The following is a 461,373-nucleotide window of genomic DNA, read 5'->3' as shown; positions in this document are numbered from 1 at the left end:
CCTCCCGGGAAAACGATGTGCAGACAAACACTTCGCCGCCTCAGGAGGCGATGCCTTTATCTTGCGTTCCGCGGACCTGCCTCCCTGCCCCCCGCCCGAACCGCGGTAGCCGCTGCCCTCACCTGCGATCCGGCCGGCCTGACCTTGCTCGCTCCGATCCGAGCGGCACCAGGAGGTGCCCATTCGGGCCGGTCACGGAAACACCGTTTCGGAGGAAAAACAGCGACTGCCCGGAAGGGATTCCCGGCGCGCTTTTGGAACGGGATTTGTCGGTGAGCGCGTCCATATCGGCGGCCGAAATGCCCGCCGCCTTGACCTCTTCCAGATACGAAACCGTCTCGCTAGGCAGCGGTCGCCCGCGCTGCAAATGCTGCTCGTAGCGCTCCGGCCCGGCGTTATAGGCTGCAAACAGGCCTGGAAATCCGAAGCGGTCATACATGGCGCGCAGATAGGCAGTGCCTGCCAGAATGTTGTCGCGAGGGTCGTGCGGGGCGGCTCCGAGGCCGAGCTCTGCGCGCAACTCTTCGTAGGTGCCTGGCATTACCTGCATGAGGCCAATGGCGCCGGCGCTCGACGTGACCGGCCGCCCATTGCCCCCGGCTTTCGGCATCCATGACGGCATAAATCCAGGTCTGTGGAATGCTGAAACGCCGGCTTGCTTCGGCTACGAAGGGCTGCCATCTTGCAAGCTGCGGACTATGGGAGATGACGACCGGCTTCGTGTTGGTCGCGGCGGAACAGGAGCATGGTGCGAGACACGTCATGCTCAGCATAAGGAGGGTCACTCGGTCCATAGCGGCACGAGCCTCCCGATGATGTTTTCGGTCGGCACCGGCCCGAAATAGCGGCTGTCGAACGAGCGATTTTTGTCGCTGCCGAGTAGGAAAACCTCGGCAGCGGCGAGCTTTCGGCAGGCATTCCACGAAGGCAGCGGACGGTGCTGCGTGTCGGTTGCAAGCCGGCGCGCGACAATCTCGCCGCCGATGATGATGGCGTCGCCGAAGGCGCAGACGTGCTCGCCAGCCAGCGCGGCAAGGTGCTTGACCAGCGGCACGTTGCTGGGCAGATAGAAGCGTTCGGCGGCCAGATCGACGACCGGTTTTGGCGGGCGGACGAGTACGAGATCACCAAGAGCCGGCGATCCGGACGCGACGCGATAGAGGCCGACCGGCGCACTCGCCGAGGCGTTCCAGACCAGCCAGGGCGATGGTTTGCCGAAGGCGGCGAAGCCGATCAGGGCAAGGCCCATCGTGGCCATGGCGATCGTCTTGCGCGCCCGAATGCGCCGCAGATGGCTGCCGATCAGATGGATGGTGGGACGCCGGCTCATGAGCGGCCTCCCTCGCCGGCCGAGCCGGAATCGTGCCCGCCGTCCTCGGGCCCGGTCTCCTGCGCGTGCCCCTTCGACCAATCGTCCAGTTCGTCGATGTGATAGCGGACATAGCGGCCGTGCTTGCGGAATTGCGGGCCGCCGCCTTTGAGGCGCATCTTCTCCAGCGTGCGCTGGGACAGCCCGATATAGAAGGCCGCTTGCGCGGTATTGAGAAACGGACTGCCCTTCTTGGCGCGGGCTGCGCGTTCGTTTTCGTCGTCCATGATGATCCTCGTTTCGCTACGGACAAGCGAAGGCGAGGATCGGCGAGCGAGATCGTTTTGGGGACGGGCGAAGAGTGGGGGGCGAGTTTTCGCCGCCCCCTTCGGCGGCCTCACGGGTCCTGAGAGAGGACCCCGCGCCGGTGGCGGCGCGGGGCTTTCCGGATCGGCCGGTTAGTCGACCGGGTTCCAGATGATGGCGTAAGTGTCGTCGTCATCCTGGCCGGCGGCGCGGCCGAGATTGGCGTAGAGCTTGCGGGGGCCAAACTCGGGGGCGGCAATCGACAGGCTCACATAGTCCTTGCCGGAGGTCTCGCCGGTGCGGATCCAGCCCGCACCCACTTCGACCCCTTGCGTCAGCACCCGGAAGTCGGGATGGGTGTCGGCGCTCTTTGCCTGATTGGGCACGATATCGATGTCGGCGCGGACGCTGAGCGTCTTGAGCTGGCCCTTGTAGCCGCCGTTTTCCTGTTTGGTGACGTATCCGATCGCGGTCATTTCCAGTCTCCTCTTGGTGCTCGCAAGGGACCATTCCCCTGCGATGGCGGACCGTGATGGGCGCGTCCGGACCGCCGGAACCGGGACGGCCGCAGCGATAGCGGAGGACCCGCGCGGGCAGCTTTTTTGAAGCGAAGCGGCGCGAGGAAGCCGCCGCAGGCGGCGGGGAAAAAAGCTGCCGGCGAGGGTTTCGGGCGGGCCTGATCCGCCCATAGGTCGACAAGCCAGCCGCAGGGAATGGTCCCCGAGACACAATGGAGACAGGTGGCGCGATCGGTGACACAAGAAGCCGGCCGCAATGCAGAGCGCCGGCTGCGCGGGCTCTGTCGGCAACCGGATCGGACAATTGGCCCCATGGGCCTTTGGCGCCTCAGCAAGCAACCCGGCGCGGTGCGGGGCTGCCGAAATGGGGCGAACTGGCGTCGGAATTTCTCGCGCGCGGCACTGGCTCGACAAGACGCCCAATCGGCAGCCGGCGTGGCCGTAGCGGCGCGCGCGACCTGAGCGGCGGTAATCGAGAGAACCGCCGCTCGGGCCCTGATCGACTATTCGCGCACGAACAGCGGCTGCACTTGTGTCCACTGATCGGCGGTGCGGAGCCGCTGCGGCTGGTGTAGCTTTCGGCCGGGAATTTCATCCAGCGCGGCAGCCAGGTCTCGACCCAGGGGCGGTTATTCTCGCCCGCCAGGAAGTCGCGGATGATGTTCTTTTGCGTCTTGACCTTCTCGGCGACATTGCCGTCCGCGACCAGCTTGCCGCCGACGTCGGCCAGCATCGAATTGGCGATTTCCTTGTCGCGCAAGAGGTCGAAGAAGGCATCGTCCGGTTGCCACCATATGCCCATGTCGACGTTCAGGTGGTTGCCGAGCGCCTCGATGACGGCGCTGCCGGCTGCAAGCGTCTCGGCCATGACAAGGGTGAGAACGCGCATGACATCGTCGTCGCAGAGCGCCAAGAGGCGCGCGAACACGCCGGCGATAGCAACGGCGTCGCCATTGCCGCCGGCGACCAAGCTATCCTCATCCGGTGATCCGAGCAGGGCCAATACCTCGCGCCGCTTTTTGCCGAATGCGGCTTCAGCCTTGCAGCCGGCAAGGCTGGCAGTCACCGTCTCGTTGGCTGCGCGCTGCGGCTCGGGCCGCACCTGCCACAGGCCCGAACCGGTGATGGCGTGCGCCACCACGAGGCGCAGCGCCACGGCGGGATGGTCGAGCATGGCCGCGCGCACGGCGGCATGGCGATGCAGATCGATATAGTTCTGCATCGGGCCGGTGACTTCGGGGCGCGGCAGCTTGGCGGCTGTTTCTTCTTGCTCGCCGCCCTCGCGGGCGCGGCGGGCTTCCTTGCGTGACAGCCAGCCCTCGTGACGCTCGACCTCGCCGCGATGCGAGACAGTGATGACGATCTTGCCGCCCTTCTTCTTCGGGGTCTTCTCGTGGTCCCATGCGTGGAAATACTGGCCCGGTTCCAGCGCACAACCTCGCTCCAGCCCTCGTTGAGATAGGTGTCGCGTTTGGTGGCAATCGCTTCGTTCTGCTTTTGCCAGAACAGGTCGGCATCGGCGAAATAGCTGTCCTCGCCGAACAGGTCCGAGGTGATCAGGCCGGGACACTCCTCGATGGCAAACAGTGCCACCTTGGTGGAAATCGACTGGCCGCCGAACAGCCATTGCTTCAATTGATAGCCACGCGGCGCGTATTGATCGGGATCGGCACAGAGTGCCAGCCAGTCCTTCTGCTGCGCCTTGGAAGACATGGTGAGATGGCGCACCGGCTCGGTGTCGATCTCCTCGCGCCGATAGGCTTCGCGGATTTGGGCAAGAGGTCGCCAAGCGCCAGAATGCGTTTGACCTTGAGATCAGTGGTGCCGAAGGTCACAGCGATGTCGAGAACGGTGCGGCCTTGCCTGACAAGCCGCGAAACGTCTCCCATTGCCATACTTCGTCAGGATCGAGGCGGGCGAGGTTTTCGATCAGGAAGCTTCGAGCGCATCGGCGTCGTCACCGTCCTCCATGATGGCGCAGGGCAAGGGATCGCCTTCACCGCGCTCGTCGGCAAGCGATTTCGCGGCGAAATAGCACCGCCTGCCGGGTTGTCCCCGCCGCGGAGGCCGAAGGCCGACGCGGCGGGACGGTTTTTGCGCCTATCGGCGCTGCTGTTCCGCCGTGTCGGGCGGAAGCTCGGAATGGGGCTTTGATAGGGCGTCTGCTGCCTGCCGCAGCAGTCGCTCGGCCTCGGTGACGTGGCCGCAAAATGCGGGCGGCTTCGGCATGGACGGAGATCGGAAAGCGCGCCTGGAAATGCAGGTCGCGCTCTATGCCGAGGCCAAGCGGCCCTTTTACGGATGCAAGCTCGGCCAGACTGACGCTGCCAAGTTCGGGGAAGCCGAAGCCGAGATCGCAAAGACCGAACAGCGTGTCGCCATCGGCGTCGAGTTCGCTCAGAAGCGAGGTCGCGGCACCTGTCGGATCCAACAGTTTCACAACGGGAAAATGGTCGATGTCGGCGCCGGCGGCGCCATGGGCGAGCAGTCGTGCGCGCAGTGGATTGGTGATCAGTATCATGGAAAGACTCCTTGTCAGAACGGGTCGCGTTGACTTCTTGCGTCCGGCGGGAGAAAGGTTCACCGGACCTTCCTCTGATCCGCCTCCCCATTAGAGACCGACCTCGAGCAGCTTTGCGCCGCGCGCGGACACATCGGCGCGTCCATCAGGAGGGTTTGCCCGCGTGGTGATCGGCTGGACGCCGGGAATGAGCGTCTGCTCCTTTGCGGCGTCGGCTCGGTCGCGGTCAGTTGAGGTCGCGCATCGTCATGCCGCAATGCCTTCTTGCGCCTCGCCTTCCGCATCGGCCGGAAGGCCAAACAGGAAATCAGCGGCCTTCGAAGCTAGGCTGGCGGCACGGAATATAGCGCGGTTGTCCTCGCGCAGCACCTTCAGCCATGAGCCGATGTAATCGGCGTGACGCACGGTCGGCTCGATGCCGAGATTGCTGCAGACGAAGGCGGCAGTGATTTCGGCGACCAATTCTTCACGCGCGTAGGCCTTGGAGCCGAACGAGCCGGAGAGGTCGCGAGCAAGCCGCGTCGGGTGGCCGGTCCAGTGGCCTAGCTCGTGAAAGCAGGTCCGGTAATAGTCGATCTGCTGATGGAACGCCGGCTGCGGCGGCACCTGAATGTGGTCGCTGCACGGCATGTAGAAAGCGCGATCGCCGCCGACCCTGAAATCCGCACCGCTGGCGAGAATGAGCGTCTCGGCCTGCGGCACGATCTCGCACTGTGGCAGCGGCTCGGCAGGGGCATGGAGGTGTTCCGGAAGATTGTCGCATTGCGCGACATTGAAGACGGTAAAGCGCTTCAGAAAAGGCACGGCCTGTGGTGCATCGCCCTCGTGGCGTGCGCGCTCCTTCTCGTTCTTTGGGACAAAGCGGTCGGCATGCACGATCGTCGTGCCGCGCTCGCCCTTCCTGACATTGCCGCCCAGGGCAAGCGCCTGCCGGAAGGTCAGCCATTTCTGGCTGGGATAGCTGCGCTCGATGACGGCGCCCCACAGGATGAGGATATTGATGCCGGAATAGGTGCGCCCCGTGGACGCATTCCTCGGCAGGCCGAGGCCTGCTTTTGCGCTGCCCCATGGCTTGACCCATGGCACGGTGCCGCGCTCCAGCTCGGCAATGATGCGGTCGGTGATCTCCTGATAGAGGCTTGCGCCCGGGCGCCTGCCCTTGCCTGCGCCAGCCTCTGTGCTGGTGGTACGCTTGCTGTTTGCACGCATGTGTTATCCTCCGCTCGCCAATCGCCGCGCCTTTCCCCGGAAGCGGGGTGGGCGGCGAGTCGCGACCGGAAAGGCCCGCCGTGGTAGGCGGACCGCATCCGAAGGACCGGAACGAAGAGGAGGACCCTGAGCGGCACGCGAAGGGTTGCGGGCTGCCGCGGCGGGTCTAGAAGGGAGTGCCGCCCGCCCCGCGCCACCGGGAAAGGCCAACAGACAAACCGCGCCGCCCGCAAGGGCGGCGGCCGTCACAGCCCGAAGGGCTGCCCACGCCAAGGGGCGAAGCCGAATGGCCGAGACCGCCTGAGCTTGCCGAAGAAAAGCGGGCTCGGTTCACGAGCACCTGGTGCGCGTCGTCAGGCGCGCGGGCGCCCGCCAAGTTTTTTCGCACATGGTCAGGCGCCGCAGTTACGTCGAGAACCAAAAGGCATCGGCGCCGTGCGCGCGGCTTCCTCCGAAAACCAGCGCTCGCCTTTCAACAAATTGAGGCGTTGTCCCACTCAATATTCCTGTCCGTGATCATGATAGATGCGGCGCGCCCGCTAGGACCGGAGGCTGGAGAGAATCTCGCACGGATCAGCGTCAAGGGCCGCAGTTATGTCGAGAAACTCGATGACATCGAGACGCCGCTCTGCGCCCTCGTACTTGGCCACGAAGGATTGGGGACGACCAAGCTTGTCAGCCAGCTGCTTCTGGGTCAGGCCTTTGGCCTTGCGCAGCAAAACCAGCCGGGCCAGGAACCGCTGGTGGCGGGGCGATCGAAGGGATTTGGGCATGGAGGCGAACCGGTCGGGTAAAGACCGGATCAGCGACTAATCCCGGTTTCGGATTATCCCAGTTTGGGATATACTGCCTGCGCTCACAGGCGAGGTTCGCAGGCATGAATGGACCAATGGGAACGGATGAGACTCGAAGCTCAAGTTTGAGCGATGAAGTCCCCTGGTCGGAGAACCTCACGAGCTACGACAGGGAGCATTTCACGATCTACCTGCGGATCCTGGATGCCTGCGCCGACAATGCCAGCGAAAAGGAGATGGCCGAGCGCATTCTCGGCATCGACCCGTCCATTGACCCGGTCCGCGCCCGCAAAGCTCTTCGCAGCCATATCGACCGTGCGAACTGGATGGTGACGACCGGCTACAAGGAACTGTTCGCCGGCTGATGCACAACGCCCACTGCCACGTGTTTCGATCAGGCAAGTCTCTGTAGCCAAATTCGGCAGCGCACGGCCGCGACAGCCGGCGCGGCGGGAGCGGTCACAACTGGTTCGCGTGCTGTTTGACTGCCACTTCCAGTGCTTGCATCAAAGGCACAGCCTTGGAGAAGAGGAAGCCTTGAGCGGTTCGGCAGCCAAGCTTGTGCAGGGTTTGCCGATCCGCCTCTGTTTCGACGCCCTCGGCCATGACGTCGATCCCGAGCATCTCACCGAGTTCAATGACCGATTTGACAAGCAGTCGGTCCTCTCGGGACTTGGCCAAGCCGCGAATGAAGCCCTGGTCTATTTTCACCTTGCGTATCCGACGGTCCTTGAGAGATGCCAAGGTAGAAAAGCCGGTGCCGAAGTCGTCGAGCGCGATGGAAATACCGGCATGTGAAAGCCGTCCGAGCTTTTCATCCACTCTGTCCGGGTCCACCGGCCATTCTTCGGTAATCTCGATTTCGAACATCGTCGCAGGCAGGCCTCTTGCGGCCAGACCATCCAGAACCATGTCGTCGATATCGCCGGCTTCCAGTTCGCGCGGGGAAACATTCATCGCCACACGAATGTTACGACAGTCAGCTTTCACCAAGCCGTCGATAAAAGCACAACAGTCGGCGAATACGGTTTGCGTCAGCAGCTGAAGCATTCCGGTTTCGCGTGCGGCTGTGATGATTTCGGGTGGAGAGATGGCACCATGTGTCGGATGGGACCATCTCAGCAAGGCTTCAAAACCGACCACGGCCTCGGTGTCGAGTTTCACGATCGGCTGGAACCAAGGTTGCAATCTTCCCGTCTTTATCGCCGAATGAAGGTCCCGTTCGATGGACTGGCGGCGTTGGAGTTCCCGGTCGAGTTCGGCATCGAACAGGCAAAATTCGTTCCTGCCATGGCGCTTGGCCGTATAAAGGGCGATATCGGCCCGCAACAGCATTTCAGTCAGGCTCGACGTCTGTGCCAAGTATATCCCTATCGATGCCCCGACGCGCACGGACGCGACCCCGATATAGGGGCGAGCAATTTTGGCTATGATATTGGAGGCGAGATCACTGGCAGAAAGCGAAGCTCTCGTTGAGGGAAAAACCAGCACGAATTCATCGCCGCCAATACGAGCTAGCGTTGAGCCTTCCGGTGCTTCCTGCTCTATGCGGCGGGCGATCATGACAAGCAGTTCATCACCGGTCCTGTGACCGTAGGTGTCGTTGACAGATTTAAAGCCGTCCAGATCAATCAGCATTGCCACGAAGGGGCCATCCGCGGTCTTGAACCGACCGATGGCGTGTTCAAGGCCCCGCCTGTTGAGAAGGGCGGTCAAATGGTCCTCCCTGGAGTTGCGCTCCATTTCCGACGCAAGTCGCTCTGCCTCATGTCTCAGGCGGCTTGCTTCGCGGAAGCGCGCCTGCCCAACAAACGAAGCTCGGACCAAGCCGCCCATGAAGAGCAGAACGGTGAAAGCCAGAATGTAGCGTTCAAAATTGCCTTTCGCCAAAAGGCACGCCACCGTGATGAGGAGTGGAGGTGTGATGAAGCTGGTCGCCGCGGCGGCATACGAGCTGCCATATGTAACCGCACCAGCTGAAATGCCCGCCAGTATGACCAGATGCATCGGTGCTTGAGGTGTTGTGTATCCAACAGTCAGCACGGCCGGGAAGGACCAGGCAAACCCTGCCAGAAGGGCAAGGACGCCAAACATGCGAAGGCGCGGCAAAACGCCAAGCAAATCCTGATTGCGCCCCGTTTCCTTTAGCTGAAAACGGGCGAGTGCAAGCCGGGCGGCATTTAGCGCATTGACGACCAGGAACCAGCTTGCAGCGGCAAAGCCGCCGCCAGAAAGGGCCTGCACCCCGCAAATCAGGCCTGACAGGATCGCGCTTATCGGCATCGACACGAAGAGCCCGGCCCTCAGGTCAGCAAGCTGATCCTGACGGATTTTGGCCTCCAGCGATTCTTCTTTCTTTAGGGGTGCCATGAATGGACCAGCTTGCTTGCGTCATTGTTCGCGAGGACCAAACCTATGCAAGCCCACTGAAGGACGGGTTAACTACCCAGCGAGGGTAACCAGTGCGCTCACCATGCTTCGGGTCACACCTTTGGCTTAGCATTGCCGAATCATCAAGGTTTCGCCCGCGCGCGTGCCTTGATCCGAGTCATGCCATGATCGGCAACGTCACCAGGAAGCAGCCTTGCCCGCGACGCTGCGAGCGAGCAAGACAAAGAAGCCGCGCCGAGACAGCGCTCCAGAGCGGTAGCGCTCTGTGCGATTCACCGCCTGAGCATGGCCGAAATGCCATGGCGGACAAAGGGAAGATGTTGGGCAAAGCGGAGCCCAGCATGTCTTGCAAGCCGTGCCGCCGGGTGCTCGCTTGAGTAAAGACCGACAAGCATGTTGGTGGCATGATAGAGCGGCGCCGCCGACAGCCGCAGCCGGTTTTCGTATCTGCCGAGCATGTCGGGATCGGCAATGTCGCGGCGGGCGCGACATGCTGTCAGTATTTTATGAGCGAGTTGCTTCTGGCCGCTTAGGCCTATGTTGAAGCCATGCGCGGTCACGGGGTGCATGCCGATGGCAGCGTCTCCTATCAGTGCCGCACTCGGTGCCGAGAACTTGTGCGCCCAGGTCGTGACCAGCGGATAGGCATGGCGGGTGCTTGCCAGGGTCATCTGCCCGAGGCGTCCTCGACACCGGTTCATCAATTCCATGAGGAACAATTCGTCATCGAGAACAGACAGTCTATCGGCCTCGATTGAGCGCAAAGTCAGAAGCAGCGACGACACGCCTTCCATGAGCGGCAACATCGCTATGGTCTGATGGTGGTCGAACCATTCGACCGCGATCTGGTGATGGAAGCGCTCGTGCCTCACTCGGCAAATCAGCATGGAGTGGCCAAGCGGATGGATGTTGGCGCCAATGCCGAGCAGGTCGCGCATCGCGGACAAACGCGAATCCGCTGCGACGAGCAGCCGAGCGGCCAATTGCCTGCCATCAGAAAGCGCTATGACCGCCTCGTCGTCGCTGGTTGTTGCATTGACGACCGAGTTGCCGCACAGCAGCCGGGCATGATCCTGGAAGTAGACAATTTTGAACAGGGCATCGCGGATCCGACAATTTGGGACCAGAAATCCGAGTGGTTCCCCAGATCCGCTGGGAGTATCGAAGCACAGGGCGAAAGGGCTCGACCCGTTGAGCACGCGCGCGCCATGAAGCGGTGATTTGTCCGATGCGGGGATGTCATCCCAGGCGCCGAGCTCGCGAAGGATTCTCACTGATGCGTGGGTCAGCGCGATCTCGCGACCGTCGAAAGCCGGATTCGCCAGGCTGTCGAGCGACTGCCGTTCAACCACTGCCACCTTGAGTCGGCTCCGGGCGAGCGATGCTGCGAAGGCAAGTCCGACCGGGCCAGCTCCGACAACAATGATGTCGAATGTGTCGACAGAGCCGGCCATCAGCGTGCCGCCATAGCGGCTATCTGCGATACGAAGCGCTCTTGAAGCATCGCAATCACCCACGGTTTGCCGCTCATCTCCCCAGCGTCGATAGACATGCGTTCTCCGTTGGAAGCATGGTCAATGAAACCACGCCGACTAAGAGATAACGCTGATCTGGATCAACCAGGCTCGACAAACCCGGCAACGGCGGGTTCACGGTCGAGTGGTCGATTGCCGCGAAAACGTTTGCATGTCTAGGCATTCTGAATGGTCGGCTTCCCAATCGCGTGCCCCTCCTACCCAAAGGTTCGGCAACGTGTTGTGGCTGATCCGTTCTTCGCACGCGCGCCGATATCATCATGACGAGGCAATCCAGCTAAAGATTCGGTCGATGACGACCAGCATCCGCACAGTCGTTGACGCCGCCGACCGGTTCAGCCTCGCGGCTCTTCCCGATCGATAAGGATCCGCTGGGCGGAGCCGTCGAGATCTTCGTATTGGCCGCTCGTCAAGATCCACAGGAAGCCCCGGTCCAAGCCCCACCAAAACAGGCAGCGGCCATCGCATTCCCTCAGGACGGGCGTCTTCGCTGCCGACAGCGTGCTCGCCAACCATGACGGGCGCTATACGCCGAAGCAACTCGCCGACGGCCTCATGTCCAAGTGATGTGGGAAGGGAGCAGAACCAAAGGGACTCTGCTCCGCGTCCCCGCTTTTTCCGCAGCTATGAAACCGTCACCGAACGGATCCGTACTGAGGAGGAGGCCGTCCTTGACTTGCCCGACGCCGGCAACCTTCTCAGCCGCAACGATCGCTGCCTTCCGCTGACGCTCGTCGACAATCGCCCCCTTCAGTTCGACAAGGCCGTCGCTGACCCTCACATCGATCGCGTCACCACCGCTCCAGGTTTGTGACTGCAGTTCGGCAAGTATCGCGTTGCGGATCAGGTCGTCATCGGGTGGCGTAGTGCCCTCTTTCGGCATTGCGCGGATCAGGACAGGCAGCAAATCAGTTCGCGTGATGATGCCGACGACCCTTTCCTGATCGACAATCGGCACATTGTTGATGCGGTGTTGCATCATCAAGTCGACAATATCTGCAATCGAGGCGCCAGGAGGCGCCGAGATGACGGGTGTGGTCATCACCTGATGGATGATCCGTCCGTTCGAGCGCACATAGTCTTCGGCGACTGTGCCCGGGCCAAGATCAAACTCCAGCCAGCGCGGACGCACACGCTGGGTCCCAAGTTCCTCTCGGCGCAAGAAGTCGCTTTTGCTTACAATGCCAACCAGGGCACCGTCGCTGTCCGTTACCGGGAGGCAGCTGACCTTGTTTGAAAGCATGAGCTCGGCCGCTTCGGCGATCGTCGCGTTCGCATCCGTCGTGATGACTGGCTTCGTCATGATGGCTTCGGCTTGCATCCTCACCCTCCTGATCTTACGTCGGACGACGATGGGGCATCCCGACGCGCGGCGCTTTGATCTAAGTCACTTGGAACGAGGAGGATTCTCCGCGCCGTCGTCGCGGTCGATAAGAATGCGCTCCGCCGCGCCATCGAGATCGTCGTACTGGCCGCTTCTCAATGCCCACAGGAAGCCGGACAGGCCGAGTGCGCCAAGGAACAGCGCCACCGGAATGAGATAGGCGAGCGTCGTCATGAGGATCGGGCCAAGGCGCCGGCCCGCGCGGGCCTGTCCTGCCGCGCAGTTTCGGACGACGCACCCGTTGGGAAGCCTTGCAGACGCATCGCATTTCCAATCACAAGCAATGACGAGGCAGACATCGCGACCGCCGCGATCAGAGGCGTAACATGACCCAGAATGGCGATCGGCACGGCCACAGCATTGTAAACGATAGCAATTGTTATGTTCTGTCGGATCAGGCTTCCCGCCTTGCGCGACACGTCCAGCGCCAGCGGGATCGCCAAGAGGCTTTCGCGCAGAAAAACGAAGTCGGCTGCATTGCGGCCAATGTCGGCGGCGGTGGCGGGTGCGATCGAGACATGCGCGGCGCTCAGCGCCGGCGTGTCGTTGAGCCCGTCGCCAACCATCAGAACCTTGTGCCCGTCTCTCGCCAGGCTCTCGATGCGTTCAACCTTGCCGGACGGTAGCAGGCAGGGAACGAAGTCATCGACACCAAGCACGTCCGCAACCTCGGCGCAGCCTTTGGCGGTATCGCCCGACAGCATTTCCACGCACATACCAGCGTTGCGCAGTTGATCGATCGCTGCCCTGGTGTCGAGGCGCAGCGCATCCTCGAAAACGAAGGATGCCACAATCATGCCGTTTTTCGTCAGGACTGTTCCGCCGTAGCCATGTTTGCCTTCGCCGCCGGTTCGAGCCTTCCAGCCAGCCCATCCGCGTCGACCCAGCCGCCAGGTGATACCGGCGGCGGTGGCTTCGATCCCGAAACCCGGGTGCTCGGTCACCGCATCGAATTTGTGCTGGCTGCTGCTGACGGCAAAGCCGGCAATGGCCTTTGAATATGGATGACGCGAATGCGCGGCCAAGTCGGCAGCGATTGCCAGCATGGCGGGATCGATCGACGACGTGTTGACGAGCCTGGGCTGGCCAAGCGTGAGCGTGCCGGTCTTGTCGAACACGGCTGTATCGATCGTTGCCAGGCGCTCCATGGCCGAGCCGTCCTTGACCATGATGCCGTTTTCGAACAGGCGCCGCGCGGCCACCACCTGAACGATTGGAACGGCGAGGCCAAGCGCGCACGGGCATGTGATGATGAGAACAGCGATTGCGATCGTCATCGCCCGGTGCCAGTCGCCAGTCACCGCCATCCAGCCCAGGAAGGTTGCCAAGGCGGTGAGATGAACCACGGGCGCGTAGAGTGCCGACACGCGGTCGGCGATACGGCGATACCCGGCGCGACCACCTTCGGCGGCCTCCATCAACCGAACCATTTCCGCCAGGAACGAATCCTTGGCGGCCGCTGTCGCCTCAATCGTCAGCGGACCGGTGAGGTTGAGGACACCGGCCTGCACAATCTCCCCTGGCGCGACGTTTCGCGGCGTGCTCTCGCCAGTGACCAGTGAGCAGTCAAGATCCGAGGCTCCATGAACGATCGTGCTGTCGACGGGGATTCTCTCGCCGGCTGCAATGAGCAGTTGCATCCCCGGTTCGATTTCGCCAACCGGCAAATAGTCCCGTGCGCCGTCGCCGCGCAACACCATGGCGCCGCGCGCGGCCAACTGTGACAGGTTCTTTACCGCGGTCCGCGCGCGTTCGCGCATCACGTGATCGAGCGTGCGGCCGATCAACAGGAAGAACAGCAGCGATACCGACGCGTCGAAATAGGCGTGGTCGCCATGGGTGATCGTCTCATAGAGGCTCATGGCGTAGGCCAGCGACACGCCGACGGCGATCGGCACGTCCATGTTCATGCGGCCGTGGCGCAGCGCAGTCCACGCCGATTTGAAGAAGATCCCGCCGGCAAAGGCGAGGGCGGGAATGGCGATGAGCGCCGAGACCCAGTGGAACAAATCGCGCGTGGCGCCTTCGGCGCCGGACCAGACCGATACCGAGAGCAGCATGATGTTGCCCGCCGCAAAGCCGGCAACGGCGACGGCGCGGATGAGCTCCGATAACGTCCTGTCCTTCGCATCGGTGTCGGCTTCGAACAGATGTGCCTGGTAGCCCAGGCGCCCGAGCACTGCGACCAATGGTGGAACCTCATCGCCGCGCCACTGGACCGAGACCCGCTTCGTTGAAAGGTTGACGCGGGCGGCCTGGACGTGATTGAGCTTTCCCAACGCGGTCTCGATCATCTGGATGCAGGCGCCGCAGTGAACCGTCGGTACCGACAGGTCGGTCTGATGAAGGTCATCGCCCAGCGACCGGCTCGCCAGCCTGACCTCCTGGCTTGACGGCAGGACCGAAGCGGGGCTGACCAGATCCAGCGCCATTTCAGCGCCCGGCGCGCAGCAGCTCATTTCAGCACCCCTTGGGAAATCATGACCCTGCGCACGTCGCGATAAGGTCTTGCCAGGCCGGCATCGGCGTCTATTTCGATGATCCAGACACCATCCCTTGGCACGTGTTGTGCTGCAAACTCCTGGCCAGAGACCAGGGCGAGCGTGACGGACTCATCCTCTTTCTCGTAAGCGGGATGGCGAAACAGCACCTTCACGCCATGCAGGGAAACCGGTTTGCCCGCGGCGTCGATGATGCGATAGCGGACTTCGCCCCATGCGATGGTCAACTGGCCGGTCCAGCCAAGCGCTGCCTGCGCACGGCCTTCCTCGGCCTTCTTGTTGAATTGCTGGCTCGCCACATAGGTATTTTCGACGACAAGGCCGGTCCAGCTTGTGTTGGCAAGCGTCGCCATCGTCACATTGACCGCGATGACCACGCCGAAAAAGGCAAGGATCGTGGCCAACATGTGCCTGCCGGTGAACTCGCGGGGGTTTCGCGTGGTGGCGTTCATCTGGCGATCTCCGGCGAGTTGAAGGTGGCGGTGTATTCGTTGGACTCGAAGCTGACCTTGTCTTCGACCCGGAATGTGAAGGTCTGCGCCTGGCCATGAATCTGGTCGGCGGGCAGGCGCACGAAAACCTTCAACATCTTCAGCCGGTCGGGTTCGACCTGGACTGCAAAGGAGCGATCGGCGGGGAGATCGACGCCAACGATGCTCATCTCCGCGCCTGGCAAACCCCCGAGGGTGACGATAATCGTTCTCGGTTCGGGGATCATGTTCAAGAGCTTGACGGTATAGCCATTGCGGATCGAGCCGTCCGAGAGCGTCACGAATTGCGGGTTGCGGTCGTGCAGGACATTGATTTCGAGCCGGTCGCGCGTCAGCAGCGAAAAGAGCAGGCCCAGCCCGATCAGCGACCACATGGCCATGTAGACATAGGTTCGTGGCCGAAAGATCTTGCGGATATGGAAATGCGCCACCCTGTCCGAAAACACGCCGTCATCCGTCCTGACCAGTGATGGATCGACCGAGCTGGCGCCGCCTGCGGTGGCCAGCATCATGTTGGCGTTGTAGTCGGAGAGCGTCGCGTAGGAGATCAGTCCTCGCGCTTTGCCGAGCTTGTCCATGACGCCGTCACAGGCATCGATGCAGAGCGCGCAGGTGATGCATTCGAGTTGCTGACCGTCGCGTATGTCGATCCCCATCGGACAGACGGCGACACAGGCATTGCAGTCGACGCAATCGCCGACGGGATGCCCTGCGGCAAGAACCTTCTTGGCGTGACGCGTGCGCGGTTCGCCGCGCCAGTCATTGTAGGTGACGGTGAGCGAGCTCTCGTCGAGCATGGCTGCCTGGATGCGCGGCCATGGGCACATATAGGTGCAGACCTGTTCGCGCATCAGCCCGCCAAACGTGTAGGTCGTCGCCGTCAGGACCGCGACGGTGATGTAGGCGACAGGCGCTGCCGTGCCGGTGAAGAGTTCGCCGAGCAGCGTCGGCGCATCGGCGAAATAGAAGATCCATGCGCCACCAGTCGCTGCGGCTATGACCAGCCAGATGACGTGTTTCGATGCCCGCAGCACAAGCTTACGAGTGGTCCAAGGACCGGCATCGAGCTTGATGCGTGCGTTGCGGTCGCCCTCGATCGCGCGCTCGACGACCAGGAACAGATCGACCCATACGGTCTGTGGGCATGTGTAGCCACACCAGGCACGGCCAACAGTCGATGTGATCAGGAAAAGACCGACGCCGGCCATGACCAGAAGGCCGGCGACATAGTAGAATTCCTGGGGCCATATCTCGATGAAGAAGAAATAGAAGCGCCGGTTGGCGACATCGAGCAGCACGGCCTGGTCCGGGCTAAACGAGCCCCGATCCCAGCGCAGCCACGGCGTCAGATAGTAGATGCCGAGCGTGATCGCCATCACGATCCATTTGAATCGGCGAAAGCTGCCCGAGGCCCGCTTCGGGAAGATCTTCCTGCGCGCGGCATACATTGGCTGGCGCACCTTGGCGGAGTTGAACGTCGTGGGTTCGATCCGTTCTATTTGCGTGTTATCGAGCACGAGAAGCTCCAGTCACCAGCGACGATTTCGCCGGAAGCCGACTCATCGGTTCTGGATGATGCCGAGGCCCGGCTTGCGCCGGGCCTCGTCGCTTGGCGGGAGGGGGAGGACGAGAATAGGCTGCTTTCCTATTCTCCGCCGCCAAGCGAATGGATGTAGACCGCCAGTTCCTTGACCTTGATCTCGCCGAGGCGCGCGCCCCAGGCCGGCATCACGCCGTGTTTCGGTGCGGTTACCTGGGCGGCGATGGCCGCTTCGCCTGACCCGTAGAGCCAGATGGCGTCGGTCAGATCTGGAGCGCCGAGTTCCTTGTTGCCTTTTGCATTGTCGCCATGACAGGCCACGCAGTTTTCGGCAAAGACCTTTGCGCCCGGCGCGACCAATGCTTGATTGACGACGGCCCCCGACAGACTGGCGACGTAGGCGCTGACCTGTTTGATCTGGTCGGCGGTGATGATGTCGGCAAAGGCGGGCATTTCCGACAGGCGCGTATCCGGATCGGAGGCGAAGCGAATGCCATGGGTGATCGTCTGCTGAATCTGGTCCGCCTTGCCGCCCCACAGCCAGTCGTCGTCGTTAAGGTTGGGGAAGCCCTTGGAGCCCTGGGCGCCGGAACCATGGCACTGCACGCAATTGAGCTTGAACGCGGCACCGCCGGCGGCGACGGCGAATTCGCGCAGCGTGTCGTCCGCCGCGATCTCCGAAACACTTTTCGCTTCTATCGCGGCGACATATTTGCCCTTGGCTGCTTCAGCCTTGGATAACTCGTTCCCGACATCGTTGCGACTGGAATAGCCGAGCACACCCTTGGTTGTCGTGTGTAGCAGAGGCCATGCCGGATAGGCGATCGTGTACCCGATCGCCCAGACTATGGTGATGTAGAACGTCCAGACCCACCAGCGCGGAAGCGGGTTGTTGAGCTCCCGGATGCCGTCCCACTCATGACCGGTGGTTGAGATGCCGGAAACCTCGTCGATGTGATCGCTGCTCATGATCAGTCCTCCTTCAGAGGAATTTGAGCTGCTTCGCCGGCTTGCCTGCGGCTTCCGGGACGAACTGCAAAGGCAACAGATCCGATGAAGAAAAGAGCCATGGCAAGTAGGCCCCAGCTGTCGGCAATTTCCCGCATGAAATTGTACGTCATGGCCATTGTCCTCAGCGGTAGCCGGCGGTCTCATCGTAGTTCTTGAAATCGACCAGCGTGCCCAGCATCTGGAGATAAGAAACCAGCGCGTCCATTTCGGTGACTTGCTGCGGGTTGCCGTCGAAGTCGCCGATCTTGGCCTTGGGGTAGCGGGCCTCGAGGCCGGATGTGTCGGCGTTGGGATCAGCCTGCGCCATCAAATCGGCATTGGCGTTGGCGATCATGTCGTCGGAATAAGGGACGCCGACGCGCCTGTTGGCGACCAGATGCGTCGAGAAGTCCTTCACCGCGATCGGCTTGTCCTTAAGGAAGGCATAGCTCGGCATGATCGATTCCGGTACCACGGACCGTGGATCTGTCAGGTGATCCACGTGCCACAGGTTGGAATACCGGTCGCCAACGCGGGCGAGATCCGGTCCGGTGCGCTTCGATCCCCACTGGAAGGGGTGGTCGTATATCGACTCGGCCGCCAGGCTGTAGTGGCCGTAGCGCTCGACCTCGTCACGGAACGGCCTGATCATCTGGCTGTGGCAGAGGTAGCAGCCCTCGCGGACATAGATGTTTCGCCCGGCAAGTTCGAGCGGCGAGTAGGGGCGCATGCCTTCCACCTTCTCGATCGTGTTGTCGAGATAGAAGAGCGGCGCGATCTCGACGATGCCGCCGACCGTTACCACTAGGAGGGAGCCCACGAGTAGAAGTGTAGCGTTCTTCTCGATGACCGCGTGTCTGTTCATCAACCTCATTTTCTGTCTCATCATCGCGCAAGCTGGAGGGCGGGGGTGGAGCGCGGCATCGGATCCTGCTCGCGCCGGTAGCCGAGGATGGTCATGGCGATGTTCCAGGCCATGAGCAGGGCGCCGGAGAGGTACATGGCGCCGCCGATGGCACGCATGATGTAGTAAGGATGCATGGCTGCCACGGTTTCGGCGAAGGAGTAGACCAGGAAGCCCTGTTCGTCGTATTCGCGCCACATCAGGCCCTGCATGATGCCGGACACCCACATCACCGCGGCGTAGACGACGATGCCGAGCGTCGCCAGCCAGAAATGCCAGGTGACGAGCCTGAGCGAATAGAGGCGTTCACGGTTCCAGAGTCTCGGCACCATGAAGTAGATTGCGCCGAACGAGATCATGCCGACCCAGCCGAGTGCGCCGGAATGGACGTGGCCAATGGTCCAGTCGGTATAATGCGACAGCGAGTTGACCGTCTTGATCGACATCATCGGGCCTTCGAAGGTCGACATGCCGTAGAAGGCGATGGCCATCACCATCATGCGGATGATGGGATCGGTGCGCAGCTTGTCCCAGGCGCCCGACAGCGTCATCAGGCCGTTGATCATGCCGCCCCATGACGGCATCCACAGCATGATCGAGAACACCATGCCGAGCGTCTGCGCCCAGTCGGGCAGGGCGGTGTAGTGCAGGTGATGCGGCCCGGCCCAGATGTAGAGGAAGATGATTGCCCAGAAATGGACGATCGAGAGGCGGTAGGAATAGACCGGCCGGTTGGCCTGCTTGGGCACGAAATAGTACATCATGCCGAGGAAGCCGGCGGTGAGGAAGAACCCGACCGCATTGTGGCCGTACCACCACTGCGTCAGGGCGTCCTGGACTCCGGAAAATGCGGAATAGCTCTTGGATCCGAGGAAGGAGGCCGGCATCGAGAGGTTGTTGATCACATGCAGCATCGCGATGGTCACGATGAAGGAAAGGTAGAACCAGTTGGCGACGTAGATGTGCGGTTCCTTGCGCTTCAGGATGGTGCCCAGAAACAGGATCAGGTAGGCGACCCAGACGATGGTCAGCCAGATGTCGACATACCATTCGGGTTCCGCATATTCGCGGCTCTCGGTGATGCCGAGCAGATAACCGGTCGCGGCCATGACGATGAAGAGCTGGTAGCCCCAGAACACGAACCAGGCGAGATCGCCACCGAACAGCCGAGCGCGGCATGTGCGTTGGACGACATAGAGAGACGTGCAAAGCAGCGCGTTGCCGCCGAAGGCGAAGACGACGCCCGAGGTGTGCAGAGGCCGCAAGCGGCCGAAGTTGAACCAGGGCTGGATGTTGAGATCGGGATAGGCAAGCTGCAGCGCGATGGCCACGCCGACAAGCATGCCGATGACACCCCAGAACATGGTGGCGATTGCGCCATAGCGGATTGGCCCGTCCATGTAAGCGGACGGGTCGATCGGAGCGGCAGGCTTGAACTCAGTGTTACGCAGTAGGATCGCAGTGAAGCCAGCCAAGGCGAAGAACAAGACCCACATGTGCTGGCGAAAGGGTTCATCCACCCCAGTGCCAGCCGCCACCAAAGCCGCGAATGCGAACAGGCTTAGAAGCACGATTTCTTTGCCGAATTTCATCGCAAACCCCGATTTCCAATTCCGGCGGATGCCAAACCGCGGTGCCTTATTGCGCAGCCGTCGCCTGCTCGCCCTGATCCATGTCAGAGCCGCACCATTTTGCTCGAGCAGCATCGAGTTCGGTGCGATCAGACTGCGACGATCGAATGTGGAAGCGCACCACCGGCCGCCCGTTTATGGATGGGGCCTGGCGTCCCGGTCGGGCCCCGGGTGCGGAGGCGACCGCGGGCGTGTGGGGGAGCGCACCTTCTGCGACGCTGGAAAGCAGGTCGACGCCTTACCGAACCCCGCGTTCAATGCATTGGAACGGCCAGCGCCAGCGTTACGCTGCCGTCGTGACATTCATGGCTTGGGGAGACGGCGATTTTCCCCTGCGGATGAGGCGTATTGACTTCGGCCAAGTGTGGATGCTTCGCCGACGAGCCGAAAGGCAACTGGCGCATACGATCGGATGGAGAACGGGCTGTCGCTACGCGACTTCTTCTGAGCCCAACGCGAGCATGCCCTGCCCCGAATGAAGTAAGTGACGGGGGCCATGCAGCTTCTGCGTCATTCAAACGGCTGTAGCGCCTCGGCCGCCGCAGCGCCGTTCCAGCCGGCTCATGCTGTCCACGGTGACGCGGCGGTTGTTCTCGATCCGAATCACGCCGTCCATTCTCAGGCTGGTCAGCTGACGGCTCACGGTCTCGTTTGTGATTCCAAGGAAATCAGAAATGTCGGCACGCGTCATCGGCAGCTCGAAGCACGTCGAGCTAGCCGTCGGGTCAACATTGGAGTCGATGTTCCGGGCAATCATGAGGAGAAAGCTCGCCACCTTTTCTGGTGCGGTCTTGCGCCCCAGAGTCACCATCCATTCGCGTGCCTCGTCAAGTTCGTTCAGCGCCTGCTTGAGCAGGCGATGCACAAATTCGGGTGACTGCTTCATCATCCGTTCGATGGCCGCTCTGGGAAACGAGCATAGCGAGACAGCTGTTGCCGCTTCCGCATTGATCGCACTTTTCATCTTGAAGGGCCGACCCAGAAAATCCGGGGCGAACTGCAGGCCGACAATCTGTTGGCGTCCATCTGACAGGCTCTTCGTGAGCTTCACCACGCCTGAAAGCACGTTCGAATAACAGTCGACCGCCTCGGCGTCGCCGATCAGTTCGACCCCCGGCTCGATATTGTGCCGCGACGACGTCTTGGCGAGCTGAGCCAAATGGTCTGGCTCTAGCGCGCCACAGACACCGCGGCGCCGTGCCTCGCAAGACAGGCAAAGAACGGGGATGCCGGAACTGTGAATATCCTGCCGTAATGTCATTCGATCGCTCTACCGGTCCGTGCGGGCAGGATAGCATCCACGGTAGAAAAATCCTTGCGGCAGTTTGTCCGTGCTGAAGGTTGATCGAAATCAGGGCTTAGGCTCATCCAAGCATCCACAGTTCGGGCGACGCAAACACGGTGGACCACGACATGCGACAAAAGCTAGTTGCCAGATTTGGCGAGAAAGTCCCGCGCTACACGAGCTACCCGACCGCGCCGCATTTCAATCCAGGCGTTGATGCTGCCGTTTGTCGTGGCTGGCTGCAAGCGCTCGGCGGTGGTGACGAGATCTCGCTCTATCTGCACATCCCTTACTGCGACAAGCTTTGCTGGTTCTGTGCCTGCCATACCAAGCAGACACGCCATTACGAACCGGTGACGATCTATCTCCGCTCACTGCATGCCGAGATCGCCACCGTCGCCGGTCTTGTCGCAGGCAAGGGTCGCGTCCGTGCCGTCCATTTCGGTGGCGGTTCGCCGACCATGCTCAAACCCGAAGATATGGTGGCGCTGGGAACCGCCCTGCGCAACAGCTTCGGCTTTCTTCCCGGCGCCACGATCAGCGTTGAAATCGAACCCAACGATATGGACGATGCCCGCCTCGATGCGCTTGCCGAAATCGGCATGACCCGTGCGAGCCTCGGCGTCCAGGACTTCGATCCGAAGGTTCAGAAGGCGATCAACCGCGAGCAGAGCTTTTTGCAGACCAAAGCGGTAGTCGACGGTGTTCGTTCGCGCGGCGTCGAATCCGTCAATCTGGACCTGCTCTACGGCCTGCCGCACCAAACCAGGGCGAGCGTTTCCTCAACGGTCGCGCAGGCACTGACCCTGGAGCCGGACAGGATAGCGCTTTTTGGCTACGCCCATGTGCCGTGGTTCAAGAAACACCAGACGATGATCGACGAGGCATGGCTGCCCGGTCCCGCGGAGAGATTTGCTCAATCGCAACTGGCGGCGCGGGCGATCGTGGACCAAGGGTACGAAGCAATCGGCCTCGACCATTTCGCCAAACCCGGCGATGCCCTGGCCCTTGCCGCCCGCGCCGGAACACTGCACCGGAACTTTCAGGGTTACACCGACGATTGTTGCGAAACCTTGATTGGGTTAGGCCCATCGTCCATCAGCCAGTTTCGGCAGGGCTATGCGCAGAACATGCTTTCGACCAGCGAATATCGATGCACGGTGGATGACGGCGGGCTGGCCGCTGTTCGGGGTATCGCACTTTCCAACGACGACCGCGTTCGCGGCTGGATCATCGAACGTTTGATGTGCGACTTCGCCTTCTCGGCCATCGATCTGGTGGAACGCTTCGGCGAGGCCGGCCAGAGGCTCCTCCTTCAGTCAAGTTCCATGGCCCTCCACGATCCGGTTCCATTGCTTGAACTTGATGGCGACAGATTCGTTGTGCCGGCTGAAAGTCGCCCTTTCGTCCGAAGCATCGCGGCCAGGTTCGACAAATATTTCGAAGCTGGAACGGCCAGGCACTCGGCGGCAGTCTGAGCACTCAGAGGAATGGTCATGCCTCTCAGTCGATCATGGACCGCGGTACGTTTGTTGATCGGCGACCGTCTATCGAGACAAGATTCTGAGCGGACCAGACGCGTCTTGGCGCAGCGACGATATCGTCCGCTCGAGCCCTGCCTGTCGGATCATGGTTGTCGGCGACAGCTCCCTTCGACCTGAACCACCCGTTCACCCGAATTCTGCCGGCGCAGTTCCAGTGGAAAGGGCCTGGGCTAGACGGCTCTCTTGTTACCCCAGAGCACAACGTGCAGCTGCGGTAGCACGCGGGCCTCGAACCATCTGTCGCGGGTCACGCTGTCAACCAGCCACTCCATGCGCTTCAATATTCCGTCAAGGTCGACAGGCGCGTCATCATTTGTGGGGTGTGGCGGCGTGTGATTGCCGGGCTGCAGATAGATCGGAAGTTGCGGAAATTGCGCAGCGGCGTCTTTCGCGTAGGTGTAGTCCCTTTCGTCGAAAACAATGAGCTTGAGCACGACTTGGGGCTTGCCTTGTGCCGCCTGGAGGCACGCCTCGACAGCGGCCCAATCTGTCGTCATTTGGCTTGACGGCGGCTTTGGGCTGAGGATCAGCACGTCAAGCTGCGCAAACCAGTCCCTGGCAAGCGACCCTTGGGTTTCCAGCGCAAAACGGTAACCGTCACCATGGCCCCGGTCGATGAGCGCGCCGAGCGGCTGGATGGCCGGATTGCCGCCTGATAGCGACACCATCAGCGGGCGGCCACCGGAAAGGGCAAGCACATTTTTCCACACCGCGCCAACGGACATCATCTCCCATTCATGGCGGAATTGATTGTCCACAGCATGGAGGCTGTCGCACCAGGAACAGCGATAGTCACACCCGCCGGTTCTGACGAAGATCGTCGGCAAACCTATGAGCACGCCCTCGCCCTGGATCGTCGGCCCGAAAATCTCGCTAACGCGGATTGCGGGATGAGTATTCGTCATGGCCGGTATTCCGCCCAGGTTTTCGGCGTTTCGCTCACCCGCACGGCCGCGGTTTCGCTCAGGCGTGCCTTGCACCAGTCGTAGAAATGTCTGGCCAGATATTCCGCCGTGACTTGCTCGTGTCCCAGCACGTCGTTGAGATGCCGGTGGTCGAAGCTCTCGTCGATGTAGCGTTTGAATGGCGCCAAGTCGTGGTAGTCGCGCACGAAGCCGTGATCGTCCAGTCCATCCGCTGAAAGCTCCACTTCGACGATGTAGTTATGTCCGTGCAGGCGCGCGCATTGGTGATCGGGTGGCAATGAGGTGAGCTGATGCGAGGCTGAGAAGTGGAATTCCTTGGTGATGCGGAACATTACGCGGTAGTCCTTCGCAGCGCTCCGAGCCAGAAGTCGGAGTCCTCATACTCGGTTGGGTCCGGGTGCCCAGCGATGTGAAACGCCTCACGCCGCTCGACGCAGGTCCCGCACCTCCCGCAATGACGCTCGGCGCCCTTGTAACAGGACCAGGTCTGCGCAAACGGCGTGCCGTATGTGGCTCCATCCGTAACAATGTCCGCCTTCGTCAGGTTCACATAGGGTGCATAAAGGCGAATCTGCGCGTAGCCGTCGAGCGCGTGGTCCTGCATCATCTGGAAAGCGTCGATGAAGGCCGGACGGCAATCGGGATAGACAACGTGATCCCCACCATGCACGGCCGTCGCCACTGCGTCAGCGTCTTGCGCTGCGGCGAGGCCGAAGGCAATGGCCAACATGATGGCGTTCCGGTTGGGCACCACCGTTATCTTCATAGTGTCTTCGGCATAGTGCCCGTCGGGCACGTCCACATTGTCGGTCAGCGCGGAGCCGGAAAGGCCGCCGCCGATCTCGTGGATATCGATGATTCGCTGCGGGACACTCAGGCGCTCCGCGCAGAGGGTGGCGAAGCCCAATTCCTTCCTATGCCGTTGGCCGTAATCGAACGATAGCAGGCCGGTAAGCTGGTGCTCCGCTGCCACCTTGTGGGCAAGAGTAACGGAATCCAATCCGCCGGAGCAGACGACGAGAGTCTTCATCGTTGGGTCCTTGTTTTAACCGGGTAGGCTGCGACCGGAGATTTCTCTGCGCTCCAGTACTTCAGGAAAACCATTTTGTGAAGTGAACGGAGACCAGTTCGTGCGCTTGCGTGCGATGCGCAAAAAGCCCTCGCGGTGAGCTGCAAGGACACAGACTGGCGAGACGTCACCCTTCAGCGGAATGCTCAAAGTCGAACGCTTCTCGGGGACAAAGTTCTCGACGAGCAGAGCCTGGCGGTCCCGAGCGCCGAGCGACGCCATTGCAACGGTTTCGGGGTAGAAAGCCGAGATGGGCTTGCCGCAAACAGCTCACTTACCAGGGATGTTCAGCGATGCCGAAATCCAGATATCGGGATGGATTATGAGGTCAATTGTCGCGACAGCTTTGGCTGGCCTGCTCCTCGCGTTTCGTAGATGCAGCGCATTCCACTTCAGGATCATTTTGATGAGCGCGCCCTCGATGGATGACCGGCGAACCCTGAATAACCGGTCGTGAGCCGACATCTGTGAACAAGCGGTGTGGTCGATTGCAATCACCCATGTCTTGCGCACAGGTACCTTATGGCAGTGGATGAACTGAACTTGATGGTTTTACAGATGGCAGTCGAAAGCGTCCGCTCGCTCTCGTTGAGCTTCGCTGAAAAAGCCGCCGAGATAGCCACCAGGAGCCGCGGCAGCCTGCTTTTCAACGTGCGGATCGACGGTGACGCGCAGGTCCAGCGGGTCGCAGCCATCCGATATCACGGCGGCCAATTCGGCGTGCTGGCGTTAGACGGACACGGCCTAGTTACCCACTATTGCATCGTTAACGGTATGTTCTCACATTACATTGCGGCCTTGGAGAGCTGGCACAGGATGCCCCTGTCGATGCAGGCCAAGATGGATGCCAACGGCAATGCCCGTCTCTTCGTAGCGGCGTTGCGGGATGCCGGACATATGCTGGGCACCTAGCATTTGGCAGAGTGCATCTCTGAATTTGCAAGTGCATCACTGCGATGGCGCCGGCATGATCGTCATGCTCGAAAAGGGCTGCGGCGGCCGCGGCAAAGCGGTCGCCGCGATGATGGTGTCAACGGCGTTGCATCGATGCGAGCGTTTAGAACAGAGGTCTCCTCCTGGCATCGAGCGCATGCAAGGAGCTACGCAAGCGCAAATGTATCAAGTATTTTGAAGGGACGACCCCTCATGCATACTTAGCTGCGATGCTCGGGCGGCATAAGCCTCGTTGCCATCTAGCCGCCTTGATGCACGGCGATAAGCTTTTGACGGCCTGAAGCGACGCTGTGGTCGCCGTTGCGGTGCTTTTCCACGCGCCTCGTCAGGCGCCGGGATTGCTCCGGCGTGATGGCAGGCGGGGGACGAAGCGGATATCGCCACCGTGGGCGCCGACCTCGACCCGCGCGATGATGCGCTCGACGCGGCTCCAACTAGCGGCGCCGTCAACGAACTTCTTGAACCTGCGGACCTTGCCTGTCTTGGCCGACGCTTCGAAGCGCGCGGTCGTGCTGGCCTCCAGATCCGCGACATGCTTGCGCAGGGTCGGGGTGGGCGCGAGGCCAAAGATGAAGTCGACGTCGTTGGCGCGGCACCAGTCGATGACCTGGGTTGCAATAATGGCTATCGCCGCGGAGCAGGATTCGAATGTTCGGCCAGTTGATCCGGATCGCCCGCACCAGACGGCGCAGGTGGGGGCGGATCTCAGCCCCACTCGGCCGCTTGGCCGGTCGCAGGATCGCGCTGACGAACCGTCCCGCACCATCGAACACGACGATCGGCTGGAAGCCGTACTCGTATGGTGGGCATTGAACAGGCGAAGCTGTTGGCCTCCGTGCACAGCGTCGAAGGTGTCGTCAATGTCGAGTACGATCCGCTTCGGCACTTGCCGGAACGAGGCGCAATAGAGATCGACCATCGCCCGTCCCATCGCGACCAGCTCCCGCACCTCGGGTAGGTTCTCCAGCCGGCACAGCGTCGATTGCGACGCCAGATCCCGACCCGACGGCAGCGCATCCTGGGCCATCTTGAAGACCGGATCGCGGCGCAGCCGGTTGGCGTCGTTGCCGTCCTCGTAGCCGGCGGCGATCATCTTCATGCGAAAGTCGATCATGTCCGCCAGGCTGTGGACGACCTGGTCCGGGCAGCGCGGATCGTCGATGCAACGCGCCAGACGCTCGGCCACCCGCAACCGCTTTTCCACCTCGGCCAAGGCCAGAACGCCGCTGTTGGACGACAGCATGCCGCCGTCGAAACGGGCGACGACGGACTAGCCGCCGACTGATGACAAACCGCTCAGCGGCAGCGCAAGATCGTTCATGGTGGGTGTGGTCTCCGGGAAATTTCGGATCGGCTTAAGCAACCAAATCCTACGTCATTTCAACGGGCTTGCGCCACATCCACCAACCCCCATGAATTTGGTTAGGTTGATGCTGCGTGCCGCCGCCGTGAGGCCGCGCTCGCTAAGCAGCGCGTCGAGAACGACGAGAAGATTTCAGATCGAGCCCTTTGAAACGCATGTCTTAGCTATCCATAGCGTGGATGAATTTGATTGAAACAAACGATTTTACCAATTTTCCGGAATGTCGCATGGACCTGGCAGGACCTCACGTGCGCCGATCACTGCCTCTATCGCGTGGCGAGTCCCTTGAGAAGAGCCCGAAAGAGGAAATCTGTTGCGTGCGGTGGAGATTGTACTGGGAATGAGAGGCAGCGCTCCAAATCATGTCGAACTCTCCGACGAATGGCGACCGGTACATAGTTGATCGCAACTGGTCCGGAGCTATGAAACATCTCGATTACATATGAGGTGCCGAGTGAATACGCTGACAGCACCCACCGTCGCAGCGTTTAGCTGACGTTTGACGACGGTTCCTATCCAATTACACGCAGATTCTTGATGTGCTGGCGCAAAAGCGGGAGGCCGGCGACTTTTCTTCGTCATCGGGCTGACGCCGCAGAAGCCGGAACTCGTCCGGTTCCTATGGGCATTGGGCTTGGTCGGCGCACAGGCTCTATGAGGGGCAATTTTGGCAACGCGACGCGACTCGGGTTTTGAACGACGCCGAAAACGCAAGCTGGAAAGGAACAAGATGGCAGATCAACTCGCCAACGAGATAATCGCAATGATCAAGAAGCGCGCCGCGTCGGAGGGCGGCATAGCGCCTGCCACGGGCGGCGAAATAACGGCTGCCACGGGACTGACTTCGCTCGGTATCGATTCACTGGGATTGGCGGACGTTCTCTGGGACCTGGAGCAGGCCTACGGCATCGAGATCGAGATGAATACGGCCGAGGCATGGTCGGATCTCCAGAATGTTGGGGGCATGGTGGAAGCCGTGCGCAGCTTGCTCCCTACGGGGGTGTGAATGGACAGGCGCGTCGTGATTACTGGGATTGGCGGGATTTGCGGGCTTGGCACCAACGCCGCCGCCATTTGGACAGAGATGCGAGAAGGCCGCTCCGCCATCGGCCCAATCGTCAACTCCGAGTTCCATGAGTTGAGGGTCAGGATCGGTGCCGAGATCAAGGCCCTGCCGGAGCATGACATCGACAGCAAGCAACTCATCTCCATGGACCGCTTCAGCCTGCTCGCTGTGCTTGCGGCGCGCGAAGCCATGCGTCAGGCCGGACTTTCCTCCAAAGAGGGAAATAGCTATCGCTTCGGTGCGGCGGTGGGCGTTGGCGGCTGCGGGTGGGATGCGATCGAGCAAACCTACCGCGCCATCCTTCTGGGCGGTAAGCGTGCCGCTCTCTTGACTGTACCCAAGGCGATGCCGGGTGCCGCTGCCGGCCAGGTCAGCATGAGTCTCGGCCTGCGCGGGCCGGTCTTCGGCGTCACGTCCGCCTGTTCCTCGGCAAACCATGCGATTGCCTGCGCGGTGGACCAGATCAGGCTCGGCCGGGCCGACGTGATGCTTGCCGGCGGCAGCGAAGCGCCGCTCATATGGGGTGTGCTGAAGGCATGGGAAGCGATCCGCGTGCTTTCGCCCGATACTTGCCGGCCATTCTCGGCCGATCGCCAGGGCCTGTCGCTTGGTGAAGGCGCCGGCATGGCGGTGCTGGAAAGCTACGAGCATGCCTTGGCTCGGGGCGCCACCATCCTTGCCGAAATTGCCGGTGTCGGCCTTTCCGCCGATGCGTCCGGCATCGTCGCGCCGACTGTCGAGGGGCCGGAGGCAGCAATGCGGGCCTGCCTTGCCGATGCCAGGCTGGACGCCGAGGATGTCGACTATCTCAACGCGCACGGCACCGGCACCAAGGCCAACGACCAGATCGAGACGGCGGCGATCAAGCGCGTCTTCGGTCAGCACGCCTTCTCAATGTCCATTTCTTCTACCAAGTCCATGCACGCGCATTGCCTCGGCGCGTCCGGCGCGCTCGAGTTGATCGCCTGCGTGATGGCTATCCGCGAGAGCGTCGTCCCGCCGACTGCCAATTATCGTGAGCTGGACCCCGATTGCGATCTCGACGTCACGCCCAATGTGGCACGCGAGCGCAAGGTGCGCGTGGCACTGAGCAACTCCTTCGCCTTTGGCGGCACGAACGCGGTTCTGGCGTTCAGGCAGGTGTAGAAGCCATGAAAGATGCTTCCGGCAACATTATCTCTCGCATCCAGATGCTTGCCGGGATAACCTTGTGAAGGGCGGGTCATTGACCGCCTCGGCGAATGCGGGAAGTGGCAGCGGAAGCTCGAGGATCCGGGGGTATCGTCTTTGCGAAATTCTTAACTGTTGAACCGGCTTGGACGTACCGCCGCCCCGTAAAAGGTAAGCGAGGCCATGCGGGCTCGGCTTGAGGGTCTGAAGCTGTACACGACAATGTCTGGAAGCCGCAGGGTCGGCTCTGCGCCCGTTATAGTCGCCTGAGTGCTGCCGGCCCGGCCGCGCCGCGGGCGCCGTCAATGAGCTCCTTGAACATGCGGACCTTGCCTCTCTTGGCCGACGCTTCCAGGCGTGCTGTCGTGCTGGCCTCCAGATCCGCCACATGCTTGCGCAGGGTCGTGGTGGGCGCGAGGCCAAAGATGAAGTCGACGCGCAGCACCAGTCGATGACCTGGGTTGCAATAATGGCTATCCCCGCGGAGCAGGATTCGAATGTTCGGCCAGTTGATCCGGATCGCCCGCACCAGACGGCGCAGGTGGGGGCGGATCTCAGCCCCACTCGGCCGCTTGGCCGGTCGCAGGATCGCGCTGACGAACCGTCCCGCACCATCGAACACGACGATCGGCTGGAAGCCGTACTCGTATGGTGGGCATTGAACAGGCGAAGCTGTTGGCCTCCGTGCACAGCGTCGAAGGTGTCGTCAATGTCGAGTACGATCCGCTTCGGCACTTGCCGGAACGAGGCGCAATAGAGATCGACCATCGCCCGTCCCATCGCGACCAGCTCCCGCACCTCGGGTAGGTTCTCCAGCCGGCACAGCGTCGATTGCGACGCCAGATCCCGACCCGACGGCAGCGCATCCTGGGCCATCTTGAAGACCGGATCGCGGCGCAGCCGGTTGGCGTCGTTGCCGTCCTCGTAGCCGGCGCCGATCATCTTCATGCGAAAGCCGATCATGTCCGCCAGGCTGTGGACGACCTGGTCCGGGCAGCACGGATCGTCGATGCAACGCGCCAGACGCTCGGCCACCCGCAACCGCTTTTCCACCTCGGCCAAGGCCAGAACGCCGCTGTTGGACGACAGCATGCCGCCGTCGAAACGGGCGACCACGGACTAGCCGCCGACTGATGACAAACCGCTCAGCGGCAGCGCAAGATCGTTCATGGCGGGTGTGGTCTCCGGGAAATTTCGGATCGGCTTAAGCAACCAAATCCTACGTCATTTCAACGGACTTGCGCCACATCCACCAACCTCCATGAATTTTTCAGGCTAGCAGAGAGGGTGCTTGCGGTGCACTCACTGACACGAGATCGCAAATGGAGGCGCGTGACCACCAGAACTGGCGACACCCATGGTGGTCCGCTGGACCCGCAGGAGGAACCACAAGGTGTCAGCGGGCAGAGCGCAAGCGAGTGGCTACTTCGATCTTTCTAGAAGCGCGCCGGCAGCCTGGGCGGGGGCTTGGGGGTCAGACTGCCGGCGCACGCCACTCACGAAGAGCGGCCCCTTTTCGTGGTTCGAACGCCCATAGTCAACCGGAAACGTCAGGATGCCCGCCATGTTACTTTCAGAGCGGCGCGACTTCGCCATGGTGGACGATTCAGCCTAGGACTAGCCACTCTCGTAGGCCGAGTTGATGCTCAAGCCAGCATTGCCTCGCCGAACTAGGAAGAGTTCGCCGTTAGTCCTTCGTCGCGAGCCGATGCCGTCGTGCACGTTTCGTAGCACTCCGGGCGGCTATATCGCTTTGTTGTTCGGCGAGCTGCGCCAGAAGGGATCGCATCAAATCGAATCAAGCGTCGACATCAGCCGCAAGCTTCACATCACAACAGCTAGTCCACCCATTGCAGATCATCCGACTGTTCAGGCGGCGTCCGAAATGTCCAACTCCGACTCAAGAATTCCCACAGGTATGGAAAGCGATTTCGCTATCCGATCCCGATAGCCCTTGCTGTACCTCAGACCTCGCTCGATGTTTTGGATTTCCTCAGCGGCCAGCCCGCACGCGACGGCCAGGTCGTCGATCGAATATCCAAGGTGCTCGCGATAAGCGCGGACGATGTGGGTTCCCTGGGACATAGCCGTCAAGACTGGTTCGGGAATGCGCGAATCCTTCATAAACATCTCCAAGAACTGGGAGCTCCCTCAGAGATTCCTCCCGAGGCGCACACCTAGCAAATATAAAAAATGGTCGTCCATTCGGCCGAACCGGCCTCATGCATGGGATGGGCCGCTGAATTGGCCGGGCCGGAATATGGCGGCTCACCTGCTTCTGATCAAGTATCAAGACTGCCCGTGCTGAGAGCCTGGTCGGCGTAGCGCATGCGACCTGCGATCCTTCGTGGACCATTCTCGCCGATGGCTTTCTTGAACAGCAACTCGAACTTTCGGCACGGACACTGCTTCCTTCGGCAATCTCCACCGGCGAGGCAGCGAAGGACCCGCTCGTAACCGCTACCGAGTTTCACAATTGCAGCAAACAATGGTCATCTGGTTTCATCCGGGCTTCGGATCCAGACAAGGGGTACCGCTTTCCTGGAGGCGCATCGCCACCTGTACAGGTTCACAATCATTCGACCGTGACCGATTTTGCGAGATTGCGCGGCTGGTCTACATCCGTCCCCATGAAGAGCGCCGTGTGGTAGGCTAGAAGCTGTATCGGGAGCGAGAAGATCATTGGCGCGATAATCTCGTCGACAACCGGCAGCACGAGCGTGTGCATGGTTTCGAGTTTCGATACGGCTGCCCCTTTTTCATCGGTGATGAGGATAATCCGCCCTCCACGGGCAGCCACTTCCTGCATGTTGGAAACGGTCTTGTCGAAAAGACGGTCATGGGGCGCGATGACGATCACTGGCATGTTCTCGTCTATCAAGGCGATCGGCCCGTGCTTCAATTCACCCGCTGCATAGCCCTCGGCATGGATGTAGGAAATCTCCTTGAGCTTCAGCGCACCTTCCATCGCTAGCGGGAAGCTGGTGCCACGGCCGAGATACAGGACGTCACGACACTTTGACAGTTCGCGCGACAAGAACTCGATTTCCGGCTGGATGCACTCGAGTACGTGGCCCATCACGCGCGGCAATTCGGCGAGGCTCCTGACGAGCGCCTGCAGCTCGTCTTCGGGGACGGTCCCGCGGGCTCTGGCCGCGCCGATGGCGAGTGCTGCTAGAACGGCAAGCTGGCAGGTAAAAGCCTTGGTAGAGGCGACGCCGATCTCCGGTCCGGCAAGGATCGGGAAAACCGTATCGGCCTCCCGAGCGATGGTCGATTCGCAGGCATTGACGATAGCGCCAATTTTCAGCCCACGCTCCTTGCAGTACCTCAATGACGCAAGCGTATCGGCGGTTTCGCCGGACTGCGAGATGAAAAGAGCCGCCGACTGCGGCGGCAACGGGATCTCGCGGTAACGGAATTCGGACGCAACGTCGATTTCAACCGTCAGGCGCGCATAGCGCTCGAACCAGTATTTTCCGATCAGTCCGGCGAAATAGGCGGTCCCGCAGGCAGAGATCGCCAAGCTCGGGACCTTGGCGAAATCAATGCCAGGAACCATGTCGCGACTGTCTATGATGTTAATGTAATGACGGAGAGCATGGGCGATGACCTCGGGCTGCTCGTAAATCTCCTTCTCCATGAAGTGGCGATGGTTGCCCTTGTTGGCCAGATCGGCCGCGGCCGTGGAGATATGGCGCGGACGCTCGACGGGACGGCCGTCGACATCGAAGATATGGGCGCCCGAATTGCCGACAACGGCCCAGTCGCCGTCGATGAGATAGGTAATTTCATTGGTGAAGGGAGCAAGGGCGATCGCGTCGGAGCCCAGGAACATCTCGCCGTCGCCGTGACCGATCGCGAGCGGTGGTCCGTTGCGCGCCGCCGTGATGGTCGACGGTTCATCTTCGAAGAGGATGGCAAGCGCATAAGCGCCCTTGACGCGTTTCAGCATGGCACGCGTGGCCTCTTGCGGCCTCATGCCCTCTCGGCGGTATCTTGCCAAGAGATGCCCAACGACCTCGGTGTCGGTGTCGGTCTGGAACTCGGCGCCATCCGCCGCCAATTCGTCCTTCAGCTCGGTGAAATTCTCGATGATGCCGTTATGGACTACGGCGACACCGTCGCTAAAGTGCGGGTGCGCATTGCGTTCGGTCGAGGCCCCGTGGGTTGCCCAACGCGTGTGGCCGATGCCGACGTTGCCGCTCAGCGGCTCTTCCTTCAGTCGCGTCTGGAGATTGACGAGCTTGCCCTCGGCGCGCCGGCGGTGCAAGGCACCCTCGATGATCGTCGCAACGCCGGCGGAATCATAGCCGCGATATTCCAAACCCTTCAACGCGCCGATCAACCGATCCGACACCGGCTGTTGCCCAACGATGCCAACAATCCCGCACATGTTCGTCTCCGCATCTTTGCGGGCAGCACCAGCCCACGCGAGACGGATACCCGTCCGGCCGCTTTAAGTGGCGGCCTTGTAGTAGAATTCCATAATATTGGTAAAATTGATTGTTGTGATAACTACCATCCACCCGATGGATAGGTCGGCCGCTGTGGAGCCACGACCCAAACTTCTATTCGCGCCTGACGCTCTTATGAGGATCGCAAACTCACACCCGCGGCAGGATCACGGCCTCGGAAAGGCCAGGAGGCCTTAGACGGTGGACGGACGACGGGCCTGCGACCCCTTGTCAGGCAGTCGGCATCTAGGAGCATGGTGCCGCCGACTTGGGCATCGGCGATGGTCTGTCTTGGCGACGGCCTGAGTTCGCTTCAGGACCGTCGTCGTCTCGCGCGGCTGCCGGTGTCAGTTGACGATAACAAATGTCCGCCGGGGGCGAGCGCCTCGCGCACGGCACGTGCCAGCCGCGGTCGGTCCGGGACGCCGTCGAGGCGTTGGCCGTGAAGACTCGACGGGGCGTGACACCAGAGTAGCGAGTTCGTAGCGCGTAGCCGGCGACGAATTCGCAATTGGTCGCGCCGGCGCCGGTCAGCCGGCGCTGCGCGGCCTCCAGTTGGTCGGCGTAGTGCGACGACATGGCGGGCGATCGTGGCGATCGGCACAGCCGCCCCGCAACAGAGGTCGACCACCTCCATGCCCGGCTTCAGCCCGGTTGTCGCAAGCGCCATCTTCGCTGCGGTCGCGCTTGTCATGCTGCTCTTTCCTGGCCTTTGCAAGAACACGAACCTCGGCTTCGGTCGGAATGGCAATGTGGCGAAGGGCGACCCGATCTGCGTCAAGCTCATCGCCAAGGAAGAGGCGAATGATGGGCAGCCCCACTACCGCCTGATCACCACCGGCGGCCGCCGATGTTCCCAGCATTCGCGTTCCAAGGTCGGTATGTCGTGCTCCTCGCTGGCATAGCCGAGGCAGAAATAGCCGATCAGCGTCCATTCGGGCGGCGTGTCGAGAATTTCGGCCATCTCGGTCGCATCGAGGATCGACACCCAGCCCATGCCGATGCCCTCCGCCCGCGCCGCCACCCACAGTGTGTGCACTGCCATGACGGCCGAATAGTCGATGGTCGCCGCCATGGTCATGCGACCGAGCCCATGGCCTTGCCGGGTCGTGCGGTCGGCGAAGACCGCGAACTGACAGGGCGCCTCGTCGAGCCCGGCAAGCTTCAGCCGGGCATAGAGTGCGGCGCGCTCTCCCGAAAAGCGCGTGAGCGCCTCGGCATTGCAGCGCTCGAAGCAGTCTCTCACGGCAGTGCGCCGCTTGAGGCTGTCGACGACTACGAAGCGCCAGGGCTGGCTGAGGCCAACGGAGGGCGCAGTGCTGGCGAGCTCGAGCAGGCGTTCCAGCGTACCCTCCGGCAGAGCCGTCGGCTCGAAGCGCCGCACATCCCTGCGCCAGCGCAGCAGCGTGATCAGCCCGGAGCGAAAATCGTCGGTGAAATCTGGAGGTGACGGCATGGCGGTCTCGTTAGGTATGTATTGGACACTAGGGAGTACAGTGTGGACAGCCTACTGCCCATTGCCAAGCTGGCTTGTTGCGTCCGACAATCGCGTCATGCGGCCCCAACCGCAAACGATAGAAAAATGTTTCCTGGTGGGCGGCGCTATTACGATGCAATCGACCAAGCCCGTTTCGATCAGCTCGCACGGCGGTGAATCGCGTACCAGGCCGTTGATAGATGCGCCATTGACACTCAGGCGCACCCGTATCGCTCACCAGGCCTCGGAATGCGGAGAACGTCGGCCTGGAACGCGGAGACTGCGACAGGCGTCTCAGCTTGCATATACTCGTCCTGCCGCACCGCCTGCAACTCAGTTTGCTTCCGACCACGTCGGCCTCGACGTCCCCGAAGATTCCCCAGGTCATTCGGCCGATACCATCGTCTGACATCATAGCGCCGCAGCGGACAGCACCAGCTGCCCAGTTTCATTTGGGGCATCGCTGAGCTTCCAGTCGCCACCGCAATTTCGTCTTCCACCAGCGTCAGGCCTGACCCAAATTGCAGCTCATCCCTCTCACAGTCAATTCGCGCTTGAATTATCTGTTCTACTTTCGTTCACTGTTCGGACGACACATTAGAAAGAGCTGGAATGGAATCTATCATCAGCCCCTCGATAGCCGCCAAAGGTGGCCGCTGTTCAAGCCCGCCGAAAAGATTGGATGCCGTTCACAAGGAGAGAGCATCAGTGGGACCATGCCGGCACCATGGATGGGCTGGTGCCGTCATGAAGTTGGAGGGCGACTTGCCTCCTCTAGCCGTTTTCGCAACCTATTCCGTCGCCGTCTCGGTCAAGATCATAGATATCGGTGCCTACGACAGAGACCGGCCCGTGTACGTATGCGGGACCATTGCCCTTTCCGGAGGAACAGTCGACATCGCTGGCGATTGGAACACAGGCGCCTGTGTAGTTAGGGTCGCAGGATTCTTGGCCATGAGCGCTGCTGATGAAGGACGCCAGACCCAGAGCGACCGCGCCTAGACGATGAAACCGCATCAAACACCCGCCAGCTAACACCCAAGAAATCTTAGCGGGCGTTTTAGCTCCATGCAATATTAGCGCTGGCTTGGGCGCCTATATATCACCACCAAGCTCCAAAGAGATAAGTTATTGCCCCACTGCAATGATCAAGATCGCGTTGAGGGCGCACGATGGCGGGCTACTTGATTTCGGTTTGGCAGATGCGTGGCCAAAGACCGACGCGTGCTGCCAGGCATATGCATCTTCGGCGGGGTTTGACTTTTGATATTGCTAGGCAGGAAGGTCGCTAGCCGTACAGACCAGCTTATTACCGAGGTCGAGAATCCTAGTACCGATCGCTGGTAGTGCATCCACAGCAGTCTGATTTGACAGCCGTCGTCGAGCCGGAGTTCGCATCGCCCTCTGCGGTGAGGCCTCCGTAAGCGTCTGCGACGACCGACAGAGTCGACAAGCACGCGCTTCGTTCAGCGCCCCGAGGTGATCATGGCTGAAAGCGGCCCTACAAGGGCGGCCGATAGTAGCCTTCAAGGCCTACAAGAGGCAAACGCTGTGGAATCGTGTGCAGGGCGAGGTCGGCGGCCCGGTCCCGAAGGAGCATAAGAAGAACAAGGCCGAATGGCTGAAGCCGGGACTGGTCCGCCGGTCACGAGGTCGGAGGGCGAAGAGAAGCTGCGCCTCGCGAGGCTACGGATTTCTGGGAGGATAACCAAAGAGCGCGGCCAGTCTTAGGTATATTGTACGATTGTTACCCAAGCGGCGGCCGCATGGACTCTCATCATCTTGGAACTACATTGCCAGAATGGCACAGCTCTTTGAATCCGCCCCAATGAGCGCTTCATTTCAGATGATCGTGGACCACTATGAGACAGCGGTTTCACTCCAGGAGCGCATTGTAACTCGCGCTCGACAAGTCGGCTTGGCGACCAAAAGCGATGACGAATTTCTGGAGCATCTGAATGCCGCGTTAGAGCGGGTGCGCCAAAGCTTGGCTCGGGCCGATTAACGTAATTGATTAAAAAATGGGACAACCGCGGTCGGCAGGCATACAGTGTGCCATCGACGGCAACTCTAAGGGCGTCCGTCGGCTGTGAGCGATCAACATGCTTCCGCCCCAATAGGGAGAGGGAGCCATGACAGACTCCAGTTCACGAACTCACACTGCCGCGCAATGCGACACCCGCCAAAATTCCATCTATCGCAATTCGCTGCTGCTTCGAATGTGCTCGGCAGATTTGGCCTTGCTGCAACCTCATTTGGAAAGCGTCTCCCTTGGACTGAAGACGCATCTCGAAGTGGCGGGGTCTCCAATCAGAACCGTGTACTTCTTCGAGAGCGGTCTCGGGTCAGTGGTGGGCGAACTGCGGCCTGGTATTGAAGCTGAGATCGGAATCATAGGTTGTGAGGGTATGACCGGCTCAGCGCTTATCATGGGCGATGACCGGTCAACGCACGATTGTTACGTCCAATTAGAGGCCCGAGCCTTTGTTATCGATGCGGGCCTCTTCACCAAGGCGCTTTTGACAAGCCCAACCCTGCGAAGTTTTCTGCTCCGCTACGTTCACTACTTTCACCTCCAGGCAAGCTTCACCGCGCTCAGCAATGCCCGGATGAACATAGTCGACAGGCTCTCAAGATGGCTGGTGATGTGTGATGATCGCGTCGACGGGAACAGCTTTGCGATTACGCACGAGTTCTTATCAGTTATGCTCGGTGTCAGGCGGCCCGGCGTCACCATAGCGCTGCAAACCTTGGAGGGCCAAGGTCTGATACGCTCAATGCGAGGAGAGGTAGTCATTCTTGATCGCGCGCGTCTAATTGCGCTGGCAGATGGGTCATATGGCAGGGCTGAAGCCGAATACGCTCGGCTAGTCGGCAAACTGCATTGATCGCAGGCGCCGCGGCGTCCGTAGCGCCGCGACGGTGATCGCCAACGAATGTGCTCGAACAGGAGATGGTCGATCTCCTGCATTGGAGTCACGTAAGCCGCCTAGACAGAGCCTTCACCGCCGACGTTGCCGAGCATCGGGATCCACGACGAAGCTGTCATGCCGGCACCGCTGCATGCGCCGCGCGAGGAACAAACCGCCCCTCGCCTTCGTTCAGGATCCCGAAGCACGATACGGCTGTGCACCACCTTCCGGCCACTCAAAGGAGACCCGAGACGACTCGGTCCGTAAAGGAGGTTTTCGAAGAGCATCTGAGGCTTCGCGCGGCAGGCGATATCGAGGAGGATCTCTTGGGCGCACTGCCATCTAACCTCGATTAAACAGGCACTGATGCGCTGGCTGGAGCAATGGCGAGACTCATTGCACCAGCCAAGTTCAGGGCATATGCAGACAACCGCTTTTGGCCCGGAACAGATCGATTGGCGGCATAGCCTTATCTTCCCTCACAACGGGAAGGCTGTTTCGGGACTTTTCGAAATCAGCGGATCACAGGCTCGCCATGGAAGCGGCGGCGCGATGGAGGAGAAACGCCGAAGCCAACTTCCATCATCAGCCGTGGCCTGTGCGACGGCACGGTGCCCATATGGAACCCGAACGGATCCTCGACGAAACCGAAACCGGCCTTGCCGGTCAGCGTGACCGGACTCTGCTTGCCGTAGACGTCCAGAATCTCTTGCGCTGGATGGCCGACGACAAGCGTAAATTGGTGCTTGAGGGCGCGGCGATCATGGCTGCCGCGAACATAGATATGCGGGCCGGTCCCCTCGTCGACGGGCACCAGATAGAAAAAGAACTTCAGCATCCGCCAGTCGTCCAGGTCGAAGTGGTATTTGCCGAGCGAAGCCAGGTTCTTGTCCGCGTCCGACGCCTGGCCGGTCGGGAAGCTCCACCAGACGCGCGTCGTGATCAGCGTCGCCTGGCCGCCGAGATAGTGCGCCGCGATATCCATGAGCAGCGGATCGTTTTGGATGGCAACGGCCGACTTACAGCCCAGAATGCGCTCGAAATAATGGCCGCTGAGCAACGGACGGCCAAATCGCGCCTCAGCCTCCGCATGCTCCGCCGGCATGAACTCGAGTCGGCGATCGAAATTGCCGAAACAAGGTGTGCACCTGGCGAATGCGGCTACATCTTCAGCCACCATTGCAGGCAGGACAAGGCCGGGAAAAAGCCCATCCATCCGCAGCGCGTCGACAACGTCGTGGCAATTGACACCGGCAAACATCGTGTCCTGGGCTCTTTGCGGCCTTCGGACCGGCTTTGCACCGCGCCAGTGCATTCTCCGTGCCGGCATGGTGCGCGCCAACATGAACATGGGCAGCCACGCCGGGTTCTCGCGAATATCCGACAGGTAGGTCGGAATGCGTACGGCTATGCGACGCAGCATGCTGCCGTTTCGCGCGATTGTCTCAAGGCTTGCAGCGCCGGCTTTGTCGGAGTTCATAACGGTCATCGGGGTCCTCAGGTCATGAATGCACTTATCGACGAAGTTGGGTCCCGGTGTTTCGCCGAAACCCGATTCGCCGCGGAAGAACTAGGCGCTTGCCACGTTTTGTGCAACGCACCATTGCAGTGAGAAAATGGAGGTTGCGCGTTCGTATAAGACAATCGCAACCACTCCAATTACCTCAGGAACTGTCTGTAGCCGCCGCCCATCAGGTAGCGGCCGCGTTGGATGGCGCGACGTACCTGATCGCGAAGATGGCCGCCTGGATGACGCCAATCTTCTTCGACACGGCGTCTCCCGAACAAGGCAATGGCGACCTCCTGATGAGATGCTCCCGCCAGCGAGCCATCCAAAGCCTGCAGTACAATACGCAGACGCGCTCCGCGGTGTTCCGGCGGAAAGCAAGCAGCTGACACGCGGCGGCAATCATTGATGTCGTTCAGGAACTGAAGGGCAGCGACATGGAACTTGAGGTGCTGCGGCTGAAGGATCGCGTCGACATATAGCCGCAACGGGCGGAGTACGGACGCACCGGAAACGGCGATCTGCAGACTCCGGCAGTTCTCCCTCAGCAGCACGTGCTGCATGCCCGCAGCTGTCAGCAGGATGTCCTTGCAGCATGAGAGCGAAGAAAGGTGAAGCGGTTCAAAATCGTGGTCGAGCCCCAGCGGCTCCGCGGCCGCTCGTAGAATACAGGCGCAATCGCGCGGATCCCAAAAGACCCTCGCCGATGTAGCGTCCGACTGTGGCGCGTCCGCGAAAAAGGAGGCTCCATTGTCTTAGGAAAGCTGATTCTGTCGTCAACTCGATTATCTTCATGTCGGCCTGGGTTCCGACAAAGCAGGCGGACGGTGCCATTTTGGCGTGGTCGCGCTGGAATTGTGGATTGCGCCGAAGAAACTCCCAGGCCCAGCCAGTGCGTGGCAATCGTCTGGCGTAGTGGTAAGCGTCCTGGCGACGCCAGTCCGGCCAGCATACAAGGCCGACCGTCGCTTCCTTGGACAAACCAGCATCCTTCATGGCACAGGTGTCCACAATGGCGCTATGCTGACGGGCCTAGAACCGGTTGCCACAGTACCGGTCCGCTCAGACGTCCCCTGCTGCGGATGCGCAAAAGGCTCGCGTGGGAAATCTCGAGAAACCCAGCCACCGCCTCCGTTTTGCCGACGCACTTGGGTTCTCCGATGCGCGACAATGGCCACGTAGCAAGGCGGAGGATCCGCTCCATGCGCGTGTCCGTCACCGTTACGATCCGGGTCAGATCCTTGGCCAAGCCGAACTCGATCATGCCCGCGAAGAGCTCGTAGGTCGCCTGAGCCAGCCCGCCCGCTGCCTTGGGCGCCGACGGAGGAAGATCGAGCGCGAAACGACTGCTCTCCCATATGTCGGTGGTCGAGGGCACGACGTCAGCACCCAGCAGCACCGGGAAGGTGTCGCGCAACATTGTGGGTCCGGTGCTGGGCAAAAGACGCACGCAACCGCGAATTCGCCAGTCGGATCCTTTGAGGAGCAGATAGACAGGCTTGAGAGCATCAAACGGATCGGATTCCATCTGGTCTTCGGTATCAACTTCCCAATCGAGCCTTTCCTTGAACACCCGAAACCTGAGCCCGTGCATCTCTTTGAGCTCGCCTGCAAAATCACTGTAAAAGTCTGGTGCTATCAGTTGCATCATGGTCGCCTCCATGTGGGATGTGTTCCCGCCATCGAAGGGCAAAGCTGACAGCGATGCAGCCTGTAGAGGTTTACAGGTATCGTGGCTGAGAATCAGGATCTCGTCAGGCCGGAGGCAGCCATTCGTGCAACGGCTTGGTTGATCGTTCGAACGCCAAACTTTGCCTTGGCGTTTTCCAGATGAAAGGTCACGGTGCGCTTTGAGACGCCGAGAAGCTGGCTAGTATCCCAAGCCGACTTGCCGCGCGCCGCCCATTTCAGGCACTCGAACTCCCGCGGGGTGAGCGTTACACCATCCACCACGCGATGATCGGCGAGCCTTCGCCGGACATGGATATGAAAGTTGATGGCCACCAGCTGCAATGCTTTTTCGTAACGTGCCAGTGACCGCAACAGAGGCGGACGGGACTCGTCGGAAGCAAAGGTCAGGGCAGCAAACCGGCCGAGATGATCATGCATGGACATCGTCAGGCCGCCGCAGATGCCAAACTCAGCCGCACTCTCTAGAATTTGTTGCTGCGAATTCGGCAGACCGTGCCGAGCGCGATCCACACCCCAATCGAATGTATCCCAGCCTTGCAGCCCGCGCAGGATGACCGGATCGAGACTGTGGTACCGCTGTTGCAGATAACGTGACGTCCAGGATGAAGGATAGTTTGAAATCAATTGGGGGGCGTCGCCGGAGGCTGACGGGTAGGTGAAATAGGCGAATAGCGGGAAGTCGAAGCCGGCTGCAGCGGAGGCCATTGCCTCACCGAGATCGGCAGCATCAACACTTGCAGACAGTTGCTCGACGAAGTTCTCAAACACGCGATGCATGTGTCCTGTGCGTAACCTCCGTAACGCTCAATGCCAGGCAGAGACCTTGTTTTAGATGATCCCGGACGAATACGGCGCGTGCCGAGAACGTGGCTAATCTGTTGAACCAATCCGAAATAGTCTGACGTTGTCTATGAGCCGTGTGCCGCCGAGCCAGGCGGCGGCAAGCAACCGTGCCGGTCGATCGAGGCTCGTTATCGGGTGCAGATCTGCCTCATCGCGAAGTTCCAGGTATTCGACCTCGCGATAGCCTGCAGCCAGAATTGCTGCGCGAGATTCTGCAAGCGTTGGCAGGATGGGTGAGCCGCGCTCAAGCCGCTCAGCCGTCTTGAGCAGGACCGATGATAGCTTGGGAGCAACAGCGCGTTCCGCTGGCGAGAGCCGCACATTGCGCGATGATAGCGCAAGACCGTCGGCTTCACGGACTGTCGGACAGGCAACAATGGTGATTGGAATATCCAGATCCCGGGCCATGCGCCTGACCAGGTGAATTTGCTGAAAGTCCTTTTCGCCAAAGAAGCCGAAGTCAGCGCTGGTCTGCAGGAAGAGCTTGGCGACGACGGTCGCCACGCCGTCGAAATGCCCCGGCCGGAATGTACCGCACAGGCCTTCGCTGACACCGCAAACCGAAACGGTGGTGGCGAAGCCCGCCGGATACATCTCCTCTGCATCTGGCGCATAAAGCAGGTGCGCGCCAACCGATGCCAGTTTGGCGGCATCCTCGTCCTCGGTGCGGGGATACGCGGCAAGATCGGCCTGGCTGTTGAATTGCTTCGGGTTGACGAAGAGCGTCACTATCACACGGTCTGCCTTCTCGAGTGCAGCGCGCACCAGGCTGAGATGGCCCTCATGCAGGACGCCCATCGTTGGCACCAGGGCTATCCTCACACCTTCGCAGCGCCATGCGGCGACGCTTTCGCGAAGCTGGTCAACGCTCCTGACGATCGGCACGCTCACGCTGCTTCTCCGCTCTTGGTGGCGTCCGTGTCGGCGGGCTTGGGCGCATCGGCAAACACATGCTCTGCGGCGGGAAACTGGCGCTCCTTCACCTCGCGCGCATAGGAAGCGATCGCAGCCGCAGCCGCCTCCCGGAGTTCAGCATAGCGCTTGACGAACTTGGGCCGGAAGTCGCCGAAGAGGCCCAGCATGTCGTCGACGACGAGAATCTGGCCGTCACAGGCTGCCGAGGCACCGATGCCAATGGTCGGGGTCGCCACCTCCTTGGTGATCCGGCGGGCGAGCGCCTCAGGAACCTTCTCCAGGACGACCGCAAAGGCGCCCGCTTCGCCCACCGCAATTGCGTCGCGCCTGATGCGCTCGGCATCCCCGCCCCTGCCCTGTACGCGGTAGCCACCGATGGTGTTGATGGCCTGCGGCGTCAATCCGACATGGGCCATGACGGGCACGCCGCGTGCGGCGAGGAAGCCGATCGTCTCTGCCATCGCTTCGCCGCCTTCGAGCTTGACGGCCGTGCAGCCGGTCTCGGCCATGACGCGCGCGGCATTGCGGAAAGCCTGCTCTGGGCTTTCCTCGTAGGAACCGAACGGCAGGTCGACCACCATCAGCGCCTGCTTGATGCCACGGCGCACCGCCTGGCCGTGCGTGATCATCATCTCCAGCGTGACGCCGAGCGTCGAGGGCAGGCCGTGGAGAACCATGCCGACGCTGTCGCCGACGAGCACCACATCACAATGGGGATCGACAAGCCGGGCGACTGGGGTGGTGTAGGCGGTAAGGCAGACGAGCGGCGTCCCACCTTTGCGCGAACGAATATCCGGCGGTGTGATCGCCCTGGTGTCACCATAAGCGCTCATGGGACCCTCCTTCCCCTACGTTACCAGCTGCGGCTGTCGCCTTTGGCACATTTTTGTGCAGGTGCGAAGAGCAAAAAAATGGCCATGCAGCTGCGGGGTGTTGACGTGCCAATTGGCACGCTTACACTAAATCGATTAAGGTGCCCCCGAGTTGGCCAAATAATGGACGATCAGGCAATAGGACTCAGGAAAGACAGAGCCGCCGGCAAGGCCGACAACGTCAAAGTGGACTTGATCGCCTTTGTGGTCGCCGTAAACGGCAGTCAACCCTGTGTCCTCACCATCGGCCAGGCGGACACCTTGCCCTCCGGTCCCTTTGCGCTTGAGCACCGATCGCTGCAATCCGGCTTGAGGGGGTGGGTCGAGCAGCAAACCGGCCATCGGCTGGGGTACATTGAGCAACTCTACACGTTCGCGGATCGGGATCGCATCGGCGCCGAGCGCCAGCAGCGCGTCATCTCCATCAGCTATCTCGCATTGACGCGCAAGGAACAGGCAGCGGGCTCGCCCAAGTGCGGATGGCAGAGTTGGTATGAATATTTTCCATGGGAGGACCACCGCTCCGGCACGCCTGCGGTCGTGCTGGACGTTCTGCGGCCGCGCCTGATCGAATGGGCAAACGGGGTTGGCGATTCGGCCACGCGACGTGAACGCTGGCAGCGGGCGACGATAGCCTTTGGCTTCGACGACCGCCTTTGGAACGAGGAACTCACGCTTCAACGCTATGAGTTAGTCTACGAAGCAGGCCTGGTCCAAGAGGCCGTAAGAGGGCGGGACGCAGGACCCCCGCCGCTGGTGCCCAGCAAGTCCATGGTCGCCGATCATCGCCGCATCGTGGCGACCGGCATTGCGCGGCTGCGCTCCAAGATCAAATACCGCCCAGTCGTCTTTGAGCTGATGCCGCCGGTCTTCACGCTTTTGCAGCTGCAGCGAACCGTGGAGGCGCTCGCCGGCAGGCTCATCCACAAGCCGAACTTTCGCCGACTGATCGAACAGCAGGAGCTGGTCGAGGAGACCGGAGAGGCCACCACTGAGACCGGCGGCCGGCCAGCGAAGCTTTTCCGTTTCCGCCACGCCGTTCTGGACGATAGACTCATCGCCGGGACAAAATTGCCGCTGGCGCGGGGTTGACATCCCTTATACTCACAGCAAGTATATGCTGGTTATTTTCAGTTAGAGTATAAGCGGGAGGGGGTCGATGGGCGCCATGCTGCCTACGGCCGCGTTGCTCTACGAGCGCGTCCGACGAGTGATCCCGCCGATTGAATGGCCGGCTTTCGCCGAGGATATCGAGGCGATCCTTGCGCTGAAGCGCGAGCGCAACGCGATCATCCTGGCGCACAATTATCAGACGCCCGAGATCTTCCACTGCGTGGCCGACATCGTCGGCGACAGCTTGGCACTAGCCCGCACGGCTGCGACGGTCGAGGCGCAAGTCATCGTGCTGGCCGGCGTCCATTTCATGGCCGAAACGGCCAAGCTCCTCAATCCGGGCAAGACCGTGCTCATTCCGGATCTCAGCGCCGGTTGCTCGTTGGCGGACTCAATCACGGCAGAAGACGTGCGCTTGATGCGCCAGCGTTATCCCGGCGTTCCGATCATCACTTATGTAAATACGTCCGCCGAAGTGAAGGCCGAGTCGGATATCTGCTGTACATCCGGCAACGCCAAGGCGGTCGTCGAATCCCTTGGGGTTCTCCGGGTGATCATGTTGCCGGACGAATATCTGGCCCAGAATATCGCCGCCCAGACAGATGTGCAGATCATCGCCTGGAAAGGGCGTTGTGAGGTGCATGAGCGCTTTTCACCGGCCGACATCCGCGAGTTGCGCGAAAGCCATCCCGGCGTGGTCGTGCTCGCCCATCCCGAATGCCCGCCCGACGTCGTGGCTGAAGCCGATTTTTCCGGCTCGACGGCTGCCATGTCCGACTATGTCGAAAGGCAAAGGCCGCCACGTGTCGTGCTGATGACGGAATGCTCAATGAGCGACAACGTCGCGTTAGCCCACCCAGAGGTCGAGTTCATCCGGCCCTGCAATTTGTGCCCGCATATGAAGCGGATCACGCTTGCCAACATCCGCACGGCGCTCGAGCAGAACCACCATGTCGTAACCGTCGAACCCGGGATCGCCGGGCGCGCGCGGCTAGCGGTCGAACGGATGCTGGCAGTTTGAGCGCCGACCCCCGCAGCTTCTTCGGGCGGCCCATCATCATCGGCGGCGGCATCGCCGGACTGATGACCGCGCTTCAACTGTCGCCGGAGCCGGTGCTTCTTCTGTCAAGGTCGCTGCTGGGAGCTGACAACTCGAGCACCTGGGCCCAGGGGGGCCTGGCTGCAAGTTTCGGCGAAGACGACGATCCGGCAATGCACCTGGCCGATACGGTTGCCGCCGGGGATGGTCTCTGCGACAGAGACGTGGCGAGCCGCATCCTCCAAGCCGCGCCTAAGGCCATAGAGGGGCTTGCGGGCTTTGGGGTTCGCTTTGACCGCACGCCGGAAGGATCACTGTGCCTCGGATTGGAGGCCGCACACAGCCGACGTCGCATCGTTCATGCGCATGGGGACGGCACCGGGCGTGAGATCATGCGTGCGCTGATCGCGGCTGTGCGTTCCACTCCGTCGATAGTTGTCGTGGAGGGCGTGGAAGCGCGCCGGCTCGCCGTGCGAGAGAATGCGATCCGAGGCGTCTGGGCGAGCTGTTCGATCGCACCTTTCTTCTTCGGCTCACGGCGGGTCGTCCTCGCCACCGGTGGCATCGGGGGACTGTTTCTCGACACCACGAACCCTTGGGGCAGTTGCGGACAAGGCCTTGCGCTTGCGGCCCGCGCTGGAGCTGTCCTAGCCGACCTCGAATTCATTCAGTTCCACCCGACCGCGCTTGACGGCCCAGAACGCCCTATGGCGCTGGTCAGCGAGGCTGTGCGAGGCGAAGGTGCTGCCCTGATCGATGAAACCGGCCAGGCTTTTCTCCAGAGCGTGCCCGGGGCGGAACTTGCGCCTCGCGATGTCTTGGCCCGCGCCGTGTGGAACCATCTTGCGGACGGCCACCATGTTTTTCTCGATGCCCGACAACGGCCAGGCCCGGCATTCGCTCGACATTTCCCGACAATCGCATCAGCCTGCCTTGGAGCGGGCATCAATCCCGCGCGCGATCTCATCCCCATTCGTCCGGCCCAACACTACCACATGGGTGGCGTTGCCGTGGACAGCTCGGGCAGGACCTCCGTCAAGGGGCTGTGGGCCTGCGGCGAAGTCGCTTCGACAGGACTGCATGGCGCCAACAGGCTCGCCAGCAATTCCTTGACGGAGGCAATCGTGTGCGCCCGCTGGGTCGCTGAAAGCGTCGCCGGAACGCCTGCGCGCAGAACAAGGCCTGCGTTTGCGAACGTTTACCCACCGCCCGCTCCGATAGCCGTGCGCGTTTTTCTGTCGCGCGCACTCGGCATCGTCCGGGATGGTCAAGCGTTGAAAGCAGCCGCGCGTGCCTTATTGCCGCTCGCCGAAAGCAAGGATGCGGCCTCGGATCCGGCGGCTGTCGGGCTAATGATTGCTGTTGCCGCCTTGTTGCGCGAAGAAAGCCGCGGCGCTCATTACCGGACAGATTTTCCTCATCATGCGACTGCCGCCCGACGGTCCGAAATCACGCTCGAAGCCGCCTTGGCGGCTGCGCGGGAACTCGGACACTCGCCAAGCTCCGAAGGTGCAAAGGGATGATGCTCTCACCGCTCCCCACGGTCCTGCTTGAGCCGCTTGTACGGGCATCTCTTCTTGAAGACCTTGGCAGAGCCGGCGACTTGACCACGGACGCCATCGTCCCGAAGGAATGCCAAGCGGGAACCGTGTTGGTGGCGCGACAGTCCGGAGTTGTCGCCGGCATCGATCTGGCGATGCTCGCTTTCGGCTTGATTGATCCCGGTGTCGAAATCTCCGTGGAGCGGGCAGACGGCTGCAATGTCGTGGATGGAGAGGTCATTGCATCAGTGGTTGGCCCGGCCCGGGCCATTCTCACAGCCGAAAGGACGGCACTCAATTTTTTGTGCCATCTGAGCGGCATCGCCACAGCAACGGCATCGATCGTCGCTGCGGTTCGTGGATATGGCGCGAAGATCGTCTGCACCCGCAAGACGACGCCCGGATTGCGGGCAGTCGAAAAGTATGCCGTGCGCGCAGGTGGCGGGTCCAATCACCGCTTCGGCCTGGACGATGCAATTTTGATCAAGGACAACCACATCGCCATCGCAGGCGGCGTCCGGCCAGCGCTCGAGCGAGCACGAAGAGCGGCCGGTCATCTCGTCAAGATCGAAGTCGAGGTCGATACTCTGGCCCAGCTGGAGGAGGTACTTGGCTTCGCTCCCGATGCGGTTCTGCTCGACAACATGTCCCTCCCCGATCTTCGCCGCGCCGTCGCAATGGTCGGTGGCCGCGCTATCACCGAGGCTTCTGGCGGGATCACGTCGCATACAGCGCGAGCGGTTGCCGCGACCGGCGTTGATCTGATTTCGGTCGGCCGACTTATCCACAGCGCGCCGATCCTGGATATCGGCCTCGACCATCGGGGCTCATGATTGTCTGAGTAACGAACAGGATTGGGTCAACTGTCCTTTCCGATCATCATAGTCAGATAGCAAAGACCCGCAAGACAGACCGGAGGAACAGCATGGAGATGCAAACGACAAGTTCAACGCAGACATCGCCGCACGCTCAATCGCCTGACCCGCCTGACGCTGGAGCGTGGACCCTGGAAAAGGCTCAGGCACTTTACCATGCCCCCTTCAACAATCTCCTCTTCCTGGCGCAGACCGTGCACCGCCAGAATTTCGATCCAAACAAGGTCCAGCTCAGCCGGCTGCTCAGCATCAAGACCGGAGGATGCCCGGAGGATTGTGGCTATTGCAGCCAGTCGGCGCGTCACGAAACCGGGTTGGAGGCGTCCAAGCTGATGGATGTCAGGCGCGTCATCGCCGAAGCGACCAAGGCGCGTGATGCCGGCGCCACCCGTTATTGCATGGGCGCGGCCTGGCGAAACCCCAAGGCGCGCGACATGGATGCGGTGGTGGCGATGGTCGAAGGCGTCAAGGCGCTGGGCCTGGAGACCTGCATGACACTCGGCATGCTCGATCTTGAGCAAGCCGCTCGACTGAAGCAGGCGGGTCTCGACTACTACAACCACAACATCGATACGTCAGAACGCTACTATAGCGAGATCATCGGTACGCGGAGCTTTGCCGAGCGGCTCGAGACGCTCGAGCACGTTCGCAAATCCGGCATCAAGGTCTGCTGTGGAGGCATTGTCGGCATGGGCGAGGAGCCGGTGGACCGGATCGACATGCTGGTGACGCTGGCCAATCTCCCGGAACATCCGCAAAGCGTTCCGATCAACATGCTGATCCCGATCGCCGGTACGCCGCTTGCAGACGCCAAGCCCATTGAGCCGATCGAATTCGTGCGCGTGATCGCGCTGGCGCGCATCATGATGCCGAAATCGCATGTCCGTCTGTCCGCCGGCCGCACCGCGATGACCGACGAGATGCAGGCGCTGTGCTTTTTTGCCGGCGCCAACTCGATCTTCTTCGGCGACACGCTGCTGACGGCGGACAATCCCGGTGAGGACAAGGATACCCTGCTGTTCCGGCGCCTTGGCATCGATCCGATGGAACTCGAGGCGCAATGAACGGGGCGCTGCTTGCCCGTTTTGATGCGACCTTGCAGGGACTAGCGCGCAAGGACCGGCTGCGGACGCTTTCGCCCCGCGCCGGGCTGGACTTCTCGTCGAACGACTATCTCGGGCTGGCCGCGTCCAGAAGACTTGGCGATGCGGTTGTGGCGGCGATTGCGCGGGGCACGCCGGTTGGCGCCACCGGGTCGCGGCTGTTGCGCGGCAATGCACCGGAACACGAGCAGCTCGAGGCAGATGCGGCGGCATTCTTTGGAGCCGACCGCGCGCTGTTCTTCGGCAGCGGCTACATCGCCAACTTCGCTCTGCTGAGTGCCCTGCCGCAGAAGGGCGATCTTTTGGTCCTCGATGAGCTCGCCCATGCCAGCATGCATGAGGGTGCGCAGGCCGGGCGCGCACAGTTCGTGCTGGCCGCGCACAACGACGCCACCGCTGTCGAGGATGCGATTACACGGTGGCGCGTCGCAGGCGGCATGGGATGCGTCTGGATCGCGGTGGAAAGCCTTTACAGCATGGATGGCGACTGCGCGCCTTTGGAGAGCCTGGTCGCGCTTGCCGATCGGCACGGCGCATTCATCGTCATTGATGAGGCGCATGCCACCGGCGTCTGGGGATCGGACGGCCGGGGGCTTGCCGCCGCTTTCGAGGGCCGCGACAACATCATAGCGCTCCACACCTGCGGCAAGGCGCTCGGCGCATCTGGTGGGCTCGTGACCGGGCCGAGGGCACTGTGCGAATATCTGATCAACCGTTGCCGGGCATTCATCTACGCGACCGCGCCATCGCCACTGATGGCGGTCGTGGCGCGCGAGGCACTCGCAATGCTCGCCGACGAGCCTATGCGGCGTGTTCAGCTGCATGAACGCGTCGCCAGCGCCGGCCGGTTGGTCAATCGCTGTGGTGTGATACCAAGTGGCTCTCAGATCCAGCCCTTAGTAATCGGCGATGTCAGGCGCACCATGACGGTGGCGGCGCGCCTGCAGGCCCGCGGCTTCGACATACGCGGCGTTCGTCCTCCGACCGTGCCCGAGGGCACGTCGCGGCTGCGCATCTCACTGACGCTCAATATTGGCGAAGCCGACATTTCCGCCATGGTCGAGGCGCTGGTCGAGGTGTTGGCCGAAACATCACCGGAGGCGATATGACCCAACGCATCGTCATCACCGGAACGGATACCGGAGTTGGCAAGACCGTGTTTGCGGCTGGGCTCGCCGGTTTGCTGGACGGCTTTTACTGGAAACCGGTGCAATCGGGCCTCGACGGCGAGACCGACAGCGAGGTTGTCGCGCGGCTTGCCGGCTTGCCCTCAGAGCGCGTGCTGCCGGAAGCCTACCGCTTGCGGAGCCCGCTGTCGCCGCATCGTTCGGCCGAGATCGACGGCGTGGCGATCAAGGCTGCCGATCTTGCTTTTCCCGTCCTACCGACGCCGCTCGTCATCGAAGGCTCCGGCGGCCTAATGGTGCCGCTCAACCGGCGCACAAGGTTAATCGACATCTTCGCTGAATGGCGGCTGCCCGTTATTCTGTGCGCCCGCACCACACTCGGCACCATCAACCACACCTTGCTATCGGTCGAGGCGCTCCGCGCCCGCTCCATCCCGTTGGCGGGCATCGCTTTCATCGGCGATGAGATGGCCGATACGCAACGGACCATCGTGGAATTCAGCGGTGCCCCGCAGCTCGGCAGGCTGCCGCACCTCGATGTGCTGACGGGGAAAACACTGAGGGACGCAATGGTTGCCGGCTTCGCCTTCGCCTCGATTACTGGAGGTGACTGATGTCGCAGTCTCATGTGTGGCATCCCTTCACCCAGCACGCACTCGAGAATGCGATCCCAGAAATCGTCCTGACTGAGGGCGCCTATCTCCACAGGGCCGACGGCGCCCGCATCCTGGACGCCATCTCCTCCTGGTGGGTCGTCACACATGGCCACCGCCATCCCCGCATCATGAAGGCAATCGAGACAACCGCGTCGAGCCTCGACCAGATTATCTTTGCGGGCTTCACGCACGAGCCGGCAGAGCGCTTGGCCAAGGCGCTTGTCGGCCTAGCTCCCGCTGGACTCGACTGGGTGTTCTATTCCGACAGTGGCTCGACCTCAGTCGAAGTCGCGCTGAAGATGGCGCTCGGTTATTTCCGCAACATCGGCGCGCCGCGCTCGCGCATCGTCGTCATGGAGCACAGCTATCATGGTGACACGATTGGAACGATGAGCGTCGGTGCGCGTGGCGTGTTCAACGCCGCCTATGAACCCTTGCTGTTCGAGGTCGACATCATCCCCTTTCCGGCCGCGGGGCACGAGCAGGAGACGCTGGATCGTTTCGAGGCTGTGACCCGCGATCGACGAGCCGCAGCCTTGATCGTCGAGCCGCTGGTGCTGGGCGCCGGCGGCATGCTGATGTATCCAGCATCGGTTCTGGCCGAATTGAAGAAGATCACTGAGGCCTCCGGCTCGCTGCTGATCGCCGACGAGGTGATGACCGGCTGGGGACGCACCGGAACCATGTTCGCCTGCGAGCAGGCATCGATTTCTCCAGATATCCTGTGCACCTCCAAAGGCTTGACCGGCGGCACCATCCCGCTGGCCGTAACGCTTGTCACCGATGCCATCTTCCGGGCGCACTATTCCGAGGACCGGAAGAAGACGTTTTTCCATTCGAGCTCCTACACCGCCAATCCGATTGCCTGTGCGGCAGCACTCGCCAATGTCGAGATCTGGCGCGACGAGCCAGTGGCCGGGCGGATCACGGCCTTGAGCGTGATGCAGGCCGTCGGGCTGCAACGCTTTCGGGACAATCCATATTTTGCCGACTGTCGAGCCACGGGAACGATCGCGGCGCTCGACCTGCGAACCGGTTCAGCAGGTTATCTCGCCGAGATTGGTCCGAAGCTGCGCGCTTTCTTCCTCGAGCGCGGCCTACTTGTGCGCCCGCTCGGCAATGTCCTCTACCTTCTGCCACCCTATTGCATCGCAGGCGACGAGCTCGAACGACTATATGACGCCATCGAGGAGGCCGGGGAACGCTTCGGGTCAAGGCCATGAGCAAGTCGTCGCGCATTCTCGGACTTGGCCATCACGTGCCTGGGCGCAAGGTGGCCAATGCCGAGATCGAGAGCAATCTCGGCCTCGAGCCGGGCTGGATCGAAAGGCGTACCGGAATCCGTTCGCGCTTCTGGGCAACGGACGAAGACACGCTGTCGGGTCTTGCCACCCGGGCTGGCGACATGGCGCTGGTGAACGCCGGTATTGCGCGCCACGACATCGGTCTGCTGTTGCTTGCCACCTCGACGCCCGACCATCTTCTGCCGCCAAGCGCGCCGCTGGTCGCACACAAGCTTGGCCTTGGCCGCGCAGGCGCGGTCGATCTGACCGGCGCCTGCGCCGGCTTCATCTATGCGCTCATGTTTGCGGACGGGTTCACCCGCCTGCATGGCAAACCAGCGCTGGTCATCGCCGCCAACATCCTCAGCCGCCGCATCAATCCAGCCGAGCGCGCGAGCTCAGTCTTGTTCGCCGATGCCGCCGGCGCCCTGGTGATCGGTCAGTGCGATGATGCTGATCGGGGCATTCTCGGTGCCTCGGTGGCTTCGGACGGCTCGCGCTACGGGCTGATCCAGATTCCCGCAGGAGGAAGCAACACGCCGTTCCATGGCGACCTCGACCTCGGGCAGACCCGGATGACGATGACCGACGGGCCCCAAGTGTTCGCAAAGGCCGTCGAGATGATGACCGATTGCTCGACAGCCGCGCTAGCCACTGCGGGAGTGCGGCCACACAATGTCGGCCGGTTTGTGCCGCATCAGGCCAATACTCGGATTTTCGGCGCGGTCGGAAGAAACCTCGGCATTGCGGACCAAGCAATTGTCAAGACGATTGCCGAATACGGCAACTCTTCGGCCGCGACGGTCCCGCTGTCGCTCTCGCTCGCCAACCAGATGAAGCCATTCCAGCCAGGAGAGAAAATCCTTCTGGCGGCGGCGGGTGCGGGTCTCAGCGGCGGCGCTCTCGTGGTTGGAATCTAGCCGGCCGGCTCACGCGCGCAGGATTGGTCATGAATGGCAATAGGAGCAACAGAACCAATGCCAAAAAATGGCCTTCTGAAGCTCGACATGACCAAGCTGACGCAGCACGACCCGTGCGAGCCTCTGGATGAGTTCAAATGCAACACCCGTTGCACCAATCGTACCATCTGAATAAAGCTCAATTACAGAGGGTGAGCCGCCCCATATATGTCGGATACCCGACATTGTTCACATAAAAGGCTCGATGCTTACACGCTCTTTGCTGGCTGCTCTTTGCTGTCTTCTCTTTTCTCTTTGCTCTTTGCTCTTCCGTCTTGACTAGCAGGAGCCTGCGGCTTATCTCATTGCCGCGTTAGCACTCGCTTCGGCTGAGTGCTAGGCATGCTCCGGCAACGGAGCACCGTTCAACATCCGCACCAAGGAAATCCAAAAATGGCAAAGTCGAATTTCCGGCCGCTGCATGACCGCGTGGTCGTACGCCGGGTCGAATCCGAATCCAAGACCGCCGGCGGGATCATCATCCCGGATACGGCGAAGGAAAAGCCGCAGGAAGGCGAGATCATCGCCGTCGGCTCCGGCGCTCGCGACGAAGCCGGCAAGCTGGTCCCGCTGGACGTCAAGGCCGGCGACCGCATCCTGTTCGGCAAGTGGTCGGGCACCGAAGTCAAGCTCAATGGCGAAGACCTTCTGATCATGAAGGAATCCGACATTATGGGCATCATCGGCTGATTATCGGCCTCACCGTCAACTGAATTTCGGGCTTGATCGCAAGCCCCTGCCAGGAGCTAAAAAATGGCTGCCAAAGACGTAAAATTCTCCCGCGACGCGCGCGAGCGCATGCTTCACGGCATCAACATCCTCGCCGACGCGGTGAAGGTGACCCTCGGCCCCAAGGGCCGCAACGTCGTCATCGACAAGTCGTTCGGCGCACCGCGCATCACCAAGGACGGCGTCACCGTCGCCAAGGAAATCGAACTTTCCGACAAGTTCGAAAACATGGGCGCGCAGATGATCCGCGAAGTTGCTTCGAAGACCAACGACATCGCCGGTGATGGCACCACGACCGCGACCGTCCTGGCGCAGTCGATCGTCCAGGAAGGTAACAAGGCCGTTGCCGCCGGCATGAACCCGATGGACCTGAAGCGCGGCATCGACCTGGCCGTGACCGAAGTGGTCGCGGCTCTCGGCAACGCTGCCAAGAAGATCAAGACCTCCGAGGAAGTTGCCCAGGTCGGCACGATCGCCGGCAATGGCGACGAGTCGGTCGGCAAGATGATCGCCGAAGCGATGCAGAAGGTCGGCAATGAAGGCGTCATCACGGTTGAAGAAGCCAAGACCGCCGAGACAGAGCTGGAAGTCGTCGAAGGCATGCAGTTCGACCGCGGCTATCTCTCGCCCTACTTCGTCACCAACGCCGACAAGATGGTTGCCGAGCTCGAGGACGTCTACATCCTCCTGCACGAGAAGAAGCTGTCCAACCTCCAGGCCATGCTGCCGGTTCTCGAAGCCGTCGTGCAGACCTCCAAGCCGCTGCTCATCATCTCGGAAGACGTCGAAGGCGAGGCTCTGGCCACGCTGGTCGTCAACAAGCTGCGCGGTGGCCTGAAGATCGCCGCCGTCAAGGCGCCGGGCTTCGGTGATCGCCGCAAGGCCATGCTGGAAGACATCGCCATCCTCACCGGTGGCCAGGTCATTTCGGAAGACCTCGGCATCAAGCTCGAGAATGTCGGCCTCAACATGCTCGGCCGCGCCAAGAAGGTGTCGATCTCCAAGGAGAACACCACCATTGTCGACGGCGCCGGCAAGAAGGACGAGATCCAGGGCCGCGTTGCCCAGATCAAGCAGCAGATCGAAGAGACCACGTCGGACTACGACAAGGAGAAGCTGCAGGAACGTCTGGCGAAGCTCGCGGGCGGCGTCGCGGTGATCCGCGTCGGCGGCGCGACGGAAGTCGAAGTCAAGGAAAAGAAGGACCGCGTCGATGACGCCCTCAACGCGACCCGCGCGGCCGTGGAAGAAGGCATCGTTGCAGGCGGCGGCGTCGCACTGCTGCGCGCTTCGGCCAACATCAAGGTCACCGGCGTCAATGCCGACCAGGCTGCCGGCATCAACATCGTTCGTCGTGCACTGCAGGCTCCGGCCCGTCAGATCGCTTCGAACGCAGGTGCGGAAGCTTCGATCGTTGCCGGCAAGATCCTCGACAACAAGGGCGCGACCTACGGCTACAACGCCCAGACCGGCGAGTATGGCGACATGATCGCCATGGGTATCGTCGATCCGGTCAAGGTCGTTCGCACTGCCCTCCAGGACGCGGCCTCGGTCGCCGGCCTGCTCGTCACCACCGAAGCCATGATCGCGGAGGCTCCCAAGAAGGAGTCGGCTGGCGGCGGCATGCCTGGCGGCATGGGCGGCGGCGGTATGGGCGGCATGGGCGGGATGGGCGGTATGGATTTTTAATCCAGCCCCTATCAACTTACAGCGGACAGGGCGGCAGCAATGCCGCCCTTTCCTTGTGTGCCGAACATGATCGAAACCTTGGAGTGCGTCCCGAGGATCTCGTTCGAGCCTCACCGCATGGTCGAGAATTAGGATCTTGTCTGATCGAGCAATTCGCGGGCTCAACCTGGTCAAACCGGCGCCCCCTACGAACTGCCCGATCCTTGAGCATTCCGCTGCGCCACAATCACGATGATTCATTCAGTTGGTAGCTATTGGCGGTGAATCATGAGGGGCATTGAGGAGCGTGGCAAGGCGCCCATCTCGGCATTTAACTCCATCGAGCGTGATATCAGGGACAATTCTCTCATCGGAACCGGCGGCTGGCGTTGAAGGACCCGGTGAATCACCCTGATCTATAGTGGAGCAGACGCGCTCTGAGCCTCAAGAGCGTTTCCTCCTCTGAGTATCCTTGATCTGCCGCTGGACATTCTCGTTGATATTGCTGAGCGGCTCAGCCCGATGGATCTGCTGAGGATTTCGCACACAAATCAAGAGCTGCGTGTCGCCGCGATGATAGTCGCAACGCCTCAAGAAAGGCGGATTCAGGTTCAGGCCATCTGTGGCAGCCCTTGCAACCGGGCTCCAGCAGCGTCTCGTCGTCATGGCCGAGGGGCCTCGTGACCCCGACGACTGCGCTACGGCCTTGTGGGGCCTCGGAGCGGGCGTTGCAGCGCTTGCACCCGAGCTCCAGCGGCGTCTCATCCTCCTCGCCGAAGGGCTTGAGCCCAGGTCTCAGACCATTGCCCTGGAGGGCCTCGGAGCAGGCGTGGGTGGCGGACATAGCAGCCTGTCCCATACCTATGAATACGTTTGGCTGAAGCAGACCGATGGCTGCGCGTCGAAGCCGAAGCCGTCGAGTTCGCGGACAAACGGGAACTGCGCGATCTTGCTCGACATGAGCGTGTCGAGCTGGTCGCGGATCGCCGTCAACTTCAGCCGATCCAGGATTGCGATCAGCAGGTCATGATCTAGGGTCGCCATCACCAGCTCCCTCCGGCCGCCGCTTCGTACTCGGCGAGTGGCCGCAGCAAGGTGGCCGGGGGTGATCTTGATCCGCTCGGCGCGCACCGGCCCTTCGAAGCCGGCAACGCCGACAAAAGGCTCTGTCGCAAACCTGGAAATGGGGTTGTGAACGGCCATTTCGGCCTGTCCGTCAGGCAGCGAGGAGATCGAAACAGCGATCGACAGCCTTGTAGGCATACCTCGCCTGTCGCTTGCCCATCATGTGGATCATCTCGATGCCGGAGAGGATAACCACGTCGTTCGCATGCGACTTGAAGCCGATAGCCTGGTCGAAATGGCGGCCCTTGAACATCACGTGCTCCTCCACAGCTGAGGCGTTTTTCTTGCCATGCTCGCTTACAAAAAGGTTTGCGACAGAGCCGTTCGAACCGCATGCCGACACCATCGTCAAGGGCGGCCGCGATGTCCATTATGGCCACAAGCTCACCCTGACGACGGGCAGGCAGTCTGTTCTTTCAATTTAGACCAACTATGCGGATGCCGCCTCAGTCAATTCAAGAATGTAACCAATGCCGCGCATGGTCGTGATACGTGGCGTTGCACCTGACCTTCTCAGGTGTCCACGTAAGCGATAAATTCCGACTTCAAGCGCGTTGGCAGATACCTCGTCGTTGAACGAATAGAGGTGATCTTCCAACTGCGCACGAGGCACGATGCGGCCTGCACGGATAAGCAGATGCTCTAAAATACATAGTTCGCGGCGTGCGATCTTCAGAGGATGACCCGAGACGGAAACCTGTCGGCCGATCGGATCGAAATTGAGATTGCCAAATACAACGATGGGGTCGGTCACCTGTGTCGACCGGCGCAGAATGGCTCTCATTCTGGCGATGAGCTCATCGAAAGAGACGGGCTTGAGCAGAAAGTCGTCCGCGCCACCGTTGAAAATTGCAATCCGCTTCTCGAGATCGTTGATGCTACTCATAATGAGGGTTGGAACTGAATGCCCGTTGCTCCTTAGCTGTCTCAGCCAGCCCAAGCCATCGCCATCTGGCAGAGCCAACTCCAGCAGGAGAATTTCATAGGTTGCGCAACAAAATGCCCTCGATGCCTGTTCCAGGTTGCCAACTACATCAACGGCAAAACCGCTATCCCCGAGCGCAACTCGCACAGCGCGCGTAAGATCCACATGATGATCAATGAGCAGCGTTCGCATTTCACGTCCTATCAAGGTCGGACAGGTCACCGTCCGCTGTAAGACCGGGGCGACAGCGGAAGTCGCGCAACTCTTCGTAGTGTTCGTAACGCTCTTTCCGATGGGTGATCGCGGGAGCATGCAAGCCGCACGCCTGCAATAGTCGGGGATGGAACACGTGAAGACCTGTTGACGGGCTGAAACCGTCGGTCGGCCAGCCCACAATGCCACCGACTCTGCCTGCGATTTCTCTGCGCATCGATCCTCCTATGGGTTGCGTCGCAAACTCCAGCTGAGGTCGCAAGGGCAGGTTGCGGCTTTGTTCATTGAGAGGACCCCCTGGAGGCAATACCAGGAGATTCCCTATATGGCACTTCCCGATTTACCACCGGTCATTCCGAACCACGTTCGGCGGCTTTGAAGACATTCATTGAGCGCGGCTAGCTAAATCAAGGGTACGACCTGCCGGGTGTCGATGCCGCTTTTGAAGCAGGCATCGGCACCAGATCGGTGAGCGTCGCCCGCGCAATTCAGCGGACGCGCTCGATACACCCAGTCGAATCGTGCCGCGACTTGCCGCGCCGACAGGGCGCCCGAAGACTTCAGACTTGTGACCGAAGGTCTACGCCCAGTCCTCCTCCCATTATCCACCTCCTTCAAATCAAAGTGGACGTTCAATCTGAACAAATTACGCCATCGTATCACAAACGACTTACCGATCCCCGACGTGCTCTAGCTCTAGCCTTAGTGCTTGTTAAGAAGGTCGGCTACTGTCTCTCCGCGTCGCCGGGCATCGGCGGCGAGCCACACCTCCCCCACCTCATACACGTCGCCGTGGGTACTGAACGGCACAATGACGTCAATGGCAGCCGACAGCAGGTCAAGAAGCGTGTGGTCTTCCACAGCAGCTCCTTGCGGGCTGCTCTTGACGAGTGAAAAGAGCTTTTTAAAGCCTTGGACCGGATCCGCCCCATGAATCGTTGATATTGATCCCGCATGGCCGGAGACGACTTCGCTAAGGTAGGCCCAAGCAGCATCATCGCGCATCTCGCCAAGCAATATTCGATCAGGGCGCATGCGCAAGCTGGCTTGCAACAGTTGCTCGGCTGTCACCGCACCTACGCTTGCTCGGTCCTTCGGATAGAGTAATCGGACATGGTTCTCGTGCGGGATTGCAAGTTCGAGCGTGTCCTCGATACTTATCAGCCTCTCTTGCGGGGGTATAGCGTTGATCAAAGTCTTGCTCATTGTCGTTTTGCCGCTTCCAGTAGGTCCGCAAAGCAGCATCGTGAGCCGCCCGCAAACGCATGCTCGCAAAAATTGCTCCAAGTCACCATGGTCGTAGTGCTGAAGAATCGTTTCGTCCTGCCGCTCTTGGCGCTCCTTTCGTGACCGCCATTGATTCCAACGCGAGTATTCGTAGCGAGAAGAAACTTCCTTGAGTTCGGTCACACGACTTGAGGGACGCCGTATCGTCAGGCTTATTGTTCCTGAGGGAACAGCGGGCGGCAAACAGATCTGCAGCCGCTCTCCGTTCGGCAGCTCAGTCGCACAGAGGGGGCTTTGCGGTCCGACATCTTGCTTGCGCAGCGCTCCAGCGAGGATCGCGATGTCCTCCAGATCGTCATAAGATAGCGGCAGCGGATGTTTCGTGAAAACGCCGGCCTGTCGGACAAAGGCTTCCCCAGGCCGGTTGATAGCGACCTCTTCGGTCCTTGGCTCCTCAAGCCATTTCAAAACAGGGTTGAGAAGCAAACGCAATTGGGGGTCAGCCTCCGGTCGCATTGTTGTCTCTCCGGCGTTGGCGATGTTGGGGGGCTGGCGCCACGGCGATCGGTCTAAGATCGTATACATCTGAGAAATCGAGGTCCCGAGCCACAAAGATGGATACAGCATCTCCCTGGTTTTTCTTCAGAGTTGGCGGAACGTTGATCGTTGCTCTAAGGGTCGTGTCAACGGCTTGTCCGGCGTTGCTCTGGAAGCTGTTGATGCCGCTTCCTCCACCTGAGCTGCCAGCGTATTGACCGGCGGCCTGAAACGCGCCTTGAATGACGCTCATGAGCATTGCTCCGCCAAAGCGCTGCCAGAAGTGATTATCCACCGTGCCAGGCATTCCGGAGCGGCCGAGCTCGTCAGCGCCCGGCGACGCTAGCGAAACGAGGGCATGGTCAGGCGTTTCGATGCGCGTCCACAGCACGAAGACACGCGCATCCCCCTGTTGGAGACCACGCTGGATCTCGCCAATCACGGTCGTCCCGCGATCCAAAAGCACCACGTTGTTGGTGGCGCCGCGGACGTCTTTAGGTAAGACGCACTTCACATAACCCGGTAAATTTGTGTCGACTGCCGTTTGCAAAATGCAGGGAATTATCGTTCCTTGGGTAATCACGAGATCAGGGTGCGGCAAAAGTGTGGCCCGGCTTGGCTCCTGTATATCTGGTTTCAATCGCCCCGTCAGATCGCCAGCGTCTGAAATCTCATGCGAGGTCGCGGGAGCATCCCTATGGTTGTCTTCGCTCCGCTGACCGTCGTTGGGCATTTGACCGCTGCCACTGTAGGCGAAAATTGGTGTTTCCTCCGGCGGCGGATCAGCTGGCGTCGGAGGCGGCGTGGATGGCGCAGGATCTCCTGCCTGCGCCGCCTGTACGGGTGCTGGAGCTTCGGGAGCAATCTCAATCGGCACGGGGCGGAATGGCTCGGCGTCGGCGACAATTGGAGGTTTTGGCTGAGTTGGCTCGTCTTGTGTGCTGGGACGACCGCCGAGCCAGATGAGCGATAGAGATGAGATGAGAACGAGAGCAGCGACGGCCAACTTCTGCAATCCCGAAACATGCCGGCGGGCCGGCTCCGAGACCATCGATCCTGAGGCATGGACATCTTGTCCCGACTGTGGGCCGGTTTCATTCATCGGCCGGGCCTTTCAAAACGCGCCACACGTCGGGTGTCACTGTACCGGTCCCTGGCGCTCGTCCCACAGGGTCATAAGCCCTGTTGAAAATGGACAAGACCGTATTGCCATCTCTCAGACGCCATTCCCGGGCGACTGCGGATACTTCAACATAGTCTCCTTTGACCGTGTAATTGGCAGCGGCTTCCTTGCCGTCGGGATTGATAATGTAGAGGGAGGGTATGCGGGAATTGCTTGCGAAGCCAAATACGGTGGTAAAGCCATTATCGAAAACTTCCAGCGGCGCCAGCGATCGATCGCCCTTTGCGACGTAGTGAAAATTGCTTTCGTCCGGACTGGTAGTTGCGGCGGGCCGATTCAACAAATCCTGAACTCTCTCGTCGCGCAGCACTTTCGCCCGGGCCTGACCAAGAATCGAGCGCCTTTCTGCGTCCTTTCTCTGAGCAGCAGCCTCATCAGCAGGATAGGTGAACTGCACGCTGTAGTATAGGTCAGGTTGCTGCTCATCGAGTTTTGGCATCGCTCTCGTTGAAATACTGAAGACGTATCTCCGTGTACCGGACTCACTCTCGGCCAGCACGACGACCGGCTGCGGCGGGAGCATCCGGCTAGCCTTAAAAAAGAGATAGTTGGCGCGCGGGAGGGCAGCCAGGTCTTTGCTATTGGAAACGGCCACGGCTGCGACTGTCTCGTTGGCCGCGAATGTGACAACCAGCGTTGCCCCCACTGCGGTAGACAGGCGCACCACTTCGTCAGGACGGTAAGCCAGGTAGCGCATGCGCGCATCGTGCTTGCCGGCAAGTGGTGTGTCTTCCGCGGACGCTTCCATCGTTAAGAAGAGTGAACAGACCAGCGCGAGAAACGCTCTTTTTGTCATGGCTGCACATAGCCCAGGTTCGATACGCTATCTTCCGAGCTTTGATAGGAAGTGACGAGTAGACCTCCCGGATTGGTGAGCCTCGATTGCCCAGGCAGACCCGTCAAGCGCTCGTAGCGGATGGTAGCTGTCCAGGTGGTCACTATCGGCATCTGCCCATCGACAACAAGCGAACGTTTGTAACGGATCTGTTGAACGTCCGGACTGATGTCGTTTGAAGAAATATGCCCGACCTCGAGCTTGCCGCGTTTGCCGACCGTGACTTGCGGCGAGGTGGGATTGGGATAGTTGAAGAAATCTTGATATTGCTGTCGCACAGCCGGCGCGCTGAAACTGGATACGAGGTCATAGGCGTATTGGGCTGTATCTGCTGTGTACCCCTCGCGCAGGCGTACATATTCCCACAGCGAAGCATTTATGACGGCTCGGTCTTGGGTTGCCGGCAGTCGAGAGACTGACACTTCGCTGTCGACGGTCCCATCCGGCCGGACCCAGAGGAACACAGGTACGAGCTTGGCCAACGGGACCATGGCAGCAATGGTAAATGCCTGGGCAACATTTCCTAGGACCGCCGCTGCGGCAAAGGCTATCAGGGCCTTTGACAGGCGCCGCGCAGACTTCGCTCGTGAAGTTTGAAACGCTTCCACCTTCTTATAGTGGGCGGCTAGCGTTTCTCTCTCCACCAGAAGGGCATGTTCAGGAACTTTCACTTTGGCTCTTCCGCGCATTCGACCCGAAGATCCTCAGGGGTGGTTTCCCATTGTCCCACGTTCAGTTGGAATGGGGCACCCGCGCATGTCGCAAGCCCATGGCTCGTCTTGCAGGCGGCCAAAGCGAGGATTGACAGAAGTAGGCAATATTTCATGTTTTTGGCACCGAGCTTGTCGATTGATTAAGCACCCGCCGTTTTGGCAAAGTGGCGATTGAGGCTGTTAAGAGGTCGGTTCGCACCTCCCCAAGAGCCGCCGGCGATGCTGCTGGCGATCGTCGGAAGCGCGACGATCAGAGCGTCACCAGCTAGGAAAAGCATGTCGAGCTCGTAAAGCCCGATGATCTTGGCTGCTGTCGTGCCCGAGAATTTGATCATCAAAAGCATGGCTGCCAGCGAGACTGCTTCGGCAGCGATTACTATCGTTGCAACGATGTTGAGGAGGAGAAGCAGCAGCCCGTACGAGAGCAGTTGGCCGATCCATCTGGTGGCTATGTCTCGAGTGTGATCAAAAAGGTAGCCTACAAGGACCAGGGGGCCGATCGTCAAGAGCACCTTCGTCAGAATTCCAACGGCATCGTAGATCTCGAACGCTGTCCACAGCGCGCCGTAGAAAATCCATTGCGCTCCCTCGAAAGCAAGTATGTCCTGGCCGTTCATAGGCCCAATTTCGGAAGCAATCAGCTGAAAGACATACTGGCTTGAAGCAAACATAAGATCGAGCTTCTGGGGGATTCCGATGAAGGGCAAGTCGCTGCCACTGATGTCGTGAGCCAACCTCGGAATCGTGTCGTCGAAGAGCGCTTCAATGTACTGCTGATAGTTGGCCTGCCCTAAGATAAGGGCGACGACAATCGACACCATGATTACGCGCGAGATACCCCCGCGCGCATCGACTTGACCACGCATGACCAGACAGCCTTGGATTATTATCCAGAGCGTGACACACGCAACCAGAGGCGCACTGACCGCCGCTTGGACGTTTTCAAGCACTTTGTGCAGCCCGGACGTGAAGGCCCCATGAAAGATCGTGTGTATAGTCGTGAATGGCGCGGGAATTTTAAAATTCATGGCGTGAGCCTGATGTGTCCCTGATCAGCGCAGCTGAGCCTGATGAACTCTGTGTGGTTTACGGGAGGATGCTAAACATATTAGCGGTGTCCTGATGTTCGCGACGCTGCGTGGCGGCCTCCTCCACGGCGTGAAGGCTCCCTTGTGCAGTGGCCATTGTCAGCAGACTCGTGGCCTGGACATTTTGGATCATCGCATCGTGAATCTGCTTGAGGACCAGACCGTTGGTCACGGTGGCCTGCATAATATTTCCCGAGCGGGAAAGCTGACCAAGCGTGCCGGCGTTATCCTTAAGGCGCTTGTCCATCATGCCCAAAGTGTCGGCTGCAATAGCTGCGGCATTGGCGGCCCCGGCGATTTGTCCCTGTAACAGTTTCGCTTCTGAATCGGTGCCGTTGACTATCCGATTTGGGTCCTTCGCAATGTTACGGGCCATAATCGAAGCTGGCGCCCGAGCATCAAACATCTGCTCCTCCAGCTTATTGCTCGACGGGTAGTGATTTCCTTGGTTAAGTGAGCTTAGCAGTCCCGTGACAGCGAATGACGACGTTAGAATTGTCACCATTTCAATCGTGGTAGCGAGCGTCTCGATTGACCTCTCAAGGATCGCCGCATTGGAAAGCGCTGTTAAGGTCGCTTGTGTTTCTGTTACAGGGTCGCTGACGATAAATTGCGAACGGGCCTGTCCGTGAAGCAGAAGGGAAGCAGCAAGGGTCGTTACTGCAAGTTTGGCAAATTTCATGAATATTCCTCCGTCAGTCTTGAACTTCGTGGTACCGGGCCATGAACTTGTCGAGCCACCCACTTGGGGCGTCTCCGTGCTGGTTACGAAGCTGGTCGGCAAAGCGCACTGTGTTGGCCCGCCCCGAGAGTACGGCTACGTACTCGCGCATCTGCCCAAGATCGAATTCGCAAACAATACTCCCGCTATCGCGCTTGAGCAAAAACTTGCGGCTGCCGATTGCCATTCCCTGGCGGATTGCCTCGAACTCCTGCGCAGTGCACTTCAAGCCATCGACATACGCAGAGCGGTCCGCCGTCGGTGATGGGTAGAAAATTTTCGTCATACATTGCGCAACGAGACTAGCTCCGAGAGGCGATTCCAGAACGTGTTCAGGCTGCTGCGTTGCGAGTATCAACATGCCGTTGTTTTTGCGGACCGTGAGCAAGAACTTGTCGATAACGGCCGAGAATTGGGGGTTGAGTAGATAGAATCGAAATTCGTCGCAGCTCATGACGAACCGACGACCATCGACGATAGCGCCCACTCGATGCAGAAGGTATGCGGCGGCCGGTGCACAGACCTCCTCATATTCCAGGAGCTGCGTCATGTCGAAGCCCGTAATGGAGGCATCCAGCCTTACTTCGTCCACGTCGCCGTCAAAGGCCCATCCAAGCGCCCCCCCTCTACACCACCGCTGCAGCCGTGCTCCTGCGCCCTCGGAGGGGCTGTGCAATAGGAACTCGCGCAGGCCCGCAAGTGAGCGCATAGGGGGTTCGAACGAAAGCTGACGAACAATGCCGCGTTCCAGCCGACGGCTTTCCTCCGGCGAGATCGGACCACGGCCGTCACTCTCGATCAGGGCCATCAACCACTCGCGCAGAAAGTCCCGGGAGGCGGAGGTGTTGTCCAGTCCACGCAGAGGGGCCAAGCCGCTCGGAGCGCCTCTGCGCAACGCAAGATATGTCCCTCCCGTGGCTCGCACCAGCAGTTCACCACCCCGATCCTTGTCGAAGAAGACGATCGCACCATTGCGATCGACCAAGCTTTGCTCAAGCATCGCGAGGACAAAGGTCATCAGCGTCGTCTTGCCTTTGCCAACGGGCCCGAATATTGCCGTCATGCCGACGTCATTCTCATGGGGGATGTAGTCGAAAGAAGTTCCACCGTTTGTGCGAAAGCGCGCAACAGCATTGCCCCAGTGGCCGGAACTGGAACCGCTTGGGAAGTTCTCAAATGAGACGAGCCCGGCAAAATTGTGTGAGGTGATCGCCCCCGGGCGCGTGCGCCACCTGTTGTTCCCCGGAAGTTGGGACCAATATGCGGCCTCCATGCCGATGCCCTCTTGGACGATAACGGCGCCCGCGTCGGCCAGCCGTGCGCGGGCACTTGCTGCGCGATCTGCAAGGCTATTGAGGCTGTCGGCATAGACGCACAGGCTCAGATGATGCGAACCCATCACGAATTCGTTGCTTGCCAGTGCGTCCTCTGCCTCGGCAAGTTCATTGATCTGGGTGAGAGCCTTGTCGCCGGCACTCGTCATCTGGCTGGACTTAAGGCTTAGTTTGGCATGAGCTTGTGGGCGAGTGAGGAAGGAAAAGCTCTGGCTCAGGACAAGCGGGAAGTTGGCGGACAGCAAGGAATTTAGCATGCCCGGCCGCGTCGTCGCCGGATATTCACGGAACGAAAACAATGATCCGACGGAGCTATCCCCGGGCCTTCGAATCTCAAGCGCCCGCTTCCCGCAGATGACCTGGTCAGTGTAGATGGAGGCGCCAAGTGAGCCGGTAACCATCGGAACCGGAAGAAACCGGCAAGTCATCATGAGCCGAAGCGCCTCGCCGATTTCCGTGAAGAGCACGTTGCCTTTCTCACGAATGCCCAACCGGCGCAGACCGTAACCGCCGAGTGCGCCAGCAGTGATGTGCCAGAGGTCTTCCAGGCTCCGCATTTGGGTGGCTAGATCGTGCTCATTCCGTCTGCGGGACTTGGCAATCCGCAAGCCGATCTTGCCGATTGCGGTGCGGGGGGACACGATCAAAGTGAGGAAGTGATCGTTGCGAAAGAGCTTTCCCGACAGCACACGACGCTCGTAGGCCTCGCTCAGACTGCCAGCGAATGCACTTTGAAACTGGCGCGGCGCCGGCGCCGGCACATCGTTGTGTCTCACAAGATGAGCGTATATCGAGACATTGTCATCGGCGATGTTGCGCAAGAGAGTGTTGAACGCGCGGCAGCGCGAGTTGCGCATCTCAGCGTCTTCCAAATCAAAGGGCACACCGTTCACATGTGCCATGGCCATGATCGATCCGTCTTCCAGAAGGACAACCTGATCGCTTACGTGACCAACATACGGAAGGTAGATCTCGCCAGACCTCTCGGTCCGGCCGCTGGCGCCGAACATTACACCATTCCTCTTCCGCGTTTCGGCACTCTGATCGGATTGGCGCTGACGCTTGCGCCTCCCCAGACCGGCCCGTCCACGCTTCTGCCGGCCGTCTGCAAATAGAGCAGCACGACGCTTGCCGCGTTATAGTCACGCTCAACAACCAGCCGTGCTCCGAACCAGAGTGGCACGAGAACGATTTCGTAGAGCGGGTTCTGAAGGATAATGATAACAAGCCCAGCCAACATCATGAGCAATCCGGCCAGCGTCAGCGGCACCCCCAGAAACAGTGCGGGGCGCGTCGCCGCCACATAGAGGGTGCTCACTTCCAACCGGTCGCTCATCAGCCGCCGCCTATGAGCGCCTTGCCCAGGAAGCTGGCCCCGAACATGATGACGATCCCTCCAACGACACCCGCAACCAGGCCAAGTGAAGCACGACCGAACATCCAAGAGATACCGATGGCTACGAGCCCGAGCACGGCCAGTGATTGTCCAAAGGGGCCAAGTATGAACGTGCAGATATTCTGGACCATCTTGGCAGGATCCGTCCCTCCGGTCACCTGAGCCGCGGCTGGCCCGCTGTAGAAGACCGTCCACGCCGCGCCTGCAGCAGCGGCCGGTACATATTCAGCCGCCATGCGCAGCATGGAAAAAGGCGAAGGAACACGCGTTTTAAGCGCACGAAGTATCTTGAGTGGCGTCATCATTGCATCTCCATGTTTCAATCGAATACGAGTTTGTTCGGGTTCGCGGGTTCCCGTGCTTTCGCAGCCTGGCTGCCTGTCGGACCGGAGGGATCGGCCCCGGAGCGGTCTGGCTGATACGAGCCCCAAATGTCCCAAGAATCTTGGTTGGGCTGCTTCTTTCTATTGGCCTGTTGGCTCTGCTGGAGCAGAGGCGGCACGGCTTTCCGACCGGGTGCCTCAAGGTGCGGCACATCTCGAGCAGTCGGCTCCAGCGTTCGCTCAAGGAGACTTGAGATGTCCTTTGCGGCCGACTCGACCTTGCGTACATAACCGTTGGCGAAGCCACGCGTGACGTCGCCCGTGTTATAGGCCGAGATGGCACGGCGAAGCGCCAGTTGCTGTGCCACAGCAGTGGTGCCGCCGGCATACCGGCTTTCAAGCAAGTGGGCGGCAGCCGAAAGCGAGGCGCAGGGCTCGAAAGCCCTTTCCGGCGTAAGATTGAGCATGGCAAAGTTCTTGCTGTTTATCTGCATCAATCCAACATCGACAGAATGTTGTGCTTCGAGGCGTTCCTTGATGCCCCGCGTGGCTTCCAGGTGGTCTATCCAGCGAAGCTGCTCACCTGTGGTGTTGTCATGAGCCACCAGCGTGTCAAAGCCACTTTCAATCTTGGCAATCGCGGCGAGGGTGGACGGCGCAACCCAGGGAGCGCATTTGCGCGACAGGCTGCGGAACTCACGCGGGGAAAGTGGCGCGGGCTCGGCTGGGAGTGACATGGATGTCAACAGGACGACGGCCAGCGGCCAAGCTGCAATAAACATTCCCTATCACCTACCTTTCCAAGCCGCCGGACGGGTTCTGGCCCTGTCCGGCACGCGCTTATCGGGGAGGTTTGTTACTGTGTGATGTTCAAGTTCAGCTTTTCGGTTTCAATTGAAGCAAAGACCGTGTTCGTATCAGCGTGGGTAAGCATCTTGCGCATGCGTGGGTGGCGCGGGCCCGATCAGCCAGCGACATCCGGAGCGTCTTGGTACAATGACTCCTGTACAGGATTTTGCTCGTCCCGGCCGTCCGTTGCTCCTGGAGTGTGGGCCACGACTTTGGCGTCATGGATGGTACTTCTGTCAGCGCCAAGCCAAGGACAAAATGGGGAGCTTGGCGGGCTTGTTCAGGCTCGGGATCACCGTGGGGAATCGACTAAGGCGATAAAGCGGCCCAACTTTGCCGGTATGCTGCCGGTCCTTAAAGAGCAGCCATGCGCGGCCCTGCACACTCAGATCATTGCTTGAGACGCGAGCTCGTCCGCGAAGCTGGCTCGAAGGCGCAAATCCGCGGCGGCGAGGGTCAACTGGGAAGACGTGGCGGCGCAGCCCATCCTGGTGCGAGCCTCGTTCAGCTGTTCGGCCGCCGCCGCCAAAGGGTGGATCATGCACAGTTCAATCGGCAGATAACCGCACGTCATTGACGGAGTCCGACGGCGCAATGGACAAGCATAGTGACACGCTCAAGATGGAGGAGTTGCAGTAACTGAAATGTTAGCCCGGACGTTCACCGCAACCGGCTACCTGCCGGTCGCCGAACAGCATTTGAGGCCGCCGGCCACCTTGGACGAAGCCGGCTTGGCAGGAGACGCACTATTTTGCACAAGGCCGCTGCAGCGAATCACGGTCTTCTTCCGCCGACCGCCTCTCCGATCAAGCCAAACGCCGCGCTGCTCAACCATGTCCGAGCTGGATCCACGAGCCGGAGGATATCGAGATGATCCAGGTCCGCAAACTCCAGGATGACCAGGATGCAAGGGCATAGCAGGAAACTTGGCATCCATGAGGTCGAACTTGAGTGATATTGGCAGGCCTGCACCAACGGGGGAGCTCGAAGCGAAAAAGCGAAGGACCACACGGCAGGGTCATGTCGGCGCTTGGACCTGTCTGGTGGCCACGGGCTGCCTTGGTGCGGTCAATTCGCTGGGGATGAAAAGAACAGGACGAGCACGGCCTCACATTGGCCGCACGCAACGGCGAGTGGTATCAAGGAGCAGCTGTTCTGGGTCGGTGCCCCAGGGTTGCTCGGCAACAGGTTTAGACAAGGGGATTCAAGATTGAAGGTGTGCCGTTGAAACATGTTCTTGTCATTGACGATGATGCCGCAATGCGGCGCCTCATCGCCGAGTATCTCACGATGCATGCCCTGAAGGTAACCGCAGTCCACGATAGCAAGCAGTTTGACTATGTTCTTTCACGTGAGCCAGTCGATCTCGTGGTTGTTGACCTTAACCTAGGCCGGGAGGATGGACTTGCGATCGTCCGCAATCTGGCGACAAAATCGGATGTTCCTATCATAGTGATCAGCGGCGACCGGCTTGATGAGGCGGAAAAAGTGGTTGCACTGGAGCTCGGCGCAACCGATTTCATTCCCAAGCCTTTCGGGATGCGCGAATTCCTGGCCCGCATTCGAGTAGCGCTACGCCAGCGCATTTCTAGTCCGCGAACCAGAGAGCAGCGCTCATTTCGCTTTGGGGCCTGGAAGCTCAGCGTGAAGCAGCGGCGACTGATCTGTGCGGAGCGTGGCGAGGTCAAGCTTACCGCATGTGAGTTCAATCTCTTGATCGCATTTCTGGAGAACCCCCGCAACGTGCTATCCAGAGAACGGCTTTTGCTCGCGAGCCGTGTGCGTGGAGAAGAGGTGTACGATCGAAGTATCGATGTCCTAATCATGCGCTTGCGCCGAAAGCTGGAGGCTGATGCGGCCAACCCTCGCCTGGTCAAAACATCCCGTGGCGCAGGCTACTTCTTCAACGCTGACGTAGATGTTAGCTACGGAGGCACGTTGGCCGCGTGACAGTGAGCTATGCTGGAGATTGGGGTGACGAGGCTGATCAAGCCTTCCAACAGTACCAGCCTGATCAATTACGGCGAGAGCTACCGGTCCGGAGATCGCATCAGCCCCTCTCTGCATATGCACGCGGCCGCCTGAATTGCCGATTTCGCTCAGCTGCTGCTGAATGGCGACGGCTTGCGGCGCATTCAGGGCCCTCTGCGTCTCCGCTGGCCACAACAGCGCTGTGGGATGTTCATTGTTGGGACGACTCACTCGGGTGGCAGGTGGTTGCATGGTCAAGCTCATCCGGCGAAGGGCGGATCTGCTGTTGGCTGGCAGCCAGGACTGGGGGCGGCGGCCCGAACTCCGGCGTCCCAGAGCTTGCGAAAGCCTCCGACACGCTTCTGTTGAGGTCATCCCGTCCATCGGGCATCCTGGGTTGCTGAAAAAAGATGAGGCGGCTTGATGATCCTGCCCTCGCTGAAGCACCTCGCGAGACCCCCTGTTCCAGTCGCAGAAGCTCCTCTGGATTGGTTGGCGGCTCGTCAGCTCGACCATCGAACAGCGGCCGGGGCGCCTCGGACACGTGCTGCTCAAAGCCCACTCGCCGGGCTTTGCCCGCTTGCCCCTCTTCCAAGCCGGCGTCCTGCACCTGCGACAAAGCTGTTACACGGGATGGAGTTTTTCGCGGGGTCCACACCAGCCTCACATCAAACTGTATCGTCAAAGTCCTGCGCCAATTCACACAGCGGGTCATCGAGTTGAGATCCGGCGGAGAGCGCCTCCTCTGTTCCCGTCAAGGGCGCCGGCTCCGGGAGGGCGCCTGTCTGGCGTTCAAAGATGCGTTTCAGAATGCGATCCGAGAAGTAACGCACCTTCCTCAATTTTAATGGTGGCAGACCTTTGATGAGAACAATCTCGTAGTCGTCATCGAGCAGCCGAACCTGTTCGGGACGCAATAGCGGTGCACCTTGATGTGAATTCTGAATGGTCCAGTCGAACGTTCGCGCCTGGCTGTGGGAAATCGATTTGGCTTCAAACGTGTATTCACCGATGGCCTTGGAAATGTAGTTCGGAGTCTCGTCATCAGCCGTGGCCATGAACACTTGCAGTCCGGTATTGCTGAGAAAATTCTGCTTGCCAGCCTCTCCATAAGCCCCCGTCAGTGCCGAAAGGCTTTGGATGATGAGCATGAAACGCCCCTTGTAGCCCGCGATAGTCGTGATTGCGGTCTCGATCGCCTCCAGCTTACCCAGGTGCTTGAACTCATCGAGCAGGAAGAGAACCTCGTGCTTTTCATCCCGGCGGGCCAGCGACCGCTGCAGAATTGAAACGATTTGCTGAAAAAACAAGCGTATCAAAGGCGCGATCACCTCAAGGTCGTTCGGACCAACGCAAAGATAGATGCACGTTCTGCGACGGCGAAGATCATAGACCGAAAAGTCCGAGCGACTTGTGGCCGCCTTTACAGCGGGATCCGCCCACAGGTTGAGCCCGCCATCGCCGAGCACGGAAGTGTAGGAGGTTAGGATTTTCGTATCGTTCCCCGCCATGTCGTCGAAGATGCGTTGTGCCTCTTTGTTCTGAGTCTCCATGGCGAGTCGCGCGAAGAGCTTAAACTTCTCCCCCGGCTGGGCGAAGAGGTCGTAGACGGCGCCGATTGTTGGCGTGCCCCGCTCGATGCAGGCAAGGATTCCCGCGACAAAGATATCTCGCGCGCCGCTGACGAAACCTTCCGCGCCCTCCCCCTTGGCCGTAATCAGGTTTGCGGCCAAGCGGCGGGCCTCGGTGAATTGCTGCTGTGGAGGCAGCGCTATAAGATCCAACAGCGGATTGTAGCAGTTTGTGCGCCGCTCCGAATCCAGCGGCGCGAATTTAAACACGTCGTCACCTGCGGCTTTGCGCGCCCTCGAGGTGAGCTCAAAGAGCTCCCCCTTGACGTCCAGAGCTATCACCGAGCCTTTGAATGTAAGTAGCGTTGGAATGACTATGCCGACGCCCTTGCCAGCGCGGGTCGGTGCAACGATGAGGCTGTGAGGCTGCTCGCCATTGGTCAGGTAGTAGCCAGGCCAGAAAGGGCCACTTGTCTTCCCAAACACCGGCCCTGTCACGCCACGGTATCGTCGCAGATATCCCGTGCGTCGCATTTCATCCACTCGAGCCCAACGAGCCGTCCCGTGGTGTTCGAGCTTGCGGCGCAATACGATCTGCTGAATCAGCAAGACGACCGCGGACGTCGAGAGCACGATAGCCGCGCCCCGATAGAAAACGGGGGTTGCGAAACCCAAATAGAAGGGCGTTTCAAACCAAAAGGCACGGACATCAAACGCCATCAGAGCCTCGCCGCTGCCGCCGTGGCGGAAGGTTGCGTAAAGACTTGCCGCACAGAAGCCCACGGCGAGTGAGCACGCGATGCTAATGGCTATGTTGGGGGGCGTCGTTTTTGTTGAAAGCATTGTTCCATTGCCGGATTAGCCGTAGCTAATGCTGCGCGTGCTTCAGAGACCGAACCGGCGTCGCGCGATGTCGCCGCTCGACAGATCGATGCCGCAGTGGGTGGTGCGATGCTTGCAGCGCATCACCCGGCAGACGTGGTTTTTGAAAGTTACACTAAGCAGGTACGTCAACGGCCAGCGAATTGGAAACGGCAAGGCCGTAGACGGAATTCGGGAGAGAAAGCGTCACTGTACCATGGCCGAGACATCAACGGCCGGAGCGATCTCTGCTTCTGGTGGCCTCCATTAGGTCCTCTCGGGCGTGATTGTAGGCTTGGCTTATGGACCGCCCGACTTGAGCACCCCGCTGCAGCTGTTCATAGGAGGTTTGCGGGCCTACTGTATCACGGACTGCAGCCTCAATACCTGCTATGTGGCCGTCCAGATTCGCACTCCGTTCCTCTGCTGCATGCTGCGGCGGCGGCATGTGCGGCAAGATGTCTTGCATGCCGGGAAAAACTGAGTGAGCTTGGGCCTGTTGATTTGCGTCGAACTGGTGATACATGTTGAGAATAGCATTGGATGCCATGTTTCTGACATTGCCATCCGGATCAGAAGAAGCCAATCCAATGGCCTGATCAAGAATGCGAGATTTGTTTTCCTCAGTAAACTTACTGAAGTGTGGCGCAACGTAATAAGTTCCGAGAGCTTGCGACGGCGGATCCATGTTGCCAATGCGATTAACAATAGCATCTTGCAGCCCTGGCGTTAGGTAATTACCTAGATTACTGGCCGCTCCGACTTTCTGCAATGCTATGTCATCCGTGCTGTACCCCAATTCGGCTGTTAATGTCGCGGCCAGATTGATGGCTGATCGTCCAAGCCGATTGGTCCGCCTTTCAAATCTCGCGAGGTCAGTTTCTGGCCCGGGTTGAGTGCCCCGAACGGCTGTTCGCTCGTGCGTCCCGAGGCCTTTGAAGCCCCCAAGATTTCGCGCTGTATCGCGCGGGTTAGCGGTTACCAGCCGTTCTGCAACATCGCTCAATGGCCCCTCTGGAACGTCACGGAGGCTACTGCTCCCCACGCCTTGAGATGATCTTGCAGCTGCGCGTGCCCGTTTGTTATCGCGATCCATTGCTCGCCTCCAAAGTAGTTATTCTACCCAGAGGTTACCACCGAAGCTTGACCTGCTAAACCGATATGATGTTACAGTTGTAGTATGGCAAAGGGTTCCCAGCTCTGTGGGTCTGCCAAGTGCCCGTCCAAGCCGAAGAAAATACGATGAAGCTGGCATCAAATGCGATGTGAACTGCCCCGGGCTTTCCGGAGGCCGTTTCGTTTGAGTTACGCGGCTATGGCTGGTTCATCCAACATGGCGTAGTAGCGTTCCTCGGCTTCGGCCGGCGGGATGTTGCCGATGGGCTCCAGCAGCCGGCGATTGTTGAAGCAGTCGACCCATTCGAGCGTGGCGAACTCGACGGCCTCAAATGAGCGCCAGGGTCCGCGTCGATGGATCACCTCGGCCTTGTAAAGACCGTTGATCGTTTCGACGAGAGCATTATCGAAAGAGTCGCCGGCACTGCCCACCGAGGGTTCGACGCCGGCCTCCGCCAAGCGCTCGGTGTATCGAATGCTGACGTATTGGGCGGATTCAACCGGTCGTCGCGACACCAAGGGATTGGAGGTGGCAATGACGGTTCACCAACGCGCTTCGATCGGTGCACTCGAAAGAAGCTGGATTCGCCCGGGCGTCCGCCTGCCTGGCAGCGTGAGAATCGCTTCCGGTTCTGGCAAGCTATTGCCTTGGGACATTCGAGCGAGGAGGCCGCACTGGATGCCGGTACATCAACGCCTCTTGGTCCGCGCTGGTTTCGGAGTACAGGAGGGATGCCGCCAACGCATTTGGCGCCGTGGGCGAAGCCGCCTTCGGGGCGATATCTTTCTTTCGGGAGCGCGAGGATATTGCGCTTGAGCTTGCCAAGGGGATCGGCATCCGGGCCATTGCTCGTAAGCTAGGTCGGCCGCCGAGCACAATCTCGCGGGAGGTCAGGCGCAATGCCGCGACGCGTAGCGGCAATCTGGATTACCGGCCAGTGCCGCCCAATGGCACGCCGATCGTGAGTCCCGCCGGCCTCCTGGCAAGCTGGCGGTCAATCCGGCTCTGCGTGAATATGTTGAGGAGCGCTTGGCCGGCAAAGTCACCAACCCCAATGGCGCCTCATTCGAGGGCCCCAAGGTGGGTGTGGAAAAAACGACAGAGCCGGAGGTGGTCGGCAACCTGGAGCCCCGAGCAGATCGCTAAATCGGCTTCAGATCGATTACCCAGAGGATCAAACCATGCGGATCAGCCACGAGACGATCTATCAGTCCTTGTACATTCAAGGACGCGGAGCATTGCGCCGAGGACTGACCGCATGTCTGCGTTCAGGCCGAGCGTTGCGCGTACCGCCCGAACGCGCGTACCGCGCGAACGGGCCCGAGTTCGCAACAAGTCCTTCATTGGAGACGCCCTTATAATAAGCGACCGTCCGGCCGAAATTGCCGATCGGGCTGTCCCCGGACATTGGGAAGGCGACCTCATCCTTGGCCTCGGAAGCTAGGCGATCGGTACGCTCGTGGAACGAAGTTCACGCTTCACAATGCGTGCTTCACCTGCCGCGCATGCAATGGCTATCAGCAGAGCCTGCGCATCAAGAACGGTCCACCACTTGCCGGCCACGGCGTTGAAGCAGTCCGCAGAGCCATAGCCCGATCCATGGGCAAACTTCCCGAGCAACTGCGTCAGTCGCTGACTTGGGCCCATGGAGCGGAAATGGCGCAGCAGCCGACCTGCGCATCGACACCGGGCTCGAGATTTTCTTCTGCGATCCCCAAGCCCGTGGCAGCGAGACTCCAACGAAAACACCAACGGCTTGCTGAGACAGTACTTTCCAAAGGGCACGGATCTCAGTCGGCACACAGCCCGGGAACTGGACGCAGTCGCCCATGCTATCAACACAAGACCGCGCAAAACGCTCGGCTGGAAAACACCTGCCGAACTCCTCGACCAACTCCTTGGGGGACAGTATGATGCCGGTGTTGCGACGATCCGGTTGAATCCGCCTTGGCTGCCTCTATCGCTGTGATGGATGAGCCCGCCTCCCCGCACGGGCCGCCGATCATCGAGAGCCTGTTCCAGGGCATCGAGAACGAAGGCTGCATGCGCCGTCCGGCTCACCCGCCAGCCGAAGATCCGACGGGCATAGGTGTCGATGACAAAGGCGACATAGACGAAGCCCGTCCAGGTCGCGACGCAGGTGAAGTCGGAGACCCGCAGCATGTTCGGCGCGGAGCAGTGGAACTGGTGGTTGACGTGGTCGAGAGGGCAAGGTGCGGCCTTGTCGCTCACCGTAGTGCGGATCGGCGGACGATGCCTTCGAGGCTCATGGCCTTCATCAAGCGGGCAACCGTGCAGCGGGCGACGTCGAAGCCCTCGCGACGCAACCGCCGCCAGACCTTGCGAACGCCGTAGACGCGGAAGTTCGCCTCAAACCGTCGGACCTCATGCTTCGAGGCTGTATCCCATCTTGCCCGAGCCGACAGCCGGCAGGGGTCGACGCGCTTGGCGACATGGTCGTGGTAGGTCGACGGGGCGATCGGCAGCACCTTGCAGATCGGCTCAACCCCATGCGCCTTGCGGTGATCGTCGATGAACGCGATCGTGGCCTGAACCGGCGGTCGAGCTTCGCCTGGGCAAAATACGCGGAAGCCCTGCTCTCGTTGGCCTGCGAAGCTCGCGGCTCTCGCGTTCCAGAGCCTTCAGTTTCGTCGCAGCATCCGTGGGAACTCCGGCGCGCACGCCGCCGTCACGCTCGGCTTTCTTGCAGCCGATCTTGGCGGCGATCGATGAAACCGCCGCCCAGCGCGACGTATGCTCGCGTTCGTGATCCAGAACCAGCCGCACCGCGGGGGGTCCGGACCTCGGGAGAGAACTTGTTGGTCGCCTTGCTTGTCATGGTTCCACCTTCTCAGGAGTTGGAGCCTCCGATCAACCCGGGGCGGAACACAACAAGGGGCACGGATCAATCTGGGCGGAAACCCTAGAGAATCAGCCCTCAGAGCCTTTGGTAATAACCGACCCCTCGCACCTGTTTGGGCTGGGTGTACAAGTCAGGTTTTCATCAGGTTGGACGAGTATGTCTGGCAGCCAGAGCGCGACCACTTCCGTGCCCGCCCGCTCGTCTGGCAGACACACAAAGGAGAAAGATATGCCGTCAGCTACAAGCAGCGCCATCGTTTCCTGCCGCAGATCATCGCCCATCCGGTCTGGCCCTCCTTCAGGTCCCCTTGAGCCTGTGTCTCGTCGAGGAAATGGCCCGGGAGCGGGATCGTGGTTTCGTATGAGACAATCCGCCGGTGCGGCAACAAATGCGGTCCGCATCCGGAGCCATTACGTCGCGGCACTTGATATTGCAGTGCAGCAAAGGTAGAGGGCCGCCCCTTATCGGAGTGTCGTCCATGGTCCTTACCAATACCGGTAGCGAGGCAGAACCCGTCGAACAGTCGAGCCATCCGGCAATCGAACAGCAAAGCCCCAAGGTGCTGATGCTAGGCGCGCTCGGCGTTGTCTATGGCGATATTGGCACCAGCCCGATCTACGCGTTCCGTGAGGCGCTGGTGGCGTCGTCGGGCGGCAATGTCGCCGAGCGCGGCGATATCCTCGGCGTGCTGTCGCTGATCATCTGGTCGCTGACTATCATCGTCACCATCAAGTACATCATGTTCGTGCTGCGCGCCGATAACGGCGGCGAGGGCGGCGTGCTGTCGCTGATGGCGCTAGCGCGCGGCAGTTTCCCCAAGCGGTCGGCGGTGATCCTGGGCATCGGCATCGTCGGCGCCTCGCTGTTTTTCGGCGACGCGGTCATCACGCCCGCGATTTCGGTGCTGTCGGCTGTCGAGGGTATGAACGTCGTCACGCCGACCTTCCAGCCCTATGTGGTGCCGCTGACACTGGTCATCCTGGCCATGGTGTTCGCGGTGCAGCGCTTTGGCACCGGCGGGGTGGGATTGGTGTTCGGCCCGGTGACCGCCGTATGGTTCCTGGCAATTGGCCTTTCCGGTCTCAACCACATCATCGCCGATCCAGAAATCCTGTGGGCGGTGAGCCCGCACTACATCGTCGCCTTCCTGATCCATTCGCCCGACGTCGCTTTCGTGACCATCGGCGCCATCTTCCTCGCCGTCACCGGCGCCGAAGCACTCTATGCCGATCTCGGCCATTTCGGATGCAGGCCCATCGTGGTCGCCTGGCTGTGGATCGTGTTTCCCTGCCTGCTGCTCAACTATGCTGGGCAGGGCGCTTTCGTGCTGGCGAAGAACGGTCACGTCGGCCACCCATTCTTCGAGATGAACGAAGGCTGGACGCTGATCCCGATGGTGGTGCTGGCAACCGCCGCGACGGTTATCGCCAGCCAGGCGGTGATCTCCGGCGCCTTCTCGCTGACCAGGCAGGCGGTGCAGCTCAATATGCTGCCGCGTCTCGAAATCCTGCACACCTCGGAACGGCAGTCGGGCCAGATCTACATGCCACGTGTCAATCTGTTGCTGGCGCTGGCGGTGATGCTGCTGGTGGTCGGTTTCGGCGAATCGAGCAAGCTGGCCTCGGCCTATGGCATCTCGGTGACCGGCAACATGCTGGTGACGACGGTGCTGCTGTTCGTCGTCATGACGCGCATTTGGAAATGGCGCCTGTGGGTGGCGGTGGCGATGACGGCGGTGTTCGCCTTCATCGACATCGGCTTCTTTGCCTCCAACATCGTGAAGGTGTTCGAGGGCGGCTGGGCGTCGCTTGCGGTGGCCTTCACCATCGTTCTGGCGATGTGGACCTGGGTGCGCGGCAGCCGCTATCTGTTCGACAAGACCCGGCGCAACGAAATCCCGCTCGATTTCCTCGCCGGCAATCTGCTGAAGAAGAAGCCGCAGCTGGTGTCCGGCACCGCCGTGTTCCTGACCAGCGATCCGCAAAGCGCGCCGACAGCGCTGATGCACAGCCTGAAGCACTACAAGGTGCTGCACGAGCAGAACGTCATTCTGTCGGTGGTCACCGCACCGCAGCCGCTGGTGCCCGACAGCGAGCGGGTCAAGATGGAGACAGTCAACGAGCTGTTCATGCGGGTGACGCTGACCTTCGGCTATATGGAGCAGCCCAACATTCCGCGCGCGCTGGCGATCTGCCGCAAGCAGGGCTGGAAGTTCGACATCATGACGACGTCGTTCTTCCTGTCGCGGCGCTCGCTCAAGGCATCGCCCAATTCCGGCATGCCGGTGTGGCAGGACAAGCTGTTCATCGGGCTCGCCCGCTCGGCGGCCGATGCGACGGAGTATTTCCAGATCCCGACCGGACGTGTGGTCGAGATCGGCACGCAGGTGGCGATTTAGGGCATGCCGCGGTTGAGAAGAATCGGTGCTGTCACATTGAATGAGCGTTAAGGAAATTCAGGTAGCAGCGCGCCCGGCACTGTAAGTTTCAGCGGCTTGATGCAGCGATAGCTGGCCGGGACGGCTGTCACGCTGTGGCGACACACGCGATTTTGTTCAGATTTGCATGGGAGCGTTACGCAGGTCTCGATGTTGAGCCGATGACAGCGCATTGCAGGGAAAGTGAGCAGGTCGGCAATCGGATCATGGATGGAAACGAACCGCTGAAGCTGGCGTGCCGACTTGAAGCGTTTCATGATCCTTTGGCGTCGTCGGGTCGGCTGGTGCGAATTTTCCGCTCGATTATTCAGGCCTGTGTGCGACCGGTGTTCGACGCCGGGCATGAGGTCGCGCATGGCGGCATCATAGGATCGGAGCTTGTCGGTGATCATGATCCGTGGTGTCCGCCCTTGAGCTTTCAGCAACTTGCGCATCAGACGCTTTGCCGCCTTGGCATTTCGGCGGCTTTGTACCAGCACTTCGAGGACGAAGCCGTCCTGATCGACGGCACGCCAGAGCCACTGCTTCTTGCACTGATAGCCACGACACATTCGTCGAGATGCCATTTGTCGCCCAGGCAGCCGGCTGATATTGATCTCCTGGGCGAAATGCCGTCCGAATTTCTGCGCGCAGCTTCGAACGGTCTGATGCGTGACGATGATGCCGCGGGCCGCCAGCATGTCCTCAACCATGCGCAGGCTGAGCGGAAAGCGAAAGTAGAGCCATACCGCGTGCGCAATGATCTCGGGGGAAAGCGGTGGCGACCATAGAGCGGACCACGAGCAACTTCTGACATGGCCCAATGTAAGCACATCTTCATAAGCTGTCGGTTGACTTTACGGTGCCGCGCCAAGCGAGCAGCATCCGGCCGGCGGGGCCGACCCCGTCTCCCGGCCGTGAGCAGAACGGCATCACGCAGGGGCCGCTTCATCCTCGACGCGGCCAGCCTGCTTTGCCGTTACCGCCGCCGCCGAAAGCGCCAGGCGTTGCCGCCAGGCGCCGGTCCGCCGGCAGCGGTTCGTCTCCACCGATGATCCGATTGCCAACCAATTCCACTTTCCCCCATACCTGCGTAACGCCGCTATGCAAATCTGGACAAAATCGCGTATGTCGCCGCAGCATGACAGCCGTCCCGACCAGCTATCGCTGCATCAAGACGCTGATATCTTTACAGTGCCCGCACGCCTCTCGCGCGCCAACGGCCAGTCGGTGTCGCGAATTGAGGCGCGCTGAAGCCGTCCGGCTCAGCCGATCATGGCGCTTCGGTTGCCGGGTTCGAGGTCGTGGCCTCTGCCGCTGCGCGATTCTAGCAATTGCGCCTTGGAGAGCTCTGCTTCAGCCTCGGCGAGGCATGGCTCGGCTGCGGTTCTCTGCCGCAGAAGGTCCGATTGCGAATTCTTGACGTTGTCACGACGTAGGCGAGCGGCCTTGGCGAACGTCGGATAAGCGAAATGATTGACATCGGAGATGCCGCCCTTCGTTTCCTCGGCGTTTATCTGGAAGTCCAGTTCTCGCGCCATGCGTTCGAAATCGGCAATCATGATGTCTAGCTGGTGCAACTGTCGCCGCTTCTCATTCACCTGAAATTGCTTCAGTCGGACCAGATTACCTCGTGGCTTCATGACTCGGTACTCCGGTACCCATTTCGTCCAATCAAACCGCTCTCTCCCCTTGACGTTAGGCCTACAGCGACTCTCACGTTTTCTGCTGCGAGCGGAACCATATTTTCCAAAATCCTTGGCCGATGGCTATGAGTTCAATGCATCGACAAGCATGCGAGCGGGGGACTTAAGGGGCGGTAAAAAAAGGCGGAATAGGGCGATTTTCACAATGTCTGCATATGAACGCGTTGAGACCTGCGGCGGGCTTGACACACAAGCAATCGTCAAGATTTGCGACATGGACGCCGGGGGGCATGAATACGCCCGCCGTCAGCTACACGCCCCCCGATTTCCGCCGCCTATTATCGCCCACGCGCTCTGGCTTTATTTCCGGTTTCCGCTGAGCCTGCGCCTGGTTGAGGAAATGCTGCTGGAACGCGGCATCGTGGTTTCGTATGAGACAAGTCGCCGGTGGGGCATCTAAGTTCGGGCTGGACTGCGCTCGCTGCTTGCGCCGCAAGCCGCCGTGCCGGAATGATGTCTGGTACCTGAACGAAGTGGTCGTCACCATCGCCCGGCAAAAAGCTTTGGTTGTGGCGCGCCGTCGACCAGGATGGATATGTGCTGGACGAAATCGTGCAAAACCGCCGCAACACCAAGGCCGCCAAGCGCTTGCTGACGCGGCCGTTGAAGAAGCAGGGGCTCGCGCCGAAGCGCATGATCACCGACTAGCTGCGCTCGTATGGAGCGGCAAAGCGACAGGTGATGCCGGACGTCAAGCACCGGTCGCACAAGGGGTTGAACAACGGAGCGGAGAATTCCCATGTGCCGCCGCGAAAACGGGAGCGGATGATGCAGAGGTCCGATCGCCGGGAGGCCTGCAACGCTTCGTCTCGACCTTGTCAGCCCTCCGCAACCTCTTCGTCCCGCCCCAAACGTTCTGCTCTCGCCATACATGTTCATCGCCTCAGCGCGATGGCGCTGGTGATATCACGACGCGTTTGTACCGCTCGACCTACGCCACAGGTGCCGACGCTGTGACGAGCTTCGTCGGTCGCGTGTCGAGTGACGGCACCGGGGACAATTATCGTCGACCGCAGTCCATTGCCCAGACCAAGGCGCTTCTCGGCGTCGGCACGATGGCAAATCGCAGCGTCACGATCTCGGCCGCTGCCCCTTCTGGCGGCGTGGACGGTGATTTCTGGGTGCAGCCGTAATGGCCCTTTACGTCAAAGCCTCCGGGGTCTGGGGGGCGGCTAGCGCCGTATGGGTGAAAATCTCAAGCCTCTGGACCAAGGCTCGACAGGTCTATGTGCGCAGCTCGGGCGTCTGGGAGAAAATGTTCCCGATAGATCTGGTCTTCAATGGCACTCACGAAGACTCGACTGCCACGACCGTTTACACCCACACCAGAATTCCGCTTCTTGTCGCGCCACACGCTAATCGTCGTGTCATCGTGACAACTGACACCGAAAGTGCAGTGACCGTCAACAGTATGACGATTGGGGGTGTGGCTGCCACCCTTCTCGCTCAGGTGGAAAGCATCTTCAATTCTGGTGTGGTCTATCTGTCAGTGTGGTCGGCCCTCGTGCCAACCGGTACGACGGCAACGATCGTGACCACGTATAGTGAGAGCGTGTTCCGTGACTACATGTCGGTCTATACGACCACCAATTGGGATGGTGTGGTGGGCACTGTTGCCTCTGACAACAATTCAACGGGTGGCCTGACAACGACCGTCAGCATTGGTGCCCTGGGCGCAGCGATCGCAATTGCGGGCAACGCCACCAAAGGGGCATCGGCACTGCGACATGGACCGGGCTGACCCAACAGTTCTCAAACACACCAGTCACGAATAGAAACCACAGCGGAGCAATGGCAATAGCTACCGCCGCCCAAGCTGCTCTCACCGTAACCTGTGCCTACAGCACTACTCCAGCACTTGTCGCACTGCTGGTGGTTCCGCGGTGCGCAACTCCTGACTGGCGACGGCGTCGGCGACATGCCTTACGGACTCGTATTGCCAGAGCTTGTAATCGTCGACAAACCAGCCAAGTCGGCTCTCGATCGCCGTAGCAAGCTCGTTATAGTCGAGGCTGTCGAGGCCGAGATCCCGCATTCTGGTTGTCATCGACACCTCTACTTTTTCGGCAACTAGAGCGTTGAGGGTTTTGAGAACCAGTTGTTCAATTTCAAGTAATGTCATCACTAATACAGCCTTTTGCTTGCAGATTCAGGTAATGCAACCCTGATCGGGGCGCAACCCCCAAAACCAGGTGTGCCGTTGAAACATGTTCTTGTCATTGACGATGATGCCGCAATGCGGCGCCTCATCGCCGAGTATCTCACGATGCATGCCCTGAAGGTAACCGCAGTCCACGATAGCAAGCAGTTTGACTATGTTCTTTCACGTGAGCCAGTCGATCTCGTGGTTGTTGACCTTAACCTAGGCCGGGAGGATGGACTTGCGATCGTCCGCAATCTGGCGACAAAATCGGATGTTCCTATCATAGTGATCAGCGGCGACCGGCTTGATGAGGCGGAAAAAGTGGTTGCACTGGAGCTCGGCGCAACCGATTTCATTCCCAAGCCTTTCGGGATGCGCGAATTCCTGGCCCGCATTCGAGTAGCGCTACGCCAGCGCATTTCTAGTCCGCGAACCAGAGAGCAGCGCTCATTTCGCTTTGGGGCCTGGAAGCTCAGCGTGAAGCAGCGGCGACTGATCTGTGCGGAGCGTGGCGAGGTCAAGCTTACCGCATGTGAGTTCAATCTCTTGATCGCATTTCTGGAGAACCCCCGCAACGTGCTATCCAGAGAACGGCTTTTGCTCGCGAGCCGTGTGCGTGGAGAAGAGGTGTACGATCGAAGTATCGATGTCCTAATCATGCGCTTGCGCCGAAAGCTGGAGGCTGATGCGGCCAACCCTCGCCTGGTCAAAACATCCCGTGGCGCAGGCTACTTCTTCAACGCTGACGTAGATGTTAGCTACGGAGGCACGTTGGCCGCGTGACAGTGAGCTATGCTGGAGATTGGGGTGACGAGGCTGATCAAGCCTTCCAACAGTACCAGCCTGATCAATTACGGCGAGAGCTACCGGTCCGGAGATCGCATCAGCGCCTCTGTCGTCAAGAGAGCTGTTCTGCTTGACCCCAGCCATGGAGCTCAACGCCCCGCGTCGGAGCGCTCCCTGCTTCTGAAGGAAGCCACTAGGTCCGCTCGGGCTTGATCGGAGGCTTGGCTGATGGACGTCGTGGTTGCTTCGCTCAGTTGCCGCCCCATGGCGCGGCTTTGCGGATTATCAGTCCTCTGCCTCTTCGCCGGTCTCAACAGCGCTGTGGAATGTTCATTGTTTATGATGACGCCCCCGCTGTTCACGAGGTTGCTCCTGTCAAGTGTACTCGTCAGTCCGTCCTGGGCCTCGCGCTTCTTGCCCAAGTGCCGTTCAAACGGCGCTGGCGCGACTTGTTGAGCTCGAGAGATGGGTCCCTGCTCTCCTGCGTGGCCATGAGCTTGTGCCGCGGTCTGCGCAGCGGCGTCCCCAATGGCACGAGCCTCCATGCCGACTGCGTCTTCCGGACGAGCAGCAAGGGCAATTTCGCGCCCGAGTGCGAACTTCCGGACATGAGTTAGTGCACTGATTTCAGCGGTTTTCATATAGCGCTTGGCATCTTCATCCAGCGACCGCTCGTGAAGCCGATCCGCAATCCCCGGCTTTTTGTTTTCAACCAGGCATTGACTGAAACGTCTAAGAGCAGACCCATAGACCTCAACGGTACGGGGTTTCGGCCCGGTCGGCGCTGCCTCGTACGCTTTGATGAGAGCCGCTGTGTACTCTCTGATGAGCACGGCGTCGGCAGGGTGGGGATTCAGGGCCGGGCGGCCCACCACTGGCGCTCCGCCCGCCCACGTCTTGAGACGACCCAGTGACCCAGCCACGGCCGAGGGGCCGCCACCCCAGATCTCGTACTCCTTGCGATCCCGATCCAGCGACTCCTCGTGAAGCCGATCCGCAATCCCCGGCTTGTTATTTTCAACGAGCCAATGACCAAAGCCGAAAAGAATATCTACATGGCGCTTGACCGTGATCTCCCCGACCTTACCGGCATAGAGTGCTGACCTCAGCCCTTCGACAAGGGTCGCATCGTTGGAATAAAGAGGACCCTTGTCGGGACCGGAGACCACTTTTGGGCGATCTGGCTGCACCGCCGCCGGCACAGAACGAGCATGGTCACGCAACTCGGACGGTGCGGGGGGATTCAGATCAACCACTGACGAATCCGGCGCATGATGATGGCGCGCCGTTGAGTGACCCGGCTGCAGCACCGAGGCACCCAGCATCGACCCACTGCCTCCGGCGTACGGCGCCGCGGCGTGTTCTTGTCCGCTCCCTTGCATCATGGGCTGCGCTTCCCATGGCAATGCACCCACTTGATGGGTGGGGGCCTGCATCAGCACGCGAGCGCCTGAATTGCCGATCTCGCTCAGCTGCGGCTCAGTGGCAACGTCCTGCAGACGACTGTTCGGGGTCCTTTGCCTCTTCGCTGGTCTCAACTCCGCTGTATCATGCTCACGGTTGATGAGGACCTCCTCGCTTGGTAGCTGGTTGCTCCTGTCCTGTGCTGCGATCCGCTCGTCCGGCGCGCGCTGGTCGCCGTCGCGCCAGCTCAGGGGACGAAAGGACCCTGCGGGATCCGAGGCTTGGTGATGGGGCCCAGTTGGCACGAAAGACGATGCCAGTACAGCGTCGTCTTCATTAGCTTTCCCAGGGGGGAGATACTCTGGCCAACTGTATTCCTCCTGCGGCCCGCTGTGCTGCGCAGCGGCGTCCCCCTTGCTCTCAAGACTTTGAAATTTAAATGGGTCCCCGGGAGCAACGTCTGGCGCTGACTGGCCGAGCCGCTTGATCTGCTGGTGAAACGTCCCAACGGGGCTTTCCTTAACCGCGTCTCGGGCCTGTCGGTCCATGAGTTCAAAGTTCGTGAGATTATTTGCCGTTCCGAATGTATCGTCACCCCTGAGGCGGGTTTGTAGTGCCTGCCGATTGACGACGAGGTTGTTGAGGTTCAGGTCATCTGGCTGCGATTGCAATCGCCCAACCAGCGCCCGCGTGCCGTCCACCACGTAAACTCCGCAATCCACCACGTTGCTCTGCTGGGCGATGCGGGATACGCCCACGCGGGTCTCCAGGCTGGCGCCCAGATTTTCTGCGAGCTCTTTTGCAAGCGGGTCATGCCATCCGTTGTAGGAGTCATAATGATAGGCAACCGGCCGTTCCCGGTCGCTGCGATCAACGAACAGCAGCGACCAATGTTTGCCGCGCTCCTCACGAGTCTTACCGGCATCGCTCACTGGCACGAACAGGAAGTCGGCTGTGTCGTTGCCGTTCTTATGGACGATGCGCTGGAATGCGCTTAGCATGACGCTCTTGGAGCCCAAGCGCAGATGATAATTGGCTACGAGGGGATCCACGAACCGCGTCCGGGCGGCGAGATCTGGATTGTTCCCCTGCAACTCCTGCTCCAGGAGTTGGTAATCCCTCTGGATATGTTCGTCGCCTAGCCATTCCAATGCGCCGAGCACCCGCCCGTCTTTAGCTTTCCCAGGGGGCCTCTCTGGCCGACCCAATGCCTCCTGCGGCCCGCTGCGCTGCGCAGCGGCGTCCCCAATGGCACGAGCCTCCATGCCGACTGCGTCTTCCGGACGAGCAGCAAGGGCAATTTCGCGCCCGGGTGCGAACTTCCGGAGATGAGCTAGTGCACTGATCCTCCGGTTAGCACCGGAGTTCACATAGCGCTTGGCATCTTCATCCAGCGACCCCTCGTGAAGCCGATCCGCAATCCCCGGCTTTTTGTTTTCATGCAGGTATTCACTGAAACGTATAAGAGTAGATCCATAGACCTGAATGGTACCGCGATTCGGCCCGGTCGCAGGCGCTTCTTTGTACTCTTTGATGAGAGCCGCTGTGTAATCTCTGATGAGCGCGGCGTCGGCAGGGTAGGGATTCCGGACAGGGCGGTCGACCACTGGCGCTCCGCCCGCCAACGTCTTGAGACGACCCAGTGCTCTAGCCACGATCGAGGGGCCACCCCTGCTCTCGTACTCCGAGGGGCCACCCCTGCTCTCGTACTCCTTGCGATCCTGATCCAGCGACAATTCGTCAAGCCGAGCAGCAAATCCCGGCCTGTTATTGTCAAAGAGCCAACGACCAAAGCCGAGAAGAGAATTTACATGGCGCTTGACCGTGCTCTCCTTGACCTTACCCGCGTAAGCTGACCTCAGCCCTTCGACAACGGTCGCATCGTTGGAATAGAGGGGACCCTTGTCGCGACCGGAGACCCCTATTGGAGGATCTGGCTGCACCGCCGCCGGCACAGAACGAGCATGGTCACGCAACTCGGACGGTGCGGGGGGATTCAGATCAACCACTGACGAATCCGGCGCATGATGATGGCGCGCCGTTGAGTGACCCGGCTGCAGCACCGAGGCACCCAGCATCGACCCACTGCCTCCGGCGTACGGCGCCGCGGCGTGTTCTTGTCCGCTCCCTTGCATCATGGGCTGCGCTTCCCATGGCAATGCACCCACTTGATGGGTGGGGGCCTGCATCAGCACGCGAGCGCCTGAATTGCCGATCTCGCTCAGCTGCGGCTCAGTGGCAACGTCCTGCAGACGACTGTTCGGGGTCCTTTGCCTCTTCGCTGGTCTCAACTCCGCTGTATCATGCTCACGGTTGATGAGGACCTCCTCGCTTGGTAGCTGGTTGCTCCTGTCCTGTGCTGCGATCCGCTCGTCCGGCGCGCGCTGGTCGCCGTCGCGCCAGATCAGGGGACGAAAGGACCCTGCGGGATCCGAGGCTTGGTGATGGGGCCCAGTTGGCACGAAAGGCAATGGCAGAACAGCGTCGTCTTCATTAGCTTTCCCAGGGAGCTCGCGCCCGAGTTCGGACTTCCGGAGATGAGCTAGTGCACTGATCCCACCGGAGTTGTTATAGCGCTTGGCATCTTCATCCAGCGACCCCTCGTGAAGCCGAGCCGCAATCCCCGGCTTTTTGTTTTCAACCAGGTATTCACTGAAACGTCTAGGAGCAGATCCATAGGTCTGAATGGTAGCGGGATTCGGCCCGGTCGGCGCTGCCTTGTACTCTTTGATGGGAGCCGCTGTGTAATCTCTGATGAGCGCGGCGTCGGCAGGGTCGGGATTATTCAGGACAGCGGCGCGGTCCAGCACTGGCGCTCCGCCCGCCCACGTCTTGAGATGACCCACTGCTCTAGCCACGTCCGAGGAGCCACTCTTGCTCTCGTACTCCTTGAGATCCGGATCCAGCGACTCCTCGTGAAGCCGAGCAGCAAATCCCGGCCTGTTATTATCAAAGAGCCAACGACCAAAGCCGAGAAGAGAATTTACATGGCGCTTGACCGTGCTCTCCAATGCTGACCTCAGCCCTTCGACAATGGTCGCATCGTTGGAATAGAGAGGACCCTTGTCGCGACCGGAGACCCCTATTGGAGGATCTGGCTGCACCGCCGGCGGCACAGAACGAGCAGGGTCACGCAACTCGGACGGTGCGGGGGGATTCAGATCAACCACTGACGAATCCGGCGCATCATGATGGCGCGCCGTTGAGTGACCCGGCTGCAGCACCGAGGCACCTAGCCTCGACCCACTGTCTCCGGCGTAGGGCGCCGCGGCGTGTTCTTGTCCGCTCCCTTGCACCATGAGTTGCGCCTCCCATGGCGATGTATCCACTTGAGGGCCGGGATCATGCACTGGTTCGTCCATTTGCTTTTGCAACCGAGCCCACCTTTCGGCCACCGCGGCCTCGCCAACCGCGGAGGGCGTCTCCTCAGCCCTGGCGAACGCTGGCCCGGCAGGCGCCGCCGGCACAGAACGAGCATGGTCACGCAACTCGAACGGTGCGGGGGGATTCAGATCAACCACTGACGAATCGCGCGCCGTTGAGTGACCCGGCTGCAGCACCGAGGCACCCAGCATCGACCCACTGCCTCCGGCGTAGGGCGCCGCGGCGTGTTCTTGTCCGCTCCCTTGCGTCATGAGTTGCGCCTCCCATGGCGATCGTAGAAGGTCCGCGTGCGGAATCGAGTCGAAATATCCCGACAAATCAGCGTCGACCTTCTGCTTTTGCAACCGAGCCCACCTTTCGGCCACCGCGGCCTCGCCAACCGCGGAGGACGTCTCCTCAGCCCTGGCGAACGCTGGCCCGGCAGGCGCCGGCGGCACAGAACGAGCAGGGTCACGCAACTCGGACGGTGAGGGGGGATTCAGATCAACCACTGACGAATCCGGCGCATGATGATGGCGCGCCGTTGAGTGATCCGGCTGCAGCACCGAGGCCCCCAGCATCGACCCACTGCCTCCGGCGTAGGGCGCCGCGGCGTGTTCTTGTCCGCTCCCTTGCACCATGAGTTGCGCCTCCCATGGCGATGTATCCACTTGAGGGCCGGGATCATGCACTGGTTCGTCCATTTGCTTTTGCAACCGAGCCCACCTTGCGGCCTCCGCGGCCTCGCCAACCGCGGAGGGCGTCTCCTCAGCCCTGGCGAACGCTGGCCCGGCAGGCGCCGCCGGCACAGAACGAGCATGGTCACGCAACTCGAACGGTGCGGGGGGATTCAGATCAACCACTGACGAATCGCGCGCCGTTGAGTGACCCGGCTGCAGCACCGAGGCACCCAGCATCGACCCACTGCCTCCGGTATGCGGTGCCAGGTGCTCGTCCCCCAGCATCATGGGCTGCGCCTCCCATGCCAATGCACCCACTTGATGGGTGGGGGCCTGCATCAGCACGCGAGCGCCTGAATTGCCGATCTCGCTCAGCTGCTTAGCTTTCCCAGGGGGCTTCTCTGGCCGACCCAATGCCTTCTGCGGCCCGCTGTGCTGCGCAGCGGCGTCCCCAATGGCACGAGCCTCCATGCCGACTGCGTCTTCCGGACGAGCAGCAAGGGCAATTTCGCGCCCGAGTGCGGCGTACGGCGGGAACTTCCGGAGATGAGCTAGTGCACTGATCCACCGGTTACCACTGGAGTCCAAATAACGCCTGGCATCTTCATCCAGCGACCCCTCGTAAAGCCGAGCCGCAATCCCCGGCCTGTTGTTTTCATGCAGGTATTGACTGAAACGTCTAAGAGTAGCCGCATAGTCCTGAGTGGTTTTGGGATTCGGCCCGGTCGCAGGCGCTCCCTTGTACTCTTTGATGAGAGCCGCTTTGTACTCTTTGATGAGCACGGCGTCGGCAGGGTCGGGATTCAGGGCAGCGCGGCCCACCATTGGCGCTCCGCCCGCCGACTCTTTGAGACGACCCAGTGCTCTAGCCACGTTCGAGGAGCCACTCTCGCGCTGGTACTCCTTGAGATCCTGATCCAGCAACGGATCGTCAAGCCGAGTAGCAAATCCCGGCTTGTTATTATCAAAGAGCCAACGACCAAAGCCGAGAAGAGAATTTACATGGTCCGTGACCGTGCGCTCCCCGACCTTACCGGCATAGAGTGCTGACCGCAGCCCTTCGACAACGGTCGCATCGTTGGAATAAAGAGGACGCTTGTCGCGACCGGAGACCACTACTGGAGGATCTGGCTGCACCGCCGCCGGCACGGGGGAACGAGCATGGTCACGCAACTCGAACGGTGCGGGGGGATTCAGATCAACCACTGACGAATCCGGCGCATGATGATGGCGTGTTTCCCCGGGAACAACGTCCCGTACGAACACCGAGTCTGGGTTGCCTTGGTCCGGCGCGACTGGAGCCAGGGCTCTGTCGTGCAACGCTCGCGCTGACTGGCCGAGCCGCTTGATCCGCTGGTGAAACGTCCCAACGGGGCTTTCCTTAACCGCGTCTCGCGCCTGTCGGTCCATGAGTTCAAAGTTCGTGAGATAATTTGCCGTTCCAGATGTATCGTCACCCATGAGTCGGGTTTGTAGTGCCTGCCGATTGACGACGAGGTTGTTGAGGTTCAGGTCTGGCAGGTCTGGCAGGTCTGGCTGCGATTGCAATCGCCCAACCAGCGCCCGCGTGCCGTCCACCACGTAGACTCCGCAATCCCACTCGTTGCTCTGCTGGGCGATGCGGGGTAAGTCCACGCGGGTCTCCAGGCTGGCGCCCAGCCTTTCTGCGAGGTGTTTTGCAAGCTTGTCATGCCATCCGCTGACGGAGTCATAATGATAGGCAACCGGCCGTTCCCGGTCGCTGCGATCAACGAACAGCAGCGACCAATGTTTGCCGCGCTCCGCAAGAGTCTTACCGCCATCGCTCACTGGCACGAACAGGAAGTCGGCTGTGTCGTTACCGTTCTGATTATGGACGATGCGCTGGAATGCGCTTAGCTTGTCGCTCTCGGAGCCCAAGCGCAGATGATAATTGGCTACGAGGGGATCCACGAACCGCGTCCGGGCGGCGAGTTCTGGATTGTTCCCCTGCAACTCCTGCTCCAGGAGCTGGTAATCCCTGTGGATATGTTCGTCGCCTAGCAATTGCAATGCGCCGAGCACCCGCCCGCTGGGGTCGCCGAAAACACCAAAAAACCCTTCGACCGCGGGGGACATCCCCTCAGGAAAGAGCTCTGGCGAGGCGGAATTCCCCGCCCGCAAGCTGGGCGGAGCGAATTCCGGTGGCCTCAGTGGCACCTCCTCGCTTGGTAGCAGGTTGCTCCTGTCCTGTGCAGCGATCCGCTCGTCCGGCGCGCGCTGGTCGCCGTCGCGCCAGATCAGGGGACGAAAGGACTCTGCGGGATCCGAGGCTTGGTGATGGTGCCCAGTTGGTACGAAAGACGATGGCAGAACAGCGGCGTCTTCATTAGCTTCCCCAGGGAGCTTCTCTGGCCGACCCAATGCCTTCTGCGGCCCGCTGTGCTGCGCAGCGGCGTCCCCAATGGCACGAGCCTCCATGCCGAGTGCGTCTTCCGGACGAGCAGCAAGGGCAATTTCGCGCCCGAGTGCGGCGGACGGCAGGAACTTCCGGAGTTGAGCTAGTGCAATGATCCTCCGGTCACCACTGGAGGCCTTATAGCGCTTGGCATCTTCATCCAGCGACTCCTCGTGAAGCCGAGCCGCAATCCCCGGCTTGTTGTTTTCAACCAGGTATTCACTGAAACGTCTAAGAGTAGCTCCATAGTCGTGAATGGTTTGGCGATTCGGCCCGGTCGCAGGCGCTCCCTTGTACTCTTTGATGAGAGCCGCTTTGTACTCTTTGATGAGCACGGCGTCGGCAGGGTCGGGATTCAGGACAGCGCGGCCCACCATTGGCACTCCGCCCGCCGACTCTCTGAGACGACGCAGTGCCACAGCCACAGTCGAGGAGCCACCACTGCTCTCGTACTCCTTGAGATCTTCATCCAGCGACTCCTCGTGAAGCCGAGCAGCAAATCCCGGCTTGTTATTTTTAAAGAGCCAACGACCAAAGCCGTAAAGAGAATTTACATGGCGCTTGACCGTTTCCTCCTTGGCCTTACCCGCGTAGAGTGACCTCAGCCCTTCGACAACGGTCGCATCGTTGGAATAAAGAGGACGCTTGCAGCCGCGACCGTCGGAGACCACTACTGGAGGATCTGGCTGCACCGCCGCCGGCACGGGGGAACGAGCATGGTCACGCAACTCGAACGGTGCGGAAGGATTCAGATCACCCACTGACGAATCCGGCGCATGATGATGGCGCGCCGTTGAGTGACCCGGCTGCAGCACCGAGGCACCTAGCATCGACCCACTGCCTCCGGCGTACGGCGCCGCGGCGTGTTCTTGTCCGCTCCCTTGCATCATGGGCTGCGCTTCCCATGGGGCCGCGCCTTCGATGAGGCTCAGGTCTCCGTGAGACGGATGAGGATGGAACGGGTCTGGCAGAGCCGGAACGCCGGGGGCGGGAATTTGGGCAGCGGCTTGGCGCGCCTCGCCCGAGCGCTGCTCAAAGCCCTCTTGCCCGGCCTGTGCCGCTTGCTCTTGAGATGCCGGGGGCTGCACCTGCCGCCAACCTGTTACATTGGATCGGTCAAATTTGTGCCGGTTCACGCTAGCCTCACGTCCACAGATCAGCTGAGCAACCTACTCGGGCATACTTACGAGAAGCTGACGAGGTCCGCGGTCCCGGAGCGGGTAGGCCTAATTTTCTGCGCGCCGATTGCGCTGGCGCGACGTAGCCCAGCCTTTTGCCAGCTCGGCAGCTACGGCTCGCAAAGAGCGTCGTAAGGCTTGCGGAGCCGCCCCTCAGCTCCCGTCGAGGAGCAATCCACAATTCACATATTTGGAGATGGCTCGCTGGTTTACCGGTCTGCGAGCCCTGCAAGCCCATGCTTCAGATGCCGCCCGTGCAGCGGTATTTCATTTCGAGGTAGTCCTCGAGGCAGTGGCGGGAACCCTGCGTCAGCGGGAGCGTCAGCTACATAGTCGATAACACGCGCTTTTTACCTCGGTCTCGGCTCGCAACGATGGATTGCTAACGGCGAACTCATGCTGGTCGGCAAGGCGATACTGGCTGGAGCATCAACTCGGCCGACGAGAGTGGCCACACCATCCTAGACAGGATCGGCCGATATGCCCGGCATCGCCGCTCTGCAAAAAGCACAGCGGGCATCCAGACGTTGCCGGGTTGACTATGGGTGTCCGAACCGCGAAAAGAGGCCGCTCTTTATGAGTGGCGTGCGCTGGCAGTCTAACCCCAAGCCCCCCGCCCGGGCTGCCGGCGCGCTTCTAGGAACATCGAGGTAGATGACGAGACTCCGAACTACATTTCCAAAGCTATCGGTGGATTCACATTTCAAGCCCAATCGATTTCCTACAGCCAGGCGCGAACGTTCGATTGGAACATTCAGAATTCACATCAAGGTGCACCGCTATTGCGTCCCGAACAGGTTCGGCTGCTCGATGACGACTACGAGATTGTTCTCATCAAAGGTCTGCCACCATTAAAATTGAGGAAGGTGCGATATTTTCGGATCGCATTCTGAAACGCATCTTTGAAAGCCAGACAGGCGCCCTCCCGGAGCCGGCGCCCTTGACGGGAGCAGAGGAGGCGCTCTCCGCAGAATCTCAACTCGATGACCCGCTGTGTGAATTGGCGCAGGACTTTGACGATACAGTTTGATGTGAGGCTAGTATGAACCCGCGAAATAGTAATCCATCCCGTGTAACAGCTTTGTCGCAGGTGCAGGACGCCGGCTTGGAAGACGGGCAAGCGGTCCAGGCCCGGCGAGTGGGCTTTGAGCAGCACGTGTCCGAGGCGCTCCGGCCGCTGTTCGATGGTCGAGCTGACGAGCCGCCTACCGGTCCAGATGAGCTTCTGCGACTGGAAAAGGGGTTTCGCGAGGTGCTTCAGCGAGGGCAGGATCATCAAGCCGCCTCGTCTTTTTTCAGCGATCCAAGGATGCCCGCTGGACGGGATGACCCCAAGGGAAGCGTGTCGGACGCTTTCGCAGCAGCCGGCTCTAGGCACGCCGGAGTTGAGGCCGCCGCCCCTCCAGTGTTAGCTGCCAGCCAACAGCAGATCCGGCCCTCGCCAGTTGCGTTTGACCGACCGGTATCATCCTCGGCTGCTGCAGGCGTGCGCTTGTATGCCCCTTCGATGATCTCTCGGAAGACCAGTTCCGAAAACTGCGATCAGTTGCCCGCCTTGTGCTGCCGCCTCGCCGTCGAGGTCGAAACGCCCGCGAATCAATGGAACGTCAGCGGGCCATGGGGGCAGAGTGCAACGGCGTCTACACCGCCTATTTGAGGGGAGAGGTACACTTGGCTTTCCTGTTCCAGCAGCATCCGGCCGCACACCGACGCGATGGGGAGCTAGAATTAAAATCGGACCTTCGCAAGGCACGCACCGCGGATCAAACGCCGTTCGTTTGGGAAAAATGGCTCAGTACCGACAAAGCTTCTGTAATGGCCCTAGTGGCCTCGGTCGCGCTCTTGGTCGCGATACAGTGGCAAGACCCCCAGATCAACGAGGCGGTCCTAAGCGAACTGCGGACGATTCAGATCAACTACGCATTGCTCCAGCGAGACGTCGCCCGCGCAGACATGGTATTGGACTTCCGTTCCGTTGCTTCTACCGGGCAAGCATTAAAAAGGAACCTTCAAAACTACCAACGCCTTGTTGAGATCTCGCCCAATGAGAGCTCCGGGGTGCACTCCAGGTTGGTTGCACAGCTCAAAAATTCCCTCGAAAACACAGAAGCTGCCATCTCGGCCTCGGCCGCGCAAAATGAGCTTCTGCAAAGCTCTCTGGTACGCTTTGCTCGCTCGGCTAATCGCCTTCGGGGGGGGGTGTCGAACAGGCCTGAATTTTCCAATCTGATCCTTCAATTTTCGGCCAGACCGGGATTCAGCCTCGCATTACAAATCGATCAGTCTCTCCGCCGACTTCCTCCTAGCCAGGACCAAGTCACGGAGGATGTTGCCCGCGAGGGCCGCGCTATCCTGTCCTCAATGTTGAGGTTGGACCGCGCTGTCAATCGGATCCCATCCTTCGACACGTTCGCCAAGGCTGCCGAATTGGAGCGAGAACATCTGAAAGCCTACAGCTTCGCCAGCGCGCAAGCGCAGCGTACACGACTTTTCTTTGGCTTGGTGTCCATATGCCTCTGCTTGTTTGCGACCATTCGAGCCTCCACGCTGCATGTGCGGACGAACCGGGTGGAAAGGCGGTTAGAGCTTGAAGCGGCGATGAGTGAGATCGAAGCTTGTTTCATCGACAGTCAAGCAACGAAGGCTTCGCGGCGCTTCTCCACCGAAGCAGCGCTTAGACTCATTCAATGCGTTTTCGATGCAGATCAATGCGCGCTTGCTCTGGTGGATCCGAGTATCAGCAGGAATACCGAGTACTTTGTCGCGAACAAGCGCATGCGCGTCTGGAACGCCACGCTAATCCATGAAGTCGTCTCACTTGTACACCCGGAACAGCCAGTGTTTCGCGTCGTTCCGGCGTCGGAAGTGGTTCGGACTGCCGTAGGCACTACCGGTGTTTGTCAAATTGTTGGTTGCAGGGCCTCCGATCAGCAGGCTGCCGTTTGTATCCTTGTTTTTGAAGGAGATCGCTCACCACCCTCCACAGACGACCTCCTGGTTCTGGCGAGCGCTACTGTGCGTTTAGCCAACCATCTTGAAATGCAACGTGTACACACGGAACGTAACCTTTTTGAGAGTCGATGGGAGCATGCGGAAAGGCTGACGGCTGTCGGCACAATCGCAAGCGGCGTTACACATGAATTCAATAATGTTCTAGGAGCAATAGTCGGCTACGCAGAGATGGCTAAAGGTCTTGTGCGCCGCCCCTCGAGAATTCGGGGCCACATCGGCCAAATTATCTTGGCCAGCAACCGAGCCAAGCTGATTATTGATCAAATTTTGTCACTAAGCCGAACTCGGAAGCGCGTGACGATGCCTTTCGACGTCTCGGAGAGTGTAATGGATCTCGCGCCATTGCTGCGGGTTACACTTCGTGCGGATGTTCAGTTGAACTTCAAGATCAACGAGTGGCAAACGGTGATCGAGGGCAGCCCGACCGAGATACAGCAAATCCTTATAAATCTATGCAAGAACGCGTCGGAGGCTCTCTTGAATGAGGGCCGTGTCGAGATTAGCGTTTCTCGCGCTCACGTCTGTCAAACGAAGCCCGTGGCTAAGGGCACCTTGAAACCGGGAGATTACGTTCTCCTCTCCATCAGCGACGATGGCCAAGGAATCGCAAGTTCGGTGCTTCCGCACATCTTTGAGCCCTTTTTTACCACGCGCTCTCGCGTCGGCGGGACCGGACTGGGTCTTGCTGCGGTGGACCGCCATGTGAGCGCGCTCGCAGGATGCCTTGACGTCACCTCGGCTGTTGGCCGAGGTACACGCTTCGATCTCTACTTACCGGCCTGCGCTGAGGAGCAGGTCAGAGCTGATAGCGCTTCCGGTCCATACGATGGATCACTTGGCAATGGAGAAATCATTGCAGTCGTGGAGTCCGATCCAGCAGCGTTGGAGATCTACAACGATAAGATCGCCGCGCTTGGTTATAAGCCTGTCGGCTTCGCGACCTTCGAAAGTCTTTGCGACTGGATCGAGAGCGGGAAGGCAGCCGACCTCCTAATTTTCGATCAAGCGACTTTCCTCGGGCCAGGACAGCCCGAAGCCGTACGTACCACCCTGATGACGGTGCCCATCATCGTCGTTGGTGGAAGCGACCCCATGCCGATCACATCTGGTAATCAGACCTTCGTCCTTTGGCTAGCCAAACCGGTCTCGTCCAGGACGATGGAGCATGCAATCCGTAGGATGATAATGGCATGATGCCGCCGACGCGCTCAGGCTACCGAGCTACCGAGGCAATCGGAGGCGGAGCCGGCTGGGATCCAGCAAATACAAGAGCGTCGGACGATCTCTGCGCACCCGGCTCATGGCGAGTTCCCCTCGAACACTGTCGTCGGCTTCCGCCCAAGGAAGGGCTCCCCGACCACAGCAAACCTGCCGCCGTGCTCGTGACCGTCAAGGACAAGTCGCCGCGCGATGGGGTCTGCGGGCCTCCATCCTTGACAAGTCACTGCGCGCTGGCGGCGACAGGCGACGGGTAATATAGGGTCGGGACGAGGAGATGGTCGCCAATCGGTCATGCAAGATGGTTGACGAAAAGCAAAGCTTGACAATCATCGCCCCATTCACGCCAGACTTCTCCTGTGCGCTCATCACTCGGCTACGGCTCTTCGCCTGCCCCGACAAGGCTATCGCCGCCCGGCCGGGCAAGCGATGTCCCAGGTTCCGACGTGTTCCATCCATGCTTGATGGACCTAGGCCCCGGCAGGGCGGGAGCATGAGGCTGGGTTCTCGGTCGCGGATCTGTGAGGCAAGCACGGGGTAAGCGAAGGCTCGACCCACCATTGGGGAGGCCGGCTTCGGCACGGAGGTGCGGCCTCGGCGTTGAGAGGCATCGGATCGGGTGTAGCAGGACTTTCGAACTAACTGCCGACAACACACTGGATAGGCTGTTCTCGTCGTTCGGTCCAGTTCACCAACGCCTGTGTCGACATTTTACGGCGCTTCACTACTCAGCGCCGCGCCCGTGAGCGCCAGCGAGTGGTCGTCGGCGGGCTCGATGGCGCTGTCAGGTCGGGGACTCGACCTCTATGATCATCACCGACTTAATTCAAATTTGTCTGTATATATTGACGATTGCACCACCTTCACCTCGTAAACGGCAATGCGGGCGGATGGAGAGGGTTCTATGATATGACAAGCGATTTTTCCGCCGCCCGAGGGCATTTAGATCGAGCGTATGACTACCTTTGTGGGGATGACCCGATGAGTCAAAGGGGCCGAGAAGCCTTGGATCTGCTAATTGAGGCGGTTGCCGTCGAAGAGTTCAAGCAGCCACGCCAAAGCGCGGAGGTGCTAAGGTTTCCGATCGGGCGCCGCTGCTGAGGTAATCTCCACGGCCGCCATGTAGCCTCAGGTGGCAGGGACTCGCCGCCCCGTGAGGGCCGGGAACGAACGCATTGGCAAAAGGAAGGCCCACTTGCCAGACCCGCGCCCGGCCGGCGTGGTAAGAAGGCCGGCGGGTTCCCAAGCGGAGACATTGACGCCGGACTATGACGTTCTTTGCATCGGCAATGCAGCGCCGGCAACACCGCCGCCGGCGTAGGCAGCTTCGGCGGGCGCGCCGCCTTCTTCGGCAGGTGTCGAACGACGCGCTCGGCGAGATCTACGCCCACGACATCCACGCCCAGGGCGTCGCCTTCGACACCGAACCGCTAGTGGCACAACCACCGACGGCATGCTCGATGATCTTCGTAACGCCCGATGGCGAGCGCTTATCTCGGCGCCTGCTTCGAACTCGGCCCGACGATGTCGAACCGGACAAGGCTTCGGGCACCAAGGTCACTTATTTCGAGGGCTATCTGGGGGACCCGCCGCGCGCCAAGCAAGCGATCCGGCAGACCGCGCGGCTGGCGCATGCCGCTGGGCGCGAAGTGTCGATGACGCTGTCGTATTCGTTTTGCGTCGACCCCTACCGCGACGAGTTCGTCGAGCTGATCCGCTCCGGCACGGCAGCAGCAGGTCGTCTGGATCGCCGGGACTATCGGGGTGAGTACGTCGGGGTAGTGTGCTGAGAGTTCTGCAAATTCGCTGAGAGGGGGCGGTCATGGCAGGCTGGTGATTGTTCACGTCACCGATTGCCGCGAAGGAACGCCACCATGACAAGACTGAAGTTAAGACCGCCAGCGCTGCCGTCAAAGCAAGGGCATCGGGTTGGTCGTGTCCGACGATCACGCCGGCATGGTGGCAGCTGTCGGCGAGGTGATCCCCGAAGCCGCCTGGCAACGCTGCTACGTGCACTTCCTCAGGAACGCGCTCGATCATCTGCCGAGGAAGCACGGCGACGACTGCCTGCAGGAATTGCGCTGGCTCTACGACCGGCGCGATCTCGCAGAGGCCAGGGCTGATCTTGCCGTATGGCTTGCCAAATGGTCGGCACGCTATCCGCGCCTGACAGGCTGGGCCGAGGATGCCATCGAACAAACCCTGACCTTCTTCAGGCTGCCGAGACAGCACCCAAGCATCTCAAATCCACCAACATGCTGGAGCGGCTCAACGAGGAAATCCGCCGGCGCACCTATGTCGTGCGCATCTCCCCAACACCGAAAGCTGCCTGCGCCTGGTCAGGGCGTTGGCCGTCGAGACCAACAAAACTGGATGGAGGCCTACCTGCGCGAGCACAAGAAGCTCACTCTGCGCCAAGCCGCATGACCAGCATATGGCCGCCCCATTTTGCAGGACTTGACGCACACAACTCGCTTTGCTCTCTCTACAAGCAGCCCGATGCTGACTCGCGCCATGTGAATTAAGAAGGGAGATCGAGCCGGCTTCGAGTGAGCCCAGGCTAAGATCTAAGCTCATCCACGTGCATGATCAGCTTACGACGGGCAGTCACGGCGTGGTTGTGCCCGCGGTCAGGAGGCGTATCCAAGTAAACCCGCTGGGTAGATTGCAGTTCGGGATCCGAGTCACGCCCGCTGCCCGTAGCGATTTGAGGACAGCATTGTACACGATCCAACGCAATGACCGGCCGTCCGGCCTCTCGTGAAATTTAAATTGAAACGTCTGTCTTGCCGCTGCAGGTCGGCCCGTAAATCAAATGGATTAGCATGTGTTTACCGCTTAGAAGCCCTTGTTTTCGAACTAACTGCCGACAACAAACTGGATAGGCTGTTCTCGTGGTTCGGTCCAGTTCAACGCGTATGTCGACATTTTAGGGCGCTTCACTACTAACGGGCACCGCACGATGGCAGATCGTTCTCTCCGGCAAAGATACTCCCTGTGTTAGCTTCCGTGTTGTGTGCTTGCCCTCACCTGCGGGATACGGAAGGCCATCCCTAAAAGCATCGAATGCGGCAGCGACAGCGCGAATCCCAAAGCGATGCTCCCGCCGTACGCGGACAAAACCGTTTTCGAAGTCCACTATTCCGTCCTTGGCCAGCATCGCCAAACGCTCATCTGAACCGCGAAGACGGATCAAATCAGATCCGTGGGCGACACAGATTGCCGGCACGTCAGCCTCGAAATCGCACATTAATCGCTCGATGATTGCGGCTCGCAGGCGGTCGTCGTCTGTGAGGCGATGGCCCTTCGATGTCGCCAGTCGGCCAGCTGCGATGTGCCGGATGTAGAAATCCCGTGTAACTTCGTTTTGAACGTACCCCTGGCCAAAGCGGCCGATAGCCGACGCGCCGAAACCGATCAGGGTTCTGCAGGTATCGGCAGAGTAGCCCAACGAGTTACGTCGTAGGCGACCTGTTTCCTGTGCCAGCGCGAGCTCGTCGTGCGGCAAGGCGAAATGGTCGAGCCCGATCTCTCGGTAGCCGGCGGCAACCAGCGTCACGGCGGCAGCCGCATGCTGTTCAGCGCGGGCAGCGCTGTGGGGAAGAAATTCCGCCTCGATGAGGCGCTGGTTCTTTATTTGGGATGGGATATGCGAGTAGCCGAACAAGGCAAGCCGGTCGGGGCGCATGGCGACCGCCGCCCTCGCCGTCTCGACGCACGACTCCACCGTTTGACGCGGCAGGCCGTAGATGAGGTCGAAGTTGATCCGGTTTACTCCATGCCGGCGCAGCATTTCCACGGCAGCCGACGTCTGGGCCTCGCTCTGGATTCGGTTGATCGCTTTTTGAACAATGGGATCGAAGCTCTGTACGCCCAGGCTCGCGCGGTTCACGCCGGCCGCTCCCAAGCCTTCCGCCATCTCGGGCGTGAGCGTGCGTGGATCGATCTCGATGGCGACCGTAGCTGTTTTCGAGATGGCGAAGCGGCATCGCAGGAACTCCATCAGAGCGAGGAACTCGGCTGGTCCGATGAGAGACGGCGTTCCGCCGCCGAAATGTATGTCGCTCACGGGCAGCGTCTTCGGCACTCGCTCACAAACCAGACGGATCTCGTCACGCAGCGCCGCCAGATAGTTGAGGATGGGCGCATCATGGCGGGTGATGGTGGTTGGGAAGCCGCAATACCAGCAGGCTGATCGGCAGAACGGAACGTGCAGATAGAGTGACACCGGATCCTCAGCCGGCAGGTTCCTGAGCCATGCCTCATAAGCCTCGGCGCCGACCGCCCCGGAGAACTCCGACACAGCCGGATAGATAGTGTACCAAGGCAGCCGGGCCTCTCGAAATTTCGTGGTCTGCAAAGGCACAATCCCATACTGATAACAACCAACCCTACCCACCGCGCCCGCCTGGGTCCTTGCGCTATGTCAGTCCGTTCCGTTGGGCTCGAATCTAGATCTTTTTTAGCAATGGGCCACAGGCGCCGCTGCCCATCACTTCGCGCTACGGCACCCTGAACGACGTTTACGAGGCCCCGGACGCCGATGACTGGGAATCGACCAACTACGCCAATCTCGTCGGCTCGCCGGATGCGTCGACGCTGCGAGCGTCCGGCCGGCTCCGGGCCCTCAAGCGGCTCTTCGCGCCGACGCCGGGGGGGGCAAGGACCTCCTTGACCAGGGCGCCAGCGTCGATTTGGTGTTGCCGGTGGCAAGCGTGACGGATCCGCTCTTCAATCGGATCCTCGGGGGACTGGCGCTCCTCAAAACCGGTGGCGCGGAACGAGCCCCGATCTGCATCTTGAAAGGCGCGTTTACCAGCCGATGGAGCGCCTCGACCGATCGCGTGCTCGACCGCTTTGAAGTCGCCTACACGCCCTCCCCGTATAATGCACCTGCAAACCGGCCCGTGCTCGCACAGCTGAGTGACTTCAACAAGCTGAAGCTTGCGCTGGCGAGCGACGATCCCGAAGTCATCGCCCGCGCGCCCAAACTGAGCCGTTCCGGACGTGTCGTGACCTTCCTCACCTATCCCGATGCGGCGGTGCCGATGCCTTCCGCGCGCTACCTGCCCGCCACGGCGCCTTGGCTGGTCGCAGCGCCTCCTCCGAGCGGGCGGTTCTTTGGCTATTTCCTGTCGCATTCTTCACACAGGACGCCCGCGGCGAGGAGCGCGACGCCGAGACGGAGCGGCTGGCGAGCGAAACGCTGCGCTTCATAAATTACCTGACCCCGCAATTGGCTTGGACGCTCGACGGGTACCTGCAACATCAATACGCAGCGCTACCCGTTGACGGCCCCGACGGTGATGTTGCCGCTTGCAACCGATATCCAAACCCCTGCCACAGCTGCGCTGCGGGACGACCATGGCAGCGAATGCCGCTGATGGGCTGGCGGTTCTATCTCTCGCCTGCGCACTTCGAACTTGGTTTCTTGCGGCAATACCTCAAGAAGGCTCTGGCGCCGGCTGACAACGGCGAGGCAAGGCCAACCGCGCTCCGCTCCATTTATGAGCCGCTGGCGGACCTGATTTTGGCCGTGGACCGCGGCAGCGCCGAACTGGTGTTGCAGCGCTGGGCCTATGAGGCCGATGCCCGCGCGGGGGCGTGCCGTCGCAGAGCGGCGCCCTCACCGCAAACGTGGCAAAGGTTGGAACACACAAGCGCGCGCTAAAGGCGTCTGATTCACCTAATGAATTCAAGATCCTTCGGGACTTGCTGCGCCAGCCGCTCGACAAGTTCCAAGCCGCCGTCAAGGTCTTCGCCTCTGGCGTGAAAGACGACTGGCTGACGATCACGATACCGTGCCCGGTTGGATGGAGCGGACTGGGTTCCGCAAGCCCTGTCACTGACGGCAGCGACGTGCTGCGCCTCGGCCTTCGCCTGGAGCGCCCGAGCGATGCGGTGGTGCCGGCGGGCATTGCCGACCCAATGCGGCCGCAGGCCACGCCTGGATTTGGCCTTGCAGTCGACAAGAACGAGGTCGCCATCTAACCGGAACTGCAAGGCGACACCTTTGCCGATCTGCATGACGGGGCGGCCACAGAGCTGGGCAAATATGTCTCGGCCAGCATGAAGACCTCACTGCGCGAACGCCTCGACTGGCTGCGTGCGATCCGGGCCGCGCCCGCGCTGCGCTCGCCGCTCCGACTCGCCCGCCGACGCCTTTGGCCTGCGCAACACCGTGCGGGCTCTCCTGCCCGACGTGGCCGCACGCATGGCCGCGCTGGTGACCTATGTGCACAATGACGACCCAGCTTCGGGTACCGACGCGCTGTTCGAACACGTCAAGGACCTTTCGGCAGAGCTGGCCGGCCATCTTTCGATGACGCTGAAGAGCCTGCTCATCACGACCCCGGGGCTCTTCGCCACGACCAAGGGCTTCGGAGTGGCGATCTTCGAACCCGATTCCTGTACCCAACGGCTCTACTCCTTGCAATTGCGTAAGCAGATCCATCCCGCACCCACGCCAGGCGAGACCGCTAGCGACCCGTCGCGCTTTGATGTCGACCGTTTCCTCTTTCCTCTGTTCCACAACGCTGTGGCGGGGCGTTACGTTGTCGATATACTCGACGACGCCCGATATGATGACGAGTTCGAGATCGATGGGAGCGTTTTTGACCCGCCGCGGCCGCTGTGGACACGCGGCGGACCTGGCGTTGTGCTTGGGTCGGGCGGCGCGAAACTGCGCCAGCGCGGCGATGCCCAAGCGCGCAGCGGCGAGGACGTCATCGAGCAGCATAATCGCTTCGACGATGGCCTCGCCCCGGCCCGCCAGATCGAAGCCGATGTCGTGCATTGGAACCCGAACTGGACCGAACCGGTCGCCCCGAACACCCGGCGCTTCTACCTGCTGCCCTCGCGACGTCGGCCCGCGACGCCAGTGAAGCAGAAGCCCAGCGCCGACAGCGGACCGCCTCGCGCGCCGCTGCCGGTGAATCTGACAACGCCCATGCGGCCCCTGAACGATCAGCTGGCCGACCTCCTGAAAGGTCGTCTCGATGATAAGAAGATGGTGGCCTTCGGCTCGGGCGGCACAGGGCTAAGAGCGAAGCGCCGCAATCCAACCCTGAAAGGGCTGATCCAGCCGACAGCAATGGGCTAGCCGCGCCCGGCTGGTGGCATCTCGAGAGCTATGCCTCCGAGCACTATTTCGTGCTGGAGGGTGACGAGGAGTCCTCGGGCTCCGAAGGCCCATTCCACAATGACCGCATCCGCATCGAGGTCGAGATTGGCGACAGCCCGTTCGTGGACGAGGATGCCGTCGCGCCAAAGACATACGCCGTCGAGGTGAACTCGGCGACTGTTCGCATACCAGCGTCTGCGGGTCGCAAACCAAGCGGCGTGATCCCGAAGCCCGCCAAGATCTCGCGTGCTAACCTTGAGAAGCAGCTCCGCGACTGGCTGGCCCCAACGACTGCCGACGATGGGCTCCTGGTCCCGGCGCCGCCGGTCGTGGACTCCGGCAAGCGAGCATCGCAGAAGGGTAACAGCACGACTGTCGTGGCCGGCTTCACGCCCCAGCAAGTCGGATGCCGCGCAGCGGCTCGAGAATCAATGGCCGCTAGGGATTGGCGCGGTGCTGGCCGCCGAAATCATGGATCTCGATGCCGATCCAAAGCCGCAGGATCGCTTTGTGCTGAGGGTGGTTGTGCTGGACGAACCCTGGCGCTACGCGCGCGTGCGGGTCCGGATCGAGCGCAACAAGGCGGACGTCAACGACGACAAGCTGCCCGACATCAACCCGCTGTTCCAGATGATCGGGGAATTCTCCAGCTGGAGCAGTCATGGGCGCGAGCCGATGCTCCTTGATTTGCGCGACAGCGAGGGACTGGGCTTGCCAGCCGAGGCAGTTCAATTGGCTGCGAAGCTGACGCTTGGCGAGTTCCTCAAGAAAGATATGACTGCTCCCCTCGACTACGGCGATCAGGTTGGGACAGCCGTTGACGCCCAATTCACCGCATCGGGTTTCGGGCGGCTTCCTCTGTGGAACCCCGATCGTGTTCGACTGGGGCAGTACGCGGTCTCTGGAATGGTGATCCAACTGCGAGCGGACCTTCATCCGCGCTACGCAAGGGCCGAGCTGAACGATCAGATTGAGGAGCGCATCGAGGAGATCCCGCGCGTACATTTGGCGCCCATGCCGTCCGACCCGACTATGCCAAGGCGTGACTTCGCGCCACTTCTCAAGGGCTTCACGCACACTGACGTGCCCTCGGCCATCATGCGGTGCGTATCAATTGGACCAACGCCGCCGGCGAGCTAATGGTGAGTTGCACGTGGCCAGTGCGATTCCAATCATGAAACGCAACGAGAGGCGCAGCCGAGCGATCTTGATTTTTGCTGATGCCATCGCACTAGGGTGCTCGATGCGACTCGAACGCGGCCTCGCCTTCGAAGCGCGGCTGTTCAGCGCCCTGCCCTCCTCGCGGCGCAGCGGGCATTGGTGGCGACGCTGGCCGAGAGTATGTCCAGGGCGTGTCGACCCGCAAGGTGAAGGCGATCACGGAAGAACTGTGCGGCCATGCCTTCTCGGCCTCGTCGATCTCGGCCATCAACAAGCGGCTGGACGAGAGCCTCGCTGCCTTTGCCAGGCGCCCCTTCAAGAGCCGTTTCCTTACCTCATCCTCGATGCGCGCTACGAGAAGGTGCGTGAAGCCGGTGTTGTCATGAGCCAGGCGGTGCTGATCGCGGTCGGTATCGACTGGGACGGAAGGCGCCAGATCCTGGCCGTGGAGATGGCCAATCGCGAGAGCCGCTCGGCCTGGAGGGACTTCCTCGTCGGCCTCAAGGCGCGCGGCCTCAAGGGCGTCGAGTTGCTTGTGTCCGACGATCACGCCGGCCTGGTGGCAGCGATCGGCGAGGTGATCCCCGAAGCCGCCTGGCAACGCTGCTACGTGCACTTCCTCAGGAACGCGCTCGATCATCTGCCGAGAAAGCACGGCGACGACTGCCTGCAGGAATTGCGCTGGCTCTACGACCGGCGCGATCTCGCAGAGCCAGGGCTGATCTTGCCGCATGGCTTGCCAAATGGTCGGCACGCTATCCGCGCCTGACAGGCTGAGCCGAGGATGCGATCGAACAAACCCTGACCTTCTTCAGGCTGCCGAGACAGCACCACAAGCATCTCAAATCCACCAACATGCTGGAGCGGCTCAACGAGGAAATCCGCCGGCGCACCTATGTCGTGCGCATCTTCCCCAATACCGAAAGCTGCCTGCGCCTGGTCAGGGCGTTGGCCGTCGAGACCAATGAAAACTGGATGGAGGCCAACCGATACATCAACATGGACGACCTGCGCGAGCACAAGAAGCTCGCTCTGCGCCAAGCCGCATGACCAGCATCATGGCCGCCCCATTTTGCAAAACTTGACGCACACAACCGGCGGAGCTGCCTTGCCGAGCGCCTCGACTAGCTTGCGATCACGCCCTTTGCTCCTTTGCAATCGGGCGACGGCGCCCAGATGGGAGCAACATGACGAACGCGCCTTCGGCGCCTCTGAGCGCTTGCCGATGGCTGCCGAACAACAGACGCTCACCTCGTACAGTGAGCGCTGGAAAAATTGAGCTTCCGCTAGCCAGAGCAGGAAAGAAGCCAGAAGAGTGCCAAAGGCGTTTATCTCAAGGACCTAACTTCATACATCGATAAGCGACTGTCTGAAGTGCGCTCCTTCAGGCGTAGCTATCAGCAGCCCACCTGTGGCATCTTTGCGCTCGGAGTTTCAGCAATTCCTAGATGACTCACAAGATGCTAGCTCCCGTCCGCCATTCGTGCCCATTCCCAAAATACACCCGATTGCCCGCGCAGAACGGCGAACCCTTCTCGAGCACTGGCTCGCCTCAGAATGCCGCTGCCCCAGTAATGATCAACGTTTGGAAGATCGTGGCGCGTGGTCGTCTCAGTTTTCATCCCGCTCCTCGGTTTCCTCGGCAAGAATCTCCCTCTCCTGCTCAAGTCTTCGAATAAGGCGATCGAACTCTTTGACCCCAATCGCGCCAGTTGAAACGAGGTGAAAGCTGGCATCTTTCGACAGCATCCCTGCCCACTCGCGCTGATCGCCGTGCGGGCTCGCCACTCGCTCGACCCCCTTGGGTTTGGCATGCGGGTCGCCGGTCAGCACCGGTGGCCATGAAAACCAATCATCCGCGTACGGGACCTTGTACGACTCCTTTGCCCAATATCGGTCATGGTCGAACCGAGGAACCCGATCCATGTCCACGCCCAGATCGTTCAATCGCTCGTAGAATCCCGTGTAATTGAAGTTCTGCGGGTCACTGTGGCCGTCCGGAATCCCGCGATCGATTTCTATATGTGGCACGATCGTGAGAACTCGATCGACCGTACGGCAAGCGCCAATATAACAAGCCGCTAGGCTCGTGTACTGCGCCGAGTTCGGAGAGCCCCCCTCCTCGTAGTCTATTTCAATGTTAATTGCCTTGCCCTTAAGGTCGAACTTAGGCAGCTTTCCGTTCTTTGGCTTCAAGCCGGACTCTGCCTTCGTCGCCCACACGTTCGTCTCTTGGAATGGCCACAAATGGACCACCTCTCCCGTTTTGAAAATTACCGCGTGCGACTTGTTACGCTTTTTCCCAATCCAAGGCTTCACTGTGTCGTAGGTGAGCTTTCCGTCCACGGTCTGGTGGAGGATGAAGTGAGTGCGCCCGGCGCAACTGCCATCCATAAGGTCACAAGCGTCCTCGAGGTCAGCCAATGGATCTGTCGAAATATCGTTAATGCCCATGTCCCACTCCTAGCAAATAAATCCCCGATACTAGCATAGTAGCCGAGGCCGGCTCGTAGCCGCACGGTCCGTTACAAAGACTCCGCCTTAAAGACCGTCTATGCCAACGGATTGGCCGAAAGACGAGGGCACTCTCGAAACCTTCCTGCACAAGCTGAGGCTGGAACTGGGCGAAGCCAAGTGAGCCAACAAGCCCTGGCTTCGGCTCAAGATCACAGGCCTTTGTTTGCCGGACCCCTACGTGGCTCTCATGGTTGACCGCCAAACTAGGCTACAAGGCCAAACTCCGAGAGATCAATCCGGAGGCTGTAGTCCATCCCACCGTCGACGCACGCTTTGAGTTCAGCGACGTCCCGCAGTGCGCCGGGTTCGGACCTTACCGACCTCAGGCTCCACGCAACCACAAGAAGTTCGCTCATTTTTACATCGAAGAAGCCACTCCTATCTAACACCGGCGATTCCGGTCGAACATGATCAATCGCTGCCGCCAACCTGCGGCTGTTACTTGGATTTCGTACTTCTGCCGTCCTGGTTCTGAGCCCTCTTGGGCTTGGAGTTCAGCGGTACGTCGCGCCAATAATATTCCGCGTAGCGCGAGAAGGCCCAAATGAAGCTGGCGGTCAGCCAAACCAGGGAGATTAGGACAAGGGACAGAAGCAAATTCTGCCACCACGGAGAAATATCTGCCCATTGCCCTGGATCATACCTGTTCAGATCGGTGGAGGAGGAGGGAAGCGCGTTTTCGACATTAATCCCGATCCAGAAGACGATGTTCGAAACAATAAAGAGCGATGTGGCCAGGTAGAGCGTGATCTCAATCCGGTTCGATATTCGATCCGCGACGGTGACGTTGAGCTGATAGAAAAACTTGGAAAAGAAAGTCACGAGAAAAAGCGTTGTCGCGGCAATGACCAGCGCCGGCGCCAGACGCTTTATCCATGGATCGACCGCATCGATCGGGATGACGTTGAGATTGAATATCCAGTCCACGATCAGAGCGGTTCCACCGACTCCGATAGTGAAGACGAGAACCCGCGCGATCTTATCACCTTGCCGATAGAACCTTTGCAACTTTTGCCGCGCCGCATCGACATAACGGTTCGTGTCAAATCCATACTCGTCGAGGAAGGCTATGAGCGCCAGAATGATGCCGAAGAATGCATCGCCGAAGGATTTGCCGTAGACGCCGAAAAGCGCGTAAGTGATAGACACGGCTGCGACAGCCAGTTTCAGATTGAAATGTCTTGACCTGGGCGTAGCCGGTTTGGTCAGCAAATCGTTCACGGTTTCCCTCCGCTGTAACATTTCCCCGACAGCTCAGAATAAGCCGGTTAGATCGAATTGCAATTGCGCGATGACGGGACGGTGTCGGTAGTAAGTTGCAACCTTTTTGGACCTTACAACCTGAATGAACCGAATTCACGCCCCTGAAATCGCTCACCTGTTAAATACTCAGAACAAGCTCGTCATTCATTACGACGTTCATTGAGCAGGATTGTTGAGCATTACCCTTTCATGAGCCCTGAACTCACGTGTGCTAGTGTGCCAGGCCTCTTGTCGCTGACCGTTCAGCGACCAGCAGGCGCGGTCTTGTCAATCACAGCTGAAATCGCCTTCTGCCACACGCCGACGAGGTCACGCGCTTTCACTACCAACTTTGCTCAACGGAAATTCTGGATCACGTTTGAGCACATGCCAATCTGAATTTTCCGCAACGATCTCTTTGATAATACTTCCGGGGTCATCCTGAAGTCACTCGCCTAGCCAGCTCAGTTCGCGTCAACGTAGGCAGCGGCTCGATACCGCCCATAGCCGACCTTCACGAGCAGCCCTTCCTCGCACATCCGGGAGAGGTAGCACCGTGGGATGCCGACGTCGGTGAGATCGCGAGTCCGTACCTCGCCGCGTTCTTGCGCCAGAGCAACGGCGCGATTCCGGAGCGATGGTGGACGCCCACCTGCGAGGTGTAGCGCTTCCGCGCGGTCCCGATCACGTTTTCGCATTTGATGCGGCAGTGCCGCGTCCCGGAGTAGCGCTATGGCGAATTCGTATTTCTCAGATTCATCGATCCCGGAGAGCCAACTTCCAAAGATTTGGCCAATCGTGAGCATTGGCGGCGGCATAAGCCGCAGCTCTTTGTGCAGCAGATGCGCGAGGTTGGCGGCTTCGGATTTGAGGACATTCCACGCACGGCAGTTTGTTCTGCCCAATTGAGCGCGGACATCGTGCCGCTCATCTACCATGGAAGCAGTCGAACGACGCGGCTCGCTGGCAAAGTGTTCGCCTGGCGCTTGCCCGATCTCATCGATTTCAAACACGGGAAGCTTCACTTCGAAACGCGCGAAACCTCTGTCGCACATAGTGGTGGACCCTTGGCGAGCAGCGCACCGCCATCATTAGGGGGACAAAGGAACTTGGAATCGCGCTTGTAACGACCCCGAACTTCGGTCTTCTGCTCGACAATCCGCGAACAGATGATCTTCACGCGATAAAGCGTATCGCCATCACATTCGAAGAATTCCAGCGTGAAGGGGTGGCCTGCGCACTCCATCCTAACGGCCGGACCTATCGGGACTTTGAGCGCTGGTCGAGACTTATTGCCGAGCGCTGTTTGGTGCAAGGCTGCAGCGCGTAGTTGTCGAGCATCAGCTCGCCATCATGACGGCGTCGTGCCGAGCGGTGCCGCCGCATGATGCCTCAACGTCGGGCTCACCACAAACAATGCTGTCCCCATTGAACGGAACTGTCGCGAAGCGAACAGTCGAACTGTAGCCGAACGTTTTCCGTTCGTGCTTGGGTGGATCCGCAAGGCAAAAACAAGGAAGTGCGAACCAAGGTCCGCCCGCACAATTGAGCTTCAAGCCGCAGCTGGTCGTCAGGCTGGCACGTCATTTGCGGTCGAATGCAGGACCCTTTGTGACGCCTACCTCTACCAGCTGAGTTGACTGTGATGATTGTACAAAATTTTGCATACCTCCATTTCGGCGAAAATTATATTATCGGCAGCTAAAACCAAATATTGGACAACAATCACCAGAGTACATTCTAGGATTTCCTTCAGGGCTTAGCTGACGGCACGGCAAAACTGCGCACGTTTCAAAGCTGTTCACAGAATCACTCGCGTCCATCACTTTATTATTAAAGCGGAGATCGACAATGACCATTAGGAGCCTCCTCCTCGGCTCAACTGCGGCACTGATTGCCGTTTCCAACGCTCGCGCCGTCAGCACCGCCGCCGAGCCTGACCCGACTGAGTACGTCAAGATCTGCGACGTCTACGGCTCGGGCTACGTCTACATTTCAGGCACCGAGACCTGCCTGCGAATCGGCGGCTCTGTCCGTTACAACGTCGGATTGTTTGACCACTCAAGAACCTCGGATGTGAGGACTGGTGAGCATCAGAGCGCGTGGCAAAACAACACACGCTTCACATTGAAAACCTGGACCGGCCAGGAGACCGAACGCGGGACGTTGAAGACCTACACCGAAACCCGCGTGAACTTCGGCAGCCACCAGACATCGGTTTCGGACAGTTCTCGGTCCTATGCCTTGAACGGAGGCAGCGGCCTGACTATCGCCTGGATTCAGCTTGGTGGCCTGCGAGTTGGTAAGGACCGGTCGGCTTTCGACATGTTTATTGGCTGCGCGGGTGATGTACTGAACCAGACGCCGGCTCCGTACGGCGCTTTCGATACCAATGTGGTTCAGTACTACTTGGACGCAGGGAACGGCTTTTCGGCCGTGGTTTCGCTGGAACAAGGCTCGGACGTGGTCGGCACAATCGACAGCTACGCTCCCCACATAGTAGGCGGCTTGAAATACGCACATGGCTGGGGAGCGATCACCGGCGTTGCAGCTTATGATAGCAACTACGAATTGGTGGCCGCCAAGGTCCGTGTCGACATCAATGTCACCAACGAACTATTGCTATCCGGAATGTTGGGCTACGGTTCCCATGGCCAGCTCAACTACGGCTCGACGAATTCGGTAGACGCTCATGGTCGCGGTTTCTATAAACCTTGGGGTGGGAACTGGGCTTTCTGGGCTGGCGCCGGTTACGAGCTCACCGAGTCAGCTTCGTTCAACCTTCAGCTCTCGGGTGATCAGCTCAACAACTATGGTGTCGCTGCGAACGTCGCCTATGCGTTCCTTCCCGATTTCACAGTTACGGCTGAACTCGACTATGACCGCTACGGAGGCTCCGCCGTCGGAAAGGTGAAAGCTTCCGAAGTGAACTGGACCAATGCCAACAAGAAGAGCAGTGTCGGCGGTATCCTGCGTTTCGAACGCTCATTCTAATGCGATGAAGCGTTGAGCTCCGAGGTCCAGTTGATGCGCGGACATTCCCCCTACATTCCGTTGATTGATGCATACACGGCTGGGACGGCCGTCGCACGCGGCGACCGTCATAGAGCTCGGGTTTGACGCCGTGCTCCTGAACACGGCGGTTCCGAGGGCGGCCGATCCGGTCGGCATGGCGCGTGCGTTCGGCAAAGCGGTCGATGCCGGTCGTGAAGCTTTCAGCTCGGGAATGCTCGAACGGCGCTACCCACCGACGATCGGCAGGGCCGTCTTCTCATGAAGTCGTGGACGTGCCGGCTGGATTGACCGGCTGGTGCCGCTCGGCGTCCGTCTGGTGCAGCTCCGGATAAAGGATATGGACGAGAAAGGACTGCAGACGGAAATCCGACGCGCGAACGACGCCTGCGCGGTCCATGGTTGCCAAGTGAGTCAACGACATTTGGCGCACGGCAATCGAGGAAGGCTGCGACTTCGTCCATCTTGGTCAAAAGGATTTGGCTGCCGCCGATGCTGGCGATGAAATACGTCGGATTGAAGCTCGGCCTGTCGATCCACGATCACACCGAACTGGAAACGGCGCCAGTGGCGGAACCGGAGTATGTGGCGCTCGCCCCAGTCTATCCAACAGCCTCAAGAAGATGAATGGGCGTCGCGAGGACTCGAGCGGATCAGCGGTGGAAGCACCAGGTCGCGCCGATCCCATTGGTCTGCATCGGCGGCCTCAACCTGACCGTCTCGAAGGCGTTTTTTGAGGCTGGCGCGGAAAGCGCAGCCGTGGTCACCGACTTTGCGCTGAACGACGCCCCAGAAGCGCGCACGCGAGAATGGATCGAAAGACCAGAGCAATGGCGCCGAGGGAACAGAGTGGCCGCCACCAAGATCGGCATGCTCGCAACGGCTGAGATCGATCGTCGCTGCGGTTGCCGCTGTGCTGCGCGAATATCCGCGCACCGACAATCCAGATCCGGTGCTGGCTTCCACGTCAGGCCGAGCGTTCTTGAAGCAAGCGCCATCCCGCATCATGAAGTAGCATCTGATGCCGCTTTGCCGTGTCGACACCCAATGTCATTGAACTGGCGCTTCTTGCCGGCTCAGTGCTACCGGTGAATGAGGCCGGCGCGCTTCAACAAGGATCACAAGCCACCCCGTCTGCTGGACTCCTCCAAATTCGAAACACGGATGGTTACTATCCAGACAATTGATTTTATCAATTTGCGACAATACCGCATAGCGGCGCCGGCGGAATGATCACCGGTAGCAAGACGAGCTGTTTCGTTGGCCTGTAGGACGCGCACCGCGACCGAGGTACAAGCCAGCCCGTCTGCGGCCATGTTCGGATCGGGCGCATCGGTGCGCCGATGAGATTGCCGGCGGAACGTTCTATTCGTACAGCCGTGACGGCAGTCATCTCACCGGCGCCATCCTGCCGATGGATGGCCGGCAGTCGGTGCAGTATGGGCTGACACTGTTCGGAATGAAGCCGCTCGCGATTCGGACGGTTGAAATGGAGGACATTAGCGTGGAACCGATCAGTCTCGACGAACTTCTGGCCAGCGTCGGCAAGGAAGTCGGCGTGTCGCCGTGGCGGGTGGTCTCGCAGCAGATGATCGACCAGTTCGCCGAGGCCACCGATGACCACCAGTTCATCCACTGCGATCCGGAGCGCGCCAAGCGCGAGACGCCGTTCGGCGGCACCATCGCACATGGCTTCCTGTCGCTTTCGCTTTTGTCGGCGATGACTTTCGAGACCATGCGGCCGCTCGAAAACTGCAAGATGGGTGTCAACTATGGCTTCGAATCGCTGCGCTTCCTGGCGCCGGTGAAAACCGGATCTCGCATCCGCACCCGTTTCGTACTGGCCGACGTCAAGGTCAGGCCGTCGGGCTGGGTGCAGACGGCGCTGGGCGTGACGATTGAGATCGAGGGCTCGAAAAAGCCGGCGCTGACCGCGCGCTGGTTGACGCTGACGCTGATCAAACGCCAGCCGGAGGCGGCCTGAATTGCTCAACGAGCATCAGCAGAGACGATCTTCACGTGCCGGGGCGATGTAGGCGACTAGCGCACCGATCGGCAACGCGGCCACGGGGGTCGGCTAGATAGAGTGGCAGGAATGCCTAATCGGGGCTCCGACTCGGAAGGGGCTTCGATGTATCGGAAGCGCCTCGGCTTTCGGCGCTGCATTCCTTCTTCACGAAGGTCCATGGAGAATTCCCGACCACGGGGTCGAAAGATCGGCTTGTGATCGGAGTGGGCAGATCCTCCCCGACTGAATCTGCCAATAGGGTGTTATCGAGTTAACCGGGTCGAACTTGAGGTCGCGGGTGTCGCTGATCGGCTGCTCGTCGAGCTCGAGAGCTGCCAGCTAAAGGAAGAACACGGCTATGAAGAGCTCCGCAGTTGATGTGGATGCCCAGAGCTGGGAGTGCAGACCGACGAGTTCCCAGCGGGCGAACTTGCCATTGGTAGCGCGCCAGACCAGTGGCGAGAAACCCTCGATGAGAAGGCCCCCGAGGCGCACGCGGGATGGACTACAGTGGCGTTTGGCGAGAGGGCCTTCGAAGACGAGAGCGAGTGTAAGATGGACGAGCTCGACACGCGTATCGCGCAGTCCCTGCGATCGCGCCTTGTTCGCGGCGCTCGTGCGTGCGAACTGTTGGTAGATCGAGCTGACTAGATGAACGGGATGGCATTAAAGCGGAACTGGAAGAGACGTCCCTGGCCGAACTAAGTAAGATCAATCCAGCCATCGCTAAAGGTAGGCGAACACGAGACGTTCGGACTCCGTGCCGCTGAAATCCTCAAATTGAAACGGCCGGACCGTTGGAGCTATCATCACCCGCTTGGCTTCCAGAGCTACGGAGCGGGTTGATTATCTGAACGTCCTCGAAGTCCTTTTCATTGTCGGTCACTACGACACACTCGTTGGCTTCGGCTACAGCGGCAATGATTGTGTCTAGGGCGCTCCGCGAACGGCCTCTGGCTTTGCCGTTGGCCATCAGCCGCGCCCACACGAGGCCAGCTTTCTCGTCGAACGATAGCACGCGGCCAGCGAACAGCGCTTGCGGGCCTTCGGAGCCCTCGAACCAAGTTTCAAGGCTGCTGCGCTTTTTCCCCTTCGGCTTCTCTAGGATGCCTCGGCGAATTTCGGCGACAGTAAGCGAAGCAATGAAGAGGTCTTCGTCCTTCTGCGCGCCCATCCAGGCCAGCAACGAGCCCGAAGGCTCCGGCTTTATGACGTTGCTGATGATATTGGTATGAAGAAGGTAGCGCGTCACAGGTCGATCTTGCGCCCCTCTTCGCGCGGCCGGCTGAGGTCGAGATTGGAGCCAACCAGAGGCGAGCGACGCAACGCGGCGAGAATGCTGCCCGCTTTCGGTGGCTCACCCGCCACGGCTTGCTGTATGGTCCGACGAAGCTGTCGGGCATCCGGCCCGCTCTCCGTTAATTTTCGGGCAAGAGTTCGCAGTAGATCGCGGTCTGCGTCGAAGGCCTGGATCTCGAACCGCGCGATGCCGCGCTCAGCCAGGCGAGAGCGATAATTCTCGATGGCTCTCTTCTGTGCAGTGTTGCCCATCGCGTGCCTCCGTCTCTATCCGGATATATAGCCATGGCTTCTTCGGAGCACAAGGTGCCCCGTCATCGGCCAGCACTGGCTCCTGCGCGACGCGCGTTATTGATAGAATTCCAGCTTGTCGAAGCACTGTGACTTGGCATCATTGTCGCGAAACGGAGTATTTCGCGTCAGGACAGGAACGCGATCATAGCGCGCCGAAACGGCAACAGCCGAAAAGCTTCGTGTGGTCGCCGGCGCGGCCCGCGAATTGGCTGTGTCTGCGTCGCCGAAGCCCGATCGACGCTTCGTCAATCTGGTCCGGCTGCTGGCGCGACAGGCCGCACGGGATTTCGTTCAAGCCGAAACGGATAGCCAGACGCGAGACCGCGTCCCGGAGTAAGGGGCCGCCCCATGAAGGTCGCGCTTGGCGCTCGCTACTCAACTGACAATCACCGAGACGCCTCGATCGAGGATCAGTTGCGGCTCTGCTGCTTGCGTGCTGAAAAGCAAGGCTGGACAGTCGTCGACAGCAATACCCACCGCGCGATCTGCGGCGGGTCGCTGTTGCGTCCCGGCCTTCAGGAGCTGATCAGCGATACGATGCAGGGCAAATTCCTGATCGTGCTCGCAGAGGCGATGGATCGCCTGACCATGACCGCTGCAAACCGGAGCAGGCTAGGCTGGGCAAACGTTGCAACAGATCCTTCAAGGAAATTCATAGACTCTTAGCAACTCCGGCTCGCTGTGAATGGTAGGCTTATTGCAACGTCTGAGGTCAGTGGTTCCAAACCGTGGCCCCGCTTGTCTTCGACTGGCCGAACTGCTTGCAATTTCGGCTAAAGGCAAGAAGAGCGCCCATTTGTTTGTTCGACACAGGATATCGACGGTCGTCACGGCCACCGAGATTTGTCCGGTCGTTGGACAACCCTTCGAAATCGCAACTTCTGCGGAGAACGCGAAATGAGAAATTCGGTAGGACTTGGTCCTGAGCCATGATGACACTGGTTAGTCGCCTACGCATGGCAGCGCATCCTGACCGCCTTCGAATCCTGGGCCTTTGTGCGCATGCGGACCTAACTGTCTGCGAGCTAGCGGAGATTCTGAGCGTGTGTCGAGAGCGGGTTGCGCGACACGTCCGGCTGCTCGCCAGAGCCGACTTTCTTTGCTGCAACGAACAGCCTCCGTGGCGCTCGTACCATCTCAACGCAGGATCCAACGACGGCGGGCTGGTTCAATTATTGGTCGATCTCCTGCCCCATCGCGACGGCTATCATAAACAGGACCTGCAGCGGCTCGAAGCGTACGAGACACGCGGCCGAAAAGGACCGCGTGCTTGATCGTGAAATAGGTCAATCCAATTGGAGCGCGAAGCTACCATGGACAACTCCGCAGACGGCGCAATCGCACAGCCGGACACCCACGGGCGGTCTTCCTTGGCCGCGGTTGATTGCCGCGTCCACGAGCTGCTTCTGAGACAGGAGCGGCAGGAGCGGACGACCCTCAAGCTCATCGCCTCAGAGAACTTTGCGTCCTCGGCCGTGCTGGAAGCGAACGGCTCGATTTTCACGAACAAGTACGCCGAGGGGTACCCCGGCGCGCGCTACTACGCTGGAAACGAGATCGTTGATGAGCTTGAGGATCTGGCCATTGGGCGCCTGAAAACGCTATTTGGCAGCGAGCATGCCAACGTCCAGCCTTATTCCGGCTCGCCGGCCAACCAGGCTGTCTATCGTGCGCTTTTGAGTCCCGGTGACAAAGTCATGGGCTTGCCCCTTCCGGAAGGGGGCCATCTGACTCATGGTTGGGCCATCAACTTTTCCGGAACTGACTATCAACGCGTGCCCTATGGACTAGATGAAAAGACACAGCAGATTGACTATGACCGCTTGCGCGAGACAGCCAAGCGGGAACGGCCGCGGCTCATTTGGGTCGGCGGAACCGCTTACCCGCGTGTCTTTGACTACGCGGCAATGGCAGAAATTGCCCTGGAAGCGAACTCCTATCTCGTAGCCGACATTGCGCACATCAGCGGCCTGATTGCCGCGGGAGCGCACCCGAATCCCGTGGGCCATTGCGACGTGGTCAGCAGCACGTCCCACAAGTCGATCCGCGGTCCCCGCGGTGGCTTCATTTTGTCAAGGAACGAAGATCGCTATCAGGCCCTGTATCATACAAAGAGCAAATACAATCTCGCCAGACGAATAGACCGGGCGGTCTTCCCTCACCTGCAAGGCGGACCTCACATGAATGCCATCGCTGCGCTAGCGGTTGCCTTGCACGAAGCCGCGAACCCGTCCTTCCGAGGCTACGGCCAACAGACGGTCAAGAATGCCAAGGCTCTGGCACATGCACTGCTTGAGCGAGGTTATGACCTGGTTACCGGGGGGACGGACAATCACATGCTGATCCTTGATCTTCGCGATCGGCCACTATCGGGCAAGGCCTATGCCGAGCGACTAGCAAAGGCAGGGATCATCACAAACTTTAATATGGTGCCTGGCGACCCGCGGCATCCGGCGGTCACAAGCGGAATTCGCCTGGGGGCGCCAGCAGTGACGTCAATGGGCATGCGCGATGTGGAAATGGTGCAAATTGCTGGCTTCATTGACTCCGTCCTCCAGCGGCCAGACGACGAAGATCTCCATGCCTGCGTGCGAAGAGACGTTGCCGACTTGTGCGCTGCGTTCGAGGTCCCGGGCATCTCCGACAAGTAAGGTGGGCCAAGCAAAATGCCCATACCACATCCAACATCCGAAGCGAGGTATTCATGGCTAGGCAGTTCGTGTTCTCTTCCGAATCGGTTGGCGCGGGGCACCCGGATAAGTTGGCCGACAACATCTCGGATGCCATCCTCGATGCCATCCTCCGCACGGATCCCAAGGCGCGCGTCGCCTGTGAAGCGTTGGTAAAATCAGGGATAGTCGTTCTGGCTGGCGAGATCACCAGCGATGCCCAGGTGGATTACAGCCAAGTTGCGCGCGATACGATTCTCGACATTGGGTACGACGACGAGGCCGTCGGCTTTGACGGCCGGCGTTGCTCCGTCGTTCATGCCCTCACCGAGCAGTCGCCCGACATCAGCCAAGGCGTTGACGAGGGAAGAGGGCAAGACCTCCAGCAGGGAGCGGGAGATCAGGGCCTCATGTTCGGCTACGCATGCCGCGAAACCGATACCCTGATGCCTTTGCCGATCCAGCTCGCTCATCGCTTGACGAAACGGCAGGCGTATGTCCGGAAGGCACAACAGCTTGGCTGGTTGCGTCCTGACATGAAATCCCAAGTCTCAGTGCGCTATGAGGGGTTGCGCCCGGTCGCCCTGGATACCATCGTCGTGTCGACGCAACATGACGAGCAGGTCTCGCAAGAGACTGTCCGCGAGGGCGTCATTGAGGAAATCATAAAGCCTGTCCTGCCGACCCACCTGGAGACGGAAGGCATCAGAATTCTGGTCAACCCGACGGGGCGGTTCGTAGTCGGCGGGCCGCGCGGCGACTGCGGTCTCACTGGACGCAAGATCATCGTCGATTCCTATGGCGGGATGGGTCGTCATGGCGGCGGCGCCTTCTCGGGCAAGGACCCGTCCAAGGTTGACCGCTCGGCTGCCTATGCAGCCCGCTATGTCGCAAAGAACATCGTCGCTAGCGGACTTGCGGACGTGTGCGAGGTGCAGCTTGCTTACGCAATCGGCGTGGCCAGTCCGGTTTCCGTCATGGTCAACACGTTCGGGACAGCCAGGGTTGAGGAAAGCAGGATCGAGCGCCTCATTCTTGAGTTGTTCGATCTCAGACCGAAAGGCATTATCAAGATGCTTGATCTCTTACGCCCTATATATCGCAATACAGCGACCTATGGCCATTTCGGCCGTGAAGAGCCTGATTTCACCTGGGAGAAGACAGACAGGGCGGACGAATTGCGTCGCGAGGCAGGACTCGCCGCCCCGTGAGAGCCGCCGGCGAACGGATTGGCAAGCGGAAAGCCCATTTCCACCGGGCAGACCCGCGCCTGGCAGGCGTGGCGAGAAGCCGGCTCGGGTTTTTTGGCGGAGACATTGATGCCGGATTATGACGTGCTTTGCATCGGCAATGCCATTGTCGACATCATCGCCCAGTGCGACGAGGCATTCCTCGAGATCAACGGCATTATCAAGGGCGCGATGAACCTGATCGACACCAAGCGCGCCGAGCTGCTCTACAGCCGCATGGGGCCGGCGATCGAGGCCTCGGGCGGCAGCGCCGGCAACACGGCGGCGGGCGTCGCCAGCTTCGGCGGACGCGCCGCCTTCTTCGGCAAGGTCTCCAACGATGCGCTGGGCGAAATCTACGCCCATGACATCCATGCCCAGGGCGTTGCCTTCGACACCAGGCCGCTTGAGGGACAGCCGCCGACGGCGCGCTCTATGATCTTCGTCACGCCCGACGGCGAGCGCTCGATGAACACCTATCTCGGCGCCTGCGTCGAGCTTGGCCCTGAGGATGTCGAGGCCGACAAGGCATCCGGCGCCAAGGTTACCTATTTCGAGGGCTATTTGTGGGATCCGCCGCGCGCCAAGGAGGCGATCCGGCAGACGGCGAAGCTCGCACACGAGGCCGGACGCGAAGTGTCGATGACGTTGTCGGATTCGTTCTGCGTCGACCGCTACCGGGACGAGTTCCTCGAGCTGATGCGCTCGGGCACTGTCGACATCGTCTTTGCCAACAGCCACGAGATCAAGTCGCTCTACCAGACAAAATCCTTCGACGAGGCCCTGGCTCAGATCCGCAAGGACTGCAAGATTGCCGCCGTCACCCGTTCCGAAAAAGGCTCGGTGATCGTGCGCGGCGACGAGACCGTGGTCATCGAGGCGACCGCCATCAAGGAGTTGGTCGACACCACCGGCGCCGGCGACCTCTACGCCGCCGGTTTCCTGCATGGCTACACGCAGGGCCGCAACCTCAAGACCTGCGGCGACCTTGGCTCGCTGGCGGCCGGCCTGGTGATCCAGCAGATCGGCCCAAGGCCAAGGCAGAATTTGCGCCGCGAGGCGGAAGGGGCTGGGTTGCTGTAGATGCGCCGGCAACTAACCAGCCGCCCTACTGACGCGATGACCGCAGTGGCGGAACTGTGTCAAAGCTCGCTGATAGCGACAGCCATTCGCTTCGGAGAACTGACCCATGCTGCTGCCGTGAAGCTCGCTGGAGGAGCGGTGCAAGGCGTGCTTGCCATGACGGCATTCACCGTCATCCAGATCGTCACCAGCATTTTCCAGAAGCTCAGCTTGGGGAAGGCCAGTAAGGTTCCTGAGGTAACGGAGAACTCGCGGCGTCCGTCGGACTTGACTTGCGATCACGTCCCACGATGCCGAATGCGGGCAGCAGACTGAATATTTCACAATGCTAGACAAAGGCGTAAAAGCGCGATCACATAGCGACATAAACATTTCGTTATGCGTCATTGACAAAAGAGCGAACAGCTGTGATTGTCTGCGTGTCGTGGTTCTCGCGTGCGGCGCTGCCGCAGCGGAGCTAAGAGGGAAGCCGGTGCGATGCCGGCGCTGCCCCCGCAACTGTTAGCGGCGAGCCAACCCCAATCATGTCACTGAGGCGAATACCCTCAGGAAGACGGGTAGAGGCTATGACCCCGCGAGCCAGGAGACCTGCCACGCGAATTACGTCCACGGGCGGGGTGTCTCGGTGGCCGCTGCAACCCGGCGTTGATGCCGGCCTGCTAGCGCCTTCCTTGTCACCGACGCCCCCAACCATCGGGGTATGACATGACTGTCTCTCAGCAAATTCCTGTAGCAACGCTCGGCGTGCCGCGCTTCGGTCGTCGGCGAGAACTGAAATTCGCCCTCGAAAGCTACTGGTCCGGAACATCGTCCGCTGGCGACCTTCTTGCGACGTCGAAGGCGCTCCGAGCCGCTAGCTGGGAAGAGCAGCGCGATCGCGGCGTGTCGAAAATCCCGTCGAACGACTTCTCGCTTTACGACCATGTGCTCGACACCGCAGCCATGGTCGGGGCCGTTCCATCCCGGTACGGCTGGAATAGCGGCGAGGTCCCACTTGACATCTACTTCGCAATGGCGCGCGGCAACCAGGGTCAGACGGAGGATTGTGGACACGCTGGTCACCAGGAGGAGGCTCATGGACCTGGTGTAACCGCGATGGAAATGACCAAGTGGTTTGACACCAACTACCACTACATTGTGCCGGAACTCGATGATGATCAGACGTTCGCCCTCTCGTCATCGAAGCCGGTCGATTACTTCCTCGAGGCTAAAGCTCTCGGCATTCACACACGCCCAGTCATCCTTGGACCCATCACCTTCCTCAAGCTGGCGAAATCGCCTGCCGAGGGGTTCGGTCCCATCGCGCTCCTACCGCGGCTGCTGCCGGTTTACGAGCAGCTTCTGGAGAGGCTGAAGCTGTCGGGAGCCGACTGGGTGCAGATCGATGAGCCAGCGCTTGTCCTCGATCTGAACCCGAACGAACGAGCTGCGTTCGAATTCGCCTATGGCCAGCTGTCGAAAGCCGCGCCCGAGCTGAAGATCATGCTGGCTACGTATTTCGGGTCGCTGGGAGACAATCTCGAAACCGCGGTTTCTCTGCCCCTGGCCGGCCTGCATATTGATCTCGTGCGCGCTCCCGAGCAGCTGGAAACGGTGGGTCGGCTCGCTCCGAAGGATCTGGTGCTCTCGCTCGGCTTGATCGATGGCCGCAACGTCTGGCGTGCGAACCTGCCCGCCATTCTCGACCGCATCAAACCGATCGTCGCCGGCTGGCCCTTGGACCGCGTCGAAATCGCGCCTTCTTGCTCGATGCTGCATGTGCCGATTGACCTGCGCATGGAGACGGAACTCGAGGCCGACATCAGGTCGTGGCTCGCCTTCGCGGCCCAGAAGACCGACGAGCTGGTCTTGCTGGCCCGGGCCCTTTCCAAAGGCAGGGATGCGGTGGCAGCCGCGTTGAAAGCTTCTGCCGAGGCTGCCGCCACTCGCTTGACGTCCACGAAGATCCATGACCCGCTTGTTGAGGGGCGGATCGCCAGCATTGACCATAGCATGAAACGACGAGAGAGCGCTTTTGGCGAGCGCTCCAGAGTCCAGGCCGGCACGCTCGGGCTGCCGCCGTTCCCGACGACGACAATCGGGTCCTTCCCGCAGACGCCGCAGGTACGCCGCGCGCGGTCCGCTCATGCGAAGGGCCAGCTCAGTTATGTCGACTACGAGATTTTCCTGAAGAAGGAGATCGAGTCAGCAATTCGTTGGCAGGAAGAGATCGGGCTGGACGTGCTGGTGCACGGTGAGTTCGAACGAAACGATATGGTACAGCATTTCGGCGAGCAGCTGTCCGGCTTCGCCTTCACTCAGCATGCCTGGGTGCAAAGCTATGGGTCGCGCTACGTGCGTCCCCCCATCATCTTCGGGGACGTATCGAGGCGCAATCCGATGACGGTGCGCTGGTGGCAATTCGCCCAGTCGCTTACGGAAAAGCCTGTGAAGGGAATGCTCACAGGCCCAGTGACCATTCTCAACTGGTCCTTTGTTCGAGACGACGTACCCCGCTCCGAAGCCTGCCGCCAGATCGCGCTCGCCATCCGCGACGAAGTGACGGATCTCGAAAGGTCCGGCGCAAGGATGATCCAGATCGATGAGGCCGCGTTTCGCGAAGGATTGCCACTGCGCCAATCTGACTGGAAAGCCTATCTCGACTGGGCTGTCGAATGCTTCCGGATCGCTTCAACGGGTGTAAAGGACGCGACTCGAATCCATACCCACATGTGCTATTCGGAGTTCAACGAGATCATCGACGCGATCGCTGGAATGGATGCGGATGTCATTTCGATTGAGACGTCGCGCTCCAAGATGGAACTGCTGGACGCCTTCACGAGCTCCAAATATCCGAACGAGATCGGTCCCGGCGTCTATGACATTCACTCACCACGTGTGCCGGAGGTCTGCGAGATTTCGGACTTAGTCATGCTTGCCCGCGAGCGACTGTCCGACGGCCAACTGTGGATAAACCCGGACTGTGGCCTCAAAACACGCAAATGGGAGGAGGTCCGCCCTGCCCTCATTAACATGGTCGCTGCAGCACGCGCGCTCCGGCAGAAAGTGCAGGCGTGAGGCTTCTCTTCCTCACCGTGTGGGGAGTTGCCGGCTGGCGGATGTCGGCCGGGAATATGCCAAACCGATCACACTCTTGGAAATGAGCCACTCGGCGCAAATGTGCAATTTCCCTACGGCACGTGTCTTAATCCCGCAGAAATATAAATGTGGCACTACGCTATAATATCGGTTCCTTGGGGACATACAGGCCCCGCGCCTCGAACAAATCGGACACGCGTCGTTTCTCAAAGTAGACTGCTTGGCGCGTTCGCTCAGGCAGCGACAATATATGGTGCTGCGTCTGTCCGCCCCCAGTTGATCGCGCAGACTACGGGCGAGGTGGCAGGGTCCGGGTATCGCTAGCGTCCCGCCAATTCGGGAGATGGACGTCGCAATTCGTGTCGCCAAGTAAAAATCGCCAATCATTTTCGATTGCGAGTCCGCAGCCAGTTGGCCCTTATTTTCCTGAGATCTGCGTTACAGGCCGGGGCGTTGTCGCCGTTTCTGAGGGTAAGATGGGATAGGCGACGTCAGGTGCCTCTCCGGTCAGCGAGTTGAGGAAGGCAACAAGCAGGTCAACTTCTTCGTCCGCCAGTACTACGCCGAGCTGGGTGGTCCCCATAATGGCGACGGCCTGTTTCAGATCCCAAACCTTGCCCGTATGAAAGTATGGCGCGGTGAGTGCAACGTTGCGCAGCGGCGCCACGCGGAAGACATAGGAATCGTCGGCTGCATTGGTGACCTCAAATCGGCCCTTGTCTTTGTCCGGCAGGACTTCGGCGCTGGGCCGTTCCACGAGGCCGAATGGGTAATAGGCTTGCCCACCAACGTTGATGCCGGCATGGCAGGACGAGCAGCCTTTGTCCATGAAAAGCACCAGGCCCTGTTTCTGTTCGGAAGTCATGGCAACCTCATCACCATTCAGGAAGCTGTCGAACGGGGCAGGTGTGACCAGTGTCGCCTCGAAGGCTTCGATCGCCTTGGCGAAGTTGTCGAAGGTGACCCGATCGGCTTCAGCCGGAAAAGCTGCATCGAACCACTCGACATATTGCGGCATGGACTTGAGAGTGGCGATGAGTTGGCCCGGTGTATTGGCCATTTCGATCCCGGCTTGGACCGGTCCCTTCGCCTGAGCCTTCAGGTCTTCGGCACGACCATCCCAGAACTGGGCGATGTTGAAGACAGCGTTCAGTACAGTCGGCGCGTTGCGCTGTCCCTTCTGCCAACCATGGCCAATCGAGGTTTCGTGATTGTCGTCGCCGCCGGTGGCCAGGTTGTGGCATGAATTGCACGACAAGACGCCTGACGCCGAGACGCGTGGATCGAAGAACAGTGCCTTGCCGAGAGCGATCTTTTCCGGGGTGATCGGGTTGTTGGCGACTGTCGGCGTGGTGGATGGCAAAGCCGTGAAGGTGGCCAATGCCGTATCTCTGAGGTCGGTGGGGATCGAATCCGCAGCAAAGGCGGTGGGTGCCAGCAAGGTGACAGCCATCGTACTGAATAAGATTTTCATAATTGGTCTTCCTGCGTCGTCCACGCAGCCATTATGCGATCTGCGGCTCATGAACGCCCTGAGCTAGATCAGCTTGAGGGAGAGGACGGGGTCTCACACCTGTTTTCGCAGCTGAGCTGGGACCCTCTTGGAAGGATCGCTCTTCTCGATTGGACTTCAGGGAGGAGGGGTATCCCTGGTCGGCAACCGGTTGTATGCATCAAAGCACGCCCTGAGGGCGGCTTCGTAGATTCGGTCACTGCGATCTTCCAGCCAAGGTTGAGAAAGTCGACAGCATCCGCAAGACTGGCAATCTCTTGCACGATGTGCGCTGCACGCCTTGCGAAAAGTGAGCTTCTGAAACGTCAGGGTTCATTCGTTCCTCCTGACCTGCTGATTACGCAATCGGCCTTGTCGACACCCGCCGACTACACATTGTGATGTCACCAGCGATGGCGGTTTCAACACCTAAGCAGCGACGGTCTATACGACAGTATGGATCTCGTATCGGAATAGGCGTTCCGCCTTGGTGGACCGTCACACCGGCATATAGCTCCGCTTCTACGAACATCCCATCACGCCAGGAAAGACATGGCCAACACGCGCAGTATCGCCAATCTAGCCCTTTGTGTCGACGGCGCCGCGCTTGAGCAGGTCCACCCGCTGTAACTGCCTCACCTTGATCCACAGATCCTAGGCGCCGACCACGTTGTCGTCATCATTTGACGGGCGGGGGGCATTGGCCCATAAGCGAGCCAACGCAAACTGTGCGGTTGCCAATGCGTACTGAAGTGAATTGCAATGATCTTCGGTTTGCGAAACACGCACTTCCGACGCAGCTTGCGTTGACAGAGGCGGTTTTAGGCGCAATAGCACTTCCGCTGGCCTATTTAGTGGAGTTCCATTGTGGTTCGGCCAAGGGCGCGGGGCGCCGGACCGGCCACTTGTAAACCTAATCAAAGAGAGAGAGACCCTGCATGGAAGAAATCTTACCGCGCATCGCCACTGGTGCCGGCATCGGCCCGGCTCTCGCAGAGAAGGCCGTTGGGTTAATGCTGGGTTTCCTGCGGAGCCACGCGGCCGACGGTCCCGGCGCGCGCATGATCGAGGCCATTCCGGGAGCTTCGGAATTAGTAGCGAAGTATCATGGCGACGACCCAGAGGGTGGCGGCCTTATGGGGCTCGGGCAGCAATTGATGGGTGAGGGTCTCAGCATGGCAAAGATCGCCGCCCTCGCCAACGAGACGATCGCCTGCGCCAAGGAACATGCCGGCGACGAACTCGTGGACGAGGTCCTCAATTCCGTTCCTGGCCTTCCCCAGTTCGTCTGATCAGCGGCAGCCGGGGGCGCATGACCTTGTGCGCCCGTGCCGGCCCGTCTGCGCAGCAGGCATTCTCCGCCGAGCGCTCCGCACCGATCTCGCCAGACCACCAACCGCCGGGCACGCGAAGCGAGCGTAGGATTAATTCATTCGTCTGTTGCAAAATCAACTTCAGGCGATTCGATGTGTATAATTTCTGGCGGTAAGGGTTTATCCTGAACGCTTTCGATGAAGCCCGCGAGATAAGCAAACGTATTGTATTTCTCGAGGACTAGCCGCTTCGCCTCTCTTATTGCGCCGCGACGTTCCTTCCAGAGGTCTGAGTTGATGATTTCTTGAATTTTTTGGATTACGTTCTTGTCCTCTGGGTCAATCAGAACCATAGAGTCCGAAGGGAAGAACCTCGTGATTGCTGGGCTGCCGTAATAGATCGGCATTGTTTCAGCAACGAAGCAGTCCATAAGCTTCTCTGTAAAATAGTAGTCAGCACGAGTATTCTCGAACGCTATACTGTAACGGTAAGGTGCGAGTGCGTTCCATTTATCTCCAATCAGCCGAAAACCTCGGCCGAACAGGTCAAAATCGAGCTCCTTTCTCAGCCGTTCCAGAAACGCCAGCCGATATCGATGTCCTTTTAGCAGGGCGATGTTACTGGTAATCCATGAGAGCCGAAGCGGTTTATCCACCACTTCGCTGACCAGAAGTTGGTCATATGTCTTGTTTACAGACCAAGACCGAGTGATAGGCGGAGACAAAACGAATCGGCGCGCTGCATTCTGCCGAGCAGCCAGCTCTTCGTCAGACGTCAGGACGATAGTATTCTTCCCCTGCCCTTCATGAAATGCACGATGAGCTTTCGTCGGCGGTTCGCCGATTGCAAAGATTGTCCTGTTTGGGCTCGCCTCGATATCAACAGGGAGCCCAAAAAGAGACGCAGAGTTAAAGACAATATGCCAATCGGGCACGAAGGATGTAGTGCGTACAAAAGCGACGTTGTTCCAGATTCCACTGCCCTTTGGAGTGAGATGGTGGATTGCATCATCCAAAACGCCCCAAGAATCTAGACATGTAGCAACAATGGGCGCCGGGCGTTCCGTCAACAATTTGGCCGACAAAGCAGTTCCACTCCCTTCAGTCGTGAAGGTACTCAATCGCCATTCAGGATTGCGGTAACATCGGGCAGCATAAACCTTCCGGGACCTGCTGTCGAGGCAATTGTCGCTTTGCACTTGACCAGGTTCTTCCTCGCTTCGTGTGGTGATCAGGCCGGCTGAGTGGCAGCATGCGTGCCTAAGGAGTTCGCAGCCGGCGCTGCCTAATGGTACGTTTGATCGTCTTCAGGCGGTTGATCAGCCCTTCCGCCTCGGCCGCTCTCCACGGCAGTTCAATGGCATCGCGAACGGAGTCAAGGTCACGGCGTAGGACCAGACCGAAACGCGTGTTGGCGATGAGCCGGGTGACGCCAAGTCGATCGAAGTGCCGAGCTTGCCCAACTCACAGGCCCCGCAAAATGCCGCGGAAGGGCATGGCAAGCCTGCGCATAGTGGCAAACTCATGTCATCCCTGCTTCAGGACGTCGACCTTTCTGGCCTGGTTGATCGTCAGCACATCACGAGGCTTCATGCAGAGGGCCTCGGCGACTACCGGCGAGATCACACGGCCGGTCGCGGCATTCTGTATGAGGACGCGTCGCTGGCTGGTTGATGCATATCATTGATGCAGGCGGCTCACTGTCCTTGCCCGGCCTCTCGGCGCGGCGCCAACTTGCGAGAAGCCGCTCCAGATTCGAGAAGCTGCCGGTCGCCGCGCTGTTTGATATCGTGGAACAGGTGTCATCCGCAGCCATTGCCGCCTCTCCAGGACCGGCTAAGAAACGCCTCGAAATACATTGATGTCCTAGGTTTATCAGCGGCGGTTCCCAGCCCCTTTGCAAGAGCGGCTCACCGGCGATGAACTTACATCACTTTGGCCATTGCCAATGAACGTTTGTTCCATCGTCCCTGACGCCCACCATCAACCGACCACTATCGCTCGATTTCACAGTCCAAAGAAGCAAAGCGAGACAAAAACAGCGCGCTTAGCCTCGAGGCTACTAGCGACTTCGGCGCTAAGTTAGAGCGGCACGCGCCACGCACCTCGGCAGGGTCGCCAACAACGAGTGGCTCAGCGGTCACGCCGCGAAATATGGCGCATCGATGTCGCTTCTGGACGAGCATTGGCAATAACGCAGTCAGAGACATTGTTGCTTTCGGCGGCAACCGGCCCTATGAAGCGACGCTTCGCTGACTATGTTTCACCCCTGGAGAGTTTCATGACAGAAGAAGCCGGAAAAAACGTCGACACCCTCATTGAGCTTGCCGCCGACGTCGTGTCGGCCTACGTGTCCAACAATCCGATCCCGGTGGGGGATCTCCCTGCCCTCATCGGCCAAGTGCATGCGGCTCTGAGAGCGACGGCCGGAGGTATCTCTGCACAAGAGCCGGTTGCCCTTACGCCTGCAGTCCCGATCAGGAAGTCGGTGACACCGGACTACATCATCTCCCTTGAAGACGGGAAGAAATTCAAATCTTTAAAGCGCCATCTGTCGACCCACTATGGGCTGACGCCGGGTGAATATCGGGCCAAATGGGGCCTGCCGGTGGATTATCCCATGGTGGCGCCGAACTACGCCGCGAAGCGTTCGTCACTGGCGAAAACGATGGGGCTCGGCCGCAAACCGAAAGCGCCGAAAGAGCCGGAAGCGCCGGTGCCGACGAAGCGAACTCGCAAGAAGGTCGCGGCTTGATTGCGGCAATTGAAATTCCTTCTGCAGCGTTGCAGCCGTGGGCTTAATCTGGGCGTCGCATAAAAAAGGCGGGGCCAACCCCGCCTTCCTTTCCAACAACTTGTTTCATGAGGAATTCGCGACCCATGCAGCAATCTGCTGCCCTCACTTTTGCTCGTCCCTATCGAGCGGCAGTGAGCACTTCCGGGCCTACACGCCCACTCTTGCGACTTCGCAGGAGAAAATTTCAACCAGCTTTGCTCAGGCTGCCAGCTGAGGACTTGCCAGTGCGGCGGTCCTGCTCGATCTCATAGTTGATCTTCTGGCCGTCAGCGAGGGTCGAGAGGCCCGCGCGTTCGACAGCGGAAATGTGGACGAAAACATCCGGACCGCCATTGTCGGGCTGGATAAATCCAAACCCTTTGGTGCTGTTGAACCACTTTACCGTTCCAGTCGGCATATAATTATTCCTCTTTTACAATTGCAACGTGGGGCAGGCCATTGGGCCTGTCCGAGTCATAGCCGAGACTTGGGCGCAGCAAAAAGCGAAAAATTGTTAAGCCCCAATCAGCTGGCGCACTCCATTGTTGGCGTAGCCGCCAGCAAGCACTGTCCACACTACCGCTCGACCAGGCCGGAAGCGCTCGATCTTCCAACGCTCCTCAGCGCCCAGGTCTATAGCTCGTGCTTTGGCACGAGACGTAAGGCCGACTGCTGCTCGTGCCGTCAGGTAAAAGGCCGGGTAGTTCACGGAGCTGCCTTCGTGCATAACGGCTTGGAAGCGCTTTAAGGAGTTTCGAGTTGGACTGTTTCAAGAGGGTCGAGGGGTTGATCGATGCGACCAGCGTGGAAGCGATCGATAGCGCGCGCTGACTTCCTGCTTGATTTCATGACCTTGCTGTTTGTGGTAGAAGCCACCCGCGAGCAGTTCCACAATCCGGCGAGGCGGTTAGCGCGCATCAGGTTGAGCAAGGTAAGGCTGTTACTCACGCGATGCTCTTGACCTAAGCGACCACTCGCCAGGGTGCATTTGCAGCCGAGCGCACCAGGCGGTATTTTATGCACATGAAATCAATCGCGACCGCTAAATTCTGCTGTTTGGTTCCCATGGACGACGGCAAGCGCGGACAGCTTCCGTGCTGCTGTCCTGCAGCGGCAAATGTGCTGCATGCCCCCATCCAAGGCGAGCTCGACGTTTGTTTCTTACGTTGACCAAGGTCCCGCGAAAACACTCCCCTTTCCGCAGCAACTCATCACTGTTCAACCGCCTCGCGGCAGGCCATCACGCCAGAAGACAGCAACGGCATCGCTTTTCCCGCCCAGTCCTACGACCTCGTTTTCCAGCGCCTCGCGAATGTCGCCACCCGCCGTTTTTTTTCAGGTCCGTCTTCGCGCGCGAGCTGGGTCCGCGCCCACTTAGCTACGCTGCTCACGCCTCTACCCTTCAGCACCGCCCGGTCTGACTGTCGAGGACATCGGTCCGCTGGAGCGACAACATTTCAATTCTGACCGTCGGTGCAGCGGCCTTCGAAGCGCATCCTGTCCCCATTCCCCAGCAGCGCGCCCAATCGTCTTCCAATGAAGAAGATATTCTCAGCCGTGCTCGCGTCGCCTTCAGCCCTGTTCGATGGCCCACAATGTCGGATGCACAACATGTCAGACTGACTTGTCCACATGCCTCGAATGTTTTCTGATCTGGCACGGTGCATGCGTGGTCGTCCGCAAGGCGTCGCGGATCAAGGAAAATCCATCCAATGACCATCCCCCCAAGAACACCGCCGCCGGTCTCCTGGGCTCTTCCCAAGATGAGGCTCGAGTGAGCCTTGGCCGCATGATTCATCTGGCTCGGCCTGCCCGCCGATCCTCCCACGGGGATCGAAGACGCAGCCCGTTCAGGAAAATGAGGACCAAATCACTGCCTCGAAACTTGCCTTTCCAACCGGAGCCATCGATCGCCCCCTGGCTGCGCAAGGCATTCACTGCCACCGCCCTAGCCCTGGCGACGACCGCTCCCGCTCTGGCCGCCACCGACGGCGGCATGATTACGGATTTCCTGCTCGATGATGGCATGGAACGGTCGACATGACCCCGCGCAAATCGTCACTCATATGATCTGGCACAAGGTCCGCAGCACCGACGAGCCACCGGGCAAACCCGAACTTGTCCCTTCGCTCGAGCGTCTGATCTTTAGGGCGACGCCCAACCGCGCCGACAGCGAGTTCGACGGAGCCGTCTCAGTCAGCGGCTATAATACCGCCCTCACCGCCTATAAATCGCTTTGGGCGAGATGATGGGCTTCGAGGCCGCTAAACGACCATGATCGAGAGCGAGCGAAACGCGATCCTGAAGGAGCGCCGTTGCCGCACAGAGACGAACTGCTGGATGGGAAGGTCAACGCGACGTTGCAGCCAATCAGCCCTACCGCATTCCGGTCAACGGCTGGAGGCAGGAGATGGAGAAGCTGAACGGCACCGACGCATTCACGATCTCCAACGGATACCGAACAACGCCGTGCTGGTGGTGGCCGGCGACGCAGAGCCTGAGATGGTGAAGGCGCCGGCAGCGAAGACCTATGGAAAGGTTGCGCGCGGGCCGGACCTGCCACCGCGCAACCGACCGTCGAGCCCGACTAGTAGAACCGCTAGGCGTCTTGTAGCGAATTCAGATATTCTCCCTCCCACTTGTGTACCCTGGTCTGCTAGCTGTATGGCCGAGGCCCTATAAGGAACCTTTACGTCCGGAATACACACCCACCGACTATATACACCTGCTGCGTTGAGGAGGAATCCGGTATTGCCCCTGTGCCCGCCGATGATCCGTCACCTGCGATCCCCTGACCTGTTTGGACCCATCGATCGCCTGCCTGCACTTGGCACGCGGATGGGCGAGCGGACATTTGAGGTTCTCAACCCGTCGACCGGCGAAGTGCTGGCAGAGCTACCCGATATGGGTGTCGAGGAGACATGCGCTGCGATCGACAAGGCCTATATCGCGCAGCCTGGATGGGCAGGGTTTACCGCACGTGAGCGCAGCGACGTTCTATGGCGATGGCATCAGTTGATCATCGACCACGCCGACGATCTCGCTGCAATTCTCACTGCGGAGATGGGCAAGCCGCTTTCGGAAGCCAAATCGGAGATATCGCATGCTGCCGCGTATCTGCAATGGTATGCCGAGGAGGCAAATCGGGTCTATGGCGAGACGATCTCCGCACCATCGGCCGACCGCCGAATGTTGGTGATCAAGCAGCCCATCGGGGTCGTCGGCACCATAACGCCATGGAATTTCCCGGCCTCGATGGTGGCGCGCAAAATCTCCCCAGCCTTGGCGGCGGGCTGCACGATCGTCCTCAAGCCCGCTGAACAGACGCCGCTCGTGGCTGGAGCAATGTTCGCCCTCGCCCATCAGGCAGGCTTTCCCGAAGGCGTCGTCAACCTGATCTACGCATCCGAAGCTGACGCGGTCGGCCGCGAACTTTGCACAAATCCCAAGGTCCGCAAGATCAGCTTCACCGGGTCTACTGAGATCGGGCGCCTACTCATGCGCCAGTGCTCGGCCCAGATCAAAAAAGTCGGCCTAGAGCTCGGCGGCAATGCACCTTTCATCGTCTTCGATGACGCCGACATCGATGCCGCGGTTGACGGTGCGATCCAGGCGAAGTACCGCAATGCCGGCCAGACCTGCGTTTCAGCGAACCGCCTTTACGTCCAGTCGGGCGTTCACGACGAGTTCGTCGAGAAATTCGTTGAACGGGCTCGCCAACTTCAAGTTGGTGACGGTTTTGCGCGCGGAGTGGACATAGGACCCCTCATCGACAAGAAGGCTTTGGCCAAGATTGAATCCCATATTGCCGATGCCGTAGCTAAAGGCGGCGCGATTCGATGCGGGGGTAAACGCATCGGCACGAATGGCACGTTTTTCCAACCAACGGTCCTGACCGGTGTCACCAGCGAGATGACCGTCGCGCGCGAAGAGACATTCGGGCCGCTCGCACCGATTATTCGCTTCAAAGATGCGGATCAGGTCGTGCGTGATGCCAATGAAACGATCTACGGCCTCGCGGCCTATCTTTATGCCTCCAACCTGAAGCGTGTTTGGCGTGTCGCCGAGGCCTTGGAATACGGAATGGTGGGGGTAAATACCGGCCGGATGTCTTCGGAAGCGGCGCCGTTCGGTGGGATAAAACAGTCCGGCATCGGGCGGGAGGGATCCCGCCATGGGCTCGAGGATTACCTCGAAATGAAATATCTCTGCATGGGCGGCATTTGAAGCATCGGCTTGCACAGGCGGGGTACCTAGCGAGCGATTTCCAAACATGTGAATTGTAGAATCGCTCCTCAATTAGGGCGGCCCCTACCCGAGCAAACACGCAATCCCGAGGAGTACCCCAATTATTTAGGGATCTATCTCTCCCGCGACAAGCGTCTGCATTTCGGCGAAGACCTCGTGAATGTTAAGGAGGATACGCTTGCGATTTGGCGGCCCCAGCCGAATAAGTTCAGACGAAGGGCTATGCGTTGCGCGGGTCTGATTGGAAGCTTGTGCACCATGCCAGATCCTGAACGCTGGTTGTGAGCAATATCCGGTTTCGGACCCGAATTTGAACCTGCTACATTCCGATTGTCAGTAGCTCAGTTGTTCTTCGGCTGAATGCCGCGTCGGTACAGTCTCGGACAGAATAGAAGATAGCATCACGCAGGCATTCGCATTCACATTGGTGATCGGCGCACGTTCCAGGGCGCCAGGTTGACCAAGCGGGTCGAATTGCATGACAGCCTTGACCGGCTGGAGGACGGAATGCCGATGCCGCAGAGGTTGGTCAGCGCAGTCGAGCCCACACGGCATTGCGGCACGAACAGCAAGGGCTGGGAAGCGATCGGCCGAGCGGTCCTCGAAGGCGCGGGCCAGGGTTGTCGACGACGCGCTGGTTCAGGTCCGCTAATCTGGTCTCTACTGGTGCACCTTTGGGCTCATAGTGCTTCCTCCTCATCGAGATGAGGAGTGCCGGACTTGGCGTAGAACACCAACACGGGTCTGAGATCAAAGCGCGTCCCGGGTGCAAGGCGCTGGACGGGCCGGGGCCATGTTTCGGTTGAGACGCCATCGATGCCTCGCGCCAGCGTTCTGGCGAACCGGGGCATTAACGGAGCGAGTGTCGGTGCCAGGATCGCAGCGGCCGTCGTCTGAAGGGCTAGCGAAGTCCGATTGCGGGCGGGATAGAAACGTCGCGCCGCCGCAAAGTCTTGCGCCCCACGGTAGATCACGCAATCGCGCACGAATTCGCAGACCTGAGTGGCCGCGCGCCGGACCGAGAAGCCTTCGTCCGAATATGCCCGCTCCATCGCAGCGCGATAGATCTCTATGCGAGCAAAGAAGGCGCGGTCGACCGGGCTCCAGTCGCCTGCATCGGGTACACGGCCGGCAAAATCGTGCTTGATTTCCTGGTTCAACGCCTCAAGCCAGTTCAGCCAGATGCTTTGGAACACCTCGTTCTCGGTGCGGCGCAGCGCGTCCAGCGTGAAATCCGTCCGCTCCCCTTCCGGGCGTGTCAGGCCCAAATGGAGGCGCACGACGTCGACTGTCTTTGGGCTCAGAACGTCCTTGCCCCAGACCGCATGGCGGCAGCTGGTTGAGAACTTCTTGCCGTCGAGCAGGTAGAACTCGTTGACGTGATAGCGAATGCGTGGGGTCCAGTGGGAGAAGACCTCGGCGTAAAGAGCGGGGTAGAGCAGCGCGTGGTAGAATGAATTGTCGAAGCCGAAGAAATGGACAATCTGCCAGTCGTTGCCGGGCATCTCCGCCTTCCAGTCGCGACCCATCGAGCGGCCGAGCGCCTGGATGTTGTACAGAAAACCGAATGCCATCTCCGGCCACACCCAGATCACTTGCCCCGGGAACCCCTCGGCCGGCAGGCCCCAGTCCGAGGGGTGGGTAATAGGTAATGAAAATTCGCCGCGTTGGCGTAGGCGCGCGAAGAGATCCAAGATGCGTAGCGGGACGCCTGATGCCCTTAGATGCCGGTCGATATTGTCGTAGCAGCGTTCCAGGACAAGTTCCGGACGGCGGAGGGAGCCGACCAGCGGCGCTTCGGCAGACTGCCGTGACCGCGCTGCACCCAAGTCGTGGCAAAGGTTTGGGGCGCCGCATTCCTCGCAGATGTTGCCGGCAGCGGAGCCGCCGCAATCGGGGCAGAGGCCTCTAACATCCGGCTCATAAAGATAGTGGCCTGTCACAGCATCGAAAAGCGCAGGGCTCTGGCGCAGATCTACCGCCGTGCTGGTCAGAAGAGTTCGGAAACACGCGGCTTGAAATTCGCGGTAACCGTCATCGCCCATTGTGGCTTGGAAGCTGTGGACGTCACAATCGAGAAGTGCAAGCGTGGCGCGAATCTCGTCGGAGTAGTAGCGCGCCACGTTTGCAGGCGTGCATTGATCGGTAGCGGCGCGTGTCGCGACGTAGCTCTGGTAATCGTCGCTTCCGGTCAGGTGATACGCCTCGACTCCTTTCATGCGCAGGAAACGGGTATGGACGTCGGCGCCGAAATAGGGGCCAGAAAGATGCCCCAGATGCAGATCGCCATTTGGCGTTGGCGGCGCGGAGAAGACGAAGGTCGGCCCGCGTGGAGCCGTGGTCTTTGCAGCGGCATCAAGGGCGGCCTCGCCGTCTCGCCAGTAGACATCGACGAAATCCAGGTCTTTGTTCCCGTCGTTGCGCAGCACATGCGCTTCAAAAGGATGGAACAGAACGACGTCGCCGGCCTCGACCGAGATTTCCCCAAGGTCGGTGGTGACCTTGCCCGCACCGGACAGGACCACGAAGGCCTCGATTTCGTCGTGCCGATGGGGCTCGGATGTGACCCCGGGTCCAACCTTTCCGAACGAAAACCCCGTGCGAGCGCTGCCCGTTCCAAGCGTAGCCGTGTCGATACCGAACGCTCGCGACAGCTCCGTTCGAGAAAAGGTGTATTTGCGCATGACAACGAACCTAAGCTTTTGAAGAGTGGGACGGACCTTTGGCTGCCAACGAACAGCCTCAAATGCACTTCATGGAGAGAAACGGCAGCCCGACCCGTTGGCGGCCCGGCCAGGATAGTGCAGCTCTGGGCCGGCAGGCGGGCGACCAAGGGGGGCGCTAGTCGGGCTGAAGGCACACAGAAGACCGCCTGCAACCACGTCCACTCCACGTGCCAAAGCGTCCGATGCTCCGCGAGCCCGCAAATCAGACCGCCATACCGTCCGCGCATCTTTGAGCGGCCGATCAGTTTCGTGTGCTTGCCTCCGCCTGGCAGCGTGAGCTCAATCGCGATAGAAGATGCCATTTGGGGGCTTGAGATTGTCGAGATCGGCCACTTTGCCCTCGGGCGGGTTAAGGGCGCGCTTGAGCACGTTATATTCAGCGCGGGTCGGCCCACCGGTTGAGGCACGCTGGAACACCAAGTAGAGTGTCCGCCGAGAACGATTGCTTTTGTTCGGTCGTGAGTAGTGCGGTGCGTAATCGTCGAAGATGAAGATGTCGCCAGCCTTCCATACTACGGGTTCCCACGAGAACGTTTCGGCGACTTGAGGATAGATCACACCACCGGCATCCATGGGAAAGACCCCCTTTTTGTGGTTGCCGGGGCTGAAGAAAAGCCCGCCGTTTTCCGGGTCGGAGTCATCGATACCTATGGCAACCACGGCATGTACCATCCGGTCGGGGAGTTTGTGTGGAATGTGATAAATGTCCTGATGCGGGAGATAGCCGCCGCTGTCGGGGTAGTGGAAAATCAGCAACTCCTTGAGCCTGCGCGAATCTTCTCCAAGCAGATCATCGACTGCTGACTTTATGCGCTGATCTTCTAAGAGCAAACGACGCAATGGATCATGGAAGTCGAGAAAATTCTCGATCTTGGAGATGATCTTTCGATTGTCCGTCGTCTTCTCGAACCACATGAGCCATTTATCATCGCTGACATCCCAGCGTGACATATCTTCGACAAAAGTAGAGATATCTTCCTGAGCCGCTGGAGCAAAGAAGCTTTCGAACCTGACGTATCCGTCTTTCTGCCACTTGTCTCTTTGTGCATCAGTCAACATGCGAAAAGCCTCCTGTTGGAAAGACTGGTTGGTCGGACATCCCAATTAGGGCAGTCGGGCGCTGGGCAAGTTGGGGGTCCACGGAGACGGTCCCGCGCATGTGGGACGGCGATGCTAAGTGCGTTCCGCTCCGACGGATTTTGTCCGCAGAAGCTCGGCTCGAGACTGCCTATGTCAGGCTCAGCCGGGTCCAGGGCTTCGGTAAACTGGGCCGGATCATTCGGTTCACCCGGTCGAGCCGCGACACGCGTCGCTAAAGGCCGACACCATCCGACCGCCGACCCAGCCATGGCCGCCAACACCACGGCGCTCTTTCGAGTGGGCGACCTGGTACGACAACCGTAGGGGAAATGCACGCCCCCAGAATAATGCGATGCGCCGCTTGGTCCAAGAACTTGTTCGGTCACGATTTCGGAGAAGCCTCCGGCCTTCGCCGCAACGGAGGCGGACATCACTCCCAGGATGCCACCGCCGATGATCAGAAGTTTACGAGTCATATCCCGCTGCCCATTTCTTCGGCTACGGGGGCGGGCCAGCTCTCGATCGAGGTATGGCTGATGAAGCCATGATGCTCCGGGTTCGCGCATGGCGCGCGCCCAAGAAGGCTATCGAGGATGCGGCGCGCGCGCCAGGCCAGCAGGCTTAGGTTCGGATCGGCCAAGCCGCGCTGCCCGAGGCTCGCATTTTGTACGAAGATGCGTCTGTCACGCGGTCCGTCCCAGCTCACCGAAAAATCCTCGCGAATAGCTAATTCATTGTCGATATGCTCCAGCCGGTGCGCAATGGGTTCCAAGAAGTCTGGGATCGCGTTTTCGTAACCGGTGGCCAGGATGATGATGTCAGCCGCGACTTCTTCGACCTCGACCATGTCGTGCTGCAGGGTCAGCCTGTGACCCGCGCCGGCGTTGATGCAATGCGAGACGGTGCAGCCCGGCCGCAGTGTGATGTCGGATCGGTTTGGCTCGAAAAATGCGTGGCGGTAGAGCGCCTGATAGATCGCGCGCAACGTGCTTTCCGAAATGCCGTCCGAGGCAAGCACGAAACGCCGCAGGAGCAGCTTACGCTGCGACTCGCTCATCGCCGCGAAACGATCCGAAAAGCAGGGCATGAATAACTCGTTTGTGAACGGGCTGTTGTCCAGAGGCAGATAGTTTTCGCGCTGCGAGACCCAAGTGATCGAGGCAGGCCGCCGTTCTTTCGGCAGGCCGATAAGATGCAACATCACCTCGGCTCCCGATTGTCCTCCGCCGACCACGCAGACATGCTTTCTCCGCACCTCAGGGTGGATGTGCAGTAAAACAGATGAGTGGAACAGGTTGCGTCCAATCCAGCCCTGGAATTGAGGCGGAATTTGCGCCTGCTTGCCAATGCCGACCACGACGTCTCTGGCGCCGAAAACCGCCTTATCCGTCCGCACCCGAAACTCGCCGTCAAAGCGGATTTCGCGCACTGTCTCGCCGCCACGCACAAATGGGTTCCTGTGGAAGACCCAGTTCAGATATTGTTCGAACTCCACTCTGAGCACGGCTTCGAACTGTGCGTTCAGGAAGTGATACAGACGCCCGTTCTCGTGCAGGAAGTTTACGAAAGTGTAGGCTGATCGCGGATTCACTAGAGTGACCAGGTCCTTGAAGTGGCTGACCTGGAGCTCCGAGGAATCGAATGCACTGCCTGGGTGCCAGCGGAAGTCGACCTGCCGGTCCAGGAACACGGCCCCTTTCCCAACTTGCTCGTGTAGCTGACACGCAAGGCTCAAATTGGACGGGCCAGCACCGATCCCAACGCAAGATAACTCCACTGCTTCCTCCTATAGAGTCTTCTCACAGGCGGTTTGTTCGCGGCGAATATCGGCCGCAGCCGCTGGCCCCCCTCGCGGACGTTCGGAGCACCGGTCCCGACCGGGTTTGCGAGAATTTGTCCAGCGCGTTCGCGTCGTCGAATGTAGACCGGAGCATTCCAGCGCGGTGAAATCGAGGGGTGGTCAGGCGTGGGGCAACTACGTATGTCTTTCCGTTCGTCTGGATGCCCGCGTCGCCGTCACGCGAGACGCTTTGCAGGCCCATTAAGGTGTTTGAAGCCGGCCCAATCGCCGGCCCGACCATGACGCGCCGGCCTTTCGGCGGCTTGATGGCAGGCGAAAGCGCGGTGTTCACTGCGGCGACGGCATTTTCGGTGCGCATGATCATGGGCGGCTTCTCGCTGATGCGTTCGCAGAGTCCCATGCATAGCCCGTGCCAGAGAAGGAAACTTTATTAAACAACGGGTTGGCGGATTTACGATCCTGTCCGAAATCCGACATTGAGGGGGACGCTTCAGGGCGGCGCCCGACTTGCAGGTCGATGTCGCCTTTTCCGAATAGCTAATCGGGCACCTTCTGCACCAGAATACTTCTCTTATGGAGACCAGCACAGTCTTCATGAACGGACAGTCCAGAACCCTGCGTCTCTGCCGGACAGATCACGGTGTGCCGTGTCCATCGAGCTCAGCAGTTGCAAGAGCTGCCAGCTCCTGCCCTATCCTGCCGTTGCGACCATGAAGAGTGACGCAAACTCATGTCCGCCGCGAGGCCTCTCTCATGGGGAAGCAATTCTCTATGTTGGTGTCGGATCGATGCTCTTGATGAGATGGTTGCGGATGGGCGCGTGCCCAGACCTAAGCGCATCAATGCTTTGCTCGATATGGGACCTTCACCAACTGGATTGTCGAATCTCTGGAAAGATAGCGGAAAACAATTGCGTTATGGCCACTCTGCCGGTTCCAAAAGCACGTGCGCCATTCGGTCCCTGCGACTCAATCCAGGCGGAGGGATGAGGCCGCAAAGCAGCCTTTTGCGCGCCCACCGGTGGGCCAGGATGGAGCCATCGTAAACGCAGTTATTAGATGATCGCCGCCGCGGAGTCCTCAGGCTGTGCCGCGCGACGCCGGCGACGTAGTGTCGTCGATCGCCCCGTCGCCGATGTCGGTCCGAAGCTCGGCCAGTTTCGCGGTGAGCTTCACTGCTTATTCCGCAGTGCCCACCGAGCGCGCACAGGAGGTTCTATCAGGCGGTCACGACTGCACTCGTTGTCGGGTGTTCGACAAAGTTGGACATGAGACACACCGCAATCAGAGCCATACCATTGTTGTGAAATGATTTTCTCGTTTGGCACCACACGTGCAGGGCTATCCGCAAACGCGCTGCGGCAAGGACTGAGGAGAAATCATGCTATGATCGAGCCCGCCGAACATGCAGTCGCAGCCGCGAAAACTGCGGCTTTCCGAGCCGACAGGACGTTGCGGCTGTTTCCAGTCGACATCATCCTTCACGTTATCCGGAGATGACCGTATTCGATTTCCGCCCAACGCTGAATGCCCCGGACGATGGTCCCTATCTTTGGCTCGAAGATGTAGAAGTAGATCGGACACTTGCCTGGGCCGCCAGCCAGTCGGCCAGGACCCTGGGGCACTTCGGTGGAACACAGTTCGATCGCGACCACGACGCCCTGACAGCGATCTTCGACCGTCCTGACAAGGTTCCCCTGATCACGCGCCGCGGTCAGTACCTTTATAATTTCTGGCAAGATGCCGGAAATCCGCGCGCACTGTGGCGCCGGGACCACCCTTGCTGCCTATCCGCCGATCCTGCTCGCCACCACGAAACGGGACGACCGGGTCCACCCGGGCCACGGAGTAAGACAGCCGCAAAGCTGCAGGCTCTTGGCTACCCCGCTTACTTCTATGAGCCCGGCGCGGGCGGGCACGGCTACGGCAAGAACAATCGGGAGCGGGCCGCTTTCATTGCCTTGGGCACCAATTTCCTTCGCAGTCCGATCGGCTGGCAAGCTGATGGCGTTCGATAGGTGGGCGGGACCTAGACAAAGAGCAACGTTTCAAAAAGTGGGTACAGGTCGATGATTGCGAGCAGGGCGCGAATAATGTGTGCGCGTTCCCACTCAAACTACGCTGAGCGCTCCGCCAATCTCACGCAATTCGAGCAGACTTTTCGTAATTCAGTCCACATTTCTGAAGAGCAAGGAGAGAATATCATGGCGAGAAACCAAATGCGCGCGGCGCGGGGAGTAACAGCGGCCGTTGTCCTCATCTTGATGGGACAGCAGGCCGTCGCGGCGGACCTTGCGCAAGCCGCGAGCGTCCCGCAGGCAGGAACCCCGGTCACGCAAGAGCCAAGTCCTTGGCAACTCCGCCTGCGTGGGTTGGGGGTCATCACCGAGGATTCGGGCTACGTCAATGCAGTGTCAGGCTCCGCTCTTTCCTATTCGGACACCGTGATCCCGGAACTCGATATTTCCTATTTCTTCACGGACAACATCGCCGCCGAGCTCATACTCGGCACCACCTACGCAAACATCGGGGGCCAAGGCACGATCGGCGGGCTGGACAATATCGGCAAGGTTTGGCTGCTGCCGCCTACGCTCACATTGCAGTATCATTTTACCAATTTCGGCGCGTTCAAGCCCTATGTCGGTGCCGGCGTGAACTACACGATCTTCTATAACCAGGGTGCCGGCAGTGCCGATGCTCTCAAGGTTAAGAATACGTTCGGCACCGCGCTGCAGGTCGGATTCGACTACATGGTGGATCAACACTGGGGCGTCAACTTCGACGTTAAGAAGCTTTTCCTCAAGCCAGCCTTCGACGTCACGGTCGACGGCGCGGAGCTGACGGGAAAGGCGGAGCTCGATCCCTGGTTGATAGGCGCAGGTATCACCTACCGCTTCTAACAACGAAAGGCGAAGGCGGTTTGCTGACAGCCGGTCAGAAATGAAGGGTGCCTCGTGCGCCCTTTCCACCGCCGGCGCTGCACAGGCGAGTCGACCCGGATCATTAGTAGAGGAGTGGGGCCTTGTAACCCTTGGGCGGGGAGGTGTCCGAATCGGAGGAACGTTCTGATCAACTTATCGATGACCATGCGACGCATAGCAGCCGATTGTCCGCGACACTTGAAGAAGCCGTTGAGGAGAGGGCGGCCTCCCCGCTACCACCGGACTGGGAGGGATACCTTGGTCGACGCAGCCCCGAATAACGCCTGAAAAGGAAGTGCTTAGAGCGCCCCGGAGCAGGATGGCTTTGCCGTTGTTGATGGAATGCTGCGGCCAAATTGTTTTCCGACAACGTTCCCAGACCGTCATGTCTGAGCTATACGCTTGGCAGAGCATTGCTTACCACAGCATATGGCCGAGACCGCCTGAGCGTGCCGAAGAAAGGCGCCCGGTTCACAAGCGCCCGGCGCGCCCGAAGGCACGCGGGCGTCGTTAAGAGGTGGCCGAAGTTCCCGCTTCCGTCGAAGCTGATTGTGAATGCTATCCCTTGCGCGGTGGCTTTATTAATTCGCAGGGGTCAACGCTGAATGCTTCTGCGATTCGTCCAAGCACACTGACGCTTGCAGAGACGCGGGCGCGCTCGATCGAGCCCACATAGCGCATGCTAAGGTCCGCGCGTGCAGCCAACTCTTCCTGCGTCAGATCTTGTTCATGGCGCAAGCGACGCATGTTAACCGCCATGACCTCTTTGAGATCCACGGGCGAGATAGGCGCTGAAAAGGAATTATCGTTCTAGGAATGATCGTTCCTATTCTTTATAGTTGGCCAGTTGGTGAAGGGGCTCGCTCGGGCTGCAACCGGCCGACCGCCACCATTCGCCCGAGATCAAACAGCCAAAGAGCGCACATGAACCCAAACATTGCCGACGAAGTCCCCTGGTCGGAGAACCTCACGAGTTACGACAGGGAGAATTTCACGATCTACCTGCGGATCCTGGATGCCTGCGCCGACAATGCCAGCGAAGAGGAGATGGCCGATCGCATTCTCGGCATCGACCCGTCCATTGAACCGGTCCGCGCCCGCAAGGCGCTTCGCAGCCATATCGACCGTGCAAACTGGATGGTCACGACTGGCTACAAGGAACTATTAGCCGGCTGCGACAGCGAGGACTGTCATGCTCTTTAACAAGGAAGTTCCGATACTCGCCATTCATGAGCGCACGGCCACGAGGGACGGCGCGGCGGATGGGATCGCGCAGGTGATCGTGAGGATCGCTCCAGTCGGCTGGACGCGCCTTGGGCCGATCAGCGCTCCAACGATCTCACGATGTGATGCTCCGGCAAGCGGGCCATCGAGCGCACGGAGCACGAGGTTCAATCGAGGGCCGCGTCTTTCCGGCGGAAATAAGCGGGCGGGCAGTTGGCCGTAAGCACAAAGAGCATTGAGGCACTCCAGCGCCCACAGGGGATGCTTCGAAAGTGCAGCCGGCCAGATCGCCTAGGCACACAAGTAAACAGGGTGCAGGATATCCGCTCCCGAGACGGCGAGCTGAAGGCTGCGCTCCGCATGGCGAAGAAGAACATGCTGGCTCTTGTCGGGCATCAGCAGGACTGCAGCACGACATGGTAATGTCGCCAGCTCGAACGGCGATATCGTCGACGAAGCTGACCGCTGTTCCGCAATGACCGGCAACATGTTTGCGCACCGGCACGGATACCAAAACACGGCCGCACTGCGCCCGTAAAACTCAGCGAAACAAAACACCCCAGCGCGACAGGTCGCCGGCCGACGCGATTCGACGGTGGGCTCCACGCGACAAATTGTTGGCCTGCTGGCGCGCAGCAAGCAGATCATGCTGGAATGCCGGATTGCGCATTATGAACTCCAAATGGGCGGTGTAGTCGTACGATCTTTCATCCCACCAGCTAGGCGGAACGGCGTCTGTTGCGACAGATGCGGACATGACGGTACTCCCCTGCCCGTCCCCGTCGCGTGGAAAGATCGCCACCCGGCAAAGCACCGGCGCCATAGCACCGGGCCATCGGACGCCGATCGTGTGCGGCTCTCCAATCCGCTCAAGCGGCCAGCCGGCGCGGCGGAGAATGCGCTCCATGCGTAGATCGGTGACGGTGGCGATGCGACTGAGTCGGCGCGACAGGCCGAACTTGATTACGCCGGCGAAGAGCTCCTAGGTGCCGATGGCAATGCCGCCTGCTCCCTTCGGTGCGGACGAAGCAATGTCAAGCGCGAAACGGCTGCTTTCCCAGATGCTCGGGTCCAGAGGAACGGTGTTGCCCTCCAACAGCACCGGAAATGTGTCGCGAAGCATTGTCGGAGAGGCGGACGCAACCCTCGACCCGACCCTCGAAACCGCGCACGGGTAGTGCGGCCTGAGTGTCAAAGGAATCGATCGTATAGCCGCCATTAGCTCAAACGCCCCAGTCGAGACGTTCCTTGAAGACGCGAAATCGCAGCCGATGCATTGCAGGCAGTTCGTCAGCAATTTCCTCGTAGCAGTCAGGCGCAACAAGCTGGATCATCAAAGGCCTCCTCGCCGGGAAAATTTCACCGCCATTGGAGACGAGCCTTCACGCCAGGGCAGCTTGTGCAGGTGCACAGGTGAAGCTAACTTGTCAGTGAACCGAAAAACCCGAACCGGCTAGGCGCGCAATTGCCTGTTTGGTGGTCATCACCCCAAGCTTCCGTCGAGCGTTGCCCAGATGAAACGCGGCCGTGCGCCGCGTGATCCCCAGAATGCGGCCGATCACCCAATCGGACTTGCCGCGGGCCGCCCATTGTAGGCACTCGTATTCGCGCGGCGTCAGCAACACACCGTCGACTATTCGATCGCCCGAAAGTCTGCGGCGGACGAACGTATGAAAACAACTCGCGAAAAACGGAAGACCTTGTTGGTAGCGTTCCGCCACGCGAAAGTATGCAGGATCGGGCTTGTCAGCGGCAAAGGTCATTGCCGCAAAATTGCCGCGGCCATCAATGATCGGGATCGTCACACCGCAGCAGATGCCGAACTGCGCTGCTTCCTCGAAAAACCCAAGCTGAGGCCCGGATAGATCAAAGCTCTTTAGGTCAATTCCCCATTGAAATGGGGACTCACCACAGCGTGCACGCACAATGACCGGGTCGACACTCTGATACCGGTTCTCAAGATAGCGTGCTGTCCAGAGCGCCGGATAATTCGAGATCAGCATGGGCTTGCCATTAGACCCCGGCGGCAAGGAGAGGTAGGCAAAGGCGAGTAGATCGAGACTTGAGGCGACATCGGCCAGGGCTGCGCGAAAATCGCCCACATCGACACTTGCCGACAACTTTTCCAGGAATGTCTCAAAGACAATTCGCATGTCCTTCGCCATGCCATGAACTCTATGGCCTCGATGTGTCTGTTATCGTCACCCTGCCGTGCAGGCGCCAACTGTCAGCCTACCGGCTGACCGTGGCCTATCTCGCGGGCATTTGGACACAGCCTCCATAGCGGCGCCAGCCGATAAGGGGCGGAAGTAGCTTCGTAGCGGAGATGAAGAAGCTCGATGTGTCATACGAACATACGTCACTCTCCTTCTCCAGCCTTTGATGACGCGCAGCCACTCTCATCCAGCGTTTTGAGAACCTAGCCCTGCCGGCGGGGAGGTGCACCGGCAGGGCGCGCCGCGCTTAGGGTCGCCGCGGCGTGGCGACCAGACAGCGGCGGCAAGTAAGTCAGCGAGAATCTTCAGCCTCCTCCCACCACCGACGCCTCATGATTCGCGGATGAAACGTCAGCGTCTGCGAGCCGCAGGCCCTTTGGACGATAATCCTTTCAATGGGAGTCTCGCGAAGTTTGTGGTGCATAATTTCGTTGCCATATTGTTTTATCAAAATGGATAAAGCCAGGTGCCTCACTACCGGTCGAACAAATTGTGATCGAGGCTTTTTCGTGGCGATGCCCTTATGTTAAGCCCTGGGCTGTGGGCACGCCTATTCGCGTCCCGCGCGCCATTCCCTGAAGGCGAGGTTCAATCGTGCGCCCACCTCGGTGAACGGTCGCGGGGGCAAAGTCTGCGGCTTCTCGAAAGCGCTGAATATCTCGCCGAGTTGGGACCGATGCCCAACCAAGAGTTCGGCCACTGCAATGCCCGCAGCGGTCGATTTGGTGCCTCCGATACCGTTGCATGCACATGCGGCGAAGATGCTGTCTGCCACTTGGCCGAACAAGGGTACCGAATTCCGCGTGAGCGCCATGGCGCCTGCCCAACGATACTGCATCTTCAAGTGACGATGCTCGGGAAAGCGGTCCGCGAACTTCCGGTCATGGAGGTCGCTCGCGCTTTTAATCGAGCCGGAGCTGACTTCGATATTCGGGTTGTAGGTGTAGCGCGAGCGTATGAGGAGTCGGTCGCCATCGTTCCCGCTGATACGACGGATGGTCGTGCCCATCGGCGCGGCTGGCGTCGCTCCCCATTTCCGGGATCCGCCAAGGGCGGAGGGAGCAAACGGCTCGGTAAGCGAGGCGTACGTGAAGACATGGAGGAGTTCACCGCTTCCGAACCCGAAGCTCTCTGCGTGGCCGTTTGTCGCCAGGATAACCCGGGCGGCCCTGACCACACCTTTGGGTGTCTTCACCGTGCAGCCGCTTGACGAGGTTTTGATGGAAAGGGCGGGCGTCCGCTCAAACAGCCTGACGGGCTCTGAGAACAAATCCGCAATGGCCCTCACCAGAGCAGCGGGCTGCACCATTACCGCACCGGGAGTGAAGAGCCCCGACTTGAACGATCGCGTGCCCGTGACTTCCTCGATTTCTTCGGCATCGAGAACTTGGTGCGGTTCGCCCAATGAATTGAGCTTGGACGAGTATGCGGCAAGATGCTCCGTGCCGGCATCGGTCATGGCCACGCTGTATTTGCCGCTCGGATCGAATACGTCCTTGTCCCAGCCATTCTCCTCCGCCAGTCGGGCGTAGTGCTGAATGGCCGTCCGAGCAACCACGATCTCGTTGTGGCTTTTGGCAACAGCGTCCACCCCGAAATTGCCCGACGAAATGTCGTGCGGCAAATCAATTAAAAACCCGGAGTTCCGGCCACTGGCCCCATTGCCGACCACGTCGGCATCGATGACGGCGGCGGAAAGTTTTGGGTCGAGATCGGCCAACCTCACAGCGGCTGCCAAGCCAGCGAAGCCCGCGCCTATGATGACGACATCGACGGTCATGGTCTTATCCAGCTCGGCCCTTGGAGTCCTGGAAGCAAGCAACGCCGTCCAAGCCGATTCCGCGCCGTGGGACGGAAGGCGCCGCGCACGGAAGATCTTGCTGGTCATCGTACCGCTTCTTGCTCAACCAGTGCGCCCAGGGCGTTCCGAAGCGCTGCGATCCGGTCCGCCGAAAGGGGACGGAAAGGCTTCCTCGCAGTACCGCAGCCATATCCAGTGAGTTCGGCCGCCGCATACACGCTTGGGACATAGTCGCCGTCCCAAAGAAGGGACATAGTGGGCTCCAGTAGCTGCCAGAGGGCCTGCACGTCCTCCCACCTCTTTTCCCGAGCGGCCTTGACGATGGCCACGCAGGTGCGTGGCGCAATGTTCGCGCCGCCCCAGATCAGACCAGAGCAACCGGCGAAAAGGGAGAACGGGACGAGCGGATCGGCTCCATTGATGATGTCCAAGCCGGTTCCGATCAGCCTGACTTGCGCGATCAGGTCTCCGCTGCTGTCCTTGACAGCGCGGAATTCGGGCAGTTCGCAGAGTCGGCGGAGCAGGTCCGGCGTTATGCGTACGCCGACCGCCTGGGGCACATTGTATCCGATAATAGGCAATCCGACCTTGGCGACTTCGGCATAGAAGTCGAAGACGCTGTTGTCATCCGAAGGGCCTTCGAAGAAGGGCGGGAGGACCATCACACCGTCAGCGCCTGAGTCCTTTGCAAACTGCGTTCTATCGACGACATCGGCCGTGAGTAATGCGGAAGTCTGAGCGATAACCTTGGCTCGTCCGGCGACGATGCGCGCACCACGTTCGATGAGCGACCTCGATTCATCCGGCGTCAAATAGACATGCATGCCCGTGCCGGAGCTGAACACGAAACCGTCGATGCCCGTGGCCAGATGACGCTCGATGAGGTCCTGGAAGCGACCGAAATCGATACGTCCGTTCGAGTCGAACGGAGCCGTGATCGCCAGATTGAGCCCGGAGAAAGCAAATGATGACATTTCAGAAACCTCCGTTTGGGCTGCTCAGGTCAATCCAGAGCGTCTTCGTCTGGCAATATTGATCGTGCGCGTGGAGGGCCTTGTCCCGGCCGCCGAAGCCCGATTGCTTGTAACCGCCGAACGGGGTGGCGGCGTCCCCCTCCCCGTAACAGTTCACAGTGACGGTCCCCGCTCTGATCGCCCGTGCGGCCCGAAGCGCCTGGGTGCCGTCGGCGGTGAAAACGGAGGCCGCTAGGCCATATTCGGTTTCGTTAGCGAGCGAGACCGCTTCAGCAAGGGAACTCACCGCAATCACAGAAACGATCGGTCCGAAAATTTCTTCCCGCACTTGCTTGCCGTCGTGGCGGTCAAATTCGATAATCGTGGGCTCGATCGTGGTCCCGTTGAAGACCTTTCCACCGGCGACGACCCTGCCATCGCCTCCCAGATAGCTGCTGACCTTGTCGAAATGCGTTTTAGAGATAAGCGGACCGATGCGGGTCTCCGGTTCAAGCGGGTCGCCAACGGTCCAGGTTTTGGCAACCCCCGTCAATTTCTCGAGAAGGCGGTCCTTCACATCCTTGTGGACGATAACGCGTGAGATGGCCGAGCAGTTCTGACCCATGTTCCAGAACGCACCGTTGCCGATGTGGGAGGCCACGGCGTCAAGATCTGCAACGTCGTCCATCACGATGCAAGGATTCTTGCCGCCCATCTCAAGGACCACTTCCTTCAGATTGCTTTCGGAGGAGTATTTCAGGAAGCGACGCCCAGTGTCGGTTGAGCCTGTGAAGGAAACGGCGTCGATGTCGGGATGGCGGCCGATTGGTTCGCCGACATCGGGACCATCACCGGTTAGGACGTTGAAAACACCTGCCGGAACCCCAGCATCGAGCGCGAGCTCTGCTACCCGCAATGTGGTGAGCGACGTCTCTTCAGCCGGCTTGACAACGATCGTGCATCCCGCTGCCAGAGCAGGGCCGATCTTCCACGCGAGCATCAAAAGAGGGAAGTTCCACGGCAGCACAATGCCGACGACGCCGATCGGCTCGCGCACGATCAATCCGAGAGAGGAGTCGTTGGCAGGTGCAACTTGGTCATAAATCTTGTCGACGGCTTCTGCATGCCATCTGAGACTGTTGATAGCCTCGGGCAAGTCAATGTTGATGCAATCGCTGATGGTCTTGCCGCTCTCCAAGCTCTCCATCAGCGCCAAGTCGAGCGCGTTTTCCTCGATGATAGATGCGAGCCTGAGAAGGACTTTCTTGCGGTTCGCCGGGGTCAACCTCGACCACCGGCCATCTTCAAACGCCTGCCGGGCGACAGCGACGGCCTTATCGACATCGGCCGCCGAGCCTGCGGGAAGCTCTGCCAGAACCTTCCCCGTGGCGGGGTTCAGGGTTGCATGGGTTTTGCCCGATAGGGCTGCCGTCCGCAGCCCATCCACGATCATCTTGGTTGGCAGTTTGAGTGCTTTCGCCTGCGTCTTGTAGTCGACTTTATTGAGCATTTCTGTTCTCCCTCGTGTCAAAGTAACACTGACAATGATTATCCATCGAGTTCGCCCTGCATGCCGCTGGGCACGGCGTAGAGCGCCACGTCGCTCCTGAAAACTTCGAGATGAGCACGTACCAGTTCGCCTGCCCGCTCTGCATCCCGGATTTCGATGGCCTCGATCATCTGATCGTGCTGCCGGGCAGCGGTCTCCTGGTCCTTTTGGATCCGAGTGCCGCCGTTTTGGCGATAGAAGATTTTCCCGATGCGGGCGTGATCGATGAGGAGCTTCTTGAGACTGGGAAGTAGATACTGGTTGTGCGCCATCTTCCCGATATTCAGATGGAACTGGTGGTTGAAGATCACTCTGTTTTCAACGTGTCCATCGGCAATGGCCTGCCGGAACTTCTGTTGAGTCTGCTTGAGGTTTTCGAGGTCCGCAGCCCTGTGATTGACAGCTGCGAGCTTCGTCGTTCCGACGTAGATCATCGGAGCGACGATCAGGAAATCCCGAAGCGTCTGGTACGACATGATCGACACGCGCGCGGCGCGATTGGTCTCAAGGTCGACGTAGCCCTCTCCCGCCATTTGTCTCATAAGTTCGCGGACGGGCGGACGGGACAGGCCGAATTCTTCGCTGAGAGCGACTTCGTCGAGAATCGCCCCCGGCTCCAGCTGCATCGTCAGGATACGGTGCACCAGTGTTTCAGCAAGAATGCCCTTTCGGTCCGTCGAGGCAGCAGGTTCATCCCGGATCATAATGGCTCCCTAATTCCAAGGATAGACATATTGTAGACAAACGGCATGAGTCAAGATAGCTACGGAACTACGGTGAGACACCAATGGCGGCTTGCGGAGTGTTTGAACGGGTGGAAGGCAAAACGGTTGTTTCATTTGTCACCTCGGCGCAGATCGGCCCCCTCCGTTCAACTGAAGGTCGGGTTCATATTAGCCCGCTCTTTCACGTTGACCGCCTTCGCCATGTTTATCGACACGCTCAGACTGGCCAGTGATGAATTTGATAGGTCAGGTCGGATCAAGGCGGACTGGGAGGTGCTGTCGCACAGCCGTCACCTCGTTACGTCGAGCTGCGGCGTCCAAGTCTCGCCGACGTCTTCTTTCCTGGACCCGGTGGAGTTTGACTACATTGTAGTCGTTGGGGGACGGTTGACGAATGGTCAGTCGGTCGACAACGAAACCCTGAAGTATCTTCGGGATGCTGCGTCCAACGGCGCACGATTGATCGGAATCTGTACCGGAACGTTCATTCTAGCTGAGGCGGGTCTTATTACACGAGACCTGCGTCAGCTGGCTTCATTACCTCGGGAGCGATTTCTGATCTAAAGGTTCGGGCGGACAGAATCTATAACTTGGATACGACGCGGGGATCATGCGCGGGCGGCAGCAGCACGGCCGATCTGGCGGCAGAACTGGTGCGACGGCACATCGGGAATGCGGCAGAGCGGAACGCGCTCGAAGTGCTGCAGATCGACAAGGTTCGGAATGCAGAGTGGGTACAACCGCGTCCTCCGCTAATGATGGAGGCGCATGACCCAAGGCTTCGCGCTGCACTAATCCTTATGGAGCAGAACGTTAAAGACACACTGTCAGTTTCCGCGCTGGCGGCAGCGTTGGGGATTTCCCGACGCCAACTTGAACGTCTCTTTTTCAAGGAAGTCAACAGCTCCCCGGCGGTTGCGTATCGCCGGATGCGGCTGGAGAGGGCGCCTTCCCGTTCACGTCCGTGACGCTCATCTCGGCGATTACACGTTGCGGCGGGTGCCCGGGGGTTGGCCCCGGGTGACCACGCAGTTGCACCGGCCGAGACGAGGATCAGATCAGCAAGAGTCACAGGGAAGAGACATATTGTAGACAAACTTTTTGGCAAGGCTCTCGGTCAGGCTGTCGTGCTGCGCTTTGACCTTGGACATTCACCAAGCCGATTTTTCCGAAACACAGGGCCCATATTCGGCCACCCGGTTTGTGCTCACACGAGTTTTACTTGTTCTAGGGCTGGAGTAACCAAAATTCATGCTAAATTATCGACGGCTTCCGTTAAGCGCGTTGCGCGCATTTGAAGCTGCCGCACGGCATTTGAGTTTTACCAAGGCTGCCAATGAGCTTTCGGTCACTCAAGCGGCAGTGAGCCGCCATATCTTGACGCTGGAAGACCACCTCGACACCCAGCTTTTCAACCGCGGCAACCAGAAGGTGTCATTGTCTCCTGCCGGCCAGGAGCTGTTTGAGGCTGCGACCCTCAGCCTGGCGCATATTGCAGCGGCTTTTGACAGCGTGAAGAGAGGGCAGAAAGCCCGACGGTTGACCGTCGGCATGCCGATGTCGTTCGCAACGCTTTTCATGAGCCATCGGATTGGGGACTTCGTTGCGAACAACCCAGAGGTCGACCTGCACCTGGTCTCCCTCGAACGCAGCCCGGCGCCGGCGACAGATGGTTTTGATGTGTCCGTGGTAATGGGGTATCTGGCGCGCCCGGGGTTCACAGCCACCGAGCTCTTCGGCGAGGAAGTCTTCCCGGTTTGCAGTAACTCATATCAGACGCACTCCCCGCGTATTCTGACTCCGGAGGATCTGGTAAACGAGGTCCTCCTGGTTATGGACGATCAGCACTGGTCCGCCTACCCTTGGTCACCCTTCGATTGGGTGCACTGGCTTGGACAGTTCGGAATCTCGTCCGACTTCAAACGCGTCATTACGTTCAACAACTATCCAACGATGATGCAGTCCGTGATCAGAGGCTACGGCATCGGGTTGGGCTGGCGCCATTTGGTGAGCGATTACCTGAAGGAAGGCACCTTGATACGGCCTCTTAATGAAAGCTATCTCACTGGCAGAAAACATCATTTGGTCATTCCGGATACGGCGATTGAACGAGAAGACGTCCAGATCTTCCGCAATTGGCTGCTGACACAGGTCGCGGATCTCAATCCGGTCGCGCAACTGGACATCAACGCGGGACCCATTGCACCAAGCCAGGTATCAGCGGAACCTCCAAGCCTGCCTTCCGCCTGATAACATTTAGTCCTGCGGTGCATCACTTTTTATACGGTTGTTTTGCAGTTCCTCCGGGGCTAGCGTTTTAGAAACGCTAAGAGGGAATACCCTCTTCCTGGGCTGAGGGTCCAGCTGTATGGGAGCCTATCAATGCAGATCCAGCAAAGATTCCCCTAACGTGTAGGCAGCGGCCACGACCGCGAAGAGTACCATTCCGTCTCTCATGAGGTGGACGAAATATTGGGTTGAGGCGGTAGTGCGGGCGACAATGATATAGCGCCAAGGCACCCCGCGGTCAGCTCCCAGCAGGTCCTGGCTGAAAGGAAGTTTTGTGAAGCTCGAAGACGTTTTAGACCCGTTCAAAAGCTGGCACATACCTTTTGGTGACTGGGTTGACGGTGGGTTGGGGTGGATCGTACAAGAGTACCGCCCATTTTTTCAAACCTTGAAATGGCCCATTGACCAACTCCTGAGAACATTTGACAGCGCGCTCAACGGCATCCCGCCGGTCGTTATAGTTCTATTCTTCGCGCTGGTAGCTTGGCAGATAGCCGGATGGCGACTGGCAGTTCAGGTCGCGGGCCTGCTGCTGATTATCGGCTTTCTCGGCATTTGGGGTGAGACGATGACGACCTTGTCTCTCGTTTTCACCGCGGTTCTTTTCTGCATCGTCGTCGGGATACCGGTGGGGATAATTGCTGCTCGAAGTGCCAGGGCGGCCGCCATATGCCGGCCCATCCTCGACACAATGCAGACGATACCATCATTCGTCTATCTTGTCCCGGTGGTCATGCTGTTTGGTATCGGCAACGTACCTGGCGTGATCGTAACGATCGTTTTTGCACTTCCCCCCGTTATCCGGCTGACCACACTAGGTATTCAGCAGGTCTCTGAAGAAGTGGTGGAGGCTATGCATGCCTTTGGAGCTACCGACAGTCAGACGCTCTTCAAAGCCCAGTTGCCGCTAGCTCTTCCGAGCATAGTGGCTGGTATCAACCAGACTTTGATGATGTCGCTATCAATGGTTGTTGTCGCCTCCATGATCGCGGTTGGGGGACTTGGCCAAATGGTTTTGCGGGGTATCGGTCGCCTCGATATCGGGCTGGCTGCAACCGGCGGCATTGGTATTGTCCTTCTCGCAATTATTCTAGATCGCTTGGCTCAATCCGCCATTTCCCAGCGCAGACGCTACGCCGATATCGCTTGGCACCAGCGCGGTCCGGCTGCTCTCTTCACCCGTGTCGTCAAGACCTTCCATGCCTCTCCGGCGGCGCGTGGAGGATTGGAAAGTGGCCGGCCACAACTTCAAACTAACAATAATGGGAGCGACTATGAGCGATCGGTTTAAAATCGAAGGGCGTTTTCGGCGGCTTGCTGCCGCTATGACAGTCCTTGGCACTTTGGCCACGTATTCAGGATACGTGGCTGCGGAGGACCTTCCAGGCAAAGGCGCGACCGTTAGGCCCCTATATCTTGGCCAGGCAGAGGAATTATTCGAAGCCTACGTCGTTAAGATAGGTCTCGAGGATCTCGGCTATACAGTTGACGAACCTTCCGCGACGCAGGTTCCACTTGCCCATATAGCGGTAGGGAACGGCGATGCAGATTACTATACGCCGCACTGGTACCCCTTGCATATCGCCTTTGCCGAGAAGGCCGGCGGCGATGCCAAGCTTCGCCGGGTCGGGACGCTCGTAAAGAACTCAATTCAGGGATACTCCATCGATAAGGCCACCGCTGGCAAGTATGGCATTAAGACGATCGAACAGTTGAAAGATCCAAAGCTGGCCGCATTGTTTGACATTGATGGAGACGGAAAGGCAGACCTGTATGGCTGTGATCCGGGTTGGGGATGCGAACGCATCATTGAACATAACCTCGATGCATACGGCCTTCGGGACACCATAACGCACAAGCAGGGCGAGTATTTCGCTCTGCTTCCCGACGTCATCCAAAGGATTCAGTCCGGCAAACCAACCCTGTATTACAGCTGGACCCCCAACTGGTTACAGGGGGTTCTGGTCCATGGAAAAGATGTGGTCTGGCTGGCGGTTCCGTTCACAGCCTTGCCCGACGAACAGGCTGGCGCCGAGACGACGGTTCCAGGGATTGGAAACCTAGGATTCTCCGTGAACACTCAACACGTGATTGCCAACACGGCCTTTCTTGAGAAAAACCCCGTCGCAAATAAGTGGTTCGAGCAAGTTGAAGTCCCAATTCAAGACATCAACGATGAGAACCTTCTTATTCACAAAGGTGAGAAGTCCAACGAAGACATCCACGGTCATGCTGAGGCATGGAAGAAAGCCCACCTCGACCAGTGGAATAAATGGATAGCTGTAGCAAAACAGGCAGCAAAGTAACGAAGGACTGCGGACAGCATGCTTGCCCGGCAAGCGCTACGCTGCCGGGCGACACCTCTCAACCGTGGAGCTTACCATTGAAAGCGCATGCCATTGAATTCAAGGATGTCTGGAAGGTCTTTGGGACGAGTCCGAGGCTCGACCTTGCGCGTATCCAACGCGATGATCTTTCCAAAGAAGCCCTCCTCGAGAAGCATGGGTGCGTAGCGGCGGTCGCCGGTGTCTCCTTCAAGGTGGAGGCAGGAGAGATCTTCTGTGTCATGGGACTGTCGGGAAGCGGAAAGTCAACGCTGGTCCGGCATGTGAACCGTTTGATCAAACCCAGTTCCGGCCAGATCATTGTTGGTGGCGAAGACATCAATCTAAAGTCTGAAAATGAGATGCGCGAGCTCCGTGCCCGGTCAATGGGGATGGTTTTCCAGAATGTAGCGCTCCTCCCCCATCGAACGGTCCGCGACAATGTGGCTCTGAGTCTGGAGCTACGAAAAGCAAGTGTCCGACAACGCAATGAGGTTGCGGAGGAAAAGCTGGAGCTCGTCCAACTCGCGGGCTGGGGTGACCGTTACCCTGATCAACTTTCTGGCGGAATGAAGCAGAGAGTCGGGCTTGCCCGAGCCTTGGCGGCCGATCCCGCCATTCTGTTGATGGATGAGCCATTTTCGGCGCTGGATCCGCTTATACGACGTGAATTACAGGACGAGTTCAAAAAGCTTTCGACGAAGTTGGGTAAAACCACGCTTTTCATAACCCACGACTTGGATGAAGCAGTTCGGCTGGGACACCATATTGGTGTCATGAAAGACGGAAAAATGCTTCAAATCGGTTCGGCGGATGACATTCTCGGAAATCCGAAAGACCCCTATGTTGAAAAATTTGTCCAGGGAAGCAGCCGATTGAAGCTTCTAAAAGCCGAGTCGGTGATGTTGCCGCTAGCCGAATTTGCGAGTGCCGGAGAGGGCTTGGCGTCGCCAGACGCCCCGCGTCTCAGCCTTGACGCTCCGATCAAGGAAATGCTCGACTTGTCACATCGCCACGGAAATATGCCGCTAGTGGTTGTCGATGGTAACGGAGTGGATGTGGGTATCGTGACTGCATCACTACTCCTACGCGGCGTGCATGATCGACTTTAACTATCTTACCGTGGACAATACTCTAGATATCTCTGACTGTCATGGAAGAGATTACATTGTATAAGCCTTTGCGCGCTGGCAACGGCCAGAACAGTTAAACACAAGACTCCCTGAATTGGTTGGTCGAAACAATGAAGAACTCTGGGAAGAAAACCGTGGTCGTAACCGGAGCTGCTGGCGGAATGGGCCAGGCAATCTGTAGGAAGTTCACGGCTAACGGATATTTTGTAGTCGCGGGTGATGCCAACCAGGAGCGTTTGGTTGCCACAACTGACGAACTCAACCGAATCGACCAAACTGCTCTACCCAAGCATGGCGACCTGAGAAGCAAAGCATATTGCGAAGACCTCATCGATACGGCCATCAGCGTTACCGGCCGCCTGGACGCCCTTGTCAACAATGCCGGCATTATCACGCGCGGCACAATCCTAGAAACAAGTGACGAGGACTGGGAAAGAACTTTCGATATTAATCTAAAAGCGACATTTTACACCTGCCGACGGGCCGTGGCCTTCATGAAGGACCATGGCGGCGGTTCGATCGTGAATATCTCCTCGACCTGGGGTATTTATCCAGGGCCGACCCACGCAGCTTACTGCGCGAGCAAGGCAGCCGTAGCGACGTTTTCCAGATGTCTCGGCCGTGATCATGCAGGGGATGGGATTAGGATCAATGCCGTCTGCCCCGGCGAGATAGACACACCCATGCTTCGCTCAGGCTTTGTCCATCGCGGGTTCGATCCCGACACAGCGGTTGCCGAGCTCAGCAAGTCAAATCCGCTTGGCCGGCTCGGTGCACCGGAAGATATTGCTGATGCGGTGTATTTTCTGAGCTCTGACGCCGCTCGCTTCATCGCGGGGACCGCACTTGAAGTCGCGGGAGCCAAGGCGGTTTATTGAGCCAAGGCGGTCTATCTTCTAGTGTGGCCCCTGCCCGCCTAACCTCCCGACAGTCTGACTTTTGAGGGGCTCCGCGAGGTCAAAGGTAGCATGTTGTTCTGAGGATCCATTCGGCTTGTCAAAGCGAAGGAAATGGGCGGCAAAATGTCGTGAACGGCCGGAGCCAACTTCGGGAGCCGCACGTCCTCGCTTCGGTAGGCATTCAGGACCGGCTCTGTGCCGGCTCGCGTTGGGGTCATAACCTCAGTTCATGAGTTACATTCCCTTTTTTTGTTAGTTCTGGCGTTTGTATTGGCTTATATTCTCGACTTGAATTAGGATCGAAGAAATGCCTGCCAGATCTGGAGGCCGAGACGCTCGGCAGAAGTTGCGTTCCGACAGGACAGTAGCGTTTTTGCCTAGTCTGGAACGCGGGCTGCCCTATATGGATTTGCTGAGCCGGGATAACTTGCTTAGGCTTCACGACATTTCGATGCAAATACTTGAAGAGATTGGCATCGAATTTCGTGACGACGAGGCCATCGAACTTTGGCGCGCAGCGGGTGCCGACGTAACCGGCCAGCGCGTCAGGATCGACAGAAACCAGCTGCTGGAACTGGTGGCAAAGGCTCCTGAATACATAACGGTCCATGCTCGCAATCCCGACAGGACAGTCACGCTCGGCGGTCGAAAGACTGTCTTTACCCCAGCATACGGTTCGCCAAATGTCCTTGACCTTGAAGGCCGGCGGCGAAACGCAACCATTGAGGATTTCGTCAATTTCGCGAAACTCGCCTACCAAGCTCCCGCTATGCATATGACGGGAGGAGTTCTTTGCGAGCCGATGGATATAGCCGTCCCGAAGCGCCACCTGCACATGAACTACAGTTTGATACGATACTCGGACAAGCCATTTATGGGAGCCGTGACCTCGCGTGAGCGGGCAGAAGACACGGTTGCTATGGCCAAGATTGTCTTCGGCGAAGAATTTGTTCAGAACAACACAGTGATGGTGTCGCTTGCCAACTGCAATTCGCCTCTCGTTTGGGACGCCACTATGCTCGATGCTGTCAAGGTTTACTCGGCAAACAATCAGGCGATGATCTTTGCCCCGTTTGTTCTTGGCGGAGCCAGCACTCCGGCCAGCACTGTGGCTGCGGTCGCGCAGCTTAATGCCGAAGCACTTGCTGGCGTTGCCTTTGCGCAGCTGGTCCGGCCGGGTGCGCCTTGCATTTATGGGCAATGGTTGGCGACCGTTTCAATGAAGACCGGTGCGCCAATGGCAGGAACACCCGAGATTTGCCATATGAATATGTTGGTGGGTCAACTGGCCAGACACTACAAACTGCCTTGGCGCTGCAGTGGCAGCAACACAAGTTCAAAGCTCGTTGATGCCCAGGCAGGCTATGAGGCGGCCCGCAATATGTACGGCGCGCTTATCGCCGGTGCGAACTTCGTTCTCTCGTCGACGGGGTATCTCGAAGCAGCTCTGACCCAGAGCTATAGCAAGTTCATGCTCGATGCAGAGCAGATGTTGATGTTCTATAAGCTCGGGCAAGGCATAATGATGAGCGAGATGGATGAAACGCTCGATGCGATCCGCCAAAGTGAGCCAGGCAGTCACTATCTTGGTACCGAACATACACTGAAGAATTTCGAGAAGGCCTTTTTCACACCTGACCTGATGAACCACGACAGCTTCGAGCAATGGTCATTCGCCGGCGCCAAGGATGCCAACACTCGGGGACGCGATGCAGCTGTGCAGGCCCTGCAGGATTATCAAGCACCGCAGATCGACGAAGCAGTCGACGAAGCGCTCCTCGACTTCATGAAACGTAGGGAACTTGATATCGGTGAGGCTGTCCTCTAGCGGCAAGATAATACGAGACGGTGTGACGAGCAGCGTCGACACAGCCAGCCACGAAACCGAGCTATGGACGAACTGTCGCCAAATCGTGTCGAACCAAGGCCGAATTCGGCATCGCGCGCGCGCCCACGAGAGCCGAAATCAAGCCAAAGCCTTCTGCCGGTTCGAGAACGCCTCGATCAGCCCTTTGTGAAACGCATGGAAGGATCGTGATGAACGTACGCCCCGATATCAGCACCATCAAGTCGGTGACCATGCCGGAGAATGTTCCACAGGCGGGCCGGCCAATCGAGTTGGTGGTTCTGGTGTTGCCAGGATTCTCGCACCTGGCGCTTCACGCCTTCATTGAACCATTTCGCATCGCCAATACGGTATCGAAGCTCGCGCTGTTCCGGTGGCAGATCGCGGGACTTGACGAACGATCTGTTGAGGGTGCTAGCGGCCTTTCAGTTGCCGTTGACGTGACGATAGACGAAATGAATGCCTGTTTAGGCGCCCGTAGGCCACAGCATGTCGCGGTTATCGCGGGTGAGCCGGTGGGGCGGCGCCTGACGCCACAGCTCAATAATTTCTTGCGAACGATCGCACGCTACGGGGTTGGGGTATCCGCAGTTGGAACAGCTACATGGTTGCTCGCGCAGACCGGATTGTTGGAAGGAACACGCTGCACGATCCACTGGTCGCGGCTGGCAGCCTTCTCAGAAGTGTTTAGGCAGCCGCATATCCGAGACGCTCTATTCGTCAAGGACGGGCAGTTTTCGACGTGCGCGGGTGAATTGGCATCGTTCGACTTGGCCGTCGATATCATCGCCAGCCATGTGGGCGGGTATACAGCACATGAGGTTTGCCGCTACGCGACTGTCGAAGGTCAGCGCTCTGGTTCGAACCGGCAGACCGGGCCGACGGGGCTCGCCTTTGGCGGTGTGAGTGATAAGCTTCAGATGGCTATGCGGATTATGGAAGAGAACGTGGAATACCCACTGACCATGAGCGAGGTTGCTCGACGGGCGGGCGTGTCGCGGCGGCAACTTGAGCGCTTGTTTGCAGCACACGTTCACATCCCGCCGGTACGCCATTATCTCCGGATCCGTGTAGATCATGCCAAGCGCCTGATCGAAGGCACAAGCATGCCCATAATCGATGTTGCGATGGCCTGCGGGTTTTTGTCCCCTTCACACTTCGCTAAGTGCTTTAGAACCTTTAACGGCCTTTCACCTCAGCAGTGTCGATTGACGACGCCGGCTTGGGTCGGGCCCGGCCTAGGCTAAATAGACCATACGAAAGCCCAAAGGATCATCGGTTCAGTCGTCGTCTACCGTTTCTTCAGGTAGGCCCGGCGAGGCCAAGAACGCCAGCCCTTCCCGCGGTCCATCCGAAGAGGGTGTGCAACGACCACCGGAGGTTCCTGCGCGTTGCGCGGAGAGGTTCGGAGAGGCCGCCCTTAATGACTAAACCGCAATCCGAGGCCTTCCCGAGGCCACCGCCACCACATGTGCCTCAATAAACATGCGCTGGGCGTCGACGGTTGAAACACGGAACTCGGTTGCGACCTCGATCTCGGCGCCGTCTGTGCCGGCGTCCCTGGCCCGCTGTGCGGCAATCGCCCGCACATCGGCCTCGGCCGTTGCGATCGCCGTCGCTTCGTCGAGAAAGTCGCGCACGGTTTCACCCGAGGCAAGCCGGAACAGCCCTTCCTTGGGTTGGCTGACCCGTGCTTCGACCGAGACCCTGACCTGTCCGACAACGGCTCCGAGCGCATTGGCAACGTCGGTATATTCGGGCACCACGCAGTCATTACCGACCAGGGCCGGCAGGCCGGCATAGTGCAGCGGCGCCGAAGCACCGAGACCGATGACGGGCCGGTCTAGCGCGACGGTCAGGTGGGCGATGCCGGCATCGCCATCGACGGCGCGCTGCACCAGCGCGTGTGCCACCGTGGCCGAGCCGTCGAGCCCGTCTTCGGCAAAGGCGGTTTCGAGAATGTATTCGGCCGACCAGCGTGTCAGCGTCACCAGCACCCGTTCCGATAGTGCTTCCGGTGAAGGAGCTATGAGCTGGCCGCGACCGTCACGCTTGCGGGAAAACAACTCGGCGCCGAGTCGGGCCGTAGCGGCGTCCCAGTTCGCCTGCTTGCCCTGAACATGGGCGGCGTCCGACGGCGTGAAGCCGGCGACATGCACCAGCCGCGCGACACCAGTCGGTCAAGTGTTGCGTTCTGTGCGTTCGAGATGAGCAGCTTGTCAAGCGGGACGGCCACGGCACCAATCGCCTCGAAGAGCCGCGCTTCCGGAGCGGTGAGGCCTGCGGCAAGCCTATCTGGGACGCCAGTGCGGAATACAAAGCGGCCGTCCATACGGCCGGGATTGGGCGCCCGTAGCTGGCGTTTCAGCTCAGACGTCACTGCCTCACCATGGGCCATGCCGGCCAGCGCCAGCGGTACCAGCCGGCGCGGGCCGATCAGGATCTGCGGGGTGAGCGCGCCGCTCTCCAACGTCACTTCGGAATCGCCGCCCAGGCCGAAGGTGCGCATGGCGACGGCCTCAACCATGGTGCGGAAGCCGCCGACGGTGGCCCCTTCCGGATCGAGCCTGGGACGGCCCCCGTCGAGCACGGCGACGTCGGTGGTGGTGCCGCCAATGTCGGAGACCACGGCATTGTCGAGCCCGGTCATGTGGCGGGCGCCGACCAGGCTGGCGGCGGGACCAGAGAGGATGGTCTCGATCGGCCGCTGGCGGGCGAAGGCCGCCGACACAAGCGCACCATCGCCGCGCACCACCATCAAGGGGGCTACGATCTTGCGCGCTTCCAAGAAGCCTTCGGTCGCCGCCACCAGCCGGTCGATCATCGAGATCAGCCTGGCGTTGAGCAGCGTCGTCAGCGCCCGGCGCGGTCCGCCGAGTTTTGCCGACAGTTCGTGGCTGGCGGTAACCGGCAGGCCAGTCTTTTCTCGGATCAGATCACGTGCCGCGAGCTCATGCGCCGGATTGCGGGTGGCGAAATAAGCGCAGACAGCAAATCCCGATACAGACGCGCCAAGTTCCGGCAAGGCTGCTTGGAGACCGGACAGGTCGAGCCTGGCCGCATTGCCGTGGACATCGTGGCCGCCCGGGCAAAACTCCACCGGGTCGGTGCCGAGTGCCGTCTTCAGTCCATCGCGGGCGAGATCGGCTTCGGTAAAGCCGATTATGACCAGCGCCACCCTGCCGCCTTGGCCCTCAACCAGCGCATTGGTGGCAAGCGTTGTCGACATCGACACCAGTTTGATCGCTGCCGGGTCGGCGCCGGCTTTTTCAAGCACCGCGTCTACGGCACCCGAAATGCCGACGGCGAGATCATGCCTAGTGGTCAGCGCCTTGGCCTGGCCAGCACTTTGCCTTTGTTCGGCCCATGCTGTGGGCCTTCAGTCTCGGACCACAGTACGGCATCCGTGTAGGTGCCGCCGGTGTCGATTCCGAGGAACAGTGGTTTCTTGTTGGGCTTGGCTCTCATCCCCGATGGCAGTTCGGCTGCTGTTCGCTTTTTCCACCCCTTGGCCGATGCAGAACTCCCTGTCCGTCTACAGGTCTGAGAAGATTGAAAAAATCGTGCGCCTCAACGGGAGATTCTTTGTCCGCAGGGGGATAGCTCTTTTCGCAACCCCTTCGACGCCGACGCACCACTATGCCTGCGCCTTCGTCAGTTTGGCCCGATACTCCTCGTCCAGGATGGCTGGCAGGGATATCTTTTTGGTTCGCGCGCCGTCGACGGAGATCATTTCCCCGCTAACGAAACTGGAATCCTCGCTAGCCAACCAGAGGACCGCATTGGCTATTTCCTTCGGAACGCCAGTCCTTCCCACAGGGTGAAGTTGTCCCAATTCCCGCTCGATTAGGCTTCGGTCCGGGTGCATCTCGACGTACGCACGATTGAGGTCGGTATCGATCCAACCGGGGCACACGGTATTGCAACGTATCCCATCCGGCCCGAGATCAACGGCCAGTCCCAGCGTAAGACCATGCACGCCGGCCTTGGTGGCGGCGTAGGCAGTATGCCAAGGATTGACCATGAAGCCCTCGACAGATCCGATGTTGACGATCGTGCCCGAGCCGGTACGCCTCATTTCCGGGACGACATATTTTGCCATCAAAAACGGGCCACGAAGATTGACCGCCATAAGCCTGTCCCAATCCTCGGCAGTCTGATCGTCGATCGACTTATGGATGACCAGACCGGCGTTGTTGACCAGGACGTCGATCTTGCCAAACCTCTCCAGGACCCCGTCAACGAAGGTGCGAATTGAGACCTCTTTTGTGACATCGAGCGCCATAAAAGTGAACGTCTCGACGCCGTCGGAATCGACGGAACGACGGTCATGGAGATCGCCTACGACAACCACGGCGCCTTCTTCAGCGAGCCTCTCAGCAATTGCTCGCCCGATGCCTTGATTGCCTCCAGTGACAATGGCAACTTTACCTTCTAGCCGATTACCCAAGACTCCCTCCTAGCCTGCGGTGACGCCGCCATCTATTGGAATTGCAACCCCAGTAATATGCCTAGCCCCCTCGCTTGCTAGAAACAGCGTCAAGCTGGCAATTTCCTTCGGAGTCGCCACGCGGCCCTGAGGTATTGAATCAACATTTCGTTGAATAATCTCGGCGGTGGTAACCGGCTTACTATGCGCCGACACAAGCATGGGCGTATCCACTGCGCCGGGGCAGACGGCATTGATGGTGATTTGCTCTTTGGCGTGGTCAAGAGCCATGGCTTGAGTCAACAAAACGACGGCGCCTTTTGACGCACAATAGGCAGCCAGCCCGGGACAGCCAAACAACCCCACATTCGAAGCTATGTTGACAATGCTGCCGCCGCCGGTGGTCCTCATAGACTTCACTGCGGCGCGGCTGAAATAGAACACACCGTTGACATTGGCGTCGAATGTCTCACGCCACTCGTCGTCCGTGGTATCGACGGCGCTTCCACGCCGGATGATCCCGGCGCTGTTGACCAAGACGTCAACCTTTCCGAACCGCGCCACAGTGGAATTCACTACATGGTCGGCAAACGCTGAGTCGGCGACATCGCCCAACTTCAATTCGGCCTCACAATTGAGCTTCTGAACCGACTCCAAGGCTCTTTGCCCCCGCTCTCGATCGCGGCCGACCAAAACGAGTGACGCCCCGATCGCGGCAAAAGCCTCTAAGACGGCCTCCCCTATCCCTGACGTCGCGCCAGTAACGATAACCACCTTTTTGGAATGCGTCATAGTTCGATTGCCCGCAAAGTGATGAGCCTTGGCGGTTTTCCCGCACCTTCTTCGGTGATCTATGCGCGCATACGGGCTGTCCGCAAGTATCCAAAAAATCATGCACCGAACAAGCTGAAGTCATGGCGCGTCGGACAGCGGTGACGGCTTCGTGCCGCCATTTGCGAGCCTTGGATACGCTCATGAGTCCTAGTTATCCGGCTGGCTACTAATACTCATTTGAAGTGAGGCGCGCCGCCGCCTATAGCTCAGGACCGTGGCATTTCGGCGAGCGGATTACGTGCGCAGCAAGGCCAAAATGTTTGAGGATTGCAGTTGGGTCATCTTGACGAAGTCACAATCGTACAAGGAATCTAAATCGCTTTGCAGAGTGGCCCATCTGAATTCCGCCCGCTCTCGGCTTTGATCTGGAGAGCGATGACGCGATGTTTGGTAACCGATTGGCAGGGTTTTGAGTGAAGGCAAGCCGCTGACTACCTGAAAGACAGTTTGCAGAGGACAACGAAGGAGAGAAGATATGCCAGTTATCCATGTCGAGACGTTCAAGTCAGATGATAATAAGAAAGAACACTTGGCCAAAGAGATTACAAAACTGTTTTGTGATAATATGAATCTAAGACCGGAACAGGTCCATGTGGTCTTTGATGAATATGAGCCAAGCAACTGGGCTACCGGCGGTAAGCTGTGGTCGAGAATGTGATGGCCTGCGCTATGACCTCCTCGGTCAGAGGTTAGTCTGTTGTCAAGCGACGGAAGTGGACATGAACGGCCACTAGGATTCAGACGGTCCGCTTCCTGAAGTCTTCAGGCCGGCCGGGATATGGCGTTTGGATGCTACACTGGGGGGTGAACTAAGCCACGCAGACTTGAGAGGAATGTCTTTCAGTTTCGTTGACGAGTCTGCGCCACTCTTGCGGAGACTACCACCCTGGAAAAGCCAGTGGGCAAGCTCAAACCATGGATTGGGTCACGGTTATTGGTTACCTCGCTACTTTGTGCTCGGTGACCGCTTTTGCCCCGCAAGCCTGGAAAATCATCAAAACCCGGGACACGAGCAGCATTTCTGCACTGATGTACGGCATCAACGTGTTGGGATTTGCCTTGTGGCTGACCTACGGAGTCCTCAAGAAAGACTGGGCGCTTATCATCACCAACGTCTTGATCCTGGCGCTTTCGGCCTTCATTCTCGCCATGATACTCCTCCCTCACGCGAAGAAAGATGCTATCGCGGATGCTCTCGACCCGGCCTCCTCAAGCGATGAGCCGTCTGTTAGGCGGGCACGTATGGCCGGTCCAGAGGCAGACGGTCGAGATGACGGGCATCGCAATCTTTGACGTGAACCGCGTCAATGGCCGACTTCTCATGCACATCTCGTCGACGATCAAGAGCGCTGGGTGGCAGAAGAAACGGATGCCTTCCGACAGGCGTCCTTTGCGTTCGGCTTTTTTGCAGCGGGGGCCTTCGCACTGAATCCATCACCAAGGCTGCTTCCGTGCCAGCTGCTGCGGACTTTCGGATATTTTCTCCCTCGCTGCGCCTAAAGAGTGGTCCTTCATCCCGTCCATCTGAAAATGCTAAGAACACATGCGGCGGACAAGCTTGAGTCATGGCGCTGAACATTGGGAACGGCCTCCCGCAGCCTTCTGCGAACCCTTGGACCTTGTCATGACCCCTGGTTATCCGGTCGGCCACTAATACTCATTTGAAGTGCGGAGCGCCGCCTCCTATAGCTGACTACCGTAGCATTCCGCGTGACTGATCAGCATAGTCGGGCATGTACGAGGGCTCATGACGAATTCCAATTCTGGTCCTGATGGGCTTGTCCTCAATGACGGCTGGAGCGACTTGCGGCAGTTTCGACCAATGCCGAATATCGATTTTAAAAGGCTCGATGGATATCGGAAAGAGCGGCTAAGAACGGCGATGCGCCAAGCTGATGTCGCATTGTGTGTGCTGGTGAGCCCCATCACCATCCGGTATGCGGTGGATTACAATGCATACCCTTTGTTTCAGTCGCATATCCCGGTCACCTATCTCTTTTTGCCACTTGATGGGCCGATCACTCTTCATCAGGGAATTGGCTCCGCGTCCTCTGCCGACCGGGCGAGGAAAGGAAGACCGATTTCGTTTTTTGAAGGCGGCAACGAACTGGGGCAGGGCGCGAGGCTTTTCGCCGACGACATCGTTGGGTTCCTAAGCGAAATCGGGACCACCAATCGAAAGGTGGCAGTGGAATATGTGAACCCGAGCATAACCCAAGCCCTCCTTCAGCGCGGTCTCGAGGTAATTGATGCGGTGGATATCGTGGAGGGCGCGCGGGTCATCAAATCGGACGACGAAATAGCGTGCATCCGCTGGGCCTGTGCTGTAGCCGAGCACGGCATTGCGCGTATGCAGGAAAGCATGGGGCCAGGCGTAACGGAAGCGCAGCTTTGGGGGCTTCTTAACTATACCAACCTCGCCAACCAGGGGGGCTGGCATGAGGGCCGAATGCTAGCTTCGGGGCCGCGCATTAATCCGTGGCTGCAGGAAGCCACTCAACGTGTCATCGAAGAGGGAGACCTCGTCGGGTTTGACACCGACATGGTAGGCCCATTTGGGTATTTCTGTGATGTTTCACGGACATTCTACTACGGGAAGGATCGGCCTAGCGCTCGCCAGCGCCAGCTTTACCGGCTCGCCTATGACGAATTGCAGACGAACATGAAGCTTATCCGTCCGGGCCTCAGCATGAAGGATCTACAGGAGTCAGCTTGGCCGGTGCCCGAAGAATTCCAAGAGCAGGCCTACCCTTGCGTCATACACGGGGTCGGTATGTGCGATGAATATCCGCAAGTGAAACCGCTATTCCGTGGTCCAATAGCGTACGACGCGACCCTCAAAGCAGGCATGGTGATATGCGTTGAAAGCTATATTGGGCCTGTCGGCGAAAGAGACGGTGTAAAGCTCGAGGAGCAGCTCCTTGTGACCGCCGACGGGCATGAACTTCTATCGACCTACCCTTTTGAGGAGCGTCTGCTGGACTAGTTTCTCGAACTACGGGCGTGCGACTAAGCGACTTAATTCAACAAGGTTTCTAGGGCTGCCTAATGATCTATGAACTAAGGCATTACATTCAGTTTGAGTGAATGAAGGAGAAGATGGCGCCAGCGGTTCCCTCGCAATAGCTTGCCGCTTTCAAGGAGACGGGAATTAAACCCACCGACTTCTGGTAAACCAGGAGAGTGAGAAAAATCCATCGTTGAAGGGCCGAATGAGGAAGCAGTAAAGGTCGTGTGCAGCGATTTGTTCAGACCCCCGGATGGACTAGTGGTATCGACCTAACATTAGAGTCCGGCTTGGGATTCACTTTGACGAAAGCGGATGCGACTCTGGCGCATGCGCACGGGAATATCCTTCATTGCGCGAATTACGCAGACGCCTCATCCGACGGTCCGCTATTAGGCCTTGATACTGGCGGTTTTCATGAGTCGCGCCGTAACTTCACTCTCGCTTTCCACGAAGCGCTACAAAACGAGGCAACTTTCGCTGCGACCGAGCACCTGGTTGGACGCCAAATACCGTTCATATTTCTCGTGGGACTGAATACATCGGATATTCCTGAGAGTTTCAGAGGTGGTTGACCGGTTTGAGAAGCCGGTTGATATCGGTCATCTAATCGAAGTGATAAAGTCGCTGGTTTCTAGGTGAAAATCAGTGTTCGACCGGAGCAGAGCCACTATGTCAGACGATTTCCCGAGACCATTCAAAGACCTTGAGGCAGCCGCGTTTGCTTTAGCCGCCTGTCTCCTATTCCTAACATGCCTGATGCTTTTCGGTCCGATCGTTGGCGTGATAATGGGCTAACATCTGTACGACCGAGACGGAATGAACGGCCAAGTCAAGTCGGAACCTTTGCCAAGCGGCAAGACGTGGACGGCGAGCAGCTTGAGCCGTGAGCGGAGGGGCTTCTCGACCCTTACGAGACGACGCTAAGTGGGCTCGCGCGCCAGAACCGTTTGCGCGCGCTATACCGCGTACCGGTCTCGATTTGGCCTCCAATGACTATCTAGGACTGGCAGCCTCGCCGCGCCTGACCAAAGCCGTCGCCGCGGCGCTCGCAGTCGGCACTTCGATCGGCGCGACAGGGTCTCGCCTGTTGCGCGGCATAGCCCCGGGAACGAGACCTCGAAGGCCGCGACAATGTTGTCGTGCTGCACACTTGCGGCAAGGCGCTTGGCGCCTCCGGTGCGCTGGTTTCCCAATCCGCGGCAATCAGCGACTATTCTCATAAACCGTTGCCGGCCCTTCGTCTGTGTCCACGGCCCCCTCTCCGCTCATGGCGGTGGCGGCAACCGAGGCGCTCGCCATCCCGCGTGACGAGCCCGAACCCCGCGAGCGGCTGGCAGAACTCAACTCGTCGCCTTCGCCGGCCGGGAGATCGAAGCCACGCTGCGCAATCACGCCGAGCGGCTCGCAGATCCTGCCGGTCATCGTCGGCGACAACGCTCGCGCCATGGTGCTCGCCGACGCGACGCAGGCGCGCGGCTTCGATGTGCGCGGTATCCACCCGCCGACGGTTCCCGAGGGCAGGCTCGGCTCAGGATTTCGCTGACGCTCAATGTCGAGCAGGCCGACGTCGCAGCCAGCCGAGGCGATGGCACAGGAATGGGAGCGAATGGCGGCATGAACCAAACCAAACCTTCGTCATCACCGGCACCGACGCCGGCATCGGCAAGACGGGTCTCGCGGCCGGTCTGGCCGGCATGCTCAATGGCGCCTACTGGAAACCGGTGCAGTCGGGCCTCGACGGCGAAACCGATACCCAGACGGTCGCGCGGCTCGCGGAGCTCTCCCCTGAACAGATCGTCCCGGAAGCCTGGCGACTGGGACGACCGCTATCGCCGCATCGCGCCGCCGAGCTCGATGCGTTTCAATCGATCCCGACCGCCTTGTGCGTCCGACGTGGCGATCGTCGAGGCCGCCGGCGGTCTATGGTTCCGCTCACCCGCAACATGCTGTTTATCGACGCTGGCGCGCGCCGGTCGTGCTTTGCGCGCGCACGGAGCTGGCACGATCAACCACACGCTTGGCGCTGCGCCGGCGCGATATTCCGCTTCTTGGCGTCGCATTCATCGGCGAGACCATGCCCGATATCGTGTCGAGGAGACACGCGCGGCGATCGACAAGGCCTTTATCGCACAAGCTGGATGGGCGGCACTAACAGCTCGCGAACGCAGCGACATACTCTGGCGATGGCACCACCTGATCGTCGCCCACACTGACGATCTTGCTGGGCTTCTCACCGCGGAGATGGGCAAGCCGCTAGCCGAAGCGAAGTCTGAGGTGGCGCATGCGGCCGCGTATTTGCAATGGTACGAGGCCAATCGCATCTATGGCGAGACGATCTCGGCGCCCTCTACCGACCGCCGCATGCTAATGATCAAACAGCCGACGGCGTGGTTGGTACGATCACGCCCTGGAACATTTCCGCCCCGATGGTTGCGCGCAACATTTCGCCCGCTCTCGCCGCCGGCTGTACGATCGTGCTCGAACCTGCTGAACAGACGCCGCTCGTGGCCGGTGCAATGTTTGCGCTGACCCATCTCGGGCATCCCCGAAGGCATCGTCAACCTGATCTACGCCTCAGAAGGCGACGCGGTCGGTCGCGAACTCTGCTCCAATCCCAAGGTCCGCAAGATTAGTTTCACGGGCTCCACCGAGGTCGGCCGATTGCTCATGCGCCAGTGCTTGGACCAGATCAAGAAAGTCAGTCTAGAATTGAGTGGCAATGCTCCTTCATCGGTTGGATGATGCCGGCATTGAAGCTGCAGTTGACGGTGCGATCCAGGCAAAGTTCCGCAATGCCGGCCAGACCTGCATTTCCGCGAACCGCCTTTACGTCCATTCTGGCGTTCACGATGAGTTCGTCGACAAATTCGTGGAACGGGTCCGTCAGCTTCAGGTCGGTGACGGTTTCGACCGAAGCGTCTCCGTCGGCCCGCTGATCAACGGCCACGCGCGGCCAAGATCGAATCCCACATAGCCGATGCGTTGGGGAAGGCGCTACGATCCGATGCGGCGGAGGCCGGATCGGCAGAGACGGCACTTTTTTAGCCGACGGTCCTCAGCGAGGTCTCCAGCGAAATGACAGTGTCGCAAGTAGAGACCATTGGGCCTTTAGCTCCGATCATCGGCTTCGGGGATGCCGATCAGGTCGTGGCCAATGATACGATCTACGGCCTTGTCGCCTATTTTTATGCTTCGAACCTGCAGCGTGTCTGGCGGGTAGCCGAGGCCCTGGAATATGGCAGGTGGGAATCAATACAGGACGCAGGTCATCGGAAGCCGCGCCTTTCGGTGGGATAAAACAGTCTGACATCGGGCGCGAGGGTTTACGTCATGGTCTTGAGAAGCATTGAGATGAAAGTACCTCTGCATGGGGCATCTGAGGGCGGCAAGCTGCAGTGCCCGATAGCAATCGCGCCGGCTGCCGGCTGATGATGAAGACGCTGCTAGCGCTCGCGGCCTGATGGCCAGATGGTAGCTTGCATCATCCCCCGCTCCGCAGTCAGACAGCAGTGGGGGGTTTACAAAACCTCAATGGCGGATGCGCTGCAATAACCGTTTCGTTTGAACGTGGCCCTGCCGGTGGGGAGGTGCACCAGCAGGGCGCGCCGCGCAAAGTCGCGGCCGCGTGGCGGCCGGTCAAAGGTTCAAACAACAGGACGAAGAATGCGGAGCGAAGCAACGGGATCTCCCGTCCGTCGGCTCATTACAGTATTTTGTCTGGATCTTCTCCACCCTCCGAGACCGCTTCTTCCCTCCCAGACCAACCGCTCCGCAGCACAAATTCGAGTCCATGACTGCACGGACTGCCTGAAAGGTGCGGTGTCGACCTCACCCGCCGCGCTTCAACAACATGACAGCCCTGGGCGGAACGATCTAAACCACTGGGAGACGTCCGCCGCGTCGAGACCTTCGGTCACTTTCGGCGGTTCTCATCCGCCATCGAAGATAAGAATATCAGACTAGCATGCGTGGGATTGTACGATTCCACGTCCTGGCGAAGACTTCGGTGTCATATTCGAAGGCCTTAATCTGACCGATGAATAAAAAATTTGCTTTAGTTGAGCTGAAACATAGACGAGCCTCGATGCGGCAGTCCCAATCGCCGCGTTTGTAGGCCGTTATGTATTGTGCGTCACTCTTGGCGCTAGTAGGGTCGTGATCAAGTATTGCCTTGACTTCGCTTTCTGTCGACGACAACTCGGTGTCGATAGCATCAATCCTGTATCGCCCGGTGCCATACGCGTTGCGTATTGTAAGTTTGCCCGTCGCGGCATCCCATTCAGAGTCTCTGGTTGGCTTCGGTGCTTCTTGTAAAATGGTTCGCCCCGAGGTCGGTTCTGGAACAAAGGCCGGGCCGAAAGGTTTCAATGCCCTGTCCCCCGCACTTGGCGGTCGTACCGGCAGCTCAAGCTCGGACCGGCCGACGTAAAGCGTCAGAGTCACGGGCTCTGGTGACGGCCAGTACGCTGGCCAATGTGAAGTCGCCACGGTAACACGGATGCGTTTGCCCGCTTCGAAAACATGGGCACAGTCCTGCATCGCTAAACTGATGCGATAGCGTTTGCCCGGTTCCAGAGGTTGAGGAAACTCGTCACTGTCTCGGTGGGTCAGATTCAACACGTTATAAGCGACTCGCTTTGAACGGCCATCCTGATCGACTTCATTGAGTGTAACGGCCAAGAACGCAACCGGTTTGTCGACCGCGAGATCGAGGGTGACTACTGGCCCGCCGAGAATCTCGAAACCGCCCTTAAGCGGCTCGGAATCGAATGTCAGTGAGCGAGCGTCATCAACCCTCTGATCGGTCGGGGCTTCCTCAGCACTTCTCCACCACCAACCAGGCGCCGTTATGCCAACCGTCTGCAAAGGCCTGAGAACACGGGCCGTTTCAGCACCGGCATGGTTCTCCAGCCCGTCTTTCGTGAGATAGAGTTTGCGCGGCGTGATGCGCGAGGAAGGCCAGCTACCCTCGGCCACCCACCGGCCGGGGATCTCCCACCGGCCGGAAGTCTGGTGTATACCGCGCATCGCCGGTTCTTGCTGCATCCAGACCCGGTACATCGGCTCGTCCATAATGCCGGTATCGATATCCTTCAGCCAGTGATCCCACCAGCGCAGCGACTCGGTGAGCCAGTCTATCGCCGGCCCCGGACCTGGGCCGTCGGCGTTCGGATATTGGTGTCCCCAAGGGCCGACAAGGCCCTTGCGCGGACATGTGAGGTTGGCGAGCATGCGCGGAACTGTCCGGCGATACTGATCGAACCAGCCACCAACTGCATAAACGGCGCATTCAATCGCACCATAATCTTCACTGATTGACCCTTGCTTCCAGAAAGCATCGCGGTGCTGGTGGGTAAGCCAGTCGACGGTATAAAAGTCCAGGTTATTGAGACGCTCCATCCACATGTCGCGCCAGCGGTCCCCAACGATTGCCGGATCGGGAGGACTTGCACAAGAAGCAGGATAACGGAGACCCCATGCAGTCCCGAACGTGTCCTCCATAATCATACCACCGGTGTAGGGCGTATCATCGGTATAACGGTCGTCTGTCGAGCAAACCGTGATGATCGCTTTGAGTTCAGGTGGCCGGCGAGCAGCCACCTGAAGTGCGCTGAAACCGCCCCAAGAGATCCCAAACATACCGACCTTACCCGTACACCAGGGCTGCCTGGCTAGCCACGCGATGATCTCGATGCCGTCGTCCTGCTCTTGTTTAACCCATTCGTCCATCGGCAGGCCCTCGGAATCCCCAGAACCGCGAATGTCCGGACGCACACAAGCATATCCAAATGAGGCCAAGTAGGGGTGCAAGGTTTCGTCATGAAGGCGCCTGCTGTCGCGCTTGCGGTAGGGGATATATTCCATAAGCACTGGCACCGGATCATGCTCTGCATCCTCCGGCAGCCACACGCGCGCCGCAATCTTGGTACCATCGGACATCGGAATCCAAATGTTTTCGATTTCGCGCACAGTGCGTGGACCTGTTCGCGCCTTGGCCGATGAGGTTTGGGCGCTGACCGCCGTGACGGCAGATGCGCTGGCACTGATGCTGGCAGGATGCGAGACGTTCGCGCCCTTGAGGATCGCGCGTCGAGTTACCGAGATACTATCGGTTTTCTTGTTATTGCTCATTCAACCTCCCTCCGCCCAGGCCCCACGCAATCGGGCCGGCGACGGCGATACGTTCACAACAGGCAGAACCTTTAATTCGCGGAAAGCACATCGAAACTCCGGACCAAGTTGCGTCAGCGCCCTGAGATGTTTCCAGGCCCCGAGTGCACCCTCCTTGGTGCCGCTTTCACGCTCTTCGAATACCAACCGATCCGCGTGTTGACGTCAGCATTGTTGTTTCCCGCAGCCAGCGACACGGATCAAAACTTCACCCGGCCCTTGGGTCGGAACGGGGATGTCATCACGGTACTGAAGCTTTTCAAAACCACCATGTCCTAGGAGCAGTACACCAGTCTTCACTTCTGGAATTACGGCGAGTGAGCCGATCGAGGATCTCGCGAATTCACTGTTCATCTCCGCGACTATCCTCTTCATGAAATACGTCGCTGTTGGCAGTATAGGCGAGGCTAACCCGCAGGGGTGTAACAAAACAACCGGACAAAAAGTTATGCATCGCAGGACTAATTGTTATCAGATAGAAGGCCAGTTGATATCCGCTGGGTGAAATGGGTGCTCCCTTTATGTTTCCGCAGCTGGAGTTGGTTGGACTGGATTCAAATCGGCGACCTGTGTCAGCACCCTGCGGAGATCTGGACGTCGTCTGGCGCTGTTACATTGATTGAGCAGTAAGGAGTTGGATAGCAGCGCGCCCATGACCGCGAGTGCACCGACCTACAGCGCCCAGGATCTGCCGCCAAAGCGCGATGTCGAGAAGATGCTCGATCGCGGTCCGCATACACCGCAAGGTGCTTGCGTATGATCACCGACAAATTGCGTTCTGCGTGGCTGCAAACGCCAGGTCATGCCCAACATGGAACACCGCTCGCAAAAGGCTTGAACAACCGGGCGGAAAAGTCTTACTTGATTCCGAAAACGGGAGCGAACGCGACGGGTTTCCGGTCGGTCGGCCCATTGCAGCATCTCGCGTTGATCTTGTCCGCCGTCCAAAACCTCTTCGTCCCAACCCAGACTAACCGCTCCGCAGCACAAATTCGAACCCATCGACGCCAGGCCATGGCCGCGTGGGAAGCCGTGAGTGCACGCCCTGCCTGAAAAGCACGGTGTCGCGTCACGCAGCCACACTTCAAACGACGGTACAACGCCGGTCGGTGCACTCACGGTCTTACGGTGATGGGGGCGCTGATATCTCAATTTCCTTACAGCTCAATGTGACAGCGCCCCGTCGCGCCTTGTCTGAGTGATGAACAACTGGTTTTAAGCGTGCTCTTATGAGCGCACTTAGCTACGAGTGGTTAATGGGTCAGATCACGTTGCTCACAGGCCCCGAACGTCCGCGGCGTTGGAACGAAGAGGAATGGCGTCACATTTTGGAGGAGGTGTATTCGCCGGGAACCTGCGTGACGCAGGTAGCGCAGCGGCACAAGGTTTCGAGAGCGCCTTCACATGGCTCCGCACTATCACGTGAGCGTACAGAGCCACCATCATCCGATAACATTTAGTCCTGCGGTACATAACTTTTTGTTCCGTTGTTTTGTTGCCCCCCCGCCGCTAGCGTTCCTTGGTATAAAAACGCCTGGCGAATACCATGGGACGGGATTACGTCCACGTTACGAGATTTAATCTTCGAAACCAGGTGATCTCAATACACCAGCTCAATTTGACGTAAGCCTTCCCTGTGACTGAAGATCGACTTAACAAAATAAAGAGTGGGAGCAGATGATGAAATACACCATTGGCAATGTGAACCGTCGGTCCTTTCTCAAGACCGGCGCGGTGGTTAGCGGGGGGATCGTCGCTGGCGGCATGCCGCTGTCGCAAGTTATCTGGGCGGCCGAAGGCAAAGTGCTCTCTTCACGTGCCGATGCCGAGCCAAACACGCTTGATCCTGCATATTATACGTCGCAAGTCGAAGTTGATGTGATGAACTGCATCTATTCAAAGCTCACCCAATACAAGACGGGTTCGGAATGGGGTTGGGATCTAGACTCGGCGGAAAACATCGAACAGGTTGACCCGACGCATATCCGGTTTCGCCTCAGGAAGGGCATCAAATTTACTGGTGGTCACGGCGAGTTGACCGCCAAGGATGTTAAATTCTCGTTCGAGCGTATTGTCAAAGACAACACGCCGGTCAAGGTAGAATGGGGGCCGCTTGACCGTGTAGAAATCGAAGATGATTATACAGGGGTAATGATTTTTAAAACACCGTACGTGCCAGTCTGGAGCTGTTCATTTCCTCATGGTGTTGGTCAGATCGTTTCCGAGGATGCAGTCATGAAGGCCGCAAAGGGTGGTGGCAATTTCGGCACTATCCCGCCCGCCTGTTCCGGCCCGTATGTCCTCACTGAGTGGAAGAAAAATCAGTACCTCCTTTTGAGCCGAAATCCGGACTGGGCTGGCGCAAAACCCGGCTTTGACGAAATCCGCATTTTGACTGTCACTGATGATAAGGCTGCTGAACGCGCCTACCAGGCGAGCGATATTGACTACACCGCGATCAGTCTCGACTCGCTGGCCACTTTGAAGGCTGCGCCGCCCGTAGATACAAAAATAGAGAAATTTCCCTCGCTTAATTATGTCTGGATTGGGATGAATATAGATCACCCGAAGCTGAAGGACATCAATGTCCGTAAAGCGATTCAATGGGCGATCAACGTGCCGCAGATTTTGGATGCTGCCTACTCAGGCCAAGCACAGGTGGCTACGGGGACGATTGCTACAGGCATGATCGGTCATCGAGAAAAGGCGCTCATCCCCCCAGAAGGAGACCTCGCGAAAGCCAAAGAGTTTCTTGAAAAGGCCGGCGTGACAGAGTTGGCCTTAACCCTCAACTGCCTGAACGACAGCACCGACTCGACAATTGCCCAGGTGGTGCAAGCGCAATTGTCGCAAATTGGCGTCACGGTTGCGGTGAACGCACAAGATCCCGGCTCGTTTTGGTCGACTGGCATGGTATCCGAGGGTGATCGGTGGAAGGACCTGCAGCTCAACCTGATGCACTTCTCCTCCGCCCCGGATCCCCATCTTTCAACAACTTATTTCGTACGGGAACAGGTTGGTGTGTGGAACTGGGAGCGCTTCAGCAGCGAGCGGTTCGATGAGCTGAGTGCGAAGGCGGTAACAATCAGCGACCCAACGGAACGTGCCAAGCTCTATTACGAAATGCAGGACTTAATGGAGGAATCCGGCGCGTATCGTTTTCTTACGAATGAGGCCAGGCCGCTCATCTACCGGACCACCAAAGTTAAGCCTGGGACGCGCCCGGATGGGCTACCCCTCTACGTCCATTTTGAGCCAGTTTCTGCATAACAATCTGGCCGGACTGGTATGGGATTCTATCTGCTAAAACGTATTGTCCTCGCGATCGCAATCATTGTGATCGCGGTGACGCTTTTGTTTCTGATGATCAGAGCAGTGCCCGGTGATCCTGCCGCGATTATGCTCGGGCCTCGCGCGACGCAAGAGATGAAGGCGCTGCTGCATCAGCAGATGGGGCTTGACAAGCCGTTCATCGTGCAGATCGTCACATTCTTTAGTGGACTGCTCCATGGCGATCTCGGTTTTGACGTGTTCAGCCAGAGGCCTGTTGCCGACATTGTCTTCGAGCAACTGCCCTATACGATCGAACTGATTCTGGTCTCGATCTTATGGGCGGTCGTAGTAGCCGTGCCGCTCGGCTGCTACTCCGCGGTGCGGCGAAACTCCTTCGTCGACCAAGTGGCGGGGGTCCTGACAGTCGCCACAATCGCAATTCCTTCCTTCGTCGTGGCGGTCTACGCGCTGCTAATTTTTGCGGTGACCTTGCACTGGTTGCCGGCGATCGGAGCAGGTGACGGTTTCCGAGATGGACTTGTCCATCTCATCCTCCCAGCCTTTGCCATAGGCATTGGCTGGGTCGGCTACATTTCCCGACTGCTACGTGCATCCATGCTTGAAATCCTGGGAGAAAACCACGTGCGCATGGCGCGCTCTTTCGGGATCTCGGAATGGCGCATCGTGGCGCGCTATGTCCTGCCGCTCGCGATCCTGCCCACCGTGACCATACTCGGCGTAGGCATCGCCTGGCTTCTTTCGTCCGCGGTCTTTATCGAAGTGGTCTTTGCGAGACCTGGCATCGGTGCGTTGATCGTGAATGCGGTCAATACGCGCAACTATCCCATTGTGATGGGCGTCGTCCTCGTCAGCACCTTCCTTATCGTTGCCGCCACGACGTTCTCCGATGTGGTCAACGCATTCCTCGATCCGCAAATTCGGGAAAAGTTCTGACATGGCAAGGGTTGAAGCCATCCCTCGAGTAGCCAACGATGCCATCGATACCGGCGTCTTTCGCACCTTCCTGCGGCAATTACGAAAGAACCGTCTAGGCGTGCTTGGAGCCGTGCTCGTCGTGCTAGTGTTCGCGAGCGCGATCTTCGCTCCGCTGATTATCACGCACGATCCGATCCGGATCATGGTCGGGCCGCGTCTTGCCGCACCTTCTCTGGATTTTCTGCTGGGTACGGACCAACTGGGCCGCGATACGTTTTCTCGCACCATCATGGGTGGCCGCATCCCGCTCCTCGTTGCTTTCGCCTCTCTCGGCAGTTCACTGGCCGTCGGCCTGGTCCTTGGTTTGATCGCGGGCTTCGGTCCACGCTGGCTCGACAATCTGCTCCTGCTTTTCTTCGATACCATCCGTTCTTTTCCAAGTATCATTTTTGCACTGGCCATGATCGCACTTCTGGGACCAAGCCTGGCGAGTGTCATTCTAGTCATCGCAGTAACGTCCATGCCCATTTACGCGCGTGTCGTGCGCACCCAGACAGAAGCGCTGCGCAGCAGTGAGTACATAGCCGCAGAGCGTAGTATGGGCGCAGGCACGACGCGCATTCTCGCGGTGCACGTATTGCCTAATGTCCTAGGCCCGCTTCTTATTCTGGTGAGCATGGACGTGCCTGCTGTGATTGCGGTTGAGGCAGGCCTGAGCTTTCTCGGCATGGGCGTGCGACCACCGACGCCTGATTGGGGAGCGATCCTCAATGATGGCTATAGCTACATCAATCAGACTCCCTGGCTCGTCATCGCCGGCGGCATTCCCATCGTTCTCGCAACGCTCGGCTTCACATTTTTGGGTGAGGCGCTGCGCGACATATTCGATCCAAAATTGCGGAAAGACTTATGAGACGCGAGGATCTGACACAGCATACGTCCGCCCGGCGGCCGCTTCTTGAGATGCGTGACCTAAATCTTGATTTCGGCACACCGCGTGGGCGCGTCCATGCGCTGCGGAACGTTTCGCTCGACGTCCCGGCCGCACAGGTGATCGGCATAGTCGGCGAAAGCGGATCCGGGAAGTCGACGCTCGCATATACGGTGATGGGCCTGCTCCCCGAAAACGCGGATGTCACAGCCGGCAGCATCCTGTTCGAAGGTAAAGACCTGCTCAAAATGCCCGGTCCAGCGCGTCGGAACCTGCTCGGCGATCGTCTCTCCATGATCCTTCAGGATCCGATGACCGCACTCAATCCGGTGCGGACTATCGAGAGCCAGATGATCGATATCCAGCACCACGAACAGGGAAGCTGGAGCGAGAAGCGCGCTCGTGCCCTCGAGATGCTTCACCGGGTCGGAATTCCCGATCCCCAAAGCCGTATCGGCGCCTATCCGCATCACTTCTCTGGCGGCATGCGTCAGCGCGTTTGCATTGCCATGGCGCTGCTTGTGAAACCAGCGCTGCTCGTCGCCGACGAACCCACCACCGCGCTTGATGCAACGCTGGAAGTGCAGATCATTCATTTGCTCAAGGATCTGCAAAAGGAGATCGGTTGCTCGATTCTCTTCGTCTCCCACCACCTTGGCGCGGTGGCTGAGTTGTGCGACCGAGTTGCGGTCATGTACGCGGGCGAAGTGGTAGAGCAGGGGACCGTGCGGGACATCTTCCACAATCCTGCTCACCCCTACACGCGCGCGCTGCTTGAGTGTGACCCGGGGCGGATCAGAAGGAAGACACGCAGTTTGCCGACCATACCCGGCGACGTACCCAGCCTTCTCGGCAGCAAGGTAGGATGCATCTTTCGCTCTCGCTGCCGGCAAGCGTTCGATCGCTGTGCGCAAGAGAACCCGGTCGAGTACCGCATCGGCGTGGACCAAGTCGCCCGATGCCATCTCCTCGACAAAGAGCGGTTGGTTTTGGCATGAGCGCGCTGCTTCGGGTTCAGGACCTGCGCGTCCGTTTCCGCACCATGGGGCCGCTGAAGGCGCTCGCAACCGGGACGAAAGCCCCTTTCATCGACGCAGTATGCGGTGTGTCCTTTGAAATCCGCAAAGGCGAGACACTCGCCCTTGTCGGTGAAAGCGGCTCGGGCAAATCCACCATCGCGCGTACGCTCATCGGCTTGCAGCGGGCTGTCAGCGGCAGCATCAGCTTCGACGGACAGGAAATTGAGCATCTCAGCGGGGCCGAACGCAAGCCCTATTTGCGGCGCATGGCGATGATGTTCCAGGATCCGGTCGGCTCACTCTCGCCGAGACTGACGGTTCGATCGCTCCTGTCAGAGCCTTTTCGTATCCATGGACTAGAGGATCGCTATGCCGGTGGCGAAGAGGAGCGCCTGCTGCGCATGGTCGGCTTGCCGGGTGATTTTGCTTGCCGCTATCCGCATCAGCTTTCCGGTGGTCAGGCCAGGCGCGTTGGCATCGCACGTGCTCTTGCGCTGAATCCGGAGTTGATTATTGCCGATGAACCGACTGCAGGCCTCGACGTCTCGGTGCAGGGCGAGGTGCTCAATCTTCTCGCGCGGCTTCAGGACCAACTCGGCATGGCGATCCTGATTATCACGCATAATCTTAACGTGGTGCGCCACATGACCGATCGCATGGCGATCATGTATCTCGGCCGCTTTGTTGAGGTCGGCTCGAGCGAGGGTATCTTTGAGCACCCGCGCCATCCCTACACCGAGGCACTGCTTGCGGCCAATCCCGAGCCTGACCCGGATGCGGTGCTCAATAGGATCGAGCTCAAGGGTGAGGTGCCTAGCCTGATGAGGCGACCCTCCGGCTGTGAGTTCCACACCCGTTGTCGTTATGCACAGGATATCTGTAGCCGCGTCTTCCCCGAACCTACAGCAAGCCCAGATGACGGGCATCACAGCTTCAACTGCCATTTCCCGCTCAAGCGTGAAATCATCTCCAGTTTGCAGCGGTCAAACTCTCTCTCAGTCGGAACCAAATGATTATGGCTAAGAGGTTCTTGCGATGTGTAGGCAGGAACCTTGCGTTCCTGCCACTCGCAGTGGTGCGGACAGAGCAAGTTTTCGCTGCCTGAGCAGCAGGATTTACCTCTATCAGGCTTCTCTGATTGGGGTCGGTGAGGTCAAGCTTTTCCTGTCTCTTCCGGACGATGTCGCCCCGTGGGTCACGGTTGTGTGCGTCAAGTTCTGCAAAATGGGGCGGCCATGATGCTGGTCATGCGGCTTGGCGCAGAGCGAGCTTCTTGTGCTCGCGCAGGTCGTCCATATTGATGTATCGGTTGGCCTCCATCCAGTTTTCATTGGTCTCGACGGCCAAGGCCCTGACCAGGCGCAGGCAGCTTTCGGTATTGGGGAAGATGCGCACGACATAGGTGCGCCGGCGGATTTCCTCGTTGAGCCGCTCCAGCATGTTGGTGGATTTGAGATGCTTGTGGTGCTGTCTCGGCAGCCTGAAGAAGGTCAGGGTTTGTTCGATGGCATCCTCGGCCCAGCCTGTCAGGCGCGGATAGCGGGCCGACCATTTGGCAAGCCATGCGGCAAGATCAGCCCTGGCCTCTGCGAGATCGCGCCGGTCGTAGAGCCAGCGCAATTCCTGCAGGCAGTCGTCGCCGTGCTTCCTCGGCAGATGATCGAGCGCGTTCCTGAGGAAGTGCACGTAGCAGCGTTGCCAGGCGGCTTCGGGGATCACCTCGCCGATCGCTGCCACCAGGCCGGCGTGATCGTCGGACACAACCAACTCGACGCCCTTGAGGCCGCGCGCCTTGAGGCCGACGAGGAAGTCCCTCCAGGCCGAGCGGCTCTCGCGATTGGCCATCTCCACGGCCAGGATCTGGCGCCTTCCGTCCCAGTCGATACCGACCGCGGTCAGCACCGCCTGGCTCATGACAACACCGGCTTCACGCACCTTCTCGTAGCGCGCATCGAGGATGAGGTAAGGAAACGGCTCTTGAAGGGGGCGCCTGGCAAAGGCAGCGAGGCTCTCGTCCAGCCGCTTGTTGATGGCCGAGATCGGCGAGGCCGAGAAGGCATGGCCGCACAGTTCTTCCGTGATCGCCTTCACCTTGCGGGTCGACACGCCCTGCACATACATCTCCGCCAGTGTCGCCACCAAGGCCCGCTCGGAACGCTGGTAGCGCTCGAACAGCTCGGTGGAGAAGCGCCCGGCCCGGTCCTGCGGAACCCGCAGCTCGAGCTTGCCGACCCGCGTCACAAGGGTGCGGCCGTAATAGCCCGAGCGATAGCCAAGCCGTTCGGGCGTGCGCTCGCTCTTCGAGGCACCCAGCGCCTCGTCCATCTCGGCCTCAAGCACCTCCTGCATCACCGCACGGAGCACTTCGTGCAATCCATCCGGGTTCGAAAGCAAAATGTCTTTGACGGCAGCGCTGGCGGTCTTAACTTCAGTCTTGGTCATGGTGGCGTTCCTTCGCGGGAATCAGGTGACGTGAACAATCACCAGCCTGCCATGACCGCCCCCTCTCAGCGAATTTGCAGAACTCTCAGCACACTACCTGGGTCACTCGCTTCTTCTCTTCGCGGTCGGCGCCGGGCCGCCGCATCATGGGGTCAGGAGAGCGAGCCTCTCAATCTGTTGAGCGACCTTGGGAGAATCTATCCAGGATCTAGCCTGCCAACGAGATCGCCTTGCCCATCGTCCCCACGGGACGATCCGGATCACCCTCTCGGGTAATCACTGTGTGTATGTTCCTCTTCGTTTACTGTTGTCCTATTTCATGCCGACGCGGGGCCGCCGGCTTCCTTGCCAAAGCGGAACGCGGTCGCATCGCTCCACATTCGATGCAGAATGACGGCGAGCTTGCGGGCAACCGCGATCGGGGCGATCGCCATACCGCGCCGTTTGGCGACATTCATGCCCATGCCCTGAGGCTTGACCATTTCTTGCTGAGCACAAGCAGCGAATGCGCCGCCTCATAGAGGGCCGTGCGGGCGAGTTCGTCGCCGCATCGGCTGACCTTGCCCTGAATGTCCTATGTGGATGGCTCCCGCGATGCAAGAGGTAATTCGACGTTACGGCGCGTTGGTCGGGTGCAGTCTTCTGTCCGGCCTGTTGCAGCCGTTCGAGACTGCTGGCCCGGATGGGGTCGGCGAACTGGGTCCCAATCTGCTTGGATGCCTCGGACATTGGACGGGTTGTCCCTGTTCCCGGCCTGACCGGTCTCGCCATCACATCGCGTCGCTCTCACAACCTCATGGAGCCGATCGATCTGCTCGAACTGTTCTCTGTCCTTAAAATTTCATCTTCTTCGCAACCTTACGCCGCAAGGTTCGCGGCATGGCGAGCTTGATAGGTCTCGCCGCGTACCATGATCGCCCAGACCACACGGGCCATCTTGTTCGCCATGGCCACACTCGCCAAGCGCACGGGTTTGCTGGCGAGCAACGCGACAAGCCGAGGATCCGCTGTCTCCGGCTTATATCTCGCCCGACGGATCAACGATGTCGCGCCGACGACCAGGAGCTTTCTCAGATACCGGTCGCCCATCTTGGTGATGCGGCCGAGCCGATCCTTGCCGCCGCTCGAGTTCTGGGAAGCTGTCAGCCCGAGCCAGGCGGCGAACTCTCGACCAGAGCGGAACTGCCCGGATCGGGCAACCGATGCAGCCAATGCTGTAGCCCCTGCCGGACCGATACCTGGGATCGTCGACAAGCGTCGTGCGATGTCGTCGCTTCGGTGCAGGGCAAGGATTGAACGGTCGATCGCCTGGAGACGAACATGGGTGTCGAGCACCTGCCCGCACAGGAGACCGAGAACCTGCGTTTGCCATTGCCGGCACTTCCGGCGTCGCTTCCTTCGCGGCGATCTGGCGCGCCAACCTGAGCGCCCGCTCCAAACTTGGGGAATGTCGATGCCGAACTCAGCCAACAAGCCGCGGATCATGTTCACCAGTTGCGTGCGCTGCTTGACCAGAAGATTGCGGGTGGGGTGAAGCGACAGGGCCGCCTGTTGCTCGGCCGGCTTCTTCGCCACGAAGCGCATGGTCGGGCGTGTCACCGCTTCGCAGATCGCTTCCGCGTCCACCGCATCATTCTTGCCCCGCTTCACATAGGGCTTCACGTAGGACGGTGGCATCAGGCGGACCTCGGCCGAGCTCGGTCAACTCTCGAGCCGAATGATGCGACGTCCCGCAGGCCTCCATGCCGATCAGGTCAACTTGGTGAAGAACGGCAGAACTTGGGATCGGCGCAGTGCCTTGCGAACAACAACGTCTCCAGACGCGTCGACGGCGTGAACTTGAAAAATGCGCTTGGCCAGATCAAGGCCCAAGGTGGTAATCTGCATGGCGGATGGCTCCTTTGCTCGGGTTGCCTGACAGCGAAGCGGCTAAGGCTGCGCTCGACCGCTATGGATACGGCATGGCGTCGGTCCGCTTCATCTGCGGCACTCAGGAAGAGCACAAGCAACTTGAGGCCCGGATCTCCTCATTCCTCAAAATGGAAGATACGGTCCTCTATTTATCCTGTTTTGACGCCAATGCCGGTCTGTTCGAGACGCTGCTCGGCGAGGAAGACGCCATCATTTCCGATGCGCTGAACCACGCCTCCATAATAGACGGTGTATGGCTCTGCAAGGCCAAGCGCTTCCGCTTTGCTAACGTCGAGAAAGTTCAATCCGAAGCTGGACGTACAATACGCGCTTCAAAACGCGGCCCGGACTGACGGCTTCAGCGCGACCACCCGAAAGCTACACCGTGATCCGAGGCTCGAACTTGACACGATCGAGCGCAATCATGCTCTGGAATTTTCGGACATTGGGGTTGGTATAGAGCTTTGTCTTGACGAAGACGTCAAAAGCCTCGACGTCCTCGACGGCCACGATCAGCACAAAATCGGCGTCGCCGGTAACCATGTAGCACTGGGTAACCTCCTTGGCCGCGCGCATCGCGCGCTTAAATCGTCGACGGGGTCAAGACGCTCACGGTCTAGCTCTACCGTAAGGACAACGGTGAGCGATTGCCAAGGGCCTTTGGATCAACCAGCGAGATGTCCGCAACGATCACGCCATCCGAACGCAGCTTGTTCACCCGACGCATGCATGAAGCCGCTGAGGAACCGACTAGTTCCGAGAGTTCGGCAAAGGAGAGCCGGTTATTTGTTTGTAGGGCTGTAAAAATTCTATCGGAAGCTTCTCGGGGGCCGCCTTCGCCAAGCCGGCTTCATGGCCAGTGCAGGTATTGTGGCGCTTCAAACCATGGTGGACCGGCTGATCGAAGACCACCGACGCGCGCAGCTGCTCGCGGAGAGGATCCGCGCCATTCCCGGCATTCGCGTCGAGCCCCCAGTCATCGTGACCTGGGACCCTTGTTCCCTCCAGTTCAATGGAGAGTCCGGAGTTTCATTTCTGGCCTCATGCGGCCTGTTTTTCCAGAGCCATTTTGATGGCGAATTCGATGGGCGTGATGTTGCCCAGGGCTGAGTGTGGTCTGTTCTGGTTGTAGTCCTCCTTCCATAGATCGATTGCTGCCCGTGCTTGCGTGAGAGTGGAGAACAACGTTTCGTTCAAGCATTCGTCGCGAAATCGGCCGTTGAAACTCTCCACGAATCCGTTTTGCATCGGCTTGCCGGGCGCGATGTAGTGCCATTCGACGCCGCCTTCCTGGCACCATTTGAGGATCGCCATCGACGTTAGCTCGGTGCCATTGTCCGAGACGATCGTGCGAGGCCTGCCGCGGCGGGCGAGGATGGCATCCAGCTCCCGAGCGACGCGGGCGCCCGACAGCGATGTATCCGCGACCAGCGCCAGGCACTCGCGCGTGAAGTCGTCGACGACGGCCAGAACCCGGAACCGGCGTCCGTCCGTGAAGGCATCGCTTACGAAGTCCAGGCTCCAGCGCTCATTCGTCCGACCCGGCGCGATCATCGGCCGTCTTGTTCCCAAGGCCCGTTTGCGGCCGCCACGCTTGCGGACCTGGAGCTTCTCCTCCCGGTAAAGCCGCCGCAGCTTCTTCTGGTTCATCACGATCCCTTGCCGTTCAAGCATGATGTGGATGCGCCGGTAGCCAAAGCGGCGGCGCTCGGCAGCCACCGTCTTCATCGGGGCTCGAACGGCGGCATCGTCCGACCGGATGCTTGTGTAGCGAACGCTTGAGCGGTCGACGAAAAGAGCCTTGCACGCCCGACGCTGGCTCACCCCATGCCGATCGCAGGCGTGGGCCACAGCGCATGGCTTGGCATCGGGCGTCACCATTTTTTTGCGGCGACATCCTTCAGGATGGCATTGTCCAGCATCTGCTCGGCCAGCAGCTTCTTCAGCTTGGCGTTCTCCTCTTCCAAAGCCTTCAGCTTGCGCGCATCGGAAACGTCCATGCCACCGAACTTGGCCTTGTATTTGTAGAAGGTCGCTTCCGAGATCCCATGCTTGCGGCAGACATCGGCGGTCTTCATACCCGCCTCCTGCTCCTTCAAAATCGCGATGACTTGTTCTTCCGTGAACCGTGAACGCTTCATTCGTCCGTCTCCTTGAGTGGGACAGACTCTACCAAAAACTGGAGGAGGTTCAGGGTCTCAGGTCAATCGACACGAACATGGTGTTCTTTCGCCTCGAACGGGACGATTTGTCGGCCGCAGACTTCCTGGCGGCGCTGTCGCATCGGGGAGTGCGGATGGGAACGCTCCGCGATGGCGTCGTTCGCGCCGTCCTCCACTATCTCGTCAGCGATGACGATGTCGATGCAACCGCAGTCGCCATTCGATCGGTTCTGCTGGCGGAGCCACAATGACCGGGCACAAGGGCTTTTGGCGGCACTTCGCCCGCGACTCACGTATGCCGCCTAAATCCGATCATTGTTCACGGTCGACGCGTTCGGCGCGGTTTGTCGAGCGCCTGCGGGCACGCAAACAAACTGCCGTCGAAGATCTGATCGAGGTTCTTTGCGACATAATCGGGAGCGCCGTTTTCGTCTTGACGCAACTCGCCGCAGTTGTTGAGGCCAGTGGTTACGAGAAGGGCGTCGAGCCCGGCAGCCTTTGCGCCATTGATATCAGTATCAACCTGATCGCCGACCATCAAAAGACGGTTGGTACCGGCCCGAGCGATGCACTCTTCGAAAATCGCTCTTCCTGGCTTGCCCATAAACTCTACTGAGATTGGAGGAGCTCCGAAGGGCGCTAGTCCTGCCTGAAGCATTGGCCCTATTATGCTTGGTCCAAAGACGAGTGAGCCGTTCTTGCTGGGATAAATGATGTCCGCGTTTGCCGCTATCATACGCGGCATTTCGCCTGTCTCGATCAGTCTGCGTTGAAAGGTCGACAGGATGTGATCGGCAGCCCGTTTAAAATCGAAGCCTTCGTCATCGAGCACTACGAGTGTGTCGAATGTCTCGCCCGTGTCAGCGCAATGAAGATTTGGATGCTTGCCGAAGATGTCATGCGCAGCATGAGCACTGCCCAAATACGAAACTAGCCGCCCGGCCGCCAGCTCTTCGAGTACGCGACGTCGCGCAACACCTCCCGCGGACACGATACGGTCGACGGCCAGAATCGGAAGTCCCGCGCCGCGGAGACGTGCGAATATCGTTTCATCCGATCCACTGCTGATGTTCGTCACGATGTAGTATGGCTGACCGGACATATTAAGTCGGGCCAAGATATCAGCCGCCCCGGGGAGGGCTTCATTTTCGCTGATCAGGACGCCCATCGCGTCGAAAAGTATCGCGTCATAGCTATCTACCAGTGTCTCAGGAGGACGCTTGAGCGTTGGCAGGCTTTCAAGGACCGCGGTCAGAGCACGGGCCGACTCCGTCCCTTGCTGAACCGCACGCGCCTTAGACGGCGGAAAGTAGCCGTGATAAGCCCCTTGCAACGCTCTGATGCGCCAGTCGTCGCGTGTAATCTTGCCGCGGCCGTGTGGAGCGCCACACTTACAGCCAGAAAAGCCGCCCGCCGGAGATCCCGTCATTGCGTAATCGATCAGGAGCTCGACGGGCCTCTCCTTGCTCGCAACGATATGTTGCATCGCCACAAGCGTGAGTGCATCGGAGAGGCCGACATTCGGTTCACAGCTATGATTGATCGCTCCGATTCGTGAGATCTCATCGGCGTTTTCGGGGCAAACGTACCAGCACGGATGAACCAGATGGCCGAACTTGCCCACCTTGGCCACATAGGCCTCGATCGAATCGGCTGGAACGAGGCGGCCACCGAACCGTCCAATGATTTCGCCCTTTCGGATGGACCCCATCGCGAAAAGGCCATGTCCACTGGGGACAAAGCTGCGTTGCATCTTGACGACCCCTGGGGCCCATTTGCGCGCCCGGGCCAAAATCTGCTCCGGCAGCTGGCCACGAAAGTACAGACTTACAGTATTTTTGGAGTAGATCGGCCGGCTTTGTTGAGTATTATTGGTCATGATATCCCCCCCTGAAAAAGATCTCTGTCACGCACGAATATCGCTTCGGGTGGTATGCTGCTCGCACGTCTTGCTATAAGCCCAGGCCAGCCACTCGCATAAGATCGCCAAGTCTTCTGTCTCGACCGTAGGCCCCGCCCATATCCGGAATCCCGGGGGCGCGTCACCGTAGCTCCAGATGTCAAAAGCCGCGCCTTCGGCTTCGAGTAGACGGATCATCCCCGCAGCGATTTTGCCGTCGTCCTCTGCCTCGCCGGCAGCGAGTTGCTCTCGTACAAGCCGAAGGGTAATTGAACAGGTGGAGCGTGCTGCCGGATTGGTGCAAGTCCAATCGATCCAAGGAGTAGAGTTCACCCAATCGGCCATCACAGCGTAGTTGCTGGCAACCCTGTTCAGAAGCGCGGGTAGTCCACCGCACGCTTCAGCCCAGTCGAGCGCAGAGTGGATATCCGCGACTGCGAACATGCTGGGAGTCGAGATCGTCCGGCCGCCAAAGAAAGCTTTGTTTACAGATCCGTCGGGGTTGTGCAGCCTCATGAGTCTGGCTACGGGCTTGCGATCGTGGGCCATCAGCCGTGCCAGGGCTCGAGGCGAGAGCGCGATCATGCCGTGGCCGCCTTCGCCGCCAAGCGCCTTCTGCCATGACCAGCACAGAACATCGATCCGATCGGAATCGATGTGCCTCGTGAAAGCTGCCGAGACGGCATCTGCGATCACAAGCCCGGCACGGTCAGGAGAAATCCAGTCAAGGTCCGGTGGACAAACGCCGCTGTTGGTGCCGTTTAGCACTAGAACAATGTCGTGATTGGGGTCGATCGTGCTCGTGTTCGGAAAATCTCCGTGAGCACAAACGTGCCGGTTTTGGGGGGCAAGCGCCAACGTATCGATCTCATTTGCCCAATACTGAGAGAAGTTGTCTGACAAGAATGTCTCGACTGGAAACGGGCCAAGCAGATTTTGTAAGGCCATGCTGCAGGCCCCAGTGCCTGAACCGGGCACGATTCCGCAAAGCCAGCTATCAGGCAGCTCTAGCAATGAGGCCATGCGCCTGATTACTTCTCCTAGCCTTTCTGCTCCCTCGGGACTCCGGTGACTCCGCCCAACGTAGCGCAGCATAGTTGGGTGCACGCTCCAACCGGGATGTTTACGGCAAGGGCCTGATGAAAACCGTGGATCGGACGGGAGGACTGATGGTTTCACTACCGCATTTGGCAGAGTCATGGCTTCCTCCAAGTTGGGAAAAGGGGCAGCTCAACAGAGATATCTGCGATCAGGCGATGTCCTGAGCCATCAGCGCCGACAGCTTTTCATCGGCAAAACTCATCCGTTCATCGGCGCGAAGTTCCGAGAGGCGGCTGATGATCGCGGCCTCAGACAAAGCGCCGCTTTCACAAAGCTTTTGAACATAGGACGGATGGATGAAGTTTGAGCCCGCGAATTGATATGCTGCGCTGCTGCCCCAGCCATACCGTTTGCGAAGCGGGTCGAAGTGACGCAAGACGTGCTCAAGGAGTGCCCGTTCCTTGGATGTTTCGAGGCGAGTGAGAAGCGGTAGGAGCTGCTCACTGGCCGTATTTCCTGCGCCCCGGCCCATGCCCCCCATAGTGCAGTCAATCCAGGTCGCTCCGGCCATCGCGGCGGCCACTGAATTGACCAGCGCATATCCGCGGTTGTCATGCCCGTGGAATCCAATGTCAGGCTCAATTCGGTCCGCAAACCGGCTGATCAATTCCTGAACGCGGGTCGGCTTCATAGAGCCAAAGGAATCGGCAATATATAGCACATCAATTGTATCGATCTGCTTTACCTCCTTCAGGCACATCTCAACTTCTGCAGCATTTGCCGCATCGATCTGCATGAGATTCACAAACACGCGGAAGCTCCTGTGAGACAACTCAGCGAAAATGTTCCGGCAGGCAGCCAAGTTGCTGTAATGCACCGCCACTCGGACGGTCGTGATAATTCCTGGCACTAGCCCTTCTGTCAGGCAGGCGACGGCAAGGGGTATAGGCAGTTCGCTCGCAAGCACATCCTTGGCATCGATCATCACGCATGCCTTGACCAAGAGACCGGCAGCCAGCTGTTCGGCCTTAGAGCTCGTCAGACTGGCGAAATATCCGTGGCTCTCAGGCTTTCCGGCGAGCCCCAGCTCGATCATGCTCACTGGGAGAGTGTTGATAGTAGCGACATAGTCCGACACCAGTTCCGGCGCGAAATCCCAACCTGTGTAGTAGCCGCCGTCGCGCAACGTGCAGTCTAGGAAGTTCATTTCATCTGGTATTGCGCTTAACATTGCCTAGCCACCTCCAAATACCGCCACAACATGGAACCACCCTGCATCAGCTCGCGGCGTAGCCCCCATCGACATAGAGAATCTCGCCTGTTACGAATGATGCAGCCGGGCTCGCGAGAAAGATGTAAGCCCCGAAATACTCGGACAGATCGCCGCGGCGTCGCATCGGAGTGAGTTCCATTGCGCGGCACTGATAAGGGGTATCGAGATTAGGGTGCACTCCATCCATGAAGTTGTTGATGAACCCAGGGGCGACGGCGTTTACCCGAATACCCTTATCGGCCCATTCTACCGCCATGGTGCGCGTCAGTTGATTGACGCCACCCTTGCTCGCAGCATAGACAGCTAGGCCCGGTATGCCGAGCGAACTGGCGACCGAAGAAGTCATGATGATACTGCCGCCGCCTTGATCCAGCATTGCTTGGGCGGCAAACTTGGCGCAATAGTAGTAGCCGCGCAGATTGGTATCGACAATTTCGTCCCATTCCGGCTCTTCATATGAATGCGCTGGCTTAATGATGTCCATACCTGCGTTGCAGACCATCACATCGATCTGCCCAAACCGGTCGACCGTGCCACTGATCAGTGCCTTGCAATCGTCGTGCGACCGCACATCAGCGCGGATAGCCGTCACGTTGATTCCTTGGCCCGCAAGTTTGGCCTCTGCTTCCGTCAGCTCTTCAATATTGTGCGAAGAAAGGACCATCTTCGCGCCCAATCGTCCAAAGCAGGTGGCGAGCGACTTCCCTAGACCGCGGCTCGATCCTGAGATGCAGACTACCTTGCCATCAATTCCGAAGAGCTCCCGGTATCCTTCTGCGCCAATTGCAGAATTACGATTTATATCGGACATAATGGATTACCTGCTCCAGCTTTTATTTACATGTAGTCTAGGTTATCGTTCAGTAGGCAAGATGAGCGTGAGGCAAATCGCAAGAGTGGCGATGCCCGCGATAGAAAATTAGTCCCTTGGAAGAACTTAATGCTCCGTTGAAGAGATCCGCCCTTGACTTTCCCAAAGGTTGCCGCGAACCCTAGAAACACATTGGCGGTCGCGAATATACACGTAGCGTTTTTAGGCCTAGCCTTGCTGATGGACGGCCGGTTTGCGGATTTATTTGCGAGCGTTAGAAGACTAAAGGGAAAAGTGAGGTCCTGCTCAGGACCATCGCGAATACCCGTATGTGCGATTGAAGCGCCAAGAACGATGACGGTTCTGTTTGCGTTGACTTCGTTCATGCGATGGCTCCTAGTGCGACGAATTGCTCAGACGGTTGCACTCAGCCCACCATCGATGACGATCAGAGCGCCGCTGACATAGGCCGCGCGGGCGCTGGCCAAGAATGCAGCAACTGCTGCGAATTCCGAAGGATCCCCAAGGCGTCCGGCCGGGGTCCTATTCTCGAGCGCACGGATCGCTTCGGCGTGGTCACCGAGGCGATTGGCCTCGTGAATCGCGGTGCTATGTGCTCCAGGAGCGAGCACGTTTACAGTGATGTTCTCACCCGACAATTCTTGTACGAGCGTGTGGCAGTACGGCACTAGCCCTGCTCGTGCGACACCCGACAGCGCGAAATGTATTGGGGTCCGTACAATGGCCTCGGAAGCGAGCATTAATATTCGCCCCGCCCGCGAGCGCCGCAGATACGGCAAGGCCGCTATAACTAGATTTATCGAAGGTAGAAGCACTCGTTTAAACGCATCGTCGAAATCCTTAGGCGTCATGGCCGAGGGCGGCCCGGCAGAAACGCCACCGCAATTCGTCACCAAGATGTCGATACACCGAAAATGCTCTGCTGTTTCGGCGACCCAAGCTGCTGCATCCGCGCAGTCAGTTACATCGGTCGCGCGCGCCAGCACTTCGGCGCCTGTGCTGCGCAACCGATCCACTGCTCTTTCTAGCCGCCCTGGATCCCGCCCGCAGATGGACAGGCGGCAGCCTTCGTTGGCTAACTCCTCAGCGGTGGCCAAACCTAAGCCGCTTGAGGCGGCCGCGACCATTGCCACCTTGCCGTCCAGCCCTAAATCCATTTTAGCCATCACCACGCTTCTTACCGCCGTTGCAGACAGTCAAGCATGTACCGTGCCAAACGAAAACAACCCTCTCAAAACAGTAGGATAGCCCCTGCTGATAAATTTCGGTTTGTTATGGCCGTGCATAATGATGACGCAAATGTTCGGAATCCGACGTAACTCCACTGTCCTTCCGATAGGTTAAACTTTTGCCACAGGTGAAATTATTCGCGTGCAATATCAATGTCCTCACCACGCATCGGGTGGCGGGATGCCCCCTCGACCGCTGCCAAGCCTCGCTGCGCCAGCATCACGAAACTGTCGAGCCATATGCGCCAAGGGCGATCTTCTGCGTCGCGTACAAGCAGCATGGCCTCTCCATTCCTGGCCGCACATGTTTTTTGTGGAGGGCCTTCGCAGGAAAGTCCGTCCCCTTCGAGGCCAACCGGAACAGACGGGCCGCGGGTAGAGATCAATGCCGTCGTCGACGCTCCGACCGAAGTATTGGATTCGCATCCATCCGGTCTGGGAAGCGGTGTGCCCGGCGGGGAATGGCATTTCGACAATTGGTTCAGGCGGGAAATAGATGTGCTCGAATCCCCTGGGATCCCGTTTCTGAGTAATTGCAATACGCGATGGCAGGCGACTTTTTCAACAATATCCGCCATTACCTGCCGCAGCGTCTCTCTGCGGAGAGGTCAAAGTGCAGCGGGCCAAGTCATGGCGTCTGACACCCTGTCAGCCTTGTCGTGTCGGCGACACGGGCTTGTTTAGCTAATTCCCTATTTTGCCTCGGCCAAATAGCTGAAAACAGTGATCAAAATTTGTTTTCTTCGCCTCGTTCGGCCAATTGGCACAATTTTTGATGCCCTAGTTTGCGAACCGGCACTAGGTCCGAACGGGCGCGCTGCCAATTTATCATCTACCCCTACATAAAGGAGCTGTTATGAACATCCTGGATCAGCCCGCAGCACCGGAGCAAGCCGTAAGAGAGCGCGTCAAGGCATCCCATACCCTCGATGGCGATGCCGCTCGCTTAACCCATTTATATCGAGGGTGGGCGAGTACCTTCGATCTGGATCAGGCTCGCGTCGGGTACTGCGGGCCGATGATCGTGGCGGAACTGGCAGGCGCCGTGCAGACGGCCTATTTGGCCGGGCAGCGAAATGCCATCGCAATCCTGGACGCTGGCTGCGGAACAGGGCTCGTCGGCGTGCAACTGGAACGCCTCGGCTTCCGGTTGATTGACGGGTTCGATCTCTCCAAAGAGATGGCCGATAAGGCCCGGCAAACCGGCGCCTACCGGCACGCCCGAGGCGATGTCGACCTTAACGGGCGGCTCTCCGACTACTCCAGCGAGAGCTATGACCTAACCGTCTGCAGCGGCGTCTTCACGCTCGGACACGTCCGACCGGATGGGTTGCGCGAGCTGGCTCGCGTCACCCGCCCGAACGGATTCGTCATTGCAAGCACCCGCAAGAGCTATGCGGAGACGACATCCTTTGAAGGCGAGGTGCGGCGTCTGCAGGACGACGGCGTCCTTATACTGGCACAGTGTCTAAGGAACGGCAGATACGTCGCCGAGGAGGAGGGGCACTACTGGGTTTTCCAAGTGCCCAAGAAGGCGCCCGCACCCACGGAGGAGCGGCCATGATGACGCAACCGCGAAACTCGCTGGTAACTTGCAGCCTAGGCAAGGCGACGTGGCGCGCGCGCCTGCGCAGAAAACGCCGTGGGAGAGACAATACTGTCAGCACAGCGGGGACGGCGGTGCGGTCATCCACCAGGGTCAGAGCTTCGAGCGCAGCGACCGTTAAGCACGTGTCCCGAGCATCTGCCGCTCGAACTCGCGTCCGAAGCTGGACAAGAATGTCGGAAACCCGACGAAACAGGCGGGCAGGTCGGCCTGTCGGCATGGATGACTTGCACAACTCAGAATGGTGGCTCAACCGGAGTGCAACCTGCGCAGTCTGCTTGGGTCACGGCGGACAGCCGCAGTTCCGTCACGGAGTCTCTCAACTTTAACGCGTGTAGACTGGTGGCAGTCCTTTGTGGGCCGGCAGATCTTCGCGCCTGCTGATCTGATTGGAGTTGCTCAATGGGCCATCGCTATTATGATCTTCCGTTCCTCACTGCCCTCGAGGTATTCGAGGCATCGGCACGCCATCTTTCGTTCGAGCTTGCAGCTTCCGAGCTGAACGTGACATTGGGAGAGATCGGTCGGCAGATCAAAGTCATTGAGGACGAGCTTGGCGTTCCGCTTTTTAGGAGGCCAGGAACTGGCGTAGTGCTTACCAGCGCTGGCAAAGACCTCTACTCCGAGCTGGCAAGTATTTTTTCCAAGACGTCCGATGTCGTCACGACTATTAGCCAGCGCCTTTCCAGATCTCGCCGGAACCCCTCGAAGTCCACAACCCGCCCATAGGCTTCGAGCTGATCGCCAAGGTCGCTCAACCGCGAAGCCGATCATCGACATTGAAGAACCAGGCGCAGTCCCCATCGAAATCTCCCATCGCCGTCAGTAGCCGATGGATTCGACAGAGTGGCGAGGTTAATAGGAGCGTCCAGCTTTCAATAGGTTGTCCATCCGGTCCTTTGCGAGGAGACTGAGGTTGCGAAGCTTCAGCGTCCAAGGAGGGCCGGATGAACATCCATATGAATGCGCGTTTGACGGCGTTTGGTCGAGAGCATCTGGTGAGGGCGGCGTTGAGCGGACAGACGCCGGAGGCCACCGCACAACCCGCAGGCGTCTGTCCGCGGAGGGTTCGTGAACTCGTCGCCCACCATGACACGCTGGAGCAGATTGCCGAGTCTCTTCTCAAGCCCCGAGCACTTCCGGCCTGGGCATCAATGAAGAGCGTGAAGCCGAAGGACGGCTCGGGCGAGCCGCCGGCAGAGGGCGGCGGGCGCAATACGGAGGCAGACTTCCATGGCCAGAAGCGTTCGAACGAGACGCATGCCTCGACCACCGATCCGGACGCACGGCTCTATCGCAAGGGGCGGGGCAAGGAGGCGAAGCTCTGCTTTATGGGGCATGGGCTGATGGAGAACCGCCATGGCCTATTTGGTCGACGCCTGCCTGACACAGGTCGACGGGTATGCCGAGCGGGTGGCGGCCCGCGCCGACCGGCCGCGGGCGCCGACAAGGCCTATGACACCGACGACTTCATCAACGAGTTGCGCTCGATGAAGGTGACGCCGCACGTGGCGCAGAACACGAGCGGCCATCGTTCGGCGATCGACGGGCGCACCGCGCGCTGCGCCTTGGCGCGGGCGGCCTCGTACATGCGGGCACGCAGCACGCCGAGCTCGAACTCGCTGATGCTGCCCCTCATGCCGAGCAGCAGTCGATCGTACGGCAATCCTGGATCGTAAATCCCGTCGAGATCGATCACGCGTGCATCGACTTCGCCGCACAACTCGAGCAGCCGATGCCAGTCGGGCCCGTTGCGCGACAGACGGGAGGCTTCCAGGCAAAGCACGGCGCCGACCTGGCCGGTGCACAGATCGTCAACCAGGCGCTCGAAACCGGGACGCTCCACAGCCCCGCTTGCGGTTCGTCCCAGATCATCGTCGATCACCTCTACTCTGCGGAATCCCCAGCGCCGCGCGACGTCGACAAGCTCATATTGCCGACGCTGGCTCTCAAGGTTGAGTTGGACCTACGCCTGAGAGGACTGACGCACATATACCCGGCCTCGCGCTTGAGGACGGCTGTCGGAATCAGATTACCGCTCGTCATCGCAGCTCTCCTCCTCCGTTGCCACGCCGGCGGCGACCATCCTTACGTTGGCGAGCCGGGCGATCACTATGGTCCGTTGCGCTGAACTCAGCCCGTCCAGCTTCTGCGAGTCGAGCAGCAAGCTGAGTTGGCGATGGATCACGAGAGATCGTGTCGGGGTGGCAGGGTTCTCATGTTGCGCCTCCGCGATGGTGAACCCATCCGGAGAGTCTCGCCGGAAACGGCGTTCGATCAAGAGCATGTGAAGCTCAAGCAGCGCGGCAAGCGATACGCGCGGGGAGCCCAGGCCCATTGTCGCGCAACCACTGGATCGACCATCCAGGCGAGAGCGGTAATGACATGCCCCGGCACGACGACGAGATGAATGATCCGACCGTTCGCGCGTTCTTCGCTGTTCTCGCAGCGAAGCCGGCGTCCGAAATACGGATGCCAACGATAATAGACTTCGACCTCCTGCCCAATATGGGCAGAATGACCCCGAGATTGCCAGGGGGCCGGATGGCGTGCTCCAACAGATTTCTGGCTGAACACATCAAAACAGAGATCGCCGTGGAGCAGTCCGCCGAAGAAAGTAACCATCTGCACGATGAACGACTTGTCCAGCCCCATCTGCTGATGCAGCAGCGCCTTCATCTCCGGAGTTGCCCGCGGGCCGAGCAGAACTGCGGCAGGATCGCCAGTTCCGGGAAGCGTCCCGGAACCGGCGGCAGTTGAGGAATTTTCGATGCCCACAATCAGGGAATATTCATCGCGCGATGCAGCCTAATGAGACGGCTGCTCATGGCTGGCGGTGACCGGCAGGCCGGTCTTTTCGCGGATCAGATCACGGGCCGCAAGCTCATGCGCCGGGTTGCGGGTGACGAAATAGGCGCAGACGGCAAAGCCGGACACCGAGGCGCCGAGTTCCGGCAAGGCGGCCTCCAGTCCGGACAGATCGAGCTTGGCGGCATTGCGGTGGACATCCAAGCTCCGCCTTCAACCCCCGTCGCGCGCAAGATCGGTCTCGGAGGAGCCGATCATGCCAGCGCCACCCTGCCACCCTGGCCTTCGACCAGCGCGTTGGTGGCAAGCGTCGTAGACATGGACACCAGCTTTATATCCGCTGGGTCGGTGCGGGCCTTCCGTAGCACCGCGTCGACCGCCCCGAAATGCCGACGGCGAGATCATGCCGGGTGGTCAGCGCCTTGGCCTGGCCAGCACTTTGCCCTTGTTCGGCCCATGCTGCGGGCCTTCAGTCTCGGACCACAGTACGGCATCCGTGTAGGTGCCGCCGGTGTCGATTCCGAGGAACAGTGGTTTCTTGTTGGGCTTGGCTCTCATCCCCGATGGCAGTTCGGCTGCTGTTCGCTTTTTCCACCCCTTGGCCGATGCAGAACTCCCTGTCCGTCTACAGGTCTGAGAAGATTGAAAAAATCGTGCGCCTCAACGGGAGATTCTTTGTCCGCAGGGGGATAGCTCTTTTCGCAACCCCTTCGACGCCGACGCACCACTATGCCTGCGCCTTCGTCAGTTTGGCCCGATACTCCTCGTCCAGGATGGCTGGCAGGGATATCTTTTTGGTTCGCGCGCCGTCGACGGAGATCATTTCCCCGCTAACGAAACTGGAATCCTCGCTAGCCAACCAGAGGACCGCATTGGCTATTTCCTTCGGAACGCCAGTCCTTCCCACAGGGTGAAGTTGTCCCAATTCCCGCTCGATTAGGCTTCGGTCCGGGTGCATCTCGACGTACGCACGATTGAGGTCGGTATCGATCCAACCGGGGCACACGGTATTGCAACGTATCCCATCCGGCCCGAGATCAACGGCCAGTCCCAGCGTAAGACCATGCACGCCGGCCTTGGTGGCGGCGTAGGCAGTATGCCAAGGATTGACCATGAAGCCCTCGACAGATCCGATGTTGACGATCGTGCCCGAGCCGGTACGCCTCATTTCCGGGACGACATATTTTGCCATCAAAAACGGGCCACGAAGATTGACCGCCATAAGCCTGTCCCAATCCTCGGCAGTCTGATCGTCGATCGACTTATGGATGACCAGACCGGCGTTGTTGACCAGGACGTCGATCTTGCCAAACCTCTCCAGGACCCCGTCAACGAAGGTGCGAATTGAGACCTCTTTTGTGACATCGAGCGCCATAAAAGTGAACGTCTCGACGCCGTCGGAATCGACGGAACGACGGTCATGGAGATCGCCTACGACAACCACGGCGCCTTCTTCAGCGAGCCTCTCAGCAATTGCTCGCCCGATGCCTTGATTGCCTCCAGTGACAATGGCAACTTTACCTTCTAGCCGATTACCCAAGACTCCCTCCTAGCCTGCGGTGACGCCGCCATCTATTGGAATTGCAACCCCAGTAATATGCCTAGCCCCCTCGCTTGCGAGAAACAGCGTCAAGCTCGCAATTTCTTTCGGAGTCGCCACGCGGCCCTGAGGGCTTGAATCAATGTTCTTTTGTAGGATCTGGTCCGCGCTGACCGGCTTGCTGTGGCCCGACACAAGCATGGGCGTATCCACTGCGCCGGGGCAGACGGCATTGATGGTGATTTGCTCTTTGGCGTGGTCAAGAGCCATGGCTTGAGTCAACAAAACGACGGCGCCTTTTGACGCACAATAGGCAGCCAGCCCGGGACAGCCAAACAACCCCACATTCGAAGCTATGTTGACAATGCTGCCGCCGCCGGTGGTCCTCATAGACTTCACTGCGGCGCGGCTGAAATAGAACACACCGTTGACATTGGCGTCGAATGTCTCACGCCACTCGTCGTCCGTGGTATCGACGGCGCTTCCACGCCGGATGATCCCGGCGCTGTTGACCAAGACGTCAACCTTTCCGAACCGCGCCACAGTGGAATTCACTACATGGTCGGCAAACGCTGAGTCGGCGACATCGCCCAACTTCAATTCGGCCTCACAATTGAGCTTCTGAACCGACTCCAAGGCTCTTTGCCCCCGCTCTCGATCGCGGCCGACCAAAACGAGTGACGCCCCGATCGCGGCAAAAGCCTCTAAGACGGCCTCCCCTATCCCTGACGTCGCGCCAGTAACGATAACCACCTTTTTGGAATGCGTCATAGTTCGATTGCCCAGTAAAAGTGATGAGGGTTGGCGGGTATCTCCGGCGACCTGCTTAGTGATTAACGCCGGCATAAGACCTGTTCGGAAACGTCCAAAAAGTCATGCGCCGAACAATCTGAAGTCTTGGCGCGCCTTGGACATCGAAGGTGAACCCGTGGCAGCGTTTGCAAGCCTTTGGCAGAAATAGGAATGGGATCCAGCTTTGGCGAACGTTCATCATTCGGCAAGCACTATTTTCACGTCGACATGCATCTCTTGCTCCATTCAGAAGAACCAATCATCCAATCCTTAATGCGGCATCTCGGACGCTCACAACGAACGCCGTTAACGCTTAAATTATCACGCCCCCCACAATTTTTTAATAAATCCCTTAATATTTTTATTAAGTATTTGTGACGAACTATTTTAACATAATGATAACGTCAAGTTTGATGTTGTTGCACAAAGCTTGGACACAACTGACGGTTAGCGCCGGACCGTTTACCTTCGACGGTCTCATTCGCGACAAAATCGCCAGCGTGACTGCTTTCCTCGACAAATCGCAGCGTGAGCCCCTCCACTGCCCGACTATCACCTGTAATCCCTGCATGTATCGATCAGAAATGAACAACTCATGTGAGCTTTCAGAGACCGTTTTGAAAATCGGCTTGCCGGGGGTTTCGTCTAAGGCTGGGTTATGATTCAAGCTTTAGATGTGGACAAAGCAGAGCCGTGGCCGGATGGCCCAGATCGCCAAGAAGACCAAGCGCTACCCGTCTGATTTGACGGACGAGGAGTGGGAGCAGTTCGCACCGCTGATGCCCAAACCTGGGCGTCGCGGCCGTCCGCGCGAGGTTGATTTCCGGGAGGTGGTCAACGCCGTGCGCTACCTGGTCCGCTCGGGTTGCGGTTGGCGGATGCTGCCGATCCATTTCGGACCCTGGCAAACGGTCTACGGCTGGTTCCGCGAGTTGGCTCGGCGCTTTCTGTTCCAGACCATCCACGACGTGGCGCTGATGCTGGATCGCGAACGAGCCGGGCGCGAGGCCAGTCCCACGGCTGGTGTGATCGACAGCCAGTCGGTCAAGGCTCCGCAAGCTGAAACAAGGGGTGATGACGCCGGCAAGAAGATTGTCGGCCGCAAGCGACACATTGCCGTGGATACGGATGGGCGGCTGTTGATGGTCAATCTCACCAACGCCGACATCTCCGACAGTGCCGGCGCTCAGGCGATCCTGGATGGTATCCGCAGGCGCTGGCCCTGGGTGAAGCATCTGTTCGCCGACGGCGCCTATGACCGGCTGAAGCTCATGGACAAAGCCACCTATCTCGACTTCGTGGTCGAGATCATCCGTCGATCCGACGACCAGAAGGGCTTCCAGATCCTGCCCCGCCGCTGGGTCGTCGAGCGGACCTTCGGCTGGATGACAAGATGGCGCCGCCTCGTGCGCGACTACGAGCAGCGCATCGACGTCTCGCAAGCCATGATCCTTGTCGCTATGGGCGGCAATCTCATCCGCCGAAACGCTCATCCGTGAATTTCAAAACGGACTCTCACAAGGTTGTCCATTCGGGCCGGACCGAGGAGACTGGAGTTACCAGGCTTCAGCACTTCCCGGAGAGGGTCCGAATGAACATCCACAAGAATGCCCGTCTCACGCTCTGCATCGAGAGGAGATGGTGGTGGTGGCGATAGAAGGCGCCTTTTCCAAAGCCGATGTGGCGCGAATATATGATGTGCCGGCCAAGATCGTGACGCAGCTCGGCGGCTTCAGCCAAGTTGGCTATCGCCACCGGCGATCCGCAAGTCGCGCGGCGCCGGCTGGGAATTCATGCATGTCTGCATCGACGACGCCTCTCGCATCGCCTTCTCGCAGATCCTGCCCGACGAGAAACAAGACAGTACATCGCCTTCCTCCAGGCGGCGGTGGCCTACTATGCCAGCCTCGGCGTCGCGATAGCGCGCGTCGTGACCGACAACGTCCTTAGCGCGGAAGGAAATGGAGCCTGCGGTCAAGGTCTCTCTGTTCGTCAGCATGCTCTTGCTGCGTGACGTTGGTCAAGTCATCGACCAGGCGGCTTCGCCCGACTGCTGGGTCGACAGATCCATTCCGCAGAACTTGAGAAACTGGCGATGGTGGTGGGCCAATATCGCGGCCAGACCCGCCTTTCCAAATTCGGCAATGCTCGGCTGCGCCGAACCCGTGAGGGCATCGCTTCGATGACCCTGGAGGTAATGTTCGGGTCTTCCGCGGCACTAGCTGACAGAGGTTCTTCCACCTGGCACCACCCTTCGACAAAGGGGCCGGTAGTCTGAATCGCCGTTGACGACAGCGTGCACGACGCGGGCCATCTTGGCGGTAATTGCGGTCATCGCCTTGCGGCGCAGATCGGGATTGTCGCGATCCCTCGCGATTCAGCGTTCGAACTTACTTCTCACGCTGACGGAGGGCGACTTGCCGGCGATCCACAGGATGAAGCGGCGAAGATCTCCGGCTTCGGCGATGACCGTCAGTGCATTGATCGGTCCCGTACCAGGGATTTTCGCAGGAGCTGGTAATCCCAACTGTGCCGCAGCAGCTCGCCGGCCCTGCGTCTCAATCTCATTGCGTTGCCCGGATCAGGCTGCGAGCTTCGGCAATGACCATATGGAACACACAAATAGCAGAGTCTCAAGCGGCAACGGCAATCCGACGAGGTGGGTGCGGTGTCGTAAATATCCATCAGAATCTGTGTCTTGCCCCCTTACGCCGACGACATCCCAAGCTGCTGTTCACGCGACGGCTTCGCGCTTGGCGGCGGGCGCTACCATTTTTTTGACAGAGGCTCGCGTGCAATGCCGAGGCTTCGAGCATCTGATCCGCCATCACCTTCTTCAGCTTGGCGCAGAGACGCTGGAGCAGCTCGATCTTCAAGCGAGACCGATCAGAAGCGGCCCCATCACGAGATTTTGAGATATCGATTTGAAGAGGGCCTTGGCCACAAGGCGATCTCGTACGGGTTGGGGGCTGCGCCCTCGACTGTGCGCGAAACGCTTCAACCGCTATAGCCGCTTTTGTGATCTATACAGGGGCTGGGCATCCAATCTTCCAGCAACGATGCGGCAGAACCATGTCGCCGGCGACAAGCTCTCGTCGATTATGCCGGCGATACGGTGACGGTGATCGTCGACCGGCTGAGGGGCAAGACGCGCCAGGCGCATCTGTTCGTGGCCGTGTTGGGCGCCTCGAGCCTATCCTATGCGGAAGCGCGCTGGAGTGAGACACTTCCGGACTGGCTGGGCTGTCAGTCAATCCACTGGAAGCGTTCGGCTGCGCGCCGGCCCTGTTTTCCCGACAATGCCAAGGTCGCCATCATCAACGCCTGCCGCTACGACCCGCAGGTAAACCGCACCTATGCCGGCATGGCCGAGCATTATGGCAGTTCGGTGCTGGTGGAGGCGGCGGTGCGGATTGTCGAGCGCTGGCTTCTTGGTCGCCTGCGCCATCGCGTCTTTTACAGCCTGGCCGAGGTCAACGCGCCGATCGGCGAGTTGCTTGACGATCTGAACGATCGCCGGGTGTTGCGTGGTGTCAATCGTACGCGACGGCAATTGTTCGAAGAGATCGACCGGCCCGTGCTCAAGCCGGTGCCGGTTGAGCGCTACGTCTTTGCTGAATGGCGCATTCGGCGCGCCGGCCCCGACGACCATGTCGAGTTCGACCGGCATTATTACTCGGTGCTATACCGCTTTGCGTGGGAGCAGATGGAGGCGCGCATCACGGCGACCACCGTCGAGCTGTTTCGCAAGCGCGAGAGGATCGCCGCCCATCTGCGCTCCAGCGGCAATGGACGGCACACGATGGTGTCGTATCACATGCCTTCATCGCATCGCCGGTTTTTGCCGACTTGACGATCGAGAGGATCACCCGCAAGCTTCCGCGATCGGTCCTAATGCGGCCTTCCTGTGCCAGAAGATACTGGCGGAGCGGCCGCATCCCGAACAAGGCTTCCGCGCCTGTCTTAGCGTCATCCGGCTCGTCAAGGGTTTCTTCGCGAGCGCGTCAACGCGCCTGCGGCCGGGCTTTGGAGATCAACGCCCGGACTTATGGCTCAATCCGCTCAATCCTCGACAATCACCTCGACCGGACATCGTCGCGCCAGGCGACGGCTCGCGAGCCCATCGACCACCCAATATCCGCGGTTCCCGCTATTACCACTGAAGGAGAATGACATGCTTGCACATCCCACTCTCGACCGGCTCAACGCCATGGGCCTGACCGGAATGGCCAAGGCGTTCAAATGAACTGGCCGCCAATGCCGAGGCCGAACAGCTATCGCTATGGCTGGCGCTGTTGCTCGACCGGGAAATGGAGCTGGCGCTACGATCGCAAGCTCGGCGCCCGCCTGCGCTTTGCCAAGCTGCGCCATCAGGCCGCCCCCGAACATGTGCACTATCGTGGCGATCGCGGCCTCGATCGAGCCTTGTTCCTCAAGCTCATCGCGGGCGACTGGATCGATGCCACGACAATCTGGCGATCTGCGGCCCATCAGGGGTCGGCAAGAGTTGGTTGGCCTGCGCACTCGGGCGCACGAGAAGGTCAGTGAGATGGATCGTCAGATTAGGCACCGCTCGAACGAACTGAGCCGGCGGTTGGAGACGATCCCGGGGATTGGCCCGATCACAGCCAGCGCGATCGCCGCAACGGCGACAGACCCGTCGCTCTTCAAATCCGGCCGACAATTGGCAGCGTGGCTCGGTCTTGTGCCGAGGCATAACTCATCATGCCGATTTCGACGAAGCCGCCCCTTTGTTCCGATATGCTTGCGCCCCCGGATTCCGAGATGATCTCGCCCCCTGGGGCTAGGGCTCTGCTGGCGCTGATTGTAGTCATTTCGTATGCGTCATGTGTCAAGTTTTTTGCGGCTGCTTTCGCCGCGGGCTTTCGCCCCTCAGATCGATGCGATCAGCATTGTGAACGAGGCGATCCAGGATGGCGTCGGCATAAGTCGGATTTCCGATGACGTCATGCCATGCTGACACGGGCAGTTGGCGGGTGATGATGGTGGAGCGGCGGCCGTAGCGATCCTCGAGGATTTCGAGGAGATCGTGCCGGGCCTGATCGTCGAGTGGTTCAAGGCCCCAATCAGCAAGGATCAGGAATTAGACGCGGGCGAGCGTGCGTTGCCGGCGTGCGTAGCGACCATCGCCTCTGGCGAGCGCCAGGTTGGCGAACAGGCGTGGGACACGCTGGTAGAGAACGGACCGGTCGTCCCGGCAGGCCATCTCCATGATCCTTCATTAAGTGCCGTGCTCGTCCGACCCCCTCTTGATATTCGCTTTGCTAGAACGGCGAAATGGTTGTAATGCGAGCAAAATCGTGAGCGGCCATGACTTTTCTCTTGAATATCTATGTCGTGGAAACACGTCGAGATGGCCCTCAACCAGTTCGATCGAACTCTGACCTCAAACGGGCAATGTTGTCTCGACCAGGCTAACCCAGTAGCCGATGCCATAGGACAGAGCTTCATCATTAAAATCATAGGCTGGATTGTGCAGGGATGGGGATGATCCATTTCCAAGGAAAATCAGAGCGCCCGGCCGCCTCAAGCATATAAGCGAAGTCCTCCGCCCCCATACCGGTTCTGACTTTGTCGTCGACTGAGGCGGCCCCCACGAGATTGCTTGCTGCCGTGATCGCCAGATTGGTCCCCTGCGTATGATTAAAGGTGGCCGGAACGGATCGACGGTACTTGAACTCGACATCCGCGCCGAATGCGCGCGCTATGCCCTGCGCGAAACGCCAAACCCTCTCGTTCTGCGAAGTCTCGGAGGTCGGATGCGAGGATCTGACGGTTCCGGCAATTTCGACGTGATCGGGGATGATGTTCTAGGCCTGTGCGGCCTTCAACTTCGTAACAGAGATCACGAGTGCCTCCATAGGATCGGTCTTGCGCGAGACCAAACTTTGCAAGCCGACGATGATCTGTGCTTGCAATGACCACGGGATCTACGGTCCGATGAGGTGAGGCCGCGTGCCCGCCCCTGCCCTTCACGATTATGTCGAAGTCGTCCTGCGACCCCATGGTCGGGCCATCGCAAACGCCGAATGTGCCGATCTCCAACCCTGGCTTGTTGTGCATGCCGAAGACCTGGGAAATGCTGAAACGATCCATGATTCCTTCCTGCACCATTCTTAGGCCTCCCGATGGCAGCTCTATCTCTTCTGCCGGCTGGAAGATCAATGCGACGGAACCCTTAAATTTGCGCATATTCGCAAGATGCTTCGCGGCACCCAGCACATGGCCGTGTGCCCGTCGTGGCCGCATGCACATCTATCGGGCGCAGCCGAGGCGGGCTGACCATCAAGCTGCAAGTGGTCTGCGATGGGCGGCGCTCCAGCTTGAGAAGCGCGTCGAAGGGAACTGCCGGGAGAGATTGAAGCTCCGGCTGCTCCGCCGCGAAGGCTCGCTGACGATGCGCTGCGTAGTGCCGTGCAGGCGGACATTGGCGACAGTGTCGAGCTAATCTTGCAATTGCTCGTTCAGGTCGTCGAGATTGCGGAAGCTGCGGGCCAGGAAGGAGTCCTCGCGGATAGAGGAAGGTGGCTCGACCTTGCCCTTCGTTTTCTCGCGATACGGCCGGCAGGCTCTGGGTTGGAAGCCAAAGTGCCGGGCCTTGCGATCAATTTGAACCGACTGCCCTCCGCCCTTTTCAGCTCTTCTTCGAGCGCTCCATGTCATTGTTTGCATAGCGGAAGCGCCTAGCCTTCGAGAGCCGTACGCCGTCCATGATGGAGGCCTGGTTGAGCGCGCTCGGAAAATGATGGCGTCTTCCTCGCCGAGCAGCGTCTCGAACAGGCCGGCGTTTGCGTCGAAACAGGATGAATAGAGGATATTATCCTCCATGTTGAGAAATGAGGAGATGCGCGCTTCGAGGTGCTTATGCTCTTCCTGAATGCCGCAGATGAAGCGGACCGACGCGATGCCGTATCCATAGCGGTCGAGCGCAGCCTTAGCCCCGTCTCGCAGACATCGATTCTCGGCGAAACCAAGATAATTGTTGGCGCAGAAATTCAGAACTTGATACCATCCGCGAGTTTGATCACGGACGCGTGCGTAGAGGTGAAGACGCGCTCGGAGCCCCGCAGACTTCAACCCAGCCAGTTTCGCCGACAAATGGGCGATGAAATCGTTCTTCATCGGCAACTCCGCAGGAATGGGATGAAGTAAGCCCTGCACAAGTGCATAACCAGAACGACTGGACGCTCATCACCGGGTCACAACCGCTATCGATTAGCTCAACGTCACGCGCGACGAGGCTGTGGATAGCGTAGCCAGATGCGAGCCCGTCATATCTCACAGAAATTGTGACGCCGAGCGAACCGGCATCACCATCTCGCACAGAGCCAAATGGAGCGGCGAGTCCTTTCGACAGGCTAACATGATCGAGTCGAAGTCCTTCGCCATCTCCGCCGGCGACCTCTTCGAGGCGATTGCGGCATTGAAGATGCGGGCGCCGTCGAGATGCAGCGGCAGGCCGCGCTCGTCGGCAAGTTCGCGCACTTCCTTGATATAGGACGCGGGCAGGACACGCCCGCCGCTTTGGCAGTGCGGATTCTCCAGCACGATGACGCCTGGCGGCGCACATTGGTAATCGCTCTTGTCGCGTATCGCCGAGCGCAGGTTATCCAGCGACAGCCGTCCGTCGGGTTCCGTCGGCACGGGGTGCAGGACGAGAGCCCCCACCACCGAAACGCTGCCAGCTTCAAAGTCGTAGAGATCGGAGCGATCACCGACGATCACCTCATGCCCACGCTGACAATGCGCGAGCAGCGCAGCAAGGTTCCCCTGGCATCCGCTCGATAGGAAAGCGGCGTCTTCCTTGCCGAGCATTTCCGCCGCCAATGCTTCCAGCCGATTAAGCGTCGGGTCTTCACCGTAACCGGCGTCACCCACTTCCGCGTCGAACATCGCCTGCCGCATCTCCTGGGTGGGGAGGGTTACGGTATCGCTGAGCAGATCTATCATCTTCTCTCCACAATGGCGTTGGCTCAAATTTTCACAAAGAACTTTCGGCGCCCTTTTTTGCTTCTATCCAGCGGCAAGTAGGATCAACAAGACGCGAAGTGTCCCACATAGCATCCAAGGCGCATGGAGAGTCAGTTTTGCACCAAAATGCCTCGGCCTTTGAAAGCCGGCCTTACTGGGCGGCGTGGATTGAAAGTCCCGCGTTACGACCCGCCCGCCTTTGCGCCCGCTTCTGGTTTCAACCCCAAGTCGTTCCGGAGTGCGGCTCAAGCCGCGCACCCGTGTTCTCGATTGCACCAATGTCCGGCAACAGTCACCTCTTAATCGTCATCAGCGACGATGTGAGAGGTACGCAGATTATTCCTGTTCGCCGAGGGTCGGAAATGGCGTGATCGACCAACTAATCAGGCCGATGGCTCGCTGAAGGATCGCCTCTGTCTGAGCACGGCTGGTGGATGCGGCGATGACATACCCGATGCAGTCTCGGTGATCGCCTTTTCTGACTATCGGCGTCTTGGGCTTGACCTGCAATTTGACTTCGGCGACACTTGGTATAGCAGCCGCTCGACTGTCACCATGGATCCAATCGAGGATGCCATCGCGATCAGCAACTAGCCACCGCGCGGCCGCGGCCTGCGAGGTGCTTCTGCGCAAATCCCTTTCATCGCCTATGACAAGCTTGACGTGCTCGGTGACGAGATCGACACCATAAGCCAGCTGAACCAGTTCAGGACCGGGCGAACCCGCTAGACGCGGATTGACTTCAATGACGACTGGGCCACGCTTCGCCCACCGGAGCTCCACGTTGGTTGGTCCCCAGCCCAGGCCAAGAGCTCGCAGACAGCTCAGCGAAATATCGGAGATCCGATTATGCTCGTCATCAGTCAGCACGGCCGGGCAGGTGAGCTCATGATAGACGAAATGCGGTGGGCGACAGAAGTCAAGGGCGCTAATCCCAATGACCTCATTTCCCATTAGGTCAATGCAGTAATGCGGCCCTTGTGCGAATTCTTCGACCAATATCCTTGGCGAAGAACGCCATATGTACGTCCCGCCCAACAGATAGGTCGTATGTTCGGCTAACTCATCGAGGTTGCGGCACAATCGAACACCTCTGCTCCCGAAGCCTACCGCTGGCTTAAGAACCACCGGCAGACCGATCTCCGCGGCCGAGCTTTCTACGTCCGTCGCGTTCGCTGCCACGCGATAATCAGGTATTGGGATGCCGGCCTGCGCGAGGAGTTGACGTTGACCGAATTTGTCGCAGCACCGTTCAATGGATTCAGCGTTTGGCCCAGGTAGATCGAAATACCGGCAGAGCTTGCCAACTGTCGCATAGAACGACTCCGTCGCGGACGTAATTCCAGCAATGTCATAGGTTCCATATAGCCGAGAACATTCGCGGATCAGCGCGTCGAGATTGTCTGTATCGACACGGATCGCCTCATTGCTTCCAGCCGCAAGATAGTCGTACTGATCTGGATCGGCCGACAATGTAATTGGATAAAGACCAAGTCGCTCAGCCGCTTGAACGAAAACCAGGCCAAGACCCCTTATATTGCCTTCAATCAGGATGAGAGCTCTTCTTGCCATTCGTGTTGACCTTCCCTTGCGTGCTGAGTAGCGGCCCGAGCAAAATCAGCGTCACATTTCTGCCGTGCCTGGCCTCAGACCTTGTTGCAACGTAACATTGTCAGCAATTTGCAGTCGCAAAGATTTGGTAAATTTATCTGAAGGAACTGTTGCAACATTTTGGAACATCGACGGTGTGACGCAGAGCATCTCGACGGGGTCAGATCGCCGGCGTTCGGCAGGTGCTGGAGAGATCTTGTTTTTCATATCCGAGTGTCACAGGGGACGTTTCACTCATATTTTCAGGGCTGTGCTTCGCGCGCTCCAGGGGCGTTAGTTGCGTGCAAGCGATGGTGCCCCGGCAGCAGATGCAGAAGGCGATCGTCGAAGCAACGCAACGGCCAACGATGCGCTTCGTCGAAGCGAAAACCGAGGAGCAACAGTCTCGGGCCATAATGTTTCGCACGCGAGAACACCTGATCAATCACCCGTCAGCTGGTCAACGCATTGCGTGCGCACCTCTTTTAGATCGGCACACATTGCGCCGCAGGAATTCGTTATCTGAGACGACTCGAACGTTTGGTCGAGTCGAGAACGCCAATTTGCCTGACCTGGCCCGCGAGATGTGTCGCGTTCTGCTGAACCCAGATCTATCAGCTGATTGGCCGCATTGATGCACCGAAGAAGATCGATCCGCTATCGAGGAAGGCTGAGGCATCTCGCTTACAAACCATGCCGTGGTGCCTGTATGAGCATTCGGCAGCACACCTTATATGAGGAGGTTCAAGACGGAACGGGTGTGTCAGAGCAACATTTTTCTCTCCTCGCTGTTTTTGCGAATCCATGGTCTGAGCCCCGATTGCATGACGCGGCGCGCGATCCGAGCCAAATCCAACTTATATGAGGTCGCTGTTCGAAACAGCGGTACCAACATCCCGCTTGCGGCGGACACGGGCTCAGGCGGACGAGGCCGATTCTGGAGCGAGGCATTCAAGCCAAGGTTTGCGTCGGTTCGTGCACCCGGATCTGCCAGGACTGATCACGTCCTGAAGAATTAGGTATTCCGTTCGGCGAACGCATCAGGCGGTCTTCACGATCACGCCCTCGATGATGGCGCCGGCGTTGGCGTATTTCCACAGCGCGCTACAAGCAGCTTGCGGGCGAGCGCGACAACCGTCGTCTTTTTGAGACGACCGCCGTTCTGCTTAACTCGGTCCTCGAACCACTAGGTGAGTACCGATCGCGGTTGATGGCGCCGCACAGCCAGGCGAGCTGGATCAGCGTCGTCCGCAGCCTTGGATTGCCGGCTTTCGAAACCCCTGGTCGTGATCGACCGACCCGCTCTGCCAGGGTGACGGCGCGAGACCCGCACAGGCGGCAACTTGTCATCGGTTGTCGAAGTGACGCGACAGCCCTTCCGACCACAAGACAGCGGCAAACTCCGGCCCGATGCCTTTCAGGTTGAGCAGCATGGCCGGTGCTGGCGAGACGACCTCCTGTGCGTCAGCGAGCGTGGCATCGAGCGCGGCCTCGACAGCCTTGATCTGCTCTAGCAGCAGTTCGAGCCTATCTAGTTGTTTGATCCCAGGCTTTGATGGCGCATACTTTTCGTCCGAATCAAAGGATGCGCTATGGGCCAGGTTCTTCATGGGAGCGCCACGACGACAGAGGCGATCCGTCGAGCGATACAGCATAGTCAAGAGAGCCTGAGGGCGCTGGCGAAGCGCTACGGCATCAATCAGAAGACGGTTAGGAAGTGGAGGAACCGGACGTCGGCCGCCGATCTTCCGACTGGCCCCAGAGATCCGAAGTCGACAGTGCTATCGACTGAGGAAGAGGCGGTCATCGTCGCCTTTCGGCGTTATACGCTGCTGCCACTGGACGATTGCCTCTATGCTCTCCAACCGACGATCCCGCATCTGTCGCGGTCATCCTTGCATCGCTGCCTGCAGCGTCACGGGATAGGCAGGTTGCCGGATGTCGAGGGCGACAAGCCGGCAAGGAAGAAGTTCAAGGCCTATCCAATCGGCTACTTCCATATCGACGTCGCCGAGGTCCGAACCGAGCAGGGCAAGCTGCATATGTTCGTGGCCATAGATCGGACCTCGAAGTTCGCTTTCGTCGAGCTGCACGAGAAGGCAACGACAGCGGTCTCCCCGATTTCCTGCGCCATCTTCTTGATGCTGTCCCTTACAAGATCCACACAGTGCTTACCGACAACGGCATTCAGTTCACGACCCCAGGTGCCGGCGGCTCGGCCGTTCCGCTGATCAAGGAAGCCATGGCGGCGGGAGAAATCATATGGGCGCACGCCTTCGAACATACTTGCGCCAAGGCCGATATCGACCACCGAACGACAAAGCCAAGGCACCCATGGACCAACGGCCAGGTCGAACGCATGAACCGCACGATCAAGGATGCGACCGTCAAACGCTTCTACTACGAGAGCCATGACCAACTGCGCCAGCATCTCGCCCATTTTGTCTTAGCCTATGATTTCGGCCGTCGACTGAAGACCCTCAAGGGCCTCACGCCCTATGAATACATCTGCAAAATCTGGACAAAAGAGCCCGAACGATTCAGGCTCGATCCAACCCATCAAACCTTGGGACTAAACATCTAGTACGCGGCTGATCTGCATCTTCAGATGTGCTGGTAGCGTTCGGCCGCCGCCGGTCTTCATCTCCTCCAGTTGCTTGCGCCGGTCGCGGCGCAGCGGCTCGTAGCCGGATACGCCTGGGCGAACAGCAGGCCCTTGAGGCGGTTGACGTGGCGCACGCGCTCGTTCGTGCACCAGTCGGACAGTCAGCTCGGGATGGGGTGGCTGAACGATCGTGCGCTCTTTCGTCATTGTTTTATTGAATGAGTTCACTGCCAGCTCGGTGAAGGCCGCCGGCGATGTAGTCGCGCCCACGGCTAGCTCAGGCGTTGTTTCCCTTTCGTTATAGTCCATGTGCCGTCGGTCTCTCGCAGCCGGAAAAGATAGCGCCTGATATAGACCTGCTTTATGTCAAAGCTTCGCGATCTGTTCTGGAAGGCGATTGTGGTGATCTCGGCCGGCAGCGTGAACACCACGTGGAAGTAGGGAACCGGCAGAAGCTCGTTCTGCCGCGCGGCGAGCCATTCCCGGCAGGTCTTTCCCTGGCACTTGGGGCAATGCCGGTTGCGACAGGAATTGTAGGCCACGCGGATCGCCCCGCAGGACCGGCAGCCCTCGACATGGCCGCCCAGTTCGGCGGTCCGGCACAGTTCGATGGCGCTCATCGTGCGGCGCTCGACGCGTCCGAGATGAACGTCATGAGCCTGCCGATACGCCTCGCCATGGCGGCGGAAGATATCCGCCACCTCCAGTCTCGCCGACATGGGCGGAACCGATCAGCCCGACGGCACGACTTCGATGTTCAACCGGTCGAGTGGGCTTGTCGTGCGCCGGATGAGGCCGTTCGAGACCTTGGTTTAGCGCGCCGTCGAGGACAGATTGCGGATGTCGGTGCCTGGATCTCGCATGACCCAACGTCACGCCGTAAAAGAACCGCAGTGCGCGCACCGTCTGGTTCAGCGCCGGCCACGAGATTCCGGTAGAGACCAGATGCACCTGGAAGGCGCGAACATCCTCCAGGTCAGGCCGGTCCGGGGATCGGCTAAAGTAGCGGGAGAACTTCGCTACAGCGTGCACGTAGGATCGTTGCGTGGTCGGAGACAGATTGCGGATCGTCATGTCCTCGATCATGCGCCGGCGAAGCGGGCTCAACTCGGCCATCTCATTGCTCCTGTTCTCACGGTTGCGCTTCAACAGCAGCAATTCTTCAAAAACAGAAGCGTCACCCGCAAACCGGTGCACCAAATGGGTAGTGTGCTGAGAGTTCTGCAAATTCGCTGAGAGGGGGCGGTCATGGCAGGCTGGTGATTGTTCACGTCACCTGATTCCCGCGAAGGAACGCCACCATGACCAAGACTGAAGTTAAGACCGCCAGCGCTGCCGTCAAAGACATTTTGCTTTCGAACCCGGATGGATTGCACGAAGTGCTCCGTGCGGTGATGCAGGAGGTGCTTGAGGCCGAGATGGACGAGGCGCTGGGTGCCTCGAAGAGCGAGCGCACGCCCGAACGGCTTGGCTATCGCTCGGGCTATTACGGCCGTACCCTTGTGACGCGGGTCGGCAAGCTCGAGCTGCGGGTTCCGCAGGACCGGGCCGGGCGCTTCTCCACCGAGCTGTTCGAGCGCTACCAGCGTTCCGAGCGGGCCTTGGTGGCGACACTGGCGGAGATGTATGTGCAGGGCGTGTCGACCCGCAAGGTGAAGGCGATCACGGAAGAACTGTGCGGCCATGCCTTCTCGGCCTCGTCGATCTCGGCCATCAACAAGCGGCTGGACGAGAGCCTCGCTGCCTTTGCCAGGCGCCCCCTTCAAGAGCCGTTTCCTTACCTCATCCTCGATGCGCGCTACGAGAAGGTGCGTGAAGCCGGTGTTGTCATGAGCCAGGCGGTGCTGATCGCGGTCGGTATCGACTGGGACGGAAGGCGCCAGATCCTGGCCGTGGAGATGGCCAATCGCGAGAGCCGCTCGGCCTGGAGGGACTTCCTCGTCGGCCTCAAGGCGCGCGGCCTCAAGGGCGTCGAGTTGGTTGTGTCCGACGATCACGCCGGCCTGGTGGCAGCGATCGGCGAGGTGATCCCCGAAGCCGCCTGGCAACGCTGCTACGTGCACTTCCTCAGGAACGCGCTCGATCATCTGCCGAGGAAGCACGGCGACGACTGCCTGCAGGAATTGCGCTGGCTCTACGACCGGCGCGATCTCGCAGAGGCCAGGGCTGATCTTGCCGCATGGCTTGCCAAATGGTCGGCCCGCTATCCGCGCCTGACAGGCTGGGCCGAGGATGCCATCGAACAAACCCTGACCTTCTTCAGGCTGCCGAGACAGCACCACAAGCATCTCAAATCCACCAACATGCTGGAGCGGCTCAACGAGGAAATCCGCCGGCGCACCTATGTCGTGCGCATCTTCCCCAATACCGAAAGCTGCCTGCGCCTGGTCAGGGCCTTGGCCGTCGAGACCAATGAAAACTGGATGGAGGCCAACCGATACATCAACATGGACGACCTGCGCGAGCACAAGAAGCTCGCTCTGCGCCAAGCCGCATGACCAGCATCATGGCCGCCCCATTTTGCAGAACTTGACGCACACAACCACCAAATGCCGCGTCAGCGGATTCGTTCAATCCTGAATCCCTTAATTGCGACGTGCTTTTTAAACCTCTCAACCCAGTTGAGAGGCGCCTGTCTCATAACGTGAAGCGGTGAAGTGTTCGCGCAACGCCCCATAAGATTTGGCAAGCTGCAGCGACGCCCCTGCAATTGCGGGTATCAAGCGCTTGGGAGAAAAGGTATGGTCGCGAGCACCGGCGAAGTCGATGACCTCGCGCTTGCCTGAAGTGTAGCCGCCCGACGCACGGCGGCAGACTAACGGACCTGACTGACGTCCTCGTAATCTTCCTCACCAAACGTTGCACGCCGCTCAGGCCTACAACTCACCCGATCCGTTCAAATGGCCGCCACCGTCAACATCCTCATGCCCAGAACTGCGAGACTCAGCCAGATGAGTATTTGTCGGCCGGAAGGGTCCAGCCTCGGCACGCTTGCCGGCGCTTTTGGGATCAACCGCATCGACCACACTCATGGCCCATTCGCATGCTGACCGCTATCTGCTGTCGTGACGCAGGATCATCTCGGCTGCATCAGCCAGCACCTGGCAGCCGAGCACGAGGTCGGCATCATCTGTGTTCTCGGTCCAATGGTGGCTGATACCGCCGATGCTTGGCACGAAAAGCATAGCGGCCCTTAATTTGCGGCCAACGACTTGTGCGTCGTGGCTGGCGCCGCTTGGCATCCTCACGTAGGCGCCGGGCGCATGGCGCGCGGCCGCATTTTCCATCGCTGCTTGGAAGGCGGGATCCATATGCCATGGTTTGCCGGTACCGGTCCGTTCAATGTTGGCGCGGCAGCCGGTTTTGGTCGCGGTCTCTTCAACCAACTCCCTTAACCCCGCATCGAGCCGCTCAAGCACCAACATCTCTGAATCCCGGAACTGGAACAGCATCTCTGCCTTCCCCGGAATTATGTTGCGGGCGCCCGGCTCCAGCGTGACTCGGCCTGTGGTCCAGACAGTGCGAGGCCCGGCTATTTCAGGAAAACGCTTGGCGATGGCCGTGGCCAGCGTAGCTGCAGCGACGCCAGCATCTTTTCGGATAGCCATGCGCGTCGTACCGGCGTGGTTCTGGATGCCGTGGAAGCCGATTGAGTACTGCCAGATTCCTACGATACTGGTAACAACACCGATCCGCTTGCTCGAGGCTTCCAGCGCGTCGCCCTGTTCTATGTGTGCTTCCAGATAGCCGACGTAGCGTCCTGGCTCCACTAGAGATCGGGGAACGCCGGCTAGGCCAGCCCCACGGAGCGCCTCCCTAAGTGGAAGGCCGTGATCGACATTCACCGCGCAGTCGATCTCCGCTTCTTCTATGTCACCGACGAACGAACGACTTCCGAGCAACGGCACGTAATGACTTTCTTCATCCGCCCACGCGACTAGGGCCATGGGAAGATCGGTGCAGTCCGGCGTTTCCGCGAAGGTCCGGGCGATCTCGAGGCCGTATATTACGCCAAGCGCCCCGTCGAGCCATCCGGCATGGTTCTGGGACTCTGCGTGCGACCCGATCAACAGTGATCGCCGCTCCGAGCGCGGCAGGCCGAACACATTGCCCACCCCGTCGATATGGGCCTGAAGACCCAAGGCTTCGTATTGCTGCGCCAGCCAGCGACGGCTGTCCATGTCTTCCTTCGAATAGGTTGGGCGATGAACACCGGTCCGGTACGCGCCGAATTGCGCAAAACGCCTAAGATCCGAGAGCAACCGCCCGGCGTTGATTTTTGGCATTGCTGCACCACCTTCCTTGGATTGTCTGAATATAGTAAAATACTTTTTAGCTGAGCTCCCCTTCGCACGGCAACTTCTTGTCCGTTCCCGCTGGCTCGCAGACATTGTGATGGGGATTCCTGCAGGTGAACCTTCCTGTTCCTCTAGCCTAACGGCCTCTCGATGCGGATCGCATTTCACCAGGCCTCGCGCTCAGAAAGTTGCAACAGACCAAGCTCGTACAATAGCGCAGCGCCTGTGCGGATCCCGCTGTAGAAGCAGCTGAGTTCCAGATTTTCATTCGGCGCGTGGTTTGCTTCGTCATGGTTCGCGTATGGCGTTTGGAAAGCAGGCATGCCGGGGATCTTGGTGAAGACATAGCTAGGCAGGCTGCCGAAGCCCGCCGGGACCAGCAGAGGCTCCTGCCCTTGCGCAGCAACCAAAGCACGGCGCAGCCGCGCTGTGAAAGGGGAGGCAATGGGCGTCTTCGAGGGGCACATGCTCCCCTGCGCCACGAAGTCCACATCGGGCGCGTGTTTCTCCACATGGGCAGCTACTTTGCGAAGAATGTCTTTAGGATCCTGCGATTCTACGAGCCTTATGTCGCATTTTACAGAAGCTTCGCTGGGCAGGACGGTCTTACTGCCAGGCCCGCCATAGCCGCCATGGAAGCCATTGATCGTCAGTGTGGGCCGGAAGCAGAGACGCTCGTAGAAAGGCCTTTCCTTCGGCGCGTCAAGTCGCGCAAGATTGAGATTTCGCATTAATTCCCCGATGTCGAGCGGCAAGCGCTCGACCGCAGCCAGATCCTCCTTTGACGGGGGCTCAATATCATCGTGGAAGCCGTCAATAGTGATTTCACCGTCGGCATTCCTCATGGTGCCGAGCAGGTGCACTAACGTCCATATCGGATTGGGCACGACGCCACCGAAGTTACCCGAATGCAAATCGCGGCTAGCATGGCGATAACGGAGCTCAAAGGTCACCTCGCCCCGCGAACCGAACTTGATTAGAGGTGCGCCACTCGCATGACGCGGGCCATCAGCAGTGACGACAAGATCAGCTTTTAGGATCTCCTTGTTGGCACGCTTGAAATCGGCAATGTGCGGGCTGCCGATCTCCTCTTCACCTTCCAACAATAAGATGACGTTGCACGGCAACGTGCCATGCCTCTTTAATAAGACTCAATTGCCAGGATCTGTGCGAAATGCTGTACCCTTGTTATCGCCCGCACCCCGAGCAAAAAGCCGACCATCTCGTATAGTGGGTTCAAATGGCGGCGAGAGCCACTTGTCAATCGGGTCAGGCGGCTGCACGTCGTAATGCCCGTAGAGCAGTACCGTCGGTTTACCCGGAGCTTTTTCCCACTTTGCCACGACAATGGGATGCCCCGATGTGGGCATCAGGCTGGGTTAATCCCTATGTCCGTCAGCATTTCGGCCAGAAGGACGCTCACTTCATGGATACCTATATTCTCGGCGCTGATGCTTGGATGACGGAGATAATCCGTCAGACGTTCAAGAAAGTTCGTACGATTGTTATCGATATGTTCGAAAACTGCGTTCAACATTTCAGAAGAGGTCATGTCTTTGCTTTAGTTAAAGTGAAGCTAGAGGGTACAGGGAGTCGTTAGCTAGCAGGCGGCTGCTGCAACAACTGATTCGCCGCCCGTACATTCCTATCCTCCCAATTGCTCTGGTTCCGTCGCGGGCGAGAGTGCCGCCATTTTTGGGCTGCGCAGACCTCGATGAAGCCCCGCGGTCATCGTGGCTCCGCCTGCAGAACCGATCGAATGGCGTTTGCGGTCGTATCGACATCGTGATCGCTGACGAGATAGTGGAGCACGGCGCGAACGACTCCTTCGCGGAGCGTTCCCATCCGCACGCCCCGCTGCGACAGTGCCGCCAGGAAGTCTGGGACCGACAGACCGTCCTGTTCAAGCCGAAAGAACACCATATTCGTGTCGATGACTGAGGGCTCGAGGCGGATGCCGGGAATGTCGCGGATTTTCGTCGCCAGCAACTGCGCGCGCCGGTGGTCTTCAATCAGCTGGTCCACCATGGTTTGAAGCGCCACGATAGCTGCACTGGCCATGAAGCCGGCTTGGCGAAGTCCGCCTCCCAAGAGCTTGCGATAGCGTCTCACCCGGTCGATGAAGGGCCGTGTTCCGCACACCATGGAGCCGAATGGAGCGGCGAGTCCTTTCGACAAGCTGAACATGACAGAGTCGAAGTCCTTCGCCATCTCTGCCGGCGTCCTCTTCGAGGCGATTGCCGCATTGAAGACGCGGGCGCCGTCGAGATGCAGTGGCAGGCCGCGCTCGTCGGCAAGCTCGCGCACTTCCTTGATATAGGACGCGGGCAGGACACGCCCGCCGCTTTGGCAGTGCGGATTCTCCAGCACGATGACGCCTGGCGGCGCACATTGGTAATCGCTCTTGTCGCGTATCGCCGAGCGCAGGTTATCCAGCGACAGCCGTCCGTCGGGTTCCGTCGGCACGGGGTGCAGGACGAGAGCCCCCACCACCGAAACGCTGCCAGCTTCAAAGTCGTAGAGATCGGAGCGATCACCGACGATCACCTCATGCCCACGCTGACAATGCGCGAGCAGCGCAGCAAGGTTCCCCTGGCATCCGCTCGATAGGAAAGCGGCGTCTTCCTTGCCGAGCATTTCCGCCGCCAATGCTTCCAGCCGATTAAGCGTCGGGTCTTCACCGTAACCGGCGTCACCCACTTCCGCGTCGAACATCGCCTGCCGCATCTCCTGGGTGGGGAGGGTTACGGTATCGCTGAGCAGATCTATCATTCTTCTCTCCCATAAATGGCATTGGCGATCAATGTCGCACGACGGACCTTCGGCGCCGTTCCGCCTCGGTCCAGCGGCAGGTGAGGATCAACGGAACGGCGCGAAGTACCCTCAAACCCATGCTGTCCCGTCGAGATACCGAAGATGGCAGTGGGCGGTGACCAACACTGCATCCGCACGCCCATTGCCTCAAGTACCTTCTGCTGCGCCGCTCGTACTCTGATCTCGGGAAAGGGACGCCGGCCTGCAGGAATCGCTGAAAACGTCCGCAGCCATGCCATCCAAAATGGTCTCGACGAGATTATCCCCTTCAGGAAATATGATGCATAAGGGGAGGCAGGTTCGCGCCAAAATGCATCGCCTTTTGAAACGCCGACCGCATTAAGTAGTGTCGTTTGAAATGTCGTCAGCCGGTTGGATGTACGCCGGACCAGCCTCGTTTCGATCAGCAGACCCGAAGCATGTCTCAGGTTTCTGTAGAACCAACGTCCGATCGTGTCCCGCGGCGTGGTGTATTGGTGGCATTGGTCGCCCTTCTTGAAGTTGTCCGGCTCCTCAATGGCGGTCACGAACGAAGTCGCTGTGATCGCGCCGACACCGGGGATCGACATTAGAATCTGACACGCCAGGAGATTGCGGACATTCTTCTCGAACGTGCTTCCTTTGCCGGCGGGAACAAGCAGTCCGAATGTCTTCATGAGACCCCAGATCTGGTTTGGGAGTTCGGTCGTGATCCTGATCAGCCTGGTGCGTGCCGCAACGAGCGCTCGCGTCAGCATGCTGTCGAAGCCTTTCACCCCGCACCTCACGAAAGGACGCCCCACCTCCCCAAGATGGGCTAAACCATCCGCATCATTCGCGTCGGCTTTGTTCGCGGCCAAGTCGAGCGCTGCTTTGGCAGGGCGCGCATCGATGCAGATCGCGGGCAAGCCCTCTGCGCCGAGCGCGTGATAGAACCACACGGATAAGGGGCCGGTCTCGAACACCAGACGTTTGGCCATGGTGCGCGTTTCTGGATAAGATGGCAATCAGCTTCGGATCGGAGGCGCACTTCCCGCGCCAGATGCGCTTGCCTTCACGTTGAACGAATTTGTCGCAGCACCGTTCAACGGAAGCGGGGTTTGGCCCTGGTAGATCGAAATGCCGACAGAGTTTGCCAACTGGCGCATAGACCTCCTCCTCGGCGGCCGTCATGCCGGCAATGTCATATGTCGCACCCGGCCGGCCACATTCGCGGATTAGCGCGTCCCAATTATCCGTATCGACACCCATTACCTCGATGCCTTTTCGACGAGAGATAGTCATAATGCGCTGGATCAGCCGAGAGGGTAGTTGAAAAGGCCAGATCTCTGGGCCGCTTGGACGTAACATGCTACCGAACCTCAGACCTTGTGTTGAAAGTACCATTGTCTGCGATTTGCGGCGTGAAGGTTCTGTAAATTCGTTCGAAGGTTTTGTTACAACGTTTTGATTTGCTGGCGGTCTGGCACAGAGCATCTCGACCACGTCGCCACGTCGGCAGAATGGCGGCTGGAAAGTGGTGCTTTCACGCACGAGCATTACAGGGGAGATGTCGTCCATATCTCGAAGGCTGCGGTTCGCCCTCTAGATGTTTAGTCCCAAGGTTTGATGGGTTGGATCGAGCCTGAATCGTTCGGGCTCTTTTGTCCAGATTTTGCAGATGTATTCATAGGGCGTGAGGCCCTTGAGGGTCTTCAGTCGACGGCCGAAATCATAGGCTAAGACAAAATGGGCGAGATGCTGGCGCAGTTGGTCATGGCTCTCGTAGTAGAAGCGTTTGACGGTCGCATCCTTGATCGTGCGGTTCATGCGTTCGACCTGGCCGTTGGTCCATGGGTGCCTTGGCTTTGTCGTTCGGTGGTCGATATCGGCCTTGGCGCAAGTATGTTCGAAGGCGTGCGCCCATATGATTTCTCCCGCCGCCATGGCTTCCTTGATCAGCGGAACGGCCGAGCCGCCGGCACCTGGGGTCGTGAACTGAATGCCCCCTCGAGCTTGGGCGCAAGCATCGAGCCGCGGGTCACCCTCCGGAAGAGCCGGATGCGGGAAATCCGCCCGCCCGGATTTGTGGGGGGGTCCCGAACGGCTGCGCTACTCGACTCCGACCGTTAAGGCTTCGGCGCAACCCGCCCAATGCTACACCGTAACCCGCGGCTCGAACTTGACACGATCAAGCGCGATCATGCTCCGAAATTTTCGGACGTTGGGATTAGTATAGAGCTTCGTCTTGACGAAAACGTCGAAGGCCTCGACGTCCTCGACAGCCACGATCAGGACGAAATCGGCATCGCCTGTCACCATATAGCACTGGGTAATCTCCTTGGCCGCTCGCATTGCGCGCTTGAAATCGTCGACCAGGTCCAGACGTTCACGGTCGAGCTCTACGGTCACGACAACAGTCAGTGATTTGCCAAGAGCCTTCGGGTCCACGAGCGCTATATCCGCAACAATTACGCCATCCAGACGCAACTTGTTCACTCGACGCATGCATGAGGCAGCCGAAGAACCGACAAGCTCCGCGAGTTCGGCAAAGGGGAGCCGATTGTTCTTCTGTAGTGCAGTAAGGATCCTTCGGTCTAGGTCGTCCACCATCGATGCCACTATTTCGAAGATCAAATAATCGCTGAGAACTTTAACATTCGCATGAATTTTCGCAACATTCATTGCAATTAGGGGCGACAATTGCAACAAATGGGGCGCTTTTGGGCCGGCAGGTGACCGAACGCGCGCCCATTCCGGATAACTCCAGTCGGTCCGAGGTGGGTCAAAGCTGATGACTTTTCAAAACCGCACGGCTTAGTCATTCCAATTTCGGCAAGCGACGCATTTTTGAGCGAACCTCAGAGTTCGAAGATGGCGGCATCGAGACGATCCGCTTCGAGTGGCTCGTCAACGATCGTGGAACCTGGACCGCTATCTTTCGCGCCAGGAAGGGTACATTTTTGACTTGATGAGGGCATGACGGGTAGCGGCCGAGTTCGCCGGGGTTCCTCAGATGCAAAGGCTTTGAATAGGGTAGTGTGCTGAGAGTTCTGCAAATTCGCTGAGAGGGGGCGGTCATGGCAGGCTGGTGATTGTTCACGTCACCTGATTCCCGCGAAGGAACGCCACCATGACCAAGACTGAAGTTAAGACCGCCAGCGCTGCCGTCAAAGACATTTTGCTTTCGAACCCGGATGGATTGCACGAAGTGCTCCGTGCGGTGATGCAGGAGGTGCTTGAGGCCGAGATGGACGAGGCGCTGGGTGCCTCGAAGAGCGAGCGCACGCCCGAACGGCTTGGCTATCGCTCGGGCTATTACGGCCGTACCCTTGTGACGCGGGTCGGCAAGCTCGAGCTGCGGGTTCCGCAGGACCGGGCCGGGCGCTTCTCCACCGAGCTGTTCGAGCGCTACCAGCGTTCCGAGCGGGCCTTGGTGGCGACACTGGCGGAGATGTATGTGCAGGGCGTGTCGACCCGCAAGGTGAAGGCGATCACGGAAGAACTGTGCGGCCATGCTTTCTCGGCCTCGTCGATCTCGGCCATCAACAAGCGGCTGGACGAGAGCCTCGCTGCCTTTGCCAGGCGCCCCCTTCAAGAGCCGTTTCCTTACCTCATCCTCGATGCGCGCTACGAGAAGGTGCGTGAAGCCGGTGTTGTCATGAGCCAGGCGGTGCTGATCGCGGTCGGTATCGACTGGGACGGAAGGCGCCAGATCCTGGCCGTGGAGATGGCCAATCGCGAGAGCCGCTCGGCCTGGAGGGACTTCCTCGTCGGCCTCAAGGCGCGCGGCCTCAAGGGCGTCGAGTTGGTTGTGTCCGACGATCACGCCGGTCTGGTGGCAGCGATCGGCGAGGTGATCCCCGAAGCCGCCTGGCAACGCTGCTACGTGCACTTCCTCAGGAACGCGCTGGATCATCTGCCGAGGAAGCACGGCGACGACTGCCTGCAGGAACTGCGCTGGCTCTACGACCGGCGCGATCTCGCAGAGGCCAGGGCTGATCTTGCCGCATGGCTTGCCAAATGGTCGGCCCGCTATCCGCGCCTGACAGGCTGGGCCGAGGATGCCATCGAACAAACCCTGACCTTCTTCAGGCTGCCGAGACAGCACCACAAGCATCTCAAATCCACCAACATGCTGGAGCGGCTCAACGAGGAAATCCGCCGGCGCACCTATGTCGTGCGCATCTTCCCGAACGCCGAAAGCTGCCTGCGCCTGGTCAGGGCGTTGGCCGTCGAGACCAATGAAAACTGGATGGAGGCCAACCGATACATCAATATGGACGACCTGCGCGAGCACAAGAAGCTCGCTCTGCGCCAAGCCGCATGACCAGCATCATGGCCGCCCCATTTTGCAGAACTTGACGCACACAACCTTGAATAGGAGGAACGTGGGCTCTCGTCACCGAAGAGCCCATGAGCGCTGGCCCGCGGTCCGGACAGCCTTAATCTGACGGCAGCGGAACACCGCGTTGGTCCAGGATATCGTCAACCGAGGCCTGCCAGGCGGGGGATCGTCGAGAGCTGTGCCGCATGCGACCATGAAGCTTTAGCCGAGGATTACCCAAGGGGGCTAAGAAGCCGAGCGCCACTGTAGCGTCAGCATCCGGAGGTGCTACGCCATAAGGCACCGGGCCGGCGGACGTGACACGGCGACGGCTGAAGGTACCAGCGATCGCACCGACGAAGATGAGCAAGATGAACGCGGGCAAGTTCGATGAAGTCTGCTACAGCGTGCCCACCAGATCGGAAGTCAGGACTGTTGCTGACGGCACCAGTCAGCGGCAGCCAGCCAAGGGAGGGTCGGGTTCCTTGACGTAAGCATCCGGTCGGGCCGGTAGGACCCGCGGCAGAACCTGGGCCTCAATCAGGTCATGGAGCGGCTGCAGCACCGTCGCACACAGGCGCCGAACCTGGTGGGCTAATGTCGGGACACAAAGATGGATGCCTTCGCGGGTGTAGCTGACTCTGGCGGTTAAGCGGCTGAGGCTGGCCGAACTTCTCGAACAGGGTCATCGCCAGCAGGTTCGGTCCGGCAAGTCAGTGCGGCGTCACCTGGAAGAGGGCCGGCTGCTTTATCCTCTCGCATTTCCGGCACGAGAACTTCTCGCGCACCGTCTGAATGACCTTCCACCGCCGCGCGATCACCTCCAGCGTCTCGGCAATATCCTCGCCCAGCTTCGACAACTTGGAGAGCCGCAGCATGGGCAGCTCTCGGGTGCGGCAATTACGATCCGCTCACGCGGCAGGTTCTCCGGGACGCCTTGCCGCCTTGCTCGCCAACAAGCTGGATGAAGTGCCCTTCAAAGTCTTCGCCATCCAGCTCGACAACGAGCTACACGAAAGCAGCTATATGCCATTTATCCAATCAACCAAGCGCTCCGCTCCTAATATCTAATACGATGGTCCTTCCTTTTAAATTGGCTCGACTTGGACAATAAGAAAGATATTAATTCTATAACCGTCATACCGTGGCTTTCAAGCATTGTTGGAAAAATATTTCCCCTGCCGAGGCCTGGAATATAATTGCATTCCAGAAACCAAATCCCCGCAGAATCGTCAACTATAAAATCAAATCGAGCAAAGTTGTAAAGGTCAATAGAAGTTGCTATGCGTGAGACGATCGACTTTATTCTACCTGAAATTGCGTCACCGCAGTCCACTATCTTCAGCCTGACCAAATCTCCGGAACATTTTTCATTTCGGCCGAAGAATCTCCTCTCCGTTTCAATTTTGATAACCGGAAGCACCGTTACACCTAAGGAATCTATCATGCAACCGCAAGAATATTCCGACCCAGGAATAAACTCCTGCAATAAAGCGGAACTATCATACTCGAATATAGCATGGAGAAGCGCAACTATCTCCGGCTCAGATAGGGCAGTATCTTGGAATAAATCAGTGAACAAGGATGACCCAAGCGAGTTTGGCTTCACAACAATTGGGCCCTGTAGTGACTTCGCGATCTGCATTTCATCAATCATATTTTGCGATTTTATTAGCCTTGTCCTTGGCACTTTCACGACTTCATTGGGCAATAGCGATGAAACGAACGATGACATTGCGTACTTATTCATGGTCAACGATGCAACGTATGGGTCGCCGAACGTACCTCGTAAACCTAAGAGCGCCGCAAGTGTCTGTACTCCTCCGTCTTCGCCAAATTGTCCGTGCAACAAATTCACCACGTACTCTTTGCGCGATTGAATCTCATCGAGCGCGCAGATTAATGTGCGTCCGCGACGGGCGCCTGTATCGGAGATGTAGGCACGCATATCGGAACTAGTTAAAGCACTGGGGACTTGAATTGTGCGAACAAGGCAATCTTCTGGGCTAAGATGATATAGATGCTTGACAGAAAATGGTCGTTCTGCATCGGGAGTGGTTAGGTAAGACGAGATAATATGCTCTAATGATGAGATGGACGAATCGCACTCCGTCGAGATCCCGCCAAATATAAACGAAACTTCAGGCAGCATTTCCTGTCTTTCTCTGTTGAGGACAGGAAGCAAGATATATTAATTCTAATTTTTCGAGAGCTGCTAAGTTTGGTGGCTTGACACATGGGCTGGAGCCAATGTTGTGGATCACGGTGTCCGGGACCGCGCGTTTGATTTTTGCTGACGTTTCGCGATCGACGTGACGGTCGGTTCTCGGGAGCGCCGTTCTGGCATTTTGCTCTCATCATCGGGTTGAGAGGGGGCCATGCCAAGACAGAAGCAAACGAGACGAACGAGCGTGAAGGACACACGAACGATCCTGCGCCTTTCGGTGCTGTGATGTCGGAACGGCTGAAGATCAGACTTCGGTTTTGACCCTTCTGTTACGGATCGCGACGCTGGCGTCTCGGGCTGGCCGCTGCCAACTGTGAGAACGACGCATCGGTTGAGCGGCTTCTGTTTCGCCGTGGTTGGCCGTCCACCGCAGGATTTGGACGAGCCCGATTGGGCGATGATCTCGCGCGAGCCGATGGCGCATGCTTCCTGACCCGCTCGCCTTTGGCGCTTAGGCAGTGCGTGTGGTGGACCGGCGCTGGTCGAAGTCCCATCGTTTAGGTGTTTAGTCCCGGCATTTGCTGGAGCGGGTTGAGCGAAAACCGTTCCGGCTGGGAAAGCCACGCCTTGCAGATGAACTCATACGGTGTGAGGCCTTTGAGGGTCTGAGCCTGCGGCCGAAATTGTAGGCGGTGACGAAGTCGGCGAGATGGCGACGGAGCTGGTGGTGGCTCTCGTAGTAGAAGCGCTTGACCGTCGCATCCTTGATGGTTCGGTTCATCCTCTCGACCTGGCCATTGGTCCATGGATGTTTGGCCTTGGTCGTGCGGTGCTCGATGTCGTTCGTGGCGCAGGCTTATTCGAAGGAATGTGCCCGGAAGAGTTCGCCGTTTGCGATGGCTTCCCTGATCAGCGGCACGGCCGAGCCGCTTCGCCGGCTTGTCGCCCTCGACATCCGGCAATCGGCCGATGCCGTGACGCTGCAGGCAGCGGTGCAGAGAGGATCGCGTCAGGTGCGGGATTGTCGGCTGCAACGCATAGAGATAATCGTCCAACGGTAGCAGCGTATAGCGTCCGAAGGCGACGATGACGGCCTCTTCCTCCAAGGAAAGCACGGTCGATCTCGGCTCCTTCGGGCCAGTCGGAACGTCCGCGACCGAAGCCCGCTTCTTCCACTTTGCGACCGTCTTCTGGTTGATCCCGTAGCGCTTGGCCCGCGCCCTCAGGCTTGCTTGACTATGTTGTATCGCTCGACGGATCGCCTCTGTCGTCGTGGCGCTCCCGTGCAGAACCTGGCCCATAGCGCATCCTTTGATTCGGACGACAAGGATGCTCCATCAAAGATCCATGACCGGTGGTGGATAGCGACCTGCGCTCTGGCAGAGTGGGGTTGCTGACCAACAACTCTGTGGAGGCCAATCATGCGTGTTGTAGCCGATCGATCTGCGGCGCCTGCCGCTATCCGCACCGATCTTGGCGCGATCTTCGTTACTTTGGAACTCAGTAAATCGACTTGGTTGATCACTTCGCTGTCGCCGGGCAGTGGGGAGAAGATGTCGAAACATGCGGTACGCGGCGGCGATATCACAGGACTGCTGGCGCGCTTTGCCCAGCTTCAGGACAAGGCACAGGCGCGCACCGGCCGGCACTTTGCGCTGTGGTCATTCAGGAGGCGGGTCTCGACGGCTTCTGGATCGATCGGATCCTGGAGGCCGAGGGGATCGAAAGCCATGTCGTCGACGCCGCCTCGATTGCCACGTCGCGCCGGCGGCGTCGTGCCAAGACCGAAATGGTGAGGCGTTGGTGCGTGCGCTGCTCGCCTTCAAACGAGGCGAGCCGCGCGTGTGCGCGATGGCTAGAGCGTTCCAGATTTTGACAGAAGCGTATCCAGCGTTTGCGAAGTAGTTTCTGCATTCATTGGGTTGGATGGTTGATACGAGGTGGCCGATGTGTCGCCAGGTGTCGTCGATGGTTCGCTTCTGGCGGCTCGCATCCAGTGTTTGATCTTGGCGAAGGCTTGCTCGATTGGGTTGAGGTCGGGCGAGTATGGCGGCAGATACCAAAGCCTGGCGCCTGCGGCGCGGATCATCTGCCGGATGGCGGCCGACTTGTGGGAGCCAAGATTATCCATGACGACGATGTCGCCGGGCTGGAGCACTGGCACGAGCTGCTGCTCGAATAGGCCCGGAAGCTCTCGCCGTTGATCGGTCCATCGAAGACGCAAGGGGCAGCAAGACGGTCGAGCCGCAGGGCGCCGAGGAAGGTCAGCGTGCGCCAGTGGCCGTGCGGAGCAAAGCCGCGCAGGCGTTTGCCGCATGGTCCCCAGCCGCGCAGCGGTGCCATGTTGGTCTTGATCCAGGTTTCGTCGATGAACACCAGCCGTTCCGGATCGAGACCCGCCTGCCAGGACGCCAGCGTTGTCGTCGGCGGGCAACATCGGCGCGAGCTTGCTCAAGGGCGAATAGCGTTTTTTTGAACCGCAATCCTTCGCGCCGCAGGAAATGCCATACCGTGTCGTGCGAGACCTTCACACCGCGCGCCGCAAGTTCGTCCTTCAGCCCATGCAGCGACAGATGCGACGTCTGGTTGATCCGTTCCACGATGAACGCCCGGTGCGGCTCCAGAACACGCTTGCGGTGGCCGCCCATCTTACCCGGTGCCACAGACCCATTCGCCCGATAGCGCTGCGACCACTTCACCGCCGACGAAACCGCCACGCCAAAACGAGCCGCCACCGAGCGGCAGCTCTCGCCAGCCACCGGCGACGAGCCCCTGGGACGTGACCGGCGACATCGGCTTGAGGAATTGAGGACCGGCGACGGCTGCGCAATGCCAGAACATCTGAAGGGGCAAATCCGTCGCGAGCTCGACCGACTCGAACTGGTGATAGCCCAGATCAAAGAGGTGCAAGCCGAGCGCGAAGCTCTGCTGGCCATCGAAGTCGCCGAAACTCCAGCAGCGACATTACTCGATCTCAAGGGTATCGGCCCCGAGTGTGCCGCCATCCTCTACTCGGAAGGGCTGTTCCGGCACTTCGATAATCGCCGGCAGGTCGCCGCCTATGCAGGGCTCGCGCCGACGCCTTGGCAGAGCGGATCGGTCCAGCACGAGCAAGGCGTCTCGAAGGCCGGCAACCCCCGACTGCGAACGACGATGATCGAGTTGGCCTGGCTGTGGCTGCGCAATCAACCGAGTTCAGCGCTTACCCGCTGGTTCCACGAACGCGTGATGCGCAATCAGGGGCGCCTCAAAAAGACAACCATCGTCGCCCTTGCGAGGAAGCTGCTCGTGGCGCTGTGGAAATACGTGACCGCGGCCGTCGTCATCGAAGGTGCTGTCATGAAGGCCGCCTGACGAGATCACACCGATACACCCATCCCTCGAGGCCTGATCAGCATCGGCGGATCCAGGAGGCGAACCGAGATCCCAGCTGGCTAGAATGCCGTATTCGGGTCTCGCCTGACCTGCCACTGAATTTTCATCCGGCTGCAGTTAGAGCCTCGGCGGGTTTTACGCCGTATGGCGCGGGTTGAGCAACGGGTGATCGGCGGAGCTGTTCGCGGTTGCGCAGCCGATTGTCCGTTGCGGTGAGATTGGCGGCATAGGCCGCAGGCGTGATGTATCCGAGCGCCGAATGTGGGCGCGATCGGTTGTAGTCGTCTGCCATTCGGCGATGGTTGTTCGGGCATGGTCGAGGCCGAGGAACAGGGTTTCGTTCAGCAACTCGTCCCGCATCCGCCCGTTGAAGCTTTCGCAGAAGCCGTTCTGCATCGGCTTGCCCGCGGCGATGAAGTGCCATTCCACCTGATGATCCTTCGACCAGGCGAGGATCGCGTTCGAGGTGAACTCGGTGCCGTGGTCGGAGACGATCATGCCGGGCTTGCCGCGGTGGGCGATCAGTTCCGTCAGTTCACGCGCCACCCGGCGACCGGAGATCGAGGTGTCCGGGATCGCCGCCAAACATTCGCGCGGCACGTCGTCGACGATGTTGAGCACGCGGAAGCGCCGGCCGCAGGCGAACTGGTCATGGACGAAATCCAGCGACCAGCGTGCATTCGGCTTCGCCTGGACCAGTCGGCGCCCGCGTGCCGACGGCTCGTCGTCGCAACCGTCGCTTGCGCACGGCCAGTCCTTCTTCGCGGTACAGCCGGTAGATGCGGTTGATACCCGATGCCTCGCCCTCGCGCCTGAGCAGAATGAACAGCCGCCGATAGCCGAAGCGCCGGCGCTCGTTGGCAAGGTCGCGTAGCCGGCCGCGCAGTTCCGTCTCAGGTGGGCGACAAGAACGATACCGGATCATCTTGCGATCAGCGCCCACAAAGGAACAGGCCCGCCGCTCCGACAAGCCCATCGTGGCCTGCAGATGCGCGACGGCTTCGCGCTTGGCGGGCCCTACCATTTTTTTGAAAGAAGCTCGCGCAGTGCCGACGCTTCGAGCATCTGGTCGGCGAGCAGCTTCTTCAGCTTCGCGTTCTCGTCTTCCAAGGCTTTCAGCCGTTTGGCATCGGAGACGTCCATCCCGCCATACTTCGCCTTCCAGTTATACAGCGTCGCCTCGGAGGTCCCATGCTTGCGCGCCAGATCGCCCGCCTTTGCCCCCGCCTCGTGCTCACGCAGAACCGCGATGATCTGCTCTTCCGTAAACCGCATTCTCTTCATCAGTCCGTCCTTCAATCGAGGCCGGACTCTAATCTCAGATGGAGGAAATTACCCGTGGCAGGTCATCAGATCGGAAGTCGAGATTGTTGCCATCAGCCAGCTGATGGCAACAGTCTGCATCAGCCAACCAAGACTCGAAGCCTGCGTGGCGAGTCAGATTGAACGAAAGGTTCGATTCTTGAGCGACGACAACGTCGCTGGCGAAATTGGATCCTCATCTGTGCCTGCGACACTGCTCATTCAATCTGACTCTTGCTCATGTTTTATTAGGCGCTCGGAGACAGGCTAATATGCGCAAACACCCAGCAAAGCGCCCGGCAGGAGACTAAGCTCGCTGCCGGGCCAGTACGCCTTGGGAGGTGGCGTAAGCGGTATCCTTGCGCATCAGTCCTAATTCACCTTTTGCCGCTCCGGTCCCGCACTCGGCGGACTGGAAGATTGGCGCCCCTCGTCCTTGTTCATGTCGGCCATGATCTTCGAGGCCTTCACATGCCGGCTACATGCTACACGGCGCCAGCAATGTCGCAGTCGGCCGCAGCCACAGACCTTGCCTGATGTGGGGCCACGAACCAAAGGACCGTCACCCGCTATCACGGCGACCTCGGTTCTCGGCACCTAAGTACTTTCATTAATGACGAGCGGTATCGTTCGAGAAGCACGAGACGTAAGCAATTGCGCGCCAGCTTCGGTTACGAGAACAATCTCTTCGTGGAGCATTAGCTTCGGCGAATTATCGAAATACGATGGGTAGATCGTGCTCGGCTCGACATTAATGATCATGCCTGGCTTCAGTATCGTTCGGTCATCGGGCTGAACGGAAGGTAGCTCCGGCATCCATAAACCCATGGAGTGTCCCATTCGCCCGATGGTGGAGCGTCTCCCCCTATTCGTCGAACCATCCAGTAGATCTGACATTGCGGCCCAAACGTCGCAGATCGGAACGCCAGGCTTTATAGCGGCGATTCCTACCTCTGTCGCATCCCAAACCGCTTGGTAGGCATCTTTTGTATGCGGATCAGGTGCGCCAAAAGAAAAGTTGCGATTGAAGTCGCTCCAATAGAAATTAAACAAGCAGCCAGCGTCGATAAAAAGCAGATCCCCATCTGACAGGACCTTGTCGGTCGGAACACCATAGGGGCGCGTGTAGCCTCCTAGTCCCGAAACACTGGCAATCTTGGGTGTCTTGTCGACGCCGCGGACGAAACATTCGAGTTCGAAGAGGCGGCAAACCTCTCGTTCGGTCATACCGAGACGCAACTTTTTCGACAGATTGTCGAATGCTTCTGAAACAATTCCACACACAGTTCGAATTCGGTCAATTTCGGATGGTGACTTGATCATTCGCAACGGAGTGAAGATCGGGTCCGACGCGTCAGCGAATATCCGAGGTCTTATCGCATTGCGCACACGCAAGAAGTCCCCTGCAGGCATACCAAGTCTGCTTTCTGCGCCAAGCTCTGTCCCAATCCTGGCGTCCTGCTGCAAAAACTCATTCAAGACTGTTGCAAGCTCGGATACACCTTCGTCCTTCGGGTTCGGGCCAGGCCAAGTGCGGAATTTTCTTATCCAGGTGGTTTCCTTAAAAAACTCATCGACACCCGTGGGAACAATTGCAACCGCGTCACCAGACGACGGGATTAGAAGAAAGCGCGGTCGAGTGGTCTGAATTGGCGTGGTGCTACTGTCGTCAACAAAATAGCGGAAGTTGTGTTCCGAGGTAACAAGAAGTGCGTCGAAAGCATGTTCTTTCATCAAATGCCGCGCTCGTTCGACCCGCTCTAGATATTCGATTTTCGAGAACGGAGAGTGAGGGATAGTCGTAATGCGAGCAAAATCGTGAGCGGCCATATCACTTCTCCTAAACCTCCGTCGCGCGCAAAGACGTCGGGATGGCGATTACCAGTTCGGTCGAACTCCAACTCAAAGGGGCAACACTGTCTCGACCAAGCTGACCCAGTAGCCGATGCCATAGGACAGGGCTTCGTCGTTGAAATCATACGCTGGATTGTGCAGGGACGGGGATGATCCATTTCCAAGGAAGATCATAGCGCCAGGCCGCGCCTCAAGCATATAGGCGAAGTCCTCCGCCCCCATACTAATTCCGACCTTGTCGTCCACAGAGGCTGCCCCCACGAGGTTGCCTGCCGCCGTGACCGACAAATTGGTTTCCTCCGTATGGTTGAAGGTAACCGGAACAGATCGACGGTACTTGAACTCGACATCCGCGCCGAAACCACGCGCAATGCCCTGTGCGGATGCCAAAATTTCTCGTTCGGCGAAGTCTCGCAGGGCCGGCGCGAGGGTCCTGACAGTTCCGGCGATTTCGACATGATCGGGGATGACGTTATAGGCCTCTGCGGCCTTCAACTTCGTTACCGAAATCACGAGCGACTCCATAGGATCGGTCTTGCGCGAGACCAAGCTTTGCAGGCCAACGATGATCTGTGCTGCAATAACAACCGGATCTACGGTTCGATGCGGCGAGGCCGCATGGCCGCCCCTGCCCTTCACGATAATGTCGAAGTCGTCCTGCGACCCCATGATCGGGCCATCGCAAATGCCGAATGTGCCGATCTCCATACCTGGCTTGTTGTGCATCCCGAAGACCTGGGAGATGCTGAAACGATCCATGATTCCTTCCTGGACCATCTTTAGGCCGCCCGATGGTAGTTCGATCTCTTCTGCCGGCTGGAAGATCAAGGCGACGGAGCCCTTAAATTTGCGCGTACTCGCAAGATGCTTTGCGGCGCCCAGCAACATGGCCGTGTGCCCGTCGTGCCCGCATGCATGCATTCTCCCTTGTATTTTCGACGACCAGGGTCTGTCTGAGGCCTCAACGATTGGCAGGGCGTCCATGTCCGCCCTTAATCCGATGGTCGGCCCGTCCCTGCCTTCGCCTTGGATTAACGCGACGATACCCGTCTCAGCAATTCCCGTTTCGATGTGATTGATACCGAAAGAGGCTAGTTTCTCGGTAACGAACTTTGCTGTGTTGTGTAACCGATAATCGAGCTCGGGATTTTCATGGAGATAGTGGCGCCATTCGGTTGCCTCGCGCTGCAAATCTCCGAACGCTTCAAGACTTTTCATGTAGCATCAGCCCTGTTTTGAACGCATTGCGCCGAACCGCTTCGATGGTCTTTTCCGGCCACGTTTGGTAGGAAAAGGACAGAGGTTCAATAAAGCCCTTTTTGAGATGAGCTTTCCGCCAAACTGCGTCGCCTTTTGAAACGTGCATGACACAAGGCGGTGCAGTTTGAAATCTCGCCAGCTCCTGGGACGTGTCGAAGGAAGACAGATCGCTGCTTCTGGTAGGTTTCGTGGTGCCCAAGGAAGAATGCGCTCGGCGAGGCGGCCTCGGGCCTGAGATGGCGTGCGAAGGTCGTGTCCCATCAGGTGGTGTAGCTCGGCGGTAGCGAAGCCGCTCACGAGCGCGCCGTTAGTAGCGCTGTAGCGAGCGAGCGGCATGTGGGTGGTCATCGGCGCTTTCCGGTAGGGTTTGGTTGTTGACGCCAATCCATTTCGGAAGGGCCACCGATGACCGACGACATGAGGAACCTGCGCACGCTCGTGGAGAAGACCCCGGATGCCGATCTGCTGCGGGAGATGATCGGCTTTGCCGCCGAGCGACTGATGGAAATGGAGGTGGGCGCGGCCACCGGCGCCAGCTATGGCGAGAAGAACCCGCTGCGGCTCGCCCAGCGCAATGGCTACCGCGACCGGGACTGGGAGACGCGGGCCGGCACGGTCGAGCTGCGCATCCCGAAGCTCAGGAAGGGAAGCTACTTCCCAGGTTTCCTCGAACCGCGCCGCATGGCCGAGAAGGCGCTAACCGCCGTCATCCAGGAAGCTCATGTGCAAGGCATCTCGACCCGGTCGGTTGACGACCTGGTCAAGGCCATGGGTATGAGCGGCATATCCAAGAGCCAGGTCTCGCGGCTGTGCGAGGAGATCGACGGGAAGGTGAAGGCCTTCTCGAGCGGCCGATCGAGGGCGATTGGCCATACCTGTGGATCGACGCCACTTACCTGAAGGTCCGCCGCGGTGGGCGGATCGTCTCGGTCGCCGTTATCATCGCCGTCGGCGTCAACGCGGACGGCCGGCGCGAGGTACTGGGCATGGAGATTGGCACCTCGGAGGCCGAGCCGATCTGGACAGAGTTCCTGCGCAAGCTGACACGTCGCGGCCTGCGCGGCGTCAAGCTCGTCGTCTCCGATGCTCACGAAGGCCTCAAGGCGGCCGTCACCAAGGTGCTGTGCGCGACATGGCAGAGGTGCCGCGTCCACTTCATGAGGAACGTGCTGGCCCATGCCGGCAAGAGCGGCCGCAGGGTCGTCTCAGCCTTCATCGCCACCGCTTTCGCCCAGGAAACGCCCGAGGCCGCGTCCGTACAATGGCGCGCCGACGCCGACCAGATCCGGCCGAAGGTGCCGAAGCTGGCGACAATCATAGACGACGGCGAGCCCGACGTGCTGGCCTACATGACCTTCCCCAAGGAACATCGCGCCAAGCTCCACTCGACTAACCGATCGAACGTCTCAACGGCGAGATCAAGCGACGCACCGAGGTCGTCGGAATCTTCCCGAACGACGATGCGATCGTGCGCCTCGTCGGCGCAATCCTGCTCGAACAGAACGATGAATGGGCAGTGCAGCGGGCCAGATATATGACTCTGGAAACGATCAGCCAGATGAGCGATGATCCCCTGATCAGCCTGCCAGCCGTGGCGCGCTGATCAGCCCGGCCCATGCCGGAGAGCACGGCGACTAATGCCGCCAGCTACACCACGCAGCGGGACACGATCCGTGCGAAGTTCACAAGCGACGGGTTCGGCATCGCAAGGCATGCGATCATGGAAGGTGATGGCGGCCTTTAACTTCAAGGTGAGCGTTCTCGTTGCAAACCTCCCAGCTTTCGCCCAGGCTACTCACCGCCTCACCTTGCTGGCTCATGCCAGTGAGAGGCTGATAGATCAGGTCCATCGTCGTCGAGGAACCCGTCAGCCTCTTGTGTGTGTCAAGCGTGTCCGGTTCCTCGGAGCGGTAATGCGCAGCGTTGCCGCCACTCTACTGCGCGAGGCAACATCGAGTAGGCTGATGGCGGTCGCTGCCGTAAACGCAACCGCGCCCTGCGGGGAAGCCGCACCGAGAAAATCCCCATCTAGCGGAGATACTCGGGTGGTCGGCGCGTCAATTTCTGGGGGAAAAGACTCTTCAGGAACATACCGGGCCTCGCCGTTTTTTGATTTTTGATGCCGCCCAGGCTCGGGTGAAGCGCCATTTCTTGACGCGGTCCAAGTTTGCCTCGAAACCGCCAGCGGTGACACTCAGCGTGGTTTGGGGTCCGAGCGAGGAACATGTTTGCGCTCATCGCCGAAGCGCCGAAGCGGAGCAGTAAAGCCCACCAGGGATGAACGCGGACGTGTCGAGCGGGAGGGCCGCCCACAGAGCGCAAATCCCTCAAATGCGCCTACACGGCCGTTGAAGGCCATGCGCTCGCGGGCGCGGTTGAATCCGAGCCTGCTCGCCTGCTGGTGGTGCGGAAAGAGTCCGCGCCAACGCCAGTATTATGGCAGAGTGACCGGAATGTTTCCGGAGCGGCAGGATGAGACGCCAAGCGCACCACCATCATCTCCGCTTTCGGCGCAACATAGAGCATCTGGCCGTGCATGCCTCGGCCCAGGAACGCTCCAACTCATCATGCGTCACCCGCCAATGGCTGCGATGTGCGTAGCCCTGCGTCTCCTCATAAGCGAATTTGGATGGGGCGTCGCCATTTTGCACGTCCTCTATCACTGGTTAGGTACCAGCTGTTTTTCCGTACCACTCGCTGTGACATCGCATAAGCTCGCCGAAGCAAGCCAAGTCGCGCATGGCCGCCGACAGGACGGCACCAGCCATCGCCGTGCCTGCGGAATCGACGAAGAGGTATAAGTCCTCTTCGCAACCGAGTAGGGCCCACAGGCGTTCATGCAATGTTCGGTGAAGGAGTGCCCCCCTCACGATGGTTCGTCACCCAAGCCAGCACGTCCTTATTCACGGTCTTGTAGTCCACGAATTCGCCGGTCTCGCTCTTCGTGCGGATGGTGCACAAGTAGTCAAACAAGGTCTGCGGATCGCTGTACACAGCCGGCCGAGGCCGCCAGTCGCATGCGCGAGCATGCGCCCAGAAACCGGGGTGCCTATCGGTGTAGTTTTCGCCGTAATAGAGGAGTTTGTGCGCACCGTTGCGTCCTCGAATGCGCTGGCGCGCAGCTCCGGCAGATAGTAGCGCCTTTGGAGTTGTTGGGCACGCCTTCGCGCCGGCAAAGGCGAGCTGATCAATTTCGGCGGTCTTGTCGCTGCGTTCGAGCAGCGCAGGCCCGCCCCGTCCACGTCACATGCTGACAGACGGCACAAGCTCGGGCATGTGAGACAGCGACCAGCGCAGCTGCGGAAAGTTGAGCGATTCGTCGCTTTCGAAAGTGAATGCGCTTGTCAGCGGGCGGCGGCGCAGCGCATCCGGCTGAGTGCTTTCGGATCGGACGCGCGGCCGTCGAGATAGTGCTGTCCTTTGAATTCGAGCCTGCCCATCAATAGTCTCGCTTCGTTCGTTGCCAGCGTGCGCACGTAATCACGTGGTTCAGGTTTCTGACAATTTCTTCTGGTTGGTCGGGTCCCTTGTGGGCAGGCGCCTAGAGCTTGATGTTGTCGAGCGGCCAAATCGGGCGACGGACATGGCGGTACTCGGCTTTTGAGAGGGCGGCGGATCCCATCATCCCGCCACCATCGACCCTGATCACCTCGCGCGCGATCGGTTCGAACGCCGCACGGAAATGATGATAGGACTTCAGTGCTATGGTCGCGCAGTGAAGCGGGTCGATGCCGAGGGAGGTGAGCTGGGCGAGGTCGGTCGCTTGGTCGTTCCCCGAGATCACCGCAACTTCGATGCCTCCCACGCGCAGCATCAGGCTCGGCCCGTAACTGCGCCATGCGCCTCCGCCCATGGGCCCGTGGCAGCGGAAATGACCGTCGGTGATGGAGACTACCCGCGCCTCGACTTCGAGCGGCGCCCCGCCCATCTCCGGGGCGTGCTTGCCGCCGAGCACGATGCGCCCCTTGTTGCCGACGCCGATGGCGATGCCGGCATGCACGGCCGCTGGATCTAAGATCGCATGGAAGGCCGTGTTCTGGAGGTCGGCCGTGATCATTGCGCGTAGCAGGTTTGTCGCGTCACCGTAAGCACCGCCGCCGGGATTGTCGCTGACATCAGCGAGCACCAGAGGCTTGTCGGCGCCAGCCTCGCCGGTTTTGGCGCGTTCCACCGCCTCGGCGATGCTGATGGTAGTGTCGCGGACGGAGACAAACTCGCGTGTCTCCCACGCGTAATCCATAAATTCCTCAGCAATGCGCTTCGCCTCCCTGCTGTCGCCATTGGCCGTGACGGTGACGCTGGGCCCAACATCGTAAATGTCGCTCTGGGAGAACCCGGCGCAGACGCTGACCACGAGCACCTTGCCAGACGCTTCCAGCGCCTCGCCACGGTCGATCAGCTCGCGCATCGGGCCGGTCTCGGTATGCCCCACGTTAAGACCGCGCAGCATCGGGCGTTTGGCAATGACGGTGCGCGGACGGATCTCCCCGCGAAGAGCGCGGTCGAGCAGCTCGGCCCCGTGCCAAGCGCGTTCATAGTAGTCGATATGAGGATAGGTGCGCACGGCGATCAGCGCCGAGGCGTTCGTCGCCATCTTCTGAGTGACGTTGGCGTGCAAGTCGAGCGTGACGACGATCGGCGCGTCGGGTCCGAGAATGGCGCGCAATCGGGCGAGGATCTCGCCTTCTGTGTCCTCGCAGCCCTCAGCGACCATCGCACCGTGCAGGTTAATGAGCGCGCCATCGCAGCCCTCGGCGCCTGCAAGGAACCAGGCGCAGAGCTGCTCAAAAGTTTCCTTCGTCACCGTGCCCCCAGGGGTGGCGCTAGCTGCGAGCGGATGAGAGAGCCTCCAGCCGAACTTCTCCGCCGCCTCGAACGCCGCGCCTAGCGCGGTGCGGGTGCCCCGCCGCGCTGGTGGAATCTCGTCGCCCAGCAGCAAGGCGCCGGACCGGAAATGCTCGAGCGTGGTCGGCACCTTGCTGAAGGTGTTTGCCTCATGTTCGATCTCGCCAGTGAGGATGCGGTAGTTCATGGGAAAGTCTCCGGATTGCAAAGGGATGGCGCAGCAGTTCGGGCTCAGGACAACCCGGTGGAGGCTAGGCATCGCAATTACCAGCGGTTGGGCAGAGCCCAAGCCTCGCGGCCCGACCGCCTCTGTCTAGTGCCGTCCGTCCTGGGATCGCCAAGCAGCGCCAACAAGCTGCGCCCGAGACATAATGACGTGCCGCATCATGGCGCCTTGCTGGGTCGCAGTCGTATCAATCCGACGTCGTTCTCGAGGTCGATTTGGGTTCCAAATGGCTTCGAGAGCTTTTGTAAACGCTCCAGAATGGCTTTTGCTTGCGGCCCGGCAGCGAGACGCGGCACGCCCCGGTTGGCAAACCTCTTCAAGCGACCGAGCTCGATGGGAAAGAGCCTCAATTCAGCAAGCTGGTTTTGCTCAAAACGGCTGACAGCGACAACGCTCTCATAATAGACGGCACCGGATTGGGGGCCTACAAATTCTCCTGCTGTCGGGTATCCTTTTGCCACCTCATCGACCGTCACCTCGGCGTCCGTGTCGACCCGTGGGTCCTTGCCATATGCGTCGAACATGTCAGCTCCTGTGGGCGTCCGGAGGTCCTGACAGAAGAAATTCCCCAAGCTGTAAAAGATAGGACGCCCTTTGTAGATCTCGATGCCTCGCAAGAGATGCGGTCCGTGTACGACGTATGCGTCTGCCCCGGCGTCAATAAGCCTGCGGGCAAATGATGGTTCGTAGTCAGGCGGTTCCTCGCTCCATTCCCCGGGCTCGTGCCCGTGGTTAGTGACGATGCAGAAGTCGGAGAGCTGCTTGCCCCGACGGACGTTTCTCAGAATATCGGCGACGTCGCGCGGGTCTGTTTCGAAGCTGTAGCCGGCTTGTTCGCCCGTTTTGTATGTCACCCCGCCAAGTACAACCCGGCTTGGATCCTGCCCGGCGGGATTGTAGCCGGGTAACACTTCGCGCACCCGTCTCAAGCTCTCCAGCATCTCGGCCGGAACCATGGTGGTCTTGGTCAAACGAAGGGCATTGAGCCCTGGCCTGCCTGGCGCCTCGCCGGCGGGATTGCACCCACGGGACATCGGCGTGAACGTCGTAGCAAACGAAACCAACGCCACGCGACCGCGCGAGGTTTCCAACAAGCGAGCTGCGCCGGCTTGTGCCAGGTTTTCGCCTGCGCCGGCATGGACAATGCCGTTTTCATCAAGCGCGTGGCTCGTTTCGCGCATGCCTTCAATGGCCCAGTCGAGCGTATGGTTGTTCGCACGACTGACCATATTGAAGCCCATCGCCTTTAAATCAGGTCCCAGCTCCGGAGCGCTGATGCAATACGCACCACCGTACTCAGCCTGCGGGCATCCTTTAGACCGAACATTCAAGATGTTGGTTTCCAAGTTGCCGAAAGTAACGTCGGCGTTATGAAAGATCCTGAGGACATCTGCGAAGCCAGGATGATGACCTTTTGTCACGGGCCGCGCAAAGAGAAGGTCGCCGACTGCCGCCATTGTGAAGCCGTCTGCAACGTTCGTTTCGATTGAACCGACCGCATCAAAGCCACCATCCTGCTGGACCGGAGGGCGGCAATCTTCGTGGGAATCCATACGATCTCCTACTTTTCACGAGTATGCACTTCACCGTCGCTACCCTTGCGTTTCCCGATACCTCAGGACCGGACTATGAGGCTGAGCCACGTGAGCAGGCGAATGATCGCCCATCGCAGACGTTTGGGTCGGAATCTCTATGGCCGGAGCGCGCACATGACAGGCCACGACCCGCCCATCTGCCATCGGTACCAGACGTGGTACTTCGGTGCGGCATCGATCGACCGCGAGCGGGCAGCGCGGGTGAAACGCGCATCCGCTCGGCGGATTGATGGGGCTTGGCACCTCGCCTTTGACGGGCACCTCTAGCCGAACCCGTGTGGGATCCGGCACCGGAGCTGCCGCGATCAACGCCTCGGTGTAGGGATGGACCGGCTTGGCGAAGAGCGCCTCACACGGCGCAAGCTCCACGATCCGCCCCAAATACATAACCGCCACGCGATGGGCGATGTGCTCCACGACCCCAAGGTCATGGGAGATAAAGACGAAGGCGATACCCATCTGCTGCTGGAGATCCAGAAGAAGGTTCAATATCTGTGCCTGCACGGAGACGTCCAGGGCCGAGACCGCCTCGTCGGCGATGATGAGCGACGGCCCCAACGCCAGCGCTCGCGCGATGCCGAGCCGTTGCCGTTGCCCACCCGATAACTCGGAGGGGAGCCTGTGCATGATCTCGGGCGACATACCGACCTTTTGAAGAAGGTCCGCGGCAAGCGCTTGGCGCTGGCTCCGGCTGAGACGCTCAAAATTCTCGACAGGTTCAGTGATGATCTGTCCGGCAGTGAGGCGTGGGTTCAGCGATGAATATGGATCCTGAAAGACCATCTGCATCCGACGTCGCCACACCCGAAGCGCGTGTTTCGTGAGACCGGCAATGTCGGTCCCGTCGACCAGCACGCGCCCCCCAGTCGGCTCCACGAGTCGCATCAGGAGGCGCGCGACGGTGGACTTGCCGCAGCCGGACTCGCCGACGATGCAGAGCGTCTCGCCCGTCTCGACAGAAAAGGACACATCCTCCACTGCCCGCACCACCGGAATGCTCTTCTTCAAGATTCCCGCACCAAGCGGATAATGCTTGGTCAGATTCTCGACTTTCAGCAGAGGACCGTTCACGCGCCCATCACCTCTTCGGCGCGCCAGCAAGCTGCGGCATGGCTCGACCCAACATCACGCAGGGCGGGCGTCTTGTCGCGGCAAATGTCGATAGTGAACGGGCAGCGAGGAGCAAAGCTGCACCCGACAATGGGCTCGCGAAGACTTGGGACAATGCCGGGAATTTCTGGAAGGCGGCGCTGTCGGCCGCGCCGCCGGTCAGGCACCGATCGCATGAGGCCCTGGGTGTAGGGATGTGCGGGACGCGCGAACAAATCTATCACGTTCGCTTGTTCTACGATACGGCCAGCATACATGACAATCACGCGCTGGCATGTCTCGGCTACAACGCCCAGATCGTGCGTGATGAACATCACGGCCGTTCCCGTGCGCTCTTTCAGGTCAACGATGAGCCGCAGGATTTGCGCCTGGATGGTGACGTCAAGCGCAGTGGTTGGCTCGTCGGCGATCAATAGTTCCGGTGAACAGGCAAGAGCCATGGCGATCATCGCACGCTGGCGCATGCCGCCTGACATTTCGTGAGGATAGTTGTTAACGCGCCGCTCGGGGTCCGCAATGCGGACGAGACCGAGCATCTCTTGCGCCTTTGCCATCGCAACCGACCGCGAGGCCTTGGTGTGGATCTGTACCGCCTCAGCGATCTGGCGGCCGACCGTATAGACCGGGTTCAAACTCGTCATCGGCTCCTGGAAGATCATGGCAATCTGGTCGCCGCGGATCTGTCGCATCTCCCGATCGGACAGCACAAGGAGGTCGCGTCCGTGAAAGCGGACCTCGCCCCCGACAGTCCTGGCGGCCAGCTTCGGAAGCAGGCGAAGGATGGAGAGGGCGGTGACGCTCTTCCCACATCCGGATTCGCCGACGACGCCGAGCGTCTCGCCTTTCTTCACCTGGAAGCTGATGCCGCCGAGGGCGCGGGTGACACTCTCTTCGCCGTAAAAATGCGTTTCCAGATTTCGGACATCGAGAAGCACGTCGTTCTCTGCGGTTTGATGCATCTGCATGTTAGCGCCTCCGCTTTGAGCGGGGATCGAACAGGTCGCGCAGGCCATCCCCGAGCAGGTTGACGGCAAGGACCATCGCGGCAAGGCAGATACCGGGGGCGAAGACCGTCAATGGGGCGATAGCGAGATACAGTCGAGAGCTTGAAATCATGTTGCCCCAGCTCGGGATCTCCGGCGGCACGCCCGCACCCAGGAAGCTGAGCCCGGCCTCTGTCAGAATCGCATCGGCGCAGACAATGGCGCTCTGCACCATAAGCGGCGGAATGGTGCTCGGCAGGATATGCCGCCACAGCAATTTCGGCAGGCGCGCACCGCCGCAGAGCGCGGCCTCCACATAGGGGCGCCCCCGAACACTCAGAACCGCCGAACGAACCAGCCGCGTGACGCTCGGCATCTGGGGGATCGTGATGGCGACGATGAGAATGCCGATCCCGTGCGCCGTCAGAGAAATAAGAGCAATGGCGAGCAGAATTGTCGGGATCGACATCAGGCCGTCCATGACCCGCATGACGATATTATCGAAGATGCGGTTGAAGCCGGCGAGGACACCGATCAGAAGGCCGCCCAGAGCCGCGCCGGCCGCCGCCGTCAATCCCACCAAAAGTGAGATCCGGGCGCCGAACATCGTTCGTGCAAAGACGTCACGGCCCAAATTGTCGGTTCCGAACCACATCTCGGCGGAGGGCGGCTGAAGGCGTTTGAATGGATCCATGTTCAATGGATCGCCGGCGTAAAGCGGGGCAGCGAGTGCTAGAACGATCAACAGAGCTAAGAGGCCGCCCCCTATCACAACCAGCGGATGCCGCCTTGCCAGACGGGGAAGGTCAGATATTCGCGGGCGACCCGTCGGGACGTATTCAACTGGTGCGGAGAGGAGCGTCATAATCAGTACCGGATGCGGGGATCGACTAGGGTGTAGGAAAGATCGACCGCGAGATTGATAAGGACGTACAGACCCGAAACCAGGATGAGCACACCTTGAATAATGGGATAGTCGCGGGTGTTGATCGCATCGACCACCAAACGACCGACACCAGGTATGTTGAACACCGTTTCCGTGATGACGACACCGCCAATCAGACCTGCGAAACTTAAGCCGATCACGGTGAGGATCGGCACACCCGCATTCTTCAGAGCGTGGTGGAAAAGCATGGCATAGGACGACGCGCCCTTGGCGGCGGCTGTTCGCATATAGTCTTCCGACAGAACCTCGAGCATGCTCGCACGCGTGATCCGGGCTATGAAAGCAATATAGGGAATGCTCAAAGTCACGGTCGGCAGGATCAGGTGCACAAGCCATGGCCCGAAGCCATGGTCGATAGGTTGGTATCCTTGGACGGGCAGCCAATGTGTCCTGACAGCGAACAAGTATATGAGAAAGAAGCCGACGACAAACACCGGGACAGAAAAACCAAGTGTCGCGAATGCCGTTAGGATGCGATCAACAAGACCGCCAGCTCGCCATGAGGCGAGGACGCCGAAGGAGACACCGACCGTCACCGAAACGATCATCGTCAGGAGCGACAGGGAAATGGTTGGCTCAAGCCGCTGTGATATGAGCTCAAGAACCGGTCGTGCGGCAAAAATCGATGTACCGAAATCGCCGCCGACCATGTCCCGAACCCAATTTATGAACTGAAGCGACAAGGAATCGTTCAGTCCCAGCCGCTCGCGAATGGCCGCCACCATCTCTGGCGTAGCGTTGCGGCCAGCGATCATGTCCGCAGGGTCGCCAGGGGCTAGCCTGAGAAGCAGGAACACGAAGATCCCGACCATCGCCATGACGCCGATGGCAGAGATTGACCTGCGGAGGATGTAGACAGCCATTAGGCCTCAGTCTTCTGCATGTTCCACATTGGGACGACCCCCGGCACGCCGATGAGGCCAGTGAGCGCCTTGCGGTGCGCGCATGGCGAGACATTTTGGCCTAACAGGACGGTAGGCACATAGTCCCACCATATCTTCTGCAGTTTGCGGGCAAGGGCCTTACGCTCTTCGAGCGTTTCTAAATCCGCCCATTTGGTCCGAAGGGCTTCATATTCCTCATTCTGCGGCCAGCCGAACCAACCCTTTTCGCCATTCATGGGCAGAGTGTTGTCACTGATGACCGTGCCAAGGATCGCTTCAGGTTCGGTGGTTATGAACATGCTCCAGCCACCGTTCTCAATGGTGCCCTTATTCGCGCGTCGAGCGACAAGCCCTCCCCAGTCACTCGGCGCGAGCTCAGCATTGATCCCTATCTTCTGCAATGTCGCTGCCAGAAACTGAGAGGCGTTGCTTGCCTCCCCCCAGTCCGTGGGTTGCAGGATGACGACCTTCTCGCCGGCATATCCCGCCTCCTTGAAGAGTTGCTTGGCTTTTTCCGGATCGCCGCCTTTCTTGAACCACCCCGTATTTTCGTCATTCGAGATGGGCGTTTCGTTTCCGAACATCGAAGTGACAGTACGGGTGTATTTCGAATCCCCATACGCTGCGCGCATCATGGCCTCTTGATCGACCAGGTGAAGCAACGCTTGACGAGCCTTTACGTTGTTGAATGGCGGCTGCAGACAGTTCAGCCGCAGGATCATGTCAGTGCCAGTCTTATCCAAGACTTCCAGCACCACATTGGGGTCACTCTCGAGGACCGGAAGAAGATCGACCGGCAGACTCAAAAGAAAATCGATCTCACCTGCTTGCAAAGCCGCGATGGCAGTCTGCTTATCACCGTACAGGCCATTGTCCCAGATGAACTCGATCGACCTTCACGATCTTCCCGCCGGCAAGTCCATCCGGCGCCTCCCGGCGGGGTACATATTTCTCATTGCGATCGTAGGTGAAGCTTGACCCCGGCCTGGCAAGATCGTGATTGAACTTAAATGGCCCTGATCCAATGTTCGCCGTCACCTGCTCCGTTGGAGCAAAATTGGCGTCCTTCTCGCGCATTATAAATGGACCCTGGAACGCCAAGATGTCGAGCAGTAGACCCAAAGGCTCTTTGAGCTCGACTGCGAAGGTTTTTTCGTCCTTTTTCGAAATGTCCTTTGCGCGCTTCATCAGCACCTGACCGCCAGGAGCCACTTGAGCCCAGCGACGGATCGAGGCTACACAGTCCGCGGCGGTCACGGGGGTACCATCGTGCCACATCAGACCATCGCGGAGCTCGAACGTATAAGTCTTCCGGTCATCTGAAACGCCCCATTGTCCAACCATCTGCGGATGCGGCGCAAACTCCGAATCGACGCCGAATAGCGTATCGTAAATCGCGTGTGCATGGGTCTGGGTAGCATCAGCCGTTGTAACGACCGGATCGAATACGGTAAGGTTGTCTATTACCATTCGAACTGTCGGCGAAGTCTGCGCGCGGAGGACGGAAGAGATCGATAAAGCCGCTCCGGCGGCGATACCCGCCTTGAGGAGATTGCGTCGAGAAATCGTCATCTTTCAGTTCCCCTTTTTGAGCCACCGGCGCGGTTAACCCGCGCTTATTGGACCTTGTCGACCATGAGCGAAGCACTCATATCCACAAACATGTTCGAGCACGCATAGGATAGCACCTGGGCAGGAGGGTTTGCGCCAAAATGCGTCGGCTGCTGAAATACGGACCGCAGAAAGCGTCGTGGTTTGAAATGTCGCCAGTATCCGTGCACCGCACATGGCAGCTCATCTTCAGACGCAGGGTCAGCTGCTAAAAGTGGCACGCCACCTTCTCCATGAGCTCGCGCTCGTCGGCGCAGACCCCGTCGAATTTTGCCGCCGCAGGTCGGGCACATATAGGGCGGGTCGTTGGCGTTCGGCTCCTTCCTCACATGTTGAGCATGCGCGCACGGATCAGAGGCTTGCGCCCGCTAGCGCAGACTTCCAACTAGGAAGAAGACCACACACCCAGGCGATGAATTTCTTGCTGTGCATGGCATGGCGACCGCCGCCCGTTCGTCGTCGGGTAGCAGGTGCCGTCCAACCAAGCGCGCCCCGCGATTGTCGAACAGGTCCGCATGCGGGCGCTTCGGCACGAGATGCGCCTGCAGGATGCCATGCACCTCGTTCTCCATCCGTGTGCGATGACGCACGACTTAATTGCGCCGTGCGGCGAGACGGTGAAGCCTCTCGGTCCGCTGGTCGGGAAGCCAAACCTCCGGCAAAAAACCGCTGGCGTGAAGCTGCGCCAGAACCCCGGCATCGATCTTGTCGGTTTTGATACTGCGTGTGTTCGCTTTCACCTGCATCGGATTTGCGACAATTACGCGCCCAACGAAATGCGACAGCACCCGCACCACCGCCTTGGCGTTGCCGGTCGCCTCGACGACGATCTCGTCATCTGCATCCAGGCTGCGGCCGAATCCTTCCAACCCGAAGCCGGTCATGTCGATCTGTCCGTGATGGCGCAGCCGGCCTCCCTCCCAAAACACCACCTCCGCGAGGGTGCGGTGGATGTCCATTCCAATCACACGTCTCATTGGCTCCCTCTCCTTGAACATTCGGGAGCCGGCGGGCGCGGCGGCACCTACAGATCCGCGCTCTCGCCGCAACCGGGCAGGTCGTGCGGGCGGCCAGCTACTAACGCTAGCTCGCAGCTCATCGAATACATCGGCCTGCCCGCACTTGGCGTGCTCCCGGTGCCCCTGTCCCGGATGGTCGCGCCATACGCCGGAAATCGCTTATCTCCAGCAGGAGTGGCGGCACCGTCATGATCATACCGCGGTTACCAACATACTTGAGCGCTCAAAGAGGAAATCGGCCGGCGCACGTATGTCGTGCGCATCTGACCTGCGCGTGCACAAGAAGGTCGCCCTGCGCCAGGCCGCATGATCCAGCACCATAACCCGGCTCAGTTTGCAGAACTGACGCACACAACCCGGCCTGCCCGGACTTGGCGCGCTCCTGTGCCTTGTCCCGGATAGTCGCGCCATATGCCGAAAGCCCATCATCTCCAGCGGAGACCGAACCGCGTTCGAAGCACTGAATTCAAAGTTGTGCCGCACCGTGCGCAGCAGGGCAATTTCCCCAAGCGCGGCGGCATTAGGCTGCTATATCTGGTCCTGAACCACGCGGCCGAGGAGTGGAAACGACCGCCGCGCGATTGGTTCGAGGCCAAGACCCAGTTCGCCGTCTTCTTTGGCCATTATAAGCGTCGACCGGTTGCGGTACCATTGGTGACGATGCGCTAGATCTTGCCGAAAAGCTTCGTCCGATCCGCATGTCGGCGCAGCCGTCGGCCAGGTCGGGCTTCAGCTCCGAGACGCCCGTCAAACCGATCGCTCTTGCGGGGAAGCACGACGATCGCCGCCCTGCCCGTGACTCGCATAACTGCGGCGATCAGGTCAAGCGTGCCGTCGCGGCCGAGGGCTCTGCCCCATTTCCAGGTCGACACCCCTTTTGCGCTGTTCCGCGTCGTCGAGGTCGGTGATCGCGTCCGCGCCGTAAGCCTTCTGGATTGCCTCTCGGATAGTGCCGTTCGCAGTATAGTATGGGTCCCTCTAGATATTCATCGCACCCCCTTCAATTGCAATCAGGCAACCTTGGGTATGTCCGTCGGCAGGTCACCCGAAATGATCTCAGCAACCATCTCGGCGCTTGCAGCCGACAAGGTCCAACCTAAATGACCATGGCCCGTATTGTAGAACACACCGCGTGCCCGGCCCTTCCCGACCCGCGGCATCATGTTGGGCATCATCGGCCTCAACCCCGCCCATGGCACTACCCGCTTGGTATTTACCCCCGGAAAATGCATTCGCGTCCAGTCCACCAAGGGCTTAACGCGATCCTCCCGAACGTCGCGGTTTAGACCGTTGAACTCAGCGGTTCCGGCGACCCGGAATCTAGATAAACCTAATCGGCTCGTAACGATCTTGGCTCGATCATCAAGCAGGCTGACCCACGGTGCGGCTTCCTGTGACGCCGACTCATCGAGATCGACCGTGATTGAGTAACCCTTAACCGGGTAGATATTGAGCCGATCTCCCAACCTCGCGGCAAAGTCGCGGCTGCTACAGCCCGCACAGATGACGATGGCGTCTGCGCATATGGCATGGTGCCCAGCATGTCGGTCTTCAGTACCACTTGCGTAGAATATTCGAAAACTCTGTTGACGTTCGACGCGTCTCACATCTGCATCATAGTAGAAGCGAGCGCCGCGCCTCTCGCATGCCCGTGCGAGACCGGTCGTGTATTTGTGAATGTCGCCAGTCGAATCCGACGGCGTGTAAAACCCTGCGTATAGGGCGCTACGGAGAGTGGGTTCGATCGACCTGATCTCTTCCCCTGAAACGGGCCGTCGATCTAGCCCACCTTGAACCAGCAACTCGTTTACCGCTTGCGCATCATCGAAATCGGCCTTTTCCCGATATATGTGAAGAATGCCGCGACGAACATGATCGAAATCGATTCCTTCCCGCTCGGCGATCTCAAACATATGCTTCCGCGCCATGATCGCGAGCTTGGTCGTCTTTACGGTGTTTTCACGATAATTGGCGATGTGCGCCACGAATTCCGCCAGCCAGCTGTACTTGTGCCAACTGGGCGCAGGGTTCATAAGAAGTGGAGCGTCGCGTTTAAACATCCACTTGATCCCTTTAAGAATCGTCGACCAGCGGTTCCAAACTTCAGCGTTGCTTGCCGAGAGCTGTCCACCATTGGCAAAGGACGTTTCCATCGCAGGATACCGCTGACGATCTAATACCGTGACATCATAACCGCGCTCCAAAAGGGCATACGCCGTCGATACGCCGGTGATCCCGGCGCCGATGACAACAAGTCTTGGCATTTTGCTCTCCAGATAGATAAATCGGTGCGGGTTCTGGGGATGTTCACCTATCTAGCGAGGCAGGCGAGCACTGCCTCGTTCGGCTATGCATCAACGTGCCACTAGAGTTCGACAGTAGGTTGGACGAGATGGCCCACATCCCGGTTGCACAGATCGACCCGGACTTAACGTCGAAGACCACCATGAATTCCCGGTAGGCATGGACAAAGGCGCTGCAATCATGTTGGGCATCAGATGAGTCCCAATTCCCTGCCCACCTCGGTGAAGGCCTCGACGGCGCGGTCAACATCCGCACTCGAATGTGCGGCGGACATTTGCGTGCGGATGCGCGCCTGGCCCTTCGGCACCACGGGGAAGGCGAAACCGATCACATAAATCCCGCGCTGGAGCATCTTCTCGGCCATCTGCTGTGCGAGAGTCGCGTCGCCCAATATCAAGGGAATGATCGGATGGCCCGCGCCAGACAGCGTGAAGCCCGCCTTCGACATCTTCGAGCGGAAGCGGTCGGCATTGGCATAGAGCTTTTCGCGCAGCGCATCGCCATGTTCGATCAGGTCGAACACCTTCAGCGATGCCTCTGCAATGGCGGGCATCAGCGTATTGGAGAAGAGGTACGGCCGCGAGCGCTGGCGAAGCCAGTCGATGACCTCGCGCTTGCCTGACGTGTAGCCGCCCGACGCGCCTCCAAGCGCCTTGCCGAGTGTGCCTGTGATGATGTCGATGCAGTTCTCGACGCCGCAATGCTCCGCCGAGCCGCGCCCATGCCTGCCCACGAAGCCGACCGAATGGCTATCGTCGACCATGACGATGGCGCCATATTTCTCCGCCAGATCGCAGACGCCGCCGAGATTGGCGATAATGCCATCCATCGAAAACACGCCATCGGTCGCGATCAGCTTGAAGCGGCTGCCTTCGGCTTTGTTCAGTTCCTCTTCCAGCGCGGCCATTTCGTTATTGGCATAGCGGAAGCGCTTGGCTTTGGAGAGGCGAATGCCGTCTATGATCGAAGCGTGGTTCAGCGCATCGGAAATGATGGCGTCTTCCTCCCCGAGCAGCGCCTCGAACAGACCGGCATTGGCGTCAAAACAGGATGAATAAAGGATCGTATCTTCCATCTTGAGAAATGAAGAGATGCGCGCCTCGAGTTGCTTGTGCCCCTCCTGAGTACCGCAGATGAAGCGGACCGACGCCATGCCGTATCCATAGCGGTCGAGCGCAGCCTTAGCCGTGTCCCGCAAATCTTGATTGTCGGCGAGACCGAGATAGTTGTTGGCGCAGAAATTCAGGACCTTGCTGCCATCCGCGAGTTCGATCTCAGACGACTGCGTCGAGGTAATGACCCGCTCGGATTTGTAGAGCCCAGCAGACTTCGACGCAGCCAGTTCCGCCGACAAATAGGCAATAAACGCGCTCTTCATCGGCAACTCCGCAGGAATGGCATGAAGTAAGCCCTACACAAGCACATGATTAGCGAGGACTGGACGCTCATCACCGAGTGGCAACGGCTGTCGATTCGCTCAACGTCGCGCGCCACGGGGTCATAGGTGCGCCTGCTCGACTTTCGCCAATTTGCGTTACGACAGCTCATTGTTGCGCCGCCCTGGCTCATTTCCGTCACGATATTCCACAGCAGTCGACCATTGCGGGTCGGTGTGCTTTTGCCAGTAGAGGTCCATGAGCCGGCGGGTGACGGGTCCGACCTGCCCATTGGCGATCGCGGCGCCGTCGATGCACGTCACGGGCATAATACCGCCGGCAGTCGAGGTGATGAACACCTCGTCAGCGGCTTTGATCTCAGCACGACTGATATCAGCAGCCGTGGCAGAGAGCCCAGTCTCGGCGCACAGATCGAAGACAGTCCGGCGCGTGATGCCCGGCAACACTCCAAAAGCGGGCGTCCTCAAGAATCCGTCCCTTACAACGAACACATTGAAACCGGGGCCCTCCGCAATGTGCCCGTTCGTATCTACGATCAGTGCCGTCTCCGCCCCCATATCGTAGGCGTCAAAAAGGCCCTTCACGAGATCGAGCCAATGATAGTTCTTGATTGCGGGATCGACCGATTCAGGCGGGATGCGGACGGTCTCGCTGATCGCCACGTGCAAGCCTCTTTCCAGCTGTTCCTTGTTGGCAACCGAGCCAAAAGGAACAGCAAATGCGATGAAGCGGTTCTCCGCTTGGCGGGGGTCGCGGCTGAATGTCGGCGACGAACCGCGCGTGCAGATCATCTCAACGTACGCCGACTTATGGCCCGACAGCGCTACACAATTGTTGAGGATTGACGCTATCTTTTCGCGGTCGTGGGGCAACTTCATCCGAAGACGTTCAACGCCGCCCCAAAAACGGTCCAGGTGCAAGTCCAACCGGAAGAACTTGCCATTCCAGACGTGCACCGTGTCGTAGGTTGCGTCGGAGTGCAGAAAACCCCAATCGAGCACCGAGACCTTGGCCTCAGACATGGGCAGGTATTGCCCATCGATGAAAGCGACTCCGTGTGGATACCGACGTCGATCAACATGATGCTCATCGACAATTGGGATAGCAGTTAAGAGTTGAGCCATTCTTCGTTCCCTGCTTCGGAGCGGTTGCTCCGTTCGCGCCCGGCGAGCCGGTCTGTTCCGCGACCATTCCTGTCGCAGCATCGGCTGCGCCCTTTAGATCGCACAGTTCTCCAGGCGAAAAAGCTCAATCTGAGGGTGGACGCGCAATGGCGGTTTCAAAAGGCGTCCCGGACTGACGCCCTCAGCGCAACTCGCCCAAACGCTACACCGTAAACCGCGGCTCGAATTGACGCGATCAAGCGCGCCCGTGCGGCGCGCTGCGCATTTTGACTATGGCGAGCGCTTACCTTCCAGGCACATAGCATACTCTAGCAAACATCGCCGTTTCCGGCTGTCTCAATAGTCGGAGTGGTGCCACCGATTCTGCTTATTTCCAAATCACACCTCTGCATGCGATAATCTTTTCAGCAGGCGGTCCCTTTTGCACTAACCTCTACCTCAGGATCAAAGTCTCAGCGAACAGTTTCGCAGTTGCCAATTTGGTGATGGATGCCCGCCAAATCTGAGCTATCCCTCTGGCAGCGTGTCACCGGTATGGTGGGTACTTGGCTCAATGTTGCACCGACGATATGCCATTTGAAGGTGTCGATGCTCGTGACCGAATATCAAACGGCATCCATTGGTTCTCGACGCTGCCCGCATTCGGCTCCGCTCGGCATGATACCGGCTGCGCCGACATTTCCTAAGGTGCTTGACCGGGCTTGCGCCCCGGGATCAGCTGCCTGAGCGGGCTGCGCTTAAGCGGCCAGGCGAGCGCGATCTGACCGGCACTGTATCCCATGGCGGCCTGCTGATCGCCATCAAAGGCTGGGTGACCCGTCGGGGAGTAATCAGGGCGAATGGCCTAACCTGACTATCTCGGTCGAGCAGATCGAAGCGGTGCTCAGGGTGCCGCTCCCAACGGTGCAGAATTTCTACAACCTCGCGACCGCGCCAAGAGCATGTGCTAGACTATAACGATCGGCTTGATCCCCCGGTTCACTGTTGCGGCCGGAATCTTCGGCCGGTCTGGTCGACTAGCTGGGGCAAAAACCAAGTGGCGCGACGTCGCATGCCAGGTATATCGCGCAGCGAGGAAGTTGAAGTGGTCGCGGCGGCCCGGAAGGCGAAGCCCGATTGCCGTCCGTCACCGCCTTCAGCAGGCCGATGGCCTGTCCGCGACCGGAATGCCTGCCGGATGCCGCAAGCTAGAACTGCGATGCGTGCCAGCCTCAGGCGCAGCCTCAGGCGGCGACCACCGGCAAGCTGCAGGCCGGTATTCGTGAGCCATCAGCGGACGAGATCAGCATGCGATCGGCGGTCAGCTCGGGGCAGTCCGGTCCCATAGAGACCGGCAAATCGGTTCACTATGCCGAAATTGCCGGCATTGAGTCGGTGTCTGAGCCCTATGTGTTTACGATCAAGCGCCCGCTGGAAATCGTGTGAGGCGTAAAGCATCGCCATGCCCGTCAGCGCGTACTTCCCCACAACGTGGCAACTACCCGGATATTTGTCCTAGCCGAATTACATTGCAGATGCTCAGGCCTCATCGGATCACTTCCGGCTCAAGCTGTTTAGCTCAAGCAGACCACCTCTCAGGACCGGCTACCCCGCCTTCAGCTTGGAATGCATGTCGGACACCCTCTAGCATAAGCTCCAATCGCTGACCAATCTGGTCACAGTCGGCTTGGGTAACGGTCAGTGGCGGTGCGACGATGAACCAGTCTCCATATTTTCCTCCGGAGGTACGCCTCGAGTAGATTATGAGGCCTTGCTTCAGCGCCTCGGTTCGAGCGACTTCGGTCACGTTGAAATCGTACGGAAATTGAGCTTTCGATTCCTTGTCTGCTACCAATTCAACCGCGTATAGCAGCCCAATTCCGCGCACATCGCCTACGATGGGTGAGGCGTTCATGAGCTGCCGCAATGTTTGCCCAAGATGCTGGCCAGTTTGCGAGGCGTTAGTGATCAAATCGCGATCTTCATATTCGTCTAAGACCGCGAGCGCGGCGGCACACGAGATAGGGTTTGCGCCGTACGTATGTGAAAAGTTAAAACCGGTGAGCTTTGCCAATTCATCAACGGGTTCTGCAGGGAGAAGCACCGCACCCAAAGGACTGTAGCCTGCGGCAATTCCCTTTGCCACGACAATGACATCTGGAATGCAGCCGCTCAAATGGTGTGATGCGAGAAACTTACCGGTTCGGCCGGCGCCGCACAGAATCTCATCGAATACAAGAAACACGCCGTATCGGTCGCATAACTCACGGATGCGCCGAAAATAAGCAGGAGGCGGCACGAGGCATCCGGTTGCCACACCGCCTACTGGTTCAACCACGTACGCGAGGACGTTTTCTGGGCCTAGATTTACGATAGCATGCTCGAGTGCCGCTACGCTTTGCTCAGCGATTTCTTCAGGCGACAAATCCGACTCTCCTCGATAGGTCATTGGAGCCGGCACTTTCGCGCCCCTAACTGCGAAACCAGATAGAAAAGGTTCTAAGGATTCATCGCCCGAAATGGCGAGCGTGCCGATGGAAGCGCCATGATACGAAGGCATGTTGGAGATCAAAATGCGCTTGCTCGACAAGCCTTTTGCAACCGCGTATTGCCGCAGGAACTTCAGCGCAAGATCCATAGCCTCGCTTCCGCCTGACGCGAGTCCGACCCGTTCGAATGGCGCCCCTGCTAGACTGCAAAGCCGCCCTGTTAGGGCGGCGTTGCCGGCGTGACGCGCAACGCGCGGATAAGCATAATCAAGCGTCATTGCCTGCTGATACATCGCATGCGCTACACGCTCATTAGCATGTCCGATATTGCTGGCGATAGGACCCGACGATCCATCGATGTAGGCTTTCCCATGCTCATCGAACATCCAGATCCCTTCCGCTCTGATCATAAGCGGAACGGGCGCAGATCCATCTCGGCTAAAAAACGCGTCCTGAAACATTCCAGGGTTTACTGCAAAATTCGTGACCAACTAACATCCCTCCGCTGGCACTAAGGTTCGAAACAGTAAGTTCAAGAGGTTTTCCTTATCAGCCAAATCTATTCCAGCTAACCTGAGAAATGGTGTTGGCGGCCACAAAACTACCGCTGAAGACTATGGCACCTGAGGTGAAGGTTCGTGCCAAAAGAGGCCACCCGCTGAAACGGCTATGGCGTTCGGAGGTGTGGTTTGAAATAAGGAGGATCCACGGCACCACTCCGACTATCGGGACAGGTCCGGAGATGGCCAATTGTCGCTAAAAAGTATGCGATAATAAAGATCGGCATAGGCGGGGGTTTCTTAAGACTTCGCTCCTTCGCGGGACGACGGTCGACGACGCGCCGGGCTGCGAGCCACTGTTGAAAATCGTGTGCCTCAATTGCTCGTGAAGACTGCGGGCCGAGCTGTGTTGTGACAGAACGGCAGCAAATCTGGGCTAAATTTGGTATACCTGCCGGCATTGGTGTGGCCGGAAGGTAGGCGTTCGGTGAAGACCACCTTGAAGGTACGCAGCGCGCCGGATGGCTCGTAGTTGGAGGTAGCGGCGCACAACAATCGGCTCTCATAAGAACTGGCAGAAATTGTCGGTTCTTCGGCTGCCTCATGCATGCGTCGAGTGAACAAGTTGCGTCTGGATGGCGTAATTGTTGCGGATATCTCGCTCGTGGATCCGAAGGCTCTTGGCAAATCACTTACCGTTGTCGTGACCGTAGAGCTTGACCGTGAACGTCTGGACCTTCGACGTTGCGCGCCACGGCACTTCGTCGAGCGGGTGCGACGTTACCGGAAGCTTCTAGGAGGCGACTTCCTCCAAGCTGGCTTCATGGCCAGCGCGGGTATGGTGGCGCTTCAAACTATGGTGGACCGGCTGATCGAACACCGACGCGCGCAGCTGCTGGCTGAGAAGATTCGGAACGTTCCCGGCATTCGCCTGGAGCCTCGGGTCATAGACACTGACATGGTGTTCTTCCGGCTCGAACGGGACGGCCTGTCAACCCTGAGATTTCTGGCTAAGCTGTCGGAGCCGGGAGTGCGCATCGGCACTCTCTGAGAAGGCGTCGTTCGCGCCGTTGTCCATTCTCTCGTCAGTGACAACGATATCGACGTTGGCGGCAAACGCCATTCGATCGATCCTGCAGGCGGAGTCACCAAGACCAGGTGCAATACGATCTTTGGTGTATGCGAGGCATTGCGACTGCCAGAGCTCCCGCTATTGCCTGAGCGCTTCGCTGGGACTCGCAAATGCTGCGAAGATTTCAACTTCCACTATTTTGTGACGCCGGCTTCAGCAGCTGACGCCGTTTTGGCGTAAACTTCGCACCCCCTTGCCTCCTTTTTGCTTTGTTTCTCGACAATTGGTCGAACTCGGCTGCTGGATTCTCGCCGGCGATGTGGCTGCCCTCCAGGCGCTACTTCATGATTTGAAGATCATCGACGCGACACGTTCGTCGGGTCAGTAGCGGCCGCTGCGCGACGTTAGGACTAGACCGACTTGGCGGTGCAATCGTTCTTTAATTCAGTGCGTGAAGGCGTCACCCAAAAACGGAACTGGCCGCGGCAATCAATTAGGAAGTTAAGAAGGCCCGTAGCCAACTTCATCGTCTATGTCGCTGCGATTCGGCGAGCCTTCGAATCTGCCGCATGGCGACCCCGCGACCTATCCGATGAAAAACAATGAACAGCCATCATAGAGTTGGACGTGCAAAGCACGAACATGATGCGGGCTGGCGGAGCGGAGTGCTCTGCCACCTGCTATTGCCCTATTGCGTGACGGCAGCCGGGCTTTACGGCTTTATAACCCTGATCGACGGCGGCCACAGTAGGAGAGGCAGCCGCTGAATCCGCACGACGGATCATCGGCCTCGGCCATTACGTGCCCGGTGCGAAGCGCGCCCAACGGCGAGATCGGGGCCAAGCTCGGCCTACCACCCGGCTGGGGCGGGAGACATGGCCTTGGAGATTGCTGGCATCGTCCGCACCACGGTCGGTTTGTTGCTGCTTGCGACTTCGAGGTCGGATCATCTTCTGCCGCCGATTGCCCCGCCGATCGCCCATCACGCGGGCAGATATCAACACGATCTACCAGAGTCACTGTCGAGACATTTCAGCCTTTAAACATTAATGTCAAAGTTACATCTCCCGAAACGCAAGGTACACTCAAATTTAACTCAACTTAACAATACGTGTGCGTTGATGGTGATAAAGTTTCGGGCTGCCGGCCTAGGTGATGCCGGCGAATGACGGCGCCCAGAGCCTAGCAACCGACAGCTTTGTGCACCTGTGCACCACTGACAACAATCCAGCGCAAGTAGCTGCGGAGCTGAGACTATGGAACGCCTGCCGATAACTGCGGTCACTCAACTTCGAGGGCTGGCGACCAGAGTGTCCGACCAGTTTGCCTCGGTCCCCTAAGTGCACCTCCCGAAGGCAGCCAGAGAGGCGTTTACGGTCGAGTTCGGCCGATTTCTCGATCAGACTGATGGTGCTGCGCAATCTGAGCAGTTGTTCGAGCTGTTATCTGCTTTTGCCTTGAATTTTGATTGCCCGTGGACCGCCTATGGCCTTCTTGCATCCGACCAGAAATTTTTTGAGCCGGTCCGACGCTATCCGGCAGTCATGCTGAATTATCCTGATGCATGGCAGGAGCGCTATATCGAAATGGGCTATGATAAGATAGACCCAATCATCAAGACGAGTCGAAAGCGGGCAGGCGCCTTTCGATGGAGCGAAGTCTACAATGACATAAGCACGACTGAGGACGAACGGCGGGTGTTCGACGAGGCTGCGACGTTCGGCATAAGGTCAGGCATTAGCATCCCATTGCATGGCCCTGATGGCAGCTTTGCCATCATGAGCTTTGCTCAATCCTGGGACCGCGAATTCCAAACTAGAACAATGACCTACTTGCAACTTGCCGCGTTTCATTTCCATGTGAGGGTCGCGAACTTCGCGAGTTTGAGTGGCAGCGAGGAACCTCCCCACCTTTCCCCCAGAGAAAAAGAGTGTATTCTGTGGACGGCGAGAGGGAAATCGTCATGGGAGATAGGAAAGATATTAGGAGTATCAGTGAATACTGTCAATTTTCATTTGAAAAAAGCAAAGCAAAAATTGGGTACATCTAGCAGAGCGCTCGCAGCTATAAAGGCAATAAAATTCGGAATTATCGAGTTATAGGCGTCCTTTGTTCTCATCTTCTGGAACATTGCGTCAAGCCGGCATGAAAGTCGCCCAAGATGCGGTTACGCCAGCGCGGCCACAAGATCTATAGCTTGCACCGTCAGGCGCCAGATGCGGCGGCGCTGGGCCAATCGAACCGTGATCGACCCATCAGGACCGAGCGCTGGGGGCGGCAACTACGTCGCCGGCCAGCCGGGCGACGCCGCCAACGCAATCCTGACCGCCGGCTGAAATTTCTCAATCACGCTCTTAGGGTTCTTATGGCGTTGTGCTGCCCAAAAATTATCGAGGTACGGATTGTCCCTCGTTGCCAAGGACCGGAAATGGTGTGATCGACCAACTAATTGAGTCGACGGCACGCTGAAGTATCGCCTCAGTACCGTCAGCAGTGGCTGACGCGGCAATGACATGTCCGATCTTGTCTAAATAATTGCCCTCCCTGACAATGGATGTTTTGGGTTCGATATACAATTTGATCTCAGCGACGCCTGATATAGCAGCCGCCTGACTGTCGCCATCTATCCAGTCGAGAATGCCATCGCGATCAGGGACTAGGATCCGAGCGGCCGCAGCCTGCGAATGCCTTCTGCGCAAGTCCCATTCCTCGCCGATGACCAGCTTTATGTGCTCGGTGACGAGATCAACACCGCAAGCCAACTGAGCCAGTTCAGGATCGGGCGTGCCAGCAAGGCGCGGATTGACTTCAATTACGACTGGGCCAAGCTTCGTCCACCGGAATTCAATGTTCGTTGGGCCCCAGCCAAGGTCGAGAGCTCGCAAACAGCTTAGCGAAAGATCGGCGATACGTTTATGCTCGGCATCAGTCAGCAGGGCCGGATAGATCAACTGACGACAGACAAAGTGCGGCGGCGGGCCGTATACAGCAGCGCCAATCGCAATGACCTCATCTCCCATTATCTGAGCGACATAGAGGGGGCCTTGGGCGAACTCTTCGACCAGTATCCTCGGCGAAGACCGCCATACGTGCTTCCCGCCCAATAGATAGGACGTTTGTTCGGCTAACTCATCGACATTGCGGCACAATCGGACACCGCTGCCGCCGCTGCCTGCGGCCGGTTTAAGAACCACCGGCAGGCCGATCTCCGCGGCAGAGCTTTCCACGACTGTCGCATTGTCCGCTACGCGATAAGCAGGTATTGGAACTCCGGCCTCCGCGAGAAGCTGACGTTGAGCGAACTTGTCGCTGCATCGTTCAACCGATGCAGGGTTCGGTCCGGGTAGATGGAAGTTCCGGCAGAGCTTGCCAGCAGTCGCATAGGCTGACTCGTCGGCGCGCGAAAAGCCAGTAATGCCGGCAATGTCATAGGTGGCACGTAGCCGGGAACATTCGCGGATCAGCGCATCAAGATTGTCTGTATCGATACGGATTGCCTCACAGCTTTCCGCCGCAAGATAGTCGTACTGAGCTGGATCAGCCGAGAGGGTAATTGGAAAAAGCTCAAGATGCCGGGCCGCTTGAACGTATCGCAGACCCATACGCCTATGGCCTTCAACCAGAATGAGCGCTCTTCTTGCCATTGCCATTTACCCTCCGTTGCGTGCTGTGCGGAGATCCCGAGCGTAGGTCGCATCGACTTTTCCAGCTGTGCCTGACCTCAGACCTCGCGGTGAAGGTACCATCGTCAGCGATTTGGGGTCGTGAAGATATTTTAAATTTGTGTTACTGCCGGGCTAAGGCCACTGGATCTCTTCGGTTGCGATCGTTTTCAACGAGCAGTGGTTGGTCGTGTCCCGCCACGTAGATGATCTATGGGCGTGACATCTTCGGCATTGCTAGCCCGAGCGTGGTTCGAGTGGTGCCGATGGTCGGGCTATTGTCGGCTGTTGGTCACCGCGGTTTTGGCTGGAATTGTTGAAAGCGCTTGAGGTTGACTGAAGAGGTTTTACCAAGGCGCGCTTGCGCTGGCGATCAAGGGGCGGCTGACTGCAGGATGCCGGCGAGATAGGACGAATGCAGCCTCGGGACAGGTGGCCGCGAAGACCAAGAGGATGCGCAAGGGCTTTCGTTGAGACGCGCTGAGCTTGAGGAGGCGGAGCCTGTAAGTTGCGAATTCGGCCTTGCGCCGATGATATGTCGGAGGGACGGCATCGCGCAGCGTGCGCATGAGCCGATAGCGGCGGTTTGCAGGACGAGACGGACCTGGTTGGCCTAAAAGCGTGTCGCGATTAATTAACCTCATATCCGGCAGCCTTGAAGAAGTTTCTGCATTCAACTGGCTCGAACAGGTGGCAGATATCGCCGAGAGCCTCGCAGAGTGTGTCGAAGGTTCTGGCCACTTTCTTTCGCAGCCGCGCCTTGAGTTTTGAGTAGGCCATCTCGATCGGATTGAGATCGGGTGAGTATGGCGGCAGGAACAGCAGCCAAGCGCCCCTTTGGCGAACCAGTTGTGCGGCGCGCTCGTTCTTGTGGAAGCCGACATTGTCGAGAATGACGATATCGCCGTGCGACAGTTGGGGAGCATGCTGTGTTTCGATGTAGTGTTCGAAGATGGCGCCATTCATCGGCGCGTTGACGATCCACGGCGCGACAAGACCGTGGCATCGTAGCCCGGCGATGAAGGTCTGCGTCTGCCATTTGCCGAAGGTGTTAACTACCAAATTCGGTAGTATCGGTCCGAGTTCGACTGCTTTAGAACCGGGCTGCTTTAATCGTCAGGATGCAGCGGCATGCAGGATATGGTGACGAGTTCGGACGTTTCGAAGTTCATCTGTACAGCGCACGTACTGGCGCGCAAGTCCGGTCTCCACATCACAATGGGAGACGATTTTGAGAAATATATCGGAATCACAGGCAAACTTCCCGGAAAATCGCCGACCTATCCACACTTCCGTCCGGACTGCTCTGATCTTCTACCTGAAAAGGCTTTTTGGATCATCGGGCGCGACCGGGACGACAGGGTAGCGCATGTCCAAGCAATGCGGCTGTACGATCTCTCCAATACCAGCCTTGAAGAGCACCTCAGGACGCTCAGAGCGTGCTTCGCGAACCCTGATCTCAAAGCAGGGCCTGGCTCTTCGTGTCGCTGCTACGCACCGTCCGCCCGAGGCATTGCCGGGCTGGTGGCATATCGCGGAGACCTCTGGCTGCGCGAGGATTTTCGGGGGCGCGGGCTCGTGTCCTTCCTGGGTCAGATCGCATTTGGGCTGGCCTGGGCTAAATGGTCGCCGGATTTTATTTACGCGCTGGTTGCTGGCTGGAACATCGAGAAAGGCATAGCAGATCGCCACGGCTATCTACGCAAAGAGCCACATGGGGCAGTCCTGCGCTTGCCCGCCCAGGGAATATACGACGACGACTGGCTCGTTTGGTTGACCCGAGAAGACGTGCAGAAGATGCTTTTGAGTGCTTCAAATGCCGCGGTCGCGCGACAAGGAAAAATTGACGGTGACGGCGATCTACTCTCCCGTAAGAGACAGTTGCGCAGTGCAGTCGAGAAACAGCTCCGCACGGAACCGTCTTGCTCACCCGACAATGAGAGCCTTTAGCAGAGACGTTACACTTTGGAAATACGACAGGCGAGCAGATGCGGATACTGAATTTTTCTGAAGCTGAATATGAATCGCGTCTGCGCCGCATAAAAGACCGAATGCTGGAAGAAGGTCTCGACGCTCTTGTTGTTACAGAGCCAGCGAACATATACTATTTGAGTGGGTACGATGCTTGGTCTTTTTATACTGCCCAGGCGCTAGTAATATTCCCGGAAATCAAGTTGCCGTTTTGGATTGGGAGAATGGTTGATGCTCCGTCAGCGCTCGTCACAACCTATCTGCCTGAGGAGCGCATCATCCCCTATCCTGATATCTATGTTCATACGGCAGAACGGCATGCCTCTCAATTCATCGCCGAGATCATCCTTCGGGAGTTGCCGCGGGTGAAGGTGCTCGGCGTCGAAATGGGTGCTTATTATTACACAGCTCGGGACCACGCCGAGTTTGTGAAGGCAATGCCCAATGTTCACTTCAAGGATGCGGAACTTCTTGTGAACTGGGTGCGTTTCGTCAAGAGCGAGCAAGAGATTGCTTACATGCGAGAGGCCGGCGAAATTACCGAGCGCATGATGGCGCGTGCCGTTGAGGCCGCGGCACCCGGCGTCAGAGAATGCGACGTGGCCGCAGCTATCTATCATGCGCAGATGTCAGGCACGGAATCGTTCGGTGGGCTTCCGGCTACGAGCCCACCGCATATGGGTTTCGGTGTCCGCGCCTGTGAAGCTCACCCGATCTTTGGTGATCGTCCTATTGATCCCAATTCCGTTGCCAATATCGAAATTTCCGGCTGCCGTCTGCGCTACCACGCGCCGATGAGCCGCACGATCTATTTTGGTAAACCGCCGCAAAGCTATAGAGACTTGGCGTCTCATTTGATCGAGGGTATTGACGCATCGCTTGATGTAGTGCGGCCGGGCGTCGCATGTGAAGACATTGAGCTGGCGTGGCGGAAAACGATGACGAGTCATGGGATTGAGAAGGAGAATCGCCTAGGCTACTCAATAGGAGTTGCCTATACACCAACGTGGGGTGAGCGCACCGCGAGCATTCGTCACGGGGATCGTACGTTGCTGGAGCGCGGAGTGGCATTCCACTTAATGGCAGGACTGTGGCTCAAAGACACGGGCATCACGATTACGCAGTCTTTTGTCGTAACCGAAGGTGGCTACGAAGCGCTTACCACAACCCCGCGTGAGCTAATCGTCAGTAATTGAAACAATGCGCGTGGGACTGTCAGGAATTCTGTGCTCGAGGCCGATTTCGTCATTGGCTGACGAACCTCTCGCCGAAGAAGACGGCGAACTGGGTCTTGGCCTCGAACCAGTCGGCCGTGAACTATCCGCAAACCGTTGATCTGGCATCCTGATTAGGGCGGAGGTCGGCTTTGGAATTGCAGGATTTGCGGTGTTTGGGCACTGTTTTCTTGCAATTCGATTTTGCGATTCCCTTGTGCTGCGGAACCTGATTCACTCGGTCGGCGGCGGCGAAGCGCGAGACGGGAGAGCAGGATCTTTTCCGCTCCAGGCTCGATCAAATCATCAACATGAAGCACGAGCTGGTGCGCCTGGCGCAGGCGATCGACTGGCCGGTGCTGGAGGAGCGCTTCGGTGCGGTCTATTCGGACGGTCCGGCATGCCGCCGCTGCCGACCCGGCAACCGGCCCCGCGAACGGCTGGTGCGGCTGGCCAAACGGGCGGGGCTGGATTTGCAGCAGACCTATGTGCGGTTCGGCAAGCTGGCGCTGATCAAGCAGCAGCGCTATGCGCACGCCAAGCAGTTCAAGCGGGCCGACAAGGCGCTGCGCAGCTCAAGGTAACCGCTGTTCTCAGGCCACGGCCTTGAGTGGCGCGTGGGCGTAGGCCCAGGGCAGCAGGTCGTCGAGCTGGCTTTGCGGATGGCCGGCGACGATGCGGGCGATGACGTCGGCGAGGTAGGCATACGGGTCGACGCCGTTGAGCTTGCAGGTTTCGATCAACGAGGCGATGGTCGCCCAGTGCTCTCCACCGCCGTCGGAACCGGCGAAGAGCGCGTTTTTGCGATTGAGGGCGATCAGTCTGATCGCGCGTTCGACGACGTTGGAGTCGATCTCGACGCGGCCGTCGTCGAGGAAGCGACCAAGTCCAGCCCAGCGCGCGAGCGTGTAGCGGATCGCTTCGGCGAGTTTTGTCTTCTGGCTGACCAAGGCGAGCTTTTCGCGCAGCCACGGGTCGAGAGCGTCGATGATGGGTCGGCTCCTCTGCTGGCGAGCGGCGCGGCGCTCCTCAACTGGGCGACCCCGCAGTTCGCTCTCGATCTTGTAGAGTTCGGCGATGCGCTGGAGAGCCTCGGTTGCGATCGGCGCAGGTCCGGACTGCGCCAGTTCATAGAAGCTGCGACGGACATGCGCCCAACAGAAGGCCAGGCTCACGGCGTTGCGCTCGGCCAGCGCCCGGTATCCGGCGTAGCCGTCGACTTGCAGGATCCCGACGAAGCCCTGAAGGTGCCGCAGCGGCTGTTCGGCCTTTCGATCGGGGGCATATAGGTAGGCGACGCCGGGCGGATCGACCCCGCCCCAGGGTCGGTCGTCGCGGGCATAGGCGAACAACTGGCCCGTCTTGGTCCGGCCCCGGCCAGGATCGAGCACCGGCGCCGTGGTCTCATCGGCGAAGAGCTTCGATGAGGCCTTCAGCTGTTCGAACAGGCGCTCATGCACGGACCGGAGCAGGAAGGCCGCCTTGCCGACCCAGTCGGCGAGCGTCGAGCGGTCGACGTTCACACCCTGGCGGGCATAGATCTGGGACTGGCGGTAGAGCGGAAGGTGATCGGCATATTTGCTGACCAGAACATGGGCGACGGTCGCTTCGGTCGGAATGCCGCCCTCGACGAGGCGTGCCGCTGCAGGCGCCTCACCACGACCTCCTCGCAGCTCCGGCAGGCATACTTCGGCCGGCGCATGACGATCACGCGGAACTGGGCCGGCACGATGTCGAGGCGCTCGGAACGATCCTCGCCCATGACGTGCAGCATTCCCTTGCAGCACGGGCAGACCTTGTCGGGGATGTCGATGACCTGCTCGATACGCGGCAGGTGCGCGGGCAGTGACCCACGGTTGGCGCGCCGCTTGCTGGCGCGAGCCTCGCGCTTGGTGGGATCGGCGGTGTCCTCCGCCGCGAAGCCCTCGGCTTCAACCTGCTCTGCCTCTTCCAGGCCCAGTAGCAGCTGGTCGACCGGCAGGCTCTCTGCCCTGCGGCCGAAGCGGTGACGCTGTAGCTCCTTGATGATCTGGCGCAGCCGCTCGTTCTCGGCGCGCTCTGCCGCGAGCATCGCCTGAAGCGCGAACGGATCGTTGGTCAGGGGCTCGGCCGGGTTGCTCACGAAGCCATTCAATCATGCATTCCAATGCTTTGCCAGCGTCTTGGCCATCCGTTGAATCAACTTGCCGCGACCGTCGCGCGCGTCTCGCGGGCGTCATGCACACGCCGCCAATCCAACCCTTCCAGGAGCGCCTGCAGCTGTGCCGCCGTCAGCCTCACCACGCCATCGGTGATCGCAGGCCAGCAGAACTTCCCGTCCTCCAGGCGCTTCGCCAGCAGGCACACGCCGGTGCCGTCGAAGTAGACGAGCTTGACCCGGTCGGCGCGCTTGGCCCTGAAGACGTAGATCGCGCCGGAGAACGGATCGGCGCCCATCGTGTCGCGCACCAGCGCCGCCAGTCCCTCCGCGCCCTTGCGGAAGTCTACCGGCTTGGTCGCCACCATGACGCGCACGGCGCCGGTCGGCCCGATCACGACCCGGCCTTCAGTGCGCGGATCACCGCCGCCACCGTCCTGGCGTCGGCGCCACGACCGACCCGCATGGCGACGCCGTTAATCTCCAGCTCGATCACGCCGGCTTCTCGCGCGGCCTTCCGCTTCCGTGTCGATCTCGCGAGCTTCCCCGCCGGCTCGGGCTCCTGTGCCGCGACCACTGCTGGAACAAACAACGGCTCCGGTGCCGGCGCATTCGCCAACGGCACCCGCGCGGACCGGCGCCAGGCGAACAGCTGCTGCGGGGACAATGCATGTCGCCGAGCCACCGCGCTCACGGTCTCGCCGGCATCGTAGCTTTCCGCCACGATCCGCGCCTTCTCCTCCGGCAATCATTCGCGCCGCCGTCCAGAACCCGTGAACACCTCGAAACGCCGCGCGGGCTCGGGATCGTTGGATTTAAGCGTAAGCTCTGAAATCGTCATGTGTCGAAGCCCTCAAAGGCTCCGAGCATCGTCGCTCACGACCACGCGCGAAAGGTGGCGCCGGAACAGCGCTTACAGCTCAAGACCTATCTCGGCCGGACCGTTCGCAACATCTCCCGCCAGATCGCCGGCGATGCGGAACTGGACGCGCTCTTCAAATGGTCGCTCTACCAGGCCTCCACCGTTCTCGAGCAGCGTCAGCGCCAGCGCGGCCGCAAAATCTACAGCCTGCATGCGCACGAGGTGGAATGCATCGGTAAGGGCAAGGCGCATGCACCCTACGAGTTCGGCTAGGCGATTCACACATCTCGTAGAGACCAGCCGTGTGCGATGGATTAAAAGTACTGAAGGTCGTGGCGGAAGGTGATTGGGCCTGGTGGCTTGGACTTGGGATAGCCATCCCAGCCTCCGAGTTTGGCGATGATCCAGGCGGCCCAGGCCAGAGACTTCGGCGGGTGAGGGTTTTTCTGGAGAGCGGTCTTGCCTTCCAACTCGGGCACCAGAGCCTGCAAGGTGTCGATCTCGGCGGGCGTAAAGGCGATCTCGGCGGATTGTGCGGATGGTCCATCGCGGGCCTGGACAAGCTGCATGATGATGCAGGCGGCGCGTGCGGCGATGGCAGTCAGCTTCATCAGCCGCTCGGCGGTTTCCAACTGACTGTCCTCCAGTTGCAGGCCCTGCTGCTTCAAGGTGCGAAAGAACTGCTCGATGGTCCAGCGCATCCGGTACCAAGCAACCACCTGCCAAGCCATGGCCGCGTCTTGAACCGTATGGGTGGTCAGCAGGCGCCAGACGATTGGCTCGGCGTCCGCAGGCGCACCCACCTCAAGCACCTCCACCAGGCTCACCGTCACTGTCTTGGCCAGCCCCTTTTCGATGCAGTTTTGTGGGCGCTTGAGGGCGACTTGACCGAAGCGGGCCGCCAGATGGGCCGTACGCGCCGGCCGGCCAGGACGAGCGCGCAGCTCCACATCGGCTTCACCGGTCGGCTGCAGCTTTGCCGTCGAGAGCTTGCCGCCCTCGATCAAGCGGTCGCTCATGGCGCGGGTCAGGATATGGAAGTTCGGACCCGGCACGCGGTCCCACTTGGCGTAGATGTCGCTCTCCCGATCGCTCACCTCCGTCACCTTCGCAGCCCGCACCAGCACGCCCTTGGCCGCTTCGGCCGTGGCCAGCCAGCGTTGCGATTCCTTGTCGGTCAACAACCGTTGGCCATGTGGCGTTTCCACCCGGCCATCGCGCGTCCAGATCTGCCCCGAGACCAACCCGAGTACCTCGCCCGTTCCCGCAGCAAGCGCCAACATTGCATGCAGCAGCGCGCCTCGGACGTTGCCGCCCTTGCCGGTCTCTCCCAGACCCCTCCGATGCTCTGCCGTGGTCGTAAAGTGGATCTCGCTGGTGTCCTGGATCGCCAGCACGTGACCCGCACAAGCCTGCGAACTCGTCGACCCCCAGCCTTCGATCAGACCCTGCGTCGTCACCCGCCCGTTCGCCAGGAACCGGCCAAAGCCAACGATCCGGCCGCGACAACCTCCCGCCAGCCGCCGAACGCAAACGCTCTGCCGATCCACCATGAGCCCCAGCAACTGGGCCCCCTTTTTTGCAGGCGCTCGTCGCCAAACGCTCCCAACTCGATCTCATTGGCTGACATCGCGACACCTCCTCAATCCGAGCATCGCCAACAGAATCACAGCCCTGCCCAACACGGCCAATCAAAAGCGAGTCATCACCTCAAAAGATGTGTGCATCCCCTAGACGAGTTCGGGGGGAAGGTGTCGGTGGCCACCACGCTGAAGCGGGTCGCAACTCCCCGCACTATGCAAATATCTGACCGAGATGGTCGCCGAGAACGATGACTTTCTACGTCATTCGTATAGTCAATCCTTCAAGGAGATCGATGCCTATCAATGAGTCCTGTCACCCTCTGTTTGCGGTACATCTCAGCGCGCGCCCAGCGTTCCCGTATGTCCGCGCATTTCAACTGCATGTCCCGAAATAGCGTTGACGCTACAGCGACCTGGTCGTCGGTTGATCTTTTTGCGGGTCCTCCTCCGAACTGCAGAGCATCCCTGCATTCTTCAGGACTCGCCGGCAAATCATCAGCGAGTTGGCTGGCCAACTCGCTTCGGCGCTGCGCGACGCCGCCATCCTGAGATAGGCGTTCGGCGATCTCGCTAATTAGTGTGTGGGCCTTCCTGAAAGGAACGCCTCGCGACGCCATCCGTTCGGCGGCGACGGCCGTCATCGATGAGCCGTCTTCGAGATTTTCCCGCATCGACCGCACGTTGAAAGAGATGAATCTCACTAGAAGCGATGTGAGGGTGATGGCCCGCTTCAGGGCGTCTTCTGCAAGGCCCAGCGGAGAGCAGCCGTAGTTGCTTGTTTCGATCGAGTTGCTGAAAGGCGCTTTGCAGGTGGCCGTTGCCGCAGAAACGTAGGCCCCAATCACGGTGCTTGCCGACCCCTTGATGTGTTCAAGCAGAAACGGGTTCTTTTTTTGGGGGAGCATGGAAGAGCCACCGGCAAGATTGTGAGGAATGTCGACGAGGGCGAACTCCCGCGTCGTCCAAACCTGTAGGTCCTGGGCCACACGACTAAGCAAGATTGAAACGCCAGCGAAAACTGAAAGCCCTTGCAGGTGATGGTCGCGGCTTGCGACCGCATCAAGTGAGTTGAACGACGGTTGTTCGAAACCCAGAAGATTTGCGGTCTTTAATGGATCTATAGGTATGCTGGTGCCTCCGCCGGCACCAGCTCCCATAGGGCAGTTCCTGATGCCTTCCAGCAGACAATGGAGGCGCTGGCGCTCGCGCCCCAGAGCGAAGAAAACACTGAGCAGGTAGTGCCCTGGCGACCCGGGGAGCGCGACTTGGTACTGACTATACAACGGAGCTACAAGTCTCGATGCCTCTTCCGCTCGCTGAAGCAGGGCATCTTGGAGAATCCCTATTTCCTGCGAGGTGGAACACGCGGCCTCCCGAAGAACCAAGAGAGATATGGTCGCGTTCAAGTCATTGCGGGACCTCGCTAGGTGTAGCCAGCCGGCATTTTCCGGGCCAACTCTGGCGGCAAGTTCGGCCTCATAAGCTAAATAGAGGCCACGCGGGGCATGGCGGCCCTCCAAAGACTGAAAGCTCTCGTTCTGGAGGTCCAAGATGTGCTTGAGGAGATCGGCAGCGTCTCCCAGGCAGACCAAATCCTGGTCCGCAAGCATCACCAGATGTGCTTCGTCTATGGCCGCCTGGTAATGCAGAAGGCGACCGTCGCGCGAGAGTTCGATAGGGGGAGCGAGCAGCTTCATCGCTTCTGGATGTAGGTTCCACCTGGCCTGGCCTGGCCCAGCAACTTGCTTGTCGTCCTGCTCTCCAGCAGCCTCAATATCGATCACAACGGAGTCGATCATCCGTTCAGCTGCCGCGGCGGCGACATTGAGTTCATCAGCGACGCCTATGGCATAGGCAACCCGGTCTCTAAAATCGCCATTTATTTCAACATCCTCCCCTTCAGATTTCAGACGACCGGCTTCGGCCACTGTTGGCTGTGAATCTCGAGAGAAGCCCAGGCGCTTAAGCTTGCCGGATATGTGAGCAAGTCGGAAACGGATGGCTCCCGCCCTTGCGCTCGCGCTTGGAGGCGTGAACCCTTCTCCCGCGTAAAGTCTAATCACCATGTCGAGGATTGACGTGCCCAGGGCGTGCGAGAGCATGACTGGAATCATTCCTCCAGCCAACCTTGGATTGACCTCGATGATGACGGGGCCCCGCTCGGATATCACAAACTCTACATGAGCCGGTCCGAACTCCAAGCCCAGAGCCGATACCGCGCCCTCGGCAAAAGAAGCCAGTTCCTTGAGGGACCATTCCGGGAGCGGGGCCGGGAAGTCGTGCCCCACCTCAACGAAGCAGGGAGGCGGGCCTTTGTGCTTGGCGAGAATTCCAAGGCAGTGCAGCGTCCCATCATACGCAATTATCTCTGCGGAGTATTCCTTGCCCTCCACATATTGCTGGATCAGGATGTCGGGACTGGCCAGATCCACTTGATCCACCAATACGTCCTTTGCACTCTCAAACGCCTCGATGACGGCTGTTGCACTATCGCACAACCGCACGCCGCTACTGCCACTGCCGGACACTGGCTTGACGACCACCGGCAGAGTAGCTTGGGCAAGAATATTCTCGACGTCTCTGACGGACGTGGCCAGCCGAGTTTCAGGGATCGCGATTGATTGTCGCTGTAACTCGGCCGCTTGCTTCCATTTGTTCCGGCATGTGGCAATAGCCTCCGGATTCGCTGCTGGCAGCCCTATTTCCGTCGCGACACGTGACGCTGCTCCCACAAAATAATCCGACGAGGAATATATCCCTGCCAGCCTGCTTAATTTGGCGGCGATCCCGATGAGGTCATCCGGGCTGCGGGTCTCAGCTTCGATCACTTGAGCGACCGAGTCCTTAAGAAAAGGATAGCGCGCAGGATTGCGCGTAACGAGATAGGGCTCAAAGCCCACGACACGGGCCTGCTTTATCAACAGTTCGCCAGTGCCCGTTGTATTGCTTTCCACGAAAAGGAAGCTACCTCGGTTCATCATGAAGCGTCCTCCGGAATGTTTAGGACAGCTTTCCGGCTTTTCCGCTTCCAGGGATATCGGTTCCATGGTGGGAGGGCAGTCGAAGTGTGATTTTCGGTGGCTGGCGCGTCCAGCAGAAAACCGTCGTTTAGACATGCGTTGTGCTTGAGCCACTCGCGGTCGTATGCAGCTTCGACGTAGCGGTGGCCTTCATCAGGACATATGACGACTACGGTCTCTTCTGGATACTGTCGAGCACGCCAGCGCCCCACGATGTAGCTCGCTCCGGAGGTCGGACCGGCGAAAACGGCGTGCCGCTCGTGGAGGGTTCGCGTTGCAGCAAATGCGAGCTGTGCCGAAATGAGATGCACCTCGTCATATAGTTCATGCTTCACGTTCCTGGGGACAAGACTGTTCCCCAGCCCACGCAGTTTCCGTTCGCCATCCTGTTGGCCAAAAATGACGCTATTGAAGGTGTCCACTCCAACCAGGCGCGCGCCAGTGGCCTTTTCGCGGAGGCGTTCTATTGTTCCACAAGTAGAGCCGCCCGACCCTACAGAACCGACCAAAGTTACGTCGGCACCCAACATCCCTGATATCTGATCGGCAAAGAGCTTATACGCTGCGGGGTTGTCCGGTGTTTCGTATTGCTGGGGCCAGAAACAGGAGTGGCCCAACTTTCTCATCCTAGCGTGCAATGCGTCGAGGCGGCTTCTTTGATAGCCACCCTGCTTCGCCTTTTCGGTTATTATGAACACTTCGGCTCCCAAGGAGCGCAACCTGTTTTCCAGGCCTTTGTCCATCACTGGGTCTGTGAAGATTTCGAGCTGGAATCCACGTTCCCGGCAAACTACGGCCAAACCCAGCGCGAAAGTTCCGCTCGAGGTCTCGATAACTTTCATGCCGTGCGTCAAGGTTCCTCGAGCCAGCGCTTGCTCGATGATGTACTTCGCAGGGAGAAGCTTCATGAACGCAAACTGCGCAAGATAGAGGTTTGTGTCACACTTAATAATGCTGGGGAGAACATAGGCATCAGAATAGCCGGAGAATGGCAGGCGTTTGTGAACGGTGTTCATATTGCTTCCTCATCGGCAACCAGTCATGGTCAGATATATTTTTGGCGAGTTGTCGAACGGCGATACATGGGCGACCACCGACCGAAGCTTCCGTGGGAAGTCGTCCGCCATTCGATCAAGCAGGATTCCTATCATGGTGCCGCTGTGCGCGACTATGAGCCCGAGAGCGTCAGTGGCCTCGGATGCTTTCAGCATCGAGTTCAGATGCTCCTTTGGAGCCCTCTCCTGATTCAGGAGCGCGCTGGTCGTAGCTATTCTGCCTATCGTGGCCGTATCACCCCGCGGAATTGCGATCCGTGCGCGGTCGAGTAGTTGGTGATATTCTGCTCTGTGACTGGCGGAGATTTCACCTCGCCGTTGATCATAATCGACGGTTTCGATGGTCCCTCCTTCATCGATACCAACGATCGCAAGCGGCGGCATTTGACCTAAGAAGGAGAGAAGGCTACATGCTCGCTGCTGATATGCGACCACTCCTGGGTACATCACCCCGTCGGATGGCTCTATCTCCGCCATTAGCTTCTCAATCAATGATGTCCGGACTCTGCGCTTGAAGCAGCAGGCTATTGACCGTGCAGCCGCAACAAGATCCGCAGACGAACTCGCCAGCCCTTTGCCTTCGGGGAGCTCGGATTGCAAAAGGAGGGTTCCTCCTGACACACCGAGAGCAATCACGAGATTCTCCGCTAGTCGTTTTGCTTTGAGTTTGTGTGGTGGATAAACGGTTACGGATCGTGTGCCGGCAATCGGCATAAAGTGAGCTCGCGCAAAGACCGCGATAGGCATCGTGACCAAGAAATGAGGATCGCCGGGAAGGGAGCCGGCCGGCAACTGGCCTTGGAGCAGCTCGCCGAATGTGCCGCAACAAAGAGCCTCGCCATAATGAATGCCTGGCTGTTGTCCATTCTCGGCGATAAGCTCAGCTGTGCCTCCGAACGTCTGGTGGCACATGTACGGCCTCCAAACTGCATCGGCGGCGGCTTGTAGAAGTTCTGTAGTCGTGAAGCTCCCCCGGCTTCCTACAGGGTCGATGGAATAGGTGGAATGCTGGATCGGCATATCACTTGCTCCAAGATACGCTCACAATCGATTTGCTGCTACGAATGAGACTTGGATCATCGGAGTGCGGGTTGTTTCTCATTTGGATACTCTCAAGTACCTATGTGCCTAGCTGTCTGTCCTCAGACATTGGGGTGAACGTACCATTAGTAGTGATTTTCGGTTGCAAAGATTCTATGAAATTACTTGTAGTTTCTGTTTCACCCCTAATGCCGGCGGCCCCAATTGAACGTCTCAGCGTATTTCGGTGGGCGCGACGCGTTCAAGGGACACCGGTTTGAGCATTTAAGTGATCATCCTTTGCGTACGCTCTTGCGAAAACTTTGAGCGTGTCGCGGGCACGGCAGGATAGCGCAATCGCAATCTGTCGAGCGTCAGCCGTTGCGAAAGGTGTAGCCGTACCCGTTGATCGCCGGCGCACCGCCGAGGTGCGCGTAGAGGACCTTCGATCCCTCTGGAAAGAAACCTTTCTGGACGAGGTCGATCATCCCTTGCATCGATTTGCCCTCGTATACGGGGTCGGTAATTATGCCCTCGAGCCGCGCGCACAGACGAATGGCATGCTTGGTTTCCTCGGACGGAATGCCGTAACGCGGGTACGCGTACTCCTCCAGCAACACCACGTCATCCTCAACAATTTCCGTGTCAAGCTCGACGAGCTTCGCAGTATGCCGTGCGATGTTTAGCACCTGCGCCTTGGTTTGGGCGGGGGTGGCAGAAGCATCAATACCGATGACATTGCGCTGTCGACCCTCCTTGGCGAATCCAACGAGCATGCCCGCATGCGTCGAGCCCGTGACCGTGGAAACGACAATGTAGTCGAAGGGAAACTCAAGCTGTTGCTCCTGGGCGCGCACCTCCTCGGCGAACCCGGCGTACCCAAGGCCGCCATATTTGTGAACTGACGCCCCGGCCGGTATTCCGTAGGGCCTGCCGCCCTTTGACTTGACCTCATCGAGCACTTGTTCCCAACTACGGCGGATGCCGATGTCAAAGCCCTCGTCGACCAGGCGCACCTCCGCGCCCATGATGCGACTCAAGAGAATGTTGCCGACCACAGCATCCTGATGCTGTACCCAGCTCTCCTGAATCAACAGGCATTTCATGCCGATCTTGGCGGCGACCGCGGCGACCATCCGCGTGTGGTTGGACTGCACGCTCCCGACGGTGACCAGCGTATCGGCATTTGATGCGACCGCGTCGGGGATGATGTATTCGAGCTTGCGGAGCTTGTTTCCGCCAAACGCAAGACCGGAGTTGCAGTCCTCGCGTTTGGCGTAGATTTCCACCTTTCCCCCTAGATGCTTGCCGAGTCGGTCGAGCTTCTCGATGGGCGTGGTTCCAAAGGTGAGCGGATAGCGTTCGAACTTTTCCAGCATGTTCTCTCCGGCAACACTGGTTGAGCTGACATTAGCTTGCACTGGTCATTCTAAAAGGCGTGTTGGATTTGAGTTTTAGCTGCATCCTCGGACACTCCAGAAGAGGCCAACCGATAGTTCCAGCGGCTCGTTTGTCATCGAGACCAACCACCCGCATGGCGGCGTGCTGCGACAAGCTACTATGCCTATAACAAACTGCTTTCCCGGATTAACTAGAATGGCCGGATTGCGCCGCCCTATTACCCTGTATTCCTTGCAGAGTCGCTGAATGGCCATGGTTGTTCAAAGTGTCCCGAGCACAGACGTTGTCATGGCGACTCAAGGCAGCAGCAGCGATATGGCTAACATTCGATGCGGCAATTCTGCAGATCCATTCGTCACCTCCTCATGGTCTGGCGGCTGGGATCCAACTTCCTTACTTAAATGCTCAGCCATTCGGCCATCTCTGCTAGCCCAGTCAGACCGCCAAATCAGAAAGAGCACGCTTGCGAAATAGGCAACCTGAAGGAGCAACCAAGAAGCCAGCGTCGTGACGACGACTGCGCGGATTGAATGAGAAGCGAAGTAGACAGTCAGTGCGGTGCTGCACAGCACCAGCCCCAAAACGCGACAAAAGATTATAAAGGACAACGCCGTTCTCCTGGTTTTGTCTCCTCAGATCATGCTACGACCTGGTCGGCCGCAACATGGGTCTGGCAGTTCTTCGGGCAGACGCGGGCGCAGGCTCCGCAGCCAATGCAGCGGCCGGCATGGTCGACGACCATGATCATGCGATTGAGCTTGCCATCGAAATCGTCGTCTTCGCCGTCGCAGACGCCGAGGATTTCACCCGCGTCATCGACGCCGTAAAGATGCATGACTTCGCGCGAGCAGACCTTGAAACAGCGGCCGCAGCCGATGCAGGTCGTGCCGTCTATAGCGGTGAGATATTCCGGCACCCATCCGGAGCCGTCGCGGGTGGTGAATGTGCTCGTCATCGTAGCTTCTTCATTGCAGCGAGCTCTCTCTTGGCAGCATTCAACTCGGCAAAAACGGCGACGTTTCCTCGGCAACTTCCTCTATTTCCGTCCATTTTCCCGGGAGATTCTCTGCAAGGTCGCGCAATTTCATCTTGGCAATTGCCGCGCCCAGCTGAACCTTTCGGACTTTCTTCCCCATCTCATTTAGCTTTGCCATAACGCTTCCTCGAAAATCGGTTTCATCACGCCCGCGCCAGGTCCCGACGGCTTCAGTGGCTGAGGTGGCATCGTCGACCAGTTTCGTACCGGCCTCCGCGAGTTGCCGGAGCGTCTCGAAGCCGAACCGATGGAAGTCTGGACAGAACGACGAGCTGCCCGACCGTGAAAAGCACGGGCATGAATGCCTTACGGTTTTCATCTCCACGATTGGCGATGTCACCGGGCGGAAACGCTCCGCAATCGCAAGCCCCACGGCGGTGTAAAACATATCGAGCCTCCACAGCACGTCCGGATCGGGATACCCCATGCCACGGATCGCATGGCGCTTTCTTCTGGCGACGATGAAGTCGGCAAGCAGCGTAGCGTCCGATTTGCCTTCCCATAAGCAGTAGGACTCCTGAGCACGGATCAGCCGCACGAGGCATCTGACGAACGGTGTGGCAAGGGCCGCCTCGTCCTCGTTGACAGCCGGGCTAACCGCGACATCAGACATCTCGCCTTCTCCTCATTTCAGTCCTCTTCCTCGAGGCACGAAGTCTGTTGTCGGGACGTCTACTTCGGGCACACTTGCGCAGCCGACGCCCGGCTTGGGGCGGCCAATTCCACCCAATTGACGTGCCTGTGGCCGACTTTGGACGCATCCTAGATTGCCAGCCTTCCACGCGGATCCGCGTCGAACATCACTTCCGCCGTGGTGCGGCCGGAGATCATCGCAAGATTCGAGCCTTGAACCTGCTACAAACAATCCACCAGGTGCTCCATGGAGCCTAGTTGCTGCGGCCACGGCAGGGAAATGAACGAATTGGCCCGTAAACATTCGACCATCGCCCCTTTTAGGTGCTCTTCTCGGCCGACCGCGCTTTGGCCCGTTCGGGAAAGGGTTTTGCGGAGCCGCACAGAAAGCGCCGTAACAAACCTTCCCACCCCTGTAGTTGGCGAGGGCCTGCAGCAAATCGGGCAGATGCTGCTCTTTCAGTTCGGCCGGGATAGGCTCCGGACCGTCGAGCGACGTCAGTGCCAGTTCGACCAACTCGATCGCGCGATCAATGCTGCCGTTCTCGTGATAGTACCGGGCTACCGCGGGATAAGACCGGAACTTAGGGCTGTCGCCTTGCGGGGGGTTCAGCGCCAGGATGTGTTCGGACAGTTTCTTGCCAATCGCGAAGCGCTCAGCAGGGGGAAGGCGCGAATGGTCATTGGCCGGATGGAAAAGTTGGTCTAGCGCCGAAACCATCCAATCCTCGGAATTTTTGTCGATCGCGTCGCGAACCAATTGGCGCATCACGGGCAAGCCGGTCCACATCTGTTGTATTTTATGAAGCAACAGATGTGCATGAGCCAGGCGGAAATTGAGGTCGTTCGGCATCAAGGCGATGCCCACTTCGATCGCCCAGAGCGCTGTCTTCCAATCTTCCAACTTCACCGCCGCCCCGAACCTGTCATCGATCGGCTTCTTCAACGCTTGTTCGCGCGCCAGGGGTTCGCTTGTGGCGATCCGCTTCTGATCGGCGGCTTTCGCTTTGTCGCTGGTGCGCCAGCTGCCGTTGGGCACTTTCGGCAAAACCTCAACGAGTTGGCTCGGATGACCGATAAAGGCGATGCAGCCGTCTCGGTCGACCACGAACGAGGTCGGAATCCCGACAGAAAATCTGGGTTTCCTCCAAAGCTTCTTCATTTCGCCTGTGTAGTCGAACGCGGTCCGATAGTTCAGATTCGAGCACTTTGCGGTCAACCACGCGTCCAACTTGGTGCGAGCCTCAACGGCCGTTGGAGCGTCTTGATTAGCCGCGACTCCGACGACCTCAAGTCCGCTGTCCCTGTATTTCTCCTGCAGCCGCATCAAATGGAGCATCTCCCCCACACATGGTCGGCACCAAGTTGCCCAAAATTCGACGGTATAGACTTTGCCGGGCTGGAAGTTCGTAAGGGGCTCACCACGCAGCCAGTTCTCCACTTTGATCGAAGGAGCCTGTGCTCCATCCGCAACACCATTTTGCTCTCCAGAGCTGTTGCCACACGTTGCTTATGCGCGGGCTTGTTTCCCTCTTAGAGAGGGGCACAAGGGCTCAAGGAAACGAGAGCAGCTCTCGTCTCGCGCGCCTGCGAGCCAGCTTTCCCTCAGTTGCCGCATCTCAATTCGCAAAGGCCGTGCCAGCGCGCTCAGCGCGCAATACCCCATGATTAGCCGTTCAAAAGCCTCGATCTGCCAGGGTGGCCGGTTGTATTGAACCAAACATGTTTTCTGCCGCTGTCCGGTTTTGGACACGCATCACGCGCTTCGCCCCGCCAGAAAAACCTGGCCACGAATGACTGAACAGGTATTCGGGCCAAGGGACGAGCAGATGAACATCATGACTGCGTTGGCTGCCGCCAGGCTCGTCGTAATCGTCCGCTTCAAGCCGCTGGCTTGAGCTTCTTGCCGTTCTGGTCCGGAGGCGGTAGCGGATTTCGCCATCTGCAACGGGCCGCTCCATCCGAGCGCGGCCTGCGCCCCCCTCGACCGCCTTGGGATTGAATCCTAGCTGGCTTCATGGGAGTTCTTCACGACCGAAGCCGGTCCAGCTGTAGCTCGCCAATACCGCCATCGTCAGATCGCGATGATGTCGTGGCGAAAAACGCCAAGCCGAGTGCCGGCATGTGCCGGCCGTTGAACTCTCCGGCATTCCTTGTGCCGATATTTTCTGTATTCCCTGTGCTCAGGCGCTACAGGGACCGCCTGGTTCGAATTTGAGCGTTGTCGGAATTTGACCAGCCCCAAAGACCGCTCGGTCGTCACGCGGGTCCGGCCGGACCGACTGAACACTGAGGACGCGGCCGTCCTCGCCGCTAACCCGGCTACCATCCCACGTGATGACAATGTGATTGATACGATCGATTCCTGCCGAACCCGGCAAGAGCCCGACCGTCCCGACTCGAAATGGAGGGGCGTCGGCCTCGGCTCGGTCATCGCGTTGTCAGCTCCCGGCCAGTAGTCAGGAGAGATCATGATACCGCCCATACGATGCCGCTACGGATCGGAACTCGGCCAGCCGCGCTGAACGACTCTCTTTGACCTGACGCCGACCTGCGAGCCGTGATCTTCACTGCATTGAGGACTGCCCATATCTCTGCCCCGGTGTTGGTCTCCGCGTTATGGATCATCTCGGCCGAGCAGAACCCCGAACGCGAGACGTCCGCGATTTTCTCGGCGACGGCGATTGCAGATTGGCTCAAGGAGGCGCGCGAAACTGGGCGCGTTTGCCGCGACCTTTTCTCTAACTTGGCATCGGGATAGGTGACCCAGGGGAGTAGAGCTTCGGACAGCGTCGGTGCTACTTTGGAACCCGTCAGCGAGCCAAAAACAAGCGCAATGACGGCTTCCCAACTATCCATCTCGTCACGCCGCCGAAGAGTCGCTCACGTAGCCTGCGGTTGCCATAAGCGCCCATGACTATCATGTCGGCAGACGTGTCGATTGCGTGCTGCGCGAGCACGATAGCCACCGGTTTGCCGGCGCTCGCCAGCCGGTCAACCGACACCCGAGCACCGTGCCGAGTGAGATAGGCAGCGATGTCGGCTCCCGGCTCGGCGCCGTTTCCGGTGCAGGTCGCCTCCGGATCGACTAGTGCGACATGAACTTCCTCAGCACCGGCTAGCAGATCCAGCGCTTCCCGAACCGAACGGGACGCCTCGACTCGCGAATCCCAGCCGACCAGCACTCGCCGTTGCGACAGAGTCGCCTCAGCGTCCTCCGGCACGACAAGCACCGGCTTTCCCGTATCGAACAAGCTGCCGTTGATAACAAGAGGTCCGAGACTAGTGTCATCGAGAAGTGCGGGGCCGATGATGGTCAGGTCGGTGCAGAGCGCCCGCTGTCGCACCGCGTCACCGACGCCAGCCTTGTCCAAGTGTTCGGTATCGACATCATAGCAGCGCCACGTGGCTCTCAGCAGTTTGTGAATTTCCCTGCATGTCTTTTCCAGGTTGGCCATGTCCTGCGAAAATCTTTCGGTCTGCCTAAACCGTTTGTCCAGTCTGGCGATGGCCTGTGCGCGTTGTCCAGGCCACTCGGGGATGCCATCGCCGAGCAGCGGAGAAGGCATAATGAGCAGCGGAGGCGACATCACCACTACGGAAAGATACGCGCCGACTTCGGCACACAAGCTGGCAGCTGTTCTGACATCCTGATCGGAGTGGTCAGCTCCCGTCACACTGAGTACGCTTCTGAAAGCCATTTGACTGCTTCTTTCTGAATATGTCGTACCTGCCGGCGCGTTTCGAAGCCGCAAGACTTTGCCCTCAGCACGACGGAGATGGGGGTGGCACTACATCAGTTCGCTGTTCAGCCGTCCGGCCACTCGAGCGAGTGGCAGCGCACGGATGCCTATTCGCCGTCAGCTTCAGGCTCAACGTCCGCCTCCTCCAGCGAGTAGCCGTCGGACCTGATGGTTCGAATGACGCTCCCGGCCGACGTCCTCTCCAGCTCCTTTCTGATCCGGCTGATATGGACATCGACGGTGCGTTCACCGACATGGATCTTTTCCCCCCAAGCTGCGTTCTTTAACTCGACTCGGCTGAACACCATGCCGGGAGTCTCGAGCAAATGCCGCAGCAGCTTGAACTGGATCGGTCCAAGGTGGATGTCGTGGCCGTTACAACGGACTCGGCGGGCATCGACGTTCATCTTTAGCCTGCCACAGCGGAGCCAGCTGCCGTTTTCGATCCCGTCTGAACCCGGCTTTGGCAGCGCCAGCTTCGTCCGTAGACAGTCGAGCAGCATCGCCGGCGCGAAGGGCCGCACAAAGCTCTCGTCAATACCTGCCTTCAAGAGATCGAGGTGCTGGTTTTCGGCGCCGGGCGCGATCAGCGCAATAACCAGCAGGCCTCTCTTCCGGAACTCCGCCTTGAGCTGGGCACAGATGGTGGACCCTGTCGAGCTTGCCGGCTGGCAGTCCAGCACCACGGCCTGCGGCTCCCGTTCACTGGCTAATGCCAGCGCTTCCTCCACGCTTCTGGCCAGTTCAATCCTGAAGCCATCCACCCCCAGAATGTGGCTGTAGTACAGATACAACTCCGCACCTTGCGAACAGATCAGGACCAGCGGCTTCATCAGCGCCACCCCAAGAACCACATCGGCCTCCACCGCCTCGATTGAGAGGGCTGGCCATCGCATGTCCTCAAGACCTGACATGATCCCCTCGATCGAAAATCGGTGCCGTCACGCCCGCGCCACCTCGGGATAAGCCTCAATGGCTGCGGTGGCATCGCCGGCCAGTTGAGTACCGGCCGCGGCGAGTTTCCAGAACGTCTCGAAACCGAACCGGTGGACGTCGCGCAGGGTTTTCGACAGAACGACCAACCGCCCGGCCGTGAAAAGCACGCGCCCGAAGCCCTCATGGCTCATCTCCATGATCGGGGATGCCATCAGGCCGGAGCGTTCCTCAATCGCAAGCCCGACGGCGGTGTAGAACTTATCGAGCCTCCACAGCACGTCCGGATCGGGATCGCCGATGATTGGAATTGCACGGCGCTGTTCCCTAGTGATGATGAAGTCGCCCAGCAGATCGGCGTCCGATTTGCCTTCCCAAGACCCGTGGGAATCATTGGCACGGATCAGCCGCACGAGGCATTTGACGAACGGGGTGGCAAGGGCCGCTTCGTCCTCGGTGGCGGCAGGGCTAACAGCGGCTTCAAACATTCGTCCACTCCTGATTTCAGCTTTCGTCCTCGAAGGAGGGTTTCTGTTCAGCGACACCTGCCTGCGCCAGCACCTTGCGCAGCCAAGGGGGAGGACACGTCCTGAGCATCATCTGCGTGCGCAACAGCACCTCTTGGATGGTCTGGGGCTGCGACACTTTGATCGGATGGATCTTTGCGGAAACAAGTTTGGCTGCCGAAGGTCCGCCGATCGCCAGACAAAACAGGAGATGACAGCCCTTTAGCGCCTCCACCTTCGGGGTGATGCGGTCATCGCCCTCAGTTCGATGCTTCCCGCTCTCGTTGGAAACGTCATCGAAGGCCACGGCTTCGAAGAGATTCCACTCCTCGCGCATCACGTCGTAGACAGCAAAGCGCCTGGCCGATCCGAAATGGGCGTTGAGGTTCTTCATGTCCTGCGTGGCGATCGCCACGCGCAATGCGCCGGCTTGGCGTTCTGGCGTAGGTGCGTGAACCTCGTCAGTGACGAGCGAGAGGCGACGAACGGAGCTCATCTGGGATTTCTCGCTTACGGAGTGGATCAAGCGCCTCAGGCGTCGGTGCGTGCCCGTTGGCTTCGAAAATGTTGGCAACCTCGAAGATCAGGTCGCGGGTCCCTTGGTAGAGGATTGTGAGCTTGTGCTGGGCCCCGAGCCGGTCGAAGATCGGGAAGCCGACCCGCATGAGCGGAATGCCGAGGCGCTGCGCCGCCTGGCGGCCGTGGGAATGAGTAACGAGAAGATCGGCGCCGGCGCCAAGCGCTTCCAAATCGCCGAGATCGCCGATTTGAACCGACTGCGCCGGCACTTCCTCCAGAATTTTCGACATAGCGGCCGTTGTGACCGCCGCCGCGATTTCGGAGCCCATGCCGATGAAGAAGCTCGCGAGCTGGTAGAGTTGGTCTGGTTCAGCAGCGATCGCAATTTTCTTGCCTCCAAAGTGGAAATGTCCGTCGAGCAACGCGTCCTGCAACTGCGCCCGCCGACGGCGCACCTCAGCCGGCGCGGCCTCGCCCGAAACTGCGGACAGCAGGGAGACGAACCGGTCGGCGTCCCTCAATCCGGTCAGCGACCGGAACAGCACGTAAGGCACGCCGGTCAACCTCTGCAGCAGCTCGGCCGGGCGGCGCATATGCTCACCGATGACGATACATTGCTCGGCCGTGCCAAGCTCGCGGATATCCTCGACCCTGGTGCCGCCATAGGTGGTCGTGACCCAGCGGTCGGGCACCGTACCGTCGAGCGAGCCGGAGATGTCCGGCAGAATCACCGGCTTCAGTCCAAAGCTTTCAACCATCTCACGCAAATGCTCGATGTCAGCCACAGTGAGGTTCCAGCCAGGCAGGATCACGATTTTCTCCGACTGCCGCGCCTGCTCGCCGGGCCGCGTAATCCTTTCGATCATAGCGGTGACAGCTTTGGCCCAGCCCTCTTCGATCGCACCATCGAAATCTGGCGTATTGGCCAGCACCACCTCCGTACCCGCGAGTTCTTTGGTGCGCTTCAGCCTGATATGGGCGATATCTCCTGCGCAGTCTTCGCCGCGGGTTTCCACCAGCGCGGTCGTGCAAACCCCGATCAGCGTTGGCTTTGTGCGGGTCTTGAGGTTGAGGATCGCCTCTTCCAGATGGTCTGCCCCGCCGAGGATCGTTGCCACCTCGTCCATCGCGGTTGTCTGCAAGGGAATGGCTTCCTTGAAATGTCGCACGAAGAGCACGAGCGCGAAGCTGGTGCACCCCTGGCTGCCGTGGAACAATGGCATCGCGCCGTCGACGCCAAGAAAGGCGAGGGCGGCGCCGAGCGGCTGGGATGACTTCAGCGGATTGACCGCCGCCGCTTTGGACTGGGGAAGGATGCGGACCATTGGCTTCCTCAACACTCGCCGAAATCAGCGGCCGTGGTGCCGGAGAATTCCTGGACAGCATGCAAGGTCACGGTCTCGCTTTTCGTGCACGGCCGTTCCTCCCCCACCGCAGGCTGGCAATCCCATGGTGCCGGCTCCCGTACCTGGCACCAGATGGGGTTTTGAATGGCCAGGTCGATCTGGCGTACGAGTTCCACCATGCCGTCATAGCCGGCGTAAGGGTGTTGGCGCTCCTGGTTGATGTCGAGCCAGGGTGTCTTGGCCTTCAGAGCGACGAATTGCGTGCGCCCGCCTGATAGCAGGATATCGGCCTTGTGTTCGGAGAGCATGGCGTAAAGGTCGCGCGCTGCCATCTGCTCGAATATATGGTTGTCGTCCTTGAGGATCTGCTTGATCCGCTCCCTGTCTTCGACGGTCGACTTCTTGACAGAGGTGCCGACGATCTCGATCCCGATCTCCATCAGCGCATGGACGACCGACCAGGACTTCACGCCGCCGGTGTTGAGCAGCACGCGCTTGCCTTCGAGCCTCGGCCGGTAGGCCGCTAGCTTCTTCCAGGCGATCGCCTCTTCCTCTGCAATCAATAGCTCGGTGCGGCCGAGGATCTCCGGATCAGCACCCTGCTTCACGAGCAGCTCAGCTATGTTCCGGAGTGCATCCGAGGTATCGGTGATACCGTAGAAGGAGCCCTCGAAAAACGGGATGTCCCAGCGCTCGTCCATTTTGCGGGCGAGATTGATGAGCGCGGTCGAGCACACCACCATAGCCGCCCGGGCGCGGTGCGCGCAGGCAATGTCGACGTAACGGGCGTCACCCGGAATGCAGGCGCGCACCCGGATCCCGAGCCGATCCAGCAGCGGCTTCACCAGCCAGAATTCGCCCGAGAGGTTGAATTCGCCAAGAATATTGATGTCGTAAGGGCCGGCATCGTCGGGCTCGAGCGTGCCGATGACATGCTCGAGCAACGCCTCGCCGGCAAGCTTGTTGCCGAGATTCTTGGAGCCGACGAAGCCCGGCGCATTGACCGGTACAACGGCCAAGCCGTACTTTTCCGCCGCGCGCTTGCAGACGGCCTCGATGTCGTCGCCGATCAGCGCCGTCACGCAGGTCGGATAAACGAAGATAGCCGGCGGCCCATACGCTTCCTTGATCTCGAGGATCGCTTTGAAAAGCTTCCGCTCGCCCTGCCCCATCACAACATCGAGTTCGGTGAGGTCGGTCGTGAAGCTTGTGCGCCACAGGGCTGGCCCGGACGAAGCCGCACCGCGGTTGTCCCAGGAATTGCCCTCGCAGGCGAGCGGCGCATGGATCAAATGCGCAACGTCGGTGATCGGCTGCAGCACGATCTTGGCGCCATCGAAGGCACAGCCGCCGGCCGCCGCCCCGGGGGTCAGTGGCTTCGAACAGCCCTCCTTGCGCGCCTTGGCATCCTTGCCGCGGTTCTTTTCGCAGCCAGGCTCGTTGAAGACATCCTTGATTTTGGCTCTGAGCAAGGACATTGCGTCGGTCTCCAAAGTCCCTCGGGAAGACGACCGGCCAAAGCCGACCGTCAAGCTTAGCGGGTGAGGTCATATGAATAGTCCGTCACGCCCGTCTCGCTTGTCTCGCGATCGAGCTTGTCGAAGATCTTGTCGAGGATCGTCGTCAGCACGCGCAACCCGCCTTGGTAGCCCATCAGCGCAAACCGATGGTGATGGTGGCGATCGAAGATCGGAAACGTCAGCCGGATCAGCGGCGTGCCCGTGTCGCGCTCCAGATACTTGCCATAGGAGTTGCCGATCAGCAGGTCCACCGGCTCGGTGAAGAGCAGCGAGCGCATCGCCCAGAGGTCCTTGCCCGCCCAGACTTGAGCATCCTTGCCGAAGGGCGATGATGCAAGCAGTTCCTTCAACTCCGCTTCCCATGCCGACGTGCCGTTGGTGGCGAGGCAATGGGTCGGCTCGCCGCCCGTCTCCATGATGAAGCGGGCCATGGCGTAGACAAAGTCCGGATCGCCGTAAATGGCGTATTTCTTACCGTGCAGCCAGGATTGGCTGTCCGCCATGGCGTCGACAAGTCGGCCGCGCTCGAGGCGGATTGCCTCGGGGATTTGCTTGCCGGAAATCGCGGAAACCTCCATCAGGAAGTCGTCAGTCGCCTTTACACCGAGCGGGTAATGGAACGAGGCCGTCGCCTGCCCCACCCCCTCGCAATACTCTAGCGTTTTTCGGCTGTTGTAATGCTGCAGCGACAGCGTCGCCTCGGCGTTGAGCGCCTTCCTCACGTCTTCGATCTTCGTGCCGCCGTCATACATCCGGTATTCGCCGTCGGACGGCGTGTCGAACTGGTCAGAGGCGTCTTGGATCAAGGTATAGGACACGCCTATCAGGTCGAGCAGGCGCTTGAGTTCCCGGTTGTTGCCAACACAGAATCCGTCGAAGCCCGGAATGACGTTGATGGTCCCCTCGGCTTCCGTTCGCTCCTCGCCTTTCCAGAAATGCTCCAAAATCCCCTTGAGCGTGACGTCGTAGCCATCGACATGACTGCCGACGAAGGCCGGCGTATGGGCGAAGGGGACGTCGAAGTCGCGCGGGACCGAGCCTTCGTCCTTGGCGTTCTCGATGAAGCTGTGCAGGTCATCGCCAATGACCTCCGCCATACAAGTGGTCGAGACGGCGATCATCTTCGGGTCGTAGAGTTGGTACGTGTTGGCGAGCCCGTCGACCAGGTTCTTAAGGCCGCCGAACACTGCCGCGTCCTCGGTCATCGAGGAGGAAACCGCCGAAGCAGGCTCCTTGAAATGGCGCGACAGGTGCGAGCGGTAATAGGCGACGCAGCCCTGGCTGCCGTGGACGAAGGACATGGTTCGCTCGAAGCCTGCGGCCGCGAACACCGCGCCGAGCGGCTGGCAGGCCTTGGCGGGGTTCACGACAAGCGCTTGGCGAGCAAGGTTCTTTTCGCGGTATTCCCACGTCTTGGTGAATTCGCCTTGGTCGGTAACGATCTGGTCCGGGTGAAAACATTCGAAATTCAGCCTCTTCTCGGCGAGCATCTGCCTGTATTCCGGCTCGCGGAACAGGGGCGCGTGGTCGAGAACTTTTTCAGCCGACTGCGGCATGGGTGGTTACCTCTTTCCATCTGGCCCGCCATACGGCGGCACAGGGACGTCGAAACGTTTTTCAGGTCTCCCGCGGACAAGCGGCCACAGGCGTTCGCGGCCTCCCGGCTTCCGGGAGGCCAGGGTTTCATTCGGCTGCGATCGCCGCCGACGGCTCGGCTTTTTTCTTCCAGGGGGCGTCGTAGAGGTTCCAGACCGGGTTGTTGATGGCCAGGTCCATATCGCGCGCGAAGATGGCGAACCCGTCGTAGCCATGATACGGGCCGGAATAATCCCAGGAATGCATTTGACGGAACGGTATGCCCATCTTCTGGACCGGGTACTTTTCTTTGATGCCGGAGCCCACGAGATCAGGACGGATCCCCTCGATGAACTTCTCCAGCTCGTAACCAGTTACGTCGTCATAGATCAGCGTGCCCTTTTTCACGTAGTGGCCGGTGCGCTGATAGTCGTCGTTATGGCCAAATTCATAGCCAGTGCCGACGATCACCATGCCCAGGTCCTCATATGCGGTGACGACGTGACGGGGGCGCAGCCCGCCGACATAGAGCATCACCGTCCTGCCTTCGAGGCGCGGCCGGTACTTGGCTATGACCCCTTCGACCAGCGGCCGGTATTTGGCGATGACCGCCTCGGCCTTGGCCTCGATTTCCGGCCCGAAGTGCTTGGCTATCTTGCGCAGAGAGGCTTCGGTCTGGGAGGGGCCGAAGAAATTGTACTCCATCCAGGCGATGCCATACTTTTCCTCCATGTGCCGGCAGATGTAGTTCATCGACCTGTAGCAATGGATGAGATTGAGCTTCGCCTTTGGCGCCCGCTCTATTTCGACCAGGGTAGCGTCGCCCGACCAGTTGCCGACCACGCGCAGGCCCATCTCCTCGAGCAGGATGCGCGAAGCCCAGGCGTCGCCGCCGATATTATAGTCGCCGATCACATTGACATCGTACGGGCCGGCCTCGAACTCGACGTCCTTCTTCTCGAACACCCAGTCGCGGATCGCGTCGTTGGCGATGTGGTGGCCAAGGGATTGCGAGACGCCGCGGAAGCCCTCGCAGCGCACCGGCACGATTGTCTTTCCGTGCTCCTTGGCCTTGTTGCGGGACACAGCTTCGGTGTCGTCGCCAATCAGCCCGATCGGGCATTCGGATTGCACAGTTATGCCCTTGTTCAGCGGAAACAGTTCCTCGATCTCGTCGATGATCCGTTCCAGCTTCTTGTCGCCGCCGAAAACAATGTCCTTCTCCTGGAAATCGGAGGTGAACTGCATGGTGACGAACGTGTCGATGCCGGTCGTGCCGACGTAGTAGTTTCGGCGTTGAGACCAGGAATATTGCCCGCAGCCGACCGGGCCGTGCGAGATATGGACCATATCCTTGACCGGACCCCACACCACGCCTTTCGAGCCGGCATAGGCGCAGCCGCGAATCGTCATCACGCCGGGGATGGACTTGATGTTCGATTTGACCTCGCATTCGGAAAGGACCTCGCTTTCCTCGCCAGCCTCGTCGCCGCTCTTTGCCACGCTGAGGTGCTTTCTGCGCCGCTTCGCCGATTTGTCAGGATATTGCGACAGCACTTCCTCGATAAGCCTCGCATGGAGGCCACCGTCATTCTCGTATTCCAGGCTCATGGGACCCCTTTCAAGGTTCAGGGTGACGCCTCACCGACGAGGGCCGTTCTTTGAAAGACGCACCAGGTCAGGCGGCGCCTTATGTCGGCAGTGGTCGCTACTGTGCGGCCGCCTTAGCCGCTTCCTTGACCTGAAGCTCGGCGAGCATCTGCTCGTCCGTCTTCATGATGCCGAAGTCGAGCAGCATGTCCTCGAGCTCCTCCATGGTGATCGGGGTCGGGATGGTGCCCTGGCCCGAATTCCCATGGATCTTCTCGGCCAGCGCCCTGTATTCGCCGGCCTGCTTGGAGTCCGGCGCATACTGGATCACAGACATCTTCCTGAGCTCGGCGTGCTGGACGATGTTGTCGCGCGGCACGAAGTGGATAAGTTTGGAATTGAGCCTGGAAGCAAGCGCCTCGGCGAGGTCGAGTTCGCGGTCAGTTTGGCGCTCGTTGCAGATCAGGCCCCCGAGCCGCACGCCGCCCGAATGGGCGTATTTCAGGATGCCCTTGGCGATGTTGTTGGCGGCATAGAGCGCCATCATCTCGCCGGACATGACGATGTAGATTTCCTGGGCCTTGTTCTCGCGGATCGGCATCGCGAAACCGCCACACACCACATCCCCGAGCACGTCGTAGGAGACATAGTCGACATCGTCGTAGGCGCCGTTCTCCTCGAGGAAGTTGATCGAGGTGATCACGCCGCGGCCGGCGCAGCCGACACCTGGCTCGGGTCCGCCCGACTCCACGCATTTGATGCCTTTGTAGCCGACCTTGAGCACGTCCGCGAGTTCCAGGTCTTCCACCGAACCTTCCTCTGCCGCGAGATGCAGGACCGTATCCTGCGCCTTCGCGTTGAGGATCAGGCGGGTGGAGTCGGCTTTGGGGTCGCAGCCGACGATGAGGATTCTCTGCCCGAGGTCGACCAGGGCGGCGAGCGTATTTTGGGAGGTGGTGGACTTGCCGATGCCGCCCTTGCCGTAAAAGGCGATCTGACGCAAACCTGACATGTAGCTTTCCTTCCTTCGTTCCCATTCATCGCGGCTGCCGCGACTTGAATGCCGGTCGGGCAGCTCTAGCCGCCTCGCACCTAAGGATCTCAAGACTCATGCCAATTTGGCTGATCCAACCGAAGAATAATTTCATGGTTGCTTTTCAGGGGTTTAGCTTGAGTTCCAAGAAAGGATCGTCGGAACGGCCCGTGTAGCGGACGCGACATTGGCGACACAAAGCGTCGGATCGCGATCCTCAGTCACCGCATTCGGTTGAACCGCATCGTTGTATTGAGGTGGACGAACAGCATCTCGACCCTCTGCGGGATGCTGCGAACTCTTCTGTGCCCGCGAGCTGACGTGCTTGCTCAACGCGTTTCCAAGTGGACACTCCGCCGACTTTGCGCGCGATCCTAGCATGCCACCGATCCACGGCCACTCATCCGGGGCACGGGCGAATAGTTCCGCTATATCAACCCGAGGGACTCGGTTTACTTCTCGGCGCAGGAGTTCAGTACCGTCGTCATCGCCTTCACATGTTCGTCGATCCGCTCGAGCACTTTCGCTGCGACAACGTCGCGCTCAGGCAGATGCCACCAGTACTCGTTGACGAGTTTGACCGTCTCGACCACTGCCTTCAGGACTGCTGGCTCCGGAAGCCGTGCACGGTTCGCAAATGCTTTCCATCGCGGTGCTGCTAGCGCCTTAAACGAGCGCTCTCCTCCAAGCGACAGCGCCATGGCGTCGGCGGGAATATATGGCACGGTGGACAGGAGGTCGTAGATTGGTGCAAGCGCCGGCTTGTCGCCGCTATCGGGATAGATCAAAGACCAGTTCTTCAGGTGCATGTCGCCATTGCCGGTGATGACGGTCAGTGCCAGGCGGCGGACGAATTCGAGAGCCGCCGTAGGCGAGACGGCCACGCCAAGAGCCAAGGCTATGTCGTGATAAGCAGCCCCCTCATATTTGCGCGAGGGGTAGACACCGAAGACCTGAGCGAAATCCTCGATGTGTATCCTCTCGCCCTCAGCGCCGCGATCGAAGCGTTTGACGAGAAGGACCTTGCCCTCTGACAGCGTGTTGAATTCTTCGGGAATATCCTCAAAATCGGACTTCTCGACAAGTTCGCGTTCAGGAACCTCCATGCCGATTGCTGCTGCCAGCGCCAGGTTGGCGAATTCGTTCTCGGAAACGCCCGGAAACGCCGTCGAAGGGAACTTGGCGATGTACCGGCCCTGCTCGTCGTCCATCGGCAAGGTAAGGCCGCCGCCTTTTCCAATGTTCTTCATGACCGACAGCTTCATCTGCACGCCGGCAAGCGAGAACCGTGCCTTGGGCTGATCCTTTGAAGCGTCCTGTGAAACCGCTATCGCTCCGTCACTGGGCAACGCCCGTACGGCTCCCGGCAGATCGGCGCCCAGCGCCGCTAAAAGGTCGAAATCATTGCCTGGCCGCACATTGCCTTCGTGGTGCCTTTCCATCGCCTCGCGCAATTTCTCCTCCGGCAGGAGGTTCGCGAAGAATGCGGGCAAGGCGCTTGCCAGAGGCTTCGGATCTTTCCGCAATCCTCCCGTCGCTGCCCGGAACGACAGGCTGAGAACCGGAAAGCCGCCCGTCGCGCGGTAGGCCTCATCGAAGTTGAATGCATTGAAATCGCCCGGCGTCCTGACGATTGTGCCGATTTTCGCTGCGTTCAAGAGCACGTCCAGCGACGGGATCGTCTTAGGTGCGCGAAAGACTGGAGCCATGATCGTCATCGTCAGGTTGAGAAACAAAGGCGGGTCGATCGTCATCATCATGTGGACGCAATAGAGCCTGGACAGCCGGCACCATGACTTGCGGAACCAGCATCATTTCCAGACCGAGCGCGCGAGCGATATTCATGAGGGTCGTCGCACGCGCCGCTGCGGCTCCCTTTTCGATGTCGCGATAGCGGGGACGGGATATACCCGCCAAGTCAGCAACCTGCTCCTGCGTCATGGCGGCGGCCAGCCTCGCCTTCCTGAAAAGCCCACCGATTTCGCGCAGAATTTCCGATTCAGAGTCCATAACGATACGCAGATGATTCATTCCAATGCCAAATGATACGCAGGGGTATCTTATCCAGCGGAGCAAGTCAAAGCTTTATGATCTGTTCACGTATCAAATATGGAAATCATGATATGCAAAGATATCTTTAGCGCCTCAGAGCGAACGGCGTTCCTCGAAGAGCAGCTGCTACTGCCACCGTGCACCCGGCGTTTCTACCGACTGGGCCGGCCAGGTGCGTACGTCGCCCGAAAACGGCCAACTGCGAACATTCAGCGAAATGGCTATTTTGACCTCGGCGCAATGCGCCCGACGGTGTCCCTATGAACACGAAAGAGATGAGCGATTTCAGCTGCCGGATGCCTTATCGCGTTAAAGTGGTGACGTCCGGACAGGCCTAAAAGCTGGATGGGACGACATCGACGCGATTGGAACTAGAAGCACGAAAGCGCATGGCCGCTGATCAAGGCTGGCAAAGGCCAGGTGGTCGTCCCTCCCACTCGTGCGGGAGGGACGACCACCCATGGCTTGGTCTAAGCGGCTGCTAGAAGCTGGTATCCGTCGTCATTGCTGTGCTGAATTTGGATCGGTTGCGGCTTCAGTGTGTGCACACTCCGACGCGACAGCTCATCCATACCAGCTCCGGAAGCTAGATCGAGTTTTTCAATCGCCAAACGCCGGATGATTGTCTCCGCCGACCCATCGATCACAAACTCGCCCCGCTCCCATCGTCCCACTGACTGCTTGTCGTGGTGAACAAGCACAGCAAGCTCAGCTTGAGTATACCCCATTTCTGTTCTCAGAAAACGGAGCTCGTCAGGGCTAATCCCATGCTCGTGTGAGACTATGCCAAGAGCGATTACACGATGAAGTTCATTGACAGCCGGGATGGTGATGATTTCGTCACCTTCATCGTCGTTCACGAAATCAAGACCGCTAATGAAAACGTTCTTAAGTCCGCATTCGGTGTAGTGGTGGCTATTCATCGCATTCTCCATTCAACGTACCTGCGCGGGTAGACGGCTCGTCAACCCACATAACACTGACAATTTTTAGGAAGGTGCCGGTCTTCTCAGGAATGACTATCACTCTCAGAGTGCGGCTATTGCCGTTGGGACAGAGACCTTCCATCGCATATTTTTTGTACGCCGGTCGCGTACTCTCCATGGGCTCCATATGCACAAAGCCATTTTTGAGGACGTACAAAACGTCACCCATGATGATGTTTCGTTCGGCCATACGTTCGATCGCGTGGCGCTTATAGGAAATCGTAAGCGCTTTCGAACGCGCAATCGCGCGTATTTCGTCCGTTGCTTGCCCCTTCGGCCAATCACAACCACGGACTACAACGCCCCCATGCCCGCTTGGTTTCACCTTAGGTATATCACTATGATACATTTTAAAAGAGTCCCTTGCGCTAAAAATTTGTGATCTGGTAAAAAATCTCCACGATAAAAAGGGCGCCCTGGGAGGTAAGGGCGCCCTATTTATCACTTCTTGATGTGCGTCACGATATGCGTGTTCGGCTTGCGAACGGCAGTCGTAACCGTCGTGAACCGACCCGAAACCGCACTGCGGCCAATCGTAATCGTCTTCCTGCTCATGCTCATCACCTCCTTTCCGGAGCACGGCGCTCCTAGGGAGACGGGGTGAATCACATGCGCCTAGGTATCATCATGATACTTTGTCCGTCAAGGCCAGTGGGCAGGAAATCGCCACACCTTCGCCGCCTCCCGGTAGGGCAGATGCTTCCTAGCCGCGCCGTCGGTTACATCAACTCCATCGGGACCAATTTCCTTCAGCAGCGAGAAGGCACCGACCGTCCCTTGATGGCATTCCTGTCACAGCATCCATCGGGGATTAAGCTCAATGGCGCCGAAGACGTTCGGATCCGGCGTGTCGCGAAGTCCTTGACCTGCCGGAAAGTATGGCAATCCGGGCAAATCCGGCGAAGAAGGCCTGGGTCAACGCCTGATGATTCAGGACCGCGTTCCTTTGCAGCGCGGCCATGATCTTCTACTATCGCAGATCGACAACCGATGTCGCCGTAGAACAGGCTCTCCCATTATCCGGACCTTACCGGCAATTCGTTCCAGCCCTCGATCGTAACCTCCATTCCACCGCCATCGCTTTGTCTCAGAGCATGCTGAAGAACTGCTCCAGCCTAATAACCCGTTTTTGACCCCAGAGAAGTCTCCCACGGCCGACCGCGCTTCACTCGGGAGTCAATTTGGACCGCTACTCCTTCATTGCAGTTGATTTACACCAACCCTGCCGGTCTCCCGGCGCACCTTGTTTCGACCTTTCGAAGGCTCAGCTCCGTCGGCGTGACCGACCATCCTGGATCAAGCATCGACATAGTCGTCGAATACCGCTTTACTCTCCGCTGTGCGTTCGGGCATGGCGGGCGCCCCCCTGATCATGAAGCAGCACCAAACAAGCCCGCGACCAGCGCGACTCCCTCCACATCCGCATCTGGCTCAGTAAGGCTAGGCGCCCGCCGCCCCGTGCGGGCTACGCCGGCATCAACCGGCGGGCAGATGCGCCGAGGGCAATAAGCGGGCCTGACGCAGCGCCGCCAGATCAGCCGAGCCGGTGCAGAAGCAGGCGATGGCCAACTGGCGGATGACGATCTCGAAATGCGCGACAACGGCCTCGGTGGATACCGTAGCCGCGCGCAGCACGCCGGCCGCCTGCCCGGCGATGTCCGCGCCTAGGCGGATAGCCTTGGCCACGTCGACGCCGTCGCTGACCCCGCCCGACGCGATCAGCTTCACCGCTGGCAGCGCCCGACGTACCGCCTGCACGCTGGCCGGGGTCGGGATCCCCCAATCGGCGAACGCCATCGCAACTGTACGGTCGGCGGCATCGGGGGCCCGCTCGCCCTCCACCGCGGCCCAACTGGTGCCGCCGGCGCCGGCGACATCGATCACCGCCACGCCCGCCTGAACGAGCGCACAAGCCACCGAGGCAGAGAGGCCCGACCCCACTTCCTTGGCCACGATCGGCACGCCGACGCTACGTGCGGCGCGAGCGATCTGGGCCAGGACGCCGCGCCAGTCGCGGTCGCCCTCCGGCTGTACCGCTTCCTGCAGCGAATTGAGATGGACAATGAGTCCATCGGCCTCTAGTGCATCCACCGCCCGGCGCGCGAGGTCCAGGCCGTCGGCCTCGCGCAGTTGCGCGGCGCCGATATTGGCCAGCAAGGGAACGTCTGGGGCCAGGCGGCGCAACGCGCGCGTCAGCCCCTGGGAGTTGCGGGATTGCAGGCTCACGCGCTGCGAACCGACGCACATGGCGATCCCCAAGGCTTGCGCTGCCTCGCTCAGATGCCGGTTGATGGCCTCGGCGCGTGGCATGCCCCCAGTCATGGAGCTGATCAGCAGAGGCGCGCGCATGGTCTTGCCCAGCAGCGAGGCGCTCAGGTCGATCTGCGTCAGATCCAACTCGGGCAATGCGCAGTGTTCGAAACGGATGTACTCCCAGCCGGCGGCCTTGGCCCGTGCCGTTCGCCGATTTAGCACTATGTCCAGATGGTCGTCCTTGCGCCGGCTCAACTTGGTGTCGCTGATGCTCGCTCCATCCGCGTCATCGGGCGACGGCGTTGCGTCGGGTCGGACCGACGGCAGCGCGCGCACGCCGCCGTTTTCCGCTCGTTCAGGCCGGCGCACGCTGGGCTGCCCCCGCAGGGTCGCTGCGGTAGCGACTGTTTGAGGTCTGGTAGTACTGCACGCGGATGGCCGCCATGGCTTCGATCAGCGGTCCCCACGGCCGGGGAAAGCGTTCTTGCGCCATCACCCGGTGCAGCATGCGTGTGTGGCCGGCCAGCTCGTCCTTGAGGAACTCCACGACAGGCATGGCCGGATAGCGCTGCAGCAGCAGGATCGCCGCGTTGTTGGCCTCGCCGGCCGACCTATCCTTTTCGCGTCCATGCAGATCGTTCTGCAAGCGCCCTATTGCGGATATGAGCCGCAGGGCCTGGCGAAACGCCGGACGCGCGCGCAAGGTCGCCATGTCCAGCCCCCACAGCAACGACAGGCAACAGAACACGTTCGTGTAGGCGATCGAATCCACGCCGTTCTGCAAGTACTCGGCGAAGGACCAGCGCTCCTCCCCTGCCGCCTGCGCGTGTCCGGCGCGCAGCGCCGCGCAGTAGCACTGGGTATCCTCGAGAAGCTGGGCATAGTCGCGACGATCGTAGGCGAGCGCGGCGAGCGAAGCGCGCAGCACAGCACAGCCCTCGAATCCTGGTAGCGCGCACGCCACGCCCTGCCCCAGCGCCTGCTCCACCGCGGCGAGCTGCTCCGGCGCGATCAGGTCAAGGTCGTTGCAATCGTCCAGCCAGAACAGCAGCGCCAGTTCGCGATAGAACGCCACGATCAGCGTTTCGTCCAGCGGATCGCGGCCGGTGCGGGCGCTGGTGTCGCGCAGGCTCGGCTGGATGCGCTGCAGGATGTACTGGCCGCCCCGGACTGCTTCCACGGCATGCTCGTCGGCGAACCCGGTCAGGGAACGCCCCCACTCTAGCACCTGCTGCTGCGCGCGATCGGTCGGGATCATGGCCCGGCTCCTGCTCCCTCGGCCGAGACGCGCCGCCCCCAACGAAGCGCCAGCCACAACCCGGCGAGTTCGGCCACGCGCACCACCCGGGTGGGGCAATACAGTTCCTTGCCGATCCACAGCGGCGTCTGGGGCAGTGAATGCGCCGCGTGGCGGGCGAGCATCCACTTCAGCGCCCGCGCCACCGCCTGCGCGATGCCCCGGCGCCGGGTCGGCTCTTCGCTCCCGTCCATCACGTGCAACGCGAACAGCGCATAGGCGGTTTCCTCGAATGTGGACGCGCGACCAGCGCCCCAGCCGCCGTCGTCGCGCTGCGCCTTCAGCAGCCCCGCCAGCGCGCGCTCGTCGCGCCACTGGGGGTTGCCTTGCGCGAGCGCAGCGACCGCATGCGCGGTTGGATACAGCCACGAAACGTGCCATTTTTCGTTGTCCCATAGACCGTGCGGGTTGCGATTGGCCTCGACGTAGGCGCAGGTGCCGGCGGCCGGCTTTCCCAACATTCGCAACGCATGCAGGGCATGGATGTTGGTCGACACCGAGGCATTGCGCTCGCCGGGGAAGGTGACGAACAGCTCGCCGACTTCGAAATGGCGCAACGCATCGCCCCCCGGGTCGCGGCCTGCAAGGCGAAGGACGCATATCGCAACGGCGGTGTCATCCGCATCGGCCGCGAAGTGCAAGGCCGGGCCCAGACCACGTACGCCCAGGCGGGCGTGGAGCTGCGCGACGATCACTTGCACTGCCTCGGCGAGCGCGGGATGTGCGAACAGGCCGGCCAGATGCAGGGTGTACAGCGACCAGCATGGCTCGAACACATTGATCGGCCAGACATTGGGAACGACACCTTCGATGCCGGTGCGCGTCGCCTGCGATGCCGCCTGCAGATACCCGTCGGCGCGCCCTACCTGCGGCGTTCTTCCCTGTGTCACGGCTTGCGCACGCCACGCGGCGGTGGCCGCCGGACTGATGCCGATGCTGCCGTCGTCGTCCGGGCATGCGGTGGCCGGCGACGTCCCCCAGGCTTCCCAGGAGTGCAGCAACGGATGGCCGCTCGGCAACGTCGCCACAGCCCCCAGCTTGACCAGGCGTGCTTGCCGCAACGGCAACAGCGCCGGGTGGCGCGGAAACGCCAAGCCGCCCAGCAAGGATGCGGCCTGCCCGCACAACTGCGGCAGGATCAGCTCCGCGCCGATGGACGCGTCTTCCGGCACCGCATGCGCGTAGGGATCGGGCTGGCGCTCGAGGAACCGGGTTGCAGCCTGGACTGCGTCGGCAGCGCCGGGAAGAGGGTCGGCACGCTGCAATGCCAGCAACGCCGCCCACGTGGGCGCATGGCGAAACAGCGGGAAGTCCGCACTTCCCCATCCGCCATCGGCCTGTTGCTGCGCGATGAGCCACGCGTATGCGTCCTGCCGACCCGTGACGTTGCCGTGGAACTGCAGAGCTCGCGCCGTGTCGTAGACGGACGGACCGACGCTGCCGCCGTCGCTCATCTCGCTCAGCAGGTGGCGCATTTCGGAAAGGATCTGTTCGGACAGCGCGTTCACGCGGGATGTTCCTTCTGATGAGAACAGAAACGGGCAGACGTCGCGCACGTCGCCGCCGACACGGACACAGTGCAGCATGCAGCGCCCGCCGGCCGATCGCACCAGCACAGGGGCGAGTCCTTACGGATGGGCGCGCTCATGCGTATGGCGCGGACAGATAGACGTTGGCCCGCTGCAGCATCTGCGCCAACCCTTCCGCACGCGGCCCCAGAGGGGCGATGGCCTCCCCGGCGTCGTGCAACAAGTACAGGGCGAACTGGCGCGCAGCCTGCAGCCCCATGATTGACGCGCAGGTCGGCTTCTGCGCCGCCGCGTCCTTACCGGGGGTCTTCCCAAGAGTCGCGGTATCCGCCGTCGCGTCGAGAATGTCGTCGGCAACCTGCAACGCCAGGCCATAACAGGCGGTGTAGCGATCGAGCGCACTGTACAGCGCAGCGTGCGCGGCATCCTCCGCGATGGAGTATAGCGCGCCCATGCGAACCGACGCGCGCACTAGCGCTCCGGTTTTCATCCGGTGCATCGCCAGGATCTTGTCCAGCCCGGCGTGCTTTCCGACCAGCGACAGATCCATGGCCTGCCCGCCTGCGGCACCCTCGGCGGACACCGCATGCGCCAGTTCGCGCACGAGCGCTATACGATTGTCGCCCGGCGCATCCAGGCTCGCCAGGGTCAGGAAGGCGTGGGCCTGCAGCGCATCGCCGACCAGGATCGCAGTGGCTTCGCCGAACTTTACGTGCACGGTCGGAAGGCCGCGGCGAAGCACGTCGTCGTCCATCGCGGGCAGGTCGTCGTGGACCAGGGTACAGGCGTGCATCATCTCGATGGCGGCGCCGACGTCGTCGAGCATGTGCGCCGGCGTGCCCGCCAGTGCGCCGGCAGCCAGACAGAGCAAGGCTCTGGTGCGCTTCCCGCCATGCAAGGTGGCGTAGCGCATGGCTGCCATCAGCTCTGTCTTACCGTCGTCTTCGGCGCAGAGCAGACGCGCCAGCGCCTGTTCGACCCGCTTTGCGCCGTCCTGCATCCAGATCTCCGGGAGCAGCCCGCCGGATGCGCCACGCGCCTGCGCGCCCAACCCGCCGAATGCGGAAACGCCAGTTCGGTCATCGTGTATTGTGGAACCGGTTTGCATGTTGTTCATGTCCTTGTAGCTGAGACGGCCACGGCGAGCGCAAGTCGTCACACGAGTGCGTGCGCTGAGTGCAGCAATGCCGCGCCCCGCCGGCGCCGCTGCCTTGCCACACAGGGCGTGCGACGGCAGCTCATGAGAAGCCTATGCGGATTGCCATGGACGGATGTGCGGTCGGGTAATAGCGCCGGCCTTTTTCGACGTCGCTCAGCAACTGCGGCCGCACCCCGGCCTTGTGCATGATCAGCGCCAAGGCGATGCAGAACTGCACCATTTCCAGCCATACCAGGTGGTAGCCGATGCAGACGTGTGGGCCGGTACCGAACTGCAGCATGTCCACGGGCCGGATCGGTTCTGTGCGTAGCAGCCACCGCGCCAGGCGGAACTGATCAGGCGCCTCGTGCAGCAGCGCCGAGGTCGAGAAATGCAGCAGCGGGATGCATAGGTGGGTGCCCGCGGGAATGCGCCGTTGGCCGAGTTGCAATTCCTGCAGCGCGCGACGCGGCAGGAGCGTGGTCGCCGGATGCAGGCGCAGTGTCTCGCGGAACAGCGCCTCGGCGACCGGACACTGCGCCAGGTCCGCGTGCCGGGTCGGCACCGCGCCCACGCGTTGCGCCTCCTCGACCAGGGCGTCCCACAGCACAGGCTGCCGCGCCAGCTCGATCACGATCCAGGCCATCGTCGAGGCAGTGGTGTCGTGACCGGCAAGCAGCAGCAAGCGAATATTCGCGACCAGGACGTCATCGGAGAGCGGACCGTCGCTGCTGTCAAAAGCGCTCACCATGTCGTTGATGAACCCGGTGCGCGCGGCATGCGCGCGTGCATCGCGGACGAACCGGCGCAACTGCGCGTCGATCCAGTCGCGGGCGGAGCGGCCGCGCCGCAAAGGCAATCCGGGCAGGTCAACCGGTGGCGCGATGATCAACTGCAGCAATTGCCGGTACTTGCGATGCCATCCCGGCAGGTCCTGCGCGGGGATTCCCATGAGGCTGAAGATGAGCTTCAGCATCAGGTCGCCGGTCTCGCGCAGGATCGTTACCTCGCCGCGGGCGCGCCACGCCTGCACCCGCGCGTGGATGACCGGCGCGAACAGGTCGCCGATCCCGGCCTGGCTCAGCCCCTTGGGCAAGAACGCTGCCTTGATGGCATCGCGCGCCTGCCGGTGCGCGCCGCCGTCCAGGGCAACCAACGTTCCGCCAAGCAATTCGGGCGCGATCTCTTCGATCAGCGCCGAGGACACGTCCTTGTGCTTGAGCAGTGAGAAAGCGTCCGGATCCACACAGGTCATCAGATGTCCGGCAGGGCCGAAATCCAGCCAGAAGTGGCTGCCCAGGGTCCGTTCTGCTCGCTGCAGCAGGCGCGGCAGGTCGCAGACAATGGCGGGAAGATGCCCGACCAGGGGGAAAGCGCCAGGCATGACCGGGATGTCGCACCGCAGCCGGTGCCGACGGTTGAGCGGGTTGAGCAGCATGTCCATCAGCAGCGCGCCGCCGCCGCCGATTCGGTGTCGCCGACAGGGCGCGCGGCGCAGCTGTTGCCGCCGTCGGCGTATGTCGGCACATGCGCCAGCATGCCGCCATCGATGCACACGACCTGGCCGGTGATGAACGCAGCATCGGCGGAGAGCAGGAACGCCACGAGTGCGGCCACGTCCTCGGGGCGGCCGACGCGCGGCAGGAGCTGGTGCCGGCGCAGATGCCGTTGCATGCACTCGTCCAGCTTGGCGAGGAGACGCTCGGTCATGATAAGACCCGGCGCAACCGCGTTGCAGCGGATCTGCGCATGACCGTACTGGGTGGCGAGCGAAGCCGAGAGCATGTTCATCGCCGCCTTCGACGCGCCGTAGGACGTCTGCGCCGTGTCACCGCTGAGCCCTTGGCACGATGACATGTTGACGATCGCGCCACCGCCGCGGGCGATCATTCGTGGGATGGCCTGCCGGCAGCAGAGCAGCGTGCCGCGCAGATTGGTCGCCATGGTCTGGTCCCAGACTGCCAGGTCCAGGTCGAGGATCGCGCGGTCGCGCGGGGTCAGATGCATGGCGCTCGCATTGTTCACCAGCAGGTCGACCCCCCCGAAGTGCCGCTCCGCCGCCTCGAACAGCGCTGCCACCGCCTGGTCATCGGCGATATCCATGGCTATGGGCAGCGCGTGGCCTGCATCGGCCGCGATCTGCGCGGTGCAGGCGATGGCCGCCGAGCCATCAATGTCGGCCACCACCACTCTGCCGCCCCCGCGCGCGATGGCGAGAGCGCATGCCTTGCCGATGCCGGCGCCGGCGCCGGTCACCACGGCCACCTTGCCTTCAAACCGTCCCATCGTGCCTCCTGAATTGCATTGTTCTTTCGCGGCATGCCGCGCTCGGCCTGCGCCGGAGAAGGCGCAGGGTCGGCGCTGGCGCGCTCGTCATGGCCGGCGTCGCTTTCGATCACCCGAATGGCGGCGACCGGGCACTGGTTGGCCACAAGCCGCACGGCGGCGTGCAGCGCCTGCGGGACCATCGCCACGCACACTTCGGCCACGCCGTCCGGTTCGCGCTGGCGAAAGGTGCCCGGCAGCGTCAGTACGCACTGCCCGGTAGTTCCGCACAGATCCTGATCGACCACGACGCGCATCTCAGCCCTCCTGCCGATGCAGCCGCACCGGCAGCGCGCGGAACGTCCTAAGGAACGCGGAGGGCTCCCGGGTCGGCTGCTCGGCCAATGCCAGCGTGGGGAAGCGCGCCTGGATCCGCGGCAGGCTCTCGGCCAACTGCACCCGGGCCAGTTGCGCACCAAGGCAGAAGTGGATGCCGTGGCCGAAGGCCAGCATGATCTTCCCGTCGATCGAAATGCCAGGACTGGTGCCGTAGAACCGCACGGGATCGAAGCGGTCCGGATCGGCGAAGGCGTCCGGGTCGCGATTGCCGGCCGCGATCAGAACGCGCACGTCCGCGTTCTTCGGGATCACCACGCCGCCCAGTTCGATGTCGCGCTGGGCGATACGCGGAATGGAGCTGAACATGGCGGGCGCGTCGAAGCGCAGGGCTTCTTCGACGAATGCCTTTACCCCCATGGCATCTCCTTTCAGCCAGTGCCGCTGTTCGGGATACGCCAGCATCGCCAGGACAGCATGGCCGATGGCCGCGGCAGTGGTGGCGAAGCCGCCCAGCAACATGCCCCAGAGCATGCTGATCAATTCCGTATCCGACAGCATCTCGGCATCGCCGTCGTGTGCGCCGACCAGCATTGACACGATGTCGTGGCTGGAATCGGAGCGCTTGCGCTGTATGAGGTCGCCGAAGTAGGCCTGAACCCTGGCGCTGGCCGAGTCCGCCGCGGCGAGCTGGGGATCGCTGGCGTGCGGGCTCAGGCCTTCCAGAATGGCGCTGATGCCGGTGACGAGCCCGAGAATGTCGTCCGGGGGCATGCCGAACAGTTCGCCGAAAACCAGCATGGGCAAGGCCAGCGCGAATTCCTGATGCAGGTCCACTGCCTCCCCGCGCTCCAGTGCGGGCGCCATGCCGTCCAGGCGCGCTGCGACAATGCGAGCGATGGCCGGCCTCAGCTTGTCGATCTGGCCGATGGTGAAATCGCGCGAGATCAGCCGGCGCAGACGCGTATGCGTTGGAGGTTCCTTCATCGCCAAAGTGGACGCCAGCAGACTTAGCGACAGGCTGGTCGCCGCACGCGGGAAATAGCGCGCCAGTTCGCCTGGCGCCGGCCCCCGAAAAGCATCGCCCGTGGCCTTGAGCGCCCAGTAGATGTCGGCGTGGCGGCTCAACAGAAAGAGGCCCGACGCCGCGCGATGTACCGGATCGTGCTCGCGCAACCACCGCATGAATGGGTACGGGTCCTGAATGCACGCTGGCGACGCCAGTTCGGCGAAGGCGTCCCGGCATGCTGCCGTGGTTTCTTGCACGTCCATCTTGGTCACCTGTTGGTTGGCTGATCTGATCGGCGCGCGGCAGTCGCGCGGGCAATTCGAGGACATCGCGATTCCTCGTGGCGTCCGCGCATCACCAGAGCACCGGGAACTCCTCGAACCCGCCAGTGATGATCTCCTTGCGCAACTTCAGTTCTTCGGGCGCCACGGCCAGGCGCAGCGCGGGAAAGCGCTGGAAGATCGAACCGAACACCGCCTTGAGTTCCAGCCTGGCCAGCGCCAAGCCGACGCAGTTGTGGGGTCCGTAGGAGAACGCCAGGTGCGGGTTTTCGTCACGTCCGATGTCGAAGATTTCCGGGTCGTCGAAATAGCGCGGATCGAACGACGTCGCCGGCAGGCCGACCAGCACCTTGCTGTCCGCGGGAACATGCACGCCCGCGAGGGTCACGTCGGTCCTCGGATAGCGCATGATGCCGTCCCAGCCGGCGCCCGGCGGGTACATGCGCAGGATTTCCTCCACGGCCTTGTCCACCAGGGATGGATCGCCCACCAGGCGTTCGCGCTGTTGCGGATGGCGGAACATGGCCAGCAGGCCAAATTCGATCTGTGCCACGGTGCTCTCGTGCCCCGCCACCAGCATGCCTGCCGCCAGGCCGATCGCCTCTTCCTCGGTCGCCTTGCCCTGGTCGACCGCCGCGAGCAGATCCGTCAGCACGTTGTCGCCCGGATCCTGGCGCTTGTCCCGCATCTTGCCGCGAATGTAGGCGCGGAGTTCTTCCCAGGCCAAGCGCGACGCGCTTCGCGGCCCGCTTTCATGCTGGTGCGTCATCACCTCGTCGGACAGCCCTGCAAAAAAGGCGTGATCCTCGTAGAGCACGCCCATCAGCGCGCCAATGACCATCGCAGGAAGCGGAAAGGAGAGGTGGCGCCGCAGATCGGCGGGCTGGGGCTGGGCCGCCAGCGTCTCGAACAACTGCGCGGCGATCGCCTCCACCTGATGCGCGAGCTGCTTCACCCTGCCGTTGCTGAAGGCCGGCGCCACGATCGTGCGTAGCCGCGTATGCTCGCCCCCCTCGTGCGAGACCAGCCATCCTGGCGAACCGAGAATCACCGAATCCGGGGTGAATGCGGCCGGCGGCATTCCCGCGGGCCGGAACGCCGCGTCGGTCAACACCGCCTTGGCCTCGTCATAGCCTGTGACCCACCAGCCTTCGTGCCCGGACGGGAAGCGCACGTGGTGGATCGGACCGTTGGCCCGTAGCGCCAACATCTCGGGCGAGGGCTCAATGTGATCGACGCGCCACATCGGCAGCGTCGGCAAAGGTTGTTCGGACATGCTGGCACTTCACTCTATACCGATGGAAGGGCGGAAGGTGACCGGCGGGTGCTGCGGCAGCGAAGACCTAAGACGGCATGTAGAGGACGTCGTCCGAAGGCAGACCGATTATCAACATCGGCCAACGTGTAACTGTCTAGGCACACCGCGCGGCGAGATGCAGAACTTTATCCTGCACCATCGATTTCAGGATAAACCGGTGTGGTGGGCCTTTGAGCCGCCGCCAGCCAAGATTTCCTGCGCAAGGGTCGACAAGAGCGGCGAGCTGTTGGGTAGGGGCGGTTTCGCCGGGGACCCCATGCCCATAGACGCTATCCGACGCGGATTTGACATTTTGCTTTTCTTTCTTCGCTCCATTCGTGCCATCCACGAAATGAAAGTCGGTTGGCGGCTCCCGGCCCGCAACGAAGAGGCTTCAAAAATCGTGCCAATTTGGCCGACCGAAGAAAAAAATCTGTGGTGCTTCTAGGGGCTTAGCCTAAGGCCAGAGAAGAGCTAGGCGAATAGGCCGGTGTCGCGGGCCAACAAAGGCGACGGAACAGTGTCGGACAGAACGCCTCGGCGACCTTTAGGTCGGGCTTGCGACATTCTGGTCCAGTTTCGAACATAAGAGGGCGGCAAACAGACACGATTGGGGAATTCGATCCTCTCGGGGCCGCTTGCCCAAGAGCCCCCCGCTCATGGTCGCTGCGACAGGCGCATGTTCGCGATAGCCGTGCCGGCGCACCCATGAACGCTAGCTCCACATGTTACGCAATGACTGGAGTGCCCTCCAGCCTCAGGAATGCATCGGCTCGGCTTCCTGTTCGTCTTTGCCCAGCCGGGGCTGAAGGGCCGAATATCCGCACCATACAGCATCGTTGTTGCCTGTGTCACGAGGCGGTTATAGCGCGCGCCCGGCATCTTCTAAGACACGGCCTCCGAGAAGGAGGGGCGGTCCAACAGCCCCTTTATTCCAAATGGCACGCCGCTTGCTGCTCCTGGTTAGAGCACCATCAAATCACGATGAAAGCGACTTGCACCATGCCCGACACGCGAAGCTCCAGACCGTGGCCTGAGGAGACGGTGCCCCTTCCAGCTGAACATCGGGGCATCGTCTCCTCCGGAAGTCCGTTCTGGGTGGACGCTTTGCGCATGGCTGGTCCGATGCCGGCGCGCCAACACGGGCCGCGCGCGCAAATGCGGTTTGCCGGTTCTGTTCAGCATGTGAGTGCCGAAAAGCCTTGTCAAAGGGTCACCCAAGCCAAGGCCGGCGGGTCACTGCCACATATCCACAACACGCTGAACCAGTCCAGTGACTCGGAGTCCTGTGACGCGGGTGTGTTGCATGAAGACATTTCAGGCCCCGATATGCTTGCGATATTGGCTCCTTCCGGCCGCTATCCTTTTTCGAAACGCACGATCGCTAGTGACCGATCCCGCTTCCGGCGCCATAGCCGTGGAAAGCACCGGCTCGACGGTGTCCAGATCGCTCAGATCGATTGCGTTCGGTGGCCAACACACCGCCAAGACGTTCCCATGGTCGGGAGGGAAAAAGGAGGTTGCGAGCGCGAGGCCCTCATTCCGTGCCGGGCATACGAGCCTTTGCCCGGTATTGCGCCAGCCTCTGCCAGAATTCAGCGCAGTCTTCTTTAGGAGCAACTTGATGACAGTTAAAAAGAAAGTTCCCTTCGTCACCTTTCTCACGCGTGTTCACGATAAGTCGGTCGAGGGGCCAAATCCATATCGCTGGGAAGAAAAGACATCTGACGACTACTTTGCCGGCAAGCGCGTCATCCTGTTCTCGCTGCCTGGCGCCTTCACGCCGACCTGCTCGACCTACCAATTGCCCAAGTTCGAAGAGCTCTATGATGAGTTTGAGAAGCAGGGAATTGACGCGATTTACTGCCTCTCAGTCAACGACGCCTTCGTCATGAATGCGTGGGGGAAGTCCTTGGGCCTGAAGCAGGTCGAGCTCATCCCCGATGGCTCAGGCGAGTTCACACGCAAGATGGGCATGCTGGTTGCCAAGGACAATCTCGGATTCGGGATGCGCTCATGGCGCTACGCCGCCCTGATCAACAATGGCGTGGTGGAGCACTGGTTCGAGGAGGAAGGTTTCTCCGACAACTGCGAGGCCGACCCGTATGGCGTCTCATCCCCGCAAAACGTTCTCGAAACGCTGAAAGCCGCCGCATGACCTAGAAAACGTCTCACTGGCGCCATTGCAGGCCCCAAGAGGCTCCTCGACGGGATTATCGCACACACCATGCAATCTTCAGCAAGCCTGTTTCAGCGCCAGAAGCAATCCATCGTCGCATCGCCTCAACTCATTGAGTCGATTCGCTTGCTGCAACTGGCGCATACCGAACTGCATCAGTTCGTGGAGCGGGAAATCGAGAAGAACCCGCTCTTGGAATCTGCGTCAAACGATGGCGGGCCTTTTGACGATGCTTCGATTTCGGGAGCGGATCAGCCTCTCGGCCCTGGTGCAAACGCCGTTGAAGGACTGACCGGGGCAGGGTCGCCTGAACGGCTCGGGCAATGGAAATCACTTCGCAACACGACCAACAACCCGCCGGGCAATGGCCCTTCCCTCGACGAGTTTGCCACACTCGCCGAAACATTGCACGACCATGTCGCTCGTCAGATCGCCCTCACTGCGTTCACACCACAGGAGCGGCTGATCGCTGGCCAGCTTGCCGCCGATCTGGAAGACACTGGCTACCTTCGGGCAAACCTTTTGGAGCTGGCCGAGAGCCTAAATGTCCATGAGGCTGTTGTGGAACGGGTTCTCGGAACCTTGCAACAATTTGATCCACCGGGAGTTTTTGCGCGAAGTCTCAGAGAATGCCTCGAGATTCAGTTGCGCCAGCGAAACCGGCTCGACCCAGCAATGGCAGCTTTGGTTGCCCATCTTGAAATGCTTGCGCGACGCGATTTTGAGGCGCTGAAGCAGCATTGCGGCGTCGATGAAGAAGACCTTCTCGACATGATGCATGAGGTTCGTGCGCTCGATCCAAAGCCTGGGAACAGATTCGAATCCGGTGCCTCTGAATCAATCATACCCGACGTCTGGGTCACACCCTCGCCGCAAGGCGGGTGGCAGATCGAACTTGATCCCGCCACGCTGCCGAAGCTGCTGATCAACCAAACCTACTATGCCGAAGTCACGCGTCAGACTGCCCAAAATTCGAAAGATCAAGCATTTCTCGAAGAATGCTTGCAAAACGCGAACTGGCTAATCCGCAGCCTCGATCAGCGCGCCAAGACGATTGTTAAGGTTGCGGCTGAAATCGTGCGTCAGCAGGATGCCTTTTTGGAACATGGCGTCGCCCACCTGCGGCCTCTCAATCTTAGAACCGTCGCTGACGCGATCGGCGTGCACGAGTCGACGGTAAGCCGGGTGACCTCGAACAAGTACATGCTTACCCCGCGCGGAGTTTTTGAACTGAAGTATTTTTTCACCGTCGCGATCGCGTCCTGCCAAGGCGGCGATGCGCACTCCGCCGAAGCTGTCCGGCATCGGATCAAAGCGATCATTGCCGCAGAATCTCCCGGCGACGTGCTTTCCGACGAGGACATCGCTGTCCGGCTGAAGGAAACCGGCATTGATGTTGCGCGCCGCACCGTCACAAAGTATCGCGAAGCAATGAACATCCCCTCCTCAGTGCAACGCCGCCGGGAAATGCGCTTGTGTTTTTAGATTTGGGTCAAGGCAGCCTACATCACGTTGCATTGCATCAAAGTGGAGACTTCGTTCATGACCCGATCCGCAGCAGGCGTCATGAACGCTGTTCTGCACGACCCAGAAAAGCCTGTCCCACCGTCTGGTCCCGCATGGGGTGCCATCATTTCGCTTTCCTTGGGCACCTTCGGGCTGGTCACGGCAGAGTTTCTGCCTGTCAGCCTGCTCACGCCCCTCGCGCATGATCTCGCTATCAGCGAGGGAGCGGCTGGACAGGCGATGACGGCGACAGCTATCGTCGGGGCGATCTCGGCGCCGACGGTGGCCATTATCACAAAGCGCCTGGACCGCAGGACCGTCATGTGGAGCATGACGCTGCTGCTGATCCTGTCGGACGTTCTGGCGGCCGGCGCGTGGTCGCTGGCGGTTCTCCTGACTGCACGCGTCGTGCTCGGCATAGCGCTCGGAGGCTTCTGGTCGATGTCGGCAGCACTGGCGATGCGGCTCGTTCCAAGCCACCTCCTGCCTCGCGCTATGTCGATCATCCTCACCGGCGTTTCCGTAGCTACCGTCGGCGCAGCTCCAATCGGCGCTTATGTCAGCGATATCTGGGGATGGCGAAGCGCCTTCATGCTCGCCGCAGCCGGCGGTGTCGCTACACTGCTCGTGCAGCTCATAACCATTCCGAGACTGCCTCCGATTGGAGTGACTAGCGTCCGCAGCCTGCTGGATGTGGCAAAGATTCCGATGGTCAAGGTTGCGCTTTTTGTCATCCTGCTGGTCGCTTCCGGCCACTTCGCCGGAATCACCTATATCCGCGCCTTCCTCGAAAAGATTCCCGCGCTTGACGTCGAGACGATCTCGCTTGTGTTGCTTGCTTTTGGCATCGGCGGATTCTTCGGCAATTTGGCCGGCGGGCTTCTGGCCGAGTACAGTCTCAAGGCAGTCGCGGCCCTTGCACCGCTGCTCATAGGGATAGCGGCTGTTTCGCTACTGACGGCGGGAGCATCGGCCTTCGCCTCGGGGATTGCGGTTGGCGCGTGGGGCTTTGCCTTCGGCGCGGTGCCGGTGGGATTACAGACGTGGATGGTGCGGCGGGCCGTTCCCGAGCAGGCCGAAAGCGCCGGTGTGCTGATGGTCGTAGCATTCCAAGTGGCAATCGCAGCCGGCGCGATTTTCGGCGGGCTATTGGTGGAGAATGCGGGGATCGCCAGCGCCATTGCCTACAGCGCTGTTGCCACGTTCGTCGCTGCCCTCATAGTTTTCCTGCTCGGCCCGAAGCGCGGAACTTAGATCGCCTGACAGGAGAGATCTCAGCAGCGCAGCGGGACGAGAGGTCCAATCGCATGCACGGCGCGGCGCGATCCTCCGCTTGCGGGCGATGCCCCGACGGGAGCGACTGGCTCGCCTTCGATAATGCTTTACTCTCTTGACGAATGCTCTGGCGGATCGATCTGTCGTATCGTTCGCATACCATCAGCTTGCCTGGCCACTCACCCTTTGACACGGTGCCTATCCCTCCGGGGCAGCACCGAATGCATTTTCGGCGAGCGTCCTAGCCCTGAACGACCTGATCTTATCCTTGTAGTGCTGGGCGGGTTACGCCCCTTGAACTGAACCCATATTGTGGGCGCACCTGCCGATCCAATTCGCCCTTAATCGTTTCGAAGCGACGTAAACGTACCCGTCATTGGCTGCAACAAAGTTGCATTCTTCGGCGCAATAAGCCTGCTTACTCGAAATGCCCCGCCACCGAGAGGCGGGTCATCCGCGCTCCGCCCGGAGTAGTCGTTCATCCACGCAACATTGCAGAACAAAATAGGCATTTCTCAGCCTCTATGGGACGTCATGATGGATTCAATCGAAGGTTCCTATGTCAGCCGAGTTGGTTAGTTGAACCGTTTTGACGCGAATTCTCATCGAGCCTAATCCAGCTGGTGAATGGTAGATTGTGGCACAACAGCCTTGGCGATTTCACATAGGTGCTTGTGGTGCGTGAGATAGATGACCTGACCTGTGTTCGCCATCTCCCCAAACAATCTAAAAACTTCCTCCGAGCGAATATGGTCAAAGGTTTCCATGATGTCGTCGGCAATGAAGGGAACCGAGGGCCGGAATTGGGCGAACTCGTAATAACCGGCGAGCCTCAGTGCTAGGTAGAGCTGAAAGCGCGCGCCCTTCGAAAGCGCTTCAGCGAGCTTGGATTGCCCGTCGCGCTGCACCGCGATGAGAACCTCCTCGCCTTTGACGGGCTGGGTTGTAAGGCCTGAATACTGCCCACGGGTCATTAGCTTGAATGCGTCTGATGCACGCGCCATCATCCCCGAACGGTGGTTCTCACGGTAGATCCGCAAAGCATTTCCAGCCGACATGATACCAAGTTTCAGCTCAATGTAGCGAACGGCCTTCTCCTCGATTTCCAACAGGGTTGTGCGCCGTTCGGCATCCAGGCGGGCAACCGCGCTGTCACCGCCGATGGCGTCCAACTTGTCTGCCGCGCGGGTCTGTCGGATCAGCTGTTGCTGGATGATTTCATCGAACTGGCGAAGCCGCTGCTCGCCCTCAGCCTTCTCGACCGCGAGGCTGTCGAAATCGATCGCTTCCAGGATCGAGCGTGCCTGGTCGAATCCATCGACTGCGAGTTCCGCCACTACCCGTTCCTCAAGTTCGGCGACGGTAGTGCGCAAGCCGTCGCGCTCACGCAGCAGCTCGTCGCGTTCGACTACCTCGGACAGAGTGGCGACGCCAAAGACGCCCAGCACTTCATTCTTGCGGCGTTCGTGTGCCGAAATCTGGGTGTCGAGGATTTCGCGCGCCTCCTTGAGGCGCTTCAGCTCGTTGCCGAGGCTTGCCTTCGTTTCACGTGTCCGCTCGGCACGCTCCAGGCGCTCGGCAAGGCGGGTGGCCAACTGCTCCGGCTCGCCATCCTTCGTCGGCTCGTCGGCTTCGACCGCAACGGCGATGACCTCGACCAGAAAATTGGCCCTGTCGGCCTCCATCTTGTCGATACGCAGCTGCAGATCCTCCCGTTCCTGCAGGCTTCTTGACAGTTCGGCCAATTGATCGAGCACAGCGCCAACGCCTGACGCGGACAGACCGCTTTCGAGCCACGTTCCCTTGAGCGCTTCGGTAATGCCGGCCAGCCATTCCTCCTCGCGACGCTCCGCCACCCCTACCGCAACCCGTCGGGCAGCTAGATCCTCTTCTTTGGAACTCACCATCCTGAGCGCCTCGGCATACTCGGCGTCCACCTTGCGCTGCCGGTCCAGAAACAGCTCCGCGATGGCCATGATTGCTTCGAGGGGGTCGCCGGGCTCTGATACTATGCCGACACTTTCCAGCGCCGCTCTCATTTCCAAGTGTATCTGCTCGCCTGCGTCAGCGGCTCGCTCGGCTTTCAAGCGAGCAAGTTCGATCTGCTCCCAGGCAGCGAGCGCATCGCTGCGCGCCTCGATCTGATCCTCGATCCTTTCGATCAGGCGCTCAGACGAAGGTTCCAGGGCTTCTCCGAGGAGGTCGCTGGCGGCCACACGGATTTCCAACAATTGGGTATCCGCATCCTTGACGAGCTGTTGGCTTTGGATGCCGTTTCGTGACAGGTTGGCCGTGGCCTCGGCCAGGGCACGCGTCATTGCCCGGATCTCGGCCAGATCCGCCGCGCCGGCCAGCCGGCCTGCGCTGGCAACGTCATCGCGCGTCAGTGCCACGGCGAAATCGTCAGCGGTGTCACCAGTCAACACTGCGCGGTGCGTTGCCCACGCATCATCGCGGAGACGGCGGATGGCGGCAGCCGCTTCATCGTCGACAACGTCGACCGAGGCTCGAAGGGCATCCAATCGTGCGGCGAGCATTGCATGGTGGCCCTCGTATTCGGCGAGGCGTTCGGCAAGTACCGCGGTGTTCCTTGCCAGTACTGTCGCTACTGTCTTCCAGGCGGCAATCTGCCCGGCGCTCGGAACCCCAACGTTGACGAGAGCGAGGGCATCTCCGTTCCATGGACGCAAGCGAGCCAGCGATGCCTTCCATCGGATTGTTCCCGCATCTCCCGCCTCGCGAGCCATCTTGATCTCTGCCTTGTGTCCGCTTGCTCGCGCTTTCGACAAAGCCGAGCCCAGCCTTGCCCTGGCGGGTTCGGGCACCGCCCTTTCCTCGCCGACCCGCTGCCTTGCCACCTGCAACGCATCGAGTGCTGCCGCCGCCTCGTCGCGGGCGGCGCGCGCGCCCGTAGCAATACCGGACCTCTGCTCGACCATAGCGCGAACGACGCCAACTGTGACGGCAGGCAGAAGCAGTGCGGCAGGATCCGGCTCGGAAGACCGGCCCAAGGCGGCAAGGCAGCTTGCCACGGTGTTGTTGAGGATTTGCAGCCCCATCCTGCGAGTGGGCAAGTCAAAGCCAGCCGCGGTATGGCGCACCTTGCCCTCCGCCAGGCTGCGAATGCGTTCGGAAATCGACAGGATCCGTTCGTCCTCGTCGACCGCAGTGACTTTTGCCGACAGCCGCTCGACCTCATCGATGTTTGCGGACAGTCGCGTTCTGAGGCTGGCATCGTCATCGATTAGTTCGGTGACACTTCCCGTCCATGTCCGGGCTGGGGAGGTGATGTCCGGCAGCTGATCCAGCCGGGCAATCTTGCGGCGCATATCCGCCAGCATCGGCGCAGCACGTACGTGACGAGCAATGGTATCCAGCCTGGCCACCAGCACCGCCCGATCGCTGATGGTTCGGCCGTACTGCTGCGATGCATCGAGACGTTCGGCCTCCAGCCCCTCATAGGTCGATGCAAGTGTGTCGATCGCATCCCTGCGCGACTTCACGTCAACAAGGCGCTTCTTCAGCAGCGCCAGTTCGGTGCCATGCGCCTGCTTCCGATACAGCGCGTCTGCTTCGGCCTCGAGGGCGTTCAACGTATCGCTTGCGTTCCCAAGACCGGCGCTGGCCGTGAAGAGGAGCTTGCCGAGGTCGCCCCGCGATTCCAGGATCGATTTTCCGCCGGCTTCCAGCGTCTCGTCATCGAGTGAAAACATAGTCGTGTAAGCGTCACGCGACAGTCCGGCGAGATGCGCCGTGATCGCCACCTCGCTCATCGATTGGCCCGTCGCGTTCAATAGCGAATTAGTACGCTGTTTCGTACGCGTGAACGTGTGCTCGGAGCCGGCCAGTTCCAGAACCCCACCGATGCGCATGGCGCTGTACTCATGCAGGAAGTTGTAGCGGCTCCGTTCCTCGATGCCGAACAGCAAATCTAGATAGGCGGAAAGCGCTGTCGATTTGCCGGCCTCATTCAGGCCAAACACGATATGCAGATCAGGTCCGGATTCCGGTTTGGGTCCGAAGTCGATCGTACCATCGGTGAACTTTCCATAGCGAATGAGGTCAAGGCGCTGCAGCCTCATGACGCTCCACCGGACTTAAGGCGGGAAGTCACCAAGTCTGCGCCCTTGGAAAGCACCTGATCGAGGAACCGTTCCAGCCCGGCTTCGTCCTTCCCAGCAAAATCCCGTCCGTCGGCCGGAAGGTCGGCGACCATCCTTTGGACGAACGCCCTCGCCTCGGCGCGGAAGGTATCCGAGGTGGCATCGGCGCGCATGGATTGCTCGAGTTCGAAAATCGGATCAGCAATATCCTCGGCCGTCTCCGCCCGAGGTGGCGCGAGGTCAAGCTCGAGCTTCTCCACCCACGTATGGCCTAGCTGTTCCGCAGCCTGTTCGGCTTCGGCAAGAAGGAGATCTCTGTCGCGGATCAGCGCCCATAACAATGGTGATGTTCCTGTTAGGCCAACGCGGGCCACAGCATGACGCGACCGGACGGCGGCCCGCATCTCTTCGAGTGCGTTTCGAACACGCGCGACGGCCTCGGACCACTCCACTGCTCCCGTAAGGTCGACGCTGACCCTTTCGAACTGCGCAACGCTGGTCAGCCTTTCCTCGATCTCCACCGAACGGTCGTCTCGCACCGTCACAAGGGTGACTGATTTCTCGCCGGCCTCGTTGATATCCCTCCCCTGCGGTATTCCCGGCATCACCACCGTGCTTGCGCCGGAATGGACTTGGCGAAGATGAATGTGGCCAAGCCCCCAATAGTCGAAACCGTGGGCGTGCAGGTCAGCGATGCTGCAGGGCGCGTAAACGTCGTGACCGGGCGATCCGGCCAGACTGGTATGCATGATGCCAATATTGACGGCTCCTTCGCGAGCAGCCGGATATTTGGGCAGCAGGCTGTCCGGCGCCTTAGGGTTCGCAAAGCTCAAACCATGGAAAACGACGTCCACACCGCCGGCTGTCTGCAATACCGACTGAGCACGACCGCCAAAAATGGTCACGGTGTCAGGAAACACCAGCTGTTTGGAAATCCGCGACAGGGCGTCATGATTGCCGCGGATCTTGAAAACCCTGATGCCGGCCTGGTGCAGGCGTGTCATCTGCGCTGCCAGGAACCGCGCCGTCTTCATCGAGGTTTGATCACCATCGTATAGGTCGCCGGCTATTACCAACGCCTCCACGCGTTCCTCTAGGCAGAGATCCACTATCGAAACGAATGCCTGGCGGCTGGCGTCGCCCACGAGCCCGGCAAGATCGGGATTACGCATCGCGAGCGAACGCAGCGGCGAGTCGAGATGAATATCGGCCGTGTGTACGAATTGAAATGCCATTCGGCCTCCGCCAGCAAAAGAGGTGTTCCGAGCTTCAACAGAGATTGCAACGAGGGCTCTACAATGCCCGGTCACACTTCAGCTAATGCCTCGCTCGCGGACTCGCCGGCCACCAACAAACCGTCTTGGGGCCGCAGCAAGCCCTTGGCAATCAAATCGGCGACCCCAGCTGAAATCAACTGCCGCAATTGTGCACTTGTGGCTTTGAAGCCCAGCATTCTCGCAACGGTTATTGCGATTTCTTCCTCCGTCGCACCGAGGTTGGATTTCACGACTTCCATGGCGCCTTGGGCGACTTCGTCCTGCGCAATCATTTCGGGCTTGCGCAATCCAGCGGACACGACGCCGCTGCGATCCCTGAGACGAACAGGAGCACCTGGCTTGAAGCAGAAGCTGCCTCGACGGGCTACTGCACCACCTCTCTGCGCTAGGCCTACCCCTCGCTCGATTGCATCCTGAATCCTGCCACCGGCCCGCTGCAGACCCCACGCGCCCCGAATACGCGAAACTATTTCGTCGACATGGATTGGTGTTTCTATAGCCACCACCTGCTCGACCAGTCCGGCCATGATTCCGCTGGGCGTCTCGTGGAGTTCGAACGATCCCGGTCGGTTTAGTTCGGCCTCTTCGTAGGCTCGATTGGGTATCTCGGATCCCTTTGTGCTTTCGAGACCGATTTCCGTCACGTTGCCTCTGTCGACCGTAACAACCTGCACGGCTACAGCACGATTTCTCTGGACCCCCAATTCGGCCCGCTCATCGAGCTCTTTTCTCGCAGCCTCAATCGCTAATATGGTTCGCTCCAGCTGCTCGCGTGGCCTCTGAAACCAGTCAGCGTTCCAGATGCGATGGATTATCCAGCCATGGTCTTCCAGAACAGACTGCCGTAGCCGGTCTCGATCTCGGGCCGAGCGCGATGAATGATATTCTGCGCCATCACATTCGATGCCAAGAATATAGCGGCCTGGCCTCTCCGGATCAGCAACCGCGAGATCGATGAAGAAGCCTGCAATGCCAACCTGAGCATGAACCTGGTAACCCTTTCCGATCAGCGCGTTGGCTACCTGCTCTTCAAAGATTGAATCCATTTCGCGAACCGTGGCCTGGGCAAGCGAAATTCGTCCTGTTCTCGCGTAGTGCAAGAAGAGCTTGAAGGCGAAGATGCCTTTCCCTTTGCCACGCTCCAGGTCGATGTCCTCGTCTGTGATGGACGCGAATACTTCGCAGCTGCGCTTGGCGCGGCTTATGAGGACGTTGAGCCGACGCTCGCCGCCTTCCGCACCAAGAGGGCCGAAACGCATGGCCATGTACCCCTGCGCATTCTTGGCATACCCCACTGAGATCATGATCACGTCGCGCTCATCGCCTTGAACATTTTCAAGGCTCTTGACGAAGAATGGCTCGCTGGGGTGCGCGTGAAAGAACTCCTCCGTATCGGGATTTAGTCGCCGCAGCCCTTCGAGTTCATCCTGGATCGCGCGGCGTTGGCTAACCGAAAATGTTGCAACGCCTAGAGTCTCTCGCGGGTTCACCTTCGCATGACGGATGATCGCTTCGGCTACTGCTCTCGCCTCTACCGGATTGGTTCCTGTGCCACCGGAATCGAAGACCCCCTCTGGCACATGATGAAACCGCAACCCCATGCCTGCCTCTTGGGTATAGGGGCTTGGCACGATGAAAAGCCGGTTCTCGTAGAACTGGCTGTTCGATACGGCGATCAGAGATTGGTGACGGCTACGGTAGTGCCAGCGGAGCATACGCTGCGGCAAGCCGCGGGCCGTGAACAGGCCGAGGATGCTTTCGATGTCGGCGACCTGCGCGCCCTCACCCTCGTCATCTTCAGACTGCGAGCCTGTCACCTTGGCGAAGAATGTCGTGGGTGGCAGTTGGCGTTCGTCGCCAACAACGACCACCTGATTGGCCCTGGCGATCGAGCCGAGCGCGTCCACAGGCTGTATCTGAGACGCCTCGTCCATCACAAGAAGATCGAAGGACATCCTGCCGGGCGACAGGAATTGGGCCACCGAAAGCGGGCTCATCATGAACACTGGCTTGAGTGCCTGGATGGCAGGCCCTGCCTTCTGCATCAACTGCCGGATAGGCATGTGGCCCCGTCTGCGCGCCATCTCAGAACGAAGCAGTCCGACTGGTCCAGCTCCGCCGTCTCTTGAAGGAATTTTTCGGTGATGAGCCGTCACAACTTCGATGGCACCGGCCTTGATCCTCTGTCGGTCCAGATCCGCGAAGTCACGTACAGCCCTGGAATGCAATTCCCCGTCGAACCTTGCCAGCTCCGGCTCATCGGTCGCCATCGCTAGAAACATTCGTTCGTAGTAGGCCATATCGAAGACTGATCGCGCCGATCCTGTTGTAATCTGGCCGTTGGCCAGGCCGTCTATCAACTGTCCCAGTCCAGCCTTTCGGGCTGTTTCGGATCGCTCTCCATAGGCAACCCATTTTGAGAGCTGTTCCTGATGATCAAGCCACCCCTCCAGTCGAGAAACAACCTCGACTATCGCGACGTCTGGAAAATCGTCTACTCCAAACAAGGAGGGAGCATCGGCTTTCAAATCCCCTGCAAGCGCCTTCAATTCCCGCGCTGCCGCTTGGGCCGCTTCACGCGCTGAACGCGCCAAGTTTGCGATCTCTTTTCTTTCAGGCAACCGCGCAGCCAAATGCCGGATTGAGCCATTTTCTCTCAGCCAAAGTTCGGCTTGCGCGAGAGCGGCCCAATCGGATCCTCGACCGAGCCACGACGAGCCGAATGCGAACTTGCCAAGGCTTTCCCCGTCCTCGATCTCTTGATCAAGCGCTTGTAGTCTGCCTAGTCGGCGTAGTATCTCCACCCGCTCACTGATCAGATCTGGAACGTCAGTCAGAACCTGTCGTGACGCGTCATCGGCTTGAGCTACAGTGCTTGCCTTCGCTTCCATCATTTGCAGCGAGGCCCGCTCGGCGGAAGCCACGTCACCTTGCAGGGATGACGCAAGGTGGCCTAAATCGTTCCAAAACCCCTCGATAATCGGCTGACCGATGTCGATCACCTTACGAACTCGGACCGCACGCGCGCCCGCTTCAGAGCGCTCCGCCATCCGCCCGGCTATAATTCGCGGTTCCGAGCCAAGTCCCCTCAGCGTGCGCATCCACTCCACTAAGGCCTGGAGTGGTGCCGAAGACGATCTCTCACCGCGCCAATCGGCTCCGAAGGCGGAACCGCCAAAGGCGTCGCCTTCGCGCACTTTTGCTGCGGCCGCTTGGCCCTTCATTAGAATGTCGAGGAGACCCACTATCTCCGCCGCAGGAGCGCTAGGGGCCACCAAAATAGTCCGCACAAGTGCAGTGGCACGACGGTAGTCGCCATTTAATGCTTTCAATATTCCCGTGTGCTCGGCGAGCGCTTGCCGCGCCGCGGCCACGTTGGTACTCCACGCGGCATCAACAACTTTGCCCTGAAGCTCGGCTCTAGCAGTCTCTAGCGTTGCTACGCTGTCGGCAAGGTCACCAGCCTGTTCCAGCCCGGAGTCCCAAACTGTGGCTGCGAATGCCTCAGGGCTCGCATCGGGGGCTGCCGCAACTCTCTCGCCGGTCATCACTAACCTGAGGAGTCCTGCAAGCGTGTCCGGTAAAACCGTAGACCCCAGTTCTTGATTTAGCCGCTCAGCTTCTTCTCTTAAGCGTGGGAGCAACACGGTTAGCTGGCGCGCACGAACGAAACCATCTTTCGGAAAGTCTGAAGGAAGCTTAGCAAGCTCTGTCTCGAGACCTTCAATTGGCGTGTCGATAGCCGTCGCCACCAACTGCTCCGACAGTTCCTCGGATTTGCGGTTGAAATCTGTTCCTGTCCAGAGAAGCGATGCAATGTCCTTTGGACGCTCATCCCAAACCGGCGAGACTAGCGCCTCGGCAGGAAGTCCAGGTGCGGACGCGAGAAGCTCAGCGCGATCTTCTACCTCGCCGCTGTCGCTGAGGATTTGCGGAGGCTTCGCCTCGATCCGCTCAGCAATATCGGCCAGTTTGGCGTGCAGAGCCTTTGCTTGATCCAGCGACGACGCAATGCGTGGGACGAGCCTCTCAATGGTCGTTGGTAGGACGACATCCAGGCCAACTCCCCGCCATGGGTGGTGGAGTGGCAAGCCGATCTCGTTGATCCGCTGAGACACGTCATCGAGAAGTTTGCGACGTTGCGAGACACCGTCATTCGTCCAAGCGGTGGCATCCTCAAGTTCAATATCAACTGTCTTTTGCCCGTTCTGCCTTAGTCGGGTTAGCTGGCCAAGAACCTGGTATGGAGTGAGTTCGGACGTTCCAAATGGAACATGCATCCTTGTAGCATGTGCATTGAGTTTATCCCTAGCCTCCAGCAGGCGTTCAGTAAGGGAAGAAGCAAGCTGTCCGCGAGGCGATCCGAGTTGCCAGGTGCGCCGCAACTCCTCCAGCATCATGCGCTTGTTTGCCTTGTTGCTATGGAGCTCAAGGCAGGCGTCCCCCACCCCCGCAGTGTCAAGCCGTCGCTTTACGACCTCAAGTGCGGCCATTTTTTCCGCAACGAACAACACGGTCTTTCCATCGGCAACGGCCGACCCGATAATGTTTGCGATCGTCTGCGATTTTCCTGTCCCGGGAGGACCTTGGATAACGAGGTCGCGACCCTTTCTTGCATCATGGATCGCCAGCGTCTGAGAACTGTCACTGTCGACGATATGCAACATTTCGGCAGGCGCGATATGCGGATCAATCGCAATGTCGTCCGACATCAGCGGTTCGCGTGTTTCGAAACCATCTGAAAGAAGCGAGCGGATCTTCGGTTGTTCGATAATCTTTGCGCCATCCGGCCAGAGATCCGGATCCAGGTCACGGTACATCAAGAACTTAGCGAACGAGAAGAAGCCGAGCACCATATCATCGGCAAGAACCTGCCAACCCTCTTTGGTCGACACTGCTTCGGCAACGGCTTCGAGATAGGCCGAGACGTCGAAGTCGTCTCCTACTTCAAAACGCGGCAGGGCGAGCTTGTGAATGCGGTCGAGATAGAGTTCCAAGGAGAGGTTTGCGGTAAGATCTTCCGTACGAGCTCGCAGCCGAAACTTTTCTCCAGCGGCCCCTCGCTCCAGCCGTACCGGGACCAAAATGAGAGGAGCCTGACGGATGTTTTCTTTGTTGCTCGGGTCAATCCACTTCAGCATGCCAAGGGCCAGAAAGAGGATATTGACGCCCTGCTCTTCCTCAAGTGTGCGGGCGTCGTGGTAGAGATCAAGGAGCCGGCGCTGCAGCCCCGTTGGGGTCATCCTCGTCTGAAGCTTGGTGTCAGAATGTCGCGCAGATACCCCTCTGTCGTCGAATCCTTCGTCCTCAGGCTGAGCAAGAGCAACGGGGGAATAGTCGATTTCCTCGTCTGGAGGGCTGCTTTCAACCTGGCCTGCCTTCGGCCGATCCGGCTTGCCGGCCAGGAAGGTAAAAGCCTTTCCTTCGCTCACCAGCAATCGATAGATCTCAGACGACCTCTCGTCGACAATATCGATCGTCTTCGCGCTCTTTGAAAACCGTGGCACATTCAAAAGTCGGTTGCGAGCAGAAAGGTCGAGCAATTCCATCCTGGCTCGCTCGAGCTTTTCCCTTAAAGGCAGATCGCTTTGGAAGACCGATTTTTCAACTTCCGACACTCACACCCCCCTGATAGGCTGGACACATAGAGCCTAGACAAGGGCAGTCCGCAACATAAAATGCTGGTTTTTCAACCTCGAATGGCTGCCACCAACACTTCAATCGTTTAGTATTGTGAGCACTGCGGCTTGGTGGAAAAATTGCGGATGTTTGTTTAATGTTCCGGACACTTCGCATCCCCACCTTGATCTCGAGGTTCCCTTTCAGACAAAATGCCATCATACGTGTGGACGAGGTGTTGGCAGCTCTGGCATCCGCCTCGCCGGCCACGACCAACTGGCGCACAAGCCGACTTCTTTTTGAATCGGCCTCCTAATTTCATTCCGAGAAAACTTGTAGGCTCCAGCGCGGAAAGATGGTCGTGTTTACGGAAAAGGTAACTACAAAGTCGTGACTTCGGGCTGATCTGCGAAGGCACCATGGTGGTCAAAGCGCCGAACTACAAGGCAAACCAGCGCCAGCGAAAAAGGCGCCTATGAATGGTGCAGAGGCACGTTACAAATCATGCAGCTTGCGTTTCGCAAAGGATCGGAAATTGAATAACAATCGCTATTCTCATCGTCGCCGCGCGCGACCAAGGCGCGGCGCTGAACCAATCGTCCGCAGACGTTTCTCTCCAGATGTGCGCTTGCCTCTGATCCTGGTGATCGTGGTGGCCTTGGCTGCTTACGCGACCCACTATTTTACAGGCTCGGGTGACCAGTTACGTGGTCTCGATATAGCAAACTCGGCCGGGTCGAGACGGGCGCCGATAGTAGGCATAGCATCGGTGATTGATGGAGACACGATAGAGATCCACGGGCAGCGCGTCCGCTTCAACGGCATCGATGCACCCGAAAGCCGCCAATACTGCAATGACGCTAGCGCACATCAATACCCCTGCGGGCGCCGGGCGGCCGAAGCATTGGCGAATTTCCTTGCGGCTTCGCAGCCTGTCCAATGCACATTTGTTTCATGGGATCGGTACCGTCGCTTCGTCGGTGATTGTCGGCGCGCGGACGGTGTCAGCGCCGCGTCCTGGATGGTCGAACATGGCCAAGCCTTGGACTGGCCCCGCTATAGCCACGGCGCCTATGCGCAACAGCAAACTAATGCTGAAACCGCAAAGGTTGGAATCTGGATTGGGACGTTTGACAACCCTTGGGATTGGCGCGAACAACATGCCGAATCTGCGAGCCCAACCAAAAGCCCCCTTGGGCTTGTCAGCCGTCGCCAAGTAGCACAGAGCTACTCATGCCAACCTCGCCGCTTGTGCACGCAGATTTCATCTTGCGAAGAAGCACGTTGGTATCTCGCCAACTGCTCATGGGGGAGCAAGTTGGATCGAGATAGCGACGGGATTCCGTGCGAAGGCGTTTGCTGACCTGGGCTCACGCTTTGAGCCCATCCCCAACCATCACTCCCTAGTGTGCGCATTTAGCGTTATGAATTGGTGGTCGGAGCTTCGATGCAATTGCGCGAGTGCCGATAGAGCCTGGCAAAAGGGCTGGCTGACGTTTGTCTTGGAAAATTCCACCAGCTCGTTAAGTCCGGACGGGCTAGAAAACCGCAACGCTTCGTAGCGGCATACAGGGATCTGCCGATTGTCTTTGAAGCGCTTGTCAGGCCCGCCGTTTTTGTTTGGGTGAGCCCAGGTGTAGCTCACGATCTCCGCATCAGATGGAACTTTGCCGGTCTCGATAAAATTACTCGGGGCGAATTGGGTCTGCAGATCGGCATATCCGACTACGCCGTATCGGTTTCCGTCCTTCACCAGCACTAGGTCAGGCATGAAGAAGAGCACCTGCCGACCCACATGGATTGAAGGAGGAGTAACGTTGCTGCGTACAACCTTCGGCAAGGAGCTTGTAAGGGTCGTGGGCTTTTTGTCGACCAGCATGCTGGCCCCGGCATTTCGCTTCCAAGCAGTCAGATCCTCTATCTTGCCGCCGGCAGCGACATGCCATCTCCCTGCGCAGCCGGTGAGAGTTTCGAACGCGCCGACAAGTCGCCCGTAGGCGGCCTCCGCGTCTTTTTCCAGATCGTAATAGAGCACGCTCACCCGGCGGTAACTGTCAAACCATTTGCCAATGAGCATACCCGGCACAAAGGCACCGATGCCCAGCACCGGTGCGGCACCTCCGAGCTTGGTCCCCACAAGGAAACCTGCAATCCCGAACAAAACCGCGAGTGCTACGGACAGCCGCGTCTGCGATTGCCTGGCATTGATTTCATCGAGCACATTGGCGAATGTCTCGTCACGCATTTCCACCACATCGCGGGACTCGATTTCTCTCATCACGACGCCGTCAGAGACGTATTCCGGGCGCGAGGATTGTGGACGGGGTTGCGGCGCAGATGGGGTCTGAGAGAGCTGAACTACCTTCTTCGCGCTGGCCTTGCCTAAAGTGCCACGATAGTAGAGCCCACCCACGCCGGCGTGGATGTAGTGACCTCTTGGCCCAGTGCCGATGCGGAGGCCCTTCACGCCAACGGAAGCGCCAACCCCACCGGACGAAAAGTTAAAGCGGAATGGTCCCGCACTGATCGATTTTCGAACGTAAAACCCCATAGCCCAATCCCCCCAACTCAACTGCCGTACCGACTAAGGCGCCAGTCTCTCGTCCCCATTCATGGCTTGGCGCCACCAACCGGCGCCAATTTTGATCGCTGCCTCACCCTAATCTCGATGCGCCTTCGAGCCCGTACATCGCCAATCTGCGCTCCGTCGGTGAGATGATCGCCGGGCAGGATGAGCTGACCACCAGACATCGGCAAAATCGTAAACCCCTTTAATGCGGGCATGTCACTGAGCACACTTGTAACTGAAATCGCGCGGGCCAGCCCAAGACCGGCATTGTCGGCGGGATGGAGTGAGCCGATTTCCACTTTCCCTGACAGGACCGGTTGGAGCCCCTTGTCCATGTTGGAGGATTCGCCCGCCATTGCCTGTTCGTCCGTGTGTCCAATTACCTCAATCACGTCGACACCGTACGAGGTCGCAGTCCCGGCGATGGTCTTCGCAAGATCGCGCAACTTTGTTTTGAAGGCATTCGAAAGCTCTGCGCTTCCGGTATCGAAATTATAGCCATCCAGTTCGCTGAGACTGATGATCGGCGGCCAATCGTGAGGTTTTGCTGCTTGCGTCGGCTCTGCAGCCTCCTTGAGCACATCAGCCAGATCCTGCAGCCCTTTGTCGGTGCCGGCGTAACCAAATTCTCTCAAGACCTTCGCCGCATCTATCATGGCCTTGGTCTGATCAATGCTTATGTCGTTGTCCGCAAGGACTTTCGCGACAGGGGCATTTCGCACGACCTCCTCCAGAGAAATACCTGCTTCCTTGACCGACTTAACAGCATCCTTGGCCAGGACCAGCTCGCGCCATTGTTCGTCGGGAACGGTTCCTCCCCTCGTGGGCTGAAACACCGCTTTTATCTGAGCCAGAAGCCGCTTGTTCTCGGCTTCGAGCCTCTGCACGTTTTCCTTGTTTGATTGAGTGGCTCGCAGTGCCTCATCGGTCTCTTTCTGCTTTTTCGTGATGATAGCACCGGCTGCTAGCAACAGGCAGAACACCAAAAGCAGCATCGTCTCGGCCATGGTCAGGCCCAGTATCAAACCGCGGCCAAAACCCTTGCGCTCGAAGGCGACCGAAGTCCCGCCAGCGTCACTCACCTGCCCCACCAACTGGTTCGCTTAGGCGGTTCCGTTCGTTCGGCGGGAGGCTCGCTTCCCAGAGTTTGGAAAGCGTCTGGTTGGGGCTCAGGCTCGACCCGAATTGGTGCGCTCTCGACGGTGTCATTTGCGGCCAGATCTGCCAGTGGCTGTTCAATCGCGATAGGAGCGTTGAGAGGGGGAACAGGCCTCGGCGCGTGAAGGGTTCTTCCTGCCAAGGTTGCGACAAGGTCTCCGGTGTCCTTGCTTTGCTTTTGCACCACTGCGGCAAGCGCCTGGGTCAAGCGTTGTTGCGCTTGGACGCTCTCCGCTGTTTGCTCTGCGGCTGCCACAGCCTTTTCCACACCTGCGGCCACTTTAGCCACAGCATCAACGATGCCCGCCATGCGGGCTTGCTGTTCCTGCGAAGCCGTCTCTGTTTTGACAGCATACTGAGCGACCGCGCTGCCAAGAAGTTTCACCATCGGCGCCAGATCGTTCTTAAGGACCTCATCAGGGACGACAACCTTCTCCAACTTGGTGGCTACGCTTTCGGCCTGTTCACCCAGTCTGCCAACTGAAGAGGACATTGAGCTGTTGGCTTTGTCGAGCAGATCGGCTGCCGCCTCGACGCGCTGTGCGATCGACGAGAACTGACTTTCGATCTGCCCAAAATTGTGGCTCAAAGCATTGCTGAGCTTTCCCGAGGCCTCTTGAACTGGTCTGATCGATTCCATCGCGATTTTATCCAGGGCCGATCTTATGTGCTCTCCGTTCCGCTCCGCTTGAACGGCGATTTCGGCAAAACCCTCCTCCAACATCTGATTGCTTACGCGGCGAAAGTCAGCGAATTCCCTGGTTACACTTTCCATCTCGGCTCTTACACGCCGCGTCATATCCGCGAGTTCGTGCCTGACCGTCCGTTCGATGTCGGCAGGATCGCGGCGCATCTGATTGTAAAAGATCCGCAAAGCAATGCCCGTGATCGTCGACGTCACCGCGATACCAAAGTTCCTCACGATTGTGTCGGTGGATCCTTCGGAACCAAACTGAAACAGCGATACGCCGAGACTCGTCAACGTAAACAGGAAACCCATGTAGTAGAGATTGTCGCCTGTTTGCTCATCGTGGAGCCGTAGCTTGCCGGTGAAGACGGACGCGGCAAGATAGATGAGCATGAGGCACACCGGTGCGCTCGCCGCCATTATAGGGTCTACGCCCGACAGCTTGGCTATTGCGATGAACACGCAGCCACCCAGGGTTAGCGTCGCAAAGACGAAAAGGGGCAGGCTCGGATGTCCTAAGAACGACTCCCCTCGCTTCTTGGCCATTAGTTTAACCCCTCCAACCCTACCAGCTTCTCAAAATCACCATGATGGCTTTGAACCCACCGGGTCCAGAACTCTGCATGTTCGAAAGAGCCAAATGGCTTCTTCGCCCTATCGACGTAGAGTATCGTAAACCCGACGCCATCGAGCGATGTCCCGTAAGTCCTGTCAGCCGCGCTATCAAGGTACTTCTGATAATCGAGACCCGAACGATATTGTGAGTACAGCGCCGTATGTTCGATCATATCTGACGCGACTATTATTCGCTTAGCGGTCTTCTCTTTCGCCAAACTGCTATCGAATAGCGACAGTTTGATTTTCTGAATTCCGGCCATGATCGGAGATTGGCTCGCGGATTCTCCATTGGGAATCTTGTCGGGAAGGTTCGTCAAAGGGTCCTCGAACGCATCTTCCCATTTCTTCTGCCGCCGAGACGGATTGTTCGTCCAGCTGTCGACCGTCGAGCCGTCGCCCGGATTGCATCCATCAAACATCACAGTCAGGTCGCCGGGCCTCGCGCCCAGCGTCAATATTTTGAGATAGCCGCCAGGCTCGACGCGCCCAATGGTCTTGCGGAATTCATTCTTCAGATCCGCGATGGTTATCGGCGAAATCGGGTCGGTGGCGTCGATCAAGACCGCTGTCAGGCTCACAGGTCCCTTCAGTGGGCAATTCGTGCTGATGTCGATTTGGTCCTTCCCGGATCTCGACCACATCCAAACAAAACCGGCCAGCATCACAGCCGACAGCACGGCCAATCCGGCTGCTGCGACAATTGTGCCGCCACTGCCTTTCTTTCTTCTGCGACCCCGCCTAGCCATTCACGCTATCCGGATGAAGCTTGTCGAGATCGCGGTACTGTTCGATCCCGCGCTCGCATTCCAGCCCGATGAGCCGCACCTGAGCGTTGAGTTCTTCCTGCGCGTCACGAATTGAGGCGCCCAGGTCCTTCTCGCTCCATTCATCGTCGGACGATATCAGGGGTTTTATGCGCTCAAGTTTGTAGGGTGTGGCAAAATGTTTTGGCGCTGGCTCTGTGCGGGCCTGGAAATTGGCCTCCCTGTACTTTGAGAGAAGCTGGTTGCAGGCTCGCTCCAGCTGGTCTTGATGCTGCGCAAAGAGCGTCAGCAGCCTCGACCGATGGTCGATGATCGCTCGATGCTCCCTGCGTCTGCTCCCCAGCCGCTTGACGATGTCCTCCACCTTCTCGTTGTGCTCATCGCGCACCTCTTGCAGAGCCTCGATGAGCTCGCTCTTGCGCTCGATGTAGTCTTCCCGGCGAGCCACCAATCTGTTTTCGACACCCGCATAGCCCGGGTATGGGTCGAGAACGAACCAGCCGTCGATAAACGCAAAGATCGAAAACATGAGACCAATGCCGAACAGAAGCCAGGATTTCACGTCCATAAGGCCAGCCGGATTGGCGAGCATGCTGCGCACGACCTCGACGCCGGCTCCGTCCACAAAGGACCCGCTAACCTCGCGGTAATGCGCAAGCGCTAGGTTTATGGTCAATGCCAAGCCGATATAGGCCACTATCGACAGCGCGCCGATCAACTTCACAAAAAGCGATCTGTGAGTCACCAGGCGTGCACAGAATATTGCGAACAGCAGAGCGGCGCCGATGTTCAAAAACGAGAAAGCGGCGGCTTCGAGGAGCCCGCCAAAGAATCCCTGTTCATTTCCCTTTGCGAGGAAATTTCCGTTCATCGCCGTTTCAATGAGGAACAGGAAGATTAGCAGGGACACTCGGAAACCATGGGCCGCTCCGTGTTGAACCCTCACAGCCCGGACAAGCCCGTGCTTCTGTTTGAACCAGTCGTGTTCTTTCTCCGCATCGTTGAGCGATTTGCGCAATCCGTGAAGTTCGTCCAGGCCCACCGCGATCGAGGCCTTGAAATCGGAAACACTGGCGGCGTTCGCCTGACGGATCAGACCAAACTGCTCTTCAAAGTCGAGGCCAGCCAATCGGCCGGAGAGTAGCTGTAGGCTGTCTTCGAGTGTGTGATGTGCGGCCTTCTTTTCGTCCTCGACCCTCTCGATAACTGTGTGCTCTATATCGTCGAAATTCTTGGCCGTTTTCGGGGGCTGGTTAGCCTCGCCTCGCTGCGTTCCACGACCTTCAAGATCCATTTCGCGATCAATTTTCGCGACATCCAAGCTATTGAACAATTGGGTGCTGGCGCGGAAATCGTGATTTGCCTCTAGTAGAGACTCCCGCAGTTTATTTAGCTTTTCGAATTTTATTCCCACAGCACCGCACCCATTTTTGTACCTCTGCCCGCACAAATGGCTTCTATGCACAGTAGAAGCAAAGGGCAACTGCGTCTTCGCAACTTTGCGGTCCACTGCTCACGAGACGATCGTCTGATGTAAAAATGACAACGATAGCTGCCGTGGCAAGCGGACTTGGGCCAATGAATAGGCCAGGCAGCATACTCTTCTCCGCCGGGCTTTGTGGCTAAGGAACTGAAGATCACGCCAATGAGCTGCTAAAAATCAACTCCAGAGGCGTTCGCGCAGTAGCAGAAGCGCGCGCCCTCGGCGCGCACCACGCCACCAAAGTAAGCGCCGTCAATCTCGACCTCGCCTTCAAGGGTTTCGTTCTTGGTTTCAGCCGACAGGCTTCGCGCAGCTTGTGAGCCAGCACAAAGGCGGTCTTGTACTGCACGTCCAGATCGCGAGAGAACTGGACCGCCGACATGCCCTTCGCGCCGTTAACAAACAGGCAGATCGCGGCGAGCAGATCGACAAACGACAGCTTGCGCCAAGGCGAACATCGTGCCCTCGTAACCGAGAACTGCGCCCCCGCAAGCGGCGCACTTGAACTTGCGACGGGTCGGAATGTCGTAATGATCCAGGCACCCGCATTTCCGGCAAACAGGCTCGCCTTGAGTCGAAGCCCAGCGAAGGCGCTTGAACGCGTCGTAAGCCTTTTCCTCGCCACCCTTGTAAATCTCTTTCAGAGAAAGGGAGCGGCTTTCGGCGGAAAGGAGGAAGTGTGGGGCTATTGTCATCATATCCGGTTATATGCGGGGCTTGTATCGCCAAATACAGGGGCCTGTACCACCGACTGTGATGATATTTTTTGAGGCGAGGCTATGGCAGGCAAGGACGACCCGCAGACCGTCGAATACGAGACGAAAGCCAAGAACCTTTGTCAGAGTTGAAGCGGAAGGGCGTTACCTATGCCCAACTCGCCGAAAAATTGGCGACTATGGACATTCACGAAACCGAGCGTAATTTGAACAACAAAATAAGCCGGGGGGCTTTAGCGCTGCGTTCTTACTGCAATGCTTAGACGCTATCGGGGCATCCTCATTGCGGCTTTCGGAGTAGTTTTACTCGGGGCGGCCTTACCGCCAGACGAGCGCAAGAGCACTCAGCCCCAACATTTCGAACAGCATCAAGAGACCATAGGCAACCCTGTTGCGGCAAGCCTCCGCCAGTCCAACAGGCAAATGAACCCCCAAGTTACACTAACCCATGCCAAGCAGGTCACGATGATCGCAGTTCCGATCTGTGTGCCCAGTGGAACGCTGCCGACGCTGCCCAACAGTCGGCGAACTGGACCACCATTGGCGCTATCGTGGGTGCTTTCACGCTCGCCGCTGCTATGGCCGCTGCTTACTACGCCAAAGAGGCTGCTAGGCACACCCAGCGCAGCGCCGACATTGCCGAAAAGGCTTTGCTCGATATCGAGCGCCCGTATTTGTTCGTCACCGCCACCAAACCGTTGGTGGGGGTGACGCACGATTGGGCTGACAAGCCCGACAACAAAAGACCAATTCCGGAAGCGGCATTCTCGATCAAGAATTTCGGACGCACTCCTGCCATCATAAACGAGATTCGGGCGAGCCTCCGGCTTTGCAACTTGCCGCCAACTCCGCATTACCATCCCGGAGAAATCAATGACGTTGAACGGGTGCTCGGGGCAGACGATGCTCTTAGCCCTGCAGCTTTTGATCGCGGCGGCCCTATCACAAACAATGTGCTGAATGAGCTTTTCCTGTCCGATACTCACATAGGGGCGGGTTCCCTTCCATATGTATCTGTATGGCGAGATCACTTATACGAGCGTCAACGGGATCACCGACCAATTCGGATTTATCTACCGCTACTCGCCTCCCGGCAATACGTTCCATTTGCAGGACATTCCCGGCTACACCTACCGCCACCGTGACGTGAAGAAACATAAGCAAAACGATGACTTATCGGCCTAGACTTGCTCCGAACGCGTAAAAGCGGCCTCGGGCGGTTGCAAGATCGCTACAATGTTTATTTTTGATATCCGCTCGGTAAGGCGCTTTTCGCTTAAGCAACTAGGCGTTCTCACATTTTTTGTTCAAGAACAAGGCGTTACACAACTTTCCTACGAGGCGAAAGCGCCTTAAGTGTCAACGTTTACATACGCGAAAGTGCCTAAACATCCTGCCTGCTGCGGATGGAAAAACGCTGACTGTAAAAGCCCGCCAACCTTTCGGCGGGCGGGCTTCCACTGCCGGAACTGGAGAGTGTCATGTCGACAGCCCCGACAGGTCGGAAAGGGGTCGCTGGTTAGCGGCGCGAGATCAGCAAGCAGAGCCGGCGCAGCTCACGATCATAGGTATCTTCGTTGCTAAGCACTTCGACGCAGCGCTTCTTCATCCGAGTGACCTGGGCGTTCGACATATCGCCGACAACGCTAGCCAGATTCGGGTTGCTCGAAGCGGTCGGGTTGCTGGGGTTGGCGGCTGGATTGGTTCCAACGCCGACATTTACGTCGGTACCGACCCCGGTGACGACACCGACATTGGCGCGGCCGGTGCCGATGGAAGCAGTCGCTCCGCCAGTGCCGCCGACGGAGGCTGCGGCATTTGCCCCAGAACCGCCTAGGGATACGCTAGCCGAAGCGCCGCTGTTGCCGCCCACATTAGCGCTGGCGCCTCCGCTGCCGACGGATACCCCGCCGACGCCTCCGACATTAATTCCAGCTGCAGTCGCTGGCATGCAAAGAATTACGAGAACACATCCGGCAGTCAGACTGCCCGTAAGAATTTCAAAAATTCTTGCCATAGTACGCCTCCTTGTTGCCCTGCAAAGGATGGGACATTTTTTGGGACCTACGGACCCCATAGTGACGCACTAGAGTTGAAAAACAACTTAACGGCCCGCGAAAGATTCGTTCTTGGATCATTACTTGGTAATTCTCAGGAGTCAGATATAATAAAATTTTACTTTGGCTCCTACGTGATTTTTCCATTTGTCAGATAATATCATTCCCTAAGCACTCCAGGTGCGGTGCAACAATGTTCAGGGATGACCGTCCGGCGGTCAGTAAGCGGCTACTACCGCCGATCGGACATACAACGCTATATTAGCACCTTTTGACGAACCCGACCGGCGGGCCGAGCCAGAATCCCGTCAGCGCAAAACCTGCAAAATCGCTTCCGATGCTCACCATTGACTAGCACGGAGGAAGTTCTGAGCGCCAAACACGGTGACCATCAACCTACGGCCGCTGGTAACTGTCGACGTCGAGCATTTCGCCTGGTTGAAAGCTATGTGGCGCCGAAGCGGAAGAAAACACTGCAGACCCCGTTTCCTAAAATCGTATCAGTTATAAAGGAGCAAACACGCCAGAAGTGAGATGACGCTGCCTAGCAGTTGGTCTGCCGTCAGGCCGGAAAAATAGACGAGATCGAACGCCAGTACAGCCATCGCTCTAGCCACTCATGAATTGGAAAACCTAACGAGCTGGTCACCAAGTCCGGCCTGCTCAAGATCGCGCAACGTGTCCTTCAACTCCTTGCGCTTGTTGCGATTGATGATGCCGGCTTAGGTTGTGGCGGCATCTAACAAACATTCGACTCGCGCCTGCCATGACGACGACCCGCCGAAGCGAGCATCGCGAGCGCACAGTATTCAAATCCCCCAAGGCGTCCGTCGAGATTTGACAACAGACAGATGGCGCGGCGCGAGCTCTGACGCTGTACGACTGACGCAAGCGGCTCTCAATCCTGGGCGTTGTCCTTGGTCCGTGTGAGGCGGCTTTCGCCTTCCTCCGGGCCGAAGCAGCTTTCGAAATCATTGCAGTCCCGGCAACTGGGGGAGCTGCACAGCGAAAAGCCTTCGGCCTCGCAGAGCTTTCGGTAAAAGTATTTTTTCCATTTCATGTTTTGGGTGTTGCCGGCCGCCAGCGTCGGAAAATGCGAGGCGAGCAGGCGGCCGAGGTCGGTTCGATTAAAAAGGCCAAGGTCCTGCCAGAGGTGGTCATTGCGCATGGCACGCCGGGCGATGATCCTGGCGAAGCGGGCGCTCGTCGGGTCACCAGGTCGGGCATGCGCCAGCAGCAGTCCATGCAGAAGTTCTTCCTCCAGATCCGGCTCGGGCTCGCTCCCCTCTTCCAAGGCAAACGCGTTGATAGGAAAAGCAGGGAAACAGCGGGACAGGACATCGCGCAACTCGGCGCGCGAAAGTCCGGTTGCCTCAGTCGCCGTCGCCTCGCCGGCCTCGATCTCCTCGAGCGCACGTGAAAGCACACAGGCAAGCACATGCTTGTCGAACCTTCTCTCCAGCTGCGGCCATTGGCCGGTGCTGAGCCGGGCATAATGTTGGGCAAATATGGTGCGTTCTCCTGGTTTCGCCCTATCAAATCATGCAGAGACCCGGCCTGCCGCAACATGGGTCGGGCAGTTCTTCGGTACGGCATTCCGGGTCGCCTCGCGTCGAGTAGTTCGGCAATTCTCGTCTGGTCCATCGGCTCTGGCGCAAATTCTGTGATTCGAAGAGGTTCGCGAACCCCGGCCCTGCCGTTTGCGCCTCACGGGGAACACTGGCGCCGGAATTTGCCCCGCAGAGTTGGACGTGAACCGTGCGGGACAGAGGTCGCGTGCTGAGTGCGGCCACATGGTTCAAGCCGCCAGACTCACGGTTGAATGCCGTCTCATCCAGAGCGTCAGCGAGTGAGTTCCAGCGCACGTTCAGGACAGGATCGCGCGCCTCGTGATGCAGGCAGTTCCTCCCCTTCCGCAACTTCAATGTCACCAGGCAGGATGTAACCGTCATTATCGAGTTTGAAGATGTCCGGCGCTTGCGCCGCGCATCGCGCGTGGCCCTGGCATTTGGCCTTTTGGACGATGATGCGCATGGCGCTGCCTCCATTGTCTGTGCCCGGGCTCGGGGCGGGCCTAAGACCAGTCCAGGATCAAATTTTCGATCCCGAACACATGGCCGCCAGAAGTTATCGGCGCCGTACCCTGCTTGATCCTGAAAGCCGGGATGCGCGCCAGCCACTCCTCCAGGCCAATGACAATCTCCCGCCGGGCAAGGTGTGAGCCAAGGCAACGGTGGGGACCATAGCCAAACGCTGCGTGGCGGTTGTCCTCCCGCTCCAAATCAATCGTGTTGGGGCATTCGAATTCCGCCGGGTCACGATTGGCAATCATCGTGGCGCAGGAAACATAGTCCCCCTTCCGGATCGGCGCGCCTTCGAAGTCGATATCTTTCGTGGCCACGCGGATCAACTGAATGGGCGGATAGGCCCGCAGCAATTCTTCGGTTGCGAGCGGGATGCGGTCCGGTTCGCTCCGCAGCAATTGCTGATCTTTGAGGTTGCGTGCGAGGTACGCCAAGTCAAAGCCTATAGCTGCTGCGACCGTGTCGAGCCCAGCGACGAAGACAAGCACGCCGATGCCGCGGACTTGGGTGTCAGTCAGCCGGCGGCCCTCGACCTGTGCCTGCACTATAAAGGTCATGAAATCGTCAACCGCCTCGTCGCGGCGCATGGCTGCAAGTTCGTCGATGAATGCCACGATCGTCCGGGCAGCCACAGGTCGTTCCTTATCGTCGCCGTGGAGCAGATCTTTCCCCCAGCCGACGAATGTATCGAGTCGGTCATCAGGCAACCCCAGAAAGCGAAGAAAGGTGCTCACCGCGAAAGGAAAGGCAAAATCCTTCATCACGTCGCAGCTTGTGCGCGACGCGGCGATCCTTTCGATCAGCTCGACCGCCCGTTCGCGGACAGCCGGTTCCAAAGCCAACACCCGCTTTGGCGAAAGCAGCGGATTAAGCAGTGAGCGAAAGACGCCATGGGCCGGTGGATCGAGCTCAAGCGGGATCGTCGGCCAGTTCTCACCCAGTATGGAGGAGAAGATGCTGCGATGGCTGGAAAAAGTCTCTGCGTCCTGCAGCACCTTCCGCTGGTCCGCGGCACGGGTGATGACCCAGGTACCCCGGCCATCTTGCGTGTTGTAGCGGGAGTAAAAGATCGGAGGCCCGTCATGTACGCAAGCGACAGCTGCGTGTGGATCCCCGTTGGGTGTTGGTGGCATCCCTGGCGATGTAAACAGGCTGAAGTCCCTCACCATTTCGGGCGGGACATGATCTGGAACGGGGTTGGTCGCCATTTTGTTTTCTCTACATTGGCGTTCATGGCTCAATTGAGATTGCACCGCTGTTCATAAAGTCGATTTCCAGCATGGGCACGTCTCTTGTCGGGCGCCTTCTAGATCTGATACAGCCCACCTGCACCCGCGGATGAGATGGGTTGCGAAGTCGATCAGAGGGGCATCACCGCCGCGCTCCGGTCATGAAGCAAAGCGGCCGCTTATCCCCGTTAGGGTTGAGGGACTGGTCAATCACCTCTGCCCTGCTGATCAAATTGTCGAAGCAAGTCGCGTGCCGGATAGGGGTAGCCATGGCGCTGCACCAAGCAATGCCAGCCTGCGCTGGGCCCGCCGCTGATGATCACCTGTCCATCATTCTTGTGACAACGTCCGACAACCGACATCCGTGGTCGGTTTTGTCGAGCCCGCGACATCGGGCTGTTCGGCTTCGCTGTTGCTGCACAGCCTGCCGGTCGACGAGCGAGTAGATCGCCCGCACGGCCCGGATTGAGCAACGACGCGATCCAGCGCAAGGATCGGGTGCGGTCCGAGAAGACCCGACGGCGCTTGCGCGAGTATCAAAAAGGTCAAGCCGCGCTTCGGTTCGGCGCTGATGGCGTATGCGTTTTATCGCTCGCAGGCGCTGCAAGGCTTTTCCGGCAGACGGCGATGCACTCGTGCGCACCGGTGCCGACCGGCGACCAGCTTGACTGTATAGATGCGGTCCATTCCGGCGTGCATCACCTGACCATGCGCATGCGCTACGACGGCATCCTTTCCGCTCATGGACCCAGATTTGCTCGCGAGCCGCTGTCGGAACGTGGTGCTGAGTCCTATCGCGGCCAATTCAATCCGAGGACCTGTCGGCAGTCAACACACCCCTGGAGGTCGGACCGGGAACGCGTGGCAGACTCTCGGCCAGAAACCGCCAGTCGCTGCCCTCGCGTTCGCCTTCCTTGCGCGTGCCGAAGAACTGGATGATCATCTTGCCGTCCGCGCCATAGGCTTCAATGGACGTAACGTGACCATCCCTCGTCGGCTTGCGCACGGCCCAGACCTCGCGGATGCGATGGGTCCTAAGATGCAGATGGAAGGTCTCTTCGAGCACATTGATCCGCGGCCCGATCTGCTTGACCGACCTGATCGGGCCGGAATGGATCTGAATGCAACCACGATTGCCGACAAAGCACATGATCGGCATCTCGTCTTCGGCCGCCTGTTGGAACAGGGCGCCAATGGCATCATTGTCGAGTAGCCAGGCGTCATCCTCGTCGGCCATACGCATCGCCTGGCAGCGGCTGAGCTTCAGTGTCTTCAACATATGGTAGAACTGATGCACGTCGCTTAGCCGGCCCCAGTGCTCGCGTAGGTCGTCGACCGTGGTGGCGTGGTCTGGACTCACTGCGTTATCGCGCGCCCCGCTCGCCTCGAGCGATATGATCGGCTCCTGGTCGGGGGATACAAGCTCTGCCGTCAGATCCTGATAGGCCTGCAGGTTCGAGGCGGGCGTGAGATGAGCTTTGTGCATCGCCTCGCCGGTGGCATCAAAGAATTGCAGGCTGCGGGGGATCTCGGCCCCCTCGCGCTTCTCGACGGCGAAGCCATACGCCCACGCTTTCGGGAAGATGCGCAGGTCGATCTCGTCGCCGAGCAGTATGGCATGCTGGTTGCCGGTGACCACTTTGCCGTAGACGCCAATCTTTTGGTGCACGGCACTTTCGTTGCTGGTGACCGCCATTACCTCGCCGACCGCTTCGAGGCCGGTCAGCAGATCATCGACGCGCGGCTCAATGCGCACCGCGCCGTGACCACAATGCGCCGCGACCAACTCGGCTTCCGAAATGCCCAATCGAGCGGCGAGATCATGCTCCCGGATCTTCGGATTGTCTTTGCACGCCCGCCGGATTTCGTCGGGCGACGGTTTCTCGCGTTGGTCCATGCTTACCCCTGTTTCTACGACGTGTGAGGATCATCTGCCCTGCCCGGGAATCTTCAGCCGATAAGGCGCGCCGAAATGCTCGATCCTGATCTGCTGCTGGCCCATGAACAAGGTGTCGCTGGACAGCGTGCGCACGGCGTCGCACCGATGCGAAAATCGGCGAGCAGCCACATGCCGATGGCATCCCATCGAGCCGGTCGGCGGCTACTGGGCGGTGGTGAGCCAGTATGGATGTTGTCGCAATCGGCCAAGCGGGCATTCGGATGCCACGAGCGGCGCTGCTTTGCCAACAACGCGTATCTGACCACGGTCCTGACATGTTACTCCCTTGCTTCGCCCCATCCATCGCGATGGCACCCACGGCATGGTTGTGGATCGGCATGCTCTTGCCGTCTCGCCAAACGGAGCTTCAAAAACCGTGCCAATTGCGCCGAGGCAAGCTCAGAAGAAGTTCTGTCCTTGGTGATGTGAGTTCACCCAAGAACTCAGGCCAACATCCCTCGTGCCGGACCCGACAAACCCGACAGCACGTGTCGATTGGCCGACACCTTATCAGCAATCAAGAGGCACCAGTGCGAGAGATGCCGCGCTGTGTTGAAACGTTTTTTGGCTTTGGCACGGTGCATGCAACGTGATGGGCAAGCAGGTCGCGGACTGAGGAGAATGGAGCCATGATTACGCTCACCGACAACGCTGTTGCCGCCTTCAAGACTGCTCTTTGCCGTGCCAGCGAGCCGGCGGAAGGCTTTCGCATTATGGTCGAGGCCGGCGGCTGCGCAGGCTTCAAATACTTAATGGGCCTGGAGAGCGTGTCGCGCGAGGGCGACGCGATCTCTGACACAGATGGGGTCAAGCTGTTCGTGGACGCGGGCTCCCAACCCCATGTAGCCGGCATGACCGTCGACTTCCTCACCGGGCTCCAATCTTCCGGTTTTGTCTTCGATAACCCCAATGCGCGCGAAAAGTGCGGCTGCGGCAAGTCCTTCAGTTAAACGCCCGAAGCGCCTGTGCGGCCGACAGAGTGATTTTGCGGCAGAGGAGACTTATATGGCCGGCACAACAGATGTCCCCGTCCTAAAAAACAAGACAAGGTCAAAGCCGATCTCGGGACCGCCATTCGCTCCCAGTAGGATTCAAAGAACGTCGCCTCCCGAAGCAGCTCGGTTCCTGGTGGCACCCGAGCTGCTTGCGGACAAATCGCGCCGCTGCGCCAAATTCGGCTCATCGGTAGCGTTATCGCGTTCGGGAGTCCTTACCTGCGGGCTGACCTACGGCCACTGCGAACATGTCCATATCGACGGAGATCCGGTTTACGTCAAACACTCCGGGCGCCTGCGCGCGCTGCCAGTTCAAATGATCATCAACGGCATGCGCCAGAGGCTCAACGAGTTGGTCTAGCGCTCGCGTCATTCTGTTTAACTGAGGATCGCACCTATGAAGCCTGTCTACCTCGACAACAACGCAACCACACGGGTCGATCCTGAGGTCGTGCAAGCGATGTTGCCGTTCTTTAGGGATCAATTCGGCAACCCTTCGTCGGCACACGCTCTTGGCGCCTCAGTCAGTGCGGCGGTGAGAAAGGCGCGGAGGCAGTTGCAAGCTCTGATCGGCGCGGAGTTCGAGGATGAGATCACTTTCACCTCGGGTGGGACAGAAAGCGACAATGCAGCGCTTCTTTCAGCGCTCGAGGCGGCGCCCAACCGAACCGAGATCGTGACGTCCGCGGTCGAGCATCCCGCCGTGCTCACGCTCTGCGCGCATCTTGAGAAGACCCGCCGCTTCAAGGTGCACAGGATCCCGGTGGATTGCCGTGGTCGGCTCGATCTCGACGCCTATATGGCCGCCCTCACCCCACAGGTTGCAATCGTGTCAATAATGTGGGCGAACAACGAGACTGGTGTGATCTTCCCCGTGGCAAGGCTTTCCGAGTTGGCCAAGGAAGTGGGCGCCCTATTCCATACCGATGCTGTGCAGGCGGTCGGCAAGCTTCCGATGGACCTGAAGTCGACCGCAATCGACATGCTGTCGCTCTCCGGCCACAAGCTGCACGGGCCGAAAGGGATCGGTGCGCTTTTCGTAAAACGTGGCGTCGATTTCCATTCGCTGATCAAGGGGGGTCACCAAGAGCACAACCGGCGTGCTGGCACCGAGAATACGCCCGGCATAGCCGGGCTCGGCACGGCGGCCGAACTCGCCTTGAAATTCATGGACGACGAGACCACACGGGTAAAGTCGCTCCGCGATCGCCTGGAGGGCGGGATCCTCCAGCGCATCCCAAGCACCTGTGTCACTGGTGATCCCTTGCAACGGTTGCCCAACACCGCAAACATCTCCTTCGAACATGTCGAAAGTGATGGAATTCCACTTCTCCTCAGCCGCATTGGCATCGCGTGTTCCTCTGGCTCGGCCTGCACCTCCGGCTCTCTGGAACCAAGCCATGTCCTAAGCGCGATGAAAACGCCACACGCGGCAGTCCGCTTCTCCTTGGCGCGGGACAACAGCGAAGAGGACATCGACCGGGTGCTCGAGGTCATGCCGGGAATCGTGGGGAAGCTGCGCAGCTTTTCCGGTTCTGGGCCGGGTAGTCCGGTCTATGCGTGAGCCGCAGAAGAACAGGCTGCCTGTCATGACCGGTCATGTCTCCCTCAACGATACGACCTTGCGCGATGGCGAGCAGGCGCCGGGCGTCGCCTTCACCACGACGGAAAAGCTGGAGATCGCTGAGTCTCTTGCGGCGGCTGGCGTGACAGAGATCGAGATCGGCACGCCGGTCATGGGCGTCGACGAGATGGAAACAATTCGCGCCGTGGTAGCGCGGCGTCTTCCGGTTCGGCTCATCGCCTGGTGCCGGATGACGTCGTTGGATCTCGATGCAGCGATCGAGAGCGGCGTCCAAGCGGTCAATTTGTCGCTGCCTGCGTCGGACATCCAACTTGCCGCCAAGCTCGGCCTCGACAAGGCGGGAGCGCTCCAGGTCATCGATCATATGGTCAGGCGCGCCGCCGATGCCGGCTTCTTCGTCGCGGTGGGCTGCGAGGATGCCTCGCGGGCCAATCGGGATCATCTCGCCCGCGTCATCGAGACGGCCGCACGCGCCGGCGCAAGCCGCGTGAGGCTGGCCGACACAGTCGGTGTTCTCGACCCGTTTTCGACCTTCGAACTTGTCGCCCAGCTCGTGGTGCAGTCTCCAATCGACCTTGAATTTCATGCGCACAACGATCTCGGACTTGCTGGCGCCAACACGCTGGCGGCGATCCGCGCAGGCGCGCGCCATGCCTCCGTCACCGTCCTGGGGCTCGGCGAGCGTGCGGGCAATGCCGCGCTGGAGGAGGTGGCCGCCGCAATGGCAGTCTTCGACGGCGCAGACACCGGCATTGAGCTGACCGCATTGCCCGGCCTCGCCGCCCAGGTGGCTTGGGCCGCCCGCCGGCAGACCGCAGCCACTAAGCCGGTCGTCGGCGCCGATGTATTCACCCACGAATCCGGCATTCACGTCGCAGGGCTGCTGAAGGACTCGCGTACTTATCAGGGGCTCGATCCGACTCTCGTGGGCCGCTGCCGGCGGATCGTCATCGGCAAGCATTCCGGCGCCACTGCGATTGCCCATGTGCTGAGCGAAAGCGGTCGCGATCTCGACCCGGATCTGGCAGCCGCGATGGTGGCCCGCGTCCGACGCGAGGCGGCCGAGACCAAATCGACCGTCACTGCAACTCGACTGGTCGAGCTCTACGATGGAATGTGCAGCGAGGCATCCCTCATCGAGCTGTGCGGGTCCAAGTCAGCCGTGCGCGAGCGCACAGAGGCCACAGTTTTGCGACCAGGAAGAATGCAATGAATTGTTCCGCTGACAGCCGCCCCATGGATGTCACCGACATCCTCGCACGACTGAAGCGCTTGTCGGCTGCAGAGGAATTCTTCTCAGTCCTAGGCGTCGCCTATGACCCGAAGGTACTGAATGTCTCGCGGCTCCATATCATGAAGCGTGTGGGCCAATACCTCGCCGAAGAAGATTTCTCCGGTCTGCCCGACCAGGTGATTGCCGCGAGGGTGCGCGCGACGCTCGAACGAGCTTACGAGGACTTTGCGATTTCCTCGCCGCTCACGCATCGGATTTTCAAGGTGCTCAAGGACCACGATCCGAACAAACCTGCCGCGCCGGGCCACACCTTTGTTCCGTTCGACTCGGTACTGAAGCGGTTCGGACGGGAATGATCGGCGACAACGGTGCGACGCGACAATGTCGAGCAGCCGCCAAATGCGGTCATCACCACAGCGCCGTCAGAAGCAACCAGCCGAAGTTGTAGGAAAGGGGGAGCGCAAGAGACTTGGCACGAATAATGCGGACAAAGGAGATAACCGCAATGCCGGACCCGGACAGGAGCCTAGAGAAACCGCCAATGCACATCGTAATCTGCATCAAGCAGGTGCCGGACTCGGCACAGATAAGGGTCCATCCGGTCACGAACACGATCATGCGCCAGGGTGTTCCGACCATCATCAACCCTTACGACCTGTTCGCCCTCGAAGAAGCGCTCAGACTGCGCGACGCACATGGCGGCGAAGTCACTGTGCTCACCATGGGTCCGCCCATGGCAGAGGACGCGCTGCGCAAGGCGCTCGGTTACGGCGCCGACCGAGCGGTGCTCTTGACCGACCGCTATTTTGCCGGCTCCGACACGCTGGCAACCTCGTTCGCCCTTTCCCAGGCAATCGCGAAGATTGGCGAGACGTTCGGCACGCCAGACCTCGTCTTCACCGGCAAGCAGACGATCGATGGCGACACCGCCCAGGTCGGGCCCGGCATCGCCAAGCGCCTCGGACTCCTGCAACTGACCTATGTCGCGAAGATCCCTTCTGTCGACCTTGCTGCACGCGAGATCAAGGTCGAGCGCCGTTCCGAAGGCGGCACACAGATGCTGAAGAGCAGGCTCCCTTGCCTCATCACCATGCTGGAAGGCACAAACGAGATCCGCCGGGGCTCGATCCAGGACGCCTTGTGCGCCGCGCGCAGCCAGGTCTTGAAATGGAGCGCGGCCGACGCCGGCATTGAGGATCTCACCAAATGCGGCCTGCGCGGTTCACCGACGGTCGTCAAACGTGTTTTCGCCCCTCCTGCTCGAGCTGAAAAGGCGGCACAAATCGACACCGCCGAGAAGGCCTTGCGCGATGTCGCTGACGAACTCATCACCGCAATCTTCACCCGCCAGCCGGCGCTGGAACATGAGCTCGCCTTTAACGGCGGCGCGTGACGGCAAGGAGCAAAAACGATGTCGACCGCGAACGGAGAAACCCCTCGCCCTGCCGCCGGCCGCGCCGGCATAAAGAAGGAGTTGCCCGCCCATTTCAAGGACTACCGGCACGTTTGGGTTTTCATCGAGCTCGAACGTGGCGAGGTCCATCCGGTATCGTTCGAACTGCTCGGCGAAGGCCGCAACTTAGCAGACAAGCTTCAGGTCCAGCTTGCAGGTGTCGTGCTTGGACCGCCGGGAGAGGCCGTGGGGAACGCCGTTGCCGAAGCATTCGCGTATGGCGCTGACCTTGTCTACATCGCCGAGGCGCCCCTGCTCGCCGACTATCGGAATGAACCTTTCACGAAGGCGTTGACGGATCTGGTCGATACCCACAAACCCGAAATCCTTCTTCTCGGTGCCACCACACTGGGCAGGGATCTTGCCGGCTCCGTGGCGACGACCTTGCAGACGGGGCTCACGGCCGACTGCACCGAACTCGACGTAGATACCGACAGTTCGCTCGCCGCCACGCGTCCGACTTTCGGCGGTTCCTTGTTGTGCACGATCTATACGCTCAATTTCCGCCCGCAGATGGCGACCGTGCGGCCGAGGGTCATGCCCATGCCGCAGCGGACGGATAAACCGGTCGGGCGTGTCATCCGGCACAAGCTTTCGCTTGCCGAGGACGAGATCGCTACCAAAGTCCTCGGCTTCCTGCCGGACAATCAGTCGGCGAAGGCAAACCTTGCCTATGCCGACGTCGTGGTTGCGGGAGGCCTTGGTCTTGGCGCGGCGGAGAACCTGCAGCTTGTGAAGAACCTCGCACGAGCAATCGGCGCCGAGCACGGCTGTTCGCGTCCGTTAGTCCAGAAGAGCTGGATGCCAGCTGATCGGCAGATCGGCCAAACTGGCAAGACGATCCGGCCGAAGCTTTACATAGCGGCCGGGATTTCCGGCGCCGTCCAGCATCGGGTTGGCGTGGAGGGGGCGGATCTCATCGTGGCCATCAACACCGACCCGAACGCGCCGATTTTCGATTTCGCTCACCTCGGAATCGTCACCGACGCGATCCGCTTCCTGCCCGCACTGACGGAAGCCTTCACCCGGCGGCTGTCGCCCCACAGTCGCGATAAGCTTTCGAGCTAAGGGGATGGACATGATCGAGGAAAACTTCGACGCCATTGTTGTTGGGGCAGGCATGTCCGGAAACGCAGCTGCTTACACCATGGCCAGCCATGGCCTGAAGGTGCTGCAGTTGGAGCGGGGTGAATACCCGGGCTCCAAGAATGTCCAGGGTGCCATCATGTACGCGAACATGCTGGAGAAGATCATCCCGGATTTCCGGGATGATGCGCCTCTCGAGCGGCATTTGGTTGAACAGCGGCTTTGGGTGATGGACGACACATCCCATACCGGGATTCACTATAGGTCGGACGACTTCAATGAGGCGAAGCCCAACCGATACACGATCATCCGTGCCCAGTTCGATAAATGGTTTTCGCGTAAGGTGCGCGCGGCCGGCGCGACCGTTCTGTGCGAGACGACCGTGACGGAACTCATCCGTGATGCCAAGGACAGGGTGATCGGCGTCCGCACAGACCGGGCGGGCGGGGCCATCTACGCGGACGTGGTCGTTCTCGCAGAAGGTGTCTGCGGACTGCTTGGCACTCGAGCCGGCCTGCGCGAGATGCCAAAGCCGCAAACCGTGGCCCTCGCCGTCAAGGAAATGCATTTCTTGCCCGAAGAGGTCATTGAGCAGCGGTTCGGCGTAAAGGGCGATGAGGGCTGCGTGATCGAGGCGGTGGGCACGACCTCCCGCAGCATGGCCGGGCTCGGCTTCCTCTATACCAACAAGGAGTCCATCTCACTGGGCATTGGCTGCCTCGTCTCCGATTTTGCCGCGATGGTCGAGAGCCCCTACGTTCTCCTTGATGCCTTGAAGAGCCATCCTTCGATCCGGCCGCTGATCGCCGGCTCGGAAGTGAAAGAATATTCCGCACACCTCATTCCCGAAGGCGGCTACAAGGCTATTCCGCAGCTCTTTGGCGATGGTTGGGTCGTGGTCGGCGATGCCGCGCAACTGAACAACGCGATTCACCGCGAGGGTTCGAACCTCGCCATGACCTCCGGCCGCATTGCGGCTGAGGCAATCGTCGAGGTCAAGAGCCGCAACGGTCCGATGAACAAACGGAATCTCGCCCTTTACAAAGCCATGCTGGACAAGTCCTTCGTGGTCAAGGACCTGAGGAAATACAAAGACATGCCGGCCTTGCTCCACACCAATTCCAGCAATTATTTCACGACTTATCCGCGGTTGATGTCGCAAGCTGCGCAGAACTTCATGCGTGTCGACGGCACGCCGAAGATCGAGAAGGAAAAGGCGACCACGGCGGCCTTCATCAAGGCGCGCTCGCGCTGGGGGCTGGTCAGCGACGCGGTCCGCCTTGCATTGGCGTGGCGCTGAGGGGAGACGATATGACCAGCGCAGCGACGAAGTCACGTGTCGAGGACAAGCTTTACCAGAACCGCTACTTGGTGGATTCCGGCCGCCCGCACATCAAAGTGCGACCGCAACAGAAGCCGAGCGCGAATTTGCTCGCGCTGACCCACGTCTGCCCGGCGAAATGTTATGAGTTGAACGACAAGGGTCAAGTGGAGATCACTGCCGACGGCTGCATGGAGTGCGGCACCTGCCGGATTTTGTGCGAGACGAGTGGTGAGATCGAGTGGAACTATCCACGCGGCGGTTTCGGAATCCTCTTTAAATTCGGATGACCGGCGCACGCACACTTAAGGCGGCGATCATCCAGTACAGCTGAGTCTCGGCCATGCCATTTTTTGCTTTAATCGCCAATAAGTGAAGAGACATTGCATGAATACTGTTCTTGCATAATTCAGCCTCAGATAAAAAATGCAGGTTCACTCTGGACGACAACCGCTGAAGTCGTCTCTATGAGCCACCGGGCCGCAGATCGGGTCGACGAGGCCCTGAACCGCCCATCGAGCATGCCCTAAGCAGATACCCGCTCAGGGACTCTACGATATGTGAAGGTGCTGACCGCCCCGAGCGAGCTGGAGATTACGCTCGCCATACGCCAATTGTCGTGAACGTCCTGCCCACGTTTCTGCAGACGGGTAATTGAGCGATCGTCGTCCTGGACGCTGAAGGAGAGCCGGAGATTGCCGCCACTGCCGGCAATACCCACGCACCTCAATCAGGCACTCGCCGCCTCATATCACAGGCCGTAACAGATCAAGCGAATTGCGGCTGCCGGCCAGTCGCATCGGCGCCTCCGCAGCAAGGTATCTCCTCTTACGGCCGCATCCGAACCATGCCGCTTGTCGCCCGCATCTGACGGCACGTAACCGGCTGATCGACGCGATTGACTAGGCCGGTTGGGTTCTTCCAGGGCGGCTCGTATCCTCGGCCTCACGCCATGGCAAATCGGCTACGCCCTGGGCCGGCATGGTATCAAGGTGAAGAAATTCCAGACGTCGCGATGACGTCAAGCGTAAGCAGCCCGGAGTGGTCTCGCTCACACTCTGCGCGCCCGAGGCTGCTAGCCTCGCGACCCTATTTGCTTGTCCACTGTCGTAAGCCCGACAAAGGTGTGTCGGAGCAATCCGAAGGAATCTGACACGAGAAGCCTATTCGTGAACCGAAACAGCTCTTTGAGCTGGCATAGCTCTTGCGCTTTGAACTGCGACATCACGCAGCAACGGAGCCGTTCATGTCTGCACCGGCAATTTCGCTTGAGAGCCTCAGCACGACATTCGGTGACCAGTTGCTTGGCACCATGAAACCCGGTGGCTGCGCGTCTTCGTCCTGCGGCTCGTCGACAAAGCCCGACGACACGGATCCGGCTGTCTGGGAGAAGATCAAGGATCACCCCTGCTTTTCAGAAGAGGCGCATCACTATTTCGCGCGTATGCACGTCGCGGTCGCGCCGGGCTGCAACATCCAGTGCAACTACTGCAATCGCAAATATGACTGCGCCAACGAAAGCCGGCCTGGGGTAGCCTCTGAAAAGCTGACGCCCGATCAGGCGCTACGCAAGGTGATCGCGGTCGCCAACGAGGTGCCGCAGCTTTCCGTGCTCGGCATCGCCGGACCGGGCGACGCCTGCTACGACTGGAAGAAGACGAAGGCGACCTTCGCCAAGGTCGCCAGGGAAATCCCAGACATCAAGTTTTGCATATCCACGAATGGGCTGGCGCTGCCCGACCATGTCGATGAGCTTGCTGACATGAATGTCGATCACGTGACGATCACGATCAACATGGTCGACCCTGAGGTCGGCGCAAAGATCTATCCTTGGATCTTTCACGATCATCGCCGCTACATCGGCATTGAAGCCACCCGGATCCTGCACCAGCGGCAGATGTTGGGCCTGGAGATGCTGACCGCGCGGGGCATCCTCACCAAAATCAACTCGGTGGTGATCCCGGGCGTGAATGATGAGCATCTGATCGAGGTGAATAGATGGATTAAGGAGCGAGGCGCGTTCCTGCACAACCTTATGCCGCTGATTTCGGACCCGGCCCACGGCACGCACTACGGTCTGAGCGGGCAGCGCGGCCCAAACGCCATGGAGATGAAGGCTCTTCAGGATCGTGTCGAAAACGGCGCCCAGTTGATGCGCCACTGCCGGCAGTGCCGGGCAGATGCCGTGGGCCTGCTCGGAGAAGATCGTGGCCAGGAATTCACAGTCGACCGGATTCCCGGCGAGGTCACCTACGATGCCAGCAAACGCAAGGCCTATCGGGAGCTGGTCGCGGAGGAGCGCCGTGATCACGTCGAGGCTAGGAGAGAAGCGATCGGATTGGTCAAGGCAGCGAGCCCCGGCAAGTCCCTTCTCTTCGCGGTGGCGACCAAGGGCGGCGGCCGCGTCAATGAGCATTTCGGCCATGCGAAGGAATTCCAGGTTTATCAAGCCTCGCTGAAAGGGATCAGCTTCGTCGGGCATCGGAAGGTGGACAAGTATTGCCTTGGCGGCTGGGGCGCAGAAGCCGCCCTCGATGGCGTCATCGCAGCGCTTCAAGGCATAGATATCGTGCTGTGCGCCAAGATTGGAAATTGCCCGCAGGATCAGCTCGCGGAGGCTGGAATCAGAGCCACTGACGCCTGTGCCCATGACTATATCGAGACAGCAATCAGCGCGATTTACATCGCCGCATCTGGGACCCCCACACTCGCGGCGACGGCCTGAGCTGTCTCATTCATTCGGACCAGGAGTTAAAATGGCTTTCAAGATCATCGCATCCCAATGCACCCAATGCGGCGCCTGCGAATTCGAATGTCCTTCCGGCGCGATCAAGTTCAAAGGCGAGAGCTACGTGATCGAGTCACAGAAGTGTACCGAATGCGAGGGGGTCTTCGATGCGCAGCAATGTGCCTCGGTATGTCCGGTGCCGAAGACCTGCGTTCCTGCGTAACGGACATTGGACTGCCGACATGGTTGGGGGCTGCCTACGCAGGACGCCTGGAACGCCTTGTTCGCAATCTCAGCCGCAAGAGAAATCAGGGAACGGACATGTCGCTCGGACGCGAAGAGGAGATCGAAATCCGCAGGCCTCCACGATTCATGCCTGGAGAGCGGGTACGTGCCACTCGCCACATAAAGAATGACGGCACCTATCCTGGCAGGGAGATCAGCGAAAATCTCGTGCGGAAGGGGGACGAGGGATATGTGCGCGACATTGGCACCTTCCTCCAGCAGTTCTTCATCTATGCGGTCGAGTGGATCGACCGTGGCACCGTCGTCGGTATGCGAGCGCGTGAACTGATGAGCCTCGACAAGGCCGAGGCGCCCTGCAGTGCTGAAAGCAATACCAATGAAGGGACGGCCAGATGAAAGTCATGATCCGCAGGACCGATGCTGGTTTGTCGGCGTATGTCCCCAAAAAGGACCTCGAAGAGCCGATCATCAAACTCGAGAAGGAAGAGTTGTGGGGCGGAACGGTCACGCTCAGGAACGGGTGGCGGCTCCTCCTACCCGATCTCCCACATGATACGCGTCTGCCGATCACCGTCGAGGCAAGGAAGATTTCCGAAGAGGGCTGATGCTGCCCCTAGGTGCGTCGCGAGGAAACGAGATGAACACGATCCTGACATCGGGCCACCTCGTCATTGTGCGGGACAGTTTTGCTGAAAAGCTGCTTGACCTGGCGAAGGGAGCGCTCGCCGCCGATGAGGTGATCCCCTATCTCGGTCCGGGTCTTCTTGAGTTGAACTGTGTGGAACCGCCTGTGCCGCATACCCCGGAGGTTGTTGCCGCGGCACTCAATGCACGGGCTCCAGCCCCTTCCAGGATCCGCACCAATATGTGGTCGGTTGCGCAGTTCATCGAACAGCGCCGGCATCGCCGGACGCTTCAAGCTTGGATGACCGACATATTCGCAGCGCCGGTGGGGCCGACCCCCTTCCACGCCTGGCTCGCAAGGCTGCCACTCTCCCTCATCATCGACAGCTGGTATGACAGCGCGATGCGCACGGCTCTGGTAGAGACCGGCCGAACGGACGTCGTTGAGATACAAGGCGTCACGCGCGCGAATGAAATCGGCAACATTTGGACGAAAACCTACGATTTGTCCGGGAGGGAGCTCGACCCCCGATTGGGGGCCAAGACGGTTCTCTATTCACCTCACGGGAGTATTACGCCCGCGCAAAACTTTCTCGTCGCAGATTCCGACTACGTCGAAGTCCTGTCCGAAATTGATATCCAGACACCGATCCCAGACGCTGTGAAGGAACGGCGCATCACCCGTGGATTTTTCTTCGTTGGCTGCCGCTTCAACGATCAGATGCTGCGCACCTACGCCAGACAGATCATGAAGCGCTCCCGCGGTCCCTATTGCACCGTAATGGACGCGGAAACCCTGACCAGAAACGAAGCGCGTTTTCTTGCGGCAAGCGGAATCACGGTGATCGACGTGCCACTAAGTCAAGCGGCGGCTCGGCTAGTGGGAACGGGCACGGCTGCAGGTTGAGGACGGGATTAACAATGGCGGATGCCTTTGATGATGTCTGCTTCGGCTTTCCTCGAAGGCGCAAAATGCAGTCGGGAATACACCCGTGAACAGTGAAGCTGTCAGCGGCGCAACGAACGCACTGAATTCGTTGGCCCATGTTGAAGCGGCGCGCTGGGGCCGGGATTTGAGTACGCTGTTGCGCATCACGCGTATGAATCTGCGCCATCCGTGGCAGGTTGCCCTCGCTATGGGCTCGACGATCATGGCGGCAATCCTCCAGTTGCTCATTCCCCAGCTTCTCGGCCGGGCTGTCGACCAGACCCAGACAGCTATCGGGGGCGGTGTCGCGGGGGCCGCGGCAGGACATGCGCTCTGGGCCCCGGCTCTCCTGCTGCTCGCCGTCAGCGCGCTACGCGGCGTTTTCACGATGGCGCAGAACTATTTTGCCGAAGCCGTCGGGCATCATGTCGCGTACGAATTGCGGCTCGCCTACTACGACAAGATCCAGCGTCTCAGCTTTTCCTTTCACGACCGGGTCCATTCAGGCGATCTGATAACCGCCGGAATGCTCGATCTCGAAGGCGTGCGGATGTATTTTTCCACCGGGCTCATGCGGGTGCTCCTGCTGACGATGCTGATCGGGATTGGCGCTTACATGATGATCTCGACCGATCCCGTGCTCGGCTTGGCCGCGCTCAGCTTCGTGCCTTTTGTCGCTTGGCGCTCATCGACCACACAGCTTAAGCTGCGCGCCACCTGGCTCGACCTCTATGAGCGCCTTTCGGTACTAAGCCGCGTGATGAAGGAAAATCTCGCAGGTATCCGTGTGGTCCGCGCTTTTGCGGCTCAATCCTATGAGATGCTGAAGTTCGACGGCGCTTCCAAGAACGCGCTCGACCTCGCCAACGATCTCGTTGACATCTACGTACCCAACACGTCGGCGATGACCTTGTCCTACTTTTTCGCAATGGGATTGGTGCTTGGGATCGGTGGCAACAAGCTCGTCGCTGGCGAGATCAGCGTCGGAACCATGGCGACCTTCCTGACCTTCATGACCATGCTGCAAATGCCAGTCCGCCAGATCGGTCTCATGGTCAATGCGTTTGCCCGCGCTTCTAGCTGCGGTTCGCGGCTTTTCGGTCTCCTCGATCAGGAGATCACCATCAGGGATGCTCTCGAGGCCAGACCGCTTGAGATAAGTGACGGCACTCTGCGCTTCCACAATGTCTCATTTGCCTACCCCAACGCCGAAAACCGCGCCATTCTGAAGAACCTCAGCTTTGAGGCCCGGAGAGGCGAGACGATCGCTATCGTCGGTCCGCCGGGTTCCGGCAAATCGACGATGGCTCATCTGGTCCCCCGCTTTTACGACGTGACCGGTGGCGCCATCACGTTGGACGGCCAGGACATACGCAATGTCACCCTCGAGAGCCTTCGCAAGGCGGTCGCGGTTGTACAGCAGGATGCGTTCCTATTCACAACAACGATCGAGAACAACATCGCTTATGGCGATCCCTGGGCGAAGAGACAGCGAATTGAACGCGCTGGAGAATTCGCCCAGCTCCACGACTACATCCTCGGGCTCCCGGCAGGGTATGAGACGGTCGTGGGCGAACGCGGCGTTTCTCTCTCTGGCGGCCAGCGCCAGCGTCTCACGATTGCTCGCACCATGATGCTGCGCCCCTCCGTCATCATTTTCGACGACTCGATGGCCGCGATCGATGCCGGCACCGAGCTGCGCATTCGCGCGGCGATGCGGCGCTTCGCAAAGGATCGGGTGACGATCATCATCGCGCACCGGCTGAGTGCGCTTAAGCATGCCGATCAAATCCTTTTTGTCGATAAAGGCGTAATCGTAGAACGCGGCACGCATGAAGAGCTTCTGGCGAAGCGGGGACGCTACAGGGCCCTTTACGATCTCCAGACGCGCCCGGGTGATAGCATTATTAGCCAGGATGGGGGCGCCCGCTGATGGACCAGGGCCGCGGCGAACTCGAAGCCGAACGTGACGATGGGAGACGCCCTCCGCGCGCGGTCGTCGGCTCGCACCGGATCGAGGAGGAGATGTTCGGCCGGGCTTTCGACAAGAGCATCCTCCGTCGCATCTGGGGCTTCGTCCATCCCTACCGGGCAAAGGTAGTTGTCACGATTGTCGCGATGCTGATCTTCACCGGGACGCAGCTTCTCATCCCCTTGATCATCCGCTACGCGATCGACCTCGGCATGAACCCGGCAAGGCCCGATCGCTCAGCCCAGCTTGCGGCCGTCGGCGCGTTCCTTTCGGCGATTTTGGTCAATTTCGCCGCCGGCTACATGCAGGAAGCCTTGGATGGGAAAATGGCCGAAACTGTCCTGTTCGACATCCGCCGCGCCATGTTTGGCCATCTGCAAAAGGTTTCGCTCTCTTTCATGGACAAGACCGAGGTCGGACGCCTGATGTCGCGCCTGCAAGGCGACGTTAACTCCATACAGGAGTTCCTGGAAACCTCGGTATATTCCCTAGGCGATGTTGCGCTTCTCTTCGGCATCGTTTTCGTAATGCTGTGGCTCGACTTTCGCCTCGGCCTCCTGACGCTATCGGTTCTGCCGATCCTGGTGATCGTCCGCATTGTCTGGTTGCCGCGGGCCCGCGACGCCTTCATGGCTGCACACGAAACCAATTCCGTCGTCAATGGCGCGCTGGCCGAAGCCATTCACGGCGTGCGGACCATACAGTCAATGGACCGCCAGCAGGTGAATTTCAGTCTTTTTGACGATCGGGCCCATGCCAACCTCAGGACCCACCTGATCGCTGCCAGATATGCACTGGTCATGGTGCCCATCGTCGATGGCATCACCGGCCTCGCCTTGGCCGCCGTTATTGTGGTCGGCGGCTCGATGGTCATGAATAGCCGTATAGATGTGGGCGTGTTGGTAGCCTACCTATTTTACATCCAGCGCTTCTTTGACCCGATCCGCTCACTCACCCTGCAATATTCGGTCATGCAGCGCGCCATGGCCTCAGGCAAGCGCCTGACCGATGTGCTCGACGTTAAGATCGATGTTAAGGACAAACCCAATGCCGAGGTGCTTTCGCCCGAAATGGACGGCTCGGTCGAGTTTAGGGACGTCACCTTCGGCTACGATCCGAACCGTTCGGTTCTGAAAAATGTCTCGTTCAAGGTCAATCCGGGCGAGACGGTCGCACTAGTCGGACCGAGCGGTTCTGGCAAATCGAGTGCGATGGCCCTGGTCCACCGCTTCTATGATGTTCAGCAGGGTCAGGTGCTGGTCGGCGGACATGATGTACGCGACCTCACCCAGGAATCGCTCGGCCGGCAGGTCGCCATGGTGCTGCAGGAGCCATTCCTGTTCACCGGGACGGTCTTCGAGAACATTCGATACCAGAAGACGGAAGCCACGCGCGACAAGGTGATCGAGGCGGCCAAGGCTGTCGGCGCGCATGACTTCGTCATGAGCCTCGCCGACGGGTATGAGACCCAACTTGGCGAACGCGGCGACAACTTATCTCTCGGCCAGCGCCAGCTTATCAGTTTCGCCCGCGCCCTCGTCGCTGACGCCAAGATCCTCGTGCTCGACGAAGCTACCGCCAATATCGACAGCTACACGGAATTGCAGATTCAGAAGGCTCTGATCAAGCTGCTTGAAGGGCGGACTGGCCTCGTCATCGCCCACCGTCTCGCCACGGTCCGGGGGGCCGACCGCATCATCGTGCTTCAGAATGGCCAAGTTATTGCGACTGGCAACCACGATGAGTTAATAGCCATGGGCGGCCTGTATTCCAAACTCTACTATCTCAACTACGCCTCCTTCGACGACCTTCCCGAACACGATACCACCGTCCAAGCTGGCTCTCAGACCTGACATCTTGGCGGCCTTGTGGTAGTGGCGTTGACTTTCGGGCGTGTCGGCAGACCACTCAGGCCACCGCATCCGGCCAGCAGCCAGCATTCAAGAACGAGCACTCCTCGCAATTCGTGAAGACCGGCTGCGAACGATTTCCTCCAGCATCGTATCCGACCGCGGTGCACCACCATCATCGGGCGAGCTCGCTGGAGGTGTTGGCTGGGCGTCGCAAAGCCGCTCGCGAGCGCGCCCTCAATAGCGCCGTAGCGAGTGACGGCTTTGCCACCGACGGGCCGCTGATGAAGCTGGATTAGTGGGCGCCGCACCGACGCCGCCCCGGGCGAGAAGAACCTCCTGCGGCTGGCTATGGGCAACGACTAGCGCCAGCGCGACGAGCAGACGCGTGCCGGCATCGTGACGCGCTCGGCTACCCTCTCCTTAGGATCGTGCATGTTCACACGATGGCCCAGACGCCAGCCAACGCACAAAGCTGGTATTCTGTGCCGCCTGCTCGTCGTCAGTTTGGCCTCCTCCCGATTGCCCGCCCCACCACGTGCAAGCTCGAGCACATGGTCAGCCAAGTCGAGCCATGATTTCGGATTGAATGGTCCTCGCGGTGTAAAGGGAAGCATCTAGCGGCAGATTTCCAAATGCCATTTGACAAAGCAGGTAGTTGGCACCTGCCTCTTCCAACTGATCTAGCAGAGCTTTTCGCACAAACTCTGCTGATCCTACCACGCACAATTCACTCTCGACTGCCGCATCGAAGGTCAGCGGCAAGTTTGGTGGAGTGGGGATAGCGTTAAGCTCGTAAAGGAATTGGAAGCTCTTGAGCCAGCTTGCGTAAGCAGGTGCCGCGAGCGAATAGGCATGTGTGTCACAACGCCCAATCACGACCATGCGGAGCAATCCGACAAATCTCCCTTGATCCCCCCCGCCTGCGTTGTCCTCTCGATAGGCGCGGAACGCATCAGTAGTTTTGCGAACAGAAGAGGAAGGTCCTACACACGCGATATTTGTTCCATTCGCAGCGGCCCAAGCTGTGGACTCGGGTCGATTGGCAGCGACCCATGTGGGCGGATGTGGACGCTGATGAGGTCTTAGCGTCAAAGGAACGTCATTGAGATCAAAATGGCGGCCTTGATAGCATAGCGTACCGACCTCCCCCGAATTAACAAGTATTTGCATAAGAATTTCGGTGGCTTCGGCATAACGGCCCGGCACCGCGTCCGCACCAATCCCGAAGTAGCCCAATTCGGTCGGGAGAGCACCGCGCCCTATGCCCAGTTCGAGCCTGCCACCGCTCAACTGGTCCAGCATACAGATCTCTTCGAACGCACGCAGCGGATGATAAAGCGCAAGCAGCATCACCAAGGGTCCGAGACGCAAGCGCCGGGTGCGCTGGGCGACGCTCGATAAGAACAGATTCGGCGATGGACCTCTCCCATGGGGAGTACAGTGGTGTTCTGCGAGGTGATAGGCATAGAACCCTAGCTGATCGCACGCCTCTGCTAATATCAGGCGATCTTCGTACTGCCGGCCTATATCGCGGCCATCCTCATCCAAATGATCGAAGATGCCGAAAGCCAGGTTTGAAGGAAAGACGTTTGTCACTCTTTAAGTCCCCGATTTTAAAAGCAGGCTGTTTTCTTGCTGGGATCACCCGCAAGTCGGAAGAGATGTGTGTGATCGCCGATTAGCGTCAGCGTAACGAAGAAGCAGAGCCTGACGCTTCCCTGCCCCTGGAGCTTGGCACCGTTAAGCTTCCAGCAATGTCGCCAGCGGCAGCAAGAAATTCATCCATCTGCTCTTTTGTGCCGATGCTGACGCGGATACAGTGTTCCAAGCCTTTGTCCGGAAAAAACGCGACAAGTATCTTTTGCCTCTCCAATGCTGCTTGCCACCATGAGCCGTCCTGTCCCGCGGGCACACGGGCCAGCAAGAAATTTGCGCGGGAGGGTGTTACGGAAAATCCGAGTTGCGATAGTGCAACTGTCACTCGCTCTCGTTCATCCTTGATGTGCTTGTGGTTGTCTGCGTAGGCGCCGCGATGCGCAAGCACGCTGATACCAACGGCATGCCCGATCACGTTCATGTTGAAGACGTTCTGGATGTTTCGCAGCCTTCCAATAATTTCAGGGTGACCGAAACCGAAACCGACGCGAATGCCGGCGGCGGCATAGCTTTTCGAGAATGACCTCAAGATCAGAAGGTTCGAATACCGGTTGATGAGGCGCAGTCCGTGATCGGGTGCAAAGTCGACGTATGCCTCATCAAGGACAATCAAGCGGTCCGATTGTGCTACGAGGCGTTCGATGTCGCTGATCGGGAGGAATGTTCCGGTCGGATTGTTTGGATTGGCCAACATAATAAACTTGGCGTCTTTTGCCGGACCGGAAAGCAATTCCTCCATTGGCAGGGAATGAGCTTGACATCCGATTTCGAGGAACTCAGCGCCCTGAAGCATGGCAAGTTTGCGGTTGAACGAAAACCCTGGCGACATCATCGCAACCTTGTCGCCGGGTGCGAGAAAAGCTCTGTAGATCAGTCCGAGCAGTTCAGACGACCCGTTGCCAGCGATGACCTGATCCCTGGAGACGCCATATGCGCTGGACGCTGCTTCCCTCAGTCTGAAGTTGTCGTCATCCGGATATAGATACTGGCGCTTGAGGGCCGCCACTGCACTTTGCATTATGATTGGCGGCAACGGAAACGGGTTCTCATTCGTATTCAGCTTGATAAAATTTCCGTCCGGCGCTGGTCCGTTGGACGGCAGAGCATCTAACTGTCGTGTCACTTGCGAAAGAGCCGAAAGCACAGTTTGCAGTTTTGCATCGGACATATTTTACTCCGTTTCAGTCACACAGGGGGCATCCGTATGAGCTCGCAACGAGAGCAACATGGCGGACGAGATTGACGATGGCAGGGTTGCCTTTCACACAATGGTCGCAGCGCCGGCTGAGATGGGAATTCAGCCAGGCTGTCCTCGGTCGAATCGAGTTGACGCGCACGCGGATCTGCATCGCTGCGCGGCGCCAAGGCGCTAAGCGGCTCAGCTCATGCCCAGGGTCATGCTTTCAAAGACGCTTGATCTCGACGCCGTATTTCCTCAGCACGTAGCCAATCTGGCGCGGGGTCAGCCCAAGCAAGCGCGCTGCCTTTGCCTGCACCCAGCCACATCTTTCCATGGCAGCAATGACGCGCTCTATATCGGGCGTCCTCGCGCCAATTGGGTGGGTTGCGCCGGCAAGCGGGCCTGTAGTCGCGGCCGAACTGGCGGCCTCGTCCGGGGGCGTGGCCAAATTCGCTGACTCCGGCAGGATCGGCGGTGGTTGCAGCGCGGCCTTGCCCGATCTGCACTTCCACAGCGCCTCGGCAAAGCATTGGCCTTGGGAGCAGGCAAAGTCGTTTCTCCCGATTGACAGTCCCTCGGCCAGGATCGCTGTCCGGTGCACGCAATTTTCAAGCTCGCGAATGTCTAGACAATTCGCACGATATACAGGATTTTGCCAAAGGGTTCGTGTAGACTTTCCTTGGTGTATCCAACGGCGTCAGCCGGGCAGGATAGGTGAAGTAGGCCCACCCGCGAGCGGGTGTTCCTTCTTCACTGTCCCTTATTCGCACCTGGCGGTGCTCAACGGGAATCCTGCTCTGCGAGGCTGGCCGGCTACCGCCGGCGTAACAGATGAGGGCAAGCGGATGGAAGCTCTAGTCTGATTAAGCATTGGTAACTGTCAGACCAAGTTTACTCATATATACTTTAGATTGATTTAAAACTTCATTTTTAATTTAAAAGGATCTAGGTGAAGATCCTTTTTGATAATCTCATGACCAAAATCCCTTAACGTGAGTTTTCGTTCCACTGAGCGTCAGACCCCTTAATAAGATGATCTTCTTGAGATCGTTTTGGTCTGCGCGTAATCTCTTGCTCTGAAAACGAAAAAACCGCCTTGCAGGGCGGTTTTTCGAAGGTTCTCTGAGCTACCAACTCTTTGAACCGAGGTAACTGGCTTGGAGGAGCGCAGTCACCAAAACTTGTCCTTTCAGTTTAGCCTTAACCGGCGCATGACTTCAAGACTAACTCCTCTAAATCAATTACCAGTGGCTGCTGCCAGTGGTGCTTTTGCATGTCTTTCCGGGTTGGACTCAAGACGATAGTTACCGGATAAGGCGCAGCGGTCGGACTGAACGGGGGGTTCGTGCATACAGTCCAGCTTGGAGCGAACTGCCTACCCGGAACTGAGTGTCAGGCGTGGAATGAGACAAACGCGGCCATAACAGCGGAATGACACCGGTAAACCGAAAGGCAGGAACAGGAGAGCGCACGAGGGAGCCGCCAGGGGGAAACGCCTGGTATCTTTATAGTCCTGTCGGGTTTCGCCACCACTGATTTGAGCGTCAGATTTCGTGATGCTTGTCAGGGGGGCGGAGCCTATGGAAAAACGGCTTTGCCGCGGCCCTCTCACTTCCCTGTTAAGTATCTTCCTGGCATCTTCCAGGAAATCTCCGCCCCGTTCGTAAGCCATTTCCGCTCGCCGCAGTCGAACGACCGAGCGTAGCGAGTCAGTGAGCGAGGAAGCGGAATATATCCTGTATCACATATTCTGCTGACGCACCGGTGCAGCCTTTTTTCTCCTGCCACATGAAGCACTTCACTGACACCCTCATCAGTGCCAACATAGTAAGCCAGTATACACTCCGCTAGCGCTGAGGTACCGGGTCAGAAGAACTCGTCAAGAAGGCGATAGAAGGCGATGCGCTGCGAATCGGGAGCGGCGATACCGTAAAGCACGAGGAAGCGGTCAGCCCATTCGCCGCCAAGCTCTTCAGCAATATCACGGGTAGCCAACGCTATGTCCTGATAGCGGTCCGCCACACCCAGCCGGCCACAGTCGATGAATCCAGAAAAGCGGCCATTTTCCACCATGATATTCGGCAAGCAGGCATCGCCATGGGTCACGACGAGATCCTCGCCGTCGGGCATGCGCGCCTTGAGCCTGGCGAACAGTTCGGCTGGCGCGAGCCCCTGATGCTCTTCGTCCAGATCATCCTGATCGACAAGACCGGCTTCCATCCGAGTACGTGCTCGCTCGATGCGATGTTTCGCTTGGTGGTCGAATGGGCAGGTAGCCGGATCAAGCGTATGCAGCCGCCGCATTGCATCAGCCATGATGGATACTTTCTCGGCAGGAGCAAGGTGAGATGACAGGAGATCCTGCCCCGGCACTTCGCCCAATAGCAGCCAGTCCCTTCCCGCTTCAGTGACAACGTCGAGCACAGCTGCGCAAGGAACGCCCGTCGTGGCCAGCCACGATAGCCGCGCTGCCTCGTCCTGCAGTTCATTCAGGGCACCGGACAGGTCGGTCTTGACAAAAAGAACCGGGCGCCCCTGCGCTGACAGCCGGAACACGGCGGCATCAGAGCAGCCGATTGTCTGTTGTGCCCAGTCATAGCCGAATAGCCTCTCCACCCAAGCGGCCGGAGAACCTGCGTGCAATCCATCTTGTTCAATCATGCGAAACGATCCTCATCCTGTCTCTTGATCAGATCTTGATCCCCTGCGCCATCAGATCCTTGGCGGCAAGAAAGCCATCCAGTTTACTTTGCAGGGCTTCCCAACCTTACCAGAGGGCGCCCCAGCTGGCAATTCCGGTTCGCTTGCTGTGGATCCATCGGCATTTTCTTTTGCGTTTTTATTTGTTAACTGTTAATTGTCCTTGTTCAAGGATGCTGTCTTTGACAACAGATGTTTTCTTGCCTTTGATGTTCAGCAGGAAGCTTGGCGCAAACGTTGATTGTTTGTCTGCGTAGAATCCTCTGTTTGTCATATAGCTTGTAATCACGACATTGTTTCCTTTCGCTTGAGGTACAGCGAAGTGTGAGTAAGTAAAGGTTACATCGTTAGGATCAAGATCCATTTTTAACACAAGGCCAGTTTTGTTCAGCGGCTTGTATGGGCCAGTTAAAGAATTAGAAACATAACCAAGCATGTAAATATCGTTAGACGTAATGCCGTCAATCGTCATTTTTGATCCGCGGGAGTCAGTGAACAGGTACCATTTGCCGTTCATTTTAAAGACGTTCGCGCGTTCAATTTCATCTGTTACTGTGTTAGATGCAATCAGCGGTTTCATCACTTTTTTCAGTGTGTAATCATCGTTTAGCTCAATCATACCGAGAGCGCCGTTTGCTAACTCAGCCGTGCGTTTTTTATCGCTTTGCAGAAGTTTTTGACTTTCTTGACGGAAGAATGATGTGCTTTTGCCATAGTATGCTTTGTTAAATAAAGATTCTTCGCCTTGGTAGCCATCTTCAGTTCCAGTGTTTGCTTCAAATACTAAGTATTTGTGGCCTTTATCTTCTACGTAGTGAGGATCTCTCAGCGTATGGTTGTCGCCTGAGCTGTAGTTGCCTTCATCGATGAACTGCTGTACATTTTGATACGTTTTTCCGTCACCGTCAAAGATTGATTTATAATCCTCTACACCGTTGATGTTCAAAGAGCTGTCTGATGCTGATACGTTAACTTGTGCAGTTGTCAGTGTTTGTTTGCCGTAATGTTTACCGGAGAAATCAGTGTAGAATAAACGGATTTTTCCGTCAGATGTAAATGTGGCTGAACCTGACCATTCTTGTGTTTGGTCTTTTAGGATAGAATCATTTGCATCGAATTTGTCGCTGTCTTTAAAGACGCGGCCAGCGTTTTTCCAGCTGTCAATAGAAGTTTCGCCGACTTTTTGATAGAACATGTAAATCGATGTGTCATCCGCATTTTTAGGATCTCCGGCTAATGCAAAGACGATGTGGTAGCCGTGATAGTTTGCGACAGTGCCGTCAGCGTTTTGTAATGGCCAGCTGTCCCAAACGTCCAGGCCTTTTGCAGAAGAGATATTTTTAATTGTGGACGAATCGAATTCAGGAACTTGATATTTTTCATTTTTTTGCTGTTCAGGGATTTGCAGCATATCATGGCGTGTAATATGGGAAATGCCGTATGTTTCCTTATATGGCTTTTGGTTCGTTTCTTTCGCAAACGCTTGAGTTGCGCCTCCTGCCAGCAGTGCGGTAGTAAAGGTTAATACTGTTGCTTGTTTTGCAAACTTTTTGATGTTCATCGTTCATGTCTCCTTGAGCTCATTGTTTGCCTCCCTGCTGCGGTTTTTCACCGAAGTTCATGCCAGTCCAGCGTTTTTGCAGCAGAAAAGCCGCCGACTTCGGTTTGCGGTCGCGAGTGAAGATCCCTTTCTTGTTACCGCCAACGCGCAATATGCCTTGCGAGGTCGCAAAATCGGCGAAATTCCATACCTGTTCACCGACGACGGCGCTGACGCGATCAAAGACGCGGTGATACATATCCAGCCATGCACACTGATACTCTTCACTCCACATGTCGGTGTACATTGAGTGCAGCCCGGCTAACGTATCCACGCCGTATTCGGTGATGATAATCGGCTGATGCAGTTTCTCCTGCCAGGCCAGAAGTTCTTTTTCCAGTACCTTCTCTGCCGTTTCCAAATCGCCGCTTTGGACATACCATCCGTAATAACGGTTCAGGCACAGCACATCAAAGAGATCGCTGATGGTATCGGTGTGAGCGTCGCAGAACATTACATTGACGCAGGTGATCGGACGCGTCGGGTCGAGTTTACGCGTTGCTTCCGCCAGTGGCGCGAAATATTCCCGTGCACCTTGCGGACGGGTATCCGGTTCGTTGGCAATACTCCACATCACCACGCTTGGGTGGTTTTTGTCACGCGCTATCAGCTCTTTAATCGCCTGTAAGTGCGCTTGCTGAGTTTCCCCGTTGACTGCCTCTTCGCTGTACAGTTCTTTCGGCTTGTTGCCCGCTTCGAAACCAATGCCTAAAGAGAGGTTAAAGCCGACAGCAGCAGTTTCATCAATCACCACGATGCCATGTTCATCTGCCCAGTCGAGCATCTCTTCAGCGTAAGGGTAATGCGAGGTACGGTAGGAGTTGGCCCCAATCCAGTCCATTAATGCGTGGTCGTGCACCATCAGCACGTTATCGAATCCTTTGCCACGCAAGTCCGCATCTTCATGACGACCAAAGCCAGTAAAGTAGAACGGTTTGTGGTTAATCAGGAACTGTTCGCCCTTCACTGCCACTGACCGGATGCCGACGCGAAGCGGGTAGATATCACACTCTGTCTGGCTTTTGGCTGTGACGCACAGTTCATAGAGATAACCTTCACCCGGTTGCCAGAGGTGCGGATTCACCACTTGCAAAGTCCCGCTAGTGCCTTGTCCAGTTGCAACCACCTGTTGATCCGCATCACGCAGTTCAACGCTGACATCACCATTGGCCACCACCTGCCAGTCAACAGACGCGTGGTTACAGTCTTGCGCGACATGCGTCACCACGGTGATATCGTCCACCCAGGTGTTCGGCGTGGTGTAGAGCATTACGCTGCGATGGATTCCGGCATAGTTAAAGAAATCATGGAAGTAAGACTGCTTTTTCTTGCCGTTTTCGTCGGTAATCACCATTCCCGGCGGGATAGTCTGCCAGTTCAGTTCGTTGTTCACACAAACGGTGATACGTACACTTTTCCCGGCAATAACATACGGCGTGACATCGGCTTCAAATGGCGTATAGCCGCCCTGATGCTCCATCACTTCCTGATTATTGACCCACACTTTGCCGTAATGAGTGACCGCATCGAAACGCAGCACGATACGCTGGCCTGCCCAACCTTTCGGTATAAAGACTTCGCGCTGATACCAGACGTTGCCCGCATAATTACGAATATCTGCATCGGCGAACTGATCGTTAAAACTGCCTGGCACAGCAATTGCCCGGCTTTCTTGTAACGCGCTTTCCCACCAACGCTGATCAATTCCACAGTTTTCGCGATCCAGACTGAATGCCCACAGGCCGTCGAGTTTTTTGATTTCACGGGTTGGGGTTTCTACAGGACGGACCATGGTTATACCTCCTTCTTAAAGTGTCCACATCATATAGAAGTTATCCGCTCACAAGTCAAGTAAGTCGACGCTGTCCTCGGTCGAATCGAGTTGACGCGCACGCGGATCTGCATCGCTGCGCGGCGCCAAGGCGCTAAGCGGCTCAGCTCATGCCCAGGGTCATGCTTTCAAAGACGCTTGATCTCGACGCCGTATTTCCTCAGCACGTAGCCAATCTGGCGCGGGGTCAGCCCAAGCAAGCGCGCTGCCTTTGCCTGCACCCAGCCACATCTTTCCATGGCAGCAATGACGCGCTCTATATCGGGCGTCCTCGCGCCAATTGGGTGGGTTGCGCCGGCAAGCGGGCCTGTAGTCGCGGCCGAACTGGCGGCCTCGTCCGGGGGCGTGGCCAAATTCGCTGACTCCGGCAGGATCGGCGGTGGTTGCAGCGCGGCCTTGCCCGATCTGCACTTCCACAGCGCCTCGGCAAAGCATTGGCCTTGGGAGCAGGCAAAGTCGTTTCTCCCGATTGACAGTCCCTCGGCCAGGATCGCTGTCCGGTGCACGCAATTTTCAAGCTCGCGAATGTTGCCGGGAAACTCACATTTCATCAGCACTTCAATCGCACGGGGATCGAAGGTGAGCGTACAGCCGTTCTCGTTGTTGAACTTCTTGAGAAACTCAGCTGCGAGGAGCGGAATATCGCTGCGCCTTTGGCGCAATGCTGGTACCAGCAAGGGAACCACGTTGATGCGGTAGTATAGGTCGGCGCGGAACTCATTCCTTGCAACCGCCTCTTCCAGGTTCCTGTTCGTGGCGGCAATCACGCGAACATCGACCTTGATGGTCTGATTGCTGCCGACGCGCTCAAACTCCTGCTCCTGCAGCACGCGCAGTAGCTTTGCCTGGAACGAGGCCGAGATCTCGCCAATCTCATCCAGAAACAACGTCCCCTTGTCAGCGAGCTCAAAGCGCCCCTTGCGGGAATTGAATGCGCTTGTGAAGGCACCCTTCTCATGACCGAACAATTCGGATTCCAGGACTGTCTCTGGGAGCGCTGCACAATTGAGTTTAACGAAGGGCCGCTTGGCGCGCGGCGACAACTCGTGAATTGCCTTGGCAGCCAGCTCCTTCCCGGTACCGGACTCACCTCGCAACAGAACTGTGGTTTTTGCCTTCGCTACGACCGCGATCTTCTCCAGCAGGGCGCTTATCGCCGGACTGTCACCAATCATCCCCTCGACGTGAACCTTTTTGCGCCGGGGTGCAGGGTGCTTAACATCAGAAAATTTCGTTTGCTGCCGATGTTCCAGCTCCGGCGCTCGCTCGCTGTCGGCCGCGGAGAAGCGATGCAACTTGACTGTCTGTCCCACCATGTTGGCAATCATGGTGAGCAGCCGGACATCATCGTCGAGCCGATAGCTTGACCTGCTTTCCAAAACCCGGTCCAAAGTCAGCGCGCCTATGGCGTTCCCATCAACACGAATGGGAACGCCGATGAACGACACGGCGTCGGAGGCCCCAAGCACTTCGATATCAGTGGCAGTGAAGGTCGGATGCATCGCTATGTCGTCGGCGACGAGCGGCGTGTCGGTCGTGACAATCTGATCGATGGCGTTGCGCGGCAGGCGCGACCGGGAGGGCTCGTTGCCGTTCGTGCCGCAGCCGCTGGCCACTGTGATGTCCAGTCCGCCCTCGGCATCGCAGAGAGCGATGATGCCGTGCCGCATCTGCACAAACGAGTGCAGGAGATCGACTACCTTGGCCAACTTGAGTTCGAGCCGGGCGGCATCGGCGAGTACTTTCGATATTTCGAAGATGCCGGTTAGCGCGCGCTCGTGCAATGCCACATTCGCAGGATTCGTGTCGGGCTTTGGACAACCCTTTATCGCATTCGGCAGCGATATGCCGCAGTCGCGGGCATTCTGTTCTGACTTGCTAATGTTGTGGTGCATGTGATCCTCGATCTCGCGCCATCAAATCTAGGCTGGCGGCATGTGCGCCCGCGACGTCGCGGGCACGCGCGAAAATGCTCCGACGTGAACTCGTGCCGCCGCCGTGTGGTCGAGTGCAAAGCGGGTCTAGCCCTGACGCATCGCTTGGCTACTCCCTCACGAGGCTTGGCCATGTTATTGGCTTGCCCCGGGCAAACACACGTTGTTTTCAAAAGACTGGAGCGAGGCGGCATAGTCAATCGAGCTTTCTTTCATCTGTGAAAGGAAACCTCGCGGTCTATGATAGGATTCATCAGTTCTATCTTTGCGTTGAAGCAGAAATACCTGGGCCGGCCATGCCTTGCCCGAGCGGCTGACCGCGCGGAGTGTAAATGCGGGGCCGTGCCATTCACCAGCGCCCGCGAAGGAGGGGCGGGAGCGATAATAACAGCCAACGGCACTGGTCCGTTGCCGCAAGCGCCATCTTTCTCGAGTTGATCAGGCGGCGGCGATGTCGCGTGTGAAGGCGCGAAGCTGGCGTCGAGTACGACTTCGTAGGCGGTGCTCGCAACTTTATGAATCGCATCGTCGTGGTCAGCACCATCACTGGGGGCCGAAATCGGCACACTCAATGAGCGTATCGAAAAGTCTGAACAGATTACGATGCGACCGCTTGGAAACGGCTGCCCCTGCTGCGGGCGTTGATTTGCAAAATGGGTCGTCCAAAAGGCCGTCCGAATTTATTCTGTGATTGCAGTGGCTGCATGGTCGTAGGCTGTCTAGAAACGAGCGCTTCCGAACAGGGGTAAGTTAGCCTGTCATCTGGACGGCGGTAGTGTGCTGAGAGTTCTGCAAATTCGCTGAGAGAGGGCGGTCATGGCAGGCTGGTGATGTTCAACGTCACCGATTCCCTGGAAGGAACGCCACCATGAACAAGACAGAAGGTAAATCGACCGGCAGCACTCTGCCAGAGACCATCAAGGGCGTTCGGACCGCGGCCTTGCCCGCTGGTCTGACACCGCTCCTCCATCATTGGCGAGCCCACATCAGTTCAGGTGATGCGGATTCATCTGGCATGGGTATTGCGGCGGCGTTGGTGCAGCGTTCGACCGGAGCGCCGCGATAGGGAGAAGCCCGGGAGAAGTCACGCCACCTCGATCCGGTCAGGGAGAGAGAAACAGTGTCAGCTGCACAAGTCCGCGGCGCAAGTCCCGCGCCCCGCAAACCCTTCTACACCAAGCTCTACGCCCAGGTGCTTGCCGCCATCGCGCTCGGCGTCGCAATTGGCTATTTTTATCCGGAGACCGGCGAGAGCCTGAAGCCGCTGGGTGATGCCTTCATCAAGCTGGTCAAGATGATCATCGCGCCTGTCATCTTCCTGACAATTGCGACCGGCATTGCCGGCATGAACGATCTTCATAAGGTCGGCCGGGTCGCCGGCAAGGCAATGGTTTATTTCCTCACCTTCTCAACGCTCGCGCTGATCGTCGGCCTCATCGTCGCCAATGTCGTCCAGCCTGGCGACGGCCTGAACATCGATCCGGCCTCGCTCGATGTCCAGGCCGTGAATACCTATGCCGCAAAAGCCAAAGCGCAGTCGGTCACCGGCTTCCTGATGAACATCATCCCGCCAACGATCGTCGGTGCCTTCGCGGAAGGCGACATCCTGCAGGTGCTGTTCTTCTCGGTTCTGTTCGGCATGGCGCTTGCGATGGCCGGAGAGACGGGCAAGCCTGTCGTTTCCTTCCTCCAGGCGCTCATTGTGCCTGTCTTCAAGCTCGTCGGAATTCTGATGAAGGCCGCGCCGATCGGCGCTTTTGGCGCGATGGCCTTCACCATCGGCAGATATGGCATCGGTTCGGTAGTCAACCTCGCGATGCTGGTCGCGACGTTCTATTTCACCGCCTTCCTCTTCGTGTTCGGGGTTCTCGGCGCAGTCTGCCGGTACAACGGCTTTTCGATTTGTTCTCTCATTCGTTACATCAAGGAAGAGCTGCTGCTTGTCCTCGCAACGTCCTCCTCGGAGGCGGCGCTCCCGTCCCTGATGGAGAAAATGGAGAAGGCGGGCGCCAGGCGTTCGGTTGTGGGTCTCGTCATCCCGGCCGGATATTCGTTCAATCTGGACGGCACGAATATCTACATGACGCTAGCGGCTCTCTTCATCGCACAGGCGACGAACACGGATCTGTCCATCGGCGATCAGGTGCTGCTGCTGCTCGTAGCAATGCTTTCCTCCAAGGGCGCTGCAGGTGTGACAGGTGCGGGCTTCATCACCCTGGCGGCTACGCTCGCGGTAGTTCCGAGTGTTCCCGTTGCTGGGATGGCACTGATACTCGGCATCGACCGATTCATGTCCGAATGCCGGGCGCTGACGAATTGCGTCGGCAACGCAGTGGCATCCCTCGTCGTCGCACGCTGGGAAGGAGAGTTGGACCGAGCACAGATGAAAGCTGCCTTCAGCGGTCATCAGCTTACCGAGGCATCAAACCGGCTACCCTCCTGCAAGTAAGGTGGGCGGCCCACGACCTGTCAAGTCGCTTAGCTGGTCACATAACTGAACGACCGACCCGCAGCCTCTAAACGGCTCCTCACGGACCATGTATCAGAAGCGCTAAATGTGTGAGTGCAAATCGTCACCGCCCTTTAAGCGAATGAGCCTTTCAGTATACCCGGCCGGTTTACGTCTGCAATGATGTTCGTCCAACACGCTGTGCCCATTCGTATGGGGACGTCTTCACTTTGCCACCCGAAACCGAAACGCGTTAGGCGGACAGAGAGCCGGCCCGCGTCAAAAACCAATCAGAATAGGACCTATGACCAAGCGCCCCACAATTGCCGATCTCGCCCGCGAAGCCCGAGTCAGCGTAGCAACGATCGATCGGGTTCTGAACGCCCGCCATCCGGTGCGCGAGGAGACCGCGCGGCGGGTCCACGACGCCGCCCAGGCGATCGGCTATCATGCTGCCGGGCTAATCAAGCAGCGGTTGCGGCGAGACCTACCGCACTACCGTCTGGGCTTCATCTTGAGAAAACCGGCCCAGCATTTCTACCAAGATTTTGCGCGCGAGGTCGAAGCATCGGTCAATTTGGCCCAGTCCTTCCACGGCATTCCGCTCGTCGAATTCGCCCCGTCACATATGCCGAGCGACCTGATCGCGCCGCTCAAGGAGTTGGGCGCACGCTGCCATGCAATCGCGATGGTGGCACCGGACCACCCGAAAATCACAGCAGCGGTTGAGGACCTCAAGGCCAAGGGCATTCCGGTTTTCTCGCTGCTTTCCGACTTCGCGGCCGGCGTGCGACAGGGGTATATCGGCCTCAACAACCGCAAGGTGGGGCGCACGGCCGCTTGGATGGTGTCCAAGGTCGCAAAACGGCCCGGCAAAGTGGCGGTGTTTGTCGGCAGCCATCGTTTCCAGGGGCACGAGCTCCGCGACGTCGGCTTTCGCTCCTATTGCCGTGAGAACGCGCCCACGTTCGAGGTGCTGGATCCGGTCATGAACCTCGAGAAGCGGCAGATCACCTACGAGGCAACGCTTGATCTCATGCAGCGGGAGCCCGAGCTCGTCGGCTTCTATGTCGCCGGCGGCGGCATGGAGGGCGCGATCTCCGCGCTCCGAGAAGAGGGCAAAAGTCGGGATCTCGTCGCGATCGTGAATGAAATCACACCTGAGTCTCGGGCAGCGCTTGCAGATAACATCGTCACGATGGCGGTCGCCACGCCAATGCGCCGGCTTTGCCAGGAGCTGATAACGCTGATGACACGGGCTATCGAGACCGGCACCGCTGAAACACCCGGACAGACATTTCTGCCGTTCGACATCCATCTGCCGGAAAATATATGAAGGCGGAAGCGCGAGGTAGATTGCCTAGATCCGCAGCGTCAACCTCCACCGGCTTCACTTGCCAACATGCCCCACGTTCTCGTGCAGGGGGTGTGGTCAATGATCCCGCACGGCAAGAGCCGAGCGAGGCCAGCACAGTCCATTTGGGGTCGACCTCGTCGACCGCCATCTCCTCGCCTGGCTGCACGTGAAAAGCCGCGGCACAGCCGGCAAGGTAGGAATTTAACCGGGCTAACCATCTTCTGGGACTTCGCACGCAAATCGAGGCGGCAGTCAATTCAGTAGCAGCCCGGGCGTGTGTTCTGCTCGTTCCGGCCCCTCGCACTTAGCAAGGAACTGCGCCGCTCTGCCGGGCCAAAGGCCCGACGCCCGAAGGGCAACCGCTCCTACGCGATCGCGTCCGCCTCCAGAAGCCGCCATCGAAAAGAATGCTCGCGTCGTCACCACCTACGGCCAAAGCGGGCAATCAAGGCAGCTGGCATCACTCTGCCACACATCCTCGACGAGCAACTCGCCTGAGATCAGCCCCAGAACGTAGGTAACACGCGCCGCGCCGGCGCTTGTCGAACATGCTGATCAGCCTGTCTTACAGGCGGTGATTAAGTGGGGCTCAACATCTTCCGGGACTTCGCACGCGATTTCGAGGTGGCAGTCGGTACCAAGAAACGAAAGGTCGGATCGGCGTGCCCGAGACGCTCAATGATTTCAGGCAAAGGCGCCAGGCGAGATGCCTCCTGCAACATCATTTCCCGCATCCACATGCTTGCCGGATCACTATTGTGAAGCTCAGGCCATTGGACGGCTTCCGTGAATGCAGGAGGAGGAAGTGGCGGCGGAAGTTGGACAATCCGCAGGGGTGTTGTTTTTGCGAAATGCTGCGCCAGCCGTAAGGGCATGGTCCCGATGCGGCTGGTGCCTGACAGGACGGGCGGGATCAGGCTAAAGCCCTGTACGACAACTTCGATACGTCTCTCGAAACCGTGCTCGAGCAAATACCATTCCTCCATGGTGGGCTGCCGGGTGTGCCTGAATTTGAGCACAACATGCCCCATGCACAAGTATCGCTCGAATGTAAGTGGCTCCGACAGCTGCTTGTTCGTGCCGCAGCCTACGCCTACGAGCTTATCTTCGAACAGGGCTGCGCGAGGATGTTTCGACATGAACACTTCCGGCATAATCAGAAAATCAACGTCGCCGCGCCGGAGAAGCTCCTCGGGGTCGTCGCAAATAGGCAGACATTCAAAGCGAACGGCGGGAGCTTCCCGCGCAGCGCGCTCTACTATCTTCCTAAAAAATACGAGCGTGATGTAATCGGAAAGCATGATTCGGAAGAGACGATCCGATTGGGCCGGGTTGAAGGCGTCGGGGGAAATAATCGATAGCTGGATGTGCAGCAATGCGTCCCGGACTGCTGGGGCGAGCCCGTCGGCGCGCGGCGTCAAAATGAGCTCGCGGCCGTTCATCGTAAATAGCTCATCGTTGAAATAGGCGCGTAGCCGAGCAACGGCGGCGCTCATGGCCGGCTGGCTCAGGTTGATACTGCGAGCCGCGGCAGTGACTTTACGCTCCCTCATCAGAGCGTCCAGCACAACGAGGAGATTTAGATCCAGCCCTTTAAAACGCATGTCATGTTCTATCCAACGTGTGGATGCGTATCATTCAAACAATCAATTTTACGAATTTACGAGCCATGCATTAGAGGAACGGAAAGTGAGCGACGTCAAGCTCAAATCGACGACACGGGCCGGAACTCGAGAGAGTGTCTGGCTCACCTTCGCCAACGACAACGGCTGAGTGCAGCCAACAACGCCGCTTTGGTCGAGTAATGCGGCCGCAAAAACCAATATGAAGAGAGGTCCTGAATGCGCCATCAGGTGCAGTGGAAGTTGTGCTGGGAAAACGAGTTGCAGCTCTCCGATCACGTTAAGCTCGCCGAGTTCTTTCGTGATACGTACGGGCCGACTGGGGCGTCCAACGCAGAACCGTTCGAAGGTAGTCGAAGCTGGGCCGGAGCCAGGCCTGAACTCCGCGTAATCGCCTATGATTCAAGCGGTGTAGCGGCTCACATGGGCATACTGCGCCGTTTCATCAAGGTCGACGCGGTCGACCTGTTGGTGGCTGAACTGGGCCTGTACGGGGTACGTCCGGACCTTGAGGGTCTGGGAATCGCCCATTCAATCCATGTCATGCTTCCAATACTGCAGGAGCTTGGCGTTCCATTCGCTTTCGGAACGGTCAGGGACGCGCTGCGGAATCATGTTGAGAGGTTTGGACGGCGATACAGCCCTATGGCCGTTTTGTCGGGAATTCGCGTGCGCTCCACCCGACCAGAGGCCCGCCTCGACCTGCCGCCCACACGCATCGATGACGCACTCACAATTGTTCTGCCAGTTGGACGGCCGATCAGCGAATGGCCCACGGGCACGATGATAGATCGGAACGGACCAGAGCTATGAGCCGGTCCGATTGCTTGTACGAAGTGCGCCGTGAGTGCTCTGACGGCACCGGCCGTCGAAGCGTTTATCTGACCTTTGACGACGGTCCCAATCCACTTTTCACACCGGAGATTCTCGACGTGCTGGCAGAGCAGCGGGTGCCGGCGACTTTCTTCGTCATCGGCGCCTACGCCTTAGAGCACCCATATCTAATCCAACGGATGATCGCAGAAGGGCACGAGGTAGGCAACCACACGATGTCTCATCCGGATCTGTACCAATGCGGTTTCGGCGAAGTGCAACGTGAGGTCTTTGAAGCGAACGACGCCATCATGAGAGCGTGCCCGCAGGCCTCGGTCCGCTTTGTTCGCGCGCCCTACGGCGCCTGGAGCGAAGAAGTCTGCACAGCATCACAGATCGCCGGGCTGGCGGCCCTTCATTGGTCCGTCGACCCTCGAGATTGGTCTCGCCCTGGAGTCGAGGCGATTCTCGATAAAGTGCTCGCCTCCGTCCGGCCGGGCGCAATTGTACTCTTGCACGACGGATGCCCTCCCGGCGAGTTGAGCCAGGGCGCTCACGCCGGCATGCGCGACCAGACGGTCACGGCGCTGTCCCGGCTGATTCCAGCACTGCGTGAGCGCGGATTTGTAATCCGCTCACTTCCTCAACATCACTGAACAACGAGATCCCATGACTCTTCTTGGTACAACCAGCACTGTGGCCATTTCGCTTTATGCACTGCTCTCGACTGCCTATAAGAGCATGCAAGGGCTTTATGCTATGCCGACAAAGGATTCGTCGGCGTTGGAGGTTCTCGCCGGCTCCGACAAACTGCCCAGCGTCGATGTCATCGTCCCCTGCTTCAACGAGGATCCGCGCACGCTTTCAGAGTGCCTGGCTTCCATTGCAGACCAAGAATACGCCGGAAGACTTCGGGTCTATTTGGTTGATGACGGTTCTGGAAATCGCGAAGCCTTAGGAACTGTCCACGAAGACTACGCGCGCGACCCCAGGTTCGACATCATTTTGCTTCCCGAGAATGTTGGAAAGCGCAAGGCGCAGATCGCCGCGATACGACGCTCATCAGGGGATCTGGTGCTTAACGTTGATTCAGACACGGTACTCGCGCCCGACGTCATTTCCAAGCTTGTACCGAAGATGCGAGATTCAGCGGTCGGCGCAGTCATGGGTCAGTTGACGGCCAGTAACCGAACCGAGAGTTGGCTGACCAGGCTGATAGACATGGAGTACTGGCTGGCTTGCAACGAGGAGCGCGCGGCACAGGCTCGCTTCGGTGCCGTTATGTGCTGTTGCGGCCCATGTGCCATGTACCGCCGGTCTGCGCTCCTTTTGTTACTGGACCAGTACGAGTCGCAATTTTTTCGGGGCAAGCCAAGCGACTTCGGTGAGGATCGCCATCTTACTATCCTGATGCTGAAAGCAGGCTTTCGAACCGAATACGTTCCGAGCGCCATCGCGGCCACAGTCGTTCCGAACAGACTCGGACCGTATCTGCGCCAACAACTCCGTTGGGCACGAAGCACATTCCGGGACACGCTGCTTGGGCTGCGCTTGCTGCCTAGCCTAAATAGCTATCTCACGTTGGACGTGGTCGGACAGAATCTCGGCGCGCTACTCCTCGCCCTATCGGTATTAACGGGCCTCGCACATTTCGCACTGACAGGCACTGTGCCTTGGTGGACAGGACTGATGATTGTGTCCATGACCATGCTCCGATGCAGCGTGGTAGCATTTCGTGCTCGACAATTTCGATTTCTTGGCTTTTCGCTGCACACGTTCATCAACGTCTTTCTCTTGCTTCCGTTGAAGGCCTACGCGCTGTGTACCTTGAGCAATAGCGATTGGCTGTCGCGAAGCTCTGCTGTCGCTACATCGAACACTGGGGGAAAACAGGCCCCCACCCAAGCTCCGATCACTGGTTCCAGCAGGGCAGAACTCTCGCCCCATTCGGCTCCGCTTCGCAGGCTCAATCTTGCGCGGGATTCTTCGGAATTAGTCCTGTCGGACAACATTTGCGGCGACGACTGACCGCAAATACCTAACGGACGAGAGGTGCACGAGTTTGACCCAGAACGTAAATCATCAGTTGCTTGATCGGGAATTGGCCGCCGACGATCCGTGGCGCCTCGACGGCAATCCATTCGAGCGGAAGCGCCACACGCAAATGCTCCAGCTGGCGCTTGCCCAAGGCCCCATTACAAATGCCCTCGAAGTCGGGTGCGCTGCCGGCGCATTCACGGAAAAACTAGTCCCCTACTGCCAAGGGCTCACCGTCATCGATGTCGTGGCGCAAGCGATTGCTCGAGCACGTCAACGGATAAAGGAGCCGTCGCGCATCAACTGGATAGTCTGCGATGTTCAACAGTTTTCGACCGACGAGTTGTTTGACGTGATCGTTGTGGCGGAGGTCCTCTACTACCTCGGAGACATAGCCGAGATGCGCGCGGCCGTCAAAAACCTGGTGCGGGTGCTTGCGCCAGGCGGGCATCTGATCTTCGGATCGGCAAGGGATGCTAATTGCCGTCGCTGGGGTCACGCCGCTGGTGCTGAGCCGGTCATCGCCATGCTGAACGAAACGTTGATCGAGGTAGAGCGGCTTGAGTGTCGGGGCGAGTCCGTCAACGAAGACTGCTTGCTCGTCCGTTTCCGGAACCCGATTTCCGCTTCCTGATGAATCTCGAATCTATCGCCGTTAACGTGGAGACACTATGCGCATCTGTGGTACCAAGCTGACCCATGATGGGGCGATCGCCCTGGTCGAGGATGGACGGCTCGTCTTCTGCGATGACCAGGAAAAGCGGCACAACGATCCGCGTTACCAATCCATCGATAATCTCGACGCAATTGTCGCCGCTTTAGCTGAGCAGCGGCTAGATCCTTGTGATGTCGATCAGTTCGTTATCGACGGCGGGGATGGCGAAGACGAGTCACAGTTTCAGGTCGGCAGGGAACCAAGCAACCGCCAGTTTTGTCGTCCCTCTCGGTAAAATGAACCCATGTCCATGATAGCGATCGACCTTACTGACGTAAGCAAAACTTATGACAAGCTCGTTGTCGACAGGCTGTCGTTCCGCGTTGCGGCGGGGGAATGCTTCGGGCTCTTGGGACCGAACGGCGCGGGCAAAAGCACGATTGCGCGTATGGTCCTCGGCATGACATCGCCTGATGCGGGGAAGATTACTGTGCTCGGCGCTCCAGTGCCGGCGCGCGCGCGTTTGGCGCGTATGCGCATCGGCGTGGTCCCGCAGTTCGACAATCTTGATGCCGCGTTCACTGTACGCGAGAACCTGCTGGTGTTCGGGCGCTACTTCCGGATGAGCAGACGCCAGATCGATGCGGTCATACCATCGCTGCTTGAGTTCGCCCGCCTCGAGAACAAAGCGGATGCGCGCGTCGCCGAACTGTCCGGCGGCATGAAGCGGCGCCTGACGCTCGCGCGTGCGCTCATCAATGACCCGCACTTGCTGGTGATGGACGAGCCGACCACCGGCCTCGATCCGCAGGCCCGCCACCTGATCTGGGATCGGCTGCGATCGCTGCTGGCGCGGGGCAAGACTATTCTTTTGACTACCCATTTCATGGAAGAGGCCGAGCGGCTGTGCGATCGGCTGTGCGTTATGGAGGAGGGGCGCAAGATCGCCGAAGGTCGCCCGTCCGAACTCATTGACGAGCAGATCGGCTGTGACGTGGTCGAGGTCTACGGCGGCAATCCGCATGAACTGGGTGCGCTGATCCGGCCGTACGCACAGCGCATCGAGGTGAGCGGTGAGACGCTTTTTTGCTATGCACCCGATCCGGAGCAGGTGCTGGCGCAGCTACGCGGGCGCACGGGTCTACGCCTTCTGCAGCGTCCCCCCAATCTCGAGGATGTGTTTTTGCGGTTAACCGGGCGCGAGATGGAGGACTGAACAATGGGCGAACGTTATGCGGCGGGCATGCCCGCCAATGCGTGGAATTGGGTCGCGGTTTGGCGCCGCAACTATCTTGGATGGAAGAAAATCGGGCTTGCATCGGTTCTCGGCAACCTCGCCGATCCGATGATCTATCTGTTCGGTCTCGGCTTTGGCATCGGAACAATGATAGGTCCTGTTGAGGGCACTTCGTACATTGCGTTTCTCGCGGCTGGCATGGTTGCCACAAGCGTGATGGCATCGGCGACCGCTGAAACGGTCTACGGGAGTTTCGGCCGCATGGGCGACCAGCGCACCTGGGAAGGAATGCTATGCACTCAGCTGACGCTCGGCGATATCTTACTCGGCGAATTGGCGTGGGCAGCCACGAAGGCCCTCATGGCGGGCACAGCAATCACTATTGTTGCCACCACGCTCGGCTACGCATCGTGGCCATCCATCCTCTGCTTGCTGCCAGTCATCGCTCTCAATGGCCTCGCCTTCGCGAGTCTAGCGATGGTCGTCACGGCGCTTGCGCCCAGTTATGAATATTTCATATTTTATAATACGCTTGTTATTACACCCATGCTGTTCCTTTGCGGCGCGATGTTTCCGATCAACCAATTGCCCGGCGCTTTTCAGTATGCTGCCTCCTTATTACCGCTCGCACATGCAATCGACCTCATTCGTCCAGCGATGCTTGGCCGTCCGATTGACAAAATGGGCCTGCATATCGGCGCGCTTTGCATATACACAGTTTTGCCCTTCTTCTTTTCGATTGCTCTTTTTCGTCGAAGGCTGATGCGTTGACGCTACTCACCATTCGAATTGAATGTTTGGTCGCAACCCATTCACACGCCGCCTAGATCAAGACATGCGTTTTAAGGGACTCGATCTGAATCTCCTCGTTGTGTTGGACGCTCTGGTCAGGGAACGTAAAGTCACCGCGGCGGCCCGCAGTATTAACCTGAGCCAGCCGGCAATGAGCGCCGCCGTTGCTCGGTTACGCGCCTATTTCAGCGATGAGCTATTTACGATGAGCGGCCGCGAGCTCATTTTGACACCTCGCGCTGAGGGGCTCGCCCCAGCAGTCAGGGAGGCATTGCTGCACATCCAGCTATCGATTATTTCCTGGGACGCCTTCAACCCAGCCCAATCGGATCGTCGCTTCCGGATTATCCTTTCCGATTACATCACGCTCGTATTTTTTAAGAAGATCGTAGAACGTGCTGCGAGGGAAGCTCCCGCCGTCCGCTTTGAATGTCTCCCTATTTCCGACGACCCCGAGGAGCTTCTCCGGCGCGGCGACGTTGATTTTCTGATCATGCCGGAAGTATTCATGTCGAAACATCCTCGCGCAGCCCTGTTCGAAGATATGCTCGTGTGCGTAGGCTGCGGCACGAACAAGCAGCTGTCAGAGCCACTTACATTGGAGCGATACTTATCGATGGGGCAGGTTGTGTTCAAATTCGGGGACACCCGGCAGCTCTCCATGGAGGAATGGTATTTGCTCGAGCACGGTTTCGAGAGACGTATCGAAGTTGTCGTACACGGCTTTAGCCTGATCCCGCCCGTTGTATCAGGCACCAGCCGCATCGGGACCATGCCCTTACGGCTGGCGCAGCATTTCGCAAAAACAACACCCCTGCGGATTGTCAAACTTCCGCCGCCACTTCCTCCCGCATTCACGGAGGCCGTTCAATGGCCTGCGCTCCACAATAGTGATCCGGCAAGCCTGTGGATGCGGGAAATGATGTTGCAGGAGGGATCTCGTATGATTCCTCTGCCTAAGAGCACCGGACGTCTCAGTTGTCCCCAAATTGAGAAACTGCCCCCCCCTCGACTATGAGAGGAGGCATGGATGGCGATCCCCCGCCGCCTGCGACCCCGCAACTGCTCAGCAGAAGGGCGAAGCGAACGAGAGTGAATCCATTTCGTAAATGTGTGCCTATCCAAGCAATCGATTTCTGCAATTGTCCGATGACGAATATGAACGCGCCTGAAGGTGTGGAGCGGAAGCCTGTTCGGGCCCTTGCGGCCGACCACGATGAATCCCTTCCAAACCTTCAGCCGGACGGTGTTGTTGACCCGCTCCATTAAATGCCAGGACCAAACATATTCGGCGGGAGCACTGATCCTGAACCAGCGAGCGGATGCAGTCGGTTGCCGGTCGGGGAGCAATATAGGGAGCTGGGTCGCCAGCCTCCGGAGACTTACGTGACAACCATTCCTTAAAGGATTCAGCTTTGAGACCCTTCCCTCTGACTTCCGCGATTTGGGGCATTGTGTTGATCAGCGGCGTGGTCAACGTGCTTGCGCTCATCTCGCCGCTGTTCATGCTTCAGGTCTATGACCGCGTTCTGGCAAGTGGCAGCGTATCCACGCTGGTGGGGCTCGTCGTGCTCGCTGCGGGGCTTTATGCGTTCCAATGCCTGCTCGACATTTTGCGCGCCCGCGTGCTGCTGCGGATTGGCGAGCGTTTCGATGGACAGTTTTCCGGACGCGTTCACGATGCGATCGTTCGCCTTCCGCTTTCAACGCGCATGCCGGGCGACGGCTTGCAGCCGCTTCGCGATCTCGACAATGTTCGCGGCTTCTTAGGTGGAAACGGTCCGACAGCGTTCTTCGATCTGCCATGGATGCTGTTTTATCTTGGCATTTGCTTCCTCCTTCATTTCTGGATCGGCATGACGGCACTTATCGGGGCGGTCGGTCTCACATCTCTGACACTCCTTGCCAACACTCTCTCGCAAGGGCCGATAAGCGATACCGTTGCCCACAACATGGCACGCAATGGTCTGCTGCAAGCAGCGCGTTGCAATGCCGAGGTCGTGCAAGCTCTCGGTCTTGGAAAGCGGATCGCTGCCCGATGGCAAAAGGCCAATGCCAAGTTTCTGGCCGCCAACCGGAAAGCTGGGGACGTGGCAGGTGGGCTGGGTGCCATTTCAAAGTCGCTGCGCGTGCTGCTGCAATCGGCCATTCTTGCCGTCGGTGCGTACCTTGTCGTCAGGGAAGAGGCTACGGCCGGGGTCATGATTGCCAGTTCGATCATGATGGGGCGTGCGCTGGCTCCGGTCGACCTCGCCATTTCAAGCTGGAAACCCTTCCTCATGGCGCGCCAGGGTTGGGCGCGGCTGGAGGACCTCTTGGAAAAGGTTCCTGAAACCGCTCCTGTTATGCTAATGCCTGCACCTGAACGCGAACTGCGCCTCGAAAGCGTGACAATCGTTCCGCCCGGCGAAAGCAAGCCGACCGTGACCGGCCTTGCGTTTGCCATTCAGGCGGGAAGCGCACTCGGGGTCATCGGCCCGTCGGGCTCGGGCAAGTCGACACTCTCGCGCGCCATCGTCGGCGCATGGACGCCGGTCGCCGGGAAGGTTCGCATCGACAGCGCAAGCCTCGATCAATGGGACCGGGAAGCACTAGGCCGTCACATCGGCTATCTGCCACAAGGTGTTGAATTGTTCGATGGCACCATTGCCGAAAACATCGCTCGTTTTGAAGATGATCCTGACCCTGAGGCTATTGTCGCCGCGGCGAAAGCAGCGGGCACGCACGAACTGATCCTCCGATTTGAGCACGGATACGAAACTCCGATTGGTGAGGCCGGATCGGCACTTTCCGCCGGGCAGCGTCAGCTTATCGGTCTTGCCCGGGCCCTTTATCGAGACCCTTTCCTTGTCGTGCTGGATGAACCCAATGCCCATCTCGACGCGGAAGGCGAAGCTGCAGTCGTTAATGCGATCGCCTCCGTGCGCGAGCGCAAGGGCATTGCGGTTGTCGTCGCCCATCGGCCGAGCGCCATCCGCGCCGTCGATTTGGTGTTGGTGATGGAAGGTGGACGGCAGCGATCATTCGGTGCGCGTTCCAAAGTCCTGAAGGCCATCGAGTCTACACAGGATCACGTGGCAGAGCGCGCTGACATGGAGGATCCCGGTGTCCGGCATTCATCAGAACAATGACGTTTCGAGTCCATTCGCCGGCACCTGGTGGCGGGCCTTCTGGCGAGCGTGATCTTTGTGGGAGGAGCCGGAGCCTGGGCGACCTTCACGAATCTCTCCGGTGCGGTTGTAGCGTCCGGACACTTTGTCGTCGTTTCCTAGTGAGAAGATACAGCACCCGACTGGCGGGGTGGTCGGAGAAATCCTGGTGAACCCGGCATTTCGTACTACCTGGTGCGCCTGTCGGTTCCGATCTCGGCTCGCGCGAACGCGCTCCCTAACGTTCCATTGCTCGCAATGGGCAGTGCCGGCGCGACTCGGCAACACAGCCCCATGCCCGTTCTTCCGAGGGCGGCCCAACCAGGACGACCGGTTGCCAAGTTTTCCTGGACCGTTCTTTGAGTGTGAATATTCGGGCCGATTGCCTGGGGCGTGTCCCCGCCGCCTGCGAGCCCGCAACTGCTCAGCAGAAGGGCGAAGTGAACGAGAATGCATCCATTTCGTAAATGTATGCCTATCCAAGCAATCGATTTCTCCAATTGTCCGATGACGAATATGAACGACTCAGGCAGGGGCATCATTAGGAGTATTTTCAATGGCAAAGATTATCGAAGGTGGCCCGGGTTCCGAAACACTCCTCGGCACCGAGGGTGTTGACTGGATCGAGGGTTACCAGGGCGGTGACTGGCTTGACGGTCGTGGCGGCAACGACGAGATCTCGGGTGGCGCGGGGAGTGACCGAGCCATCGGCGGCGAGGGTAACGACCGCATCTTCGGCGGAGATGGCTGGGACGATCTCTCCGGCGACAACGGCCGCTTCAACGCGCGCGTCTCCGGTGAGGACAATGACAGGCTCAGCGGCGGACCCGGCCAGGATGTCCTCTACGTGGGTGACGGCCAGGACACGTTGACCGGGGGCAGCGACAGTGACACGTTCGTGTTCCAGTTCCACAATCCGGTGCCTGGGGTTGTCGGGTCGACGTCGGACGTTACCACTATCACCGATTTCAACCCTGCGGAGGACAAGTTCGCCTTCGATGCGGTAGGCCTCTACAACGACGGTTTTGGCGCGAACTTCGTCAACAACGCCAGCATACAGTCCGGCTACCCGGTGAGCAGCTTCTACAGCGGTGCGGCGTCGGGTGCGAACGGCGAACACGTCGTGGTGATCACTGGTGAATCTTTCAACTCTGCTAATGAGGCGGCGAGTGCGATCTCCGGCGAGCACGCCGGCGACATCATTGTCTACCAAAGCAGCTACACTGACAGAGTTGCAACTCTGGCCTATGTCACCGCCGACGGCAGCGCGCACGAGTTCGCCCACCTGGGCGGTGTAGTCACCGTGGCCGACCTAGGCCTGACCGCGTCGGACTTCACCTTCGTTTGATCCAGAAAACCCATGCGGAACCGCGCCCGCCCCGCCCCCCCGGGCGGGCGCTTTCCCGTCCGTTTCCGCTACTTGCCATGGGCCGGGGCGCCTGGGAGCAGTCAGCGTGTACAGTGACGAAGCCCTGCGCGTCGCGCTGGTCGTGGACCGAAATCTCCTGAAGGTGTGGAGGCGGAAGCCTGTTCGGGCCCTTGCGGCCGACCAGGATGAATCCCTTCCAAACCTTCAGCCGGACGGTGTTGTTGACCCGCTCCATCAAATGCCGGGACCAAACATATTCGGCGGGAGCACTGATCCTGAACCAGCGAGCGGATGCAGTCGGTTGCCGGTCGGGGAGCAATATAGGGAGCTGGGTCGCCAGCTGCGGAGACTTACGTGACAACCATTCCTTAAAGGATTCAGCTTTGAGACCCTTCCCTCTGACTTCCGCGATTTGGGGCATTGTGTTGATCAGCGGCGTGGTCAACGTGCTTGCGCTGATCTCGCCGCTGTTCATGCTTCAGGTCTATGACCGCGTTCTGGCAAGTGGCAGCGTATCCACGCTGGTGGGGCTCGTCGTGCTTGCTGCGGGGCTTTATGCGTTCCAATGCCTGCTCGACATTTTGCGCGCCCGCGTGCTGCTGCGGATTGGCGAGCGTTTCGATGGACAGTTTTCCGGACGCGTTCACGATGCGATCGTTCGCCTTCCGCTTTCAACGCGCATGCCGGGCGACGGCTTGCAGCCGCTTCGCGATCTCGACAATGTTCGCGGCTTCTTAGGTGGAAACGGTCCGACAGCGTTCTTCGATCTGCCATGGATGCTGTTTTATCTTGGCATTTGCTTCCTCCTTCATTTCTGGATCGGCATGACGGCACTTATCGGGGCGGTCGGTCTCACATCTCTGACACTCCTTGCCAACACTCTCTCGCAAGGGCCGATAAGCGATACCGTTGCCCACAACATGGCACGCAATGGTCTGCTGCAAGCAGCGCGTTGCAATGCCGACTTGCGCCTGCAGGTGCAATGGGCCATTCTTACCGTCGGTGCGTACCTTGTCGTCAGGCAGGAGGCTACGGCCGGGGTCATGATTGTCAGTTCGATCATGATGGGGCGTGCGCTGGCTCCGGTCGATCTGGCCATTTCAAGCTGGAAACCCTTCCTCATGGCGCGCCAGAGTTGGGCGCGGCTGGAGGACCTCTTGGAAAAGGTTCCTGAAACCGCTCCTGTTGTGCCTATGCCTGCACCTGAACGCGAACTGCGCCTCGAAAGCGTGACAATTGTTCCGCCCGGCGAAAGCAAGCCGACCGTGACCGGCATTGCGTTTGCCATTCAGGCGGGAAGTGCACTCGGGGTCATCGGTCCATCGGGCTCGGGCAAGTCGACACTCTGGCGCGCCATCGTCGGCGCATGGACGCCGGTCGCCGGGAAGGTTCGCATCGACAGCGCAAGCCTCGATCAATGGGACCGGGAAGCACTAGGCCGTCATATCGGCTATCTGCCGCAAGGTGTTGAACTGTTCGACGGCACCATTGCCGAAAACATTGCTCGTTTTGAACATGATCCTGACCCTGAGGCTATTGTCGCCGCGGCGAAAGCAGCGGGCACGCACGAACTGATCCTCCGATTTGAGCACGGATACGAAACTCCGATTGGTGAGGTCGGATCGGCACTTTCCGCCGGGCAGCGCCAGCTTATCGGTCTTGCCCGTGCCCTTTATCGAGACCCTTTCCTTGTTGTGCTGGATGAACCCAATATTCATCTCGACGCGGAAGGCGAAGCTGCAGTCGCTAAGGCGATCGCCTCCGTGCGCGAGCGCAAGGGCATTGCGGTTGTTGTCTGCCATCAGCCGAGCGTCATCCGCGCCGTGGATTTGGTGTTGGTGATGGAAGGTGGACGGCAGCGATCATTCGGTGCGCGTTCCAAAGTCCTGAAGGCCATCGAGTCTACACAGGATAACGTGGCAGAGCGCGCTGACATGGAGGATACCGGTGTCCGGCATTGATCAGAACAATGACGTTTCAAGCTCCATTCGCCGCCACCTGGTGGCGGGCTTTCTGGCGAGCGTGATCTTTGTGGGAGGAGCCGGAGCCTGGGCGACCTTCACGAATCTCTCCGGTGCGGTTGTAGCGTCCGGACACTTTGTCGTCGTTTCCTATGTCAAGAAGGTGCAGCACCCGACTGGCGGGGTGGTGGGAGAAATCCTGGTGCGCGAAGGCGACAAGGTAAAAGCCGGCGACATCCTCATGCGGCTCGATGCCACCCAGGCGCGCGCTAATCTCGCCATAGTCACCAAGCGGCTCGATGAGCTGGCCGCCTACCTGGCACGACTCGATGCTGAGCGTGACGATCTCGCGGAAATCCCCTTCCCGGACTGGCTACTCGCCCGAAGAGATGTTCCGGACGTAGCTTCGGCAATAGAGAGCGAGACGTTGCTGTTCGAATTCCGCAGGCAATCCCGCGACGGGAAGCAGGCGCAATTGGCGGAACGCATTACTCAATATCACCACGAGATCGAAGGACTCAAGGCGCAGGAAATTGCCTGTGAAAAAATGATCGAGGTTCTCCAAAAGGAAATTGCTGTTCTAAGTGGGCTGCGCAACCAAGGCATTGTCTCGGACCAACGGTTGAACAGCCTGAAGATCCAGGTTGCCACTTTCGGTGGCGAACGCGGTGAGAAGATCGCAGATCAGGCACAGACGGCAGCCCGCATTGCCGAAACGCGCCTGCAGATCCCGCAGATCGATCAGGATTTCAAGTCGGAAGTGGGCCAGGAGCTCAGAGAGGTTCAGGCGCAGGTGGGGGAGTATGTTGAGCGCAAGGTGGCGGTTGAACAGGAACTGCGGCGGATCGATATCGTCGCGCCGCAGTCAGGCACCATTCAACAACTCGCAATTCATACGGTCGGCGGAGTGATCACGCCCGCCGATCCGATCATGCTAATCGTGCCGGAAGGCGACGATCTTGCGCTTGAAGTACGAATCACCCCGAAGGACATCGACCAAATCCAGCTTGGTCACAAGGCCGTGCTGCGGATGTCAGCCTTCAATCTGAGAACCACGCCGATATTGAACGGATATGTCAGCCGGATCGCAGCCGATCTGGCGACGGATGAAAAAAACGGCATTTCGTACTACCTGGTGCGCCTGTCGGTTCCGCAGGCGGAACTGACGAAGCTCAAGGGCCTGACGCTCGTGCCCGGTATGCCGGCCGAAGCGATGGTCCAGACGGGTGAGCGTACGGCGCTTTCCTATTTCGTGAAGCCGCTGTCGGACCAAATCAGTCGGACATTCCGGGAGGAATGAAATAACCCACAGGAATCTATTGTTGCTATTTCTGTTGGTTGTCCGCATGCTATGTGCGTGGTAAGATCTGAAAGCACAGCCATTTCCTACTTGCCTCTGGGCACCGCTTGTTTCTGTAATATTCAGCTCATGTTGCACCATGTTGCAACTGAGTATCCTTGGTTTCCAACGGTTTTTACTGGTGCGCGGCTGATGGACGCGACATGAAACGCGACATGAAAAACCCGCCACCAGCCGCAGCGGGCTGTTCGTTTCTCTTCTGCGGAATGAAAGTCAGTCAGTGCCGCGTGGCTGACATCGCCTCGAACATATCCCAAGCCGCATCTCGGTTTCGGTGCTTGCCGGGAATGGGGACCCAGCACTGCTTCGCAAAGATCCGAGCTTCTAGATCGTCAGGATGCGTATCGGTCACAAGCGCCGCCCAGTCCCACTTCCGGGCTTCGCGGCGCATCACGTCGACCACAAACCAGCCGGAAGGCGGTCGATCACCTTCGGTCGTTCGCATGGCAGTTTCCTTCTGAACGAAAGATCATTGCCGTTCACTCAGCGGCCTGAAGTCAACGCCGACAGTCTGCAAGACGAGCAGCGCACGCGTGGCTGGCGAGGGCACCGTTTCCCATGTCGGGCTACAACTCTCGGTCATCGTAGCGGGAAATGGTAATGCGCCGCAAGAGTGTTGCAGGGCACGAGGGCTGTTTGGCGGTAGGGGTTGCGCTCGCGAGGGTAGATGTCGCGCATAAGCAGCAGACGTTCGAAGAACAGCCACTCACTGTAGGCTTGCAGCAGTTCCTCCTCGGAGGGCAGAGGCGCCGGTTGCGGCGAGACATGCGCCGCGGCCGCGCCTCTTATGGCCGGAATAGAGGCGATGGCACCGAGCAGGGCGCGGGAAAATCTTCTAAGGGAAGGCAGCGGCCATAGCTTCGCCGGCCTCCAGAAGAGGGGTGTTAGGCATTTGGGTCTGCATTTGCGATAACGTTGCACTAATGGTATAAGGCTGCACGTATCGTACAGTCACTTTAATGTAAGGTTTGACTAAATGACACTTTCGCCATCTCAATGCCGGGCAGCCCGGGCGCTTGTTGGATGGTCGCAGGATCAGCTGGCAGCGGCCTCCCAGGTGGCCAAGACGACCATTGCCAATTTCGAAGCTGGCAAGCGGACGCCATACGACCGCACGTTGGTCGACCTGCAGGCCGCTCTGGAGGCTGCCGGGGTTGAGCTCATTCCGCAGAATGGAGGAGGCGCCGGCGTGAGGCTCGCAAAGCCGTAGCCGGGCCGGCGCTTGCGTTCGCGCTCAACCGGCGCGAAGCTGCCTTTTGAGGAACGGGAGGGCATACGCATGGCAATCAGATATCGGGCGACGACAACGATCCGGCTCAACACGGATGGCAAATGGGGTGCTTGGATGTTGATCGTGTCTCCGCTGGTGCAGGCGATTAGCTGGTACTACTATTTTGCGAAGCCGGACTATGGATGGCTCGGCCTTATTGCCCTCACCAGCGTGACAGTGCCCTGCGGCTTCGTGCTGCTACTGATCGGCCGCGACTATGACAGTATCGTCGACGAGACGAACTGACGCCTCGCCGATGGAGCGGCGCGATGCCCAAGGACAATACGTCTGGCATGCAGCGGGGGGAGGAAGACCTAGGCTGGCGCGTCCCGATGGGCTTTGCCGCGTCGCTCTGGCTGCATTCCTGCTTGGAAGGCATTGGCCCGACTACTCGACGATCTGCCGAGATGGCCAAGGCGGCGCCATTTGCGCCCGAGAATGGATCGGTGCGGCAAGCGGATGGATGGCAGCGAGTGCGGCCGCCGTTGCGATCAGGCCGCTGCTAGGTCAGTTGCGGGGGCAGCGCAGACAGACGGAATTCGCACCGGGCTACGCGCCGGCAACGCTCAGTGCGACCCATGTGAAAAACGGCCTCGAGGACGCCGTCATTCACATCGTGAACTGGAAGTCCCAGCCGACGTCCTTGACGTCCGGATGGATGCTGGCCGGATGGCGGCCGGGATGTCGATCTCCAGAATTAACGTCTCAGGCGAGCAACTGGCACGCCATTCGGGTGAGGAGGCCATCAAAGGCATTGTGCGCATAGACGGATGGGAGGACCGGAATTCGCGACCGCCTTTCGTCGATGTCACGGTCTACATCACTTTTCACGATGGCGCGCCGGCGATCGTCCCTGTTGAATTCGAGGTGGCCCTAGTGGTCTACGCCGAGAAACCCTATCGAACAACGCTAGGCGCATCGATGAATGTCCGGGTCGAGGGCACCTTTCAGATCGACGAAACTTCGATGGTGTTTCAGCCGTAATCCTCGGCGGCAGAATTAACTTGCTCACAGGCTACCGTGTGCACTCCTCTGCGATCCTGATGATGCGACCGATAGATACATTGCCGCCAGCTGGACGGCGGCAGTGACCCCTTGCACGGTCTATGAAAGTGGATAACTCTTCCGGCATGTCGGTACGCCAGAACATTCAAGACGCAGAATTCTTCGGGGTAGGCTCCTACACCGTCGGAGGGGCCGCGCGCCTGATAGGGACGTCTGCGCTCAATATTTCGAGGTGGATGAAGGGCTACACCTCCGCCGCGAAGAAGTTGAGCATCGAATCGCGCCGCTATGGTCATCGCAGTGGCCGATCATCGACAATCATCTCGAGATCGGATTCCATGACCTGATCGAGCTCCGCTTTGTCAAAGCATTCACAGGGGCCGGCGTCGGCCTTTTGGCGGTTAGAAATTGCATCGAGTACGCACGTGAGTGTGTCAATGACGAGCGCCCGTTCTCAACCAGGCGCTTCCAGACTGACGGCAGAACGATCTTCCTCGAAGGAATAGAGCGTTCCGGTGAAACCAAGCTACTCGACCTGAAGAGGCGGCAGTATGTTTTCCGCCAGGTCATAGAGCGGACGTTCAAAGACCTGGATATCGAGGATGACGCGGTGGCGCGCTGGCGGCCCTTCAATGGCAAGCAGTCCATCGTGATCGACCCGCATCGTTCGTTCGGTCAGCCGATCGCCTCCAAATATGGCGTCCCGACCGTGGCGCTTGCGCAAGCTGTAGAAGCCGAAGGATCCGTGGAAAAGGTGGCGCGCCTTTTCGATGTCTCAGCTACCGCTGTTAGAGACGCCATGAAATTCGAAGAGAGCCTTCAGAGTGCCGCGTGAAAGCCCTGGTCGACGAAAACCTGTCGCCCGCTCTCGCCCGTTCGCTAAATGCCCTGTTCGCCGGGGAGCATGAGATCGTCCATATCAGAGAGAAGTTCGGCCCCGGCGTGAAAGATGTGGCCTGGATCGGCCAGCTGAGCACGGAGGGGGCGTTGGATCGTCATCTCTGGCGATCGACGCATTACCCGGAACAAGGTCGAATATGCTGCATTTCGAAGCTCTCGGCTAGTCGGGTTTTTTCTTTCGAAGGCCTCTACAAGGCTCCGGTCGTCAAGCAAATGGAGCGGCTACTCGCCCTTTGGTGCACGATCGAAAAGCAATCGGAAATTGTCGCGGGCGGCGCGATGTTCGAACTTCCAATAAAGAGCACGCGCATCGAGCAACTGAAGGTGTAGTCTAAAGGCAATGGCTACACTTTCGCTTTCCGCCAGCCCGCCCACCACGCTTCCCATTGTGAGCAGAACCAGCGCTCTCCTCGAGCTGGGTTGACGCGCGTAGCAGAGTAATATTCCTGCCCCGGCATATGGTAGATATGCTCGCCGCGCTCGTTAATGTTGCCCTTGATATCGCAGCCCGCCTCGCGGACAGCCGCGTTGCTGGCCGACGAATCGCCGCCATGGTGAACGCGCGGCAGCTCGTGCCGATCGTCGCCGACTGCAAGATAGCCCGCGGAAGTCGCCCCGAGCATCACCAGAACGGCGGCGAGACGATAGCGGAAAAGCGAGCGCCACCAAGGCCGTCGCCTCTGCAACCTCCTGGCATGAACAGAATTGCCCATGATCCCTTCCCCGAGGCGAGAATGCATCGTCTGAAGCCGGGAGTCCAGTATCAGGCCGCAGCGCTGTAGCCCGCTTCCTTGATGCGGCGCCCGCGACGCTACAGGCGCGAGACATGGTCGGCACGACCGCTTCCCTCCTGATGGTGGCGCTTGGCGCCTGGCCCTATCGCTCCCGTGAGAGTAGGCCAGGAGGTCAGGCAGCGTGGCATGTAGGACTATGGTCCGCGTTGCGGCGAACCCCATCAAGCGGAGATCGCCAATGGCCCAGAACCAAACCTTCCGAACAGCTGTCTCGGGCTGAAATCCGAGCGCCTTCTGGCGGCAGCCGAAGCGGCTGCAAAAGAGCATCGTCGGGCCGCTTCTGCGATCGATTGCGCTCAGAAGACGGACCCCGTCAACTCCACAATACAAGTATTTGACCCGGAACATTAGTGGTCCCTTAAGCACTTCTCCACAATCGGTACTTGTCCGGCTTGGCGCGTTTTGCTAATGAGTCCGTACAAACGGGGGTTTGGATAATGTCGAAACGCAATTTCCTGTCACCAATGGCCTTGTCGGCCACGATGATTCTCGGCGGCCAAGTTCAGGCTGCAGTCCTTGTCGAATCGGCAAATCAGCCTTCGACCAAGCTCGCTGAAGCTGGCACTGTCCCGGCGGACCTCGGCTACGGTGAGGTGCTAGATCGCTCAAATGGTACGGACGTTATCATGGCGTACCACACCAGCCATTCGAGCCATGCTAGTCACGGGTCTCACTGCTCTGGCTACAGCTATTGTTGATGGCGGACACCCCTCGCGAGAGCGAGCTCGTCCAGACTGCCCAAGTCAAGTTTGATCTGTCAGTCTTCAGCCTCGACTGTGTAAAGCGCGCAGCGTATCGGGTAACCGGCAACGCTGCGGTTGAGATCACGATCGAGGGCGGCTTCGCAGTATGCACGATCAACTTCAGCAAGGCGGCCGCGCGAACTTCGGCCGACGCAGCGGTAGAAAGACTGCGGCTAGAGGTCTTGGATCAGGACCTGCGTAGCAGCATCGCCGCCGAAACCGCCACTGTTAGAAACGCGATACTGGCGCTTGCGTTTTCCAGATCGGGCCTGCAGTCCGATGACTAAGTTTGCTCCGGCAACTGAGTTCCAACGACCGTTGGACGACACTTATCAGCTCGCGTACTTTCGTTTTTCCCAGTTGGACGACGAGCGGTATGTGCTGACCAACCAAGCGGGCGAATATCTGGTATTGCCGCGCGCCGTGCTGGCCTCGTTTATCAGGCACGAGCTTCCCAGCACACACCCCGCCTACTCCCGCCTGCGCAGCAGGCAGTTCCTCTTTGATGCATCCTCCAATATCGGCAAGGAGCTGCTGGCGCTGAAGGTTCGGACCAAGGCAAGAAGGCTTGAGAACTTCACCTCGCTTCACATCATGGTCGTGTCTTTGCGGTGCGAGCACTCCTGCCCCTACTGTCAGGTATCTCGCCAAAGCGAAGATCGTTCAGCCTTCGATATGTCAGAGGAGACTGCCGAGAAGGCGTTGGCGCTCATTTTCCAGTCTCCAAGTCCGGCTATCAAGATCGAGTTCCAAGGCGGCGAGCCGCTCCTGAATTTCCCGTTGATCCAACACGTCGTGCATCGGGCTGAAGCGATCAACAAGGTCGCCGGGCGGTCGCTGCAATTCGTCATCACGACGAATCTCGCCGTCATCACCGACGAAATCTTGGAATTCTGTCGCGTGCACAGGATTCTAATTTCAACGTCGCTCGACGGACCGGCCACTCTTCACAATGCCAATCGACCGCGCCCGGGAAAGAACAGCTACGAATTGGCTGTGGCAGGTATCCACAAGGCCAGACTGGCTCTCGGCCATGAACGCGTCAGCGCACTTATGACAACGACCAAAGCCAGTCTTCCACTGGCGCGCGAGATCATTGACGAATATGTCCGGCTAGATTTCCCCGGAATATTTCTTCGCCCGCTTTCCCCTTACGGCTTCGCGGTCAAGACGAAATTGTACGCAGCCTATGACGTGGACCGCTGGCTCGATTTCTACTTCGACGGGCTGCATTACATCCTGGAACTGAACCGGAATGGTATTCCCTTCAAGGAGTTTTACGCAGCCACTATCCTCACAAAGATGCTCACGCCTTTCGAGCCAGGATATGTGGATCTTATGAGCCCGGCAGGCATCGGCATCTCCGCGGTCGTCTACAACTACGACGCCAGCGTCTACGCGTCCGACGAAGCGCGAATGTTGGCCGAAATGGGCGACAAGACATTTCTACTCGGGAATGTCCACGAAAACACCTACGGCGAGATTTTTGGGTCTGACGCTCTCCTCGATCCTATCGAGCAATCTTTTGCCGGGTCAGTACCGATGTGCGCCGACTGCGCTTACGAGCCGTTCTGTGGCTCTGACCCAGTATTCCATACCGCAACGCAGGGCGACTTTGTTGGTCTCAAAACGCGCTCGGGATTCTGCAATCGCAACATGTCGATCTTCAAAAGGCTGATCGACCTTATGGAGAGAGACGTTACCGCTCGAGAACTCTTTCTAAGTTGGGCGAATTAGGATGTTGCGACTGAGTGGCTTCGCTGCGTCAGCAAGCGTCGGTGATTTCTCACGGCGAGTGGCACTTAGGCTCGTGGCGGGCCAAGCTGAACAAGCGCCTAACCCGGAGCATGATGCGTATCTTTTCACGGGCGAGAATGCCCATCCTGAATGCCAGTGGGTTGTTACCTTTGAAGAGCATCAGGCGGAAGCAGCGCGACTGTTTTCGAGCCAACGACTGATCGTTTTGCCCCACGAGTTCGACTACCTTAGCGAAGGAGACGTCATCCGCTTTGTGCCGGATCGGAAGGCAGTGCGTGTCCTGTTCAGAAAGGATGCCAACGCGAACTATTTCCTCGTAACGGAGCGGTGCAACCACCTGTGTTTGATGTGCTCCCAGCCACCCAAAGACGTTGATGATCGCTGGTTGGCGAGGGAGATTTTGGATGTGCTGCCCCTGCTGCCCGTAACGACCCCGTTTCTCGGGATCACTGGCGGTGAGCCAACGCTGGTGGGTGAGGACTTTTTTGACATTTTGTCATCAGCTCGTGACCACCTTCCGTCTACGCCGGTTCATATTCTTTCCAATGGCCGGACGTTCAAGGATCGGCAATTCGCAGAGCGCTATCAAGGGATTGGACATCCTCGTCTTTCGGTCGGCATACCGATCTATTCCGCCGACCCGGAAGTTCACGACTACGTGGTTCAGTCCAAAGGCGCCTTCGATGAGACCATCCGCGGGATCATGAACCTGAAGGCCGTCGGGGGTGAGGTTGAGATACGAGTTGTCGTTCACAAGCAGACCTATGAAGGTCTCGTCGACCTGTCAGATTTCGTTTTTAGAAACCTCACCTTCGTAGACCACGTGACGTTTATGGGACTGGAGATCACTGGCTTCACAAGGGCAAATATGGATAAGCTCTGGATGGACCCGTACGACTATCGAAGTGAGTTGCGGGCGGCTGTGCAATATCTGGCTGCGGCTAGGATCAATGTTTCAGTCTACAATCACCAGCTCTGTCTTCTCGACTCGTCTATCCACAAGTATGCAAAGCGGTCGATTAGTGACTGGAAAAATGCGTACTTGAACGAGTGCACAAGCTGCTCCAAGCGCGCCGAATGTGGTGGCTTCTTTTCATCTAGCCACCTTGCACGAAGCTCCCATATCTCGGCGTTTCAAACAAAATAGAACATCAGATTGGTTGAAAATTACGAAAGCCGTTCGCACGGTGGGATAACCTAGCCTAAATCTTAGAAATACAATCTGTGCGCTGCTGACTCGGATAGCGATTGGAGAGAATATGACCTTCGATTTTAAAAATGCGTCCAAGGCGGAGCTTCGAATTGAGTATAAACGTATCGCCGATGAAATCGGCGACGATCAATTTTTTACAAAGAAAGAGCTAAATCACCTTCCGGAGATTCTTTCAGACGGTGAGCAGGTATTGGCATTCACTTCTGGGCTCATGGACGGCGACACGTGGCTCATCACCCTGACAGACCGACGTATCATCTTTCTCGACAAAGGAATGATCTACGGCCTGAAGCAGGCCAGCATAGGCCTTGACAAGGTAAATGCTGTTAGCGGCAAAACGGGGCTCATCTTTGGTTCGATCACCATCGAAGACGGAGCTTCGCAGCGGCACATCAGCAACGTTTGGAAGAAGACTGTTGTCAAATTCGTCAATAAGGTTAGGGATGCACTGGAGCAGAGAAGGCAGCCAGCTCCAGTCTACAATCAACCGCAGGGTACCGACGTGGTGTCAATGCTTGAGCGTCTCGGCGCTTTGAAGGCGAACGGAATCATCACAGATCAAGAATTCGAACAGCAAAAAAGAAAAATACTGGCGGGATAATGGAATTTATAGGGGTCGTCGTCGGGATTATACTCTTCATCTCCGTTTATTTTTGCGTCGGTATTACCCTGCGCTTCATTTGGGAGTGGTGGATACTCGTTATGTCGACCCCGTCGCTTTTTGCGGCAGCTCTGCTGTACGGGTGGATTGGTGCACTTGTATCCATAAGCCTTTGGGCCTGGACGCTTACCTTGAATAACTCGTGGCACTCGAGTGCGGTATATTTCAGAGGCGCAGATTGGCTTGATAGGCGGTTTAATTTCAAGGATACCTAGCCGCTGCGGTTCCTCGCGCCCAGAGCCGTTATGACTGTTGATGGGGCTTTAGTGTTTTTATCGAGGAAATTCAATGAAAGTAAGCGTCATCGGATTGACGGCAGCATTTCTACTCGGCTGCACCGCTTCCGCATACGCTGATTGCTTGGGTGAAAGCGACTACAGGGTCTGCACAGATTCCTATTCCGGTAAAAATGGGGATCAACATGTGAGATCGTACGATACCGAAGGGAATAACTATTCGATTGACACCGAAACTCTTCGCTTTCCGAACGGAGGCCAAGAGGTCACCAGTAGCGATAGCGAAGGAAACTCCTACTCCATTCGCTCCTGGAGAGACAGCACCGGAACTCATTCCGTGGACACTGAAGGCAACGAATGCACCATCACGCCATCAGGTACTATGATGGGATGCGGGGAATAGGTGCGATGCGATGAAGAAGTTCGGCGTCTTTGGCTGCACTGGTTGCGTAGCCGCCATCATCATAGGGTGGCTGCTCGGTGTGCGCATATTGGTAGTTCAACCGATCGGAGCCATTCCTGAGGGTGTAACTGCCATAGTATATGGGGTTCCGGATCTGCATCTCGTTGACAGTCCGGATGCCATCTGCCAACGAACCCAAGGGGGCGTCAGTCTCCTATGTAGAGGAATGACAGCTGCGGCAATTGCCAACCACGGCAAGATCCTTGCTCGGCTACCCTACAGCGAGATGCTTTTTCGTCTTAGCGGCGCTCCCGTTCTTGACCGGTAAGCCGGACGGCTTTCGATTTGCGCATATGTTGTTGTTGCACATCAGGGTATACTTGGAAGTGACACCAAAGCGTCGGGTTCAGCAGGGTTGCGCTGGGCAGCCCGGTCAGCGTCCGACACTTGCGGACGCTCCGTTATAAGACATTCCCTCTTCCTCTCGGGGGCGCGCGCGCCACTGTTCGACCCGCTCGTCGACCCATCCTACGGATGGAGCCCAGGACTTCGACTTGCTGGCCGTTTATGGACCGGCCGCTGGGTTGCTTTTCGGCATCGGCACACCAAGAAGCTTTGGACGCCTACGAGGTAGTGGCAGCTCGAAGCGCCTAGCTCGCCTAATCACTTCGGATAAGATCGTCGTAAAGCGAGAGATATACGAAGCTCCGCCAAACGGGGGGTGCGGCTCGCAGCAGCAACAAATTCGCGTCAGGCTTCACGGAAGCTCTTGAAAAGATATGCCGAGCGCAAAGACCATACCCAGCCGTGGGACATGGCCGGTGCAGTTGGGGGTGCTTGTGGGGCTTAACCGCACCGGCCACTGCGGGAAGATATGAGACCCCCACTCCTCTGCCTAAGTATAGGCATATTAGCAAGCGAGCAAATTATCTCGCAATGCCACCTTGAAGGCTCAACCGCGAAGCCAACTTAATTCCGAGAGAGCGGACGGAACTGGTGAGCGCTTTGTCGAACCCCGGAAGCAGTGAGCATCTTTGGGCATTGGACCTTGCCGACCTGCGCAAGGAGTTTGGAAAGTTTCGTCAAGAGCGCGGGACAACGCCCCTTGAGTGGGACGAGCACACCGAAGCTGTTCCTTGAAGAACGACGGGAACGCCGCCGGGAACCGGATTTGTCCGAGCCGTTGGGGAATGGCTAGGCTAGCGTCGCGATCATCATTCACCTTCCGGCGTGGGGGTCTTGTTGTCAGCCCTTCGAACGCATGCACACACACCTCCCGGAACTTTTGCCGGGTCGCCGTGTTCGTTGGTGATGACGAAAATTGTTGACCTTGGACCGCCTAAGCCCGGCAAGCCACATGACGCTGACTGGCCGGAGCATTTCCATGCGTGCCCCATCTGCGGCCAGCAGGTAGACCGACACGACTTCCGGCAGGTGATGTGGCACGAGCAGCCCGATCACGAGCCGCTCGATCTCAACCAATAAAAAGCCTGCCGCCCTTCCGGCCGCGCGGGCTGACGACAGAGACGTCACACCGCAAGCCTCACCAGCAATGGAACAATGGGCCATCACCGTCGCGGCCCTGAGGGTACCCAGCCGCAGGAGGGTCCTAAAGCCGCACAACCTTGTCGAGATGCAGGCGTATCCGCTGGCCTTCTGCGAAGGCCAGTGCGAACGATTCCAGGGCGAATGAGCGTGTAATTTCCTGGTCAGTTTCAATGATGCGGACGACCCATTCGCCACTGGCTCCGACCACTTCCACGCAAGGCGCGGCCTTGCAGATTGGCACCACGTTGCCCATCACGTCCTCCCTACGAAAAGCAATGGCGAGTCGACTTAAAACCGTCGTAGCCGGTAGATCAATAACAATTGCTTGTTCGGATCGGACGAACCAACCTGGATGGGCAATACGATCGGGGGCTAATGCCACTTCGGTCAGGCGAACCCTCCGGGGAACCTACCGTGAGATAGCCTCTGCTTCAGGTCGTTGGCATTCAGGATGGCGGCCAGCTCTTCGGCATACTCCATGTCGGGAAGGTCGACAGATGGGTGGCCCGCTACAATAGCCGGGAGCCCGGTGAACACGTCGAATACCGTCCACGTCCCATCCGGTTCCTGCCTTTCGTCGTACCGCAGAGTTGCCATGAGGGGATCATATAGTCACCCTTAGGTGTTGGGAATATTTGGTCCACGGAGGCTCGCGATCCGGAGCGCTGATTTCGCCGCTTTGAAGATTGCCGATCTCGTCGACAGAGATCAGGCCGCTCAATCTGCGATCGAACTTTATGGGATGGAAGCACCGACCGCCGTGGCGCACTGCGCTTTGGAGGCGCATTTCGACGGTCGACCAGATGACTACCGCTTTTGGTGCGATGTCTTTCACCAACTGAGAAAACCAAACTGACGGAACTTTGCCGCAGCATCTTGTTCGGTCGCGCATGGCTAGAATAGCCGACCTTGGACCCGCCTATCCCCGGCAAGCCACACCCAACCGCAGGACTGTGACGATCGATTTCACGCATGCCCGATCTGCGGTCAGCAGATCGACAAACGCGATTGCCGCCAGGTGATGTGGCACGAGCAACCAGATCACGATCCGCTTGAACTGGATCAGCTGCCCGGCGATGTCGACTTTACGGTGGGCGCTAGCCTGCCGATCTCCGGCCTAACCGCATGGCAGGGGCTGTTTCAGCATGGCCGCATCAAGGCCGGGCAGAGCGTTCTCGCGCATGGCGCTGCCGGTGCCGTCGGTTCGATGGTGGCGCAGCTTGCAAGGGAGGCCGGAGCCTATGTGATCGGCACCGGGCGGGCCGCCGACCGCCAGAAAGCGCTCGACTTCGGTGCAAATGAATTCCTCGACCTCGCAAAAGACACCCTTGAAGATGTAGGCAGCGTCGATCTGGTGTTCGATGTCATCGGCGGCGATATCCAGAAGCGATCCGCAACGCTCGTCCGCGCCGGAGGTATCCTTGTCACAGTCGTTGGACCAACGGACATTCGAGCTGCCGATGGCCTGACCGTTGACTTCGTCGTCGAGGCTGATCGCCCTCAGCTCTCTGAGATAGTGCAGCGGATCCGCGATGGACGACTGCGGACGAACATTGGCAAGCTTTCGAGCTTGGATGATGCCATCGGCACCTTCAACTCAACGGACCGACGCGCAGGAAAGACGGTTGTCCGCGTTCGTCCGTGAGAACTTGGGAGAGGAGGCCGGTCCTCTCTCCGTATGGCCGCCTCTGGCAGCTGACACGGTGAGGTGCAAATCAGCGCCTGTCGCGGGATTTAGCCATCGTAGGGCGGTGTTTGCGGGAACCTACTTTGTACGTTTCCGACTCTTGCCTTTTTCGGAAAGTGACCCACAGAATAGCTGATTGAGGTTCTATCTCTCTGGGAGGATGGGATGGACATTCAAGCACCTGTTCGGCCTACGCAGCAAACGGCCAAGGAGCTGGTCCGCGAGGTCCTGTTGGGCTCTCAACCCGGCGACATTATTTCCGTCAAAGCGACCATTGTAGCGGTCCGTGAGCGCGGCGGCGATCTTCTCGAAACTGACTGCCAGTTAGTCGAAATGATCGTCAAATCAGCCTCCGTTTGGGGACTGTTCATCGCCTTTGACGTTCGAGAGGCGTGATGCCCCACCGTTGGTTCAACCCTCCGGTTTATGTGAAGACTGAGCGCCCGGGGCTTCGCCTTGGTGTCAACCGGGTTGATGCCGCCGCCGGAGGAGCTCCTAAAAGTGGTCCAATCGTGGCCCCAAGTGGCGGCTGGCGGCCGAAGCTTGCCTATCTGCGATGGATGGCAAAATGCCGGGTAAATGACTTCCGGCTGCTGTTCGAAGCCGCGGCCGATGAAGAGGAGATGCTGCTGCCGGATTAACAACGCTATACGACGAGCCCATTCGGGTCTGTTCGCGTTGCGAATTCACCGGCGCAACGGGCATTTATGCTGTCCGTCTCCGTCGTCAAACTTTAAAGTGAGACACCAACGAGCGACGACCTAGATGGACAGTTATTCGCCGGTGCGCGTACCATATAGGGCCGCGGGTGACCGATGGAGGTCACATGGTTGATGAAGAGCATCGCCGCGAACGGAGGCAGCGGGTGCTGAAAGGCGCCTCAATCATCAGCGGATTCACAAACTCCGAGATCAGTTGCACCATTCGGAACCAAAACAGTGGCGGAGCTGAGCTCAAAGTCCCGGTGGAATCGCGTGTCCCTGAGCGGTTCGTGGTTTACGTGCCGACCGACGGCGTTGCCTACCAGGCAGTCCTGCGGTGGCGCAGGAACGACCGAATTGGGGTTCAATTTATAGGAACGTTGCCAAAGCCGCGTCTCCACTATGGCTGAGCTTGTGCCCGGGATGCACAGACCGGGGAATTGGACACTCTCCGGCGCTCGGCACGTGTTCCATGGCAGTCGCACTTTAGAGATTTCCCCCCGGCGAAACTTCGCTTCAGGTCGACACGGTCAGAAGGCTTACAAAATCGCGGGAATATTCCTCGTCCAGATATTTAGCCGGAGCGCCCCACGCCTCGGCTGGTTGGCCAGTGAACGCGTCAAACACCGCTCAGGTTTCGTCGAGTCCCTCCTGAGGTCGTATCTTTGAGAAGCCATGCCGTCGCTAGGTAAGTCTGCGGTCCAGTTCTCAAGCGGTGATCGACATTCCTGTTGGAGTGCGGGTTCTACAGGAGATTCGGTTTTGAGGATCGCGAGGGCTCAACGGATCATGAGCGACCCAGCAGGATCAGAAACCGGCACCCGTCTGCGCAGCCCTTTGATGAAGATAGGTAGAGTCAAAATCTGCGGCGCGAACGAGCCCGGCCCAGTCGGTCGCATGAAAACGCGAGCCAACGGTGGATATCAGACCGTCGCGTCTAAGGTCCTGAAGCACTCGGTTCACGTGCACGGTAGAGAGGCCAAGTGCGTCGCCAAGTGCAGCCTGCGTTATGGGGAGATAGGCCACATGATCTTCAATGCGGCCTACCGAGCGAAGGCGAACAATGAGTTCGCAAAGAATGTGAGCCATACGCGAGTAGGCGTCGCGCCTACCGACGTTGGTGACCCACTCTCGATAGATCGCCGCATCGATCACCGTCGAGCGCCAAAACACTCTCGTTATCGAAGAGTGCTGGTCGCAAACGGCGCGAAGTTCGTCGTGCCGCATGAAGCCCACCCTAGCGGGCATGAGAGGGGTGAAAGTGCAATCCATGACCGACAAATGCAAACCATGCAGGTCGGGAATGTCGCCCGGAACAAAAAAGGAGGAGATTTGACGCTTCCCCTCCCCGGTTAGTTTGACCGACCCTATTAAGCCTTCAAGAACGACGAACGAAAGGCTCGGCTTATCGCCCTCGCGCAGAATGTCTTCGTTGGCCTGATATCTCTTCTCCTGAATCGAGATGTTCCCCAAGGTCGCAATGTCTGATTCTGCGAGTTCCGAGATGGCTTGGAGCTTGCGGATCAACATTTTGAAAGAATGATCATGTGCCATCAAGAACCTGTTCGTGTATGCTCCCAACTTTTAGTTGGCGCTAATGTTCCCGCTGCCTAGAGGAGACGAAGGCCAATGGTCAGTGCGTCGATGATGCGCGCAAAGTTCAGCTGTCCTCAATCCTTTTCGCCTGCCGCAACCTGTTCGAAACGGCTGGATCACAACCTGCTTTCCACCGGATTAACGAGTGCTATTGCGCGCCAGGAACCTTAAGAGTTCGCAGCCGTTCAACTGTTGGGGCGCACGAAGCAGGCTTTCAATGTCATCGGGTTCCGTGCTGATCGTGGAGACGTCGAGAACTCTCTCCGGGAGGCCGGGTTCGAGGTAGTCGCCGGCTTAAAGGGCCTTCAAGCGATTGCGACTTTCGATCGTGAGCCGGAGCGAGTTGTGGCTCTCCTGACAGATATCAGACTTGGGGACGGCCCAAGCGGGTGGATGTGGCCCGGCACCTCCGAGGCGCCGATCCTACTATGCCAGTTATATGACAGCGTTGGTCGATGCCATGGCCTGCTACGCAATTGACCGACATCAAATCGACATCCTGTCTCTCGGCTGCGTTGAATTGGAGTTCGCCTTCACCAAGGGCCAAATCGCCAAGGGCGGTATCAGGCACTGGCGCGAGATCATTTCTGCCGCCATGCGCCTGCAAAGCCAGAATGCACTGGGCCAAGCTGGGCTGCTGGTAGGACGAGACCGTCTACTACGCATCGACGGAGCACCATGAAGTCTAATCCGATCGACCTCGACGACTACACCGGTCCGCCGCAGAGTTACCTGTTATTGCTGCCTCACTGGTCAAGCAACATGAGGAACGGCTGGCCGCGCTTTTCGCTGCGCCGCGTCCACCCTACAAAGCGGTGTATGGGCCAAGGTCTCAGGACCCGTAAATAGCCACCTGTTCTTCGCACGATGTCGGCTTTCAGAAACCGCCTAAAGCGATCCCGATATTGGGCGCAATGGCCATCCGTTCTGATTAAGTCGTCTTGGCCAGCCGTGGTCTTCACTCGACCCCGCATGATGAGGTATGACCAAGAAGGATGTAGACTAAACCGGAAGAGACAAGGTGCAGGTGCAAGGCATTGAGAGAAATAGCAGGAACCGAACCAATCCACAGGAATATTTTGTTGGTATTTATGTTGGTAGCAGATGCGGCTAACATTCCCCTAAGTATCTGAAAGCAAAACGGTATTTTCTTCACTTGAATTCCGCCTCTGGGCACCAGTTTTCTCTGAACATCAAGGGCTTGACTTCCTGGCGCCGCACCGACGGATTCCTGATTTCGGCCTGCCGGCTGTGCCGGCAAGCCTCGCAACCGAGTTATGAACTTTCGGGGCGCACGGTCTCCACGCCCAGCGAGCCGGCCGGCAGCGGCTGTAGCAGTTCGGCTTCGGACTTCGTCAGATTGAGCCAGGCGGACCAATTCTCAGGTTGAAGGACCACGACCTGCCGATTGTGATAGGGCGCAATATCGGGTCCAGGATCGGTCGTCAGCATGGTGAAGCTGGGCGGCTTGTTGCCGGCGGCTTCACGCCAAAGCCTGCGATGGCCATGAACGGCGAACCGTTGAGCGTGAAGCGATGCTTTGCCTTCGGATACTTCGTGCCCGTGAACTCGAAGAAGGCGGATGCCGGTACGAGGCAGCGTTTGCTGCCGGCGAATTGCCTGCCTTCGGAGCGGAAGTTGAACACTGGTCCGCCTTTCGGTCCGGCCGGTGGAAATCCGAACGTCATCGACGTCAGTTCGACAGCGCCGGTGTCGCCGGCGGCGCGCATGATCGGGGCCGGATCATTGATGTGGATGTCATCAACCTGCGGCAGGTCAAGTTCCGTCTGATGGGTCGGGATCTCGAGTGCCAGCAACTCCAGCATCCGGCAATATTCAGCCCAGAGAATATGCTGCTCATAGTCGTTGCACATGGAAGGCTCCCGACCGGTCTGCCAGTTTACGTTACGCAAACAAAGAGGCGATGGAAAGCCGTGGCCGTTCAACCCTCGCGGTCGCGCTCGACCAGTATATCGGCCTCGATCGCCGCATTGACGAAGGCCGCGCGGGCATAGCGCGCCTCTTGAAGGCCTTCCAGAACGCCAAGGCAGGCTTTACGGGCGGCGACGTGATAGCCGCCTGTCTTCACGGGCCATCGGTTCATGAGGATGTCAGCGGCCTGCGCGACACGCTCCACCTTGTAGATCGTGTTTCTGGACCTGCCAAGCGCCACGCGAACCGGCTCATCGAAATGCTGATCTTGCATGCTTCCCCTCCCGAACGCGATCGCGAGTCAATTCGGGGGAGGCAAGTTCGGTTCCACGGGAGCGATTTGCCAACGCAATAAACCCGCCCAATGAAATCACTTTGCGCCCATCGGCCAAATGGCGGATTCGCTTTGCTTGGTGATCCCCTCCACCTAGGGCAAACTGCCTGCCGGGGCTGCAGGAGGAGAAATGCGAGCACGCACAGCTACGATCGGCGATCTCGAAAGTGTCTTCCGTGATCTGTCCACGCGGATGTCGGACGAGTATGTGGCCGCCGGCAAGGACAGCAAGGTCGCCTACGACAATCTGATGATGAATTTGAAGGAAGGCCGAGCGCACGCGTTGGTCGAGGGCGACAAGACGGTGGCGATCGTCGCCTGGCACGAGAACAGCGACGCCGCCGACACGCTGTTTGCCGCGCAGGAGGGTTTCTTCAGCGCCGCGACGGTCCGCTTCTGCAGGCGCCACATCCGCCACATTCAGGCGCTGGCCGGCAACCTTCCCATCCACTCGCGCAGCTGGCTGCAGCGGGCCGACGTCGGCAAATGGTTCCGTGTCATCGGTTATGTCGAACGCGGCCGAGAGAACGGCGCCACTGTGTTCGAATTGCCGCCGGCACGGGGAGCGTCAGCTGCGCGGGCTGCCTAGGGCTGCGCACCCACGGATGCCATCAAGATGGCGATGGGCCAATATCGCCTGCAATGGCCTCATATCGGGGGCTCAGATGTCGGGGCTCAGATATCGGGCTGATCCAGCGCCTCGAAAATCACCCGTTCCAGCGGACCGAGATCCTCTTCGATCTCGCTGACCTCAAGGCCTAAATGCCGAGCATCCAGGGCAGCTCGCGTGGTTAGGGTTCGAGCCGTTGCCTTGTCGGCAGGCAGTTCGCCCGGCAGGTGCTCGTGGATCCAGCCCTGCAGGAAATCAACGCCGCGCTCGCTCATCGATTTATCCCTTCCCTTATCTGGGGGATCATTCCCCCAGAATGACCCCAGAAGCGACGATCTGAGCCGTCAGGCTGGTGAGCCTGCCTCGCTTCACGAGCGTCGGCTTTTGGTAGATTTTCTTCATGGCGGTGCCTTTCGCGACAAATCGCTCGTCGGCAACAACGTCCGTCGCGGGGCAGCGTTCCATGGCGGGCTGTTGAGCCCGACCCCCTGACACATCGTATTTGAGAACAGCCCCGCTCCCGCGACCCGTGATGTTGATGCCGCGGCAGGTTGCGAAGCCAATGCGGGGCGTGGCATTTGTCGATGCCGATCATTGGGATGACAAGCAGGACATGGCAAGGCCGCCAGACATCGTCCGACAACAGGCCGCGAGCGCAGGCGTCAGCCTGAACCGGGCGCTTTCCAAACTCGGCCTGTGTTCGCGCAAGCAGGCCGAGCTGCTGATCGCCGAAGGGCGCGTGCGGGTTGGCGGCAAGGTGGTGCGCGATCCGTCGCTGCGCGTCGATCTCGGCCGCGACCGCATCGCTGTCGACGGCGAGCAGATCGTCGGCGAGGCAAAAGTCTACCTGATGATCAATAAGCCGCGCGGACAGGTCACCACGCGCGATGACCCGCAGGATCGTGGCACCGTCTATGACTGCCTGGTGGATCTGGAGTTGCCTTTCGTGTCGCCGGTCGGCCGCCTCGACAAGGCCAGCGAAGGCCTGTTGCTGATGACCAACGACACGCGCTGGGCCAACGGCCTGCTCGATCCGGCCTCGCATGTCGCCAAGACCTATCATGTGCAGATCGGTACCGCGCCCGACGAAGCGATGCTGGCGCGCTTTCGCGACGGAGCGATCGTCGACGGCGAACTGCTGACCGCAAGTTCGATCGAACTGCTGCGCAGCGGCGGCCGCACAGCCTGGCTGGAAATCGTGCTCGACGAGGGCCGCAACCGCCAGATCCGCCGCCTGCTCGGGGCATTCGACATCGAGGTGCTGAGGCTGGTTCGGGTGGCGATCGGCGGTTTGCAGCTCGGCGAGCTCGCCAAGGGCAAGGCGCGGCATCTGACATCGGAGGAATTGGCGGTGCTCGCGCGTTAAGAGGCAGGCTTGCTGAGAAACACTACTTCTGGTTCCACCTGCGTATCACCGGCTCGCTCAGATCGTGCTCATAGCCGAGGATGCTGAGGCTCGCGGTATCAAGCACGAAGTGCGCACCGCCTTCGGGTGGCAGACCGAGCCAGCGCGCGGCCAGCACGCGCAGGAAATGCGAGCTTGAAAACACTAGCACATTGCCCTCGATTGCCCGCAGCCCGGCGATGATCCTGTCGGCCCTGGCACCAACATCCGCTACCGACTCGCCGTCGGGACAGCCGTCACGGAACAATTGCCAGCCGGGGCGCTGCACAAGAATCTCCTTGGTCTTAACGCCCTCATAGGCGCCATAGTCCCATTCCTGCAGGTCGTCCTTCTTGACGGCAGCAGCGCCGAAGCCGGCAAGCGTGCAGGTGCTGAAGGCTCGCTGCGACGGGCTCGACCACACCGCCTGGAAGGACAGATCCTTGAGCCGGTCCGCCACGCCGCGAGCTGCCGCCTCGCCCTTTGCCGTCAACGGTATGTCGGTGCGGCCGGTGTGTTTTCCCGAAGCGCTCCACTCCGTCTCGCCGTGACGGACGAGGTAGATTTCGGGGTACGGATTGCTCATGCGCCGGCCTTTCGGTTTTACGTCCGCACCCTACCCGGGAGGGCCCGGCCAGCGCCAGCCACGTGCAGGCGGAAAAGGAAAGGCCGCAACCAAATCGGCTGCGGCCTTGTGCTCAAACGTCAGTGCCCGGAGCGGTCAGGCGGGCTGCAGATCGCCCGACAGCGCCAGGTCGGCTTCCTCGTACAATGTGCCGGCCATGGCGGCGGCGAACTTGGTCTGGTCGAGTTCGCCTTCCCAGCGCGCCACGACAATCGTCGCCACTGCATTGCCGACGAAGTTGGTCAGCGCCCGGCATTCCGACATGAAGCGGTCGACCCCTAGGATCAGCGCCATGCCGGCAACGGGTACCGTAGGCACGACAGAGAGCGTGGCGGCCAGCGTGATAAAGCCGGCGCCGGTGATGCCGGCGGCACCCTTGGAGCTCAGCATGGCAACCAGCAGCAGCAGAATCTGGTCGCCATAGGTGAGCGGCGTATCGGTCGCCTGGGCGATGAACAGCGCCGCCAGCGTCATGTAGATGTTGGTGCCGTCGAGGTTGAAGGAATAGCCGGTCGGGATGACCAGGCCGACCACCGAGCGGTTGCAGCCGGCGCGCTCCATCTTGGCCATCAGGCCGGGAAGAGCGGCTTCCGAGGACGAGGTGCCGAGCACCAGCAGCAGCTCTTCCTTGATGTAGCGGATCAAGGCGAGGATCGAGAAGCCGTTGTACCAAGCGACAGCGCCGAGCACGACCAGCACGAAGAGCAGCGACGTCAGGTAGAAGGTGCCGATCAGAAAGGCGAGGTTGGCAATCGCGCCGATGCCGTATTTGCCGACGGTGAAGGCCATGGCGCCGAAGGCGCCGATGGGGGCGGCCTTCATCAGGATGGCGACCAGGCGGAAGATAGGCGAGGTCAGCGCCTGCAGGAAATCGACGACCGGGCGGCCGCGCTCGCCGACCAGAGCGAGAGAGATGCCGAACAGCACCGAGAAGAACAGCACCTGCAGGATGTCGCCTTGCGCGAAGGCGCCGGTGATGGTGTCGGGGATGATGTTGAGCAGGAAGCCGACGATGGTCGTGTCATGCGCCTTCTCGGTGAAGGTGGCGACCTTCGAGGGGTCGAGCGTCGCCGCATTGATGTGCATGCCGGCGCCCGGTTGGACGACGTTGGAGACGACCATGCCGACGACCAGCGCCAGGGTCGAAAAGACCAGGAAATAGATCATCGCCTTGCCGGCGACGCGGCCAACCTTTTTCAGGTCGGAGACGCCGGCAATGCCTGTGGTCACCGTCAGGAAGATGACCGGCGCGATCACCATCTTGACCAGCTTGATGAAGGCATCGCCGAGCGGCTTCAGCGAAGCACCGAGTTCGGGATAGAAATGACCGAGCAGGATGCCGGCGGCGATCGCCGTCAGGACCTGCACGTAGAGATGACGGTAAAAGGGTAGCTTGCCGCGCGGTTCGGCGGCAGCGAATGCTGGCTGCATGACGTCCTCCATGGCGCCCCGATCGAAAGCTCGACCTCCCGGGGCAAGTTGTTTCCGCAGCCTCGCGACTGCTGTACTGGTCACTGCAACTGCCGTGCCAGACTGAGCGGCATTACCGTATCCATTGATTTTGTTGGAGATCTTTGTCGACCGAGCTGGTGCGCCGCAACCGCAAGTGCGGACATCCGCATGACTGAATTGTGCTTTGTGCGAAATCATGCACAAATAGGGAATGCTGCAACGCCCTGCCGCGGTCCTGTCGCCGACGCCCGAGCAACTCGGCAAACGCGCGCGTCGCGCCTGGCTGCTGTTTGCGGCGATCGCGCTGGTGATCGTTGCCACGGCGCTCACCGGCGCCGGCCTCTACTCGCGCCGCGCCGAGGTCGCGGCACTGGCGGCGCAAGGCCGCACCGATGCCAATCTGAAGGTTGCGTTGCTGCGCGCCGTGCTGGAAAGCCCGCGGGCGCTGCCGCTGCTCTTGTCCGAGGACCAGCAGGTGCATGACGCCCTGCAGAACAAGGGCGCTGTCACGATCGACGTGCTCAACCGCAAGCTCGAAGGGCTGGTCTCCGGCACCAAGGCTTCGGTGCTTTACGTCACCGGCGTCGACGGGTTTGCGATCGCCTCCAGCAACTGGCGCGAAACAACCAGCTTCGTCGGCAACGACTACGGTTTCCGCGCCTATTTCTCCGGCGCCATGCAATCGAGAACGGCCGAATATTTTGCGCTGGGCAACACCAGCAAGCGCCCCGGCCTCTACATTTCGCGGCGCGTCGGCAATGCGGCGGCACCGCTCGGCGTCGTCGTCGTCAAGATGGAATTCGACCAGCTTGAAGCCGACTGGCATGAGGCCAACCGGCCGGCCTATGTCAGCGACGACCACGGCGTCGTGCTGATCACCAGCGTGCCGTCCTGGCGCTTCATGACCACCGCGCCGCTGGCCGGCCCGGCGGCTGCCGCCATCCGGAGCAGCCAGCAATTCGGCAACGCGCCGCTGATCCCCTTGCCGATCACACGCCCCGAGGCATTGAGCCCTGACGTGTCGATGGTGCATGCGATAACACCGGGCGGCAGCGATGCCGAATATCTCAGGCTTTCGACACTGGTCCAATCGACGCCATGGCGGCTCGATTATCTCGTGCCGGTCGAAGCGCCGATCGCGGCTGCGGTGCGTGAGATGCGGCTGCTGGCGCTGGGCGTCGTAGTGCCGTTGCTGGCGCTGGCCGGCTATCTCCTGTGGCGCCGTCAGTCGGCGCAGATGCGCATCGCCGCCGAACAGGCAGCGCGCATCGAGCTCGAGCGCCGCGTCGTCGAGCGTACGCATGACCTCAGCCTGGCGCGCGACCGGCTGCAGGCCGAGATCACCGATCACCGCAGCACCGAAGCCAAGCTGCAGGTCATGCAGCAGGAATTGGTGCAGGCCAACCGTCTTGCTACCCTCGGCCAGGTTGCCGCCGGCGTCGCGCATGAGATCAACCAGCCGGTGGCAACGATCCGCGCCTATGCCGACAATGCGCGTGTGTTCCTGGAGCGCAAGCAGACCGCCTCGGCCGAGGAGAACCTTGGCGCGATTGCCGCGCTGACCGAGCGCATCGGCGGCATCACCGAAGAGTTGAAGGTCTTTGCCCGCAAGGGGCGCACGGCAGCCGAACCGGTCGAATTGCGCGGCGTCATCGAGGGCGCCGTGGTGCTGCTCAGAAGCCGCTTTGCCGGCCGGCTGGACGCGCTCGATATCACGCTGCCGCCGGTAACGCTCAAGGTGATGGGCAACCGGCTGCGGCTCGAACAGGTACTGATCAACCTGTTCCAGAATGCGCTGGAAGCGCTGGACGGTCGCGACGGCGCCAGGGTGCAGGTGTCGGCGCAGGAGACGGCCGACGGCGTGGCTCTTGCCGTCGCCGACAATGGGCCGGGCATCTCGCCTGCCATCCTCAAGTCATTGTTCACGCCGTTCAACACCTCGAAGGAAAAAGGCCTCGGGCTCGGCCTCGTCATCTCGCAGGACATCGTCGCCGACTATGGCGGACGCATCGAGGTGGTGAGCGGCCAGGCCGGCACGCGCTTTACCATTCACCTCGCCAGGGCAGCATGATGGACACCGCACCGGTCGTATTGATCGACGACGATAGCGAGTTGCTGAGGGCCACGCGGCAGACGCTGGAACTCGCTGGTTTTTCCGTCTCGGCCTTTGCGGTGGCGAACGAGGCGCTGGCCGGGCTCGACGCCAATTTTCCCGGCGTGGTGGTGTCCGACATCCGCATGCCCGGCATTGACGGCCTGCAGCTCTTCGACCGCGTCTTGCAGCTCGATTCCGACATTCCGGTCATCCTGGTCACCGGGCATGGCGACATCGCGGTTGCGGTCAAGGCGATCAAGGATGGGGCCTACGACTTCATCACCAAGCCTTTCGCCGCCGACCGGCTGGCGCAAAGTGTGGCACGGGCGGCGGAAAAGCGCCGGCTGGTGATGGAGAACCGCGCCTTGCGCGAAAGCGCCGAACAGGCGCAGGACGGCCTGCCGCTGATCGGGCAGACGCCGGCGATGGAGCGATTGCGCCGGACGCTGCGGCAAATCGCCGATACCGATGTCGACGTTCTGGTGACCGGCGAGACCGGCTCCGGCAAGGAGGTGGTGGCGAGCCTGCTGCATCGCTGGAGCCGCCGCGCCAGGGGCAATTTCGTGGCGCTGAATTGCGGCACGCTGCCGGATACGGTGATCGAAAGCGAACTGTTCGGCCATGAGGCCGGCGCCTTCACCGGCGCACAGAAGAAGCGCATCGGCCGCATCGAGCATTCGAGCGGCGGCACGCTGTTTCTCGACGAGATCGAAAGCATGCCGGCCTCGACCCAGGTGCAGATGCTGCGGGTGCTGGAAATGCGCGAGGTGACGCCGCTCGGCACCAATGAAATCCGGCCGGTCGACCTGCGCGTCGTCGCCGCCGCCAAGGTCGATCTCGGCGATGCCAGCCGGCGCGGCGCCTTCCGCGAGGATCTCTACTACCGGCTCAATGTGGTGACGATCTCGATCCCGCCGCTGCGCGAACGCCGCGACGACGTCGCCCTGCTGTTCTTCTACTTCGCCGAGCGTGCAGCCGCCCGCTTCCGCCGGCAAATGCCAACAGTGCCTGCCTCAGTGCACCGCCATCTGAGCCAGCACGACTGGCCGGGCAATGTGCGTGAACTCGCGCATTTCGCCGAGCGTTTCGTGCTTGGACTGGAGGAAGCGGCGCAAGCGCCACCTGCCGCCTCGGCGGAGCCGGATGCCGCCAGCTCACTGCCGGAACGGCTGGAACGCTATGAGGCCAATATCATCCGCGAGACACTTGGCCGCAATGACGGCGATGTCCGGCGCACGATTGAAGCGCTCGGCATTCCGCGCAAGACCTTCTACGACAAGCTGCAGCGGCACGGCATCGTGCGCAGCGATTTTTCCAGGTAATTCATTTTCCAGGTAATTCAGGCCTGTGGACCCGAAAGCAGGGTAGATTTTGTGAACCGGCGCAAAAAAACCTTGGCAAGTCGGCATCAGAAAGTGTTGAAGACCGCATCGGCGGCCTTCGGCACGGCGCGATCCGGTTGCGCTCGGCAGATGTTGATGATTTGTTGCCGGTCAGCGGAGAATGAATGATGCGAGAACCTGTCGGTCAAGATGAATATGGATCGACCAATCCATTCGATCCGGACGATCTGACGAATTTGAATGCGATCGGTCCGGCCATGGGCGGCGGCAACGACTTCGAGAAATACGCCGTTGCCGTGATCATCGTCTTCGGCGCGCTGATCATTGGCGGGCTGATGGCCGCTTCCATGACCTTTGGTCACCGCAACGGCTTCCTGTTTGCGCTTGGCGGCGCAACCGCGGCCTGGATATCGGGCAATGCGCTGCTCCTCGACCGTCCCCGCATCTACGCGGCGTTCGTCGTGATCGCGGCGCTGATGCTCGTCGGGTCGACGCTTACGCTCGTCCTCTGATCAATCTCTTGTTTTGATCAGTAGCCAATCGCCTCGCCGGATGCGGCGCGGCTGTCGATGGCGCCGTTGTAGCGGGCGCCGCCGCCCTTCTCGATTTCCGCCAGGCTCTTGCCCCCGACAAGAATGCCGGCCGCCTGACCCCAGGTAGAATCCGCGAGATCGAGGTGGTAGCCCATGCCGGCCAGCAGTTTTTCAGTGTCGGGCGACAGGCCGAAGGGTTCGACATAGATCGTGTCGGGCAGCCATTGATGGTGGATGCGCGATGCGTCGATCGCCTCCTGGATGTTCATGCCGTGGTCGATGACGTTGACGATGGCTTCCAGCGTGATGGTGATGATGCGCGAGCCGCCGGGGCTGCCGATAACCATGAACGGCTTGCCGTCCTTGGCGACGATGGTCGGGCTCATCGATGACAGCGGCGTCTTCTTCGGCTGGATAGCATTGGCCTCTCCCTGGACGAGACCGTAGAGGTTGGGCACGCCAGGCTTCTGGGTGAAATCATCCATCTCGTTGTTGAGCAGGATGCCGGTGCCGTCCGCGACCACGCCGGCGCCGAACGAGCCGTTCAGCGTATAAGTGACCGCGACCGCATTGCCGTCATCGTCGATGATCGAATAGTGCGTCGTTTCCTTCGACTCGCCGAAGCCCTTCGGCATCAAATCCTGCGAGACGCCGGCGCGGAACGGGTCGATCTTGTCGCGGATCTCCTTGGCGTAACCCTCGTCGAGCAGTCTCGAGACCGGATTGTCGACGAAATCTGGATCGCCGAGCGCCGAGTTGCGGTCCACATAGGCGTAACGCATCGCCTCGACCATGACATGCACCGTCTCGGCCGAGCCGGCGCCGAGATAGGACAGCGGGTAGCCCTCCAGCACGTTGAGGATTTCGCAGATGATAACGCCGCCGGAGCTTGGCGGCGGCGAGGACGTGATCTCATAGCCGCGATAGGTGCAGCTCACCGGTTGCAGCTCGCGTACCTTATATTGCTCGAAGTCTGCCTTGGCCAGAATGCCGCCCCTGGCGCCGCTCGCCTTGACGATGGCGTCGGCGATGGCGCCTTTGTAGAAGGCGTCGGCGCCTTTTTCGGAGATGGCGGCGAGCGAGGCTGCAAGATCGGGCTGGAGGAGACGCTCGCCGGCGCCATAGGGTTTGCCGTCCGGCTTCAGGAAGATGGCGGCGGCGGCAGGGTCCTTCGCCAGCCGTGCGACATTGCTTGCGAATGAAGCAGCGTCGCCCTGGTCGAGGATGAAGCCATCCTTGGCATAGGCAATTGCCGGCGCCAGCAAATCCTGGCGTGGCAGCGTGCCATATTTTTCACGAGCCATCTCGAACCCTGCCACGGAGCCCGGTACGCCGACCGCGAGGTAGCCATCAAGGCTGGCGCCCTTCACCGGATTGCCGTCCTTGTCGAGATACATGGTCTTGGTTGCCGCCAGCGGCGCGCGCTCGCGGAAATCGAGGAAGGTCGATTTGCCGTCCTTGAAGCGGATGGTCATGAACCCGCCACCGCCGATATTGCCGGCATTGGGGTAGACGACGGCGAGCGCATAGCCGACGGCGACCGCCGCATCGACGGCATTGCCGCCCTTCTTCAGCACCTCGACGCCGGCTTCCGACGCCAGATGCTGGGCGGTGACGACCATGCCGTGCTCGCCCTTCGCAGGTTGAGGCGATGCGGCATGGAGCGCGCCGGATGGCGCGAGCGCAATTGCGAGCGAAAGGGTGACGCCAATCAGCGTCCGGCGGGTCAAGGGCATGGCGGTGCTCCAAGTGCGGTGTGCCTAGAAGAGCTACATGGAGCGGCCGAGTCCATCATCAATATGAGCGAACACATATTGGTGTTCGCCTGCCGGCAGAGGCAAGCTAATCTCCCCCCTGTGGTGGAGATTAGCCAATCTCAAACAATCCCGCCTGACCCGCCCACAACCGCCGGCCGTTCCGCCGCCACCTTCGCCCGGTAGCCCGCCGCGCGATATGCGGCGACTGGATCAATGGCGCCGCCTGTGTTCAGCCGCGCCATGGCAAGGATCGGCTCGACATCGGTGCGGTAGGCAGCTTTCAGCGTCTGCGTCGCCATCAGTGCATCATTGCCGTCTTGGAAACCCTCGAGCGCCTTGCGGTCGACCAGCAGCGCCTGCGCATAGGCGCGCTGCACCTCGACTGCCGACAGCATCAGGCTTTCGATCGGGTCGGTGACGTTGTGGCTCTGGTCGAGCATGTGGGCGGGATCGAAACCCTCGGCGTCGGACAGCTCGGCATCGACCAGTTCGTTGAAGACCAGGAACAGCCGGTAGGGATCGATCGAGCCGGCATCGAGGTCGTCGTCGCCATATTTGGAATCGTTGAAGTGGAAGCCGCCGAGTTTCTTGAACTGGATCAGCCGCGACACGATCATCTCGATGTTGACGTTGGGCGCATGGTGGCCGAGGTCGACCAGGCAGTAGGCCTTGTCGCCCAGCTCCTTGGCGATCATGTAATTGGTGCCCCAGTCCTGCACGACCGTGGAGTAGAAAGCCGGCTCGTACATTTTGTGTTCGGTGAACAGTTTCCAGTCGGCGGGCAGTCCGGCATAGATCTCCTTCATGGCGTCGAGATAGCGCTCGAAGGCTTTGGCGAAATTGACCTGGCCGGGGAAATTCGAGCCGTCGCCGATCCACACTGTCAGCGCCCTGGACCCTAGCGTCTTGCCGATCTCGATGCATTCGAGATTGTGCTCGACCGCCTGGCGGCGCGTGCCGGCATCGGCATGCGAAAGCGAGCCGAATTTGTAGGAGAGCGTCTGATCCCTGGCATCCGAAAAGGTGTTGGAGTTCATGGCGTCGAAGCCGAGGCCGAAGCGCGAGGCGGCCTGCTTCAGCCGGTTCGGATCGGCCTTGTCCCACGGGATGTGCAACGAGACGGTCGGTGTCGCCTGCGTCAGTTGGCTGATGACGGCGCAGTCCTCGATCTTGTCGAAAATGTCGCGCGGCTCGCCGGCGCCGGGAAAACGGGCAAACCGCGTGCCGCCTGTGCCGACGCCCCAGGACGGAATGGCGACGGCGAATTTCTCGACCTTGCCGCGGATGGCGTCGATGGCGATGCCGCGACGGTCGAGGCGTTCCCCGAGCGAGGCGTAGTCGCGTTCGAGGTCGGGTTTGCGGGCGGCGTTGTGGCTGGCGACGAGATCGGCGGCGATGATGGTTTCGGACAAGTGCTATTCCTCCCAATGCGTTCACGTCAGCGCTGCCCCTCATCCGGCCCTTCGGGCCACCTTCTCCCCGTATAGTGACGGGGAGAAGAGAAGCGCTCCGCCCTTAACTCAGCGCGTAAAGCTCTGCGCGTTGCCGGCGTCGACGTTGATGATGTTGCCGGTGGACTTGGCCGACATGCCGGAGGCGAAGAAATAGATCGCTTCGGCGATGTCTTCCGGAAACACCGAGCGCTTCAGCATCGAGCGCGAGCGGTAGTGCTCTTCGAGGTCGTCGGTCGACATCTTGTAGGCGGCGGCGCGCTGTTCCTTCCACTCGCCGGTCCAGATCTTCGAACCGCGCAACACGGCGTCCGGATTGACGACGTTGACGCGGATCTGGGCTTCCGCGCCTTCCAGCGCCAGGCAGCGGGCGAGATGGATTTCGGCCGCCTTGGCGGTGCAATAGGCGGCGGCGTTGGGTGACGCGGCAAGGCCGTTCTTGGAGGCGACGAAGACGACATTGCCGCCGATCTTCTGGGCGCGAAACAGCCGGAAGGCTTCGCGCGAGACCAGGAAATAGCCGGTCGACAATATGTCCATGTTCTTGTTCCACAGCGCCAGCGTCGTCTCCTCGATCGGCGCCGAGGAGGCGAGGCCTGCGTTGGAGACGAGAATATCAATGCCGCCGAACTCGACGGCTGTCTGGGCGAAGCCGGAAATCACCTGCTCCTCCGCGGTGACGTTGATCAGCACCGGCCGGACGAAGTCCTTGCCATAGGCTTTCGCCAGTTCGTCATTGGCGCTGGCAAGTGCGGCCTCGTCGATATCGGCCAGCACGACGCAGGCGCCTTCGCGCAGCAGCCGGCTGGCGGTGGCGCGGCCGATGCCGCCGGCGCCGCCGGTGACCAGCGCGATTTGGCCGGCGAGCGACTTCGGCTTCGGCATGCGCTGCAGCTTCAAATCCTCGAGCAGCCAGTATTCGATGTCGAAGGCCTCCTGCGCCGGCAGGCCGACATAGGACGAAACGGTCGAGGCGCCGCGCATGACGTTGATGGCGTTGACGTAGAATTCGCCAGAGATGCGGGCGGTGGCCTTGTCGCCGGCGAAGGTGAACATGCCGACGCCGGGCATCAGGTAGACCACGGCGTTGGGATCGCGGATCGGGGGCGAGTCCGGATGCTTGCAGCTGTCGTAATAGGCCTGGTAGCCGACACGGTACTCAGCGATATCGTCGGCGAGGCGCGCAATCACGGCTTCGACGTCGGGCTTCGCTGGGTCGAACTCGATAACCAGCGGGCGGATTTTTGTGCGCAGGAAATGATCCGGGCATGAGGTACCGAGTGCCGCCAGCGGGCGCAAATCCCTGGAGTTGACGAATTCGAGCACGGCGGCGGAATCGTCGAAATGGCCGAGCTTGTGGCTCTTCTCCGAAATCAGGCCGCGGATCCTCGGCATCAGTCTCGCCGCGATGGCGCGGCGCTCAGCGGCGTCTAGCGATTTGACGACTTCGCCGCCGAAGATGGCGAGACCCTCGGAGCGGCGCTCGAACCATTCGATCGCCTGGTTGATGACCGAAATGGTCGTTTCGTAGCACTCCTTGGGTGTGTCGCCCCAGGTGAACAAGCCGTGGCTTTCGAGGATGACGCCCTTGGCCTCGGGGTGTTCGACGCAGAATTTCTCAAGCCACAGGCCAAGTTCGAAGCCCGGCCGCTTCCATGGCAGCCAGCCGATGGCGTCGCCGAAGATTTCCTTGGTCAGCGCCTTGGAATCCTTGGCCGCGGCAATCGCGATAATGGCATCGGGATGCATGTGATCGACGAACGCCTTCGGCACATAGGCGTGCAGCGGCGTGTCGATCGAGGCCGCGCGTGGATTAAGGTTGAAGGTGCAGTGGGGAAGATAGCCCACCATCTCGTCCTCATGCGCGACGCCGCGATAAAGGCCTTTCAGCGCCTGCAGTTTGTCCATGTAAAGCGTGGCGAAACCGTCCAGCTTGATCGAGGCGCTGTCGCCGCCCGAGCCCTTGACCCATAGCACTTCGACTTCGGCGCCGGAGAGCGGGTCCTTCTGCCGGATCTTGGACGAGGTGTTGCCGCCGCCATAATTGGTGACACGCTTGTCGGAGCCGAGCGTGTTGGAGCGATAGACCAGAAGCTCAGGCTCGCTCAGCCCCTTGGCTTTCGCATCGTCCCAAAGGTTGGCAAGGCGCGAGCCGGAGCGCTTGTCGAGCATGATTATCCTCCCTGGGACGCAAAAGGCGCGGTCCATTTTGCCGGAAATGTCTACGCAAGCATCTCGGTTGTCAATCATAAACGATCAAGATCGATCATATTGCACTGCACAATGAAATTATATGAGCGGAAATGATTGACACTGGTGGTTTTCTAGTGCCTCATGACCATGCAGGGAGGAACCATGCACGAAAAAGAGCGCCACAGGATCATTCTGTCCGCCGTCCAGGAAAAGCCTGTGGTGACGGTGCAGGAGATGGTCGACCTGACGGACTCCTCCGAGGCGACGATCCGGCGCGATATCGCGGCTCTTCATGTGCAAAAGCGCCTGCGCCGCGTGCGGGGCGGCGCCGAAGCGATCTCGCCACCGCAGTTCATCGGCCTCGCCGGCCGGCCCTTTTCCGTCAACGAAACGCTCAATGCTTCGCAGAAGCGCGCGATTGCGCGCGAAGCGGTGGAGTTGTGCAAGGACGGCGAGCCGATCATCATCAATGGCGGCACCACCACCTTCCAGATGGTGCATTTCCTGACCGGACGCCGCATGCCGATCTTCACCAATTCGTTCCCCATCGCCGAGCACCTGCTCAAGCATTCGAAGAACACCGTCATGCTGTCGGGCGGCACCATCTACCGCGAGCAGAACATCATCCTCTCGCCCTTCGACAATGACGTGACGCGCAATTTCTACGCGCGCCGCATGTTCATGGGCGCTCAAGGGCTCGGGCCGCTTGGCCTGATGGAAGGCGACCCGCTGCTGATCCAGGCGGAGCAGAAACTGATCGACCAGGCCGACGAACTGGTGGTGCTGGTCAACTCATCGAAATTCCGCCAGCGCTCGAGCCTGATCCTGTGCGGGCTCAAGCGCATCGCCACCGTCATCACCGATGACGGCATCGAGGATCGCGAAGCCAACATGCTGGAGGCCGCGGGTGTGACGCTGATCGTCGCCCGCAAGTCGGCAAAGGAAGAATCCTCGCTGCAGGCCTGAGGCCAACCGCAGCGACGATGGAATGCAACGCTCAAGGGAGGAAATACGATGAGCTTTCTGAAGAAATTGATGGTGACGGCCGCGTTCTCGGCCGCCATGTTCGTGAATGCCGCCTATGCCGAGAACGTCAAGATCGCGCTGGTGGTGAAGTCGCTCGGCAACGGCTTCTTCGACGCCGCCAACAAGGGCGCCGAAGAGGCGGCCAAGGAACTCGGCGATGTCGACATCATCTACACCGGCCCGACCAAGGCGACCGCCGAAGCGCAGATCGAAGTGGTCAATTCGCTGATCGCGCAGAAGGTCAACGCCATTGCGATTTCGGCCAATGACGCCGACGCGCTGGTGCCGGTGCTGAAGAAGGCCATGGAGCGCGGCATCACCGTCATCTCGTGGGATTCGGGCGTCGCCAAGGAAGGCCGCCAGCTGCATCTCAACCCGTCCGACACCGGCCTGATCGGCGAGACCATCATCAAGCTGGCCGCCGACTATCTGCCGGAAGGCGGCGAAGTCGCCATTCTGTCGGCTTCGTCGACCGCGACCAACCAGAACGCCTGGATCGACGCGGCCAAGAAGATCCTGCCGGAGAAATTCCCCAAGATCAAACTCGTCGCCACCGTCTACGGCGATGACGATTCGGCCAAGAGCACCGACGAAGCCAAGGGCCTGCTGAAATCCTATCCGAACCTCAAGGCGATCATCGCGCCGACCACCGTCGGCGTCGTTGCCGCTGCCCAGGTCGTCACCGACGCGAACCTGATCGGCAAGGTCAATGTCACGGGTCTGGCGCTGCCGTCGGAGTTCAAGAAGTTCATCGACAACGGTTCCAGCCAGGCGGTTGCCCTCTGGAATCCGATCGACCTCGGCTACTCCGCCGTCTACCTCGCTCATGATCTGGCGGTGAAGAAGGAAGAGGCAAAGCCGGGCGCAACGCTGTCGATCGGCCGCGTCGGCAAGGTCACGCTCGATGACAGCAACTCGGCTGCGATGGCTCCGCCCTTCCAGTTCGACAAGTCCAACATCGAAAAGTTCTCCAAGATCTATTGATCTCGGACGTCTCGGACCAAGCGCGGCGGGACCAAAATCCCGCCGCGACTTTAAACGGACCTTGTTTCAGGGCTTGATACGGATATGGACACGACAGCCCAGCACGGCATTGCTAAGGAGGAGCCCACGGGTCCTGCCCCGCGCCTGACGCTGTCCGGCGTCTCCAAAAGCTTTCCCGGCGTGCGCGCGCTGCACAATGTCAGCCTGTCGCTTTACCCCGGCCAGGTTACGGCGCTGATCGGTGAAAACGGTGCCGGCAAGTCGACGCTGGTCAAGATCATGACCGGCATCTACCAGCCCGACGCCGGCACGATCAGCATTGACGGCCAGGCCGTCACCCTGCCCAGCGCGCATGCCGCCTTCGGCCACGGCGTCACCGCCATTCATCAGGAAACCGTGCTGTTCGACGATCTGAGCGTCGCCGAAAACATTTTTCTCGGTCATGCGCCGCGCACGCGGCTAGGCACCATCGACTGGCGCACCATGCGAAAACACGCGCGCGAAGTGCTCGACACCATGCATGCCGGCCATATCAACGCCGATGCGCGGCTGAAAGACCTCGGCATCGCCAACAAGCATCTGGTAGCGGTTGCTCGCGCGATGTCGATCGATGCGCAGATCGTCATCATGGATGAGCCGACCGCAGCCCTTTCGATGAAGGAGATCGAGGAGCTTTTCCTGCTGATCGAATTCCTCAAGGAGGAAGGCAAGGCGATCCTGTTCATCAGCCACAAGTTCGACGAGATCTATCGGATCGCCGATCGCTACACCGTGTTCCGCGACGGCGAGATGGTTGGCGAGGGCCTTATCAAGGATACCGGCCAGAGCCAGATCGTGCGCATGATGGTCGGCCGCTCGGTCGATCACATCTTTCCGCAACGCAAGGCCGAGATCGGCGCGCCGGTGCTGTCGGTCGCTGGCCTTTCGCACCCGACCGAATTCAACGACATCGGCTTCGAACTGCACAAGGGCGAGATCCTCGGTTTCTACGGCCTTGTCGGCGCCGGGCGGTCAGAGGTGATGCAGGCGATATCGGGCATCACCCGCATATCGGGTGGAACGATCACGCTGGAAGGCAAGACGATCACGCCGAAATCGGCGGCGGATTCCATCGAAGCCGGCATCGTCTATGTGCCGGAAGAGCGCGGCAAGCAGGGCGTGGTGATCGGCCTGCCGATCTTCCAGAATGTCTCGCTGCCTTCGCTGAAGCGCACCTCCAAATCCGGCCTGCTGCGATTGTCGGAAGAATTCGCGCTCGCCCGCTCCTACACCGAGCGGCTTGACCTCAGGGCCTCCTCGCTCAGCCAGGATGTCGGCACGCTGTCGGGCGGCAACCAACAGAAGATCGTCATCGCCAAATGGCTGGCGACGGCGCCCAAGGTGATCATCCTGGATGAGCCGACCAAGGGCATCGACATCGGCTCCAAGGCCGCCGTGCACGGCTTCATGGCCGAGCTCGTCGCGCAGGGCCTGTCGGTGATCATGGTGTCGTCGGAACTGCCGGAGATTCTGGGCATGTCCGACCGCGTCGTCGTCATGCGCGAAGGGCTGGTTGCGGCGGTCTACGATAATAAGGGGCTGGACGCCGAAACGCTGGTCCGGACGGCAGCGGGGATCGCGGCATGAAGGCTCTCCTGAAATTCCGCGAGATCTGGCTGGCAGCGGCGATCGTCGCTTTGATTGCTCTGATCTCGACGCGCTTCCCGGCCTTTGCCGACCCCGGCAATCTCGCCCAGGTGTTCAACGACACCTCGATCCTGATGATCCTGGCGCTGGGACAGATGGTCGTCATCCTGACCCGCTCGATCGACCTGTCGATGGCCTCCAACCTGTGCTTCACCGGCATGGTGGTGGCGATGCTGAACGCCGCGCATCCGGCGATCCCGATCCCGCTGCTGATCGTCATTGCGCTGGCCGTCGGACTGGTGCTCGGCGCCATCAACGGGCTGCTTGTGTGGCGGCTGAACATCCCTTCGATCGTGGTGACGCTGGGCACGCTCACCATCTATCGCGGCGCCACCTTCGTCCTCTCCGGCGGCGCCTGGGTCAATGCCGACAAGATGAGCCCTGAGTTCATCGGCTTCCAGCGCGCAGCTTTCCTGGGCATTCCGGTTCTGTCCTGGATCGCCATACTGGTCATCGCGCTGTTCTTCGTGGTGATGACGCGAACGGCGCTTGGCCGTTCGATCTATGCCATCGGCGTCAACCCGACGGCGTCGGTCTATGCCGGCATCGATGTCGGCCGAACCAAATTCATCGTCTTCTGCATTTCCGGCATGATCGGCGGGCTCGCCGGTTATCTCTGGATTTCTCGTTATGTCATCGCCTCGGTCGAGGTCGCCAATGGCTATGAACTCAATATCATCGCCGCCTGCGTCATCGGCGGCGTTTCGATTGCCGGCGGCATCGGCTCGGTCGGGGGCGCGGTGCTCGGCGCGCTGTTCCTCGGCATCATTTCCAACGCGCTGCCCGTCATCAACATCTCGCCCTTCTGGCAGATGGCGATTTCAGGCAGCGCCATCATCCTGGCCGTCGTGCTCAACGCGCGTGGCGAACGTCAGCAGGGGCGGATTATCCTGAGGAAAGCGGAAGCGGCATGACCGACACCCCCGCCCCGCGCCACATTCCCGACCGGCTCGACAAGCCGCTCTCCTCGGCGATCTTTTCCTGGGAGGCGCTGCTGGTCGTCGTGGCGGTCGCCATCTTCGCCATCAACAGCTTCGCCTCGCCCTATTTCCTCGACGCCTACTCCCTGTCGGATCTGACTTTCAATTTCACCGAGAAAGGCCTGATCGCCTTCGCGATGGCGCTGCTGATCATTTCGGGCGAGATCGACCTGTCGGTCGCCGCCATCATCGCGCTCGCCTCGACCATGATGGGCATGGCGGTGCAGGCCGGCGCCGACACGCCGGTGCTGGTGGCTATCGGCATCGTCGTCGGGCTCGGTTGCGGCGCCTTCAACGGGCTCCTGGTGACAAGGCTCGGCCTGCCCTCCATCGTCGTCACCATCGGCACGATGAGCCTGTTTCGCGGCATCGCCTTCATCATCCTGGGCGATCAGGCCTACAAAGGCTATCCCGAGAGTTTTGCTTTCTTGGGCCAGGGTTACGTCTGGTGGGTGGTGTCGTTCGAACTGGTGCTCTTCCTCATCGCGGCCGTCGCCTACTGGTTCCTGCTGCATCGCACCAGCTTCGGCCGCCGTGTCTTTGCCGCCGGCAACAATCCGGTCGCGGCACAGTTTTCCGGCGTTCGCGTCGGCCGCATCAAATTCATCCTGTTTTGCCTGACAGGGCTGATGGCCGGCATCGCCTCGGTGCTGATCACCTCGCGGCTCGGCTCGACGCGACCGTCCATCGCGCAGGGTTACGAGCTTGAGGTCATCACCATGGTGGTGCTGGGCGGCGTCAGCATTCTGGGCGGCTCCGGCAGCATTGTTGGCGTCGTGCTCGCCGCCTTTATCATGGGGCTGGTGACCTTCGGCCTCGGCCTGCTCAACGTGCCCGGCATCGTCATGTCGATCTTCATCGGCCTGCTCTTGATCTTCGTCATCGCGCTGCCGATCGTCTGGCGGCGGCTGCGTGGTAACGGCTGATGCCTGAGAAATACGCCTTCAAGATGCAGCTCAAACCCGGCATGAAAGCCGAGTACAAAAAGCGCCACGATGAGATCTGGCCGTCGCTGGTGGCGCTGCTGAGAGAGGCCGGCGTCGCCGATTATTCGATCCATCTCGATGAAGACACCAACATCCTGTTCGGCGTGCTGTGGCGGCGCGACGACCATGGCATGGCCGACCTGCCGAAGCACCCGGTGATGCAGCGCTGGTGGGCGCACATGGCCGACATCATGGAGACCAGGCCGGACAACCAACCGGTGGCCATCCCCCTGGAAACAATGTTCCATATGGCATGAGTGCGCTGCGCCACATCGCCGCCATCGACATCGGCAAGACCAACGCCAAGGTGGCGCTGGTCGATCTCGTCACGCTGAGCGAGGTGGGGTTGCGCCGCATGGCGAACGCGCCGCTGCGACAAGCGCCCTATCCGCATCACGATGTCGAGGCGCTGTGGACGTTTATCCTCAACAGCCTTGCCAGCCTCGACCGCGAACAGCGTATCGACGCGATTTCGATCACCACGCATGGTGCGACCGGCGTGCTGGTCGACGCCTCGGGCGAGCTGGTGCTGCCTGTCCTAGACTATGAGTTCGATGGCCCCGACAGGTTGGCGGCGGAGTATGATGCTGTTCGTCCGCCCTTCGCCGAAACCGGTACACCGCGCCTGCCGGTCGGTCTCAATCTCGGCGCGCAATTCTTCTGGCTTGAGAAGCGTTTCCCCACCGAATTCGCCAAGGCCGCCGCGATGCTGATGTATCCGCAATACTGGGCGCTGCGCCTGACCGGCGTTGCCGCCAACGAGGTGACCTCGCTCGGCTGCCACACCGATCTGTGGAGCCCTTGGGAGGCGGACTTTTCCTCGATGGTCGACAGGCTGGATTGGCGCAGGCTGATGGCATCGGTGCGGCCGGCCAGGGACCAGCTCGGCCCGATCCTGCCGGCGCTTGCCGCGCGCACCGGGCTCGATCCGCAGACCCCGGTTTTCTGCGGACTGCACGATTCCAACGCCTCCCTATTGCCGCATCTTCTGTCCGACGAGCCGCCCTTCTCGGTCGTCTCGACCGGCACCTGGGTGGTATCGATGGCGGTCGGCGGCAGAGAGATTGCGCTCGATACTGCGCGCGACACGCTGGTCAATGTCAGCGCGCTGGGCGACCCCGTGCCCTCGGCGCGTTTCATGGGTGGCCGTGAGTTTTCCCAGCTGACCAAGGACAAGCCGCAGGACTGCAGCGGCAGCGAGGTGCTGGCCGTTCTGACAAAAAAGATGCTGCTTTTGCCTTCTACCCAGCAGGGATCAGGACCGTTCCCGCACCATGCCGCGGAATGGCTTGATGCCGACGGCATCAGCAAAGGCGAGCGGTTCGCCGCCATTTCGTTCTATCTGGCACTGATGACGGCGACCTGCCTCGAGCTGATCGGCGCCGACGGCCCGACCACCGTGGAAGGACCGTTTGCTCGAAACCGGCTCTTTGTCGGCATGCTGGCGGCAGCGACCGCGCGCATCGTCATCGCCTCCGAGGCGGCCACCGGCACCAGCATCGGCGCGGCACTGCTCGCATCCGATCAGCCAGTGACGCACGGCAAGGGCGAAAGAATTGAGCCGCAGACCGACCCGGTCTGGGCGGCCTATGTCACCGCGTGGCGCGCGGCAGTCGACGCGCAAGGCTGATCACAAAATCCGCTTCCCAAAGGCCGACATGACGAAGTTGACGGCGTCGGCGCCGATCCGCGGCTCCAGACCGGCGGTCAGCCCGGAAACATCCATCGACAGCAGACCGCCGGACAGCGAGATCGCCTCCATTGCCTGATGCGTCTCGCGCACCGTCAGCCCGCCCGAGCCCGCAGCCCAGCCGGTAAATTCGGTCGCCGTCGGCGAATAGCTGACGTGAAAGCCCTGCGTGCCCGACGTCGCGATGCGGATCGCCTCATGCATGAGGTCGCGCATGCCCATGGCGTCGATGTCGGTCATGGTGAAGGCCGAGACACGCGAATCCTTGAGCACCCTTGCCTCCGCCGGATCGGCATGGCGCAGGCCCACGATGACGACATTTTCCGGCGACAGCTGCGGCTGCAGCGCGCCGGGCTTGTGATCGAGACCGAGCGCGCGGGCCAGCACCGAGACTTCAGGCATGTCTTCGGCCTCCTCGTCCTCGGGCATCAGGGCGGCGAGGGAATCGATCCAGATCAGGCCAAAGGAATGCGTCGCCCGCGCCGTTGCGGTCAGCGCCTTGTGGGCGATACGGCGATCTGCGCCGGCGGCGAGACGGACGAGGCCCGAGGGCGGCCGCTCGACGTCGGCGAGTTCGACCACGTCGAAATTCATTGCCTCCAGCCGCGCGCCGGTTCCCTCGCGGGCGATAATCCCGCCGGCTTCCGGTTCGGCCGAGATCGACACCATCTTGCGGCCGGAGAAATCCGCGACGTCGTGCATCGGCGCCTTCTCGACATATTCCGAGGTCATCGCCAGAAGCATGGCGCCATAATTCATGCGGAAGGCGACGCGGTCGCCGACGGTGGGTCGCGGATCGGCATCCTGCACATCGAGCAGCAGATGGTCGCTGGAAGCGCCGAGCACCCTCACCCCTTTGGCGATCGGCGTCAGCCCTTCCACCAGCACGTCCTCGCGGCCTATATTGGCGATGGCGCGCAGCCGGTCGCCCTCGTCGGCAAAGACCGGCTGGTTGCCGAAGGCGTCGTAGCCGGATGTGCCGATCGGCCGCGAAGGCTTGAGTTTGACCTCGATGATGTCGCTGGTCAGCCGGCAGGCATCGGGTTCGAGTTCGGGCCACGGCACGTCGCGAAAGGTTTCGACACCGCCTTGCAGGATCGCCTCGCCCACGCGCAGATTGTTGATGCCGGGCGGCAGCTTGCCTTCGAGCAGCAGCGTCAGCGATGACGAGGCGCCGCCGGAAATGAAGTCGAGGCTTTTGCCGGACAGGCGCTCAGTCTTGTAGGCATGGGCGACGAGTTGGCCAAGGTTCTCCGGGGTCGGCATTATGGCGCCGAAGCAGCCGAGATTGGTGCCGATGCCGGCGATGCGCACGCCCTTGAATTCCAGGATCTGCTCGACGGTGGGGATCAGGTCGCTTGGCCAGATGCCTTCGCGGAGATCGCCGAGATCGATCATCAGCATGATGTCGTGGACGCGGCCCATGCGCTCGGCAATGCGCGATATCTCGCGGATGGTGGTCAGTTCCGACTGCAGGCTGATGTCGACGGTGCGCACGACCTCCTCGACGCGCGCCATGGGCGGGCTGCGCAGCAGCATGACCGGCGCATTGATGCCGCTGTCGCGCAGCCGCCGAATGTTCTCAAAACGCGATTCCGCGATGCCGGCAACACCGCCGCGCAGCATGGCCCGCGCCACCTGCGGCATGCCGCATGTGCCCTTGGTGACACCGAATACCTTGATATCAGACAATGCGCAGCGTTCGACGATGGTGCGGGCGTTGCGCTCGATGCGGCCAAGGTCGATAGCGACTTGCGGTCCCGACATCGCTCAGCTCCCGTAGACCAGCCCTTGGGGGTCGATCCCCGGCTTGCGGCCGGCGACGAGGTCGGCCAGGAACTTGCCCGAGCCGCAGGCCATCGTCCAGCCGACATGGCCATGCCCAGTGTCGAGATAGAGGTTGCGATATTTGGCCTGACCGATGACCGGCACCGAGTTCGGCATCATTGGTCGCAGGCCCGCCCAAAGCAGCGCCTTCTTCTCGTCGAAAGCGCCGGGGAAAAGGTCTTTGCCGGTGCTCAGCATAGACTTGAAGTCGCTGGGCTTGAAGCTGCGGTCGAAGCCGGTGAACTCGGCTGTCGAGGACATGCGCAGGCGGTTTCCGAGCCTGGAGTAGCCAACCAGCCGGTCCTCGTCGGCGCCGCCCATGGTCGGTCCCTTGCTCTCGTCCTCCAGTGGGATGGTCGCGCTATAGCCTTTAACCGGATAGACGGGCAGGTCGATACCGTAGCGGCGACCGATCAGGCCGCTCTCGGGGCCCATGGCGATGACGACGGCGTCGCCCGTCACCGGGCCGGCCGATGTCATGACCGCACGCACCCAGTCGCCCTCTATGTCGAGCCCCTCGATCGTGGTGTCGAACAGGAATTTGACGCCAAGCTTTTCGGCCGCATAGGCGGCGAGCCCGTCGACGAATATCCTGGAATCCCCGGTCTGGTCGATCGGCGAATAAACGCCGCCGGCGATCTTTTCCTTCACGCCCGCGAGCCCGGGCTCAAGTTCGACCAGCCGGTCGCGGCCCACGATCTCGATCGGCAGGCCATGCTTCGCCAGAAACTGGTAGTTGTCGGTGCCGGTGTCGAGACTGTGCTGCGAGCGGAAGAAATAAAGAATGCCCTTCTTGCGCTCGTCATAGTGGATGCCGGTGGCGTCGGAGAGCGCGTTGATGCAGTCGCGCGAATAGAGCGCCAGGCGCAGTTTGACCTGGCTGTTGGCGCGCAGGCGCGCCACCGTGCACTGGCGCAGGAAGCGCAGGCTCCAGGCGAGGAAATAGGGATCGAAGCGCAGCCTGACCTTGATGCCGAGATCATGGTTCCAGAGCGCGCGCAGGAAGGTCTTCAGCGCCGCCGGGGAGGCCCAGGCGGTGGCGTCGCCCGGCGACACCAGACCGGCATTGGACTGGCTGGTGCCGCGCGCCGGCGCCGGATGGCGCTCGATAACGGTGACCTCATGGCCGTCGGCGGCCAGATAATACGCGGCCGCGGTACCGACAACGCCGGCTCCAAGCACCGTTATCTTCATGCCACCCCCTCTTCGCGGCACAGCGCCTCCACGCCGCACCGCCATTGCTTCAATAGCGCTTCGCCGCGCGCCTTGCGAGCCCTCGGAAGTGCCCGGCTCAGCCCCGCGCGGAGTTCTTGCCGGTGAGGATACGCTCCCAGGCGAGTGCATCGGCGACGATCTGGTCGAGGTCGTCGCGTTGCGGGGTCCAGCCGAGTTCGGCGCGTGCAAGGTCCGAATTGGCAACCACGGCGGCGGCGTCGCCGGGGCGCCGGTCGCCCATCTTGACCTCGAAATCCCGGCCGAAGGCGCGCCGCACGCTGTCGATGACCTCGAGCACCGAATAGCCGTGGCTGTAGCCGCAATTGGCGACGAGGCTGCCGCCGCCGGCGCGCAGGCGCTGCAGCGCCAGCCTGTGGGCCGCGGCCAGGTCGCTGACATGGATATAATCGCGCATGCAGGTGCCGTCCGGCGTCGGATAATCGGTGCCGAACACCTGCATGAATGGGCGTTTGCCGAGCGCGGTCTCGCAGGCGACCTTGATCAGATGCGTGGCGCCAGGCGTCGACTGCCCCGTCCGGCCCCTGGGATCGGCGCCGGCGACGTTGAAGTAGCGAAGCGCCGTGTAGCGCAAGGGATGCGCAAGCGCTGCATCGCGCAGCATCCATTCGCTCATCAGCTTGGACAGGCCGTAGGGCGATTCCGGCGCCAGGCGGGCATCCTCGCGCACCGGCTCCAGGCCGGCGCCGCCATAGACGGCGGCGGTCGAGGAGAAAATGAAATGCGGCACGCCCTCGCGCACGGCGGTTTCGATCAGCGTGCGGGTCTTGGAGGTGTTGTTCTCGTAATAGGCGAGCGGATCGGCAACCGATTCCGGCACCACGATGGAACCGGCGAAGTGGATGATCGCGTCGACCTTGTTATCCCGGATGATCTGGCCGACCAATTCCCTATCGGCGACATCGCCGACGACAAGCTTGGCTTCCGGCGCTACCGCCCATTCGAAGCCCGTGGAAAGGCGGTCGAGAACGACGACGCTCTCGCCGGCATCCAGCAGTTCCCAGACCATGTGGCTGCCGATATAGCCGGCGCCGCCCGTTACCAAAACCGTCATCCGCGTCCTCTTTTACTCATGATTTATCGGAAACTGTCTCAATCACCGCCTTACTGGAAAGCCTGCGGCAAGGCCATTAGAAACGCCTGAATGTTAAATCCGTAACAGTCTCACCGGCCTGTGGCATCGTACGGAAACAAAATTGATCCACATCAAGGGAATAGGCCACGATCTGGCATCGTTAGGAACAGGCTTGGGGCGTGGCATTTTGACCAAAACGGCCCGGTGGACGACGAATGGGCCAACGATTATGATCCCGCGCAAAACTGGGAAGGCGACATGAACTATCAGCGGTTCTTCGAGGAAGCGATCGACCAGCTCCACGCCGAGCGGCGCTACCGGGTTTTCGCCGATCTCGAGCGCATTGTCGGCAAGTTTCCGCGCGCCATCTGGCGTTCCAACGGCCGCGCCGAGGAAATCACCGTCTGGTGCTCCAACGACTATCTCGGCATGGGCCAGAACCCCGATGTCATCGCCGCTTTCCAGAACGCGGCCGGCAAGATGGGTTCGGGCGCCGGCGGCACCCGCAACATTTCCGGCACCTCGAACCCGTTGGTCGAACTCGAGCTGGAACTGGCCGACCTGCACGACAAGGAAGCCGCGCTCGTCTTCACCTCCGGCTTCGTCTCCAACGAGGCCTCGATCTCGACCATTGCGCGGCTTTTGCCCAATTGCCTGATCATTTCGGACGAGCTCAACCATGCCTCGATGATCGAAGGCGTACGGCGCTCGGGCGCCGAAAAGAAGATTTTCCGCCACAACGACGTCGCGCATCTCGAAAGCCTGTTGCAGGTGGCGGGCCGCGAACGCGCCAAGCTGATCGTGTTCGAGAGCGTCTATTCGATGGATGGCGACATCGCGCCGATCAAGCAGATCGTCGAACTGGCCGAACGCTACAACGCCATGACCTATATTGACGAGGTCCATGCCGTCGGCATGTACGGACCGCGCGGCGGCGGCATCACCGAGCGCGAGGGGCTGGCCGACCGCATCGACATCATCGAAGGCACGCTGGCCAAGGCGTTCGGCACGCTGGGCGGCTATATCGCCGGCAACAGCGCCGTCATCGACGCGGTGCGCTCCTATGCTCCGGGCTTCATCTTCACCACGGCGCTGCCGCCGGCCATCGCCGCCGCCGCCACCACGTCCATCCGCCACCTCAAGCGGTCGCAAGCCGAGCGCTATGCGCAACAGCGCCAGGCGTTGCGGACCAAGGAGGTTCTGTCTGCAGCCGGCCTGCCGGTGATGGAATCGCCGACACACATCGTGCCGGTGCTGGTCGGTGACCCCGAACTCTGCAAGATGGCCAGCGACCGTCTGCTCGGCGTGCACGGCATCTACATCCAGCCGATCAACTATCCGACCGTGCCGCGCGGCACCGAGCGGCTGCGCATCACGCCGACGCCGTTCCATACCGATACCCTGATTGCGGGACTGCAGGACGCGCTGGTCGAGACATGGGATGCGCTGGGCATTCCCTACGGCTCCGCCGGACGGCCCAGTGTCGCCAAGAGCGACCGGATTGTGCCGCTGCTTGTGCCGAAGTCGGGCGGCTGAAGCCGCCGCCCATTTATCTCAAACCGTCCTCATCCATCCCGCCAGCCGGTGTGCCGCTTCCTCGAGTTGGTCGAGGCGGCGGTGGAAGCACAGGCGCAAAAACGCCTCTCCGCCAGGGCCGAAGGCGGTGCCCGGCGCCAGGCCGACATTGGCCTTGTCGACGATGTCGAAAGCAGCCCGGCGCGGATCGGTGATGCCGTCGACCGTGAAAAACAAATAGAACGCGCCTTGCGGCACGGTGAAGCGCGCTTTGCCGGTTGCGCCGAGAATATCGCAGACCAGGTCGCGCGCTTTCCTGGCGCGCTCCACCTGCTCGACGATGAAGGCATCACCGTGGTCCAGCGCCGCGACGGCGCCGCGCTGCATGAACTGGGCGACGCCTGAGGTCGAATACTGGATCAGGTTCTCGAACACCTGCTGCAGCTCGGGATGGGTCTTGATCCAGCCGACGCGCCAGCCGGTCATCGCCCAGTTCTTGGAAAAGGAGTTGACGAACAGGATGCGGTCTTCCGCGGTCGAAATGTCGAGGAAGGACGGCGCACGGCCGTGGCCGTAGTGGAACAGCGAATAGATCTCGTCGGCGATGATCCACAGACCCTTTTGGCGGGCGAGATTCAGGATCGCCTGCAGCGTTTCCTTATCGGCCGTCCAGCCGGTGGGGTTCGATGGCGTGTTGACGAACAGCGCCTTGGTGCGCGGCGTCACCGCAGCCGCAATCTTGTCGACATCGCAGGACCAGCCATTGCCCGACTGGTCGAGCGTGACCGCAACCGGGGTAGCGCCGGAAATACCGGCGGCGGCGGCGAAATTCGGCCAGGCCGGGGAGAGATAGACCACCTCGTCGCCGCTGCCGGCGACCGCGGCTAATGCCAACTGAATGGCATGCATGCCGGAACCGGTGGCGATGAATTCCTCTTCGGCGAAGCTCTTGCCGAAATGCCTGGCATAGTAGCGAGAAAGCGCTTGCCTCAGCTCCGGAATGCCTTTCTGCCAGGTATAGAAGGTCTCGCCATTGGCGAGCCCCTTGGCGGCGGCTTCCGAAATGAAGGCAGGCGTCGGCAAATCGCCTTCACCGGCCCAGAGCGGGATCATGCCCTCGCGCGTACGGCCGTAATTGACGACGGCGACAATGCCGCTTTCGGGGGCGGCCACCGCTTCGGCGCGCAAGCTATCGATCAGGGTCATGACAGGTCCGTTTTGATGTCTGCTTTGATGCATGTCATTATCCAGAACCGCTGCGCACTTATGGGCGACATGCATTGGCGGATGCTCTTAGCAGATGCGGCAACAGAAAACCCCGGCCGCGAACGACCGGGGTTTTGGTCCAGAAATCTGGCCTTGTCTATTTCCTGGCGAGGAGATCGCGAATTTCGGTGAGCAAAGCGACGTCGGCCGGTGGCGGAGCCGCAGGTGCGGCCGGCTTCTCCCGCTCGAGCCGCTTGCGCATGTTGTTCACGGCCTTGACCATCAGGAAGATGATGAAAGCCAGGATGACGAAATTCAGCGCCACGGTGATAAAATTGCCGTAGGCGAACACCGCGCCTTCCTTACGCGCGTCGGCAAGATTGGTCGAATGCACTGTTGATGAGAGGCCTATGAAGTAGTTGGAAAAGTCGACGCCACCAAGTGCGCCGATGAAAGGCATGATGATGTCATTGACAAGAGAATCGACGATCTTGCTGAAGGCCGCGCCGATGATGACGCCGACCGCAAGGTCCATCACATTTCCTTTGGAAATGAATTCCTGGAATTCTTTCAGCATTCGACCCTCCTTGTCATGACGGACCGCGCTGCCGCCGTCCCTCCGGCGTCGGCCCGTGCGCACCATAACAAAAACCTGCGGTTGCAACAGAAGCAAAAGCTGGAAAACACCGCTTTCTCCTTACCTTAGGTCACGGTTCGACAGGGCGGCGTCGCGGCCATGCGCCGAAAGCCGCGATGGACTTGACCTTAGAGCTGTGATTGCCTCTGGGCAGGCCGGGGTGAAAGCTGGCCGAGGAGGATTTTCGGGCCGTGCAGGGCTGGTTCATCGTCATCATTGCGGTCGCCTATGTAACGCTGCTGTTCGTCATCGCCAGCCTCGGCGACCGGCGTTCAACGGCGTTGGGACCCGGCCGCGCCCGGCCCTTCATCTATGCGCTCAGCCTCGCCATCTACTGCACCTCCTGGACCTTCTTCGGCTCGGTCGGCCTGTCGTCCGAGCGCGGCCTCGAATTTTTGGGCATCTACACCGGGCCGGTGCTGGTGTTCGTGTTCGGCTTTCCGCTGCTCAATCGCATCGTGCGGCTGGCCAAGAGCGAGAAGATCACCTCGATCGCCGACTTCCTCGGCGCGCGCTACGGCAAGAGCTTTGCCGTCTCGGCGATCGCCACGCTGATCGCCACCATCGGCGCGGTGCCCTATATCGCACTGCAATTGAAGGCGATCTCCGGTTCGGTCGGCCTGATGGTCGAGCATTATACGGGATCGCCGCCCTCCTTCGATCCCTTCGTCAGCGACATCTCGCTGGTGGTGGCCATGCTCTTGGCGCTGTTTGCGGTGCTGTTCGGCACCCGCCATGCCGACGCCACCGAGCACCAGGACGGGCTGGTGCTGGCGGTGGCGGTCGAAACCGTGGTCAAGCTCGCCGCCTTCCTGGCGATCGGCCTGATGGTCACCTTCCTGATCTTCGGTGGCCCGGGCGACATGATCGACAAGCTGGCCGAAAACAGCCAGGTGCGGCAAGCCATGGGCTACAACACCTCGCTCGCCACCTGGCTGGTGCTGACTTGCCTGAGCGGCTTTGCCATCATCATGCTGCCGCGCCAGTTCTACGTCACCATCGTCGAGAACCGCGGCGAGGCCGAACTGCGCACCGCGACCTGGGTGTTTCCGCTCTATCTCGTGGCGATAAACCTGTTCGTGCTGCCGATCGCCTTCGCCGGCCTGGCGCTGGTCGGCGCCAAAACCACCAGTGACCTCTATGTGCTGGCGCTGCCCTTGTTCGGCGGCCATGACTTCCTCGCCATGGCCGCCTTCATCGGTGGGCTGTCGGCGGCGACCGCCATGGTGATCGTCGAAAGCGTGGCGCTGTCGATCATGATCTCCAACGACCTCGTCATCCCGCTGTTCGTGCGCCGCCTGCTCAAGACCACGACCTCTGAGAATGAGGATTGGTCGACGCTGATCCTCAACGTGCGGCGCGGCGCCATCTTCATCCTATTGTTCATCGCCTTCCTCTACTACCGCGAAAGCACCAACTCGGCGCGGCTGTCGTCGATCGGCCTGATGTCGTTCGCGGCAATCGCCCAATTCGCGCCGGCGCTGATCGGCGGGCTGATCTGGCGCGGCGCCAATGGCCGCGGCGCGGCCCTTGGCATGGTCGCCGGCATCCTCGTCTGGGGCTATACGCTGCTTTTGCCGTCGCTCTCGGCAGCCGACGCGGACATCGTCGTGCAGGGGTTGTTCGGTTTCGAGGCGCTGCGGCCGCAGGCTCTGTTCGGCACCGTCGCCGAACCGTTGAACCACGGCGTGCTCTGGAGCCTGTCGGTCAACACGCTGTTCTTCGTGCTCGGCTCGCTGTCGCGCGCGTCAGTGCCGCTGGAGCGGATCCAGGCGTCGATCTTCGTGCCGCGCGAATCCGGCCCGATGCCCAGCCTGCGCCGCTTCCGCACCGCCATCACCGTCAACGTGCTGAAAGACACCATCTCGCGCTACCTCGGCGTCGAGCGCACCGAGCGCTCCTTCCAATCCTTCGAGAAAAGCAATGGCGTCTCGCTGCACGGCAATGAGCAGGCCAGCATGGATGTCATCCGCTTTTCCGAGCAGCTGCTGGCGAGCGCGGTCGGCTCGTCTTCGGCGCGGCTGATCCTGTCGCTGCTGTTTCGCCGCAACGACCGCGAGTCCAAGGACGCCTTTCGCCTGCTCGACGACGCCACCGAAGCGCTGCAGCACAATCGCGACCTGCTGCAGATCGCGCTCGACCAGATGGAGCAGGGCATCACCGTATTCGACCGCGATTTTCGTCTGATCTGCTGGAACAGACAATATCGCGCGCTGTTCGACCTGCCCGACGAGATGGGCCAGGTCGGCGTCTCGCTCGACCGCATCCTGCGCCACCTCGCCGAGCGCGGCGATATTCCGGCCGACCAGCGCGTGGCGATGCTCAACCGGCTGACCAGTTTCGTCAGCCCGTGGCAGATGGAGTTGAAGACCAGCGGCCGCATCCTCGAACTGCGCTCAAACCCGATGCCGGACGGCGGAATCGTCGCCACCTATGCCGACATATCAGGACGCGTCGAACAGGATTTGGCGCTGAAGCGGGCCAATGAATCGTTGGAGCAGCGGGTCAAGACGCGCACCATCGAACTGACTAGAGTCAACGAGGAGTTGACCCGGGTCAATGAGGAGCTGGCGCAGGCGCAGATGCTGGCCGAGGAGGCTAATCTGGGCAAGACGCGCTTCCTCGCCGCCGCCGGCCACGACATCCTGCAGCCTTTGAACGCCGCCCGTCTCTACTGCTCGTCGCTGATCGAAAAAGCCGGCAAGGGGCCGGCGGGCAAGGCTGCCGTCAACATCGAATCCTCGCTCGAATCGGTCGAGACGATCCTGGGCGCCGTGCTCGACATTTCGCGCCTCGACGCCGGCGCAATGAAGCCGGACGACAGCGCCTTCCGCCTGGACGGGCTGCTGCGCCAGATCGGCAATGATTTTCAGCCGCTCGCCGCCGAAAAGAAACTCGATCTGACGATCATAGCCTCGTCGCTCAGCGTGTTGACGGACCGCAACCTGCTGCGCCGGCTGATCCAGAATCTGGTCTCCAACGCCATCAAATACACCCCCCATGGCCGCATCCTGGTCGGCGTGCGACGGCGCGGCGAACTCGCCGAAATCCAGGTGATCGACACTGGCATCGGCATTGCCGGCGACAAGCTGAACACGGTCTTCAACGAGTTCACCCGGCTGGACGAAGGCGTGCGCGAGGCCGAAGGTCTCGGCCTTGGCCTGTCCATCGTCGACCGCATCGCGCGGGTGCTGCGGCTCGAGATCCAGATCTTTTCCAACCCGGGCAAGGGTACGCGCTTTTCCGTTATCCTGCCGGTTGCGGCGGTTGAGGCGCCGCGGCGCGAGGTCGAGCCGAAGGCGCCTGCCCGCACCGCGAATTCGCTGGCCGGCCTGCGCGTCATGTGCATCGACAACGACGCTCGCATCCTCGACGGCATGCGGCTTCTGCTCGAGGGCTGGGGCTGCAGCATCGGCACGTTTTCGGGTTCGGAGGATTTTGGCAGGGCCGATCGTCCCGACATCGTGCTTGCCGACTATCATCTCGATGGCAGAAGCGGCCTCGACATCATCGCCCGCCTGCGTGACATCCATGGTTCGGACCTGCCGGCCGTGCTGGTCACCGCCGACCGCTCCACCGAGGTCCGTGCCGCTGCCGCCGCCCTGGACGTGCCGGTGATCAACAAGCCGCTGAAGCCGGCCGTGCTGCGTTCCATGATGGCAAGGGTCAGGCCGCTGGCATCGGCGGCCGAGTAGGGTTCAATGCATGTCGCCCAGAAGTGTGCCCCGGTTCTGGGACCACGACATGCATCGAACAAGAGCTAAAGCGGGTCGCATGAATCCGTTCAGCGCGATGCGCTTTAGCCTGCTGGCTGCAACGGATCGCTGCCGATCTTGGACAGCTGGATCACCGCCTGGGTGCGGCTGTCGACGCCGAGCTTCTGCAGGATGGCCGAAACATGCGCCTTGACCGTCGCTTCGGAGACGCTGAGCTCGTAGGCGATCTGCTTGTTGAGCAGGCCTTCGGCCAGCATGCCGAGGACACGCGTCTGCTGCGGTGTCAGCGCCTGCAGCCGCTTGATCAGGTCGGATATTTCCGGGTCGCGCTCGACGCCGAGGTCGATGCCGACGGGGGCTGCGATATCGCCTACCAGCACCGATTGCACAGCGCTGCGGATTTCCTCCATGCTGGCCGATTTGGAGATGAAGCCGGATGCGCCGAGATCGAGCGCGCGCCGGATGGTCACCCGGTCGTCGTGGGCCGATACCACCACCAGCGGCACCGCCGGGTGGATGCCGCGCAACGCGATCAGACCGGACAGGCCGCTGGCGCCCGGCATCGACAGGTCGAGCAGCACCAGGTCGACATCCTCATTGGCCACGACCAGGGCCTTGGCGCTTTCGAAATCGCCGGCCTCGTGAATGGCGGCGACATCGCCGACGCCGGCAAGCGCCTCTTTCAAGGCGCCGCGGAACAGCGGATGGTCGTCGGCAATGACGAAGGTGTAACCCGACGGCAAATCTTCCTCCCAAATCCCTTATCGATTATCGGCTTTTACGGGACCGGACGATTATGCGGCGAAGCGCTTTGTTTCAAGCGGCAATGGCCGGACGGGGCATTTCCCCGCCGGGCGGTTCAGGTCTTTTGCGAGTTGAGTTTGGCGCCGTCGCCATTATCCTTGTCCATCTCCTTGACGATGCCCATGAAGCCGCGCAGCATGCGCTCCATATAGCTCATCGTCTTGTCGAAATCCTCTTCGCTCGGCAATTTCGATTCGAGACGGGCCGACAGCGAATTCTCCAACCTGGTGACGCGTTCGTCCATGGCCTTCATCGAGGACTGCAAACGATCGACCTCGTCCTGGAAGGCAGCGCGTTCGTCGGCCGCGATCTTGCAGACGAGCTGGCCGGAGCGCTCCTCGCAGATCGACATGGCGCCGGTCCGGGTGTCCTTGCGGACATAGCCGTTGGCCGATTTTTCCAGCCGGTAGCGGTCGGTCTCTTCGGACCAGGCCGATGCCGCAACCAGCGAGACCAGTGCGGCGGGGATCAGTATGTGCTGCAGACGCATGTTCCATCCTCCACGAGCCAGTATGCGCAACCTATCACAGCTTTGCGCCGTAAATGCGGACGAGTTGCCCTTCCCCGCATGATCGGTTCGGATTATAGCGCAACCATGTCTCAGATTATCTACAAGATCGCGCCCGAAGCGCTTTGGCGCGAGGCCGAGAAAAACGGCCGTTTCACCGGCGCTCCGATCGATATCGCCGACGGCTTCATCCATTTCTCCACCGCTGATCAGGTCAGGGAGACGGCGGCGAAGCATTTCGCCGGCCAGATGGATTTGCTGCTGATCGCCATCGACGGGGCGCTGCTCGGTGACGCGCTGAAATACGAGGTCTCACGGGGCGGCGCGCTGTTCCCGCATCTCTATGGCGTGCTCGATATGAGCGCCGTGCTGTGGGTGCGGCCACTGCCGCTCGGGGCCGACGGCGCCCATCAATTCCCGGCGCTGGAGGCCGAATGATCGTGTTCGATCGCATCGGCCAGAAACTGCTGTTCACCTTCGATCCGGAAACGGCGCATGGCATGTCGATCGCGGCGCTGCGATGCGGTCTGCCGGTCGGCGCGCGGACGGTGCGCGACGACAGGTTGAAGCTCAGCCTCTGTGGCATCGCCTTCCCCAATCCGCTCGGCATGGCCGCAGGCTACGACAAGAACGCCGAGGTGCCCGACGCGCTGCTTGGCCTCGGCTTCGGCTTTGCCGAAGTCGGCACCGTGACGCCGCTGCCGCAGGCCGGCAATCCGAAGCCGCGCATTTTCCGGCTGACTGAGGATGATGCGGTGATCAACCGCCTGGGCTTCAACAATGAGGGCCACGAGGCGGCGGAAAAACGCCTTGCCGCGCGCCAGGGACGCGGCGGCATTGTCGGCGTCAACATCGGCGCCAACAAGGACAGCGCCGATCGTGTCCGTGACTATGAGTTGGGCGTTTCCCGTTTTGCGAAATACGCCAGCTATCTCACCGTCAACATCTCGTCGCCCAACACGCCCGGCCTGCGCACCATGCAGGCGCGCGAACAGCTCGGCGAACTGTTGTCTCGGGTCATGTCGGTGCGTGCAGCAGCTTCGGCGCAGCCGCCCCTCTTCCTCAAGATCGCGCCCGATCTGGTCGAGGCCGAGCTTGAAGACATCGCCGCCGAAGTCAGCGAGAAGCAGATTGACGGCGTCATCGTCTCCAACACGACGCTGGCGCGAACCGGATTGCGTAGCGCCACCAGCGAGACCGGCGGGCTCTCCGGCAAACCGCTGTTCGAGCGTTCGACCATCGTGCTGGCCAAGATGCGCAAATTGCTCGGGCCGGAGCGCGCCATTATCGGCGTCGGCGGCGTCGATTCGGCCGAGAACGCGCTGGAGAAAATCCGCGCCGGCGCCGATCTCGTCCAGCTCTACACCGGCATGATCTATGCCGGGCCGGCGCTGCCGGGGCGCATCCTTGCCGGGATGGTGCGATTTGCCGACAAGGAGCGGCTGAAATCATTGCGCGAACTGCGCGACAGCCGGCTCGATCAGTGGGCTGCCAGGCCGCTCTAAAACGCCGTGCGCAACCGGAGCCGCAGGATGGCCAGCAGGCTGAAGCCGCGCACCAGCAGGAAAACGTGCAGCGCCGCCCACAGGCCGTGATTGCCGAGAGACGGCGCCAAGCTGAACAATGCGGCGCTGAAGGCCAGGAACGACACCAGCATCATGTTGCGCATGTCGCGCGACCAGGTAGCGCCGATGAAGACGCCGTCCATCTGGAAGGCCAGCACGCCGCTCAGCGGTGTCAGTGCCGCCCACGGCAGATAGATGTCGGCAACAGCACGAACATCCGGCGACGTGGTGATCAACGAAATCAGGCCGGCGCCGCCGAGCCAGAAGATCAGCGTGGCGGTTCCGGCGAGGCCGAACCCCCAGAATAAGGTCAGACGTACCGCCCGGCGGAACGCCGTCTCGGCACGTGCGCCGATCGCGCGTCCCGCCAACTGTTCGGCCGCGGTGGCGAAACCGTCGAGAAAATAGCCGGCGACGAGGAAGAAGTTCATCAGCACGGCATTGGCGGCCAGCGTCAGCGTGCCGAACTGCGCGCCCTGGCGGGTGAACAGCGCGAAAGCGGCGAGCAGCGAGAACGAGCGGATCATGATATCGCGGTTGAGCGACAGCATGCGCAGGAAAGCGGGCATGTCGAGCAGGCGATGCCGCGGCAGGCGGGGTGCGGCCCGGAAGCGCCAGACAACGATGGCGAGACCCAGCAGCATGGCCAGACATTCGCCGGTGACGGTCGCCCAGGCCACGCCGGCGACGCCCCAGCCAAGCTTCAGGCCGAGCAGGATGCAAAGCACGATGTTGATGCCGTTGAGCACCGCCTGCAGCATCAGCCCAAGCCCGCCCTCGCCGCGTCCAAGGACATAGCCGAGGATGGCGTAGTTGATCAGCGTGAAGGGGGCGGCGAGCATTCTGATGTGGATATAGACGCCCATCGCCTCGCCGACGCGCGCTTCGCCGCCGATGAATTTCTGGCCGGCGATGGCAATCAGCGGCGCAAGGACGACAAGCACGATGCCGGCGGCGACCGCGATCAGCACGGCGCGCCAGAACACCGCCTGCTCCTCCAGTTCGTCGCCGCGCCCAAACGCCTGGGCGACGAGGCCGGTGGTACCGGAGCGCAGGAAATTGAAGGTGCTGAAGACCACGTCGAAGACCAGCGCCCCGGCCGCCAGGCCGCCGAGCAGGGCGGCATCGCCGAACTGCCCGACCACCGCCGTGTCGACGATGCCGAGCAGCGGCGTCGTCAGATAGGCGAGCGTCATCGGCACGGCGATGGCGAGCACCGAACGGTTGGTGACGGCGAAGGGTCTCGCGTCGGCTGGGATTGCACCCGTGTCCAGGGGACTGCTGCCTTGCTGATTGCGGCTTGATCGAACAGCCGATGTGCCCCATTTTCCGGCCACCGCGCAATCACTCTTGCCGTGACGGCCAACCGAAATGTTCTTCTGGCGCGAGCCCGCCGGATCCGAGTACTGGTTTTAAGCAATTCCCAAGGGGAAGCGCTACGCGCTTCTCCCGGGAAAACCGCTGCACACTTTTCCTGGAATTGCTTTAGCCATGCCCCTGCAGATCGTCCATCATCCCGACTACGATGCCGGCTTCGCCGTCAATCATCGCTTTCCGATGAGCAAATATCCGCTGCTGATGCAGGCCTTGCATATCAGGGGTCTGATCCATGCGGGGGCGCTGTCGATGCCCGAGCCGGCGCCGGCCTCCTGGCTGAAGCTCGCCCATGCGGCTGATTATGTCGACCAGGTCATCACGTGTTCAGTGCCTGAAAAGATCGAGCGCGAGATCGGCTTTCCCGTGGGACCGCGCGTTTCGCTCAGGGCGCAACTCGCCGCCGGCGGCACGGTGCTGGCGGCGCGACTGGCGCTTATCGATGGCATTGCCTGCAACAGCGCCGGCGGCAGCCACCATGCGCGGCGCGCGCAAGGCGCGGGCTTCTGCACCTTCAACGATGTTGCCGTCGCTTCGCTGGTGCTGCTAGCCGAAGACGCGGTGAAAAACATCCTGATCGTCGATCTCGATGTGCATCAGGGCGACGGCACCGCGGACATCCTGAAAGACGAGCCACGCGCGTTCACCTTTTCCATGCATGGCGAGCGCAATTATCCGGTGCGCAAGATTGCCTCCGATCTCGACGTTGCCCTGCCGGACGGCACCGGCGATGGCGCCTATCTCGAACGGCTGGGTGTCCTCCTGCCGGAGCTCTCGGCCAAGGCGCACTGGGACATCGTCTTCTACAATGCCGGTGTCGACGTGCATGCCGAGGACCGGCTCGGCCGGCTATCGCTCAGCGATGACGGCGTGCGTGCCCGCGACGCCATGGTGATCGGTCATTTCCGCGCGCTGGGCATCCCGGTCTGCGGTGTCATCGGCGGCGGCTATTCGACCGATGTCGCAGCGCTCGCGGCGCGCCACGCCATCCTGTTCGAGGTGGCGTCGGACTTTGCCTGAGTGGCCTTTGGTTTGAGCACAATCTTTTCCGAAAACCGGTTTCCACTTTTCGGGATCGTGGTCCGCTTCACTTCCGGTAGTTCGCGAGCCTGAGCAGGATGAACACCGGCACGACGATCGCGGCGCCGAGCAGGATATAGCCCAAGAAGCGATAGACCGCGTTGAAGCCGAGGTTCCAAAGATCGATGAAGAAACCCTGGATGCGGTAGAAGACGTCCATCGGCGTCCAGCCGAACGCATTCATGACCAGGCCGACCAGGAACGACACGACCAGCAGCTTGACGATCACCCTGACGGGCGAGTCACCGAGAAAGCGCGTCACTGTGGACAAGGGGCCTGCCTCCAGATTGGTGTGCCCGGATTCGGGGTACAAACCCACGAATACGCACTTGCTGCGCCCGCATCAAGGCGGGCGGACGGCGCAATCGGTCGGGTTTCCAACAGCCGTTTCCGAACAGCTGTCCAAGGGCGATTGCCCGAAGCACGCCCATCATGATATCGAGAGGCCGACGCGGGTATGATGTAATGGTAGCTTGTCAGCTTCCCAAGCTGAACGCGAGGGTTCGATTCCCTCTACCCGCTCCAGTTCCTATCCCACTTCCCGCAAGATAAAATCGTGCAGCATCTTGGCTGCCGGCGACAGCACGCGGTTCTTCACCGTGATCAGGCTGTAGGGGCGGACCTCGATGTCGAACTCGGTCTGGACGACATCGATGGCGCCGGCGAGACCGTCGGGGTTCTGGATGAATTTTGCCACCTGGATCGACACCGGGGCGATGGCGTCGGACTGCGCCACCATGACCAGTGTGAGCAGCAGCGACGAGGTGTTGAGGATGCGGTCCGGCAGGGCGATGTTGCGGTTCAGGAAATTGCTCTCCATCGCCTGGCGCAGCGGCGACCCGCCCGACTGGAACACCCAGTCGAAGGCGGCGGTGTCCTCCAGCCTCACCGCCTTCCCATTGTTTAGAGGATGGCCGTTGCTCAGCGGGTGGCCTCGGCGCACGATCAGGCAGGCCTTCTCGACGCCGATGACGCGCGATTCGAACAGGCGCGGATTGAGGTCTTCGGGGACACGGGCGATGATGAAATCATGGCGCGTGGCGATCAGTTCGCGCGCCAGCACATTCGACGTCTCGACCTGCATGGTAATCTCGATGCGCGGATAGAGGCGGCGTATCTCGCGGATCGCCGGGACCGCCAGTTCGATCGCCGGCGCCGTCACCGCGCCAAGGAACACCGAGCCGCCCTTGCCGGCCTTGAGCTCCGATATTTCGCGGTCGGCCTCGCGCATTTCGAGCAGGATCGAGCGCGCGCGCCGGGCCAGCGCCTTGCCGTAAGGGGTGAGTGTGATGCCGCGCGGCAGCCTTTCGCAGAGCTTCACCTCGAGCACCGCTTCCATCTCGGAAATCATGCGCGAGGCCGCCGGCTGCGAGATGTTCATCACCTGGGCGGCAGCACTCACCCGACCGTGATCGTCGAGTGCTGCGATCATGCGCATGTGACGCAGGCTCAAGCCGCTACGCAGAAGTGTCTCGCCATCGCCCGGCAATTCATCGTAACCGCTTGAAATTCCCTGAGGACCTCGTAAAGCCGCCATGCCTTTTCCCGCTTCCGCCACTGTTCCAGCCCGGTTTAGTCATATACCGGTTTTGGTATAGCAACCACCGAAGATCGCATTTGACAGTTATGGCAAAGGGTCACACTTTCGCGCGTCCTCAAGACTTGACGGTCGATGACGAGCAAAATCGTATCGATTTAAATCAAGACTGAGGGCCGATTGGGAGGATACCGGAGATCGATTATGACGGCGGCGGCGCTTTGGCGCATCCGCCCGACTGCGCGGCCCGCGAAGCCCCGAGGTGTCGCGTCCATCAACCAGGGAGAGTTTTACGTGAAAATCATCAAGACACTGGCCGCCGTCGCGGCCCTTGGCATCGCTGCCATGACCTACTCGGCGCACGCAGCCGACAAGGGTCTTGTCGGCGTGCTGATGCCGACCAAGACCTCGCAGCGCTGGATCAATGACGGCGATGCCGTCAAGTCCCAGCTCGAAGCTCTCGGCTACACGGTCGACCTGCAGTACGCGCAGGACGACATCCCCAACCAGCTCAGCCAGCTGGAAAACGAAATCACCAAGGGCCCGAAGGCGCTGATCATCGCTTCGATCGACGGCACGACCCTGTCGGACGCGCTGCAGAAGGCCGCTGACGCCGGCGTCGTCGTCGTCGCCTATGACCGCCTGATCAAGAAGACCGCCAATGTCGATTACTACACCACCTTCGACAATTTCGGCGTCGGCGTGATCCAGGCGAACTCGCTGGTCAAGGGCCTCAAGGAGCGCTTCCCGAACACCAAGCCGTGGAACGTCGAACTGTTCGGCGGCTCGCCGGACGACAACAACGCCTTCTTCTTCTACAACGGCGCAATCTCGGTGCTGCAGCCGCTGATCGATGACGGCTCGATCAAGATCAAGTCCGGCCAGACCGGCATGGACAAGGTCGGCACGCTGCGCTGGCTCGCCGCCACCGCCCAGGCGCGCATGGACAACCTGCTGTCGGCCAACTACTCGGACGGCAGCCGCGTCGATGGCGTTCTTTCGCCCTATGACGGCCTGTCGCGCGGCATCACCGCTTCGCTGCGCGCCGTCGGTTACGGCACCGACGCCCAGCCGTGGCCGATCGTGACCGGCCAGGACGCCGAGACCGCTTCGGTCAAGCTGATCATCACGGGCGAGCAATACTCGACCGTGTTCAAGGACACCCGCGAACTGGCCAAGGCCACCGTCGAACTCGTCGACAAGGTGCTCTCGGGCGGCAAGCCGGACGGCCTCGATGAAAAGACCTACAATAACGACGTCAAGGTCGTCCCCTCGATCCTTTTGACGCCGCATGAGGTCGACAAGTCGAACTACCAGGCACTGGTCGTCGACTCCGGCTACATCAAGGCCGACGAACTGAAGTAATCCGTTTATAAAGACAGGGGTCCTGCGCGACGCAGGACCCCTTTCCGTTCACAAGCGACCCCGGTATTGTTTCTACCGGACTTAGTTTGCGTGCATGTCGTTGCCTCAAACCGCAAGCACTTTGGAGCGACATGCAACAGGAGGAGCTTGCCCTGATGACGACGATTTTGGAGATGCGCGACATCACCAAGACGTTCCCCGGCGTGAAGGCGCTGTCGAACGTCAACCTCAGCGTCGAAGAAGGCGAGATCCACGCCGTGGTTGGCGAGAACGGCGCCGGCAAGTCGACGCTGATGAAGGTTCTGTCGGGCGTCTATCCCGCCGGCACCTATGACGGCCAGATCATTTTTCAGGGTCAGGAATGCCAGTTCAAAGGTATCCATGACAGCGAACACAAGGGCATCGTCATCATCCACCAGGAGCTAGCGCTGGTGCCGATGCTGTCGATCACCGAAAATATCTTCCTCGGCAACGAAAACGCCCGATACGGCGTCATCGACTGGGATGCCAACGAGGCGCGCACCGCTGCCCTGTTGAAGAAGGTGGGCCTCAAGGAGGACCCCAAGACACTGATCACCAATATCGGCGTCGGCAAGCAGCAGCTGGTCGAGATCGCCAAGGCGCTGAGCAAGGACGTCAAGCTTTTAATCCTCGATGAGCCGACCGCGTCGCTCAGCGAGAGAGACAGCCAGGCGCTGCTCGATCTTCTGCTCGAATTCAAGCGGCAAGGCATGACCTCGATCCTGATCTCGCACAAGCTCAACGAGATCAACCGGGTCGCCGACAAGGTAACCGTCATCCGTGACGGGCGCACCATCGAGACGCTGGCCAAGAAGGATATCTCCGAAGACCGCATCATCACCTCGATGGTCGGCCGTTCGCTAGACGACCGCTATCCGCCGCGCGAGCCCAAGATCGGCGAAGTCGTATTCGAGGTGAAGAACTGGTCGGTCTATCACCCGCTCCATGCCGAGCGGCAGGTGATCAAGGGCATCGACATCAATGTGCGCAAGGGCGAGGTGGTCGGCATCGCCGGGCTGATGGGCGCCGGCCGCACCGAATTCGCCATGAGCCTGTTCGGCCGCTCCTATGGCCGCCGCATCACCGGCGAAGTGCTGCTCAAGGGCAAGCCGGTCGATGTCTCATCGGTAAGCAAGGCGGTCCAACACGGCATCGCCTATGTCACCGAGGACCGCAAGACCTACGGCCTCAACCTCATCGACCATATCAAGCATAACATTACGCTGGCCAATCTCGACGGCGTGTCGCGCCACAGCGTGATCGACGACATGCGCGAACTTGCGGTCGCCAACGACTATCGCAAGAAGACCAATATCCGAGCGTCCAGCGTCTATCAGATGACCGGCAATCTTTCCGGCGGCAACCAGCAGAAGGTGGTGCTGTCGAAATGGTTGTTTGCCGACCCTGACGTGCTGATCCTCGACGAGCCGACACGCGGCATCGATGTCGGCGCCAAGTATGAAATCTACACGATCATCGCGCGCCTTGCCTCGGAGGGTAAGGCGATCGTGGTCATCTCGTCGGAAATGCCGGAATTGCTGGGGATTACCGACCGCATCTACGTCATGAACGAAGGGCGCATGGTGGGCGAAATGCCGGCGGCGGAAGCAAGCCAGGAAAAGATAATGCGCGCCATCGTCCGGGGAGAAGGAAAAGCAGCATGAGCACCGAAAGCGCCCCCGCCCCGCAGGGCAACGTCGCCGACGAACAGCGCCCGCGCATCGCCGTCTCGGCGCTGGCGACGAATTTACGCGAATACGGACTGATCATAGCCCTGATCGTCATCATGCTGTTCTTCCAGTTCACCACGTCGGGGACGTTGTTCAAGCCGGTCAACCTCAGCAATCTGGTGCAGCAGAACTCCTTCATCATCGTGATGGCGCTGGGCATGCTGCTGGTGATCGTATCGGGCTATATCGACCTCAGCGTCGGATCGGTCGCCGGTTTCATTGGCGCGCTGGCGGCAAACATGATGGTCATCTGGCAACTCGGACCGCTGAGCAATCCCCTGGTGGTTTCGATCGTCTGCCTGGTCGCGGGTGGCCTGATCGGCGCCGCGCAAGGGTATTGGATCGCCTATCACCGGATACCGAGCTTCATTGTCACGCTGGCCGGCATGCTGATCTTCCGCGGCATTTGCCAGGCGTTGCTTGGCGGCGGCTCGTCGGTGGGTCCGCTTCCCGACGACTTCAAGATGCTCAGCTCCGGCTTCATCCCGGATGTGATCGGCCCACTGACGCTCGTCCCGCCGGTCGTGAACGCAGCCGGCAAGACCATCATGGGCAGCGGCGTGACCCTGCACATGACGACGGTCGTGCTGGGGCTGATCGCCGTGCTCGCCTATGCCTATTTCGGGGTCCGCACCCGGCGCAAACGAGAACGCCATGGTTATGAGGCCGAGCCCTTCACCCTGTTCGTCGTCAAGACGCTGGTCGCCAGCGCGCTGGCGCTGTTCCTGGTCTATGAGTTTGCCAGCTACCGCGGCCTGCCCGTGGTGCTGCTGGTCATGGGCGTGCTGATCACGCTGTTCGTCTTCGTCACCAAGCGCATGACCATCGGGAGGCGCATCTACGCCATGGGCGGCAATCCCAAGGCGGCGCAGCTGTCGGGCATCAACACCGAGCGGCTGACGCTGATGGTGTTCATCAATATGGGCGTGCTGTCGGCGCTTGGCGGCCTGATCATCGCGGCTCGTCTGGGCCAGGCGGTCCCGGCGGCGGGTCTCGGCTCGGAGCTCGACGTCATCGCCGCCGTGTTCATCGGCGGCGCCTCGGCGATGGGCGGCGTCGGCCAGGTCATCGGGGCGGTCGTCGGCGGCTTCATCATGGGCGTGATGAACAACGGCATGTCGATCATGGGCGTCAATGTCGACTGGCAGCAGGTGGTCAAAGGCCTGGTGCTGCTCGGCGCCGTGATCTTCGACGTCTACAACAAGAACAAGGCCTGACAAGCTTCAGGCGAGGCAAGCAGGAGGCATACGGTCGCGGCGCAGCCGGCAAGTTGTCGGCATAAGAAGTCCCCCGAGGGATGGAGCTCGCGAGCGCAATCCGGACGAAGAGTTCAACCCGTGGCGCGGCGAGGTCCGAGCCGCGCAGGTCAAGGTTTGCCAAGGGGCAACCCGGCCAAGGCACATGAGAGAGGATTTCATCATGCTGATCTCCCAGATCCTCGACGACGCCGAGACCATCCGCGTCGTCGCCCGCAATGGCGGCGGCAAGACCAGGATCATCAACGGCGCCCGCAGCGTCTATTCGCTGGCCATGGAAGCCGCGCGCACCGGAACGGGCCTCGCCGCGCTGATCGAGCGCAAGGGGTTCGGTGAAGCGATAGACCTCGACGCCGTCTACAAGAAGGGCCGGCTGGTGTCGCCGATCAACCATCCCGATCCTGCGCATCTGCATCTGACCGGCACCGGCCTGACCCATCTCGGCTCGGCGGCGACGCGCGATTCCATGCACAAGAAGCTCAGCGATGGCGGCGAGGAGCAGCTTACCGATTCCATGAAGATGTTCCGCATGGGGCTCGAAGGCGGCAAGCCGGCCAAGGGCCAGACCGGCGTGCAGCCGGAATGGTTCTACAAGGGCAACGGCACCATGGCGGTGGCGCCGGGCGCCGCACTGATGTCGCCGGCCTTTGCGCAGGACGCCGGCGAGGAGCCGGAAATCGCCGGCATCTATGTCATCGGCGACGACGGCGCGCCGTTCCGCGTCGGCTTCACGCTGTCGAACGAGTTTTCCGATCATGTTACCGAGCGGGTGAACTATCTGTTCCTGGCACATTCCAAACTGCGCAACGCCTCGTTCGGGCCGGAAATCCTGATCGGCGACCTGCCGGCCGACGTCAGGGGCTCATCGCGAATCTATCGCGACAGCAATTTGCTGTGGGAAAAGCCGTTCCTGTCGGGCGAAGCGAACATGTCGCACACAATCGCCAATCTCGAACATCATCACTTCAAATATTCGGCCTTCCGCCAGCCGGGCGACGTGCATGTGCACATGTTCGGCACGGCGACGCTGTCCTTTGCCGACGGCATCAAGACTCAGGCCGGCGACGTGTTCGAGATCGAGGCCGGGGATTTCGGCCTGCCGCTGCGCAACCCGCTGGAGATCGAGCAGCCGGTGAAGGTGGCGGTGAAGGCGCTTTGAGACGTAATCTCCCCTTGAGGGGGGAGATTGGCAGCGCCCACCGTCAATAAATATCGAAGTCGAAATACTTGGCCTGGATCTTCTTGTAAGTGCCGTCGGCGACGATGGCGTCTATCGCCGCATTCAGCTTGTCGCGTAGCGCCGTGTCTTCCAGGCGGACAGCGATGCCGGCTTGCGTCTCGGTGCCCTTGACGTCGCCGACAAGCTTGCAGCAGCCTTCGCTCGCCTTCTTCAGCCAGTCCATCAGCACGAACTTGTCGGAGATGACGGCGTCGAGACGGCCGTTCTGCAAGTCGGTGATCGCCTCTTCCTGGGTGGGGTAGAGTTTCGCCTCGGCGCCGGCCTTGCCATAGGCGTCCTGCGCATAGTCGGCCTGGGTGGTCGAGGCCTGCGCGCCCACCGTCTTGCCGGCAAGGGCTGCCGGTTCGGTGGAAGTGAGGTCGCTGTCCTTGGGCGCCACCAGCGCCAGCGGCGTCGTGTAGTATTTGTTGGTGAAGGCGACCTGTTTCTTGCGCTCCTCGGTGATGCTCATCGAGGCGATGATGGCGTCGAACTTTTTCGCCTGCAGCGCCGGGATGATGCCGTCCCAGTCCTGGGTGACGATCTCGCACTCGACCTTCATCTGCGCACACAGCGCATTGGCAATGTCGATGTCGAAGCCCTCGATCTTGCCGTCCGCGGTGATGGTGTTGAAGGGCGGATAAGCGCCCTCGGTGCCGATCTTCAATTTCTCCTGCGCCTCAGCCAGCGAGCCGGCCGATATCACCAGCATGGCAGCGCCCGCTGCCGATATGATCCATCTTGAAATCTGCATTTTGGTTCCCCTTGCGCGCCGTTCTCTTGCCGGCCACCGAAAGGCAGCCAAGCATGGTGAGGCAGCGCAGGCAAGTATTTTGCCTGACGGTGATCGAAGGTTCAGCCGGCGGGGCGGAAATGCTTGGAGAGCTTGAGGCCTTGCGCCTGGTAATTCGAGCCGAGATCGGTGCCGTAAAGCGCCTGCGGCCGCTTCAGCATGTGTTCGTAGACCAGCCGGCCGACGATCTGGCCGTGGTCGAGGATGAACGGCACTTCGTGGCTGCGCACTTCGAGCACCGCCCGGCTGCCGGTGCCGCCTGAGGCCGAATGGCCGAAGCCCGGATCGAAGAAGCCGGCATAGTGAACACGGAATTCGCCAACCAGCGGATCGAAGGGCGTCATCTCGGCGGCGTAGAGCGGCGGCACGTGCACGGCTTCGCGGCTGACCAGGATGTAGAACTCGTCCGGGTCGAGCACCAGTTCGCCGGCGCCGCTCTTATAGAGCGGCTCCCAGAAATCGACGGCATCCTGGGCGGCGCGCTTGTCGACATCGACCAAGCCGGTGTGATGCTTGCCGCGATAGCCGACCAGGCCGTTCTGGTCGCCGTCAAGATCGATCGACAGCGCAATGCCGCCGCCGGAAATGTTGGGCGGCTCGGTCGCCACCAGCATCTCGGCCCGGTGCAATTCGTTCAGTTCTGCCTCCGACAACAGCGCGTTGCCGGTGCGAAAGCGGATCTGCGACAGCCTCGATCCGGCGCGTACGACGATCGGGAAGGTGCGCGGACTGACTTCGAGATAAAGCGGCCCGTGATAGCCGGGGGCGATCTTGTCGAACTCATGGCCGCGATCGGTCATCACCCGGGTGAAGATGTCGAGCCGGCCGGTCGAGCTCTTCGGGTTGGCCGAGGCCGACACGTTTGCGGGCAGCGCCAGGCGTTCGAGCAGCGGCACGATGTAGACGCAGCCGGTTTCCAGCACCGCGCCCTCGGCGAGACTGAATTCGTGCAATTTCAGCCGGTGAAGCTTGTCGGCCACCAGATGATCGGGACCCGGCAGGAAGGAGGCGCGCACGCGAAAAGCCTTGTCGCCGAGCCTGAGATCGAGGCTCGCCGGCTGCACCTGGTCGACATCGAGCGCGCGCGGCGACTTCAGCGCGCCGGACTGAAACAGCGCGGAAATGTCCTGATCGGGAAGAATGCCTGTCTGCCGCAAAAGGCTGGCTCCGCTCCAAGGTCGGTCTCTTTGTGGCAGGTTCTTGCCGCAAAACCGCTGGATATTATTGCGGAACCTGCCTGGTACAAACCTCTTAATGAAGCCGGCAATTGACGCAAGCGCAGGTGAGGTCTAAAGGGTCGTTATCCCGTGGTGATTTGGCCGGTCGGCTTGCAGCCACGTTAAACAAGTCGCTAAAGGACCGTCGGGCCGCAAGGCCATATGGACCGGTTGCGACTTTCGCGGCCGGTTTTTTTGTGTCTGGAACAAAAGCGATGAGCACCAAGAAGCGTAACTGGAAACCTCAGACCGCACTCGTGCACGGGGGAACGCTGCGTTCCCAGTTCGGCGAGACGTCCGAAGCGATGTACCTCACCCAAGGCTATGTCTACGAGACGGCGCAGGCTGCCGAGGCCCGTTTCAAGGGCGAGGAGCCGGGCTTCATCTATTCGCGCTATGCCAACCCTACCGTCGACATGTTCGAAAAGCGCATGTGCGCGCTGGAGGGTGCCGAAGATGCGCGCGCCACGGCGTCCGGCATGGCGGCGGTGACGGCAGCGCTCCTGTGCAGCGCCAAGGCCGGCGACCATATCGTTGCGGCGCGCGCGCTGTTCGGCTCCTGCCGCTGGGTGGTGGAGACGCTGGCGCCGAAATACGGCATCGAGGCAACGCTGGTCGACGGCACCGACATCGCCAACTGGGAAAAGGCGGTGCGGCCGAACACGAAACTGTTCTTCCTGGAAAGCCCGACCAATCCGACGCTGGAAGTGGTCGACATCGCAGCGGTGGCGGCGCTCGCCACCTCGATCGGCGCCAGGCTGATCGTCGACAATGTCTTTGCCACGCCCTTGCAGCAGAAGCCCTTGCAGCTCGGCGCCCATATCGTCGTCTACTCCGCGACCAAGCACATTGACGGCCAGGGACGCTGTCTCGGCGGCATCATCCTGTCGGACAAGAAATGGATCGACGAGAATTTGCACGACTATTTCCGCCACACCGGCCCGAGCCTGTCGCCGTTCAACGCCTGGACGCTGCTCAAGGGCCTGGAGACGCTGCCGGTTCGGGTGCGCCAGCAGACGGAAAGCGCGGCCAAGATCGCGGATTTCCTGGCAGGACGGCCGGAAATCGCCCGCGTCATCTATCCCGGCCGCGCCGACCACCCGCAGGCCGACATCGTCAAGAAGCAGATGACGGGCGGATCGACGCTGATCTGCCTCGACGTGAAGGGCGGCAAGCAGGCGGCCTTCGCCTTGCAGAACGCGCTCGACATCGTGCTGATCTCCAACAATCTCGGCGACGCCAAGAGCCTGATCACCCATCCGGCGACCACCACGCACAAGAACCTCAGCGACGAAGCTCGCGCCGAGCTTGGCATCGGGCCGGGAACGCTCAGGCTGTCGGTCGGTCTTGAGGATACGGACGATCTGCTGGAGGACGTTGCGCAGGCACTGAAGGCAGCCGGGTAGGCCGCGAGGCGTCACGCTCCCGACGAAGCCTCTTCCAGCTCGGCTGCCTTGGTGCCGATGATCATGGTGTTGCCGCGCCAATCGACGGCGCCGCTCAGCCAGCCGCGCGCCCAGATGGCGGGAAGCATCATGTCGCGGACCATCATCGCCGGGACCATGCGCAGCGACAGGTGCCAGCCCTTGGCCGCGGCCAGCGCGCATTCGGGAATGTAGGCCGCCGCCAGCACGGCCAACACCGTGGCCGGCAGGCTGACGCCGGCACTTGCTGCCGCCACCAGCGCCAACGCCAACGGCACGGCGACGCCGGTCAGGATCTCGGGTGCGAAAAACAGCGGGAAAGTGACGCGGCGCAACCGCGCCCAGCGCGCCTGACGCGACCAGATGTCGGCAAGTCGGCGCTGCCCCAGTGGTTGATCGAAAGGCGAGGCAACGAGATTGACGCGCAGGCCCAGTCCGTTGACCAGCTTGGTTGCAGCAGCATCCTCGGCGATCTCGGCGGCCAGCGCACGGATACCGCCACTGGTATCGAGCATCGGCTTGTTCCACAGCATGCTCTTGCCTTGGGCAAAGCCGAGACCGAGCGCCTCGCCGGCATATTGCCAGCGCGCCTGCAGCGTGTTGAGGAACGCGCATTCGACCTCGGCCCAAAAGCCATCCGGCCGAGAGCCGATCGGCGTCGAGCAGATAAGCCCGGTATTGGTCCGCCAGGCCGCCATCAGGTGCTGGACGTAATCCCTTGGCATCAGCACGTTGGAATCCGCCAGAATAACCCAATGATAGCGCGCCGCTTCCCAGCCCTTGACGCAGTTGTTGAGCTTCGGGTTGCTGCTGACGCGGTCGTCGCCGATCAGCAGCCGGGCCGGCACGTTGGGAAACAGGACGATCGCCCTGTTTATCAGTTTGACGACGGGATCGTCGGCGTGAGCGACGCAGAAGATCAGTTCGTAGCGCGGCCAGTCGAGCGAGAAGGCTCGCTGCAGCGTCTCTTGTGTGAACGGCTCCACGCCGCGCGACGGTACGACGATCGAGACCGGTGGCTGCTCGTCGGACGGCGGAGGGATAAGGCGACGCGCTTGCAGTTTCGACGAAGCAAGCAGGATGCTGGCGAGATTGGAAAGAAGCAAAGCGGAGGAAGCGAAGGCGGCTGTGAGAGCTAGTTCCATGAGATCTGGTCACTCCGGAAAGGCCGCTCGCGGCTGCTTTGTCAGTCGACAGATGGGCCTTGAGTCGCCGGCAAGGTTTGCCCACACCAACACTGTCATGTGTCACTTAAATGACATTGTTTGTCGGCACCTCCGCTTTGAGGCTGGCAGGACATGCCGTTGTGCGCGTATCAAACCGCATAGCGCGACAAATGTTCCTTGCCGCGCAACCGGAGCAGCCCATGTATCGCGCCGTCACGCGCAACATCGAAGTGCAGGTCAGACCGTTCTACCTGGAGGACCGCTCGGACCCGGCGGAGAACCGTTATGTCTGGGGCTACCAGGTGACGATCGACAACCAGTCGGACGATTTCGTGCAGCTTATGTCGCGTTACTGGCACATCACCGACGGCAGCGGCCGGATCGAGGAAGTGCGCGGCGCCGGCGTGGTCGGCGACCAGCCTGAGCTCAATCCCGGCGACAGCTATCAATACACGTCAGGCTGCCCGCTCTCGACGCCCTCCGGCTTCATGGTCGGCCACTACACCATGCGCAACAAAAAGGGCGAGACGTTCGACGTCGCTATTCCCGCGTTTTCGCTGGATCTGCCGGGGACGCGGCGGACGGTGAATTAGGGGTTTTCTCCCCATCTCTATACGGGGAGAAATGCCCGGCAGTGCAACGAGGGGCGCCGCCGGACTCATGAGGTTATCTTCCACGCACATGACGTAGGCTATGCGCGGCCATTCACCAAAGTTCGCGCTGCCCCTCATCCGCCCTTCGGGCACCTTCTCCCCGTGAACGGGGCGAAGGAAGAGATGCTACTGAGTTGCAAACTCCGCCGGGTCGAAGTCGTACTGCTTCGAGCAGAACTCGCAGGCGACGTGGATGCCGCCATCTTCGGTGCTGTCCTTGATCTCCTGCGCGGAAAACCCCTCGAGGATGCCGCGTATCTTGTCCCTTGAGCAGGAACATTGGTCGGCGACCGGCACGCCGCCGAAGACGCGCACGCCATGTTCGTGGAACAGCCTGTAGAGCAGCCGCTCGGCGCCGATGGTCGGGTCGATCAGCTCGGTCGGCTCGATGGTGCCGAGCAGCGCCACCAGCTCGCGCCACGAATTGTCGGCCGGCTCCTGCGTCACGTCACGCGGATCGCCGTCGCCGCCCGAAATGTCGGGCACGCGCATGCGCTCGGGTGACTGCGGCAGGAACTGCGCCAGGATGCCGCCGGCGCGCCACTGCTCACGAGCGCCGCCGGGACCTGGCGTCAGCAGCTTGGCCACCGACAGCCTGAGGTCGGTCGGGATCTGCTCCGACTGGCGGAAATAGGTGCGCGCGGCGTCCTCCAGCGTCTCGCCGTCGAGCTGGACGATGCCCTGATAGCGCTGCGTGTGCGCGCCCTGGTCGATGGTCAGCGCCAAAACGCCGCTGCCCAGCAGCGTCTGCTGCGAGGTCTGGCCTGCGGCCACCAGGGCCTCCAGCCGGTCGGCGTCGAAACGCGCATAGGCGCGCAATGCCGAAGGCGTGGAGAAATCCGCGACCAGCATGTCGACCGGGCCGTCGGTGCGGGTCTGCAGGATGAACTTGCCTTCGAATTTGAGCGAGGTGCCGAGCAGCACCGTCAGCACACAGGCTTCCGCGAGCAGGCGGGCGACCGGCTCGGGATAGTCGTGACGGTTGAGGATGGCGTCGAGCATCGGCCCGAGTTGCACGGTGCGGCCGCGCACGTCGAGCGGGCCGACCTCGAAGGGTACGACATGATCGTCGCCGGCATAGCCGAACTCGCCGAGTCTGGGGTGATGTTCAGTCACTTGATGCGTTTCCAACATGACAAAGCTCCAGGGCGCGGCCATGCGGCCCGGAGGGGTGCATGCGTCCAAACGCGCTTGATTTGCGTGATGGGGCGCAAATAGGCATCGCGCCGCCCCGGATCAAGCGCTTGGAGATCAAGCGCCTGGAGATCAAGCGCCCAGACACCAGGCCAAAACCGCCTTCTGGGCGTGGAGCCGGTTCTCGGCTTCGTCGAAGACAACCGAATGCGGACCGTCGATGACCTCGTCGGTGACTTCCTCGCCGCGATGCGCCGGCAGGCAGTGCATGAACAGGGCGTCGGGCTTGGCCCTCGCCATCAGCGCCGCATTGACCTGATAGGGCGAGAAGACATTGTGGCCGCGGGCGCGGTGTTCCTGGCCCATCGACACCCAGCAGTCGGTGACGATGCAGTCGGCTTGGTCGACGGCTTCCTCGGGCGAGCGGGTGAAGTGCAGCTTGCCGCCATTGCTCTTCGACCAGTCGATATGCTTTTGCGCCGGCTCGCTGCCTTCCGGCACTGCGACGTTCAGGTTGAAGCGGAACCGCGCCGAAGCTTCGAGCAGCGAATGCAGCACGTTGTTGCCGTCGCCGGTCCAGGCGATGGTCTTGCCGGCAACCGGACCGCGATGCTCCTCGAAGGTCATGATGTCGGCCATCAGCTGACAGGGATGGGTGTCGTCGGTCAGCCCGTTGATGACCGGAATCGTGGCATTCTCGGTCAGCTCGAGCAGCCGCTCATGCGACGTGGTGCGGATCATGATGGCGTCGACATAGCGCGACAGCACCTTGGCGGTGTCGGCAATGGTCTCGGAACGGCCGAGCTGCATTTCGGTGCCGGTCAGCATGATGGTCTCGCCGCCGAGCTGTCGCATGCCGACGTCGAAGGACACGCGCGTGCGCGTCGACGGCTTGTCGAAGATCATGGCCAGCACCTTGCCTTCGAGCGGTTTGGTCCGTTCGCCGGCCTTGAGGCGCGCCTTGCGCACCACCGCATCGTCCAGCATCAGGCGCAGATCGCCTTCGGAAACGGCGGAAAGATCGGTGAAATGGCGAAGGCTCATCGGGAATGGTTCTCGGGATTACTTCGCGGCGGCCGCGGCGATGGCGTCGGTCAGGCCCTTGGCGCCGGCGCGGATGCGATCGAGCGCTTCGCCGATCTCGGCGTCGGTGACGGTCAGCGGCGGCAGCAGACGAATGACGTTGTCGCCGGCCGGCACCGCCAGCAGATGCTGGTCGCGCAGCGCCATGTTGAGCTTGGTGTTGGGCATGGCGCATTTCAGGCCAAGCATCAGGCCGCTGCCCCTGATGCCTTCGATGACATCAGGAAATTCGTCGGCGACCGCCGCCAGGCCCTGCTTCATCAGCAATGCCTTGCGCTGGACGTCTTCGAGGAAGCCGTCTTCCAGCACGACGTCGAGCACAGCGTTGCCGACCGCCATGGCCAGCGGATTGCCGCCGAAAGTGGTGCCATGCACGCCTGCCGTCATGCCGACGACAGCGTCGTCGGTGGCGAGGCACGCGCCCATCGGGAAGCCGCCGCCAATGCCCTTGGCAATCGCCATGATGTCGGGCGTCACGCCGGTCCATTCATGCGCGAACAGCTTTCCGGTGCGACCGATACCGCACTGGACCTCATCGAAGATCAGCAGCAGGCCATGCTGGTCGCAGAGCTGCCGCAGCCGCTTCAAGGATTGCGTCGGCACCGGGCGGATGCCGCCCTCGCCCTGTACCGGTTCGATCAGGATCGCGGCGGTCTCTGGTGTGATCGCCTTCTCGGCGGCGTCGATGTCGTCGAAGCCGACCTGGTCGAAGCCTTCGACCTTGGGGCCGAAGCCTTCGAGATATTTGTACTGGCCGCCGGCGGCGATGGTCGCCAGCGTGCGGCCGTGGAAGGCGCCTTCGAAGGTAATGACCCGGAAGCGCTCGGGATGGCCCTTGACGAACTGGTAGCGCCGCGCCGTCTTGATCGCGCATTCGAGCGCCTCGGCGCCGGAATTGGTGAAGAACACCTTGTCGGCGAAGGTGGCGTCAGCCAGCCGCTCGCCGAGCCGGGCCTGCCCCGGGATCTCGTAGAGATTGGAGACGTGCCAGAGCTTGGCCGCCTGTTCGGTCAGCGCCGAGACCAGATGCGGATGGCTGTGGCCCAACGAATTGACCGCGATGCCGCCAGCGAAATCGAGATATCGCTCGCCCTTGTCGGTAACCAGCCAGGTGCCTTCGCCATGGTCGAAGGCCAAAGGGGCGCGGGCAAAGGTCTCGTAAAGCGCCGAACCGCTCATTATATGCGTCTCCGGTACCGGAAAAATCAAAAAAGCCGCCAAAGCGGCGGCCTTTGCGGCTTATCGTGTTTTTCGGCCATGAAGTCAACGAAAACGTCGCGCAGAGGCGCGCGGCAAGCTCCCGACGAGACACCGGCTCATAAGCGACCGGGCAAGTTGGGGAAAACCTAAAAAACCGATTCGTGTTGCACCTGGGACTCTTGTCACCGAGTCAACACATGAGGTAATTGTAGTCGGGAAATAACTAGATTTCGTGCGGCGGACCTAATCACCTAATATATGTGGTGTCTGCCCCGGCAAAGATTGCCGGGTCGGGAATGGATTCCGGCTGCCGCACACTTAGCAGGAGCGCGGTCTCATGAACTGGACTGACGAGCGGGTCGAACTTCTCAGGAAACTGTGGTCGGAGGGCTTGAGCGCAAGCCAGATCGCCGCACAACTCGGCGGGGTCAGCCGCAACGCGGTCATCGGCAAGGTGCACCGGCTGAAGCTGTCGGGCCGCGGACGCTCGACCGCGACGCCGGCGCGTCAGAAGAAGACAACGCAGGGATCTTCGATCCAGAAATCGGTGCCTCGCGCCGCAACCACGCAGCGCCATGTCACGACGTCGATCGGGGCGAACGCGCTGCAGGCGCAGTTCGACGCCGAGCCAGTGGCGCGCCACTACATCCGCCCGGTCGAAAACGTCGTCGTGCCGATCTCGCGGCATCTGCAGCTCACCGATCTCACCGAGCGCACCTGCAAATGGCCGAATGGCGATCCGCTGTCGGAAGACTTCAACTTCTGCGGCAACGAGGCGGCTGAAACCGGACCTTACTGCAAGTACCACGCAAGGGTGGCGTTCCAGCCGGCTTCAGAGCGGCGCAGGAGCCGGTAGTTAGGGATTGGGGACTGGGCAGTAGGGAATGGGGTAGCGCTCGTGAGGCGCTACCTTATTCTGCCTACTGCCTACTGCCTACTGCCTACTGCCTGCCCTCACAACCACCCACTCTTCCGAAATCGCCAATACAAAAACGAGCAGATCAGCGCGATCGAGACCAATACGACGGGATAGCCGTATTGCATCTTCAGTTCCGGCATGTCGTCGAAATTCATGCCGTAAATGCCGGCGAGCGCCGTCGGCACCGCCAGGATCGCCGCCCATGAGGCCAGCTTCTTGGTGTTCGCGGTTTCCTGGCTCTGGCCGACCAGCAGGCTGGCTTCGAAAGCGAACGCCAGAACCTCGCGCAGGCTGTCGATCTTTTCCTGCACGGTGCGGATATGGTCGGTGACATCGCGAAACAGCGGATGCATTGCGGTATGGATCTGCGGCAGTTCGGCGCTGGTCAGCCGGCGGCAGACCTCGACCAGCGGCAGCGCCGCATTGCGCAGGCGCAACAGATCGCGGCGCAGCATATAGAGCCGCTCGATGTCGGGACCGGTCATCGGCTTCAGCAGCACCCTGTCCTCGATCGCCTCGACCTCGTCCTCGATCTGCTCTAGCACCGGCATGTAGTTGTCGACGATGAAGTCGAGGATGGCGTAGAGGACGAAATCCTCGCCCTTGGCCAGTGAGTGCGGACAGCTTTCCCAGTGCTGGCGCACGGCGGCGTATGAGGTCGAGGGACCATGCCTGACGCTGACGATATAGCCTGAGCCGACGAACAGATGCGTCTCGCCGAAGGTGACGCGTCCGTCGATCAGCTGTGCAGTGCGGGCAACGATGAACAGCGCATCGCCATATTGCTCGATCTTCGGCCGCTGGTGCGGATGTTCGGCGTCTTCAATCGCCAGCTCATGCAAATGGAATTGCGCCTTGACGCGCAGCAGAAGCTCGCGGTCGGGTTCGAGCAGCCCGATCCAGACGACATGGCCCGACTTCTTGGCCCATTCGCCGGCTTCTTCGATCGGAATGTCGGCGATGCGCTTGCCGGCGGTGTAGACGCTCGACGCGATGATGCCGGACGATGCCGGTGCCGGCTTGAACTCTCGGACATATTCCATCGCAGCCTCCTGAGCGCCTGGCCTTGGCCAGGAACCGAGACGCTAACATCCAGGTAGTTTAGCGCAATATGATTAAGCGTTCGAGGGGAGCGCGATCACTTCACCGGCAGCGCCGGAAGGGCAACCTTGTCGGTCTTGTCGCCCTTTGGACGCTCGGCCGGCAACTGCTCGCCGGTGACGATGTAGTAGATCGTCTCGGCAATGTTGGTGGCGTGGTCGCCGATGCGCTCGATGTTCTTGGCGCAAAACAGCAGATGCGTGCACGGCGTGATGTTGCGCGGATCTTCCATCATGTAGGTCAAAAGCTCGCGAAACAGCGAGGTGTACATGGCGTCGATCTGGTCGTCGCGGTCGCGAACGAAGCCTATTTTCTCGACCGAGCGCGAGGCATAGACGTCGAGCACTTCCTTGAGCTGGGTCAAAGCGAGTTCGGCAAGCGCCTCGAGGCCGCGAAACAGGCTGGTCGGCTGGCGGCCGTCAATGACGCTGACCACACGCTTGGCGACGTTCTTGGCGAGGTCACCGACCCGTTCGAGGTCGGCCGAAATGCGGATGGCGCCGACGATCTCGCGCAGATCCGTCGCCATGGGCTGGCGCTTGGCGATGATGACGATGGCTTTGTCGTCGATTTCGCGCTGGCCATCGTCAAGCACGATGTCGTCACGAATGACCTTCTGGGCGAGGCCGGGATCGGCATTGACCAGCGCCTGGATCGCCTGCTCGACCATGCGCTCGGCATGGCCGCCCATCGCAGCGATGCGCTTCGCCAGGTATTTCAGCTCTTCGTCATAGGCGCTGACAATGTGTACGGACTGCATGGGCGAAATGCCTTCCTTAAATCTTTGGCCTTTTGAGTCGTTTTCCTCGACCCTGTGCTGATACGCTAGCCGGATGACAGAAAGAAGAAACAGGCAGTAAGCAGATAGTACCGCCTCAGCCTGCCGGCAAATGGACCGTGAACGCCGCGCCCTTGCCAACTTCCGACTTGATCGAAAGCCGGGCGTTGTGGCGCGTCAGAATATGCTTGACGATGGACAGGCCAAGACCGGTGCCTTTCTGGGTGCGGCTGCTCTCCACGTCGACGCGATAGAAGCGCTCGGTAATGCGCGGTATGTGCTCTTCCGGGATGCCCGGGCCATAGTCCCTGATGGTTACATCGATGCCCGGTTCCGGGCCGGCCTCGCCCCGCGCGATCGACACCGTGACGCGTCCGCCAGGCTGGCCGTATTTGCAGGCGTTTTCCAAGAGATTCTCGAACACCTGGAACAGCTCGTCGCGGTCTCCGGGCACGTCGAGCGGCCCCTCGGCGTAGTCGCGTTCGATGACGACGCCGTTCTCGCTGGCGAGCGGGCCTAGTGAATCGATGACGCTGTCGATGGTCTGGCGCAGATCGACCTCGGTTCCCGGCCTCAGGTAAGGCTTCATTTCAAGCCTCGACAGCGACAGGAGATCGTCGATGAGGCGCGCCATGCGGCCGGTCTGGTTCTGCATGATCTGCAGGAACTGCTCGCGCGCCGCCGGATCGTTGCGGGCCGGGCCGCGCAACGTCTCGATGAAGCCCGAGATTGAAGCAAGCGGGGTGCGCAACTCGTGGCTGGCATTGGCTATGAAGTCAGCGCGCATGCGGTCGATGCGGCGCGTCTCACTCTGGTCCTTGAATACCAGCACATAGAGATCGGTGGCGTGGCCGACCGAGGACGCGCTGACCCGGTAGGCCCGTTCAACCGGCAGCTTCTCGGTGTAGTCGACGGCATCGGAGGCGACGGTTCCCGACAGCACGCCGTCGAGCAAGGCCTGCATTTCCGGCGCGCGGAATTTTAGCGACAGCGACAGGCCGGGCGCGATACCGACAAAGGCGGCAAAGGCGGCGGCATTGGCGTGGACGATGGTGGCGGTGCGGTCGAAGATGATCAGCGGATCGGCAACGGCAGCCGCAAGATATTCGCCGGAAAGCCGCTGCAGCCCGCTCGCCTCGATCGTGGCAATGATCTCAGCAGACCGGCTGGCGCCTCCGGTTGGCAGAAGCGCGGCGGCCAGCAGCACCGTCAACGCAGCCAGGACGACATAGGCGGAGATACCGGCAAAACCATAAACGGCCATGATGGCGATCGCACCGGCGGCAAGCAGCCATCGGCTGTTCCACAGCCGGCCGGCGACGGCCTGCCCCGTGGTTGTCCGCTCTGCGCCGGTGTCAGCCATTCGTGCTTTCCGTGCTTCTGCGCCGGTCCCGCCGAAACTTCCGCTGGACCGGGTTTGAGGCCCCCCATAGCATGAGTCCGCAAGCTGGAAAGGTTCGTCTCGATGAAAAAAGCCAAGGAAAGTCCCGCCGCAGAGCCGGCAGAGGGGCCGCTGAAGATCAAGGTGGACGGCAAGGAGCGGGAGTTCGACATCGAAAACCCCGAGCTTCCCAGCTGGATCGAGGACCACAAACTGACCGCAGGCGACTACCCCTACGACAAGAAAATGAAGACCGAGGAGTATGACGAGACGCTGGAGCGGCTGCAGATCGAACTGGTCAAGGCGCAGGCCTGGCTGCAGGCGACCGGCAGCAGACTGATGTCGCTGTTCGAGGGGCGCGATGCCGCCGGCAAGGGCGGCACCATCTCGGTGCTGCGCCAGTATCTCAATCCTCGAACCGCGCGCAATGTGGCGCTGACCAAGCCGACCCCAACCGAAGTCGGGCAATGGTACTACCAGCGCTACGTCGCCCATTTCCCGACATCGGGCGAATTCGTCACCTTCGACCGGTCCTGGTACAACCGCGGCGGCGTCGAGCCGGTGATGGGCTTCTGCACACCGGAACAGCATGCAAAATTCCTCGACGAGACGCCGCATTTCGAGCGGATGATCTCCAACGACGGCATCTATTTCTTCAAATTCTGGCTCAACATCGGCCGCGAAACCCAGCTCGAACGGTTTCACGACCGCCGCTGGTCTCCGCTGAAGAACTGGAAGTTCTCGCCGATCGATATTGCCGGCATCACCAAATGGGACGACTACACCAAGGCGCGCGACCAGATGGTCGAGCGCACGCACAAGCAGTTCGCGCCCTGGATCATCGTGCGGGCCAATGACAAGCGACGCTCGCGGCTGGCCGTCATGCGGCGCATCCTGTTGTCACTGCCCTATGATGGGCGCGATCTCGACGCCATCGGCAAGGAAGACAAAAAGATCGTCGGCGAAGGGCCGTCGTTTCTCGAGAAGTAGAGACTGGCCTCGATAGGCAGAGGCTGAAATTACAGAGCCCACCCCCACACGGAGGTGGGCTCTGTGGCCATTGTCTAAAGCGCATCGCATTTGAACGGATTCACGCGACGCGCTTTAGGTCTTTGTTTCATGCATGTCGTTCTCTCAAAACCGGGGCCACTTTGAGCGACATGCATTAAAGCGCGTCGGGTGAAGACAGTCTCACGACGCCTGCCGCATGCCGAGCATGTGGGGGGTGCCCCTGGCCAACACCGGGGCGTGATGATTGCGGCGCGAACGCACGACATCCAGCGTATGCTCGTTGAAGGTCAGCAGTGTGGCGACGACCTGCTGGTTGCCATAGGTGCGCTGGTACCCGAGCGGCGTCGCCAGGAAGTGCAACTGCAGCGTCCGCAGCACCCACACCGGCTCGACCTCGATAATGACCTGATCGACATTGCGAGCAAGGCCCCATTCGACGAAGCCGGCGATCAGTTCGGTGCCGACCGTAGACACGCCGCGCTTGCCATCGCGAAAGCCTGGCGCCACCGCGTAACGGGTTAGCTCCCAGACATTCGGTCCCGAAGGGCGCTTTCCCTCGCAGAGTTCCGGCATCACATCGCTAAGGAGATGCGGCCGTGTGGTCGGCAGCATCCGATGATAGCCTGCAAGCTCGCCATTGCGTATGACAAGGTGGTGTTCGGCCTCATCATGGTCGAATTGATCGATTTCGAGGCCGTCCGGGCGATCGAGATCGGTCCACCGCATCTCATCGACGAAGACCTTGTAACGCAGGCGATGGACGGCCTCCCATAGGTCGGGACGTTCCATCAGTTGTTGAGTGGTAAGGGAAAATAGCATTAGCCGTCTCCTGGGCTTAAGAGGAAGATACGGCCGGGCTTTCCCGAAAAAATTGCGCGAAGGTGTTGGCAAGGATTTCCAGGCTGCCACAGCCGACATGGCTAATATAGCTGCGTCTAAACGCCTCCGCGATGGCGTGCACCCTGTTGGCGACGCCGAGTCTGCTTTTGGCGTTAAGAAAGCATTAGCCGTCTCAAGAGGACGACAGGGGCCGGTCTTTTCTGAAGATATGACGCCAACAATGCGGCCATAAATTTCGGGCCGCCAGAACCGGCCTAGCTGATATAGCCGTGCCTGACTGCTTCGGCGACTGCCTGCACACGGTTGGCGGCGCCTAGTTTGCTCTTGGCGTTGAGAAGGTGTTTCTCAGAGGTATGCTCCGAGATGCCGAGGATCTGCGAAATCTCCCACTCGGATTTTCCGACCGCCGCCCATTGCAGGCATTCGCGCTCGCGCGGCGTCAATTCAATGTGATCGATAGATTTGCCGGCCGTCGTTTGAAGCTGCATGGCGCGGCCGATGGCATAGGTGGAGGCCAGCGAGACCATTGCGAATTCGGCTTCGGACAGTTCGACCGCCTCACCGCCCAGCGAGACCAGCGCGATCTGGCCTTCGAGCGTGATCAGCGGGAAGGCGAGGCCGTCACGCAGCTTGAACTGGCGGGCGTCGCGCATTACCTCGGCGCTGCTCTTGTCGGCGGGCATGCTTTGAACGGCATCGCGCCATTGGAATGGCGCCCGAAACTGCTTCAAATGGCTGACGACCGGATCGTGGTCGACGTAGTTGCGCGATAAGTAACGCTCCAGCCATTCGCTAGGCCAATCGCAGAGCAGCACATGGTCCTTCGTCTGGCTGCTTGGTGTACCGGGCTGCGGCACCGTTGCGGCTATCAGGGCCGTCAATCCGAAATTCGAGGTGACACTAAGTAGCTGCTCGCACACCGCAGCCGACGTGTCGGCACGCTGCACCCGGTCAATATATTCAAGTGTCCGGTCAAAATAACCCATCGCAACATCTACCCCATGTTGCCTACCGCTCTTGAGACCGATGCTACGTGCCTGCCCCGCACTTAGCCATCAACCCCGGATTGCAAAGCCACATCCTTAGCTTTTCTAACGCCAGCGACCGCCAACCCCGGGCCGACTCTGTGCGGCTATTTGCAACCTCGCCAAAGCATAACCCGAAATTTGCCCTTTGAAATCAAAAACAATTGTGCCTGCGCCGTTTTCGTATCACAAGCCAACGGCCAAGACGGGCGGAGTTTTTTGTGACATCACGCTGGATAACCATCGCCTTGCTGTCGATGCTGATCGGAGTGCAGCCGTTTGCCGGCGCTGTGCGGGCAGCGGAACCGCAGGTGCCGGTGCTTTGGGATGCCAAGGAGCGGCTGCCGAAGCCGGACCTTGCGGCGCTGCCGAGGCTCAGGTTCCTCACCACAACCGATTTCCCGCCCTTCAATTTTCTCGACGGCACGGGCCGACTGTCCGGCTTCCACATCGACCTGGCGCGGGCGATTTGCGCCGAACTCGACATCGCCGACAAATGCCAGATCCAGGCGCTGCCCTGGGCCGAACTCGACGACGCGTTGCAGAAGGGCGAAGGCGAGGCGATCATCGCCGGCATCGCCGCAACGCCGGAGACGCGGGCGAAGTACAGCTTTTCGCGCTCCTATCTACAGTTTCCGGCGCGCTTCATCATGCCGAAGACCAAGGCCTTCGCCGAGCCGATCCTCGACAAATTGCGCTCGAAGCGGGTCGGCGTGCTGGCCGGCTCGGCGCATGAAAAGATGCTGCGCGATTATTTCGGCACCGTGCAGATCATCCGCTTTCAACGGCCGGAAGACCTCTACAGCGACTTGAAGAGCGCCAAGATCGATGCCGCCTTCGGCGACGGCATGCGCTTTTCCTTCTGGCTGGGCGGCACGGACGCCGCCGGTTGCTGCCGCTTCGCCGGTGGACCCTACCTGGCGCCGGAATATCTGGGGTCCGGCATGACCATTGCCACCCGGGCCAGCGACCCAGCGCTGGCCGCAGCCATGGACTACGCGCTGCAGGAGATATCGGTGAAAGGCACCTTCGCCGAATTCTACCTGCGCTATTTCCCGGTCAGTTTCTTCTGATCCGGTTCCCGGTCAGCTTTTTCTGATCCGGTCCCGGTCAGCTTCCTTTAGGGGCTGGATCAGGTCAGCGTGCGCAGGCGGGCCTTCGCCCCGCGCGCGATGGCTGCGGCGGTCAGCGTGTCGAGATCGAGCTCACGCCGGATCAACTGCAGCACCCGCAATTCCTCCATGCGCATTTCTAGATCGACGGCGGCAACCTCGAAGGCCGCGGCATAGGCGGTGTCGTGCAGCCGTTCGGGCAAAGTCTCGGCGACACGCTCGAGCACGCCTTCCAACCCATCCTTTTCATGCAGCATCTTCTGGCAGTCCTGCGCAATGGCGATCAGCCTGTCCTGCTTGAAATCCTCGAACACCGGCCAGCTGCGGACGACGTCGCCGATGCGCGCCAGTTCGATATCGGTCATGTCGCGATCGGAAGCCGAGGTGATGACCATCAGGTAGATCAGGGCTTCATGGGTGGACGGCAACGGCATTCAAAACTCCTTGATAGTGAGGGTCGAAGGTAGGGACGCCACGGCGCCGTCGCAACGAAAACGCCTGATATCGTTGACGCTCCGCCCTGTCGCGCCTAGAGACCCGGTTGAAAAATCTTACCAGCCGCGAAAGCCGGCCATGACTGGAACTTTGACATGACGGGATCAAACATCGCCGATCTCAACCCCGAAATGCTTGCGGCAGCCGCCGAAAGCAAGGCCTGGCCGTTCGAGGAAGCCAAAAAGATCATCGAGCGCTACAAGGGCGGCGACTTCCCGGAGATCGTCCTGTTCGAGACCGGCTACGGCCCGTCGGGCCTGCCGCATATCGGCACGTTCGGCGAGGTCGCGCGCACCTCGATGGTGCGCCATGCCTTTCACGTGCTGACCGGGAACAAGGTCAAGACCAAGCTGCTCTGCTTCTCCGACGATATGGACGGCATGCGCAAAATCCCCGACAATGTGCCGGATCGCGCAGCGCTCGAGCCCTATCTGCATATGCCCCTGTCGGCGGTGCCCAATCCGTTCGGCGGCGACTATCCGAGCTTTGGCGACCACAACAACGCGATGCTGTGCCGCTTCCTCGACACGTTCGGCTTCGACTACGAATTCGCCAGCGCCACGCAGTACTACAAGGCCGGCCGCTTCGATGCGATGCTGGTGCGCGCCGCCGAGCGCTATGAGCAGATCATGGCGGTGATGCTGCCGACGCTGGGGCCGGAGCGGCAGGCAACCTACAGCCCGTTCCTGCCGATCTCGCCGAAGAGCGGGCGCGTGCTCTACGTGCCGATGAAGCATGTCGACGCCAAGGCCGGCAACATCACCTTCGACGATGAGGGCACCGAGACCACGCTTTCGGTGACCGGCGGGAAGGTCAAGCTGCAGTGGAAGCCGGATTTCGGCATGCGCTGGGCAGCGCTCGGCGTCGATTTCGAAATGTTCGGCAAGGACCACCAGACGAACGCGGTGATCTACGACCGCATCTGCAACATTCTCGGCGGGCGCGCGCCCGAGCATTTCGTCTACGAACTGTTCCTGGACGAGAACGGCCAGAAGATCTCGAAGTCGAAGGGCAACGGGCTGACCATCGACGAATGGCTGCGCTACGCGCCGACCGAAAGCCTCGGCCTCTATATGTATCAGCGGCCAAGGCAGGCGAAAAAGCTCTATTTCGACGTCATCCCACGCGCCGTCGACGAGTACTACACCTTCCTCAACGCCTATCCGCGCCAGGACTGGAAGGAGCGGCTGGGCAATCCGGTCTGGCACATGCATGACGGCAAGCCGCCTTCCATCGACATGCCGGTGCCGTTCTCGCTGCTGCTCAACCTGGTCAGCGCCTCCAACGCGCAAAACAAGGATGTGCTGTGGGGCTTCATCTCGCGCCATGCATCTGGCGTGACGCCAGCGACGCATCCCGAACTCGACCAGCTGGTCGGTTTCGCCATCCGCTACTTCGACGATTTCGTGAAGCCGACGAAGACCTTCCGGCCGGCCGACGATGTCGAACGCGTGGCGCTGGAAGCGCTTGGCAACGCGCTTGCTGGCCTGCCGGCCGGCGCCGACGGCGAAGCGATCCAGAACGCTTCGCTCAACGTGGCGCGCAAGATCGAACGCTATCAGGACCATTCGAAGAAGAGCCCGGACGGCGGCCCTGGTGTCTCGGGCGCTTTCTTCCAGATGATCTACCAGGTGCTGATCGGCCAGGAACGCGGACCGCGCTTCGGTTCGTTCGCAGCCCTCTACGGCATCGCCGAAACCCGCGCGCTCATTGAGCGGGCGCTGGCTGGTCAGCTGGCGGCGTAATTTCCGTCCCGGCCGGCGGCGTGTCCATCGCCGGGGCATCGAGGATCGGTTGCGACGCCGTCGATGCCGCAACCGGCGTTGGCGCCGGTGGCAGGCCGCCAAGATCGGGCGCGGCACCGAAGACGCCCTTCTTGGCGGCGCGCGCCTTGTCGCCCGCTTCGACATAGGGGCCGCCTGCCGTGGCGCGCGCCCAGCCGTTTTCGACCAGCCACTGGCCGACATCCAGCTTGCCGATGCGGCATTCGGCGGCGATCAGCGCACGGTCGGCCTCCGGCGGCACCTTGCAGGCAACGGCCCGGCCGCGCAGGAAAGACCGGAACGCGGTGCGCGCCCTGATACCGCAAGCCCAGGACTTGCCGCCCTCGGTGCAGGTCTCGTCTTGCCTGACGATGTCGATGCCGGAGACCGTCACGGAATAACCATTGGCTTCGATCAGGCCGGCGGCGGCCGCGACCGGCTGGAACAGTTTTGTTCCTCCCCAGTCGTCGACCGCTCTGCGCCCACGCGGCTTGGGCGGTCCGGCCAGCGCCAGGTCGCTCAGCGGCTCGCGTGGCTCAACCCGTTCAAGTTCTTCTACCGGCAGCGGCGGCGGTGCGATGGCCTCGGGATCGATCGCCCTCGAATGCACCTGAGGCGAGTGCATCGGAGGCTTGACGGGCTGGACCTCGGGGATCGCCGACGTCGCCGGCTCCTCGGGCACGGCCTCGGTTTCCGGGTCGATCTGGTCGACAGTAATGGCAGGGCCGTCGCGATGCAGCGCGCGACCGCCGGCGACGACAATGGCGACCATCACCGGGATCGCCAGGAGGGCTATGAGGATTTGAAGCAGACGCACCGCGAGACCTACTGGCTTGCCCAGACGATCCGCGCCACCCATTCGACATCGCGCATCGCGATGTCGCGGTCCGGATGGTCGGGGTTGAGCGAAATCAGCACGATCGATTTCGTCGTCTGGCGGTCGAGCACCTTGGCCATGACTTCGCCGGCATTGGTCTTGACGACGACGCGGTCGCCCTTTCGGGTAGCGGCCCCGGGCTCGACGATCAGCACATCGCCATTGCGGTACAGCGGCAGCATGGAATCACCCTGCACCTTCAACGCATAAGAGGTTTCGGTTGCCCGCGCCGGAAGCTCGACAAGGTCCCAACCCTGGCCGGAGGGATAGCCGGCATCATCGAAGAAGCCGCCGGCGCCGGCCTGGGCGAAGCCGAGCAGCGGCACCGCCGAACGCTGCGGGGCTAACGAGCCCGAAGCTGTCTTGGCGCGGCCTTCGACCAGTCCGGTGAATTCGTCGAGCGAAGCGCCTGTCGCCTCGATGATCTTGGCCAGCGATTCGGTCGAGGGCCAGCGCGGTCGCCCATCCGAGGACAGCCGCTTCGACTTGTTGAAAGCGGTGGAGTCCAGACCGGCTCGCCGGGCCAGGCCGGAGGCCGACAACGAATAGCGCTCGGCGAGAGCGTCGATGGCTGCCCAAACTCGGTCATGCGAGAGCAATTCGCTCTCCTCAAAACAGGAAAAAATACCTTTTCCTTCTAACGCGCGGTCATCCGATTGTCCACCGGCGCGCGGCCCGATCCCCTAAAAAGCGGTGTGCGGCGAAGTCGTCATGGATGCCTCAAACTGCCTTGGCAAGGCTGCGCAATCCCTGGTCGGAGCTCATGAAAACCCGCTCGGCCTCGGTCGGCGGTCGCGGTTGAACGGAGCGGGCAAGCGTACTGTTGGACGCGCCAAGGACGCTGTAGCATTTTGATTTGGCACATGACCCCGAAAATCGATTCCGATTTTCGGGGTCATGCGCGAGGTCGGCGAGCATCATGTAGCGGGCGTTGTTGAGATGGAGGTTGAAGTCGATCTCGGTCGGCAGGCAGCGAAAAGCCAGTCGGCTTTCGCTACCGACCGCGTAAGGCCACGGCGCCTTGCCGTGGCCATCATGCGCGCAAGGCGCCCCCAGACGTACATGGGGCGCTAGCTCAAGCGGCCTTCTGCACCTCGCCTTTCGCATAGGGATCGAAGCGCTGGTAGAAGGTCTCGCCCTTCTCGGCCAGGTCGAGCAGCAGCTTTGGCGCCTTGAACTCGGCGCCGTATTTCTTCTGCAGGCCTTTGGCTATTCTGACGAACTCC

Annotated in this window: 359 protein-coding genes, 1 tRNA gene, 73 pseudogenes, 2 riboswitches and 1 other annotated feature (1 of these 436 running past the window's edge); of the genes and pseudogenes, 185 read left to right on the top strand and 248 right to left on the bottom strand. The window is 59.8% G+C overall.

Features of this window, described 5'->3' with window-relative positions; all coding sequences use genetic code 11:
- Positions 1-118: 118 nt before the first annotated feature.
- The 5 genes from AC3EMP_RS10135 to AC3EMP_RS10115 form a co-directional block, all read right to left on the bottom strand.
- Complete coding sequence (locus AC3EMP_RS10135) at positions 119-610, bottom strand: lytic transglycosylase domain-containing protein (RefSeq protein WP_352843287.1); 492 nt, start codon at positions 608-610, stop codon at positions 119-121.
- 171 nt (positions 611-781) lie between these two features.
- Positions 782-1,330 carry a S26 family signal peptidase gene (locus AC3EMP_RS10130; RefSeq protein WP_023711845.1) on the bottom strand — a complete coding sequence of 183 codons (549 nt, stop codon included), beginning with the start codon at positions 1,328-1,330 and terminating at the stop codon, positions 782-784.
- Positions 1,327-1,596 (bottom strand): helix-turn-helix transcriptional regulator, encoded by a 270-nt coding sequence (locus tag AC3EMP_RS10125; RefSeq protein ID WP_023672373.1) that lies wholly within the window; start codon positions 1,594-1,596, stop codon positions 1,327-1,329. The genes AC3EMP_RS10130 and AC3EMP_RS10125 overlap by 4 nt, the downstream gene beginning before the upstream one ends.
- A 171-nt stretch (positions 1,597-1,767) precedes the next feature.
- The gene (locus AC3EMP_RS10120; RefSeq protein ID WP_023672372.1) at positions 1,768-2,091 is read right to left on the bottom strand and encodes a DUF736 domain-containing protein; all 324 of its coding nucleotides are present in this window, start codon (positions 2,089-2,091) and stop codon (positions 1,768-1,770) included.
- Positions 2,092-2,461: 370 nt separating this feature from the next.
- Positions 2,462-3,760, bottom strand: coding sequence for a hypothetical protein (locus AC3EMP_RS10115; RefSeq protein ID WP_352713647.1), 1,299 nt, complete (start codon positions 3,758-3,760; stop codon positions 2,462-2,464).
- Between the two features lie 92 nt (positions 3,761-3,852).
- On the opposite strand from AC3EMP_RS10115, the gene AC3EMP_RS10110 reads away from it, so the two are divergent.
- Entirely contained in the window at positions 3,853-4,287 is a 435-nt protein-coding gene (locus tag AC3EMP_RS10110; protein ID WP_352713655.1) for a hypothetical protein, read from the top strand.
- On the opposite strand, the pseudogene AC3EMP_RS10105 reads toward AC3EMP_RS10110, so the two are convergent.
- The 3 genes and pseudogenes from AC3EMP_RS10105 to AC3EMP_RS10095 all read right to left on the bottom strand — a co-directional run bounded on the left by AC3EMP_RS10105 (position 4,234) and on the right by AC3EMP_RS10095 (position 6,636).
- Positions 4,234-4,654: pseudogene (locus AC3EMP_RS10105) on the bottom strand (DUF2958 domain-containing protein). The gene AC3EMP_RS10110 and the pseudogene AC3EMP_RS10105 overlap by 54 nt on opposite strands.
- A 246-nt stretch (positions 4,655-4,900) precedes the next feature.
- The gene (locus tag AC3EMP_RS10100; protein WP_352713644.1) at positions 4,901-5,863 is read right to left on the bottom strand and encodes an ArdC family protein; all 963 of its coding nucleotides are present in this window, start codon (positions 5,861-5,863) and stop codon (positions 4,901-4,903) included.
- A gap of 539 nt (positions 5,864-6,402) precedes the next feature.
- Positions 6,403-6,636, bottom strand: coding sequence for a helix-turn-helix domain-containing protein (locus AC3EMP_RS10095; RefSeq protein ID WP_023708050.1), 234 nt, complete (start codon positions 6,634-6,636; stop codon positions 6,403-6,405).
- Positions 6,637-6,740: 104 nt separating this feature from the next.
- On the opposite strand from AC3EMP_RS10095, the gene AC3EMP_RS10090 reads away from it, so the two are divergent.
- Positions 6,741-7,022: a DNA -binding domain-containing protein gene (locus AC3EMP_RS10090; protein WP_081726268.1), complete on the top strand. Its 282-nt coding sequence runs from the start codon at positions 6,741-6,743 to the stop codon at positions 7,020-7,022.
- A 94-nt stretch (positions 7,023-7,116) separates the two neighbouring features.
- On the opposite strand, the gene AC3EMP_RS10085 is transcribed toward AC3EMP_RS10090, so the two are convergent.
- From AC3EMP_RS10085 to AC3EMP_RS10025, 13 genes are all read right to left on the bottom strand, one after another.
- On the bottom strand, positions 7,117-9,027 hold the full coding sequence (locus tag AC3EMP_RS10085) for a putative bifunctional diguanylate cyclase/phosphodiesterase (RefSeq protein WP_352713641.1): 1,911 nt from the start codon (positions 9,025-9,027) through the stop codon (positions 7,117-7,119).
- Between the two features lie 293 nt (positions 9,028-9,320).
- Entirely contained in the window at positions 9,321-10,502 is a 1,182-nt protein-coding gene (gene ubiM, locus AC3EMP_RS10080) for a 5-demethoxyubiquinol-8 5-hydroxylase UbiM (protein ID WP_352713653.1), read from the bottom strand.
- A gap of 416 nt (positions 10,503-10,918) precedes the next feature.
- The gene (ccoS, locus tag AC3EMP_RS10075) at positions 10,919-11,035 is read right to left on the bottom strand and encodes a cbb3-type cytochrome oxidase assembly protein CcoS (protein WP_352886926.1); all 117 of its coding nucleotides are present in this window, start codon (positions 11,033-11,035) and stop codon (positions 10,919-10,921) included.
- 101 nt (positions 11,036-11,136) lie between these two features.
- Complete coding sequence (locus AC3EMP_RS10070) at positions 11,137-11,904, bottom strand: CBS domain-containing protein (protein WP_352713638.1); 768 nt, start codon at positions 11,902-11,904, stop codon at positions 11,137-11,139.
- A gap of 66 nt (positions 11,905-11,970) precedes the next feature.
- Positions 11,971-12,141 (bottom strand): cbb3-type cytochrome oxidase assembly protein CcoS, encoded by a 171-nt coding sequence (gene ccoS / locus AC3EMP_RS10065; protein WP_023697810.1) that lies wholly within the window; start codon positions 12,139-12,141, stop codon positions 11,971-11,973.
- Complete coding sequence (locus AC3EMP_RS10060; RefSeq protein WP_352713635.1) at positions 12,138-14,426, bottom strand: cation-translocating P-type ATPase; 2,289 nt, start codon at positions 14,424-14,426, stop codon at positions 12,138-12,140. The genes ccoS (AC3EMP_RS10065) and AC3EMP_RS10060 overlap by 4 nt, the downstream gene beginning before the upstream one ends.
- Positions 14,423-14,920, bottom strand: a complete 498-nt coding sequence (locus AC3EMP_RS10055) for a FixH family protein (protein WP_352539095.1) — start codon at positions 14,918-14,920, stop codon at positions 14,423-14,425. The genes AC3EMP_RS10060 and AC3EMP_RS10055 overlap by 4 nt, the downstream gene beginning before the upstream one ends.
- Positions 14,917-16,476 (bottom strand): cytochrome c oxidase accessory protein CcoG, encoded by a 1,560-nt coding sequence (gene ccoG / locus AC3EMP_RS10050; protein WP_352713632.1) that lies wholly within the window; start codon positions 16,474-16,476, stop codon positions 14,917-14,919. The genes AC3EMP_RS10055 and ccoG overlap by 4 nt, the downstream gene beginning before the upstream one ends.
- 128 nt (positions 16,477-16,604) lie before the next feature.
- Complete coding sequence (ccoP, locus tag AC3EMP_RS10045; protein WP_023707014.1) at positions 16,605-17,468, bottom strand: cytochrome-c oxidase, cbb3-type subunit III; 864 nt, start codon at positions 17,466-17,468, stop codon at positions 16,605-16,607.
- 2 nt (positions 17,469-17,470) lie between these two features.
- Positions 17,471-17,620, bottom strand: coding sequence for a CcoQ/FixQ family Cbb3-type cytochrome c oxidase assembly chaperone (locus AC3EMP_RS10040; protein ID WP_023707015.1), 150 nt, complete (start codon positions 17,618-17,620; stop codon positions 17,471-17,473).
- 11 nt (positions 17,621-17,631) lie between these two features.
- Positions 17,632-18,363 (bottom strand): cytochrome-c oxidase, cbb3-type subunit II, encoded by a 732-nt coding sequence (gene ccoO, locus AC3EMP_RS10035; RefSeq protein ID WP_352544210.1) that lies wholly within the window; start codon positions 18,361-18,363, stop codon positions 17,632-17,634.
- 11 nt (positions 18,364-18,374) lie between these two features.
- Positions 18,375-19,985 carry a cytochrome-c oxidase, cbb3-type subunit I gene (gene ccoN / locus AC3EMP_RS10030; protein WP_352713627.1) on the bottom strand — a complete coding sequence of 537 codons (1,611 nt, stop codon included), beginning with the start codon at positions 19,983-19,985 and terminating at the stop codon, positions 18,375-18,377.
- 553 nt (positions 19,986-20,538) lie between these two features.
- The gene (locus tag AC3EMP_RS10025; RefSeq protein ID WP_023708062.1) at positions 20,539-21,285 is read right to left on the bottom strand and encodes a Crp/Fnr family transcriptional regulator; all 747 of its coding nucleotides are present in this window, start codon (positions 21,283-21,285) and stop codon (positions 20,539-20,541) included.
- 152 nt (positions 21,286-21,437) lie between these two features.
- Here AC3EMP_RS10025 and hemN (AC3EMP_RS10020) point away from each other — a divergent pair, with 152 nt between their 5' ends.
- Positions 21,438-22,787, top strand: coding sequence for an oxygen-independent coproporphyrinogen III oxidase (gene hemN, locus AC3EMP_RS10020; protein WP_352713624.1), 1,350 nt, complete (start codon positions 21,438-21,440; stop codon positions 22,785-22,787).
- Positions 22,788-23,023: 236 nt separating this feature from the next.
- On the opposite strand, the gene queE is transcribed toward hemN (AC3EMP_RS10020), so the two are convergent.
- From queE to AC3EMP_RS10000, 4 genes are read right to left on the bottom strand one after another with little or no spacing between them, the layout of a single operon-like run.
- Entirely contained in the window at positions 23,024-23,758 is a 735-nt protein-coding gene (gene queE / locus AC3EMP_RS10015; protein ID WP_023713158.1) for a 7-carboxy-7-deazaguanine synthase QueE, read from the bottom strand.
- Complete coding sequence (gene queD, locus AC3EMP_RS10010) at positions 23,755-24,111, bottom strand: 6-carboxytetrahydropterin synthase QueD (RefSeq protein WP_023673552.1); 357 nt, start codon at positions 24,109-24,111, stop codon at positions 23,755-23,757. Before queD ends, queE begins: the two co-directional genes overlap by 4 nt.
- A complete protein-coding gene (gene queC / locus AC3EMP_RS10005; RefSeq protein WP_352515443.1) occupies positions 24,111-24,809 on the bottom strand; it encodes a 7-cyano-7-deazaguanine synthase QueC in 699 nt (232 codons plus the stop codon). The genes queD and queC overlap by 1 nt, the downstream gene beginning before the upstream one ends.
- 15 nt (positions 24,810-24,824) lie before the next feature.
- The gene (locus AC3EMP_RS10000) at positions 24,825-25,070 is read right to left on the bottom strand and encodes a hypothetical protein (protein WP_352544213.1); all 246 of its coding nucleotides are present in this window, start codon (positions 25,068-25,070) and stop codon (positions 24,825-24,827) included.
- A gap of 300 nt (positions 25,071-25,370) precedes the next feature.
- On the opposite strand from AC3EMP_RS10000, the gene AC3EMP_RS09995 reads away from it, so the two are divergent.
- On the top strand, positions 25,371-25,760 hold the full coding sequence (locus AC3EMP_RS09995) for a hypothetical protein (RefSeq protein ID WP_023673549.1): 390 nt from the start codon (positions 25,371-25,373) through the stop codon (positions 25,758-25,760).
- Positions 25,761-25,815: 55 nt separating this feature from the next.
- On the top strand, positions 25,816-25,980 hold the full coding sequence (locus AC3EMP_RS09990; RefSeq protein ID WP_023685557.1) for a hypothetical protein: 165 nt from the start codon (positions 25,816-25,818) through the stop codon (positions 25,978-25,980).
- Between the two features lie 186 nt (positions 25,981-26,166).
- On the opposite strand, the pseudogene AC3EMP_RS09985 reads toward AC3EMP_RS09990, so the two are convergent.
- Positions 26,167-27,123 (bottom strand): annotated as a pseudogene (locus AC3EMP_RS09985) (IS1380 family transposase); the annotation flags it as partial.
- Positions 27,124-27,219: 96 nt separating this feature from the next.
- Positions 27,220-27,322: pseudogene (locus tag AC3EMP_RS09980) on the bottom strand (LysR family transcriptional regulator); the annotation flags it as partial.
- Positions 27,323-27,895: 573 nt separating this feature from the next.
- Here AC3EMP_RS09980 and AC3EMP_RS09975 point away from each other — a divergent pair.
- Positions 27,896-28,171, top strand: coding sequence for an acyl carrier protein (locus AC3EMP_RS09975; RefSeq protein WP_023673543.1), 276 nt, complete (start codon positions 27,896-27,898; stop codon positions 28,169-28,171).
- Positions 28,172-29,377, top strand: coding sequence for a beta-ketoacyl-[acyl-carrier-protein] synthase family protein (locus AC3EMP_RS09970; protein WP_031196279.1), 1,206 nt, complete (start codon positions 28,172-28,174; stop codon positions 29,375-29,377).
- Here AC3EMP_RS09970 and AC3EMP_RS09965 read toward each other — a convergent pair.
- The 5 genes and pseudogenes from AC3EMP_RS09965 to bluB all read right to left on the bottom strand — a co-directional run.
- Positions 29,364-29,528 (bottom strand): annotated as a pseudogene (locus AC3EMP_RS09965) (LysR family transcriptional regulator); the annotation flags it as partial. The gene AC3EMP_RS09970 and the pseudogene AC3EMP_RS09965 sit on opposite strands and share 14 nt — an antisense overlap.
- 168 nt (positions 29,529-29,696) lie before the next feature.
- Positions 29,697-30,517: pseudogene (locus AC3EMP_RS09960) on the bottom strand (IS1380 family transposase); the annotation flags it as partial.
- Between the two features lie 753 nt (positions 30,518-31,270).
- Positions 31,271-31,525 (bottom strand): helix-turn-helix domain-containing protein, encoded by a 255-nt coding sequence (locus AC3EMP_RS09955; RefSeq protein WP_031197535.1) that lies wholly within the window; start codon positions 31,523-31,525, stop codon positions 31,271-31,273.
- 451 nt (positions 31,526-31,976) lie between these two features.
- Positions 31,977-33,797 (bottom strand): glutamine--fructose-6-phosphate transaminase (isomerizing), encoded by a 1,821-nt coding sequence (gene glmS, locus AC3EMP_RS09950; RefSeq protein WP_352498951.1) that lies wholly within the window; start codon positions 33,795-33,797, stop codon positions 31,977-31,979.
- Positions 33,798-34,678: 881 nt separating this feature from the next.
- Positions 34,679-35,314 carry a 5,6-dimethylbenzimidazole synthase gene (gene bluB / locus AC3EMP_RS09945; RefSeq protein ID WP_023690605.1) on the bottom strand — a complete coding sequence of 212 codons (636 nt, stop codon included), beginning with the start codon at positions 35,312-35,314 and terminating at the stop codon, positions 34,679-34,681.
- Between the two features lie 2,153 nt (positions 35,315-37,467).
- Between bluB and AC3EMP_RS09940 the strand changes: the two genes are divergently transcribed.
- Complete coding sequence (locus AC3EMP_RS09940; RefSeq protein WP_023706251.1) at positions 37,468-38,223, top strand: Crp/Fnr family transcriptional regulator; 756 nt, start codon at positions 37,468-37,470, stop codon at positions 38,221-38,223.
- 538 nt (positions 38,224-38,761) lie between these two features.
- On the opposite strand, the gene AC3EMP_RS09935 is transcribed toward AC3EMP_RS09940, so the two are convergent.
- From AC3EMP_RS09935 to panB, 7 genes are all read right to left on the bottom strand, one after another.
- A complete protein-coding gene (locus AC3EMP_RS09935; RefSeq protein ID WP_023708080.1) occupies positions 38,762-39,736 on the bottom strand; it encodes a hypothetical protein in 975 nt (324 codons plus the stop codon).
- A 170-nt stretch (positions 39,737-39,906) separates the two neighbouring features.
- A complete protein-coding gene (locus AC3EMP_RS09930) occupies positions 39,907-40,317 on the bottom strand; it encodes a DUF2285 domain-containing protein (protein WP_023673629.1) in 411 nt (136 codons plus the stop codon).
- 58 nt (positions 40,318-40,375) lie between these two features.
- Complete coding sequence (locus AC3EMP_RS09925) at positions 40,376-40,750, bottom strand: transcriptional regulator domain-containing protein (RefSeq protein ID WP_352498917.1); 375 nt, start codon at positions 40,748-40,750, stop codon at positions 40,376-40,378.
- A gap of 22 nt (positions 40,751-40,772) precedes the next feature.
- On the bottom strand, positions 40,773-41,405 hold the full coding sequence (locus AC3EMP_RS09920) for an acyl-homoserine-lactone synthase (RefSeq protein ID WP_023707030.1): 633 nt from the start codon (positions 41,403-41,405) through the stop codon (positions 40,773-40,775).
- Positions 41,406-41,497: 92 nt separating this feature from the next.
- A complete protein-coding gene (locus tag AC3EMP_RS09915) occupies positions 41,498-42,223 on the bottom strand; it encodes a LuxR family transcriptional regulator (protein ID WP_023708081.1) in 726 nt (241 codons plus the stop codon).
- Between the two features lie 93 nt (positions 42,224-42,316).
- Positions 42,317-43,180, bottom strand: coding sequence for a pantoate--beta-alanine ligase (panC, locus tag AC3EMP_RS09910; protein ID WP_023685567.1), 864 nt, complete (start codon positions 43,178-43,180; stop codon positions 42,317-42,319).
- Positions 43,177-44,037 (bottom strand): 3-methyl-2-oxobutanoate hydroxymethyltransferase, encoded by an 861-nt coding sequence (gene panB / locus AC3EMP_RS09905; RefSeq protein ID WP_023707031.1) that lies wholly within the window; start codon positions 44,035-44,037, stop codon positions 43,177-43,179. Before panB ends, panC begins: the two co-directional genes overlap by 4 nt.
- A 162-nt stretch (positions 44,038-44,199) precedes the next feature.
- Between panB and AC3EMP_RS09900 the strand changes: the two genes are divergently transcribed.
- The 11 genes from AC3EMP_RS09900 to groL all read left to right on the top strand — a co-directional run bounded on the left by AC3EMP_RS09900 (position 44,200) and on the right by groL (position 56,190).
- Positions 44,200-45,168 (top strand): NUDIX hydrolase, encoded by a 969-nt coding sequence (locus tag AC3EMP_RS09900; protein ID WP_023673634.1) that lies wholly within the window; start codon positions 44,200-44,202, stop codon positions 45,166-45,168.
- A 67-nt stretch (positions 45,169-45,235) separates the two neighbouring features.
- Positions 45,236-46,210, top strand: a complete 975-nt coding sequence (nadA, locus tag AC3EMP_RS09895) for a quinolinate synthase NadA (RefSeq protein WP_023697792.1) — start codon at positions 45,236-45,238, stop codon at positions 46,208-46,210.
- On the top strand, positions 46,207-47,751 hold the full coding sequence (locus tag AC3EMP_RS09890; protein ID WP_023697791.1) for an L-aspartate oxidase: 1,545 nt from the start codon (positions 46,207-46,209) through the stop codon (positions 47,749-47,751). Before nadA ends, AC3EMP_RS09890 begins: the two co-directional genes overlap by 4 nt.
- Entirely contained in the window at positions 47,748-48,602 is an 855-nt protein-coding gene (nadC, locus tag AC3EMP_RS09885) for a carboxylating nicotinate-nucleotide diphosphorylase (RefSeq protein ID WP_023713016.1), read from the top strand. The genes AC3EMP_RS09890 and nadC overlap by 4 nt, the downstream gene beginning before the upstream one ends.
- Positions 48,603-48,694: 92 nt before the next feature.
- On the top strand, positions 48,695-49,708 hold the full coding sequence (gene bioB / locus AC3EMP_RS09880) for a biotin synthase BioB (protein ID WP_023727898.1): 1,014 nt from the start codon (positions 48,695-48,697) through the stop codon (positions 49,706-49,708).
- Entirely contained in the window at positions 49,705-50,856 is a 1,152-nt protein-coding gene (locus AC3EMP_RS09875; RefSeq protein WP_023727897.1) for an 8-amino-7-oxononanoate synthase, read from the top strand. The genes bioB and AC3EMP_RS09875 overlap by 4 nt, the downstream gene beginning before the upstream one ends.
- Positions 50,853-51,488, top strand: a complete 636-nt coding sequence (gene bioD / locus AC3EMP_RS09870) for a dethiobiotin synthase (RefSeq protein WP_023673640.1) — start codon at positions 50,853-50,855, stop codon at positions 51,486-51,488. The genes AC3EMP_RS09875 and bioD overlap by 4 nt, the downstream gene beginning before the upstream one ends.
- Complete coding sequence (locus tag AC3EMP_RS09865; RefSeq protein WP_023727896.1) at positions 51,488-52,753, top strand: adenosylmethionine--8-amino-7-oxononanoate transaminase; 1,266 nt, start codon at positions 51,488-51,490, stop codon at positions 52,751-52,753. The genes bioD and AC3EMP_RS09865 overlap by 1 nt, the downstream gene beginning before the upstream one ends.
- Positions 52,750-53,733, top strand: coding sequence for a beta-ketoacyl-ACP synthase III (locus tag AC3EMP_RS09860; protein ID WP_023727895.1), 984 nt, complete (start codon positions 52,750-52,752; stop codon positions 53,731-53,733). Before AC3EMP_RS09865 ends, AC3EMP_RS09860 begins: the two co-directional genes overlap by 4 nt.
- Positions 53,734-54,165: 432 nt before the next feature.
- Positions 54,166-54,462, top strand: a complete 297-nt coding sequence (groES, locus tag AC3EMP_RS09855) for a co-chaperone GroES (protein WP_019863563.1) — start codon at positions 54,166-54,168, stop codon at positions 54,460-54,462.
- A gap of 63 nt (positions 54,463-54,525) precedes the next feature.
- Positions 54,526-56,190 carry a chaperonin GroEL gene (gene groL, locus AC3EMP_RS09850; protein WP_286460910.1) on the top strand — a complete coding sequence of 555 codons (1,665 nt, stop codon included), beginning with the start codon at positions 54,526-54,528 and terminating at the stop codon, positions 56,188-56,190.
- Between the two features lie 840 nt (positions 56,191-57,030).
- On the opposite strand, the gene AC3EMP_RS09845 is transcribed toward groL, so the two are convergent.
- The 14 genes from AC3EMP_RS09845 to AC3EMP_RS09780 form a co-directional block, all read right to left on the bottom strand.
- Positions 57,031-57,372 carry a hypothetical protein gene (locus tag AC3EMP_RS09845; RefSeq protein WP_023724802.1) on the bottom strand — a complete coding sequence of 114 codons (342 nt, stop codon included), beginning with the start codon at positions 57,370-57,372 and terminating at the stop codon, positions 57,031-57,033.
- A gap of 13 nt (positions 57,373-57,385) precedes the next feature.
- On the bottom strand, positions 57,386-57,547 hold the full coding sequence (locus tag AC3EMP_RS09840) for a hypothetical protein (protein ID WP_373432818.1): 162 nt from the start codon (positions 57,545-57,547) through the stop codon (positions 57,386-57,388).
- A gap of 177 nt (positions 57,548-57,724) precedes the next feature.
- Entirely contained in the window at positions 57,725-58,411 is a 687-nt protein-coding gene (locus AC3EMP_RS09835; protein ID WP_023673698.1) for a response regulator, read from the bottom strand.
- 723 nt (positions 58,412-59,134) lie between these two features.
- Positions 59,135-60,175, bottom strand: a complete 1,041-nt coding sequence (virB11, locus tag AC3EMP_RS09830; protein WP_023673699.1) for a P-type DNA transfer ATPase VirB11 — start codon at positions 60,173-60,175, stop codon at positions 59,135-59,137.
- The gene (gene virB10 / locus AC3EMP_RS09825) at positions 60,159-61,298 is read right to left on the bottom strand and encodes a type IV secretion system protein VirB10 (protein ID WP_023724799.1); all 1,140 of its coding nucleotides are present in this window, start codon (positions 61,296-61,298) and stop codon (positions 60,159-60,161) included. Before virB10 ends, virB11 begins: the two co-directional genes overlap by 17 nt.
- Complete coding sequence (locus AC3EMP_RS09820) at positions 61,291-62,175, bottom strand: TrbG/VirB9 family P-type conjugative transfer protein (protein WP_023673701.1); 885 nt, start codon at positions 62,173-62,175, stop codon at positions 61,291-61,293. The genes virB10 and AC3EMP_RS09820 overlap by 8 nt, the downstream gene beginning before the upstream one ends.
- Positions 62,172-62,885, bottom strand: coding sequence for a type IV secretion system protein VirB8 (locus AC3EMP_RS09815; RefSeq protein WP_023685154.1), 714 nt, complete (start codon positions 62,883-62,885; stop codon positions 62,172-62,174). Before AC3EMP_RS09815 ends, AC3EMP_RS09820 begins: the two co-directional genes overlap by 4 nt.
- Positions 62,882-63,040: a type IV secretion system lipoprotein VirB7 gene (locus AC3EMP_RS09810; RefSeq protein ID WP_081726271.1), complete on the bottom strand. Its 159-nt coding sequence runs from the start codon at positions 63,038-63,040 to the stop codon at positions 62,882-62,884. Before AC3EMP_RS09810 ends, AC3EMP_RS09815 begins: the two co-directional genes overlap by 4 nt.
- A gap of 27 nt (positions 63,041-63,067) precedes the next feature.
- Positions 63,068-63,955: a type IV secretion system protein gene (locus AC3EMP_RS09805; protein WP_023673703.1), complete on the bottom strand. Its 888-nt coding sequence runs from the start codon at positions 63,953-63,955 to the stop codon at positions 63,068-63,070.
- A 58-nt stretch (positions 63,956-64,013) separates the two neighbouring features.
- Positions 64,014-64,697 (bottom strand): TrbJ/VirB5 family protein, encoded by a 684-nt coding sequence (locus tag AC3EMP_RS09800; protein WP_023673704.1) that lies wholly within the window; start codon positions 64,695-64,697, stop codon positions 64,014-64,016.
- A 13-nt stretch (positions 64,698-64,710) separates the two neighbouring features.
- Positions 64,711-67,080, bottom strand: coding sequence for a type IV secretion/conjugal transfer ATPase VirB4 (gene virB4, locus AC3EMP_RS09795; RefSeq protein ID WP_023685155.1), 2,370 nt, complete (start codon positions 67,078-67,080; stop codon positions 64,711-64,713).
- Positions 67,080-67,406 carry a type IV secretion system protein VirB3 gene (locus AC3EMP_RS09790; RefSeq protein WP_023673706.1) on the bottom strand — a complete coding sequence of 109 codons (327 nt, stop codon included), beginning with the start codon at positions 67,404-67,406 and terminating at the stop codon, positions 67,080-67,082. Before AC3EMP_RS09790 ends, virB4 begins: the two co-directional genes overlap by 1 nt.
- Positions 67,406-67,711, bottom strand: coding sequence for a pilin major subunit VirB2 (gene virB2, locus AC3EMP_RS09785; protein ID WP_023673707.1), 306 nt, complete (start codon positions 67,709-67,711; stop codon positions 67,406-67,408). Before virB2 ends, AC3EMP_RS09790 begins: the two co-directional genes overlap by 1 nt.
- Positions 67,712-67,785: 74 nt before the next feature.
- A complete protein-coding gene (locus AC3EMP_RS09780; RefSeq protein ID WP_023724798.1) occupies positions 67,786-68,571 on the bottom strand; it encodes a type IV secretion system lytic transglycosylase VirB1 in 786 nt (261 codons plus the stop codon).
- A gap of 1,291 nt (positions 68,572-69,862) precedes the next feature.
- Here AC3EMP_RS09780 and virG (AC3EMP_RS09775) point away from each other — a divergent pair.
- Positions 69,863-70,588 (top strand): two-component system response regulator VirG, encoded by a 726-nt coding sequence (gene virG / locus AC3EMP_RS09775; protein WP_023685159.1) that lies wholly within the window; start codon positions 69,863-69,865, stop codon positions 70,586-70,588.
- A 689-nt stretch (positions 70,589-71,277) separates the two neighbouring features.
- On the opposite strand, the gene virD4 is transcribed toward virG (AC3EMP_RS09775), so the two are convergent.
- The 3 genes and pseudogenes from virD4 to AC3EMP_RS09760 all read right to left on the bottom strand — a co-directional run.
- Positions 71,278-73,023 (bottom strand): type IV secretion system ATPase VirD4, encoded by a 1,746-nt coding sequence (gene virD4 / locus AC3EMP_RS09770; RefSeq protein ID WP_023746487.1) that lies wholly within the window; start codon positions 73,021-73,023, stop codon positions 71,278-71,280.
- 247 nt (positions 73,024-73,270) lie between these two features.
- A complete protein-coding gene (locus AC3EMP_RS09765) occupies positions 73,271-74,047 on the bottom strand; it encodes a hypothetical protein (protein ID WP_245263145.1) in 777 nt (258 codons plus the stop codon).
- Positions 74,048-74,346: 299 nt separating this feature from the next.
- A pseudogene (locus AC3EMP_RS09760) lies at positions 74,347-74,649 on the bottom strand (integrase core domain-containing protein); the annotation flags it as partial.
- A gap of 30 nt (positions 74,650-74,679) precedes the next feature.
- On the opposite strand from AC3EMP_RS09760, the pseudogene AC3EMP_RS09755 reads away from it, so the two are divergent.
- Positions 74,680-76,127: pseudogene (locus tag AC3EMP_RS09755) on the top strand (IS30 family transposase).
- Here AC3EMP_RS09755 and AC3EMP_RS09750 read toward each other — a convergent pair.
- Positions 76,106-76,997, bottom strand: a pseudogene (locus AC3EMP_RS09750) (IS3 family transposase); the annotation flags it as partial. The pseudogenes AC3EMP_RS09755 and AC3EMP_RS09750 sit on opposite strands and share 22 nt — an antisense overlap.
- Positions 76,630-76,746, bottom strand: a sequence feature (AL1L pseudoknot). Its footprint overlaps the pseudogene before it by 117 nt.
- Positions 76,998-77,499: 502 nt before the next feature.
- On the opposite strand from AC3EMP_RS09750, the gene AC3EMP_RS09745 reads away from it, so the two are divergent.
- Complete coding sequence (locus AC3EMP_RS09745) at positions 77,500-79,419, top strand: potassium transporter Kup (RefSeq protein ID WP_286487837.1); 1,920 nt, start codon at positions 77,500-77,502, stop codon at positions 79,417-79,419.
- 47 nt (positions 79,420-79,466) lie between these two features.
- Here AC3EMP_RS09745 and AC3EMP_RS09740 read toward each other — a convergent pair whose 3' ends face one another.
- The 3 genes and pseudogenes from AC3EMP_RS09740 to AC3EMP_RS09730 form a co-directional block, all read right to left on the bottom strand.
- Complete coding sequence (locus AC3EMP_RS09740) at positions 79,467-80,150, bottom strand: IS6 family transposase (RefSeq protein ID WP_352546293.1); 684 nt, start codon at positions 80,148-80,150, stop codon at positions 79,467-79,469.
- Positions 80,151-80,304: 154 nt separating this feature from the next.
- Positions 80,305-80,468 (bottom strand): annotated as a pseudogene (locus tag AC3EMP_RS09735) (DUF1403 family protein); the annotation flags it as partial.
- 234 nt (positions 80,469-80,702) lie between these two features.
- The gene (locus AC3EMP_RS09730; RefSeq protein ID WP_023693588.1) at positions 80,703-81,080 is read right to left on the bottom strand and encodes a hypothetical protein; all 378 of its coding nucleotides are present in this window, start codon (positions 81,078-81,080) and stop codon (positions 80,703-80,705) included.
- 293 nt (positions 81,081-81,373) lie between these two features.
- Between AC3EMP_RS09730 and AC3EMP_RS09725 the strand changes: the two are divergent.
- The 3 genes and pseudogenes from AC3EMP_RS09725 to AC3EMP_RS09715 all read left to right on the top strand — a co-directional run bounded on the left by AC3EMP_RS09725 (position 81,374) and on the right by AC3EMP_RS09715 (position 82,884).
- Positions 81,374-82,100 (top strand): annotated as a pseudogene (locus tag AC3EMP_RS09725) (IS6 family transposase).
- The gene (locus AC3EMP_RS09720; protein WP_031194388.1) at positions 82,097-82,276 is read left to right on the top strand and encodes a hypothetical protein; all 180 of its coding nucleotides are present in this window, start codon (positions 82,097-82,099) and stop codon (positions 82,274-82,276) included. The pseudogene AC3EMP_RS09725 and the gene AC3EMP_RS09720 overlap by 4 nt, the downstream one beginning before the upstream one ends.
- Complete coding sequence (locus AC3EMP_RS09715; RefSeq protein ID WP_352546292.1) at positions 82,276-82,884, top strand: hypothetical protein; 609 nt, start codon at positions 82,276-82,278, stop codon at positions 82,882-82,884. Before AC3EMP_RS09720 ends, AC3EMP_RS09715 begins: the two co-directional genes overlap by 1 nt.
- A gap of 105 nt (positions 82,885-82,989) precedes the next feature.
- On the opposite strand, the gene AC3EMP_RS09710 is transcribed toward AC3EMP_RS09715, so the two are convergent.
- Positions 82,990-83,265, bottom strand: a complete 276-nt coding sequence (locus tag AC3EMP_RS09710) for an acyl carrier protein (protein ID WP_023679571.1) — start codon at positions 83,263-83,265, stop codon at positions 82,990-82,992.
- A 78-nt stretch (positions 83,266-83,343) separates the two neighbouring features.
- On the opposite strand from AC3EMP_RS09710, the gene virG (AC3EMP_RS09705) reads away from it, so the two are divergent.
- Positions 83,344-84,069, top strand: a complete 726-nt coding sequence (gene virG / locus AC3EMP_RS09705) for a two-component system response regulator VirG (RefSeq protein ID WP_023685159.1) — start codon at positions 83,344-83,346, stop codon at positions 84,067-84,069.
- Positions 84,070-84,221: 152 nt separating this feature from the next.
- Here the strand turns inward: virG (AC3EMP_RS09705) and AC3EMP_RS09700 are convergent, their stop codons facing one another.
- A complete protein-coding gene (locus AC3EMP_RS09700; protein ID WP_488494608.1) occupies positions 84,222-92,696 on the bottom strand; it encodes a Ulp1 family isopeptidase in 8,475 nt (2,824 codons plus the stop codon).
- 1,070 nt (positions 92,697-93,766) lie between these two features.
- Between AC3EMP_RS09700 and AC3EMP_RS09695 the strand changes: the two are divergent.
- The 5 genes and pseudogenes from AC3EMP_RS09695 to AC3EMP_RS09675 form a co-directional block, all read left to right on the top strand.
- Positions 93,767-94,143: pseudogene (locus AC3EMP_RS09695) on the top strand (type IV secretory system conjugative DNA transfer family protein); the annotation flags it as partial.
- Positions 94,144-94,784: 641 nt separating this feature from the next.
- Positions 94,785-97,319: a two-component system VirA-like sensor kinase gene (locus tag AC3EMP_RS09690; protein WP_488494607.1), complete on the top strand. Its 2,535-nt coding sequence runs from the start codon at positions 94,785-94,787 to the stop codon at positions 97,317-97,319.
- 933 nt (positions 97,320-98,252) lie between these two features.
- Positions 98,253-98,444 (top strand): hypothetical protein, encoded by a 192-nt coding sequence (locus tag AC3EMP_RS09685; RefSeq protein WP_023679698.1) that lies wholly within the window; start codon positions 98,253-98,255, stop codon positions 98,442-98,444.
- A 192-nt stretch (positions 98,445-98,636) separates the two neighbouring features.
- Positions 98,637-99,070 (top strand): annotated as a pseudogene (locus tag AC3EMP_RS09680) (PfkB family carbohydrate kinase); the annotation flags it as partial.
- A gap of 181 nt (positions 99,071-99,251) precedes the next feature.
- A pseudogene (locus AC3EMP_RS09675) lies at positions 99,252-99,770 on the top strand (transposase); the annotation flags it as partial.
- A 133-nt stretch (positions 99,771-99,903) separates the two neighbouring features.
- Here the strand turns inward: AC3EMP_RS09675 and AC3EMP_RS09670 are convergent.
- Both AC3EMP_RS09670 and hemN (AC3EMP_RS09665) read right to left on the bottom strand, forming a co-directional pair.
- On the bottom strand, positions 99,904-100,077 hold the full coding sequence (locus tag AC3EMP_RS09670; RefSeq protein ID WP_488362092.1) for an isopentenyl transferase family protein: 174 nt from the start codon (positions 100,075-100,077) through the stop codon (positions 99,904-99,906).
- A 195-nt stretch (positions 100,078-100,272) separates the two neighbouring features.
- Entirely contained in the window at positions 100,273-101,703 is a 1,431-nt protein-coding gene (gene hemN, locus AC3EMP_RS09665; RefSeq protein ID WP_352713803.1) for an oxygen-independent coproporphyrinogen III oxidase, read from the bottom strand.
- Positions 101,704-102,058: 355 nt separating this feature from the next.
- On the opposite strand from hemN (AC3EMP_RS09665), the gene AC3EMP_RS09660 reads away from it, so the two are divergent.
- From AC3EMP_RS09660 to AC3EMP_RS09630, 7 genes and pseudogenes are all read left to right on the top strand, one after another.
- Positions 102,059-102,562, top strand: a complete 504-nt coding sequence (locus tag AC3EMP_RS09660; RefSeq protein ID WP_352713805.1) for a hypothetical protein — start codon at positions 102,059-102,061, stop codon at positions 102,560-102,562.
- 155 nt (positions 102,563-102,717) lie between these two features.
- Positions 102,718-103,014 (top strand): hypothetical protein, encoded by a 297-nt coding sequence (locus tag AC3EMP_RS09655; RefSeq protein WP_352713807.1) that lies wholly within the window; start codon positions 102,718-102,720, stop codon positions 103,012-103,014.
- A gap of 41 nt (positions 103,015-103,055) precedes the next feature.
- Positions 103,056-103,334, top strand: a complete 279-nt coding sequence (locus AC3EMP_RS09650) for a hypothetical protein (RefSeq protein ID WP_023750315.1) — start codon at positions 103,056-103,058, stop codon at positions 103,332-103,334.
- Between the two features lie 223 nt (positions 103,335-103,557).
- Entirely contained in the window at positions 103,558-104,445 is an 888-nt protein-coding gene (locus AC3EMP_RS09645; RefSeq protein WP_352713809.1) for a hypothetical protein, read from the top strand.
- 474 nt (positions 104,446-104,919) lie between these two features.
- The gene (locus AC3EMP_RS09640) at positions 104,920-105,606 is read left to right on the top strand and encodes a hypothetical protein (RefSeq protein ID WP_352713811.1); all 687 of its coding nucleotides are present in this window, start codon (positions 104,920-104,922) and stop codon (positions 105,604-105,606) included.
- Between the two features lie 212 nt (positions 105,607-105,818).
- Positions 105,819-106,396, top strand: a pseudogene (locus AC3EMP_RS09635) (IS256 family transposase).
- Positions 106,397-106,416: 20 nt separating this feature from the next.
- On the top strand, positions 106,417-106,677 hold the full coding sequence (locus tag AC3EMP_RS09630; RefSeq protein WP_488494726.1) for a transposase: 261 nt from the start codon (positions 106,417-106,419) through the stop codon (positions 106,675-106,677).
- 561 nt (positions 106,678-107,238) lie between these two features.
- Here the strand turns inward: AC3EMP_RS09630 and AC3EMP_RS09625 are convergent.
- From AC3EMP_RS09625 to AC3EMP_RS09615, 3 genes are all read right to left on the bottom strand, one after another.
- Entirely contained in the window at positions 107,239-108,081 is an 843-nt protein-coding gene (locus AC3EMP_RS09625) for a hypothetical protein (RefSeq protein ID WP_352713409.1), read from the bottom strand.
- Positions 108,082-108,582: 501 nt separating this feature from the next.
- Entirely contained in the window at positions 108,583-109,365 is a 783-nt protein-coding gene (locus AC3EMP_RS09620; RefSeq protein WP_023712852.1) for a hypothetical protein, read from the bottom strand.
- 485 nt (positions 109,366-109,850) lie between these two features.
- On the bottom strand, positions 109,851-110,399 hold the full coding sequence (locus tag AC3EMP_RS09615) for a type IV toxin-antitoxin system AbiEi family antitoxin domain-containing protein (protein WP_352463751.1): 549 nt from the start codon (positions 110,397-110,399) through the stop codon (positions 109,851-109,853).
- A gap of 838 nt (positions 110,400-111,237) precedes the next feature.
- Between AC3EMP_RS09615 and AC3EMP_RS09610 the strand changes: the two genes are divergently transcribed.
- The 4 genes and pseudogenes from AC3EMP_RS09610 (at position 111,238) to AC3EMP_RS09595 (ending at position 114,382) form a co-directional block, all read left to right on the top strand.
- A complete protein-coding gene (locus tag AC3EMP_RS09610) occupies positions 111,238-112,380 on the top strand; it encodes a porin (protein WP_488494606.1) in 1,143 nt (380 codons plus the stop codon).
- Positions 112,381-112,413: 33 nt separating this feature from the next.
- A pseudogene (locus AC3EMP_RS09605) lies at positions 112,414-112,663 on the top strand (thiazole synthase); the annotation flags it as partial.
- Between the two features lie 21 nt (positions 112,664-112,684).
- A pseudogene (locus AC3EMP_RS09600) lies at positions 112,685-113,229 on the top strand (thiamine phosphate synthase); the annotation flags it as partial.
- Between the two features lie 658 nt (positions 113,230-113,887).
- The gene (locus AC3EMP_RS09595) at positions 113,888-114,382 is read left to right on the top strand and encodes a MaoC family dehydratase (protein WP_031203438.1); all 495 of its coding nucleotides are present in this window, start codon (positions 113,888-113,890) and stop codon (positions 114,380-114,382) included.
- Positions 114,383-115,181: 799 nt separating this feature from the next.
- Here the strand turns inward: AC3EMP_RS09595 and AC3EMP_RS09590 are convergent.
- Positions 115,182-115,658 carry a type II toxin-antitoxin system VapC family toxin gene (locus tag AC3EMP_RS09590; RefSeq protein ID WP_023685624.1) on the bottom strand — a complete coding sequence of 159 codons (477 nt, stop codon included), beginning with the start codon at positions 115,656-115,658 and terminating at the stop codon, positions 115,182-115,184.
- Positions 115,655-115,957 (bottom strand): hypothetical protein, encoded by a 303-nt coding sequence (locus tag AC3EMP_RS09585; RefSeq protein ID WP_023671839.1) that lies wholly within the window; start codon positions 115,955-115,957, stop codon positions 115,655-115,657. The genes AC3EMP_RS09590 and AC3EMP_RS09585 overlap by 4 nt, the downstream gene beginning before the upstream one ends.
- 390 nt (positions 115,958-116,347) lie before the next feature.
- Here AC3EMP_RS09585 and AC3EMP_RS09580 point away from each other — a divergent pair, with 390 nt between their 5' ends.
- The 5 genes from AC3EMP_RS09580 (at position 116,348) to metE (ending at position 124,037) form a co-directional block, all read left to right on the top strand.
- Positions 116,348-116,665: a recombinase family protein gene (locus AC3EMP_RS09580; protein WP_352713412.1), complete on the top strand. Its 318-nt coding sequence runs from the start codon at positions 116,348-116,350 to the stop codon at positions 116,663-116,665.
- Positions 116,666-117,312: 647 nt separating this feature from the next.
- Positions 117,313-118,650, top strand: a complete 1,338-nt coding sequence (locus AC3EMP_RS09575; protein WP_023702973.1) for a serine hydroxymethyltransferase — start codon at positions 117,313-117,315, stop codon at positions 118,648-118,650.
- A 53-nt stretch (positions 118,651-118,703) separates the two neighbouring features.
- Complete coding sequence (gene metK / locus AC3EMP_RS09570) at positions 118,704-119,879, top strand: methionine adenosyltransferase (RefSeq protein ID WP_023693516.1); 1,176 nt, start codon at positions 118,704-118,706, stop codon at positions 119,877-119,879.
- 108 nt (positions 119,880-119,987) lie between these two features.
- On the top strand, positions 119,988-120,980 hold the full coding sequence (locus AC3EMP_RS09565) for an adenosine kinase (protein ID WP_352713414.1): 993 nt from the start codon (positions 119,988-119,990) through the stop codon (positions 120,978-120,980).
- Between the two features lie 408 nt (positions 120,981-121,388).
- A riboswitch (cobalamin riboswitch) is annotated at positions 121,389-121,590 on the top strand.
- Positions 121,591-121,685: 95 nt separating this feature from the next.
- A complete protein-coding gene (gene metE, locus AC3EMP_RS09560; protein ID WP_352713416.1) occupies positions 121,686-124,037 on the top strand; it encodes a 5-methyltetrahydropteroyltriglutamate--homocysteine S-methyltransferase in 2,352 nt (783 codons plus the stop codon).
- A 439-nt stretch (positions 124,038-124,476) separates the two neighbouring features.
- Here the strand turns inward: metE and AC3EMP_RS09555 are convergent, their stop codons facing one another.
- Positions 124,477-125,532 (bottom strand): cytochrome-c peroxidase, encoded by a 1,056-nt coding sequence (locus AC3EMP_RS09555; protein ID WP_023724684.1) that lies wholly within the window; start codon positions 125,530-125,532, stop codon positions 124,477-124,479.
- A 956-nt stretch (positions 125,533-126,488) separates the two neighbouring features.
- Between AC3EMP_RS09555 and AC3EMP_RS09550 the strand changes: the two genes are divergently transcribed.
- On the top strand, positions 126,489-126,842 hold the full coding sequence (locus tag AC3EMP_RS09550; protein WP_023690586.1) for a hypothetical protein: 354 nt from the start codon (positions 126,489-126,491) through the stop codon (positions 126,840-126,842).
- Between the two features lie 137 nt (positions 126,843-126,979).
- Here the strand turns inward: AC3EMP_RS09550 and AC3EMP_RS09545 are convergent, their stop codons facing one another.
- Positions 126,980-127,984 carry a glycosyltransferase family 10 domain-containing protein gene (locus tag AC3EMP_RS09545; RefSeq protein ID WP_352713419.1) on the bottom strand — a complete coding sequence of 335 codons (1,005 nt, stop codon included), beginning with the start codon at positions 127,982-127,984 and terminating at the stop codon, positions 126,980-126,982.
- 552 nt (positions 127,985-128,536) lie between these two features.
- Between AC3EMP_RS09545 and AC3EMP_RS09540 the strand changes: the two genes are divergently transcribed.
- On the top strand, positions 128,537-128,725 hold the full coding sequence (locus AC3EMP_RS09540; protein WP_023830730.1) for a hypothetical protein: 189 nt from the start codon (positions 128,537-128,539) through the stop codon (positions 128,723-128,725).
- A 419-nt stretch (positions 128,726-129,144) separates the two neighbouring features.
- On the top strand, positions 129,145-129,618 hold the full coding sequence (locus AC3EMP_RS09535) for a Ros/MucR family transcriptional regulator (protein WP_023702968.1): 474 nt from the start codon (positions 129,145-129,147) through the stop codon (positions 129,616-129,618).
- Between the two features lie 226 nt (positions 129,619-129,844).
- Here AC3EMP_RS09535 and AC3EMP_RS09530 read toward each other — a convergent pair whose 3' ends face one another.
- Positions 129,845-130,057, bottom strand: coding sequence for a cold-shock protein (locus tag AC3EMP_RS09530; protein ID WP_023679670.1), 213 nt, complete (start codon positions 130,055-130,057; stop codon positions 129,845-129,847).
- Between the two features lie 1,600 nt (positions 130,058-131,657).
- On the opposite strand from AC3EMP_RS09530, the gene AC3EMP_RS09525 reads away from it, so the two are divergent.
- Together AC3EMP_RS09525 and AC3EMP_RS09520 are read left to right on the top strand one after the other, a co-directional pair.
- Positions 131,658-131,888: a hypothetical protein gene (locus tag AC3EMP_RS09525; protein ID WP_352713422.1), complete on the top strand. Its 231-nt coding sequence runs from the start codon at positions 131,658-131,660 to the stop codon at positions 131,886-131,888.
- 520 nt (positions 131,889-132,408) lie between these two features.
- Positions 132,409-133,866 (top strand): NAD-dependent succinate-semialdehyde dehydrogenase, encoded by a 1,458-nt coding sequence (locus tag AC3EMP_RS09520; RefSeq protein ID WP_352713425.1) that lies wholly within the window; start codon positions 132,409-132,411, stop codon positions 133,864-133,866.
- Between the two features lie 701 nt (positions 133,867-134,567).
- On the opposite strand, the gene AC3EMP_RS09515 is transcribed toward AC3EMP_RS09520, so the two are convergent.
- From AC3EMP_RS09515 to AC3EMP_RS09500, 4 genes are all read right to left on the bottom strand, one after another.
- On the bottom strand, positions 134,568-136,571 hold the full coding sequence (locus tag AC3EMP_RS09515) for a class I tRNA ligase family protein (RefSeq protein ID WP_352713428.1): 2,004 nt from the start codon (positions 136,569-136,571) through the stop codon (positions 134,568-134,570).
- 321 nt (positions 136,572-136,892) lie between these two features.
- Positions 136,893-137,672: a phytanoyl-CoA dioxygenase family protein gene (locus tag AC3EMP_RS09510; RefSeq protein ID WP_352713430.1), complete on the bottom strand. Its 780-nt coding sequence runs from the start codon at positions 137,670-137,672 to the stop codon at positions 136,893-136,895.
- Between the two features lie 493 nt (positions 137,673-138,165).
- Positions 138,166-139,470: a lysine N(6)-hydroxylase/L-ornithine N(5)-oxygenase family protein gene (locus tag AC3EMP_RS09505; protein WP_352713433.1), complete on the bottom strand. Its 1,305-nt coding sequence runs from the start codon at positions 139,468-139,470 to the stop codon at positions 138,166-138,168.
- A 22-nt stretch (positions 139,471-139,492) separates the two neighbouring features.
- Positions 139,493-139,858, bottom strand: a complete 366-nt coding sequence (locus tag AC3EMP_RS09500; RefSeq protein WP_352713435.1) for an iron-sulfur cluster assembly accessory protein — start codon at positions 139,856-139,858, stop codon at positions 139,493-139,495.
- Between the two features lie 1,131 nt (positions 139,859-140,989).
- Here AC3EMP_RS09500 and AC3EMP_RS09495 point away from each other — a divergent pair.
- A pseudogene (locus AC3EMP_RS09495) lies at positions 140,990-141,511 on the top strand (prolyl oligopeptidase family serine peptidase); the annotation flags it as partial.
- Positions 141,512-141,697: 186 nt separating this feature from the next.
- A complete protein-coding gene (locus tag AC3EMP_RS09490; protein WP_435054090.1) occupies positions 141,698-142,393 on the top strand; it encodes an OmpW/AlkL family protein in 696 nt (231 codons plus the stop codon).
- Between the two features lie 579 nt (positions 142,394-142,972).
- Here the strand turns inward: AC3EMP_RS09490 and AC3EMP_RS09485 are convergent.
- The gene (locus AC3EMP_RS09485) at positions 142,973-143,191 is read right to left on the bottom strand and encodes a helix-turn-helix domain-containing protein (RefSeq protein ID WP_352713438.1); all 219 of its coding nucleotides are present in this window, start codon (positions 143,189-143,191) and stop codon (positions 142,973-142,975) included.
- A gap of 147 nt (positions 143,192-143,338) precedes the next feature.
- Between AC3EMP_RS09485 and AC3EMP_RS09480 the strand changes: the two genes are divergently transcribed.
- Positions 143,339-143,617 carry a DNA -binding domain-containing protein gene (locus tag AC3EMP_RS09480; RefSeq protein ID WP_352713441.1) on the top strand — a complete coding sequence of 93 codons (279 nt, stop codon included), beginning with the start codon at positions 143,339-143,341 and terminating at the stop codon, positions 143,615-143,617.
- 24 nt (positions 143,618-143,641) lie between these two features.
- Here the strand turns inward: AC3EMP_RS09480 and AC3EMP_RS09475 are convergent, their stop codons facing one another.
- The 7 genes from AC3EMP_RS09475 to AC3EMP_RS09445 form a co-directional block, all read right to left on the bottom strand.
- Positions 143,642-143,809 (bottom strand): hypothetical protein, encoded by a 168-nt coding sequence (locus AC3EMP_RS09475; protein ID WP_488362094.1) that lies wholly within the window; start codon positions 143,807-143,809, stop codon positions 143,642-143,644.
- Between the two features lie 370 nt (positions 143,810-144,179).
- A complete protein-coding gene (locus AC3EMP_RS09470; protein ID WP_352813103.1) occupies positions 144,180-144,569 on the bottom strand; it encodes an acyl-homoserine-lactone synthase in 390 nt (129 codons plus the stop codon).
- A 496-nt stretch (positions 144,570-145,065) separates the two neighbouring features.
- The gene (locus AC3EMP_RS09465; protein WP_435054098.1) at positions 145,066-145,791 is read right to left on the bottom strand and encodes a helix-turn-helix transcriptional regulator; all 726 of its coding nucleotides are present in this window, start codon (positions 145,789-145,791) and stop codon (positions 145,066-145,068) included.
- Between the two features lie 613 nt (positions 145,792-146,404).
- The gene (locus tag AC3EMP_RS09460; RefSeq protein WP_352713445.1) at positions 146,405-147,742 is read right to left on the bottom strand and encodes an NAD(P)/FAD-dependent oxidoreductase; all 1,338 of its coding nucleotides are present in this window, start codon (positions 147,740-147,742) and stop codon (positions 146,405-146,407) included.
- Positions 147,739-148,629, bottom strand: a complete 891-nt coding sequence (locus AC3EMP_RS09455; protein WP_352713448.1) for a dihydrodipicolinate synthase family protein — start codon at positions 148,627-148,629, stop codon at positions 147,739-147,741. The genes AC3EMP_RS09460 and AC3EMP_RS09455 overlap by 4 nt, the downstream gene beginning before the upstream one ends.
- Position 148,630: 1 nt before the next feature.
- Positions 148,631-150,118, bottom strand: coding sequence for an aldehyde dehydrogenase (locus tag AC3EMP_RS09450; protein ID WP_352713451.1), 1,488 nt, complete (start codon positions 150,116-150,118; stop codon positions 148,631-148,633).
- A 38-nt stretch (positions 150,119-150,156) separates the two neighbouring features.
- Positions 150,157-150,861 carry a GntR family transcriptional regulator gene (locus tag AC3EMP_RS09445; RefSeq protein WP_352713454.1) on the bottom strand — a complete coding sequence of 235 codons (705 nt, stop codon included), beginning with the start codon at positions 150,859-150,861 and terminating at the stop codon, positions 150,157-150,159.
- A 222-nt stretch (positions 150,862-151,083) separates the two neighbouring features.
- Between AC3EMP_RS09445 and AC3EMP_RS09440 the strand changes: the two are divergent.
- The 8 genes and pseudogenes from AC3EMP_RS09440 to AC3EMP_RS09405 form a co-directional block, all read left to right on the top strand.
- A pseudogene (locus tag AC3EMP_RS09440) lies at positions 151,084-151,829 on the top strand (GlxA family transcriptional regulator); the annotation flags it as partial.
- Between the two features lie 304 nt (positions 151,830-152,133).
- Complete coding sequence (locus tag AC3EMP_RS09435) at positions 152,134-153,132, top strand: LysR substrate-binding domain-containing protein (protein ID WP_352713456.1); 999 nt, start codon at positions 152,134-152,136, stop codon at positions 153,130-153,132.
- 313 nt (positions 153,133-153,445) lie between these two features.
- Complete coding sequence (locus tag AC3EMP_RS09430; protein ID WP_352713459.1) at positions 153,446-154,462, top strand: ABC transporter permease; 1,017 nt, start codon at positions 153,446-153,448, stop codon at positions 154,460-154,462.
- The gene (gene proX, locus AC3EMP_RS09425; RefSeq protein WP_352713462.1) at positions 154,404-155,477 is read left to right on the top strand and encodes a glycine betaine/L-proline ABC transporter substrate-binding protein ProX; all 1,074 of its coding nucleotides are present in this window, start codon (positions 154,404-154,406) and stop codon (positions 155,475-155,477) included. Before AC3EMP_RS09430 ends, proX begins: the two co-directional genes overlap by 59 nt.
- 77 nt (positions 155,478-155,554) lie before the next feature.
- Complete coding sequence (locus tag AC3EMP_RS09420; RefSeq protein WP_352713465.1) at positions 155,555-156,607, top strand: quaternary amine ABC transporter ATP-binding protein; 1,053 nt, start codon at positions 155,555-155,557, stop codon at positions 156,605-156,607.
- A 131-nt stretch (positions 156,608-156,738) separates the two neighbouring features.
- The gene (locus AC3EMP_RS09415; RefSeq protein WP_352713468.1) at positions 156,739-157,506 is read left to right on the top strand and encodes an SDR family NAD(P)-dependent oxidoreductase; all 768 of its coding nucleotides are present in this window, start codon (positions 156,739-156,741) and stop codon (positions 157,504-157,506) included.
- A gap of 328 nt (positions 157,507-157,834) precedes the next feature.
- Positions 157,835-159,355, top strand: a complete 1,521-nt coding sequence (locus AC3EMP_RS09410; protein WP_352713470.1) for a trimethylamine methyltransferase family protein — start codon at positions 157,835-157,837, stop codon at positions 159,353-159,355.
- Between the two features lie 209 nt (positions 159,356-159,564).
- A complete protein-coding gene (locus tag AC3EMP_RS09405) occupies positions 159,565-160,620 on the top strand; it encodes a GlxA family transcriptional regulator (protein WP_352713472.1) in 1,056 nt (351 codons plus the stop codon).
- 180 nt (positions 160,621-160,800) lie between these two features.
- Here the strand turns inward: AC3EMP_RS09405 and AC3EMP_RS09400 are convergent.
- From AC3EMP_RS09400 to AC3EMP_RS09390, 3 genes and pseudogenes are all read right to left on the bottom strand, one after another.
- A pseudogene (locus AC3EMP_RS09400) lies at positions 160,801-162,841 on the bottom strand (hydantoinase/oxoprolinase N-terminal domain-containing protein).
- A 169-nt stretch (positions 162,842-163,010) separates the two neighbouring features.
- Positions 163,011-163,823 carry an SDR family NAD(P)-dependent oxidoreductase gene (locus AC3EMP_RS09395; protein WP_352713850.1) on the bottom strand — a complete coding sequence of 271 codons (813 nt, stop codon included), beginning with the start codon at positions 163,821-163,823 and terminating at the stop codon, positions 163,011-163,013.
- A gap of 9 nt (positions 163,824-163,832) precedes the next feature.
- Positions 163,833-164,594: an SDR family NAD(P)-dependent oxidoreductase gene (locus AC3EMP_RS09390; RefSeq protein WP_488362095.1), complete on the bottom strand. Its 762-nt coding sequence runs from the start codon at positions 164,592-164,594 to the stop codon at positions 163,833-163,835.
- Between the two features lie 508 nt (positions 164,595-165,102).
- Between AC3EMP_RS09390 and AC3EMP_RS09385 the strand changes: the two are divergent.
- The 6 genes and pseudogenes from AC3EMP_RS09385 to AC3EMP_RS09360 form a co-directional block, all read left to right on the top strand.
- Positions 165,103-165,294: pseudogene (locus AC3EMP_RS09385) on the top strand (tautomerase family protein); the annotation flags it as partial.
- Positions 165,295-165,551: 257 nt separating this feature from the next.
- Positions 165,552-165,929, top strand: coding sequence for a SemiSWEET family sugar transporter (locus AC3EMP_RS09380; protein ID WP_352713730.1), 378 nt, complete (start codon positions 165,552-165,554; stop codon positions 165,927-165,929).
- Between the two features lie 454 nt (positions 165,930-166,383).
- Entirely contained in the window at positions 166,384-167,622 is a 1,239-nt protein-coding gene (locus AC3EMP_RS09375) for a M24 family metallopeptidase (RefSeq protein ID WP_352713727.1), read from the top strand.
- A 1,142-nt stretch (positions 167,623-168,764) separates the two neighbouring features.
- A pseudogene (locus AC3EMP_RS09370) lies at positions 168,765-169,221 on the top strand (aminotransferase class I/II-fold pyridoxal phosphate-dependent enzyme); the annotation flags it as partial.
- Positions 169,222-169,283: 62 nt separating this feature from the next.
- Positions 169,284-169,463: pseudogene (locus AC3EMP_RS09365) on the top strand (AAA family ATPase); the annotation flags it as partial.
- Positions 169,464-169,734: 271 nt separating this feature from the next.
- A pseudogene (locus AC3EMP_RS09360) lies at positions 169,735-171,052 on the top strand (NAD-dependent succinate-semialdehyde dehydrogenase); the annotation flags it as partial.
- Between the two features lie 548 nt (positions 171,053-171,600).
- On the opposite strand, the gene AC3EMP_RS09355 reads toward AC3EMP_RS09360, so the two are convergent.
- Entirely contained in the window at positions 171,601-173,778 is a 2,178-nt protein-coding gene (locus AC3EMP_RS09355; protein ID WP_352713724.1) for a CocE/NonD family hydrolase, read from the bottom strand.
- A gap of 204 nt (positions 173,779-173,982) precedes the next feature.
- Positions 173,983-174,171, bottom strand: a complete 189-nt coding sequence (locus tag AC3EMP_RS09350; protein ID WP_488362097.1) for a hypothetical protein — start codon at positions 174,169-174,171, stop codon at positions 173,983-173,985.
- 402 nt (positions 174,172-174,573) lie between these two features.
- Between AC3EMP_RS09350 and AC3EMP_RS09345 the strand changes: the two genes are divergently transcribed.
- From AC3EMP_RS09345 to AC3EMP_RS09320, 6 genes are all read left to right on the top strand, one after another.
- Complete coding sequence (locus tag AC3EMP_RS09345; protein WP_352713721.1) at positions 174,574-174,870, top strand: hypothetical protein; 297 nt, start codon at positions 174,574-174,576, stop codon at positions 174,868-174,870.
- Between the two features lie 624 nt (positions 174,871-175,494).
- Positions 175,495-177,087 carry an ABC transporter substrate-binding protein gene (locus AC3EMP_RS09340; RefSeq protein ID WP_352713719.1) on the top strand — a complete coding sequence of 531 codons (1,593 nt, stop codon included), beginning with the start codon at positions 175,495-175,497 and terminating at the stop codon, positions 177,085-177,087.
- A gap of 18 nt (positions 177,088-177,105) precedes the next feature.
- Entirely contained in the window at positions 177,106-178,044 is a 939-nt protein-coding gene (locus AC3EMP_RS09335) for an ABC transporter permease (RefSeq protein WP_352713716.1), read from the top strand.
- Position 178,045: 1 nt separating this feature from the next.
- Complete coding sequence (locus AC3EMP_RS09330) at positions 178,046-178,939, top strand: ABC transporter permease (protein WP_352713713.1); 894 nt, start codon at positions 178,046-178,048, stop codon at positions 178,937-178,939.
- Positions 178,936-179,955 carry an ABC transporter ATP-binding protein gene (locus AC3EMP_RS09325; RefSeq protein ID WP_352713710.1) on the top strand — a complete coding sequence of 340 codons (1,020 nt, stop codon included), beginning with the start codon at positions 178,936-178,938 and terminating at the stop codon, positions 179,953-179,955. The genes AC3EMP_RS09330 and AC3EMP_RS09325 overlap by 4 nt, the downstream gene beginning before the upstream one ends.
- Positions 179,952-180,989, top strand: coding sequence for an ABC transporter ATP-binding protein (locus AC3EMP_RS09320; RefSeq protein ID WP_352713707.1), 1,038 nt, complete (start codon positions 179,952-179,954; stop codon positions 180,987-180,989). Before AC3EMP_RS09325 ends, AC3EMP_RS09320 begins: the two co-directional genes overlap by 4 nt.
- Before the next feature lie 232 nt (positions 180,990-181,221).
- Here the strand turns inward: AC3EMP_RS09320 and AC3EMP_RS09315 are convergent, their stop codons facing one another.
- From AC3EMP_RS09315 to AC3EMP_RS09305, 3 genes and pseudogenes are all read right to left on the bottom strand, one after another.
- Positions 181,222-182,418 (bottom strand): IS256 family transposase, encoded by a 1,197-nt coding sequence (locus AC3EMP_RS09315; RefSeq protein WP_488362098.1) that lies wholly within the window; start codon positions 182,416-182,418, stop codon positions 181,222-181,224.
- A gap of 317 nt (positions 182,419-182,735) precedes the next feature.
- Positions 182,736-182,992: pseudogene (locus tag AC3EMP_RS09310) on the bottom strand (IS110 family transposase); the annotation flags it as partial.
- Positions 182,993-183,276: 284 nt separating this feature from the next.
- Positions 183,277-184,305, bottom strand: a pseudogene (locus AC3EMP_RS09305) (IS110 family RNA-guided transposase).
- 17 nt (positions 184,306-184,322) lie between these two features.
- Between AC3EMP_RS09305 and AC3EMP_RS09300 the strand changes: the two are divergent.
- Positions 184,323-184,619: pseudogene (locus tag AC3EMP_RS09300) on the top strand (aminotransferase class I/II-fold pyridoxal phosphate-dependent enzyme); the annotation flags it as partial.
- An 88-nt stretch (positions 184,620-184,707) separates the two neighbouring features.
- On the opposite strand, the gene AC3EMP_RS09295 reads toward AC3EMP_RS09300, so the two are convergent.
- Both AC3EMP_RS09295 and AC3EMP_RS09290 read right to left on the bottom strand, forming a co-directional pair.
- The gene (locus AC3EMP_RS09295; RefSeq protein ID WP_352713769.1) at positions 184,708-184,905 is read right to left on the bottom strand and encodes an Lrp/AsnC ligand binding domain-containing protein; all 198 of its coding nucleotides are present in this window, start codon (positions 184,903-184,905) and stop codon (positions 184,708-184,710) included.
- A gap of 46 nt (positions 184,906-184,951) precedes the next feature.
- Entirely contained in the window at positions 184,952-185,137 is a 186-nt protein-coding gene (locus tag AC3EMP_RS09290; protein ID WP_352713772.1) for an Lrp/AsnC family transcriptional regulator, read from the bottom strand.
- A 44-nt stretch (positions 185,138-185,181) separates the two neighbouring features.
- Between AC3EMP_RS09290 and AC3EMP_RS09285 the strand changes: the two genes are divergently transcribed.
- On the top strand, positions 185,182-185,439 hold the full coding sequence (locus AC3EMP_RS09285) for a hypothetical protein (RefSeq protein ID WP_488362099.1): 258 nt from the start codon (positions 185,182-185,184) through the stop codon (positions 185,437-185,439).
- On the opposite strand, the gene AC3EMP_RS09280 is transcribed toward AC3EMP_RS09285, so the two are convergent.
- The 7 genes from AC3EMP_RS09280 to AC3EMP_RS09250 form a co-directional block, all read right to left on the bottom strand.
- A protein-coding gene (locus AC3EMP_RS09280) for an IS3 family transposase (RefSeq protein WP_352713766.1) occupies positions 185,371-186,470 on the bottom strand; the annotation gives its coding sequence in 2 pieces (ribosomal slippage) (positions 185,371-186,218 and positions 186,218-186,470; 1,101 coding nt in all). The two genes, AC3EMP_RS09285 and AC3EMP_RS09280, sit on opposite strands and share 69 nt — an antisense overlap.
- A 340-nt stretch (positions 186,471-186,810) precedes the next feature.
- Positions 186,811-188,370: an HAD-IA family hydrolase gene (locus tag AC3EMP_RS09275; RefSeq protein ID WP_352713764.1), complete on the bottom strand. Its 1,560-nt coding sequence runs from the start codon at positions 188,368-188,370 to the stop codon at positions 186,811-186,813.
- 27 nt (positions 188,371-188,397) lie between these two features.
- A complete protein-coding gene (locus AC3EMP_RS09270; protein WP_352713761.1) occupies positions 188,398-189,339 on the bottom strand; it encodes a PLP-dependent aminotransferase family protein in 942 nt (313 codons plus the stop codon).
- A gap of 301 nt (positions 189,340-189,640) precedes the next feature.
- Complete coding sequence (locus AC3EMP_RS09265) at positions 189,641-190,663, bottom strand: beta/alpha barrel domain-containing protein (RefSeq protein ID WP_352713759.1); 1,023 nt, start codon at positions 190,661-190,663, stop codon at positions 189,641-189,643.
- A gap of 46 nt (positions 190,664-190,709) precedes the next feature.
- Complete coding sequence (locus AC3EMP_RS09260; protein ID WP_352713756.1) at positions 190,710-191,516, bottom strand: SDR family NAD(P)-dependent oxidoreductase; 807 nt, start codon at positions 191,514-191,516, stop codon at positions 190,710-190,712.
- 413 nt (positions 191,517-191,929) lie between these two features.
- Positions 191,930-192,703 (bottom strand): SDR family oxidoreductase, encoded by a 774-nt coding sequence (locus tag AC3EMP_RS09255; protein ID WP_352713754.1) that lies wholly within the window; start codon positions 192,701-192,703, stop codon positions 191,930-191,932.
- Between the two features lie 197 nt (positions 192,704-192,900).
- A complete protein-coding gene (locus AC3EMP_RS09250; RefSeq protein WP_352713752.1) occupies positions 192,901-193,047 on the bottom strand; it encodes a hypothetical protein in 147 nt (48 codons plus the stop codon).
- Positions 193,048-193,622: 575 nt separating this feature from the next.
- Here AC3EMP_RS09250 and AC3EMP_RS09245 point away from each other — a divergent pair.
- The 3 genes and pseudogenes from AC3EMP_RS09245 to AC3EMP_RS09235 all read left to right on the top strand — a co-directional run.
- Complete coding sequence (locus AC3EMP_RS09245) at positions 193,623-194,330, top strand: class I SAM-dependent DNA methyltransferase (RefSeq protein ID WP_352713749.1); 708 nt, start codon at positions 193,623-193,625, stop codon at positions 194,328-194,330.
- Between the two features lie 444 nt (positions 194,331-194,774).
- Entirely contained in the window at positions 194,775-195,101 is a 327-nt protein-coding gene (locus tag AC3EMP_RS09240) for a LysR family transcriptional regulator (RefSeq protein ID WP_352713746.1), read from the top strand.
- A 407-nt stretch (positions 195,102-195,508) separates the two neighbouring features.
- Positions 195,509-195,934: pseudogene (locus AC3EMP_RS09235) on the top strand (IS5/IS1182 family transposase); the annotation flags it as partial.
- Here the strand turns inward: AC3EMP_RS09235 and AC3EMP_RS09230 are convergent.
- From AC3EMP_RS09230 to AC3EMP_RS09205, 6 genes and pseudogenes are all read right to left on the bottom strand, one after another.
- Positions 195,931-196,418 (bottom strand): annotated as a pseudogene (locus AC3EMP_RS09230) (recombinase family protein); the annotation flags it as partial. The pseudogenes AC3EMP_RS09235 and AC3EMP_RS09230 overlap by 4 nt on opposite strands.
- Positions 196,405-196,659: a hypothetical protein gene (locus tag AC3EMP_RS09225; protein WP_352713744.1), complete on the bottom strand. Its 255-nt coding sequence runs from the start codon at positions 196,657-196,659 to the stop codon at positions 196,405-196,407. The pseudogene AC3EMP_RS09230 and the gene AC3EMP_RS09225, both read right to left, overlap by 14 nt.
- Positions 196,650-197,051: a hypothetical protein gene (locus tag AC3EMP_RS09220; RefSeq protein WP_352713741.1), complete on the bottom strand. Its 402-nt coding sequence runs from the start codon at positions 197,049-197,051 to the stop codon at positions 196,650-196,652. Before AC3EMP_RS09220 ends, AC3EMP_RS09225 begins: the two co-directional genes overlap by 10 nt.
- Before the next feature lie 144 nt (positions 197,052-197,195).
- A pseudogene (locus AC3EMP_RS09215) lies at positions 197,196-197,738 on the bottom strand (hydantoinase/oxoprolinase N-terminal domain-containing protein); the annotation flags it as partial.
- A gap of 169 nt (positions 197,739-197,907) precedes the next feature.
- Positions 197,908-198,720, bottom strand: a complete 813-nt coding sequence (locus AC3EMP_RS09210) for an SDR family NAD(P)-dependent oxidoreductase (protein ID WP_352713850.1) — start codon at positions 198,718-198,720, stop codon at positions 197,908-197,910.
- 9 nt (positions 198,721-198,729) lie between these two features.
- Complete coding sequence (locus tag AC3EMP_RS09205; protein ID WP_488362101.1) at positions 198,730-199,491, bottom strand: SDR family NAD(P)-dependent oxidoreductase; 762 nt, start codon at positions 199,489-199,491, stop codon at positions 198,730-198,732.
- 695 nt (positions 199,492-200,186) lie between these two features.
- Here AC3EMP_RS09205 and AC3EMP_RS09200 point away from each other — a divergent pair.
- Positions 200,187-201,011 (top strand): IS5 family transposase, encoded by an 825-nt coding sequence (locus AC3EMP_RS09200; RefSeq protein WP_352713796.1) that lies wholly within the window; start codon positions 200,187-200,189, stop codon positions 201,009-201,011.
- Between the two features lie 214 nt (positions 201,012-201,225).
- Positions 201,226-201,454 (top strand): annotated as a pseudogene (locus tag AC3EMP_RS09195) (IS481 family transposase); the annotation flags it as partial.
- Positions 201,455-201,730: 276 nt separating this feature from the next.
- Here AC3EMP_RS09195 and AC3EMP_RS09190 read toward each other — a convergent pair.
- Positions 201,731-202,139: pseudogene (locus AC3EMP_RS09190) on the bottom strand (transposase); the annotation flags it as partial.
- Positions 202,140-202,420: 281 nt separating this feature from the next.
- On the opposite strand from AC3EMP_RS09190, the pseudogene istA reads away from it, so the two are divergent.
- The 3 pseudogenes from istA to AC3EMP_RS09175 all read left to right on the top strand — a co-directional run.
- Positions 202,421-203,675, top strand: a pseudogene (gene istA, locus AC3EMP_RS09185) (IS21 family transposase).
- Positions 203,676-203,686: 11 nt separating this feature from the next.
- Positions 203,687-204,041, top strand: a pseudogene (locus AC3EMP_RS09180) (ATP-binding protein); the annotation flags it as partial.
- A 41-nt stretch (positions 204,042-204,082) separates the two neighbouring features.
- Positions 204,083-204,301 (top strand): annotated as a pseudogene (locus AC3EMP_RS09175) (transposase); the annotation flags it as partial.
- A gap of 63 nt (positions 204,302-204,364) precedes the next feature.
- On the opposite strand, the pseudogene AC3EMP_RS09170 reads toward AC3EMP_RS09175, so the two are convergent.
- From AC3EMP_RS09170 to AC3EMP_RS09140, 7 genes and pseudogenes are all read right to left on the bottom strand, one after another.
- Positions 204,365-204,736 (bottom strand): annotated as a pseudogene (locus tag AC3EMP_RS09170) (ATP-binding protein); the annotation flags it as partial.
- 440 nt (positions 204,737-205,176) lie between these two features.
- A complete protein-coding gene (locus tag AC3EMP_RS09165; protein WP_352713793.1) occupies positions 205,177-205,725 on the bottom strand; it encodes a M20/M25/M40 family metallo-hydrolase in 549 nt (182 codons plus the stop codon).
- Positions 205,712-206,130 (bottom strand): annotated as a pseudogene (locus AC3EMP_RS09160) (hypothetical protein); the annotation flags it as partial. The pseudogene AC3EMP_RS09160 and the gene AC3EMP_RS09165, both read right to left, overlap by 14 nt.
- Positions 206,115-206,655: pseudogene (locus tag AC3EMP_RS09155) on the bottom strand (aminotransferase class I/II-fold pyridoxal phosphate-dependent enzyme); the annotation flags it as partial. The pseudogenes AC3EMP_RS09160 and AC3EMP_RS09155, both read right to left, overlap by 16 nt.
- Positions 206,656-206,811: 156 nt before the next feature.
- Entirely contained in the window at positions 206,812-207,483 is a 672-nt protein-coding gene (locus tag AC3EMP_RS09150) for a GntG family PLP-dependent aldolase (RefSeq protein WP_488362103.1), read from the bottom strand.
- Between the two features lie 357 nt (positions 207,484-207,840).
- The gene (locus AC3EMP_RS09145; RefSeq protein WP_352713839.1) at positions 207,841-209,076 is read right to left on the bottom strand and encodes an ATP-grasp domain-containing protein; all 1,236 of its coding nucleotides are present in this window, start codon (positions 209,074-209,076) and stop codon (positions 207,841-207,843) included.
- A 51-nt stretch (positions 209,077-209,127) separates the two neighbouring features.
- On the bottom strand, positions 209,128-209,322 hold the full coding sequence (locus AC3EMP_RS09140) for a hypothetical protein (RefSeq protein ID WP_352713837.1): 195 nt from the start codon (positions 209,320-209,322) through the stop codon (positions 209,128-209,130).
- Positions 209,323-209,432: 110 nt separating this feature from the next.
- Here AC3EMP_RS09140 and AC3EMP_RS09135 point away from each other — a divergent pair.
- A pseudogene (locus AC3EMP_RS09135) lies at positions 209,433-209,537 on the top strand (IS110 family RNA-guided transposase); the annotation flags it as partial.
- Between the two features lie 597 nt (positions 209,538-210,134).
- Here AC3EMP_RS09135 and AC3EMP_RS09130 read toward each other — a convergent pair.
- Positions 210,135-210,635, bottom strand: a pseudogene (locus AC3EMP_RS09130) (transposase); the annotation flags it as partial.
- Positions 210,636-210,686: 51 nt separating this feature from the next.
- On the opposite strand from AC3EMP_RS09130, the pseudogene AC3EMP_RS09125 reads away from it, so the two are divergent.
- Positions 210,687-211,678, top strand: a pseudogene (locus AC3EMP_RS09125) (IS481 family transposase).
- Here AC3EMP_RS09125 and AC3EMP_RS09120 read toward each other — a convergent pair.
- From AC3EMP_RS09120 to AC3EMP_RS09110, 3 pseudogenes are all read right to left on the bottom strand, one after another.
- Positions 211,673-211,839: pseudogene (locus tag AC3EMP_RS09120) on the bottom strand (IS110 family transposase); the annotation flags it as partial. The pseudogenes AC3EMP_RS09125 and AC3EMP_RS09120 sit on opposite strands and share 6 nt — an antisense overlap.
- Positions 211,840-212,061: 222 nt before the next feature.
- Positions 212,062-212,418 (bottom strand): annotated as a pseudogene (locus AC3EMP_RS09115) (IS91 family transposase); the annotation flags it as partial.
- A gap of 124 nt (positions 212,419-212,542) precedes the next feature.
- Positions 212,543-212,815, bottom strand: a pseudogene (locus AC3EMP_RS09110) (phage integrase N-terminal SAM-like domain-containing protein); the annotation flags it as partial.
- A gap of 185 nt (positions 212,816-213,000) precedes the next feature.
- On the opposite strand from AC3EMP_RS09110, the gene AC3EMP_RS09105 reads away from it, so the two are divergent.
- Positions 213,001-214,197, top strand: coding sequence for an IS256 family transposase (locus AC3EMP_RS09105; RefSeq protein WP_286456782.1), 1,197 nt, complete (start codon positions 213,001-213,003; stop codon positions 214,195-214,197).
- A 555-nt stretch (positions 214,198-214,752) separates the two neighbouring features.
- On the opposite strand, the gene AC3EMP_RS09100 is transcribed toward AC3EMP_RS09105, so the two are convergent.
- The 3 genes and pseudogenes from AC3EMP_RS09100 to AC3EMP_RS09090 form a co-directional block, all read right to left on the bottom strand.
- The gene (locus tag AC3EMP_RS09100; RefSeq protein WP_352713832.1) at positions 214,753-215,985 is read right to left on the bottom strand and encodes a hydantoinase/carbamoylase family amidase; all 1,233 of its coding nucleotides are present in this window, start codon (positions 215,983-215,985) and stop codon (positions 214,753-214,755) included.
- A gap of 176 nt (positions 215,986-216,161) precedes the next feature.
- On the bottom strand, positions 216,162-216,950 hold the full coding sequence (locus AC3EMP_RS09095; RefSeq protein WP_352713835.1) for a peptidase dimerization domain-containing protein: 789 nt from the start codon (positions 216,948-216,950) through the stop codon (positions 216,162-216,164).
- Positions 216,951-216,968: 18 nt separating this feature from the next.
- Positions 216,969-217,367: pseudogene (locus AC3EMP_RS09090) on the bottom strand (M20/M25/M40 family metallo-hydrolase); the annotation flags it as partial.
- Positions 217,368-217,423: 56 nt separating this feature from the next.
- Between AC3EMP_RS09090 and AC3EMP_RS09085 the strand changes: the two are divergent.
- Positions 217,424-217,597, top strand: a complete 174-nt coding sequence (locus AC3EMP_RS09085) for a hypothetical protein (protein WP_352713831.1) — start codon at positions 217,424-217,426, stop codon at positions 217,595-217,597.
- A 128-nt stretch (positions 217,598-217,725) separates the two neighbouring features.
- Here the strand turns inward: AC3EMP_RS09085 and AC3EMP_RS09080 are convergent, their stop codons facing one another.
- The 5 genes and pseudogenes from AC3EMP_RS09080 to AC3EMP_RS09060 form a co-directional block, all read right to left on the bottom strand.
- Complete coding sequence (locus tag AC3EMP_RS09080; protein WP_488362104.1) at positions 217,726-218,769, bottom strand: GntG family PLP-dependent aldolase; 1,044 nt, start codon at positions 218,767-218,769, stop codon at positions 217,726-217,728.
- A gap of 407 nt (positions 218,770-219,176) precedes the next feature.
- A pseudogene (locus tag AC3EMP_RS09075) lies at positions 219,177-219,855 on the bottom strand (transposase); the annotation flags it as partial.
- Positions 219,844-220,136, bottom strand: a pseudogene (locus AC3EMP_RS09070) (ATP-grasp domain-containing protein); the annotation flags it as partial. The pseudogenes AC3EMP_RS09070 and AC3EMP_RS09075, both read right to left, overlap by 12 nt.
- A gap of 238 nt (positions 220,137-220,374) precedes the next feature.
- Positions 220,375-220,689: pseudogene (locus AC3EMP_RS09065) on the bottom strand (integrase core domain-containing protein); the annotation flags it as partial.
- Positions 220,690-220,926: 237 nt separating this feature from the next.
- Entirely contained in the window at positions 220,927-221,382 is a 456-nt protein-coding gene (locus AC3EMP_RS09060) for an Lrp/AsnC family transcriptional regulator (protein WP_031214324.1), read from the bottom strand.
- A gap of 520 nt (positions 221,383-221,902) precedes the next feature.
- Between AC3EMP_RS09060 and AC3EMP_RS09055 the strand changes: the two genes are divergently transcribed.
- A complete protein-coding gene (locus AC3EMP_RS09055; protein WP_286439502.1) occupies positions 221,903-223,099 on the top strand; it encodes an IS256 family transposase in 1,197 nt (398 codons plus the stop codon).
- Positions 223,100-223,619: 520 nt separating this feature from the next.
- Here the strand turns inward: AC3EMP_RS09055 and AC3EMP_RS09050 are convergent.
- A pseudogene (locus AC3EMP_RS09050) lies at positions 223,620-224,033 on the bottom strand (IS66 family transposase zinc-finger binding domain-containing protein); the annotation flags it as partial.
- Between AC3EMP_RS09050 and AC3EMP_RS09045 the strand changes: the two are divergent.
- Complete coding sequence (locus AC3EMP_RS09045; protein ID WP_352712725.1) at positions 223,973-224,167, top strand: hypothetical protein; 195 nt, start codon at positions 223,973-223,975, stop codon at positions 224,165-224,167. The pseudogene AC3EMP_RS09050 and the gene AC3EMP_RS09045 sit on opposite strands and share 61 nt — an antisense overlap.
- On the opposite strand, the gene AC3EMP_RS09040 is transcribed toward AC3EMP_RS09045, so the two are convergent.
- Positions 224,157-225,248, bottom strand: a complete 1,092-nt coding sequence (locus AC3EMP_RS09040; RefSeq protein WP_352712621.1) for a D-alanine--D-alanine ligase — start codon at positions 225,246-225,248, stop codon at positions 224,157-224,159. The two genes, AC3EMP_RS09045 and AC3EMP_RS09040, sit on opposite strands and share 11 nt — an antisense overlap.
- Positions 225,249-225,820: 572 nt before the next feature.
- Positions 225,821-226,564: pseudogene (locus AC3EMP_RS09035) on the bottom strand (integrase core domain-containing protein).
- Positions 226,565-226,684: 120 nt separating this feature from the next.
- Here AC3EMP_RS09035 and AC3EMP_RS09030 point away from each other — a divergent pair.
- A pseudogene (locus AC3EMP_RS09030) lies at positions 226,685-227,123 on the top strand (IS110 family transposase); the annotation flags it as partial.
- 11 nt (positions 227,124-227,134) lie between these two features.
- Here the strand turns inward: AC3EMP_RS09030 and AC3EMP_RS09025 are convergent.
- Positions 227,135-228,022 (bottom strand): annotated as a pseudogene (locus tag AC3EMP_RS09025) (IS630 family transposase); the annotation flags it as partial.
- Between the two features lies 1 nt (position 228,023).
- Here AC3EMP_RS09025 and AC3EMP_RS09020 point away from each other — a divergent pair.
- Positions 228,024-228,617: pseudogene (locus AC3EMP_RS09020) on the top strand (transposase); the annotation flags it as partial.
- A 124-nt stretch (positions 228,618-228,741) separates the two neighbouring features.
- On the opposite strand, the pseudogene AC3EMP_RS09015 reads toward AC3EMP_RS09020, so the two are convergent.
- The 4 genes and pseudogenes from AC3EMP_RS09015 to AC3EMP_RS09000 form a co-directional block, all read right to left on the bottom strand.
- A pseudogene (locus AC3EMP_RS09015) lies at positions 228,742-229,922 on the bottom strand (IS3 family transposase).
- Between the two features lie 63 nt (positions 229,923-229,985).
- Positions 229,986-230,162, bottom strand: a pseudogene (locus AC3EMP_RS09010) (MFS transporter); the annotation flags it as partial.
- A 375-nt stretch (positions 230,163-230,537) separates the two neighbouring features.
- Positions 230,538-231,770 (bottom strand): M24 family metallopeptidase, encoded by a 1,233-nt coding sequence (locus AC3EMP_RS09005; protein WP_352712625.1) that lies wholly within the window; start codon positions 231,768-231,770, stop codon positions 230,538-230,540.
- Between the two features lie 72 nt (positions 231,771-231,842).
- Positions 231,843-233,012, bottom strand: a complete 1,170-nt coding sequence (locus AC3EMP_RS09000; protein WP_352712627.1) for a M20 aminoacylase family protein — start codon at positions 233,010-233,012, stop codon at positions 231,843-231,845.
- Positions 233,013-233,459: 447 nt separating this feature from the next.
- On the opposite strand from AC3EMP_RS09000, the pseudogene AC3EMP_RS08995 reads away from it, so the two are divergent.
- Positions 233,460-234,657 (top strand): annotated as a pseudogene (locus AC3EMP_RS08995) (IS256 family transposase).
- Positions 234,658-236,595: 1,938 nt separating this feature from the next.
- Here the strand turns inward: AC3EMP_RS08995 and AC3EMP_RS08990 are convergent.
- The 8 genes and pseudogenes from AC3EMP_RS08990 to AC3EMP_RS08955 all read right to left on the bottom strand — a co-directional run bounded on the left by AC3EMP_RS08990 (position 236,596) and on the right by AC3EMP_RS08955 (position 246,213).
- Entirely contained in the window at positions 236,596-238,086 is a 1,491-nt protein-coding gene (locus AC3EMP_RS08990) for a M81 family metallopeptidase (protein ID WP_352712629.1), read from the bottom strand.
- Positions 238,087-238,283: 197 nt separating this feature from the next.
- The gene (locus AC3EMP_RS08985; protein ID WP_352712631.1) at positions 238,284-239,678 is read right to left on the bottom strand and encodes a CapA family protein; all 1,395 of its coding nucleotides are present in this window, start codon (positions 239,676-239,678) and stop codon (positions 238,284-238,286) included.
- Positions 239,679-239,717: 39 nt separating this feature from the next.
- Positions 239,718-240,791, bottom strand: a complete 1,074-nt coding sequence (locus AC3EMP_RS08980; protein WP_352712632.1) for an ABC transporter ATP-binding protein — start codon at positions 240,789-240,791, stop codon at positions 239,718-239,720.
- On the bottom strand, positions 240,788-241,795 hold the full coding sequence (locus tag AC3EMP_RS08975) for an ABC transporter ATP-binding protein (protein WP_352712634.1): 1,008 nt from the start codon (positions 241,793-241,795) through the stop codon (positions 240,788-240,790). The genes AC3EMP_RS08980 and AC3EMP_RS08975 overlap by 4 nt, the downstream gene beginning before the upstream one ends.
- Before the next feature lies 1 nt (position 241,796).
- Positions 241,797-242,678, bottom strand: a complete 882-nt coding sequence (locus AC3EMP_RS08970) for an ABC transporter permease (RefSeq protein WP_352712636.1) — start codon at positions 242,676-242,678, stop codon at positions 241,797-241,799.
- Positions 242,679-242,680: 2 nt separating this feature from the next.
- Positions 242,681-243,622, bottom strand: coding sequence for an ABC transporter permease (locus tag AC3EMP_RS08965; protein ID WP_352712638.1), 942 nt, complete (start codon positions 243,620-243,622; stop codon positions 242,681-242,683).
- Positions 243,622-245,215, bottom strand: a pseudogene (locus tag AC3EMP_RS08960) (ABC transporter substrate-binding protein). Before AC3EMP_RS08960 ends, AC3EMP_RS08965 begins: the two are co-directional and overlap by 1 nt.
- A 632-nt stretch (positions 245,216-245,847) precedes the next feature.
- Positions 245,848-246,213 carry an IS110 family transposase gene (locus AC3EMP_RS08955; protein WP_352712642.1) on the bottom strand — a complete coding sequence of 122 codons (366 nt, stop codon included), beginning with the start codon at positions 246,211-246,213 and terminating at the stop codon, positions 245,848-245,850.
- A 508-nt stretch (positions 246,214-246,721) separates the two neighbouring features.
- Between AC3EMP_RS08955 and AC3EMP_RS08950 the strand changes: the two are divergent.
- Positions 246,722-246,942 (top strand): annotated as a pseudogene (locus AC3EMP_RS08950) (transposase); the annotation flags it as partial.
- Between the two features lie 341 nt (positions 246,943-247,283).
- On the opposite strand, the gene AC3EMP_RS08945 reads toward AC3EMP_RS08950, so the two are convergent.
- From AC3EMP_RS08945 to AC3EMP_RS08935, 3 genes are all read right to left on the bottom strand, one after another.
- Entirely contained in the window at positions 247,284-248,537 is a 1,254-nt protein-coding gene (locus AC3EMP_RS08945) for a D-amino acid dehydrogenase (RefSeq protein WP_352712644.1), read from the bottom strand.
- Positions 248,538-248,767: 230 nt separating this feature from the next.
- Positions 248,768-249,955 (bottom strand): glycine C-acetyltransferase, encoded by a 1,188-nt coding sequence (locus AC3EMP_RS08940; protein ID WP_352712646.1) that lies wholly within the window; start codon positions 249,953-249,955, stop codon positions 248,768-248,770.
- Positions 249,956-250,111: 156 nt separating this feature from the next.
- On the bottom strand, positions 250,112-251,098 hold the full coding sequence (locus tag AC3EMP_RS08935; protein ID WP_352712648.1) for an aminotransferase class IV: 987 nt from the start codon (positions 251,096-251,098) through the stop codon (positions 250,112-250,114).
- A 1,287-nt stretch (positions 251,099-252,385) separates the two neighbouring features.
- On the opposite strand from AC3EMP_RS08935, the gene AC3EMP_RS08930 reads away from it, so the two are divergent.
- Entirely contained in the window at positions 252,386-252,523 is a 138-nt protein-coding gene (locus tag AC3EMP_RS08930; RefSeq protein ID WP_352712649.1) for a hypothetical protein, read from the top strand.
- Between the two features lie 133 nt (positions 252,524-252,656).
- On the opposite strand, the gene AC3EMP_RS08925 is transcribed toward AC3EMP_RS08930, so the two are convergent.
- Complete coding sequence (locus AC3EMP_RS08925) at positions 252,657-253,976, bottom strand: aminotransferase family protein (protein ID WP_488494725.1); 1,320 nt, start codon at positions 253,974-253,976, stop codon at positions 252,657-252,659.
- 706 nt (positions 253,977-254,682) lie between these two features.
- Here AC3EMP_RS08925 and AC3EMP_RS08920 point away from each other — a divergent pair.
- Together AC3EMP_RS08920 and AC3EMP_RS08915 are read left to right on the top strand one after the other, a co-directional pair.
- Complete coding sequence (locus AC3EMP_RS08920) at positions 254,683-255,117, top strand: beta-eliminating lyase-related protein (RefSeq protein ID WP_352712651.1); 435 nt, start codon at positions 254,683-254,685, stop codon at positions 255,115-255,117.
- A 1,361-nt stretch (positions 255,118-256,478) separates the two neighbouring features.
- Entirely contained in the window at positions 256,479-257,240 is a 762-nt protein-coding gene (locus AC3EMP_RS08915; RefSeq protein WP_352712652.1) for a LuxR family transcriptional regulator, read from the top strand.
- A 285-nt stretch (positions 257,241-257,525) separates the two neighbouring features.
- Here AC3EMP_RS08915 and AC3EMP_RS08910 read toward each other — a convergent pair whose 3' ends face one another.
- The 3 genes and pseudogenes from AC3EMP_RS08910 to AC3EMP_RS08900 all read right to left on the bottom strand — a co-directional run.
- Entirely contained in the window at positions 257,526-258,782 is a 1,257-nt protein-coding gene (locus tag AC3EMP_RS08910) for an ATP-grasp domain-containing protein (RefSeq protein WP_352712715.1), read from the bottom strand.
- A gap of 391 nt (positions 258,783-259,173) precedes the next feature.
- Positions 259,174-259,413: pseudogene (locus AC3EMP_RS08905) on the bottom strand (transposase); the annotation flags it as partial.
- Between the two features lie 17 nt (positions 259,414-259,430).
- Positions 259,431-259,847: pseudogene (locus tag AC3EMP_RS08900) on the bottom strand (transposase); the annotation flags it as partial.
- An 84-nt stretch (positions 259,848-259,931) separates the two neighbouring features.
- Here AC3EMP_RS08900 and AC3EMP_RS08895 point away from each other — a divergent pair.
- The 3 genes and pseudogenes from AC3EMP_RS08895 to AC3EMP_RS08885 form a co-directional block, all read left to right on the top strand.
- On the top strand, positions 259,932-260,750 hold the full coding sequence (locus AC3EMP_RS08895) for a hypothetical protein (protein WP_352712653.1): 819 nt from the start codon (positions 259,932-259,934) through the stop codon (positions 260,748-260,750).
- A 38-nt stretch (positions 260,751-260,788) separates the two neighbouring features.
- Positions 260,789-261,967, top strand: coding sequence for a M24 family metallopeptidase (locus AC3EMP_RS08890; RefSeq protein ID WP_352712654.1), 1,179 nt, complete (start codon positions 260,789-260,791; stop codon positions 261,965-261,967).
- A gap of 320 nt (positions 261,968-262,287) precedes the next feature.
- Positions 262,288-262,557, top strand: a pseudogene (locus tag AC3EMP_RS08885) (hypothetical protein); the annotation flags it as partial.
- 21 nt (positions 262,558-262,578) lie between these two features.
- Here the strand turns inward: AC3EMP_RS08885 and tnpC are convergent.
- From tnpC to tnpA, 3 genes and pseudogenes are all read right to left on the bottom strand, one after another.
- Positions 262,579-264,056 (bottom strand): annotated as a pseudogene (tnpC, locus tag AC3EMP_RS08880) (IS66 family transposase).
- Between the two features lie 107 nt (positions 264,057-264,163).
- Positions 264,164-264,490, bottom strand: coding sequence for an IS66 family insertion sequence element accessory protein TnpB (gene tnpB / locus AC3EMP_RS08875; protein ID WP_488362155.1), 327 nt, complete (start codon positions 264,488-264,490; stop codon positions 264,164-264,166).
- A 26-nt stretch (positions 264,491-264,516) separates the two neighbouring features.
- A complete protein-coding gene (tnpA, locus tag AC3EMP_RS08870) occupies positions 264,517-264,870 on the bottom strand; it encodes an IS66-like element accessory protein TnpA (RefSeq protein WP_488362105.1) in 354 nt (117 codons plus the stop codon).
- Positions 264,871-265,038: 168 nt separating this feature from the next.
- On the opposite strand from tnpA, the pseudogene AC3EMP_RS08865 reads away from it, so the two are divergent.
- A pseudogene (locus AC3EMP_RS08865) lies at positions 265,039-265,254 on the top strand (IS5/IS1182 family transposase); the annotation flags it as partial.
- 44 nt (positions 265,255-265,298) lie between these two features.
- On the opposite strand, the gene AC3EMP_RS08860 reads toward AC3EMP_RS08865, so the two are convergent.
- From AC3EMP_RS08860 to AC3EMP_RS08705, 32 genes and pseudogenes are all read right to left on the bottom strand, one after another.
- Positions 265,299-266,549, bottom strand: a complete 1,251-nt coding sequence (locus tag AC3EMP_RS08860; protein ID WP_352712656.1) for an IS4 family transposase — start codon at positions 266,547-266,549, stop codon at positions 265,299-265,301.
- Between the two features lie 299 nt (positions 266,550-266,848).
- On the bottom strand, positions 266,849-269,548 hold the full coding sequence (locus AC3EMP_RS08855) for a lyase family protein (RefSeq protein ID WP_352712657.1): 2,700 nt from the start codon (positions 269,546-269,548) through the stop codon (positions 266,849-266,851).
- The gene (locus tag AC3EMP_RS08850; protein ID WP_352712658.1) at positions 269,545-270,603 is read right to left on the bottom strand and encodes a cysteine synthase family protein; all 1,059 of its coding nucleotides are present in this window, start codon (positions 270,601-270,603) and stop codon (positions 269,545-269,547) included. Before AC3EMP_RS08850 ends, AC3EMP_RS08855 begins: the two co-directional genes overlap by 4 nt.
- 9 nt (positions 270,604-270,612) lie before the next feature.
- Positions 270,613-271,662 (bottom strand): GHMP family kinase ATP-binding protein, encoded by a 1,050-nt coding sequence (locus AC3EMP_RS08845; protein ID WP_352712659.1) that lies wholly within the window; start codon positions 271,660-271,662, stop codon positions 270,613-270,615.
- A 374-nt stretch (positions 271,663-272,036) separates the two neighbouring features.
- Positions 272,037-273,041: a 1-aminocyclopropane-1-carboxylate deaminase gene (locus AC3EMP_RS08840; protein ID WP_352712660.1), complete on the bottom strand. Its 1,005-nt coding sequence runs from the start codon at positions 273,039-273,041 to the stop codon at positions 272,037-272,039.
- 318 nt (positions 273,042-273,359) lie between these two features.
- Positions 273,360-273,635 carry an exopolysaccharide production repressor protein gene (locus AC3EMP_RS08835; protein ID WP_352712717.1) on the bottom strand — a complete coding sequence of 92 codons (276 nt, stop codon included), beginning with the start codon at positions 273,633-273,635 and terminating at the stop codon, positions 273,360-273,362.
- Positions 273,636-273,700: 65 nt separating this feature from the next.
- The gene (gene fdxB / locus AC3EMP_RS08830; RefSeq protein WP_352712661.1) at positions 273,701-274,018 is read right to left on the bottom strand and encodes a ferredoxin III, nif-specific; all 318 of its coding nucleotides are present in this window, start codon (positions 274,016-274,018) and stop codon (positions 273,701-273,703) included.
- Positions 274,015-274,217 (bottom strand): annotated as a pseudogene (locus AC3EMP_RS08825) (CCE_0567 family metalloprotein). The gene fdxB and the pseudogene AC3EMP_RS08825 overlap by 4 nt, the downstream one beginning before the upstream one ends.
- Before the next feature lie 111 nt (positions 274,218-274,328).
- A pseudogene (locus tag AC3EMP_RS08820) lies at positions 274,329-274,712 on the bottom strand (DUF269 domain-containing protein); the annotation flags it as partial.
- 12 nt (positions 274,713-274,724) lie between these two features.
- A complete protein-coding gene (locus AC3EMP_RS08815) occupies positions 274,725-276,173 on the bottom strand; it encodes a TlpA disulfide reductase family protein (protein ID WP_352712664.1) in 1,449 nt (482 codons plus the stop codon).
- Between the two features lie 1,372 nt (positions 276,174-277,545).
- Positions 277,546-278,433 carry a universal stress protein gene (locus AC3EMP_RS08810; protein WP_352712665.1) on the bottom strand — a complete coding sequence of 296 codons (888 nt, stop codon included), beginning with the start codon at positions 278,431-278,433 and terminating at the stop codon, positions 277,546-277,548.
- Between the two features lie 149 nt (positions 278,434-278,582).
- Entirely contained in the window at positions 278,583-279,389 is an 807-nt protein-coding gene (locus tag AC3EMP_RS08805; protein WP_352712667.1) for a response regulator transcription factor, read from the bottom strand.
- A gap of 27 nt (positions 279,390-279,416) precedes the next feature.
- Positions 279,417-279,896 carry a NifX-associated nitrogen fixation protein gene (locus tag AC3EMP_RS08800; protein WP_352712669.1) on the bottom strand — a complete coding sequence of 160 codons (480 nt, stop codon included), beginning with the start codon at positions 279,894-279,896 and terminating at the stop codon, positions 279,417-279,419.
- A gap of 16 nt (positions 279,897-279,912) precedes the next feature.
- Positions 279,913-280,410 (bottom strand): nitrogen fixation protein NifX, encoded by a 498-nt coding sequence (gene nifX, locus AC3EMP_RS08795; RefSeq protein WP_352712671.1) that lies wholly within the window; start codon positions 280,408-280,410, stop codon positions 279,913-279,915.
- A complete protein-coding gene (gene nifN / locus AC3EMP_RS08790; protein WP_352712672.1) occupies positions 280,376-281,758 on the bottom strand; it encodes a nitrogenase iron-molybdenum cofactor biosynthesis protein NifN in 1,383 nt (460 codons plus the stop codon). Before nifN ends, nifX begins: the two co-directional genes overlap by 35 nt.
- Before the next feature lie 8 nt (positions 281,759-281,766).
- Positions 281,767-283,257 (bottom strand): nitrogenase iron-molybdenum cofactor biosynthesis protein NifE, encoded by a 1,491-nt coding sequence (nifE, locus tag AC3EMP_RS08785; RefSeq protein WP_352712673.1) that lies wholly within the window; start codon positions 283,255-283,257, stop codon positions 281,767-281,769.
- 56 nt (positions 283,258-283,313) lie between these two features.
- Complete coding sequence (gene nifK / locus AC3EMP_RS08780) at positions 283,314-284,855, bottom strand: nitrogenase molybdenum-iron protein subunit beta (protein ID WP_352463352.1); 1,542 nt, start codon at positions 284,853-284,855, stop codon at positions 283,314-283,316.
- 127 nt (positions 284,856-284,982) lie between these two features.
- Complete coding sequence (gene nifD, locus AC3EMP_RS08775) at positions 284,983-286,485, bottom strand: nitrogenase molybdenum-iron protein alpha chain (RefSeq protein WP_352463353.1); 1,503 nt, start codon at positions 286,483-286,485, stop codon at positions 284,983-284,985.
- Positions 286,486-286,582: 97 nt separating this feature from the next.
- Positions 286,583-287,476 (bottom strand): nitrogenase iron protein, encoded by an 894-nt coding sequence (nifH, locus tag AC3EMP_RS08770; protein ID WP_023706403.1) that lies wholly within the window; start codon positions 287,474-287,476, stop codon positions 286,583-286,585.
- 473 nt (positions 287,477-287,949) lie between these two features.
- On the bottom strand, positions 287,950-289,206 hold the full coding sequence (locus AC3EMP_RS08765) for a type II toxin-antitoxin system HipA family toxin (protein ID WP_352712675.1): 1,257 nt from the start codon (positions 289,204-289,206) through the stop codon (positions 287,950-287,952).
- Entirely contained in the window at positions 289,181-289,528 is a 348-nt protein-coding gene (locus tag AC3EMP_RS08760; RefSeq protein ID WP_156936469.1) for a helix-turn-helix domain-containing protein, read from the bottom strand. Before AC3EMP_RS08760 ends, AC3EMP_RS08765 begins: the two co-directional genes overlap by 26 nt.
- A gap of 491 nt (positions 289,529-290,019) precedes the next feature.
- Positions 290,020-290,472: a helix-turn-helix domain-containing protein gene (locus AC3EMP_RS08755; RefSeq protein ID WP_023706400.1), complete on the bottom strand. Its 453-nt coding sequence runs from the start codon at positions 290,470-290,472 to the stop codon at positions 290,020-290,022.
- Positions 290,465-290,884, bottom strand: coding sequence for a DUF4258 domain-containing protein (locus AC3EMP_RS08750; protein ID WP_084013556.1), 420 nt, complete (start codon positions 290,882-290,884; stop codon positions 290,465-290,467). Before AC3EMP_RS08750 ends, AC3EMP_RS08755 begins: the two co-directional genes overlap by 8 nt.
- A gap of 1,127 nt (positions 290,885-292,011) precedes the next feature.
- Entirely contained in the window at positions 292,012-293,115 is a 1,104-nt protein-coding gene (gene fni / locus AC3EMP_RS08745; RefSeq protein ID WP_488362156.1) for a type 2 isopentenyl-diphosphate Delta-isomerase, read from the bottom strand.
- Between the two features lie 28 nt (positions 293,116-293,143).
- Positions 293,144-294,046: a terpene synthase family protein gene (locus tag AC3EMP_RS08740; protein ID WP_352712676.1), complete on the bottom strand. Its 903-nt coding sequence runs from the start codon at positions 294,044-294,046 to the stop codon at positions 293,144-293,146.
- The gene (locus AC3EMP_RS08735; RefSeq protein ID WP_352712678.1) at positions 294,043-295,593 is read right to left on the bottom strand and encodes a hypothetical protein; all 1,551 of its coding nucleotides are present in this window, start codon (positions 295,591-295,593) and stop codon (positions 294,043-294,045) included. Before AC3EMP_RS08735 ends, AC3EMP_RS08740 begins: the two co-directional genes overlap by 4 nt.
- 136 nt (positions 295,594-295,729) lie before the next feature.
- Positions 295,730-296,722, bottom strand: coding sequence for a polyprenyl synthetase family protein (locus tag AC3EMP_RS08730; RefSeq protein WP_352712680.1), 993 nt, complete (start codon positions 296,720-296,722; stop codon positions 295,730-295,732).
- Between the two features lie 130 nt (positions 296,723-296,852).
- Positions 296,853-298,196, bottom strand: a complete 1,344-nt coding sequence (locus tag AC3EMP_RS08725; RefSeq protein WP_352712681.1) for a cytochrome P450 — start codon at positions 298,194-298,196, stop codon at positions 296,853-296,855.
- A complete protein-coding gene (locus AC3EMP_RS08720; protein ID WP_031196842.1) occupies positions 298,196-299,038 on the bottom strand; it encodes a glucose 1-dehydrogenase in 843 nt (280 codons plus the stop codon). The genes AC3EMP_RS08725 and AC3EMP_RS08720 overlap by 1 nt, the downstream gene beginning before the upstream one ends.
- The gene (locus AC3EMP_RS08715) at positions 299,005-299,334 is read right to left on the bottom strand and encodes a ferredoxin (protein WP_488362106.1); all 330 of its coding nucleotides are present in this window, start codon (positions 299,332-299,334) and stop codon (positions 299,005-299,007) included. Before AC3EMP_RS08715 ends, AC3EMP_RS08720 begins: the two co-directional genes overlap by 34 nt.
- Position 299,335: 1 nt before the next feature.
- Positions 299,336-300,625, bottom strand: coding sequence for a cytochrome P450 (locus AC3EMP_RS08710; protein ID WP_352712682.1), 1,290 nt, complete (start codon positions 300,623-300,625; stop codon positions 299,336-299,338).
- A gap of 91 nt (positions 300,626-300,716) precedes the next feature.
- Entirely contained in the window at positions 300,717-301,919 is a 1,203-nt protein-coding gene (locus AC3EMP_RS08705; protein ID WP_352712684.1) for a cytochrome P450, read from the bottom strand.
- 157 nt (positions 301,920-302,076) lie between these two features.
- On the opposite strand from AC3EMP_RS08705, the gene AC3EMP_RS08700 reads away from it, so the two are divergent.
- The 4 genes from AC3EMP_RS08700 (at position 302,077) to AC3EMP_RS08685 (ending at position 306,879) form a co-directional block, all read left to right on the top strand.
- Complete coding sequence (locus tag AC3EMP_RS08700; protein WP_352712686.1) at positions 302,077-302,388, top strand: hypothetical protein; 312 nt, start codon at positions 302,077-302,079, stop codon at positions 302,386-302,388.
- A gap of 1,176 nt (positions 302,389-303,564) precedes the next feature.
- Positions 303,565-304,098 (top strand): peroxiredoxin, encoded by a 534-nt coding sequence (locus AC3EMP_RS08695; protein WP_352712721.1) that lies wholly within the window; start codon positions 303,565-303,567, stop codon positions 304,096-304,098.
- 69 nt (positions 304,099-304,167) lie between these two features.
- On the top strand, positions 304,168-305,604 hold the full coding sequence (gene rpoN, locus AC3EMP_RS08690; RefSeq protein WP_352712687.1) for an RNA polymerase factor sigma-54: 1,437 nt from the start codon (positions 304,168-304,170) through the stop codon (positions 305,602-305,604).
- A 57-nt stretch (positions 305,605-305,661) separates the two neighbouring features.
- Entirely contained in the window at positions 305,662-306,879 is a 1,218-nt protein-coding gene (locus tag AC3EMP_RS08685; protein ID WP_352712689.1) for an MFS transporter, read from the top strand.
- Positions 306,880-307,511: 632 nt separating this feature from the next.
- Here AC3EMP_RS08685 and AC3EMP_RS08680 read toward each other — a convergent pair.
- From AC3EMP_RS08680 to AC3EMP_RS08670, 3 genes are all read right to left on the bottom strand, one after another.
- Positions 307,512-310,982 carry an ATP-binding protein gene (locus AC3EMP_RS08680; protein ID WP_352712691.1) on the bottom strand — a complete coding sequence of 1,157 codons (3,471 nt, stop codon included), beginning with the start codon at positions 310,980-310,982 and terminating at the stop codon, positions 307,512-307,514.
- Positions 310,979-312,238, bottom strand: coding sequence for a metallophosphoesterase family protein (locus tag AC3EMP_RS08675; protein ID WP_488494605.1), 1,260 nt, complete (start codon positions 312,236-312,238; stop codon positions 310,979-310,981). Before AC3EMP_RS08675 ends, AC3EMP_RS08680 begins: the two co-directional genes overlap by 4 nt.
- Positions 312,239-312,309: 71 nt before the next feature.
- Positions 312,310-317,898 (bottom strand): DUF3320 domain-containing protein, encoded by a 5,589-nt coding sequence (locus tag AC3EMP_RS08670; protein ID WP_352712693.1) that lies wholly within the window; start codon positions 317,896-317,898, stop codon positions 312,310-312,312.
- Positions 317,899-318,374: 476 nt separating this feature from the next.
- On the opposite strand from AC3EMP_RS08670, the gene AC3EMP_RS08665 reads away from it, so the two are divergent.
- Positions 318,375-319,262 (top strand): thermonuclease family protein, encoded by an 888-nt coding sequence (locus tag AC3EMP_RS08665; protein WP_081731062.1) that lies wholly within the window; start codon positions 318,375-318,377, stop codon positions 319,260-319,262.
- A 33-nt stretch (positions 319,263-319,295) separates the two neighbouring features.
- Here the strand turns inward: AC3EMP_RS08665 and AC3EMP_RS08660 are convergent, their stop codons facing one another.
- The 6 genes and pseudogenes from AC3EMP_RS08660 to AC3EMP_RS08635 all read right to left on the bottom strand — a co-directional run.
- Positions 319,296-320,450, bottom strand: a complete 1,155-nt coding sequence (locus AC3EMP_RS08660) for a DUF4236 domain-containing protein (RefSeq protein WP_352712695.1) — start codon at positions 320,448-320,450, stop codon at positions 319,296-319,298.
- Positions 320,451-320,509: 59 nt separating this feature from the next.
- Positions 320,510-321,550 (bottom strand): OmpA family protein, encoded by a 1,041-nt coding sequence (locus AC3EMP_RS08655; RefSeq protein WP_031198374.1) that lies wholly within the window; start codon positions 321,548-321,550, stop codon positions 320,510-320,512.
- Positions 321,547-322,860: a hypothetical protein gene (locus tag AC3EMP_RS08650; RefSeq protein WP_023672193.1), complete on the bottom strand. Its 1,314-nt coding sequence runs from the start codon at positions 322,858-322,860 to the stop codon at positions 321,547-321,549. Before AC3EMP_RS08650 ends, AC3EMP_RS08655 begins: the two co-directional genes overlap by 4 nt.
- The gene (locus tag AC3EMP_RS08645) at positions 322,860-323,678 is read right to left on the bottom strand and encodes a hypothetical protein (protein ID WP_352463366.1); all 819 of its coding nucleotides are present in this window, start codon (positions 323,676-323,678) and stop codon (positions 322,860-322,862) included. The genes AC3EMP_RS08650 and AC3EMP_RS08645 overlap by 1 nt, the downstream gene beginning before the upstream one ends.
- Positions 323,671-325,104, bottom strand: coding sequence for a hypothetical protein (locus AC3EMP_RS08640; protein WP_023829765.1), 1,434 nt, complete (start codon positions 325,102-325,104; stop codon positions 323,671-323,673). Before AC3EMP_RS08640 ends, AC3EMP_RS08645 begins: the two co-directional genes overlap by 8 nt.
- A 284-nt stretch (positions 325,105-325,388) precedes the next feature.
- Positions 325,389-325,868: pseudogene (locus AC3EMP_RS08635) on the bottom strand (transposase); the annotation flags it as partial.
- Between the two features lie 77 nt (positions 325,869-325,945).
- Here AC3EMP_RS08635 and AC3EMP_RS08630 point away from each other — a divergent pair.
- Together AC3EMP_RS08630 and AC3EMP_RS08625 are read left to right on the top strand one after the other, a co-directional pair.
- On the top strand, positions 325,946-326,158 hold the full coding sequence (locus tag AC3EMP_RS08630; RefSeq protein WP_488494604.1) for a DUF6471 domain-containing protein: 213 nt from the start codon (positions 325,946-325,948) through the stop codon (positions 326,156-326,158).
- A gap of 288 nt (positions 326,159-326,446) precedes the next feature.
- Entirely contained in the window at positions 326,447-327,040 is a 594-nt protein-coding gene (locus tag AC3EMP_RS08625; protein ID WP_352463755.1) for a hypothetical protein, read from the top strand.
- A 374-nt stretch (positions 327,041-327,414) separates the two neighbouring features.
- On the opposite strand, the gene AC3EMP_RS08620 is transcribed toward AC3EMP_RS08625, so the two are convergent.
- The 6 genes from AC3EMP_RS08620 to hemP form a co-directional block, all read right to left on the bottom strand.
- Positions 327,415-327,912: a hypothetical protein gene (locus tag AC3EMP_RS08620; RefSeq protein WP_352712697.1), complete on the bottom strand. Its 498-nt coding sequence runs from the start codon at positions 327,910-327,912 to the stop codon at positions 327,415-327,417.
- 938 nt (positions 327,913-328,850) lie between these two features.
- Positions 328,851-329,462: a nitrogen fixation protein NifQ gene (locus tag AC3EMP_RS08615; protein ID WP_352712723.1), complete on the bottom strand. Its 612-nt coding sequence runs from the start codon at positions 329,460-329,462 to the stop codon at positions 328,851-328,853.
- Between the two features lie 332 nt (positions 329,463-329,794).
- Positions 329,795-329,986 (bottom strand): ferredoxin, encoded by a 192-nt coding sequence (locus tag AC3EMP_RS08610; RefSeq protein WP_081725572.1) that lies wholly within the window; start codon positions 329,984-329,986, stop codon positions 329,795-329,797.
- A 40-nt stretch (positions 329,987-330,026) separates the two neighbouring features.
- Positions 330,027-331,244 (bottom strand): cytochrome P450, encoded by a 1,218-nt coding sequence (locus AC3EMP_RS08605; protein WP_023727121.1) that lies wholly within the window; start codon positions 331,242-331,244, stop codon positions 330,027-330,029.
- 826 nt (positions 331,245-332,070) lie between these two features.
- Positions 332,071-333,162 (bottom strand): hemin-degrading factor, encoded by a 1,092-nt coding sequence (locus tag AC3EMP_RS08600; RefSeq protein WP_023706368.1) that lies wholly within the window; start codon positions 333,160-333,162, stop codon positions 332,071-332,073.
- Between the two features lie 30 nt (positions 333,163-333,192).
- Entirely contained in the window at positions 333,193-333,297 is a 105-nt protein-coding gene (hemP, locus tag AC3EMP_RS08595) for a hemin uptake protein HemP (protein WP_023685012.1), read from the bottom strand.
- A gap of 536 nt (positions 333,298-333,833) precedes the next feature.
- Here hemP and AC3EMP_RS08590 point away from each other — a divergent pair.
- From AC3EMP_RS08590 to AC3EMP_RS08515, 16 genes are all read left to right on the top strand, one after another.
- A complete protein-coding gene (locus tag AC3EMP_RS08590) occupies positions 333,834-334,154 on the top strand; it encodes a HesB/IscA family protein (protein ID WP_352712699.1) in 321 nt (106 codons plus the stop codon).
- A gap of 55 nt (positions 334,155-334,209) precedes the next feature.
- On the top strand, positions 334,210-334,560 hold the full coding sequence (locus tag AC3EMP_RS08585) for a hypothetical protein (protein WP_488481932.1): 351 nt from the start codon (positions 334,210-334,212) through the stop codon (positions 334,558-334,560).
- Between the two features lie 36 nt (positions 334,561-334,596).
- Positions 334,597-335,763: a cysteine desulfurase NifS gene (gene nifS, locus AC3EMP_RS08580; RefSeq protein WP_352712701.1), complete on the top strand. Its 1,167-nt coding sequence runs from the start codon at positions 334,597-334,599 to the stop codon at positions 335,761-335,763.
- A 25-nt stretch (positions 335,764-335,788) separates the two neighbouring features.
- Positions 335,789-336,997: a homocitrate synthase gene (nifV, locus tag AC3EMP_RS08575; protein WP_352712702.1), complete on the top strand. Its 1,209-nt coding sequence runs from the start codon at positions 335,789-335,791 to the stop codon at positions 336,995-336,997.
- Entirely contained in the window at positions 336,994-337,374 is a 381-nt protein-coding gene (gene nifW / locus AC3EMP_RS08570) for a nitrogenase stabilizing/protective protein NifW (RefSeq protein ID WP_023687348.1), read from the top strand. Before nifV ends, nifW begins: the two co-directional genes overlap by 4 nt.
- Positions 337,375-337,559: 185 nt before the next feature.
- Positions 337,560-338,411, top strand: coding sequence for an electron transfer flavoprotein subunit beta/FixA family protein (locus tag AC3EMP_RS08565; RefSeq protein WP_023672212.1), 852 nt, complete (start codon positions 337,560-337,562; stop codon positions 338,409-338,411).
- An 18-nt stretch (positions 338,412-338,429) separates the two neighbouring features.
- Complete coding sequence (locus AC3EMP_RS08560; RefSeq protein ID WP_023685019.1) at positions 338,430-339,539, top strand: electron transfer flavoprotein subunit alpha/FixB family protein; 1,110 nt, start codon at positions 338,430-338,432, stop codon at positions 339,537-339,539.
- 10 nt (positions 339,540-339,549) lie between these two features.
- A complete protein-coding gene (locus AC3EMP_RS08555) occupies positions 339,550-340,857 on the top strand; it encodes an FAD-binding protein (RefSeq protein ID WP_023687350.1) in 1,308 nt (435 codons plus the stop codon).
- An 11-nt stretch (positions 340,858-340,868) separates the two neighbouring features.
- Entirely contained in the window at positions 340,869-341,168 is a 300-nt protein-coding gene (locus AC3EMP_RS08550) for a ferredoxin family protein (RefSeq protein WP_352712704.1), read from the top strand.
- Positions 341,169-342,124: 956 nt separating this feature from the next.
- Complete coding sequence (gene nifB, locus AC3EMP_RS08545; RefSeq protein WP_352712705.1) at positions 342,125-343,603, top strand: nitrogenase cofactor biosynthesis protein NifB; 1,479 nt, start codon at positions 342,125-342,127, stop codon at positions 343,601-343,603.
- A gap of 31 nt (positions 343,604-343,634) precedes the next feature.
- A complete protein-coding gene (locus AC3EMP_RS08540; protein ID WP_023672218.1) occupies positions 343,635-343,829 on the top strand; it encodes a 4Fe-4S dicluster domain-containing protein in 195 nt (64 codons plus the stop codon).
- A 98-nt stretch (positions 343,830-343,927) separates the two neighbouring features.
- Positions 343,928-344,248: a nitrogen fixation protein NifZ gene (locus AC3EMP_RS08535; protein ID WP_352712706.1), complete on the top strand. Its 321-nt coding sequence runs from the start codon at positions 343,928-343,930 to the stop codon at positions 344,246-344,248.
- A complete protein-coding gene (gene nifT / locus AC3EMP_RS08530; RefSeq protein WP_023672220.1) occupies positions 344,245-344,457 on the top strand; it encodes a putative nitrogen fixation protein NifT in 213 nt (70 codons plus the stop codon). Before AC3EMP_RS08535 ends, nifT begins: the two co-directional genes overlap by 4 nt.
- Before the next feature lie 32 nt (positions 344,458-344,489).
- On the top strand, positions 344,490-345,383 hold the full coding sequence (locus AC3EMP_RS08525) for an SIR2 family NAD-dependent protein deacylase (RefSeq protein ID WP_352712707.1): 894 nt from the start codon (positions 344,490-344,492) through the stop codon (positions 345,381-345,383).
- An 85-nt stretch (positions 345,384-345,468) separates the two neighbouring features.
- A complete protein-coding gene (locus tag AC3EMP_RS08520; RefSeq protein WP_352712708.1) occupies positions 345,469-347,337 on the top strand; it encodes an ABC transporter ATP-binding protein in 1,869 nt (622 codons plus the stop codon).
- A complete protein-coding gene (locus AC3EMP_RS08515) occupies positions 347,337-349,229 on the top strand; it encodes an ABC transporter ATP-binding protein (protein ID WP_023685024.1) in 1,893 nt (630 codons plus the stop codon). Before AC3EMP_RS08520 ends, AC3EMP_RS08515 begins: the two co-directional genes overlap by 1 nt.
- A gap of 555 nt (positions 349,230-349,784) precedes the next feature.
- On the opposite strand, the gene AC3EMP_RS08510 is transcribed toward AC3EMP_RS08515, so the two are convergent.
- The 7 genes and pseudogenes from AC3EMP_RS08510 to nifA all read right to left on the bottom strand — a co-directional run bounded on the left by AC3EMP_RS08510 (position 349,785) and on the right by nifA (position 360,091).
- Entirely contained in the window at positions 349,785-350,825 is a 1,041-nt protein-coding gene (locus AC3EMP_RS08510; protein ID WP_488376918.1) for an LLM class flavin-dependent oxidoreductase, read from the bottom strand.
- Between the two features lie 88 nt (positions 350,826-350,913).
- Complete coding sequence (hisC, locus tag AC3EMP_RS08505) at positions 350,914-352,053, bottom strand: histidinol-phosphate transaminase (RefSeq protein ID WP_352545570.1); 1,140 nt, start codon at positions 352,051-352,053, stop codon at positions 350,914-350,916.
- Between the two features lie 235 nt (positions 352,054-352,288).
- Positions 352,289-352,690: pseudogene (locus AC3EMP_RS08500) on the bottom strand (helix-turn-helix domain-containing protein); the annotation flags it as partial.
- 1,241 nt (positions 352,691-353,931) lie between these two features.
- Positions 353,932-354,726 (bottom strand): aminoglycoside O-phosphotransferase APH(3')-IIa, encoded by a 795-nt coding sequence (locus AC3EMP_RS08495; RefSeq protein ID WP_000572405.1) that lies wholly within the window; start codon positions 354,724-354,726, stop codon positions 353,932-353,934.
- A 178-nt stretch (positions 354,727-354,904) separates the two neighbouring features.
- Positions 354,905-356,326 carry a levansucrase gene (gene sacB / locus AC3EMP_RS08490; RefSeq protein WP_001022105.1) on the bottom strand — a complete coding sequence of 474 codons (1,422 nt, stop codon included), beginning with the start codon at positions 356,324-356,326 and terminating at the stop codon, positions 354,905-354,907.
- A 19-nt stretch (positions 356,327-356,345) separates the two neighbouring features.
- Complete coding sequence (gene uidA, locus AC3EMP_RS08485; RefSeq protein WP_257825605.1) at positions 356,346-358,157, bottom strand: beta-glucuronidase; 1,812 nt, start codon at positions 358,155-358,157, stop codon at positions 356,346-356,348.
- A 167-nt stretch (positions 358,158-358,324) separates the two neighbouring features.
- Positions 358,325-360,091 carry a nif-specific transcriptional activator NifA gene (gene nifA / locus AC3EMP_RS08480; RefSeq protein WP_352545569.1) on the bottom strand — a complete coding sequence of 589 codons (1,767 nt, stop codon included), beginning with the start codon at positions 360,089-360,091 and terminating at the stop codon, positions 358,325-358,327.
- A gap of 907 nt (positions 360,092-360,998) precedes the next feature.
- Here nifA and AC3EMP_RS08475 point away from each other — a divergent pair.
- The 4 genes and pseudogenes from AC3EMP_RS08475 to AC3EMP_RS08460 all read left to right on the top strand — a co-directional run.
- Complete coding sequence (locus tag AC3EMP_RS08475) at positions 360,999-361,196, top strand: hypothetical protein (protein ID WP_352545568.1); 198 nt, start codon at positions 360,999-361,001, stop codon at positions 361,194-361,196.
- 54 nt (positions 361,197-361,250) lie between these two features.
- A complete protein-coding gene (locus AC3EMP_RS08470; RefSeq protein WP_023706359.1) occupies positions 361,251-362,579 on the top strand; it encodes a dicarboxylate/amino acid:cation symporter in 1,329 nt (442 codons plus the stop codon).
- Positions 362,580-362,883: 304 nt separating this feature from the next.
- Positions 362,884-363,915: a LacI family DNA-binding transcriptional regulator gene (locus AC3EMP_RS08465; RefSeq protein WP_023672231.1), complete on the top strand. Its 1,032-nt coding sequence runs from the start codon at positions 362,884-362,886 to the stop codon at positions 363,913-363,915.
- 291 nt (positions 363,916-364,206) lie between these two features.
- A pseudogene (locus tag AC3EMP_RS08460) lies at positions 364,207-364,434 on the top strand (IS1634 family transposase); the annotation flags it as partial.
- 80 nt (positions 364,435-364,514) lie between these two features.
- Here the strand turns inward: AC3EMP_RS08460 and AC3EMP_RS08455 are convergent.
- A complete protein-coding gene (locus AC3EMP_RS08455) occupies positions 364,515-365,540 on the bottom strand; it encodes a LysR family transcriptional regulator (RefSeq protein WP_023712679.1) in 1,026 nt (341 codons plus the stop codon).
- Positions 365,541-365,777: 237 nt separating this feature from the next.
- Between AC3EMP_RS08455 and AC3EMP_RS08450 the strand changes: the two genes are divergently transcribed.
- The 13 genes and pseudogenes from AC3EMP_RS08450 (at position 365,778) to AC3EMP_RS08390 (ending at position 378,871) form a co-directional block, all read left to right on the top strand.
- On the top strand, positions 365,778-366,371 hold the full coding sequence (locus AC3EMP_RS08450; protein WP_023694280.1) for a NodA family N-acyltransferase: 594 nt from the start codon (positions 365,778-365,780) through the stop codon (positions 366,369-366,371).
- A complete protein-coding gene (gene nodB, locus AC3EMP_RS08445) occupies positions 366,368-367,027 on the top strand; it encodes a chitooligosaccharide deacetylase NodB (protein ID WP_023724589.1) in 660 nt (219 codons plus the stop codon). The genes AC3EMP_RS08450 and nodB overlap by 4 nt, the downstream gene beginning before the upstream one ends.
- A 13-nt stretch (positions 367,028-367,040) precedes the next feature.
- Complete coding sequence (nodC, locus tag AC3EMP_RS08440) at positions 367,041-368,399, top strand: chitooligosaccharide synthase NodC (protein ID WP_023750024.1); 1,359 nt, start codon at positions 367,041-367,043, stop codon at positions 368,397-368,399.
- A 34-nt stretch (positions 368,400-368,433) separates the two neighbouring features.
- Positions 368,434-369,042 carry a nodulation methyltransferase NodS gene (nodS, locus tag AC3EMP_RS08435; protein ID WP_352498806.1) on the top strand — a complete coding sequence of 203 codons (609 nt, stop codon included), beginning with the start codon at positions 368,434-368,436 and terminating at the stop codon, positions 369,040-369,042.
- A gap of 37 nt (positions 369,043-369,079) precedes the next feature.
- A pseudogene (locus AC3EMP_RS08430) lies at positions 369,080-369,313 on the top strand (carbamoyltransferase N-terminal domain-containing protein); the annotation flags it as partial.
- A gap of 54 nt (positions 369,314-369,367) precedes the next feature.
- Positions 369,368-370,279: a nodulation factor ABC transporter ATP-binding protein NodI gene (gene nodI / locus AC3EMP_RS08425; protein WP_023685034.1), complete on the top strand. Its 912-nt coding sequence runs from the start codon at positions 369,368-369,370 to the stop codon at positions 370,277-370,279.
- A 3-nt stretch (positions 370,280-370,282) separates the two neighbouring features.
- Positions 370,283-371,071, top strand: coding sequence for an ABC transporter permease (locus tag AC3EMP_RS08420; protein ID WP_023698293.1), 789 nt, complete (start codon positions 370,283-370,285; stop codon positions 371,069-371,071).
- A 64-nt stretch (positions 371,072-371,135) separates the two neighbouring features.
- A complete protein-coding gene (locus tag AC3EMP_RS08415) occupies positions 371,136-372,110 on the top strand; it encodes a LysR family transcriptional regulator (RefSeq protein ID WP_023685036.1) in 975 nt (324 codons plus the stop codon).
- A gap of 397 nt (positions 372,111-372,507) precedes the next feature.
- A complete protein-coding gene (locus tag AC3EMP_RS08410) occupies positions 372,508-374,223 on the top strand; it encodes a type I secretion system permease/ATPase (protein ID WP_352580325.1) in 1,716 nt (571 codons plus the stop codon).
- Positions 374,198-374,428, top strand: a pseudogene (locus AC3EMP_RS08405) (HlyD family type I secretion periplasmic adaptor subunit); the annotation flags it as partial. The gene AC3EMP_RS08410 and the pseudogene AC3EMP_RS08405, both read left to right, overlap by 26 nt.
- Before the next feature lie 369 nt (positions 374,429-374,797).
- Positions 374,798-375,589 carry a calcium-binding protein gene (locus AC3EMP_RS08400; RefSeq protein ID WP_352713843.1) on the top strand — a complete coding sequence of 264 codons (792 nt, stop codon included), beginning with the start codon at positions 374,798-374,800 and terminating at the stop codon, positions 375,587-375,589.
- Between the two features lie 446 nt (positions 375,590-376,035).
- The gene (locus AC3EMP_RS08395) at positions 376,036-377,571 is read left to right on the top strand and encodes a type I secretion system permease/ATPase (RefSeq protein ID WP_488362110.1); all 1,536 of its coding nucleotides are present in this window, start codon (positions 376,036-376,038) and stop codon (positions 377,569-377,571) included.
- Positions 377,558-378,871, top strand: coding sequence for an HlyD family type I secretion periplasmic adaptor subunit (locus tag AC3EMP_RS08390; protein WP_352513607.1), 1,314 nt, complete (start codon positions 377,558-377,560; stop codon positions 378,869-378,871). The genes AC3EMP_RS08395 and AC3EMP_RS08390 overlap by 14 nt, the downstream gene beginning before the upstream one ends.
- A 277-nt stretch (positions 378,872-379,148) precedes the next feature.
- On the opposite strand, the gene AC3EMP_RS08385 is transcribed toward AC3EMP_RS08390, so the two are convergent.
- Positions 379,149-379,376, bottom strand: a complete 228-nt coding sequence (locus AC3EMP_RS08385) for a hypothetical protein (protein WP_023672245.1) — start codon at positions 379,374-379,376, stop codon at positions 379,149-379,151.
- 531 nt (positions 379,377-379,907) lie between these two features.
- Between AC3EMP_RS08385 and AC3EMP_RS08380 the strand changes: the two are divergent.
- The 5 genes and pseudogenes from AC3EMP_RS08380 to AC3EMP_RS08360 form a co-directional block, all read left to right on the top strand.
- A pseudogene (locus AC3EMP_RS08380) lies at positions 379,908-380,135 on the top strand (helix-turn-helix domain-containing protein); the annotation flags it as partial.
- 75 nt (positions 380,136-380,210) lie between these two features.
- Positions 380,211-380,447, top strand: a complete 237-nt coding sequence (locus AC3EMP_RS08375; protein ID WP_023672248.1) for a hypothetical protein — start codon at positions 380,211-380,213, stop codon at positions 380,445-380,447.
- A gap of 423 nt (positions 380,448-380,870) precedes the next feature.
- A complete protein-coding gene (locus tag AC3EMP_RS08370; protein WP_155924075.1) occupies positions 380,871-381,185 on the top strand; it encodes a hypothetical protein in 315 nt (104 codons plus the stop codon).
- Positions 381,186-381,438: 253 nt separating this feature from the next.
- Positions 381,439-382,041 carry a hypothetical protein gene (locus AC3EMP_RS08365; RefSeq protein WP_352710431.1) on the top strand — a complete coding sequence of 201 codons (603 nt, stop codon included), beginning with the start codon at positions 381,439-381,441 and terminating at the stop codon, positions 382,039-382,041.
- Positions 382,038-382,436, top strand: a complete 399-nt coding sequence (locus AC3EMP_RS08360; RefSeq protein WP_488362111.1) for a PIN-like domain-containing protein — start codon at positions 382,038-382,040, stop codon at positions 382,434-382,436. Before AC3EMP_RS08365 ends, AC3EMP_RS08360 begins: the two co-directional genes overlap by 4 nt.
- 14 nt (positions 382,437-382,450) lie before the next feature.
- Here AC3EMP_RS08360 and AC3EMP_RS08355 read toward each other — a convergent pair whose 3' ends face one another.
- The gene (locus AC3EMP_RS08355) at positions 382,451-382,819 is read right to left on the bottom strand and encodes a sunset domain-containing protein (protein ID WP_023750018.1); all 369 of its coding nucleotides are present in this window, start codon (positions 382,817-382,819) and stop codon (positions 382,451-382,453) included.
- Positions 382,820-383,597: 778 nt separating this feature from the next.
- Here AC3EMP_RS08355 and hxsD point away from each other — a divergent pair.
- The 4 genes from hxsD (at position 383,598) to AC3EMP_RS08335 (ending at position 387,215) form a co-directional block, all read left to right on the top strand.
- Positions 383,598-383,930: a His-Xaa-Ser system protein HxsD gene (hxsD, locus tag AC3EMP_RS08350; protein ID WP_023672253.1), complete on the top strand. Its 333-nt coding sequence runs from the start codon at positions 383,598-383,600 to the stop codon at positions 383,928-383,930.
- A gap of 31 nt (positions 383,931-383,961) precedes the next feature.
- Positions 383,962-385,380, top strand: a complete 1,419-nt coding sequence (gene hxsB / locus AC3EMP_RS08345; RefSeq protein WP_352710429.1) for a His-Xaa-Ser system radical SAM maturase HxsB — start codon at positions 383,962-383,964, stop codon at positions 385,378-385,380.
- Position 385,381: 1 nt separating this feature from the next.
- The gene (hxsC, locus tag AC3EMP_RS08340; RefSeq protein WP_050596049.1) at positions 385,382-386,548 is read left to right on the top strand and encodes a His-Xaa-Ser system radical SAM maturase HxsC; all 1,167 of its coding nucleotides are present in this window, start codon (positions 385,382-385,384) and stop codon (positions 386,546-386,548) included.
- Positions 386,549-386,660: 112 nt separating this feature from the next.
- On the top strand, positions 386,661-387,215 hold the full coding sequence (locus tag AC3EMP_RS08335) for a PH domain-containing protein (RefSeq protein WP_023672256.1): 555 nt from the start codon (positions 386,661-386,663) through the stop codon (positions 387,213-387,215).
- Between the two features lie 2,308 nt (positions 387,216-389,523).
- On the opposite strand, the gene AC3EMP_RS08330 is transcribed toward AC3EMP_RS08335, so the two are convergent.
- Positions 389,524-389,715 carry a hypothetical protein gene (locus AC3EMP_RS08330; RefSeq protein ID WP_023672259.1) on the bottom strand — a complete coding sequence of 64 codons (192 nt, stop codon included), beginning with the start codon at positions 389,713-389,715 and terminating at the stop codon, positions 389,524-389,526.
- Positions 389,716-389,849: 134 nt separating this feature from the next.
- Positions 389,850-390,059 (bottom strand): hypothetical protein, encoded by a 210-nt coding sequence (locus AC3EMP_RS08325; protein WP_023672260.1) that lies wholly within the window; start codon positions 390,057-390,059, stop codon positions 389,850-389,852.
- A gap of 25 nt (positions 390,060-390,084) precedes the next feature.
- On the opposite strand from AC3EMP_RS08325, the gene AC3EMP_RS08320 reads away from it, so the two are divergent.
- The 5 genes and pseudogenes from AC3EMP_RS08320 (at position 390,085) to AC3EMP_RS08300 (ending at position 392,260) form a co-directional block, all read left to right on the top strand.
- Positions 390,085-390,318, top strand: coding sequence for a hypothetical protein (locus AC3EMP_RS08320; RefSeq protein ID WP_023699541.1), 234 nt, complete (start codon positions 390,085-390,087; stop codon positions 390,316-390,318).
- Between the two features lie 201 nt (positions 390,319-390,519).
- Positions 390,520-391,107 (top strand): annotated as a pseudogene (locus tag AC3EMP_RS08315) (zinc-binding dehydrogenase); the annotation flags it as partial.
- Positions 391,108-391,314: 207 nt separating this feature from the next.
- Positions 391,315-391,545: a hypothetical protein gene (locus AC3EMP_RS08310; RefSeq protein ID WP_023669678.1), complete on the top strand. Its 231-nt coding sequence runs from the start codon at positions 391,315-391,317 to the stop codon at positions 391,543-391,545.
- Positions 391,545-391,790, top strand: coding sequence for a DUF982 domain-containing protein (locus AC3EMP_RS08305; RefSeq protein ID WP_352842872.1), 246 nt, complete (start codon positions 391,545-391,547; stop codon positions 391,788-391,790). The genes AC3EMP_RS08310 and AC3EMP_RS08305 overlap by 1 nt, the downstream gene beginning before the upstream one ends.
- Positions 391,791-391,975: 185 nt before the next feature.
- Positions 391,976-392,260: a PilZ domain-containing protein gene (locus AC3EMP_RS08300; RefSeq protein WP_352710427.1), complete on the top strand. Its 285-nt coding sequence runs from the start codon at positions 391,976-391,978 to the stop codon at positions 392,258-392,260.
- Positions 392,261-392,657: 397 nt separating this feature from the next.
- On the opposite strand, the gene AC3EMP_RS08295 is transcribed toward AC3EMP_RS08300, so the two are convergent.
- Positions 392,658-393,404: a Crp/Fnr family transcriptional regulator gene (locus tag AC3EMP_RS08295; protein WP_352710425.1), complete on the bottom strand. Its 747-nt coding sequence runs from the start codon at positions 393,402-393,404 to the stop codon at positions 392,658-392,660.
- A gap of 481 nt (positions 393,405-393,885) precedes the next feature.
- Here AC3EMP_RS08295 and AC3EMP_RS08290 point away from each other — a divergent pair, with 481 nt between their 5' ends.
- On the top strand, positions 393,886-394,128 hold the full coding sequence (locus tag AC3EMP_RS08290) for a patatin-like phospholipase domain-containing protein (RefSeq protein ID WP_023750013.1): 243 nt from the start codon (positions 393,886-393,888) through the stop codon (positions 394,126-394,128).
- A 593-nt stretch (positions 394,129-394,721) separates the two neighbouring features.
- Here AC3EMP_RS08290 and AC3EMP_RS08285 read toward each other — a convergent pair.
- A pseudogene (locus AC3EMP_RS08285) lies at positions 394,722-395,272 on the bottom strand (SOS response-associated peptidase family protein).
- Positions 395,273-395,388: 116 nt separating this feature from the next.
- A complete protein-coding gene (locus AC3EMP_RS08280) occupies positions 395,389-395,652 on the bottom strand; it encodes a DUF982 domain-containing protein (RefSeq protein ID WP_352710423.1) in 264 nt (87 codons plus the stop codon).
- A gap of 190 nt (positions 395,653-395,842) precedes the next feature.
- On the opposite strand from AC3EMP_RS08280, the gene AC3EMP_RS08275 reads away from it, so the two are divergent.
- A complete protein-coding gene (locus AC3EMP_RS08275; RefSeq protein ID WP_352710421.1) occupies positions 395,843-396,301 on the top strand; it encodes a hypothetical protein in 459 nt (152 codons plus the stop codon).
- 86 nt (positions 396,302-396,387) lie between these two features.
- On the opposite strand, the gene AC3EMP_RS08270 is transcribed toward AC3EMP_RS08275, so the two are convergent.
- Together AC3EMP_RS08270 and AC3EMP_RS08265 are read right to left on the bottom strand one after the other, a co-directional pair.
- Entirely contained in the window at positions 396,388-396,597 is a 210-nt protein-coding gene (locus AC3EMP_RS08270) for a DUF768 domain-containing protein (RefSeq protein ID WP_023669673.1), read from the bottom strand.
- Between the two features lie 28 nt (positions 396,598-396,625).
- A complete protein-coding gene (locus AC3EMP_RS08265; RefSeq protein ID WP_023669672.1) occupies positions 396,626-396,787 on the bottom strand; it encodes a hypothetical protein in 162 nt (53 codons plus the stop codon).
- Positions 396,788-396,935: 148 nt separating this feature from the next.
- Here AC3EMP_RS08265 and AC3EMP_RS08260 point away from each other — a divergent pair, with 148 nt between their 5' ends.
- Positions 396,936-397,688 carry a pseudouridine synthase gene (locus AC3EMP_RS08260; protein ID WP_023730995.1) on the top strand — a complete coding sequence of 251 codons (753 nt, stop codon included), beginning with the start codon at positions 396,936-396,938 and terminating at the stop codon, positions 397,686-397,688.
- 22 nt (positions 397,689-397,710) lie between these two features.
- Here AC3EMP_RS08260 and AC3EMP_RS08255 read toward each other — a convergent pair whose 3' ends face one another.
- Positions 397,711-398,292, bottom strand: coding sequence for a histidine phosphatase family protein (locus tag AC3EMP_RS08255; RefSeq protein ID WP_023711385.1), 582 nt, complete (start codon positions 398,290-398,292; stop codon positions 397,711-397,713).
- 135 nt (positions 398,293-398,427) lie between these two features.
- On the bottom strand, positions 398,428-399,762 hold the full coding sequence (locus tag AC3EMP_RS08250) for a dicarboxylate/amino acid:cation symporter (protein ID WP_488494603.1): 1,335 nt from the start codon (positions 399,760-399,762) through the stop codon (positions 398,428-398,430).
- A 232-nt stretch (positions 399,763-399,994) separates the two neighbouring features.
- Between AC3EMP_RS08250 and AC3EMP_RS08245 the strand changes: the two genes are divergently transcribed.
- From AC3EMP_RS08245 to AC3EMP_RS08235, 3 genes are all read left to right on the top strand, one after another.
- On the top strand, positions 399,995-401,854 hold the full coding sequence (locus tag AC3EMP_RS08245; RefSeq protein ID WP_352710415.1) for a sensor histidine kinase: 1,860 nt from the start codon (positions 399,995-399,997) through the stop codon (positions 401,852-401,854).
- Positions 401,851-403,200 carry a sigma-54-dependent transcriptional regulator gene (locus AC3EMP_RS08240; protein WP_352710412.1) on the top strand — a complete coding sequence of 450 codons (1,350 nt, stop codon included), beginning with the start codon at positions 401,851-401,853 and terminating at the stop codon, positions 403,198-403,200. The genes AC3EMP_RS08245 and AC3EMP_RS08240 overlap by 4 nt, the downstream gene beginning before the upstream one ends.
- A gap of 185 nt (positions 403,201-403,385) precedes the next feature.
- Entirely contained in the window at positions 403,386-403,733 is a 348-nt protein-coding gene (locus AC3EMP_RS08235) for a hypothetical protein (RefSeq protein ID WP_032885862.1), read from the top strand.
- 17 nt (positions 403,734-403,750) lie between these two features.
- Here the strand turns inward: AC3EMP_RS08235 and ggt are convergent, their stop codons facing one another.
- From ggt to AC3EMP_RS08220, 3 genes are all read right to left on the bottom strand, one after another.
- On the bottom strand, positions 403,751-405,490 hold the full coding sequence (gene ggt, locus AC3EMP_RS08230) for a gamma-glutamyltransferase (protein ID WP_352710409.1): 1,740 nt from the start codon (positions 405,488-405,490) through the stop codon (positions 403,751-403,753).
- A gap of 140 nt (positions 405,491-405,630) precedes the next feature.
- Entirely contained in the window at positions 405,631-406,923 is a 1,293-nt protein-coding gene (rhaI, locus tag AC3EMP_RS08225; protein WP_352545748.1) for an L-rhamnose catabolism isomerase, read from the bottom strand.
- A gap of 108 nt (positions 406,924-407,031) precedes the next feature.
- Positions 407,032-409,134, bottom strand: coding sequence for a bifunctional rhamnulose-1-phosphate aldolase/short-chain dehydrogenase (locus AC3EMP_RS08220; protein WP_023750009.1), 2,103 nt, complete (start codon positions 409,132-409,134; stop codon positions 407,032-407,034).
- 183 nt (positions 409,135-409,317) lie between these two features.
- Between AC3EMP_RS08220 and AC3EMP_RS08215 the strand changes: the two genes are divergently transcribed.
- From AC3EMP_RS08215 to AC3EMP_RS08185, 7 genes are all read left to right on the top strand, one after another.
- Entirely contained in the window at positions 409,318-410,121 is an 804-nt protein-coding gene (locus tag AC3EMP_RS08215) for a DeoR/GlpR family DNA-binding transcription regulator (protein WP_488494602.1), read from the top strand.
- 48 nt (positions 410,122-410,169) lie between these two features.
- Positions 410,170-411,165, top strand: a complete 996-nt coding sequence (rhaS, locus tag AC3EMP_RS08210; protein ID WP_023669661.1) for a rhamnose ABC transporter substrate-binding protein — start codon at positions 410,170-410,172, stop codon at positions 411,163-411,165.
- An 84-nt stretch (positions 411,166-411,249) separates the two neighbouring features.
- Positions 411,250-412,791: a sugar ABC transporter ATP-binding protein gene (locus AC3EMP_RS08205; protein ID WP_023708171.1), complete on the top strand. Its 1,542-nt coding sequence runs from the start codon at positions 411,250-411,252 to the stop codon at positions 412,789-412,791.
- Positions 412,788-413,765 (top strand): ABC transporter permease, encoded by a 978-nt coding sequence (locus AC3EMP_RS08200; RefSeq protein ID WP_352597379.1) that lies wholly within the window; start codon positions 412,788-412,790, stop codon positions 413,763-413,765. The genes AC3EMP_RS08205 and AC3EMP_RS08200 overlap by 4 nt, the downstream gene beginning before the upstream one ends.
- Positions 413,762-414,757, top strand: a complete 996-nt coding sequence (locus tag AC3EMP_RS08195; protein ID WP_352710405.1) for an ABC transporter permease — start codon at positions 413,762-413,764, stop codon at positions 414,755-414,757. The genes AC3EMP_RS08200 and AC3EMP_RS08195 overlap by 4 nt, the downstream gene beginning before the upstream one ends.
- On the top strand, positions 414,757-415,074 hold the full coding sequence (rhaM, locus tag AC3EMP_RS08190; RefSeq protein ID WP_023681927.1) for an L-rhamnose mutarotase: 318 nt from the start codon (positions 414,757-414,759) through the stop codon (positions 415,072-415,074). The genes AC3EMP_RS08195 and rhaM overlap by 1 nt, the downstream gene beginning before the upstream one ends.
- Positions 415,071-416,447: an FGGY-family carbohydrate kinase gene (locus AC3EMP_RS08185; protein WP_352710401.1), complete on the top strand. Its 1,377-nt coding sequence runs from the start codon at positions 415,071-415,073 to the stop codon at positions 416,445-416,447. Before rhaM ends, AC3EMP_RS08185 begins: the two co-directional genes overlap by 4 nt.
- Here AC3EMP_RS08185 and AC3EMP_RS08180 read toward each other — a convergent pair whose 3' ends face one another.
- The 3 genes from AC3EMP_RS08180 to galE form a co-directional block, all read right to left on the bottom strand.
- On the bottom strand, positions 416,448-418,274 hold the full coding sequence (locus tag AC3EMP_RS08180; protein ID WP_023711396.1) for an alanine racemase: 1,827 nt from the start codon (positions 418,272-418,274) through the stop codon (positions 416,448-416,450).
- A 3-nt stretch (positions 418,275-418,277) separates the two neighbouring features.
- Positions 418,278-419,528, bottom strand: coding sequence for a D-amino acid dehydrogenase (locus AC3EMP_RS08175; protein ID WP_488494601.1), 1,251 nt, complete (start codon positions 419,526-419,528; stop codon positions 418,278-418,280).
- A gap of 97 nt (positions 419,529-419,625) precedes the next feature.
- The gene (gene galE, locus AC3EMP_RS08170; RefSeq protein ID WP_023669652.1) at positions 419,626-420,621 is read right to left on the bottom strand and encodes a UDP-glucose 4-epimerase GalE; all 996 of its coding nucleotides are present in this window, start codon (positions 420,619-420,621) and stop codon (positions 419,626-419,628) included.
- A gap of 279 nt (positions 420,622-420,900) precedes the next feature.
- Here galE and hemA point away from each other — a divergent pair, with 279 nt between their 5' ends.
- Positions 420,901-422,178 carry a 5-aminolevulinate synthase gene (gene hemA / locus AC3EMP_RS08165; RefSeq protein ID WP_352710395.1) on the top strand — a complete coding sequence of 426 codons (1,278 nt, stop codon included), beginning with the start codon at positions 420,901-420,903 and terminating at the stop codon, positions 422,176-422,178.
- Positions 422,179-422,196: 18 nt separating this feature from the next.
- Here hemA and AC3EMP_RS08160 read toward each other — a convergent pair whose 3' ends face one another.
- Complete coding sequence (locus AC3EMP_RS08160) at positions 422,197-423,363, bottom strand: pyridoxal phosphate-dependent aminotransferase (RefSeq protein WP_023669650.1); 1,167 nt, start codon at positions 423,361-423,363, stop codon at positions 422,197-422,199.
- Between the two features lie 157 nt (positions 423,364-423,520).
- Positions 423,521-423,940, bottom strand: coding sequence for a large conductance mechanosensitive channel protein MscL (mscL, locus tag AC3EMP_RS08155; protein ID WP_023681933.1), 420 nt, complete (start codon positions 423,938-423,940; stop codon positions 423,521-423,523).
- Between the two features lie 251 nt (positions 423,941-424,191).
- Here mscL and AC3EMP_RS08150 point away from each other — a divergent pair, with 251 nt between their 5' ends.
- Positions 424,192-427,695, top strand: coding sequence for a PAS domain-containing hybrid sensor histidine kinase/response regulator (locus AC3EMP_RS08150; RefSeq protein WP_023738224.1), 3,504 nt, complete (start codon positions 424,192-424,194; stop codon positions 427,693-427,695).
- A 104-nt stretch (positions 427,696-427,799) separates the two neighbouring features.
- Here AC3EMP_RS08150 and AC3EMP_RS08145 read toward each other — a convergent pair whose 3' ends face one another.
- Both AC3EMP_RS08145 and AC3EMP_RS08140 read right to left on the bottom strand, forming a co-directional pair.
- Positions 427,800-428,459 (bottom strand): response regulator transcription factor, encoded by a 660-nt coding sequence (locus AC3EMP_RS08145; protein ID WP_352710390.1) that lies wholly within the window; start codon positions 428,457-428,459, stop codon positions 427,800-427,802.
- A 116-nt stretch (positions 428,460-428,575) separates the two neighbouring features.
- A complete protein-coding gene (locus AC3EMP_RS08140; RefSeq protein ID WP_352710387.1) occupies positions 428,576-429,010 on the bottom strand; it encodes a hypothetical protein in 435 nt (144 codons plus the stop codon).
- 105 nt (positions 429,011-429,115) lie between these two features.
- Between AC3EMP_RS08140 and AC3EMP_RS08135 the strand changes: the two genes are divergently transcribed.
- Both AC3EMP_RS08135 and AC3EMP_RS08130 read left to right on the top strand, forming a co-directional pair.
- Positions 429,116-429,466, top strand: a complete 351-nt coding sequence (locus AC3EMP_RS08135; RefSeq protein ID WP_023669645.1) for a DUF952 domain-containing protein — start codon at positions 429,116-429,118, stop codon at positions 429,464-429,466.
- A complete protein-coding gene (locus tag AC3EMP_RS08130; RefSeq protein WP_023711402.1) occupies positions 429,463-430,533 on the top strand; it encodes a quinone-dependent dihydroorotate dehydrogenase in 1,071 nt (356 codons plus the stop codon). Before AC3EMP_RS08135 ends, AC3EMP_RS08130 begins: the two co-directional genes overlap by 4 nt.
- On the opposite strand, the gene AC3EMP_RS08125 is transcribed toward AC3EMP_RS08130, so the two are convergent.
- Positions 430,530-431,867, bottom strand: coding sequence for an MATE family efflux transporter (locus tag AC3EMP_RS08125; RefSeq protein ID WP_023696686.1), 1,338 nt, complete (start codon positions 431,865-431,867; stop codon positions 430,530-430,532). The genes AC3EMP_RS08130 and AC3EMP_RS08125 overlap by 4 nt on opposite strands.
- A 217-nt stretch (positions 431,868-432,084) precedes the next feature.
- On the opposite strand from AC3EMP_RS08125, the gene AC3EMP_RS08120 reads away from it, so the two are divergent.
- Complete coding sequence (locus AC3EMP_RS08120; RefSeq protein WP_023827396.1) at positions 432,085-432,987, top strand: histone deacetylase family protein; 903 nt, start codon at positions 432,085-432,087, stop codon at positions 432,985-432,987.
- A gap of 67 nt (positions 432,988-433,054) precedes the next feature.
- On the opposite strand, the gene AC3EMP_RS08115 is transcribed toward AC3EMP_RS08120, so the two are convergent.
- On the bottom strand, positions 433,055-433,318 hold the full coding sequence (locus AC3EMP_RS08115; RefSeq protein ID WP_023696688.1) for a DUF6460 domain-containing protein: 264 nt from the start codon (positions 433,316-433,318) through the stop codon (positions 433,055-433,057).
- Positions 433,319-433,498: 180 nt separating this feature from the next.
- Here AC3EMP_RS08115 and AC3EMP_RS08110 point away from each other — a divergent pair.
- Positions 433,499-433,572, top strand: a tRNA-Gly gene (locus AC3EMP_RS08110).
- Between the two features lie 4 nt (positions 433,573-433,576).
- Here the strand turns inward: AC3EMP_RS08110 and AC3EMP_RS08105 are convergent.
- Positions 433,577-434,584, bottom strand: a complete 1,008-nt coding sequence (locus tag AC3EMP_RS08105; RefSeq protein ID WP_023681942.1) for a LysR family transcriptional regulator — start codon at positions 434,582-434,584, stop codon at positions 433,577-433,579.
- Positions 434,585-434,878: 294 nt separating this feature from the next.
- Between AC3EMP_RS08105 and chvE the strand changes: the two genes are divergently transcribed.
- From chvE to araD1, 4 genes are all read left to right on the top strand, one after another.
- Complete coding sequence (gene chvE, locus AC3EMP_RS08100; RefSeq protein WP_023681943.1) at positions 434,879-435,949, top strand: multiple monosaccharide ABC transporter substrate-binding protein; 1,071 nt, start codon at positions 434,879-434,881, stop codon at positions 435,947-435,949.
- Positions 435,950-436,101: 152 nt separating this feature from the next.
- A complete protein-coding gene (mmsA, locus tag AC3EMP_RS08095; protein WP_031195625.1) occupies positions 436,102-437,634 on the top strand; it encodes a multiple monosaccharide ABC transporter ATP-binding protein in 1,533 nt (510 codons plus the stop codon).
- On the top strand, positions 437,631-438,917 hold the full coding sequence (gene mmsB, locus AC3EMP_RS08090) for a multiple monosaccharide ABC transporter permease (RefSeq protein WP_023669637.1): 1,287 nt from the start codon (positions 437,631-437,633) through the stop codon (positions 438,915-438,917). The genes mmsA and mmsB overlap by 4 nt, the downstream gene beginning before the upstream one ends.
- Before the next feature lie 202 nt (positions 438,918-439,119).
- The gene (gene araD1, locus AC3EMP_RS08085) at positions 439,120-440,115 is read left to right on the top strand and encodes an AraD1 family protein (RefSeq protein WP_023669636.1); all 996 of its coding nucleotides are present in this window, start codon (positions 439,120-439,122) and stop codon (positions 440,113-440,115) included.
- A gap of 43 nt (positions 440,116-440,158) precedes the next feature.
- Here araD1 and AC3EMP_RS08080 read toward each other — a convergent pair whose 3' ends face one another.
- Both AC3EMP_RS08080 and AC3EMP_RS08075 read right to left on the bottom strand, forming a co-directional pair.
- The gene (locus AC3EMP_RS08080; protein WP_023669635.1) at positions 440,159-440,929 is read right to left on the bottom strand and encodes an ABC transporter substrate-binding protein; all 771 of its coding nucleotides are present in this window, start codon (positions 440,927-440,929) and stop codon (positions 440,159-440,161) included.
- Positions 440,930-441,030: 101 nt separating this feature from the next.
- A complete protein-coding gene (locus tag AC3EMP_RS08075; RefSeq protein WP_023669634.1) occupies positions 441,031-442,125 on the bottom strand; it encodes a 2'-deoxycytidine 5'-triphosphate deaminase in 1,095 nt (364 codons plus the stop codon).
- A gap of 140 nt (positions 442,126-442,265) precedes the next feature.
- Positions 442,266-442,343, top strand: a riboswitch (SAM riboswitch).
- A 57-nt stretch (positions 442,344-442,400) separates the two neighbouring features.
- Between AC3EMP_RS08075 and AC3EMP_RS08070 the strand changes: the two genes are divergently transcribed.
- Complete coding sequence (locus AC3EMP_RS08070; protein WP_023669633.1) at positions 442,401-443,591, top strand: O-succinylhomoserine sulfhydrylase; 1,191 nt, start codon at positions 442,401-442,403, stop codon at positions 443,589-443,591.
- Positions 443,592-443,602: 11 nt separating this feature from the next.
- Here the strand turns inward: AC3EMP_RS08070 and AC3EMP_RS08065 are convergent, their stop codons facing one another.
- The gene (locus AC3EMP_RS08065; protein ID WP_023703438.1) at positions 443,603-444,754 is read right to left on the bottom strand and encodes a ceramide glucosyltransferase; all 1,152 of its coding nucleotides are present in this window, start codon (positions 444,752-444,754) and stop codon (positions 443,603-443,605) included.
- A gap of 221 nt (positions 444,755-444,975) precedes the next feature.
- Between AC3EMP_RS08065 and apaG the strand changes: the two genes are divergently transcribed.
- Positions 444,976-445,368, top strand: a complete 393-nt coding sequence (apaG, locus tag AC3EMP_RS08060) for a Co2+/Mg2+ efflux protein ApaG (protein ID WP_023681948.1) — start codon at positions 444,976-444,978, stop codon at positions 445,366-445,368.
- 186 nt (positions 445,369-445,554) lie between these two features.
- On the opposite strand, the gene AC3EMP_RS08055 is transcribed toward apaG, so the two are convergent.
- From AC3EMP_RS08055 to AC3EMP_RS08045, 3 genes are all read right to left on the bottom strand, one after another.
- Positions 445,555-446,586 carry an Hsp33 family molecular chaperone gene (locus AC3EMP_RS08055; RefSeq protein WP_031261895.1) on the bottom strand — a complete coding sequence of 344 codons (1,032 nt, stop codon included), beginning with the start codon at positions 446,584-446,586 and terminating at the stop codon, positions 445,555-445,557.
- Positions 446,587-446,694: 108 nt separating this feature from the next.
- Positions 446,695-447,606 carry an ornithine carbamoyltransferase gene (gene argF / locus AC3EMP_RS08050; protein ID WP_023669629.1) on the bottom strand — a complete coding sequence of 304 codons (912 nt, stop codon included), beginning with the start codon at positions 447,604-447,606 and terminating at the stop codon, positions 446,695-446,697.
- Positions 447,607-447,624: 18 nt separating this feature from the next.
- Positions 447,625-448,824, bottom strand: a complete 1,200-nt coding sequence (locus AC3EMP_RS08045) for an aspartate aminotransferase family protein (protein WP_352710382.1) — start codon at positions 448,822-448,824, stop codon at positions 447,625-447,627.
- Positions 448,825-449,182: 358 nt separating this feature from the next.
- Between AC3EMP_RS08045 and AC3EMP_RS08040 the strand changes: the two genes are divergently transcribed.
- Positions 449,183-449,701, top strand: a complete 519-nt coding sequence (locus tag AC3EMP_RS08040) for a GcrA family cell cycle regulator (RefSeq protein WP_023669627.1) — start codon at positions 449,183-449,185, stop codon at positions 449,699-449,701.
- Positions 449,702-449,799: 98 nt separating this feature from the next.
- Here AC3EMP_RS08040 and AC3EMP_RS08035 read toward each other — a convergent pair whose 3' ends face one another.
- From AC3EMP_RS08035 to AC3EMP_RS08025, 3 genes are all read right to left on the bottom strand, one after another.
- Positions 449,800-450,807, bottom strand: a complete 1,008-nt coding sequence (locus AC3EMP_RS08035; protein ID WP_023692534.1) for a magnesium and cobalt transport protein CorA — start codon at positions 450,805-450,807, stop codon at positions 449,800-449,802.
- 95 nt (positions 450,808-450,902) lie between these two features.
- Positions 450,903-451,625 carry a phosphate signaling complex protein PhoU gene (gene phoU, locus AC3EMP_RS08030; RefSeq protein WP_023692535.1) on the bottom strand — a complete coding sequence of 241 codons (723 nt, stop codon included), beginning with the start codon at positions 451,623-451,625 and terminating at the stop codon, positions 450,903-450,905.
- A gap of 115 nt (positions 451,626-451,740) precedes the next feature.
- Positions 451,741-453,006, bottom strand: coding sequence for an ATP-binding protein (locus tag AC3EMP_RS08025; RefSeq protein ID WP_352710380.1), 1,266 nt, complete (start codon positions 453,004-453,006; stop codon positions 451,741-451,743).
- Between the two features lie 102 nt (positions 453,007-453,108).
- Between AC3EMP_RS08025 and ppk2 the strand changes: the two genes are divergently transcribed.
- Complete coding sequence (gene ppk2 / locus AC3EMP_RS08020) at positions 453,109-454,014, top strand: polyphosphate kinase 2 (protein WP_023711408.1); 906 nt, start codon at positions 453,109-453,111, stop codon at positions 454,012-454,014.
- A gap of 201 nt (positions 454,015-454,215) precedes the next feature.
- Here ppk2 and AC3EMP_RS08015 read toward each other — a convergent pair whose 3' ends face one another.
- Both AC3EMP_RS08015 and AC3EMP_RS08010 read right to left on the bottom strand, forming a co-directional pair.
- On the bottom strand, positions 454,216-454,854 hold the full coding sequence (locus tag AC3EMP_RS08015) for an acyl-homoserine-lactone synthase (protein WP_023681954.1): 639 nt from the start codon (positions 454,852-454,854) through the stop codon (positions 454,216-454,218).
- A 275-nt stretch (positions 454,855-455,129) separates the two neighbouring features.
- Positions 455,130-455,861, bottom strand: coding sequence for a helix-turn-helix transcriptional regulator (locus AC3EMP_RS08010; RefSeq protein WP_023669621.1), 732 nt, complete (start codon positions 455,859-455,861; stop codon positions 455,130-455,132).
- A 296-nt stretch (positions 455,862-456,157) separates the two neighbouring features.
- On the opposite strand from AC3EMP_RS08010, the gene AC3EMP_RS08005 reads away from it, so the two are divergent.
- A complete protein-coding gene (locus tag AC3EMP_RS08005; protein WP_050586840.1) occupies positions 456,158-456,973 on the top strand; it encodes an ABC transporter substrate-binding protein in 816 nt (271 codons plus the stop codon).
- 59 nt (positions 456,974-457,032) lie between these two features.
- On the opposite strand, the gene AC3EMP_RS08000 is transcribed toward AC3EMP_RS08005, so the two are convergent.
- On the bottom strand, positions 457,033-457,446 hold the full coding sequence (locus tag AC3EMP_RS08000; RefSeq protein WP_023688697.1) for a tellurite resistance TerB family protein: 414 nt from the start codon (positions 457,444-457,446) through the stop codon (positions 457,033-457,035).
- A gap of 156 nt (positions 457,447-457,602) precedes the next feature.
- Between AC3EMP_RS08000 and AC3EMP_RS07995 the strand changes: the two genes are divergently transcribed.
- Positions 457,603-459,252, top strand: a complete 1,650-nt coding sequence (locus AC3EMP_RS07995; protein ID WP_023732412.1) for a lysine--tRNA ligase — start codon at positions 457,603-457,605, stop codon at positions 459,250-459,252.
- On the opposite strand, the gene AC3EMP_RS07990 is transcribed toward AC3EMP_RS07995, so the two are convergent.
- The 4 genes and pseudogenes from AC3EMP_RS07990 to AC3EMP_RS07975 all read right to left on the bottom strand — a co-directional run.
- Positions 459,215-460,087, bottom strand: coding sequence for a thermonuclease family protein (locus AC3EMP_RS07990; RefSeq protein WP_352710378.1), 873 nt, complete (start codon positions 460,085-460,087; stop codon positions 459,215-459,217). The genes AC3EMP_RS07995 and AC3EMP_RS07990 overlap by 38 nt on opposite strands.
- A gap of 8 nt (positions 460,088-460,095) precedes the next feature.
- A complete protein-coding gene (locus AC3EMP_RS07985; protein ID WP_023715330.1) occupies positions 460,096-460,746 on the bottom strand; it encodes a S24 family peptidase in 651 nt (216 codons plus the stop codon).
- Positions 460,747-461,053: 307 nt separating this feature from the next.
- Positions 461,054-461,211 (bottom strand): annotated as a pseudogene (locus tag AC3EMP_RS07980) (thioesterase family protein); the annotation flags it as partial.
- Between the two features lie 11 nt (positions 461,212-461,222).
- Positions 461,223-461,373, bottom strand: the 3' end of a protein-coding gene (locus AC3EMP_RS07975; RefSeq protein ID WP_023696701.1) for a 3-hydroxyacyl-CoA dehydrogenase NAD-binding domain-containing protein. Its footprint extends 2,069 nt past the window's final position; only the last 151 of its 2,220 coding nucleotides appear in the window; the start codon falls outside the window, past its right edge — the gene reads right to left on this strand; it ends in the stop codon at positions 461,223-461,225.

The organism is Mesorhizobium sp. P160219 (assembly GCF_057786095.1).
The sequence above is the reverse complement of the archived record's forward strand: the minus strand, read 5'-3'. Positions and strand labels throughout refer to the sequence as shown.

Coding starts and splice junctions, on each gene's coding strand:
- AC3EMP_RS10135 (WP_352843287.1), bottom strand. CDS start 610: ATGCCGAAAGCCGGGGGCAATGGGCGGCCGGTCACGTCGAGCGCCGGC.
- AC3EMP_RS10130 (WP_023711845.1), bottom strand. CDS start 1,330: ATGAGCCGGCGTCCCACCATCCATCTGATCGGCAGCCATCTGCGGCGC.
- AC3EMP_RS10125 (WP_023672373.1), bottom strand. CDS start 1,596: ATGGACGACGAAAACGAACGCGCAGCCCGCGCCAAGAAGGGCAGTCCG.
- AC3EMP_RS10120 (WP_023672372.1), bottom strand. CDS start 2,091: ATGACCGCGATCGGATACGTCACCAAACAGGAAAACGGCGGCTACAAG.
- AC3EMP_RS10115 (WP_352713647.1), bottom strand. CDS start 3,760: ATGGCTGTTCGGCGGCCAGTCGATTTCCACCAAGGTGGCACTGTTTGC.
- AC3EMP_RS10110 (WP_352713655.1), top strand. CDS start 3,853: ATGGCGCACCGGCTCGGTGTCGATCTCCTCGCGCCGATAGGCTTCGCG.
- AC3EMP_RS10100 (WP_352713644.1), bottom strand. CDS start 5,863: ATGCGTGCAAACAGCAAGCGTACCACCAGCACAGAGGCTGGCGCAGGC.
- AC3EMP_RS10095 (WP_023708050.1), bottom strand. CDS start 6,636: ATGCCCAAATCCCTTCGATCGCCCCGCCACCAGCGGTTCCTGGCCCGG.
- AC3EMP_RS10090 (WP_081726268.1), top strand. CDS start 6,741: ATGAATGGACCAATGGGAACGGATGAGACTCGAAGCTCAAGTTTGAGC.
- AC3EMP_RS10085 (WP_352713641.1), bottom strand. CDS start 9,027: ATGGCACCCCTAAAGAAAGAAGAATCGCTGGAGGCCAAAATCCGTCAG.
- ubiM (WP_352713653.1), bottom strand. CDS start 10,502: ATGGCCGGCTCTGTCGACACATTCGACATCATTGTTGTCGGAGCTGGC.
- AC3EMP_RS10070 (WP_352713638.1), bottom strand. CDS start 11,904: ATGCAAGCCGAAGCCATCATGACGAAGCCAGTCATCACGACGGATGCG.
- ccoS (WP_023697810.1), bottom strand. CDS start 12,141: ATGACGACGCTCGCCTATCTCATTCCGGTGGCGCTGTTCCTTGGCGCA.
- AC3EMP_RS10060 (WP_352713635.1), bottom strand. CDS start 14,426: ATGAGCTGCTGCGCGCCGGGCGCTGAAATGGCGCTGGATCTGGTCAGC.
- AC3EMP_RS10055 (WP_352539095.1), bottom strand. CDS start 14,920: ATGAACGCCACCACGCGAAACCCCCGCGAGTTCACCGGCAGGCACATG.
- ccoP (WP_023707014.1), bottom strand. CDS start 17,468: ATGAGCAGCGATCACATCGACGAGGTTTCCGGCATCTCAACCACCGGT.
- AC3EMP_RS10040 (WP_023707015.1), bottom strand. CDS start 17,620: ATGACGTACAATTTCATGCGGGAAATTGCCGACAGCTGGGGCCTACTT.
- ccoO (WP_352544210.1), bottom strand. CDS start 18,363: ATGAGGTTGATGAACAGACACGCGGTCATCGAGAAGAACGCTACACTT.
- ccoN (WP_352713627.1), bottom strand. CDS start 19,985: ATGAAATTCGGCAAAGAAATCGTGCTTCTAAGCCTGTTCGCATTCGCG.
- AC3EMP_RS10025 (WP_023708062.1), bottom strand. CDS start 21,285: ATGACATTACGGCAGGATATTCACAGTTCCGGCATCCCCGTTCTTTGC.
- hemN (WP_352713624.1), top strand. CDS start 21,438: ATGCGACAAAAGCTAGTTGCCAGATTTGGCGAGAAAGTCCCGCGCTAC.
- queE (WP_023713158.1), bottom strand. CDS start 23,758: ATGACGAATACTCATCCCGCAATCCGCGTTAGCGAGATTTTCGGGCCG.
- queD (WP_023673552.1), bottom strand. CDS start 24,111: ATGTTCCGCATCACCAAGGAATTCCACTTCTCAGCCTCGCATCAGCTC.
- queC (WP_352515443.1), bottom strand. CDS start 24,809: ATGAAGACTCTCGTCGTCTGCTCCGGCGGATTGGATTCCGTTACTCTT.
- AC3EMP_RS10000 (WP_352544213.1), bottom strand. CDS start 25,070: ATGGCGTCGCTCGGCGCTCGGGACCGCCAGGCTCTGCTCGTCGAGAAC.
- AC3EMP_RS09995 (WP_023673549.1), top strand. CDS start 25,371: ATGGCAGTGGATGAACTGAACTTGATGGTTTTACAGATGGCAGTCGAA.
- AC3EMP_RS09990 (WP_023685557.1), top strand. CDS start 25,816: ATGATCGTCATGCTCGAAAAGGGCTGCGGCGGCCGCGGCAAAGCGGTC.
- AC3EMP_RS09975 (WP_023673543.1), top strand. CDS start 27,896: ATGGCAGATCAACTCGCCAACGAGATAATCGCAATGATCAAGAAGCGC.
- AC3EMP_RS09970 (WP_031196279.1), top strand. CDS start 28,172: ATGGACAGGCGCGTCGTGATTACTGGGATTGGCGGGATTTGCGGGCTT.
- AC3EMP_RS09955 (WP_031197535.1), bottom strand. CDS start 31,525: ATGAAGGATTCGCGCATTCCCGAACCAGTCTTGACGGCTATGTCCCAG.
- glmS (WP_352498951.1), bottom strand. CDS start 33,797: ATGTGCGGGATTGTTGGCATCGTTGGGCAACAGCCGGTGTCGGATCGG.
- bluB (WP_023690605.1), bottom strand. CDS start 35,314: ATGCCGTCACCTCCAGATTTCACCGACGATTTTCGCTCCGGGCTGATC.
- AC3EMP_RS09940 (WP_023706251.1), top strand. CDS start 37,468: ATGACAGACTCCAGTTCACGAACTCACACTGCCGCGCAATGCGACACC.
- AC3EMP_RS09935 (WP_023708080.1), bottom strand. CDS start 39,736: ATGACCGTTATGAACTCCGACAAAGCCGGCGCTGCAAGCCTTGAGACA.
- AC3EMP_RS09930 (WP_023673629.1), bottom strand. CDS start 40,317: ATGCAGCACGTGCTGCTGAGGGAGAACTGCCGGAGTCTGCAGATCGCC.
- AC3EMP_RS09925 (WP_352498917.1), bottom strand. CDS start 40,750: ATGAAGGATGCTGGTTTGTCCAAGGAAGCGACGGTCGGCCTTGTATGC.
- AC3EMP_RS09920 (WP_023707030.1), bottom strand. CDS start 41,405: ATGATGCAACTGATAGCACCAGACTTTTACAGTGATTTTGCAGGCGAG.
- AC3EMP_RS09915 (WP_023708081.1), bottom strand. CDS start 42,223: ATGCATCGCGTGTTTGAGAACTTCGTCGAGCAACTGTCTGCAAGTGTT.
- panB (WP_023707031.1), bottom strand. CDS start 44,037: ATGAGCGCTTATGGTGACACCAGGGCGATCACACCGCCGGATATTCGT.
- AC3EMP_RS09900 (WP_023673634.1), top strand. CDS start 44,200: ATGGACGATCAGGCAATAGGACTCAGGAAAGACAGAGCCGCCGGCAAG.
- nadA (WP_023697792.1), top strand. CDS start 45,236: ATGGGCGCCATGCTGCCTACGGCCGCGTTGCTCTACGAGCGCGTCCGA.
- nadC (WP_023713016.1), top strand. CDS start 47,748: ATGATGCTCTCACCGCTCCCCACGGTCCTGCTTGAGCCGCTTGTACGG.
- bioB (WP_023727898.1), top strand. CDS start 48,695: ATGGAGATGCAAACGACAAGTTCAACGCAGACATCGCCGCACGCTCAA.
- AC3EMP_RS09875 (WP_023727897.1), top strand. CDS start 49,705: ATGAACGGGGCGCTGCTTGCCCGTTTTGATGCGACCTTGCAGGGACTA.
- bioD (WP_023673640.1), top strand. CDS start 50,853: ATGACCCAACGCATCGTCATCACCGGAACGGATACCGGAGTTGGCAAG.
- AC3EMP_RS09865 (WP_023727896.1), top strand. CDS start 51,488: ATGTCGCAGTCTCATGTGTGGCATCCCTTCACCCAGCACGCACTCGAG.
- AC3EMP_RS09860 (WP_023727895.1), top strand. CDS start 52,750: ATGAGCAAGTCGTCGCGCATTCTCGGACTTGGCCATCACGTGCCTGGG.
- groES (WP_019863563.1), top strand. CDS start 54,166: ATGGCAAAGTCGAATTTCCGGCCGCTGCATGACCGCGTGGTCGTACGC.
- groL (WP_286460910.1), top strand. CDS start 54,526: ATGGCTGCCAAAGACGTAAAATTCTCCCGCGACGCGCGCGAGCGCATG.
- AC3EMP_RS09845 (WP_023724802.1), bottom strand. CDS start 57,372: ATGGCCGTTCACAACCCCATTTCCAGGTTTGCGACAGAGCCTTTTGTC.
- AC3EMP_RS09840 (WP_373432818.1), bottom strand. CDS start 57,547: ATGTTCAAGGGCCGCCATTTCGACCAGGCTATCGGCTTCAAGTCGCAT.
- AC3EMP_RS09835 (WP_023673698.1), bottom strand. CDS start 58,411: ATGCGAACGCTGCTCATTGATCATCATGTGGATCTTACGCGCGCTGTG.
- virB11 (WP_023673699.1), bottom strand. CDS start 60,175: ATGCGACCGGAGGCTGACCCCCAATTGCGTTTGCTTCTCAACCCTGTT.
- virB10 (WP_023724799.1), bottom strand. CDS start 61,298: ATGAATGAAACCGGCCCACAGTCGGGACAAGATGTCCATGCCTCAGGA.
- AC3EMP_RS09820 (WP_023673701.1), bottom strand. CDS start 62,175: ATGACAAAAAGAGCGTTTCTCGCGCTGGTCTGTTCACTCTTCTTAACG.
- AC3EMP_RS09810 (WP_081726271.1), bottom strand. CDS start 63,040: ATGAAATATTGCCTACTTCTGTCAATCCTCGCTTTGGCCGCCTGCAAG.
- AC3EMP_RS09805 (WP_023673703.1), bottom strand. CDS start 63,955: ATGAATTTTAAAATTCCCGCGCCATTCACGACTATACACACGATCTTT.
- AC3EMP_RS09800 (WP_023673704.1), bottom strand. CDS start 64,697: ATGAAATTTGCCAAACTTGCAGTAACGACCCTTGCTGCTTCCCTTCTG.
- virB4 (WP_023685155.1), bottom strand. CDS start 67,080: ATGTTCGGCGCCAGCGGCCGGACCGAGAGGTCTGGCGAGATCTACCTT.
- AC3EMP_RS09790 (WP_023673706.1), bottom strand. CDS start 67,406: ATGAGCGACCGGTTGGAAGTGAGCACCCTCTATGTGGCGGCGACGCGC.
- virB2 (WP_023673707.1), bottom strand. CDS start 67,711: ATGCTGCGCATGGCGGCTGAATATGTACCGGCCGCTGCTGCAGGCGCG.
- AC3EMP_RS09780 (WP_023724798.1), bottom strand. CDS start 68,571: ATGTTTATTGCAGCTTGGCCGCTGGCCGTCGTCCTGTTGACATCCATG.
- virD4 (WP_023746487.1), bottom strand. CDS start 73,023: ATGCTTTCAACAAAAACGACGCCCCCCAACATAGCCATTAGCATCGCG.
- AC3EMP_RS09745 (WP_286487837.1), top strand. CDS start 77,500: ATGGTCCTTACCAATACCGGTAGCGAGGCAGAACCCGTCGAACAGTCG.
- AC3EMP_RS09740 (WP_352546293.1), bottom strand. CDS start 80,150: ATGGTTGAGGACATGCTGGCGGCCCGCGGCATCATCGTCACGCATCAG.
- AC3EMP_RS09730 (WP_023693588.1), bottom strand. CDS start 81,080: ATGAAGCCACGAGGTAATCTGGTCCGACTGAAGCAATTTCAGGTGAAT.
- AC3EMP_RS09715 (WP_352546292.1), top strand. CDS start 82,276: ATGGCCCTTTACGTCAAAGCCTCCGGGGTCTGGGGGGCGGCTAGCGCC.
- AC3EMP_RS09710 (WP_023679571.1), bottom strand. CDS start 83,265: ATGACATTACTTGAAATTGAACAACTGGTTCTCAAAACCCTCAACGCT.
- AC3EMP_RS09685 (WP_023679698.1), top strand. CDS start 98,253: ATGACAAGCGATTTTTCCGCCGCCCGAGGGCATTTAGATCGAGCGTAT.
- AC3EMP_RS09655 (WP_352713807.1), top strand. CDS start 102,718: ATGCCGCTGATGGGCTGGCGGTTCTATCTCTCGCCTGCGCACTTCGAA.
- AC3EMP_RS09645 (WP_352713809.1), top strand. CDS start 103,558: ATGGCCGCGCTGGTGACCTATGTGCACAATGACGACCCAGCTTCGGGT.
- AC3EMP_RS09625 (WP_352713409.1), bottom strand. CDS start 108,081: ATGGGCATTAACGATATTTCGACAGATCCATTGGCTGACCTCGAGGAC.
- AC3EMP_RS09610 (WP_488494606.1), top strand. CDS start 111,238: ATGACCATTAGGAGCCTCCTCCTCGGCTCAACTGCGGCACTGATTGCC.
- AC3EMP_RS09595 (WP_031203438.1), top strand. CDS start 113,888: ATGGAGGACATTAGCGTGGAACCGATCAGTCTCGACGAACTTCTGGCC.
- AC3EMP_RS09585 (WP_023671839.1), bottom strand. CDS start 115,957: ATGGGCAACACTGCACAGAAGAGAGCCATCGAGAATTATCGCTCTCGC.
- AC3EMP_RS09580 (WP_352713412.1), top strand. CDS start 116,348: ATGAAGGTCGCGCTTGGCGCTCGCTACTCAACTGACAATCACCGAGAC.
- AC3EMP_RS09575 (WP_023702973.1), top strand. CDS start 117,313: ATGGACAACTCCGCAGACGGCGCAATCGCACAGCCGGACACCCACGGG.
- metK (WP_023693516.1), top strand. CDS start 118,704: ATGGCTAGGCAGTTCGTGTTCTCTTCCGAATCGGTTGGCGCGGGGCAC.
- AC3EMP_RS09565 (WP_352713414.1), top strand. CDS start 119,988: ATGCCGGATTATGACGTGCTTTGCATCGGCAATGCCATTGTCGACATC.
- metE (WP_352713416.1), top strand. CDS start 121,686: ATGACTGTCTCTCAGCAAATTCCTGTAGCAACGCTCGGCGTGCCGCGC.
- AC3EMP_RS09555 (WP_023724684.1), bottom strand. CDS start 125,532: ATGAAAATCTTATTCAGTACGATGGCTGTCACCTTGCTGGCACCCACC.
- AC3EMP_RS09550 (WP_023690586.1), top strand. CDS start 126,489: ATGGAAGAAATCTTACCGCGCATCGCCACTGGTGCCGGCATCGGCCCG.
- AC3EMP_RS09540 (WP_023830730.1), top strand. CDS start 128,537: ATGCATATCATTGATGCAGGCGGCTCACTGTCCTTGCCCGGCCTCTCG.
- AC3EMP_RS09535 (WP_023702968.1), top strand. CDS start 129,145: ATGACAGAAGAAGCCGGAAAAAACGTCGACACCCTCATTGAGCTTGCC.
- AC3EMP_RS09530 (WP_023679670.1), bottom strand. CDS start 130,057: ATGCCGACTGGAACGGTAAAGTGGTTCAACAGCACCAAAGGGTTTGGA.
- AC3EMP_RS09525 (WP_352713422.1), top strand. CDS start 131,658: ATGATGGCATGGAACGGTCGACATGACCCCGCGCAAATCGTCACTCAT.
- AC3EMP_RS09520 (WP_352713425.1), top strand. CDS start 132,409: ATGATCCGTCACCTGCGATCCCCTGACCTGTTTGGACCCATCGATCGC.
- AC3EMP_RS09515 (WP_352713428.1), bottom strand. CDS start 136,571: ATGCGCAAATACACCTTTTCTCGAACGGAGCTGTCGCGAGCGTTCGGT.
- AC3EMP_RS09510 (WP_352713430.1), bottom strand. CDS start 137,672: ATGTTGACTGATGCACAAAGAGACAAGTGGCAGAAAGACGGATACGTC.
- AC3EMP_RS09500 (WP_352713435.1), bottom strand. CDS start 139,858: ATGATCATGCGCACCGAAAATGCCGTCGCCGCAGTGAACACCGCGCTT.
- AC3EMP_RS09490 (WP_435054090.1), top strand. CDS start 141,698: ATGGCGAGAAACCAAATGCGCGCGGCGCGGGGAGTAACAGCGGCCGTT.
- AC3EMP_RS09480 (WP_352713441.1), top strand. CDS start 143,339: ATGAACCCAAACATTGCCGACGAAGTCCCCTGGTCGGAGAACCTCACG.
- AC3EMP_RS09465 (WP_435054098.1), bottom strand. CDS start 145,791: ATGCGAATTGTCTTTGAGACATTCCTGGAAAAGTTGTCGGCAAGTGTC.
- AC3EMP_RS09460 (WP_352713445.1), bottom strand. CDS start 147,742: ATGACCAGCAAGATCTTCCGTGCGCGGCGCCTTCCGTCCCACGGCGCG.
- AC3EMP_RS09455 (WP_352713448.1), bottom strand. CDS start 148,629: ATGTCATCATTTGCTTTCTCCGGGCTCAATCTGGCGATCACGGCTCCG.
- AC3EMP_RS09450 (WP_352713451.1), bottom strand. CDS start 150,118: ATGCTCAATAAAGTCGACTACAAGACGCAGGCGAAAGCACTCAAACTG.
- AC3EMP_RS09445 (WP_352713454.1), bottom strand. CDS start 150,861: ATGATCCGGGATGAACCTGCTGCCTCGACGGACCGAAAGGGCATTCTT.
- AC3EMP_RS09435 (WP_352713456.1), top strand. CDS start 152,134: ATGCTAAATTATCGACGGCTTCCGTTAAGCGCGTTGCGCGCATTTGAA.
- AC3EMP_RS09415 (WP_352713468.1), top strand. CDS start 156,739: ATGAAGAACTCTGGGAAGAAAACCGTGGTCGTAACCGGAGCTGCTGGC.
- AC3EMP_RS09410 (WP_352713470.1), top strand. CDS start 157,835: ATGCCTGCCAGATCTGGAGGCCGAGACGCTCGGCAGAAGTTGCGTTCC.
- AC3EMP_RS09405 (WP_352713472.1), top strand. CDS start 159,565: ATGAACGTACGCCCCGATATCAGCACCATCAAGTCGGTGACCATGCCG.
- AC3EMP_RS09390 (WP_488362095.1), bottom strand. CDS start 164,594: ATGACGCATTCCAAAAAGGTGGTTATCGTTACTGGCGCGACGTCAGGG.
- AC3EMP_RS09380 (WP_352713730.1), top strand. CDS start 165,552: ATGGATTGGGTCACGGTTATTGGTTACCTCGCTACTTTGTGCTCGGTG.
- AC3EMP_RS09375 (WP_352713727.1), top strand. CDS start 166,384: ATGACGAATTCCAATTCTGGTCCTGATGGGCTTGTCCTCAATGACGGC.
- AC3EMP_RS09355 (WP_352713724.1), bottom strand. CDS start 173,778: ATGAGCAATAACAAGAAAACCGATAGTATCTCGGTAACTCGACGCGCG.
- AC3EMP_RS09350 (WP_488362097.1), bottom strand. CDS start 174,171: ATGAACAGTGAATTCGCGAGATCCTCGATCGGCTCACTCGCCGTAATT.
- AC3EMP_RS09345 (WP_352713721.1), top strand. CDS start 174,574: ATGATCACCGACAAATTGCGTTCTGCGTGGCTGCAAACGCCAGGTCAT.
- AC3EMP_RS09340 (WP_352713719.1), top strand. CDS start 175,495: ATGATGAAATACACCATTGGCAATGTGAACCGTCGGTCCTTTCTCAAG.
- AC3EMP_RS09335 (WP_352713716.1), top strand. CDS start 177,106: ATGGGATTCTATCTGCTAAAACGTATTGTCCTCGCGATCGCAATCATT.
- AC3EMP_RS09330 (WP_352713713.1), top strand. CDS start 178,046: ATGGCAAGGGTTGAAGCCATCCCTCGAGTAGCCAACGATGCCATCGAT.
- AC3EMP_RS09325 (WP_352713710.1), top strand. CDS start 178,936: ATGAGACGCGAGGATCTGACACAGCATACGTCCGCCCGGCGGCCGCTT.
- AC3EMP_RS09320 (WP_352713707.1), top strand. CDS start 179,952: ATGAGCGCGCTGCTTCGGGTTCAGGACCTGCGCGTCCGTTTCCGCACC.
- AC3EMP_RS09315 (WP_488362098.1), bottom strand. CDS start 182,418: ATGACCAAGACTGAAGTTAAGACCGCCAGCGCTGCCGTCAAAGACATT.
- AC3EMP_RS09295 (WP_352713769.1), bottom strand. CDS start 184,905: ATGCGCGCGGCCAAGGAGGTTACCCAGTGCTACATGGTTACCGGCGAC.
- AC3EMP_RS09285 (WP_488362099.1), top strand. CDS start 185,182: ATGGCCAGTGCAGGTATTGTGGCGCTTCAAACCATGGTGGACCGGCTG.
- AC3EMP_RS09275 (WP_352713764.1), bottom strand. CDS start 188,370: ATGACCAATAATACTCAACAAAGCCGGCCGATCTACTCCAAAAATACT.
- AC3EMP_RS09270 (WP_352713761.1), bottom strand. CDS start 189,339: ATGGCCTTACAAAATCTGCTTGGCCCGTTTCCAGTCGAGACATTCTTG.
- AC3EMP_RS09265 (WP_352713759.1), bottom strand. CDS start 190,663: ATGTTAAGCGCAATACCAGATGAAATGAACTTCCTAGACTGCACGTTG.
- AC3EMP_RS09260 (WP_352713756.1), bottom strand. CDS start 191,516: ATGTCCGATATAAATCGTAATTCTGCAATTGGCGCAGAAGGATACCGG.
- AC3EMP_RS09255 (WP_352713754.1), bottom strand. CDS start 192,703: ATGGCTAAAATGGATTTAGGGCTGGACGGCAAGGTGGCAATGGTCGCG.
- AC3EMP_RS09250 (WP_352713752.1), bottom strand. CDS start 193,047: ATGCTGCTTGTACGCGACGCAGAAGATCGCCCTTGGCGCATATGGCTC.
- AC3EMP_RS09245 (WP_352713749.1), top strand. CDS start 193,623: ATGAACATCCTGGATCAGCCCGCAGCACCGGAGCAAGCCGTAAGAGAG.
- AC3EMP_RS09240 (WP_352713746.1), top strand. CDS start 194,775: ATGGGCCATCGCTATTATGATCTTCCGTTCCTCACTGCCCTCGAGGTA.
- AC3EMP_RS09225 (WP_352713744.1), bottom strand. CDS start 196,659: ATGCTCTTGATCGAACGCCGTTTCCGGCGAGACTCTCCGGATGGGTTC.
- AC3EMP_RS09220 (WP_352713741.1), bottom strand. CDS start 197,051: ATGAAGGCGCTGCTGCATCAGCAGATGGGGCTGGACAAGTCGTTCATC.
- AC3EMP_RS09205 (WP_488362101.1), bottom strand. CDS start 199,491: ATGACGCATTCCAAAAAGGTGGTTATCGTTACTGGCGCGACGTCAGGG.
- AC3EMP_RS09200 (WP_352713796.1), top strand. CDS start 200,187: ATGTGGACAAAGCAGAGCCGTGGCCGGATGGCCCAGATCGCCAAGAAG.
- AC3EMP_RS09165 (WP_352713793.1), bottom strand. CDS start 205,725: ATGCGCAAATTTAAGGGTTCCGTCGCATTGATCTTCCAGCCGGCAGAA.
- AC3EMP_RS09150 (WP_488362103.1), bottom strand. CDS start 207,483: ATGATAGATCTGCTCAGCGATACCGTAACCCTCCCCACCCAGGAGATG.
- AC3EMP_RS09145 (WP_352713839.1), bottom strand. CDS start 209,076: ATGGCAAGAAGAGCTCTCATCCTGATTGAAGGCAATATAAGGGGTCTT.
- AC3EMP_RS09140 (WP_352713837.1), bottom strand. CDS start 209,322: ATGAAAAACAAGATCTCTCCAGCACCTGCCGAACGCCGGCGATCTGAC.
- AC3EMP_RS09105 (WP_286456782.1), top strand. CDS start 213,001: ATGACCAAGACTGAAGTTAAGACCGCCAGCGCTGCCGTCAAAGACATT.
- AC3EMP_RS09100 (WP_352713832.1), bottom strand. CDS start 215,985: ATGCCAAAAATCAACGCCGGGCGGTTGCTCTCGGATCTTAGGCGTTTT.
- AC3EMP_RS09085 (WP_352713831.1), top strand. CDS start 217,424: ATGGATACCTATATTCTCGGCGCTGATGCTTGGATGACGGAGATAATC.
- AC3EMP_RS09080 (WP_488362104.1), bottom strand. CDS start 218,769: ATGATAGATCTGCTCAGCGATACCGTAACCCTCCCCACCCAGGAGATG.
- AC3EMP_RS09060 (WP_031214324.1), bottom strand. CDS start 221,382: ATGGTGGACGACCTAGACCGAAGGATCCTTACTGCACTACAGAAGAAC.
- AC3EMP_RS09055 (WP_286439502.1), top strand. CDS start 221,903: ATGACCAAGACTGAAGTTAAGACCGCCAGCGCTGCCGTCAAAGACATT.
- AC3EMP_RS09045 (WP_352712725.1), top strand. CDS start 223,973: ATGGGCAGCTCTCGGGTGCGGCAATTACGATCCGCTCACGCGGCAGGT.
- AC3EMP_RS09040 (WP_352712621.1), bottom strand. CDS start 225,248: ATGCTGCCTGAAGTTTCGTTTATATTTGGCGGGATCTCGACGGAGTGC.
- AC3EMP_RS09005 (WP_352712625.1), bottom strand. CDS start 231,770: ATGGCCGCTCACGATTTTGCTCGCATTACGACTATCCCTCACTCTCCG.
- AC3EMP_RS09000 (WP_352712627.1), bottom strand. CDS start 233,012: ATGAAAAGTCTTGAAGCGTTCGGAGATTTGCAGCGCGAGGCAACCGAA.
- AC3EMP_RS08990 (WP_352712629.1), bottom strand. CDS start 238,086: ATGAACTACCGCATCCTCACTGGCGAGATCGAACATGAGGCAAACACC.
- AC3EMP_RS08985 (WP_352712631.1), bottom strand. CDS start 239,678: ATGGATTCCCACGAAGATTGCCGCCCTCCGGTCCAGCAGGATGGTGGC.
- AC3EMP_RS08975 (WP_352712634.1), bottom strand. CDS start 241,795: ATGCAGATGCATCAAACCGCAGAGAACGACGTGCTTCTCGATGTCCGA.
- AC3EMP_RS08970 (WP_352712636.1), bottom strand. CDS start 242,678: ATGACGCTCCTCTCCGCACCAGTTGAATACGTCCCGACGGGTCGCCCG.
- AC3EMP_RS08965 (WP_352712638.1), bottom strand. CDS start 243,622: ATGGCTGTCTACATCCTCCGCAGGTCAATCTCTGCCATCGGCGTCATG.
- AC3EMP_RS08955 (WP_352712642.1), bottom strand. CDS start 246,213: ATGGACATCCACCGCACCCTCGCGGAGGTGGTGTTTTGGGAGGGAGGC.
- AC3EMP_RS08945 (WP_352712644.1), bottom strand. CDS start 248,537: ATGCCAAGACTTGTTGTCATCGGCGCCGGGATCACCGGCGTATCGACG.
- AC3EMP_RS08940 (WP_352712646.1), bottom strand. CDS start 249,955: ATGAAGAGCGCGTTTATTGCCTATTTGTCGGCGGAACTGGCTGCGTCG.
- AC3EMP_RS08935 (WP_352712648.1), bottom strand. CDS start 251,098: ATGGCTCAACTCTTAACTGCTATCCCAATTGTCGATGAGCATCATGTT.
- AC3EMP_RS08930 (WP_352712649.1), top strand. CDS start 252,386: ATGCGATCGGCGGTCAGCTCGGGGCAGTCCGGTCCCATAGAGACCGGC.
- AC3EMP_RS08925 (WP_488494725.1), bottom strand. CDS start 253,976: ATGATCAGAGCGGAAGGGATCTGGATGTTCGATGAGCATGGGAAAGCC.
- AC3EMP_RS08910 (WP_352712715.1), bottom strand. CDS start 258,782: ATGGCAAGAAGAGCGCTCATTCTGGTTGAAGGCCATAGGCGTATGGGT.
- AC3EMP_RS08895 (WP_352712653.1), top strand. CDS start 259,932: ATGCAGGATATGGTGACGAGTTCGGACGTTTCGAAGTTCATCTGTACA.
- AC3EMP_RS08890 (WP_352712654.1), top strand. CDS start 260,789: ATGCGGATACTGAATTTTTCTGAAGCTGAATATGAATCGCGTCTGCGC.
- tnpB (WP_488362155.1), bottom strand. CDS start 264,490: ATGGTGGCGACCAAGCCGGTAGACTTCCGCAAGGGCGCGGAGGGACTG.
- AC3EMP_RS08855 (WP_352712657.1), bottom strand. CDS start 269,548: ATGATGAACCGAGGTAGCTTCCTTTTCGTGGAAAGCAATACAACGGGC.
- AC3EMP_RS08850 (WP_352712658.1), bottom strand. CDS start 270,603: ATGAACACCGTTCACAAACGCCTGCCATTCTCCGGCTATTCTGATGCC.
- AC3EMP_RS08845 (WP_352712659.1), bottom strand. CDS start 271,662: ATGCCGATCCAGCATTCCACCTATTCCATCGACCCTGTAGGAAGCCGG.
- AC3EMP_RS08840 (WP_352712660.1), bottom strand. CDS start 273,041: ATGCTGGAAAAGTTCGAACGCTATCCGCTCACCTTTGGAACCACGCCC.
- fdxB (WP_352712661.1), bottom strand. CDS start 274,018: ATGACGAGCACATTCACCACCCGCGACGGCTCCGGATGGGTGCCGGAA.
- AC3EMP_RS08810 (WP_352712665.1), bottom strand. CDS start 278,433: ATGGCTTTCAGAAGCGTACTCAGTGTGACGGGAGCTGACCACTCCGAT.
- AC3EMP_RS08805 (WP_352712667.1), bottom strand. CDS start 279,389: ATGTCAGGTCTTGAGGACATGCGATGGCCAGCCCTCTCAATCGAGGCG.
- AC3EMP_RS08800 (WP_352712669.1), bottom strand. CDS start 279,896: ATGTTTGAAGCCGCTGTTAGCCCTGCCGCCACCGAGGACGAAGCGGCC.
- nifX (WP_352712671.1), bottom strand. CDS start 280,410: ATGAGCTCCGTTCGTCGCCTCTCGCTCGTCACTGACGAGGTTCACGCA.
- nifN (WP_352712672.1), bottom strand. CDS start 281,758: ATGGTCCGCATCCTTCCCCAGTCCAAAGCGGCGGCGGTCAATCCGCTG.
- nifE (WP_352712673.1), bottom strand. CDS start 283,257: ATGTCCTTGCTCAGAGCCAAAATCAAGGATGTCTTCAACGAGCCTGGC.
- nifK (WP_352463352.1), bottom strand. CDS start 284,855: ATGCCGCAGTCGGCTGAAAAAGTTCTCGACCACGCGCCCCTGTTCCGC.
- nifD (WP_352463353.1), bottom strand. CDS start 286,485: ATGAGCCTGGAATACGAGAATGACGGTGGCCTCCATGCGAGGCTTATC.
- nifH (WP_023706403.1), bottom strand. CDS start 287,476: ATGTCAGGTTTGCGTCAGATCGCCTTTTACGGCAAGGGCGGCATCGGC.
- AC3EMP_RS08765 (WP_352712675.1), bottom strand. CDS start 289,206: ATGGCTCCAGTCTTTCGCGCACCTAAGACGATCCCGTCGCTGGACGTG.
- AC3EMP_RS08760 (WP_156936469.1), bottom strand. CDS start 289,528: ATGAATCATCTGCGTATCGTTATGGACTCTGAATCGGAAATTCTGCGC.
- AC3EMP_RS08755 (WP_023706400.1), bottom strand. CDS start 290,472: ATGAATAGCCACCACTACACCGAATGCGGACTTAAGAACGTTTTCATT.
- AC3EMP_RS08750 (WP_084013556.1), bottom strand. CDS start 290,884: ATGTATCATAGTGATATACCTAAGGTGAAACCAAGCGGGCATGGGGGC.
- AC3EMP_RS08740 (WP_352712676.1), bottom strand. CDS start 294,046: ATGATCCCGACCGATCGCGCGCAGCAGCAGGTGCTAGAGTGGGGGCGT.
- AC3EMP_RS08730 (WP_352712680.1), bottom strand. CDS start 296,722: ATGCAAACCGGTTCCACAATACACGATGACCGAACTGGCGTTTCCGCA.
- AC3EMP_RS08725 (WP_352712681.1), bottom strand. CDS start 298,196: ATGGACATGCTGCTCAACCCGCTCAACCGTCGGCACCGGCTGCGGTGC.
- AC3EMP_RS08720 (WP_031196842.1), bottom strand. CDS start 299,038: ATGGGACGGTTTGAAGGCAAGGTGGCCGTGGTGACCGGCGCCGGCGCC.
- AC3EMP_RS08715 (WP_488362106.1), bottom strand. CDS start 299,334: ATGCGCGTCGTGGTCGATCAGGATCTGTGCGGAACTACCGGGCAGTGC.
- AC3EMP_RS08710 (WP_352712682.1), bottom strand. CDS start 300,625: ATGGACGTGCAAGAAACCACGGCAGCATGCCGGGACGCCTTCGCCGAA.
- AC3EMP_RS08705 (WP_352712684.1), bottom strand. CDS start 301,919: ATGTCCGAACAACCTTTGCCGACGCTGCCGATGTGGCGCGTCGATCAC.
- AC3EMP_RS08700 (WP_352712686.1), top strand. CDS start 302,077: ATGCAGAACTTTATCCTGCACCATCGATTTCAGGATAAACCGGTGTGG.
- AC3EMP_RS08695 (WP_352712721.1), top strand. CDS start 303,565: ATGACAGTTAAAAAGAAAGTTCCCTTCGTCACCTTTCTCACGCGTGTT.
- rpoN (WP_352712687.1), top strand. CDS start 304,168: ATGCAATCTTCAGCAAGCCTGTTTCAGCGCCAGAAGCAATCCATCGTC.
- AC3EMP_RS08685 (WP_352712689.1), top strand. CDS start 305,662: ATGACCCGATCCGCAGCAGGCGTCATGAACGCTGTTCTGCACGACCCA.
- AC3EMP_RS08680 (WP_352712691.1), bottom strand. CDS start 310,982: ATGAGGCTGCAGCGCCTTGACCTCATTCGCTATGGAAAGTTCACCGAT.
- AC3EMP_RS08675 (WP_488494605.1), bottom strand. CDS start 312,238: ATGGCATTTCAATTCGTACACACGGCCGATATTCATCTCGACTCGCCG.
- AC3EMP_RS08665 (WP_081731062.1), top strand. CDS start 318,375: ATGAATGGTGCAGAGGCACGTTACAAATCATGCAGCTTGCGTTTCGCA.
- AC3EMP_RS08660 (WP_352712695.1), bottom strand. CDS start 320,450: ATGGGGTTTTACGTTCGAAAATCGATCAGTGCGGGACCATTCCGCTTT.
- AC3EMP_RS08650 (WP_023672193.1), bottom strand. CDS start 322,860: ATGGCCAAGAAGCGAGGGGAGTCGTTCTTAGGACATCCGAGCCTGCCC.
- AC3EMP_RS08645 (WP_352463366.1), bottom strand. CDS start 323,678: ATGGCTAGGCGGGGTCGCAGAAGAAAGAAAGGCAGTGGCGGCACAATT.
- AC3EMP_RS08620 (WP_352712697.1), bottom strand. CDS start 327,912: ATGGCAAGAATTTTTGAAATTCTTACGGGCAGTCTGACTGCCGGATGT.
- AC3EMP_RS08610 (WP_081725572.1), bottom strand. CDS start 329,986: ATGCGCATCATCGTCCAAAAGGCCAAATGCCAGGGCCACGCGCGATGC.
- AC3EMP_RS08605 (WP_023727121.1), bottom strand. CDS start 331,244: ATGGCGACCAACCCCGTTCCAGATCATGTCCCGCCCGAAATGGTGAGG.
- AC3EMP_RS08600 (WP_023706368.1), bottom strand. CDS start 333,162: ATGGACCAACGCGAGAAACCGTCGCCCGACGAAATCCGGCGGGCGTGC.
- AC3EMP_RS08590 (WP_352712699.1), top strand. CDS start 333,834: ATGATTACGCTCACCGACAACGCTGTTGCCGCCTTCAAGACTGCTCTT.
- AC3EMP_RS08585 (WP_488481932.1), top strand. CDS start 334,210: ATGGCCGGCACAACAGATGTCCCCGTCCTAAAAAACAAGACAAGGTCA.
- nifS (WP_352712701.1), top strand. CDS start 334,597: ATGAAGCCTGTCTACCTCGACAACAACGCAACCACACGGGTCGATCCT.
- nifV (WP_352712702.1), top strand. CDS start 335,789: ATGACCGGTCATGTCTCCCTCAACGATACGACCTTGCGCGATGGCGAG.
- nifW (WP_023687348.1), top strand. CDS start 336,994: ATGAATTGTTCCGCTGACAGCCGCCCCATGGATGTCACCGACATCCTC.
- AC3EMP_RS08565 (WP_023672212.1), top strand. CDS start 337,560: ATGCACATCGTAATCTGCATCAAGCAGGTGCCGGACTCGGCACAGATA.
- AC3EMP_RS08560 (WP_023685019.1), top strand. CDS start 338,430: ATGTCGACCGCGAACGGAGAAACCCCTCGCCCTGCCGCCGGCCGCGCC.
- AC3EMP_RS08555 (WP_023687350.1), top strand. CDS start 339,550: ATGATCGAGGAAAACTTCGACGCCATTGTTGTTGGGGCAGGCATGTCC.
- AC3EMP_RS08550 (WP_352712704.1), top strand. CDS start 340,869: ATGACCAGCGCAGCGACGAAGTCACGTGTCGAGGACAAGCTTTACCAG.
- nifB (WP_352712705.1), top strand. CDS start 342,125: ATGTCTGCACCGGCAATTTCGCTTGAGAGCCTCAGCACGACATTCGGT.
- AC3EMP_RS08540 (WP_023672218.1), top strand. CDS start 343,635: ATGGCTTTCAAGATCATCGCATCCCAATGCACCCAATGCGGCGCCTGC.
- AC3EMP_RS08535 (WP_352712706.1), top strand. CDS start 343,928: ATGTCGCTCGGACGCGAAGAGGAGATCGAAATCCGCAGGCCTCCACGA.
- nifT (WP_023672220.1), top strand. CDS start 344,245: ATGAAAGTCATGATCCGCAGGACCGATGCTGGTTTGTCGGCGTATGTC.
- AC3EMP_RS08525 (WP_352712707.1), top strand. CDS start 344,490: ATGAACACGATCCTGACATCGGGCCACCTCGTCATTGTGCGGGACAGT.
- AC3EMP_RS08515 (WP_023685024.1), top strand. CDS start 347,337: ATGGACCAGGGCCGCGGCGAACTCGAAGCCGAACGTGACGATGGGAGA.
- hisC (WP_352545570.1), bottom strand. CDS start 352,053: ATGTCCGATGCAAAACTGCAAACTGTGCTTTCGGCTCTTTCGCAAGTG.
- AC3EMP_RS08495 (WP_000572405.1), bottom strand. CDS start 354,726: ATGATTGAACAAGATGGATTGCACGCAGGTTCTCCGGCCGCTTGGGTG.
- sacB (WP_001022105.1), bottom strand. CDS start 356,326: ATGAACATCAAAAAGTTTGCAAAACAAGCAACAGTATTAACCTTTACT.
- uidA (WP_257825605.1), bottom strand. CDS start 358,157: ATGGTCCGTCCTGTAGAAACCCCAACCCGTGAAATCAAAAAACTCGAC.
- nifA (WP_352545569.1), bottom strand. CDS start 360,091: ATGCACCACAACATTAGCAAGTCAGAACAGAATGCCCGCGACTGCGGC.
- AC3EMP_RS08475 (WP_352545568.1), top strand. CDS start 360,999: ATGAACAAGACAGAAGGTAAATCGACCGGCAGCACTCTGCCAGAGACC.
- AC3EMP_RS08465 (WP_023672231.1), top strand. CDS start 362,884: ATGACCAAGCGCCCCACAATTGCCGATCTCGCCCGCGAAGCCCGAGTC.
- AC3EMP_RS08455 (WP_023712679.1), bottom strand. CDS start 365,540: ATGCGTTTTAAAGGGCTGGATCTAAATCTCCTCGTTGTGCTGGACGCT.
- AC3EMP_RS08450 (WP_023694280.1), top strand. CDS start 365,778: ATGCGCCATCAGGTGCAGTGGAAGTTGTGCTGGGAAAACGAGTTGCAG.
- nodB (WP_023724589.1), top strand. CDS start 366,368: ATGAGCCGGTCCGATTGCTTGTACGAAGTGCGCCGTGAGTGCTCTGAC.
- nodC (WP_023750024.1), top strand. CDS start 367,041: ATGACTCTTCTTGGTACAACCAGCACTGTGGCCATTTCGCTTTATGCA.
- nodI (WP_023685034.1), top strand. CDS start 369,368: ATGTCCATGATAGCGATCGACCTTACTGACGTAAGCAAAACTTATGAC.
- AC3EMP_RS08420 (WP_023698293.1), top strand. CDS start 370,283: ATGGGCGAACGTTATGCGGCGGGCATGCCCGCCAATGCGTGGAATTGG.
- AC3EMP_RS08415 (WP_023685036.1), top strand. CDS start 371,136: ATGCGTTTTAAGGGACTCGATCTGAATCTCCTCGTTGTGTTGGACGCT.
- AC3EMP_RS08400 (WP_352713843.1), top strand. CDS start 374,798: ATGGCAAAGATTATCGAAGGTGGCCCGGGTTCCGAAACACTCCTCGGC.
- AC3EMP_RS08385 (WP_023672245.1), bottom strand. CDS start 379,376: ATGCGAACGACCGAAGGTGATCGACCGCCTTCCGGCTGGTTTGTGGTC.
- AC3EMP_RS08375 (WP_023672248.1), top strand. CDS start 380,211: ATGGCAATCAGATATCGGGCGACGACAACGATCCGGCTCAACACGGAT.
- AC3EMP_RS08370 (WP_155924075.1), top strand. CDS start 380,871: ATGGCGGCCGGGATGTCGATCTCCAGAATTAACGTCTCAGGCGAGCAA.
- AC3EMP_RS08355 (WP_023750018.1), bottom strand. CDS start 382,819: ATGGGCAATTCTGTTCATGCCAGGAGGTTGCAGAGGCGACGGCCTTGG.
- hxsD (WP_023672253.1), top strand. CDS start 383,598: ATGGCGGACACCCCTCGCGAGAGCGAGCTCGTCCAGACTGCCCAAGTC.
- hxsC (WP_050596049.1), top strand. CDS start 385,382: ATGTTGCGACTGAGTGGCTTCGCTGCGTCAGCAAGCGTCGGTGATTTC.
- AC3EMP_RS08335 (WP_023672256.1), top strand. CDS start 386,661: ATGACCTTCGATTTTAAAAATGCGTCCAAGGCGGAGCTTCGAATTGAG.
- AC3EMP_RS08330 (WP_023672259.1), bottom strand. CDS start 389,715: ATGGGCAACGTGGTGCCAATCTGCAAGGCCGCGCCTTGCGTGGAAGTG.
- AC3EMP_RS08325 (WP_023672260.1), bottom strand. CDS start 390,059: ATGGCAACTCTGCGGTACGACGAAAGGCAGGAACCGGATGGGACGTGG.
- AC3EMP_RS08310 (WP_023669678.1), top strand. CDS start 391,315: ATGGACATTCAAGCACCTGTTCGGCCTACGCAGCAAACGGCCAAGGAG.
- AC3EMP_RS08305 (WP_352842872.1), top strand. CDS start 391,545: ATGCCCCACCGTTGGTTCAACCCTCCGGTTTATGTGAAGACTGAGCGC.
- AC3EMP_RS08300 (WP_352710427.1), top strand. CDS start 391,976: ATGGTTGATGAAGAGCATCGCCGCGAACGGAGGCAGCGGGTGCTGAAA.
- AC3EMP_RS08295 (WP_352710425.1), bottom strand. CDS start 393,404: ATGGCACATGATCATTCTTTCAAAATGTTGATCCGCAAGCTCCAAGCC.
- AC3EMP_RS08290 (WP_023750013.1), top strand. CDS start 393,886: ATGACAGCGTTGGTCGATGCCATGGCCTGCTACGCAATTGACCGACAT.
- AC3EMP_RS08280 (WP_352710423.1), bottom strand. CDS start 395,652: ATGCAAGATCAGCATTTCGATGAGCCGGTTCGCGTGGCGCTTGGCAGG.
- AC3EMP_RS08275 (WP_352710421.1), top strand. CDS start 395,843: ATGCGAGCACGCACAGCTACGATCGGCGATCTCGAAAGTGTCTTCCGT.
- AC3EMP_RS08270 (WP_023669673.1), bottom strand. CDS start 396,597: ATGAGCGAGCGCGGCGTTGATTTCCTGCAGGGCTGGATCCACGAGCAC.
- AC3EMP_RS08265 (WP_023669672.1), bottom strand. CDS start 396,787: ATGGAACGCTGCCCCGCGACGGACGTTGTTGCCGACGAGCGATTTGTC.
- AC3EMP_RS08260 (WP_023730995.1), top strand. CDS start 396,936: ATGGCAAGGCCGCCAGACATCGTCCGACAACAGGCCGCGAGCGCAGGC.
- AC3EMP_RS08255 (WP_023711385.1), bottom strand. CDS start 398,292: ATGAGCAATCCGTACCCCGAAATCTACCTCGTCCGTCACGGCGAGACG.
- AC3EMP_RS08250 (WP_488494603.1), bottom strand. CDS start 399,762: ATGCAGCCAGCATTCGCTGCCGCCGAACCGCGCGGCAAGCTACCCTTT.
- AC3EMP_RS08245 (WP_352710415.1), top strand. CDS start 399,995: ATGCTGCAACGCCCTGCCGCGGTCCTGTCGCCGACGCCCGAGCAACTC.
- AC3EMP_RS08240 (WP_352710412.1), top strand. CDS start 401,851: ATGATGGACACCGCACCGGTCGTATTGATCGACGACGATAGCGAGTTG.
- AC3EMP_RS08235 (WP_032885862.1), top strand. CDS start 403,386: ATGATGCGAGAACCTGTCGGTCAAGATGAATATGGATCGACCAATCCA.
- ggt (WP_352710409.1), bottom strand. CDS start 405,490: ATGCCCTTGACCCGCCGGACGCTGATTGGCGTCACCCTTTCGCTCGCA.
- AC3EMP_RS08220 (WP_023750009.1), bottom strand. CDS start 409,134: ATGCTCGACAAGCGCTCCGGCTCGCGCCTTGCCAACCTTTGGGACGAT.
- AC3EMP_RS08215 (WP_488494602.1), top strand. CDS start 409,318: ATGCACGAAAAAGAGCGCCACAGGATCATTCTGTCCGCCGTCCAGGAA.
- rhaS (WP_023669661.1), top strand. CDS start 410,170: ATGAGCTTTCTGAAGAAATTGATGGTGACGGCCGCGTTCTCGGCCGCC.
- AC3EMP_RS08205 (WP_023708171.1), top strand. CDS start 411,250: ATGGACACGACAGCCCAGCACGGCATTGCTAAGGAGGAGCCCACGGGT.
- AC3EMP_RS08200 (WP_352597379.1), top strand. CDS start 412,788: ATGAAGGCTCTCCTGAAATTCCGCGAGATCTGGCTGGCAGCGGCGATC.
- AC3EMP_RS08195 (WP_352710405.1), top strand. CDS start 413,762: ATGACCGACACCCCCGCCCCGCGCCACATTCCCGACCGGCTCGACAAG.
- rhaM (WP_023681927.1), top strand. CDS start 414,757: ATGCCTGAGAAATACGCCTTCAAGATGCAGCTCAAACCCGGCATGAAA.
- AC3EMP_RS08185 (WP_352710401.1), top strand. CDS start 415,071: ATGAGTGCGCTGCGCCACATCGCCGCCATCGACATCGGCAAGACCAAC.
- AC3EMP_RS08180 (WP_023711396.1), bottom strand. CDS start 418,274: ATGTCGGGACCGCAAGTCGCTATCGACCTTGGCCGCATCGAGCGCAAC.
- AC3EMP_RS08175 (WP_488494601.1), bottom strand. CDS start 419,528: ATGAAGATAACGGTGCTTGGAGCCGGCGTTGTCGGTACCGCGGCCGCG.
- galE (WP_023669652.1), bottom strand. CDS start 420,621: ATGACGGTTTTGGTAACGGGCGGCGCCGGCTATATCGGCAGCCACATG.
- hemA (WP_352710395.1), top strand. CDS start 420,901: ATGAACTATCAGCGGTTCTTCGAGGAAGCGATCGACCAGCTCCACGCC.
- AC3EMP_RS08160 (WP_023669650.1), bottom strand. CDS start 423,363: ATGACCCTGATCGATAGCTTGCGCGCCGAAGCGGTGGCCGCCCCCGAA.
- mscL (WP_023681933.1), bottom strand. CDS start 423,940: ATGCTGAAAGAATTCCAGGAATTCATTTCCAAAGGAAATGTGATGGAC.
- AC3EMP_RS08140 (WP_352710387.1), bottom strand. CDS start 429,010: ATGCGTCTGCAGCACATACTGATCCCCGCCGCACTGGTCTCGCTGGTT.
- AC3EMP_RS08135 (WP_023669645.1), top strand. CDS start 429,116: ATGTCTCAGATTATCTACAAGATCGCGCCCGAAGCGCTTTGGCGCGAG.
- AC3EMP_RS08130 (WP_023711402.1), top strand. CDS start 429,463: ATGATCGTGTTCGATCGCATCGGCCAGAAACTGCTGTTCACCTTCGAT.
- AC3EMP_RS08120 (WP_023827396.1), top strand. CDS start 432,085: ATGCCCCTGCAGATCGTCCATCATCCCGACTACGATGCCGGCTTCGCC.
- AC3EMP_RS08105 (WP_023681942.1), bottom strand. CDS start 434,584: ATGGCGGCTTTACGAGGTCCTCAGGGAATTTCAAGCGGTTACGATGAA.
- mmsB (WP_023669637.1), top strand. CDS start 437,631: ATGAGCACCGAAAGCGCCCCCGCCCCGCAGGGCAACGTCGCCGACGAA.
- araD1 (WP_023669636.1), top strand. CDS start 439,120: ATGCTGATCTCCCAGATCCTCGACGACGCCGAGACCATCCGCGTCGTC.
- AC3EMP_RS08080 (WP_023669635.1), bottom strand. CDS start 440,929: ATGCAGATTTCAAGATGGATCATATCGGCAGCGGGCGCTGCCATGCTG.
- AC3EMP_RS08070 (WP_023669633.1), top strand. CDS start 442,401: ATGAGCACCAAGAAGCGTAACTGGAAACCTCAGACCGCACTCGTGCAC.
- AC3EMP_RS08065 (WP_023703438.1), bottom strand. CDS start 444,754: ATGGAACTAGCTCTCACAGCCGCCTTCGCTTCCTCCGCTTTGCTTCTT.
- apaG (WP_023681948.1), top strand. CDS start 444,976: ATGTATCGCGCCGTCACGCGCAACATCGAAGTGCAGGTCAGACCGTTC.
- AC3EMP_RS08055 (WP_031261895.1), bottom strand. CDS start 446,586: ATGGCCGCGCCCTGGAGCTTTGTCATGTTGGAAACGCATCAAGTGACT.
- argF (WP_023669629.1), bottom strand. CDS start 447,606: ATGAGCCTTCGCCATTTCACCGATCTTTCCGCCGTTTCCGAAGGCGAT.
- AC3EMP_RS08045 (WP_352710382.1), bottom strand. CDS start 448,824: ATGAGCGGTTCGGCGCTTTACGAGACCTTTGCCCGCGCCCCTTTGGCC.
- AC3EMP_RS08040 (WP_023669627.1), top strand. CDS start 449,183: ATGAACTGGACTGACGAGCGGGTCGAACTTCTCAGGAAACTGTGGTCG.
- AC3EMP_RS08035 (WP_023692534.1), bottom strand. CDS start 450,807: ATGGAATATGTCCGAGAGTTCAAGCCGGCACCGGCATCGTCCGGCATC.
- phoU (WP_023692535.1), bottom strand. CDS start 451,625: ATGCAGTCCGTACACATTGTCAGCGCCTATGACGAAGAGCTGAAATAC.
- AC3EMP_RS08025 (WP_352710380.1), bottom strand. CDS start 453,006: ATGGCTGACACCGGCGCAGAGCGGACAACCACGGGGCAGGCCGTCGCC.
- ppk2 (WP_023711408.1), top strand. CDS start 453,109: ATGAAAAAAGCCAAGGAAAGTCCCGCCGCAGAGCCGGCAGAGGGGCCG.
- AC3EMP_RS08015 (WP_023681954.1), bottom strand. CDS start 454,854: ATGCTATTTTCCCTTACCACTCAACAACTGATGGAACGTCCCGACCTA.
- AC3EMP_RS08010 (WP_023669621.1), bottom strand. CDS start 455,861: ATGGGTTATTTTGACCGGACACTTGAATATATTGACCGGGTGCAGCGT.
- AC3EMP_RS08005 (WP_050586840.1), top strand. CDS start 456,158: ATGCTGATCGGAGTGCAGCCGTTTGCCGGCGCTGTGCGGGCAGCGGAA.
- AC3EMP_RS08000 (WP_023688697.1), bottom strand. CDS start 457,446: ATGCCGTTGCCGTCCACCCATGAAGCCCTGATCTACCTGATGGTCATC.
- AC3EMP_RS07995 (WP_023732412.1), top strand. CDS start 457,603: ATGACGGGATCAAACATCGCCGATCTCAACCCCGAAATGCTTGCGGCA.